The 402,469-nt window shown below is 46.0% G+C and carries 411 protein-coding genes, 3 tRNA genes, 1 other RNA gene, 2 pseudogenes and 1 riboswitch; of the genes and pseudogenes, 225 read left to right on the plus strand and 192 right to left on the minus strand.

Translation table 11 applies throughout. The features are described from left to right. Positions 1–112 (minus strand): helix-turn-helix domain-containing protein (locus tag ICN46_RS00005; protein ID WP_216203951.1); only part of this gene is annotated, 112 nt, incomplete at its 3' end. Positions 113–172: 60 nt separating this feature from the next. Beyond that, complete coding sequence (locus tag ICN46_RS00010) at positions 173–631, minus strand: hypothetical protein (RefSeq protein ID WP_216203258.1); 459 nt, start codon at positions 629–631, stop codon at positions 173–175. 137 nt (positions 632–768) lie between these two features. Between ICN46_RS00010 and ICN46_RS00015 the strand changes: the two genes are divergently transcribed. The 4 genes from ICN46_RS00015 (at position 769) to ICN46_RS00030 (ending at position 3,740) form a co-directional block, all read left to right on the plus strand. Further along, a complete protein-coding gene (locus tag ICN46_RS00015) occupies positions 769–1,500 on the plus strand; it encodes a hypothetical protein (protein WP_216203259.1) in 732 nt (243 codons plus the stop codon). Between the two features lie 208 nt (positions 1,501–1,708). Beyond that, positions 1,709–1,784, plus strand: a tRNA-Phe gene (locus ICN46_RS00020). Between the two features lie 255 nt (positions 1,785–2,039). Next, positions 2,040–2,696 (plus strand): LpxL/LpxP family acyltransferase, encoded by a 657-nt coding sequence (locus ICN46_RS00025; RefSeq protein WP_216203260.1) that lies wholly within the window; start codon positions 2,040–2,042, stop codon positions 2,694–2,696. Positions 2,697–2,912: 216 nt separating this feature from the next. Next, positions 2,913–3,740, plus strand: coding sequence for a cation efflux transmembrane domain-containing protein (locus ICN46_RS00030; protein WP_112208661.1), 828 nt, complete (start codon positions 2,913–2,915; stop codon positions 3,738–3,740). 308 nt (positions 3,741–4,048) lie between these two features. Here the strand turns inward: ICN46_RS00030 and ICN46_RS00035 are convergent, their stop codons facing one another. Both ICN46_RS00035 and ICN46_RS00040 read right to left on the minus strand, forming a co-directional pair. Further along, positions 4,049–4,444: a hypothetical protein gene (locus ICN46_RS00035; protein ID WP_216203261.1), complete on the minus strand. Its 396-nt coding sequence runs from the start codon at positions 4,442–4,444 to the stop codon at positions 4,049–4,051. Positions 4,445–4,450: 6 nt separating this feature from the next. Continuing rightward, positions 4,451–5,422 carry a helix-turn-helix transcriptional regulator gene (locus tag ICN46_RS00040; RefSeq protein WP_216203271.1) on the minus strand — a complete coding sequence of 324 codons (972 nt, stop codon included), beginning with the start codon at positions 5,420–5,422 and terminating at the stop codon, positions 4,451–4,453. Positions 5,423–5,714: 292 nt separating this feature from the next. Between ICN46_RS00040 and ICN46_RS00045 the strand changes: the two genes are divergently transcribed. Further along, complete coding sequence (locus ICN46_RS00045; RefSeq protein WP_216203273.1) at positions 5,715–6,041, plus strand: hypothetical protein; 327 nt, start codon at positions 5,715–5,717, stop codon at positions 6,039–6,041. 1 nt (position 6,042) lies between these two features. Here the strand turns inward: ICN46_RS00045 and ICN46_RS00050 are convergent, their stop codons facing one another. The 6 genes from ICN46_RS00050 to ICN46_RS00075 form a co-directional block, all read right to left on the minus strand. Then, complete coding sequence (locus ICN46_RS00050) at positions 6,043–6,468, minus strand: HAD domain-containing protein (protein ID WP_216203275.1); 426 nt, start codon at positions 6,466–6,468, stop codon at positions 6,043–6,045. 5 nt (positions 6,469–6,473) lie between these two features. Continuing rightward, positions 6,474–7,004, minus strand: a complete 531-nt coding sequence (locus ICN46_RS00055) for a surface-adhesin E family protein (protein ID WP_216203277.1) — start codon at positions 7,002–7,004, stop codon at positions 6,474–6,476. Positions 7,005–7,006: 2 nt separating this feature from the next. Continuing rightward, a complete protein-coding gene (locus ICN46_RS00060) occupies positions 7,007–7,252 on the minus strand; it encodes a hypothetical protein (RefSeq protein ID WP_216203278.1) in 246 nt (81 codons plus the stop codon). Between the two features lie 12 nt (positions 7,253–7,264). Next, positions 7,265–7,837, minus strand: coding sequence for a hypothetical protein (locus ICN46_RS00065; RefSeq protein ID WP_216203281.1), 573 nt, complete (start codon positions 7,835–7,837; stop codon positions 7,265–7,267). Positions 7,838–7,840: 3 nt separating this feature from the next. Then, positions 7,841–8,185 (minus strand): hypothetical protein, encoded by a 345-nt coding sequence (locus tag ICN46_RS00070; protein WP_216203282.1) that lies wholly within the window; start codon positions 8,183–8,185, stop codon positions 7,841–7,843. A gap of 238 nt (positions 8,186–8,423) precedes the next feature. Further along, on the minus strand, positions 8,424–8,738 hold the full coding sequence (locus tag ICN46_RS00075) for a hypothetical protein (protein ID WP_216203284.1): 315 nt from the start codon (positions 8,736–8,738) through the stop codon (positions 8,424–8,426). Positions 8,739–8,908: 170 nt separating this feature from the next. Between ICN46_RS00075 and ICN46_RS00080 the strand changes: the two genes are divergently transcribed. Continuing rightward, entirely contained in the window at positions 8,909–10,582 is a 1,674-nt protein-coding gene (locus tag ICN46_RS00080) for a hypothetical protein (RefSeq protein ID WP_216203286.1), read from the plus strand. Beyond that, positions 10,575–11,645, plus strand: a complete 1,071-nt coding sequence (locus tag ICN46_RS00085) for a 4Fe-4S binding protein (RefSeq protein ID WP_216203288.1) — start codon at positions 10,575–10,577, stop codon at positions 11,643–11,645. Before ICN46_RS00080 ends, ICN46_RS00085 begins: the two co-directional genes overlap by 8 nt. On the opposite strand, the gene ICN46_RS00090 is transcribed toward ICN46_RS00085, so the two are convergent. Genes ICN46_RS00090 through ICN46_RS00100 form a run of 3 tightly spaced genes read right to left on the minus strand, consistent with a single transcriptional unit; the run spans position 11,584 to position 13,675 of the window. Beyond that, positions 11,584–12,435, minus strand: a complete 852-nt coding sequence (locus ICN46_RS00090; protein WP_216203290.1) for a DNA-methyltransferase — start codon at positions 12,433–12,435, stop codon at positions 11,584–11,586. The genes ICN46_RS00085 and ICN46_RS00090 overlap by 62 nt on opposite strands. Before the next feature lie 6 nt (positions 12,436–12,441). Beyond that, positions 12,442–13,392 (minus strand): DNA methyltransferase, encoded by a 951-nt coding sequence (locus ICN46_RS00095; protein ID WP_216203292.1) that lies wholly within the window; start codon positions 13,390–13,392, stop codon positions 12,442–12,444. Further along, a complete protein-coding gene (locus ICN46_RS00100) occupies positions 13,385–13,675 on the minus strand; it encodes a helix-turn-helix domain-containing protein (protein WP_216203294.1) in 291 nt (96 codons plus the stop codon). Before ICN46_RS00100 ends, ICN46_RS00095 begins: the two co-directional genes overlap by 8 nt. 250 nt (positions 13,676–13,925) lie before the next feature. On the opposite strand from ICN46_RS00100, the gene ICN46_RS11920 reads away from it, so the two are divergent. Next, a complete protein-coding gene (locus tag ICN46_RS11920) occupies positions 13,926–14,207 on the plus strand; it encodes a hypothetical protein (RefSeq protein WP_216860260.1) in 282 nt (93 codons plus the stop codon). After that, positions 14,180–15,106, plus strand: a complete 927-nt coding sequence (locus ICN46_RS00105) for a tyrosine-type recombinase/integrase (protein WP_216860261.1) — start codon at positions 14,180–14,182, stop codon at positions 15,104–15,106. The genes ICN46_RS11920 and ICN46_RS00105 overlap by 28 nt, the downstream gene beginning before the upstream one ends. Before the next feature lie 69 nt (positions 15,107–15,175). On the opposite strand, the gene ICN46_RS00110 is transcribed toward ICN46_RS00105, so the two are convergent. Together ICN46_RS00110 and ICN46_RS00115 are read right to left on the minus strand one after the other, a co-directional pair. After that, positions 15,176–15,361 carry a hypothetical protein gene (locus ICN46_RS00110; protein ID WP_215281174.1) on the minus strand — a complete coding sequence of 62 codons (186 nt, stop codon included), beginning with the start codon at positions 15,359–15,361 and terminating at the stop codon, positions 15,176–15,178. A 71-nt stretch (positions 15,362–15,432) separates the two neighbouring features. Next, positions 15,433–16,428, minus strand: a complete 996-nt coding sequence (locus ICN46_RS00115) for a hypothetical protein (protein ID WP_216203297.1) — start codon at positions 16,426–16,428, stop codon at positions 15,433–15,435. 151 nt (positions 16,429–16,579) lie between these two features. Between ICN46_RS00115 and ICN46_RS00120 the strand changes: the two genes are divergently transcribed. After that, on the plus strand, positions 16,580–17,521 hold the full coding sequence (locus tag ICN46_RS00120; RefSeq protein WP_216203300.1) for a hypothetical protein: 942 nt from the start codon (positions 16,580–16,582) through the stop codon (positions 17,519–17,521). Here ICN46_RS00120 and ICN46_RS00125 read toward each other — a convergent pair. Beyond that, positions 17,518–18,084 carry a tyrosine-type recombinase/integrase gene (locus tag ICN46_RS00125; RefSeq protein ID WP_216203302.1) on the minus strand — a complete coding sequence of 189 codons (567 nt, stop codon included), beginning with the start codon at positions 18,082–18,084 and terminating at the stop codon, positions 17,518–17,520. The genes ICN46_RS00120 and ICN46_RS00125 overlap by 4 nt on opposite strands. 918 nt (positions 18,085–19,002) lie before the next feature. Between ICN46_RS00125 and ICN46_RS00130 the strand changes: the two genes are divergently transcribed. The 4 genes from ICN46_RS00130 to ICN46_RS00145 all read left to right on the plus strand — a co-directional run bounded on the left by ICN46_RS00130 (position 19,003) and on the right by ICN46_RS00145 (position 21,442). After that, entirely contained in the window at positions 19,003–19,440 is a 438-nt protein-coding gene (locus tag ICN46_RS00130; protein ID WP_216203303.1) for a DUF6641 family protein, read from the plus strand. A gap of 45 nt (positions 19,441–19,485) precedes the next feature. Continuing rightward, complete coding sequence (locus ICN46_RS00135; protein WP_216203305.1) at positions 19,486–19,635, plus strand: hypothetical protein; 150 nt, start codon at positions 19,486–19,488, stop codon at positions 19,633–19,635. Positions 19,636–19,906: 271 nt separating this feature from the next. Next, positions 19,907–20,371: a hypothetical protein gene (locus tag ICN46_RS00140; protein ID WP_216203307.1), complete on the plus strand. Its 465-nt coding sequence runs from the start codon at positions 19,907–19,909 to the stop codon at positions 20,369–20,371. A 150-nt stretch (positions 20,372–20,521) separates the two neighbouring features. After that, positions 20,522–21,442 (plus strand): hypothetical protein, encoded by a 921-nt coding sequence (locus ICN46_RS00145; RefSeq protein WP_216203309.1) that lies wholly within the window; start codon positions 20,522–20,524, stop codon positions 21,440–21,442. Between the two features lie 436 nt (positions 21,443–21,878). On the opposite strand, the gene ICN46_RS00150 is transcribed toward ICN46_RS00145, so the two are convergent. The 4 genes from ICN46_RS00150 to ICN46_RS00160 form a co-directional block, all read right to left on the minus strand. Next, positions 21,879–22,646, minus strand: a complete 768-nt coding sequence (locus ICN46_RS00150) for a hypothetical protein (protein WP_216203311.1) — start codon at positions 22,644–22,646, stop codon at positions 21,879–21,881. Beyond that, positions 22,643–22,975 carry a cupredoxin domain-containing protein gene (locus tag ICN46_RS00155; protein WP_112295106.1) on the minus strand — a complete coding sequence of 111 codons (333 nt, stop codon included), beginning with the start codon at positions 22,973–22,975 and terminating at the stop codon, positions 22,643–22,645. The genes ICN46_RS00150 and ICN46_RS00155 overlap by 4 nt, the downstream gene beginning before the upstream one ends. Before the next feature lie 64 nt (positions 22,976–23,039). Next, a complete protein-coding gene (locus tag ICN46_RS11935; protein ID WP_255538670.1) occupies positions 23,040–23,174 on the minus strand; it encodes a hypothetical protein in 135 nt (44 codons plus the stop codon). 91 nt (positions 23,175–23,265) lie between these two features. Next, positions 23,266–23,406 (minus strand): hypothetical protein, encoded by a 141-nt coding sequence (locus ICN46_RS00160; RefSeq protein ID WP_216203313.1) that lies wholly within the window; start codon positions 23,404–23,406, stop codon positions 23,266–23,268. Between the two features lie 553 nt (positions 23,407–23,959). Between ICN46_RS00160 and ICN46_RS00165 the strand changes: the two genes are divergently transcribed. Both ICN46_RS00165 and ICN46_RS00170 read left to right on the plus strand, forming a co-directional pair. Continuing rightward, positions 23,960–25,261, plus strand: coding sequence for a glycosyltransferase family 2 protein (locus tag ICN46_RS00165; RefSeq protein ID WP_255538671.1), 1,302 nt, complete (start codon positions 23,960–23,962; stop codon positions 25,259–25,261). Then, positions 25,258–26,202 (plus strand): hypothetical protein, encoded by a 945-nt coding sequence (locus ICN46_RS00170; RefSeq protein WP_216203315.1) that lies wholly within the window; start codon positions 25,258–25,260, stop codon positions 26,200–26,202. The genes ICN46_RS00165 and ICN46_RS00170 overlap by 4 nt, the downstream gene beginning before the upstream one ends. Here the strand turns inward: ICN46_RS00170 and ICN46_RS00175 are convergent. Next, positions 26,189–27,055: a GGDEF domain-containing protein gene (locus ICN46_RS00175; protein ID WP_216203316.1), complete on the minus strand. Its 867-nt coding sequence runs from the start codon at positions 27,053–27,055 to the stop codon at positions 26,189–26,191. The genes ICN46_RS00170 and ICN46_RS00175 overlap by 14 nt on opposite strands. Before the next feature lie 136 nt (positions 27,056–27,191). On the opposite strand from ICN46_RS00175, the gene ICN46_RS00180 reads away from it, so the two are divergent. The 4 genes from ICN46_RS00180 (at position 27,192) to ICN46_RS00195 (ending at position 29,641) form a co-directional block, all read left to right on the plus strand. Further along, positions 27,192–28,205 carry an HD domain-containing phosphohydrolase gene (locus tag ICN46_RS00180; protein WP_216203318.1) on the plus strand — a complete coding sequence of 338 codons (1,014 nt, stop codon included), beginning with the start codon at positions 27,192–27,194 and terminating at the stop codon, positions 28,203–28,205. Between the two features lie 371 nt (positions 28,206–28,576). Continuing rightward, positions 28,577–29,008, plus strand: coding sequence for a DUF3106 domain-containing protein (locus ICN46_RS00185; RefSeq protein ID WP_216203320.1), 432 nt, complete (start codon positions 28,577–28,579; stop codon positions 29,006–29,008). A gap of 133 nt (positions 29,009–29,141) precedes the next feature. Next, positions 29,142–29,420, plus strand: a complete 279-nt coding sequence (locus ICN46_RS00190) for a BrnT family toxin (RefSeq protein WP_216203322.1) — start codon at positions 29,142–29,144, stop codon at positions 29,418–29,420. Between the two features lie 11 nt (positions 29,421–29,431). Then, positions 29,432–29,641 (plus strand): BrnA antitoxin family protein, encoded by a 210-nt coding sequence (locus ICN46_RS00195; protein WP_068949841.1) that lies wholly within the window; start codon positions 29,432–29,434, stop codon positions 29,639–29,641. A 93-nt stretch (positions 29,642–29,734) separates the two neighbouring features. Here ICN46_RS00195 and ICN46_RS00200 read toward each other — a convergent pair whose 3' ends face one another. Further along, positions 29,735–30,085, minus strand: coding sequence for a DUF3147 family protein (locus tag ICN46_RS00200; protein WP_216203324.1), 351 nt, complete (start codon positions 30,083–30,085; stop codon positions 29,735–29,737). 198 nt (positions 30,086–30,283) lie between these two features. Between ICN46_RS00200 and ICN46_RS00205 the strand changes: the two genes are divergently transcribed. From ICN46_RS00205 to ICN46_RS00220, 4 genes are all read left to right on the plus strand, one after another. Further along, complete coding sequence (locus ICN46_RS00205; RefSeq protein ID WP_216203326.1) at positions 30,284–30,994, plus strand: AzlC family ABC transporter permease; 711 nt, start codon at positions 30,284–30,286, stop codon at positions 30,992–30,994. Next, the gene (locus tag ICN46_RS00210; RefSeq protein WP_216203327.1) at positions 30,991–31,326 is read left to right on the plus strand and encodes a branched-chain amino acid transport AzlD family protein; all 336 of its coding nucleotides are present in this window, start codon (positions 30,991–30,993) and stop codon (positions 31,324–31,326) included. Before ICN46_RS00205 ends, ICN46_RS00210 begins: the two co-directional genes overlap by 4 nt. A gap of 54 nt (positions 31,327–31,380) precedes the next feature. Next, the gene (locus ICN46_RS00215; protein ID WP_216203328.1) at positions 31,381–32,064 is read left to right on the plus strand and encodes a DUF2461 domain-containing protein; all 684 of its coding nucleotides are present in this window, start codon (positions 31,381–31,383) and stop codon (positions 32,062–32,064) included. 306 nt (positions 32,065–32,370) lie between these two features. Then, on the plus strand, positions 32,371–33,084 hold the full coding sequence (locus ICN46_RS00220) for a carotenoid biosynthesis protein (RefSeq protein WP_216203330.1): 714 nt from the start codon (positions 32,371–32,373) through the stop codon (positions 33,082–33,084). Positions 33,085–33,235: 151 nt separating this feature from the next. Here the strand turns inward: ICN46_RS00220 and ICN46_RS00225 are convergent, their stop codons facing one another. After that, complete coding sequence (locus ICN46_RS00225) at positions 33,236–33,694, minus strand: cytochrome c (RefSeq protein WP_216203332.1); 459 nt, start codon at positions 33,692–33,694, stop codon at positions 33,236–33,238. A 141-nt stretch (positions 33,695–33,835) separates the two neighbouring features. On the opposite strand from ICN46_RS00225, the gene ICN46_RS00230 reads away from it, so the two are divergent. The 7 genes from ICN46_RS00230 (at position 33,836) to ICN46_RS00260 (ending at position 40,095) form a co-directional block, all read left to right on the plus strand. Next, positions 33,836–34,519 carry a haloacid dehalogenase type II gene (locus ICN46_RS00230; RefSeq protein ID WP_216203334.1) on the plus strand — a complete coding sequence of 228 codons (684 nt, stop codon included), beginning with the start codon at positions 33,836–33,838 and terminating at the stop codon, positions 34,517–34,519. Positions 34,520–34,622: 103 nt separating this feature from the next. Beyond that, on the plus strand, positions 34,623–35,597 hold the full coding sequence (locus ICN46_RS00235; RefSeq protein WP_370625459.1) for a Bug family tripartite tricarboxylate transporter substrate binding protein: 975 nt from the start codon (positions 34,623–34,625) through the stop codon (positions 35,595–35,597). After that, complete coding sequence (locus ICN46_RS00240; protein ID WP_216203336.1) at positions 35,555–36,349, plus strand: aspartate racemase/maleate isomerase family protein; 795 nt, start codon at positions 35,555–35,557, stop codon at positions 36,347–36,349. Before ICN46_RS00235 ends, ICN46_RS00240 begins: the two co-directional genes overlap by 43 nt. A gap of 37 nt (positions 36,350–36,386) precedes the next feature. Continuing rightward, positions 36,387–37,658, plus strand: a complete 1,272-nt coding sequence (locus tag ICN46_RS00245) for a glutamate carboxypeptidase (protein WP_216203338.1) — start codon at positions 36,387–36,389, stop codon at positions 37,656–37,658. Between the two features lie 20 nt (positions 37,659–37,678). Further along, positions 37,679–38,074 carry a VOC family protein gene (locus ICN46_RS00250; RefSeq protein WP_216203341.1) on the plus strand — a complete coding sequence of 132 codons (396 nt, stop codon included), beginning with the start codon at positions 37,679–37,681 and terminating at the stop codon, positions 38,072–38,074. Between the two features lie 63 nt (positions 38,075–38,137). Beyond that, positions 38,138–38,758, plus strand: coding sequence for a lipid-binding SYLF domain-containing protein (locus ICN46_RS00255; RefSeq protein WP_216203343.1), 621 nt, complete (start codon positions 38,138–38,140; stop codon positions 38,756–38,758). A gap of 23 nt (positions 38,759–38,781) precedes the next feature. After that, positions 38,782–40,095: an alpha/beta fold hydrolase gene (locus tag ICN46_RS00260; RefSeq protein WP_216203345.1), complete on the plus strand. Its 1,314-nt coding sequence runs from the start codon at positions 38,782–38,784 to the stop codon at positions 40,093–40,095. Between the two features lie 46 nt (positions 40,096–40,141). Here ICN46_RS00260 and ICN46_RS00265 read toward each other — a convergent pair whose 3' ends face one another. The 3 genes from ICN46_RS00265 to ICN46_RS00275 all read right to left on the minus strand — a co-directional run bounded on the left by ICN46_RS00265 (position 40,142) and on the right by ICN46_RS00275 (position 41,854). Then, positions 40,142–40,846, minus strand: a complete 705-nt coding sequence (locus ICN46_RS00265) for a MipA/OmpV family protein (protein WP_216203346.1) — start codon at positions 40,844–40,846, stop codon at positions 40,142–40,144. 94 nt (positions 40,847–40,940) lie between these two features. Next, positions 40,941–41,585, minus strand: a complete 645-nt coding sequence (locus ICN46_RS00270) for a histidine phosphatase family protein (protein ID WP_216203348.1) — start codon at positions 41,583–41,585, stop codon at positions 40,941–40,943. A gap of 77 nt (positions 41,586–41,662) precedes the next feature. Then, positions 41,663–41,854: a hypothetical protein gene (locus ICN46_RS00275; protein ID WP_216203350.1), complete on the minus strand. Its 192-nt coding sequence runs from the start codon at positions 41,852–41,854 to the stop codon at positions 41,663–41,665. A 172-nt stretch (positions 41,855–42,026) separates the two neighbouring features. Here ICN46_RS00275 and ICN46_RS00280 point away from each other — a divergent pair, with 172 nt between their 5' ends. Next, on the plus strand, positions 42,027–42,260 hold the full coding sequence (locus tag ICN46_RS00280; RefSeq protein ID WP_216203352.1) for a hypothetical protein: 234 nt from the start codon (positions 42,027–42,029) through the stop codon (positions 42,258–42,260). On the opposite strand, the gene ICN46_RS00285 is transcribed toward ICN46_RS00280, so the two are convergent. Both ICN46_RS00285 and ICN46_RS00290 read right to left on the minus strand, forming a co-directional pair. Next, positions 42,249–43,877: a peptide chain release factor 3 gene (locus tag ICN46_RS00285; protein ID WP_216203958.1), complete on the minus strand. Its 1,629-nt coding sequence runs from the start codon at positions 43,875–43,877 to the stop codon at positions 42,249–42,251. The genes ICN46_RS00280 and ICN46_RS00285 overlap by 12 nt on opposite strands. 54 nt (positions 43,878–43,931) lie before the next feature. Next, positions 43,932–44,666 (minus strand): pseudouridine synthase, encoded by a 735-nt coding sequence (locus ICN46_RS00290; RefSeq protein WP_216203960.1) that lies wholly within the window; start codon positions 44,664–44,666, stop codon positions 43,932–43,934. A gap of 101 nt (positions 44,667–44,767) precedes the next feature. Here ICN46_RS00290 and ICN46_RS00295 point away from each other — a divergent pair, with 101 nt between their 5' ends. From ICN46_RS00295 to ICN46_RS00305, 3 genes are all read left to right on the plus strand, one after another. After that, on the plus strand, positions 44,768–45,394 hold the full coding sequence (locus ICN46_RS00295) for a carboxymuconolactone decarboxylase family protein (protein ID WP_216203354.1): 627 nt from the start codon (positions 44,768–44,770) through the stop codon (positions 45,392–45,394). A 122-nt stretch (positions 45,395–45,516) separates the two neighbouring features. Then, on the plus strand, positions 45,517–46,482 hold the full coding sequence (locus ICN46_RS00300; RefSeq protein ID WP_216203357.1) for a cyclase family protein: 966 nt from the start codon (positions 45,517–45,519) through the stop codon (positions 46,480–46,482). A gap of 75 nt (positions 46,483–46,557) precedes the next feature. Continuing rightward, on the plus strand, positions 46,558–47,517 hold the full coding sequence (locus tag ICN46_RS00305) for a Bug family tripartite tricarboxylate transporter substrate binding protein (RefSeq protein WP_216203359.1): 960 nt from the start codon (positions 46,558–46,560) through the stop codon (positions 47,515–47,517). On the opposite strand, the gene ICN46_RS00310 is transcribed toward ICN46_RS00305, so the two are convergent. Next, on the minus strand, positions 47,504–48,163 hold the full coding sequence (locus ICN46_RS00310; RefSeq protein ID WP_216203361.1) for a TetR/AcrR family transcriptional regulator: 660 nt from the start codon (positions 48,161–48,163) through the stop codon (positions 47,504–47,506). The two genes, ICN46_RS00305 and ICN46_RS00310, sit on opposite strands and share 14 nt — an antisense overlap. Positions 48,164–48,199: 36 nt before the next feature. Between ICN46_RS00310 and ICN46_RS00315 the strand changes: the two genes are divergently transcribed. Next, positions 48,200–49,078, plus strand: coding sequence for a beta-keto acid cleavage family enzyme (locus ICN46_RS00315; RefSeq protein ID WP_216203363.1), 879 nt, complete (start codon positions 48,200–48,202; stop codon positions 49,076–49,078). Between the two features lie 15 nt (positions 49,079–49,093). Next, positions 49,094–50,191, plus strand: a complete 1,098-nt coding sequence (locus ICN46_RS00320; protein WP_216203365.1) for an amidohydrolase family protein — start codon at positions 49,094–49,096, stop codon at positions 50,189–50,191. Here the strand turns inward: ICN46_RS00320 and ICN46_RS00325 are convergent. From ICN46_RS00325 to can, 4 genes are read right to left on the minus strand one after another with little or no spacing between them, the layout of a single operon-like run. Then, positions 50,188–51,606, minus strand: a complete 1,419-nt coding sequence (locus ICN46_RS00325; RefSeq protein ID WP_216203367.1) for a serine/threonine protein kinase — start codon at positions 51,604–51,606, stop codon at positions 50,188–50,190. The two genes, ICN46_RS00320 and ICN46_RS00325, sit on opposite strands and share 4 nt — an antisense overlap. A gap of 7 nt (positions 51,607–51,613) precedes the next feature. Continuing rightward, on the minus strand, positions 51,614–52,366 hold the full coding sequence (locus tag ICN46_RS00330; RefSeq protein WP_216203369.1) for a metallophosphoesterase family protein: 753 nt from the start codon (positions 52,364–52,366) through the stop codon (positions 51,614–51,616). 38 nt (positions 52,367–52,404) lie between these two features. After that, positions 52,405–53,292 (minus strand): LpxL/LpxP family acyltransferase, encoded by an 888-nt coding sequence (locus ICN46_RS00335; RefSeq protein WP_216203371.1) that lies wholly within the window; start codon positions 53,290–53,292, stop codon positions 52,405–52,407. A gap of 8 nt (positions 53,293–53,300) precedes the next feature. Beyond that, a complete protein-coding gene (can, locus tag ICN46_RS00340) occupies positions 53,301–53,966 on the minus strand; it encodes a carbonate dehydratase (RefSeq protein WP_216203372.1) in 666 nt (221 codons plus the stop codon). Positions 53,967–54,027: 61 nt separating this feature from the next. Here can and ICN46_RS00345 point away from each other — a divergent pair, with 61 nt between their 5' ends. Next, the gene (locus ICN46_RS00345) at positions 54,028–54,285 is read left to right on the plus strand and encodes a DUF167 domain-containing protein (protein WP_216203374.1); all 258 of its coding nucleotides are present in this window, start codon (positions 54,028–54,030) and stop codon (positions 54,283–54,285) included. Positions 54,286–54,288: 3 nt separating this feature from the next. Here the strand turns inward: ICN46_RS00345 and ICN46_RS00350 are convergent, their stop codons facing one another. Next, positions 54,289–55,185, minus strand: a complete 897-nt coding sequence (locus ICN46_RS00350) for an aspartyl/asparaginyl beta-hydroxylase domain-containing protein (protein ID WP_216203962.1) — start codon at positions 55,183–55,185, stop codon at positions 54,289–54,291. A gap of 170 nt (positions 55,186–55,355) precedes the next feature. Between ICN46_RS00350 and ICN46_RS00355 the strand changes: the two genes are divergently transcribed. Beyond that, positions 55,356–55,721, plus strand: coding sequence for a DUF8785 domain-containing protein (locus ICN46_RS00355; protein ID WP_216203376.1), 366 nt, complete (start codon positions 55,356–55,358; stop codon positions 55,719–55,721). 110 nt (positions 55,722–55,831) lie between these two features. Beyond that, positions 55,832–56,116 carry an HU family DNA-binding protein gene (locus tag ICN46_RS00360; RefSeq protein WP_216203378.1) on the plus strand — a complete coding sequence of 95 codons (285 nt, stop codon included), beginning with the start codon at positions 55,832–55,834 and terminating at the stop codon, positions 56,114–56,116. A 91-nt stretch (positions 56,117–56,207) separates the two neighbouring features. Here ICN46_RS00360 and rodA read toward each other — a convergent pair whose 3' ends face one another. Genes rodA through ICN46_RS00385 form a run of 5 tightly spaced genes read right to left on the minus strand, consistent with a single transcriptional unit; the run spans position 56,208 to position 61,778 of the window. Then, entirely contained in the window at positions 56,208–57,359 is a 1,152-nt protein-coding gene (gene rodA, locus ICN46_RS00365; protein WP_216203380.1) for a rod shape-determining protein RodA, read from the minus strand. After that, entirely contained in the window at positions 57,341–59,248 is a 1,908-nt protein-coding gene (gene mrdA, locus ICN46_RS00370; protein ID WP_216203382.1) for a penicillin-binding protein 2, read from the minus strand. Before mrdA ends, rodA begins: the two co-directional genes overlap by 19 nt. A gap of 8 nt (positions 59,249–59,256) precedes the next feature. Beyond that, complete coding sequence (gene mreD, locus ICN46_RS00375) at positions 59,257–59,781, minus strand: rod shape-determining protein MreD (RefSeq protein ID WP_216203384.1); 525 nt, start codon at positions 59,779–59,781, stop codon at positions 59,257–59,259. Continuing rightward, complete coding sequence (gene mreC / locus ICN46_RS00380) at positions 59,778–60,710, minus strand: rod shape-determining protein MreC (protein WP_216203386.1); 933 nt, start codon at positions 60,708–60,710, stop codon at positions 59,778–59,780. Before mreC ends, mreD begins: the two co-directional genes overlap by 4 nt. Positions 60,711–60,734: 24 nt before the next feature. Then, complete coding sequence (locus ICN46_RS00385) at positions 60,735–61,778, minus strand: rod shape-determining protein (protein ID WP_216203389.1); 1,044 nt, start codon at positions 61,776–61,778, stop codon at positions 60,735–60,737. A 61-nt stretch (positions 61,779–61,839) separates the two neighbouring features. On the opposite strand from ICN46_RS00385, the gene gatC reads away from it, so the two are divergent. The 12 genes from gatC to ICN46_RS00445 all read left to right on the plus strand — a co-directional run bounded on the left by gatC (position 61,840) and on the right by ICN46_RS00445 (position 73,141). Continuing rightward, positions 61,840–62,133 carry an Asp-tRNA(Asn)/Glu-tRNA(Gln) amidotransferase subunit GatC gene (gene gatC, locus ICN46_RS00390; protein ID WP_216203391.1) on the plus strand — a complete coding sequence of 98 codons (294 nt, stop codon included), beginning with the start codon at positions 61,840–61,842 and terminating at the stop codon, positions 62,131–62,133. Beyond that, entirely contained in the window at positions 62,130–63,647 is a 1,518-nt protein-coding gene (gene gatA, locus ICN46_RS00395; protein ID WP_216203393.1) for an Asp-tRNA(Asn)/Glu-tRNA(Gln) amidotransferase subunit GatA, read from the plus strand. Before gatC ends, gatA begins: the two co-directional genes overlap by 4 nt. Continuing rightward, positions 63,644–65,116 carry an Asp-tRNA(Asn)/Glu-tRNA(Gln) amidotransferase subunit GatB gene (gatB, locus tag ICN46_RS00400; RefSeq protein ID WP_370625460.1) on the plus strand — a complete coding sequence of 491 codons (1,473 nt, stop codon included), beginning with the start codon at positions 63,644–63,646 and terminating at the stop codon, positions 65,114–65,116. Before gatA ends, gatB begins: the two co-directional genes overlap by 4 nt. A 45-nt stretch (positions 65,117–65,161) precedes the next feature. Then, positions 65,162–65,836 (plus strand): DUF484 family protein, encoded by a 675-nt coding sequence (locus tag ICN46_RS00405; protein ID WP_216203396.1) that lies wholly within the window; start codon positions 65,162–65,164, stop codon positions 65,834–65,836. Then, the gene (locus ICN46_RS00410) at positions 65,817–66,818 is read left to right on the plus strand and encodes a tyrosine recombinase XerC (protein ID WP_216203397.1); all 1,002 of its coding nucleotides are present in this window, start codon (positions 65,817–65,819) and stop codon (positions 66,816–66,818) included. Before ICN46_RS00405 ends, ICN46_RS00410 begins: the two co-directional genes overlap by 20 nt. A 69-nt stretch (positions 66,819–66,887) precedes the next feature. Next, positions 66,888–67,907: a CobW family GTP-binding protein gene (locus ICN46_RS00415; RefSeq protein WP_216203399.1), complete on the plus strand. Its 1,020-nt coding sequence runs from the start codon at positions 66,888–66,890 to the stop codon at positions 67,905–67,907. 216 nt (positions 67,908–68,123) lie between these two features. After that, positions 68,124–68,501, plus strand: coding sequence for an RNA polymerase-binding protein DksA (dksA, locus tag ICN46_RS00420; RefSeq protein WP_216203967.1), 378 nt, complete (start codon positions 68,124–68,126; stop codon positions 68,499–68,501). Between the two features lie 20 nt (positions 68,502–68,521). Further along, positions 68,522–69,424 (plus strand): acetylglutamate kinase, encoded by a 903-nt coding sequence (argB, locus tag ICN46_RS00425; protein ID WP_216203401.1) that lies wholly within the window; start codon positions 68,522–68,524, stop codon positions 69,422–69,424. 19 nt (positions 69,425–69,443) lie between these two features. Then, positions 69,444–70,094: a nucleoid occlusion factor SlmA gene (slmA, locus tag ICN46_RS00430; RefSeq protein ID WP_216203403.1), complete on the plus strand. Its 651-nt coding sequence runs from the start codon at positions 69,444–69,446 to the stop codon at positions 70,092–70,094. Then, a complete protein-coding gene (metX, locus tag ICN46_RS00435; protein WP_216203405.1) occupies positions 70,091–71,230 on the plus strand; it encodes a homoserine O-succinyltransferase MetX in 1,140 nt (379 codons plus the stop codon). The genes slmA and metX overlap by 4 nt, the downstream gene beginning before the upstream one ends. Beyond that, entirely contained in the window at positions 71,227–71,808 is a 582-nt protein-coding gene (gene metW / locus ICN46_RS00440) for a methionine biosynthesis protein MetW (protein WP_216203407.1), read from the plus strand. Before metX ends, metW begins: the two co-directional genes overlap by 4 nt. Beyond that, positions 71,780–73,141, plus strand: a complete 1,362-nt coding sequence (locus ICN46_RS00445) for an AmpG family muropeptide MFS transporter (RefSeq protein WP_370625461.1) — start codon at positions 71,780–71,782, stop codon at positions 73,139–73,141. Before metW ends, ICN46_RS00445 begins: the two co-directional genes overlap by 29 nt. A gap of 13 nt (positions 73,142–73,154) precedes the next feature. Here the strand turns inward: ICN46_RS00445 and ICN46_RS00450 are convergent, their stop codons facing one another. Beyond that, positions 73,155–73,937 carry an exodeoxyribonuclease III gene (locus tag ICN46_RS00450; protein WP_216203411.1) on the minus strand — a complete coding sequence of 261 codons (783 nt, stop codon included), beginning with the start codon at positions 73,935–73,937 and terminating at the stop codon, positions 73,155–73,157. Positions 73,938–73,945: 8 nt separating this feature from the next. Here ICN46_RS00450 and pyrE point away from each other — a divergent pair, with 8 nt between their 5' ends. Next, a complete protein-coding gene (gene pyrE / locus ICN46_RS00455; RefSeq protein WP_216203413.1) occupies positions 73,946–74,614 on the plus strand; it encodes an orotate phosphoribosyltransferase in 669 nt (222 codons plus the stop codon). 10 nt (positions 74,615–74,624) lie between these two features. Here the strand turns inward: pyrE and dapF are convergent, their stop codons facing one another. The 3 genes from dapF to ICN46_RS00470 are packed head-to-tail and all read right to left on the minus strand — an operon-like array spanning position 74,625 to position 77,347. Next, positions 74,625–75,524, minus strand: coding sequence for a diaminopimelate epimerase (gene dapF / locus ICN46_RS00460; protein WP_255538672.1), 900 nt, complete (start codon positions 75,522–75,524; stop codon positions 74,625–74,627). Positions 75,525–75,559: 35 nt separating this feature from the next. After that, complete coding sequence (locus tag ICN46_RS00465) at positions 75,560–76,459, minus strand: LpxL/LpxP family acyltransferase (protein ID WP_216203415.1); 900 nt, start codon at positions 76,457–76,459, stop codon at positions 75,560–75,562. Positions 76,460–76,486: 27 nt separating this feature from the next. Further along, positions 76,487–77,347: an LpxL/LpxP family acyltransferase gene (locus ICN46_RS00470; protein ID WP_216203416.1), complete on the minus strand. Its 861-nt coding sequence runs from the start codon at positions 77,345–77,347 to the stop codon at positions 76,487–76,489. 203 nt (positions 77,348–77,550) lie between these two features. Between ICN46_RS00470 and metK the strand changes: the two genes are divergently transcribed. The 3 genes from metK to metF all read left to right on the plus strand — a co-directional run bounded on the left by metK (position 77,551) and on the right by metF (position 81,258). Then, positions 77,551–78,717, plus strand: coding sequence for a methionine adenosyltransferase (gene metK / locus ICN46_RS00475; RefSeq protein WP_216203418.1), 1,167 nt, complete (start codon positions 77,551–77,553; stop codon positions 78,715–78,717). A 67-nt stretch (positions 78,718–78,784) separates the two neighbouring features. After that, positions 78,785–78,890: riboswitch (S-adenosyl-L-homocysteine riboswitch) on the plus strand. 61 nt (positions 78,891–78,951) lie between these two features. Continuing rightward, a complete protein-coding gene (gene ahcY, locus ICN46_RS00480) occupies positions 78,952–80,397 on the plus strand; it encodes an adenosylhomocysteinase (RefSeq protein WP_216203420.1) in 1,446 nt (481 codons plus the stop codon). A 30-nt stretch (positions 80,398–80,427) separates the two neighbouring features. Beyond that, positions 80,428–81,258, plus strand: a complete 831-nt coding sequence (gene metF, locus ICN46_RS00485; RefSeq protein WP_216203423.1) for a methylenetetrahydrofolate reductase [NAD(P)H] — start codon at positions 80,428–80,430, stop codon at positions 81,256–81,258. Between the two features lies 1 nt (position 81,259). Here the strand turns inward: metF and ICN46_RS00490 are convergent, their stop codons facing one another. Beyond that, a complete protein-coding gene (locus ICN46_RS00490; protein ID WP_255538673.1) occupies positions 81,260–81,871 on the minus strand; it encodes a 5-formyltetrahydrofolate cyclo-ligase in 612 nt (203 codons plus the stop codon). 88 nt (positions 81,872–81,959) lie between these two features. Here ICN46_RS00490 and ICN46_RS00495 point away from each other — a divergent pair, with 88 nt between their 5' ends. Genes ICN46_RS00495 through ICN46_RS12125 form a run of 3 tightly spaced genes read left to right on the plus strand, consistent with a single transcriptional unit; the run spans position 81,960 to position 85,953 of the window. Further along, entirely contained in the window at positions 81,960–83,900 is a 1,941-nt protein-coding gene (locus ICN46_RS00495; RefSeq protein WP_216203970.1) for a lytic transglycosylase domain-containing protein, read from the plus strand. 17 nt (positions 83,901–83,917) lie between these two features. Continuing rightward, positions 83,918–84,826 (plus strand): complex I NDUFA9 subunit family protein, encoded by a 909-nt coding sequence (locus ICN46_RS00500; protein WP_216203427.1) that lies wholly within the window; start codon positions 83,918–83,920, stop codon positions 84,824–84,826. After that, entirely contained in the window at positions 84,826–85,953 is a 1,128-nt protein-coding gene (locus ICN46_RS12125) for a tRNA nucleotidyltransferase/poly(A) polymerase-related protein (protein WP_216203429.1), read from the plus strand. Before ICN46_RS00500 ends, ICN46_RS12125 begins: the two co-directional genes overlap by 1 nt. Here the strand turns inward: ICN46_RS12125 and ICN46_RS00510 are convergent. Beyond that, entirely contained in the window at positions 85,950–87,137 is a 1,188-nt protein-coding gene (locus ICN46_RS00510) for a class I SAM-dependent methyltransferase (RefSeq protein ID WP_216203431.1), read from the minus strand. The two genes, ICN46_RS12125 and ICN46_RS00510, sit on opposite strands and share 4 nt — an antisense overlap. Before the next feature lie 25 nt (positions 87,138–87,162). On the opposite strand from ICN46_RS00510, the gene ICN46_RS00515 reads away from it, so the two are divergent. From ICN46_RS00515 to ICN46_RS00550, 8 genes are all read left to right on the plus strand, one after another. Next, positions 87,163–87,978: an SDR family oxidoreductase gene (locus ICN46_RS00515; protein WP_216203433.1), complete on the plus strand. Its 816-nt coding sequence runs from the start codon at positions 87,163–87,165 to the stop codon at positions 87,976–87,978. A gap of 14 nt (positions 87,979–87,992) precedes the next feature. Next, the gene (locus ICN46_RS00520) at positions 87,993–88,388 is read left to right on the plus strand and encodes a dihydroneopterin aldolase (protein WP_216203435.1); all 396 of its coding nucleotides are present in this window, start codon (positions 87,993–87,995) and stop codon (positions 88,386–88,388) included. Between the two features lie 5 nt (positions 88,389–88,393). Beyond that, the gene (gene ttcA / locus ICN46_RS00525; protein WP_216203437.1) at positions 88,394–89,302 is read left to right on the plus strand and encodes a tRNA 2-thiocytidine(32) synthetase TtcA; all 909 of its coding nucleotides are present in this window, start codon (positions 88,394–88,396) and stop codon (positions 89,300–89,302) included. Next, the gene (glmU, locus tag ICN46_RS00530; protein ID WP_216203439.1) at positions 89,299–90,774 is read left to right on the plus strand and encodes a bifunctional UDP-N-acetylglucosamine diphosphorylase/glucosamine-1-phosphate N-acetyltransferase GlmU; all 1,476 of its coding nucleotides are present in this window, start codon (positions 89,299–89,301) and stop codon (positions 90,772–90,774) included. Before ttcA ends, glmU begins: the two co-directional genes overlap by 4 nt. Further along, on the plus strand, positions 90,774–92,606 hold the full coding sequence (glmS, locus tag ICN46_RS00535) for a glutamine--fructose-6-phosphate transaminase (isomerizing) (protein ID WP_216203440.1): 1,833 nt from the start codon (positions 90,774–90,776) through the stop codon (positions 92,604–92,606). Before glmU ends, glmS begins: the two co-directional genes overlap by 1 nt. A gap of 132 nt (positions 92,607–92,738) precedes the next feature. Then, the gene (locus ICN46_RS00540; protein ID WP_216203442.1) at positions 92,739–94,277 is read left to right on the plus strand and encodes an efflux transporter outer membrane subunit; all 1,539 of its coding nucleotides are present in this window, start codon (positions 92,739–92,741) and stop codon (positions 94,275–94,277) included. Between the two features lie 169 nt (positions 94,278–94,446). After that, positions 94,447–95,586 carry an efflux RND transporter periplasmic adaptor subunit gene (locus ICN46_RS00545; RefSeq protein ID WP_216203972.1) on the plus strand — a complete coding sequence of 380 codons (1,140 nt, stop codon included), beginning with the start codon at positions 94,447–94,449 and terminating at the stop codon, positions 95,584–95,586. Positions 95,587–95,593: 7 nt separating this feature from the next. Further along, positions 95,594–98,629: an efflux RND transporter permease subunit gene (locus tag ICN46_RS00550; RefSeq protein WP_216203444.1), complete on the plus strand. Its 3,036-nt coding sequence runs from the start codon at positions 95,594–95,596 to the stop codon at positions 98,627–98,629. 91 nt (positions 98,630–98,720) lie between these two features. On the opposite strand, the gene ICN46_RS00555 is transcribed toward ICN46_RS00550, so the two are convergent. The 3 genes from ICN46_RS00555 to ICN46_RS00565 are packed head-to-tail and all read right to left on the minus strand — an operon-like array spanning position 98,721 to position 100,222. After that, complete coding sequence (locus ICN46_RS00555) at positions 98,721–99,380, minus strand: glutathione S-transferase family protein (RefSeq protein WP_216203974.1); 660 nt, start codon at positions 99,378–99,380, stop codon at positions 98,721–98,723. Between the two features lie 33 nt (positions 99,381–99,413). Next, on the minus strand, positions 99,414–99,914 hold the full coding sequence (locus tag ICN46_RS00560; RefSeq protein WP_216203445.1) for a flavin reductase family protein: 501 nt from the start codon (positions 99,912–99,914) through the stop codon (positions 99,414–99,416). An 11-nt stretch (positions 99,915–99,925) separates the two neighbouring features. After that, positions 99,926–100,222 (minus strand): hypothetical protein, encoded by a 297-nt coding sequence (locus tag ICN46_RS00565; RefSeq protein WP_216203447.1) that lies wholly within the window; start codon positions 100,220–100,222, stop codon positions 99,926–99,928. Between the two features lie 87 nt (positions 100,223–100,309). Between ICN46_RS00565 and acuI the strand changes: the two genes are divergently transcribed. After that, positions 100,310–101,293 (plus strand): acrylyl-CoA reductase (NADPH), encoded by a 984-nt coding sequence (gene acuI, locus ICN46_RS00570; RefSeq protein WP_216203449.1) that lies wholly within the window; start codon positions 100,310–100,312, stop codon positions 101,291–101,293. 24 nt (positions 101,294–101,317) lie between these two features. Here the strand turns inward: acuI and ICN46_RS00575 are convergent, their stop codons facing one another. Further along, positions 101,318–101,494 carry a DUF1289 domain-containing protein gene (locus ICN46_RS00575; RefSeq protein ID WP_216203451.1) on the minus strand — a complete coding sequence of 59 codons (177 nt, stop codon included), beginning with the start codon at positions 101,492–101,494 and terminating at the stop codon, positions 101,318–101,320. 34 nt (positions 101,495–101,528) lie between these two features. On the opposite strand from ICN46_RS00575, the gene ICN46_RS00580 reads away from it, so the two are divergent. Further along, positions 101,529–102,614 (plus strand): MBL fold metallo-hydrolase, encoded by a 1,086-nt coding sequence (locus tag ICN46_RS00580; RefSeq protein WP_216203453.1) that lies wholly within the window; start codon positions 101,529–101,531, stop codon positions 102,612–102,614. On the opposite strand, the gene ICN46_RS00585 is transcribed toward ICN46_RS00580, so the two are convergent. Continuing rightward, positions 102,526–102,975 carry a PhaM family polyhydroxyalkanoate granule multifunctional regulatory protein gene (locus ICN46_RS00585; RefSeq protein ID WP_216203455.1) on the minus strand — a complete coding sequence of 150 codons (450 nt, stop codon included), beginning with the start codon at positions 102,973–102,975 and terminating at the stop codon, positions 102,526–102,528. The two genes, ICN46_RS00580 and ICN46_RS00585, sit on opposite strands and share 89 nt — an antisense overlap. 75 nt (positions 102,976–103,050) lie before the next feature. Here ICN46_RS00585 and ICN46_RS00590 point away from each other — a divergent pair, with 75 nt between their 5' ends. Both ICN46_RS00590 and metH read left to right on the plus strand, forming a co-directional pair. Next, positions 103,051–104,115, plus strand: coding sequence for a homocysteine S-methyltransferase family protein (locus tag ICN46_RS00590; protein ID WP_216203456.1), 1,065 nt, complete (start codon positions 103,051–103,053; stop codon positions 104,113–104,115). Then, positions 104,112–106,877, plus strand: a complete 2,766-nt coding sequence (gene metH, locus ICN46_RS00595; protein ID WP_216203458.1) for a methionine synthase — start codon at positions 104,112–104,114, stop codon at positions 106,875–106,877. The genes ICN46_RS00590 and metH overlap by 4 nt, the downstream gene beginning before the upstream one ends. Here metH and ICN46_RS00600 read toward each other — a convergent pair. Continuing rightward, positions 106,874–107,185, minus strand: a complete 312-nt coding sequence (locus tag ICN46_RS00600; RefSeq protein WP_216203460.1) for a DUF1840 domain-containing protein — start codon at positions 107,183–107,185, stop codon at positions 106,874–106,876. The two genes, metH and ICN46_RS00600, sit on opposite strands and share 4 nt — an antisense overlap. 35 nt (positions 107,186–107,220) lie before the next feature. Here ICN46_RS00600 and argS point away from each other — a divergent pair, with 35 nt between their 5' ends. Genes argS through ICN46_RS00615 form a run of 3 tightly spaced genes read left to right on the plus strand, consistent with a single transcriptional unit; the run spans position 107,221 to position 110,240 of the window. Then, positions 107,221–108,966, plus strand: coding sequence for an arginine--tRNA ligase (gene argS, locus ICN46_RS00605; protein WP_216203462.1), 1,746 nt, complete (start codon positions 107,221–107,223; stop codon positions 108,964–108,966). Positions 108,967–109,005: 39 nt separating this feature from the next. Further along, on the plus strand, positions 109,006–109,599 hold the full coding sequence (locus ICN46_RS00610) for an SPOR domain-containing protein (protein WP_255538674.1): 594 nt from the start codon (positions 109,006–109,008) through the stop codon (positions 109,597–109,599). Then, entirely contained in the window at positions 109,596–110,240 is a 645-nt protein-coding gene (locus ICN46_RS00615) for a thiol:disulfide interchange protein DsbA/DsbL (protein WP_216203465.1), read from the plus strand. Before ICN46_RS00610 ends, ICN46_RS00615 begins: the two co-directional genes overlap by 4 nt. Positions 110,241–110,261: 21 nt before the next feature. Here the strand turns inward: ICN46_RS00615 and ICN46_RS00620 are convergent, their stop codons facing one another. The 5 genes from ICN46_RS00620 to ICN46_RS00640 are packed head-to-tail and all read right to left on the minus strand — an operon-like array spanning position 110,262 to position 115,034. Then, positions 110,262–111,038 (minus strand): SDR family NAD(P)-dependent oxidoreductase, encoded by a 777-nt coding sequence (locus ICN46_RS00620; protein WP_216203467.1) that lies wholly within the window; start codon positions 111,036–111,038, stop codon positions 110,262–110,264. Then, a complete protein-coding gene (locus ICN46_RS00625) occupies positions 111,035–112,330 on the minus strand; it encodes an SAM-dependent methyltransferase (RefSeq protein WP_216203469.1) in 1,296 nt (431 codons plus the stop codon). Before ICN46_RS00625 ends, ICN46_RS00620 begins: the two co-directional genes overlap by 4 nt. After that, a complete protein-coding gene (locus tag ICN46_RS00630) occupies positions 112,327–113,112 on the minus strand; it encodes a DUF1365 domain-containing protein (protein ID WP_216203471.1) in 786 nt (261 codons plus the stop codon). The genes ICN46_RS00625 and ICN46_RS00630 overlap by 4 nt, the downstream gene beginning before the upstream one ends. Then, positions 113,113–114,501 carry an NAD(P)/FAD-dependent oxidoreductase gene (locus tag ICN46_RS00635; RefSeq protein ID WP_216203474.1) on the minus strand — a complete coding sequence of 463 codons (1,389 nt, stop codon included), beginning with the start codon at positions 114,499–114,501 and terminating at the stop codon, positions 113,113–113,115. Further along, positions 114,501–115,034 (minus strand): glutathione peroxidase, encoded by a 534-nt coding sequence (locus tag ICN46_RS00640; protein WP_255538694.1) that lies wholly within the window; start codon positions 115,032–115,034, stop codon positions 114,501–114,503. Before ICN46_RS00640 ends, ICN46_RS00635 begins: the two co-directional genes overlap by 1 nt. A 127-nt stretch (positions 115,035–115,161) precedes the next feature. Here ICN46_RS00640 and rfaE2 point away from each other — a divergent pair, with 127 nt between their 5' ends. Then, positions 115,162–115,650, plus strand: coding sequence for a D-glycero-beta-D-manno-heptose 1-phosphate adenylyltransferase (gene rfaE2 / locus ICN46_RS00645; protein ID WP_216203478.1), 489 nt, complete (start codon positions 115,162–115,164; stop codon positions 115,648–115,650). 24 nt (positions 115,651–115,674) lie between these two features. Here rfaE2 and ICN46_RS00650 read toward each other — a convergent pair whose 3' ends face one another. Both ICN46_RS00650 and ICN46_RS00655 read right to left on the minus strand, forming a co-directional pair. After that, the gene (locus tag ICN46_RS00650; protein ID WP_216203480.1) at positions 115,675–116,490 is read right to left on the minus strand and encodes a type III pantothenate kinase; all 816 of its coding nucleotides are present in this window, start codon (positions 116,488–116,490) and stop codon (positions 115,675–115,677) included. Beyond that, positions 116,487–117,287, minus strand: coding sequence for a biotin--[acetyl-CoA-carboxylase] ligase (locus tag ICN46_RS00655; protein WP_216203481.1), 801 nt, complete (start codon positions 117,285–117,287; stop codon positions 116,487–116,489). The genes ICN46_RS00650 and ICN46_RS00655 overlap by 4 nt, the downstream gene beginning before the upstream one ends. Positions 117,288–117,324: 37 nt before the next feature. Here ICN46_RS00655 and ICN46_RS00660 point away from each other — a divergent pair, with 37 nt between their 5' ends. From ICN46_RS00660 to ICN46_RS00695, 8 genes and pseudogenes are all read left to right on the plus strand, one after another. Further along, on the plus strand, positions 117,325–118,413 hold the full coding sequence (locus tag ICN46_RS00660) for a VanZ family protein (protein ID WP_216203483.1): 1,089 nt from the start codon (positions 117,325–117,327) through the stop codon (positions 118,411–118,413). Between the two features lie 19 nt (positions 118,414–118,432). After that, complete coding sequence (locus ICN46_RS00665) at positions 118,433–118,741, plus strand: (2Fe-2S) ferredoxin domain-containing protein (RefSeq protein WP_216203485.1); 309 nt, start codon at positions 118,433–118,435, stop codon at positions 118,739–118,741. Between the two features lie 22 nt (positions 118,742–118,763). After that, entirely contained in the window at positions 118,764–119,477 is a 714-nt protein-coding gene (locus tag ICN46_RS00670) for an alpha/beta hydrolase (RefSeq protein ID WP_216203487.1), read from the plus strand. A gap of 9 nt (positions 119,478–119,486) precedes the next feature. After that, positions 119,487–119,753 carry a YbeD family protein gene (locus ICN46_RS00675; protein ID WP_216203489.1) on the plus strand — a complete coding sequence of 89 codons (267 nt, stop codon included), beginning with the start codon at positions 119,487–119,489 and terminating at the stop codon, positions 119,751–119,753. Positions 119,754–119,763: 10 nt separating this feature from the next. Then, positions 119,764–120,408: a lipoyl(octanoyl) transferase LipB gene (gene lipB, locus ICN46_RS00680; RefSeq protein ID WP_216203491.1), complete on the plus strand. Its 645-nt coding sequence runs from the start codon at positions 119,764–119,766 to the stop codon at positions 120,406–120,408. A 53-nt stretch (positions 120,409–120,461) separates the two neighbouring features. Beyond that, positions 120,462–121,415: pseudogene (gene lipA, locus ICN46_RS00685) on the plus strand (lipoyl synthase); the annotation flags it as partial. Between the two features lie 31 nt (positions 121,416–121,446). Beyond that, a complete protein-coding gene (locus tag ICN46_RS00690) occupies positions 121,447–121,995 on the plus strand; it encodes a hypothetical protein (protein ID WP_216203494.1) in 549 nt (182 codons plus the stop codon). Further along, positions 121,996–123,300 carry an MFS transporter gene (locus tag ICN46_RS00695; protein WP_216203496.1) on the plus strand — a complete coding sequence of 435 codons (1,305 nt, stop codon included), beginning with the start codon at positions 121,996–121,998 and terminating at the stop codon, positions 123,298–123,300. It begins immediately after the preceding gene. Positions 123,301–123,323: 23 nt separating this feature from the next. Here ICN46_RS00695 and ICN46_RS00700 read toward each other — a convergent pair whose 3' ends face one another. Beyond that, a complete protein-coding gene (locus ICN46_RS00700) occupies positions 123,324–123,584 on the minus strand; it encodes an accessory factor UbiK family protein (RefSeq protein ID WP_216203498.1) in 261 nt (86 codons plus the stop codon). Positions 123,585–123,850: 266 nt separating this feature from the next. Between ICN46_RS00700 and ICN46_RS00705 the strand changes: the two genes are divergently transcribed. The 8 genes from ICN46_RS00705 (at position 123,851) to ptsP (ending at position 131,435) form a co-directional block, all read left to right on the plus strand. Beyond that, positions 123,851–124,735 (plus strand): TorF family putative porin, encoded by an 885-nt coding sequence (locus tag ICN46_RS00705; protein ID WP_216203502.1) that lies wholly within the window; start codon positions 123,851–123,853, stop codon positions 124,733–124,735. A gap of 24 nt (positions 124,736–124,759) precedes the next feature. Then, entirely contained in the window at positions 124,760–125,098 is a 339-nt protein-coding gene (locus ICN46_RS00710) for a P-II family nitrogen regulator (protein WP_216131138.1), read from the plus strand. Positions 125,099–125,111: 13 nt separating this feature from the next. Beyond that, on the plus strand, positions 125,112–126,593 hold the full coding sequence (locus ICN46_RS00715) for an ammonium transporter (protein WP_216203504.1): 1,482 nt from the start codon (positions 125,112–125,114) through the stop codon (positions 126,591–126,593). A gap of 101 nt (positions 126,594–126,694) precedes the next feature. Continuing rightward, positions 126,695–127,993: a glutamate--cysteine ligase gene (gshA, locus tag ICN46_RS00720; protein WP_216203506.1), complete on the plus strand. Its 1,299-nt coding sequence runs from the start codon at positions 126,695–126,697 to the stop codon at positions 127,991–127,993. A gap of 31 nt (positions 127,994–128,024) precedes the next feature. After that, complete coding sequence (gene gshB / locus ICN46_RS00725; protein ID WP_216203508.1) at positions 128,025–128,966, plus strand: glutathione synthase; 942 nt, start codon at positions 128,025–128,027, stop codon at positions 128,964–128,966. A 2-nt stretch (positions 128,967–128,968) separates the two neighbouring features. Continuing rightward, positions 128,969–129,409, plus strand: coding sequence for a PTS sugar transporter subunit IIA (locus tag ICN46_RS00730; protein ID WP_216203510.1), 441 nt, complete (start codon positions 128,969–128,971; stop codon positions 129,407–129,409). A gap of 2 nt (positions 129,410–129,411) precedes the next feature. Then, positions 129,412–129,681 (plus strand): HPr family phosphocarrier protein, encoded by a 270-nt coding sequence (locus ICN46_RS00735; RefSeq protein ID WP_216203512.1) that lies wholly within the window; start codon positions 129,412–129,414, stop codon positions 129,679–129,681. Positions 129,682–129,683: 2 nt separating this feature from the next. Further along, positions 129,684–131,435, plus strand: coding sequence for a phosphoenolpyruvate--protein phosphotransferase (gene ptsP, locus ICN46_RS00740; RefSeq protein WP_216203514.1), 1,752 nt, complete (start codon positions 129,684–129,686; stop codon positions 131,433–131,435). Here ptsP and ICN46_RS00745 read toward each other — a convergent pair whose 3' ends face one another. Genes ICN46_RS00745 through gpmA form a run of 3 tightly spaced genes read right to left on the minus strand, consistent with a single transcriptional unit; the run spans position 131,436 to position 134,351 of the window. Next, entirely contained in the window at positions 131,436–132,188 is a 753-nt protein-coding gene (locus ICN46_RS00745) for a HesA/MoeB/ThiF family protein (RefSeq protein WP_216203515.1), read from the minus strand. Positions 132,189–132,213: 25 nt separating this feature from the next. Further along, positions 132,214–133,647: a S41 family peptidase gene (locus tag ICN46_RS00750; RefSeq protein ID WP_216203517.1), complete on the minus strand. Its 1,434-nt coding sequence runs from the start codon at positions 133,645–133,647 to the stop codon at positions 132,214–132,216. Between the two features lie 14 nt (positions 133,648–133,661). Further along, positions 133,662–134,351, minus strand: a complete 690-nt coding sequence (gpmA, locus tag ICN46_RS00755; protein ID WP_216203519.1) for a 2,3-diphosphoglycerate-dependent phosphoglycerate mutase — start codon at positions 134,349–134,351, stop codon at positions 133,662–133,664. Positions 134,352–134,373: 22 nt separating this feature from the next. On the opposite strand from gpmA, the gene ICN46_RS00760 reads away from it, so the two are divergent. The 4 genes from ICN46_RS00760 to ICN46_RS00775 are packed head-to-tail and all read left to right on the plus strand — an operon-like array spanning position 134,374 to position 136,672. Beyond that, complete coding sequence (locus ICN46_RS00760; protein ID WP_216203521.1) at positions 134,374–134,787, plus strand: rhodanese-like domain-containing protein; 414 nt, start codon at positions 134,374–134,376, stop codon at positions 134,785–134,787. Positions 134,788–134,813: 26 nt separating this feature from the next. Continuing rightward, positions 134,814–135,068, plus strand: a complete 255-nt coding sequence (gene grxC, locus ICN46_RS00765; protein WP_216203522.1) for a glutaredoxin 3 — start codon at positions 134,814–134,816, stop codon at positions 135,066–135,068. Between the two features lie 32 nt (positions 135,069–135,100). Further along, on the plus strand, positions 135,101–135,625 hold the full coding sequence (secB, locus tag ICN46_RS00770) for a protein-export chaperone SecB (RefSeq protein WP_216203524.1): 525 nt from the start codon (positions 135,101–135,103) through the stop codon (positions 135,623–135,625). 24 nt (positions 135,626–135,649) lie between these two features. Further along, complete coding sequence (locus ICN46_RS00775; RefSeq protein WP_216203526.1) at positions 135,650–136,672, plus strand: NAD(P)H-dependent glycerol-3-phosphate dehydrogenase; 1,023 nt, start codon at positions 135,650–135,652, stop codon at positions 136,670–136,672. A 6-nt stretch (positions 136,673–136,678) separates the two neighbouring features. Here ICN46_RS00775 and trmL read toward each other — a convergent pair whose 3' ends face one another. After that, positions 136,679–137,149, minus strand: a complete 471-nt coding sequence (gene trmL / locus ICN46_RS00780) for a tRNA (uridine(34)/cytosine(34)/5-carboxymethylaminomethyluridine(34)-2'-O)-methyltransferase TrmL (protein ID WP_216203528.1) — start codon at positions 137,147–137,149, stop codon at positions 136,679–136,681. After that, positions 137,142–137,918, minus strand: a complete 777-nt coding sequence (locus ICN46_RS00785; RefSeq protein WP_216203530.1) for a ComF family protein — start codon at positions 137,916–137,918, stop codon at positions 137,142–137,144. The genes trmL and ICN46_RS00785 overlap by 8 nt, the downstream gene beginning before the upstream one ends. 23 nt (positions 137,919–137,941) lie before the next feature. On the opposite strand from ICN46_RS00785, the gene ICN46_RS00790 reads away from it, so the two are divergent. From ICN46_RS00790 to ICN46_RS00820, 7 genes are all read left to right on the plus strand, one after another. Beyond that, positions 137,942–138,745, plus strand: coding sequence for a methyltransferase domain-containing protein (locus tag ICN46_RS00790; protein ID WP_255538676.1), 804 nt, complete (start codon positions 137,942–137,944; stop codon positions 138,743–138,745). A 264-nt stretch (positions 138,746–139,009) separates the two neighbouring features. Further along, positions 139,010–140,083, plus strand: coding sequence for a cytochrome c oxidase subunit II (gene coxB, locus ICN46_RS00795; protein ID WP_524538574.1), 1,074 nt, complete (start codon positions 139,010–139,012; stop codon positions 140,081–140,083). A 40-nt stretch (positions 140,084–140,123) separates the two neighbouring features. Further along, positions 140,124–141,743, plus strand: a complete 1,620-nt coding sequence (gene ctaD, locus ICN46_RS00800; protein WP_216203534.1) for a cytochrome c oxidase subunit I — start codon at positions 140,124–140,126, stop codon at positions 141,741–141,743. Beyond that, complete coding sequence (locus tag ICN46_RS00805) at positions 141,727–141,858, plus strand: cytochrome oxidase small assembly protein (RefSeq protein ID WP_216203536.1); 132 nt, start codon at positions 141,727–141,729, stop codon at positions 141,856–141,858. The genes ctaD and ICN46_RS00805 overlap by 17 nt, the downstream gene beginning before the upstream one ends. A gap of 17 nt (positions 141,859–141,875) precedes the next feature. Further along, positions 141,876–142,469: a cytochrome c oxidase assembly protein gene (locus tag ICN46_RS00810; protein ID WP_216203538.1), complete on the plus strand. Its 594-nt coding sequence runs from the start codon at positions 141,876–141,878 to the stop codon at positions 142,467–142,469. After that, positions 142,466–142,660: a DUF2970 domain-containing protein gene (locus ICN46_RS00815; protein ID WP_216203539.1), complete on the plus strand. Its 195-nt coding sequence runs from the start codon at positions 142,466–142,468 to the stop codon at positions 142,658–142,660. The genes ICN46_RS00810 and ICN46_RS00815 overlap by 4 nt, the downstream gene beginning before the upstream one ends. Positions 142,661–142,689: 29 nt before the next feature. Then, entirely contained in the window at positions 142,690–143,544 is an 855-nt protein-coding gene (locus ICN46_RS00820; protein ID WP_216203541.1) for a cytochrome c oxidase subunit 3, read from the plus strand. Positions 143,545–143,592: 48 nt separating this feature from the next. Here ICN46_RS00820 and ICN46_RS00825 read toward each other — a convergent pair whose 3' ends face one another. Beyond that, entirely contained in the window at positions 143,593–143,805 is a 213-nt protein-coding gene (locus ICN46_RS00825; RefSeq protein ID WP_216203543.1) for a twin transmembrane helix small protein, read from the minus strand. Between the two features lie 14 nt (positions 143,806–143,819). Between ICN46_RS00825 and ICN46_RS00830 the strand changes: the two genes are divergently transcribed. The 5 genes from ICN46_RS00830 to ICN46_RS00850 are packed head-to-tail and all read left to right on the plus strand — an operon-like array spanning position 143,820 to position 147,854. Next, positions 143,820–144,593, plus strand: coding sequence for an SURF1 family protein (locus tag ICN46_RS00830; RefSeq protein WP_255538678.1), 774 nt, complete (start codon positions 143,820–143,822; stop codon positions 144,591–144,593). Continuing rightward, positions 144,586–145,245 carry a redox-active disulfide-containing membrane protein gene (locus ICN46_RS00835; RefSeq protein ID WP_216203545.1) on the plus strand — a complete coding sequence of 220 codons (660 nt, stop codon included), beginning with the start codon at positions 144,586–144,588 and terminating at the stop codon, positions 145,243–145,245. The genes ICN46_RS00830 and ICN46_RS00835 overlap by 8 nt, the downstream gene beginning before the upstream one ends. Then, on the plus strand, positions 145,242–146,363 hold the full coding sequence (locus tag ICN46_RS00840) for a COX15/CtaA family protein (RefSeq protein ID WP_216203548.1): 1,122 nt from the start codon (positions 145,242–145,244) through the stop codon (positions 146,361–146,363). The genes ICN46_RS00835 and ICN46_RS00840 overlap by 4 nt, the downstream gene beginning before the upstream one ends. A gap of 5 nt (positions 146,364–146,368) precedes the next feature. Further along, entirely contained in the window at positions 146,369–147,262 is an 894-nt protein-coding gene (gene cyoE, locus ICN46_RS00845; protein WP_216203549.1) for a heme o synthase, read from the plus strand. A 7-nt stretch (positions 147,263–147,269) separates the two neighbouring features. After that, the gene (locus tag ICN46_RS00850) at positions 147,270–147,854 is read left to right on the plus strand and encodes an SCO family protein (RefSeq protein ID WP_216203551.1); all 585 of its coding nucleotides are present in this window, start codon (positions 147,270–147,272) and stop codon (positions 147,852–147,854) included. Positions 147,855–147,870: 16 nt separating this feature from the next. Here the strand turns inward: ICN46_RS00850 and rpoH are convergent, their stop codons facing one another. Together rpoH and ftsY are read right to left on the minus strand one after the other, a co-directional pair. Beyond that, positions 147,871–148,776, minus strand: a complete 906-nt coding sequence (gene rpoH / locus ICN46_RS00855) for an RNA polymerase sigma factor RpoH (protein WP_255538695.1) — start codon at positions 148,774–148,776, stop codon at positions 147,871–147,873. A gap of 123 nt (positions 148,777–148,899) precedes the next feature. Next, entirely contained in the window at positions 148,900–149,790 is an 891-nt protein-coding gene (gene ftsY, locus ICN46_RS00860; protein WP_216203555.1) for a signal recognition particle-docking protein FtsY, read from the minus strand. Positions 149,791–149,837: 47 nt separating this feature from the next. Here ftsY and ICN46_RS00865 point away from each other — a divergent pair, with 47 nt between their 5' ends. Genes ICN46_RS00865 through ICN46_RS00885 form a run of 5 tightly spaced genes read left to right on the plus strand, consistent with a single transcriptional unit; the run spans position 149,838 to position 153,998 of the window. Beyond that, positions 149,838–151,220, plus strand: coding sequence for a M16 family metallopeptidase (locus ICN46_RS00865; RefSeq protein ID WP_255538679.1), 1,383 nt, complete (start codon positions 149,838–149,840; stop codon positions 151,218–151,220). Beyond that, complete coding sequence (locus ICN46_RS00870) at positions 151,220–152,554, plus strand: M16 family metallopeptidase (RefSeq protein WP_216203557.1); 1,335 nt, start codon at positions 151,220–151,222, stop codon at positions 152,552–152,554. Before ICN46_RS00865 ends, ICN46_RS00870 begins: the two co-directional genes overlap by 1 nt. Beyond that, positions 152,551–153,183, plus strand: coding sequence for a 16S rRNA (guanine(966)-N(2))-methyltransferase RsmD (gene rsmD / locus ICN46_RS00875; protein WP_216203982.1), 633 nt, complete (start codon positions 152,551–152,553; stop codon positions 153,181–153,183). Before ICN46_RS00870 ends, rsmD begins: the two co-directional genes overlap by 4 nt. 36 nt (positions 153,184–153,219) lie before the next feature. Further along, complete coding sequence (coaD, locus tag ICN46_RS00880) at positions 153,220–153,717, plus strand: pantetheine-phosphate adenylyltransferase (protein WP_216203559.1); 498 nt, start codon at positions 153,220–153,222, stop codon at positions 153,715–153,717. A gap of 14 nt (positions 153,718–153,731) precedes the next feature. Then, positions 153,732–153,998: a YfhL family 4Fe-4S dicluster ferredoxin gene (locus ICN46_RS00885; RefSeq protein ID WP_216203561.1), complete on the plus strand. Its 267-nt coding sequence runs from the start codon at positions 153,732–153,734 to the stop codon at positions 153,996–153,998. On the opposite strand, the gene pth is transcribed toward ICN46_RS00885, so the two are convergent. From pth to ICN46_RS00915, 6 genes are all read right to left on the minus strand, one after another. After that, a complete protein-coding gene (gene pth, locus ICN46_RS00890; RefSeq protein ID WP_216203563.1) occupies positions 153,995–154,594 on the minus strand; it encodes an aminoacyl-tRNA hydrolase in 600 nt (199 codons plus the stop codon). The two genes, ICN46_RS00885 and pth, sit on opposite strands and share 4 nt — an antisense overlap. 91 nt (positions 154,595–154,685) lie before the next feature. Next, complete coding sequence (locus tag ICN46_RS00895; protein WP_216203565.1) at positions 154,686–155,330, minus strand: 50S ribosomal protein L25/general stress protein Ctc; 645 nt, start codon at positions 155,328–155,330, stop codon at positions 154,686–154,688. Between the two features lie 136 nt (positions 155,331–155,466). Then, positions 155,467–156,423, minus strand: coding sequence for a ribose-phosphate pyrophosphokinase (locus ICN46_RS00900; protein WP_216203983.1), 957 nt, complete (start codon positions 156,421–156,423; stop codon positions 155,467–155,469). Positions 156,424–156,497: 74 nt separating this feature from the next. Then, positions 156,498–156,574: transfer RNA gene (locus tag ICN46_RS00905), tRNA-Gln, on the minus strand. A gap of 5 nt (positions 156,575–156,579) precedes the next feature. Then, positions 156,580–157,464: a 4-(cytidine 5'-diphospho)-2-C-methyl-D-erythritol kinase gene (gene ispE / locus ICN46_RS00910; RefSeq protein ID WP_216203567.1), complete on the minus strand. Its 885-nt coding sequence runs from the start codon at positions 157,462–157,464 to the stop codon at positions 156,580–156,582. Position 157,465: 1 nt separating this feature from the next. Further along, positions 157,466–158,947, minus strand: a complete 1,482-nt coding sequence (locus ICN46_RS00915; RefSeq protein ID WP_216203570.1) for an outer membrane lipoprotein LolB — start codon at positions 158,945–158,947, stop codon at positions 157,466–157,468. A gap of 35 nt (positions 158,948–158,982) precedes the next feature. On the opposite strand from ICN46_RS00915, the gene mutM reads away from it, so the two are divergent. Together mutM and mutY are read left to right on the plus strand one after the other, a co-directional pair. Then, positions 158,983–159,819 carry a bifunctional DNA-formamidopyrimidine glycosylase/DNA-(apurinic or apyrimidinic site) lyase gene (gene mutM / locus ICN46_RS00920; protein ID WP_216203571.1) on the plus strand — a complete coding sequence of 279 codons (837 nt, stop codon included), beginning with the start codon at positions 158,983–158,985 and terminating at the stop codon, positions 159,817–159,819. Between the two features lies 1 nt (position 159,820). Beyond that, a complete protein-coding gene (gene mutY, locus ICN46_RS00925) occupies positions 159,821–160,963 on the plus strand; it encodes an A/G-specific adenine glycosylase (protein WP_216203573.1) in 1,143 nt (380 codons plus the stop codon). Here the strand turns inward: mutY and rapZ are convergent. From rapZ to ICN46_RS00970, 9 genes are all read right to left on the minus strand, one after another. After that, positions 160,908–161,798 carry an RNase adapter RapZ gene (gene rapZ, locus ICN46_RS00930; RefSeq protein ID WP_216203575.1) on the minus strand — a complete coding sequence of 297 codons (891 nt, stop codon included), beginning with the start codon at positions 161,796–161,798 and terminating at the stop codon, positions 160,908–160,910. The two genes, mutY and rapZ, sit on opposite strands and share 56 nt — an antisense overlap. 1 nt (position 161,799) lies before the next feature. Then, positions 161,800–162,774, minus strand: coding sequence for an HPr(Ser) kinase/phosphatase (gene hprK / locus ICN46_RS00935; protein ID WP_216203987.1), 975 nt, complete (start codon positions 162,772–162,774; stop codon positions 161,800–161,802). Between the two features lie 8 nt (positions 162,775–162,782). Next, on the minus strand, positions 162,783–163,244 hold the full coding sequence (locus ICN46_RS00940) for a PTS sugar transporter subunit IIA (RefSeq protein WP_216203577.1): 462 nt from the start codon (positions 163,242–163,244) through the stop codon (positions 162,783–162,785). 33 nt (positions 163,245–163,277) lie between these two features. After that, complete coding sequence (hpf, locus tag ICN46_RS00945) at positions 163,278–163,601, minus strand: ribosome hibernation-promoting factor, HPF/YfiA family (RefSeq protein WP_216203580.1); 324 nt, start codon at positions 163,599–163,601, stop codon at positions 163,278–163,280. 190 nt (positions 163,602–163,791) lie between these two features. Beyond that, entirely contained in the window at positions 163,792–164,559 is a 768-nt protein-coding gene (lptB, locus tag ICN46_RS00950; protein WP_216203581.1) for an LPS export ABC transporter ATP-binding protein, read from the minus strand. After that, complete coding sequence (locus tag ICN46_RS00955) at positions 164,556–165,113, minus strand: LptA/OstA family protein (RefSeq protein ID WP_216203583.1); 558 nt, start codon at positions 165,111–165,113, stop codon at positions 164,556–164,558. Before ICN46_RS00955 ends, lptB begins: the two co-directional genes overlap by 4 nt. Before the next feature lie 10 nt (positions 165,114–165,123). Beyond that, the gene (gene lptC / locus ICN46_RS00960) at positions 165,124–165,765 is read right to left on the minus strand and encodes an LPS export ABC transporter periplasmic protein LptC (protein ID WP_216203585.1); all 642 of its coding nucleotides are present in this window, start codon (positions 165,763–165,765) and stop codon (positions 165,124–165,126) included. A gap of 3 nt (positions 165,766–165,768) precedes the next feature. Next, on the minus strand, positions 165,769–166,341 hold the full coding sequence (locus tag ICN46_RS00965; RefSeq protein WP_216203587.1) for a KdsC family phosphatase: 573 nt from the start codon (positions 166,339–166,341) through the stop codon (positions 165,769–165,771). A 17-nt stretch (positions 166,342–166,358) separates the two neighbouring features. Further along, positions 166,359–167,351, minus strand: a complete 993-nt coding sequence (locus tag ICN46_RS00970; protein ID WP_216203589.1) for a KpsF/GutQ family sugar-phosphate isomerase — start codon at positions 167,349–167,351, stop codon at positions 166,359–166,361. 11 nt (positions 167,352–167,362) lie between these two features. Between ICN46_RS00970 and ICN46_RS00975 the strand changes: the two genes are divergently transcribed. Beyond that, the gene (locus ICN46_RS00975; protein WP_216203591.1) at positions 167,363–169,345 is read left to right on the plus strand and encodes a monovalent cation:proton antiporter family protein; all 1,983 of its coding nucleotides are present in this window, start codon (positions 167,363–167,365) and stop codon (positions 169,343–169,345) included. A 20-nt stretch (positions 169,346–169,365) separates the two neighbouring features. Here ICN46_RS00975 and uvrA read toward each other — a convergent pair whose 3' ends face one another. Beyond that, on the minus strand, positions 169,366–172,254 hold the full coding sequence (gene uvrA, locus ICN46_RS00980; RefSeq protein ID WP_216203593.1) for an excinuclease ABC subunit UvrA: 2,889 nt from the start codon (positions 172,252–172,254) through the stop codon (positions 169,366–169,368). Positions 172,255–172,291: 37 nt separating this feature from the next. Between uvrA and ICN46_RS00985 the strand changes: the two genes are divergently transcribed. Further along, positions 172,292–173,467, plus strand: a complete 1,176-nt coding sequence (locus tag ICN46_RS00985) for an MFS transporter (RefSeq protein ID WP_216203596.1) — start codon at positions 172,292–172,294, stop codon at positions 173,465–173,467. A 37-nt stretch (positions 173,468–173,504) separates the two neighbouring features. Continuing rightward, positions 173,505–173,963 carry a single-stranded DNA-binding protein gene (locus ICN46_RS00990; RefSeq protein ID WP_216203598.1) on the plus strand — a complete coding sequence of 153 codons (459 nt, stop codon included), beginning with the start codon at positions 173,505–173,507 and terminating at the stop codon, positions 173,961–173,963. An 84-nt stretch (positions 173,964–174,047) separates the two neighbouring features. Here ICN46_RS00990 and queF read toward each other — a convergent pair whose 3' ends face one another. From queF to ilvA, 3 genes are read right to left on the minus strand one after another with little or no spacing between them, the layout of a single operon-like run. Continuing rightward, positions 174,048–174,875, minus strand: coding sequence for an NADPH-dependent 7-cyano-7-deazaguanine reductase QueF (gene queF / locus ICN46_RS00995; protein ID WP_216203600.1), 828 nt, complete (start codon positions 174,873–174,875; stop codon positions 174,048–174,050). A gap of 28 nt (positions 174,876–174,903) precedes the next feature. Next, entirely contained in the window at positions 174,904–175,812 is a 909-nt protein-coding gene (locus tag ICN46_RS01000) for a 5'-nucleotidase (protein WP_216203602.1), read from the minus strand. A 2-nt stretch (positions 175,813–175,814) separates the two neighbouring features. After that, positions 175,815–177,335, minus strand: a complete 1,521-nt coding sequence (gene ilvA, locus ICN46_RS01005) for a threonine ammonia-lyase, biosynthetic (RefSeq protein ID WP_216203604.1) — start codon at positions 177,333–177,335, stop codon at positions 175,815–175,817. Between the two features lie 133 nt (positions 177,336–177,468). Here ilvA and ICN46_RS01010 point away from each other — a divergent pair, with 133 nt between their 5' ends. The 13 genes from ICN46_RS01010 to rnpB all read left to right on the plus strand — a co-directional run bounded on the left by ICN46_RS01010 (position 177,469) and on the right by rnpB (position 193,263). Then, positions 177,469–181,308 (plus strand): DUF3683 domain-containing protein, encoded by a 3,840-nt coding sequence (locus tag ICN46_RS01010; protein ID WP_216203605.1) that lies wholly within the window; start codon positions 177,469–177,471, stop codon positions 181,306–181,308. After that, positions 181,308–181,706: a gamma-butyrobetaine hydroxylase family protein gene (locus ICN46_RS01015; protein ID WP_216203608.1), complete on the plus strand. Its 399-nt coding sequence runs from the start codon at positions 181,308–181,310 to the stop codon at positions 181,704–181,706. Before ICN46_RS01010 ends, ICN46_RS01015 begins: the two co-directional genes overlap by 1 nt. Next, positions 181,706–182,449, plus strand: a complete 744-nt coding sequence (gene ubiE, locus ICN46_RS01020; RefSeq protein ID WP_216203610.1) for a bifunctional demethylmenaquinone methyltransferase/2-methoxy-6-polyprenyl-1,4-benzoquinol methylase UbiE — start codon at positions 181,706–181,708, stop codon at positions 182,447–182,449. The genes ICN46_RS01015 and ubiE overlap by 1 nt, the downstream gene beginning before the upstream one ends. Before the next feature lie 57 nt (positions 182,450–182,506). Then, positions 182,507–183,409, plus strand: a complete 903-nt coding sequence (locus tag ICN46_RS01025; RefSeq protein ID WP_216203612.1) for a Tim44 domain-containing protein — start codon at positions 182,507–182,509, stop codon at positions 183,407–183,409. Positions 183,410–183,461: 52 nt separating this feature from the next. Further along, entirely contained in the window at positions 183,462–184,079 is a 618-nt protein-coding gene (locus ICN46_RS01030; RefSeq protein ID WP_216203615.1) for a ubiquinone biosynthesis accessory factor UbiJ, read from the plus strand. Positions 184,080–184,082: 3 nt separating this feature from the next. Next, the gene (gene ubiB / locus ICN46_RS01035; RefSeq protein WP_216203617.1) at positions 184,083–185,663 is read left to right on the plus strand and encodes a ubiquinone biosynthesis regulatory protein kinase UbiB; all 1,581 of its coding nucleotides are present in this window, start codon (positions 184,083–184,085) and stop codon (positions 185,661–185,663) included. Positions 185,664–185,726: 63 nt separating this feature from the next. Beyond that, positions 185,727–186,380 (plus strand): DUF502 domain-containing protein, encoded by a 654-nt coding sequence (locus tag ICN46_RS01040; protein WP_216203619.1) that lies wholly within the window; start codon positions 185,727–185,729, stop codon positions 186,378–186,380. A 16-nt stretch (positions 186,381–186,396) separates the two neighbouring features. Beyond that, on the plus strand, positions 186,397–188,196 hold the full coding sequence (aspS, locus tag ICN46_RS01045; RefSeq protein WP_216203621.1) for an aspartate--tRNA ligase: 1,800 nt from the start codon (positions 186,397–186,399) through the stop codon (positions 188,194–188,196). A 27-nt stretch (positions 188,197–188,223) separates the two neighbouring features. Then, complete coding sequence (gene nudB / locus ICN46_RS01050; protein ID WP_216203623.1) at positions 188,224–188,667, plus strand: dihydroneopterin triphosphate diphosphatase; 444 nt, start codon at positions 188,224–188,226, stop codon at positions 188,665–188,667. 24 nt (positions 188,668–188,691) lie between these two features. Continuing rightward, a complete protein-coding gene (locus ICN46_RS01055) occupies positions 188,692–190,515 on the plus strand; it encodes an ABCB family ABC transporter ATP-binding protein/permease (RefSeq protein ID WP_216203624.1) in 1,824 nt (607 codons plus the stop codon). Positions 190,516–190,524: 9 nt separating this feature from the next. Then, positions 190,525–191,835, plus strand: coding sequence for a glycerate kinase type-2 family protein (locus ICN46_RS01060; RefSeq protein ID WP_216203627.1), 1,311 nt, complete (start codon positions 190,525–190,527; stop codon positions 191,833–191,835). A 2-nt stretch (positions 191,836–191,837) separates the two neighbouring features. Continuing rightward, positions 191,838–192,896 carry a dihydroorotase gene (gene pyrC, locus ICN46_RS01065; RefSeq protein WP_216203629.1) on the plus strand — a complete coding sequence of 353 codons (1,059 nt, stop codon included), beginning with the start codon at positions 191,838–191,840 and terminating at the stop codon, positions 192,894–192,896. Between the two features lie 58 nt (positions 192,897–192,954). Further along, positions 192,955–193,263: RNase P RNA component class A (gene rnpB / locus ICN46_RS01070), an RNA gene on the plus strand. On the opposite strand, the gene ICN46_RS01075 is transcribed toward rnpB, so the two are convergent. Next, entirely contained in the window at positions 193,264–193,686 is a 423-nt protein-coding gene (locus ICN46_RS01075; protein WP_216203631.1) for an OsmC family protein, read from the minus strand. A gap of 405 nt (positions 193,687–194,091) precedes the next feature. On the opposite strand from ICN46_RS01075, the gene rplM reads away from it, so the two are divergent. From rplM to erpA, 4 genes are all read left to right on the plus strand, one after another. Next, the gene (gene rplM / locus ICN46_RS01080; RefSeq protein ID WP_071466176.1) at positions 194,092–194,520 is read left to right on the plus strand and encodes a 50S ribosomal protein L13; all 429 of its coding nucleotides are present in this window, start codon (positions 194,092–194,094) and stop codon (positions 194,518–194,520) included. Between the two features lie 9 nt (positions 194,521–194,529). Then, positions 194,530–194,931: a 30S ribosomal protein S9 gene (gene rpsI / locus ICN46_RS01085; protein ID WP_216203633.1), complete on the plus strand. Its 402-nt coding sequence runs from the start codon at positions 194,530–194,532 to the stop codon at positions 194,929–194,931. A gap of 111 nt (positions 194,932–195,042) precedes the next feature. Continuing rightward, the gene (gene argC, locus ICN46_RS01090; RefSeq protein WP_216203634.1) at positions 195,043–196,101 is read left to right on the plus strand and encodes an N-acetyl-gamma-glutamyl-phosphate reductase; all 1,059 of its coding nucleotides are present in this window, start codon (positions 195,043–195,045) and stop codon (positions 196,099–196,101) included. A gap of 90 nt (positions 196,102–196,191) precedes the next feature. Next, positions 196,192–196,566, plus strand: a complete 375-nt coding sequence (gene erpA, locus ICN46_RS01095) for an iron-sulfur cluster insertion protein ErpA (protein ID WP_216203635.1) — start codon at positions 196,192–196,194, stop codon at positions 196,564–196,566. A gap of 13 nt (positions 196,567–196,579) precedes the next feature. On the opposite strand, the gene ICN46_RS01100 is transcribed toward erpA, so the two are convergent. Next, positions 196,580–197,710 (minus strand): anhydro-N-acetylmuramic acid kinase, encoded by a 1,131-nt coding sequence (locus ICN46_RS01100; protein WP_216203638.1) that lies wholly within the window; start codon positions 197,708–197,710, stop codon positions 196,580–196,582. 74 nt (positions 197,711–197,784) lie between these two features. On the opposite strand from ICN46_RS01100, the gene tyrS reads away from it, so the two are divergent. After that, positions 197,785–199,017: a tyrosine--tRNA ligase gene (gene tyrS, locus ICN46_RS01105; RefSeq protein ID WP_216203640.1), complete on the plus strand. Its 1,233-nt coding sequence runs from the start codon at positions 197,785–197,787 to the stop codon at positions 199,015–199,017. A 138-nt stretch (positions 199,018–199,155) separates the two neighbouring features. Then, the gene (locus ICN46_RS01110; protein ID WP_216203642.1) at positions 199,156–200,412 is read left to right on the plus strand and encodes a nitronate monooxygenase; all 1,257 of its coding nucleotides are present in this window, start codon (positions 199,156–199,158) and stop codon (positions 200,410–200,412) included. 5 nt (positions 200,413–200,417) lie between these two features. Here ICN46_RS01110 and ruvB read toward each other — a convergent pair whose 3' ends face one another. From ruvB to ICN46_RS01160, 10 genes are all read right to left on the minus strand, one after another. Further along, on the minus strand, positions 200,418–201,494 hold the full coding sequence (ruvB, locus tag ICN46_RS01115) for a Holliday junction branch migration DNA helicase RuvB (protein WP_216203644.1): 1,077 nt from the start codon (positions 201,492–201,494) through the stop codon (positions 200,418–200,420). Between the two features lie 42 nt (positions 201,495–201,536). Continuing rightward, a complete protein-coding gene (ruvA, locus tag ICN46_RS01120) occupies positions 201,537–202,115 on the minus strand; it encodes a Holliday junction branch migration protein RuvA (protein WP_216203645.1) in 579 nt (192 codons plus the stop codon). 28 nt (positions 202,116–202,143) lie between these two features. Next, positions 202,144–202,662, minus strand: coding sequence for a crossover junction endodeoxyribonuclease RuvC (ruvC, locus tag ICN46_RS01125; protein WP_216203648.1), 519 nt, complete (start codon positions 202,660–202,662; stop codon positions 202,144–202,146). 32 nt (positions 202,663–202,694) lie between these two features. Then, on the minus strand, positions 202,695–204,275 hold the full coding sequence (purH, locus tag ICN46_RS01130) for a bifunctional phosphoribosylaminoimidazolecarboxamide formyltransferase/IMP cyclohydrolase (protein ID WP_216203649.1): 1,581 nt from the start codon (positions 204,273–204,275) through the stop codon (positions 202,695–202,697). 48 nt (positions 204,276–204,323) lie between these two features. Continuing rightward, positions 204,324–204,563 carry a helix-turn-helix domain-containing protein gene (locus tag ICN46_RS01135; protein WP_216203651.1) on the minus strand — a complete coding sequence of 80 codons (240 nt, stop codon included), beginning with the start codon at positions 204,561–204,563 and terminating at the stop codon, positions 204,324–204,326. A 23-nt stretch (positions 204,564–204,586) separates the two neighbouring features. Next, positions 204,587–205,603, minus strand: coding sequence for a tRNA dihydrouridine synthase DusB (dusB, locus tag ICN46_RS01140; RefSeq protein WP_216203653.1), 1,017 nt, complete (start codon positions 205,601–205,603; stop codon positions 204,587–204,589). A gap of 139 nt (positions 205,604–205,742) precedes the next feature. After that, on the minus strand, positions 205,743–206,915 hold the full coding sequence (locus tag ICN46_RS01145; protein WP_216203654.1) for an FAD-dependent monooxygenase: 1,173 nt from the start codon (positions 206,913–206,915) through the stop codon (positions 205,743–205,745). Positions 206,916–206,921: 6 nt separating this feature from the next. After that, entirely contained in the window at positions 206,922–208,277 is a 1,356-nt protein-coding gene (gene pepP / locus ICN46_RS01150; RefSeq protein ID WP_216203656.1) for a Xaa-Pro aminopeptidase, read from the minus strand. Further along, positions 208,270–208,986 carry an N-acetylmuramate alpha-1-phosphate uridylyltransferase MurU gene (gene murU, locus ICN46_RS01155; RefSeq protein WP_216203658.1) on the minus strand — a complete coding sequence of 239 codons (717 nt, stop codon included), beginning with the start codon at positions 208,984–208,986 and terminating at the stop codon, positions 208,270–208,272. Before murU ends, pepP begins: the two co-directional genes overlap by 8 nt. A gap of 1 nt (position 208,987) precedes the next feature. Further along, the gene (locus tag ICN46_RS01160) at positions 208,988–209,983 is read right to left on the minus strand and encodes an aminoglycoside phosphotransferase family protein (protein ID WP_216203660.1); all 996 of its coding nucleotides are present in this window, start codon (positions 209,981–209,983) and stop codon (positions 208,988–208,990) included. Between the two features lie 33 nt (positions 209,984–210,016). On the opposite strand from ICN46_RS01160, the gene lptD reads away from it, so the two are divergent. From lptD to rsmA, 4 genes are read left to right on the plus strand one after another with little or no spacing between them, the layout of a single operon-like run. Then, complete coding sequence (gene lptD, locus ICN46_RS01165) at positions 210,017–212,542, plus strand: LPS-assembly protein LptD (RefSeq protein WP_216203662.1); 2,526 nt, start codon at positions 210,017–210,019, stop codon at positions 212,540–212,542. Then, complete coding sequence (locus ICN46_RS01170) at positions 212,539–213,984, plus strand: peptidylprolyl isomerase (protein ID WP_216203664.1); 1,446 nt, start codon at positions 212,539–212,541, stop codon at positions 213,982–213,984. The genes lptD and ICN46_RS01170 overlap by 4 nt, the downstream gene beginning before the upstream one ends. Beyond that, positions 213,965–214,969 carry a 4-hydroxythreonine-4-phosphate dehydrogenase PdxA gene (gene pdxA / locus ICN46_RS01175; protein ID WP_216203989.1) on the plus strand — a complete coding sequence of 335 codons (1,005 nt, stop codon included), beginning with the start codon at positions 213,965–213,967 and terminating at the stop codon, positions 214,967–214,969. Before ICN46_RS01170 ends, pdxA begins: the two co-directional genes overlap by 20 nt. Further along, the gene (gene rsmA, locus ICN46_RS01180) at positions 214,969–215,745 is read left to right on the plus strand and encodes a 16S rRNA (adenine(1518)-N(6)/adenine(1519)-N(6))-dimethyltransferase RsmA (protein WP_216203666.1); all 777 of its coding nucleotides are present in this window, start codon (positions 214,969–214,971) and stop codon (positions 215,743–215,745) included. The genes pdxA and rsmA overlap by 1 nt, the downstream gene beginning before the upstream one ends. 20 nt (positions 215,746–215,765) lie before the next feature. Here rsmA and ICN46_RS01185 read toward each other — a convergent pair whose 3' ends face one another. The 9 genes from ICN46_RS01185 to ICN46_RS01225 all read right to left on the minus strand — a co-directional run bounded on the left by ICN46_RS01185 (position 215,766) and on the right by ICN46_RS01225 (position 225,751). Further along, positions 215,766–216,503: a lysophospholipid acyltransferase family protein gene (locus tag ICN46_RS01185; protein ID WP_216203668.1), complete on the minus strand. Its 738-nt coding sequence runs from the start codon at positions 216,501–216,503 to the stop codon at positions 215,766–215,768. 3 nt (positions 216,504–216,506) lie between these two features. Then, positions 216,507–217,079 (minus strand): D-glycero-beta-D-manno-heptose 1,7-bisphosphate 7-phosphatase, encoded by a 573-nt coding sequence (gmhB, locus tag ICN46_RS01190; protein ID WP_216203670.1) that lies wholly within the window; start codon positions 217,077–217,079, stop codon positions 216,507–216,509. Continuing rightward, a complete protein-coding gene (gene glyS / locus ICN46_RS01195; RefSeq protein ID WP_216203672.1) occupies positions 217,076–219,229 on the minus strand; it encodes a glycine--tRNA ligase subunit beta in 2,154 nt (717 codons plus the stop codon). The genes gmhB and glyS overlap by 4 nt, the downstream gene beginning before the upstream one ends. A 16-nt stretch (positions 219,230–219,245) precedes the next feature. Then, entirely contained in the window at positions 219,246–220,130 is an 885-nt protein-coding gene (glyQ, locus tag ICN46_RS01200; RefSeq protein WP_216203674.1) for a glycine--tRNA ligase subunit alpha, read from the minus strand. A 49-nt stretch (positions 220,131–220,179) separates the two neighbouring features. Then, a complete protein-coding gene (gene lnt / locus ICN46_RS01205; protein ID WP_255538680.1) occupies positions 220,180–221,718 on the minus strand; it encodes an apolipoprotein N-acyltransferase in 1,539 nt (512 codons plus the stop codon). Continuing rightward, entirely contained in the window at positions 221,715–222,554 is an 840-nt protein-coding gene (locus tag ICN46_RS01210; protein WP_216203676.1) for a CorC family transporter, read from the minus strand. The genes lnt and ICN46_RS01210 overlap by 4 nt, the downstream gene beginning before the upstream one ends. A 55-nt stretch (positions 222,555–222,609) precedes the next feature. Beyond that, complete coding sequence (gene ybeY, locus ICN46_RS01215) at positions 222,610–223,065, minus strand: rRNA maturation RNase YbeY (RefSeq protein WP_216203678.1); 456 nt, start codon at positions 223,063–223,065, stop codon at positions 222,610–222,612. Between the two features lie 4 nt (positions 223,066–223,069). Further along, positions 223,070–224,422: a tRNA (N6-isopentenyl adenosine(37)-C2)-methylthiotransferase MiaB gene (miaB, locus tag ICN46_RS01220; RefSeq protein WP_216203680.1), complete on the minus strand. Its 1,353-nt coding sequence runs from the start codon at positions 224,420–224,422 to the stop codon at positions 223,070–223,072. 66 nt (positions 224,423–224,488) lie between these two features. Then, the gene (locus ICN46_RS01225; RefSeq protein ID WP_216203681.1) at positions 224,489–225,751 is read right to left on the minus strand and encodes a putative Na+/H+ antiporter; all 1,263 of its coding nucleotides are present in this window, start codon (positions 225,749–225,751) and stop codon (positions 224,489–224,491) included. A gap of 58 nt (positions 225,752–225,809) precedes the next feature. On the opposite strand from ICN46_RS01225, the gene ICN46_RS01230 reads away from it, so the two are divergent. From ICN46_RS01230 to ICN46_RS01240, 3 genes are all read left to right on the plus strand, one after another. Then, positions 225,810–226,211 (plus strand): rhodanese-like domain-containing protein, encoded by a 402-nt coding sequence (locus ICN46_RS01230; RefSeq protein ID WP_216203683.1) that lies wholly within the window; start codon positions 225,810–225,812, stop codon positions 226,209–226,211. 100 nt (positions 226,212–226,311) lie between these two features. Further along, on the plus strand, positions 226,312–228,216 hold the full coding sequence (gene htpG / locus ICN46_RS01235; RefSeq protein ID WP_370625462.1) for a molecular chaperone HtpG: 1,905 nt from the start codon (positions 226,312–226,314) through the stop codon (positions 228,214–228,216). Between the two features lie 8 nt (positions 228,217–228,224). Then, complete coding sequence (locus tag ICN46_RS01240; protein WP_216203685.1) at positions 228,225–228,614, plus strand: OsmC family protein; 390 nt, start codon at positions 228,225–228,227, stop codon at positions 228,612–228,614. 51 nt (positions 228,615–228,665) lie between these two features. On the opposite strand, the gene ICN46_RS01245 is transcribed toward ICN46_RS01240, so the two are convergent. After that, complete coding sequence (locus ICN46_RS01245) at positions 228,666–228,953, minus strand: membrane lipoprotein lipid attachment site-containing protein (protein WP_216203687.1); 288 nt, start codon at positions 228,951–228,953, stop codon at positions 228,666–228,668. A gap of 39 nt (positions 228,954–228,992) precedes the next feature. After that, complete coding sequence (locus ICN46_RS01250) at positions 228,993–229,355, minus strand: Rap1a/Tai family immunity protein (protein ID WP_216203689.1); 363 nt, start codon at positions 229,353–229,355, stop codon at positions 228,993–228,995. Positions 229,356–229,465: 110 nt separating this feature from the next. On the opposite strand from ICN46_RS01250, the gene ICN46_RS01255 reads away from it, so the two are divergent. Genes ICN46_RS01255 through ICN46_RS01270 form a run of 4 tightly spaced genes read left to right on the plus strand, consistent with a single transcriptional unit; the run spans position 229,466 to position 232,858 of the window. Continuing rightward, complete coding sequence (locus ICN46_RS01255) at positions 229,466–230,695, plus strand: ammonium transporter (RefSeq protein WP_216860264.1); 1,230 nt, start codon at positions 229,466–229,468, stop codon at positions 230,693–230,695. Positions 230,696–230,740: 45 nt separating this feature from the next. Next, positions 230,741–231,265, plus strand: a complete 525-nt coding sequence (locus tag ICN46_RS01260; RefSeq protein WP_216203693.1) for a gamma carbonic anhydrase family protein — start codon at positions 230,741–230,743, stop codon at positions 231,263–231,265. 3 nt (positions 231,266–231,268) lie between these two features. Then, positions 231,269–232,198 (plus strand): AEC family transporter, encoded by a 930-nt coding sequence (locus ICN46_RS01265; protein WP_216203696.1) that lies wholly within the window; start codon positions 231,269–231,271, stop codon positions 232,196–232,198. Between the two features lie 30 nt (positions 232,199–232,228). Beyond that, the gene (locus ICN46_RS01270; RefSeq protein ID WP_216203697.1) at positions 232,229–232,858 is read left to right on the plus strand and encodes a trimeric intracellular cation channel family protein; all 630 of its coding nucleotides are present in this window, start codon (positions 232,229–232,231) and stop codon (positions 232,856–232,858) included. On the opposite strand, the gene ICN46_RS01275 is transcribed toward ICN46_RS01270, so the two are convergent. Beyond that, positions 232,845–234,443, minus strand: a complete 1,599-nt coding sequence (locus ICN46_RS01275; RefSeq protein WP_216203699.1) for a gamma-glutamyltransferase family protein — start codon at positions 234,441–234,443, stop codon at positions 232,845–232,847. The two genes, ICN46_RS01270 and ICN46_RS01275, sit on opposite strands and share 14 nt — an antisense overlap. 171 nt (positions 234,444–234,614) lie before the next feature. On the opposite strand from ICN46_RS01275, the gene ICN46_RS01280 reads away from it, so the two are divergent. Next, positions 234,615–236,285 carry an MFS transporter gene (locus ICN46_RS01280; RefSeq protein ID WP_216203701.1) on the plus strand — a complete coding sequence of 557 codons (1,671 nt, stop codon included), beginning with the start codon at positions 234,615–234,617 and terminating at the stop codon, positions 236,283–236,285. Positions 236,286–236,339: 54 nt separating this feature from the next. On the opposite strand, the gene ICN46_RS01285 is transcribed toward ICN46_RS01280, so the two are convergent. Then, positions 236,340–236,951, minus strand: coding sequence for an MOSC domain-containing protein (locus ICN46_RS01285; RefSeq protein WP_216203703.1), 612 nt, complete (start codon positions 236,949–236,951; stop codon positions 236,340–236,342). 49 nt (positions 236,952–237,000) lie between these two features. Here ICN46_RS01285 and ICN46_RS01290 point away from each other — a divergent pair, with 49 nt between their 5' ends. The 9 genes from ICN46_RS01290 (at position 237,001) to ICN46_RS01330 (ending at position 243,581) form a co-directional block, all read left to right on the plus strand. Further along, positions 237,001–237,408 (plus strand): hypothetical protein, encoded by a 408-nt coding sequence (locus ICN46_RS01290; protein WP_216203705.1) that lies wholly within the window; start codon positions 237,001–237,003, stop codon positions 237,406–237,408. 54 nt (positions 237,409–237,462) lie between these two features. Then, positions 237,463–237,539: transfer RNA gene (locus tag ICN46_RS01295), tRNA-Met, on the plus strand. 60 nt (positions 237,540–237,599) lie between these two features. Further along, positions 237,600–238,133, plus strand: a complete 534-nt coding sequence (locus tag ICN46_RS01300; RefSeq protein WP_216203707.1) for a DUF2878 domain-containing protein — start codon at positions 237,600–237,602, stop codon at positions 238,131–238,133. 125 nt (positions 238,134–238,258) lie between these two features. Further along, a complete protein-coding gene (gene recA / locus ICN46_RS01305; protein ID WP_370625468.1) occupies positions 238,259–239,344 on the plus strand; it encodes a recombinase RecA in 1,086 nt (361 codons plus the stop codon). Continuing rightward, positions 239,337–239,873 carry a RecX family transcriptional regulator gene (locus tag ICN46_RS01310; RefSeq protein ID WP_255538681.1) on the plus strand — a complete coding sequence of 179 codons (537 nt, stop codon included), beginning with the start codon at positions 239,337–239,339 and terminating at the stop codon, positions 239,871–239,873. Before recA ends, ICN46_RS01310 begins: the two co-directional genes overlap by 8 nt. Before the next feature lie 186 nt (positions 239,874–240,059). Further along, a complete protein-coding gene (gene sucC / locus ICN46_RS01315; RefSeq protein WP_216203711.1) occupies positions 240,060–241,229 on the plus strand; it encodes an ADP-forming succinate--CoA ligase subunit beta in 1,170 nt (389 codons plus the stop codon). A 15-nt stretch (positions 241,230–241,244) separates the two neighbouring features. Further along, positions 241,245–242,138 carry a succinate--CoA ligase subunit alpha gene (sucD, locus tag ICN46_RS01320; protein ID WP_216203713.1) on the plus strand — a complete coding sequence of 298 codons (894 nt, stop codon included), beginning with the start codon at positions 241,245–241,247 and terminating at the stop codon, positions 242,136–242,138. Positions 242,139–242,220: 82 nt separating this feature from the next. Then, positions 242,221–242,928 carry a TerC family protein gene (locus tag ICN46_RS01325; RefSeq protein WP_216203716.1) on the plus strand — a complete coding sequence of 236 codons (708 nt, stop codon included), beginning with the start codon at positions 242,221–242,223 and terminating at the stop codon, positions 242,926–242,928. A gap of 125 nt (positions 242,929–243,053) precedes the next feature. Then, a complete protein-coding gene (locus ICN46_RS01330; protein WP_304608806.1) occupies positions 243,054–243,581 on the plus strand; it encodes a pilin in 528 nt (175 codons plus the stop codon). Positions 243,582–243,689: 108 nt separating this feature from the next. On the opposite strand, the gene ICN46_RS01335 is transcribed toward ICN46_RS01330, so the two are convergent. From ICN46_RS01335 to ICN46_RS01345, 3 genes and pseudogenes are all read right to left on the minus strand, one after another. Then, positions 243,690–244,061 (minus strand): hypothetical protein, encoded by a 372-nt coding sequence (locus ICN46_RS01335; protein WP_216203718.1) that lies wholly within the window; start codon positions 244,059–244,061, stop codon positions 243,690–243,692. Between the two features lie 116 nt (positions 244,062–244,177). Next, positions 244,178–244,309: pseudogene (locus tag ICN46_RS01340) on the minus strand (cyclic pyranopterin monophosphate synthase MoaC); the annotation flags it as partial. A 261-nt stretch (positions 244,310–244,570) separates the two neighbouring features. Beyond that, positions 244,571–244,816, minus strand: a complete 246-nt coding sequence (locus ICN46_RS01345) for a helix-turn-helix domain-containing protein (RefSeq protein ID WP_216203720.1) — start codon at positions 244,814–244,816, stop codon at positions 244,571–244,573. Positions 244,817–245,053: 237 nt separating this feature from the next. Between ICN46_RS01345 and ICN46_RS01350 the strand changes: the two genes are divergently transcribed. Then, a complete protein-coding gene (locus tag ICN46_RS01350) occupies positions 245,054–245,551 on the plus strand; it encodes a hypothetical protein (RefSeq protein WP_216203722.1) in 498 nt (165 codons plus the stop codon). A gap of 855 nt (positions 245,552–246,406) precedes the next feature. Here the strand turns inward: ICN46_RS01350 and ICN46_RS01355 are convergent. The 3 genes from ICN46_RS01355 to moaC form a co-directional block, all read right to left on the minus strand. Continuing rightward, the gene (locus ICN46_RS01355) at positions 246,407–248,260 is read right to left on the minus strand and encodes an AAA family ATPase (RefSeq protein ID WP_215301717.1); all 1,854 of its coding nucleotides are present in this window, start codon (positions 248,258–248,260) and stop codon (positions 246,407–246,409) included. A gap of 384 nt (positions 248,261–248,644) precedes the next feature. Beyond that, positions 248,645–249,628, minus strand: a complete 984-nt coding sequence (locus ICN46_RS01360) for a tyrosine-type recombinase/integrase (protein WP_215301715.1) — start codon at positions 249,626–249,628, stop codon at positions 248,645–248,647. A 74-nt stretch (positions 249,629–249,702) separates the two neighbouring features. Then, on the minus strand, positions 249,703–250,182 hold the full coding sequence (moaC, locus tag ICN46_RS01365; protein WP_216203724.1) for a cyclic pyranopterin monophosphate synthase MoaC: 480 nt from the start codon (positions 250,180–250,182) through the stop codon (positions 249,703–249,705). 47 nt (positions 250,183–250,229) lie between these two features. On the opposite strand from moaC, the gene ICN46_RS01370 reads away from it, so the two are divergent. Continuing rightward, positions 250,230–251,936 carry a M48 family metalloprotease gene (locus tag ICN46_RS01370; protein ID WP_255538682.1) on the plus strand — a complete coding sequence of 569 codons (1,707 nt, stop codon included), beginning with the start codon at positions 250,230–250,232 and terminating at the stop codon, positions 251,934–251,936. Between the two features lie 12 nt (positions 251,937–251,948). Here the strand turns inward: ICN46_RS01370 and ICN46_RS01375 are convergent, their stop codons facing one another. From ICN46_RS01375 to ICN46_RS01395, 5 genes are read right to left on the minus strand one after another with little or no spacing between them, the layout of a single operon-like run. Continuing rightward, entirely contained in the window at positions 251,949–252,575 is a 627-nt protein-coding gene (locus ICN46_RS01375) for a DUF2946 family protein (RefSeq protein WP_216203728.1), read from the minus strand. Positions 252,576–252,581: 6 nt separating this feature from the next. Then, positions 252,582–253,016, minus strand: a complete 435-nt coding sequence (locus ICN46_RS01380; RefSeq protein ID WP_216203729.1) for a nuclear transport factor 2 family protein — start codon at positions 253,014–253,016, stop codon at positions 252,582–252,584. 30 nt (positions 253,017–253,046) lie between these two features. Beyond that, complete coding sequence (waaF, locus tag ICN46_RS01385) at positions 253,047–254,090, minus strand: lipopolysaccharide heptosyltransferase II (RefSeq protein ID WP_216203731.1); 1,044 nt, start codon at positions 254,088–254,090, stop codon at positions 253,047–253,049. A gap of 51 nt (positions 254,091–254,141) precedes the next feature. Then, positions 254,142–254,330: a zinc-finger domain-containing protein gene (locus ICN46_RS01390; RefSeq protein WP_216203733.1), complete on the minus strand. Its 189-nt coding sequence runs from the start codon at positions 254,328–254,330 to the stop codon at positions 254,142–254,144. 26 nt (positions 254,331–254,356) lie between these two features. Next, positions 254,357–255,280, minus strand: a complete 924-nt coding sequence (locus ICN46_RS01395) for a branched-chain amino acid transaminase (protein ID WP_216203735.1) — start codon at positions 255,278–255,280, stop codon at positions 254,357–254,359. A gap of 203 nt (positions 255,281–255,483) precedes the next feature. Between ICN46_RS01395 and ICN46_RS01400 the strand changes: the two genes are divergently transcribed. The 7 genes from ICN46_RS01400 to ICN46_RS01430 all read left to right on the plus strand — a co-directional run bounded on the left by ICN46_RS01400 (position 255,484) and on the right by ICN46_RS01430 (position 263,024). After that, positions 255,484–256,695, plus strand: coding sequence for a phosphoglycerate kinase (locus ICN46_RS01400; RefSeq protein ID WP_216203738.1), 1,212 nt, complete (start codon positions 255,484–255,486; stop codon positions 256,693–256,695). Between the two features lie 2 nt (positions 256,696–256,697). Then, positions 256,698–258,134, plus strand: coding sequence for a pyruvate kinase (gene pyk, locus ICN46_RS01405; RefSeq protein ID WP_216203740.1), 1,437 nt, complete (start codon positions 256,698–256,700; stop codon positions 258,132–258,134). Between the two features lie 62 nt (positions 258,135–258,196). Continuing rightward, positions 258,197–259,261 (plus strand): class II fructose-bisphosphate aldolase, encoded by a 1,065-nt coding sequence (gene fba, locus ICN46_RS01410; protein ID WP_216165088.1) that lies wholly within the window; start codon positions 258,197–258,199, stop codon positions 259,259–259,261. A gap of 7 nt (positions 259,262–259,268) precedes the next feature. Continuing rightward, entirely contained in the window at positions 259,269–260,165 is an 897-nt protein-coding gene (locus ICN46_RS01415) for a phosphoribosylaminoimidazolesuccinocarboxamide synthase (protein WP_216203742.1), read from the plus strand. A gap of 83 nt (positions 260,166–260,248) precedes the next feature. Further along, positions 260,249–260,743 (plus strand): 5-(carboxyamino)imidazole ribonucleotide mutase, encoded by a 495-nt coding sequence (gene purE, locus ICN46_RS01420; protein WP_216203743.1) that lies wholly within the window; start codon positions 260,249–260,251, stop codon positions 260,741–260,743. 4 nt (positions 260,744–260,747) lie between these two features. Beyond that, positions 260,748–261,932 (plus strand): 5-(carboxyamino)imidazole ribonucleotide synthase, encoded by a 1,185-nt coding sequence (locus ICN46_RS01425; protein ID WP_216203746.1) that lies wholly within the window; start codon positions 260,748–260,750, stop codon positions 261,930–261,932. A 3-nt stretch (positions 261,933–261,935) separates the two neighbouring features. Then, on the plus strand, positions 261,936–263,024 hold the full coding sequence (locus ICN46_RS01430) for an L-threonylcarbamoyladenylate synthase (RefSeq protein ID WP_216203748.1): 1,089 nt from the start codon (positions 261,936–261,938) through the stop codon (positions 263,022–263,024). Here ICN46_RS01430 and dacB read toward each other — a convergent pair. From dacB to ICN46_RS01450, 4 genes are read right to left on the minus strand one after another with little or no spacing between them, the layout of a single operon-like run. Then, complete coding sequence (gene dacB, locus ICN46_RS01435) at positions 262,970–264,508, minus strand: D-alanyl-D-alanine carboxypeptidase/D-alanyl-D-alanine endopeptidase (protein WP_370625463.1); 1,539 nt, start codon at positions 264,506–264,508, stop codon at positions 262,970–262,972. The two genes, ICN46_RS01430 and dacB, sit on opposite strands and share 55 nt — an antisense overlap. Positions 264,509–264,536: 28 nt before the next feature. Then, on the minus strand, positions 264,537–266,963 hold the full coding sequence (locus ICN46_RS01440) for an ATP-binding protein (RefSeq protein ID WP_255538698.1): 2,427 nt from the start codon (positions 266,961–266,963) through the stop codon (positions 264,537–264,539). Between the two features lie 7 nt (positions 266,964–266,970). After that, positions 266,971–267,594: a response regulator transcription factor gene (locus ICN46_RS01445; protein WP_216203752.1), complete on the minus strand. Its 624-nt coding sequence runs from the start codon at positions 267,592–267,594 to the stop codon at positions 266,971–266,973. Continuing rightward, the gene (locus tag ICN46_RS01450; protein WP_216203754.1) at positions 267,591–268,427 is read right to left on the minus strand and encodes a diguanylate phosphodiesterase; all 837 of its coding nucleotides are present in this window, start codon (positions 268,425–268,427) and stop codon (positions 267,591–267,593) included. The genes ICN46_RS01445 and ICN46_RS01450 overlap by 4 nt, the downstream gene beginning before the upstream one ends. Before the next feature lie 316 nt (positions 268,428–268,743). Here ICN46_RS01450 and ICN46_RS01455 point away from each other — a divergent pair, with 316 nt between their 5' ends. The 3 genes from ICN46_RS01455 (at position 268,744) to oxlT (ending at position 272,187) form a co-directional block, all read left to right on the plus strand. Continuing rightward, positions 268,744–269,034, plus strand: a complete 291-nt coding sequence (locus ICN46_RS01455; protein ID WP_216203756.1) for a co-chaperone GroES — start codon at positions 268,744–268,746, stop codon at positions 269,032–269,034. A gap of 27 nt (positions 269,035–269,061) precedes the next feature. Further along, positions 269,062–270,714, plus strand: coding sequence for a chaperonin GroEL (gene groL / locus ICN46_RS01460; protein WP_216203758.1), 1,653 nt, complete (start codon positions 269,062–269,064; stop codon positions 270,712–270,714). 204 nt (positions 270,715–270,918) lie between these two features. After that, entirely contained in the window at positions 270,919–272,187 is a 1,269-nt protein-coding gene (oxlT, locus tag ICN46_RS01465; protein ID WP_216203760.1) for an oxalate/formate MFS antiporter, read from the plus strand. 106 nt (positions 272,188–272,293) lie between these two features. Here oxlT and ICN46_RS01470 read toward each other — a convergent pair whose 3' ends face one another. Then, on the minus strand, positions 272,294–273,274 hold the full coding sequence (locus ICN46_RS01470; RefSeq protein ID WP_216203762.1) for a Bug family tripartite tricarboxylate transporter substrate binding protein: 981 nt from the start codon (positions 273,272–273,274) through the stop codon (positions 272,294–272,296). A 196-nt stretch (positions 273,275–273,470) separates the two neighbouring features. On the opposite strand from ICN46_RS01470, the gene ICN46_RS01475 reads away from it, so the two are divergent. Then, positions 273,471–275,672 (plus strand): OsmC domain/YcaO domain-containing protein, encoded by a 2,202-nt coding sequence (locus ICN46_RS01475; protein WP_216203764.1) that lies wholly within the window; start codon positions 273,471–273,473, stop codon positions 275,670–275,672. 59 nt (positions 275,673–275,731) lie between these two features. Here ICN46_RS01475 and ICN46_RS01480 read toward each other — a convergent pair whose 3' ends face one another. From ICN46_RS01480 to ICN46_RS01490, 3 genes are read right to left on the minus strand one after another with little or no spacing between them, the layout of a single operon-like run. Next, a complete protein-coding gene (locus ICN46_RS01480) occupies positions 275,732–277,099 on the minus strand; it encodes an NAD(P)(+) transhydrogenase (Re/Si-specific) subunit beta (RefSeq protein ID WP_216203766.1) in 1,368 nt (455 codons plus the stop codon). 33 nt (positions 277,100–277,132) lie between these two features. After that, the gene (locus tag ICN46_RS01485) at positions 277,133–277,471 is read right to left on the minus strand and encodes a proton-translocating transhydrogenase family protein (RefSeq protein ID WP_216203768.1); all 339 of its coding nucleotides are present in this window, start codon (positions 277,469–277,471) and stop codon (positions 277,133–277,135) included. A gap of 25 nt (positions 277,472–277,496) precedes the next feature. Then, a complete protein-coding gene (locus tag ICN46_RS01490) occupies positions 277,497–278,627 on the minus strand; it encodes a Re/Si-specific NAD(P)(+) transhydrogenase subunit alpha (RefSeq protein ID WP_216203770.1) in 1,131 nt (376 codons plus the stop codon). Between the two features lie 175 nt (positions 278,628–278,802). Here ICN46_RS01490 and mnmA point away from each other — a divergent pair, with 175 nt between their 5' ends. Next, a complete protein-coding gene (gene mnmA / locus ICN46_RS01495; protein ID WP_304608809.1) occupies positions 278,803–279,918 on the plus strand; it encodes a tRNA 2-thiouridine(34) synthase MnmA in 1,116 nt (371 codons plus the stop codon). A gap of 28 nt (positions 279,919–279,946) precedes the next feature. Here mnmA and ICN46_RS01500 read toward each other — a convergent pair whose 3' ends face one another. Then, positions 279,947–280,561, minus strand: coding sequence for a glutathione S-transferase N-terminal domain-containing protein (locus ICN46_RS01500; protein WP_216203772.1), 615 nt, complete (start codon positions 280,559–280,561; stop codon positions 279,947–279,949). A gap of 95 nt (positions 280,562–280,656) precedes the next feature. On the opposite strand from ICN46_RS01500, the gene purB reads away from it, so the two are divergent. Together purB and ICN46_RS01510 are read left to right on the plus strand one after the other, a co-directional pair. After that, the gene (gene purB, locus ICN46_RS01505) at positions 280,657–282,036 is read left to right on the plus strand and encodes an adenylosuccinate lyase (RefSeq protein ID WP_370625464.1); all 1,380 of its coding nucleotides are present in this window, start codon (positions 280,657–280,659) and stop codon (positions 282,034–282,036) included. Then, positions 282,033–283,394 carry a 3-deoxy-D-manno-octulosonic acid transferase gene (locus ICN46_RS01510; RefSeq protein ID WP_216203774.1) on the plus strand — a complete coding sequence of 454 codons (1,362 nt, stop codon included), beginning with the start codon at positions 282,033–282,035 and terminating at the stop codon, positions 283,392–283,394. The genes purB and ICN46_RS01510 overlap by 4 nt, the downstream gene beginning before the upstream one ends. Positions 283,395–283,402: 8 nt before the next feature. Here the strand turns inward: ICN46_RS01510 and secF are convergent, their stop codons facing one another. From secF to queA, 5 genes are all read right to left on the minus strand, one after another. Beyond that, positions 283,403–284,377, minus strand: a complete 975-nt coding sequence (gene secF / locus ICN46_RS01515; protein WP_216203776.1) for a protein translocase subunit SecF — start codon at positions 284,375–284,377, stop codon at positions 283,403–283,405. Positions 284,378–284,380: 3 nt separating this feature from the next. Beyond that, on the minus strand, positions 284,381–286,240 hold the full coding sequence (gene secD / locus ICN46_RS01520) for a protein translocase subunit SecD (RefSeq protein ID WP_216203778.1): 1,860 nt from the start codon (positions 286,238–286,240) through the stop codon (positions 284,381–284,383). A 21-nt stretch (positions 286,241–286,261) separates the two neighbouring features. Further along, positions 286,262–286,588: a preprotein translocase subunit YajC gene (gene yajC / locus ICN46_RS01525; protein ID WP_216203780.1), complete on the minus strand. Its 327-nt coding sequence runs from the start codon at positions 286,586–286,588 to the stop codon at positions 286,262–286,264. 133 nt (positions 286,589–286,721) lie between these two features. Beyond that, a complete protein-coding gene (tgt, locus tag ICN46_RS01530) occupies positions 286,722–287,879 on the minus strand; it encodes a tRNA guanosine(34) transglycosylase Tgt (protein ID WP_216203781.1) in 1,158 nt (385 codons plus the stop codon). Continuing rightward, positions 287,876–288,922, minus strand: a complete 1,047-nt coding sequence (queA, locus tag ICN46_RS01535; protein WP_216203782.1) for a tRNA preQ1(34) S-adenosylmethionine ribosyltransferase-isomerase QueA — start codon at positions 288,920–288,922, stop codon at positions 287,876–287,878. The genes tgt and queA overlap by 4 nt, the downstream gene beginning before the upstream one ends. 30 nt (positions 288,923–288,952) lie before the next feature. Between queA and recG the strand changes: the two genes are divergently transcribed. Genes recG through ubiA form a run of 3 tightly spaced genes read left to right on the plus strand, consistent with a single transcriptional unit; the run spans position 288,953 to position 292,831 of the window. Further along, entirely contained in the window at positions 288,953–291,025 is a 2,073-nt protein-coding gene (gene recG / locus ICN46_RS01540) for an ATP-dependent DNA helicase RecG (protein ID WP_216203783.1), read from the plus strand. A 10-nt stretch (positions 291,026–291,035) separates the two neighbouring features. Continuing rightward, positions 291,036–291,962 carry a LysR substrate-binding domain-containing protein gene (locus ICN46_RS01545; RefSeq protein ID WP_216203785.1) on the plus strand — a complete coding sequence of 309 codons (927 nt, stop codon included), beginning with the start codon at positions 291,036–291,038 and terminating at the stop codon, positions 291,960–291,962. After that, positions 291,962–292,831 (plus strand): 4-hydroxybenzoate octaprenyltransferase, encoded by an 870-nt coding sequence (ubiA, locus tag ICN46_RS01550; protein WP_216203787.1) that lies wholly within the window; start codon positions 291,962–291,964, stop codon positions 292,829–292,831. The genes ICN46_RS01545 and ubiA overlap by 1 nt, the downstream gene beginning before the upstream one ends. On the opposite strand, the gene proC is transcribed toward ubiA, so the two are convergent. The 5 genes from proC to ICN46_RS01575 are packed head-to-tail and all read right to left on the minus strand — an operon-like array spanning position 292,828 to position 298,352. Next, positions 292,828–293,688 (minus strand): pyrroline-5-carboxylate reductase, encoded by an 861-nt coding sequence (gene proC, locus ICN46_RS01555; protein ID WP_216203789.1) that lies wholly within the window; start codon positions 293,686–293,688, stop codon positions 292,828–292,830. The genes ubiA and proC overlap by 4 nt on opposite strands. After that, positions 293,685–294,410: a YggS family pyridoxal phosphate-dependent enzyme gene (locus tag ICN46_RS01560; RefSeq protein WP_216203791.1), complete on the minus strand. Its 726-nt coding sequence runs from the start codon at positions 294,408–294,410 to the stop codon at positions 293,685–293,687. The genes proC and ICN46_RS01560 overlap by 4 nt, the downstream gene beginning before the upstream one ends. Then, positions 294,407–295,687, minus strand: coding sequence for a glycolate oxidase subunit GlcF (gene glcF / locus ICN46_RS01565; protein ID WP_216203792.1), 1,281 nt, complete (start codon positions 295,685–295,687; stop codon positions 294,407–294,409). The genes ICN46_RS01560 and glcF overlap by 4 nt, the downstream gene beginning before the upstream one ends. Before the next feature lie 8 nt (positions 295,688–295,695). Continuing rightward, on the minus strand, positions 295,696–296,847 hold the full coding sequence (glcE, locus tag ICN46_RS01570) for a glycolate oxidase subunit GlcE (RefSeq protein WP_216203794.1): 1,152 nt from the start codon (positions 296,845–296,847) through the stop codon (positions 295,696–295,698). Next, positions 296,847–298,352 carry an FAD-linked oxidase C-terminal domain-containing protein gene (locus ICN46_RS01575; protein ID WP_255538699.1) on the minus strand — a complete coding sequence of 502 codons (1,506 nt, stop codon included), beginning with the start codon at positions 298,350–298,352 and terminating at the stop codon, positions 296,847–296,849. The genes glcE and ICN46_RS01575 overlap by 1 nt, the downstream gene beginning before the upstream one ends. Positions 298,353–298,378: 26 nt before the next feature. Between ICN46_RS01575 and ICN46_RS01580 the strand changes: the two genes are divergently transcribed. Further along, entirely contained in the window at positions 298,379–298,960 is a 582-nt protein-coding gene (locus ICN46_RS01580) for a cob(I)yrinic acid a,c-diamide adenosyltransferase (protein ID WP_216203796.1), read from the plus strand. 48 nt (positions 298,961–299,008) lie between these two features. On the opposite strand, the gene ICN46_RS01585 is transcribed toward ICN46_RS01580, so the two are convergent. Genes ICN46_RS01585 through ICN46_RS01600 form a run of 4 tightly spaced genes read right to left on the minus strand, consistent with a single transcriptional unit; the run spans position 299,009 to position 306,682 of the window. Further along, positions 299,009–300,133, minus strand: a complete 1,125-nt coding sequence (locus ICN46_RS01585) for a 3-deoxy-7-phosphoheptulonate synthase (RefSeq protein ID WP_216203797.1) — start codon at positions 300,131–300,133, stop codon at positions 299,009–299,011. Positions 300,134–300,152: 19 nt separating this feature from the next. Beyond that, positions 300,153–301,643, minus strand: coding sequence for a metalloprotease TldD (gene tldD, locus ICN46_RS01590; RefSeq protein ID WP_255538685.1), 1,491 nt, complete (start codon positions 301,641–301,643; stop codon positions 300,153–300,155). A gap of 23 nt (positions 301,644–301,666) precedes the next feature. Continuing rightward, positions 301,667–302,500 (minus strand): carbon-nitrogen hydrolase family protein, encoded by an 834-nt coding sequence (locus ICN46_RS01595; RefSeq protein WP_216203799.1) that lies wholly within the window; start codon positions 302,498–302,500, stop codon positions 301,667–301,669. Between the two features lie 24 nt (positions 302,501–302,524). Further along, entirely contained in the window at positions 302,525–306,682 is a 4,158-nt protein-coding gene (locus ICN46_RS01600) for a YhdP family protein (protein ID WP_216203801.1), read from the minus strand. 69 nt (positions 306,683–306,751) lie between these two features. Between ICN46_RS01600 and glnE the strand changes: the two genes are divergently transcribed. After that, positions 306,752–309,580, plus strand: a complete 2,829-nt coding sequence (glnE, locus tag ICN46_RS01605; RefSeq protein WP_216203803.1) for a bifunctional [glutamate--ammonia ligase]-adenylyl-L-tyrosine phosphorylase/[glutamate--ammonia-ligase] adenylyltransferase — start codon at positions 306,752–306,754, stop codon at positions 309,578–309,580. On the opposite strand, the gene recN is transcribed toward glnE, so the two are convergent. Next, a complete protein-coding gene (recN, locus tag ICN46_RS01610; RefSeq protein WP_216203805.1) occupies positions 309,577–311,247 on the minus strand; it encodes a DNA repair protein RecN in 1,671 nt (556 codons plus the stop codon). The two genes, glnE and recN, sit on opposite strands and share 4 nt — an antisense overlap. A gap of 26 nt (positions 311,248–311,273) precedes the next feature. Further along, on the minus strand, positions 311,274–312,179 hold the full coding sequence (locus tag ICN46_RS01615; RefSeq protein ID WP_216203807.1) for an NAD kinase: 906 nt from the start codon (positions 312,177–312,179) through the stop codon (positions 311,274–311,276). A gap of 37 nt (positions 312,180–312,216) precedes the next feature. Here ICN46_RS01615 and hrcA point away from each other — a divergent pair, with 37 nt between their 5' ends. The 5 genes from hrcA (at position 312,217) to dnaJ (ending at position 318,305) form a co-directional block, all read left to right on the plus strand. Beyond that, positions 312,217–313,227 carry a heat-inducible transcriptional repressor HrcA gene (hrcA, locus tag ICN46_RS01620; protein ID WP_216203809.1) on the plus strand — a complete coding sequence of 337 codons (1,011 nt, stop codon included), beginning with the start codon at positions 312,217–312,219 and terminating at the stop codon, positions 313,225–313,227. Positions 313,228–313,281: 54 nt separating this feature from the next. Then, complete coding sequence (gene hemH, locus ICN46_RS01625) at positions 313,282–314,382, plus strand: ferrochelatase (protein WP_216203811.1); 1,101 nt, start codon at positions 313,282–313,284, stop codon at positions 314,380–314,382. A 57-nt stretch (positions 314,383–314,439) separates the two neighbouring features. Next, positions 314,440–314,997, plus strand: coding sequence for a nucleotide exchange factor GrpE (grpE, locus tag ICN46_RS01630; protein ID WP_216203814.1), 558 nt, complete (start codon positions 314,440–314,442; stop codon positions 314,995–314,997). Positions 314,998–315,148: 151 nt separating this feature from the next. Then, entirely contained in the window at positions 315,149–317,080 is a 1,932-nt protein-coding gene (dnaK, locus tag ICN46_RS01635; RefSeq protein ID WP_216203816.1) for a molecular chaperone DnaK, read from the plus strand. Between the two features lie 91 nt (positions 317,081–317,171). Beyond that, on the plus strand, positions 317,172–318,305 hold the full coding sequence (gene dnaJ, locus ICN46_RS01640) for a molecular chaperone DnaJ (protein ID WP_216203818.1): 1,134 nt from the start codon (positions 317,172–317,174) through the stop codon (positions 318,303–318,305). Positions 318,306–318,311: 6 nt separating this feature from the next. Here the strand turns inward: dnaJ and panB are convergent, their stop codons facing one another. The 6 genes from panB to ICN46_RS01670 are packed head-to-tail and all read right to left on the minus strand — an operon-like array spanning position 318,312 to position 323,580. Further along, positions 318,312–319,130, minus strand: coding sequence for a 3-methyl-2-oxobutanoate hydroxymethyltransferase (panB, locus tag ICN46_RS01645; protein ID WP_216203820.1), 819 nt, complete (start codon positions 319,128–319,130; stop codon positions 318,312–318,314). A 17-nt stretch (positions 319,131–319,147) separates the two neighbouring features. After that, positions 319,148–319,690: a 2-amino-4-hydroxy-6-hydroxymethyldihydropteridine diphosphokinase gene (gene folK / locus ICN46_RS01650; RefSeq protein ID WP_524538570.1), complete on the minus strand. Its 543-nt coding sequence runs from the start codon at positions 319,688–319,690 to the stop codon at positions 319,148–319,150. 38 nt (positions 319,691–319,728) lie between these two features. Beyond that, positions 319,729–321,135 (minus strand): polynucleotide adenylyltransferase PcnB, encoded by a 1,407-nt coding sequence (gene pcnB, locus ICN46_RS01655; protein ID WP_216203822.1) that lies wholly within the window; start codon positions 321,133–321,135, stop codon positions 319,729–319,731. Continuing rightward, positions 321,132–321,812: a histidinol-phosphatase gene (locus ICN46_RS01660; RefSeq protein WP_216203824.1), complete on the minus strand. Its 681-nt coding sequence runs from the start codon at positions 321,810–321,812 to the stop codon at positions 321,132–321,134. The genes pcnB and ICN46_RS01660 overlap by 4 nt, the downstream gene beginning before the upstream one ends. Positions 321,813–321,820: 8 nt before the next feature. After that, on the minus strand, positions 321,821–322,579 hold the full coding sequence (gene hda / locus ICN46_RS01665) for a DnaA regulatory inactivator Hda (protein WP_216203826.1): 759 nt from the start codon (positions 322,577–322,579) through the stop codon (positions 321,821–321,823). A gap of 11 nt (positions 322,580–322,590) precedes the next feature. Beyond that, entirely contained in the window at positions 322,591–323,580 is a 990-nt protein-coding gene (locus tag ICN46_RS01670) for an AI-2E family transporter (RefSeq protein ID WP_216203829.1), read from the minus strand. A gap of 72 nt (positions 323,581–323,652) precedes the next feature. Between ICN46_RS01670 and purM the strand changes: the two genes are divergently transcribed. Next, complete coding sequence (gene purM / locus ICN46_RS01675) at positions 323,653–324,705, plus strand: phosphoribosylformylglycinamidine cyclo-ligase (protein WP_216203830.1); 1,053 nt, start codon at positions 323,653–323,655, stop codon at positions 324,703–324,705. On the opposite strand, the gene miaA is transcribed toward purM, so the two are convergent. Beyond that, the gene (miaA, locus tag ICN46_RS01680; protein WP_216203832.1) at positions 324,702–325,712 is read right to left on the minus strand and encodes a tRNA (adenosine(37)-N6)-dimethylallyltransferase MiaA; all 1,011 of its coding nucleotides are present in this window, start codon (positions 325,710–325,712) and stop codon (positions 324,702–324,704) included. The two genes, purM and miaA, sit on opposite strands and share 4 nt — an antisense overlap. 53 nt (positions 325,713–325,765) lie before the next feature. On the opposite strand from miaA, the gene ICN46_RS01685 reads away from it, so the two are divergent. After that, the gene (locus ICN46_RS01685; RefSeq protein ID WP_216203834.1) at positions 325,766–326,416 is read left to right on the plus strand and encodes a VTT domain-containing protein; all 651 of its coding nucleotides are present in this window, start codon (positions 325,766–325,768) and stop codon (positions 326,414–326,416) included. Positions 326,417–326,460: 44 nt separating this feature from the next. Here ICN46_RS01685 and ICN46_RS01690 read toward each other — a convergent pair whose 3' ends face one another. Together ICN46_RS01690 and murJ are read right to left on the minus strand one after the other, a co-directional pair. After that, positions 326,461–327,303, minus strand: a complete 843-nt coding sequence (locus ICN46_RS01690) for a SirB1 family protein (RefSeq protein WP_216203835.1) — start codon at positions 327,301–327,303, stop codon at positions 326,461–326,463. A 5-nt stretch (positions 327,304–327,308) separates the two neighbouring features. After that, positions 327,309–328,862, minus strand: a complete 1,554-nt coding sequence (murJ, locus tag ICN46_RS01695; RefSeq protein ID WP_216203837.1) for a murein biosynthesis integral membrane protein MurJ — start codon at positions 328,860–328,862, stop codon at positions 327,309–327,311. 160 nt (positions 328,863–329,022) lie between these two features. Between murJ and rpsT the strand changes: the two genes are divergently transcribed. Next, a complete protein-coding gene (gene rpsT / locus ICN46_RS01700) occupies positions 329,023–329,289 on the plus strand; it encodes a 30S ribosomal protein S20 (protein ID WP_011903592.1) in 267 nt (88 codons plus the stop codon). 74 nt (positions 329,290–329,363) lie between these two features. On the opposite strand, the gene ICN46_RS01705 is transcribed toward rpsT, so the two are convergent. Further along, complete coding sequence (locus tag ICN46_RS01705; RefSeq protein WP_216203839.1) at positions 329,364–329,678, minus strand: DUF3579 domain-containing protein; 315 nt, start codon at positions 329,676–329,678, stop codon at positions 329,364–329,366. A gap of 147 nt (positions 329,679–329,825) precedes the next feature. Between ICN46_RS01705 and argF the strand changes: the two genes are divergently transcribed. From argF to ICN46_RS01725, 4 genes are all read left to right on the plus strand, one after another. Next, a complete protein-coding gene (gene argF, locus ICN46_RS01710) occupies positions 329,826–330,773 on the plus strand; it encodes an ornithine carbamoyltransferase (protein ID WP_216204009.1) in 948 nt (315 codons plus the stop codon). A gap of 48 nt (positions 330,774–330,821) precedes the next feature. After that, positions 330,822–332,051 (plus strand): argininosuccinate synthase, encoded by a 1,230-nt coding sequence (locus ICN46_RS01715; protein WP_216203841.1) that lies wholly within the window; start codon positions 330,822–330,824, stop codon positions 332,049–332,051. 43 nt (positions 332,052–332,094) lie between these two features. Next, positions 332,095–332,400, plus strand: coding sequence for a pyrimidine/purine nucleoside phosphorylase (gene ppnP, locus ICN46_RS01720; protein WP_216165241.1), 306 nt, complete (start codon positions 332,095–332,097; stop codon positions 332,398–332,400). A 72-nt stretch (positions 332,401–332,472) separates the two neighbouring features. Then, on the plus strand, positions 332,473–333,213 hold the full coding sequence (locus tag ICN46_RS01725; protein WP_216203843.1) for an alpha/beta fold hydrolase: 741 nt from the start codon (positions 332,473–332,475) through the stop codon (positions 333,211–333,213). Between the two features lie 11 nt (positions 333,214–333,224). On the opposite strand, the gene ICN46_RS01730 is transcribed toward ICN46_RS01725, so the two are convergent. Both ICN46_RS01730 and ICN46_RS01735 read right to left on the minus strand, forming a co-directional pair. Continuing rightward, positions 333,225–333,677, minus strand: a complete 453-nt coding sequence (locus tag ICN46_RS01730; protein ID WP_370625465.1) for a DUF192 domain-containing protein — start codon at positions 333,675–333,677, stop codon at positions 333,225–333,227. An 83-nt stretch (positions 333,678–333,760) separates the two neighbouring features. Then, the gene (locus tag ICN46_RS01735; protein ID WP_216203846.1) at positions 333,761–333,964 is read right to left on the minus strand and encodes a cold-shock protein; all 204 of its coding nucleotides are present in this window, start codon (positions 333,962–333,964) and stop codon (positions 333,761–333,763) included. A 277-nt stretch (positions 333,965–334,241) separates the two neighbouring features. Between ICN46_RS01735 and clpS the strand changes: the two genes are divergently transcribed. Both clpS and clpA read left to right on the plus strand, forming a co-directional pair. Continuing rightward, complete coding sequence (clpS, locus tag ICN46_RS01740; protein WP_216203848.1) at positions 334,242–334,598, plus strand: ATP-dependent Clp protease adapter ClpS; 357 nt, start codon at positions 334,242–334,244, stop codon at positions 334,596–334,598. Continuing rightward, positions 334,595–336,901, plus strand: coding sequence for an ATP-dependent Clp protease ATP-binding subunit ClpA (gene clpA, locus ICN46_RS01745; protein WP_216203850.1), 2,307 nt, complete (start codon positions 334,595–334,597; stop codon positions 336,899–336,901). The genes clpS and clpA overlap by 4 nt, the downstream gene beginning before the upstream one ends. Before the next feature lie 69 nt (positions 336,902–336,970). On the opposite strand, the gene dut is transcribed toward clpA, so the two are convergent. Genes dut through ICN46_RS01770 form a run of 5 tightly spaced genes read right to left on the minus strand, consistent with a single transcriptional unit; the run spans position 336,971 to position 343,013 of the window. Beyond that, on the minus strand, positions 336,971–337,420 hold the full coding sequence (gene dut, locus ICN46_RS01750; RefSeq protein WP_216203852.1) for a dUTP diphosphatase: 450 nt from the start codon (positions 337,418–337,420) through the stop codon (positions 336,971–336,973). Positions 337,421–337,466: 46 nt separating this feature from the next. Next, positions 337,467–338,678 (minus strand): bifunctional phosphopantothenoylcysteine decarboxylase/phosphopantothenate--cysteine ligase CoaBC, encoded by a 1,212-nt coding sequence (coaBC, locus tag ICN46_RS01755; RefSeq protein ID WP_216203854.1) that lies wholly within the window; start codon positions 338,676–338,678, stop codon positions 337,467–337,469. 9 nt (positions 338,679–338,687) lie between these two features. Then, the gene (gene lspA / locus ICN46_RS01760; RefSeq protein ID WP_216203856.1) at positions 338,688–339,188 is read right to left on the minus strand and encodes a signal peptidase II; all 501 of its coding nucleotides are present in this window, start codon (positions 339,186–339,188) and stop codon (positions 338,688–338,690) included. A gap of 20 nt (positions 339,189–339,208) precedes the next feature. After that, complete coding sequence (gene ileS / locus ICN46_RS01765; RefSeq protein ID WP_370625469.1) at positions 339,209–342,088, minus strand: isoleucine--tRNA ligase; 2,880 nt, start codon at positions 342,086–342,088, stop codon at positions 339,209–339,211. After that, entirely contained in the window at positions 342,063–343,013 is a 951-nt protein-coding gene (locus tag ICN46_RS01770; protein ID WP_216203861.1) for a bifunctional riboflavin kinase/FAD synthetase, read from the minus strand. The genes ileS and ICN46_RS01770 overlap by 26 nt, the downstream gene beginning before the upstream one ends. Positions 343,014–343,052: 39 nt before the next feature. Here ICN46_RS01770 and purN point away from each other — a divergent pair, with 39 nt between their 5' ends. The 3 genes from purN to ICN46_RS01785 are packed head-to-tail and all read left to right on the plus strand — an operon-like array spanning position 343,053 to position 346,510. Then, positions 343,053–343,682 carry a phosphoribosylglycinamide formyltransferase gene (gene purN / locus ICN46_RS01775; RefSeq protein WP_216203863.1) on the plus strand — a complete coding sequence of 210 codons (630 nt, stop codon included), beginning with the start codon at positions 343,053–343,055 and terminating at the stop codon, positions 343,680–343,682. Further along, complete coding sequence (locus ICN46_RS01780) at positions 343,679–345,277, plus strand: RsmB/NOP family class I SAM-dependent RNA methyltransferase (RefSeq protein ID WP_255538686.1); 1,599 nt, start codon at positions 343,679–343,681, stop codon at positions 345,275–345,277. Before purN ends, ICN46_RS01780 begins: the two co-directional genes overlap by 4 nt. Before the next feature lie 33 nt (positions 345,278–345,310). After that, the gene (locus ICN46_RS01785) at positions 345,311–346,510 is read left to right on the plus strand and encodes a DesA family fatty acid desaturase (protein ID WP_216203865.1); all 1,200 of its coding nucleotides are present in this window, start codon (positions 345,311–345,313) and stop codon (positions 346,508–346,510) included. A 70-nt stretch (positions 346,511–346,580) separates the two neighbouring features. On the opposite strand, the gene rpmG is transcribed toward ICN46_RS01785, so the two are convergent. The 3 genes from rpmG to radC all read right to left on the minus strand — a co-directional run bounded on the left by rpmG (position 346,581) and on the right by radC (position 347,821). Further along, positions 346,581–346,748 carry a 50S ribosomal protein L33 gene (gene rpmG, locus ICN46_RS01790; protein WP_015421876.1) on the minus strand — a complete coding sequence of 56 codons (168 nt, stop codon included), beginning with the start codon at positions 346,746–346,748 and terminating at the stop codon, positions 346,581–346,583. A gap of 11 nt (positions 346,749–346,759) precedes the next feature. After that, positions 346,760–346,993 carry a 50S ribosomal protein L28 gene (rpmB, locus tag ICN46_RS01795; RefSeq protein WP_088526345.1) on the minus strand — a complete coding sequence of 78 codons (234 nt, stop codon included), beginning with the start codon at positions 346,991–346,993 and terminating at the stop codon, positions 346,760–346,762. A gap of 147 nt (positions 346,994–347,140) precedes the next feature. Further along, positions 347,141–347,821, minus strand: coding sequence for a RadC family protein (radC, locus tag ICN46_RS01800; protein ID WP_216204013.1), 681 nt, complete (start codon positions 347,819–347,821; stop codon positions 347,141–347,143). 42 nt (positions 347,822–347,863) lie between these two features. Between radC and ICN46_RS01805 the strand changes: the two genes are divergently transcribed. From ICN46_RS01805 to ICN46_RS01835, 7 genes are all read left to right on the plus strand, one after another. Further along, positions 347,864–348,310, plus strand: a complete 447-nt coding sequence (locus ICN46_RS01805) for an FKBP-type peptidyl-prolyl cis-trans isomerase (protein ID WP_216203866.1) — start codon at positions 347,864–347,866, stop codon at positions 348,308–348,310. 6 nt (positions 348,311–348,316) lie between these two features. Then, positions 348,317–349,258: a 4-hydroxy-3-methylbut-2-enyl diphosphate reductase gene (gene ispH, locus ICN46_RS01810; RefSeq protein ID WP_216203868.1), complete on the plus strand. Its 942-nt coding sequence runs from the start codon at positions 348,317–348,319 to the stop codon at positions 349,256–349,258. A gap of 86 nt (positions 349,259–349,344) precedes the next feature. Next, positions 349,345–350,463: a branched-chain amino acid ABC transporter substrate-binding protein gene (locus ICN46_RS01815; RefSeq protein WP_370625470.1), complete on the plus strand. Its 1,119-nt coding sequence runs from the start codon at positions 349,345–349,347 to the stop codon at positions 350,461–350,463. Between the two features lie 79 nt (positions 350,464–350,542). After that, a complete protein-coding gene (locus tag ICN46_RS01820) occupies positions 350,543–351,478 on the plus strand; it encodes a branched-chain amino acid ABC transporter permease (protein ID WP_216203872.1) in 936 nt (311 codons plus the stop codon). Positions 351,479–351,509: 31 nt separating this feature from the next. Beyond that, complete coding sequence (locus ICN46_RS01825) at positions 351,510–352,553, plus strand: ABC transporter permease subunit (protein ID WP_255538700.1); 1,044 nt, start codon at positions 351,510–351,512, stop codon at positions 352,551–352,553. Then, entirely contained in the window at positions 352,550–353,317 is a 768-nt protein-coding gene (locus ICN46_RS01830; protein ID WP_216203874.1) for an ABC transporter ATP-binding protein, read from the plus strand. The genes ICN46_RS01825 and ICN46_RS01830 overlap by 4 nt, the downstream gene beginning before the upstream one ends. After that, positions 353,317–354,036: an ABC transporter ATP-binding protein gene (locus ICN46_RS01835; RefSeq protein WP_216203876.1), complete on the plus strand. Its 720-nt coding sequence runs from the start codon at positions 353,317–353,319 to the stop codon at positions 354,034–354,036. The genes ICN46_RS01830 and ICN46_RS01835 overlap by 1 nt, the downstream gene beginning before the upstream one ends. Positions 354,037–354,061: 25 nt before the next feature. On the opposite strand, the gene ICN46_RS01840 is transcribed toward ICN46_RS01835, so the two are convergent. Continuing rightward, on the minus strand, positions 354,062–355,255 hold the full coding sequence (locus ICN46_RS01840) for an acetylornithine transaminase (protein WP_216203878.1): 1,194 nt from the start codon (positions 355,253–355,255) through the stop codon (positions 354,062–354,064). Between the two features lie 42 nt (positions 355,256–355,297). Continuing rightward, the gene (locus tag ICN46_RS01845) at positions 355,298–356,335 is read right to left on the minus strand and encodes a CDP-6-deoxy-delta-3,4-glucoseen reductase (protein WP_216203880.1); all 1,038 of its coding nucleotides are present in this window, start codon (positions 356,333–356,335) and stop codon (positions 355,298–355,300) included. 36 nt (positions 356,336–356,371) lie between these two features. Between ICN46_RS01845 and ICN46_RS01850 the strand changes: the two genes are divergently transcribed. Beyond that, a complete protein-coding gene (locus ICN46_RS01850) occupies positions 356,372–357,277 on the plus strand; it encodes an SDR family oxidoreductase (RefSeq protein WP_216204017.1) in 906 nt (301 codons plus the stop codon). On the opposite strand, the gene ICN46_RS01855 is transcribed toward ICN46_RS01850, so the two are convergent. The 3 genes from ICN46_RS01855 to ICN46_RS01865 form a co-directional block, all read right to left on the minus strand. Then, positions 357,240–359,012: a glutamine--tRNA ligase/YqeY domain fusion protein gene (locus ICN46_RS01855; RefSeq protein ID WP_216203882.1), complete on the minus strand. Its 1,773-nt coding sequence runs from the start codon at positions 359,010–359,012 to the stop codon at positions 357,240–357,242. The genes ICN46_RS01850 and ICN46_RS01855 overlap by 38 nt on opposite strands. Before the next feature lie 84 nt (positions 359,013–359,096). Further along, entirely contained in the window at positions 359,097–360,599 is a 1,503-nt protein-coding gene (locus tag ICN46_RS01860; protein WP_216203884.1) for a tripartite tricarboxylate transporter permease, read from the minus strand. 19 nt (positions 360,600–360,618) lie between these two features. Then, positions 360,619–361,104 (minus strand): tripartite tricarboxylate transporter TctB family protein, encoded by a 486-nt coding sequence (locus ICN46_RS01865; RefSeq protein WP_255538687.1) that lies wholly within the window; start codon positions 361,102–361,104, stop codon positions 360,619–360,621. A 102-nt stretch (positions 361,105–361,206) separates the two neighbouring features. On the opposite strand from ICN46_RS01865, the gene alaS reads away from it, so the two are divergent. Together alaS and ICN46_RS01875 are read left to right on the plus strand one after the other, a co-directional pair. Next, positions 361,207–363,831 (plus strand): alanine--tRNA ligase, encoded by a 2,625-nt coding sequence (alaS, locus tag ICN46_RS01870; RefSeq protein ID WP_216203886.1) that lies wholly within the window; start codon positions 361,207–361,209, stop codon positions 363,829–363,831. 14 nt (positions 363,832–363,845) lie between these two features. After that, entirely contained in the window at positions 363,846–364,073 is a 228-nt protein-coding gene (locus tag ICN46_RS01875) for a sulfurtransferase TusA family protein (protein ID WP_216204021.1), read from the plus strand. Positions 364,074–364,078: 5 nt separating this feature from the next. On the opposite strand, the gene galU is transcribed toward ICN46_RS01875, so the two are convergent. After that, positions 364,079–364,963: a UTP--glucose-1-phosphate uridylyltransferase GalU gene (galU, locus tag ICN46_RS01880; protein ID WP_216203888.1), complete on the minus strand. Its 885-nt coding sequence runs from the start codon at positions 364,961–364,963 to the stop codon at positions 364,079–364,081. Positions 364,964–365,000: 37 nt separating this feature from the next. Beyond that, the gene (locus tag ICN46_RS01885; protein ID WP_216203890.1) at positions 365,001–367,892 is read right to left on the minus strand and encodes a valine--tRNA ligase; all 2,892 of its coding nucleotides are present in this window, start codon (positions 367,890–367,892) and stop codon (positions 365,001–365,003) included. Positions 367,893–367,916: 24 nt separating this feature from the next. Between ICN46_RS01885 and ICN46_RS01890 the strand changes: the two genes are divergently transcribed. Next, complete coding sequence (locus ICN46_RS01890) at positions 367,917–370,313, plus strand: UvrD-helicase domain-containing protein (RefSeq protein WP_216203891.1); 2,397 nt, start codon at positions 367,917–367,919, stop codon at positions 370,311–370,313. Between the two features lie 5 nt (positions 370,314–370,318). Here the strand turns inward: ICN46_RS01890 and ICN46_RS01895 are convergent, their stop codons facing one another. From ICN46_RS01895 to ICN46_RS01905, 3 genes are read right to left on the minus strand one after another with little or no spacing between them, the layout of a single operon-like run. Then, entirely contained in the window at positions 370,319–371,101 is a 783-nt protein-coding gene (locus tag ICN46_RS01895) for a BPSS1780 family membrane protein (protein WP_216203893.1), read from the minus strand. Continuing rightward, complete coding sequence (locus tag ICN46_RS01900; RefSeq protein WP_216203895.1) at positions 371,098–372,075, minus strand: homoserine kinase; 978 nt, start codon at positions 372,073–372,075, stop codon at positions 371,098–371,100. The genes ICN46_RS01895 and ICN46_RS01900 overlap by 4 nt, the downstream gene beginning before the upstream one ends. Positions 372,076–372,078: 3 nt before the next feature. Next, positions 372,079–372,492, minus strand: coding sequence for a hypothetical protein (locus tag ICN46_RS01905; protein ID WP_216203897.1), 414 nt, complete (start codon positions 372,490–372,492; stop codon positions 372,079–372,081). 82 nt (positions 372,493–372,574) lie between these two features. Here ICN46_RS01905 and polA point away from each other — a divergent pair, with 82 nt between their 5' ends. The 3 genes from polA to ICN46_RS01920 all read left to right on the plus strand — a co-directional run bounded on the left by polA (position 372,575) and on the right by ICN46_RS01920 (position 377,120). Further along, positions 372,575–375,406 (plus strand): DNA polymerase I, encoded by a 2,832-nt coding sequence (gene polA, locus ICN46_RS01910; RefSeq protein ID WP_216203899.1) that lies wholly within the window; start codon positions 372,575–372,577, stop codon positions 375,404–375,406. Between the two features lie 95 nt (positions 375,407–375,501). Further along, positions 375,502–376,341 carry a dienelactone hydrolase family protein gene (locus ICN46_RS01915; RefSeq protein WP_255538688.1) on the plus strand — a complete coding sequence of 280 codons (840 nt, stop codon included), beginning with the start codon at positions 375,502–375,504 and terminating at the stop codon, positions 376,339–376,341. After that, complete coding sequence (locus ICN46_RS01920) at positions 376,338–377,120, plus strand: ZIP family metal transporter (protein ID WP_370625466.1); 783 nt, start codon at positions 376,338–376,340, stop codon at positions 377,118–377,120. The genes ICN46_RS01915 and ICN46_RS01920 overlap by 4 nt, the downstream gene beginning before the upstream one ends. On the opposite strand, the gene ICN46_RS01925 is transcribed toward ICN46_RS01920, so the two are convergent. Then, on the minus strand, positions 377,117–377,947 hold the full coding sequence (locus tag ICN46_RS01925; protein WP_216203903.1) for a sulfurtransferase: 831 nt from the start codon (positions 377,945–377,947) through the stop codon (positions 377,117–377,119). The genes ICN46_RS01920 and ICN46_RS01925 overlap by 4 nt on opposite strands. 21 nt (positions 377,948–377,968) lie before the next feature. After that, a complete protein-coding gene (gene put2H, locus ICN46_RS01930) occupies positions 377,969–379,075 on the minus strand; it encodes a putrescine 2-hydroxylase Put2H (RefSeq protein ID WP_216203904.1) in 1,107 nt (368 codons plus the stop codon). A gap of 162 nt (positions 379,076–379,237) precedes the next feature. Here put2H and xseB point away from each other — a divergent pair, with 162 nt between their 5' ends. The 4 genes from xseB to folE2 are packed head-to-tail and all read left to right on the plus strand — an operon-like array spanning position 379,238 to position 383,145. Further along, a complete protein-coding gene (gene xseB / locus ICN46_RS01935) occupies positions 379,238–379,471 on the plus strand; it encodes an exodeoxyribonuclease VII small subunit (protein WP_216203906.1) in 234 nt (77 codons plus the stop codon). Continuing rightward, entirely contained in the window at positions 379,471–380,370 is a 900-nt protein-coding gene (locus tag ICN46_RS01940; RefSeq protein WP_216203908.1) for a polyprenyl synthetase family protein, read from the plus strand. The genes xseB and ICN46_RS01940 overlap by 1 nt, the downstream gene beginning before the upstream one ends. A 17-nt stretch (positions 380,371–380,387) precedes the next feature. Beyond that, positions 380,388–382,292 (plus strand): 1-deoxy-D-xylulose-5-phosphate synthase, encoded by a 1,905-nt coding sequence (dxs, locus tag ICN46_RS01945; RefSeq protein WP_216203910.1) that lies wholly within the window; start codon positions 380,388–380,390, stop codon positions 382,290–382,292. Between the two features lie 25 nt (positions 382,293–382,317). Beyond that, the gene (gene folE2, locus ICN46_RS01950; RefSeq protein WP_216203912.1) at positions 382,318–383,145 is read left to right on the plus strand and encodes a GTP cyclohydrolase FolE2; all 828 of its coding nucleotides are present in this window, start codon (positions 382,318–382,320) and stop codon (positions 383,143–383,145) included. 28 nt (positions 383,146–383,173) lie between these two features. Here the strand turns inward: folE2 and tsaD are convergent, their stop codons facing one another. Next, positions 383,174–384,247 carry a tRNA (adenosine(37)-N6)-threonylcarbamoyltransferase complex transferase subunit TsaD gene (gene tsaD, locus ICN46_RS01955; protein WP_216203913.1) on the minus strand — a complete coding sequence of 358 codons (1,074 nt, stop codon included), beginning with the start codon at positions 384,245–384,247 and terminating at the stop codon, positions 383,174–383,176. Positions 384,248–384,313: 66 nt separating this feature from the next. Between tsaD and rpsU the strand changes: the two genes are divergently transcribed. The 4 genes from rpsU (at position 384,314) to rpoD (ending at position 389,856) form a co-directional block, all read left to right on the plus strand. Further along, complete coding sequence (gene rpsU, locus ICN46_RS01960) at positions 384,314–384,526, plus strand: 30S ribosomal protein S21 (RefSeq protein ID WP_011903537.1); 213 nt, start codon at positions 384,314–384,316, stop codon at positions 384,524–384,526. A 141-nt stretch (positions 384,527–384,667) separates the two neighbouring features. Then, positions 384,668–385,114: a GatB/YqeY domain-containing protein gene (locus tag ICN46_RS01965; RefSeq protein ID WP_216203915.1), complete on the plus strand. Its 447-nt coding sequence runs from the start codon at positions 384,668–384,670 to the stop codon at positions 385,112–385,114. A gap of 18 nt (positions 385,115–385,132) precedes the next feature. Next, positions 385,133–387,082, plus strand: a complete 1,950-nt coding sequence (dnaG, locus tag ICN46_RS01970) for a DNA primase (protein WP_216203917.1) — start codon at positions 385,133–385,135, stop codon at positions 387,080–387,082. 224 nt (positions 387,083–387,306) lie between these two features. Next, positions 387,307–389,856, plus strand: coding sequence for an RNA polymerase sigma factor RpoD (gene rpoD, locus ICN46_RS01975; RefSeq protein WP_216203919.1), 2,550 nt, complete (start codon positions 387,307–387,309; stop codon positions 389,854–389,856). A 655-nt stretch (positions 389,857–390,511) separates the two neighbouring features. Here rpoD and ICN46_RS01980 read toward each other — a convergent pair. From ICN46_RS01980 to ICN46_RS01995, 4 genes are all read right to left on the minus strand, one after another. Continuing rightward, a complete protein-coding gene (locus tag ICN46_RS01980) occupies positions 390,512–391,015 on the minus strand; it encodes a histidine phosphatase family protein (protein ID WP_216203921.1) in 504 nt (167 codons plus the stop codon). Between the two features lie 103 nt (positions 391,016–391,118). Further along, a complete protein-coding gene (locus ICN46_RS01985; protein ID WP_216203923.1) occupies positions 391,119–391,517 on the minus strand; it encodes a dihydroneopterin aldolase in 399 nt (132 codons plus the stop codon). Positions 391,518–391,540: 23 nt separating this feature from the next. Continuing rightward, positions 391,541–392,545, minus strand: a complete 1,005-nt coding sequence (locus ICN46_RS01990) for an NAD(P)/FAD-dependent oxidoreductase (RefSeq protein WP_216203926.1) — start codon at positions 392,543–392,545, stop codon at positions 391,541–391,543. Continuing rightward, entirely contained in the window at positions 392,535–393,164 is a 630-nt protein-coding gene (locus tag ICN46_RS01995; protein WP_216203928.1) for an alpha-ketoglutarate-dependent dioxygenase AlkB family protein, read from the minus strand. Before ICN46_RS01995 ends, ICN46_RS01990 begins: the two co-directional genes overlap by 11 nt. A gap of 130 nt (positions 393,165–393,294) precedes the next feature. Between ICN46_RS01995 and ICN46_RS02000 the strand changes: the two genes are divergently transcribed. Continuing rightward, positions 393,295–393,471, plus strand: coding sequence for a hypothetical protein (locus ICN46_RS02000; protein WP_216203930.1), 177 nt, complete (start codon positions 393,295–393,297; stop codon positions 393,469–393,471). Here the strand turns inward: ICN46_RS02000 and ICN46_RS02005 are convergent. The 4 genes from ICN46_RS02005 to ICN46_RS02020 are packed head-to-tail and all read right to left on the minus strand — an operon-like array spanning position 393,458 to position 395,692. After that, a complete protein-coding gene (locus ICN46_RS02005; protein WP_216203932.1) occupies positions 393,458–393,790 on the minus strand; it encodes a hypothetical protein in 333 nt (110 codons plus the stop codon). The genes ICN46_RS02000 and ICN46_RS02005 overlap by 14 nt on opposite strands. Then, positions 393,787–394,164 carry a DUF4149 domain-containing protein gene (locus ICN46_RS02010; RefSeq protein WP_216203933.1) on the minus strand — a complete coding sequence of 126 codons (378 nt, stop codon included), beginning with the start codon at positions 394,162–394,164 and terminating at the stop codon, positions 393,787–393,789. Before ICN46_RS02010 ends, ICN46_RS02005 begins: the two co-directional genes overlap by 4 nt. 18 nt (positions 394,165–394,182) lie before the next feature. Further along, a complete protein-coding gene (locus ICN46_RS02015) occupies positions 394,183–395,043 on the minus strand; it encodes an oxygenase MpaB family protein (protein ID WP_216203935.1) in 861 nt (286 codons plus the stop codon). A 4-nt stretch (positions 395,044–395,047) separates the two neighbouring features. After that, complete coding sequence (locus tag ICN46_RS02020) at positions 395,048–395,692, minus strand: LON peptidase substrate-binding domain-containing protein (RefSeq protein WP_216203937.1); 645 nt, start codon at positions 395,690–395,692, stop codon at positions 395,048–395,050. A 135-nt stretch (positions 395,693–395,827) separates the two neighbouring features. On the opposite strand from ICN46_RS02020, the gene ICN46_RS02025 reads away from it, so the two are divergent. Next, complete coding sequence (locus tag ICN46_RS02025) at positions 395,828–395,974, plus strand: hypothetical protein (protein WP_161484718.1); 147 nt, start codon at positions 395,828–395,830, stop codon at positions 395,972–395,974. Between the two features lie 25 nt (positions 395,975–395,999). Further along, positions 396,000–396,428, plus strand: coding sequence for a DUF2244 domain-containing protein (locus ICN46_RS02030; protein ID WP_216203939.1), 429 nt, complete (start codon positions 396,000–396,002; stop codon positions 396,426–396,428). On the opposite strand, the gene ICN46_RS02035 is transcribed toward ICN46_RS02030, so the two are convergent. Continuing rightward, the gene (locus tag ICN46_RS02035) at positions 396,420–396,911 is read right to left on the minus strand and encodes a DUF4149 domain-containing protein (RefSeq protein WP_216203942.1); all 492 of its coding nucleotides are present in this window, start codon (positions 396,909–396,911) and stop codon (positions 396,420–396,422) included. The genes ICN46_RS02030 and ICN46_RS02035 overlap by 9 nt on opposite strands. A gap of 89 nt (positions 396,912–397,000) precedes the next feature. Between ICN46_RS02035 and ICN46_RS02040 the strand changes: the two genes are divergently transcribed. Genes ICN46_RS02040 through ICN46_RS02050 form a run of 4 tightly spaced genes read left to right on the plus strand, consistent with a single transcriptional unit; the run spans position 397,001 to position 400,288 of the window. Next, complete coding sequence (locus ICN46_RS02040) at positions 397,001–397,570, plus strand: RrF2 family transcriptional regulator (protein ID WP_216203944.1); 570 nt, start codon at positions 397,001–397,003, stop codon at positions 397,568–397,570. A 55-nt stretch (positions 397,571–397,625) separates the two neighbouring features. Next, the gene (locus ICN46_RS02045) at positions 397,626–398,876 is read left to right on the plus strand and encodes an exonuclease domain-containing protein (RefSeq protein WP_255538689.1); all 1,251 of its coding nucleotides are present in this window, start codon (positions 397,626–397,628) and stop codon (positions 398,874–398,876) included. A gap of 6 nt (positions 398,877–398,882) precedes the next feature. Further along, positions 398,883–399,020 carry a hypothetical protein gene (locus ICN46_RS12185; RefSeq protein WP_524538573.1) on the plus strand — a complete coding sequence of 46 codons (138 nt, stop codon included), beginning with the start codon at positions 398,883–398,885 and terminating at the stop codon, positions 399,018–399,020. A gap of 8 nt (positions 399,021–399,028) precedes the next feature. Continuing rightward, positions 399,029–400,288: a DASH family cryptochrome gene (locus ICN46_RS02050; protein WP_216203946.1), complete on the plus strand. Its 1,260-nt coding sequence runs from the start codon at positions 399,029–399,031 to the stop codon at positions 400,286–400,288. A 23-nt stretch (positions 400,289–400,311) separates the two neighbouring features. Here ICN46_RS02050 and ICN46_RS02055 read toward each other — a convergent pair whose 3' ends face one another. Then, positions 400,312–401,100, minus strand: coding sequence for an SDR family NAD(P)-dependent oxidoreductase (locus ICN46_RS02055; protein WP_370625467.1), 789 nt, complete (start codon positions 401,098–401,100; stop codon positions 400,312–400,314). Between the two features lie 58 nt (positions 401,101–401,158). Between ICN46_RS02055 and ICN46_RS02060 the strand changes: the two genes are divergently transcribed. Next, positions 401,159–401,845: a cupin domain-containing protein gene (locus tag ICN46_RS02060; RefSeq protein ID WP_216203947.1), complete on the plus strand. Its 687-nt coding sequence runs from the start codon at positions 401,159–401,161 to the stop codon at positions 401,843–401,845. Between the two features lie 21 nt (positions 401,846–401,866). Here ICN46_RS02060 and ICN46_RS02065 read toward each other — a convergent pair whose 3' ends face one another. Further along, positions 401,867–402,334 carry a histidine phosphatase family protein gene (locus tag ICN46_RS02065; protein ID WP_216203949.1) on the minus strand — a complete coding sequence of 156 codons (468 nt, stop codon included), beginning with the start codon at positions 402,332–402,334 and terminating at the stop codon, positions 401,867–401,869. 22 nt (positions 402,335–402,356) lie between these two features. Beyond that, a partial coding sequence (locus ICN46_RS02070; RefSeq protein WP_215336448.1) for an integrase core domain-containing protein occupies positions 402,357–402,469 on the minus strand: 113 nt, incomplete at its 5' end.

The raw sequence follows: 402,469 nt of genomic DNA on the forward strand, positions 1-402,469 counted from the left end.
TGGTCGACTTATGCCGATCCATCAGTTGGGCTATTTGAGTTTGGGTTTTTCCGTCTTTCATGAGGATATAAATCTGATATCGTTCAGTTTGGCTAAGGTGTTGATAGGTCATGGCTACTTTGACTTGGAGGTCTAGAAGCTTTGGATACTAAAACATCCTTAGCCTCCTTACCTAGTTGTTCAAAGTTGCACTTCGTGGTTGAATCCACCTCTTATTAACGTTAGCAGTACGCAAAACAATGCTGTACGCACTTACACGTCGTCTGTCTGCGCCAAACACGCATTTAACAATTTTGTGTAGTGTGTGTGACTTTTTATTAACAGCTACGTTATGAAGCGTCATATAGTCGTCTAACTGTGTACGTAGCGTTTTAGCATTTTCTGTAGCTTCACACATTTCTTCATACTTTGCGTAGCATTTAGCCAAAATTGCGTATAACAAGTCATTGCTATTCTTAAACGCATTGTCTGCCCATACCTCTTGCTCGTTTTTAAGCAATTCAATAAAAGACAGCGAATTAGTTGTTAACATTGCTTTAGCGTTGTCGTTTGTAAACGACTCTGCGTTAGCAGTTACAACAGCGTTGTTAGCAATAGTGTTTACAGCAGTAGTTACAGTAGTTTGTGTCATTTTTAATACCTTTCAATTTAAGTTAGATTTATGATTAGTGTTAACAAATAAACCTCACTAACCATAAGTAATACTTTACTCTTCTGCGTCACTTTTCTCACTTCAAAAGCAATTGATAACTATTTGGATGTTAATAAATGAAGGTACATTTTTCAGCGCAGCACCCTACTTTTGGCACTAAGCACAAGCCAAAGTCACCCACATACCAACAGCGCAGTCCGTACTATTGGTGGTGGGCTTTTTTACGCCTAAATGAGGACTACATTAAGTGTTGTGAATTAGGCGGTAAGGGCAAGTTGGCAGAGTTATATAAAGACTTTGGCGACGTTAGGGGTGACAGTTTTAAGCAGTGGTGGAATGACAAAGCCGTTGCGTTGTTTGCGGAAAAGCCACTGCCACAAAGCCTCACTAAGTTAACTAACAAAATAGAGTGGGACGATACGTGGGGTGATAGCGTAATGGTTGTAGCTGTGCCAATGAGTATGAGTAAACGCTATATCTACAGTAAGTTTATGGACTTAGTTAAAAAACACCACACAGCAGAAAGAGGACGTACAGCAGAGCAGTGGGCTAAAAGTACAGCCAAGTACCCCATTAACCGCAACCACACGATAGATAACTTACGCACAACGTTTACTGTGTATGAAGCGTATGTTGCTAATAGCCAGTTACCAAAAGCGGAGAAATTAACTGTGTGGCAGTTGGGCGATAAGTTGCGGATAGTTAAATCAGCAGAAAAGTCCAAATATGGGGAAGAAGGACGTACAGAAATTGAGAGGCGCAATATATTGGCTGCGTCCGTTAGCCGTTACGTTAAGCAAGCCAAACAAATCATTGCTGCTACAGCAGAGGGCAAATTCCCCGCATAAAGAGTCGTTTTGAAACGTCACTTACGTAAACCAAACGTTTTGCGGCGTTTTTAACAACGTGCGGTGTGCTACGTGTACGCAAGCTACTTTTAGGCAGATTTTGGTATGGTAGTTGGGTAGTTTTAAGCACAATGACAGACAGAATTAGTCTACAGCCCGCAAATTAGGCTCTGGTTTAACAGTTTGCGTATAATAGACAGTCTTAAATGGCCTGGTAGCTCAGTCGGTAGAGCAGAGGATTGAAAATCCTTGTGTCGGTGGTTCGATTCCGCCCCGGGCCACCAAGAAACAAATAATGCCTTGCTTTGTGCGGGGCATTTTTTTGGTCGGGCGTAAAATGGCCAATGTTGTATTTTATATTGAGGTTCTTTAGCTCACTGCCATTGGCGGCCATTCAGATGGCTGGGGCTTGTATAGGACTATTGATTTATTTGTGCTCCCCTCGGTACCGGACGCGCTTATATAAAAATCATCAGAGCGCAGCCCATTATTCGGGATTCAAATCAACCCCGTGGAGGGCGGCTGCCGAATCTGGAATGATGTTTGCTGACACATTATGGATTTGGAGGCATCCAAAATCCTCCATTGATAAAGTAACTATTGAAAACTTGGATCAAGTTGTTGAGCTATCCAAAAATGGAAAAGGTCTAATTGTGCTTGCTTCACATTTAGGAGGCTTTGAAATAGTGCCTCGTATTTTTGCTGAACATACAAGAGCAACAGTAATGTATAGGCCAGCCCGAAAGGGGTGGGTGAATAAGTTAATGCTTAAATCTCGCCAGCATTCTCAAATGGTATTTGTTGAGGCAAACATTGGTGGAGTACGTCAAATTAAGCGTGCCTTAGTAAGGGGTGAGGTAGTTGGACTATTAGCAGACCAGGTTCCTAGTGTTGGCGATGGGGTGTGGGCTAAATTTTTTAATCAATACGCCTATACAACTTCATTTCCAATTAAATTGGCTCGCCAAGTAAATGTAGCAATCCTTTTTGTTAGCGCAGAAAGACTGGGATTGGGAAAGGGCTGGCTCATTAAGAGCCAATTGATGAATGAGGCATTTCCCGATTGTCTAGTCGATGCCTGTACACAAATGAACCGTTATTTTGAAGAGATGATACTTTCTAAGCCATATCAATATATGTGGTCTTACAACCGCTACAAAAGACCAGCTGGAGCAGAATTGGCTCCCACAGAGTAAGGCATCCTAGGCCCCGGTCGATTCCGCCCCGGGCCACCAAGAAACACCAAAACCACCTTCGGGTGGTTTTTTTCGGGCTTGGCTGGTGTAGATGCCATTGGCCTTAGAGATTTCCATCTAGAATCGTCCTTTAAAAGGACAAACCAAGTAGACATCCCTTTGTCAGTCGATATCATATAAAACGACAAGGCTGCTTTCAGTTACATTAGTAAATACATGGGAACCAATCAAAAATCTTCTATAACTAAAACCACATTCATCGTGCCGGCCATGGACTGCCCATCGGAAGAGCAGATGATTCGCATGTCATTGGGTTCATTGTCAATACGCACAATGGAATTTGATATTTCTAATCGTAAATTAGTCATTTGCCATAGCGAAGAGCCTAATGCGGTTCTTGATAAATTAGTTCCTTTGGGTTTTGGAGCAAAGATTGAAAGCAACCAAGTATTAGAAGACTTTGAAATTAAGCCAATTCAATTAGATCCTGACAAAGATGCTCAAGAGCGAAAAGTCTTAATTTGGCTCTTGGCATTAAACGGATTGATGTTCTTTGTTGAGATCGTTGTTGGCTGGATTGCTCAATCAGCAGGGCTTATTGCTGATGCTTTGGATATGTTTGCCGATGCAGCAGTCTATATTGTGGCCTTATATGCTGTTGGTAAAGCCGCACAGCATAAGCTCAAAGCCGCTAAGTTGGCTGGCGTTGTTGAATTATTTTTAGCCGCTCTTGCTCTTTGGCGAACGGGCTATCAAATCTATATTGGTGCGATGCCTGAAGCCAATGCCATGATTTGGGTTTCATTGCTTGCTTTGGTGGTTAATGTCACTTGTCTATATCTAATATATAAACGCAAGAATGATGGCGCTCATATGCGAGCTGGTTTTATTTTTTCAGCCAATGATGTCTTGGCTAATCTAGGCGTCATTGTTGCTGGAGTATTGGTTGCTTGGCTTAATAACCCCACCCCCGATTGGATTATTGGTTTAGCAATTGGTTTCTTGGTATTAAGTGGTGCTATTCGGATATTGCGACTGAAGTAGAGTTGGGCATCCTCGGCCCTGGTTCGATTCCGCCCCGGGCCACCAAGATTCAAAAGGTACGTACCGGACACATGCTTTACGTCCGGTACCGACCACATGGTTTACACCTCCAGTAAGCCATCTTCGTACTTTCATTCCACGGCATAGTAAGGTCCCTCCTATGCCAAAAACTGTAAAGTATGTGTCCGGTATAAAGTGTTAACTATGTGTCGAGTCGTACACTCCGAACACGAGATGTGGCTCATCGATATATTCATCGACATGTTTGTCGATTATTTTTTTTGTTTTTTCAGTAATCATTTAATTTTCTATTCACCGCTTAATGGAGCAAAGCCAACTAAAAGACTCATGCCCGATGGTGCGCCAACTACGGACTCAACAACAAGGCTATCAGGAAAGTCTAGCTCCGTAATCATGTCATCAATGTCTAGTGATTCTTCTTCTCTAGGTTTGTAATAGCAGATCATGACCAATGATCCATCAATCTCTATCCCATAACCCTTTTGCTTTAATTGTTCCTGAACCCTATCTGATAAAAACTCATATCCTTCGGAGTGGGCAATAAATAAGGTGTGCTGACAGGGATTAATTGTGGATTCTTCTAATGCTTCTTCAGAAGGGATGACAAGTTGACCGCAAAATCCACAGCAGATTGGGAGATGGTAAAAAGCTGAGCGAGTATGAAATTGCATTTTATTTTTCATGGAAGCCTATTGGTAGTTTGATAAGGATTTTTTTAATTCATCTTTGACTCTTTTTCGAAGGCTCGCTGGAGCCATTATTTCGACTTCAGATCCATGCTTGAGAATCTCCATCACTAATTCAGGATCTTGGTTGTAGTCAAACTCTAAGATGTAATAGCCATCTTTGTCAAAACTACTAATTTGTTGTCCATGCCAAGTCTCCCCTGCTACCCAGCGTGCTCGCTCAGGTGTAAAGCGTAATTTAGCTCTTTGTGTGGCTTTGCCTGAAAATATTCCGTAACTCTCAGCAAAATTCTCATGGAGATCTTTTTCGGATGTTTCTTCAGCCTTCTTGTTAAGTAGTTCGGCTTTTCGAATCCCATCAATTGCAAAGCTTCTTAATCCCTTCCGCATATGGCAATAAGCATCTAAGTACCAGTTATCACGATAAAAAATTAAACGCTGTGGAGAAACTTCTCGACTAGTTGTTTCATTTGCGCCTTTTGAATAGTACTCAATTTGTAATCGTTGGCGCTTAAGTAGGGCGTTACCAACTTCTTCAAAGTTTTCTAAAGAATTCTTACGGGCTGACATTCCAAAGACTTTGATTCGCTTACGTAGTTCTTTTGCCGATACTTCGGACTGCCCCAAGATGCCATCAATAATTTCGACTAAGGGGTCTATGTGAGAGCTAATTAAGCCTCCTTGATCCAAGTTATCCAGGAGATGTTGCATGAGAACTAGGGCAGTGGCTTCTTTTTCGGAAAACCAAAGCCCAGGGAGCTCGATCTTCTCTCCAGCATTGGGCTTATCAAAGCGATAGCCACCTTCAGCACGGTCAAATACGATAGAGGCATTCATGCGATCTCGGAGGTACTCTAAATCACGCTTAAAGGTCGCTTTAGAGATTTCAAGCTCATACAGAAACTCTTGGATTGGGACGCATTTACGTGCCTGAATCATGTATTTGATGCGATGGAGCCGCTCTAGGTCGCTCATTGCTTATTCCTCGAAATAATCACTATTTCTATAACTATAGGCCATTACTAGCTCATTTTGTGAGCTAGTAACTAATTAATCTGACTACAACTTGAAAGGGGTGTGAAATGATCAAATTAATAGGGCTTTTCTTTATGTTCTTGAGTTGGATGGCTCAGTCTGCTGGCGGCTTTGACATTAAGTTATGTCTTGGGTTCTTATTTGGTTTATTTTTGGTATGCAGCCAAGGGTTGTTTGGTCATCTAATGTTTTTGGAAAGAGAAAAAGCTAGAGCTCACTATAGGAGGAGAAGATGACAAAACTCAACTGTGCGGTTGGAGATATCGCAATAACAGTCAATTGCCACAATCCTGAAAACCATGGAAATATTGTGTCAGTTAAATCCGCATATGGAATGCAGGGTTGGGGTAAGGGCGAACCAGAATTTACTTGGGAATGTGAAATTCTTTCAAGCGGGTGGCTTGTCTATGACATCGATGGATACATCACTACATCAAAGGAGGGGCTTATTCCCGATCATTGTTTAAGACCCATCACCCCGCCAAAAAATTATTTAATGGATCAGTTAGCCAAAAGTGAACAAATGAATATTGATTTATATGAAACCGAAACCATTTAAGTTAAGAATGAGGTGCTATAAGCCAATTGGTAATAGCGTTAATTTCGCGAATATTGATGCCGGTATTAGAGTTACAGCGAATTAATTGAGGGCATGTTGAAGGAAACTCCCAATAAGAGTCATCCAGCGCCCTCCAATCAGCAATATCTTTTTGGGTGGCTAAGTAATTAACAATTTCGTTGTAGCGTGGGTGCTTGCCCATTACAGCAGGCCCAGTCACATCAACAATCTTTTTGGAAATCTCGCTAGGCAACTTTTCCTTTAGTTCTTTCATGGAGTGCGTAAAGCGCCAGGAGGATGAAATAACGATAGGTATATCTATATCGTATAGAGCCATCGATAAAAGGGACGCTTTAGAAAACAAAGGATCTGTACCAAGACTTGATGGGTGCAAGACACCATCAAAATCAAGAAATAGTATTTTCATATGCCTTAGATGTTATTCATAAAGCTACTTCTAACGTATTGAGAATCAGTAGATAAATTAGATAATTCACAGACTTTATGAATTTTGCTAAAACCAATTGATCGAGCATTAACGCGGATAGGTGTAGAGGTGGGTTCAATTGGTTCGTCAATTAGAGATCCTTTAGCAAAGTGCTCGCTCAATAGATACATCTTAGTGACAGTAACAGTTTGATTAAAGCAGTCTATAGTTTCATAAGATACTTGGGATTTATAGCTGATACTTTTATCGCTGTCGTCATCAAACTGGGGCTTAAAGTAATTTCTCATTGTTACTATGTCTATTGTCGAGTCTAAATTTTTTTCTATTTTTTTAGGTTCAATATATTCAGAAAAGTTATCTGAATAGGCTACTTTTTGCCACGCGCCAGAAAACAAGTTGGGCTTTTTAACGTAGACCAAATCTGGATCTGACGGATCGATAACTTGAAGTGCCAAATACCCTGCAAGGGGAGTTATTAAGATTGTGGCTAAGGTAATGTATAGCGTTTTCTTCACAATCAACCCCTATTGATGACTTCACCAAGCAATCGCCTTGAATGACCATACTCTTCTCGTATTAATGCAATGCAGCGATTATTTACTACGTTGTTAATTAGCTCCGCATCGCTTTCACATAAAAAAACTTCTTTTTGACAATCTAAGCAAAAGCGAACTCGACCGTCGGTACCTGTAGGCGTCATAGCGTCCCAGTTCGCTTTACAGCGAAAAGCGAAGGTACAGTTTCTGATGGTTATGTTGTTCATGATTTCTGGTCCTTATAAGATTTCTAACCAGCCATGCTTACAAGATTTACATTGGCGATTAGGTAAGGTTTTAGGGGGCTTGGGGGCGTCGAGCTCTAGTTGCAAGTGTGGCTTATGGCTTAAGACAATAATTTGTCTTTTTCCGCACTTGGGGCAGAAGAGCTCTTCATCTCTCGACTTAGCTTTTTCGCTAAGAAAAAGAGCTTCTGTACTCATGCTCCCAATCCAGTCTGGGACTGGTGCCCACTGACAGGTAATGGAGAATGAGTCAATCTTTAACTTATTCCCTAAAAAAGAAATAGTGACTGTCTTGCCTGTTGGCTTGACTTTTAAAAAGGTAAGGATCATCCCAAAGTCTGTGCTGACATAACCATGCCAATCCGCTTGTTCAACGACGCAGCGTGTCTGTACACCATGACTGCTAAAGACGGCTTCACCAAATAAAAAAGAAATATAAAAGTCATCTTCAATAATTCTTTTAGAAATGCCAACAAGAGTTGTTTTCCTACGCCGAGGTGCAACAGGCTTGAGCCTGGCTAAAGCTGCCAGAAACTCATTTGTGTCAATGACTAATTTTCCAGACATGGCCTAGTGAACAGCCGTCTCAGTAGGTTTTTCGCCATCAAACAATTTATGAACTAAGTATTCTTTTTTATCAGTGGCTTTAATGAGGTAGTCATCAAAAGCATCTGGTCGATTGTCTTTATTCTCATTGTGTAAAAAGCACAAGCTGTAGGCCAAATTATCCGCATCATCACCATGAACTAAATAGGTTTCTGATTCGATGTGATCTACCACTCTCATTCCCCGGATGAATTCGGGTATATCTTTATCAGCAAAATTAATATCTAATTTATCAACATCAAACCGCTTACTGCGGTAGATATTCCAGATATTAAATCGATAGCCTTCAATATAAGTGTAGTCACGCATACTCAATTCCTTTTTTATGAATTAATCTTGATGTAATTTTTTAGAAAGTCTTTTCGGGAATAAATGATGTAGGCCATTTCCCCTCGAATTTCATCAATACAAATCGCTTTAGAAAAAAACCGATCCATCGTTTTTAGTCTTGGTAAGCCAATTATTTTTGAAGCATCAATCATGCTTTGAAGTAAAAATGGGTCAGGTCTCAGTGACATGAGACAAATTACGAGAATGCTGGAAATAATCATCGCTTAGCCGGCGTATAACCTATACGGTTACCACTGTTATCAAAATAGTTCGTTACACCACTTGGCGCCTTAACTTCATATCCAAGACGATTCCCGGTGTTGTCATAAACCCCATTTTTTGCACTGGCGTTATATGCGCTGTTGTCCATGTTGTATGGGCTATTGCGCATGTTATATGGGGAATTCTCCATGTTATATGGACTGTTTTGCATGTTGTAAGGCGAGTTATCCAAGTTTGTTACTTGTGCAAAGCTCTTTTGTGCATATAGAGCGGCTTGGGCCAGCAAGAACAAGGTAATTAGAAATTTCATGACCACCCCCTTTAAGTTATTGGAATGGTCAGAATACAAATCCAAAGGCTCACCAGATGAGCCCAAAGACTAATAATGTCCTTTTAAAGGACAAAATTTGTTACCGACAGTTTGATTGCTCTCGCATATTCGGAGCAAAATGGTAGAAATTGAACTTAAAAGGTATCAAATTGCAAAGAATACCCAACCCCGTATCTGACTTAGACATAATTTTGCGTGTCTATAGAGAAATTTACGAAGTCCTTGGCCAGCATCGCAGTTTTGGCTTGGATGATATTTCTAAGGCTATGATTTCGAGGAATAACGTCACATCCCAAGGCGCTATTGGTAAGGAGGCTCTTTTAAGGTCTACTCGAGAAGATCGCAGTCGAGATCCAATCTATAACCAATCTAAGATGTATGCTGAAATTTTCAGAACTTTTGGCTGGATGCAGTCCACTTCAAGTAAGCTAACTTATGAGTTTTCATTGCTAGGCGAATATGTTGCTCTGGCAAAAAATCCCGCCGCTATATTAAAAGAGTGCTTACTTGGCATTGCCTACCCTAATGAGGTTTTAGGAGTGCAAAGCGAACAGACGGTCAGAGTTATTGCTGGAATAGTTCTAGCAATGGATGGGCTTGGAACAATTACAAGGGATGAGGTAATGGCCGGCCCTATGAGTATTGCGGATGATAGTGATCCCAAAGCGTTTAAACAAATGGTTTTAGAGATTGCCGATTGCAGGAAAACCGCTGGCGCCCTGAATACTAGGATTGATGAGATATCAAGGCGAAGAAAAATTTCTAGAAGTCCAACCATGGAAAACTATACTCGTATACCAATGGCCTCTTTACTTTGGTCAGGCTGGGGCGAAAAAATCGGCCGTAAGGCAATACACATTACAGATGCAGGACGTCTAACAGCAAAGCGTTTACGGTTATCCGCAGACTATCGATTGAACAGTTTTAATGCCCTATCGGATGAAATCAAACCAAGTTTTATTAGGTGGACATTTTATTCAATGCTTAGAAGGGCGGGCTTTAATCTTGATCCAGTGATGGAGCTGTTTGAGTTTTCTAAAAAGGAGTTAGAAAGCCACAACATTTCAACTAAACAAGATATATTTTTCTCTCCATTTCAGCAATTGTCCCAAGATACGCTGGCCAAATGGGTCCCAGAATTAATTCGAGATTTTAAAGATGGTAGTTTTGTAGATGACCTAGGACATGTGCCTGCTCTTGCTCCTGCGGCTGAAAGAGAAAGGCCTAAATTAATTTTTTCGATTACTGATCAAGATATTGAGGCGTCTGGAACATTTGCAAATTTAAAGAATCAAATACAAGAGATGCTGGCAATATCAGGAAATATTGACGATGCCGTAAGTATGCTTTTTAAAAAATTCAGCGGAGAAAATAAAGATATTTTCTACCCACTAGTTGCTAATTTATTTTCAGTTCTTGGGTTAGATTGTCGGGTATCTCGTGGAGGCCAAAATTATGAAAGGGCCGATGCAATAATTTTAGATAAAGAGAAAAGCATTCCCATAGAAATTAAGTCTCCCGGAGAAGAAACCGAAATTTCAGTCAAAGGAGTGCGTCAGGCATTAGAAAATAAAATTATCTTTCTATCACGTAAAAGCTATCCAACAGATCGAGAGACTACATCATTAGTGGTGGGTTTTAATCCGCCAAATGATAGATCTGAGGTTCACGAGCTTATAGATGATATTTGGAATGCATTTGATATTAGAGTAGGTGTTGTGGATTTTAGGTCGTTACTCATGATGGCGGTGAGCGCTATTTCTTCTGGAAAAAAGATTGATATTAAAAATCTTGGATTGCTGAAAGGGGTCATCAGTGTCTAAATTTTTGACTCAGCAAGAATCAACACGAACAGGGAGATATTTAGCCGAAGGGTTGAAGCCCATTAAAATTACATATGCACCTGGCGCCTTATCAAGCATATTATTTAAAGGTGGATTGGAGCGGGAGGCTACATGTCTAAGGTGTGCAGATACTCCATGTGCTTTATTTAGCGAGGAAGAAGTGGCCCCCAATGGTTTAGAAGGCTTCCCCGCCGATAAAAGTTTGAATGTTTGTGCAATAAATGCCATTAATATTGATTCTGTGAGTGGGGCGCCATCAATAAATTCGGAGCTATGTTTTTTGTGCGGCGTTTGTGCTTCAAGATGTCCGACCGGCGCTATTACCCTTTCTGCAGCTGGCGGAGCTGCTGTTAATGATAGCCTGGCCGAGGGTTATATCGAGAGCGTTATAAAAAATGAAAAAAGAGAAAACGATACGCGTGAGCTTTTTGTGGGCATACAAAAAGAGGGGTTGGCTTTAATTGAGTCCGACCAACTTGTGCAGCATATATTTAAAAGAATGCTCGACTCTTGGAGGGTTGCTGGCGATCGATTCCCCAATTTTCTTGCTAGAAACCTTTTAATTGGCGCAGGACTAAATGCCTCAGTATCTAGGAAAGGAAATAATCATATGCGTATGGATATCATTCTTTCCGGAAAAGATATTAAAGGGATCGCCGAAGTTGAGTTTGGCCAGGAGGCCGTGTTAGATGCGCCGCGAGATATTCTAGATGCCCTAGCAATACTAATAGCTCGTTATGATTGGTCTGCACAAGATATTAAGGCGCTAATTATTTCTGATGTTTTGCCGAATAAGCGATCTGAGTATTGGCACATTATTCAGGATATTAAGAATGTCTTGAACATAAAGGTTGGTACCGTAACTATTTTTACATTAATGCTCGCCAATTGGATGCATATTCCAGTCGAGCTTAATGATGCCGATGATTTTTATATCGATAGAGAAACTGGTTCATACAGAGCCGCAGTGCTTGAGAAGTTTATTGGCCGCCCTTTAAATCTAGAGAATTCTGCTCATCCTCAGATAGATTTTCTGAAATAGTGTTTTTTAAATCCTCACTTTCAGCATATTTAATGCTGCTAAGTCTAGATGTCGCTATCTCTATGTATGCTGGATTTAATTCGAATCCAATAAAGTGACGTCCATTAAATTTTGAGGCAACACACTCCGATCCGCTTCCTGCGAATGGAATCAGTATGATTTCATCCTTGTTAGAGAAATGCTTAACTATTCTGTTGGATATAGAAAGAGGTTTTTGAGTTGGATGATCTACCTTTTCATCTTTGAATCTTCTGCCTGCTAATACGGGGAAGCTCCATACATCCCCAGCCATTCTTCCTTCGGGGTTTGGCTGCCATACTTTGCCATTTTTAGTAATTTTGTGTTTTAGCCTCTCAGTACTTTTATAAGGCTCTCTAATTGGGTGGTATGTGAATTCCTTCCCCTTAGAAAACCACAATAAAGGCTCATAGTGGGCTGAGAGAGTTTTTGTATAGCCAGAAAAGCCATTTTCATAGTGCCAAATAATCTGCCTACGATAATCGAGGCCAATTTCATACATATGACATTGGAGCCAGCACAAATGATGGTGAATGCCATATACAAAAATACTTCCGCCCGGCTTCAAAACTCGCTTGCATTCATTGAGCCATTCTTTAGACCAGCTTAGCCATTCAAGCTTTTTTGATGCCTCTTTCCATTCTCCAAAATCTTTGTTTAGATTATAAGGAGGGTCAGCAATTACTAAATCTATGGAGTTATCTGGAATTTTCTTAATTCCAATAATGCAATCCCCATTAGTAATCTGATTTAAATATTTTTTTTGGATCATTTTTACTTAAGACTTTTTAACATTTTGTAATATCACCAAATATTGATGATGAATATTTGGGACATAAGCGTATGGATACCCATAAGGGAAAATGCGTTTATGGCGTTGATACAAAACTGTGATTCCGCGCAATTCAAGTTGGTATTTTGAAAGGGCATTTGCGATATCAGCATGAAACATAACGAAGCGTGATTTATCTCGGAAGTCGCTAACAATTACCACCATATGTTTTTTAGGCTTTAGAGCTTTGCTTGCTCCCCCTAAGATTTTTGCCAGCTCTTCCAAAAAGTCGTCATATTTTTCGATATTGCCGAGATCTCGTTTGTCATCACTATATTTGGTATCTAAATCTTGCTCTACCCTTTCTTGTTTTGCTTTATGGTCAACCTTATGGAGAATGTTCCAATATGGTGGGCTTGTGACAATTAAATCTAAAGAATTTTCATCAAGCTTTTTTATAAGTAATCTTGCGTCGCCAACTTTCACATCTTGTTTCTCAATCGCGCTTGGTTCTCCAGGGACCTCTAGCGCTAACCTCTTTTTTGTAAGGGCTACATATTTAGGATTTAGCTCAAAGCCAATTCCTTTTCTTCCCTCGATAGCACAAGCCTTAAGAGTTGACCCTACGCCGGCAAAAGGATCTAAAACAGTTTCACCTTTTTTTGTAAAGAAGCGCACAAGTCTACTGACATCCGTAAAAGAAAAAGGCGCAGGGTGTTGGCGTTCAATTTGGGCATCTGGATGATTCGCTCCAAGTCCTCGTTGGTTCCATACTGAAATTGTTTCAGGGAGCCATTCAGTAGAAGTTAGATCATTTAAGGCGTTACGGGGGTCTACTGTTTTAGGAAGCTTAATTTCAGCATCATCATTTGCTTCAGGCTTTGGCACTTTTCTTTTGGCCTTAGACTTAATAATTTCATCAGCAGGCTCATTAACAATTTTTTTTGTTTTAGTCATTTTTATCTTTTAAAGTTTTTGTGTTGCTATTTGCATTCTTTCGCCAATGTTGAATAACTTGATTTAGCTCTTGTTCATCCAGCATGCAAAGCAAATCAAGCACTGCTCTCATTCCTGTGGGGGAGTTTGTGCCTCGGAGGTACTCCAAATAAGTTCTGCTAGATATGCCAAGTCGTTCGGCCATTGCCGCCTGACTAATTCTTAAGCGTTCTTTAGCCTCTATGCGGTGATGTATTTCGCGTAGAAGGCCATTTAAAGGAATACAGTTATTTTTACTATTCATACATAATATTGCTAATAATGTACATATAATAGCATAACTTATTAAACCAAAGGGACCCTTAAAACTTTAATTTACGAAGTGGAAAATCTGGGGTTGCTGATCAAAAATTTAGAAACTAAACTAATTTAGATAAGATAAAACTCATAAAGTGAGCCAGTGAACAAAAGTTCAATTACTAAGCTATATGACCTAGAACTAATCCCCTCACCCCAGCCGGAATTCCAACCCACAGCCCTAAGCCAGCTCAAATATGCAGAGCCCACAGAGCTTTATCTGCGTGATGGCGAAGTGGTTATCCACCGCAGACCCGGAAGTCCACTTTGGCATTGCCGTTTTAGATTGCAAGATGGCTCATGGCATCGTCAGACTACCCGCCAAGCCAGTATTGAACACGCAGTACGAATGGCTTGCGATCTTTACGATGAAACCAGATTTCGCCAAAGACTGGGGCTTGCACAAAAGTCACCCACGTTTGCAGAAATTGCACACGCCACTCTCTACTCAATGCGGCAAGACTTGGATGTGGGAATAGGAAAAAGTGTCTACGGTAGCTACATCACCTGTATTGAGAAATACTTTCTACCTTACTTTGGTGACAAAAGACTAGAAGAGATAACCTACACAGATGTGCATGAGTTTGAGGTTTGGCGAAATAGACAAATGAACAAGGTGCCCAGAGCCAGCACCTTAATGAACTTTGCCAGTGCTTGGACTAAGTTACAGCTCGTAGCGATTAGCAAGGGCTGGATCAGCGAACGAGTAGCTATTCCCAAACTCACAGCTAGAGGGCAGAAAGGTAAAACCCGCCCAGCATTTACACGTGAAGAGGTTGATCGCTTGTTGGAGTTTATGGAGCCATGGATTAAGCAAGGCAGATTAGAGATTGAGCATGAGACTCGCCCTTTACTACGTGACTATATAGAGATGCTTTTATATACAGGCATGCGCCATGGCACTGAGGCACTGAATATCTGCTGGAACAATATTGAGTGGCATACACAAGGTGATAAGAAATATCTACGTATATGGGTAGATGGTAAGACTGGCGGGCGTTGGCTTATTGCTAAACATAAAGCAGTAGATGTGCTCAAACGGTTACACAGTAGGCAAAGGGCTGTGTGGGATATTCCATTTGATCGCCTATTTGAGACTCGTTGTCCAGAGAGAATCTTTGTATTTGCTAATGGTCATCAGCCTATGCGTATTGATGGAGCGTTCAAGCGATTGATGCGGGATAGTGGTTTGGGATTGAGCCACGATGGACAGATGCGTACCTTGTATTCACTTAGACATACCTACGCCACCTTAGAGCTACTTGAGAACAAGACTGATATACATACGCTATCTAAGCAGATGGGAAATAGTGCCGCCATGATTGATCGTCATTACAGCAAGTTGACGGCAACGATGGCGGCGGATAGGTTGGCTTGAGTACCAAGCGCCTTTTTAAAGGACGCTTGGTATTTTGACTAGTCATTTTTTACTTCCACTTAATATTTACTAGGCCGGTTCTAGCAAATCTTCTTTAACGCTGTTAATGCTGATCTTGTAATCAACTACATCACTATCATTTATAGCATCAAAGATTTCTGCATAAGCATCATCTTTAGCTTGTCTTGATGAGGGTGACATAACTAAAAGATCATAGGTGGCGTACAACTTAGCCTGAACGCGATAGTATTTCATTTCAATTCCTTTATATTTAGGTAATAACAAAACAAGTGTCCGGATTCCGGACGCTTAAATGAGCATGACAATTAAGTACTTTCAACAGTCTCTGTAGTTTTGTCCGTGATCATTTTTAATTGCCCCCAAATTTTTTGTAAAACATCAGGAACCAATTTGAGTTCTACCAACTTACTTCGATATGCAAACAATTTTTCTTTTAACACCTCATTAGTATCATGGATGTCTCGAGTTATATGTTTGATAAAGTTTCGCTCTTGCTTTTCGCCTAAGTTATGGGCACTACAGATTTTATAGACCTGCTCTTTCTTATCAAACAAAGTTAAGAAGACTGTGAATTTTGCTCGATTACAGTCAATCTCATCAGAATTTTGAATTACTTTGATTGGGGTTGAAAAGCTAGATTTGTTTGCCCAATGACGAATCTCAAACAGCTCTTGAAAATAAGAAGTTCGAAATTCGCGCTCTTTCTCCCCAAGTTTTTTTGCTACCAATTCACTTTCAGTGGAATAGATTGCACTGACGCCGCCACGAAGTTTGATATAGCTAGGGAGGTCTTTTGGCGTTAGATTCTCACGCATGGCCACTTCTAAAACACGACAGTATTCAGATGCGCGGCGGCGATCAGCACCAATAATGGTTTTTATAATAACCATCAAGTCCGATGTGTTGGATTGAATCTTTACCCCTTTATCCATTAGATTCGAAATCATGGCCGTCTTAATATGTTGCTTATATTCGGACAGCTGAACTCTAAGCACAAAAGCGTAAATATCAGCTAAAGATTGATACAAAGTATCATGAGCCGCAGAAATCAGATCATAAAATTTGTTATGTTCAGACGTCAGTTTTAAACACTCATTTAGTGCTAACTCAATAGCAGTATCTTTTGCTTCCACCATCTCTGGAGTGATCGACTCTGCTGCACTTTTAGACATTGAGTCAAACATTTGATTCAGATCATTCCAGGGATCTGGTGATGAAGAGCTAATTTTGACCTTCGGATGGTCAAGCAATGAATGGCTTACGGCCGAATCATTTTTTACATTTTCTAAAACAGTTTCCATTTCAATACTCCTTCTATATATCAGCACAGCGGGTTATGGCGAAAGTGCCTAAATTGAAGTGCCGGGCTGATAGGAAGGCATTTGATCAAAGCAAATTTAAAAAAAACTTATACTAAATACCATACCATTTATTTTGTATAATAAAATAATAATGAGTATTAAAAAAATACCTCAACACATCGATGGAAATCCCACGGAGCTCCACCTTTTATTTTTTCAGTACTTAACTTTGAGCCCAAGTTATTTGATGGCATATAGACATTTGTTTTTGCTTGAAAATATTCCAAAGACTCAAATACCTACTGAATTTGATAGTGTGATCAATCTATGCAAAAGAGCAGGGGATATTTACAACATCTCCTTTGATCAATGGTGGAAAAAAAGAGGTATCAAACTTCTCGCGCCAACAAGAAAACAAAATGTTGTTCCTTTTAAGCTTGATTTGACTCTGTCAAAAAAAGAAATCTTGAAGAAAGTAGAGGATCACTTAAATAAATTACAAGAAACGCCAAATGACCCATTCAGTGAGCCAATTTATTTTTTAACTAATAAAATAAGGACAGATACTCTACAGAATAGATATGATCTAGTTCACTCTAAGGCGTATTCAAGAGTAAACATCAGCGATGAAGGCCCACCTCGGCTACCAAAAGAACCTTATTGGAAGATAGCAATTGCTTCCAATAACTTTATAGATAATTTAAGTTCTTTTGCGGCTGTAGAAGATATAAAGAAAGATCTAGAGAATAATCGAAAGAATAAAAAACAAATAGCCTACCTAACAATGCTTTATAGCAAAAATATTAAAGAGGCGCTTCTTATTGCTGAGAATGCAGCCAGAGGTCGATTTCCCTGCAAAGACCCAATTAAAAAATATCCAAAATTTGACTTCAACACTCTTGTAGATCGGCTGACTGATAATCTTATTGCTGAGATGAATGAATTTATGGCAAATGATGAAGTTGATCCTAATGCAAAGCTGTACCTTAAAAGCTATAAAAAGAAACTATCAAAAAGAGAAATTCTTCAGAAGATTGAGTTTTGGGCAGAAAAAAGAGCAAGACAAAAACTCAATAATCCCGACTATATTTAGACCAATTCAACTGCAGCCTTAAGTTGACTTGGATTGCTATACAGATAACTAGCTGTTGTACTGATATTTCTATGCCCAGCCAAACTCTTCAATATGTGAATTGCTGTGCCTTTATTGGCAAGCCCAGTTAAGAATGTGCGTCTACCGCTATGGCTACTGGCACCCTCTAGTCCTACAGAGCGGTATAGATAAAAGAAGTACTGGGTAAGCGAGTTAGCTGAGAACCCCGCTTGCTTCTGTGTGTAAAACAAGGGTTTGCTGACATCTTTGATTTTGATTACTTTGATGTACTGCGCCAGCTCCTTTTGCATCCGTTCATTTAAGTAAACAGTACGGGCATGCTTGCCCTTGGTTTGATCGGGCATTAAGCGTACTTCACCCTTAATAGTGCTGTCGCTGTTTAAAACGTCACTTATGCGTAGGGCAGCAACTTCACCTACTCGCATACCCGCGTAGTGTGTAAGTAGCAACATAGCCCTATTACGTGCGCTGTGCCTGCGTGTAGCAACGTGATCTAAAACTCTGCGTAGTTCTTGTGGATTTAAAACTCTAGCTTGTGACATACGTTCTCCTTAAAATATATTAAATACAGAGCTACAGTATGTTTTCATATGTTTGGTTTGAGCAACCGAAAATGGCTAAGAAAGAACCTTCCATAATTCAATGACTTAGCAATAAACATAATAGTTTTACAGATCTAATATGTTTTCGTGGCATTTTCGCCACGATCTTTCACGATGTATTTATCAGCCCTACAAGCTGTTTGATTTCGGGTTCTGCTATCTATGTACCAAATAGCTCAAGATCACTGCTTATACGAAGGATTTGAAAGCGAGCTTGCACTCGCTTGTGTTTCGCTTGTCGCTCACACATTTCTTTTTCTATAAATTTGTTTTGATTGATTTTCGCTAGATTCAACCTACACTGAGCCTTAAGCAACAGGCTCAGTTATAGAGAAGAAATACCGAAAATGACTTTCGCTGAGTTCTTCCTACACCACTTAGAGCACAACCCGATTGGGTAAGGGCGGTTTTGCTATCTCCTTTTACGTGCGGCCGTAAAACGCAACAATGACATAAGCATTAAGTGGCTACCGATGTCGTGTTCGCAAGTTGCTGTGTAAGCAGAGCTTGCTCGTGATCCTGTAGTTTTCACTACGATCTTTGTGCTAAAAATATTCTTGTATCAATTAGCTAGCAAGGCTAATGGCGTCCTGTAAAGGATAGTGATACTAAGCCTCTGCTACTGCCCAGAATTTCCATGACTGCGACTCTAAGTCCAGCTTTAGGGTGACATAACGACTGAGTGTCACTGCTCTTGTTTCAGTAGTAATTTATAAAGTTATTTAGCTAAACCTAATAAAAGAAGAACAAAACTGGCAAAGAACATTAGATCTCTGTGGCTTTTGGCAAAAAGAGGTTGTCCAACCAAAACTTCTGACAATAAATTAAGTGTGCCCATTTAACTTAAAGGAGAAAATGATGAGCACATTAAATAGTTTGAAAATGGTGAATTCCAAAAAGCCAACCAGTATTCCACCAGTACTGCATCGCCGTAATAAATTAGCAAACAAAGTATGGGAACAGCTACAACTAGCCAAAGCTAGCAAAGATGGTGGTACTTTTACTGTTAAGAAATTTAAGACAGTTAAAGACAGTGATGGTGCACGTAAAAACATTGAACATGAAAAGCGTATTCGACAATGGTGGTTTGTAGCTGCCGATGGCAAGGTTTGCTTAAACGTTCGCTATGGTGCCAAGATCATTGAATTTGCTAAGGGCAAAACTGCTGTTGAAGTGAATTCAGCAGACGAGCTAATTAAGGCATTGGAGATTATTAAGGTTGCCGTAGAAGCTGGGGAGTTAGATGCCCAGATTGAAGCAGCCAGTGGCGCAGTACGTGCTGGCTTTGGACGTTAAAACCCAGCGTCCGGAATCCGGACACTCACTCAAGGAAATTATGAAATGAGAACTTTTGAAGCGTATGTTCGCATTGAGTCTAGTGGTTACATTGTCAAGACAGTTATCAAGGCAGAGAACAGCCAGGCGGCCTATTTTTTATTACAAGGTCAATACGGCCAAAACAATGTCGTACACTCGCCACGCGAGATTTGAGTAAACCTAGGGGTGCCATGCTTGGCACCCCATAGTCGGGATTAGCTGATCCCGACGATCCAGCGAAGTCTAAGGCGAATGTCCTGCACCTGCTGGTGCGCTTTTGGACAGAGACGACCATCCTTGACAGCACCTGCTGGTGCGCCTTTGGAAAGGTTGGGTGGGCTGAAGTCCCATCGCACAGGCGGCTCTGCTGAGAAGGAGCCGAATGCGACATGATTTCAATATTGATTTCATGATCTCTCGCTAAATATATGAAAAGGAGATAGTCATGAAAATATATGAAATTGTGAGTGCTGATGAAAAGCTGGGGCTAGCCAAGCTGATCTTTAACAATACATTTAATCAGCTGGCTAATGAATTACCTCAAATGCCAAGGCCTGTAGCTAAGCCTATTGCAAAACCAATTGCCACAAAAACAAAGCCTCGAGCACCAAAACGAGCGCCAATGGCGCCCCCACCGAAGCCATTGCCTAAAGCTAAAGCAATACCAAAAACGCCAACTCAAATAAAACATCAACAGCAAAAGAGCCAGCAAGACTACGCTGATGCTGTTAAGAAGAGGTTTGATAAAGATACAGTTAAGATGCCCAAGTCTCTCCAGCCTCTGCCAGGCAATATTATTAGTCCCATTGGCGGGGGTGACGCTGAACTTAATAGGAAGTTGGATCTGGCTAGAAAAGACTATGAACTTCAAAACCGCGATAGCGAATCAAAACCGTGGTCTCCCCAGTGATATATACGATTTAAATTAAAGTTCTTATTCGGCTGACAGGTATAGCTAAGATGAATATCTGGCTTTCTTTGGCGTAAACTAAATCTTCATAAACCTTGCTGACCCTATGACATCTCCCGTCAAACAGTCTGAGAGAAAGGAAGAAATAAAATGAGTAACCCAATTGATTTGGATTTTAGACCCCAGAGTTATTTTTGGGCCAATCAAATGGGCATTCAGCTTTCATCAGAAATTAAAGGCGCGCAGAGAAAGGCTTTATATGATTCATCAGTAGCTGAGGGTGAGGTTAGTGATCTTGATGAGTTTCTTCAAAAGCCATCATTAAGTACTCAGGAACGCGATCTTATTGGAAAACTTCATCCTAGCTTTATGGGCGGAGAGTATTTGCCAGATAAGGGCAATGACGAGGTTGAAATAGCACGCATCACAATAAATTCAACTACGCAAGACGTCACTAGCGTCTATGCAAGTCTTAGAGAGAATCAGATTTATTACCGGGTAGTAGATGAATATGAAGGGGGAACTCTTTCAGAAGAAAGCGAATCGTTAACAAATACTCCTATGACGCTTGCGGAGATGACAGATTTTTTTCTAACCGCGTGGCCTTTACTTGAAGTACTCGAAATGAATTTCGGAGAAACTGATACTGATCCTGATGATATTAGGTACTTTGTCCTGGATGCAAGCTCTAGTTTTTATGCTCAATTTGGTGAGCTAATCCATTTAAAAGTTGATGAGTGGTTAGCAGAAAAAGGATTTCTAAAAAATAAAGAAATTATTGAGGAGTTGAGTGACGAGATTGAATCTCTTGAGGATCAGGACATTAAAGAATGGCTAGATAGATCCGATTGGCCAAGAAGCACTCTTCGAGATGCTTTGGGTCTGGGTGCTCGGGCAGAAAATTCACAAAGAAAGAAGGCTATTTTTCAGTACGCAAAAAGGTATATAGATAAAAATAAAGCGTTTCCAACCGGATCTCATATCATTGATGAAGTCGTGCCAACGCTTGGTGGAGATTTTTCAGGTATTCCCAGCAAATTTAATTTTGCTGTTATTTTTCCAGAAAAATAACCAAATGCTCTAAGGGTGGAAATTCAACCCAAAAAATTATGTCGTTTAAAACGACATTACGAGTAGCCATGGTGGGTGACCGACACATATTGGCTTTACTGTTTGCGCACAGTTTTTACACGCTATCGTAACTTTCTGAAAACGCTCAGGTTTTTTGCGCACGATTTTTCTCCGGGGGCGTAACCACTTGAAGTCAAAGCGAAAGCGGTCTATCGGAGGATATTTGAAAATCCTTGTGTCGGTGGTTCGATTCCGCCCCGGGCCACCAAGAATTCTCAAAACACGAGAAGTGGCTCATAGAATCCCTAGTGTTGGCCGCGGTCTGGCACCATTTCCCTAAGTCTTCCAATTTTACCCATGGCTCGAGATGTCGTTTTAAACGACAAACCAATTTGACATCCTTGTGGTGGTCAAGCGTCGATTTAAGCGACGCTCATTAGAACTCATACTCAACCTGCATACGTATTGTGTTTTTTGGGGATGCGGTAGTTGTTCCCCAAAGATAGGCAACGTTATACACAAGCGCCTCTTTTCGACCAAGTTTAGTTTTTCCAAATATAGCCGGTCCGACACTGGTTTGCTGTTGTTGATTAGTGTTCCAATTATTCAGTTGCCCAAGCCAAGAAAACAGTTGTGCTCCTAGCTGAAGCTCGGGTTGAAGGCGATACTTCACTTGTCCCTGATAGCCAAAATAGGTGCCTTGATTTTCGGTGCCAGTGTAATGACCTTGCATCAGTAGGTTTAAGTTTGCCTGCCACTTATTCCAGTCTTTTTGAAGCAAAAAACCATACTTAGCCTCATACCCTTCATTTCGATTTTGCGGGCGTTCTAATTCAATTAAGAACCCCACATCTACAAAATATTTTCCAGTCTCAGTCAGTTGAAATTTATTTTCCCACTCAACAGCATCAAATTGAGAGTTATTGCCATCCCAAGTATTCTTTCCATATATTTCGGTAAACCACCAAGAAGTGACACCATAGCCCAATCCGATAGAGGCACCTGATTGCCTAGAGTCTTCGCCGCTTCTGGGCTTTTGGGTGCCAAATTTCGTATCAATCTCTCGCTCGCCTTCTTCAACTCTTGGACTATAGATATAGTCAGCTGGCCCACTGAGATATTCGCCGGCATATGTAAATGTGGTGGTTAACAAAAAGAACAGTAGCGTGAAGCATCGAATCCGTATAAAGATAATCTTTTTCATTTAACGATCACCACGCCCTGAGCGGTTTCAGGGCTAAATTCACCCTCAAACTTGTAGCGTCCTGGTGAGAGTGGGCCAATATAAAAGGAGGCGCTACTGTTTGCTTTAATAAACACTTCTCGATTTAGATCATGACTTTCAAATTCTTCTGGAGTGTCATCTAAATTCTGTATCACCAGTCTTACTTTGGTATCTGCTGGGATTTCAATTTGGGCAGGTGAGAAGCGCCCCTTTTGAATCTTGATGGTGATTTCTGACTGGTTGGCGCTCACCAAGGTAGCGACCCCAATCAAGAGACAAAATAAGGCGTAAGCAATAGTGTTTTTCATAAAATGAGATCTTTATCAAATAAGAATGATTCTCATTGTATACCTTATTGAGAATCACTCTCATTTAATAAAAGTAGAGAACCATGCTGAGAGGGCCTGCTTTGATATGTTGGCCATCGGATTGGACATCCTCGGCCCTGGTCGATTCCGCCCCGGGCCACCAAGAAACACTAAAACCACCTTCGGGTGGTTTTTTCATTTGGTCGGGCGGATGAGATCCCGATGTATGAGGTCAAAAAAATGCCCGCATACCTCTGCGGGCAAAGATGTTTACTGCGAGAAAACTGTTCTTAATTCGAGCAAGCTTGGTTTAGGTAAGTAATTACACCATCTTTAGTAAAACCAATTTTCCCCATATCTAATGTTGAGGCACTTACAACGCCCACAAACAATCCAATAACAAACCCGACAACCAAATGTTTCATCCCCATTTTCTTCTCCCACAATTATGTTGTTAGCGGTGAGCCAATACTCTACTTATGCGTATGAGAAAAACTTGTCCTAAGTCAATTTTCTTGCCAAGAGTGGGTAGTACTTTAGTTCTAATGATGATTTTTAGTACTAAAAAACGCTATGAGGATTTCTATTATTGCGGTGCGTTAAAGAATATTTTTAATATCGACTAAGGATTTGACATCCTCGGCCCTGGTTCGATTCCGCCCCGGGCCACCAAGAAACACAATAGCCCACTTGTTGGGCTATTTTTATTAGAAGTCCTCAATGGCGCTTAGACCTTGTACCTAGCGTGTTTAGTTAAAGACCACGGCTCTAATCCGTCAATGAGGATTCAGCCACTCTGGTTCTAGACTGGGGTATCTGGTACATGAAATGTCCTTTAAAAGGACATTTCAATTAGACATCCCTGCGTCGCTCAAGCGTCGATTTAAGCGACGCTAAGGGTATGTACTCGTAATGTCGTTTTAAACGACAAAACAAGATTCCCAAGGAGTATCCTGAATAATTATAAATTTTGGATGGAATCCTTTGTACTTTACAGTAAAGGGAAAATTTATTTTTTCACTGCTATTTTCCTTGGGCTGGATGGGGTTTTCTTTTTGGTATTCCCAGCCTTGGTTTTCAGATCTAAGCAATGAAATAGGGACATTCCCCGCTTATTTCATCATTACTTTTATAGCCATTATTCCTGGCTTCATGAATGCCTTTGTAGCGATGGCGCTACTACTAGATCGTCGCCCTAAAGTCATTATTGATCAACACTACCCACCAGTCACAATATTAATCGCCGCCTATAACGAAGAGAATTCAATAGCCTCAACCTTGTCAGGAATTTTTCTACAAGACTACCAAGCAGACATTCGCATCATTGTGATTAATGATGGCTCCAGCGATAAGACTGTCGATTCTGTTAAAGCATTACAGTCGGCCCACCCAAATTTAGAGCTCATTGATTTAGGACATAACGGCGGCAAGGCATCGGCTCTAAATCATGGCTTGGCAAAATGCACAACGGACATCATTATTTCAATTGATGCGGATAGCTATATATTGAAAGATGGTGTTCGCCACTTGGTTGGTCGATATCTCTCTGATCCAATCAATACCAAAGCGGTTGCTGGTGAAATTCTCATTCGCAATTCACGAGAAAACTGGATCACTAAGGCGCAGGAGTGGGATTACTTTTTAGGCATTGCTACTATCAAGCGCATTCAGTCTTTATTTCAAGGTACTTTAGTTGCTCAAGGCGCATTCTCTTTATATGACCGCAAAACAGTCCTGGATTTGGGCGGTTGGCCAGAGATGGTCGGTGAAGATATCGTGCTGACTTGGAGAATTTTGTCCGCTGGTCATAGAGTAGGACATGCTGAGGATGCTTTAGCTTTTACGGACTGCCCCAATACCTTAAGTAAATTTATACGCCAAAGAAGACGCTGGTCGCGAGGATTGATAGAGGCTTTTAAAGATAATCCAATGATTCTTTTTAAGCCCAGGCTCTCTACGCTATATGTTTGGTGGAATACATTATTTCCGTTGATGGATATTGCTTTTACTTTTGGTTTCATCCCCGGATTAATCCTGGCTTGCTTTGGTATTTTTTGGATAGCAGGACCCATGACGCTATCACTATTACCAATGGCTTTTTTGCTGAATTGGCAAATGTATTTAAAAGGTAAGGCGATGTTTAATGATGAGCATCTGATAGTTAGAGCAAATATATTGGGTTTCTTGTCTTATGTTTTTGCCTATGGCTTAGTTCTTCAGCCTGCTTGTGTGTATGGATATTTTTCCGAGTTGTTTAATCTTCGTAAATCTTGGGGAACTAAATGAGAAAAATAGTGAACACCCTTCTCATATGCCCTTTTTTGTTTGTTTCTCTTTACGCTTACGGTGAAGAAGAGGCGCCATCTAAGATGGCAGTATCTGCTCCTAATGCCTATGTCGCTTCAGATAGCGAAGGCTTTTCAACCTACAAATACAATGCGGGATTTTTGCCTTTGTATGAGCATGGCGAAAAATATACAGGCATTAGCTATCAGCATAATTATTTCACCCAAGGTGGCTGGGATTCTTCAGCAGAGGTTTACACATTACTAACCAAAGCCATTAATCCAAGAACAGGCTTGGGTTACAACGCCAATATTGGCTATAACTTAGAGAATGGCCATAAATTAATTACTACTGATAGTAATTATGGATTTCGGGTAACGGACTCCACAAAAGCCGAAGTCATGGTTAATAGAGATAGAGTAGAGACGCAAAACTCTTTAAACAATGGAATCTATTACACCCTTGGTGGCGTGAGTGTTGAGCAACAAATTCTTGAGCGTTTATCGGCTGTTGTGATGGGCGCTAATATGTATTTCTCTGATACCAATACCAGGCCAATAGTCAAAGCAAAGCTCATATATGACTTGGTGCCAGATTATGGACTAACAGCACAACTGCGTTATCGCCAATATAGAGATACCAATACTAATGTTGCTAATAATTACTTCAATCCATCAACCTATAACGAGACGATGATTGCGTTTGGCGCAAGAAAAAGAATTGCGGGGTGGATGCTGAGCGGTACAGCAGGCGTTGGTCGCCAAACAGTTAATCAAGATCCAAGTACCACTACACAGCTTTATGAGTTCGCGGCTACGAGTCCAGTAGCTTCAAATGATTACTACTTTAAGACTCGGGCGGGTTACGGCAAAATGGCAGGATTTCTTGGGCCCAACTACTTTTATCGCTATGTAATGGAAGAATTAATCATTCCTTTTTAATATCATGCCCTCTTAAGGGGGGGGTAGAGGCACTCCAAAGGGCCACTCGATTTCGTCCTTGGTTTTTTGCTTGATACATTGCCAGGTCAGCCTCATTCATTAGTTCATTAAGTACTATGCCGCGCTCCACTAATGGATTCATATTGGGATCGAAAATCGTAACCCCGACACTAATGGTAATTTTTATAGATGTTGGAGAGCTTGTTTCATTTACCATATTCGCAATATTTTTACGCAAACGCTCAGCAAATTGAGTGGCGCCCTCGACACTTGTTTCTGGCAATAAAATCAAAAACTCTTCACCACCAATTCTGCCAATCGTATCGATAGAGCGAAGAGTATCTTTGGAGTGTTTGACTAGGCTAGTCAAGATTTCGTCACCTATACGATGCCCAAATTGATCATTTACATTTTTAAAATGATCAATATCCATCTCTAGTAAAGCAAAGCAATGCTTACTCCTACGCGAGCGATCAATCTCTTTAGAGATTCGATAAAGAATTTCAGTACGACTAAGACTGTTTGTCAGTGGATCTAATTGTGTAAATGCCTCTAGCGCAAAGAGGGCGCCATCAGTCTTATTGAGTAGCTTCTTTAAGCCTATTACCCCCAACAATAGAAACACAGAAATGAACAAAGAAAAAATAGCGTCTAGAAGATCATGGTGCCCGAATTCAAATATATGAAGTATCGGCGTTACTCTTCTGACAATCATCAGTCCAAGGCCGATAGCAAGAAAAAGCCAGGCCCAGCGAAACACTTTACTTGAGTGCTTAAAAAAAAGAATGCTGATGAATGTGGCAATAACTTGGCACAGTAATGACAAGCCGTAAAGGCTAATTGCTATATACAAGATGCGCCTCGAATCTCTTGATTGGGTTGAATCAATTAAGCCTATAAATCAGTAAAAAGTCTATAGATTTAAAAACTAATGGGTATACACTTGAACTAAAGGAATGGTGGTTTTATTGAATCTGCCAAATATATTGATGACAAATGATTTAAACAAAGAGCAGATAGTTAAGCAATCAGAGCTACGCTATAGGCGATTATTTGAGACTGCCCAAGATGGCATCTTGATACTTGATTTTCAAACAGGAGTCATTCAAGACGCCAATCCATTCATTACTAATTTACTTGGGTTTACAAGAGAAGAGCTCATCGGCAAAGAGCTTTGGGAAATTGGCGCAATGGTAGATAAAGCCGCGGCCTTAACGGCATTTACTGTGCTTAAAGACAAGGGCTACATACGCTATGAAGATCTCCCATTAAAACGAAAAGATGAAGAGATTATTAATGTAGAGTTTGTCAGCAATGCCTATGGCGTTAATGGCGACCGCGTTATTCAATGTAATATTCGCGACATCTCAGATAGAAAAAAGCTAGAAAAGGAGTTGCTCGAGTATCAGCACTCAGTCAACATTTCTATGAACGAAATGGTTGACACTTTAGCCAATGTCATTGTTGCTCGCGATCCATATACGGGCGGACATCAAAAGCGTGTAGCAAACCTAGCTGTAGCAATTGCCGCCGAAATGAATTTACCTTTACATACCATTGAGGGTATTCGAATGGCCGCTTTAGTTCACGATATTGGAAAAATTACCATACCCGCAGAAATTCTCACAAAGCCCATCGCCCTAAGCAACTTTGAGGTCGCCATGCTTAGGAATCATGTTCAAGCTGGCTATGACATGCTCAAACATATTCACTTTCCTTGGAATATTGCTCAAGCAGTTCTTCAGCATCATGAGCGTTTGGATGGCAGTGGCTACCCCAACGCAATTAAAGGCGATATTGTCTGTGAGGAGGCTCGTATTCTGGGTGTGGCAGACACAGTAGAGGCAATGTCATCTGATCGCCCTTACAGAAAAGGTAAAGGTATAGATGCCGCATTAGAAGAAATCGCTATGGGTAGTGACAAGCTATTTGATGCTGATGTCGTTAACGCTTGCTTAAAAGTATTTAAAGTTGATGGGTATACATTCCCGCCGCTAATTTAAGAACGCCAGTTGAAATGTCGTTTTAAACGACATTCATAGACACTATGGTGATTGACTGGTAGGGTATGGCGACACAATCTGTACACACGGAAAAATAGCCCCTCGCAAGATTCTGATTTCATTGCCAAATTTGACCGGCACAAGGACGCACAATTTTTAGACAAGTCGGGACTGGTGACTCAAGCCCTTGAAATCAAAGCGAAAGCGGTCTATCGGAGGATATTTGAAAATCCTTGTGTCGGTGGTTCGATTCCGCCCCGGGCCACCAAGAAACATCAAAACCACCTTCGGGTGGTTTTTTCATTTGGCCTGGCTAATGAGCTTTCATTGGCTGGGATTAGAATGAACCATAACCAACAAGAGGGGGTGTTATGAGTTCTAAGAAATTAGTAGTGGGACTGCTATTTGGTATTTCTATTGCTTCCTTGGCTAGTGCGGCGATACCTGAACCACCAAATCCATTGGCAAACAGCAACCTGACATTTGATCAACGCCTTGAGCAAATGAAACAAACTGATGCCGCATTACTTAAGGCAACTCCAGAAGAGCGTAAAGAATACTGGCATAAGATGCGCGATCAAATGAAGGCTTTAAGCCCTGAAGATCGCAAGTTGGTTCACGAGAAAATGAAAGTTCAATGGCAATCAATTACTCCTGAGCAAAAAGAAAGAATGAAGGCAGAGAGAAAAGCTTTCTTTGATGGATTAACGCCTGAAGAGCAGGCTGAAATGAAAGCACGTAGAGCTAAATGGGAAAATATGAGTCCCGAGGAAAAGCAGAAGTGGCACAAGCAAGCTAGCTAGGATCAGACATCCTCGGCCCTGGTCGATTCCGCCCCGGGCCACCAACATTCAAATAATGCCCTGCTTTACGCGGGGCATTTTCTTTTGGTCAGGCGGAGTTGCTCCTTCTAATTAATATATGTACAATGTACATATGATTTCGTTACGATTTGAATGGGAGCCCAGAAAAGCTTCAGCCAATCTAAAGAAACACGGCATTTCTTTTGAAGAGGCGAAATCTGTGTTTTATGATGAAAGTGCCAAGTTAATTTCCGACCCCGATCATTCGGAGGATGAAGACAGATTTATCTTGCTGGGAGTAAGCCATTCTCTTCGTGTGATTTTGGTTTGCCATTGTTATCGAAGCAAGGGTAATGTCGTTCGTATTATTTCGGCTCGTAAGGCAACTCCTAAAGAGTCAAAAGCTTATTAAAGGTGATGAAGATGCGTAAAGAATATGATTTCTCAAAAGCTCGTAAAAATCCATATGCTTCTATGCTCAAGAAGCCCATTACCATTAGATTGGATGAGGATTCAGTGAGTTACTTCAAATCTGTATCAGAAGAAGTTGGAATTCCTTATCAAAGTCTCATTAATCTCTATTTGAGAGATTGTGCCGCTTCGCATAAGAAATTGAACCTTAGCTGGAAGTAGTCTAGAGGTAGGATGCTAGTCTCCTGAGGCTCTAGTCGATTCCGCCCCGGGCCACCAAGAAATATCAAAACCACCTTCGGGTGGTTTTTTCATTTAAAGCAGATTAATTCCGAAGCCCTTCATCAATAAGGCAAATAAGCCAAAGCAGATAACTGTTGCCACTACGCAAGCTCCCATAGTTATCCAGAATCCTAGCTTAGGAAGTAAATATGGAAATAATAGAAACATAGGTAGCGTTGGAATCACATACCAAAAGGTGTAATAGGCGTGATTAGCAATTTTCTCTTCAGGCTGGTTTTCTAAATACAGCCATACCAAAGTTAAAAGAGTTATTAGTGGCAATGCCGCAATAAAGCCGCCCAACCTATCACTTCGTTTGGCAACTTCAGAAATGAATACAACCATTCCTGCTGTTAATAGATACTTTGTAATGATCCAAGTCATTTGAGCTTTAGGAAGAAATAGGTATTGGATAGTCTAAAGCAGGATGGAGCGTCCCGGACTACCAAGAAAAAAACTACCTTCGGGTGGTTTCAGTGTTTCTATTTGCCTACGTGCTAGAGGACTCCCCACAAGATCAAACACGAATGTAATAATGCTCTCATGCTGATTTACATTTAAATAGAAAAGAGCTTAACCTACTTGAATTTTTTTAAAAGCCCACCCTTTCTTGAGGGTGCCAAATCAATGTCTGAGGCTGCTACTGCTGTGGGGGCTTGGTCGGTTGTTACCAATATTGCGCTCATTAGTGCCGGACTAAATTCTTTTGAAACTCTCTCATTCAATATTTTGGTTTACGCTGGGTCTGCTCAATTAGCTGTTATGCCGCTGATTAATGGCGATTATCCTTATTGGACTGTGTGGCTGACAGCCTTGATTGTAAATTCAAGATTTTTAATATTTAGTGCAGCGATTCAGCCCCACTTCAAGCATTACTCTTTTCTTAAGAAGGCTTGCATTGGCTACTTAAATACAGATATTACTTTTGCTAAATTTCTGCATAAATTCCCCTTAGCGAATTCAAGCGGTGAATCAAGGTACGAGCTTCTGTATTTTCTTGGATTGGCGATAACTAATTGGAGCATCTGGATTACGGGCGTGCTGACCGCTATTTTCTTTGGGGCTTACATACCTAGCTCTTGGGGAATCGGCTTTGCTGGAACCTTAGCTTTGATAGCTCTGATTATTCCGGCGATTAAAAATAAAACTGCCGTTATATCAGCTTTTGCCGCCGCTATTACCTGCATTTTCACCATTAACTTTCCATATCGCCTCACTATCGTGTGCTCTGTAATTGCTGGGGTTTTAGCTGCCATGCTGATGGATGGGTATCAGAAGCGAGGCAAGGCATGAGTACGCTTGAGTTATGGATTGCTTTTATTGGGTTGATGTTTGTGACGCTAATTACACGAGGCTTCTTTTTATTGGCAGGTTCAAAATTTCATGTTTCGGAAACTACCCAAGAATTCTTGAGGCATGCACCTACAGCGGCATTAATAGCCATTGTTCTTCCAGAGGTGCTATTTATCAAGGATGCCAGTTCCCAATTATTTGAACTGCATTTGTTTTCTCCCCAACTCTTCGGAGTTGTTGCCGCTGGGATTGGTTTTTTGGCGACAAAAAGTATGTTGGCAACAATATTCTTTGGCATGCTTGCTTTTACTGCGGCAAGGTTGTTAATCTAGCTTTGCTATTTTTTATTGTGGGCAGGCAATTAACCCTTATAAGGCACCACTTCAATGAGTGAATTTATTGGGTTTTCCCCCAAGGCCTTCAAATTCCTTGAGGAGTTAACTAACAACCAAACTAGGGTTTGGTTTATAGAACATCGCGCTGAGTATGAAGAGTTTGTGCGTGATCCTATGAAGCGATTTACGGATGCTTTGTCGGAAAGCTTGTCTATGCAAGAAATACCTTTATGGGGCGATCCCAAAAAGTCTCTTTTTCGAATTAATCGTGACGCTCGCTTTGCCAAAGCAAAGCACCCTTACAACATGCACGCCAGCGGGCTGTTTACCCGAACTGGTGATAAACATTCCCCTGGCGTTTTGTATTTTCGTTTAGACCCTTTAGGCAGTAGGTGTGCCGCAGGATACTTACAGCCCGAAGCTCATATTCTTAAAAAACTTAGACAGGGAATTTTGGATAATCCAAAGGCTTGGATGGCTTTAGAAAAATCATTAAAACAAAAGGGCTATGCTCTTGACTACTCACACACATTAGCCCGCATTCCCAGAGGTTTTTATGATGTTCCTAAAGAGTTAGAGGCTGCTATTAAGCTAAAGGGGTGGATTATCAGAAGGCAGTTACCACGATCTATTATTTGCTCAAAAAACTTAATGAAGGAAGTGACAGGTTTTGCCAGCGATATGCTTCCTTTGTTAAGCTTTGGTTGGCATGCATTGGCAAAGTTTTCCGATTAGACTTATGACAATTTTTACGAGAGCCCGAAATCTTAATGCCCACACAATCATTGCTGCTATTTTCGTACTCAGCTTTCCCAAAGAGGCTAATAAGAAAAAACCAAACCACCTTCGGGTGGTTTTTCGTTAGGAGGTCGAATTGTGCTCGGCACTTGTGTAAATGGAGATGTGTTAAAACTGTAGATACCTAAAGAGGGCTTGCAAATGAAATTACTTACATGTTGGACTTTGTTATTACTTTGCCTTATCGCCGGTCTGTATCCTTTCTCAAACCATTCTCCCTTAATCACATATGCTGTCTCAAACATGGCAGTTGTATTGTGCTTAATTCACTGTAGTATGTGGGCGGGGTGGCCAAGTACTTTTAAGATATTTTTAGTGACTTGGTTGACTGGTTACTTTACCGAAGTGCTAGGCGTTAATTTTCAATTTTTGTACGGGCTGTATTACTACCCCGATGTCATTAGTGGTCCTCTATTGCTAGGCGTGCCACCCATGGCAATGTTGATATATTTTCCCTTGGGGTATATCTGCTTCATTATGGGCAGAGTAGTTGTTGGGGGCTTATCAACCCAGGTAACTGGACTTAGATTAATAGGCGTTGCCATTTTTGCTGCTCTTGCGATGACTACTCACGATTTTTCAAACGATCCCTTTCAATCAACGGTAAGGGGGCTGTGGGTGTGGCCGAATGGCGGTGCTTATTTTGGTGTACCACTCCAGAATTTTATTGGGTGGTTTGTGCTTACCGGCTTCTTTTCAATCATAGTTGGATTGATCGCTAATAGCGCTAGTGCAATGAAATATATATCAGCCCCAAAAACACCTAATTTTTATTTACCGGCAATTTTGTTGTACATACTATTTGAATTACCCCAAATGCTGCGACCAATTTTGCTTGATCCAACACCGATTAATCTCGCAGGATCTGGAATAGCTATGTTTGCAACCACCATTCCGGCTGTAGCGGCTTTGCTTGTTTTGTATGGTCAAAAAGCTCCTCGGCATGACCATCAATAGGAACTCTGATGAATTCCGCTCGGCGCCATTCAGAAATACCAAATCTACCTTCGAGTGATCATTTGAGCAAATGCTGGGGATATAAAAACAGCTAAAGCCCAAAGAACCCATTTTTTCATTAGCATTGCTGAGTAGCTAAATAAGATAGCGTTTACTTGACGGGCTGTTTGTCAAAGTCAGCATATTTATCGTGACAGCCTTTACAGGCGTTATAGATATTCCCGCCGGCATCAAACAATGCTTCTTTATTTTTGTCTTGAGTAGCTTTTAGTGCAAGCTCTGCCGTGCGGCTGAGCCGCTTAGAGTATTCGATCCACTGCTTATCATCCTTGGCCCTACCCTCAAGCATGAGGATATTTCCAGCCTCCATCAGTGTCGCGGCGCTGTTTCTGACGGCCTCCCATTGAGCATCCGTGCGAGGATATATTTCTGTAGTGCCTTTGGCATTAGAGATAGTCTTAACCGATTCCCAAACTACATCTGCATTAGGATCAATCACCCACTCCATGACTTGTTTTAAGCTAAGAGAGGTATTGGGCTGAGGCGTCTTGGGCCCGCATCCAAATAATATGAATGGACAAAAAAGCAAAACAAGGACTTTAGGTTTCATCGCAACTCCTACATTGGTTAGTGCTGGGCAGCCTTTGATTTGCAGTATATATTCTTTGTATGGATTCGACGCTGTGGAATATTTAAAGTGTTATTGCTGAACAAACTATATCAATTGAGTGTATAAAAAGTTAGGAGCAGCATGTATAAGTTAATCGCTTTTGATGCCTATGGAACATTGTTCGATGTTTACTCTGTGGGGGCGCTGGCTAATGAATTGTTTCCGGGCCGTGGTCAGGAGCTTTCTTTAATGTGGCGCGACCGACAAATTGAATACACCCGCTTAGTAAGCATGAGCGATCCTAATCCCAAGGGCAGTCAGTACTATCTTCCATTTTGGGAATTAACGATGCGCTCATTGCGTTATGTCTGTAAACGGATGGGGTTAGAACTCACCCCTCAGGGCGAAAAGCGCTTGATGGAACAGTATGCGAGGCTCACTAGCTTTGAGGATAGCTTGAGTGTTCTTAAGAAAATTAAAGAGCGCGGCATTGCTACTGCGATCCTATCTAATGGAAGTAGGGAGATGCTATCTACTGTAGTGGAGAGTAACGGATTAAAGCCTTACCTAGACAAAGTGGTAACTGTAGAAGATATCCGTTTATTTAAAACCGCCCCTCAAGCCTATGAACTTCTCCTAACAACTTTCCCAATTAAAAAAGAAGAGGTCTTGTTTGTTTCTAGCAATGCTTGGGATGCTCTAGCGGCTAGGTGGTTCGGCTACGATGTTTTTTGGGTCAATCGTTTGAACCACCCCTTTGAAGAGATTGGCGAGAAACCAAACTTTGAGGGTAAATCATTAAGCGAGGTATTGACCTTCATCTAAGCAACAGTCTTTTTCTGGATGCGCGTAAGTAATATCCATTTAGAAATTGCTATCATGAGGCAATTACATAAGCATTTTTGCCATTGAACCTCTTGGAGTCGCTGTGGATAAACTTTTTTTTCGTGCAATTGTGGCGCTATTTTTCTTGTGCCAAGCAGGCTTTCTGAGTGCTGCTGAGACATACCCTAATAGGCCTGTTAAGCTGATATTGCCTTATCCCGCTGGTGGCGGAACAGATAGCTTTGCTAGACCACTAGCCCAGCAACTTGCTGCAAGGCTTGGTCAGGCGGTGGTAGTTGAAAATCGTGGTGGGGCAGGAGGAAGCATTGGCATGGAGTATGTTTCCAGAGCCCCAGCTGACGGATATACCCTGCTACTAGCCCTTACACCTCAGCTGGCGGTCAATAGCTCGCTTTATGAAAAAATTCCCTATGACCCTATTAAAAGTTTTACGCCAATTTCTTTAATTGCTGAGGCGCCGTATTTGCTATTGGTAAATCCTGATTTACCAGTCCATACGGTAAAGGAATTTCTGGCGCTCGCTAAAGCGGAAAATGGCAAATTAACTTACGCCACCTCTGGTAGTGGTAGTGGCGCACACATGGCAGCAGAGTTGCTCATTAGCATGACCGGCATTCCAATGACGCATGTGCCATACAAGGGCGGCGGACCTGCACTCTCAGATGTTTTAGCTGGTCACGTTAAGGTCTTGTTTGCGCCGGCAGTAAGTTCGATGCAATACATTCAGGCTGGTCGTTTGCGCGCAATAGCCATCACTGGCGATAAGCGTTTATCTAGCCTGCCAAATGTCCCAACAATTGCTGAGGCAGGGGTGCCTGGTTACGATTCAACCGTCTGGTACGCAGTACTTGCACCCCCCAATACTCCGCGCGATATTGTGATGCGCGTCAATGCTGAGTTACTGCAGAGTCTCAAAGATCCTGCATTTAAAGCGATGCTTCATGCCAATGGAATTGAGCCTCTTGGCACCACGCCAGAGGCATTAACTAGCTATATAAATAAGGAGATGATTAAATGGTCGAAAGTAGTCAAGAGCGCGGGCCTCAAAGCGGAATAAATCCAATTGCCCCTTGGTATCAATTGGGATACATCATCCCGCATCGCTACACCGACTTAGATTCGTATCAGTTTTATCGCGTGGCGCCAGAGGGGATGATGTTGGTAACAACGGGTCTTAATTTGGCCGAATACACATTAGAGTCGGTAGAGTCACAAATGCCCGCCTTTTACTCGGCACTAGATTTGTTGGCTAAAAAGCCGGTAGATCGAATTTCTTTGAGCGGAGTTCCAGTCGCCGCTGCATTGGGGAGAAAGCGTATGTTGGCTTTGATGGAAGATGCTAGAGCAAGAACTGGCATGCAATGCGATACCGATGCAGAGGCACACATTGCTACCCTAAAGCATTTTGGCGCAAGCAAAATTGCTATTGCATCTCGATGGTCAGATGCTGTGAATGCTGGACTCACTGCATATTTAGCGGACGCTGGAATTGAAGTGCTAACGTGTAAGTCACGAGGCCGATCACTTTCTCAAAATAAAGCAGCAAGCGCCTTGGCAGATCATGAATTGGCCTTGGCCTTGGGGCGAGAGGCCCTGAGGGCGGCACCAGATGCACAGGCTTTACTGATGCCCGGCGGATTATGGTTTGCTATTCATGCGGTACCTATTTTGGAGGCTGAATTTGGGAAGCCCGTTCTTTTAAATATTCTCAGTACAACTTTTACTGCACTGCAGGCTTGCGATCCTGAGACTAAAGCTCAGGGACCTAAGGCAGACCCGCACTGGGGAATGGTGCTGGCTAATACCTAATAAGCTTATTAATAATAAAAAATATTTGGAGATTGCGATGAAAAAACTTGTCATCTTTTTTGGGTTGATATTTTTAAATACGCCGCAGGTATTTTCTGCTCCCCAAGAGCCCCTATTTTCTCTAGTGGATAAAGAGCAAAAGCCCTACTTGTCGACCTTAAAAGATTTAGTGTCAATTGAATCGGGTAGCAGGGACCGAGAAGGTTTAGACAAGATTTCATTGCTTATTTTTAATCGTCTTAAAGCTCTCGGCGGAAAGGTTGAGTTTATTGAGGCAGGCCCTGACACATACCAGATGTACGATACCCCTGCAAAACCAGGGCGGATGGTGAAAGCAGAATTCACTGGAACTGGTAGCAAGAAAATACTCCTGATAGCTCACATGGACACGGTATATCTAAAGGGAATGCTGGCAAAGCAGCCCTTTAGAATTGACGGGGATTGGGCATATGGGCTTGGTATCTCGGATGACAAACAAGGTATTGCATTAATCCTGCATACGCTAGACATTTTGCAGAAAACAAAATTTAATGAGTATGGAAAAATTACCGTCTTAATTAATGGCGACGAAGAAATTAGTTCGCCTGCTGCCCGCGCCTATTTTTCGCGTTTGGGCGCAGAACATGATGCGACTTTTTCTTGTGAAGCATCACAGGCTAAATCTGATCGTGTTGCATTAACTACCGCTGGAATAGCGGCGGTTAATTTAAATATTACAGGCAAGGCATCACATGCTGGTTCCGCCCCAGAGTTAGGGCGCAACGCCCTTGAAGAGCTCTCATTTCAAATACAGCAAATGCGTGATTTATCCGATCCGAAGGAAGGGATCAAGATGAATTGGACTCTCGCTACAGCTGGCACGAATCGAAATGTAATACCTTCAGTTGCATTTGCATCTGCTGACGTTAGGGTTATGAAAAACGAAGACTTCGATGTGGTCGAGCAAAAAGTAAAAGAGCGCCTCAAAAACCAACAAATTCCTGATGCAAGAGTGGCAATGTCTTTTGAGCGTCGCCGCCCGCCTTTGGTCACCAGCCCGCAGTCATTAAAAATGGCTGAGCATGCAAAGGCGATCTATGCAGAACTTGGTAGGGACTTGGTCTTAGGGACGGTAGCAGCAGGAGGCGGGACTGATGCTGCATTTGCAGCGCTCAATACTCAGAATCCAGTAATAGAGAGCATGGGCGTTCAAGGTTTTGGCGCGCATTCAAACGATGATGAGTATATTTTGGTGAGCTCTATTACGCCGCGCATGTATTTGCTCTCTAGGCTCATCATGGACATATCAAAAAATAAGGCAACGCCTTAATAAGTCTGCTACCCAAGGCAATGATTGATCACCTAGACCATTTGGTTTTAACAACTGCGGATGAGGTTGCTTGCGTAGATTTTTATGTAGGTGTCTTGGGCATGAATTTGGAGGCCTTCTTTGGGGGGTCTCCCTTGGTTGAGCGTAAAGCATTCAAGTTTGGCACCCAAAAAATTAACCTTCATATTCAGGGGAAAGAATTTGAGCCTAAGGCCTCGCTTCCTACACCAGGCTCTTTAGATTTATGCTTTATTGCTAGCCGTCCTTTGAGCGAGGTTATTCTCCACCTGGAGGAAAGATCCTGGCCCATACTTGAGGGGCCTGTTATTCGAACGGGCGCTACTGGAAAGATTCGCTCTGTATATGTACGAGATCCCGATCAGAATTTAATAGAGATTAGTGAAATCCTGTCTTAAGGTCAGTTCAGCTGCCAAAATACGGCATAAAAATAGACCCTATAAATTGTATATAGTGTGAAGATGAAGAAAATCACCGCAGCCCTCTTTTTATCCCTGATTTTTCTTGCTGGATGTCAGTCAACCGGCAAGGACGGTAAGCCCTTAACCCCGATTGAGTTATCTCAGAAACGGGAGGCTACTATTAAGATGGCTAAAACGGGGCTTGATGCCTTGCTCAAGCAAAATAGCGCAGTTAAAAAAGAGATTGATGAGGCTGCTGGTTATGCTGTTTTTAGCACTACGAATATTAATGTCGTATTAATCGTGGTGGCCAGGGGAGAGGGCGTTTTGTATGACAAGCGTCGCAATGAACCAATATTCATGGAGGCTCTTAAAACCGGTGAGGGCTTAGGCGCTGGATACCAAGATCAGTATCAGGTAGTTATTTTCAAAACACCTAAAGCAATCGATCAATTTCTCTTAACTTCAATTGATGGCCAAAGGGGTGGGATGGATATTGACGCAAACTTCTCGGCTGGTTCGGGAGGAGTGATTCGCTCATTCAATCCAGATATCACCTTTTATACTGTGGGGCTCTCTGGATATGATCTCCAGGCAAATTATGGGGGAACCTTGTATTTAGTTGATCAACAATTAAATGATGCAGCAACCCTAAAAAACTTGCCGACTAAAAATAAGTAAGCCCAATGACCGGTGGAATAGCGATGAAAAAAAATTTTAGATTAATTAGTGCGTTTCTTTTATTCAGCGTGAGTGCGCTAGCATTTTCTGCCGAGGATAATACACGCGTCTATTTGCCCGCTTTTTATGAGGCCGTCATGAAGATGGCGCCTAATGGAAAGCTAGGCCAGATCATTAAAAAAGAATCTATCAGCACCTCTGTTAAGGGTGCCCAAGCTTGGCGCATTGCTTTTATTTCTTCCGATTTGGCTGGTCATAAAACAATCTCTACCGGCATTATTGTGGCACCAGTTGGACCTGCGCCCCAATCTGGTCGACCTATAGTGGCATGGGCTCATGGCACCACAGGCACAGCTCAAAACTGTGGCCCGTCGCAGTTACCAAACCCAGCGCAAGCTTTAAACGAGTACTTTTTAATTGGCGGTAATTCTGGCGCTGACTATGGCCTGCCAGCTGTAGAGCGTTTTATTCAAGATGGTTATGTCATTGTGGCAGCTGATTATCAGGGCCTTGGCGGCGGAGGTAAGCATCAGTACATGGTATCGGGCACGCAAGCTAGAGATGCAATTAACTCTATTCGCGCGGCGGGCGACATGAAGGAAGTCGGCGCAGGTAAAAAGGCACTGATTTATGGTTGGTCGCAAGGTGGCGGCACAGTGTTGGCTGCTGCTAGTTCGCCAGAATACATTGCACAAAAAGGTACTGCGTTTGATGGCATTGAGCTCGTTGGATTTGTTGCTTTGGCTCCCCCGGATGTTAGCGCTACGATCGCTACGCCTCCACAGGATCAGGCCTCTGCAGATAAGTATATAGACGGATTGGTACAGGCATTTTCTGGTGATGTCATGGGTTTTGCACATCTTTCCATGACTTTTTGGGCGCTCCCAAATGGATTTTCCAATCTTCAGCTAGAGGATGTTTTTACCCCTGAGGGCGCTAAGGCAATCAATCAGATTTATACCGGCAAATGCGTTCATACGGCTGTTGATACGATCACTTATAACTTTGGCAGCACCTATAAAACATTGTTAAACGCTAAGCCCAAGAATTCGCTTGCATGGGCGAATGCCATTTATGAGAGTGGTGTTAAAAAAGTGAAACCAGTTGCGCCAGTAACAATATATTGGGGCACTAAAGACACCGCGGTGCCGCCATTTATGGGCAAGCTTTATCAAGAGCAGATGTGTAAGTTGGGCGCCAATGTTGCACGAACTCAACTGAAGGGTGAGCAGACTCATTACACAACGCCGCCAGTTGCTGAGCCATTGTTTGTGCCTTGGGTTGAAGAGCGTTTTGCTGGTAAGCCTGCACCAAATGGCTGTGTAGGGCTTCAATAGGCTATTACCGTTTTTTAATTTGCGCTGCCCAGTACACCGAACCAGGCTAATGGAATCGGTAGGCTAAGGCCATAAAAATATTGTCTTGGAAGGATCGATTCATTACTGGACTATTGTTAATGCCGCCCCCCATCCATTTACGCTTTCCGTAGATATTGACATACCAGCTGTCCGCTACAGGGATTTCGATCATCATACCCGCCATGAGATTATTGGTAGCAGGCGCTATATAGGCGCTGTAGCCAGTGAGAGAGGACTCGCCTGCATTGATGCCGTAATAGTAGTTTGCATACTGGCTTGATTGTCTTTCAATGCCAATTTGTGGATAGACGACAATTTTTTTATAGGTTTCTAATTCAGCAAAATAAAGCGCTTCATACAATGCGCCGTTGGACTTCCCAAAGTCATGATAAGCATTGATAAAAATAGCACCAATGGGCGTCTCTTGAAATGTGCCGACCCCCAGAGGAATGGGGTCGCTTCTATTGATGGAGTTACCGTTGATTGGCGATTTAACTTTATAGCTATCTAAATTAATTTTCCCTGCAAGCTCGAAATAGCCATATCCCATTTTGAAAGTTTTAATTCCAACTTCATCGATGCGTGCAAAAAATCGTTTGTAGTCAAAATAGGCATAAGGCAATACGAGCGACTGCGTGCCTTCCGTGCCAATATGGAGGTTCGAGGTGTAAACCGCTGCCCCGATATCTCCTACAACATGGTCTGGCAGACCATCAGGTACGTCGTCCATTGCAAATGTCACATGGGCGATTGTAAGAAATAAGAAAAATAGAATCGATCGCATAACTGAATAATAAGTTAATAGGCTGGGCCACTTCTGTGCCCTAAAGGTCTAAGTTATCCAAACTTATCCCATCTAGGTGGCTCGTATCAGCCCAGCGGTCAAGCTTCCACGACACCCCATCATGGGAAATCCAGTTGAGGGATGCATTGGGGACAACCACAGTGCGTTCTGCATCTAGCGCTTGATTGGTAGTGATTCGATACATCATATCCAGTACTCCACCATGGCTAACGAGCAAAATAGTTTTTCCAGTATACTCATGCCGCAATTTTTCCATCACATCTTTGATGCGACTTGCGAACTGAGAAATGCTCTCGCCCCCAGATAGTTCATGATCAAGCTCACGAGCTAAGTGTGCTCGCCAAAGTTCAGGTTCGGCAACCGAGGCCTCGTCGAGAGTGAGGCCTTGAAGATTGCCGAGATGACGTTCCCGTAAAGCGCTATTAGGTATTGCAGTTGTGTGAAAAATTTCGACAATTGCGTTTGCAGTGTGTGCGGCTCGTTGTAAGTCGCTGGTATAAAGGACATCAAATTGCAGTTGGGATTTTTCCAGGGCTTGAGCTAACTGAGTAGCCTGTGCAAGTCCGTGAGGGTTCAGGGGTATATCGGTATAGCCTTGTAAGCGTCGTGCCACATTCCAATCTGTTTCACCATGACGCACAAGGCAAAAGCGCGTTGTTTTCATGGGGAAATAATACGACAAAGATATTGCTTGATGTTAAATCAAGGAGGCCCCATTAGATTGACTTAGGGGCCTTTGATTTACGCTGCAAGGACTGCTGTTTTTGCTTGTTTGTTCAGCGCGCGCTGAATTTTGTCTTTTTCTTTAGGTTTGGTGCTTTTTTCAAGAAGCGCTGTTAGTTGAGTGGTATTAAGGGGGCCCAGTCTAGCTTTTCCTGTTTTGGTAAGCATTGAATCATTTTTTCTATTTCTTTGGTTTTGGCCGACAGCCATATAGATTTCCTAGAGTATTGGATGATAAATTTGGGGTGACCCCACAAATCTCCCTATCTAGGGCGCGGAATAGTGATCAACTCTCAGAATAACAGCTATAAAGGCCGGGCGCTATGTTATGTTGTGGTTCATGATTCGCGCACTAGCGACCACATTTGTAAAAAGTTCAACAATGAAAAATTATTTAGCTACCTTGCTCAGCTGTTTCAGCTTAATGGCATGTACTGCCGTTTATACCGATGCATCAGATGCGAACCAAGTTACTTTTCTGAACAGTAGCGGCGAATCAATGGCTGAGTTGACTAAGAAGGCGAGCGCTTATTGTGAACAATACGGAAAATTAGCATCATTTAGAAATAGCGATAGCCAATTAATCGCCGTATTTGATTGCAGATTAGCCCGCTAAATCTGATTGATAGATGAGTCCCGCATGCTCTCTGAGAGCATGGAACTGAATTGATTCCCAGCGCTGCTGAGCAACATCTAATTCAGATTTGTGTGATGCCAAGAATACTAGGGCTCCCACGACGTCTTCTGCCATGCGATGAATATTCTCTTGAGTAAATTTCTTGAGTGCAACAGGATCCTCAGAGCTTACCCAGCGCGCGAGGTTATACCGCGCAGGTAAGAGGCGCACCTCCGCACCATATTCAGTCTGGAGTCGATGGCTTACCACCTCAAATTGAAGTTGTCCAAATGCTCCCAGTAGCATGGTTCCACCAGTCATTGGACGAAACACCTGAATCGCGCCTTCTTCACCTAACTGCATGAGTCCAGTGCGCAGTTGTTTCGATCGCAAGGGATCTGCCGACTCAACCATGCGAAATATTTCTGGTGCAAAGAAGGGTAAGCCGGTAAATTGCAGTTGCTCACCTTCAGTCAAGGTATCGCCCAATCTGAGGAGGCCGTGATTTGGTAAGCCGATGATGTCACCTGGATACGCTTCATCCAAAATATCGCGACGCTGAGACAAGAATGAGAGCGCATTATTTGTGCGCACTTCTTTGTTATTTCGAGAGATTTTTAGTTTCATACCACGCTGAAAATGCCCAGAGCAGATGCGCAAGAATGCCACACGATCTCGGTGTGCGGGATCCATGTTTGCTTGAATCTTGAAAACAACTGCTGAGAATTTATTTTCAGCAGGACTCACTTCTCTTTGCAGGGCTTTGCGTGAGCCTGGCGATGGCGCTAGCTCTACCAGGGTGTTGAGAATTTCTCGTACACCAAAATTATTAATTGCAGATCCAAAGAAAACGGGTGATTGGCGTCCCGCTAAGAAGGCTTCACGATCAAACGCTGGCATTGCATTTTTAATCAGGTCTACTTCAGTAAGGGCGCCCACAAGATCAGACCCAAGGCGGTCTTTAAGTGCGGAATCATTGATATCCACAATCGCATGAGAGTTTTCGGTCACTCGATCTTCACCTGCTTTAAACATGCGCATCTGCGAATTCGCAATATCAATTACGCCTGCAAAGGATTTACCCATGCCTACAGGCCATGTAAACGGAACCACTTCAATACCTAATGCGGATTCAATTTCATCCATTAGCTCCATGGGTGGTTTTACTTCACGATCCATCTTGTTGATGAAGGTAACAATCGGTGTATTGCGCGCACGACAAACTTCAAGCAGGCGTAGTGTTTGAGATTCCACACCATTCGCAGCATCAATCACCATGAGGGCTGAGTCCACTGCAGTTAAAACTCGATAAGTGTCTTCAGAGAAATCTTGGTGACCTGGTGTATCAAGAAGATTGATGATGCAATCTCGATATTCCATCTGCATTACTGAGCTCGCCACTGAAATACCGCGTTGCTTTTCAATCTCCATCCAGTCAGATGTGGCATGACGAGTTGCTTTGCGGGCTTTAACGCTACCTGCAATTTGGATGGCGCCAGCGTACAGAAGTAATTTTTCTGTAAGGGTCGTCTTACCAGCATCCGGGTGAGAGATTATGGCAAAGCTGCGGCGACGTAGAACTTCTGCGCCTGGCGTGCTGGGGGTTGTGGTGTCGATGGTAATTCTGCGCTTATCTAAGTATGGACAGCATTATAAGCGTGTGAGCGTAACTTAGAATTGCTCTTCGGGCCTAACAAACCGCCATTGTCCGGCAGGTAAGGAGCCTAAAGAAATTCGACCCATACGCACACGTTTAAGACCCAAAACCTTAAGGCCAACCATTTCGCACATGCGGCGGATTTGACGCTTGCGCCCTTCTCGAAGAACAAAGCGTAATTGGTCTTCATTCTGCCAGCTTACCTGTGCCGGTTTTAGGGTGACGCCATCAAGCTCAAGACCGTGCTTGAGTCTATCTAGATCCTCAAAAGAGAGCGCCCCCTCTACACGTACTAAATATTCTTTTTCAATTGGGCTGTTTTCACCGATAAGCAGTTTGGCTATACGTCCATCTTGAGTTAAAACGAGCATGCCTGTTGAATCAATGTCGAGGCGTCCGGCAGGAGCTAGTCCACGCGTATTGAAGCGGGGACTGCGGCCCTTATCAAGTGGGCTTGCGAAATAATTGTCTGGGGTAATTAGAGATGCCGCTGGTTGATATTCCTGCTCGTCATCAAAGTGAGAAATAAAGCCTACAGGCTTATTAAGGATTACAGTAACTCGCGATGCTTGTTGTGCTTTAGCGCCTGATTGCAACTCAATCTTTTGGTGGCGGTAGGCACGCACGCCAAGCTCATTCACAACCTCCCCATCAACCGTTACCAAGCCTTGCTCAATATAGGCATCGGCTTCGCGGCGGGAGCATAGTCCGAGCTCGGAGAGCAATTTTGAAACGCGTACTTTTTCCATATGCCCATTATCGAGCAGAAATGCCATCATTTAGCGGTCGCGTGCTAAATTGCTAAAAAGACTATGAAAATAATTTAATCGCCCTAGCGAGAGGAGATAGCATGATTGCTGGATTAATAAGACCCCTTTTTATATTGATAATTTTGGCCTACAGCATTATTGGCGTTAGCCAGACACGATTGCCAACCATTCCGATTGATCAGTACACGCCCGAGCAGGTAAAAGCAGCTCAAGAGTTTGAGCAGGCGCGCAAGAAGGCGCCGTGGGGACCTTTTGCGATGCTGATGTACAGCCCAGAGTTAATGAACAACGCCAGATCAATGGGGGACTATTTGCGCTATAAATCCGCCATTGGTACAACTCTCAGTGAATTCGCCATTTTGATTACAGCACGCGAGTGGAGTCAGGACTATGAATGGGCTATCCACTATCCAATCGCAATAGATGGGGGCTTAAGCCCCGCAATTGCTGGTGCAATTAAAGAGGGACGTCGCCCGGAGGGAATGAGCAACGATGAGGCGATGGTCTATGACTTCACCATAGAGTTACAGCGCTATAAAAGGGTTTCAGATACAACCTATTCGAAGGTCGAGAAGCGTTTTGGTAAAAAAGGTGCGGTAGATCTTGCTGGGATCGCCGGGTATTACACCTTTTTGGCTATGGAGATGAATACTGCCCGCCACCCCGCCCCTAGCGGTGGAGAGCGGCTACCTCGCTTTCCAGACTAAATTTTTTGCTCTGCACAATAATGATTACTTGACAGGGCATTTTTAAACTGATAATTTAAACGCTTGTTTAAAAGCTTGTCTAAAAACAAGCATTCCTCAAACTAACAAATATTGAGCAGATTATGAAAAAAATTACCCGTGCAGACTTAAGTGCCGCAGCAGAAAAATATAAAAACTGGGGCAAATGGGGTGCTGATGATGAAATCGGCACTTTGAACTTCACACAGCCAGAAGATATTGTTAATGCAGCGCAATTGGTCAAAAAGGGCAAAGTAATTTCCCTGGCCTTAAATTTTGATAGCACTGGTCCTCAGGGCGCGAAAACAAAATACCCTTCAATGGGTCGTATTAATCCTGTGCACACCATGATCCGTACTGGTACAGATGCTTATGCTGGTGTTCTAGACAAGCGCGGCATTCGGGCTGCAGATGACATGGTTACCATGCCTTTGCAGTGCGGTACTCAGTGGGACGGCTTGGGACATGTATTTTATGAAAACTATATGTATAACGGCTATGACTGCCGTGAGGTGTCTTCAGCTGGAGCTGCTAAGTGCGGTATCGAAAAGACTAAAGCTAAGATGGTAGGGCGCGGCATTTTACTTGACGTGGCACGTGCTAAAGGGCTTGAAACTCTTCCAGAAGGTTATGGAATTACTTGCCAAGATTTAGACGATACGGCAAAAAAACAAGGCATTGAAATCAAGCGTGGCGATTACATTATTGTGCGCACTGGACAGATGGAAGAAAAACTTAAAGCTGGTAGCTGGGATGGATATCCGGGTGGCGATGCCCCAGGCTTTGCGTTTGAAACATTAGAGTGGATTAAGCGCACTGAATTAGCAGCGCTTGCTAGTGATACTTGGGGCTGTGAAGTGCGCCCTAACGAGTCTGAGGCTGGCATTAATCAACCATGGCATTGGATCACCATCCCAATTATGGGCATGACTATGGGCGAGATTTTTTATGTAAAAGACTTGGCTGATGATTGCGCCAAGGATGGAATCTATGAGTTCATGTTTGTTGCTCCAGCGATTCCTATTACAGGCGCCGTAGGTTCACCAACAAATCCATTGGCAATTAAATAAAAATATATATATCCCATAAAAAGTGGGGGAGACAAAATGAAGTTGTTGAAAAGTGGTAGAGGAGACATTATAAAAATGTCGCTTTTAAAAGCGACGGCAGTAGCATTTCTATCGCTCTCGGGTTTAGCTTTAGCTGCGCCATATCCAGATAAACCAATTCGGTTGATCGTGGCGTTTCCTCCAGGCGGCCCGGTGGATATTACGGCACGTATTTTATCGACCCAACTTGCTGACATTTTGAAGCAGTCAGTCATTGTTGAAAATAAGGTGGGCGCAGGCGGTAATATTGGCGCGCAATACGTGGCTAATGCTGCACCTGACGGGTATACATTTTTGGTAACTTCTTCAGCCTTTGCGGTTAACCCAACCCTGTATGGCGCTGCAGCTGGATATACCCCCGAAAAAAACTTTATACCAGTGGTAGTAGCAACGACGCAGGCTAATGTAATTTCGGTAAATGAAAATGTTCCCGTTAAATCTATCGCAGAATTAAAGGCGCTAACTGCTAAGGAAAACCTTTCCTATTCAAGCCCAGGAAATGGCACCACTCCCCAGTTAACTTGTGAAAATTTATTTAAAGTTATTTGGAAGGCAAATATCACGAGTATTCCTTATAAGGGTGCTGGACCAGCGTCATTTGCAGTCTTGAGTGGTGAAACACCAGTAGGATGTACAGCTGTCGCAGGTGTTTATCAGTTTGCCAAGCAAGGAAAGGTTCGCATTCTCGCTGTTTCAAGTGAAAAACGACTTGCAAGTTTGCCTGATGTCCCAACGCTTGCAGAGCAGGGCTATCCTCAAATTAAAGACTACACCTGGACTACAGTATTTGCTCCAATCAAAACTCCTGCGGCTATTGTGCAAAAAGTAAATCAAGCCATCAATCAAGTAATAGCAAATCCTGAAATGAAGGATAAGTTTGATCAGGCTGGTTTATTAATTGTGGGTGGCACAAGCAAGCAGGCTAGTGACTACATCACCGAAGAAGTGAAAAGATGGGCTCAGATTGTTAAGGAGACAGGCGCTAAGGCTGACTAGGGGCAGATAAAAAGCCCTGCTCACAGAAATTAAGAATTTCAGGAAGCGCTTGTTTTAAGTTTCCGCCTTTGGCCCGGCCCTTAGAGATAACCTCTAGGCGTCCGGTGTTAGAGGCAACATAAAGATAAAGACCCATGACAAAAATTAGCCGCCAGCAAATTGAAGATTCAGTCAGTTTTGGCAATGTGCGTTTTAGCTCATCAACAAATAAAAGACTAACTTTGTCATATAGCTTTGCTCTTAATGCGTGTTCAATTTCTTTGGGCTCATTATGAAGTCTAGCTTGAAGCTTCACAAAGCTTTGCCCGCCTTTATCCTCGGTGGCCATTCTCAGGGGTGGGTAGACAAAAGCGTAAATCAACTCTTTCAAGGGGATGGGTTTATTTTTTGCTTTTATTTTTGCGGCATTCAAAAGGTCTACACGTTCTTGAAGCAGGGTCGAAGCGCGACGCTCAAAGACGGCATTAAACAAGCCGCGCTTATTTTTAAAGTGATAGTTGATCAGCGCTTGGTTTACTTTAGATTTAGCCGATATATCGCGTACCGTTGTCATGGCATAGCCATGTTCAGAAAACAGTGCCTCAGCAACATTCAGCAAGCGAGTAGCTGTTTTGTTGTCTGGGGTTGTAATAGTTTTATTAAGCATTAAAAAGCCAATCAAAATAACCTAAAAGGAAAAGCAATGAGTAAGACAATCCTAACCTGTGCCGTTACTGGTAATTTAACAAAACCAGAAATGACTCCCTATCTTCCTATTACACCAAAGCAAATTGCTGATTCTTGCCTTGGTGCTGCCGAAGCGGGTGCTGCTGTGGTGCATATCCATGTTCGCCACCCAGATACTGGTAAGCCATCAATGGAGACAGACCATTATGCAGAAGTCATTGATTTAATCAAGGCGCAAAATAAAGAATTGATTATTAATCTCACTACCGGCCCTGGTGGTAGATTTGTGCCAACCGAAGGTGATCCTAAAATATTTGGACCAGGAACCACTTTGTGTGACCCAATGAAGCGCGTTGAGCATATTGCCAAGCTAAGGCCAGATATTTGCTCGCTAGACCTAAACACAATGAACTCCGGCCCAGACGTGGTGATGAATACACCAAGTAACGTACGCAAAATGGCCAAGGTGATTCGTGATGCCGGTGTTATGCCAGAGTTGGAGATTTTTGACACAGGTGACTTGAATCTTGCAAAAGACCTCATTAAAGATGGAACCCTTGAAGGTCCAGGACTGTACACATTTGTAATGGGCGTTAAATATGGTTTAAATACCGATCCTGCAACACTGCTGTATATGCGGGATCAATTGCCGCACGGCGCTAAGTGGGCCGCATTTGGTATCAGCCGTTCTGAATTCCCATTTGTAGCCCAAGCTTGGTTATACGGTGGTCATGTACGCGTAGGTATGGAAGACAACATTTATCTGGAAAAAGGCGTGCTGTGCGAATCAAATGCTCAATTGGTCACTCGGGCCAAGCGCATTGTGAATGACATGGGCGGTGAATTAGCTTCTTCAAATGATGCTCGTGAAATGCTTGGTTTAAAAAAATCCTAATAGGGAGATTTGCAAATGAATAGTCGTCGATCTTTTTTAAAAACTTCTGCTAAAACCTTGGGCGGCCTAACGTTTTGTGGCTGTGGCCTGTTACATGCAGCCGAAACCCAAAGCAATGGACCTAAACGCGTTACCCCGGTGTTTATTAATGGCAAGAGAGTGAAAACGATCGACACTCATTCGCATTGTTTTTTCCAGGATTCGATTGATTTGATGGGCGATGAGGCAAAGTCTGTTTACCCGCCTACCAAAGGCGGTCCTGAGCACTTCATTAAAATTGCAGACCGCATTAAAGCTATGGATGCACAAGGCATTGATATGCAGGTGCTCAGTATTAATCCTTTTTGGTATCGCAAGGATCGCGATACTGCCGCAGAAATTTGTCGAATCAATAATCAGAACTTGGCCGAGCTTTGCGCGCAACGCCCAGATAAATTTGCTGCGTTCGCCTCATTAAGCATGCAATATCCTGATTTGGCTGTGCAGCAGCTTGAGTATGCGGTTAAGAAGCAAGGATTGTGTGGCGCAGCTATTGGCGGCAGCGTTTTGGGTCAGGATTTTGCCGATCCAAAATTTCATCCTGTTCTAGCCAAGGCTCAAGAGTTGAATGTAACCCTCTTTATTCACCCGCAAAGTACTCCGCAATTGGCTGACCGATTCAAGGGCAATGGTTGGATGTCCAACGTCATTGGCAATCCTTTAGACACAACGCTTGCTCTCCAGCATTTAATTTACGAAGGTGTATTGGATAAATATCCACAGCTCAAAGTATTGGCTGCTCACGGCGGTGGATTCTTGGGTTCATATGCCCCTAGAATGGATCACAGCTGCTTTATTTCACCGCAAAATTGCAATCCCAATATTGTGCTGAAGAAGCAACCAACTGAATACTTGAACCAACTCTACTTTGACTCTTTGGTGTTTACGCCTGAGGCTTTACGCCACTTAGTGGCTCAGGTTGGCGCAAGCCAAGTGGTGATTGGCACCGATCATCCAATACCTTGGGAAGAGTTTCCAGTAGAGCATGTCATGAACACCCCTGGGTTGACCAATTCCCAGCGTGTGGCAATCTTAGGCGGTAATGCCGCCAAGTTGTTAGGATTGAAAGCTTAGGTTCTAACTATGTGAACGCTACAGGGGGCTTCTTCGACAATCTTTGTCATAGAAGTTCTCCAAGGCGTTACTTTATTGGGTAGTTTATGAGAGGCGCCTATCAAAATAAGCGCCGCATCATTGTCTTTTGCAAACTCAACGATACGGGCTGCAGGATCCATTGCCTCGAGTACGTGATAGGAGATGCGCTCTGGTGGTAGCTTGAGCGGTTTGGCCCACTCCATCAACTGGACCAAGTGACCTCGAACAATACCGCTAGCAGTTTCGCTCTCTTGATTACCTTCAAAGGTTGGTGTGCTCGCAATCGTGCTGAGGCAAATCAAGCGACTTTCTGGATAGGCTTGCAATAAGTTTTTTGCAGTAGTTTGCATCCGCTCGCGTAAGTCTTCGTCAGACTGGCGGGTATCAATGGCTGCAATCATCAACGGCGCATCCTGATTGCCTCTGCTTGGAAGGGGGCTTGGCGATGGTTCATATCCGGCAGCCTTAACCCAGCGCTTGAGATTTATCCAGAAGCTTGGCGGTTCAAGGCGCTCAGATCTTTCCGTGAGTTTTACGCTTTCAGGTTCACGTAGAGCCTGGCGCAGGCGCGTGGCACTTTGATAGCGATCATCCGCCCTAGCTTCTAGGCAACGCAATATTACTTCTTGTAGCCACCGAGGAATTTCTTTTTGTATGGATCTGGGTGGAAATGGTTCTGCCCACATTCTCTTACGTAAGCCACTCATTGACTGCGGGTTACCAAAAGGAAGTTCATCCGTCAGCAGTTCGTACATGATGACGCCAATCGAGAAGATGTCACTGCGAGAGTCAGATCGAATTCCAGATACCTGTTCTGGAGAAATATATGGAGCAGAGCCAATGCCTTTGCGCATTTCTTCGGCAAGTAGATCTGGAAAGCGCGAGTGATGTGAGAGACCGAAGTCAATGAGCGTTAATTTTCCTTGGGCATCAATCAGTACATTATCGGGTTTGATATCGAGATGAATCGCATCCTGTGAGTGTAATGACTGTACTGCTTGAGCAAGATCGGCACCAATACGAATCACTTCATCAACACTAAATTTCCGACCTTCTTTAATCAACTCTTCTAGCGGGCGCCCTGGCACTTGTTCCATTGCAATATAGGGGCGTGTTGCCATATTCCCAGAGCCAAGGTACTTTGGCACATAAGGACTTTTGAGTGCGCGCAAGATGGTCAGCTCGGTTTCAAAGCCGATCAAACTTTCGACGGGTTGATCTTTGCCAACACGTGGAATCTTTAAAAGGATGGGGGTGTCGATGCCGTCTTTAGTAGCTGAAAAAAGACTGGCCATTCCGCCGCGGTGCAACTCCTTTCCAAGTACAAAGCCATCAACCACTTTGCCTTCCTGAAATATGTCATCTACCGCTTCAATATCAGTATTAATGGGCATGGGTAAATTATTTACCGGTGATTAAACGATTTGCTAATTCTTCTGGGAGACCCACACGCCGCACTTTATCTGCCGCTTTAAAGTGGTCGTATGGAACGCGCTGAAAAGTCAGTGCAGAGTTTTCGGGTTCAAAAATTGCAAAGCAGGCTTCGGGATTTCCGTCTCTTGGTTGCCCTAGAGAGCCAACGACGCCAACCCACTGTCGGTGACTCATTACCGGTACCTCATCACCAGGATGTGGTGCAAAGCGAATGAGTTTGCCAACAGCACTTTGATAAAAAAGAGCTTGTTCATGGGCGTGACCCACAAAGGTGTAAGACTTTCCTGAACTTTGGACGCATTGCCAGGCGCTCATGCTGTCGGTGATGTAATTCCACTCTGCTGGTTTATGTGCTGATGAATGCACATAGCAAGTAGTTTCTTCGTTGATGAGGAGAGGCAGTCCTTTTAAAAAATCTACTTGGGCTGAACTCAGCTGTGCCTTTGTCCATTCAATGGCAGCATTTGCGCTAGCATTCATGCGCTTGCTGTAATCCTTAAATACAGCCTCATCATGATTGCCGACCACTGCAATTGCTTTGCCAGACTGTACAAGTTCCGCAACGCGATCAACTAGAGCGGCTGGGTCGGCGTTATACCCAACCAGGTCGCCTAAGAAAGCCATGCGCGTTACACCGAGTTCCTGCGCTCTTTCCATGCAGGCTTCAAAAGCTTCCAAATTGCTATGGAGATCGGCAAATAGCCCAATACGTTCTGTCATCCCTTAATGATAGGACAAAAGAAGAGTTAAATGAAGGCTTAGTAAGGGCTAGACTCATTATTGGGACGATTTTTGAAGCGTTTATGTACCCAATAATATTCAGCCGGCCTTAGGCGAATTTCACTTTCAAAAATTTCATTTAGGCGGGCAGTATCTGCTTCAGGGTTCTCGCTCGGAAAATCAATCAGTGGTTTGCTAATTGAGCAAAGGTAGCCACTCTCATCTGGCTTAAGAGCGGTAATCATCATACAAACTTCTGCACCTGTAATTTTCGCAAGTCTAGAGACTGCGGTAATAGTGTTAGTGGGGATACCAAAAAATGGTGCAAACACTGAATCCTTGAGACCTAAATCAATGTCGGGTGCAATGATGATAAAGCTGCCCTTGCGAATTTCCCGAATTAACGCTATTGCATTTCCTTGGCGATCAATCGAGTTGCCACCGAAGCGATTGCGCCACTCAATAATTTTCTGATTAAAGAATGGGCTTTTCATGCGCTGAAAGAATCCCGAGGTACGAGGCCAGTGATTTTTTGCTGCAAGGGCACTCAAAATAATGCTGCCTTCAATTCCAGTGAAGTGCATGTTGACTAAGATGCGCGGTCTTCTATCGGCAAGGTCTACGGCCGATTGAACTTCGATCATATTGCTTAGCTGCTTCTCGCTACCATGCCAAATAATGCTTTTCTCGACGATGCTCCGACCTAATAAGCGCCAGTGTTTCGTGCTTAATCGATCAATAGCTTCTGGACTTAATTCGGGAAAGCATAAATGTAAATTCGTTGCAACAACACGGTTGCGCTCGCTGGGAATTTTGGAGGCAATAAAACCTAAGCCAGAGCCAATAGCGACTAATAATTTATAAGGAAGAATCGAAAAAAGCTTTAATAAAAAAACAATAGCTTCGTTGGAAAAATTTTTCAGCAAATGTGGCTTTACTCGGCGTCGTAGCGCGTCAATGTTTTTTTATAGCGTACTTCCATTTCTTCTATCGAGCTACAAGACATACCTAGGTCCTTAACAATGCCGGTATCCAAGCGATACGCCCAGCCATGCACAGTGAGCTCCTGGTCGCGAGCCCAGGCGTCTTGGACAATGGTTGTTTCACATACGTTGACAACTTGCTCAATCACGTTAAGTTCACAGAGACGATCTTGGCGCTTAGGGGTTGGTAGTAATTCGCCTAAGTAGCGTTCATGTTTTTGATGCACATCTTTAACGTGTCGCAACCAGTTATCTGCAAGCCCTACGCGTCGATCGCTTAGTGCGGCATGAACACCGGCGCAGCCGTAGTGTCCAACCACTAAGATATGTTTGACTTTTAGCAAATCAATTGCAAATTGAATAACTGATAAACAGTTGAGGTCGGTGTGAACAACCACGTTTGCTACATTGCGATGCACAAATAGCTCACCAGGCATCAGATCAACGATTTCATTTGCTGGTACGCGGCTATCAGCGCACCCAATCCAAAGATATTCTGGCGCCTGTTGATTAACAAGGCGCTTAAAGAAATCGGCATCCTTGGCCACCATGCCTTCGGCCCATGCACGGTTATTTTCAAATAAATGGTCTAAGGCGCTGGAGTTCTTCATAATCATGGTTTGAGTTTAAAGTACTTTGATGATGCCCATTTGGTTAAAACAAACACCCACTGGAATTATGCTTAATATCCATTGCCAACCTGGGGCTAAGGTGAGCAAGGTTGTTGGCTTGCACGATGGCTATCTAAAGATTTCGTTACAGGCGCCAGCCATTGAAAATAAAGCCAATGAAATGCTAATAGCTTGGCTTTCTAAGCAATTAAGAATTCCACAAAAGCAAATCCGATTTCTTTCAGGTCAAAATAGCCGCCAAAAACGTTTAGAGATTTGGGGCTCTATAACTCCCGAGCAAATAGCACAGTTCTTGACGCCCTAGTATTTACCAGAATATTGCCCACAAAATCCCCAGAATAAGCACCCATTTTCCAATGTAATACACCGAGCGATGCTTGGCTTTGAGTTTCTTTGCTTGAGCTCTGAGGTGGTAGAAGTAACCAAAGAGGATATTGACAGCCCCGACCTTTTCTCCTGCTACGTTTTGGGAGGATGCGGTACTCATGACATGACGTCCAAACCACCGATTGAGCAGTTGCATGGGCTTTGTATACAGTGGCCGTTCTACATCGCAAAATAAGACGATGCGCTGATGATCGGTTTGGTTCGCAGCTAGGTGAATGTAGGTTTCGTCAAATATCACTGGCTCACCGTCTTTCCAAAAATATCGCTCTCCATCAACCTCAATAAAGCATTTGGGGTCGTTTGGCGTAACCAGGCCAATGTGGTAGCGCAAGGAGCCGGCATAGGGGTCGCGATGGCGCACTAGCGTTGCCCCAGGCGGCAAAGAGGCAAACATGGCCGCTTTGATCGAAGGAATAGATTTCAGTAAGGCAACTGTTTTTGGGCAACTAGCCTGCGCAGAGGGCATATCTTTGCCGTACCAGTAAAGATGAAAGCGCTTCCAGCCCGTGCGGAAAAAAGAGTTAAAGCCAATATCGTTATAGCCTGTTGCAGCAGCAATGGCGCCGCCTTCATTAAGGGAAAGCGCCTCTTGGCGAATTGTTTCCCAATTGTCCTGAAGTGGCTGTAGTTCCGGAAATTGCCCGACAGGAATATAGGCGCCCGCCTTTACTTTGGAAAAAAGGTAAAGCAGGCTATTGATCGGAGCTAAAAGTACCTGGTAGTCAGTAAGAGACCGAACAAGACCGAAGCGGACCTTTCCACGGAAGTAGACAAATACTGCCGAGACAACAAAGATGATGAAAACAATATGGCGTATTTGCATGGAATTGACCAGTCAGCATTAATGCACCATTTTAATTTGTATCTAGGTGTCGCCCTAGCTATTTCTAATTTCAATATGCTCCTATACTTGAAAAGGTCAATTTGAAGCTTGTAATTTAGCCTTCAAATGGCAGTCAATAGGGAGCATTTTTCAGGGAAATGGTAATGAATCAATTTATGAAATGGCTCTTAAGCCTTGTATTTATTGGGATTGTAGGTACATCTATCTATACTTGGGCTATGCTCAATTGGAGTTATGGCAGTGGCGAACGGGCTGGCTATGTGCAGAAATTCTCAAATCGGGGTTATGTCTGCAAGACCTGGGAGGGTGAGTTGGCAATGGTCTCGATGCCAGGAACAATGTCTGAAAAATTCCTCTTTACAGTGCGTGAAGATGCTGTGGCGCAAAAAATTAATGCAAATCTAGGCAAAAAAGTGGCCCTAAAGTACGAGCAACACATTGGTCTGCCAACAACGTGTTTTGGTGACACTGAATATTTTGTATCTGACATAACTGTTTTAGATGAATAAACAGTTGAAATAAAAATATTGTTTTTAAAGCGTTTATTTTTATAATTTTTTGTGGTTAAAATCATGTAAGCGCACTGGGCGCTGACATCAATATATATAAGGAGCTTCACTTGAACAAAGCAGAACTAATCGCAGCGATTGCTGACGACGCTGAGATCTCTAAAGCCAAAGCTGAATTTGCATTGAATTCTGCTATTGCGCACATCATTAAAGCTGTTACTAAAGGTGACTCAGTACAACTGATTGGCTTTGGTACTTTCTCATCTGGTAAGCGTGCTGCACGTATGGGCCGCAATCCAAAAACTGGCGAGCCACTCAAAATCGCTGCTGCTAAAACTGTTAAGTTTTCTGCTGGCAAAGCATTTAAAGATTCAGTTAACAAACGTAAGAAGTAATCTTAATTTGTTGATGAAAAAGCCCGGCATGCCGGGCTTTTTTGTTTCTATTTTTGCTGTTAAATTAATTTGCAGCATCGCTGTTGGTGATTTAGCTTTGCACTAAACGTCGATGACGATGAATGCTCATTAATATCCCCGCACCAAATCCTAGCGTTACTAGCGCAGTTCCTCCATAGCTAATAAACGGCAGTGGAACTCCAACTACAGGCAGAAGACCGCTGACCATGCCAATATTCACAAAAGCATAGGTAAAGAAAATCAGCGTTACCGATGCGCCTAAGAGGCGAGTGAATAAATTGGGCGCACTAGCAGAAATTGCTAGACCTCTTTTGATGAGCGCAAAGAAGAGTGCCAATAAAACGAGATTGCCAAGCAAGCCAAACTCTTCAGAGAAAACGGCAAAAACAAAATCGGTATGTTTTTCTGGAATAAATTCCAGATGCGCTTGGGTACCCTGAAACCAGCCTTTACCAAAAAACCCACCGGATCCAATTGCAATCATTGATTGAATGGTATGAAAACCTTTTCCCAGTGGATCGCTACTAGGATCAAGCAAAGTACAAACACGATGTTTTTGGTAATCTTGTATAAATGGCCATGCAAGATCTTGAGCACAAAGGGTGCTCCCAAAAATGATCATTAGCAGAATGCCAAATACGCCTATACCCACAAAAGGCAAAATCCACTTCCAAGGAAGTCCTGCCAAAATAATGACGTACATTCCGGCTGCAAAAACTAAAAGAGCGGTTCCTAAATCAGGCTGTCGTGCAATTAATAAAACAGGAAGACCCAAGATGATTGCTGCGACCCCATAGTCCCAAGATTTTTGTATACCTTCACGTTTTTGAAAGTACCAGGCCAGCATTAATGGCATTGCAATTTTCATAAGCTCTGATGGTTGAATAACGATACCAATATTGAGCCAACGTCGCGCACCCTTTTTAATGAGACCAAACGCCGCTACTGCAATGAGTAGCACAACACCGAGGCTGTATATCCATACGGCTGCAAGCTCAAGCCACTTTGGTGGAATGCGTGACACGCTCCACATGACTACAAAAGACAATGCAAGATTGCGTAATTCATCTTCAATCAGAACCGGTGTATTTTGACTGGCCGAAAGGAAGGTGAAAAAACCAACAGCTGCCAAGCCAAGCAGAATAAGGCCTAGCTGTCGATCTAGTCCCAAGAAAAAATGATAAAAGGCCTTACGGATTTTTCTTACGGGGCTCTTTTCCATTCTGGAACCTCCTTCGGCCATTTGCCTTCAAGATAGTAATCTAGCGCTTTACGTGCAATAGGTGCAGCATACTGCGCACCAAAACCAGCGTTCTCAACTACCATTGCAATCGCAATGCGAGGCTTATCGGCGGGAGCGAATGCTATGAATAAAGCATGGTCGCGTAAAAATTCTGCAGTAGCACCATGTTTGTAATCTTTGGAGTTCAAACTAAACACTTGAGCGGTGCCTGTTTTTCCACCGGCGATATAGCTAACCCCTTGAAATGCTGCAGCAGAAGTTCCGGAGCGATTTACTTCAATCATTGCATTTTTAACCACTTCAATATTTTCTGGCTTGAGATCAATGCGATAGCTTTCTTTTGGTGTAGTCAGTGTGCGATTGCGTGTGAAGGGATCCTCGATCGCCTTCACTAAATGAGGCTTCATAACAGTGCCATTATTTGCAAGAGTGGCCATAGCATGAGCCAATTGCAAGATCGTGAAAGCGTTATAGCCTTGACCAATTCCCAGAGAAATTGTTTCCCCCTCGTACCACTTTTGTTGCTCCGGTTTTTTGAAAGTATTTTTCTTCCATTCGGTAGAAGGAAGAACGCCGGCGGATTCACCTTGCAAATCAATTCCCGTAATTTGTCCAAAGCCAAGGGGCTTCATGAACTCTGCAATCATGTTGACGCCCATATCACGAGCAAGCATGTAGTAATAGGTATCGCAAGACTCCACAATTGACTTTTGCATATCCACTGTTCCATGACCACCTTTTTTATCATCGCGAAAGGTGTGATTACCAAAATCAAAAAAGCCTGGATCAAAAATTGTTTGAGATGGGGTGCGCTTTTTGTTTTCTAGTGCGGCCAGAGCCATGAAGGGCTTATAAGTCGATCCTGGGGGGTAAATGCCCTTTAGTGGTCTGTTATAGAGCGGCTTTTGTGGTGAGTCGTTCAACTCTTTCCAGGTGACGGCATCAATCCCTTCTACAAAATCATTTGGATTGAAGTTGGGCTTCGATACAAAGGCAAGAACATCGCCTGACTCAGGTTCAATTGCGACGAATGCACCGCGAAAGTTTCCATAGAGCTCTTCAACCAAATACTGCAATTTAATATCAACTGACAGAACAATATTTTTGCCGGGGATGGAGGGCGAGCTTGACAATGTGCGGACGGGATTTCCGCCTGCAGTAATTTCTACTTGGTCGTAGCCGGGAACACCACGCAAGACAGTTTCATACTTTTGTTCTAAGCCAATTTTTCCAACGTACTGAATACCCGGAAGAAAAGAGCTTTGTAATGCATCGGGGTCATCAGCTTTTGCGCCCTCAATTTCTGCTTGCATGCGCTCTTTATCTTTTTGAGAAACCCGTCCGATATAGCCTATCAAATGTGAGGCCAGTTCGTTATATGGGTACTCGCGGAAGCTGCGGGCACGGATCTCAACCCCTGGAAAGCGATAGCGGTTGGCCATAAAACGGGCTGTTTCTGCTTCTGTCAGCATGGAGCGCAGGGGGAAAGTGCCCATTTTGCGAGAATCTTCTAATGACCGCTTGAAATTACGACGATCTCTAGAGGAAATTAGGACAATTTCAGATAAATTATCGATTAGTTCATCAACATTGCCCTTAACTTCTTCAGCATTGACGTCAAGGGTCAGGGCTGAATAGTTTCTACCTATGACAATGCCATTGCGATCCATCAAAAGACCTCTATTTGCTGGCGCAGGGACAAGTGCAATGCGGTTGCTCTCGGCTAATAGGGCATATTTGCCATGACTAATCAGTTGTAGCCAAACTAGCCGTGTAACAAGCAATAAAAAGCAAACTGTTACGAAAATGGTCGCAATATGGATGCGCTCTTGAAAAGAGTTTAGATCCGGTTTTTTAAAAGAAACCATGCAGACGTCTAGATTGGACGATTATGGTCAACATCAATTGGTCGACGTTGGGGCGCTAGCAATATACGGGTGGCCAAGGGCCATAGCATGGCCTCAATCAGCGCTTGTATAGAGCCCGTCAGCGCCCACCAGTAAAGTTCTCCACTCAGAATCCAATGCATTAGGACCGGAAATAAGGAGACGAGTAAAAAGATGGGCAATAAATGTAGGGCTTGCGTCAGAACATTCAACGCAATGATGCGCCTGTGCCAAGAAATGGCAAGAAATGCAACGAGTGAATAGCTAAATGCATGGAGCCCAAGTAAATCAGAGTTGTGGACATCCATCAACAGGCCCAGAGCAAAGGCAATAATGACACCAACATAACGATGTTGATGAATATTCCAGAAAATGATGCAGATAATGAGCCAGTCAGGAACCCATCCATAGTTGCCGATCGGCAAAAGGTTGAGTAGTAGCGCACACAGTAGGCTGAAAAAAATAAAGAGTCGATTGGCAGGCCGCAGAATGTACCCGCTTTGGAAGTCAATCATTGCATGCCTCTTGAACGCGTTTGGCGGCGACCTGGGGTCATGACTGCGGGACTTGTAGGGCCAGACTTATTGATGGCGCTGGGTTTGGCATCAAACTGCGGATCGTAAAGTAGCGCTAATGCTTGACGATAGCGGTTAACAGCAGCTACGGGGACACACAAAACGTTCGAAGAGTTTTTGTCTGCATTACGTTCGATACGGCTAATAACAGCCACTGCAAAGCCTGGTGGATAAATGCCATCGATTCCAGAAGTAATCAAGATATCACCAACCTCTAGATCGCTGGCGACGGGTAAGTAGCGTAGCTCTAGGGGATTGCCGCGCCCAGCGCCAAATACGGCGGCACGAAGACCATTGCGGGCTACTTGTACGGGCACAGCAAAATCACGATCTTCCAGCAAAGAAACTTCTGCAGAGCGTTCATAGATACGCACCACTTGACCTAGAATGCCGGCGTCGTTAGCAATCGGATTGCCAGCCCTTAAGCCATCTTTACTACCGCGATTGATCACGATGCGTTGTGAAATAGGGTTGGGTGGATTAAAAAGAATTTCTACTGGTAGAGTTTTAAATGGAACCTGTTTCTGTAAGTCCATCAACTCTCTTAGGTTTTGATTTTCAATGAGAAGAAACTCAGACTGGTTTGCAAGCAACGATAGTTCCGCTTGGCGAACTTTCATTGCTTGATTTTCTTTATCGAGCGTGCCCCGTGTAGTGAAATATTCAGAGCTGGCTTCAAGCACATTGCGCGGCATCTGCATGAGATATTCAAGTGGGCGCAGAATCCAGTTGACGTTATCTCGAATGGGGTTGAGAGTCTTGTAGCGAGAATCAATCAACATCAATGCGATGCTGATGGATAGGCAGACAATCAGTTTGACTAAAGCAGGAACGCCTTGTCTGAAAAGTGGAGGAGCGCTATGTTGCAATGCCCTGATCGACGTGTCAGTCGATTATTCTTGCGAAAACACTCCGCCCAGCTTGTCCATGCGCTCTAGTGCAATACCGCAACCACGAGCGACGCAAGTGAGAGGATCTTCTGCCACATGAATGGGCAACCCAGTTTCTTCCAAGAGCAGGCGATCTAAATCGCGTAGCAATGCTCCACCGCCTGTTAGCATCATGCCGCGTTCAGCGATATCAGAAGCAAGCTCAGGTGGAATTTGTTCAAGCGCTGCTTTTACAGCAGTCACTATTTGGTTTAGTGGATCAGTCAGCGCTTCGAGAATTTCGTTGCTTGTTACTGTGAAGCTACGCGGGATGCCTTCTGAAAGATTGCGACCCTTCACTTCCATCTCGCGTACTTCGGCACCAGGGAATGCAGAGCCAATAGTCTTTTTAATCAATTCAGCCGTTTGTTCACCAATCAACATTCCGAAGTTACGGCGAATGTAGTTTGTAATTGCCTCATCGAATTTGTCGCCACCTACGCGAACGGAGCCTTTGTAAACCATGCCGCCTAAAGACATCACACCAACTTCAGTAGTACCGCCGCCGATATCGACCACCATTGAACCTGCTGCTTCGGAAACCGGGAGGCCTGCACCAATTGCAGCAGCCATAGGCTCTTCAATTAGAAATACTTGGGAAGCACCCGCACCTAGTGCGGACTCACGAATGGCACGACGCTCAACTTGAGTTGAGCCACAAGGTACGCAAATAATGATGCGTGGGCTCGGCTTTAACAACTTGCTCTCATGCACCAGCTTGATAAATTGCTTGAGCATTTGCTCGGTGATGGTGAAATCGGCAATAACCCCGTCTTTCATTGGGCGAATTGCCTCAATATTCCCGGGAACGCGTCCCAACATCGCTTTTGCTTCTTTTCCGACTGCCAATATGGTTTTTTTGCCGCTTGGGCCACCTTCTGTACGAATTGCCACAACTGACGGCTCATCAAGCACAATACCCCGATCACGCATATAAATTAAGGTATTTGCGGTTCCTAGGTCGATGGCTAGGTCATTGGAAAAGTAGCTGCGGAAAAAACCAAACATGATGTAGTGGGAAAATAGTAGGTGTTAATAAATATATATAGGAATGATACTCTAGCGCCCCATGAAACTTGATGATGTCCAGCGCATTGCGCACCTTTCGAAGCTTGAGTTAAGTCAGGCAGAAGCAGAGGCAGTTTTGCCTCAATTACAGGCCATTTTTTCCCTGGTTGAGGAGATGCAGGCCGTCGATACAACGGGTCTTGAGCCCTTAGCTCATCCGATCCTTTTTTTGCGAGACTTGGCGCAGCCTTTGCGTGTGGACCAGGTAACTGAGTTCGATCGCCACACCGAAAACATGCAATCTGCCCCGGCTCAACAGGATGGCTATTTTTTAGTTCCACGGGTGATCGAATGAGTTGGCACACCACCCCCATTGCATTAATGGCAAAGGCTCTTGCTGCAAAAGAGGTTTCTAGTACAGAGCTGACTAAGTACTTTTTAGAGCGAATTGAGTCTGGAAAACAGTGGAATGCCTACTTAGATGTGAATACTCACTTAAGTTTAGAGCAAGCATCTGCTGCAGACTCTTTAATTGCTGCCGGGAAGTCTGGGAAGTTGACAGGCATCCCAGTGGCCCATAAAGATGTGTTTGTAACGCGTGGCTGGAGGTCTACGGCAGCCTCCAAAATCCTCGATGGTTACCTCAGCCCATTCGATGCAACTGTGGTTGCCAATTTGGGTATTCCGAGCGCTGAGAATCCAAATGGTGCTGGTATGGTTTGTTTGGGCAAAACCAATATGGATGAGTTTGCAATGGGGTCTTCCAATGAAAACTCTGCCTATGGACCAGTCTTAAATCCTTGGAATTCTGCATATGTCGCTGGAGGATCTTCTGGTGGTTCAGCAGCCGCGGTGGCTGCAGGCTTGGCCCCGATTGCAACTGGCACGGATACAGGTGGGTCGATACGACAGCCAGCTGCTTTTTGTGGGTTAACAGGTATTAAGCCAAGCTATGGGCGTGTGTCTCGTTACGGGATGATTGCCTATGCATCCTCTTTGGATCAGGCTGGCCCTATGGGAAAGACAGCTGAAGATTGTGCTTTATTGCTTTCCGCAATGTCTTCGCATGACCCGCGCGACTCCACCTCTTTGGCCGATTCAGGCGAAGACTATGGCCGTTATTTGCAAGCGCCTTGGAAGGAAGGCAATGCGAATCCTGCAAAACCTTTGGAAGGCTTGCGGATTGGCTTGCCTAAAGAGTTTTTTGCTGAAGGCTTGGCAGAGGATGTTGCCCACTCGGTCAACAATGCGGCTAAAGCTTTGCAAGCCATGGGTGCCGAGCTGATAGAGGTGAGCCTACCAAAAACGAAGCTATCGATCCCTGTTTATTATGTGTTGGCCCCTGCAGAGGCATCGAGCAATTTGAGCCGTTTTGATGGTGTTCGTTATGGCCATCGAGCTCAGGAATATCACGATCTGTCAGAAATGTATGCCAAATCTCGTACGGAAGGTTTTGGAGCAGAGGTAAAGCGTCGTATCTTGATTGGGACCTATGTCCTTTGTCACGGCTATTACGATGCCTACTACTTGCAGGCTCAAAAAATTCGTCGCATTATTGCTGCTGATTTTCAGGCGGCATTTAGTCGCTGCGATATCATTCTTGGCCCTGTGGCGCCTGATGTTGCATGGCGTTTAGGTGAAAAATCAAAAGATCCAGTACAGATGTATTTGGAAGATATTTACACTCTCTCAACAAACTTGGCAGGACTACCTGCAATGAGTGTTCCTTGTGGTTTCAGTTCCAATAACCTGCCCATTGGCATGCAATTTATCGGCAACTATTTTTCCGAAGCGCGCTTATTGCAAGTTGCGCATCAATATCAGCAAGCCAGTGATTGGCACTTGCGACAAGCTGGCGAGGTGGCATGATGCAATGGGAAGTCGTTATCGGTTTAGAAACCCACGCGCAATTAAAAACACAATCAAAGATTTTTAGTGGCGCAAGTACCCGCTTTGGCGCAGAGCCTAATACGCAAGCGTGCGCAGTGGATTTGGCTCTGCCGGGAGTGTTGCCAGTCCTAAATCGTCAGGCAGTCGAGCATGCTATTTGTTTTGGCTTAGCGGTTGGCGCCAAGATTTCGCCAGCTAGTATTTTTGCTCGCAAAAACTACTTTTATCCAGACCTACCCAAGGGCTATCAAATTAGCCAGATGGATCTTCCCATAGTGGTTGGTGGCCAGCTAGAAATCTTAGTGGGTGACGAGCTGAAGGTAGTGGAGCTGACTCGCGCCCACATGGAAGAGGACGCCGGAAAATCAGTCCATGAGGAGGATTTTACTGGCCCCCATGGCGAAGCCTCTAGTGGCATTGACTTAAATCGTGCCGGCACACCGCTGTTAGAAATTGTTACTGAGCCCGTTATGCGCAGCGCTGCAGAAGCTGTGGCTTATGCAAAAGCTTTGCATGGCTTGGTTGTTTGGCTAGGGGTGTGCGATGGCAATATGCAAGAAGGTTCTTTTCGTTGTGATGCCAACGTTTCAGTCCGCCCTTTAGGTCAAGCAGAGTTCGGCACGCGTTGCGAGATAAAAAATCTGAATTCATTCCGCTTTCTGGAGGAGGCAATTCAACATGAAGTACGTCGCCAAATCGAATTAATAGAAGACGGCGGTAAGGTTATTCAAGAGACACGTTTATACGATCCCGATCGCCAAGAAACACGAAGCATGCGCAGCAAAGAAGATGCAAATGATTATCGCTACTTCCCAGATCCGGACTTGTTGCCGGTAGTCATCGATGATGCTTGGATTTCTGAAGTGCGCAGCAAGATGCCTGCATTGCCAGCACAATTGCGCAAGGAATGGCAAAGTGAGTTTGGTTTGAGTGCTTATGACACGCAGCTACTGACACAAGACCGTGATACTGCAAAAGTATTTGAGAGCTTGTTAGCAATTACAGGGAAGCCTTTGGCAAAAGCAGCGGCTAATTTAATTGCTGGTGAATTTGCCTCCGCCGTAAATCGCGCTGGTATTGCTGTGGCTGATGTGCCTTTGAAGCCCGAACATTTGGCTCCGTTATTGACGCGTACGGCAGATGGCACGATCTCCAACAAGATTGCCAAAGATATTTTTGCCATTCTGTGGGAAGAGGCTCTGGCAGGGAAGGCAATCAGCACTGTAGATCACATTATTGATGTCAAAGGTTTGAAGCAGATTAGTGACAGCGGTGCGCTTGAGGCCATGATTGATAAGGTATTGGCAGCCAATGAAAAATCAGTTGAAGAGTTTCGCTCTGGCAAAGAAAAAGCGTTTAATGCGCTAGTTGGCCAGATTATGAAGGCCTCACAAGGTAAGGCAAATCCAGGTCAAGTTAATGAGTTGCTTCGTAAAAAGCTGGGTTGAATCTAGGTAAGTTATTCGGTAATTGAAATATTGAGAAAGAAATAGATGAGTGCAATCGATCCAAAGCAGGCAGAGCAAGAAGAGTTGGTGGCTGAGTGGTTGCGAGCAACCCCCGGCTTCTTTGAGCGTTACGCCAGTCTATTGAATGAAATTCGCTTGAAGCATCCACATGAAGATCGTGCGATTTCATTGCAAGAGCGTCAAATGACAATATTGCGCACTCAAAATCAGGAGCTCAATCGCCGTCTTAGTGAGATGCTGCACTTTGGAAGTCGTAATGACAAAACGCAGCAAGGTTTGGTTGCATGGTTATTGCGCTTGATGCGCGCTAACAATAAGGCGGATGTAGAGGTTGCGGTAACTGCTGGCTTAGCAGAAGTCTTCGAAGTGGATGCCGCACAAATTCTTGCTCCAAATAAGGCCTTCGGCCCTTGGGTTGATACCCCATTGTGCGGTTCTGCAAAAGAATTGGCTGCTGCCAGTATTGATTTATTGGCAACCCAGATCACTATCGAACCTGAGTGGCAAAGTATGGTGGCGATTGGTCTGCCTTTAGGTAAGAATGGATCAAGCAATCAGGCGCCGGCAGTTCTTTTGTTGGCTAGCAAGGATGAGTCTCGCTTTACTGCTGACATGGGTGCTTTCTATTTGCGCCAAATCGCCGAATTAACTGCCGCTGCCTTAGATCGGGTCCAGGCTTATGAAGCCACAGCTGACTGAACTTCATCCGCTTGTGCAAGATTATTTGCACGAGCTACATGTATTGCGTCAGTTATCACCTCATACGCTCAAGGCGTATCGCATGGATTTGGCTGAGTTACAAAACTTTGCCACCGATGATGCAGTTGAGCTGTTAAAGGTCAGCAATGCTCATGTTCGTCGCTGGGCGGGGAGATGGCACGCAAAGGGCAAGTCACCTAGAACCATCGCTAGAGGCCTTTCTGCTTGGCGGGGTTGGTATGACTGGCTTACGGAAAAAGATGCGCGCAGAGATGGGCAGGCGGGCAGAGCGCAGATTAAATTAAGCGCTAATCCGGTAGATGATGTGAGGGCACCTAAGCGCCTCAAGTCTTTGCCTAAGGCACTGTCAGTAGAGCAGGCATTAGCACTGGTTAATCAAGCGGTTCAAGAGGCGCAAGAAAAGAAGGATCTTGAGTCCATTCGGGATGCAGCAATTGTCGATCTGCTGTACTCCTCTGGATTGCGTCTTTCGGAGCTCCTGGGTATAGATGTAATGCAAAGTAAAGACCGTCAATATGAGTCTGCGGGCTGGTTGGATTGGGATGCTGCTGAAGTTACGGTGCTCGGTAAAGGTGGCAAGCGTCGCTCGGTTCCAGTTGGGGCTCCCGCTATGCAGTCTTTACAGTTTTGGCGAGAGTTGCGGAAAGAGGCTGACTGTACCGAACAGTCTTTGGCCTTGTTCATTTCAGCCAGAGGTGCTCGGTTGTCGCCGCGTACCGTTCAGGCGCGTTTACGCACCTTAGCCATGCGTGCTGGGCTACCGACGCATGTACACCCCCATATGATGCGCCATAGCTTTGCAAGCCATGTATTGCAATCCTCGCAGGATTTGCGGGCGGTCCAGGAAATGCTGGGACATGCCAGTATCGCTAGCACTCAAATTTATACGTCTTTGGATTTTCAGCATCTAGCGCAGGCATATGACAAAGCCCATCCTCGTGCAAAGGCTGGTAAAGGCTGAGGAACTCGGTAAGATACTAGGTTTCCCCCGCCGGGGATGATTGATTTTTCGATTTTGAATGGATTTACGATGGCACTGATTCCAGTAACGATTCTCACGGGCTTTTTGGGTAGCGGTAAAACTACCCTGCTAAAGCACATTCTCACTGAACAACATGGCAAAAAAATTGCTGTAATCGAAAACGAGTTCGGCGAAGAAAATATCGATAACGATATTTTGGTTCAAGACAATCAAGAAAATATCGTACAGATGAGTAATGGCTGCATTTGCTGCACGATTCGTGGCGACTTGGTTGATGCTCTTAATGAGCTATGGGAGCAACGTAAGAACAAGAAAATTAGTTTTGACCGTGTTGTCATTGAGACTACCGGCGTTGCTAATCCTGGTCCAGTGGCTCAGACCTTCTTCATGGATGACGACGTAGCGGATCATTATGTTTTGGATGCAGTGGTTACCTTGGTGGATGCCAAGCATGGCCAGCAACAGCTCACCGAGCATGAGGAGGCTCAGCGTCAAGTTGGTTTTGCCGATCAAATTTTTATTACCAAGACAGATTTAGTAAGTCCTGTCGAGGTGGATGCATTGCGCACGCGTTTAATGCATATGAACCCTAGAGCGCCCATTCAGGGGATTTCTAAGGGGGTTGTGCCACTGGAGGCGGTTTTGGACCTCAAAGGCTTTAATTTGAACGCCAAATTGGACATTGACCCCCATTTCTTAGAGTCAGAGGATCATGATCACAGCACTTGCGGCCATGACCATAGTCACGATCATCATGGGCATGCAGGGCATACAGATCGCATCCAATCCTTCGTTTTTCGTAGTGATAAACCCTTTGATCATAAAAAATTGGAAGACTTCCTAGGGGGCATTCTGGAGGTCTTTGGCGAGAAGATGTTGCGCTACAAAGGCGTCCTATACGTGAAGGGAAGCAACCGAAAAGTGGTATTTCAGGGGGTTCACCAGATGATGGGTAGCGATTTGGCTGGTCCATGGGGTGCTGAACCCAAGCAAACTCGAATGGTATTTATTGGCATTGATTTGCCAAAGGACACCCTATTGGCTGGGCTTGAGGGATGTTTGGTCTAGCCAGCTTCGGATACAATCTGCCGCCACGGTCAATATTGATAAAAGGTCGTAAAACTTTGGCAGAATGAGGCAATAATGCTTCAAACCCTTGGAAAGAATGAGATGACGGTAAAAACAGCAACAAAAACTGCAGCGGCTCCAAAGGCTAGCAAGGCTGTAAGCGGCAAGACTACAAAAAGCGTCCCCTTGATTTTGAGTGAGGCTGAACTGCTCAAGATGGCTGACAAGGATTACATGAATGCAGCCCAGTTAAATTTTTTCCGTCAAAAATTATTGACTCTCAAAGATGACATTCTGAAAAACGCTTCAGAGACCACTGAGCATCTCAGAGAAAATATTCTGGTTCCGGATCCAGCGGATCGCGCAACGATTGAAGAAGAACATGCGCTTGAATTACGTACCCGTGATCGTGAGCGTAAGCTGTTGAAAAAAGTAGAGCAAGCTCTAGCGCGCATTGAGACTGCTGATTACGGTTGGTGCGAAGAGACTGGTGAGCCAATTGGCTTATCCCGTTTAATTGCAAGGCCGACAGCAAATTTATCGCTAGAAGCACAAGAGCGTCGTGAACTACGTCAAAAATTGTTTGGCGAATAACCCTTAATACCTCGGTTGCAATGACTAAGCATTTACCTTCTCTTGCTGATATTCCTCCTTTATTAAAGGCGGAAATTTTGGCCGAGGCTTTGCCTTATATTCGCCAATATCACGGTAAAACCATTGTGATTAAGTATGGCGGGAACGCCATGGTTGAGGATCGCCTCAAAGAAAGTTTTGCGCGGGATGTGATTCTGCTGAAATTGGTTGGCATGAACCCTGTTGTAGTGCATGGTGGGGGCCCACAAATTGATGAGGCTCTGAAGAAGATCGGCAAGACAGGGACTTTTATTCAAGGGATGCGCGTTACTGATGAAGAAACCATGGAAGTGGTGGAGTGGGTTCTAGGTGGCGAAGTGCAGCAAGATATTGTGATGTTAATCAATCACTTTGGTGGACAGGCAGTTGGCTTGACTGGTAAAGATGGTGGTTTAATTCATGCAAGAAAAATGATGATCCCCGACGAAAAAAATCCAGGACAGAAATTGGATATTGGTTTTGTCGGTGAGATTGAGGCTATTAATCCTGCGGTTGTAAAAGCCTTGCAAGACGATGCGTTTATTCCAGTGATTTCTCCAATTGGCTTTAGCGCTGAAGGTCAAGCGTTCAATATTAACGCTGACTTAGTTGCTGGCAAGATGGCTGAAATTTTGCATGCTGAAAAATTAGTGATGATGACTAACATTCCAGGCGTAATGGATAAAAACGGCACACTATTGACTGATTTAACTGCGCGAGAAATCGATGATTTATTTGCCGATGGAACGATCTCGGGCGGCATGCTACCAAAAATCTCATCTGCGTTAGATGCTGCTAAGAGTGGCGTGAACTCAGTGCATATTATTGATGGTCGTATTGAACACTCTTTATTATTAGAAATTCTGACTGAGCAAGCTTTCGGAACAATGATTCGTTCTAGGTAAGCTGGGGATAAGTGAAACTATGCGTGATTCTTTAGAGTCGTCAGAAGTTGCAAGCAGTGTTCCTGAGGCAGGTAAGACGCGTAAGCGCCCTCGCCCAGGAGAGCGCCGCTTACAAATTTTGCAAGTGCTCGCGGAGATGTTACAAAACCCCAGGGGTGAGCGCGTAACCACTGCAGCCTTAGCCGCCAAAATTCAAGTTTCAGAGGCGGCCCTTTATCGGCACTTTGCAAGCAAAGCACAAATGTTTGAGGGCTTAATTGCCTTCATTGAGCAAACGGTTTTTGGGTTGATTAATCAAATCAATCAAAAAGAAGAATCTGGCCTTGCACAGGCTCGTGGAATTTTGCAGATGCTGCTTTTCTTCGCCGAGAAAAATCCTGGCATGACCCGAGTGCTATTAGGCGATGCCTTGTTGCAAGAGGATGATCGTTTGCAAGAGCGCATTACTCAGGTGTTGGATCGCGTTGAGGCATCCCTAAAGCAGGCTTTACGAATTGCTCAAACCCAAGGCGGTGCATTGGGGCAGGTGGGTCAAGATGAGGTCAGTGTTCGTGCTGCCATGTTGATGAGTTTTGTTTTGGGCCGCTGGCATCGCTTTGCTCGGAGCGGCTTTAAGAAGCAGCCAACTGAAGCATCTGATATTAGTCTTCGCATTCTTCTCTCCGAATGAGCGAGCTACACCTCTCTAGAAATACTATCCATTTTGCCGAGCCCTTGCCTTTGCAAAGTGGCGCCATATTGTCTGGCTACGACCTAGTTATTGAAACTTACGGCAAGTTAAATCTAGAGAAAAGTAATGCCATCCTAATTTGTCATGCACTCAATGCTTCGCATCATGTTGCGGGTCCAGATCCGGAAGACCCAGACGATATTGGATGGTGGGACAACATGATTGGCCCTGGCAAGCCGGTCGATACAGATCATTTCTTTGTAATTGGCGTCAATAACTTAGGCTCCTGCTTTGGCTCTACTGGGCCAATGAGTATTCATCCAGAAACTGGTAAGCCTTATGGCGCAGATTTCCCTGTGGTGACCGTTGAGGATTGGGTCAATACTCAAGCGCGCTTGGCAGATAAGTTGGGTATTCGTAAATTTGCTGCGGTGATGGGCGGAAGCCTCGGTGGTATGCAAGCCATGGCGTGGTCGATTCAGTTTCCCAAACGCTTGGAGCACTGCATTGTAATTGCCTCAACCCCAAAATTGAGCGCACAGAATATTGCCTTCAATGAAGTCGCTCGTAATGCCATTCTGTCTGACCCTGATTTTCATGGTGGAAATTACTATGAGCATGGCGTTGTACCCAAGCGCGGCTTAAGATTGGCGCGCATGGTCGGTCACATTACCTATTTATCTGATGACGATATGGCCGAAAAGTTTGGACGTGAATTGCAGCGCCCCAATGGCGAGTCAAATGATTATCGTTTTAGCTTCGATGTCGAGTTTGAAGTTGAAAGCTATTTGCGTCATCAAGGGGATAAGTTTTCCACATACTTTGATGCCAATACTTACCTTTTAATTACTCGCGCACTTGATTACTTTGATCCGTCCCGTCGTTATGGGGGCAGTCTTAATCGAGCTTTGGCCGAGGTGCAGGCGAAATTTTTAGTCGTGAGTTTTTCAACGGATTGGCGTTTTCCGCCAAATCGTAGTCGCGAGATTGTGGAGTCTTTACTGAGCAATAAGAGTGAAGTGAGTTATGCCGAGATTGATGCCCCACATGGGCATGATGCCTTTTTGTTGGATGATTCTCGATATCACAATCTGATTCGTGCTTATTTTGGAAAAATGCGCGAGGTCCTTAAATGAAGCGCGCAGATTTTGCAGCCATCGCCAAATGGATAGCCCCCAATACTCAGGTCTTAGACTTGGGTTGTGGGGACGGTAGTTTTTTAGAGTTTTTACAAACTCAAAAACCGGTACATTGCTATGGCGTAGAGATTGATGATGAGCGCGTACTCTCTTGTGTGCAAAAAGGTTTAAATGTTATTCAGCAAAATCTTGAAGGTGGTTTAGCCTTATTTGAGAACAATAGTTTTGATACAGTTGTCTTGTCTCAAACACTTCAAACGATTCACCAAACGGAAAAGATTCTGCGCGAAGTCGTTCGCGTGGGCAAAGAGTCTGTTGTTTCTTTTCCTAATTTTGGACACTGGTCCCATCGCTTAGCAGTGGGACTGGGACATATGCCTGTGTCCAAAAGTCTGCCGTACAAGTGGTACAACACGCCGAATGTGCGCGTACTGACTGTTGCTGACTTTGAAAGGCTGGCCTCTAGCCTTGGATTGGAGATTGTTGATCGCTGCATCTTGCATGAGGGCAGGGAAGTAACCTTGCTGCCAAATTTATTTGGCAGTCTTGCCTTGTTCCGCGTTCGTCGTGCTTAGTGGTGTACGGTCCTGGTTAAAAGATTTTCAGGTTTACCTGGAGTGGCCCTGTCTGCGAATGCTCTTCCTGGGCTTTTCCGCAGGGCTTCCACTCTTGCTGATCCTAGGAACGCTCAGTTTTTGGTTGAGAGAGGCGGGGATTGATCGAAGCACCATTGGGTACTTAACTTGGGTAGGTCTGATCTATGCCTTTAAGTGGGTTTGGGCGCCTTTAGTAGATAGATTGCCCATTCCTATTTTGACTAAAGTGTTTGGCAGAAGGCGCAGTTGGCTTCTGTTTGGGCAGATCTTGATTGTGCTTGGTCTTCTTGGAATGGCGGGCGTCGATCCCAAGGTCGCACTAAATCAAATTGTTTGGTGTGCCTTGCTTGTAGCCTTTGGTTCTGCTACCCAAGATATTGCTTTGGATGCATTTCGAATTGAATCAGCAGATAGTGATCGTCAGGCTGCCCTATCGGCCACTTACCAAACAGGCTATCGCCTTGCTTTGATTTGGTCTGGTGCTGGTGTTTTATGGTTGGCGGCTCGAGTCGAGACGGGCTCCGGATCTTATGATGTAGACGCTTGGCACTTTGCTTATTTTTGTATGGCAGCTTCTATTGGCATTGGAGTGATGACCACTTTATTAAGCAAAGAGCCTGTAAGGGTTCAGCTTGCCAAAGTACGTAACGCCAAAGAATGGCTTCATCAAACACTGGTTGAGCCGTTTGCAGAATTTATTTGTCGTTATGGATGGCATGCGGTCATCATTTTATGTTTGATTGCGATCTACCGAATCAGTGATGTCGTGATGGGGATTATGGCCAATCCCTTTTACGTTGATATGGGTTACACCAAGGATGAGGTTGCTGCCGTGAGCAAGGTGTTTGGGGTCATTATGACTTTAGTAGGCGCTTTTGTTGGTGGCGTTTTAACGATGCGATTTGGGGTGATGCGTATTTTGTTTTTGGGTGCTATTTTGTCGGCGCTAAGTAATGTGTTGTTTGCTTGGCTCGCCACTCAGGGACATGATTTACATGGTCTGATTTGGGTGATCTCGGCCGATAATCTGAGTTCCGGGATTGCCAGCGCTGCATTTATTGCCTTTCTATCGTCCTTAACAAACATTCGTTATTCAGCAACGCAGTACGCCTTATTTAGCTCAATGATGTTGTTGTTGCCTAAGTGGTTGGCAGGCTTTTCTGGTGCATTTGTAGATGCTTTTGGTTACCAGGCTTTCTTTTATGGCACCGCCATCATTGGGGCGCCAGTGTTGGTCTTGATTTGGCTAGCGATTCGCCTGCATGTCGTCGAATTTAAAAAGCACGACGCTCAAGTTGCTCATCAACAGTAAGTTCGGCCTATGCCTAGATGGAGTAGTTGTAATCCACTATTAAGGGTGCATGATCTGAGAAGCGCTCATCCTTGTAAACGGCAGTTTTTTGAGCGCTCTTAGCAATTTCAGGAGTAGCGATTTGATAGTCAATGCGCCATCCCACATTTTTGGCATAGGCTTGGCCGCGATTACTCCACCATGTATAGCAGGTCTCACTAGCCTCAGGCTCAATCTTGCGATAGACATCTACGTAGCCAACTTTATCAAATAGATTGCTCAGCCATGCACGCTCTTCAGGTAAAAATCCTGAGTTCTTAACGTTACCCTTCCAGTTTTTGAGATCGATTTCATGGTGTGCAATATTGACGTCGCCACACAATACGATTTCTCGACCAGTTTTTTTGAGCTTAATCAGGTGAGGCAGGAAACTATCTAAGTAACGATACTTGGCCTCTTGTCTTTCTGGTGAGCTTGATCCAGAAGGCATATATACCGAAATCACAGAGAGTGTTTTGAAGCGAGCCTCCACATAGCGACCCTCAGCATCAAACTCGTCATTGCCATAGCCATAAAGAACATCGTCAGGTTTGTGGGGTGTATAAATACCGCAGCCGCTATAGCCTTTTTTCTCAGCATGATGGAAGTAGCCATGAAGCCCGTCGGGATTGAGGATGGTATCCTCAAGATCATCTCGCTGAGCCTTAAGCTCCTGCATACAGATGAAGTCTGCCTGCTGCTTTACAGCCCATGGCAAAAAGCCTTTTTTGACTGCAGAACGGATACCGTTGAGGTTGGCGGAAATGATGCGTAACATATAGGCCTATGAGCTCAGAAAATTCTAATCGGGTTAACTTTATTCGTTTTGCCCTAGAGGCAAAGGTTTTATCGTTTGGGGAGTTTAAAACCAAAGCGGGAAGGCTATCACCTTATTTCTTTAATGCAGGCGGTTTTAATGATGGGGCACGCCTCAGTGCCCTGGGTCGTTATTACGCCAAAGCTCTGCAAGAGTCAAAGATTGATTTCGATATGCTGTACGGACCCGCTTATAAGGGCATTACTCTTGCCGCGGCTACGGCGATTGCTTTGGCTGATGATGGTCGCAGCGTGCCTTATGCCTACAACCGTAAAGAAGCTAAAGATCACGGAGAGGGCGGGACTCTTGTTGGCGCCCCCGTTAAAGGTAGAGTGGTCATCGTAGATGATGTGATATCTGCCGGCACTTCTGTGCGAGAGTCTGTGGAATTGATTCGTGCTGCTGGCGCCCAACCTGCCGCAGTGTTAATTGCATTGGATCGCATGGAGAAGTCGGGTACTGCGACGCAGATTGGTGATAAGTCTGCAGTGCAAGCCGTTGAGGAAGAATTTGGATTGCCAGTAATCGCTATTGCAAACCTCGCGGATTTGATGGCTTTCCTCATGGCGTCAAGTGATGTAGAGCTAACCAATTACTTGCCAGCGGTGAAGGCCTATCGCGAGCAGTACGGCATTTAAGCGAGTTTGCTTAGATCTCGGTTTCGCCTTCAAAGACGGTAACAGCCGGGCCTGTCATGATGACTGGCTGAGCTACGCCGTTCACTATTCCGCCCCAACTTATCTCTAGCGTTCCACCACGCGTCTGAACTTTGACTGGAGAGTCCAGCATGCCGCGTCGAATACCAGAAACTACTGCAGCACAGGCACCCGTTCCACAGGCAAGCGTTTCACCAGCGCCACGCTCATAGACGCGCAGTTTGATTTGATTGCGGCTGATGACTTGCATGTAACCTGCATTTACGCGTCTTGGGAATGCTGGATGTTTTTCGATGAAAGGCCCTTCCTCTTTTACTGGGGCACTGTCAATATCACCTACTACTTGAACTGCATGAGGGTTGCCCATAGATACCACGCCAACCCAATCATCATGTGCGCCAGGATGATTGCTAGTCGGGAGTGCATACAGAATTTCATGAAATTCTTGTTTGCTAGCGAGGCCGTTGGAATTGAAGGGAATATGACTGTGCTCGAAAACGGGCGCCCCCATATCAACTTCTACCTGCCCATCAGGATGGGACTTTAGGGTTAAAACAGTATGTGCAACCTCAACTCTTATTGGGTTTTTGCTTGAGAGGCCTTGATCCAATACAAAGCGAACAAAGCAGCGCGAACCATTGCCGCACTGTTCAACTTCGCCACCGTCAGAATTAAAAATACGATAGCGAAAATCTGCATCTGGGCGAGTTGCTTTTTCTACTAGCAAGATCTGATCTGCACCAATGCCAAATTGACGATGGGCAAGCTTCTGCCATTGCTCTCGAGTAATGTTGCTCAGGTCTTGATCAATACCATTAAGCACAATGAAGTCATTGCCTGCCCCATGCATCTTGGTGAAACGCAATTTTTGTGCGGGGCTATTTGAATTCATACTCAAAGGTACTTCCGTATAGTCAGTTGTTTGCTTTAGTTGTAGAAACTGGGCTCGCCAGGAGGCCTATGTTTGAAGCGTTTATGTACCCAATAGTACTCTGCTGGCCTTTCCCGAACAAGTTCTTCAATGTATTGGTTAAGTCGCTCAGTATCTGTTTTCACATCATCGCTAGGAAAATTCGGTAGGGGGGCGCTAATGTTGCAGGTATAGCCACTGCGATCTTCATTGAGAGTCGTAGTCATGAGACAGACTTCTGCGCCACTCAGCCTTGCTAAGCGCGAAACGGATGTAATGGTATTTGTTTGAATGCCAAAGAAGGGAACAAAGATTGAATCTCTTGGACCGAGGTCAATATCAGGCGCAATAAAAATGAAGTTGCCTGACTGAATCTCTCGAATCAGATCGCGCAAGCGGCTTTGTCTTTCGATTGACTTACCTCCAAAGCGATTTCTCCATTCAATCATTTTTTGATTAAAAAAAGGATTCTTCATATTTTGGTACAGTCCCGCGCCCCTCGGCCAATCATGCTGACTTGCTAAAACTGAGAGGGCCATGAAGCCCCCTTCAAGTCCAACAAAGTGAGGGTTGATTAAGAGGCGCGGCTTACGGTCGCCCAAAGTAATAGCGGATTTGACTGTCACAATGTCAGTAATTTGTTTACCGCTGCCAAGCCAGATGCGGCTTCTCTCAATGACGCTACGACCAAATAATTTCCAGTGCGTGAGCGCAAGAGCGGTAATTTCTCGTTCGCTCAAACTCGGGAAGCACAAATGTAAGTTGGTTTTAACTACTTTGGCGCGTTCATTTGGGATATGGGCGGCTAGCCATCCAAGGGCATGGCCAACATAAATTGTGAGCCTGTAGGGAAGAAAGGCAAATAGGCGCAATAGGCTCAGCGCTAGAAAGTTGAAAAGGTTTTGTAACCAGGTCATCTCATTTGAACTAAATTAGTTAAGGCTTTAATCCTTGGGTGGCAATTCTGCATCGGTTGGATGCTTATAGCGGTTATAAGCCCAAATGAATTGCTCTGGAGCCTTTAGGATAGCTTGTTCCAAAGCTTGATTAATTTCAGTGGCAGCAAGTACTGCATCTTCGGAGAGTGGTGCAAGCCTAGTCATTTCCATTAACCAGCCTCGCCCAAGTGATTTTCGTTTGGCAGTAAACATCAGCACTGGCGTCTGGTTGCGATTGGCCAGGCGTGCCGGGAGTGGTGTTGTGTAAGCGGGGCGACCAAAGAAGGGCACCCAAACACCCTCTTTCCCACTGGGAACTTGATCCGGAAGAATGCCTATAGCCTCTTTGCGATTGAGGGCCCTAGTCATTTGTCGTACGCCATGTAAATTGGTAGGGACAAAATCTAAGTTTGGGTAGTGCCGACCGGCTTCAACGATTTCATTGAGCCAATGCTGTCTGGATGGGCGATACAAGATAGTGGCGGGGTAGTGTTGTGCAATGACGCGCGGAATCACCTCAAAACAGCCAAGATGAGGGGTGAGCATAAGCAAGCCATGACCCTCATTAAAAGCTGATACAACAATGTCAAAGTTGAGTACTTCCACTAAATCAAGGGATTTTTTTGGGTTTTTCCATGCCCATAAACTATCGGCAAACAGCATGCCTGATCCGGCAGCGGCTGACCAGAGCTTTACTGGTAAGCGATGTCGGCGTGTAACGGCCAAATAATTTTCTCTAAAGAGGGTGCGGTAATGGCTGGAGACAAGATAGGCAAACACGCCTAAAAAAGCGCCAATGGCTTGTGCTCCAGCTAGGGGTAATGCCCCGATGCCGTTAAGTATGAGCTTTAGAAATAGGCTTTTCACTATTCAATGATATTCAATGCTGGCAGTCAGGACAAATTTAGCCTCTTCTTTGGTAAATTTACCGCTTTTGGGATAGAATTAATCCATCGCCGAGTTAAGACAACTTGCAGGGCGATTCAAAAATTCTGCTAAAGCGTCGCCGTTGTAGTTCCTGGCACGTCGAGTTGTCCCATAGATCGTGTTAATTTTTAAAGGAATATGCAATGGCAAATGATTACTTCTTCACCTCAGAATCTGTTTCTGAAGGTCACCCCGATAAAGTTTCAGATCAGATTTCTGATGCAGTTCTTGATGCAATATTGGCTCAAGATCCAACTGCTCGTGTCGGCGCTGAGACTTTGTGCAACACCGGCTTAATAGTCTTGGCGGGTGAAATTACGACGAGCGCTAACGTCGATTACATCCAAGTCGCTCGTAATACTTTGCGCGAAATTGGCTATGACAATACCGCATATGGTATTGACTACAAGGGTTGCGCCGTGTTGGTTGCTTATGACAAGCAAAGTCCAGATATTGCTCAGGGTGTAAATAATGCGCATGATGATGAGCTGGAGCTTGGGGCTGGAGACCAGGGTTTAATGTTCGGTTATGCCTGTGACGAAACTGCTGAGCTCATGCCTTTGCCTATTCATTTGTCCCATCGTTTGGTAGAGCGTCAGTCTCAATTGCGCCGCGACGGTCGCTTGAATTGGTTGCGCCCAGATGCAAAGTCCCAGGTGACCTTGCGTTATGTGGATGGCAAGCCCGACTCTATCGACACGGTAGTATTGTCAACTCAGCATGATGAGGATATCTCCCTCGAAAAATTGCGTGAAGCGGTTATCGAAGAAATCATCAAGCCAGTACTGCCCAAACACTTGATCAAGGGCGCCATCAACTATTTGGTGAACCCAACCGGTCGATTTGTAATTGGTGGCCCGCAGGGAGATTGTGGCTTGACCGGCAGAAAAATTGTTGTGGATACTTACGGTGGCTCCGCTCCACACGGGGGCGGCGCATTTTCTGGGAAAGATCCTTCTAAGGTGGACCGCTCGGCTGCTTATGCTGCTCGTTATGTTGCAAAGAACGTGGTTGCTGCTGGTTTGGCTACCAAATGCCTAGTTCAAGTATCGTATGCAATTGGGGTGGCTAAGCCAACATCAGTGATGGTGAGTACGTATGGCACTGGCAAGATCTCCGATGAAAAGATTTCACAATTGGTTTCTGAGCACTTTGATTTGCGTCCTAAGGGCATTATTAAAACTTTGAACCTGTTGCGCCCAATTTATCGTAAGACTGCTGCTTATGGCCATTTCGGTCGTGAGGAGCCAGAATTTACATGGGAACAATGTGATAAGGCACCTGCATTGCGTGCAGCAGCAGGCTTGTAAGCGGTAAATAAGTAGTTAGTTTTTGTATTGAAGCGAAATATGGCGAAATTGATTACAATTTCGCCATACCTTCAAGGAGCGTTGCAAGGAATGCTGAGAACCAGCGTTTCCCCAGGCTTGAAGGGAGCGGATTCCTAAGCGGAGTTTGCTAATTGCAACCGCGCTCGCTAACCCATGATTCGATGGCTAGCGAGTTTCTACTCCAGCATTGAATCGTCTTTAGCTGGAGCATTCATGAGTACCGTTTCCGATTTAAATAACTTTGTAGCAACACGTTGTGCAATTGCTGATATTTCTTTGGCTGACTTTGGCCGCAAAGAAATTGCTATTGCTGAAACTGAGATGCCAGGCCTCATCGCCATTCGTGATGAGTTCGCCGCAGGGCAGCCATTGCGCGGCGCACGCATTACTGGCTCATTGCACATGACCATTCAAACTGCAGTATTGATCGAGACCCTAGAAGCACTCGGCGCAGAAGTGCAATGGGCATCATGCAATATTTTCTCAACACAAGATCATGCTGCTGCTGCTATTGCAGCAAATGGCACCCCTGTTTATGCGATCAAGGGTGAGACTCTTGAACAATATTGGGATTACACCCATCGTATTTTTGAGTGGGCTGATGGCGGTTTCACTAATATGATTTTGGACGACGGTGGCGATGCTACTTTACTATTACATCTCGGTGCGCGCGCAGAAAAAGATCAAGCCTGCTTGAATCACCCAACTAGTGAAGAAGAAACTATTTTGTTTGGGGCGATCAAAAGCAAGCTAGCGCAGGATTCAACTTGGTACTCCACTCGTTTGGCACAGGTAAAAGGTGTCACCGAAGAAACAACGACAGGTGTGCATCGCTTGTATCAAATGTTTGCTAAAGGTGATTTGAAGTTCCCGGCAATTAACGTCAACGATTCAGTGACTAAGAGCAAGTTTGATAATCTCTATGGTTGCCGTGAGTCTTTGGTTGATGCAATTAAGCGTGCAACCGATGTGATGGTTGCAGGTAAGGTTGCAGTAGTTTGCGGTTACGGCGACGTTGGTAAAGGTTCTGCACAAGCATTGCGCGCTTTGTCGGCTCAAGTTTGGGTGACTGAAGTAGATCCAATCTGCGCCTTGCAAGCCGCAATGGAGGGCTATCGCGTTGTCACAATGGATTACGCCGCCGATAAAGCCGATATCTTCGTTTCAGCAACCGGTAACTACCATGTGATTACGCATGATCATATGGCTAAGATGAAGAATCAAGCCATCGTTTGTAATATTGGCCACTTTGATAATGAAATTGATATTGCTGGTATTGAAAAATACAAGTGGGAAGAAATCAAGCCTCAAGTTGACCACGTGATTTTCCCAGCCGCCAATGGAGCGCCTGAGAAACGCATCATTGTTTTAGCCAAAGGACGTTTGGTAAATCTCGGTTGCGGTACAGGTCACCCATCTTATGTAATGAGCTCTTCATTTGCGAACCAAGTAATTGCGCAAATTGAATTGTGGAATGCGGTTGGTACTAATAAATACCCAATCGGTGTTTACACATTGCCTAAGCATTTAGATGAGAAGGTTGCGCGCTTACAGTTAAAGACCCTCAACGCGCAGCTGACGGTGTTATCTGATCAGCAGGCTTCCTATATTGGCGTTACTAAGGAAGGTCCGTACAAGGCTGACCACTATCGTTATTAATTAAAGCAATAAAAGCACAGGCCCAAAACCATGGAATTAAGCGTCGAATTCTTTCCTCCTAAAACACCTGAGGGTGAGAATAAGTTGAGACTGGTGCGTGAGCGCTTGAGTGATTCACTCAAGCCCGCGTTTTATTCCGTGACTTTTGGTGCTGGTGGCTCTACCCAGTCTGGCACTTTAAAAGTGGTGAGTGACATTCATGCTGCTGGTGCAGCTGTTGCTCCGCACTTATCTTGTGTCGGTAGTTCACGAGATAGTGTACGTGAGATGCTTAAGCAATATCATGCGCTAGGTATCAAACGTATTGTGGCGCTGCGTGGTGATTTACCGTCTGGTATGGGTCAGTACGGCGAGTTTCATCATGCGAATGAGTTGGTCGAGTTTATTCGTGCAGAGACCGGCGACTGGTTTCATATTGATGTGGCGGCATACCCAGAAACACACCCGCAAGCCAAATCTCCTGCAAGCGATATTGATTTCTTCGTACAAAAGATGAAGGCTGGCGCTAACTCTGCGGTCACGCAATATTTTTATAACAGTGACGCCTATTTCCGCTTTGCGGATGAGGCTTACGATTTGGGTGTGACGCAGCCGATCATTGCCGGCATCATGCCGATTACGAATAGCAGCCAACTTCTCCGTTTTTCAGATGCCTGTGGCGCAGAAATTCCACGTTGGATTCGACTGCGTTTGCAGTCTTATGGTGATGACATTGCCTCTATTCGTGCATTTGGAGAAGATGTGGTTACCGATCTATGCGATCAGCTATTAACTGCTGGCGCTCCGGGTTTGCATTTCTATTCACTGAATCAGGCTGAGGCTGTCTTAGCCATTGCCGACAACCTAGGGCTAGGGAAGTAATTTAGTTTTTTAGACCAGATTCGGTGAGCATTAAGTCTAAGGGCTCATCGTGTGTTTGGACTTGCCATTGCACGGTATTTAATTGTTGCCAATCAAACCCTACGCCGATACAAAGTAATCTGGGTTTATTTTTGCGCAACTGGGCTAACGTTCGATCAAAGTAACCGCCCCCATAGCCAAGACGCCAATACTGGCTTTTGCCGCTCGCTTTCGACTGTGACCAGCCTACGCAAGGAATGAGTATGCAATCGGGGGTTAGTTGTGTGCGATGCGAATTGCTTGGGTCAGGTTCTGGAACGCCATGTTTGCTTGTAATCAGCACATCCCCCTCTTCCCAGGCATAAAACTCTAGATGTTTATCAGGACGCGCATAAGGAAGCGCTAGTTGGCATCCCTTATTCTCAGAAACCCAGCTTAGGAGTGCAAGGCGCAGATCTGGTTCATTTTGGATGGGTAGGTAAAGAGCAATAGATGAGGGGTTTTGTTTTTCCAGGAATTGGCGAAGCCCTGCAGTAAGCTGATATAGGCTTTCTGCATAGCTTTTACCTGCAGCAAAATGCATTCTTTGCGTTAGCAGATCTTGGCGTAAAGTTTTTAACGAATTAACGTGCATAGCTGGCATTATCAGGCGAAAATTAATAGATATAGTAAAAAGTAATCATGTATAAGGCTAGCTAGTGAAAAAGAAGTTTGATAGTTGGATGACCGGGCGTCATAAGGTGGCTGGAGCACTACTCCTTAGCCTGATTTTCTTTGCGCCTCATGCATTTGCTGAGAAAATAAAAAAGTCAAATCTTCCGAAGTCTTATACAAGTAAATTAGCACCCGCTGAAATTACTGAGAGTGATCGAACTTTTATAGAGCTACGCGAAGCGGCTAGGAAAAATGATGTATTTCGTGCGCAGCAATTAGCATCTAACTTGCTAAATTATCCTTATGACGACTATGTTGCGTATTTTCGGATCAAGCCACAACTCTTTGACGCAGCTGGTGGTGCAAGAGCTGATACCAGCGCCGATACGCAGGTGGCAGGATTTCTAAAGCAATACGAAGGGGCAGCGCTTGCGGATCGCATGCGCAATGACTGGTTGCTCGTATTGGGTAAGCGCAAGGACTGGGCAAACTTTGATTCTGAATATGCCAAGTTTGTTTTAGATGATGATACTCAAGTGAAATGTTATGCCTTGCAGTCCAAATTAGCGCAGGGTGATAACCCCACTAAATTAGCGATTGATGCGCGAGCGGTGCTTATTAATCCATCGTATTTTGGTTCCGCCTGCCAAGAATTAGTTCCTGCACTGGTAGCAGCCGGCGGCATGACGCCAAGCGAAGCTAAGGCTGTAGGACGGGCTGCTAGCGAAATGGGCTTTGACTCAATGGCGCGTCGACTTGGTGGTGAAGATCCTATTGCGGATATTGTGAAAGCCGCAAAGAGCGATCCTGCAAAAGCTTTCAAAGATTTTTCTCAAAATGCTTCGCGCTATAGCAAAGAAAATCAAGCTGTTGCTTGGGGTGTGATTGGTCAGTTCTTGGCGAAAAAACTCGATTCGAATGCGGACGATGCTTATCGTTTGCAGCAGGCCTTGGGATATAACGAATTACTTTCTACCGAAAGCCAAGAGTGGAAAGTGCGCGCTGGTTTACGCGCCAAAGATTGGGCTCTAGTCAAAAATGCCATTGACGGCATGAATCCAGCGGTGCGCAGTCGAGATCCTGCTTGGACTTATTGGTATGGACGCGCTCTGAAGGCTGAGGGTCAGGATGCTAAAGCGCGTGAAAGCTATGAGTTGATTGCTGACCAGTATCATTTTTATGGACAGCTAGCTCGTGAGGAGCTTGGCAAATCCAATCATGCGCCCTCGAGAACGAGGGCATCCGAGCAAGATATTGATGCGATGGAAAGTCGTAAAGGCTTCATTAGGGGCGAACGCCTTTATGCCATGAATCTGCGCTTTGAAGGAAACCGCGAGTGGAATTGGGAATTGCGTAATATGACCGACAGGCAATTACTTGCGGCTGCTGAGTATGCGAAGCGAATTGGTTTATATGATCGCGTGGTGAATACCGCTGACCGCACAAAACAAGAGCATGACTTTAGTTTGCGCTACCCAACCCCCTATCGTGATGAGTTATCACCAATTGCGCGCCAAATTGATTTGAACTTAGCTTGGGCATATGGCCTCATTCGTCAAGAGTCACGTTTTATTATGAACGCCTCATCTTCTGTTGGCGCATCTGGATTGATGCAGGTAATGCCAAATACTGCAAAGTATGTTGCCAAGAAAATTGGCATGACTAACTACACCAACGACAAGTTGAGTGATACCAATACTAATTTGACTTTAGGTAGCAATTATCTCAATATGGTCCTAACTGATTTAGACGGCTCTTGGGTGCTAGCCTCTGCAGCTTATAACGCAGGACCATCACGCTCTAAGGCTTGGCGTGAAAAATTAAACAGCCCAACTGAAGGGGCAATTTTTGCTGAGACCATCCCATTTAATGAAACGCGTACTTATGTAAAAAATGTTTTGTCTAATGCTAATTACTATTCATCAGTTATGCAGGGTCAAGCACAATCTTTAAAACAACGCTTAGGAGTTATATCGCCTAAAGCGGCCACGCAATCAGAATTACCTTAAGCACAAAATCGGACTCTATGAAATATGACATTCTTCTTATCGGCGGAAATGGATTTGTAGGGAGTGTGCTTGCGGCAAAGCTGCAGATGGTGGGCTATTCCGTGCTGTTACCAACAAGTCATTTAGCAGCTGCCCGTAATTTACGAGTTTTGCCTAAAGTACATCTGGAAGATGTGGATGTGCATGAGTTTGATGGGTTACAAAATTTGTGCGCCAGGGTTAAGTCAAATGGCGCAGTCATTAATTTGGTTGGCGTACTGCATGACAAGCCTGCACAGCCATATGGCAAGATTTTCAAAGCGGCCCACGTGGATTTGCCGAAAAATATTATGACCGCTATGAAAATTCATGGCCTGAAACGCTATTTGCATATGAGTGCTTTAGGTGCAGATGTCAATGGTCCTTCTATGTACCAACGCAGCAAGGGTGCCGGCGAGCACGAAGTAAAAGCAAGCGGTCTTGATTGGACAATTTTTAGACCTTCGGTCATCTTTGGTGCGCATGATCAATTCATTAATTTATTTTCAACATTAACGAAATGGTTGCCTGTGTTGCCGCTAGCTAATTGCGAGGCTCAGTTTCAGCCAGTGAGCGTGGAGGATGTGGCTGAAGCATTTGTTAAGTCCATTAAGATGCCGCAAACTATTCATCAGTCATACGACTTGGTTGGACCTGTGGCGTACTCGATGAAACAGATTGTCACCTTTGCAGCTCAGAAAGCAAAAACTACTTGCGCCATCATCCCGGTGCCTGCATTTGTTGGGTATCTACAGGCTTTAGCATTTGAGTTTTTGCCTGTACCAACATTAATGTCACGTGACAATATAGCTTCGATGAAGGTGCCGAACGTATTAGCCATGAATGCTACGGATGCATTGCCCGTAGTATTTGGGATCAGTCGCCGCTCGCTTGAGGGTGCGGGGTAATGAAAATTTATGCTGTTGGTGGCGCCATTCGCGATACGCTCATGGGGTTTCCTATGAATGATATCGACTATGTGGTCGTTGGTTCTAGCGTAGAAGAAATGTTGGCGAAGGGATTTCGCCCGGTGGGTAAAGACTTTCCCGTGTTTCTCCATCCAGAGACTCAGGCTGAATATGCCTTAGCTCGCACAGAGCGAAAAACAGGTAAAGGCTACAAGGGATTTTTATTTCATGCTGATCCCGATGTCACTCTCGAACAGGATTTAGCGCGTCGCGACTTAACGATTAATGCCATGGCGCAAGAAGTTGCTGCTGATGGCAATCTTATTGGACCACTTATTGATCCTTATAACGGCCAACGAGATCTTGCTGAGAAGGTATTTCGTCATGTATCAGATGCCTTTGCCGAAGACCCATTGCGTTTGCTGCGTATTGCACGCTTTGCTGCTCGCTTCCCTGAATTTATCGTTGCTGATGAAACCATGGCGGCATTAAAGGCGATTGTGGTGTCAGGAGAATTAAATGCTTTATCACCTGAACGTATTTGGCAAGAACTTGCAAGAGGTTTAGTAGCTAGTAAGCCCATGCGAATGTTTCAAGTGCTACTTGATGCTGGTGCTGCCAAGGCAATTCTTTCTCCCTCCCTTGTGGCTGAGTTACAGAGCGAGATAGGCCGCGTAAATTTGATGACAAATCTACATAAAACTCCCACCAAATTAGAGAGTCGTTGCGCTATTGTGTTGATGAATACACCAGCAAGAGAAATTCGTTCTTGGTCTGAGTGTGTTCGCATGCCTATCGAGGTGCGAGATTTCAGTGAGATTTTTAGTGAACTGAATCTATTTATTAATGAGCATTCACAAGGCGCTTATCCTGCTGTAGATGTGCTATCTTGGTTTAATCGTGCTGATGCTTGGCGCAAGCCTGAGCGTACTCAAGCGTTGTTAGATCTTATGCATAGCATTGGTCAGAATGTATCTGGATTGGTTAACGCCCTGCAACACTCGCAGACTTTAAATCCTGCAGACATTATTGCTGGGCTGGTTGCAGAAGATCGCTCTAATGGTGCAAGAATAGGTTGCGCAGTAGAAGCCGCAAGGCTTGCGGCAATTACTTCAGCGCTCCTTTAAAGCCTATTTCTACCTCTGAAGCCAGGAAGGTCTTCAAGGACATATCCTGGTAGCAAATGATCTAGTTTCTTTGAAAAAGTAAACGCTTTAAATAGTTCACCCATTTCCGCCTCTGAAAGTAATTTCTGCAGTGAATTGGAAATTGGTAAAAAAGTTTCTGGGTTGCCAGGGTCGCCGATCTCAAGAGCGATATCTCCGATACCAGCGTCAAGCAAGAACGCAGCTTGATTGGTTAGATAGACATCATCCACATTTTCTGCAAGCACGCTGCGGGCAATTTGTGCCCACTCTACGTGGCTTGTTAAGTCACATAAGCCTGGCAGGTAAAAAGGGTCTGGAATTGCGTGATGGCGATGATGGGCCATCAGAGTCCCCTCGATTCTTTGTGGGTGGTAGTACTCGCTTTCTGGAAAACCATAATCGAATGTGAGAAATATACCGGTGTCTAAGCCTTCGGCAATTTGCCGAATCCAAGCATTTGCTTGAGGGTGCAATTCGGTGATATAGCCTTCTGGGAAATTTCCAGTCAGAAGACTTTCTGGCAGTAAGGTTTGCTCGACATGTCTGCCTACTTTCCAATTACATTTTTCATCGATAGTACTTACCCCATACCAATACCAAAACCCATTTTGGTAGATGATGGTATCGCAGGGGATTGCATCAATGACTTCATTGGCAAGAATGACCCCTTTAAAGTGACTCGGAAGCGAGCTAAGCCAGGAACATTGCGTTGGAAGACCAAGTTCTGTTGCAAGCTTATCAAGGCGTTTCTGCTGTCTTTGGGCTAGATCTGGTGAGATCTCGATGATGTCGTAGGTATCTAGTGAAAAACCAATATCGTTTAGTCGGCTCAGAATCGATTCAGCCAATTTGCCCGTCCCTGCGCCAAACTCCAGAATTTTGGCCGGAAGCCCTTTTGCCCGCAGCCCCTCAAGGATGGGAAGGATGGTGGATGCAATCGCCGCCCCAAATAAGGGGCTTAGTTCCGGAGCGGTAGTGAAATCACCACCTGCCCCAAGTTTATGTGCGCCAGCACTGTAATACCCCATTCCAGGCTCATATAAAGCCATTTCCATGTAGCGAGAAAAGGGGATCCAACCACCTTGGGAGGCGATTTCAGCAGCAATTTTGCTACCTAGGAGCTCGCAATGCTCCGTTTCAAGTCTGGTCAAGGTAATATCCATAGCTCGTTAGTCTAAGAGAATTTAATTGAACCCGAGTTCAACTTCCGCATCTCAGCAAAATAAGGCGGTTTTAGTGACCGGCGCTGCCAAGCGTCTAGGTCGTGAAATTGCTTTGGAATTTGCCCGTCAGGGATGGGATGTTGCCGTTCATTATGGGCGATCAGAGGCCCAAGCCCAAGAGACGGTCGCACAAATTCAGAAGCTGGGGAGGATGGCTCAGGCATTTCAGGCTGATTTGGCGAATGAGGCTGATGTGAAAACGCTCTTCGCCATGGTGCTCAATGATTTCGGAGGTTTGCATTGCGTAGTGAACAGTGCATCCATCTTCGAGTACGACCGCGCAAATTCTGAGTCCCCTCTCACTAGTAAAAGCTTGCAAGAGCATATCCAGGTGAATTTGACTGCGCCAATCCTCTTGACCCAGTTAATGTTTGAAGCGCAAAAAAATGGCACAAAAAATGATGATGACCAAGCGCTACCTTCAGTCATACAGTTGCTTGATCAAAAGCTCATCAATCTCAACCCCGATTACTTGTCTTACACCTTATCGAAGGCCGCATTACTGACATCGGTAGAGGTCTTAGCAATGGACTGCGCCCCTTACTTGCGTGTAGTGGGACTGGCGCCTGGAATTTCTCTTCCGTCTGGCGATCAAACGCAAGATGGTTTTTCTAAGGCACATCAAATGACGCCATTAGGAAAATCATCTGCGCCATCAGATATTGCTAAGGCTGCTGTATTTCTTGCAAATTCAAATGCAATTACCGGTACCACTTTGTATGTCGATGGCGGGCAGCATCTTTTATCTTCATCACGCGATGTGATGTTTAAAACACATTAATTAAGTAACTATTTATGCACGCCATTCTTTCCCATCCCGCTTTAATTGATTGCCGCCGTTTGTTCTTGCGGGACTACGAGATTTATATCAATATTGGGGTACATGATTTTGAGAAGAGGGCAGAACAGCGCGTGATTCTGAATGTAGACTTATATATACCTCTGGCTGTGAATACGCCAACCCATGATCAATTGGGCGAAGTAGTCGACTATGACTTTATGCGCGAAACCATTAAGGCATTGGCTTCCCAGGGGCATATTCATCTGCAAGAAACCTTTTGCGATGACATCGTCACGGCTATGTTGCTGCATCCCAAAGTATTGGCTGCGCGCGTAAGTACTGCCAAACCCGATGTTTATCCAGACTGCCATTCGGTGGGAGTTGAAGTGTTTCGGATGAAGCAAATTTAAGCCCTATGAGTGATATTCGTAAAACTGTCTTCGAAGAAAATAAGCTCGAAAAGAAATTATGTCGATTGGTTGGTCAAGCAATTGGCGACTTTGGCATGATCGAGGATGGTGACAAAGTGATGGTCTGCGTATCAGGTGGAAAAGATAGCTATGCCATGCTTGATATTCTGCTGAAGTTGCGCGAACGTGCCCCAATCAATTTTGAGATAGTAGCCGTTAACTTAGATCAAAAACAGCCAAACTTCCCTGCAGAAATTTTGCCTAACTATTTGAAAAACTTGGGCGTGCAATTTCATATTGAAAACCAAGATACTTACAGTATTGTTAAGCGCGTCATTCCAGAAGGTAAAACGACTTGTGGATTGTGTTCGCGTTTGCGTCGTGGCATTTTGTATCGAGTTGCGGATGAGCTAGGAGCAACCAAGATTGCCTTAGGTCATCACCGCGATGACATCCTAGAGACGCTCCTGTTGAATATGTTCTTTGCTGGCAAGCTGAAAGGTATGCCACCGAAGTTGCGCTCTGATGATGGTAAACATATCGTCATTCGCCCTTTGGCTTATGTGCCAGAAAAACTACTTGAGCGCTATGCTGCTGATATGAATTTCCCAATCATCCCCTGCGATTTGTGTAGCAGTCAGCCTAATTTGCAACGTGGCGCCATGAAGGAAATGTTGCGTGAATGGGAAAAGAAACACCCGGGTCGCGTTGAAAACCTCTTCCGTTCTATGCATCACATCGTGCCGTCTCATTTGATGGATGGTGAGGCTTTTGATTTCCAGAATTTAGAGGTCTCCACCGAGTTATCCGGCATCGCCGCCAGATCATCTGGGGATAAGGCAATTGATGAGGCTCAATTAGATGAATTAGCTTGCGGGACTATGATTCAAGGGATTTATAATTCCACCTTATGAACATTGTCATTTTGGCTGCTGGGCAAGGAAAGCGGATGAAATCCGCCTTGCCAAAGGTACTCCAAACCCTCGCCGGTAAGCCCCTTCTTCAGCATGTGCTGACTACTGCATTATCTTTGCAGGGCAAGCAGGCTAAAACAGGTCCGATTGTTGTTGTTGGGCATGGCGCTGCTGACGTCAAAGAATTTTTAGCGCATGCCAGCAAGGAGGGCCCTGGATTTAGTAGGGTAACGACAGCATTGCAGGCAGAGCAAAAGGGAACGGGCCATGCTTTATTGCAGGCCTTACCGAAGTTGGATGCACAAGAGCCGACCTTAGTCCTTTATGGCGACGTGCCCCTCACTAGCAAAAAGACCTTAGCGAAGCTAGCCAAGTTAGCTGATGGAGTACGTGGTCAAGATTCTGCATTGGCTTTGCTGACACAAGATCTCGCTAACCCTAGCGGCTATGGTCGCATCATTCGGGATGCTGATGGTTTGGTGCAAGCGATTGTGGAGGAAAAGGATGCGTCCCCTATACAGAAAGCTATCAAAGAAATTAATACCGGCATCATGGTATTACCAACGAGTGCATTGAAGAAATGGCTGAAGGCATTAAGTTCCAGCAATTCTCAAGGCGAGTATTACCTAACCGATGTGATTGCGATGGCTGTTAAGGCTGGCGTGCCTATTCGTACAACGCAGGCAGATAATGAATTTGAAACTATCGGCGTTAATAGTCGCGATCAACTTGCTAGCTTGGAGCGCACTCATCAGCTCAATATTGCTAATCAACTGATGGATGCTGGTGTATCCCTGGCTGATCCTGCCCGGATTGATGTACGCGGTACGCTGGAGTGCGGCACGGATGTTTTTATTGATGTGGGTTGTGTTTTTGAAGGTTGCGTGACTTTAGCGGCTGGAACCAAGGTTGGTCCTTACTGTGTCATTCGCAATAGCGTGATTGGTAAAGGTGTTTCCATTAATGCATTTAGTCATATTGAGGGTGCAAAGGTTGGCAATAATTCTTTGATTGGTCCCTATGCGCGCTTACGCCCAGGCGCTGATTTAGCGAATGATGTACACATTGGTAACTTTGTTGAAGTCAAGAACAGCAAGATAGCCGCTAATAGCAAAGCCAACCACTTGGCGTATGTTGGGGATTCCATTGTGGGAGCTAGGGTCAATATTGGCGCTGGCACAATTACCTGTAATTACGATGGTGTCAATAAGCATCAAACTATTATTGAAGACGATGTCTTTATTGGCTCTGACACTCAGTTGGTAGCGCCTGTGCGGGTTGGTCGCGGAGCAACTTTGGGTGCTGGAACGACGCTGACTAAAGATGCTCCACCGAATCAATTGACGGTTTCTAGAGCCAAGCAAATTTCTTTACCGTGGCAACGCCCTGAGAAACAAGAAAAAAAAGTGGCAGTAAAAAACACGGTGACTAAGAAAGCCGTAGTCAAGAAATCTGTAAAGGGTAAAAAATAATGTGCGGCATCGTTGGCGCTGTCTCGCACAGAAACATTGTTGATGTGTTGGTTGAGGGCTTACGTCGCCTTGAATATCGCGGCTATGATTCTTGTGGTTTTGCGGTAATCAATGGCGCTGATGATAAGCATCCTATTGAAAGAGCTCGTACCACAGCGCGTGTTGCAGAACTAGCTGCGCAAGGTAAAGATTTCTATGGAACACTTGGTATTGCCCACACCCGCTGGGCGACTCATGGCAAGCCTGATACCCAAAATGCGCACCCGCATATCTCTAATAACTTAATTGCAGTTGTTCACAACGGCATTATTGAGAACTATGAAACACTGCGCACCGAATTAAAAGCGGCTGGTTATGTGTTTGCCTCCGAGACTGATACGGAAGTGATTGCGCATTTAGTTCATCAGCAATATATTGCGCACGACCAAAAAGATTTAGCGGCCTCAGTGAGGGCTGTCTTACCAAGGCTACATGGCGCTTATGCCATTGGAGTGATCTCTCAAGATAGCCCCGAGGTATTGGTTGGTGCACGCGTGGGCTCACCTCTGGTAGTAGCGCTTGGCGATCAAGAAAATTTCTTGGCCTCCGATGCTCTCGCCTTGGCAGGTAGAGCCCATGCCATGATGTATTTAGAGGAGGGTGATGTCGCCATTCTTAATGCTGATGGAGTGCAGGTTGTTGATCAATCAGGCAAGATTGTGCAGCGTGAGAGTAAGTCTATGCCCACACAATCTGAGGCAGTAGATCTTGGACCTTATCAGCACTACATGCAAAAAGAAATCTTTGAGCAGCCTAGGGCGATTGGCGATACCCTTGCAAATATTGCAGCATTTGGACCAGAGCTTTTTGGTGCAAATCCTGAAGAATGGAAATCATTCGACCAAATTTTAATTTTGGCTTGTGGGACTAGTTATTACTCTGCTTGTGTTGCTAAATATTGGCTAGAAGATATTGCTGGCATCCCAACGCAGGTTGAAATTGCCAGCGAATATCGTTATCGCAACACCATTTCAAATCCTAAGACACTCATCGTCGTAGTTTCCCAGTCGGGCGAAACTGCAGATACCTTGGCGGCCTTGCGTCATGCCAAGAGCTTGGGACATCGTTTCACCTTGGCCATTTGCAATGTTGCAAGCAGCGCTATGGTGCGTGAAACTCAGTGGCATTTCTTGACAAAAGCCGGCACCGAGATAGGGGTCGCCTCCACTAAGGCATTCACCACTCAGTTACTTGCCCTTTACCTATTGGCAGTATCTATCGCTAAGCGCGCAGATAGGATTTCTGTCGAAAAAGAAAAAGAGTTATTGCGAGAGTTACGCCACCTACCTAAAGCACTTCATGCAGTTCTAGCCTTAGAGCCACAGATCATGGCATGGAGCGAAGCGTTTTCTAAATGTGAAAATGCCCTGTTCTTGGGGCGTGGCCTGCATTACCCCATCGCGCTAGAGGGTGCTCTCAAGCTCAAAGAGATCTCCTATATTCATGCGGAGGCCTATCCTGCTGGTGAATTAAAGCATGGCCCACTTGCATTGGTGACGGATAAAATGCCGGTGGTCACTATTGCCCCAAATGACGCGTTATTGGAAAAACTAAAATCCAATATGCAGGAAGTGAAGGCGCGTGGCGGCAAGCTTTATGTCTTTGCTGATCAAGATACTGAGATAGTCAGTAGTGAGGGTATTAGCGTGATTCGTTTGCCAGAGCATTATGGCAACCTCTCCCCTATCTTGCATGTAGTGCCGTTGCAGCTCTTGGCGTATCACACTGCTTGCGCTAGAGGCACCGACGTAGATAAGCCAAGAAACTTGGCTAAGAGTGTGACGGTAGAGTAAGTCCACTATTTGAAGTTGACTTCCTAAAGAAGTTATGCACAAATTTAGGTAGATAAATCAGGGCTTTACGAAACCCCTTGCCTAATTTTGTGTTCAAATAACTCTTGTACAAGAGGATATTTTTTGCAATTCATGTTTCTCCAAAATGCCCTATCAAAATCTCGCTGGTTTGCATTGGTTATTGCGGCCTGTCTCTCCGCATGCGCGGTTGGGCCAGATTTCAAGCAGCCTGAGGCACCTAAGACTGCTTCTTATACTGAAACTACTTTAGCCAAAAACCTGACCACTGCACCGGGCGTACCTGGCGGAACCGAGCAAGAATTTGTAGAGGGCGCTGATATTGAAGCTGGATGGTGGGAGCTTTATAAATCCCCTGAGCTCGACTTGCTGATCAAGAAAGCATTGCAGCAGAATCCAAACTTAGGTGCCGCAGATGCTGCATTGCGTGCTGCCCAGGAAAATGTGAATGCGCAAATTGGCGGACAGTATTTCCCTGCTATTGGTCTAGGTGGAAGTGCGGGTAGGCAACAAGTGCCTAGCGCAGCCTTTGGCTTGCCAGGCAATGGCAGCAGCATCTATAACCTCTACAACACCTCAGTAAATGTGAACTACCGTTTGGATGTTTTTGGGGGTGCGCGTCGAACAGTTGAAAGCGCTCGCGCACAAGCTGAGTTTCAGCAGTTTCAGCTTGAAGGTGCCTATCTTTCTCTTACAACCAATATTGTGACGGCGGCAATTCAGGAGGCGGCACTACATGCGCAGGTAAAGGCCACTGGCGAGATATTGAAAGCACAGACTAATCTTGCTGAAGTAACTGAAAAGCAGCTCCTTATTGGTACAGTTTCTAAGGTGGATGTCACTTCTCAACAGGCTTTGGTATCCACATCGCAGGTAGATCTTTTTAACTACCAACGTAATCTTGATTTTGCGCGTAATCAATTGGCGGTGTATATCGGGGAATTGCCAAGTAATGCAAAGATTGCTAATTTTGATTTAAGTAATTTGCATCTTCCTGAAAAGCTACCACTTTCCATTCCTTCGAGTTTAGTGCGCCAGCGTCCCGATGTGAGGGCCGCAGAGGCTCAGCTGAAATCAACGAATGCCTTGATTGGCGTAGCAACAGCTAATCTGTTGCCGCAGATCAATTTGACTGGCGCTATCGGCTCTGAAGCATTAACTACCGGCGCCTTATTTGGGCCCGGCGCTGCCTTATGGTCAGTTGCCGGTGGGGTCTTTCAGCCTTTATTCCAGGGCGGCCAGCTCTTGGCTCAACGTCGTGGTGCAATTGCAAATTATGAGCAAGCAGTTTATCAATATCAAGCAACAGTATTAACTGCATTTCAAGATGTGGCTAATGCACTGCGGGCCCTAGAGACGGGAGCTCAAGTATTAAGGTCTGCCTCTGATGCTGAGCGTTATGCCTACGAAACCTTGAACTTAGTTGAACAACAATATAAGTTTGGAACGGCTAGTTATCTTTCGGTTTTGTACTATCAAAATCAATATCAACAGGCAAAAGTGAAATCTATTTCTGCTCAGGCCACGCGCTTTGCTGACACAGCAGCTTTATTTGCAGCATTAGGCGGGGGTTGGTGGAATCGAGCTGGTCCAGCCTTTCAACCAAAAGACATAGCAAACAAAGATCAAAATGAAACTTCTGGAAACAATTAAGACCAAGGTTGTGGCCCTCGCTGTTAGCTTCTGGGCTTGGACGCTAGCTAAAGCGGAAGAGTGGAAGCTGCGTGAGAAGGGTGTTTCCTTCTGGGGGAAAATAAAAGCACTTTGGGCTCGTATTGGTCAAAAGTGGCGCAGTACAAAGGCGCATGAAAAGCTGATGGCCATGGAGCCCCTACAGCGTCGCATGATCATCATGCTTTGTGGAGTGTTTCTATTGCTTGGATTGATTTTCGCTTTTAATCAATTCAAGACCTTCATGATTAAACATTTTATTTCAGCCGCAGGATTGCCTCCTGCGGCCGTATCAACGATGGCGATTACTTCCGAGCCATGGCAACTTAAATTATCAAGCGTTGGGAACGTGCGTGCTTTTAGAGGGGTTGATCTTAGTACTGAAATTGGCGGCTTGGTGCAAACCGTTCCCGTAAAGTCTGGCATAGATGTAAAAGAGGGTGACTTACTCATTAAATTAAATGATGCCTCTGATGTTGCTCAGCTAAATTCTCTTAAGGCGCTGGCAGAGTTGGCTAAAGTACTCAATGAGCGTGATAAACAGCAATTAGCTATCCAGGCGATTAGTAAGAACGTCTACGACACCAGCAAGGCAGATGCCAAATCTAAGCAAGCGCAAGTAGAGGCGCAAATTGCCTTGGTAGCAAAGAAGAATTTAAAGGCGCCATTTAGTGGACGCGTTGGTATTGTGGCCATCAATCCGGGTCAGTATGTTAATCCTGGCGACAAGTTGCTGACATTACAAACCTTAGACCCTATTTTTGTGGATTTTAATTTGCCACAAAGTAATGCTGAACAAATTCAGGTGGGCCAGGAAATTGTCGTTACAACAGATGCATTTAAAGGCACTAGCTTTACGGGCAAGATTACAGCTGTCAGCCCAAAGGTGGATAGCAATACTCGCAATATTCAAATAGAAGCCCAAGTGGCCAATCCTGATAAAAAGATTTTGCCGGGCATGTTTGCTAATGTGAATATCAATATCGGTGAAGAGGTAAAGCTATTGACCTTGCCGCAAACGGCTATCACCTATAACCCTTATGGCTCTACTATATTTATTGCCAAGCCTACCGGCAAAAAAGATAAGCAAGGCAAGCCTGCCCTAGAGGCTCAGCAGGTGTTTGTTACTACCGGCCAAACCCGAGGGGATCAAGTATCGATTCTTAAAGGAGTTGACGAGGGTGCAACTGTGGTGACTAGTGGCCAATTGAAGCTAAAGAATGGTACGCCGCTTATTATTAACAATAAAGTACAGCCAACAAATTTACCCGATCCTAAGCCACAGGAATGATCAGTAGATGAACTGGACTGACATATTTATTCGTAAGCCAGTGTTATCACTGGTAGTGAGCGCACTTGTACTGGTATTTGGTTTGAAGGCCATTGGTTCCTTGCCAGTAAATCAATATCCTCAAACCCAAAATGCAATTGTCACGATTACAACTTCCTACTATGGCGCAGATCCGGAAACGATTGCCGGTTTTATTACACAACCACTAGAAGCCTCGGTAGCCCAAGCACAGGGGATCGATTACCTTTCATCTACCAGCGTCAGTGGGACATCGACGATTATTGCTACTCTGAAGTTGAATTATGACTCCAATGCTGCATTAACTCAGATTCAGACCCAAATTAGCGCAGTAAAGAATCAGCTTCCGCCACAAGCCCAACAACCAGTATTGACTGTACAAGTTGGTCAATCGACTGATGCTATGTACATGGGATTCTATAGCGATGAAATTCAAAATAACGCTACTACCGATTACTTATTGCGGGTTGTAAAACCTAAGTTCGATTCTATTGATGGCGTCCAAACTGCGGAAATTATTGGTGGTAGAAAATTTGCATTACGTGCTTGGCTTGATCGCGAGAGAATGGCTGGCTTGGGTGTTGGAGCTGATGACGTCTACAACGCATTGGCTGCGAATAATTATTTATCAGCGGTTGGAAGCACCAAAGGGGATATGGTATCAGTCGACTTAGTTGCCGGTACCGACCTTCATTCGCTAGATGGTTTTCGTAAATTAGTGGTTAAGAGCGATGGCGTGAACATCGTTTATTTAGATCAAGTCGCTACCGTTACATTAGGATCTGAGGACTACACCACTAATGTTGCATTTAGTGGAAAGCAATCCGTGTTTATTGGTATTAAGGTTGCTCCCCAGGCTAACTTATTAGATGTCGCCGAGCGAGTTAGAACGGTTTTGCCAGGTATTCAGAAACAACTACCGGTCGGTTTAACAGGCAAGATTGTTTACGATTCCACTCAATTTATTACCACCTCAATCAGCGAAGTGATTAAGACTCTGCTTGAGGCTTTATGCATTGTTACGGTAGTAATTTATCTTTTCTTGGGCAGTTATCGTGCAGTAGCCATACCTGTAATTGCAATGCCTCTCTCCTTGATTGGCACATTTTTTCTAATGCAAATTTTAGGCTACTCGATCAATTTACTGACTTTGCTCGCATTGGTACTGGCCATTGGGTTGGTAGTCGATGATGCGATTATTGTCGTTGAGAACGTCGATCGCCATATGAAAGAAGGTAAATCTCCATTAGAGGCATCTTTGATCGCAGCTCGTGAGTTAGGCGGCCCCATCTTGGCAATGACCGTGGTGTTAATTGCGGTGTACATTCCAATCGGGTTCCAAGGTGGCTTAACGGGGGCACTCTTTACTGAATTTGCTTTTACTTTGGCTAGCGCTGTTGCGGTATCGGGCTTGATTGCCCTGACACTTTCACCAATGATGTGTTCTCGGATTTTTACCGAGGCACAAGAAGCATCTCCTTTTGTTGAAAAGATTGATCGTGTCTTTGAAAAAGTACATCACGGATATCAAAGCACCTTGCGTAATCTGCTCTCGACCTGGCAAGTCATTATTGTGATGGGTGTTCTATTGCTTGGTGGAGTAGCTTACTTGTATGCTACATCTCGCGCAGAGTTGGCGCCTACTGAAGATCAGGGGATTGTGCTGATGCAGGCTTATGGTCCAGCCAACAGTACTGTTACCCAGATGCAAACCTATGCCGATCAGATCTTTCAAATTGCCAGCGCTGAGCCCGAGTATGAACAGGCCTTCCAGATCACTAGCCCTAATACCAGCTTTGGGGGTATTTTATTAAAGGACTGGGACCAGCGTAGTCGTACCGCTACCCAGCTCCAGCAGGATATGCAGAATAAGTGGAACACAATTGCTGGCGCGCGAGTGGCAGCGTTTCAATTTCCTGCGCTACCTGGTGCACAGGGCTTGCCTGTTCAGGTCGTTATTACAACAACCGAGCCTTATGATCAGTTAAATGAAGTTTCTCAGGCGGTGCTGGATAAGGCACGCCGTAGTGGAAATTTTTTCTTTGTTGATACCGATCTTAAGATCGATAAGCCTCAAGATACCTTAGTCATTGATCGGGAAAAGGTAGCTGCACTAGGCATGACTCAGCAACAAGTTGGCGCAGCCTTATCTGCAGCACTGGGTGGTGGCTATGTCAATTACTTCTCAGTGTCTGGACGATCCTACAAGGTTATTCCACAAGTTAAACAGGTTGATCGTTTAAATCCCGATCAGATTTTGGATTACTATATCCGCACTCCAAGTGGTGCGATGATTCAGGCGCGCACGATTGCGTCGATCAAGCAAAAGGTTGTTCCGGAATCAATTAATCACTTTCAACAACTAAATTCAGCAACGATTTCTGGGGTTAGTACGCCGTTTATTTCTCAGGCTGATCTATTGGAGTACATGCGCCAAACCTTGCAAGAGGTTGCGCCCAACGGCTACAGCATTGATTATGCTGGGCCATCTCGTCAATTTATGGCGGAGTCCGGCGGATTTTTGGTGACCATGTTCTTTGCAATTTTGATCGTATTCCTCGTACTGGCTGCTCAATTTGAAAGTTTCCGCGATCCGATTGTGATTCTAGTTTCTGTACCACTGGCTTTGTTTGGCGCATTGATCTTCATTAATCTAGGGTTCACAACTCTGAATGTTTACACGCAGGTTGGCTTAGTAACGCTCATGGGTCTGATTAGTAAGCACGGGATTTTGATTGTAGAGTTTGCCAATGAGTTGCAACTAGCTGGACGTAGCAAGCTCGAGGCAATTATTGAGGCATGTAGTGTACGTCTAAGACCAATTTTGATGACTACAGCAGCGATGGTATTGGGCGTGGTTCCGCTAGTGATTGCTTCGGGTGCTGGCGCTGCTGGACGCCAATCAATGGGTATTGTGATCTTTACTGGATTATCGATTGGTACGCTGTTTACTTTATTTGTGGTTCCTGCAATGTATCTCTTCATTGGCGCTGACCACCATGAGAAGAAATTTAATCAACAGTAAGTAGGCTGCAACGATTGCATTAAAAAAGGGTGAACTAATGTTCACCCTTTTTATTATGCCAAGCTAATGGAGATGGCTTATTAGCCCCAAACTATTTAATAATATTTAGTTTTTTTTCTGCGACCGCGCTATATTTGGTTTCGGATTCTAGGCGTTTTAACCAGGCATCGATATTTTTGAGGTCAGCACGTGGACCAGTTTTTTCAGGGAATGCTTCGTGTAGGAGAATCCAGCGTCCAACGCATAGTGCTAATGCAATATCGCCAATATGAAATTGATTCCCAGAGCAGTATTTGTGAGTGGCTAGGGTTTGATCTAATAGGCTCAGTAATTGATTGGCCTCTTGATAGGCTTTATGAATTGCATCATATTTACGTTCAGCTTCGGGTACGCGAGTCAATCCCAAGAAAGGGGTTCGTAGTACAGGCCACATTGTGCCCAGTTGCCAATCAAGCCATTTTTCAGAGCCATACTGACTAGCAATATCAGCTGGAAAACGTTGTCGTTTATCGTGCTGCCGTGCCAAGTAGCGCATGATGGTATTGGATTCCCAGAGGGTAATGCCGTCATCCTCTAAGGTTGGTACCAGGCCATTCGGATTGAGCGTCAAAAACTCAGGAGTGCGATTAAGACCGAATTGAAGACCGGCATCAATGCGCTCATAGTCCTTGCCTTCCTCGAGCCCTAACTCGTCAAGACACCACAGTACTTTTTGTACATTGATTGAGCTTTTTCTACCCCATAAACGCATCACAGTATTTCCTTCTTTGTTATCTGAGAAAAATTAAACCGCTTGAAGTTCAGTTAAATCTAGCCCGAGAAACTTGCTGCGTGCAAAAATAAGTGGCTTGCGTTCGGGGTAATTTTTTAAGTTTAAAACTTTAGCTACGATGATGTTGTGATCCCCGCCAGTGTGCACAGAGACGGTTTCGCATTCGTAGTAGGCAACACAGTCATTAATCTGCTCAAGCCCGCTGCCAATGGTTTGGTGCGAGATGTTGTCAAATTGCTTTTCTTTTACCTTGGCAAAGTGCATTGCCAAGTCTTCTTGAGAGCGTTCTAGTACGTGAATCAGTTGTCTGTGCCCTATTTCAAAATAGGGCATCAGACGAGAGTGTTTATTCAGGCTCCAAAGAATGAGCGGTGGCTCTAGTGAAACAGTATTAAATGAGCTGATCGTAATGCCATGGGGATGGCCATCAGGATCTAAGCAAGTAATGACTGTGACCCCTGTGGCAAAAGAAGCAAATCCATGGCGGAGTTCTTGCGAGGTAAATGGGGTCATCAGTGGGTGACTTATTTGTCGTCAGTCTTTTTCTCAGGCTCAATACTTGTACCTGGGATCGGAATTAATACTTCATTCTCTTGAGCTTTTACGCATTTGAAGCGATATTCGCTACCTGCTTTTGAGAGAAAGCTGGCCCCTTCATAGAAGTCACCCTTGCAAGCCTTGGTCGCAAAGTCCATGACTGTTTGAGGATTGGCGCTGGAGTTAATGAGGCGCATATTGCCCATAGACATGTTGATCTGGGTTGAATAGCAACCAGAGAGCAGTGAGCCAGAAAATGCCGTTAATAGTAGAATTTTTTTCATGGAAACCTCCATAATCAATAATGCTCGTTAGGATAAACCCTTTAGGGAATTGTTGTGGAGAATTGCTCTGCTTAAAAAGGAAGATATATGTTTAAAGCCATTTTGGTAAATAAGGATGATCAGGGTTATCGGGCTCAGTTGACCCAGGTTGATGAGGCCAGCCTTCCAGAAGGCGAAGTGAAGGTTAAAGTTCTCTATTCCACCCTAAATTACAAGGACGGCTTAGCTATTACAGGCAAGGGCCCTGTAGTACGGAGCTTCCCAATGGTTCCTGGAATTGATTTTGCCGGCGAGGTTGTTGAAAGCGCGAGCCCTGATTTTAAGGCTGGGGATATGGTGCTGCTAAATGGTTGGGGTGTTGGAGAGGGGCATTGGGGTGGCTTGGCCCAGATGGCTCGTGTTAAGGCGGATTGGCTGATTCCGTTGCCCAAGGGCTTTACAGCCAAGCAGGCCCTAGCAATAGGCACGGCTGGGTATACCGCTATGCTTTGCGTAATGGCTTTGCAGCGGCATGGTTTAAAGCCAAGTGATGGCGAAGTCTTGGTTACCGGGGCTGCCGGAGGGGTTGGCAGTTTTGCAATTACCCTTTTAAATAAGCTTGGCTTTAAGGTGGTGGCCAGTACAGGGCGCATGGCTGAGGCGGACTATTTAAAGAAATTGGGCGCGGCGGAGGTAATTGAGCGCGCTGGATTATCGGCACCAGGCAAACCCCTGGCTAAAGAACGCTGGGCGGCAGTGGTCGACAGTGTTGGTAGTCATACCCTGGCGAATGCGTGTGCCCAAACAAAAAGTGATGGTGCCGTAGCAGCATGCGGTCTTGCACAAGGCATGGATTTTCCATCGACTGTCGCCCCCTTTATTTTGCGTGGCGTAACTTTGTATGGGGTAAATAGCGTGACCGTGCCCCGTGCAAAGCGGATTGCTGCCTATGAACAGCTGAGTAAATTAATTGATGTTAAAACTCTAGATGAAATCTCTCATGAGATTAGCTTGGAAGAGTCGATTAAGTACGCGGCTGAACTAATGGCTGGCAACGTACGCGGACGTCTTGTCGTCGATGTGAATAAGTAAGCCTTTGTGACAAGGGGGTGCGTCTCATCGGGCTTGTTTCGGTTTGCGTGCGGCAAGTTGCTCGCGAATCTTAAGTTTTTCGGGATCTGAGAGTTCTGACCAATCTGCGATTTCAGCTAAGGTGCGGTAACAGCCGCGGCAATAGCCGTTCTCTGGGTTGATGTCACACCAATTAACGCAGGGCGATGGAATTGTTGTCAAAGCAAACCTAGAAATAGAAAAATAAATATCCAGTATGAATACAAAAAATCAAATAAGTAGTAATGATGCCATTCATTATCCATTCGGGGAGGCGCTGCCAGATAGCGGTAGCACCCTTGAGGTTGCTCCGGGAGTGTATTGGCTCAGAATGCGACTGCCCTTTGCTTTAGATCATATTAATTTATGGCTTTTACGAGATGAGCTTGATGGGGTTCAGGGTTGGACGATTGTGGATTGCGGCATCTCCAGTGATGAAACGCGCGCATCGTGGGAGCAGATATTTGCCACACAGCTTCAAGGGCTCCCAGTATTACGAGTGCTTGTGACTCATATGCATCCTGATCATGTGGGCCTTTCTAAATGGCTATGCGAGCGCTGGAAAGTGCCTTTATGGATTTCTATGACGGACTATTTAACAGCCCAGTGGCTAAGTCATAAAGAGGGTGGCGCAGCAGTAGGTGTGCTGGTTGGCGGTGGCGGTTCAGCAGATCATTTTCAAAAACATGGTTTGAGTACACCTGAGGATTTAGAAAAAATTCGGGGGCGCGCCAATTACTACAGCGATATGGTTCCCGGAGTGCCGCGTCAATATCGTCGCATTATTGACGGTGAGATTATTTTGATTGGCGGTCATGCTTGGCAAGTCATCATGGGTTATGGCCATGCGCCAGAGCATGCTTCATTATTTTGTAAGGCCCTCGGAGTATTAATTTCTGGGGATATGTTGTTGCCCCGCATCTCAACAAATGTCAGCGTCTACGATGCTGACCCAGATGCAGACCCACTGGGCTTGTACTTAAGTTCTTTGGATAGATACTTGCCACTACCGGATGAGACCCTAGTACTACCATCTCATGGCAAGCCGTTCACTGGCATGAAGCCGCGGATTGGACAACTCAAGACGCACCACGATGAGCGTTTGGCGGACACTCTTGGCGCCTGTCAAAAACCGGCACACGCTAGAGAGATTGTGCCGGTTTTGTTTAAGCGCGAATTAGATATTCACCAGATGACTTTTGCAATGGGCGAGGCTATTGCTCATCTGAATTACCTACTTCGTCGAGGTAAGTTGAGTCGCCAGCTTTGCGACGACGGCGTGTTGCGGTTTTCCGTGGTTTAGGGTTGCTCTTGGTGCTGGCAGCCTCGCTTGAACTGGTAGCTGCCGCCCCTGCTGCTGAAACGGCATCACCAAACGATTTAAGCGCCATCATGGTGGCATGCTGTACTTCAAGCCCCTGAATAGTCGATTTCAGAATATTAAGATTCAGGTTCAGCCAGTTTTCTACACTCTTGAGGTCTTTAATGCGCTTTTCAAGCTCGTCCACATCCAGACCTGGGAAAGCGGCGCCAAAGCCACCGGCAGCCTTAGCACTATCAGCGGTGAAGGGGAATTGACCTGGTATTTGGCCGGTGGCGCTTTGACCCCACATTGTTTTAAGCATTTCAAGGCTTTGATTGAATTCTGGCATTGCTCCGAACATATATACCCCAGGTTAGATAAAAAGGTGGCTTTACCAATAGAATAAGGGATTCTAGAGATTAATCCCGGTTAAGTAATGCAATCTAATGGTATATCCCAGCCCTATACGCGTGGTCAAGGCCTCCCCGAGCTTTTAAAGCAGCGCATTCTGATTTTGGATGGCGCTATGGGCACAATGATCCAGCAGCACAAGCTGTCTGAGGCAGACTATCGTGGTCTGCCAGGCATTACTCGTTTTGCTGATCATGCGAGTGATGTCAAAGGCAACAATGAATTACTTGTACTGACTCAGCCTAAGATCATCAGCAAGATTCATGAGCAGTATTTGGATGCCGGCGCAGACATTATTGAGACAAATACTTTTGGCGCCACTTCTGTTGCCCAGGAGGATTACAAAATGGCGAGTTTGGCGCGTGAGATGAATGTCATCTCGGCGCAGCTAGCGCGTGCAGCCTGTGTTAAATACAGCACTCCTGACAAGCCTCGGTTTGCAGCCGGCGCTATTGGACCAACGCCGAAGACTGCAAGCATCTCTCCCGATGTAAATGATCCAGGTGCACGTAATGTTACCTTCGATGTCTTGCGGGCTTCTTACCGCGAGCAGATTGAAGGGCTCTTCGAGGGCGGCGTTGATTTATTTCTTGTAGAGACTATTTTTGATACTTTAAATGCTAAAGCAGCGCTGTTTGCGTTAGATGAATTTTTTGAGGAGACGGGTGAGCGCTTGCCAGTAATGATTTCAGGCACGGTAACAGATGCTTCCGGACGGATTCTTTCAGGGCAAACTGTTGAGGCATTTTGGAATAGTTTGCGCCATATTAAACCGCTTACGTTTGGCTTAAATTGCGCATTAGGTGCTGCCCTGATGCGTCCATATATTGCTGAGCTTTCTCGTATCTGCGATGCTGCTGTTTCTTGTTATCCAAACGCTGGCTTGCCAAACCCGATGAGCGATACTGGTTTTGACGAGACCCCTGAAATTACTTCAAGCTTAGTTGATGGTTTTGCAAAAGACGGCTTAGTGAATTTGGTTGGCGGTTGTTGTGGCACCACTCCAGACCATATTCGTGCGATAGCGAATGTAGTTGCCAAGCGTAAGCCACGAGCTTTCTACCGCGAAGGTACGGAGGTTGCGGTATGAGTAATTCGGAAAATAGAAAAGTTGAGAAGCAGCGTATGCCTGCCATGAAACTATCAGGCTTGGAGCCCTTTAATGTAACCGCTGATGTTGGCTTTGTGAACATTGGCGAACGCACTAATGTGACAGGCTCAAAAGCATTTTCGCGCATGATTTTGAATAATCAGTTTGACGAAGCGCTCGTGGTCGCAAGACAGCAAGTTGAGAATGGTGCTCAAGTCATCGATATCAACATGGATGAAGCCATGTTGGACTCCGAAGCTGCGATGATACGTTTCTTAAATCTGATTGCCTCAGAGCCAGATATTGCACGCGTGCCCATCATGATTGACTCCTCTAAGTGGAGCGTGATCGAGGCCGGTTTAAAATGCATCCAAGGCAAGCCGATTGTGAACTCTATTTCATTAAAAGAGGGTGAGGACTCATTTAGAAAGCAGGCGCGTTTAATTCGTCGCTATGGTGCAGCTAGCGTTGTCATGGCCTTTGATGAAGTTGGTCAGGCCGATACTTTCAAGCGTAAGACGGAAATTTGTCAGCGTTGTTATGAAATTCTAGTAAATGAAATCGGCTTTCCGGCTGAAGATATTATCTTTGATCCAAATATCTTTGCAATTGCCACTGGCATTGAAGAGCACGACAACTATGCGGTAGATTTTATTAATGCCACACGCTGGATTAAAGAGAATCTGCCTGGTGCAAAAGTAAGTGGCGGCGTATCGAACGTCAGTTTCTCATTCCGAGGTAATGACCGCGTTCGCGAAGCAATTCATACGGTCTTCTTGTATCACGCGGTGCAGGCTGGCATGGATATGGGTATTGTGAATGCCGGACAGTTGGGCGTTTATGCTGACTTAGATCCAGAGTTACGCGAACGGGTTGAGGACGTTGTACTGAATCGTTTCAAGGAAAAAGAGGGCAAAACCCCTACTGAGCGCTTACTAGATATTGCCGATCAATTTAAGGGTGGTGGCGCTAAGCAAGTTGAGAACTTAGTGTGGCGTGATGCCCCAGTTCGCGAACGTTTAACTCACGCACTGGTTCATGGTATTACCGCTTTCATTGAAGAAGATACAGAAGAGTTACGCGCCCAAATTATGGGTTCAGGCGGCAGACCAATCGAAGTGATCGAAGGCCCGCTCATGGACGGCATGAATGTGGTTGGTGATTTGTTTGGTGCTGGCAAAATGTTTTTGCCTCAAGTGGTTAAGAGTGCGCGCGTAATGAAGCAAGCAGTGGCATTGTTGATTCCTTACATTGAGGAAGAGAAACGTCAGCATGTAGCAGCTGGTGGCGAAGCAAAGGCTAAGGGTAAGATCGTGATGGCTACAGTGAAGGGCGATGTTCACGATATTGGTAAAAATATTGTGACTGTAGTGTTGCAATGTAATAACTTTGAAGTCGTAAATATGGGCGTTATGGTGCCATGCGCCCAGATCTTGCAAAAGGCCAAAGACGAGAATGCCGATATTGTTGGATTGTCTGGCTTGATTACACCTTCTCTTGAAGAGATGACCTATGTTGCTCAAGAGATGCAACGAGATGATTATTTCCGTGAGCGTCAGATACCATTAATGATCGGAGGTGCAACGACTTCACGCGTTCACACAGCCGTTAAGATTGCGCCCCACTATGATGGGCCAGTTGTTTATGTCCCAGATGCGTCTCGTTCAGTATCGGTGGCATCGAGTCTATTGTCAGATGAGAGTGCCAAGAAATTTATTCAAGATTTGCGCGATGACTATGTGCGGATTCGTGAACAGCATGCTAACAAAAAAGCAGCGCCAACGATTTCATTAGCGGCAGCGCGCAAGAATCGTGAGCTGATTGACTGGGCTGCTTATTTACCTGAAAAGCCTAAGTTCATTGGTCGCCGCGTCTTTAAGAACTTTGCATTAAGTGATATCGCTCAATATATTGATTGGACGCCCTTCTTTCAAACTTGGGATCTGGCCGGAAAGTTCCCGGCAATTTTGGATGATGAAGTGGTTGGCGTTGAAGCGCGCAAGGTGTTTGAGGATGCCCAAAGCCTACTGGATAAGTTGATTAAAGGTCAATGGCTTCAAGCTGATGCAGTGGTTGCCTTTTATCCAGCCAATGCGGTTGGCGATGATATCGTGCTCTATAGCGACGAAGCGCGCCAACATCCATTGTTTGTTTGGCACAACTTGCGTCAACAGTCAGAGCGCCCAGTGGTAGATGGTGCGCGCAGACCCAATCGTTGTCTGGCAGATTATGTGGCGCCAAAAGATTCTGGTGTGGCCGATTATTTGGGTTGTTTTGCGCTAACGACGGGACATGGCGTTGAGAAAAAAGTTGCTGAGTTCCAGGCTAAACATGATGATTACAGTGCGATTATGTTGAAGGCCTTGGCAGATCGTTTGGCTGAAGCGTTTGCAGAGCTGATGCATCATCGTGTTAGAACAGATCTTTGGGCTTACGCTACCGATGAGATTTTGACTAATGATCAAATGATTAATGAGGAATATCGGGGCATTCGTCCTGCGCCTGGTTATCCAGCCTGTCCTGCTCATGAGGTTAAGGACGATTTGCTACGGGTGTTGGGTTCTGAGGATATTGGGATGACCCTGACAGAATCTATGGCAATGAATCCTGCCTCAAGCGTGAGCGGCTTCTATTTAGCCCATCCTGATGCACGTTACTTTAATGTGGGTAAGGTATCTGCAGATCAGGTCGAGGATTTGGCACTACGTCGTGGCGCGTCTGTGGAAGATATTCGTCGGCAGCTATCCAGCTCCCTAGATTAAACACCCCACATTACAGGCTCATCCTTGTTTTGAGCCTGTTTCATGAGTTCTAAGAAAGGGTAAGCGCGCTGACCAAGCCTGTCAGCGAGTTTGGGCGACTGAGAGCCATCCCCGTCACTGCTTTTTGAGCGCTCCTCTAGGTCTTTCAAGATGGCAGTTTCAAGGGATGTGATGAGGGCAGGGAGCTGCTCTGCTGTCAAAATTCCCCGAGGCTCCAGAGTTCGCCCCAAAATATCAAATATTCGCTGGGTTAAATCAGCCAGCATGATGACATCTGGGCCTGCTTTTGAACGAAATTGATAGATCATTTGTATAGCTTACCACCTGATAAACTCACTGTTCTATGTTGTTAACCAATAAAAACCGATTAATTGAGATGCTGAGCGGAGCCTTGCAGGTTTTGGCTCAAGAGCGCGGATTAGATGAGTCTCCGCCGCCTCGCTTAGAGCGCCCTAAGGCCGTTGACCATGGCGATGTTGCCTGCAATATTGCGTTGCAGCTCGCAAAGGCCTGGAAACTAAATCCTCGAGAGTTAGCCCAAGCTCTTGTGGACGGCTTGCAAAAGCAGTCTGGATTTAATGAGCTCATTGCTTCCTGCGAAATCGCAGGTCCTGGGTTTATTAATTTCCGCTTAAGTAACGCAGCTAAAACCACCGTAGTTCAGGAGATACTGACTGTCGGAGCTAAATTTGGACAGATTGCTTCTGGAGCTAACTCAAAAGCAAGTGCCATGATTGAGTTTGTCTCCGCAAATCCAACTGGGCCTCTCCATGTGGGTCATGGACGTCAAGCTGCGCTTGGTGATGCCTTGGCAAATTTACTTGCAACACAAGGCATCAATGTGCATCGTGAGTTTTATTACAACGATGCTGGTGTGCAGATTGCCAACTTAGCGCTGTCTGTGGAGGCGCGCTTAAATGGTTTGAAGCCAGGTGACACAGCATGGCCTGAGCAAGCATATAACGGTGAATATATTGCAGAAATTGCTGCTGCGTATAAGGCCTCTCCGGCTTATCGTGCGGACTTATCTTCTTTAGAAAAGATCGAAGCAATTCGTCAGTTTGCAGTTACTTACTTGCGTAACGAGCAAGACATCGATTTGAAAACCTTCGGCGTTCAATTTGACTGTTACTACTTAGAATCTTCTTTGTACTCCGATGGAAGTGTTGCGCAAATTATTCAAGATTTACAAAGCATTGGAAAAACATATGAGGCAGATGGCGCCTTATGGCTGAGATCAACCGATGACGGTGATGATAAGGATCGCGTCATGAGAAAATCCGATGGTAGCTATACCTATTTTGTACCAGATGTGGCCTATCACGCTAGTAAGTGGCAGCGTGGATTTTCGAAGGTAATTAATGTGCAAGGAAGTGATCATCATGGCACGATTGCCCGCGTTCGCTCAGGCTTGCAGGGCGTTGCACTGAAGCGTGGCTGGGATATTCCAAAGACATATCCAGATTATGTGTTGCATAAGATGGTCACTGTGATGCGCAATGGGGAAGAGGTCAAAATTTCTAAGCGTGCTGGTTCTTATGTCACGGTGCGAGATTTGGTGGAGTGGTCCGGTGGCGTTACCCTGGAGATGACAGCAGCAGAACGAGAGTTGGCATTGCAGCGGGGTCGTGATGCGGTACGCTTTTTCTTAATCTCTCGCAAGGCGGACACTGAGTTTGTATTCGATATTGATTTAGCCTTGCAGCAAAATGACGAGAACCCAGTGTTCTATGTTCAATATGCGTATGCACGCATTTGTTCCATTTTGCAGCAATGGGGTGGACAAGTTTCTGATTTAAAGTCCGCCGATCTGTCACTCTTGCAGAGTAAGGCGGCCGATCATTTATTAAGACGTCTGGCAGAGTATCCCGAAGTGTTAACCGATGCAGCAGCTGATTTAGCACCCCATGCATTGGCATTCTATTTGCGGTCTTTGGCGGGAGATTTCCATACCTTCTACAACGCAGATCGTGTTTTGGTAGATGATGAGGCTTTAAAGCTAGCTCGGCTAGCGCTTTTGTCAGCAACCCGACAGGTGCTTGAAAATGGTCTAAAAGTATTGGGAGTATCAGCGCCAACCAAGATGTAAAGTATCGGCCACCAAGTAAGAATGTAAGATGAGGAAATGATGAAAAAACCGAATCAACAAATGGATAGCATTAAGCAAAATACCGAGTACGGCGGAACGATTCTGGGTTTTATTCTTGGCCTTGGTGTCGGCTTAGGGGTGGCGTTGGTCATTGCCTTTTATCTTTCCAAAAATACACCCCAAGAGCGGCCTGGTTTACGAGCGCCAAACTTGCCTTTAACCATTAAGCCTGCAGCTACTCCCGCTGAGGGAGAATCTGCGGCGCCAGTAGAGCAGCCTGATCTCAATAGACCTCTGCAGGGAAAAACTCCCGCAGTCCCAGCCCCAGACCCAATTGCTGATGTGGCTAATGGCAAAAAACCTGCCGAGCCAGCTACGCCTACCGTTAAATCAGAAGCTATTTATTTCTTGCAAGTGGGCGCCTTTCCAAAGCGCCCTGACGCGGATGCCCAAAAAGCTAATTTAGCGATGCAGGGAATTCAGTCTCAGCTCAGTGAAGCGACAGTCGACGGCAACGCTATTTGGCGTGTTCGGGTCGGCCCTTTCAATAGCGTCGAAGAAAGTAATCCAGTGCGCGATAAATTAAGTAGCATGGGAAGCAAACCAACCCTTATTAAATCCAGCAAATCATGATCTCAATACAAAAACGACTCTTTACTTTATTTGCCTTTCTCTGTCTTAGCGGTGTCGCCGGGGCTCAAGTCGCTAAGATCGAGGAGGGATTCGATTATCGGATTTTGCCAATGGCCCAGCCCGTAGAAACCAAGGGCAAGGTAGAGGTCATTGAGTTCTTTTGGTATGGCTGCCCACATTGCTATGACTTTGAGCCGGAGCTAAGTGCTTGGGTAAAGCGTCAACCCAAAGATGTAGTATTTCGCAGAGTGCCGGTTGCATTCCGTGATGACTTTTTGCCACACAGCCAATTGTTCTATGCGCTCGAGTCGCTGGGTAAGGGAGAGGCTCTGAATGAAAAGGTGATGTACGCCATGCATAAAGAGAATAAGCGTTTATTGACAGAGCAAGAGATTGCAGATTGGGCGGCATCTCAGGGCATTGATCGCAACACTTTTTTGGCAACCTATCGTTCATTTGCTGTCGTCTCTAAAGCGCGCGCAGCCAAGCAGTTGACCGAGGCATACCGTATTGATGGAGTGCCAACAGTGGTGATGCAGGGTCGTTATGTGACATCGCCATCCATTGCAGGCACAAAAGCCAAAGCGATTGCTGTAATGGACTATCTGGAGGATAAAATCCGCAAGGATAAGTACAAGTAACTAACTGCTGGCTTGTGCCACTTAAATTTTGACGAAACGGCGCACGATCCAAAAGTAAAGTGGATAAGGTAGGATTCTGAGTAGTTTTAAGAATCCTGAAAACCTTTTTGGGAAGTGAATATCAAATTCACCATCTTTGATGCCTTGCAATATCTCTTTAGCTGCCTGTTCAGGAGTCATTAGGGCTGGCATTTCAAAATCATTCTGCGCAGTAGCTTCAGTTGCGACAAAGCCCGGGGAAATCATATGGACGCTTACACCCTGAGGAAGTAGGTCGTAATATAGGGTTTCACAGAAGTTGATAATCCCAGCCTTGCTTGGTCCATAGGCTAGTGCTTTGGGAAGGCCACTGTAACCGGCTACGCTCCCCACAATGGCAATATGACCTTCATGTTTTTTTAGCATTGCAGGTAAGACTGCGGCGACCGCTCGCATAGGACCCAGTAGATTGGTGTTAATAGTCTTCTCAACGAGCGTCATATCAAGCTCGTTTGCTCGCATAGGTGCATACATGCCGGAAACAAATAGCAGTAGGTCTAGCTTACCCCAGCACTCCAAAATCTGTTGATGGGCTTGAGTGATTTGAGATGCATTGGTGACATCAACGGGCAGTGTTAATACTCGCTCTCCAGGTGCGTTATTAGCCAATTGTTTTAATTGCTCGGCGCGTCTACCAGAGATGGCAACTTTGGCCCCTGCGGCAAAAAGGGCTGTTGCGCAGGCTTGGCCGATACCACTGGATGCGCCGATGACCCAAACGCACTTTCCAGAAAAATGATGTATTCCTTTTTGCTTCATGCGCTTAGTGCATCGCTAGATGTTGTAGTGATTTGATGGCTGAGTGTAAATTGCACGACATCAATATTACGTTCAGAAAATCCTGCGGCACAATACATTAAATAGAAATTCCAGAGGCGAATAAAGGCTTCATCAAACCCCAGTTGTGAAATTTCATGAAGTTTTTGGTTGAAGCTGTCTCGCCATAGACAAAGTGTTCTTGAGTAATCATGACCAAAAGCAAACTCCGTTTCAACATTAAGCCCAGCACGCTCTGCATAAGCCCTAAAGCTAGTCCGTGACGGCAACATCCCGCCAGGAAAAACATATTGTTGGATAAAGTCAGTGTTATGGCGATAGCGCTCAAATAACTCTTCAGCAATCACAATTGTCTGGATGCAGGCTTTGCCCCCACGTTTAAGGCGCGCGGCAATCGTTTGAAAGTATTCAGCCCAATGTTTTTCACCAACAGCTTCAAACATTTCGATTGAGGCAATACCATCAAATTGCTCTTTGCTGTCACGGTAGTCTTGTAGCCGCACTTCAAATGTATTTTTGTAGGAGGTTTCTTGCTGAACTTTCTCTAGGCGGTGTTGGGCAAAAGATTGTTGTTCGGTTGACAGAGTCAAGCCGGTTACTGTGCTGCCTGCGCGCAAGGCTTCTTCCATAAAGCCACCCCAACCACAGCCAATTTCTAAAAGATGATCACCGGGCTTGCTATGAATTGCTTGCAAGATACGGTTGATTTTGGCTCTTTGTGCGTCAGCAAGTGATTGCTGTGCGCCTTCGCAAAACCAGGCGCTTGAATAGCTCATGCTTGGATCTAGCCAAAGGGTGTAGAACGCATTACCTAAGTCATAGTGGGCGTGGATATTTTTACGGCTACCGGATTTGGAGTTATCCCTTAACCAATGCTTCAGGCGATAAATGAGGGAGCCATACCACTTGCCGTATATAGCTTTTTCTAAAATAGTTCTATTACGAATGGCTAGCTCGAGAATGGCTTTGAGGTCGGAAGTATTCCATTGACCGCGTATATAGCTTTCTGCAAAGCCAATATCACCATGAGAAAGTACTTGCTTAAATACTGACCAATCTAAAATATGAATTTCAGCGTGCAGGCTGTCTTGGTAATTGCCGAACTCTTTTAATTCCCCATTTGGTAGCGTCAGTCTTAAAAAGCCACTCTGTAATTTGGATAAGAGCTTAAGCAGAGTATCGGCACTTAGATTGCGATCTTTAGATTGGCCCTTATGTATCTGCGTGCGCGAGAAACTTAATCTAGAGAGTAGGGTTTGGCCTGGACGGTTCATCTGCTGACTTCAAATTCTGGTGGTTTTGGTTTCGGATGAAAGGGCACGCCTTTTGACCATAATTTCAAGGCTTGCCAGTGGATGCGAAATATCACGCCCAAGCTCATTAGTGGATAGCGTAGAAAAGCGAGATATAAAGTTGATTGAGCAAGTGCTTGGCTAAGTCCACTAATACTGGTATTAATGAGTGGTGTGCCATCTTCATGTAATTCAATGCGACAGACCGAATGGCGCTTAGAGGCGCTGTCTTGGGGAAACAAAAAGCGGAAATGGTATTCACCACGAACCTCGCAGAATGGTGAAACATGAAAAACTTTTTTACTGCTCAAGGTTTCTCCTGATATCAGAACTTCACCCGATTCCTTGTGAAGCAGGTAACAATGGCGCTCCCCAAAGGTGTTGTTGACCTCTGCCAATACTGCCTGTACTTGACCGTTTGCGCGTGTACATATCCAAAAGCTGACTGGGTTAAATACATAGCCCAAGACTCTTGGGAAGGTTTGTAACCAAATTTCACCATCAACATTAGGAATCTGATTTTCATGCAGAATATTTTCAATCCAGGCCAGACTATCTGCCTCGCCTACGCCATGATCTCGATCAAAAAAAGCAAATAATCGAGATGAGTTATCTCCTAAGCCATGTTGACTGAGTAAGTTGACCTGCTGCTTTCGGCTTCGCATTGGAATGGAGATGGTAAAAACACCATAACCAAAAGCATTCTTAGCCGGGCGCAAACGACGATGTTTTACTAGTCCAAAGTTGATCGTCGGCTGATTCATCTACTGGGTGTCTTGTAATGGATTAATTTTGATTCGGCCACGAATGTTTTCTATCAAATCGGCTGCTACAAGCTCGCCTGATCTGAGTCCATCTTCATGAAAGCCAAAACCAGTCCAGGCCCCGCAGTACCAAATGGAAGATAGGCCTTGTATCAGTGGCAATGCTTTTTGTGCCTGAATCGCTTGCATATCAAAGACAGGATGAGAGTAATGAATCTCAGCATGAACTAATTTAGGGTCTGGCTCAGTCGATGGATTTAGACTCACGATAATATGAGTATCCATTAATGCGCTGGGCAATGGCTGTAGGCGATTAATCAGATAGTTCACGCTAACATGTTGCTTTGATGTGGGCAATGTTCCAGATTTAGCGGTGTAATTCCACGCCGCCCAGCAGCGTTTATTTTCCGGCAGAAAGCGTTCATCGGTGTGCAGAATAGCGCGATTTTTTTGATATGGAATCGCTGCGAGGATATTCCGTGCTTCCTGATTTAGGCCATGAACTAATTCCAGGCTTTGATCACTGTGACAGGCCATGATGACTTCATCAAACCACCTTGAGCCAGCGGGGGTAATCACCTCAACCTGAGCTTGTTCATCGGTGCTAGCGTTTACACGCAGTACTGCTTCACGTACAAATTTGACATGCCGCTTAGTGAGAGTGGAGACTAGCCGCTGCACGTATTCACGCGAGCCACCCTGTACGGTTAACCACTGAGGTCTATTTTGGATTTGTAAAAGGCCATGATTGTGACAAAAGCGCACCATAGTTTGAATTGGAAACTCCAGCATTTGCTCAATAGAGCATGACCAGATGGCGCCAATCATTGGCAGGAAATAGTTTTCTCTAAAGCTTTGGCTAAAGCGATTACGATCCAGAAAATCAGCGATGCACTCATCTGGCTCTGAGAATTCATGACCAGATGCCATTTGTTTTTGAGCTAGATTGGTCGCTAGGCGATTAAAACGGAGGATGTCAAATACCATCCGCCAGAAAGATGGCGACAATAAATTTGATCTCTGCCCAAATAATGAGTTGATGTCATTCCCCGCCCACTCAATCTTTCGATGTTGTTTAGACTTTTTGTTGGAATCAATAGACACAGAAAAAGACATTTCTGATGGTGCAATTGGGGCTTGAATTTCTTCAAAAAGACGTAGTAGGCGAGGATAGGTTTTACGATTAAAAACCAAGAAGCCGGTATCGATGCCATGGGTGATTGTGCCTTCCGATGTATCTAGGCAGAAGTCTACAGTATTGCTGTGGCCGCCAATATGGTCGCCGCCCTCATAGATTGTGACCTCTAAGTTTGAATCGTGTCTTAAGGCATAGGCACAGCCTAATCCAGAAATACCCGCCCCAACAATGGCAATTTGCTTTTTACTCACTAGTTTTTTTCCGCTAAGAGTTTTTCGATTTCACTGGTGATGCTATTACTCGTTGGCTTTGTAATGCTGCCATAAGAATCGACAACGTTACCGCTGCGATCAATTAAGTATTTGTAGAAATTCCATTTTGGAGTTATGCCTGTTTTGGCTATCAACATTTTGAAGAAGGGATTAGCCTTGCTTCCAGTGACTGAGCTTTTGGCAAACATGGGGAATTTCACGTCATAAGTATTTGCGCAAAAGTCTGCAATTTCTTTGTTGCTACCAGGCTCTTGCTGGCCAAAATCGTTAGAGGGAAAGCCAAGGACAACTAGACCTTGGTCTTTGTATTTGGCATAAATTTTTTCGAGACCCTCATACTGACCAGTAAATCCACAAAAACTAGCCGTATTTACGACCAAAATTACTTTCCCTTGGTACTGACAAAGGTTTTGTGGGACCTCGTCCTGAAGACGAGCAAAGGTGTGAGAAAGCAGGGGGCTGCAAGTAGTAGGCGCGGCTTGAACCAACCCAATAGTGGGTATACACAACATTAAGGCAAAAATCCAAGAAGCTAGCAGTCGACCCATATGGCACCTTCAGATAGGGTGGTTAGCCTTTAAGTCTAAGTCATTCTGGCTAATATTGTTGGGCATCACCTAATGCCATTAATATTGAGCTATGAGCCCTTTACCGCTACCTTCTTTTGAGTCCAAAGTGTGTGCCCCCGTCAACTTGCAAGACGCTATTGCCAAGTTGCCAAGGCCTTTGGTGTTTACCAATGGTGTGTTCGATATTCTTCATCGAGGGCATGCCAGTTATTTGGCGCAAGCACGCGAGTTGGGTGCAAGTTTGGTGGTGGGCGTCAACTCAGATGCCTCTGTGAGGATGCTTGGCAAGGGTGATGACAGGCCTATTAATTCAGAGGCTGATCGTCAGGCTCTCTTGGCTGCTTTGGCTAGTGTAGATATGGTGGTGCTTTTCACTGAGCAGACTCCAGTCCAGCTCATTGAGCAGATTCATCCGGACATTTACGTCAAGGGCGGTGACTATGAAATTGATGCTCTAGAAGAAACGCGCGTAGTTAAGACTTGGGGCGGAAAAGCGGTTGCCATTCCTTTTGTTTATGAGCGCTCTACGACAACTTTGCTAGGAAAAATTCGCTCCTAGTGAAAGTGGATTTCATGGTTGGTATTAGTTTTGCTTTTTGATAAGCCAGGCCCAAATACCGCGTAGCACCAAGCCCTCGAGCGGCTCAATTGGTGGTAGGTTCAGATTAGAGAGTTTGCCAATCTCAGCAGTTATAGTTTTAGCATTACCACCATCAAGCCAAATTCTTTCTATCGGATGATGCATTTCTCTAGCTAATTGTGTCGCATAAATAATTGCGCCAATCTGTGCTGCGTCGCAGCCACTGATAATTGCGCTGTTCGTCGATATCCCAAAGCCAGAGTGGTCTGCCGATCGAATTGCTAGAGGAAGTTGCGCAGTATTACTCTGTAAACTTTCTTGCATCAGACTTAGTCCTGGCAGAATCCAGCCACCATAGTGGACGCCATTTGCCCCAAGTAGATCAATGGTTGTAGCGGTGCCAGCATTAATGATTAAAGCATTAGTATTGGATAAAATGCGTGCGCCAATTAAGGCTGCCCAGCGATCTGCCCCGAGCTTGACTGAGTCTTCATACAGCGTCCGCATGCCATCGTAGTGACTATCGCCTTTTAGCTGCTGCCATTCAATATCGCTCCATTGTGGAAACAGTGATTTGAGGTTTTCAATTGCAGCCTCGCCAGCAACGCAGCTAAATCCAATCGCATCTGGTTTAGGCATTGTCTTGGCAATGTAATCAGCAAGCTCTGCGCGGTGCTCTGGTGAATGCAAAGACTTACTGCTGATTGATCCGGAATAAGTCCACAATTTTTTATTTCGATCTGAGGGATTTTGAGTAGATTCGACAGCAGCCCATTTCAGCCTTGTGTTCCCAACATCAAACAATAAATATAGACTCATGATTTAGCTCGCAATGAAACATCGCCCGCATGAATAGCAACGGTTTTATTATCCTGCTGTAGTAGCAACGCACCCTTTGTATCTACCCCGTTTGCGATTCCAAAAATAGGCTCTTTACCTACTCCTGAAATGCACACTTCAGTTTTCTCAAATGCATCCCATTCCATCCATTGGTGTTGATACAAACCAAATCCTTTTTGATCAAAGTCTGGCAAATATTGCTCAAAAGACTCAATCAGTTTAAGCCAGAGAAATTCAGCGTCTGGAAGCCCTTTGGGGTTTGGTAGCAATTCATCCAGAGCAGCAACAGGAAATGCAGCCGTATTTTCTAGGTGCTTTTGAATAGCCGCAGCATTTCTGAGATTAATACCCACGCCAATAATCATCCAGGTAGGATCGCCAGGTTTTGTTTGGCCGCCCTCAATGAGGATTCCTCCTAATTTGGCGTTATTGAATAAAAGATCGTTGGGCCACTTGAGCCGTAAACCTTGCCCATGTAGGGTTGCTTTTTTAATATCGAGCGCATTAGCAATTCCATGAAGGACGGCTAAGCCCACCACTAGGCTCAGCCCAGAAAGCTCTGTGGCGGTCCTGCGGAATGGGTAGGCCAAGGAGAAGCAAAGAGAGTCTCCGGGGTTGGCAAGCCATATTCTGCCGGCCCTACCTTTGCCGGTAGTTTGCCGGTTCGCAATGCGAGCAATGGGATCGATTAATTCGCCTGCACGCCAGCGGGCCAAAAGATCGTCATTGGTCGAATTAGTCTCAGCTACGCGTTCAAGGATGCAATTCTGGCTCATTTAGCCATTGTAGAAAGGTCTGACCTAGAATTGTGGAATGCACCAAGAAGATCATCGCCCCCGTAAGTTCATTTGGCCCCTACAGGCTATGCCTTTAGCTAGGGTTTCGAGTCTTGGCTATGCCCTATTAATTATTTATGTCAGCTTAAACCCCTTCGATTTCGACTTTACAAATGGCATTAGGGCTTGGGCTTGGTTGAGCGCCCCCTTGCCCCGTTTTATTACTTTATTTGACGTTTCTGTGAATATATTGGCCTATATTCCCCTAGGATTTTTGTTGGTTTTCGCCACTTACCCACGTTGGCGAAATTTTGTTGCACTAGGAATTGCACTCACATTTAGCGCTGCTTTGGCTTTCAGTGTGGAGACTTTGCAAACTTGGTTGCCAACCCGCATCCCAAGCCAAATGGATTGGTGGGCTAATGTATTGGGTGGTATTTTGGGCGGCCTACTTGCCATTCCTTTGGGCCCACAGTGGTTATCCGGTAGCGCTCTGCGCAAGCGTTTTGATGGTTGGTTTGGCTCGAATTGGCTTGCTTGCGCATTGTTTCTGCTGTTTCCTTGGTCTCAAATTTACCCACAAAGTTCATGGCTCGGCACAGGGGTTTGGGGCCATGCTATTTTTGGTTCTATTGATTGGGGTACAACGGTCATCAATCAAGTATTTCAAGAAACTATGATTACTGCGATCTGTTGGCTAGGCGTAGCCCTATTACTTTCTACTGGCATGCGCACCAAAGCGCCACAATGGCGGATATTAAATACGTTGCTATTTATGACCGTTTTAATCAAAACACTATTTACCTCACTCCAATTTGGCATTGAATTTAGTTTATTGTGGCTAACGGCTGGCGCAATTTGGGGTATGGCCATCGCTAGCGTGATTTTGCGTTGGGCTTTAAAACTCACGGCTAGCAAAAAATTTTGGATATCCATGCTGTGCTTGCTCATCGCTACCATTGCCATTAATTTTTTACCCGATAATCCTTACTTCATCTTAACTTTGAGGCATTGGTATCAGGGTAGGCTATTGCATTTTAATGAACTGATGCAGTGGGTTTCGGTGGCATGGTTGCCATTAGCCTTGGTTTGGGTAATTCGCAATAAGTTTGTCCCAAAACTTTAATATTAAGAGATCTATTTTTATGAGCTTTCAACACCACCTATTTTTTTGTTTAAACCAGCGTAAGAATGGTGAGGATTGCTGCGATCAACATAATGCTTTCGCTCTTTTTGAGTATGCAAAACATCGTGTAAAGGAGTTAGGTCTTGCCGGGTCTGGGAAAATTCGGGTAAATAAGGCGGGATGCCTGGACCGCTGTGCGGATGGACCTGTGATGGTGGTTTACCCAGCGGGGGTATGGTACACAATGGTAGATACTGAAGATGTCGAAGAAATTATTCAGTCCCACCTAATCCAAGGACATCTTGTTGAGCGTCTGCAGTTAGCTTAGTTGATTTCAGAAAGATAGTTACATGAATGGTCGTACAAAAGTAATTCATATCGCAGGGGTTGTTGGCCCAATCGAAGTGTCTATTGATTTTCCAGATGAATTAAAAAACGATCCACACTTTGCGGTGCGTGGACTTGCTTTGGTGGCTCATCCACATCCCTTGATGGGCGGCACAATGGATAACAAGGTTGCCCAAACCATGGCTAGAACTTTTAATCAACTAGGTTATGTGAGCGTTCGTCCCAATTTTCGCGGGGTTGGTGGGAGTGCTGGCGTGCATGATGATGGCGTTGGCGAGCTAGATGATTTGCTACATATTACCGACTGGATGCGCACCCCTTCAAGCTGGACAAGTTTTGAATTTACTCAAGCGCAATCTTGGTTGGGATCCTCGAATACTTTACCCCTGGTGGTTTCGGGATTTTCGTTTGGTAGTTTTGTTGGAAGTCATCTAGTTCAGAAACTCGCTGATTTAGGTCGACCTGCGGAGCGTTTGGTGATGATTGGTAGCGCTACAGGCAAGTGGGAATTGGCCCCTGTTCCTGCAGATACGATTTTGATACATGGCGAGCTTGATGAAACCATTACTTTGGGTGCGGTATTGGATTGGGCGCGCCCACAAGAGTTAACAGTGCAAGTAGTTCCTGGTGCTGATCATTTCTTTCATCGCAGATTGCATTGCATCCGCAACATCATTACGGGCGCTTGGTTAGGCATGCCCGATCATCGGAGTTAGGTAGAAAATATGACAGAAGAAAAATCCCTCATTGAGTACCCCTCTATTTTTCCTATCAAGGTAATGGGAAAAACTACGCCAGAGTATTTGCCGGCAGTCATACATATTGCCAAACAATTTGATCCAATTTTTGATGAGAGCAAGGTTGAGCAAAGACCATCCAAAGATGGAAATTATCTTGGCATTACTTTGCCGATTAATGCTACTAGTCGTGAGCAGTTAGATGAGTTGTATAGAACACTGTCGACACATCCGCTCGTTAGTATGGTTCTTTGATATTTAGCTAATGCCAATTTTAGTCAAGCATCTGGGATTAGTGGATTACCAATCCACCTATTTAGCTATGCAAGAATTTACTAAGCAGCGCACGAGTGATACTCTCGATGAAATTTGGGTGCTAGAACACCCCCCCGTTTTTACTTTGGGTTTGGCTGGCGATGCTGGAAATTTACATTCGCCTAGCAATCAAATTCCTTTGGTGCAGGTTGATCGTGGCGGTGAAATTACATATCACGGCCCCGGTCAGATTGTGGTCTATTTATTATTAGATCTAAAGCGCTTGGGTATCTTTGTGAAGGAGTTAGTTTCTCGTATAGAGCAGGCTCTCATCGACACCTTGGGTGACTTTGGTCTAAGGGCTGAAAGAAAAGTCGGGGCTCCTGGCATTTATGTTTCGCTTCAGGAGGGCATTCCAGCTGAATTCCTGGGCTCAAAGGTAGCTGCCCTCGGTTTAAAGGTCTCCAAAGGTTGCTCTTATCATGGCCTAGCCCTAAACGTCGCCACGGATCTAGAGGCCTTTGGCCGAATCCACCCTTGTGGATATGCGGGATTGAGGACTATCGATATGCAAACCCTTGGGATCAAGGACAATATGGACATTATTCGCCAAAAGCTCGTAGGGCATTTGCAAAGGCAATTAAGTTCATCATGACAATTAATAAAACAGGTAACGAGAGCGGCGCTGCTAAACGGCAGGACGTCAATTACGATGCAACACGTAAGCAGAAATCCAGCGAGAAGACCGCGCGCATTCCAATCAAAATTATTCCGCTGGCAGACGTTCTAAAAAAGCCAGACTGGATTAGGGTGAAGGCTGCCTCAGGAAACTCTCGTTTTTCTGAAATCAAAAAGATTTTGCGCGAAAATGAATTAGTAACAGTTTGCGAAGAGGCAAGCTGTCCTAATATTGGCGAATGCTTTGGCAAGGGCACCGCAACCTTCATGATCATGGGAGATAAGTGCACACGCCGCTGCCCATTTTGTGATGTCGGACATGGTAGACCAGACCCGCTTGATATAAAAGAGCCGGCGAACCTAGCGCGCACTATCGCTGCTCTCAAGTTAAATTATGTAGTGATCACGAGTGTTGATCGTGATGATTTGCGTGATGGCGGTGCTATGCATTATGTGGACTGCATCTCTCAATCTAGAGAGGCATCCCCCAATACCCGAATTGAAGTCTTAGTTCCTGATTTCCGTGGGCGATTAGATAAGGCATTAGATACATTTTCAGAGCATGCGCCCAATGGATTGCCGGATGTGATGAACCACAATCTTGAAACGGTTCCGAGGCTATATAAACAGGCTCGACCTGGCGCAGACTATCAGCATTCATTAAAGCTATTGAAAGACTTCAAAGAGCGCTTTCCTCACATACCCACTAAGAGTGGTTTGATGGTGGGTCTGGGTGAAACTGATGAAGAGATTTTAGAGGTGATGCGCGATATGCGTGAGCACAATATTGACATGCTTACTATTGGTCAATACCTTGCACCTTCAGGCCATCATTTGCCTGTGCAGCGCTATGTACATCCTGATGTATTTAAGCGCTTTGAAGAGGAAGCATATGCAATGGGCTTCTCACATGCAGCAGTGGGTGCAATGGTGCGCTCAAGTTATCATGCCGATCAGCAAGCACATGGGGCGGGCGTTGTTTAGAGTGGGGCTTGTCAGGAGTTGTCTACTCTTAGTGGCTGGCATTCTAATGTGTGCATGCAGTCCAAAGTTTGACTGGCGCACGGTTCAGTCTGCGCAAGAGCGATATACCGCTCTATTTCCAGGCAAGCCAGATAAGATGGAGCGCAAGATCCCTTACCAGGATCAAGAGTTGCAACAAACACTTGAGGCAGTCAAAATTGATGAAGATATTTACTCTGTCAGTTCAATTTATTTCAGTCCCCAGCAAGCCGAGTTGTTGCCCAAATTGCTGGCGAGCTTAGAAAGCAATCTTTTCGGCAATGCTGGTGTAGATCAATCCACCGCAGTGAGTATGGATGGCAGTTATCAAACAGCCGGCCACCAGCGCTTTGCAGTAAAGGATTATTTTTTAGAATTTAAATCTGTCGGCGCCACCCAACAAGCAATGCGGGTTCGCTGGCTTACTCGCCCCTCCTTAAATGGCGGTATTTGGCTTTATCAAGTATCTGTTTTGCATGCTGGCTCGGTGGAGCCTGACGTTAAAACATTTTTCTCTGCTGAAGATCGCGCTAATTTCTTTGATGAGTTTCATCCAGATTAGATGGCATTGCACTGGCGTTCTGATCCCTATACTGCGATTACATTACCGCTTCAGACAAAGTCAGCCATTAGAGTTTTTTTAAGCTTTGCTTGTGCTTATTTTGTTTCCTATGCATTTCGTTCTATTAATGCTGTCATTACCCCAGAGCTCATCCATGATTTGCATTTAACTAATACGCAGTTGGGGTTTTTGTCTGCGGCTTACTTTGTTGGTTTTGGCGCCACACAGATACCTGTTGGCTTGAGTCTTGATCGGTTTGGGCCACGTCTGACAGAGATGACTTTGATGCTATTCGCGATTGCTGGTGCATTGATATTTGCTGGGGCCGATGATTTCACTAGTTTGGTCATTGGTAGGGTATTGATTGGCATCGGTGTTTCTGCCTGTTTGATGTCAGCTTTCTCGGGCTTTCGCACCTGGTTTCCCTTGGAGAGGCAGGGTCAGTTAGCCTCTGGAATGCTGGTCTTTGGTACCTCTGGGGCTTTAATCACCTCTTGGCCGGTGCATACCATCTTACCGTTTATAGGTTGGCGTGGCGTGTTTGTATTGATGGCAGCATGTTCTTGCCTGGCTATTATTGTTTTGTATTTTGGGTTGCCAGTGAAGTCTAGGATGACTGCGTTCAATCCCTCGCAAGATCAGCAGCAAATAGACGAAGCAACTTTTTCTTGGGCTAGTTATAAGCCCATTTTGACAAATGCAATCTTTTGGAGAATGTTCCCATTAGGTGCATTTTGTTATGGTGGATTTATTGCCATTCAAACGCTCTGGCTTGGACCCTGGCTGACTAATGTGATGGAGTACTCATCAGAGAGTGCATCTCAGATTTTATTTTGGTTCAATACCGTTTTATTGTCTGCCTATATTCTCAATACATTCTTGCTGCCACGATTGGCTAAGCGCGGCATTACCACTTTGCGCTACTTAACTTGGATGGTTGCGGCAGCATTGGTATTTCAGGCATGTGCTTTTTATTTACGCAGCCCGTGGACTTGGGTCTGGTGGTATTTACTTGCAGTAGCTTGTTCTTCCTATGTTCTAGCGCAAAGTTTGATCGTTGCTTACTTTCCGAAATCATTTGCCGGGCGGGTGAGCACCACTTACAACCTGGCTCTTTTTATTGGGGCCTTTGTGGTGCAATGGGGCATTGGATATTTGGTGGATGTTGGTATTGAGGCTGGTTGGTCGCGCGCTAGTGCGTTTGATTTAGCCTTAGGAATCTATTTAGTGGTGCAGGTGCTTGGATATATTTGGTTTTTAATTGCACCACAATTTTTTCCAAGCGCACCCATTCCAGATGAATGAGCGTTTAATACGCTCGAAAAGTACTAAGAGTGATTTTTTTCTAATGCTACAACTTTTGCTTCAAGCGTTTCTAATTTTTCTCTAGTCTTTGCAAGTACCTTAGACTGCACTTCAAACTCTTCACGAGTTACCAAATCCATTTTCTGAAATCCTTGATTCATCATCGCGCGCACATTCTTTTCAATCTCTTGCGCTGGTGAATTTCGAATGGCGTCACTTACCTTGTTTTGCATGTCATTGGCAATACGTTGGATTTGCTCAAGAATTTCGCCCGGTTTTTGCATGATTTGGTTCGCCCTGAAATGGTTAGCGTTGCATAAAAGATACGCTTTGTATTTTAGTTTGAGTGTCGATAATTGCCTAAAAATGCCCCCAAACCGACTAAAACAAGCTTTATGCATCTATTTAGTGCATTAATAAGCACTATTTTGGTGCTATAGCCTTAACAGGGTGCATCACTTTGAGAGCCCAAATGCCCAAACCTCGATCATCACTCCATGCATTAAGTATTTATCCCTTTTATTTGATTACAACCAGTAAGGAGTCACACATGAAAGCATTACAAAAGACAGCAATCTCTGCGGCAGCAGTGGCATTGTTGACTGGCCTCACATCAGTTGCAGCGTTTGCAGAAGATGCACCTGCTCCAGAGGTAAGCCCAATTACAGCAAACGTTACCGTAGTAAATGACTATCGCTATCGTGGTATCGACCAATCTAATGGCAAGCCAGCGATTCAAGGTGGTTTTGACTACGCTCACGAAAGTGGTCTATACATTGGTAACTGGAACAGCTCCATTAGCTGGGTAGGCGACAACTACAACACTTCTGGTGGTGTTGCTACTTCTGCACCAATTGAAATGGACTTCTACGGCGGCTTTAAGAAAGAGTTGATTGGTGAAGGCTTTGCCTCTGATGTTGGCGTTCTCCAGTATTACTATCCAAATTCTGGCTTGGCATTAAGAAGCCAGCAAGCTAACCCAAACACCACAGAAATTTATGTAGCACAGAATTTCACATTCGGCGCATTAACTGGTTTTGGTAAGGTTTCTTATGCTGTTAGCACTTTGTTCGGCACAATCAATTCAACAGGTTCTTACTATCCTGATTTGACAGTGAACTATGACACAGGCGTATTTGGCATTGCCTTGAATGGTCACGTTGGCTATCAATATGTTGCAGGCAATCAGCCAAATAGCGGCACTTCATTTGGTGCAAATAGCGTTGCAGTAAATGGTTTAAGCAACAGCACTTTATATAGCTACACTGACTGGAAATTGGGCTTGACTAAAGACTTTGGCGGTGGCTTATCTGGATCCGTTGCTTACGTGGGCACTAATGCAGCAACCTACAAAGGTAGCTATGCCTACGCTAGTCCAACAGGCAAAAACACTGGTAGAGCAACTGGTTTAGTTTCATTAACAAAGACTTTCTAATTCTTTCCCTGAACGGAGAAACATATGAAATTAATTACCGCAATCATCAAGCCCTTCAAGCTTGACGAAGTGCGCGAAGCTCTCTCGGAAGTGGGAGTTTCGGGCATTACCGTTACTGAAGTTAAAGGCTTTGGCCGTCAAAAGGGTCACACCGAGTTGTACCGCGGTGCTGAGTATGTAGTTGATTTTTTACCTAAAGTAAAAATTGAAGCTGCTGTTGAAGATGGCATTTTGGAGCGTGCGATTGAAGCAATTGAAAAATCTGCACGTACAGGCAAGATTGGCGATGGCAAGATTTTTGTCTCTTCAGTTGAGCACGTCATTCGCATTCGCACCGGTGAAACCGGCGCGTCAGCACTTTAAAGAGAGGTTCAAAATGTTAACTTGGATGAAACGACTCGTTGCTGGTGGCGCTATGGCTTTGGCTATTGGCGCAACCGGTGTGATGGTAACTTCACCGGCCCATGCTGATGAAGCAAAAAAACCTGCAGTAACTGCTCCGGCTGCAGCACCTGCCGCAGCTCCAGCTGCAGCGCCTGCTGCCGTTCCTAACAAAGGTGATACCGCTTGGATGTTGGTTTCCACAGCATTAGTGCTGTTGATGACACTTCCTGGTTTAGCTTTGTTCTACGGTGGCTTAACACGTAGCAAAAATATTCTCTCAATCTGTATGCAATGTTTCATGGTCTTTTCCGTGATTACGGTGCTGTGGGCGCTTTACGGCTACAGTTTTGCATTCACAGAAGGTGGGGCATTCATTGGTGGACTTGATCGTCTCTTCTTGGCTGGCATGACTCCAGACTCAGTAGCGGCTACCTTTAGTAAAGGTGTTGTGATTCCTGAGTATGTATTTATGGCATTCCAAGCAGTTTTCGCTACGATTACTTGCTGCTTGATTATTGGTTCCTTCGCTGAGCGCGCTAAGTTCTCTGCAATCTTGGTATTTATGATCATCTGGTTCACATTCAGCTACTTGCCAATCGCTCACATGGTTTGGTTCTGGCCTGGTCCTGATGACATCAAAGATGCTGCATCACTTGAGGCAATTACTGCTCGCGCTGGTTGGTTGTGGCAAAAAGGTGTTCTCGACTTTGCTGGCGGTACTGTTGTTCACATCAATGCTGCGATTGCTGGCTTGGTTGGTTCATTTGTTATCGGCAAGCGTCTTGGTTACGGCAAAGAAGCAATGAAGCCACATAACTTAGTGTATGTAATGTCTGGCGCTGCACTCTTGTGGTTTGGCTGGTTTGGTTTCAATGCTGGCTCAGCTCTTGAAGCAAACGGCAGCGCTGCATTGGCATTCGTGAATACTTATTTGGCTACTGCTGCTGCTGTATTAGGCTGGTCAGTTGCCGAGTGGATTCTCAAAGGTAAGCCTTCCATGTTGGGCGCTGCTTCAGGTTGCGTAGCTGGTTTAGTAGCTATTACCCCTGCCGCTGGTTTTGTTGGTCCAATGGGTTCACTCGCAATTGGTGTATTTGCTGGCGTAATTTGCCTCTGGGGTGTAACTGGTCTCAAGAAAATCTTGGGTTCAGATGACAGCTTGGATGTATTCGGCGTACACGGTGTTGGCGGTATCTCTGGTGCACTATTGACTGGTGTATTCGCTGATCCAGCTTTGGGTGGAACAGGTATCTGGGATTATGTAACTAACGCCGTTTCAGCTGATGCCTACGATATGACTCACCAAGTTTGGGTTCAAGCTCAAGGTGTTATTACTACTTTGATCTGGTCTGGCGTAGTTTCCTTCATTGCCTTCAAATTGATCGATATCGTGATTGGTTTGCGCGTCAAGGAAGATGAAGAGCGCGAAGGCTTGGATATTAGCTCACATGGTGAGTCTGCCTACGAGTCTTAATTAGTAGATTTACCCCTCACTGGGCGGCTTTGGTTGCCTAGTTTTTAAGCGCGGGATCCCTGGATCCCGCGTCTTTCTTTTAAAAATCTTACAATGGTGAAATGGTTCCACATCTCATCACCGCCCTTAGCGGCCCTTTACTCGAATTAGAGTCAAAGGTCTTAGAAGCAACCCCTACTATTGAGCGCTGGTTTAGGCTTGAATGGCAGGAGCATACCCCGCCTTTTTATTGTTCTGTAGACCTTCGGAATTCTGGTTTTAAGCTAGCCCCCGTGGATACAAATCTATTTCCTGGTGGATTTAATAATTTATCCCCTCAGATGTTGCCGTTGGCCGTTCAGGCAGCCATGGCTGCAATTGAGAAAATTTGTCCAGAAGCAAAAAACTTACTGTTAATTCCTGAGCGGCACACACGTAACACTTTCTATTTACAAAATATTGCGCGCCTCTCATCCATCTTGCGACAGGCTGGACTGAATGTTCGCTTGGGTACTTTGTCTGATGAAATAAAAAAACCAACCTGGATTGAGCTGCCAGATGGTAATCGTTTGTTGATGGAACCTTTGTCTCGCACTGGTCTAAAAAAACAACGTTTAGGTTTGAAAGATTTTGATCCCTGCTCGATTTTGTTGAACAATGATTTATCCGCTGGCATCCCGCCGATATTAGAAAATATTCACGAGCAATACTTGTTGCCAGGATTGCATGCTGGTTGGCATGTGCGGCGTAAGTCAGCACATTTTGCTGCTTATGATGAGGTTGCTAAGAAATTTTCTAAGTTGATCAATATTGACCCTTGGATGATTAATCCGTACTTTGCCAGTTGCTCGAATGTTAATTTTCATGAGCGTAAAGGTGAAGAGGAGCTGCAAGCAGCAGTGGAACAAGTCCTCAAGAAAACCGCAAAAAAATATCGTGAGTACGGTATTAAAGAAAAACCGTATGCGGTTGTGAAGGCCGATGCAGGTACTTATGGCATGGGTGTGATGGTGGTGAATGATCCAGCACAGCTTAAGGGGCTCAATCGCAAAGACCGCAATAAGATGAGCGTGGTCAAAGAGGGCCTAGAGGTAAGTGATGTACTTATTCAAGAAGGTGTTTATACCTTTGAGAAAGTCAATGAGGCAGTGGCTGAACCTGTCGTCTATATGATTGATCGTTACGTTATTGGCGGCTTCTATCGCGTACATACCGATCGTGGCCCCGATGAAAATCTCAATGCGCCGGGTATGCACTTTGTGCCTTTGGCATTTGAGCAAAACTCCATGCCCGATCTAGGTGCCAAGCCTGGTAGCGCCCCCCCAAATCGCTTCTATCTATATGGTGTGGTGGCTCGCCTTGCCTTGCTGGCTTCTTCTCTAGAGCTTGAGCGTACCGACCCCGATGCTGAAGCTGCATGAGTCTGATGTGCATTCATAGGTAGATAGAACAATGGATTTTTTATTCATCGCCGATCCACTGGAGTCTTTTAAGGTGAGCAAAGACTCTACGCTAGCGATGATGCGAGTAGCGCAAGAGGCAGGGCATCGTTTGTGGTTTTGTCAAAGTCGTCATTTGCTTTGGAGGGAAAAACTGGCCATTGCCGATTGCCAGTCTTTGGCTATCAAGCCTAGTGGAACATCTTGGTTTGAGTTAGGGGATATTGAAAGTCGTGCCCTAAATACTTTTTCAGCAGTTCTGATGCGCACCGACCCGCCATTTGATATTGAATACCTCAACACAACCTGGCTGCTATCCGCAGCAGTAAGGCAGGGTGCCAAGGTATTTAATAATCCGGCAGCTATTCGGGACCATTCAGAAAAACTATCGATCACCGAATTTCCTGAACTGATTCCTCCTACTTTAGTAACCCGTGAATTGAGTGCCGTTGAAGCATTTCATCGGCAGTACCAAGATATTGTGATTAAGCCGCTAGATGGCATGGGTGGCATGGGTGTCTTTCGAGTTGGCGCAGACGGCTTAAATTTAGCAAGCATTGTTGAAACCTTAGGTGAGAATGGTGCAAGAACCTTAATGGTTCAGCGCTTTCTGCCAGAGATCGTGCAAGGCGACAAGCGCGTACTGTTGATCGGCGGAGAAGTAGTGCCATTTGCATTGGCACGAATACCTCAAGGCAGTGAGATTCGGGGTAATCTTGCAGCAGGTGGCAAGGGAGTCGCCATGCCTCTTAGTGCTGCCGAGAAAGTTGTTGCAGAAAAACTGGCGCCTATTTTAAATAGGCGTGGTTTATTCTTGGTTGGATTGGATTTAATTGGTGCTTATGTCACTGAAATCAATGTCACTAGCCCAACTTGTTTTGTGGAAATTACAGAGCAAACTGGTTTTGATGTCGCCCAATTTTGGCTAACAGCACTTCAGAAAGCATTGACTTAAATATGGTTGGAATTGTGATCGTCGCTCACACCCCGGTTGCCAGTGCAATGCTGGGGTTTGCCGAACATACTTATGGTGTGGTCCCTGAGCGGATGAGGGCGGTAGATATTCCTCCTCATGAAGATACTAAAGTCAGCTTTGATCGGGTGATGAAGGCTGCATATGGCGTCAACACTGGCAATGGCGTATTGATTTTGACGGATGTGATGGGTGCGACTCCGGCTAATGTGGCCTCAAAGTTAGAGGCTCTTGGCCCATTATCCGGACTAAATGCACCGGTGATTGTGCTGGCAGGGCTGAATTTGCCAATGTTGATGCGCTGCATTTCTCATCGAGGTGAGAGTTTGGAGGAGTTAGCTCAAAAAGCACTTGCTGGTGGCCAACACGGAATCCTACGGCTTGGATCAAAAACGTATTCAGAAAAAACCGAACAAGAAAGTTAGTCATGCCTATTTCTGAAATTCAGATTGTGAATAAACTTGGCTTGCATGCGCGTGCTTCAGCGAAGCTTTCTCAGTTGGCAGCCCAATTCCCCTGTGAAATACTGCTGTCACGCAATGGCCGTCAAATCAACGCTAAGAGCATTATGGGTGTGATGATGTTGGCTGCCGGCATTGGCAGCACCATTACTTTAGAAACAATTGGCGAGAGAGCTGATGAGGCAATGTTAGCTTTAACTGCCTTAATCAATAATCGTTTTGGTGAAGGCGAATAGATATGACTTTTGCTTTGCATGGAATTCCAGTATCAAATGGCATTGCTATTGGCAAGGCGGTACTGATTTCACATGCGGCATTAGAGGTAAGTCATTACTTGGTTGAGGCAGGCAAGGAGGAGCTTGAAGCACAAAAGCTATTGGGTGCTTTTGAACAAGTTCGTTTCGAGCTGGAGCAGTTACGCCATGGCTTACCTAAAGATGCACCTCAGGAGATGGCAGCTTTCTTGGATGTGCATGGCATGATCTTGGCTGATCCAGCTTTAGCGGAAAAGCCGCTTAAATTAATTCGCACCCAACGTTTAAATGCGGCGTGGGCATTAACCACGGAGCTAAATGATCTCCTAGAGCAATTTGCAGAGATTGAAGATGTTTATCTGAAGGAGCGTGGCAACGATATTCGCCAGGTAGCCGAACGTGTTCTGAGGGCGCTAAATTTCCAGCAAAAAGAAGCTCTATCTGACCAGGAGATTATTGCCGCTAGTGATTTTGGGGCGGATGCCATTATTGTGGCGCACGATATTGCCCCCCATGACATGATGCGCTTCAAGGACCACTTATTCACTGGTTTTGTAACTGATCTGGGCGGCAAGACATCTCATACCGCGATTGTTGCTCGCAGCATGGAAATTCCTGCAGTAGTGGGAGTACGCCATGCTAGCGAGATGATTCGTCATGGAGATTGGTTGGTTCTTGATGGCGAACGTGGTGTGGTGGTGGTTGCCCCAGACGAGCAGTTGTTATCTGAATACCGGAAGCTGCAAAACCAGGCATTAAAAGAATCCCGCAAACTTCAACAGCTTAGACACTCTAAGACTCGCACAGCAGATCATGTTGATATTCAGTTATTTGCCAATATTGAGTTACCCGAAGACGCTACTCAGGCGGTAGAGCTTGGAGCGGTGGGTGTTGGTTTATTTCGCTCTGAGTTTTTATTTATGGATCGCCATCAAGCTTTGCCTGATGAAGAGCAGCAATATCAAGAATATCGCCGCGTGGTTGATTTAATGCATGGCCTACCAGTCAACATTAGAACGATTGACGTTGGTGCAGATAAGGCTTTGGGGGCGGGGGGCGATGTGTCGCAAACTGGCACTTCCCCTTTGGGCTTGCGGGCAATTCGCTGGTCTTTGACTGAGCCTGAAATCTTTTTGACACAGCTGAGGGCGATTTTGCGAGCATCAGCTCATGGGCAGGCGCGCATCATGATTCCAATGCTGGCGCACGCAAAAGAAATTGATGAAACTTTGCGCTTGATCGAAAAAGCCAAACAACAATTACATTCGCGTGGACAGCCCTTTAACCCCAATATTCAGGTTGGGGCCATGATTGAAATACCAGCTGCAGCATTGGTGTTGCCGCTCTTTATCGATCGTTTTGACTTCTTATCAATTGGTACAAATGATTTGATTCAGTACACGCTAGCAATTGATCGAGCAGATCATGCTGTAGCGCATTTATATGACCCTTTACATCCAGCTATTTTGTACTTGTTAGCCAGCATCATTGAGCAAGCTAATCGCGCTAATGTGCCTATTGCCGTTTGCGGTGAAATGGCGGGCGATCCCTCATTAACCAAGCTACTTTTGGCAATGGGTTTAACCGATTTTTCAATGCATTTTAGTCAGCTACTACTGGTCAAGCGTGAGATTTTGAAAGCCGATGTGGGTCAGTTAAAAGCGCGTATCCCTCGGGTATTGAAGGCTTATGAACCAGAGGCTCAAGCAAAAGCACTAGAGCGTCTGTTTGCTTAATTAGTGAGATTGCCCACACACCACGCAATCAGGGTTGCGGCTGATGCGAATTTCGTCTATTTGGGTATTGCCTGCATTCCAAAGCAACATCCGTCCGACTAGCGGCTCACCAAATCCAATAATGACTTGCAGGGCTTGCGCAGCTTGCATTGCGCCAATGATGCCCACTAGTGGCGAAAAGATCCCCATGCTTGCACAACTTACCTCTTCAAGCTGATCTTCGGGGGAGAAGATGCAGGCATAGCAAGGCGACGCTTTGCTGCGTGAATCAAACACACTAATTTGACCATCAAAGCGCAGTGCTGAGCCTGACACTAGAGGAATTTGATGTTCTACGCAAAGGCGATTAATCATTTGCCGAGTAGCAAAATTATCAGTGCAATCCAAAACAATATTAACGGTTGGTAGCAGTTGGTTGAGCAGCTCCGTGTCTGCTTTTTCCCCAATCGCATTGACGACAATACTCGGGTTAATGTTTTTTAAAAAAGACTTACCGGAGATCGCCTTATTTTGCCCAATGCTATTTTCAATATGCATGATTTGGCGCTGAAGATTGGTGAGATCCACAATGTCATGATCAACCAAGGTAATTTTCCCCAAGCCTGCTGCGGCGAGATAGGGGGCGGCAGCGCTGCCTAGTCCACCAGCACCAATGATTAGGGCATGGGCAGACAAGAGTTTTTCTTGACCACCAACATCAATCTCCTCGAGGAGCACATGTCGTGAATAGCGTAGCAGCTGCTCATCATTCATTGGCGACCTCGGATATTTTTTTAGATTATTCGAGCTTAGAAGATGAGCGCTTCACCGGTTGGCCATCGATAAACGCCACAGCCTGTGAAAGCATGAAGTCATCAGCACTACCAAGTTCTGTAGGCTTCTTAGACTTTTCCTTTTCTTTTTCTTCAGGAGTTTTCTTGGCATTCTTTTCTTCAATGCGCTGTAACTCTTCAAGACGCCGTTTTTCTCTATCGGCAATCAACCTTTCTTCAGAAGATTGCTTATTGCGTAGGTGTTTTTCGCTATCAATTTCACGAGTGATTAGCACATCGTCTGGGTCTCCATCCTTGTTTTGATCAACTGCGATATCAGGCTTAATGCCATATGCTTGAATGGATTTACCACTGGGTGTGAAGTAGTAGGCGGTAGTAATCTTGAGTGCCGAGTCATTGCTTAGTGGGCGCACGGTTTGTACCGAGCCTTTACCAAAGGTTGTTTTGCCGATAATCGTCGCACGCTTGTAGTCCTGCAAGGCGCCAGCAACAATTTCAGAGGCTGAGGCTGAGTAGGCATTTACCAAAACAACCATGGGTATCTTCTTGAAGATCTCCGGTACACCAGCCAATGGATCACCTGCTTCATTGAGTCGATACATCTCTGGCGTTGCATTAAAGACTTGCTTCGAGTCAGGCGACTGGCCTTTGGTGGATACGATGACAACATTGGCTGGCAAGAAGGCCGCCGCAACTCCAACAGCACCTTGTAAAAGGCCGCCACCATTATTACGAAGATCCAAAATAACGCCTTTCAGTTTTGGGTCTTGGGCTGCAATCTCACTTAACTTCTTAGCAAGATCTGGGACGGTACGTTCTTGGAAGCTGGTAACGCGAATCCATGCAATATCGTTGTCTAGAATTTTTGTTTTTACCGATTGCACTTTAATTTCTGCGCGAGTAATGGTAACGGGGAAGCTGCGCTCTTCACTTTTGCGATAAATAGTGAGTGTAATTTTTGTACCAGGCGTTCCACGCATGGTACGCACTGCTTTATCTAGCGACATTCCCCGTACAGGCTTGTCATCTAGGCGCGTTATCAAGTCTCCGGCTTGCAGGCCTGCACGAGCAGCTGGACTATCTTCAATAGGATTGAGGACCTTAACGAGGCCATCCTCTGAGGTAATTTCAATGCCAAGACCGGCAAATTTTCCTGAAGTTTGCTCCTGCATTTCAGAAAAGTCTTTTTTATCTAAAAAAGTAGAGTGTGGGTCTAGGCTGCTCACCATCCCTTTAACGGCATCGGTTAGGAGCTGCTTATCTTCAATGGGCTCTACATATTCACGTTTAATTTGTGCGAAAACATTTGAGAGGGTACGCAACTCATCCAGTGGAAGAGTTGCATTTTGTTGAGCGGTTGCTGATAGCTGAATTGTCGCTGCGACACCGGCAATGAGGCCAACGGTGATGAGGGCAAAATTTTTGAGAAATTGACGCATATTGTGGTGTGACCCTAGTCCAAATAAAAATGTTGAATCGGTTTGAGGTTGTCATCCAATTCGTATACGAGTGGAATGCCGTTAGGCACATTCACTTCCATGATGGCTTCATCAGACATTTGATCTAAATACTTGATCAAGGAGCGGATGCTATTGCCATGAGCTACTAATAAGACGCGCTTGCCTGCTTTCAGTGCGGGGGCAATAGATTCATTCCATAGAGGTAATACTCGTTCGACATTGTCTTTAAGGCACTCCCCCAAAGGAATATCGGATGCATTAAGTTTGGCGTAACGGGGATCATTTTGTGGATTTCGCTCATCCGTTGTTTCCAATAACGGAGGGCGCACATCATAAGAACGGCGCCAAATATGCACTTGCTCATCGCCGTATTGAGCAGCTGTTTCCGCTTTATTTAAACCCGTGAGCGCTCCGTAGTGACGTTCATTGAGTCTCCAGCTATGCACTACCGGAATCCACATGAGATCCATAGTGTCTTGAACATGCCAAAGGGTATGGATGGCACGCCTGAGAACAGAGGTGTAGGCGATATCGAACTCATACCCTGCTTTTCGCAGGTTTTTACCAGCAGATAGGGCTTGTTCTGTGCCCTTAGGGGTAAGGTCTACATCCGCCCAGCCAGTAAAGCGGTTTTCAAGGTTCCAGGCGGATTCGCCATGACGAATAAGGACAAGTTGTTTCATAGAGCCATTCTATAATCCGGTGATGAACTTTCTCACCCAAATTGATAATTTAGCGCTTATTGCCCTATTAGTGGTTTCAGGCATAGCACTCTTCCTACCGACATTATCTACGCTTATTAGCGGAAAAGGCTTGTCCCCCACTGAGGCGACCATTTGGATGAACCGCCGCAAAGCTTATGTCTTTGATTTGCGGTCCGAAGAGGCATTTAAAGCGGGCCATTTGCCTGCTGCCAAACATATCAGTGCCAGTCAGTTAGCCGCTGGGCTGGAAAAAATGAAATTAGATCGCAAACACCCTGTAGTGCTGGTCTGCGAAAACGGTAGTCAGTCTCGTAAGGCTATTGGAGATGTGCAAAAACTTGGTTTTGCTGAGGTGGCCATTCTTGAGGGTGGAGTTCAAGCTTGGAAGGCTGCCGCACTTCCTTTGGTCAAATAATTCCAATTCAAGAGACTGCAAAAACCATGCCTCAAGTAACTATGTATAGCACTCAAGTTTGCCCTTACTGTGTGATGGCGGAAAAATTGCTGCAGAAAAAGGGCGTGGCAAATTTAGAGAAGATTTTGATTGATCGAGATCCTGCCCAACGTGAGCTGATGATGACCCGTACTGGACGTCGAACTGTGCCACAAATTTATATTGGTGAAGTACATGTTGGCGGTTACGACGATTTGGTTGCTCTAGATCGCGCCGGTCAGCTAGACCCACTGCTGGCCTAATTTATTTAAGAAATTTATTGAGAAAGTTTGTTATGACTGAAAAATCATCCACAGCACAAGACGGCATCCAAAACCCTGACGAGCCAGGTTTTCGTATTCAGCGCATTTACCTTAAGGACCTGTCTTTAGAGCAGCCCAATGCTCCTCAAATCCTCATGGTTGCTGCTGAACCTCAGGTCCAGGTTGAAGTTGATGTAGCCGTGAATCGCTTAAATGAAGAAGTTTTTGAAGTGGCCTTGATTTCAACCATTACAGCAAGAGTAGATGGAAAAGTTCTATTTTTGGTTGAGGCAAATCAAGCTGGTATTTTTGAGTTCCACAATATCCCTCTCGAGCAAATTGATCCGATGTTAGGCATTGCTTGCCCAACCATTTTGTATCCATATCTTCGTTCCAATATGGCGGACATCATCGGTCGCGCTGGCTTCCAGCCAATTCATCTCAATGAAATCAATTTCCACGGCATGTACGAGCATCGTTTAATGCAGGCTGCACAGGCGGCTAAGGGTAAAGAGGATGACGCAAGCAACGAGAGCAAGATTATTCTCCCCAATTAAGTTCACTTAATAGGCCCACAGATCATGAAAGTGACACTGCTCGGAGCTGGTGCTTGGGGGACTGCCATGGCCGTACAGGCCGCAAAACATCTTCAAGCGGGGGATGTTTGTTTGTGGTCGCGAAATTCTCAGCAGGCAAAAGCAATGAGTGGGAGCGGTGAAAACCAGGCCTACTTACCAGGCCTCGCATTACCCCAGAATTTATCAATAGAAACCAGCTTTACAGATGCCATCGGCAGGTTGTCTTCAGTCGATTTGCTAGTGATTGCAACACCCATGGCCGCCCTCTCAGAAACCATCGTGAGAATATTGGATGTTGCAAAACATCCGCTCAATATTATTTGGTTATGTAAAGGTCTGGAGCCTAATACATCCTTGTTGCCACATCAGGTTGTAGAGCGTGAAGATCGTTTACATAGCCATGGTTTAAAGCATGCTTACGGAGCTCTTTCAGGGCCAAGTTTTGCGCGTGAAGTTGGCGAGGGCATGCCATGCGCACTAACGATTGCGAGCAGCTCAGCAAAGCTCTGTGAAATTGTGCAGGCCGCTTTTCATCAAGGCAATATGCGCGTTTATGCAACCGATGATTTGATCGGGGTTGAATTGGGTGGTGCAGTAAAAAATGTATTGGCGATTGCCGCTGGGATCGGGGATGGCCTTGATCTTGGGCTTAATGCACGAGCAGCAGTGTTGACGCGTGGGCTCGCTGAGATGATGCGTTTGGTAAAAGCTGCTGGCGGCAAAGCAGAAACCTGCATGGGCTTGACTGGTGCAGGCGATTTAATCTTGACGGCTACCGGTGATCTATCTCGCAACCGTCGTGTGGGACTTTTGTTGGCGGAGGGTAAATCCTTGCCAGAGATTTTGCAGGGCCTAGGCCATGTTGCTGAAGGTGTATTGTGCGCTTCAGCTGTGGGCAGTTTGGCTCGTCGACTAGGAGTTGAGATGCCCATTACTGACATGATGGGCGCCGTTTTGTTGGGCAAACTTTCTGCTCAAGAGGCAGTGAAAAAATTGATGGGGCGCGACCCCAAAATTGAAACTTAAAACTATTTAGTTACCACCGGCAAGGCCATTTTGGCGCCACGCCTCGTAAACAGTAATGGCAACTGTATTTGATAAATTGAGGCTACGGCTGTTATCTTGCATTACTAAGCGCATTCGATTATTGACGGGAATTGAGTCCCTCACTTCTTCAGTAATTCCTTTGGTTTCTGAGCCAAAGACAAAGTAATCATTTGGCAGATATTTGCCTTGATGAAACTGACCAGATCCCTTGGTAGTAAGTGCAAACAAACGATCTACGGCCGGCTTTTCATTTTCTAAAAATGCCGCCCAATGGACATGTACCTTGATACTCGCAAACTCGTGATAGTCCAATCCGGCTCTGCGTAATTTGGCATCCTCCATTGGAAAGCCAAGCGGTTCGATTAAGTGGAGTTTGGCGCCGGTATTTGCGCACAGGCGAATGATATTACCGGTGTTAGGTGGAATCTCTGGTTCAAATAAGACAATGTTAAACATGCTGAGCCCTTGGTTGTATTGATCTAGGCGTTCTTAATAAAACCCAATTAATCACACGTGATACACCATTGTCCTTCAGAACTCTAGCCACTTCATTTAATGTGGAGCCGCTGGTCATGACATCGTCAAAAATCACAATGGTTTTATTTTCCAGGGCGTGAAGATATTTTTCCTCAATATAAAATACCCCTGCGATTGCGCTGGTTCGCATTGCTCGACTGCCTAATGCTTGTGTTTGTCCATGATGATGGCGTCTCAAGACATTTGGTAGTTTTTGGATATGAGGCCAACATTGAATCCGTCGCGCTATTTCCCAGCTTTGATTAAATCCCCTGATGCAGAGTTTTTCTTCACTTAGTGGCACTGGCAAAAGATACGATGCATCGGTATGCTTGAGGCTGTCAGCTAAAAACTGATTCCATGCACTGGCTAGAGCAGCTGCAAACGCAAGTCTCTTTTGATATTTGAGTTGATGTAATGCAGTCTGCAATGCCCCATCGTAGCGATCAAGACAATAAGTTTCATCATAGTTGGGTGGATCAAGCTCGCACTGATAGCAATGTTGATGACAGACTTCAGACCTTTCTAAGGTGATACCGCACTGGGTACAGCATTCATAATTCAACAATCCTTGATGCGCAAAGATGCTGGTGCATGTATTGCATAAAACATGCTCTTGGAATGTCTCACAAATAATGCAAGATGTAGGCAGCGCTACCGCAATCGTCTTTGTAAATAGGGATTTGATTGTGCTGGTTAATGAGAGCATGGGGCGCTGAGTATACTGAGTGAATGACCCAATCCTTTAGATGGCTTCAGAATGAAATTGCAGACCGAATGCTGCAGAAATTGGATATCGTAAAACTTGATCCAAGGGATGTTTTATTAATCCCAGATTTTCCTGGAGCTCATGCTAAGTTTTTGAGAAAGCGATTTGCAAGAGCGGCTTTTTATAGTGCTGCAGCAGAGGGCCTGTCTGGAATTAGTCTTTGGTATCTTAGGGCTGTTCGTCAGTGGCATTCTATCTTTAGAGGGGGCTCTTCTGTATCTCTTGATGTCTTCCGTAGAACCGGTCGTATTGCTCTGCCTGACAATTCTGTTGATTTGATCTTTAGCAATTTGTTATTGCAGGATCTGCAAGACCCGACACTTTTTATAAAAGAGTGCTGGCGAGTATTGAGAGAGGGTGGCTTGCTGACTTTTAGTTACCTTGGCCCGGATACTGGTAAAGAGCTACTTGAGGCCAAGGTTTCTAGTCGGCTAGGTGTGCAGCCTTTGCCTAGTCCTTGGGATATGCATGACATGGGAGATGCGCTGCTTGGTGAGCAATTTTCAGATCCCGTTATGGATATGGAGTATCTCAATTTGGAGTATGACTCCGATGCGCTTTTTCTTGCCGATGTAAAAGCACTTAATTTAATGAGCCCTGACTTCAGTAGCGCACAGCGACTCATCGATTTACCAAAAAAGCTCACGCTTGAGCTTGTTTATGGGCATGCTTGGGTGCTGGGAAAGCACTTGGCCAAGGCACAAAATCATGTCGCCTACATTGATCCAAAGCAAATCCAACGCAAGACGAGTACTGATCCTGCTTGAGTGTGAGTAATTACTATCATTTAAACCTAGATTAGGACTGCATCGCCCCTAAGTTGGCTTCGTTTGTTGTTGGGCTTAATTGACCCTATAATCACGGCTTGATGTATTGGCTTGAGACCGCATTTTGGGCATTTTGTAGCGCTATTGCTACTGTGTTCACGACAATAAACTGAGAATAAGATGAATTTATTTGGAAAAGTCACTAGGGCTTCGCTCTATTTAGTAGCAGCCTTTGGTACTGCTTTTGCATATGCAACTGAAAATATGCCAGGCGGTCCAGCTGTAATGCAGTTGAATTTCACTGCCCCGGCAACCAAAATCATGCAAGAAATCCATTGGTTGCATTGGATGATGTTGGTCATTTGTGCGGTCATTTTTGTGGGCGTTTTTGGGGTAATGTTTTACTCGATCCTCAAGCACCGCAAATCGCTCGGCGCAAAATCAGCTTCTTTCCATGAGAGCACCACTGTTGAGATTATTTGGACGGTAATTCCTTTGCTCATCGTGATTGGCATGGCTTTGCCGGCGACGAAAACGGTTGTTGCAATGAAAGATACAACCAATTCAGATATCACTATTAAGACTACTGGCTATCAGTGGAAGTGGGGCTATGACTACATTAAAGGTGAGGGCGAAGGCATTAGCTTCTTGTCTACACTGTCTACATCTCGTGAATCTATAAATAACCTTGCGCCAAAATCAAATACCTATTTGATGGAAGTGGATAACGAAATGGTTGTGCCTGTTGGCAAAAAGATTCGTTTGATTACTACGGCTAATGACGTCATCCATGCATGGACTATCCCAGCCTTTGGGGTTAAGCAAGATGCAATCCCTGGTTTTGTGCGTGACACATGGTTTAGGGCAGAAAAAATCGGTACCTTCCGCGGCCAATGCTCTGAATTGTGTGGTGCAGAGCATGCTTTTATGCCGATTGTTGTAAGAGTGGTTTCGGAAGAGGACTACACAAAGTGGGTTGCTGACAAGAAGAAAGAAATGACCGCTGCTTCTGATGACCCTGCTAAGGTTTACACCTTAGATGAGCAAAAAGAGCGAGGTGCTAAAGTCTATGCGGCTAATTGCGCAGCTTGTCACCAGCCAAATGGTAAGGGTGCGGGCACTTTCCCAGCATTGGATGGAAGTAAGGTTGTAAACGGACCTAAAGCAGGCCAGTTCAACATCCTCCTGAACGGTAAAAATGCAATGCCTAAGTGGGGCGGAGTACTTTCTGATGGTGATATCGCCGCAGTCATTACTTATACCCGTAACTCGTGGGGCAATAAGACGGGCGAAGTAATTCAGACCCAAGAAATTATTGCTGTACACGGCGGCAAGTAATCCATTCATTAATACAGATAAAACGAAACCGGAGTAATCCATGAGCACAGTCTCTACCACCCACGATCACGCACACGATCACGCGCATGATGATCACACGCCACATGGATGGCGTCGTTGGCTGTTCGCAACCAACCACAAAGACATCGGCACGATGTACTTGATCTTCTCGTTTATCAGCTTGTTAGCTGGTGGCACGATGGCATTGGGAATTCGTTTGGAATTATTCCAGCCCGGCCTACAATTTTTCCGCCCCGAGTTCTTCAATCAACTCACTACCATGCATGGTTTGGTAATGGTGTTCGGTGCGATCATGCCGGCGTTCGTTGGTTTTGCTAACTGGATGGTGCCATTACAAATTGGCGCATCTGATATGGCCTTTGCCCGTATGAATAACTTTAGCTTCTGGATTTTGCCGGTGGCAGCAACTTTGTTGTTGAGTTCATTCTTAGTACCGGGTGGGGCACCTGCAGGTGGTTGGACTATTTATGCTCCATTGACATCGCAGATGGGTCCTGGAATGGATATGGCGATTTTCTCCCTCCATTTGCTTGGCGCATCTTCAATCATGGGTTCCATTAATATCATCGTGACGATCTTGAATATGCGCGCGCCAGGTATGACTCTGATGAAGATGCCAATGTTCTGCTGGACTTGGTTAATTACAGCCTATTTATTGATTGCAGTAATGCCTGTGTTGGCTGGTGCGATTACGATGGTTTTGACTGATCGTCATTTTGGTACTTCGTTCTTCTCAGCAGTTGGCGGCGGTGACCCAATCATGTTCCAGCATATCTTCTGGTTCTTTGGTCACCCAGAGGTTTACATCATGATTCTTCCAGCATTCGGAATCATTAGTGAAATCGTTCCTGCCTTTTCTAGAAAAACATTGTTTGGTTACAGCTCCATGGTTTATGCAACATCGTCTATTGCGATTTTGTCATTCATCGTTTGGGCGCACCACATGTTTGCGACAGGTATGCCTGTAACTGGCCAACTATTTTTTATGTACGCCACCATGTTAATTGCTGTGCCAACAGGCGTGAAGATTTTTAACTGGGTTGCAACAATGTGGAAAGGTTCAATGACCTTTGAAACCCCAATGTTGTGGGCAGTTGGTTTTATTTTCGTATTTACTATGGGTGGTTTTACTGGCTTGATCTTGGCGATGGCGCCAATTGATATCGGTGTTCAAGATACCTATTACGTAGTCGCCCACTTTCACTATGTATTGGTAGCGGGTTCATTGTTTGCGATGTTTGCTGGTTTCTACTACTGGTGTCCAAAGTGGACAGGTTTTATGGCAAATGAAACTCGTGGCAAGATCCATTTTTGGTCCTCCATGATTTTCTTCAACGTAACTTTCTTCCCGATGCACTTTTTGGGTCTAGCAGGTATGCCACGCCGCTATGCTGATTACCCAACGCAATTTGCAGACTTCAATATGGTTGCTTCGATTGGTGCGCTGGGCTTCGGATTGGCTCAGGTTTATTTCTTATTCTGCGTAGCATTACCAGCGTATCGCGGTAAGGGCGAGAAGGCCTCAATGAAGCCATGGGATGGTGCTAAAGGCTTGGAATGGACTGTGCCTTCACCAGCGCCTCACCATACTTTTGAAACTCCTCCATCTGCACAACAATTGCATGACGCAGGAATTTAATACGGAATCTAAACAGGCCCTGGCTGCGAATAATCGTCGCTTGGGGCTTGTGTTTTTGAGTGTGGCAGTGGTTTTTTTCATTGGTATTGTGATTAAACGTAGCGTTTTAAGTTAAGCGCGCAGATTTTTCAGATGTCCGGAGTTCAAAACCTCAACCGCCAAATTATGCTGAAGCTCTTAATTGCTTCGGTCATGATGTTTGGCTTTGGTTATGCTTTGGTGCCGCTATATAAGGCACTTTGCGAAGTGACTGGTATTAATGTAGTTACCAGCAAGAATGATTATGGCGTTAGGGCGCTTAGCGCCAATAGAGTGGGAAATAGTCAGGTTGATTATTCACGAGTTGTAACAATTGAATTTGATTCAAATAGCCGGGGGCCGTTTACTTTTAAGCCGGTAAAGAATTTTTTAGAAGTGCATCCGGGCGAGATGACAGAGATTGTCTATGAGGTTTATAACAATCTGGATCGTTCAGTGGAGGCTCAGGCTATTCCAAGCTATGCCCCTAAGAGTGCAACAGAGTTTTTTACGAAGTTAGAGTGTTTTTGTTTTCAGCAGCAAACACTAGCCGCACATGAGACTAGAAAGATGCCCGTGGTATTTGTGATTGATGCTGGATTACCAGAGGATGTGAAGACGATTACTTTGTCATACACCTTCTTTGAGTTGGGGGTCGGTGTACAGCCAGCAGGCTCGACTACTCCTAAATCAAAGGCGTCGTCATGAAGAAGAACAGTAGTTTTTGGCAGTCTATGAAAGCAGTAATGTGGGGTTTCTTGGGGGTCCGTAAGAAGTCGGGCTTACAAGAAGATGTTACTTCACTGAGTTTTGTACACATTATTATTGCGGGGGTGGTTGGAGCCTTAATTTTTATGGCAACCCTCTTGTTGATAGTGAAAGCAGTTGTTTCCCATTGATTATTTTTTGATTGAATAGAGAGAATAAGATGTCATCCAATTCAACCCCATACTATTTTGTACCCGCCCTATCTAGGCATCCTGCGATGGCAGCCTTTGGCTTAATCGCTTTTGGCTTTGGCATGACGGGTTGGGTAAACCACACCTCCTGGGGTGGTCCTATGTCTTTGGTAGGTGTAGCGTGGATTCTATTTGTGCTCTACAACTGGTTTGGTGACACGATTGCCGAATCCAATGCTGGTATGAACGGCGTAAACGTTGATATCTCTTATCGCTGGTCGATGGCTTGGTTCATCTTCTCTGAGATTATGTTCTTCGCGGCATTCTTTTCAGCCCTGTTCTACGCACGCAATATTGCAATGCCTTGGATGGGTGATGTTGAAAGCAAATTAATCTGGCCTAATTTCACGGCGGTGTGGCCAAATGCTGGCCCTGCTGGTCTAGTGCCAAAATTTGAAACTATGGGTCCATGGCCGATTCCAACACTCAATACTTTCCTTCTGTTGAGTTCTGGTGTGACGATTACATACGCTCACCATGCCTTAGTTGCAAACCACATGAAGAAGGCCATTATCGGTTTGGCAGCGACTGTTGGTCTTGGCTTTGTTTTCCTGTGCTTCCAATGTTTCGAGTACTACCATGCGTACCATGAACTCAACTTGAAGTTGACCTCAGGTATTTACGGTTCAACCTTTTTTATGTTGACCGGCTTCCATGGCTTTCACGTATTTTTAGGCGGGACGATGCTGGCGATTGTCTTGCGTCGTATGATTCGCGGGGACTTCACTGCTGACCATCATTTTGCATTTGAGGGTGCCGCTTGGTATTGGCACTTTGTTGACGTCGTCTGGCTCGGCCTCTACATCGCTGTCTATTGGATGTAAAGAGCAAGAAAATCGGGGCGTTAAGCCCCGATTTGTTTTAAGGGTGGTTTAATTTACACCAACACGTATGCCGCTCGCTTCAATGTAGCCAAAGTAGTGGGCAAGCAAAATACCAATAAATAAGGCGATTGATAGGCCAATTCGGAGCATCAGTGAATGAACCATTCTGGAGCTGCTACCCTTGTCTTTCATCATGTAATAGAGGGCCGATCCTAAGCTTGCAACAATCATCAGTAATGCAATTGGAATAATCCACTTCATCTTTAGAGCTTCCTTTGAATATTTTTTCTAGATTATTTATTAAGCGTATAGCCGCTACTGTATCAGCCCTTCTGGTGGTCGCAATTGGTTGCGCTGCGGGGTTCTGGCAGATGAGTCGCGCGCATCAAAAGATTGGCTTGGCAGAGAGTATGGCGGCTAAACAGCAGTTGCCTCCATTAAGTCTGAATGCCCAGGATTGGACTTTAGAGGAGGCAGCTGAGCGTCGCGTGGTGGCTAAGGGGAGCTTTTTGCCAGCAGAGACTATTTGGCTTGATAACCGACCACGTCCTGTTCCCCTAGGTGGGGTTGAGAATGCATCGCAGTCTGGTTTTTATGTCATGACCCCGCTAAGATTGGCGGGTACTGAAACGATACTATGGATAAAGCGAGGTTGGGCCCCCCGGAATAATGATGAGCGCACTCAATTGCCCCCAGTAAGCACCCCATCTGAGCTCGTAGAGGTGGAGGGTATTGCGCTAGCTAATCCTGGCAAGGTATTTGAGTTGGGAAAAAATACGGCGTCCGTTAATCGCCCCCGAATAGAGCAAAATTTTGATTTAGAGCAGGAAGCTCAATTGCATGCATGGCGTCAGCTACCATTTATTTTGCAAGAATCTGGTGGCGATGGGGCCGATGGTTTAACAAAAAATTGGGCGCCCCCAAGCACTGGAGTGGAGCGCCATTATGCTTATGCCTTTCAGTGGTTTGCGTTGGCTTTTAGCGGTTTTTTATTTTGGTTGATTACTGGATTGATGCAGCAGCGAAAACGTGGGGATAAGAGTGAGTGATCAAGAGTTGTTAATTCCAGCATCGCAGACAGAGTCTGCGGCAATTGATGCACGGACACGCCGTGGCAGAGTGCAAATGTTATTTCTTTTATTGGCTTGTGCTGCGCCAGTGTTTGCCTCTTACTTTGCTTATTACGTCATTAAGCCTGAAGGGGGGAAGACCAATTTTGGGTCTTTGGTACAGCCTGCTCAAGATGCAAATAATGCTTGGTTTGGCATTCCTTTAAAGGGCAAGTGGACATTACTAGTGGCGCGTCCTGCTGGTGATTGTCAGGTTAAGAATAAGTCCTGTATTGAGGCTTTATTTTTAATGAGGCAATTGCGGGTTGCGATGGGCAGGGAAAGTGGACGCGTTCAATTGCTTTGGGTCAACACAGACGGTAAGCCAGTTGATCCTGAAGTGGCGCTTGCTTATGATGCAAAGACAGCAGGTTTTACTGTTGCCAATCTTCCGGCAGATCCAAAACTCAAAGCAGAATTTCAAACATGGCTTGATCGCGAGGGCGCCGGACAAGCTATTCAGTTAATCGATCCAAGTCCAGCAAAGATGATGTATTTCCCCGTAACAAATTCATCTAAAGAGTTTGGCAATATTAAAAAAGATCTGGAAAAACTGTTGCGACTCAATCATAAGGGTGAAAGTTTGTCATGAGTCAGTTAGCTTTATTCCTCGAGCTGGCAACGATTGCAATCCTCTTTGCGGGCTTGCCCTTGACTTATCTATGGACTAGGCCTAGCTATAGTTTTTTTGCAAAACTAAATTGGGTTTTGGTCTTCATGACCTTTGATTTGATTGTTTTCGGTGCCTTTACGCGGTTGACGGATTCAGGTTTAGGTTGTCCTGATTGGCCGGGTTGCTACGGCACATCTAATCCATGGCATGCGATAGGGGACATTCAGGAAGCGCAGGCTGCTTTACCTGAGGGGCCTGTTACGGTCATGAAAGCTTGGATTGAAATGATTCATCGCTACTTAGCAATGACCGTTGGGGCATTAATTGTGGTGCAGCTTGGTATAGCGTCTACTAAGTTAAAGCGTTTGGGCAAGTCGCCACTGCTTGGGAGTCTAGCCTTGTTGATTTTGGTTTGTATGCAAGGTGCATTTGGAGCCTGGACTGTCACTATGAAGCTTCAACCAATTATTGTGACTATTCATCTGATGTTGGCTTTGGTGTTGCTTGCATCGCTCACTTTTTATGCACAACAGAATTGGCAAGAAAAAGGATCTAAGATCCTGGAGCTTCGTAGTAAGCCTATTTCGGCAATATTGTTAACCATCGCATTTGTGGCCTTAACTATTCAGATTTTCCTAGGTGCTTGGGTTAGCACCAATTACGCAGTCTTAGCTTGCCCTGATTTTCCTACCTGCCTTGGTTCTTTGTGGCCTGAGGCAAATTGGCGGGAGGGCTTCACATTATGGAGAGAGCTGGGGCGTAATGCTACTGGTGAATATATTACTCCTGCCTCGCTACAGGCAATTCATTGGGCGCACCGTATTTTTGCTGTACTCGTGTTGCTGATACTTTCTTTCTTGGCTTTTAGTGCATCTGGCATGACCATGAGCGTATTACCTCAAGTCAGTAAGCTATCCAAATTTCTATTTGCACTTTTAATCTTACAAGTTCTCACTGGAATATCGAATGTTGTTTTTCAGTGGCCACTATTGGCAGCCTTAATGCATACGGGGGGCTCAGCTGCTTTGGTATTTTGTTTGGTCCGCATGACTTACTGGGCCTCATGGAAGTCCCCCATTCAAATGAAGATCACATAATCACTATGAGTAGCCCGAAAACCTCCATGCATGTATCAATGCCTCGTTGGCGCCAGTACTGGGTTTTAACGAAGCCACGCGTTACCCAACTGGCCGTCTTTTGTGCAGTCATCGGAATGTTCTTGGCTACTCCAGGAATGGTGCCCTATTCAGTACTTATTGGTGGCATCGTCGGTATTTGGCTCTTAGCAGGCGCAGCATTTGCAGTGAACTGTTTGATTGAACAGGCAGTCGATGCCAAGATGAAGAGAACCGCCTGGCGACCTTCTGCAACGGGCGAGGTAACGCCTTTCCATATTGTGATTTTTTCAATCGTGCTTGGTGCTCTTGGCATGATTATTTTATGGAACTTTTGCAATCCGCTAACAATGTGGCTGACCTTGGCTACCTTTGTTGGTTATGCGGTGATCTATACCTGGCTATTAAAGCCAGCAACCCCACAGAATATTGTGATTGGTGGTTTGTCTGGCGCAATGCCTCCTGCCCTAGGCTGGGCAGCCGTAACCAATACTCTCTCTGCAGAAGCATGGCTCTTAGTATTAATTATTTTTGTTTGGACCCCGCCGCATTTTTGGGCCCTAGCCTTATATCGGCGTGATGATTATGTTCAGTCTGGTCTGCCAATGTTGCCAGTAACCCATGGTGAGCGATTTACCTTACTCAATATCTTGCTCTATACCTTGATATTGATTGCGGCTACTTTGCTTCCCTATATTTATGGCATGAGTGGCGTGGTGTATTTAATTTCTGCATTCATATTAGGGCTGCTATTTTTGGCCTATGTCGTCGCTTTATTTATTGCCTATAGTGATGCCTTGGCTAAAAAAACATTTCGTTTTTCAATTACCTATTTAGCGCTTTTATTTGCGGCGCTCTTGATAGATCACTATTTCATTTGAGATCAATATGAGTGCTATTAAATCATTTTTAGTCGCAGTGCTATTGCTTGCCTTGGCTGCCTGCAGTCCAAAGCCCGATTTTAAGAATGTCGACATTACTGGTAGCACTGCGTTTGGCAAAGATTTTAGTTTGCTTGATTCTGATGGTAAGACGAAAACCTTAGCCGATTTCAGAGGTAAGGTTGTAGTGATGTTCTTTGGCTATACCCAGTGTCCGGATGTTTGCCCAACTACCTTAACTGAAATGCAGCAGGTCATGACATTGATGGGCTCGCAGGCAGACAAGGTCCAGGTACTTTTTGTGACGGTCGACCCTGAGCGTGATACGGCAGCCATCTTGAAGCAGTATGTTCCCGCCTTTGATGCGCGCTTCCTAGGTCTACGTCCAGTTGATCAGGCGGCATTAGAACAAGTGACAAAAGACTTCAAGATCTATTACAAAAAAGTTCCTGGATCACAAGCTGGCTCATATACGATGGATCACACCGCAGGTAGTTATGCATTTGATCCAGAAGGTCGCCTACGCTTATATATCAAGCATGCGCAAGGTCCGGAAACCTTGGCACATGACTTGAAGGAGTTACTAAAGTAGCGTTTAGGTTGCGCGTTTAAGCTGCTTGCAGCATGCTGCGCATCTTCTTGAGCGCTGCCGTCTCAATCTGGCGGACACGCTCCGCAGAGATTCCATATTCACTTGCAAGCTCATGCAGTGTTTTTGTGCCATTGCCCTCTGCATCCATTGCCAGCCAGCGAGATTGCACGATATTACGACTACGCTCGTCTAAAGCCATCAGTGCTTGATCTAATTTAGGGCCCTGCAATGCATCCGTCTCAGCTGATGCCATCATTGCTGTTGGCTCTTGACTATTGTCGGCAAGCCACTGAATCGGAGCATAAGCAGATTCATCGTCGCTATCATCGCCTTCTAGAGTCACATCACCTCCAGCCAGTCGCATTTCCATCTCTTTAACATCAGAGCCCTTAACATCAAGTGCTTTTGCTAAAGCCTCAACTTCGCTGGGCGTTAATGCGCTGAGAGTAGGCTTATTGCTGCGTAAGTTAAAAAACAATTTACGTTGAGCTTTGGTAGTTGCTACTTTGACAAGGCGCCAGTTTTTAAGAATGTACTCATGAATTTCCGCTTTGATCCAATGGATCGCATAAGAGACAAGGCGCGCACCTTGGCTTGGATCATAGCGTTTTACGGCTTTCATGAGGCCAATATTGCCTTCTTGGATTAAGTCCGCATGGGGAATGCCGTAGCCCAAATATTGGCGGGCCACAGATACAACTAGGCGAAGATGTGAGAGTACCAAGGTTCTCGCAGCATCGACATTTTCAGTGCGACGAAATTCTTGGGCAAGATGTAACTCTTCTGCAGCGCTGAGCATCGGCACGCGATTCACATAAGAAATATAGGAATCGAGCGTACCAACGCCAAGAGATGGCAGAACCGGAAAGGCAGACATAGCCGCAGCAGTGTGCACTGCTGGCAGTGTTTGCCTCGCTTGCATTAGCGGTTTATTTGCTTTCTTTTGAATCATTGTTTTTAAGTAATTTGAGCTGTTTATATAAATCTATTTTAGCACTCTTGTCAAGAGAGTGCTAATGGTTTTTTATATCTGTAAGCCACTGATTTAATTGAATAATTCAGATGAATATTGGCTGGCAGTGAAGGCTACTAAATCATTGATTCCCTCACCTTTGCCCAGGGCTAAAACAGCCGGTTTTGGCCCGTCTTGCAGGGTATGGGCAAGCGCACAGATGACGCCACCTTTAGCTGTGCCATCCAATTTGGTGACAATGATTCCCGTTAGTCCCAAAGCCGCATGGAAGGCTCTCACTTGGTTTAAGCCATTTTGACCAGTATTGCCATCAAGTACCAGCAAAGTCTGGTGAGGGGCCCCAGGAAGGGCCTTGCCAATGACGCGTTTCACCTTCTTGAGCTCTTCCATCAGGTGATCTTGTGTGGCAAGGCGTCCAGCGGTATCGATGATCAAAATATCGCTCTTGCGAGAGAGCGCCGCATGGATTGCATCATGCGCTACCGCAGCAGCATCACCACCTTCTTGGATAATTACATCAACTTGATTGCGTCCACCCCATTCTAGGAGTTGGTTGCGTGCAGCAGCCCGGAAGGTGTCACCAGCAGCTAGCAATACAGACTTGCCTTGTGACTGGAAGAGGCGGCAGAGCTTACCGATAGTGGTGGTTTTCCCTGCGCCATTAACGCCAACGACTAACCATACCTCAGGAATAGCCTCGAGAGTGCGGATGTAAAGCGGATTGGGTAAGGGTTCTAGTGCCCCAAGCAGTGCAGTGACTTCTTGAATTAGCAGAGATTGCAGAGCCTCCGGACTTGATGCCTTCTCTGATTTGGCGGCCCTACGCAACTTAGCAATTAATTGCTCGGTCGTAGGTAGCCCTACATCACTCTGGATGAGGGATTCTTCTAAAGTATCAAACCAAGCCTCATCAGTATGGCTGGATTTGAAAAGGGATCCGAGGGTTTTACGTAGGCCGAACATAGTCGATACAATTTAAAACATCCATCTTATCAATTTAATCTAAGAATATGGTGATCCTGCAGATGCGCTCCACTTTATTTCAGCTTTTCTTTTTATTTCTCTCATATTCCCAATGTGCTTGGGCAGCCCCTGCCAACAAGTCACCGGATACCCATGAGTACCAGTTTGCCAATGGGCTCAAGCTCATAGTGCAAGAAGATCATCGTGCACCTACTGTGGCTCATATGGTTTGGTATCGCGCTGGCTCTATGGACGAAGTAAATGGTCGAACTGGTGTAGCGCATGTACTGGAGCACATGATGTTTAAGGGCACCGAGAAGGTGAAGGCCGGAGAATTTTCTCGTTTAGTTGCCGCACTGGGTGGACGTGAGAATGCCTTTACCTCTCGTGAGTACACAGCCTACTTTCAGCAGGTAGAAAAATCAAAGCTTAACGAAGTGATGAAGCTTGAAGCAGACCGTATGTCAAATCTCAATTTTGATGATGCAGAATTCTTAAAAGAAATTCAGGTGGTGATGGAGGAGCGTCGTTTACGTACGGAAGACAATCCTAGCAGCCTCTTAAATGAGTCGCTAATGGCTACTGCGTTTATGAGCTCACCTTATCGTCACCCAGTGGTGGGCTGGATGAATGATTTAGAAAATATGAGGGCTACAGATGCACGTGATTGGTATCGGAGTTGGTATGCTCCAAACAATGCAACAGTGATCATTAGTGGCGATGTTGACCCAGAACAAACTAGACAAGCAGTAGAAAAATATTATGGTGTGATAGATACTCGGGTATTGCCAGTGCGTAAGCCGCAGTTAGAGCCTGTGCAAAAAGGCATCAAGCATGTTGAAGTGAAGGCGCCCGCAGATAGTCCTCAGTTAGCGATGGCTTGGAAGGTGCCACGGTTACAGGTGGGGGCGCTAGATGATGTTGAGCCCTATGCGCTTGAATTGCTCTCTGCAGTCTTGGATGGCTACGATAATGCCCGCTTAAATCGCATCATGATTAAACAAGAGCGTGTAGTTAATGATGTGGGCGTTTCGTACGACATGATTTCTCGCGGGCCGGCATTGTTTCAGATCAATGCAAGCATGGCAAAAGGTAAAACCATTGCGCAAGCGGAAGCGAGTGTTCGGAGAATCATAGGTGAGATAGTGCAAAAAGGTGTTCTAGACTCTGAGTTGAAGCGCATTAAGGTGCGATTACTCTCAAGTCAAATCTATAAGCGTGACTCTATCTTTGGTCAGGCAATGGAAATTGGCAGCATTGAAATGGCCGGATTCTCTTGGCGTGATATTGATCCCATGTTGGAAAAAATGCAGACCATTACACCTGAACAGGTTCAGGCTGTCGCCAAAAAATATCTCTTAAATGAAAGCTTGACGATTGGCGTGTTAGATCCTCAAGCTCGTAAGTCTGCAGGACAGGAGAGAAAATAATGAAGGCAGTCCAATCACTTATTTGCGCAGTCATTTTTATGTTTGGGCTACTGCAATCTGCTTATGCTATTTTGCCAATTGAGAAGCTCAGTTCGGTTAAGGGTGCCAAAGCCTATTTGGTTCAGACCAGGACCTTGCCGATGGTGGATATTGAGATCAGCATTGATGCGGGTGACCGCTACGATCCAGTCGGTAAGAATGGACTTGCATCCATGACCGCGGAGTTGATGCGTTATGGCGCTAGAGTACAAAAAGGCGTTTTAACTGAAGCGCAAATTGCTGACGAAATTGCCGATTTAGGTGCCGATATTGGAGTTTCAGTTGGTGGTGAGCGCGCTGTAATGCGTATTCGTAGTTTGAGTCGCAAAGATCTGCGTGATCGCGCTGTGCAATTAGCATCTGTGATGTTAAGTGCGCCTACTTATGAAGCAGCAATATTGGAGCGCGAAAAACAGCGTGCCATTACCGGTTTGCTTGAGGCGGAAACGAGGCCTGAGGCAGTGCTTGAGCGCCGCTTTCGAAAATTAGTTTATGGCAACTACCCATTAGGCGAATCTCCTTCTGTGAAATCCGTTAGCTCGGTAAGTACTTCTGATTTAGCAAGATTTCATCAGCAGTTTTATCGAGGCGATCGCATGATTGTGAGTATTGTGGGCGATGTCAGCCCAATTGAAGCTAGCGAGATTGTTGAGACCCTACTCAAAAATATGCCGCAATCTGGAGTAATGATTCCAGCGCTTCCAGAATTACAACGCTCACCAATTGAGCCATTATCCAGTCGTGAAGTAGAAATTCCGTTTGATAGTCAACAAGCTCATATTGCCATAGGCATGACTGCTATTACGCGTAGCAATCCCGATTACTTTCCACTGATTGTTGGAAACTACATCTTAGGCGGCGGAGGATTTGTGTCGCGATTAATGTCGGAGGTGCGTGAGAAACGTGGTTTAGCTTATAGTGTCTTTAGCTACTTTGCCCCTGGTAAGGACACTGGTATTTTTCAGGCCGGCCTCCAAACGAAGGGTGACCAAGCAGCACTAGCCCTCGAGGTGATGAGTTCAACCATGGCCAATTTCATTACGAATGGCGCCACCCCATCAGAACTACAAGCTGCTAAAGCCAACCTAATAAATGGTTTTCCATTGCGCATTGATAACAATCGTAAATTACTGGATAACGTTTCTTCAATTGCCTGGAATGATTTGCCATTGGACACCCTCGAAACCTGGACGCAAAAAGTTAACGCGGTGACCTTGGAGCAAGTGAGCGCCGCCTTTCAGAAATACCTTGCTATGGATCGCATGAAGATAGTCGTTTTGGGGACATCCAAATAAAAAAATTCTCAAACAAGCCCGCCTTAACGGGTCCAAGTTCAGACCCTCCTAAAAGAGTTCGTATTATTGGAGGCACTTGGCGTAGTCGCTTGATATCCGTCATTGATCTACCCGGATTGCGCCCTACGACGGATCGCATTCGCGAGACACTATTTAATTGGCTAGGTCAAGATTTAACGGGCTTGCGCTGTTTTGATTTATTTGCAGGTACCGGGGTGTTGGGTTTTGAGGCGGCTTCAAGAGGGGCACAAGCGGTTGTTCTACTCGAGAAAGATAAAAAAGCTTATGCCAATTTGCTAGCTAACTTCAAATTGCTCCAATCTTCACCTGTATTGGGTTTTGTAGAGATATTGCATCAAGACAGTTTGGAGTTCTTAAGTTCCCAGCCAAATCTTTCAAGTAATTTGATTTTTATTGACCCGCCATTTCAGGAAGCGCACTTGCTCGATAAGGCGGTCATCCAGGCTGGTCGGGTCTGTGATGATGCTTTCGGGGGTGGTATTTATATTGAATTTCCAGTCAGCCGTAATCTCGGGGAAATAGAAGCCCTACTGCCCGGCTGGTATTGTGGAAAATACTTAGAGGCTGGGCAAGTAAAAGCTTGTCTATTCCGTAGCAGAAGGGACTAAACTCTCCCCTGTAGCCGATAAAGCCTTAGGAGAGTTATGACTGTCGCTGTATACCCAGGAACTTTTGATCCCTTTACTCGTGGTCACGAGGATTTAGTTCGTCGTGCATCCAGTATTTTTGGTGAGCTGATTGTGGGCGTTGCGGATAGCCGCAGTAAGCGTCCATTCTTTACTTTGGATGAGCGCATTGCAATCGCTAAAGAGGTTCTTGGCCACTATTCCAACGTGAAGATCGTTGGCTTTACAGGACTGTTAAAAGATTTTGCGCGGGAGCACAATGCTCGCGTTATCGTGCGTGGTTTACGCGCTGTCTCTGATTTTGAGTATGAGTTTCAAATGGCCGGCATGAACCGCTATCTACTGCCTGATGTTGAAACCTTATTCTTAACTCCGTCAGATCAGTATCAATTTATTTCAGGCACCTTTGTGCGTGAGATTGCCTCAATGGGTGGCGATGTGAGTAAGTTCGTGTTCCCATCAGTTGAGAAATGGTTAGCTAAAAAGATTGCTACAGACAATCAGATTAAAGAGTAAGGTCAGTACTAGCTATGGCTCTAATGATCACCGATGAGTGCATTAATTGCGATGTATGCGAGCCAGAATGCCCTAATGATGCGATTTATATGGGGCTGGAAATATATGAAATTGATCCCGATAAGTGCACCGAATGTGTGGGGCACTATGATGCACCACAATGCCGTCAAGTATGTCCAGTCGACTGCATTCCATTTAACCCAAACTACACCGAGTCGCCAGATCAGTTGATGGCTAAGTACAAGCTGTTAACCGCAGCAGCGAAGGCAAAAATAGCCTAAGCTGCTGAGTTCTTGGAGTGCAGTTCTAGCATGGCAGTTTGAGTATCCCCCTTGAGAAATAGTGGCAGAATCTGTAGACCATTTTCAATACTGCTATCAAGCAGTATTTGCTCGGCTTGCAGGGGTCTCCTTAAAACATAGTCGGCCACATCCATAGCTCTGCCATCCCCAGCGAGATCGCGTGGATGACCAATGCCAAGGCGCAGTCGCCAATATTCTGGGGTACTTAAGTGCGCTTGAATATCTTTAAGGCCATTATGACCGCCAGTGCCGCCACCTAGCTTGATGCGCGCTGTACCCGGCTTGAGATCAAGCTCATCCTGTACTACCAAGATATCTTTGGGCAGAATTTTATGGAAGCGAGAGACTGCGCCCACGGCTTGACCACTAAGGTTCATATAGGTAGTTGGCTTTAGCAAAAAGAGATCTTCACCCTCCCACTTTGCTTTTGCCACTTTCCCATAAAAGCGTTTTTCAGTTTCAAAGCGTACACCTAGTTGCTTTGCTAAGGCGTCAACAAACCAGAAGCCGGCATTGTGTCGATCTTCTTGATGTTCTTCACCTGGATTGCCTAGGCCAACAATTAATTTAGTCATGATGTGGGTCTAAGGATAAAAGCTTTTGTACAAAAAAGAAAACCCGCAATTAAGCGGGTCTTATGGTTCGCAAAGAATGCAGCTTAAATCATTAAGCCTTATCTTTTGCAGGCTCAGCTGCTGGAGTAGCTGCTGGAGCTGCAGGAGCGGCTTCTGTATCTGCAGATTTAACTGCTGGGATACGTGCATTAGCAAGTACAGGATTCTCTTGCTCGACGTGCAATACCAAAGTAACGCCTTTTGGCAATGTAAGGTCTTTAGCATGAATACCATGACCGCCAACTTCAATGCCGCCTAAGTCTACTTCGATGAACTCTGGCAGGTCTGCTGGTAAGCATGAGACTTCAAGTTCAGTTGTAATGTGACTTACAACTGCGCCTTGCAATTTCACTGCTGTTGAAGATTCAGCGTTAATGAAGTGCAGTGGAACGCGCATATGAACCTTCTCAGTCGCAGATACGCGCTGGAAGTCAATGTGCAAAACCAAAGGCTTGAATGGATGCATCTGATAATCGCGCAACAACACTTTTTGTGCTTTGCCATCGATTTCGAGATCTAGAATTGACGAGTGGAATGCTTCCTTGCGGAGAGCATGGAACAGAGCGTTATGGTCCAGCTCAATTGCTACAGCTGGATCTTTGCTACCGTAGATAATTCCCGGAGTTTTACCGGAGTTGCGCAGACGGCGGCTCGCACCCGTTCCCTGTACGCTTCTTTCAAAGGCTACTACTTTCATATTGAATTCCCAAATTAAGGTTAATTTCCGTTCGCGACCAAACAGAAAAGCCTTCGATTATATCGTGGGATTGGGTATTTTTATCCACTTTTGTCTAAAAACTGCCAATAGTGGGTGTAAAACGGGTAATTTTGGTTTATTCAGCGAACATCGACATCACAGAGTCACCCTTGCTAATCCGTGAAAGTGTTTCTGCGAGAAGGGGTGCAACGGTCAGCTGACGGATTTTTGAGACCTTCATAGCTTCTGGGGTCAAGGGAATGGTGTCGGTGACCACGAGTTCATCCAGTTGGGAGGCAGCAATACGCGCTACGGCGCCACCCGATAGAACCGCGTGAGTGCAGTAGGCAGTCACACCCTTGGCACCACGCTCTTTAAGAGCCTCAGCGGCCTTACAGAGGGTTCCGCCGGTATCAATGATGTCATCCATGATGACACAATGGCGACCTTCTACTTCGCCGATTAGGTGCATGACTTCGGAAACGTTGGCTTTGGGGCGGCGTTTATCAATAATGGCTAAATCGGTGCCTAATTGCTTGGCCATAGCGCGGGCGCGCACTACACCCCCGATATCTGGGGAAACGATGATGAGATCTTTTTTTGTCTTTTGAGCTTCTAGATCAGCCAGAAGAACTGGGGAGGCATAGATGTTGTCTACTGGGATATCAAAGAACCCTTGAATTTGGTCTGCATGGAGATCCATCGTTAAAACCCGCTCAATGCCAGCAACAGATTGGAGCATGTTTGCAACAATGCGAGCCGAGATTGCAACGCGTGCTGAACGAGGACGACGATCCTGCCTGGCATAACCGAAGTAAGGAATCACTGCGGTTATGCGGCTTGCTGATGCTCGTTTTAGAGCATCAATCATGATCATCAATTCCATCAAATTATCATTTGTCGGCGCACAGGTTGACTGAATCACAACGACATTTTTACCGCGAACATTTTCTTGGATTTCAACCTGAATCTCGCCGTCTGAGAAGCGACCTACAAAAGCTTTTCCAAGCGAAAGATTCAGTTCTTTGGCAACAGCCTGCGCCAAAACGGGATTTGCATTGCCTGTGAATAGAGTCAGTAAATCAGCGTTCATATGGGCGGACATGGGCTATTTTGGAATTTTGGTGTGGGTCGGATAAGTGCTTTTTGGTCGTATCTACAGTAAGTTGGCAGGGGAAGAAGGATTCGAACCTTCGCATGCTGGAATCAAAATCCAGTGCCTTAACCAGCTTGGCGATTCCCCTACAGGTCATTCTGAAGAAATCAAATTGTAAGCGGGATTTTTATTTAGCCCCCGAACAATTCGACCCACCCATCCTTTTGGAAGCTTTTGCAAAAGATTTTCGAGTTTCGCGATATTTGTTTCAGCGCCTAAGGCTGTAAATACGCTACTTCCAGAGCCAGACATACGAGGCTCTGAGCCCGGTAATGCCACGCTGATCCAATCTAATGCTTGCTTCACTTCAGGACATATCCGCATCGCTACGATCTGACAATCATTCGAGTGATTTGACAATGGCGATGCAAGAAAGCCATCTATTGTAATCTGAGCATGGTCTCGGGTCAATTCAGGGTCTTGGAAAATCCTGGAAGTAGCAATGCTTTGCAGCGGAAAAATAACTAGAAAATCCCGAGATTCCAGGGAAATTTCTTGAATTTTCTCCCCAATTCCTTCCACAAAAGCATTGTGACCAAAGATAAAAAAGGGTATATCCGCCCCCAGTTTTAATCCCAACTTACTAAGAGCGACCTTATCTAAGTGAAGATTCCAGAGGTAGTTCAGTCCAATCAGGGTTGAGGCAGCATCCGATGAGCCGCCCCCAAGACCAGCGCCCATGGGTATTTCTTTTTTGAGGTTGATCTCAACCCCGCCCGAAACTTTCCCAAATTCTTTGAGGAGTTTTGCGGCACGAACCACTAAATCTTGCTCTGGAGGGACTCCTGGTATCGGGTTATTCCGACAGACTACATTTTCAGGAATTGTTTTAAGTGTAAGGATGTCGCACCAATCAATCAGTTGAAAGACTGATTGAAGTAGGTGGTAGCCATCAGGTCGGCGTCCAACAATGTGTAGGAAAAGATTGAGCTTTGCTGGGCAATTGAGTTCTATGACGCCATGTTTTGCTTGAGTCATTTTAATTATCAAATACGAGGCGAATATCAATTGAGCCGATATTGGAGCTGCGAGTCATGACGAGTTTTTCTAGTTGGTTGGCATTGCCCCAACTGTAGTTCAGAGTCCAGCCGTCTTGAGTAATCTTGCTTACCTGAGCTTTTTCATTTCTTTCAACGCTAGCGTTGCCGCCAGGGCGCGCTTCTCCGCGTAGCCAGTTTGATAGTCCGCGAGCAGGCAGTGGGAGCCCTAAAGCTTTTTGAATTAAAGTGTCGGCATCGATGGCGGTAACCACTTCACCATTACGCTCAAGCGATGCTTCACCAGGTGTAATGGTAATTTTGGCAATAGAGCCACCAACGGGATTGCGAATTTCTAATGTATCTATAAGTGCATCTTGAGTCAAGGTAAAGCCACCAGATCCACCTTGGTTTTGACTGTCAGTAAGTCCGGTGATTTTGACAGCAAAGCGGCCATCCCATGTGCCTTTAGTCGTCTGTTCTGCAACCGACCAGTCAGGCTTTAGGCGCTTTATGGTTTCTTTCAGGGTAGCATTATTGGCATCGAGCTTTTGGCCTTGATGCCATATATCTTCTGCCTCAGCGGGGCGATTCATCACCCACAACACTTCTCCTAAGTGGGCTGCAATATCTGCTTCTGGTTTTTGTGTAAACGCCTGTTGTAATTGTTCTAAAGCAAGCTCATTTTTTCCTAGACGGAAATTAACCCACCCAAGACTATCTAGGATGAATGCATCTCGTGGTGAGAGTTGGTGGGCTTTATTAATTAGACTAAAAGCCTCCGCAAGTTTGAGATTCCGGTCTGCAAGCGAATAGCCCAATGCATTAAGGGAGTTCACATCGTTGGGCTTTTTACGCAAGATTTGACGTAATATTTTTTCCATTACATCTAGATGCCCAGCCTTTTCAGCGGACATGGCATAGGTGTACAAGATATTGGGATCTTTAGGGTCCGGCTTGAGTAATGAAACGATCTGATAAAAAGCCAAGAGCGCTTGCGACTCATCAGTTGCTTTGCCTAGCAAAGATTGCAATTGCAATAAGGTATTTTCTCTTTGGGTGGGAGTTTGTTGGGCCAGTAACTCAGTTGTTGGTTTAACAAGATCTGACCAGCGCTGACTCAATGCCAATAGCGTAATCAGAACTTCTTTTGGTTTGGTTTCTGACGACGGTGTAAGGCTATCCCAAAGCTGGGTGGCTTGCAGTGCTAAATCAGGGGAGCCGGCGGTAATGGCAATCTCCATTGCGCGTTGAGCCAAACGCGGATCTCGGTACTGACGCGCCATTTCCATGTAGGTGTTATATGCCAAGCCAGCCTCTCCGCGCTGCAGGGCAATCTCGGATGCCAGGACTTCAAACACGCCCGCCCCGGCATCTGCAGAGTTGACTTGGGCAAACGAGAGCCTTGGCAGGCATACTCCAGCACTGAGCATGGTGGCAATCAATAAACCCTGAAAATATGGCTTAAGCGTCAATTTAGTCATAAGCACATTCTAATCCGCGAATCTACAATTCATTTATGCCAGAACTTCCAGAAGTAGAGGTCACTAGACTTGGGATTCAACCACACCTTGAGGGGCGCAAAGTAAGCGCTGTTCAGGTGGTTGATGGCCGTCTGCGTTGGCCGGTCCCAAGTAGTCTATCTAAGATACTGCCCGGTCAAAAAGTAAGCTCTATTCAACGACGTGGTAAATATCTCCTGCTCGAGATGGATACTGGCTACCTTCTGCTGCACCTAGGTATGACCGGCACATTACGAGTGCTGCCCAGTAGTGATCCACTCAAAACACATGATCGCGTGACCTTTGAGTTTGGAAAGCTGAGTTTGCGCTTGCATGATCCCCGCAAATTTGGTGCTGTGCTTTGGCACCCAAAATCAAAAGGTCCCATTGAGAACTATCCCTTGCTACTCAAATTAGGGGTAGAGCCTTTTTCACCAGAATTTTCAGGAGAGCTTGGCACCGAAGTTTTGTATCAGTATTCGCGAGGGCGTAGCGTTGCTGTCAAGCAATTCTTATTGGCTGGTCAAGCGGTCGTTGGTGTTGGTAATATCTACTGCTCAGAGAGTTTATTTGAGGCTGGCATTCATCCTGCAAAGGCTGCGGGGAAGTTAACTCGTCCTCAGTGTGCTCGATTAGCAACCGCAGTAAGGCTAATATTAAAGCGAGCCATTGATGCCGGTGGCAGCACGCTGAAAGACTTCGTCAATAGCGCAGGTGATCCCGGACACTTTATGGTTCAGACCAAAGTCTACGATCGAAAAAATCAGTTGTGCAAAACTTGTAAGACGCCTATTAAGCAAATCGTTCAAGGACAGCGCTCCACTTATTTTTGTCCGCAATGTCAAAAGCGCTGACATGTCTTTGACGAAAACGTTTTCCAAAAAACTCATTAGCTGGCATGAGGTAGCTGGTCGCCAAGGCTTGCCGTGGCAGAACAATCGTGACCCTTATGCAGTTTGGGTTTCAGAAATTATGTTGCAGCAAACTCAAGTGGCTACAGTTTTAGAGCGTTATCCACGCTTTATGAAGCGCTTTCCAACGGTCAGGCGATTGGCTTTGGCCGATATTGATGAAGTCCTTGCTGAATGGGCTGGGCTAGGCTACTACTCCAGAGCTCGAAATTTGCACGCTTGCGCAAAACAAGTGATGGAGCAATTTTCAGGCAAGTTTCCAAGGGATCCTGTATTACTCGAGCAACTCAAAGGCATTGGCCGCTCCACCGCAGGCGCGATTGCATCGTTTGCGTTTCAGGAGCGCGCGCCCATTTTGGATGCCAATGTAAAGCGAATCTTGGCGCGCTTATTTTGTATTGATGGTGCCTTACAAGATAAAGTAGTTAATGAGCAACTGTGGGCTCTAGCGAGTTCTCTGCTGCCGAGCAAGCCGCAGGACATGCCAATTTATACCCAGGCTCTCATGGACTTCGGTGCTACCTGGTGCACCTCTCGTAAGCCTGTGTGCCTTACTGGCGAGAAAAAATGTCCATTTGCAAAAGACTGTCAGGCGAATTTGAGTGCTCAAGTACTGTTATTCCCACAAAAGACAATCAAGGCAAAATCACCTGAGTATGAATGCGATATGTTGCTTCTTCGGTACAGCGATCATGTCTTATTGCAAAAGCGTCCAAGCAAGGCTATTTGGGGCGGTCTATGGTGTTTGCCAGAGTCTGCGTGGGTAGCGAAAGCAAAAGTAAGTAAGGCGGACTCCAGAGTGAAGCCAAAAGAATTGCTAGCCCTAGTTTTGCCTAATGAGCAAGCGCCCCCCTTGCTAAAGATTTGTCAGCAGTTTGAGCGTGGCGAACAGATAAAGCATATCTTTACGCATAGACGTTTGTGGATGCAAATTTGGCATGCTCATGTAAGCAAACCATATACATTTGCAAATGAGGGTCTACAGTGGGTCCCCTTGGCTAAGTTAGGGCAATACGGCTTGCCGCAACCAATCAAACTGCTTTTACAGGGATTGAGTCTAATTCGCGGTGACGATCTAAAAAAGTAATCTGCAATTCAGTCAGGTTTTTTCGTAAGCGAAAGTATTCACTAATGCGATTTACTAGATAAACCGAGCGATGTTGTCCGCCTGTGCAACCAATAGCAATCGTTAAGTAGCTGCGGCCATCAGCAATGTAGTGAGGTAACCACTTTTCAATAAATTGAATGATGTCACTTGCCATGCTATTGACCGCTGGAATATTTTCCAGAAACGCTATAACCGGTTTGTCGTTACCACTGAGCGGGCGCAAGGTCTTGTCGTAGTGAGGATTGGGGAGGCAGCGTGCATCAAAAACTAAATCTGCATCACTGGGTACACCCTTTTTAAACCCAAATGATTCGAAGACAACTGTTAAACCTAGTGGTTTATCTTTGAGTAGATCTTGAATCCAGGAGCGCAGGGCATGGGCGGTTAGGCTGCTGGTGTCAATACTATGTGCTTGCTCTTGCAAAGGTGCTAATAGGTTGCGTTCTTTATCAAGGGCCTCGATCAATGTGGTTGATTGAGATTGTTTGGTATTTGCTGAAAGTGGATGGCGGCGGCGGGTTTCAGAAAAACGCTGTACCAAAGTTTCAGTATTGGCATTGAGGAAGATAACCCGTACCTGATGTTGGTGGCGTAAGCTCTCCAGAATAGGCGGGAGCTGGGCAATCGACTCTCCTCGACGAGCATCAATTGCTACAGCCACTTGCTCGCATTTTTGATTCTCTAATACGCTGATGAGATTTTGAAGTAAGGAGACTGGGAGGTTGTCTACACAATCGTAGCCGGAGTCCTCAAAGGCTCTGAGGGCAACTGATTTACCTGAGCCCGAGATTCCGGTGATCAGATTAATCTGCATATTACAGAAGACGCCCTTGAGTTTTGCTCGATTCAGCCTCTATATTCATTTGAATACGCTGTCTCTCAATAAACTCTTTAAGGGTATCAATACCGCGCAATTGCAAAATCGTATTACGTACGGCAGCTTCAACGAGAACCGCTAAGTTACGACCAGCAGCCACTTGTATTTTGACGGTCCGAATAGGAATGCCTAACACATCGATGTGTTGGGCTTCTATGGGAAGACGCTCAAACTCTCCATCAGTCCGACGAACGAGCTGGACGATGAGGCGAAGTTTTAGCTTACGACGCACCGCAGTCTCGCCAAAAATTGTGCGAATGTCCAACAAGCCTAGGCCGCGTACTTCTAAAAGATTGCGCAAAATGACCGGGCAGCGACCCTCAATATAATCTGGACCAAGACGTGAAAAGTCGACCGCATCGTCCGCCACTAAGCCGTGACCGCGAGAAATTAACTCAAGACCTAACTCACTTTTTCCTAGCCCTGACTCCCCAGTCAATAGAACACCAAGGCCCAAGATGTCCATAAAGACACCGTGCATCGTAATTTGGGGTGCGCCAATCTTTGTTAGATAGGTACGAAGATGATCAATGACCTCAGCTGCAGAAACGGAGGTCGTGAATAGGGGGGTAGATGAACGCTGGCAGAAAAGCTGTAGATCTGGATCGGCTGTTTTACCATCCGCAACAATCACACAGGGAGGCGTTTTGGAAATCAGACTCGAGATTTGCTCTTGCTTTTGCTTGGGTTCTAGCGCGGCATGGTAATCAACCTCTTGCTCGCCAAAAATCTGAATACGACTTGGGTGAATCAGATTTAAGTGACCCACCAGATCTGAGCTAGCAGCGGCTGCTTTAACCGCCTCCGGAGGAAATTTGCGATCAGCGCCCTCAAGACCGCCGATCCAAGAAAGTTTCAATTCAGCAACATTGTCATCAAAAATTTGCTGAGCGTTTACACCTTCAAGTAGCAAGAGCTGGGTCATTGCGGTGAGCCCCATTGTTGCAGGAGCTCAAAAATATTTTCTGGGCTACTTTCTGTTGCTAATTGTTTTCGTGTAAGGGGATCTGATAAGAGTTGCGCAATAGAAGACAGAATTTCAAGGTGTTGTTGAGTTGCTTTTTCTGGGACTAATAAAAAAATCAATAGCGATACAGGCTCGCCATCGGGTGCGGCAAACTCAATCGCGTCTTTAAGGTTTATAAAAGCAGCAACAGGTTGCTTAAGGCCTTTGACCCGGCCATGCGGGATCGCCACCCCTGCACCAAGTGCGGTGGACCCTAAATCTTCTCGAGCATTTAAGAAGCTCACTACAGCGCTAGCCTCAATACCAGTGTGTTTAGCAAAAAGATCGCCAGCGACTGCAAAGGCATCGGCGCGGTTTTGAGCCGGATTATTTAATGCGATGCAGTCGAGGGCGAAAAGATCTATCAGGGCAGTCATGTTAAATGATTATAGGTGTCCTGAAGTCAGCACTTACTCAAAATGCTTTTCGTGATGATGATCTTGTATTTTTTCTTTGTGCTTTACGACCTGGCGTTCAAGTTTATCGACGACTTGATCCATTGCGTGATAAAGGTCTGCGTTATGCGCTTCGGCAAATAGCTCTTTGCCTTTGAGGTGAATCGTAATTTCAGCGCCTTGACGAAGATCTTTCTCTTTGGCGTTATCGACAATCAAAATGGCTGAAGCATCAAGCACATGATCAAAATGCTTGCGAATTTTGGCTAGACCGGCTTCTAAGTGATTGCGCATGGCAGGGGTCACTTCTACATGGCGGCTATTAATCTTTAAATTCATCTTCAGCTCCTTTTGATATGCATGCGCATGCTCATAGCCGGGGTGCGCAGCAAGCCCCGCAATGCTTAAACTTGTCTGGTACTTGTATCTTTGGAATGGACTTCATGAACCTCCAGCGTATCAGCGATTTTGCTGAAATCCAAGTGGTGGAGCAGCTTTATTTCAGAAATAACCCTTTAAAAGGAAATTCTTACATTTTAAAGTTTTCACCTAAGTAGACCCTGCGGACAGCATCATTTTGAATAATTTGGTCTGGCTGACCCTCGGCTAGCACGCTACCTTCACTGATAATGTAGGCGTGATCGCAGATGCCTAGGGTTTCGCGGACGTTGTGATCCGTAATCAAAACACCAATTTGCCGATCCCGTAAAAAACGCACGATCCTTTGAATTTCTCCAACGGCGATCGGGTCAACGCCCGCAAAAGGCTCATCTAACAAGATAAATTTAGGTTGTGAGGCTAATGCCCTCGCAATTTCTACACGGCGACGTTCGCCGCCAGAGAGGGATAGGGCTGGATTATCTCTGAGGTGAGTAATTTGGAGTTCGCCCAACAGCTCATTCAGGCGGTGAGCAATCTCAGCCTTGCTTAAAGATTTTCCATCTTGCACCTGCAACTCAAGTACAGCTTGAATATTTTCAGCAACATTGAGTTTTCTGAAGACAGAAGCCTCTTGGGGTAGATATGACAAACCCATGCGGGCGCGCTCATGAATTGGCAGGTGAGTAATATCCGTTCCATCCAGCACGATATTGCCTCCGTCCAAAGGGACTAGACCAACAATCATGTAGAAGGATGTAGTTTTACCTGCGCCATTGGGCCCAAGCAAGCCCACCACTTCGCCACACTTCACTTCAACCGATACGTCGCGCACAACAGTCCTTGAGCCATAGCGTTTTTGCAGATGGTGCGCGCTTAAGGTTGCGGGATTATTGTTTTGAGTTGAATCTGCTGTCATTTCTCTAGTGTGGCTTTTCGTCTTGGTGAAAGAATGGCTCTAGCCAAAGGCAAGTCATCCGGTTTTGCATCTGTTGGGGGTGATACGCGATAGTACTGCTTAATATCATCGTACTCAATTTTCCAGCCACGCAATTGATCAAGCATTTGCATACTTAATAAGCGCTTGAGGCTGGCATCACCAGTTAATGTCAGCAACTCAGTTTTAGCGTTATAGCTGACGTTAGTTCCCTGGCCTTGTATGAATTCATCGGCAGGCCCCTCGCGTCGTTGTCTAAAGCTCGCCACTTCTTCGGGTGTGCCTTTGATGTCAACATATTCGTAGCCCTCTGGATCTACTTTGATGTTGCCTTGTTCGCCTGTAACGACAATCGTTCCTTTGATAAGGAGGATTTTTCCGTTCAGTTCATAGGCTTGTTGTACATCATTTACGGAAACTTTTTCTGCCTCAAGAATAAGCGGTTTATCTTGGTCTGCTTTCTCGGCATGAGCTAAGGGGGTGATTAAAAAATTTAGGCTGGTTAAGCCTAAAAGAATATGTCGAGCTGGGTGCATAGTAATCACTTTACTGCGCCTGGCGCTGTAGGCGCTCAATGCGACCTTTTACTTGGCCTGATAAGACCATGCTTTGATCGACATTATTAAATGTCCCACCATCAGCAGAGTTCATTACCGACATACCTTGCTCAAGTCTGATCGGCTTATCTGTTTCAATGATGTCATCGTTAATTAGCACTCTAAAGTAGGATGATTGGGCAAGCATGCGTGGGCTTGCTGGTTCAGAAGCGGTAGCAGCTTGTGCTGGGCGAAAAATTTCAGCATTGCTGACTAGATCAAGAATTGTTAGATCACCATCAAGGTGTCCAGTGTCGGACTTTACTGTGACCGGTGCTTTATCTGCTTGAAACAAGCGCATACGCGGAGTAAGAATATCAATCGATGCATCGTCATCGTAGTGCGTTACTTTTTTACCAAGCACACGATATTTTGTATTACCTATCTCATTTAAGGCCGATAGAGCGCCGCCCTCAATAATGTAGTCCGGTTCATGCAATCGAACTCGTTCGAGTAGAGAGCTTTCGGGAGGAGTATTTTTTCTCACAAGCCAAAAAGTCATTAGGGTAATTGTGCCCATTACAAGTAATGGCATTAGGCGCAATATTGTGCGCCCTAAACTCATTTTGATTTGCTGGGGATTTAATTGCATGAGTTAATTGCGAGCTTGACTGAGTAATTCTTCGTATCGGTTCTGTGCCTTGAGAATGAGGTCACATAGTTCGCGTACAGCGCTGTTGCCACCTGTGCGGTTTGTCACATAGTGCACACTGTCTTTAACTGCTTCATGTCCTTGTGCTGGAGATACCTTTAACCCAGCCTTACTCATCATTTTCAGGTCTGGCCAGTCATCGCCCATGACTGCGCAGTCTGTATGAGTCAGGCCCATAGACTGCAAAATTTGCTCGAGTGCATGCGCTTTGTTATCAACACCCATGTAGACATGCTTGATATTTAGTTCTTCACATCGCGCCAGAACCATTTGGGAGTTGCGACCAGTAATGATGGCAGTGGGAATGCCGCATTGCTCAAGCAATTTGATGCCTAGGCCATCCTGAATATCAAAAGCCTTTAAGGATTCTTTGCCATCAACCCCGATGAATACTTGCCCGTTGGTCAGAACCCCATCCACATCGAGCACTAAGAGCTTGACTTTGGCGGCACGCTCCCATGCTTGTGGATATTGGCTTAGAGGGTTGGTGTTGTGGGTATTAAAAGCGCTTGGCATGAGGTAAATAAATGACCTTAAATAACTTTGGCTGCAAATAAGTCGTGTAGATTGAGGGCGCCGACTAGGGTGCCATTTGCATCGGTCACCACCAAATGATTAATGCGGTGTTTCTCCATCATTTCGATTGCTTCTTCAGCTAGTAGTTCTGGCGGAATGGTTCGGGGCGTAGAGGTTGTTGCTTCTTTTAAAGTGACGCCATCTAGATTGGTGCTCTTTTCTAGTAGACGACGTAAGTCACCATCTGTAAAGATGCCTGTCACTTTGCTCTTGTCATCTAGTGTGATGACCATGCCCATGCGTTTAGCGGTCATCTCTAGCAAGGCTTCTTGTAGTGATGCTTGAATAGAGATCTTGGGAGTTTCATCAATGCTGCGCATGACTTCACTTACATGACTCAATTGCTTGCGGCCGAGGCGACCACCGGGATGGGAGCGGATAAAGTCTTCAGCTTGAAAGCCTCTAGCATCTAAGAGTGCTACGGCAAGTGCATCACCCATCGCAAGCGCGGCCGTGGTGCTAGTAGTGGGTGCTAGATTAAGGGGGCAAGCTTCTTTTTCTACGCTGGTATCTAAATGAGCATCAGCGAGTTTTGCCAGGGATGATTCAGGCGCTCCAGTCAGGGCGATGAGTTTTGCTCCAGTGCGCTTGACGATTGGTACGATGGTCAGTAATTCATCGGTTTCCCCGGAATTAGACAAGGCAACAAACACATCTTCACGTGTCACCATGCCTAAATCACCGTGACTTGCTTCAGCGGGGTGAACGAAAAAGGCGGGCGATCCAGTCGAGGCAAAAGTTGCAGCAATCTTGCGTGCGATATGGCCAGATTTGCCAATGCCAGATACAACAATACGTCCTTTGCAATCATGCAAAAGTTCTATCGCATGCACTAGGGCATCTGCATTGGGGCCTTCAAGGCGATCGCGCATTGTTTGCAGTGCAGCAGCCTCAATAGTGAGGGTGTCGCGCGCAAGCTTTAGGGTTCGTTCACGAGTCTTAGCTATCATCGAGTAAGTATATGCCGTCAGTCCTTCAATTAACTCTCATCTTGCTGGCCTCTGCTGTGGCCGGAGTGGTTATTTTCCGCTATTTTGGCCTGCCGCCCATTTTGGGCTATTTAGCCATTGGCGTGTTGATTGGTCCAAAGGCCTTGGCCTTGGCAAATGATTCGGCCACAGTGAAGTATTTGGCCGAATTTGGGGTGGTTTTCTTGATGTTTTCCATTGGCCTGGAATTCAATCTTCATAAGCTTAGGGCAATGCGGTCGATAGTTTTTGGTCTTGGCGGTAGCCAGGTCATTTTGACAATGCTATTAGCGGTGCCTGCCAGCCTCTTGATGAACTGGATTTATCCGATTTCTTGGGAGGCAGCTATCGCCCTCGGGGGTGCATTAGCGATGTCGTCTACAGCGATTGTGACCAAATTAATTGCTGAACGCTCTGAATTGGAGTCCCAGCATGGGCGTAATGTCATCGGAATTTTGTTATTCCAGGATCTAGCAGTGGTATTTCTGTTAATTCTTTTGCCATCTCTTGGCAAAAATCCTGGTGATCTGATCTTTGCTCTAACTGCAGCTTCGGTCAAGATTGCAGTGGCATTGGGGCTTATTTTCGTTATTGGCAAAACCCTCATGAGTCGTTGGTTTAGCTTGGTAGCTAAATTACGTTCACAAGAACTTTTTATGCTCAATCTTCTCCTGATTGTGTTGGGTATGGCTGGTCTCACTGAGCATTTTGGTTTGTCTTTAGCGCTGGGGGCATTTCTTGCGGGGATGTTGATTTCGGAGACTCCTTATCGACATCAGGTTGAGGAGGATGTAAAGCCTTTCAAGGATGTCTTGCTAGGACTCTTCTTTATCACGATTGGAATGTTGCTTGATCTTGAGGTAATTTATCAGCAATGGTTCTTAGTACTGCTTCTACTCATTGGCCCATTAATCTTTAAATTTAGCTTGATTGCATTGTTATCAAGGGCTTTTGGTTCTAGCACTGGGATCTCAATTCGCACAGGCTTGTGTCTGGCTCAGGCCGGTGAATTCGGATTTGTCTTGCTCAATCAGATTGACGGCTTAGACTTGATTGATCCCGCATTAAGTCAAGCGGTGCTAGCTGCAATGCTGATATCGATGTTTGGTGCGCCATTCCTAATTCAATATAGCGATCGTATTGCAATGCGTTTTTCCAGCAATGAATGGTTGCTGCAATCATTGGCATTGACGCGTGTGGCTGCCAAAAGTGTGCGCACTGAAAATCATGTGGTGATCTGTGGATTTGGCCGTTCAGGTCAAAGTCTTGCACGTATGCTTGACCAAGAAAAAATTCCTTATATTGCATTGGATATGGATCCGGATCGCGTAAAGGAGGCCGCCACCGCAGGTGATAACGTGGTCTATGGAGACGCCAGTCGCGAGAATTATTTGGTTGCGGCAGGCCTGTCTAAAGCAAAAGCAGTGGTTATTACCTATGCGGATACTCCGGCTACTATGAGGGTATTGCATCAAGTGGAGCGCTTACGTCCTGGTATGACGATCTTGGTGCGCACTAAAGACGATGCTGATCTTAGTAAATTACAAGCCGCTGGCGCAACTGAGGTTGTGCCTGAATTAATCGAAGGCAGCCTGATGATGGCCTCCCATGTCTTGTTGATGATGGGCGTGCCTATGCGCAAGGTAGTTCGAATTGTTTCGAATGCACGCGAGGCAAGATATAGCCTATTGCGTGGATATTTCCGAGGCTCTGAAGCGGATGATTTTGCTGCCAATGAATCTTGGCGCTTACATTCTGTGACCCTATTGCCTGAGTCGATCAGCATTAATAAGACTCTGGGTGAGTTGAGCTTAGAGAACGATGGAGTTAGTGTGCAGGCGGTCAGACGTAAGGTCGACGGAGAAGACTATGTCAAGTTAGACTTAAGCCCCAACATACGTCTTCAAGCAAACGATATTTTGGTGTTATCAGGCAATCCAGAAGCGACCGACTTGGCCGAATCTAAACTGCTCTGATGTGCCGACTGTATTGACTGCTACTTTCTCTTGGTTTTGTTCGCTGGTTTCCGAGCTAGCAATGGTGCCAAGTAATGACCAGTAAAGCTTGCCTCATTCTTCGCTACTTCTTCAGGCGTTCCGGTAGCAATAATTTGCCCACCACCAGCACCGCCTTTCGGTCCTAAATCAATAATCCAATCGGCAGTCTTGATAACATCTAAATTGTGCTCGATGATCACAATCGTATTGCCCTGTTTCTTAAGTGTTTGAATCACGGTTAGTAAGAGCTGAATATCATGAAAGTGCAGGCCAGTAGTTGGCTCATCCAAAATATAAAGTGTTCTACCGGTATCGCGTTTTGAGAGCTCAAGCGATAGCTTTACACGTTGTGCTTCACCGCCGGATAGCGTGGTAGCGCTTTGGCCTAATTTCACATAGCCAAGACCAACATCCAATAAAGTTTTGAGCTTGCGCTTAACTACAGGTACGGCTTCAAAAAATTCATGCGCTTGCTCGATCGTCATCGAGAGTACTTCGTGAATGTTTTTACCTTTGTAGCGAATGTCTAACGTTTCACGGTTGTAGCGCTTTCCATGGCAGACATCGCAGGGTACATATACATCTGGCAAAAAGTGCATTTCTACCTTGAGTACGCCATCACCTTCGCATGAATCGCAACGGCCACCTTTGACGTTGAAAGAGAAGCGTCCAGCTTCATAACCGCGTTCACGAGCTGCCGGTACGCCTGCAAATAATTCGCGAATCGGCGTGAAGAGACCGGTATAGGTTGCTGGGTTTGAGCGTGGCGTTCTACCGATGGGGGATTGATCAACACTAATAATCTTGTCGAAGTGCTCCAAACCTTTGATGGCATCGTGGGCTGCAGGCTCTGCATTCGAGCCATAAAAGTGTTGTGCCACCGCATGATGTAGGGTGTCGTTAATGAGGGTGGATTTACCTGAGCCTGAAACCCCGGTAACACATGTTAACAATCCCACTGGAATTTTTGCATGGACAGATTGGAGGTTATTGCCACGAGCGCCAATAACCTCCAAGAAGCGATCACTCACTGGAATGCGTTTTTCGGGAACTTCGATACGCTCACGTCCAGAGAGGTAAGCGCCCGTAAGAGATTTAGGGTTTGCCTCTACTTCTGCCGGAGTTCCTTCTGCAACAACTTCACCGCCGTGTATACCGGCACCTGGGCCGATATCAATCACATAGTCGGATGCACGAATCATATCTTCATCATGCTCGACAACTAATACACTATTTCCCAAATCCCGCAAATGTTTGAGGGTTCCGATAAGGCGATCATTATCACGTTGATGTAAGCCGATAGAGGGCTCATCTAAAACATACATGACCCCTGTTAGGCCAGAGCCAATTTGTGAGGCTAGGCGAATACGTTGGGCTTCACCGCCGGATAAAGTATCAGCACTGCGCTCAAGCGAGAGATAGTCGAGTCCAACGTCATTTAAAAAGCGTAAACGTGCACCAATCTCTTTGACGATTTTATCGGCGATTTCTCGTTTGGCGCCTTTAAGTTCCAGTGCCTCAAAATATTCTTTTGCTTCTTTCAATGGTAGGGCGCTGATTTCATAAATAGCGCGCGATTGTTTTTTCTCGCCCACCTTCACAAAGCGGGCTTCTTTACGCAGACGGCTACCACCACAATCTTTACAGGTTTGTACGTTTTGATACCGTGCTAATTCTTCACGGACAGTGGCTGAGTCCGTCTCTTTATAGCGCCTCTCAAAATTAGCAACGATGCCTTCAAATGGGTGTTGACGAACACTTAATTTACCGCGCTCATTAATGTACTCGAACGGGATTTCAATTTCACCGGAGCCTAAGAGAATCAAGTCTTGTTGTTTCTTGCTCAGAGTCTCGAAAGGCTTCTCCACATCAAAGCCGCCATGCTTAGCTAAGGTTTGTAGGAGTTTGAAATAAAACTGATTGCGTCGATCCCAGCCTTTAATGGCGCCTGAAGCCAGCGAAAGGTCAGGGTGAGCAACAATGCGTTTGGGATCAAAAAAGGATTGATGGCCCAGGCCATCGCAGGATGGGCAGGCACCCATCGGGTTATTGAAAGAGAAAAGGCGTGGCTCTAGCTCTTGCAGTGAGTATGAGCATACAGGGCAGGCAAATTTGCTTGAGAAGATCATGTCTTTGCCTGTATCCATGTCGACGATCATGGCTTTGCCATCGGCAAGACGCAGGGCAGTTTCAAAAGATTCAGCTAAGCGTTGCTGAATATCAGGGCGCACTTTGATGCGATCTACTACGACTTCAATGGAGTGCTTATCGTTTTTCTTTAACTCTGGTAACTGATCAACTTCAAAGATTTCTGCCTTGGCTGTATTAGTTGTCCCGCCACCGGAGCGTACCCTAAAGCGTACAAAACCTTGCGCTTGTAGATCTTGAAATAAGTCTACAAACTCGCCCTTACGTTCGCTGACAACGGGAGCCAAGATCATCAGCTTGGTATCTTCCGGCATTGCTAGAACGGTATCTACCATTTGAGAAACGCTTTGCGCTTCTAATGGGAGATCGTGATCGGGGCAATGGGGCGTGCCAGCTCGCGCAAATAGCAGCCTTAAGTAATCATGAATTTCTGTTACTGTCCCGACGGTAGAGCGCGGGTTATGACTGGTAGCTTTTTGCTCAATAGAAATTGCAGGTGATAAACCTTCGATCGTATCGACATCAGGCTTTTCCATGAGCTGTAAGAATTGGCGGGCATATGCGGACAGGGATTCCACATAGCGACGTTGACCTTCGGCATAAAGGGTGTCAAAAGCCAATGAACTTTTGCCCGAACCGGATAGGCCGGTCAGGACGACCAATTTCTCTCTAGGGATGTCTAGATTGATATTTTTGAGGTTGTGCGTGCGTGCACCGCGGATCTTAATTTCGTTATTCATGATTTTTTAGCGTAACTTGTTAATATAGCCTTTTCCTATGAATCCTTTCGAACTTCGCTCCACTCTGGCCTTAGCAGGCATTTTTGGCCTCCGCATGCTGGGGCTTTTCCTACTTTTGCCAATTTTTAGTATTCATGCGCGGGGCTTACCGGGCGGGGAGCATGCTTTATGGGTTGGACTGGCTTTGGGGATTTTCAATATCGTCCAGGCCTGTTTTTATATCCCGCTGGGGCGACTATCTGACCGAATTGGCAGAAAACCAGTGGTTTTCTGGGGGCTTTCTCTATTTGTTGCTGGTGCCTTAATTTGCGCAGCTCGGGATGATTTGCTGTGGATTGCGATTGGACGAGGCGTTATGGGTGCTGGAGCAATTTCAGCAGCTATCTCTGCCTGGGTTGCCGACCTCACTCGTGAACAGGTGCGCACACGAGCCATGGCTTTAGTTGGAGGCAGCATTGCCCTCTCGTTTGCCTTATCTCTTGTGATTGCGGCGCCTATCTATCGCATGATTGGTTTGAGCGGTATTTTTATTGTGTTAGCAGTGCTTGGTGTCATGGCTATGTCTGTGACATATTTTGTACTTCCCACCAATATGCCAGAACTTAAAGCGCCTCAAGCATCTCTGAAGGAAGTATTTTTTCGCCCTGAGTTAATGCGCCTGAACGCAGGCGTTTTTGTATTGCATGCAACTCAAGTGGCAATGTTCTTGGTGGTGCCTCGCTTATTGGTGCAGGCAGGTTTGCCGTTGTCAGCCCATTGGCAGGTATATCTACCAGTTGTGCTGCTGTCTTTCTTTTTGATGGCGCCTGTGCTGATTATTGGCGAGAAGAAACAACGTCTGAGGCCTGTTTTATTGATTGCGATTGTGTTGCTTTTTATTGCGGAATGTTTTTTTATTGGCACCTCATCAATCTTGTCAATTGCTGTTGCTTTATTAATATATTTTGTTGGATTTAATCTACTGGAAGCTTTACAACCATCTTTGGTCTCACGATTTGCGAAAGAATCAAAAGGTACTGCTCTAGGTGTTTACAACACCACTCAATCGATTGGTCTGTTCTCAGGGGCCGTCATTGGGGGTTGGTTAATGGATAGCCATGGAGATTTATCAGTCTTTGCTGCTGGTGCAGCATTGCTGCTTTGCTGGCTTATAATTGCTTGGTCGATGCGCGAACTGCCTGCAAAGGTTGTAGATTCAACGGCCACACTTTAAGATTTCATTCACATTACATTTTTCTTCGGGAGACAACATGGCTTCGGTAAATAAGGTCATCATCGTAGGTAACGTAGGGCGCGACCCAGAAACGCGTTATATGCCAAGCGGCGACGCTGTTACGAATATTTCAGTAGCGACATCAGATCGTTATAAAGATAAGCAAACCAATGAAATGAAAGAAACCACAGAATGGCATCGCGTTGCATTCTTTGGCAAGCTTGCTGAGATCGCAGGGCAATACCTCAAAAAAGGTTCGCAAGTTTATGTTGAGGGTCGTTTGCGTACACGTAAGTGGACCGATGCGAGTGGTCAAGAAAAATATTCCACTGAAATCGTTGCAGAAACCATGCAAATGCTTGGTGGGAAGCCGGTAGGCGGCAGTGAGGGTGGTGGTGAAGGTTATAGCCGCGCTAAATCTACTGAACAGTCTGCACCTGCTGCATCTTCCAGTGCCGCTTCACTTGGTGCAATGGATGACGATATTCCGTTTTAAAATAGTTTTACTCTATTTTAAAAAAGCCCTTGTAGGTTTTCCTGTAAGGGCTTTTTCTTTGGTGCTTATTCTCTGCGATTTTTCTTATTGCCTAGCGTGCCTAGTGTTGTCAGGCCAAGGTGCATTATGGTCAGTGCGAAATGGGTTGATATCTAAGCCGCCACGTCTTGTGTAGCGAGCATAGACAGACAGCTTATCGGGTTTACATTGGCGCTTGATATCGCAAAAAATAGTTTCAACGCAATGCTCATGAAACTCACCGAGCTGCCTAAACCCAATCAAATAACGTAGCAGACCTTCTTCCAAAATTGGACGTCCTTGATAACGAATTTGGATGCTTGCCCAATCGGGTTGACCCGTTACGGGGCAGTTTGATTTCAGCAAATGAGAAACTAGGCATTGCTCAATTGGGCTAAAAGATTCATTTACCTTAAGCAGCTCTGGATTGGCGGACAGGCTGGGATCAATTTCAATATCCAGTCTATCCATCAACACCCCACTCATTTCTTGCATACCCTTTTTGGCAATAAGTTCAGGAGGGTTGATGCGGGTCGAAATCTTACTGCCTACTACTGAGGATAAATCTGTCATTAACCTCTCGCGTACCTCTGTTTCATTGGCAAATTGCGTGCCATTAAGGCTATTGAGGTAAAGCTTAAAAGATTTGGACTCAACCATATTTGGTGAGTCGGCGGGAATTTGAAATTCAGCTAAAGCAATTTGTGGTTTACCTTTTGCATTAAGCCAGCTTAGTTCATAAGCGTTCCATATATCAACACCAACAAAAGGCAATGCTTGGTTGGGTTTGAGATTGAGCTTGAGGCGATTCTCAGAGCGTGGAATTGGAAACAATAAACTCGGATCATACTGATCTGGATATTGCGTGGCTTGACCGAGCGTTAATATTGCCATGATTGCTTGTGAATGAGTTTTAGGGCGTTTAGCTTTTGGGTCGATTAGACACGCCAGATACAACATGGCCGGTCGGCGCAACAGAGGCGGCTGACTGGCAATGGCCTGTTTGATCATCGAAGAAAAAATCGGGCTCAAACTCACGGAGAAATTCACCCTTAGATAGCCCACCTAGGAACATGGCTTCATCTACATCAATACCCCATGCCATCAATGTACGAATGGCTCGCTCATGTGCCGGTGCTGAGCGCGCAGTCACTAACGCAGTACGGATGCGCATTCCCTTTTCGCTAGTGGAGCGTTGCAGTCGATGCAGAGCTTCAAGCAAGGGCTTAAAAGGCCCCGGTGGCAATGGAATGTCTGCCTTTTTACTTTCGTGATCTACAAAAGCTTCAAGCCCTTTATCCTGAAATACTTGCTCAGCTTCGTCAGAAAAAAGTACTGCATCGCCGTCGAACGCAATCCGAATTTCATTAGGATGGGATTCGGCAGTTTTACTGGACTCTGGATAGACGCGTGCCGCGGGGAATCCAGCTTCAATCGTTGCGCGCACATCATCTTCATTTGCTGATAGGAAAAGATTGGCGTGCAGTGAACGTAGGTAATGATATGGAGGGCGCCCTCTAGTAAACACACCGCGCTCTAAATGCAATCCGTGGTGCTCCGCAGAGCGGAATACGCGTAAGCCGCTGACAGGATCATTGCGAGAAAGAATGACCACCTCAACCCGCTGCTCATCTCCTTCATTAAAGGCGAGTAGTTTTTTGACCAAGGGAAAGGCTACCCCCGTCTGCGCAGCTTTACCGAGGCGGTCAAGCTGTAATTTCATGTAGGCGCTGTCATCACTAGATTCAAAGATGCGATTTTCTTCTTCGAAATCAAAAAGAGCGCGAGAAGAAATAGCAACGACGAGTTTTCCGGTAAGTGTGTATGACATTTTTATTTCAGGAAGAGGCGATATGCAGGATTTTTACTCTCGTCCCAGTGCGGGTAACCAAGAGTGGCTAAGAATTTTTGGAATTTTTTCTGCTCATTTTCTGGTACTTGAATTCCAACAAGGATCCGACCATAGTCTGCGCCATGATTTCTATAGTGGAAGAGGCTAATATTCCAGTTCGGCGCCATGCTGGTTAAAAATTTCATTAAAGCACCGGGACGTTCTGGAAATTCAAAGCGATAAAGCAACTCATCTTTTGCAAGCGCAGAGTGACCGCCAACCATATAGCGCAGGTGCGACTTGGCAAGCTCATCATGGGTTAGATCAATCGTTGCAAACTTTGCTTTAGTGAAATGCTTTGCAATCGCGGCGCTATCCCCCGCTTTCTGGGTGCCGATGCCAACAAATATATGTGCCTGGCTACCATCGGCAATACGATAGTTGAACTCAGTAACATTGCGCTTGCCTAGTAGTTCGCAGAATCGTTTGAAGGAGCCGCGCTCTTCTGGAATGGTTACCGCAAATACAGCTTCGCGGAATTCGCCAACATCAGCACGTTCTGCTACGAAGCGCAGGCGACTGAAGTTCATATTAGCCCCGCAAGCGACCGCAACCAAAGTCTTCTTTTTGGTTTTATGTTTTTCGACATACTTCTTCATGCCGGCAATAGCTAATGCACCTGCGGGCTCAAGAATGCTGCGAGTATCGGTAAAGACATCATTAATTGCGGCGCAGATCTCATCCGTATCAACCGTGATAATGTCGTCAACCACGCGTTTGCAAATACGGAAAGTTTCTTTGCCAACCAATTTGACGGCAGTGCCGTCAGAAAACAGACCAACATCCTTCATCTCGATGCGTTTATTGGCCTTGAGTGAGCGCCTCATCGCATCAGAGTCAACAGACTGCACACCAATTACTTTAGTTTTTGGGCTGACTGCTTTAACATATTCACCAATGCCGGCTATCAGACCGCCGCCGCCAATAGCGACAAAAATAGCCTCGATCGGTTCTTGGTGTTGGGCAAATATTTCTTGGGCAATCGTGCCTTGCCCGGCAATAACATCGGGATCATCGAAGGGGTGAACAAAAGTAAGTCCACGTTTGCCCTCTAATAGTTTTGAATGCTGGAAGGCATCGCTATAGGACTCGCCATGCAAAATGACTTCTACCCAGGAACCACCACGGGCTTTAACTGCTTCAATTTTGACGCTAGGGGTGGTTGTCGGCATCACGATAAGCGCTTTGCACTTCATTTTGGCGGCTGCCAAGGCAACCCCTTGGGCATGATTACCGGCAGAAGCAGCAATGACCCCGCGTTTTAGGGTTTCGGGGGTTAAATGGGCCATTTTGTTATAGGCACCCCGCAGTTTGAAGGAGAAAACCGGCTGGTTATCCTCCCGCTTTAGTAAAACTTGGTTGCCTAAACGCTTGCTCAGTTCTGGGGCTAGCTCGAGCTCTGTTTCCCTAGCTACATCGTAGACCCGGGCAGATAAAATTTTCTTTAAATAATTCGTTGCCATCCGATGAGCATACCACGGATGCGGCTAAGCCCTTAGATTTGAAAGGGTTTATCTCTTTCGTCAACAACTTTTCGTATTTCCTGCCAATATCAGGATTGCTCAATTAAAATGCTTATTTATCAAATATGACGCTATGAATGCTCCATTAGCTTTGAATCAGTTGTTGGACGCCGAGGCCGGTGTGCCTCGTTTGCGTGAAATACCCTACAACTACACCTCCTTTTCTGATCGAGAAATCGTGATTCGCCTCCTAGGTGCGGAGTCATGGCGAGTGCTAAACGACTTGCGTGGCGTTCGCCGTACTGGTCGCTCGGCTCGGATGTTATTTGAGATTTTGGGCGACATCTGGGTGGTTCAGCGCAATCCCTTTTTGCAAGACGATCTATTGGATAACGCTAATCGTCGTCAACTGTTGATTGATGCCTTATGGCATCGTTTGGGTGAAGTCAAGAAACGCTCCAGTGGTGATTCAGCAGGACAAGTTGAAATCTTATTAAGTGCTGCTCGTCGTGCGGTGGAAAGCTTTGAGAGCGGATTTAAGGAAGTTGAGCAGATTCGTAAGCGCGCTAAGAAAGTATTGGCTCGTCATACTGCTAAGGACAATATTTGTTTTGATGGCGTCTCTCGCGCAGCTCATGTAACTGATGCTACGGATTGGCGCGTTGAATTTCCATTGGTTATTTTAAAGCCAGACTACGAATCTGAAATTCCCGGTTTAGTAACGGCTTGTATTGAGTTAGGTCTAACGATTGTTCCGCGTGGCGGTGGTACGGGCTATACAGGAGGAGCGATTCCACTCTATGCCATGTCTGCCGTGATTAATACCGAGAAGCTTCAAGACATTGGAGGGGTGAAATCGCAACGTCTCCCTGGGGTTGATCATGAGGTGTCAACGATCTTTACTGGTGCAGGTGTTGTCACTCGTAGAGTGGCGGACGCGGCCGAGCACGCTGGCCTGGTGTTTGCGGTTGATCCTACCTCAGCTGATGCAAGTTGCATTGGTGGCAATATTGCGATGAATGCCGGTGGCAAGAAGGCCGTGCTCTGGGGTACTGCGCTTGACAACTTAGCCAGTTGGCGAATGGTTGATCCTGAAGGCAATTGGTTGGATGTTGAACGTCTTGATCACAATCTTGGCAAGATTCATGTGGTAGAAAAAGTGCGCTTCCAACTAACTTGGTCAGATGGTGCAAGCGAGCCAGGTGAACGCATTCTAAAAAAAGAATTACTGGAGGTCGAGGGTAAACGTTTCCGTAAAGAAGGCTTAGGCAAAGATGTGACTGATAAATTTTTATCGGGCCTGCCTGGCGTGCAAAAAGAGGGTTGCGATGGCTTAATTACTAGTGCAACTTGGATATTGCATCGCATGCCGAAGTTTATGCGCACTGTTTGCCTTGAATTTTTTGGACAAGCACGTGAAGCCATCCCTAGCATTGTCGAGATCAAAGCTTATTTAGATAGCTTGAGCAAACAAGGTGGACCAATCTTGGCTGGCCTTGAACATTTAGATGATCGCTACTTAAGAGCGGTTGGCTATTCCACAAAGTCAAAACGCAATAGCTTGCCAAAGCTTGTTTTAATTGGCGATATCGCAGGTGATGATGAGGAAGCTGTAGCTGCGGCCACCAGTGAAGTGGTTCGTATGGCTAATCTGCGTGTGGGCGAAGGTTTTGTCGCCGTGAGCGCCGAAGCGCGCAAGAAGTTTTGGCTTGATCGCGCCCGTACAGCAGCGATTGCCCGCCATACTAATGCGTTCAAGATCAATGAAGACGTGGTCATTCCATTGCCGCGAATGGGTGAATATACCGAGGGTATTGAGCGTATTAATATTGAGCTATCTCTCAAGAATAAGTTGCAAGTCTTGAGTGGCCTAGAAGTCTTTCTGAAGAAGAGCGCATTGCCTTTAGGAAAGAGTGATGAAGGGTATGAGATCCCTACTGCAGAAATTTTGGGAGATCGTGTACAGCAAGCATTGGATTTAATTGCCAGAGTGCGGGCGCGTTGGTCAGAGTGGTTAGACCAGATGAACACATATTTTCCGCAATTGCAGGATTACAGTTTGCGAGCTTCTTGGAAAGAGGAAGTGCGCTCCGAGCTCCGCATTATTTTTGGAGGTTTGGCTTTTGAGCCGATTCTAAATGAACTAGAGGCTATTCATAAGAAGGTCTTGCGTAAGCGCGTCTTCGTTGCTCTACACATGCATGCTGGCGATGGTAATGTGCATACCAATATCCCGGTGAACTCGGATGACTATGAGATGTTGCAAGATGCCCATCATGCAGTCGACAGAATTATGGCTCTGGCACGCTCTTTGGATGGCGTCATTTCGGGTGAGCATGGAATTGGTATTACCAAGCTGGAATACCTCACCGAGGCAGAGCTAAAAGATTTTCGTAGCTATAAAAACCGCGTTGACCCAGAAGGGCGCTTCAATAAAGGTAAGTTGATGCCAAATGCCAATCTTAGCTTGGCTTACACGCCGAGCTTTGGTTTGATGGGTCACGAGTCCATCATCATGCAGCAAAGTGATATTGGCGCAATTGCAGATAGCATTAAAGATTGTTTGCGTTGTGGCAAATGCAAACCGGTTTGTTCTACTCATGTGCCGCGAGCGAATTTGCTATACAGCCCTCGTGACAAGATTTTGGCAACCTCACTGCTGATCGAGGCCTTCTTATACGAGGAGCAAACTCGTCGAGGTATTTCAATTCGTCATTGGGAAATGTTTGATGACGTTGCTGCGCACTGTACGGTTTGCCATAAGTGCTTAACTCCATGCCCAGTCAAAATTGACTTTGGGGATGTGACGATGAATATGCGCAATTTATTGCGCAAGATGGGCCAACAACGCTTTAACCCAGGTACTGCTGCATCCATGTTCTTCTTAAATGCAACTAGTCCTGACACTATTAATCTTGCTCGTAAGGCCATGATTGGCTGGGGCTATAAAGCCCAGCGCTTGGGTAATGATTTATTGCGTAAATTTGCTAAAAAACAGACTGCACACCCACCCGCAACAGTGGGTAAGCCATCGATTAAAGAGCAGGTCATTTTCTTTGTAAATAAGAAGATGCCTGGTAACTTGCCTAAGAAAACTGCGCGGGCACTATTAGATATAGAGGACGCTGATTACGTTCCGATTATTAGGGACCCTAAAACGACTTCAGCAGATACTGAAGCAGTGTTTTATTTCCCGGGTTGTGGTTCTGAGCGTTTATTCTCTCAGGTGGGGTTGGCCACACAAGCAATGCTATGGAATGTGGGTGTTCAGACAGTTTTACCACCAGGGTATTTATGTTGTGGTTACCCGCAACGTGGCAACGGCGAATTTGATAAAGCCGAGAAAATGATTACGGATAACCGCGTGCTATTCCATCGCGTTGCCAATACATTGAATTATCTCGATATCAAAACGGTCGTTGTTTCTTGTGGAACTTGCTATGACCAATTGGCCGGATATCAGTTTGAGCAGATTTTCCCAGGCTGCCGAATCATTGATATTCACGAGTATTTATTGGAGAAGGGCGTTAAGCTTTCTAATGTCACTGGCGTGAAATATATGTATCACGATCCTTGCCACTCACCTATGAAATTGCAAGATCCAATGAAAACGGTGAATGAGTTAATTGAAATGCAAGATGGCGTAGCCATCAAGAAGAATGACCGTTGCTGTGGGGAGTCGGGAACGCTTGCAGTGACGCGCCCAGATATTTCTACCCAAGTACGTTTCCGCAAGCAAATTGAAATGGAGAAGGCTGCCAATGAATTGCGTAAGGGTGATGAGGCTGCTGACGTTAAGGTGTTGACTAGCTGCCCATCTTGCTTGCAAGGGTTGTCCCGTTTTGATGCAGATAGTGATACAACAGCCGATTACATTGTTGTGGAGATGGCACAAAAAATATTAGGTAAAAATTGGATGCAGGATTATGTTGCCAAGGCTAACCAAGGTGGTATTGAGAGGGTATTGGTTTAATGATTCCAAGCAATATTGTGGTTCACCAACAATCCAAGGTATTGGAGCTTGCTTACGAAAATGGCAAGACTTACCGTCTACCATTTGAGTTTCTCAGAGTGTTATCGCCTTCAGCTGAGGTTCAAGGTCATGGCCCCGGCCAAGAGACGTTACAAACCGGTAAGCGCGAGGTATTGATTGCCAATATCGAGCCAGTGGGTCACTATGCCCTGAAGCCTAGCTTTTCGGATGGACATGACTCTGGTTTGTATTCTTGGGATTTTTTACAATATTTATGCGAAAACCAAGAGCAATTATGGAAACTGTATTTGGATAAATTGGCTGTTGCTGGTCTTGATCGGGATGCGCCAATGACATCGCAGCAGCATTCGCATGATCATTCCTGTGGAAGTCATTGATGAGTAAGACCCATTTCGGTTATCAAAGTGTTGATGAGGCTGAAAAAGCCAGCAAGGTCGCCGAAGTATTTCATTCGGTGGCGAGTAAATATGATGTGATGAATGACTTGATGTCATTTGGCTTACATCGTTTGTGGAAAAAAATCACTATTGCTCGTGCACAAGTGCGTCCGGGACAAAAAGTACTCGATATTGCGGGTGGTACTGGCGACTTGGCCGCTGCTTTTGCTAAGGCTACAGCGTGGGGTGCAAATCCTGACGCCCAAGTTTGGCTGAGTGATATCAATGCCTCTATGTTGGGTGTTGGGCGCGATCGCCTGCTTGATCGAGGTTTAGCGCTTCCTTGCGTTCAATTTGATGCAGAGAAAATTCCTTTTCCGGCGAATCATTTTGATGTGGTGACGGTGGCTTTTGGTCTACGTAATATGACACATAAAGATGTGGCATTAGGCGAGATGTGTCGGGTCATTAAACCTGGTGGACGTGTTTTGGTCCTAGAGTTTTCTAAGCCAGATGCTTTTTTACAGCCGGTTTATGACGCGTATTCATTTAAGGTCTTACCCTGGCTTGGCGACAAGATCGCACAAGACTCAGAAAGCTATCGTTATTTAGCTGAGTCCATTAGGATGCATCCAGACGCTGATGCCCTAAAAGAAATCATGCTGGGTGTAGGATTTGATGAGGTTGAAACCCACAGAATGACCGGCGGCATCGTTGCCTTGCACATTGGAATTAAATACTGATTAATTTGTAGTTTGAATTACTTAAGCAATACAGCGCTTACACAAGGGGTAAATAAAATGAATAAGCATTTTTTCAAAGCGGTACTATTAAGTCTGAGTTTGGTATTTGCTTTAGTTGGCGAGGCTGACGCTGCTCGTTTGGGTGGTGGCAGAAGCTTCGGTAGGGCGCCAAGTGCACCAATGCAAAGACAGGCGGCACCTGTCCAAAAACCAGTTCAACAAGCTCAGCCTTCGGCTCCAGCTCCAGCATCGCAAGCGCCGACGCCTAGTCGTTTTGGCGGAATGGGGGGAATTTTGGGTGGCTTAGCTGCTGGTCTTGGGATTGGCTATCTTTTATCCCACTTTGGCATGGGGGAGGCAGCATCATCTCTTATTACTGGTTTATTGATTGCCGCATTAGCTGGTTTTGTCATTATGTTTGTTATTAGGAGATTGCTGCCCGCAATGCCTGGTGTGGGACAAGCTTCTGGTGCACCCATGCAGCGCGCCACGTTTGATAAGCTACCAAGAAATGAACCTGGGTTCAATCCAGCCGCCAATGCTTTTGGTGGCACAAGTGCAGAGCCTGAGCCATTTAAATCAACCTTGCCACCAGGGTTTGATGAGTACACTTTTTTAGAAAATGCGAAACAATATTTTGTGGGCTTACAAAAAGCTTGGGATCAGGGTGATTTGGCTGCTTTGCGAGAATTTACTACTGCCGAAATGTTTGCCACGATTCAGCAAGATTTAGCTGGCCGCACCGATGGCGCTAATCGGACAGACGTTATCAGAATCAATGCACAACTTTTAGGTATTGAAGTGGCTGATAACGCTTATTACTGCAGCGTTCAGTTTGGTGGAATCATTCAAGAGCAACAAGGTGCTCCTGCAAATAACTTCTCCGAAATCTGGAATTTGAGCAAGCCAGTTGAAGGTCCTGGGGGCTGGGTACTAGCAGGTATTCAGCAGTTGGTTTAAGCTTGAGGTACTTTCCATTGGAAACCCGCACTCGTGCGGGTTTTTTACACTCATGAATGCTGTTTCTAAGACACATACCATTGCGGCTGGCGTAGCAAGCCAGGGGATGAACCATGTGTTATCCGCTGAGCCATGGGCTTTGGCGGAACTAGCGCGACATGCCGGCAAAACTGTCCTTTTGCGATCTCCTGTAGGCGACCTTTGTTTTGAAATTACTTCCACTGGCCTATTAGCTGCATCAAAATCCGTGGATGATAGCTCCTTAATTTTGGAGGTATCAGCCAAGGTATTGGGTGAGCTTTCCAGTGGTTCAGGCACGCTGCGTGAACAGGCTTTTAAGGCGGTGAAGATTACTGGCGATGCTGATTTAGCGCAATTATTAGGACGTCTTGTGGGTCAAGTTCGCTGGGAGTATGAAGAAGATTTGGCAAAATTTTTGGGAGATGCTCCGGCAAATTTCGTAGTACGCCAAGGCAAGAAATTTGTTTCAGCAAGCCAATCTGCAGCAAGCGATTTTGTCGATAATGTTGTCGAGTATGTTACTGAAGAAAGAAGAGTATTGCTCAATCAGCGAGACTTTAAAGCTCACAAGAATGCATTGAATGAACTACGTGATGCGGTTGATCGTATGGATAAACGAATTCAATTAATAGTACAGAAGGCTAAATAAATCGTGCGTCGACTTGCTCGTCTTTGTTTCATTTTCTTTACCGCTTGGCGCTTCGGCCTCTTGCCTTTATTGCGAGATAACTTAAAGCCCGGCATTAGCCGAAGTTTCCTTTGCATTCTTTGTTGGACTTCACCCAATTCTGATTTACCTAGGGGCGCTCGTATTCGCTTAACCCTTGAAGCCCTTGGACCTATATTTGTAAAGTTTGGACAGGTCCTTTCAACGCGGCGAGATTTATTACCAGAAGATATTTCTGATGAACTAGCAAAATTACAGGATCAAGTCCCACCATTTTCGAATGCAGAGTCGCGGCGCTTAATTGAAGAGGCGCTTGGACAGCCCATTGAAGAAATATTTTTGAGTTTCGATGCTAGCCCGGTGGCTAGTGCCTCCGTAGCTCAGGTGCACTTTGGAATTTTGCGTGCAACTGAGAAGCACCCGGAGTGGCATCATCGGGCCGCAGCTATTAAAGTCTTGCGCCCTGGAATCTTGCCGGTGATTGAAGGCGATATTGCCTTGATGTATGACTTGGCAAAAATTATTGAGCGCACATCTGAAGATGGTCGTCGCTTAAAGCCGCGAGAAAATGTTGCTGAGTTTGACACCTATTTGCATGATGAGCTAGATCTCATGCGAGAAGCGGCAAATGCAAGTCAATTGCGCCGGTATTTCACGGACTCTAAAAAGTTGATGATTCCAGAGATGTATTGGGATCTATGTCACACCAATGTCATTGTGATGGAACGTATGGAGGGTATCTCCATTGGTCGTAATGAGGAATTGCGTGCAGCGGGTGTTGATTTTAAAAAGTTGGCCGCAGATGGCGTTGAAATATTTTTTACACAAGTTTTTGAATATGGTTTTTTCCATGCAGATATGCACCCAGGAAATATCATGATCAGCTTAGAGCCAGAAACTTTCGGTCGTTTTATTTCTTTGGATTTTGGCATCGTTGGCGCTTTGAGTGAGTCAGACAAAAATTACTTGGCCCTGAATTTTTTGGCGTTCTTTAATCGCGATTACCGGCGCGTTGCTGAGTTGCATATTGAATCCGGTTGGGTTCCTGCCAATACACGCGTAGAGGAATTAGAAGGGGCAGTACGTTCCGTCTGTGAGCCTTACTTCGATCGTCCTTTAAAAGAGATTTCGCTGGGAATTGTATTGATGCGTTTATTTCAAACCTCGCGTCGCTTTAAGGTGGAAATTCAGCCGCAACTAACTTTGTTGCAAAAAACACTCTTGAATGTTGAGGGGCTTGCTCGCCAATTGGATCCAGACTTAGATCTCTGGAAAACGGCAAAACCGATTTTGGAGAAGTGGATAAGTCAGCAGTTGGGGTGGCGCGGACTGCTCGATGGCCTCAAGGCAGAGGCGCCTGCATGGGCCAGAATCTTACCAACTTTGCCCCGTTTAATTGCTGAAAGCTTGGCGCAAAGCCAGAAAAAAGAACAAAACGTCGAACTAGAGGTTTTAAAGGCTCTTTTACAGCAGGAAAGACGCACTCACCGATTAATTATGGGCGGATTGCTCTTTGCAGGTGGGTTTTTGGCTGGAATTTTGATAATCGGCCTAGGTATTTATTAGTCTTTCGCCGAATGGCCTCTAACCCGTTAAAATAGCGGGTTAGGCAAAGCACAAGCATTTCATATGAAAAAATACTTTATCGCAGGCATTCTTGTATGGGCCCCCATGGCCGTCACTATTTGGGTGATTACTTGGGGCTTGGATTTGCTCGACGGTGTTTTTGGTTCGGTGATGCACGCCATTATTGCCGTATTTCCAAGTCAATTTTCTGCCGATCTTCAGCATTTCCGCAACTTGCCTGCCGTTGGTATTGCGATAGTGATTGCGGTCATTATGTTGACCGGCTTGCTTGCTATTAGTTTTGCAGGTCAGTGGTGGATGAAGGTTTGGGATCGGCTCGTTAATCGCATCCCGGTGGTACGTTCCATTTATTCCAGTGTGCAACAAGTGTCATCTACTTTATTTTCTGGAAGTGGCCAGGCATTTAGTAAGGCGCTATTAATTCGTTACCCGCACGCTGACTCTTGGGCGATCGCGTTTCAGACGGGCATTCCAGCTCAAGAGGTAACTGCTAAATTGGGTGCAGATTATGTCAATGTCTTTTTGCCGACCACTCCAAATCCAACTTCTGGTTTTTTTATGGTTGTGCCTCGTGCGCAAACGATCGAATTAAATATGAGTGTAGAAGAAGCGCTCAAACATATTGTTTCAATGGGATCTGTTCCTCCCACTAGCCCAACTGGCCTGAATGCTATTCAGCCACCAAATCATCTTTGATTTATAGGAAATTGTTATGTCGATGCGAAGCCATACCTGTGGCCAGGTAAATGAGTTACTAATCGGAAACGAAGTCACCCTTTCTGGGTGGGTCAATCGTCGTCGTGATCACGGTGGAGTGATCTTTATTGACTTGCGCGATCATCAAGGCTTCGTGCAAGTGGTATGTGACCCAGATCGCCCTGAGATGTTTTCTCTTGCTGAGCAAGTACGTAATGAGTTTTGTATTCAAATCAAAGGTCTTGTGCGCGCGCGCCCAGTCGGTACGGAGAACACCGATTTAGTCAGTGGTAAGGTCGAGGTGCTGTGTCATAGCCTGACTATTTTGAATGCTTCCATTACGCCACCATTTCAATTGGATGATGAGAACTTATCTGAGACTACCCGCTTAACCCACCGAGTTTTGGATTTGCGTCGTCCGCAGATGCAAAAGAATTTACGTCTACGTTATAACGTTGCTATGGAGTGCCGTCGCTACTTAGATGCTGCTGGTTTTATCGATATCGAAACGCCAATGCTCACAAAGAGTACCCCAGAAGGCGCTCGTGACTATTTAGTGCCTTCCCGTGTTCATGATGGCCACTTCTTTGCTTTGCCGCAATCCCCGCAATTGTTTAAGCAATTATTGATGGTGGCTGGTTTTGATCGCTATTACCAAATTACGAAGTGTTTTCGTGATGAAGATTTACGCGCAGATCGTCAACCTGAATTTACTCAGATTGACTGTGAGACTGCTTTCTTGAGTGAGGTCGAGATCCGTGATTTATTTGAAAACATGATTCGTCATATTTTCAAGGTCACTATGAATGTCGAATTGCCTAATCCATTCCCAACCATGCCTTACTCTGAGGGTATGGCACGCTTTGGTTCTGATAAGCCGGATCTTCGTGTGAACTTTGAGTTCACTGAGCTAACTGATCTGATGAAAGATGTTGATTTCAAAGTGTTCTCCGGCGCCGCTAACCAAGATGGGGGTCGGGTAGTTGGTTTATGTATTCCTGGTGGCGCAGCCATTAGTCGCAGCGAAATTGATGACTACACCCAATTTGTTGCGATCTACGGTGCTAAAGGTTTGGCATGGATTAAGGTGAATTCTGTTGCTGAAGGGCGTAATGGCCTGCAATCGCCTATCGTGAAGAATTTGCATGATGCTGCGATTGAAGGGATCTTAAAGCGAACTGGCGCTAAAGATGGCGACATTATTTTCTTTGGTGCTGATAAAGAAAAAGTCGTAAATGATGCGATAGGCAATTTACGCTTACGCATCGGCCACTCCGCTTGGGGTAAAGAGCATGGTCTCTTTACTGAGGGTTGGAAACCATTATGGGTTGTAGATTTCCCGATGTTTGATTACGACGAAGGCGATGCTCGCTGGGTTGCTTGTCATCATCCGTTTACTAGCCCCAAAGATGAACACATGCAGTATCTTGAGTCTGATCCGGGCAAGTGTTTAGCCAAGGCTTATGACATGGTTCTCAACGGTAGCGAAATTGGTGGCGGATCGGTGCGTATTCACCAAGAAGCGGTGCAGAGCCAAGTATTCCGTGCCTTGAAGATTGGTGCAGAAGAGGCGCAAGCTAAATTTGGATTCTTATTGGATGCCTTGCAGTATGGTGCCCCTCCCCATGGCGGTATTGCTTTTGGGTTGGATCGTATCGTCACAATGATGACAGGTGCCGAATCTATTCGTGACGTGATTGCTTTCCCCAAAACACAGCGCGCCCAGTGTTTGTTGACACAAGCACCTAGTCCAGTTGATGAGCGTCAGTTGCGTGAGTTACACATCCGTTTGCGCCAAACAACGCCGGCCGCTTAATTAACTTAGGTTGGTAACGCTAGCATCTTGAAAATCCCTATTTCGGTTTTGGTAGTTATTTACAAATCGAATGGGGATGTCTTGCTCATTGAGCGGGCTGATCGCGCTAATTTCTGGCAGTCCGTTACTGGTAGTCTAGATTTTCTCGGTGAAGATTTGTCCCTAGCTGCGGTTCGTGAGGTATTCGAGGAGACTGGTATTGACGCCAAACTCTTACCTGCAGAAGCCTTGCAAGACATGCATCACCAGATCGAATACGAGATTTATCCAGCTTGGCAGCATCGTTACGCGCCTGGAATAGTAAAAAATACTGAGCATTGGTTTTCTCTAAAGGTGCCGAGCAAGACTGAGATTATCCTTGCTCCGAGAGAGCATATTGCCTATCAATGGCTGCCTTATCGCGCAGCGGCAGAAAAGTGTTTTTCACCTAGTAATAGTCAAGCAATACTCCAATTGTTTTCTGCGCATTAGTGAAGAAGTCACTAAGATAGAAATATGAGACATTCATCTGGGCGGCATCATGCCGACACTGAGGTAAAAACTTTTCAACGTGGCGATTGGCGGGTTATTCGTGACCTATTGCCATACTTACTGGAATATAAGTTTAGAGTGGGCATCGCTCTTAGTTGTTTGGTGCTGGCTAAGGTGACCAATCTTGGCATCCCTATTTTAATGAAGCGTCTCATTGATGCGCTTAATATTAAGGCAACTTCCCCAGAAATATTATTAGTAGTGCCGGTTGGTTTATTACTGGCTTATGGGGCATTGCGTATTTCTGCTTCACTCTTTACTGAGTTGCGTGAAGCTCTTTTTGCCCGTGTGACCCAAAATGCTGTGCGTAAGGTTGCGCTTCAGGTATTTGAGCATCTCCACTCTTTGGCTTTGAGTTTTCATTTGGCGCGTCAGACTGGTGGCGTTAGTAGGGATATCGAGCGCGGCACGCGTGGTATCCAGTCTTTGATTTCTTATTCTTTGTATAGCATTCTGCCGACATTCATTGAATTCTGCTTGGTGTTGGGTTACTTCGCCTATTCGTACGATATTTGGTTTGCTGCGATTACTCTAGCTGCCTTGATTTTGTATATCGCATTCACAATTGTGGTGACAGAGTGGCGCACTCATTTCCGTCGCACCATGAATGATATGGATTCGAGAGCCAATCAAAAAGCGATTGATTCTTTACTAAATTTTGAAACTGTAAAGTATTTTAGTAACGAAGCTTTCGAGGCCGGCCGTTATGATGAGAATTTATTGCGCTATCAAGTCGCTGCTGTGAAGTCACAGAAGTCTTTAGCGGTTTTAAATCTTGGCCAGCAGACAATCATCGCCATTGGCCTAGTCTTGATTTTATGGCGCGCCACCCTAGGAGTTATTAATGGCAGCATGACTTTAGGTGATTTTGTTCTAGTCAACACATTAATGATTCAACTCTATATTCCCCTGAATTTCTTGGGAGTAATTTATCGAGAGATTAAACAGGCCCTTACCGATATGGACCGAATGTTTTCTTTGCTCAATACAGAAAAAGAGATCGCTGATGCTCCTCATGCGCCCCCTTTAAAAATCAATCAATATTCACACGGCCCAGACGTTCACTTCGAGCATGTTTCTTTTCATTACGATGCAAAGCGTGAGATTTTGCGGGATGTGAGTTTTCATATTCCTGCTGGCACTATTACTGCAGTTGTGGGGCAAAGTGGTGCCGGTAAAAGTACTCTGGCAAGGCTGCTATTTCGCTTCTACGATGTTCAGTCCGGCAAGATATTAATTGATGGGCAGAATATTTTGGACGTGCAACAAGCTAGTCTCAGAAAGGCGATTGGCATTGTTCCGCAAGACACAGTCCTCTTTAATGACACCATTGGCTATAACATTGCCTATGGCAATCCAAAGGCTTCAATTGAAGAAGTGCAAGAGGCTGCTAGGGCTGCTCAAATTGATGGTTTTATTAAACATTTGCCCGATGGCTACGATACTCAGGTTGGTGAGCGTGGCCTTAAATTATCTGGCGGCGAAAAGCAGCGGGTGGCTATTGCACGCACTTTGCTGAAGAAGCCGGTGATGTTAATTTTTGATGAGGCAACTTCTGCTTTGGATTCCAAGACTGAGCGCGCTTTTCAGGAGGAGCTGCTGAGCCTAGCTAAAAATCGAACTACCCTGATCATTGCTCATCGACTCTCAACCATTGTTCATGCTGACCAAGTTTTAGTAATGGATCATGGCCAAATAGTTGAACGCGGCACCCACATTGAGCTGCTTGCTAAAAATGGTCGCTATGCCGAGATGTGGCATATGCAAGAGCGTGCGGCGCTTGATTAGAATAGCGGTATGACCAAGCAAGAGACGATTTTGAAAAAAGCCTTTGCCGCTGCAGTGGCGGTGGCAGACCCGCAAATCATCATTCCAAAATATTTAGCCAAGATCTTCCCGGCTGGGCAAGAACCCAAGGGGAAATGTTTGGTGGTTGGCGCGGGTAAGGCAAGTGCCTCTATGGCTAGTGCTTTAGAGTGCTATGCCCAACTTAACTGGCCAGATGCAAAGCTCGAAGGCACAGTCCTGACTCGCTATGGACATAGCTCACCAACAAAGCACCTTCAGATCATCGAAGCTGGTCACCCTGTGCCTGATCAAGCAGGTATGGACGGTGCAAAAGCTATTTTTGATGCAGTGAATCACTTAGATGCCGGTGATGTATTGATTGCTTTAGTTTCTGGCGGGGGCTCTAGTCTGTTGACCTTGCCGCAGAGTGGTATCAGCATAGAAGATATGCGCAAAACTACAGAGTCCTTGTTGCGCAGCGGTGCCCCTATCGAAGAGATGAACATCGTGCGCAAACATTTGTCTGCGATTCTTGGTGGAAATTTAGCTAGACTAGCAATTGCTAGAGGTGCTCGCGTAGAGGCCTTGTTGATTTCTGATGTGACAGGCGACTCCCCGGCAGACATTGCGAGCGGTCCATGTGCACCTGATTACTCTACGTATTTGGACGCCCTCAACATACTAGCGAAATATCATCTAGATAAAACAGCTATTCCATGCTCGGTCTTAGATCATTTAAATAAAGGGTCTGCAGGTGAAATTCCTGAGACTTTAAAAGAGGGTGATTTACAAGGCGCTCAGGTTCGTAATCATGTGATTGCTACTGCCTATAAAAGTCTTGAGGCCGCCGCCGAGTATGTTGCTACACAAGGCTACGAACCTATTATCCTTGGTGACACTATTACTGGCGAGGCTCAAGAAGTTGGCATCGAGCAGGCTGTGATTGCACGCCAGCATCTTGGCAAGTCAGTGGCATTGATATCTGGTGGGGAGTGCACGGTCACCTTACCTGTCGGCACAAAAGGGCGCGGCGGGCGTTGTAGTGAGTTTTTACTTTCCCTGTTTTTTGCGACCGAAGGTATACCTTGTTTAGCCGCCTTAGCCGCAGATACCGACGGCATAGATGGCAGCGAGAAGAATGCGGGTGCTTGGTTTACGCCCGAAGTTCGACAGATTGCCAACCAAGGTTTATCGCCGGGAGAATATTTAGCGGCACATGATTGTTATGGATTTTTTGCACAATTAGATGCTTTAGTGGAAACTGGCCCTACACTGACTAATGTGAATGATTTCCGCATCATCCTGATTGATACTGAATAACTATGGCAACAAACCCAACTCAAATTGAACTGATCCAGCCAGATGACTGGCATTTGCATATTCGTGATGGCGAAGTGATGAAAGATGTGTTGGCGGATACGGCGCGTCAGTTTGCACGGGCCATCATCATGCCGAACTTGAAGCCACCCGTTACAACAGTAGATTTAGCAAATGCTTATCGCGCTCGCATTGAGGGGCAATTAAAATTGTTGGGCGTTGATACTTTTACACCCCTAATGACGCTTTATCTCACCGACAATACGTCTGCAGATGAAGTGCGCAAAGCTAAGGCGGAAGGGATTGCAGGATTCAAACTTTATCCTGCAGGGGCCACAACGAATAGTGATGCTGGTGTCAGTGACTTGAAACATTGCCATGCTGCTTTAGAGGCAATGCAAGCAGTAGGTCTGCCGCTACTGGTCCACGGTGAGGTAACGAGCTCTGAAATCGATATCTTTGATCGTGAGGCTGTATTCATTGATCAAGTTTTAGAACCCCTGCGCAAGAACTTTCCTGAACTCAAGCTTGTATTCGAGCACATCACCACTTTGCAGGCCGTGCATTATGTGCGAGACGCTGCCACTGCTGGAAAAAATACGATTGGCGCAACCATCACGCCCCAGCACTTGTTAATGAATCGTAATGCTATCTTTGCCGGCGGCATTCGTCCGCATAATTATTGCTTGCCAGTTTTAAAGCGTGAAGAGCACCGAGTTGCGTTGCTGGAAGCGGCTACGAGTGGTAATCCACGTTTCTTCCTAGGGACAGATAGCGCGCCACATGCCAAGGGCGCTAAAGAGGCTGCTTGTGGTTGTGCGGGTTGTTATAGCGCATTTAATGCCTTGGGTTTATATGCTGAGGCATTTGAGAGTGTTGGTAAGTTAGATAAGTTAGAAGGCTTTGCGAGCTTCTTTGGGCCTGATTTTTATTCTTTGCCGCGTAATACTAAAAAAGTGACCTTAGTGAAGCGGGCTCAAAATATTCCAAATGAATTGCCTTTGGGTGATGCCACAATTGTGCCGCTACGTGCGGGCGAAACCATCGCCTGGTCGCTGTTTTAAGTCCCTCCCTACTAGTTTTACAAGCCAATTTGCTCTGACTGCGTTAGACTGCATGCGCAGAGTCAATTGGGCAATCGCCGCCTCTTTATTGAGGGGGAGGAAAGTCCGGACTCCATAGGGAATGGTGATGGCTAACGGCCATCCACGGTGACGTGAGGAATAGGGCCACAGAGACGAGCGTATTAAGTTACGGTGAAACGCGGTAACCTCCACCTGGAGCAATCCCAAGTAAGCAGGCGATGAGGCTTCCCGCTGAGTCTGCGGGTAGGGAGCTTGAGCCGTCAGGTAACTGCCGGCCTAGAGGAATGATTGCCCCTAGATTGAAAAGTCTAGGCGACAGAATCCGGCTTATCGATTGACTCTGCACTTATTCTGAAATGACTTCTATGCTGTAGGTCAGTTCAGCTGTCTTGGCAAGCATGGTTGTTGCTGAGCAGTATTTCTCGTGAGACAGTTTGACTGCACGATCTACTTTGACCTGATCTAAGTCTTTCCCTTTGACTGCAAAGTGCAAATTAATCTTTGTAAATACTTTGGGATCTTCAGTGGCTCGCTCCGCCTGAAGTGTGACATTGCAGGCGCTGACTGCTTGCCTAGCTTTTTGTAGGATTAAAACCACATCAAATGCAGAGCAGCCTCCAGCCCCAGCTAAAAGAAGTTCCATTGGTCTTGGCGCTAGGTTCTTGCCACCCGCTTCTGGTGCGCCATCCATATTGACAAGGTGACCACTACCAGTTTCTGCCGAAAAAGCCATTCCGCCACCGCCTAACCAAGAAACTTTGCATTCCATATTAGTAATCCCTTACTTCATAAATTAATCAATGTTTTCAATAGTTTACCAATTTTATAGGTGATCAAGTTGCTGCAAGGCAACATTAAATTATTGATTTCAGTCAATTTTCTTGCATTGCATCATATTTCTTGTGTAGAATGACCATATTGGTAGTCAGTCTTATATAAGACTGCGACTTACCTCCCAGTGTCTCCTCCACCCAAACATAGGTGGATTCCAACCCAGGACTCGTTCCTGGGTTTTTTTTAGGTTACAATTCAAGGCTTTACTGAATTACCGATTAGTCAGCGGTAATTGTCTTACTAGTTAAATTGCAGAATCTGCGAGCTTGCAAATATAAGCAGGGCCAAGGTGGATGTGGTTTGAATAGAGTATTTTTTGACTATAACAATTTGAGAAATCATGAAAACTTTTTCTGCAAAATCCCATGAGGTAGTGCATGAATGGTTCGTGATTGACGCTACGGACAAAGTCCTCGGTCGTGTCGCCAGTGAAGTGGCACACCGTCTACGCGGCAAGCACAAACCCGAATACACACCACACGTTGATACTGGCGACTTCATTGTTGTCATCAATTCTTCTAAGCTGCGTGTTACAGGCACTAAAGGCTTGAACAAAATTTATTACCGTCACAGCGGATACCCAGGCGGTATTAGCTCGACCAACTTCGACAAGATGCAGGACCGATTCCCAGGCCGCGCTTTGGAGAAGGCTGTGAAGGGTATGTTGCCAAAAGGCCCACTAGGCTACGCCATGATCAAGAAATTGAAAGTCTACGGCGACGCCAATCATCCGCATGCGGCTCAACAGCCAAAAGCGTTAGAGATTTAAGGAAACCAAATGGCTATTAATTACGGAAATTGGAATTACGGTACGGGTCGCCGCAAGAGTTCTGTTGCGCGCGTATTCATTAAATCTGGCAAAGGCGAAATCACTGTTAACGGTAAGCCTATCGACACCTATTTTGCTCGTGAAACATCGCGCATGATTGCTCGTCAGCCTTTGGCTCTCACAGCCCACCTAACGACCTTTGATATCAAAGTAAACGTTTCTGGTGGCGGTGAAACTGGCCAAGCTGGTGCGGTTCGTCATGGTGTTACTCGTGCATTGATTGATTACGACAATGCTTTGAAACCAACCCTGTCTAAAGCGGGTCTGGTTACTCGCGATGCTCGTGAAGTTGAGCGTAAGAAGGTTGGTCTGCACGGCGCGCGTCGTCGTAAGCAGTTCAGCAAGCGCTAATTTCTTTCAGTCGCTAAAGTTTAACGAAAGGGTCGCGCAAGCGGCCCTTTTTGTTTCTACAATTGAGAAATTCAGAAATACAATTCATAAGTCAGTATTTTGGAGAATGACATGATTAAGGTTGGCATCGTTGGCGGCACTGGTTATACCGGAGTGGAGCTGTTGCGTTTATTGGCGCAACACCCAGAGGTGAAGCTCTGCGCAATTACTTCTCGCACTGAAGCTGGCATGCCAGTGGCTGAAATGTTCCCATCTTTACGTGGTCGTATTGATCTGAAATTTACTACGCCAGACGAAGCTAAATTGAATGAGTGCGATGTGGTGTTCTTTGCAACACCACATGGCGTCGCTATGGCTCAAGCTAAAGGGCTTTTGACTGCAGGTGTAAAGATTCTAGATTTGGCTGCGGACTTCCGTTTAAAAGATCTTAAAGAATTTACTCAATGGTATGGCATGGAGCACGCTTGCCCAGATATTTTGGCTGAAGCTGTTTACGGTTTACCAGAAATAAATCGCGAGGCAATTAAACAGGCGCGAGTTGTTGGCTTGGCTGGTTGTTATCCAACCTCGGTGCAATTAGGTCTTGCACCCCTGCTGTCGTCTAAGTCGACTGGTGGCAAGCAACTGATCGACGGCACCCATATTATTTCTGATTCAAAGTCCGGTACTTCTGGTGCTGGACGTAAGGCAGAGATCGGCACCTTGCATTCTGAATCTAGCGATAACTTTAAGGCCTATGGTGTTAAAGGTCATCGCCATTTGCCAGAAATCGTCCAGGGTTTAAAAGCGATTGCAGGCCATGATCAGATTGGATTGACCTTTGTTCCGCATCTTACGCCAATGGTAAGGGGTATTCATTCAACTCTGTATGTGCGCTTAACTGAGGCGGGCAAGGATGTTGATTATCAAAAGCTTTATGAGAGCTACTATAAAGATGAGCCCTTTGTCGATGTGATGCCGGCGGGCAGTCACCCAGAAACCCGCTCTGTGCGTGGAAGTAATGGCTTAAGAATAGCCATTCATCGGCCCGGTAATGGCGATACTTTAGTGATTTTGGTGGTTGAGGACAATTTAGTGAAGGGCGCTTCTGGCCAAGGTGTGCAGTGCATGAACCTAATGTTTGGCCTTCCTGAGACCACCGGCCTTACCCAAATTGCCGTATCGCCTTAATAACTGTGGGGGTATGGTTTTAGCCCCTTCAGCAAATTAGGTATTAAAAGCCTAAAATAAACAAATCGCCTTTTGATTTAGGAGTAAACCATGACACAAGTAGCCACACAGCCCGTAGAAGATCTTGCAGAGCCACCAGTTCCATTGGTATTTACTGATAGTGCCGCCGCAAAGGTTGCTGATCTGATCGCTGAAGAAGGTAATTCAGAACTCAAGTTACGCGTATTTGTTCAGGGGGGTGGTTGCTCAGGCTTTCAGTACGGCTTCACATTTGATGATGCCGTGAATGAAGATGACACCTTGTTTGAAAAGAATGGCGTTACTTTGTTGGTGGATTCAATGAGCTTCCAATATTTAGTGGGCGCTGAAATTGATTACAAAGAAGATATCAATGGCTCACAGTTCGTCATTAAGAATCCAAATGCGCAAACTACTTGTGGCTGCGGATCCTCTTTCTCCGCTTAATTAAAAAGAGAATTTAAGCAGGATAGCAAGCGCCTAGAATTCTAGGACCTTTCGCACCCGTAACGGCTGGCAGATTTGCCGGCCGTTTTTCTTTGTGAGCCCAAGCCAGCCATGCAAAGGCTAGTCCTTCAACCAGTTGTGGATCAATACCGACGCTCTCACTAGTAGCAACTTCTAAGGGTTGTTTAAATATATTTTTCGCTTTTACCTTTAGTAAATTCATCAAGGCAGTATTTCTAGCGCCACCACCACAGACAATCAGCTTCTGGGTTTGCGGGGCGTGTGATATCAGAGCATCTAAACAAGAGTGGGCGGTGAGATGTAACAAGGTTGCTTGCACGTCTTCAGAGTTAATATTTTCAGCAGCAATTTTCTCGCGCAACCAATCCAGATGAAAGTCATCGCGACCGGTACTTTTTGGAGGTGCTTTTGCAAAAAATGGCTCAGACAATAATTTGGCAAGTAATGCTTCATTAACTTTGCCTTGTAATGCCCAAGCACCACTTTCATCAAAGTCATTTCCTTGTTGATCGGAAATCCATGCATCCATCAATATATTGCCAGGACCGCAATCAAAACCACTTACCTCGCCACCTTTTGGTAGCAGCGTAAGGTTGGCAATGCCGCCAATATTTAGGATCGCTGCATTTTCATGAGAGGAAAATTGTTGCGCATGAAAGGCGGGAACTAAGGGTGCGCCATGCCCACCAGCGGCGAGGTCGCGGCTTCTAAAGTCGGCAATAACGTCCATGCCTGTCTTTTCGGCTAAGAGAGCAGGATTGAGTGTTTGGTGGGTATAGGCTAAACCGTGGCCAAGGTCGGGTTGGTGGCGGATTGTTTGGCCGTGAGCGCCAATCGCAACAATATCGGCAGGTAGTAATTTCGCCTTCTCGAGCAATTGTTTGACTGCGTCTGCATAAGCTAGGGCAAGTGCATTGGCAGCCTGCTTCTCGCGATGGAGTTCATTTAGTCCGGGGCTTTGGAGCTCAAATAGGGCTTTGCGTAAGTCAGGTGAAAAAGGCTTGCTGACTGATGCTTGGGCGCTAGCCTCGCCATTGGAGCTAATCCTGGCTAAAACGGCATCAATCCCATCTAGGCTGGTGCCAGACATCAGGCCAATGTAGAGGGAATGGGGTTTGTTCATGCGGTTCTGGGCTTTGCTCTCAGGAATGCGACAATTATGCTTTAGCAATTTAAATACTCAATAACTGTATCAGCATGACGGCTAAATTAGAGCAAAAATACCCCTTAACTCCAGAAGTTTTCGCGGCCCTCGAAGTTACTAAGCGTGGCTGCGATGAGCTATTGGTAGAGGCTGACTGGGTTCAGAAGCTGGCGCGCAGCCAAGCTACAAAGACACCTTTACGGATCAAGTTAGGCTTAGACCCTACAGCGCCGGATATTCATCTAGGACATACCGTAGTGCTGAATAAATTACGGCAGCTACAAGATTTGGGGCATACCGTCATTTTCTTGATCGGTGACTTCACTAGCATGATTGGCGACCCATCAGGTCGCAATGCCACTCGTCCCCCGTTGACTGCAGAAGAAATCGCTGTCAATGCAGAAACTTACTATCGTCAAGCTAGCATGGTGCTAGACCCCTCTAAAACCGAAGTGCGTTACAACAGCGAGTGGTGTGATCCGCTAGGTGCGCGCGGCATGATTCAGTTGGCTGCAAAACATACTGTTGCTCGTATGTTAGAGCGTGATGACTTTACAAAGCGCTATCGGAGTGGCGTGCCGATTTCGATTCATGAGTTTTTATATCCCTTGATGCAGGGGTATGACTCAGTTGCTCTGAAGAGTGATTTAGAGCTTGGCGGTACTGATCAAAAATTCAATCTCTTGGTTGGGCGTGAGCTTCAGCGTGAGTATGGCCAAGAGCCTCAATGTATTCTGACAATGCCACTTTTGGTTGGCTTAGATGGCGTTGAGAAGATGAGTAAGTCCAAAGGAAATTACATTGGCATTAGTGAGTCTGCTGGCGATATGTTTGGCAAACTCTTGAGCATCTCAGATGATTTGATGTGGGATTATTTCACCTTGCTTTCCTTTAGACCAATGTCAGAAATTGATTTAATGAAGCAAGAGGTTGCTGCTGGCCGCAATCCGAAAGATTGCAAAGTGTTGCTTGCTCAAGAAATTGTTGCACGCTTTCACTCCCAAGCTGCTGCAGAAAAAGCTTTAGAAGACTTTAATCATCGCGCTAAAGGTGGTGTGCCCGACGATATTCCTGCGCTCAACCTATCTGGAGCCCCAATGGGCATTGCAAACTTCATTAAAGCTGCTGGTCTTGCACCATCAACATCAGAAGCCAATCGCAATATTGAGCAAAATGGTGTGAAGATTAATGGCGTCACAATTTCAGATAAGCAACTCAAAGTTGAAACTGGAACCTATGTAGTGCAAGTGGGCAAGCGCAAGTTCGCCAAAGTTACTCTGACTTAGTCACGCTTGATTGCCTTTTAGCTTGGAGTGCTCCTGCAACAAGGGGCTTTTCAGAATACATCTGTTAACAACACCAATAGATGTATTCTATATATATCCTATGAAAGAAACGGGATTACTTAGCTCAAAAAGGCATTAATGAAACGCGTTGACGATTTTCGATTGAAGTTCGGTAAAAAAGAGCTGGTACCCATCATGGTGGGTGGCATGGGTGTTGATATATCAACTGCGGAGTTGGCTTTAGAGGCGGCAAGATTAGGAGGCGTAGGACATATTTCTGATGCCATGGTTCCCGATGTGTCGGATAAGCGCTTTGACACCACATACGTCAAAGATAAAACCAAGTTTTATAAATACAATATTTTAAATTCTGATAAATCCATTATTCAGTTCGATCTTGGGCTGTTGGCGGAAGCAACGAAAAGACACGTTGGCGCAACCATGGAAGCAAAGCGTGGCGATGGACTGATTTTCGTGAACTGCATGGAAAAGCTGACGATGAATGGCCCTCGTGAAACTTTGCGGATGCGTATGGCTTCAGCGCTTGATGCTGGTATCGATGGCATTACCTTAAGCGCAGGTTTGCATTTAGGTTCTTTTGCCCTAATAGAAGATCACCCCAGATTTCGGGATGCAAAGTTAGGCATCATCGTTTCTTCGGTGCGCGCTTTGCAAATTTTCTTACGCAAAAATGCCAGACTCAACCGCTTCCCTGATTATATTGTGATCGAAGGCCCCTTAGCTGGAGGCCACCTTGGTTTTGGAGATGATTGGGCGCAATACGACTTAGCAACGATTGTTGCTGAAGTAGTTGCCTACCTCAAGGCTGAGCAATTAGATATTCCCATTATCGCTGCCGGCGGCATTTTTACTGGCAGTGATGCAGTTTCCTTCTTGGAGAAGGGTTCTGCAGCAGTGCAAGTGGCTACGCGGTTCACGGTATCTGAAGAATGCGGCTTGCCATATAAAGTGAAGCAGGAATACTTTAAAGCAAGTGAGCAAGACATTGAAGTCAATAATATTTCGCCAACCGGCTACCCAATGCGTATGTTGAAAAGTTCGCCTGCAATTGGTTCTGGTATACGACCAGGCTGTGAGTCTTATGGATATTTGCTGGATGGATCTGGTAACTGCGCCTACATTACCGCCTTCAATCGGGAGCTTGAAATTCATCCGGATGGTAAGAATATTTCTGTTAAAGATAAGACCTGCTTATGTACCCACATGAGTAATTTCAATTGCTGGACTTGCGGTCACTATACATACCGACTTAAGGACACAAGTCATCGATTGGATGATGGTAATTATCAAATATTGAGTGCGGAACACATCTTTAAAGATTATCAGTACAGCATTGACCATAAGCTAGCATTGCCAGAGGCACTGATCACCTAGACGTATTAACTCAGTAGATCTGGGTTGTTTGATCCGCTGGGTGGCGTTAAGCCAAAGTGTTCATAAGCCTGACGTGTTGCCACTCGCCCGCGCGAGGTGCGCTGCAGGTAGCCTTGCTGAATCAGATAAGGTTCTAAGACATCCTCAATGGTGTCACGTTCTTCACCAATCGCAGCCGCCAAGTTATCAATGCCGACTGGGCCGCCATCAAACTTATGTAATATTGCTTCAAGCAGTTTTCGATCCATCACATCAAAACCACTTGGATCAACATCGAGCATCTTTAATGCTGCATCAGCCATGGCCTTAGTAATGGTCCCATTGCCTTTGACTTCTGCGTAGTCTCGCACGCGACGCAATAATCGATTGGCGATACGCGGAGTGCCACGAGCACGCCTAGCTATTTCGATCGAACCTTCGGGATCAATTTCCGCCTTCAGAAGATTTGCAGAGCGATTAATGATCTTGGTAAGCTCTTCAGTGGTGTAGAACTCGAGTCTTGCCACAATGCCAAAGCGATCACGTAATGGATTGGTGAGCATGCCAGCACGGGTGGTAGCACCGATCAAGGTAAATGGTTTGAGATCAATCTTGACACTACGCGCAGCAGGGCCTTCGCCAATCATGATGTCTAGGCTGTAGTCTTCAAGAGCTGGGTAGAGAATCTCTTCAACTACTGGAGATAGGCGATGAATCTCATCAATGAACAGAACGTCGTTAGTCTCAAGGTTGGTGAGCAGTGCAGCAAGGTCGCCTGGCCTATCCAATACAGGGCCACTAGTTTGGCGTAGATTGACGCCGAGTTCACGAGCGATGATGTGAGCCAAGGTGGTTTTGCCAAGCCCTGGAGGTCCGAATAACAATACGTGATCTAGTGCTTCTTGACGCGCTCTGGTAGCGCTAATAAAAATCTCTAATTGGGAGCGAGCTTTAGTTTGGCCAACATACTCATCAAGCTGCTTGGGGCGCAAGGCTCTTTCAAAAACGGCCTCTGCATTGCCTGCCGCGCCACTGACAATACGATCATTACCTTCCGGTAAATCTTCAGGAATCGAACTAAGGTCTTCTGTATGTATCGCCATACTGCAAGTGTAGTGGTGTTTGGTTTAGTGGGGTATGTCTGATTAGGACTTGGATAAATACTTTAAGCCCATCCGAATACCATCTGAAACAGTGCTATCGGGAGGAATCTGTTTGAGGGTTAATAGCGCCTCTTTTTCTGAATAGCCCAGAGCCAAGAGCGCTTGCAAGATTTCGCTGCTAGCTTCTATGATTTGGGGCTTGCCAGTAATTCCTAAATCTGGCGCAAGCTTACCTTTGAGTTCTAGACAAAGGCGTTCAGCCGTTTTCTTGCCGATGCCAGGCACTTGAGTCAGGCGTCCTGCTTCTTGTAAGGCAATCGCCTGCGCTAGTTCGTTGACGCTCATGCCTGACAGGACTGCTAATGCAGTACGTGAGCCCACTCCACTGATCTTAATGAGTTGTCTGAAGGCCTCGCGCTCAGTTTCGGTAGCAAAGCCAAAGAGTTGTTGCGCGTCCTCTCGCACTTGGAAATGGGTGAGCAGGGTAATTTTTTGATTAACTTCAGGCAGTTGATACAAGGTACTCATCGGTACATCAATCTCATAGCCAACCCCTTGGCAATCAACCAAGAGGCGGGGCGGGTGAATTGAAACGAGAGTGCCTTGAATGCGACCAATCATATGAAGATCTTAACCTGTTTAGATATTTTTATTTGCTACGTTTCTTAGTCGCAAGTGCAGCGGTAATAGCTGGCGATATTTGCGCATGATGTGCGGCGCAGATGGCAACCCCCAAGGCATCCGAGGCATCCGTTCCTGGGGCGCGATTTAATCTCAGCAAACGTTTGACCATTTCTTGAACCTGAGGCTTGGCTGCGCGACCCGTACCTACAATGGATTGCTTGACACGTAACGCGCTGTATTCAGCAACAGGGAGCTTATCGGACACCAGGGCGGCAATCACTGCGCCTCTAGCCTGACCCAGCATTAAGGTAGAGCGGGGATTGACATTGAGAAAAACCTCTTCAATGGCGGCCGCTTCTGGATGATAACTTTCCAATACTTCTTTAACGCCAGCATAGAGTGCGCCAAGGCGCTCCGGCAGGCCTTTGGCAGGATCACCACTTTCAATCGTTCCAGAGGCAACATAGGTCAGCTTTTGGCCGTCAACATCTATCACGCCAAAGCCGGTTGTCCGTAAACCTGGGTCGATTCCTATCCAGCGCATGAGCAATCTGAGTCTCTTGATCTACTTTTTGTTTAATGGCGGAAGTGACGTGTGCCAGTAAAGATCATCGCAATGCCATGCTCATTGGCTGCCGCAATGATTTCATCATCACGCATGCTGCCACCGGGCTGGATTGCGCAACTGGCGCCACCGTTTACTACAACATCAAGGCCATCACGGAATGGGAAGAAGGCATCACTTGCAACTGCAGAACCTTTCAGGCTTAAGCCAGCGTTCTCTGCTTTGATGCTGGCCATACGGGCTGAATCAACCCGACTCATTTGACCGGCACCGATTCCTAAGGTCATGCCGTTTGCGCAATACACAATCGCATTGGACTTCACAAACTTAGCAACACGCCAAGCAAACATCATGTCATTCATTTCGCTTGGGGTTGGCAATCTTTGGCTGACTACGCGCATTTCGCTTTGGAGCACATTCTTAGCATCGGGCGACTGAACCAATAAACCACCGCCTACGCGTTTGAAATCAAAAGCATTAAACGCAGTGCCTAATGGGATCTCTAGTAGACGAACATTTTGTTTGGCAGCAAAAATGGCTTTTGCCTCATCACTAAAGCTTGGGGCAATGAGCACTTCTACAAATTGTTTGGAGATGGCTTCGGCTGCTGCGCCATCACAAGGCACATTGAAGGCAATAATGCCGCCAAAGGCTGAGCTTGGGTCGGTCTTAAAGGCTTTTTGATAGGCCTCAAGAGCATTGGTAGCAACTGCTACACCACAAGGGTTAGCATGTTTGATGATTACGCAAGCTGCGGCGCCGCCAGCGTTGTCAGAAAAGCTTTTAACACATTCCCAAGCAGAGTCAGCATCAGCAATATTGTTATATGAAAGCTCTTTGCCTTGCAATTGCTTGTAATTGGCTAGTGCGCCATCAACTGTCTGAATATCTTTATAAAAAGCAGCGGATTGATGTGGGTTTTCTCCGTAGCGCATCTCTTGTACTTTCTCAAAAGCCAGATGCAATGTATCTGGATAGGCAGAGCGCTTCTTGTGGTTCAGCTCATCACTCAAAGAGGAGAGATAATTTGCAATGGCGCCGTCATACTGAGCGGTATGGGCAAATACCTTCTTGGCAAGACTAAGATTGGTTTTATAAGAAACAGTGTTTGCGTTTGCTTTCATCTCTGCCAAGACTGGTGCGTAGTCTTCAGAAGAAATCAGCACGGTTACATCTTGATGGTTCTTGGCAGCAGCACGGAGCATTGCAGGGCCACCAATATCAATGTTCTCGACAGCATCTTCGAAACAACAGCTTTCCCGAGCAACCGTTTCATTAAAGGGATAGAGGTTGATGACCAACATATCAATAGTGTCGATGCCATGCTCTTTCAGGGCGGCCATATGCTCAGGAAAATCTCTCCGAGCCAATAAACCACCATGCACCATTGGGTGCAATGTTTTTACACGTCCATCTAACATCTCTGGAAACTTTGTCAGAGTAGCAACCTCAACAACGGGCAAATGATTTTCAGCCAAGAGTTTTGCAGTACCGCCGGTAGAAATCAATTTAATGCCTTGCTCATGTAGGGCTTTAGCAAAGGGCACAATGCCATTTTTATCGGAGACGGAGAGTAGGGCTGTACGGATCATATGGACTTGATGGTTAGATGAATAAATGGGTAATGTAAATAATTGGCTTTACTTGATCAGCTGATGCTCAACAAGTTTTTTATGCAAAGTATTGCGATTGATGCCAAGGTACTGAGCAGCTAAAGATTGATTTTGTTTGGCATGCTGCATAACTAATTCAAGCATCGGTTTTTCTACAACACCTAACACCATCTGATATATGTCTGATGGGGGGGTACCCTTGAGGTCGTCAAGATAGCGCTGTAATTGCGTTTCAATGCATTCAGTAATGGGGTGTTTATTGCTCATAGGGTTATATCTAGTACTAAAAATTAAGCAGCCTCTAAAAATAGCAAGCGATCGGAATGCGATTTCATTTCATCAAAAAAATCATTAACCATTCGTAATTGGGTTTTGCAATCATCCGCAGTATTCATTCTTTGGCGGAAGGCATGTGAGTCACGCAGCCCTTTGCAATACCAGCCAATATGTTTGCGCGCTGTACGCAGGCCAATATATTCGCCATAGAAGGCATAGTGATCAAGCAAGTGCTCATTCATGATCTCTTGAATTTCCGCAATCTCGGGGGTCGGTAACTTAGAGCCAGTTTCTAAATAATGATTGATTTCCCGAAAGATCCAGGGGCGACCTTGAGCGGCGCGGCCAATCATGATGGCATCAGCCCCCGTCGTTTGTAAAACAAGCTCCGCTTTCTCTGGAGTGGTGATATCGCCATTGGCAACTACCGGAATGAACACGCTATTTTTGACGGCAGTAATAGTTTCATACTCAGCTTCACCGTGGTACAGGTCGGCTTTAGTGCGGCCATGAACCGTCAACATGGAGATTCCCGATTGCTCAGCAAGTTTGGCTATAGCAATAGCGTTTTTATTGGCGCGATCCCAGCCTGTTCGAATTTTTAAGGTAACTGGAACCGCATCTGGCCCAACCCCTACGGCTTGCACTACTGCTTCTAAAATTTGCTGCACTAAAGGCTCGTCACGCATGAGTGCTGAACCTGCTGCAACGTTGCAGACTTTCTTGGCAGGGCAGCCCATGTTGATATCGATGATTTGTGCGCCGTGATCTACATTGACTTTTGCGGCGGCGGCCATCATGCCTGGATCGGCCCCGGCGATTTGCACGGCGATAGGGTTGAACTCACCCTGATGATTGGCTCGGCGCTGAGTCTTCTCGCTCTTCCAAAGCAACGCATTGGAGGCAATCATTTCAGAGACAGCATAGCCGGCACCCAATTTCTTACACAGTTGTCGAAATGGACGATCAGTAACGCCAGCCATAGGCGCGACAAAGAGTCGATTTGCAAGGAGGTGAGGACCAATCTTCATTTGAATCTAGGGTATTTGCGAGAAAATCTCAAGGTGGCGTGGAAAGCATGACACTTTAGCACAAATAGGGCTCAATCTGCCTATTTTTTAGGCAGATTGAGCGTGCAAAACAGGGCTTCAATGCCTAGATTAGAGGGGGCTAGCGGCGCCCAAACATCATTTGGCGTGCCAAGGCAGTTTTGATCGGAGGAAGCCACTGGAGGGCCGTTAAAGCCAGTCCACGACCAATCACAATGGGAAGTAAGTTTGAGGTGAATACTCTGGCCATAAAGTCAGTCAAGCCGATAGTGGTGGTGCGATCAGCTTGACGGCTTTGGGCATATTTTTGTAGTGCATTCTCAATATGATGGGATGTTTGCTCTTGCCTAGGGTTTGAGAAGATCTCTGCCAATGTTTCTGCCAAAAGATAGGCATCCCGTAAGCCGAGATTGAGTCCTTGGCCAGCAACAGGGTGCAAGGTTTGGGCGGCATTGCCCACCCATACTTCATTGCCCTGAGTAATTACTTTGCGATAGTTGAGCCCAAGTGGATAAAGACGACGATCTTGAATTTTTAGGAATCGACCAATGCGAGAGCCAAACTCTTTTTGTAGCGCCAATAGGAAATCAGTATCACTTAAGTTCAAGCGTTGTTGTGACGATTCAGGGGATCCGCACCAAACTAGGTTCAGGATGTTGCTGCCATAATGACTTGGCAGTACGGCAAGTGGGCCTTCTGCGGTAAAGCGCTCCCATGCTTGATGGGTTGCTGCGTTTTCTACCTCTACCAGCCCAACTAGTGCGGATTGATCGTAATCACGGCCAGATTCAACCCAATCTTGTTTTTTGAATAAACCACCTTCTGCATGAACAATACATTTAGCTTGGATGTTCAGGTGCTCAGAATCGTTATCGATATGTAGCCATGAAAAATGGGATTCGGTTTGATTCTGTCTGGTCTGAATTGCTCTTAAAGCTTTTCGTAAAGCCAAGTGAATGTCACGATAGCGAATGATGTGACCTAAGGCATCTTGACCTAACTCCTCACGCGTCATTAAAGCTCGTCCAAAGCGACCGGCTTGAGAAACGTGTACGCGATGAATATCGGCACAGTCAGTAGGCCAGGCATTAATAGTGTCGAGCAATAACTTGCTGCCATGCGACAGCGCAATACCTCTGCTATCGGCCGATACTAAGTCTGCATCATCAATGGGGTTGCGATCAACTAGTACGAGCTTAGATCCTGGATTTTTTTGTAAGCACCATGCGGCACAAGCAAGTCCCACAGGGCCACCACCCTGAATCAATATGTCGTACTCAATTGCGCTCTTCATTATTGGTTATTGATTTTTCATCAAGGCTTCAATTTCATCGGCTTTGACGGGCGCGCCACGAGAGATCAATTCACATCCAGAGTCATTGATTACCGCATCATCTTCAATCCGAATGCCGATATTCCAAAATCGTTCATCAACCTCTGCTGCTGGTCGAATGTATAGGCCTGGCTCAATTGTGATGACCATACCAGGCCTTAAAACGCGCCATGGTTTTTCATCGCTAATATTGGCATCGCTTGGTTCGCGATAGGAGCCAACGTCGTGGACATCCATCCCCAACCAATGCGAGGTACGATGCATATAAAAACGACGATAGGCAGCAGTCTCAATGGCGTTCTCTAGTGAGCCAAGTTCAGCAAGCTTGAGTAGTTTTTCATCTAACAAGCCTTGTGTGAGCACTTTGAGTGCGGCTTCATGCGGTTGCATAAAAGTATTGCCAGGTTTCGTTGCTGCAATGGCAGCTTCTTGAGCGGCTAAGGTAATGTCGTATAGAGCGCGTTGTGGTCCGCTAAATTTACCGCTGACCGGAAAGGTTCTGGTGATATCAGAGGCGTAACCATCGAGCTCGCAACCAGCATCAATGAGACAAAGCTCACTGTTTTTCAATTCAGTAGATCCGGCGCGATAGTGCAGGATGCAGGAGTTGGCGCCGCCGGCAACAATGCTGTTGTAGGCAACACTTTGTGCGCCGCTATTACGGAATTCGTGAAGTAGTTCGGCCTCGAGCTGGTATTCACGCATACCAGGCTTACAGATTTGCATTGCACGAATATGAGCTCGAGCAGAAATGGCGGCGGCACGTCGCATGATATCGATTTCATGAGCGTCTTTAAACAAGCGCATTTCATGAATCAGTACGTCAACATCATGAAATTCTGAGGGAGGATTGATGCCGGCACGCGACTGTTGACGAACTTGTTTCATCCAGTGACGCAAGCGACGATCAGTTTCTGCGCTCTCTGCCAGACGTATATAAACTGCATCTTGATCAGCTAGCAATTCGCTCAGCTTGGTATCGAGTTCGACATTACTATGAGCAGAATCTACCCCCAAGGTTTTTGGGGCAGCTTCAGGACCAAGGCGGATACCATCCCAGACCTCACGCTCTGTATCCTTGGGTCTGCAAAAGAGATGTGTTTCCTCACTGTTTTGGTCGACCTTCATCACTAGCGTAGCGCCTGGTTCTTCAAAGCCAGTCAGATAGAAAAAATCGCTATCGTGACGATAGGGGAAATCGCTATCGCGATTGCGCGGTAGTTCTGGTGCTGTTGCAACGATAGCGATACCACCGCCACTATTCATACGAATTTTTTTGGCTAACGCAGCTCTGCGTTTTTGATAAATGTTCGTGTTATTCATAAACTGCGTTGAGCTCTTGCAAACGTTGAGGTGTACCTACATCGTGCCATGGTCCGAGGTATTTTTCACCAGACACCTTATTGTCCTGCATTGCCGCACGCAGGAGTGGGGCAAGTTTGGCAGGTATATCTATCACAAGATCTTGAAATAAGTCGCAGTGGTAAATGCCTATTCCTGAAAAGGTGAGCCGTTCAGTCCCCGGGGATTCAAGATTACTTACCTGGGAATGGTTTAAATAGAAGTCTCCTGCTGGGTGTTGAGATGGGTTGGGCACCATCACCAAGTGAGCCAGCGGTGGATTTTGGGAGTCTTTTAGGGCGAAGTAGGCTTCTATGAGCTTTTTGATGGGAAAGTCTGGACAAAATACATCCCCATTAATCACTAAAAAGTAATCATCTGGATTTAGCAGGGGGAGCGCCTTGCGGATACCGCCAGCGGTTTCTAGTGCAACCCCCTCTGGTGAGTATTGAATCTCTACTCCAAACTGCGACCCATTTCCTAGGGCCTTTTCAATTTTTTGCCCTAGCCAGGCGTGGTTAATCACGATGTTTTGAATACCTGCAGCAGATAGCGCTTCTAGGTGCCACTGCAATAAAGACTTCTCTTTGATTTTGAGAAGTGGCTTAGGTAGTTCATCCGTCAAAGGCCGCATGCGTTCACCTCTGCCTGCGGCAAGAAGTAAGCCAGGAAATTGCGTTGACTTTGTCATGTTAACTTTTACGAGTGGACTCTAGGATGCGGGCTAAAGGCTTTAATTCAATATAGCGGTTCGCAGTTGCAATGGCATATTCCAGGACCAAAGGAATGTCTTTTAGGTAACCGTCTTTTCCATCTCGGTGGAATAATCTTGCAAAAATTCCAAGTACTTTGAGGTGGCGCTGCAAGCCCATCCACTCAAAATCGCGATAAAAATGGCCAAAATCAGCCGGCATTGGTAACCCAACTTTACGCCCCTCTTCCCAAAATTTAATCACCCAATCAATCACCCGTTCTTCAGGCCATGCAATGTAGGCATCGCGCCATAAAGAAGATGCATCATAGGTAATGGGCCCATAAACTGCGTCTTGAAAATCCAAAACGCCTGGATTATTTTTTTCGGTGACCATTAAATTGCGTGAATGGTAATCGCGGTGCACATAAACCTTTGCTTGCGCAAGATTGTTTTGAATAATGAGTTCAAAAGCCTGTTTGACTTGCACATCTTGTGTCTGAGTTAATTGAAGTTGTAGGTGTTTCATTAAATACCACTCTGGAAACAAATCTAGTTCGCGTTTCAATAGGGCGGTATCGTAATTTGGTAGCACATCAGGCTTGCTTGCCAGCTGCATTTTGACCATTGCTTGAGTTGCATCTCGATAGAGCTCATCTGCAGTGTTTTCATTTAGGGCAGAGAGATAGGTTTCATTGCCCAAATCATTTAGTAATAGAAAGCCCTGCGCCACATTTTTTTCGAGGATTTGGGGCACATTTAAACCGGCCTCTGTTAGCAATAAATCCACTCCAATGAAGGTGTCTATCGGTTCATGTTGAGGGGGGGCATCCATCACAATTAAAGTCCCAAAATCGGGATTTTTTGACTCAAGTCGAAAATACCGTCGAAAGCTAGCATCAGCCGAAGCGGGGGCTAATGTGTTGAGATCTAATTGCCAGCTAGGTTTGAGGCCTTCTAGCCAGTTACTGAGGGTATTTAAGCGAGCGTCGGTCATGGTCGATTCGTATAATAGTGCGAGTCAGGATCTATGAGTCATTATCGCCGTCGTGCCGGCCTTTGCGCCCCTCTTTTTTTAGCCCTAGCCCCCCGCTTAGTATTGGGGTTGGTATTGCTGCAATTTGCGCTTCCAGGCGCTGCTCAGGCGCCTGCGCCACTGCCCACTACTGCCCAGTCATTAAGCAATTCTGCAAATACAATTTTGATACCGGATCGTGGTGCCGTTACAGTTCTAAAACTAGATGACCAACTGCGAGTTGGCCAACCACTTGCTGATGGTAAAGCACTCACGTTTACATCTAGTGATGCGATTGATGGAGTGGTTGAGAGAGACATGCACCTGAAGGGTCGAGCGCAAATTCGTCGCAATGGTGCAGTCATTAAAGCTGATGAGATTAAATATAACCCTGATACTGATGTTGCAGATTTAAGCGGTAATGCAGAGTTGATAAAAGGTAATACTTCTTTTAAAGGACCCAAGGCTAGTTTTAAAGTTGATGCGCGCGAAGGTCAAATGGAGTCTCCAATTTATGAGCTTCGTGATAATCGTGCAAATGGCACTGCAAAGAAACTAACGATTGAAACTTCGGATATTTTTGTATTTGATCAGGCAACCTACACCACGTGCACCCCAGAAAATTTGGATTGGTATTTCACAGCAAGCAAAATCGAGATTGATAACGAGCAAAAAGAAATGGTTGGCACTAATGGTGTGATGCGTTTCTTCGATGTGCCTATTGCATATGTCCCTTATTTCAGCGTCCCAACATCAAGCCAGCGGCGCTCTGGAATACTTGCACCAGTTACTGGGTATAACTCCAATAATGGTTGGGATACTACTCTGCCTTATTACGTGAACGTTGCCCCAAATCGAGATCTGTTGTTATTGCCTCGTTATATGAATCAACGCGGCACCCAGTTAGGCGCTCAATATCGTTTCTTGGATAGCCAATATGCCGGCACCATAGTTGGGGAATACTTGCCTTACGATAAAAAAACGGGCACCGATCGCTGGAAATATGATTGGCAACAGAGGCAGAACTTTAGTGGGGATTTGGCGCCTGGTGGATTGCCTGCTCCTGGCTCCTGGAATGGCTATGCCAGCATCGCCCGCGTCTCTGACAATATGTACCCCACGGATTTTTCTCAAAGTATTGCCGGCGCTATTACTAACCAATTCCGTCAAGAGGTAGGAACAAGCAAGCAATTGACTGATAGCTTGAGTAATTGGAATACATCTGCGCGTGTATTGACTTTTCAGACTTTGCAGCCTGACCCAACATCAACAGTTCAGTCGCCTTACAACATCCTACCGAATTTGACGGTTGCCTATAACAATCAAATTACACCAACAGTTTCCGATACGACTGGTAAATATTTAGAATTGCCGACAGGCCCCAAAACTACCTTCTCTACGGATTACACGAGGTTTGCCTATAACGTTAACGGCAATCCTCTGGCGGCTCCTCCTGGTAATTTGTATAGTCAGGCTGATCGAACGGTAGTTAAAGGAGCCCTGGCTTTACCCCAGGTAACCCCCGGGTATTACTTGACTCCTAAAGTGAGTTTTCAGGCAAATAACTATGCTGCGACATCCTTAACGCCGGGCGCACCCAATGCCCAAGGCTTTGTGATTCCTACATTTAGTTTAGATTCGGGTTTGGCATTTGAAAGAGATGCGGCAGAGTTAAAGGGTTTCTTTGGGCGCGATATGTTGCTGACGATGGAGCCCCGCGCTTTTTATGTATATACGCCATTTCAGAGCCAGGCACAAACACCCTTATTTGACACTGCTGATGGTGGTTTTGGTGTGACTCAAATTTTTAGTGAAAATAATTTCATCGGCAATGACCGTGTTGCCGATAATAACAAGCTAACGGGTGGTATTACGAGTCGCATGCTAGAGGCTAGTTCTGGTGCTGAGCGCGCTTCAGTTACGCTCGCACAAAGGCAAGATTTCACAGGCCAGCGGGTGGGTCTCAATGGAACGATTGCTAACCCAACAACCTATTCAGATACCTTGGGTTCTGGCTCTATTCGCTTGCTCGGAAACTTTAGTGCCGATGCCTTTGGGCAGTACAACACGCAATTAAATCGTTTTGTACAAACTACGGTAGGCGGTAGTTGGCGCCCAACCCCAGGCCGAAGTTTAAATTTTGGCTATCGTAATGTGTGGAGTCCACCAACGCAAGCATTTGGACCAACTCCAGCCACCCTGTCTGCAACGACTACTGATCAATACAATGTTTCTGGTCAATGGCCTCTTACCCGTGAACTATCGGTCTTGGGGCGTTGGGGTTATGACGCTTTAACAACGAAAACCCTCAATACATTGGCAGCATTGGAGTGGGCACGTGATTGCTGGACTTTGCGTGCAGCCTATTCCCAGATGCTCAATACTTCTCAGATCACAACCACCCAAATCCTCTTCCAGATAGAGTTTAGGGGCTTTGGTAGCGCTGGTAGCAATCCAGTTGATATCATGAAGTTAAATGTTCCTGGATATATGCCTACTTCTAAGCCTATACCGCCTTCAACATACGAGAACTATCAATGACATATTGTCTTAGTGGCTTTAAACGGATTTTTATACAAGCTTTGTTGGCAAGCCTGGCCTTGCTTTCCAGTTTGGTTGCAGCTCAAGATACTGCACGCCCAAGTGCTGATAGCAAGATTCGTAATATTGATGGTGTGGCGGCAGTCGTGAACACGGGGTACGTCACTCGTAAAGAAATCGATGATCGCATTGCCGCATTACAGAAGCAGGGCACAAAACTACCGGATGCTGATGTTCTACGTAAGACGATCATGGAGCGTCTGATCATTGAAAAAATTCAATTATTAGAGGCCGCCCAAGAAGGCATTGTTGTCAGCAATTCAGAGTTGAACAAGATTATTGGCGACATAGCGGCAAAAAACAAATTATCTCTTCCGGAGTTTAAGCAAAAAGTAATTTCTTCGGGAGGTACATTCGAGCGATATCAGCAAATGTTACGTGATGACATTGTTATTAGTCGCTTTAGAGAGCGTGAGGTTGAGGCTAAGATCAAAGTTTCTGATGCCGAGATTGATAACTACATTGTGGATCGTATGCGGGCCGTCAATGGCGCAGGAGCTTCTCGCTCTACTCCTGCTGCGCCAGGCTCTCCTGAGGAAATTGATGTTGCCCAAATTTTTATCCCAGTGAATGCTGGTGCCGGTGTGGGCGCTCAAGCAGAGGCGAAGAAAAAAGCAGAAACACTGTTGCGCGATGCCCGTGGTGATGTGGATTTCTTGCAGCTTGGTGCAATAGCTGCAAAAGAGAACCCACAAATCAAGTTTCAGGAATTGGGCTACCGTACTCCGGATCGCCTGCCTCAGTTGTTTTACGAGGCAATTAGGAATACGGGTGGAGGTCAGGTAGCAAATGCCGTGGTGAAGAGCCCGGCGGGCTATCATGTACTTAAAGTGTTGGATCGTCGTGCTTTAGTTGCTGGTGCTCCGCAACAGGCTGCGCCACAAGATGCAACTCCTAGCGCCCCACAAAATATTCCTATTACTCAAACTATGTCACGCCACATTTTGTTGCGCAACCGCGCTGGTTTAACTGATCAGGATGCCGAGCGACGTCTGGCAGGATATCGTGACCAGGTTCGTGCTAAAACTGCTGACTTTGCTGATTTAGCCAAGAAATATTCCGAGGACGGTTCTGCTGCGAATGGTGGTAATTTGGGTTGGATGAGCCCCGGGGATTTGGTTCCAGAATTTGAGCAGGCGATGAATCGTTTGCAAATTGGTGAGGTGAGTAATCCCGTTAAAACAGAGTTTGGTTGGCATTTAATCCAAGTGCTGGAGCGCCGTGAGGCTCAGTTAACCGTAGAGAAGCAGCGAGATTTTGCACGCGCCGCAATCCGAGATAAGAAGTTTGAGCAGGCCTACCAAGACTGGATTCGTCAGTTACGCGATACCGCAACAGTGAAGATTATTAACTCAGAAGATGCTGCAAGCGTACCCCGTTAATCTAGTCGTTACCTCGGGCGAACCAGCGGGAATTGGTCCAGAGCTTAGTCTTGCAGCAACTCTTTCTTTTTTAAAAGAACAAGCAAACGTGTGCGTTACGCTGCTAGGGGATGGCTCTCTATTGCAGGTTCCGAAGGGTGTTGATGCTGATGTGTTGGCTCGCCTGAGGATTGAATCGATTGAGTTAGGAGCGTCTGTCACGCCCGGACAACTGAATTCTGCCAATGCCCCATATGTTCTCAGCCTCTTGGATGCGGCGGTCGAGGGATGTTTGGCTGGACGCTTTGATGCCATGATCACCGCACCCCTGCAAAAAAGTATTATTAATATTGCAGGTATGCCCTTTACTGGGCATACAGAGTACTTGGCGAAGGCTTGCAAGATTGATCATGTTGTCATGATGTTGTGTGCACTTTTACCTGCAGGATTCCTGGGGCTTAAAAATCCAAGGGAATTGCGGGTTGCTTTAGTGACCACTCACCTTCCATTGAAGGATGTGCCGGGAGCGCTGACCCAAAAACATATTCTGGAAACCATTCAGGTCGTTCATCGTGACCTCCAGAAAAAATTTGGCATTACTAAGCCGGTCATCAGAGTTGCAGGGCTGAATCCACACGCTGGTGAATCGGGCTATATGGGGCGCGAGGAGATTGACATCATTTCTCCTGCAATTGCATTGGCCAAGTTAGAGGGTATTGAAGTGACTGGGCCTTATCCCGGCGATACGATGTTTTCTGCGCAGAGTTTGGATCATGTGGATGCTTATATTGCGATGTATCACGACCAAGGTTTGGCTCCTTTTAAATTCGTCACATTTGGCGGCGGTGTCAATGTAACTTTGGGGCTACCTATTATTCGTAGCTCTGTTGATCATGGCACAGCCCTTGATATTGCTGGACAAGGTATTGCGGACCCCAGTAGCATGCTCGAAGCGCTGCGTTTGGCTTATCGATTAGCGGTCAATGAGAAGGCAAGTAACTCTTAATGCATCGCGCGCGTAAACGTTTTGGGCAAAATTTTTTGCAAGATAGTGGCATTATTTATTCTATCGTTGCCTTGATTAATCCCAGTGCTGATGCGCATGTGATTGAGATTGGCCCTGGACTTGGCGCCCTCACAAAACCTTTATTGAGTAATCTTGACCAGCTAGATCTTTTGGAAATTGACCGAGATTTAGTGGCTTATTGGAAGCAACAGAATTTGAAAGGCTTGTCGATTATTGAGGGAGATGCTCTTCAGTTTGATTTTGTCGCATGGGCTAAGAGTCACCCCAAAAATGGTGGTTTATGTAAGGTAGTCGGTAATTTACCCTACAACATTTCTTCACCCCTATTGTTTCATTTGGTATCCGCTGCAACGGTAGTGGACGAACAAGTATTCATGTTGCAGGCTGAAGTGGTAGAGCGCATGGTTGCTCCGGCGGGCAGTTCTGACTTTAGTCGGCTATCAGTTATGTTGCAGGCTCGTTACCATATGGAGCAGGTACTTGAAGTTCCGCCCGAAGCATTCGATCCTCAACCTAAGGTGAATTCAGCAGTAGTGCGAATGATTCCTAGAGTGGATTTCGACTTAAATGATGCCCAGTGGACTTCACTAGAGAAGGTGGTGGCAGCAGCCTTCTCTCAAAGAAGAAAAATGCTCCGCACTAATCTACAAAATTTTGCTGACAAATTATCTTTAACAGAGCTTGAGCTTAAGTCTCGCGCTCAAGACATTTCAGTTGATCGTTATATCGAGTGGGCTAAGACCTTAGTTCAATAAGGCCTTATTTCAGCATTGCTTTAGGTCTTGTAGGCCTCTGGATCAATCACACGCATTTCTGCTTCAATCCACTTTTCAACTTCTTGATGGAGTTGGCCGCCCGTTTTACCGGCAGAGGCAATTGCAGGGCCAATCGAAAAAATGACAGTGCCCGGTTGCTTTAGAAAGCTATTTTTAGGCCAGCAACGCCCTGCGTTGTGAGCAATTGGAATCACTATTGCCTCGGTAGCGCTTGCGAGTCTAGCCCCGCCTTTGCTGTAAGGTTTGTAAGATCCAGTTGGCATTCTGGTGCCCTCTGGAAACAACATAATCCACTTGCCTTCAGCGAGACGCTTACGACCTTGACTTGCTACTGAGAGGGCAGCCGTTTCTTTGCTGGCCCGATTGATATGAATCATTTTCAGCAATGCTAATGCCCACCCAAAAAATGGAATCCACAAAAGCTCACGTTTAAAGACAAAACAGAGTTGCTTTGGAAGGAGTGCAATGTACGCAATCGTCTCATAAGCGGACTGATGCTTACTCAGCACTACAACGGGTTGATCGAGTACGGCATACATATTTTCCATTCCGCGGATCTCATAATGAATTCCGCAGAGGGGCTGTAATAACCAAATTACGACCTTATTCCATAGGCCAATAAAGCGATAGCGATTTTCAGGATTTAGGAATGGAAAAGCTAGCAGACAAAGAATCGACCAAATCGGTGTAAAGATCAGCAAAAATAGAGTGAAAAGGGTTGAGCGCAAAAAGATCATTATCTAAATTTTCTCTTCTAAAAGGCTGGTGGCAAATGCAAGTAAGTCTTCATGAATTTCAGTGCCATCTGGGAGTCCTCCCTTGGCTAAAGTTTTCTTACCCTTGCCAGTCATGACTAAGTGTGGTGAAGCGCCAAGAGCGATGCCAGCTTGTAAATCTCTCAAGGAGTCTCCTACGATTGGAACCCCCTCAAGTGGGCTCTTGCTATTATTTTTCTTGTAGCGAAGGGCAATCTCTTTCATGAGGCCGGGCAATGGTTTTCGGCAATCGCAAGCATTAGCATCTACGTGAGGGCAGAAGAAGATGCTATCAATACGACCGCCAAGGGGCTTTAGTAATCCATCCATTTTGCTATGCATGGCATGCAAATCGTTGATACTAAAATAACCTCTTGCCAGACCTGATTGATTGCTTGCAATGGCTATCTGATAGCCAGCCTGATTCAGTAGGGCAATGGCTTCAAGGCTACCCGGAATTGGCACCCACTCATCACTCGACTTCACATAGTCGTCTCTGTCTTCATTGATCACGCCGTCGCGATCGAGAATGATTAATTTAGAAGAGCTGGTGCTCATGCCAATTTGCCGAGATCGGCAATGAGATTCATTTTCTGGTGGAGTTGTTGCAGGAGAGCTAGACGGTTATCCCGTAACTCAGGGTTTGGATCCATCACCATTACATCTGCAAAGAATTGATCAATGGGCTGACTCAAGGCCACGAGAGTCTTCAAGAGCTCAACAAAGTGACCTTGTTCGTATGCTGCATTGAGTGTTGGGGTAACACTTTCCAAGGCCTGGAATAAGGCAGACTCTGCAGGAGCTTGTAATAATTTACTAGAGCAAGCCGCTGGAATTGCCGTGGTGGTTTTCTTGAGAATGTTGCTGATCCGTTTGTTGGCGGCTGCAAGTTGGGTGGCCTGCTCAAGGGCATTAAATTCGCGTAAGGCAGTCAAGCGGCCAATCAGATCATTTAACTGTGCTGGTGATTGGCTAAGTACAGCATCAATTTCAGCGCTAGTAAATGGCTTGCCAGATACGGATTGGTCTCGCAAATAGGCACGCAGACGATCGATGATGAAGGCATAAATATCATCAGCCTTAGCCTTTTCAGCAACATCTTTTTGAGTAAATTGGGCGCGAGCTAATTTAATAAGCTCGGGCAGGCTTAAGGGAAGATTTTTTTCTAAGAGAAGACGGCAGATGCCTAAAGCATGACGACGTAATGCATAGGGGTCTTTGTCGCCAGTCGGAGCAAGACCAACCCCCCAAATCCCCACCAGAGTTTCTAATTTGTCAGCAATTGCTAGGATGGTACCGGTTTGCGTTTCCGGTAAGGTGTCGCCGGCAAACCGAGGCATGTAATGCTCACTACAGGCTGAAGCAACTTCAGAATTTTCGCCGTCATGTATTGCATAGTAGCGACCCATAATGCCTTGCAACTCTGGAAACTCACCAACCATATCAGTGAGCAGATCCGTCTTGGCAATCTCTGCGGCACGTCCTGCAAACTCGATATTTGCTTCAATACCTTTGTTTTTTAATGCTTTTGCGATGCCGGTGGCAATTGCAGCTACGCGCTGAGTGCGCTCAAGCTGATTACCGAGTTGGTTGTGATACACAACCTTGCCAAGGTCTGCCACGCGCGATCCTAGAGGGCGTTTTTGATCCTGCTGGAAAAAGAACCGCGCATCGGAGAGGCGGGGACGCACAACGCGCTCATTGCCAGAGATGATGGCGTCAGGTTTATTGGTTTGAATATTAGAAACAATCAAAAAGCGGTTGCGCAACTTACCCTGCTGATCGGTCAATGCAAAATATTTTTGGTTGGTTTGCATTGTCAAAATTAAGCACTCTTGCGGTACATCCAGAAACTCTTGGTCAAAGTGACATTCATAAATAGCTGGCCACTCAACAAGAGCTGTGACTTCATCTAGTAGGCTATCTGGCATTAGCACGGAATCAGCGCCAGCTGCCTTCAATAGGGCAACTTTGATATATTCACGGCGCTTGCTAAAGCTAGGCATGACTTTGGCTTCGCTTTGTAGTATTTTTTCGTACTGATCAGCTGATGTAATTGAAATTTGCCCGGATGATAAAAAACGGTGACCATCAGTTAGGTTTCCAGCCTGAATACCTAGCGCACTAATAGCCAAAGGCGCATTGCCATGAAGTGCAATGATTTTGTGAGCAGGACGTGCAAATTCAACATCGGCTAATTGCCCATTCTTCTGCATGACTTGGTAATGCATCATTTTGGCAATGGGCAGCTTACTTAATGTGCCTTCGAGCGCAAGTTGCGCTGTTTGTTCAAGAGCTGCACCTTTAGCAATTACATTTAAATACAAAGCCTCGTTTTTTCCTTCGCCAGATTTTTCTAGAGCGCTGATATCAAGATCTGCGTAGCCAAGAGCACCCAGTTTTTTGAGCAAAGGCGCAGTAGCTTGACCTTGGGCATCAAAAGCGATGCTCGTAGGTAATAATTTTTCCCGCACTGGATAGTCGGGAGCTTGATCCATTACCTCTGTCACATGAACTGCTAGACGACGCGGGGTTGCATAGCCAGTTACCTTAGAGTTTGCGGTCAATAAGCCCGCAGCCTCTAAAGCATTGAAGATCCCGTCGCTAAATCCATCCCCAAGACGACGTAATGACTTCGGTGGAAGCTCTTCGGTGAGTAGTTCAATCAACAAGTCAGCTGATTGAGAAGGCATATTCGATGTGCTCATAAATGGATTGGAGTACTTATGCTTTAGCTTGACGCTGGCACATTGGGAACCCAAGCTTTTCTCGGGACTCAAAGTAGGCCTGTGCGACAGCGCGAGAAAGATTGCGGATGCGGCCAATATAAGCAGCGCGCTCAGTGACTGAGATGGCACCGCGAGCATCTAGCAGATTGAAGGTGTGCGCAGCTTTCAAAACCATTTCATAGGCCGGTAAGGCAAGCGGTACTTCCATTAAGCGTTTTGCTTCGCTCTCGTAGTTTGCAAAATTAGCAAAGAGTAAGTCGGTATTGGAGTATTCAAAGTTATAGCAAGACTGCTCCACTTCATTTTGGTGATAAACATCACCATACGAAATGCCATCGGCCCACACTAGGTCATACACATTGGAGCAATTTTGAATATACATTGCAAGTCGCTCAATGCCGTAGGTGATTTCGCCCAATACGGGTTTGCAATCTAGCCCGCCAACTTGTTGGAAGTAGGTGAACTGAGTGACCTCCATGCCGTTGAGCCATACTTCCCAGCCAAGACCCCACGCACCCAGAGTTGGGTTTTCCCAGTCGTCCTCTACGAAGCGCACATCGTTTTCTTTAAGATCTAAACCGAGGGCTGCAAGTGAGCCTAGATATAACTCGAGAATATTTTCCGGGGCAGGTTTTAAGACAACTTGATATTGATAGTAGTGCTGAAGGCGGTTTGGGTTTTCTCCATAGCGACCATCTTTAGGTCTGCGTGAGGGTTGAACGTACGCTGCTTTCCAGGGCTCTGGACCAATGGCGCGCAAAAAAGTAGCTGTATGAGATGTACCAGCACCGACCTCAAGGTCGATAGGTTGCAATAGGGCGCAACCTTGTTGGTCCCAGTAATCTTGAAGTTTGAGAATGATTTGCTGAAAAGTAAGCATGATTAACCTAGCTAAGCCGTTGATTTTACATGGCTAAGCCAGCCAACTACTAAAACTGTTTTTGGCGGATCAAGCTTAGCAGTAGTAGGAGGCAGGAAATACTCAAAATTGGAGCGTTTCCCCAAATAACATAAGGCGTTTTTCCTGAATATGCTTGTACCGTGGCTTGCAAGGTTCCTTGAGTAAATTCTGGTAAACGAGAAATTACTTTGCCATCCGGCCCTAATACAGCAGTAATTCCAGTGTTGGTTGCACGTAGAGCTGGTAGGCCAGTTTCTAAAGAGCGCAATTGCGAGAGCCTTAACTGTTGAGCGGGAGCCTGAGAAGCCCCAAACCAGGCTAAATTGGTGATGTTGATCATCAGGTTTGCTGAGTTATCGCTATCGCGAAGTCGTGCAGCTATCTCACTCCCAAATACGTCCTCATAACAAATAGTGATTGCCGCATAAATGGGGTCTTGTTCAGCCCTCTTTATTTTAAAAAAAGATTGATCTGTTGCGCCGCGAGAAAAATCGCTTAAGGGGACACTAAAAGCTTTAACGAACCAATGGAAGCCTGGGGGAATAAATTCACCAAAAGGGACTAAGTGAGATTTGTCGTAGCGATAGACGGGCACGCCTGGACTGATACCTATTGCCCTGTTCGAAAACTCTCTGTTATCCGAAGGATTTTGATGTCGGCCAATAACGCCAAATAATAAGGCGCTTTGACTCTGATTTGAAAAAGCTTGCAGACTATCTAAAAGGCCGGCTGGTAAGCTGGTTTCGGGCCAAGGAAATGCAGTCTCAGGGCTGATAATCAGATCTGCATGCGAGGACTTCATAGCTTGGTCATAAAACTGTATTTGCTTAGATATGCCTTCAGGATTAAAGATTAAGCTTTGAGCAAAATTTCCTTGAATCAGTTCTACGCTAAGTGGCTCACCTGCGGGTTTTGTAAAGTGCCACAACGAGAGCGCTGGCATAAGAAGCAATGTGCAGGCAAGTGATATCCCATTGATCTTTGGGTTTTTTCGGAGGGTATACAGTTGCCACGAGCTCCAGACAGCTAAAAAAGTACAGGCCAATCCTCCTAGGTAAGGTGCGATTGCCCCAAATGGACCATTGACTTGTGATTCAGCCAGTCCCATCCAAGGGAATCCGGTGAATAGCCAACCCCTTAACCACTCAATCAGCACCCAGTTAGCTGCAAGTAGTAGACCTGATATAGGACTATGTTTAAAGAATCGCATTGACAGACTTGCCAAAGAAAAAAATAAAGCCATACCGCCGGCTAGTAAAAACACTGCTGCTGTTGATAGCATCCAGTGCATACCGCCAATGACATGAAGGCTGATATAAATCCACCATAGGCCAAGTACAAAGTAGCCAAACCCGAAAGACATTCCGGCTACAAAATAATTCTTGAGGGGTTGCTGATTTAATTTATGGAGCTGCCACCAAATCAAACTCAGTAGCGGGACTTGAATCCAGCCACCAAAAGGAAGCTCGGTTGCCGCAGCTAATATTGCGCCTAGGATGAAAAGCGCAAGTAGCTTTGGATAAATACCACCCTTCTGCAATTGCCAATCTATCAAAGCTTGTCTCAATCAGTTTTTTTAGAGGTTTGACGTGCTAAGAGAATATGAATCTGCCTGGGGTCGGCGCGCTGCACTTCGAATTCAATGTCATTAATTTCAATGACTTCACCGATCTTGGGAACTCTGCCTAAGTGTTGAATTACGAGGCCCGCCACAGTTTCGATATTCTCATCAGAAAAATGCGTTCCTAGAACTTCATTTAATTGGTCAAGCTCAGTAATGCCTTTAACCCGGATATCTCCATTATCGAGAGAGATAATGTTATCGGCCTCTTCATCAATATCATGCTCATCTTCAATATCGCCCACAATTTGTTCGAGAACGTCTTCAATAGTGATGATGCCAGCAACGCCACTATATTCATCAACGACAATGGCTAGATGATTGCGGTTATCTTTGAAATCACGCAACAAAATACTTAAGCGCTTAGATTCTGGAATGAATACTGCCGGACGTAACCAGTCGCGCACCTGAAAATCAGCCTCCGCAGAGTGACGGAGTAAATCTTTCGCTAGTAATATGCCTATCACATTGTCTTTGCTGCCTTCATAAACAGGAAAGCGTGAGTGCGCTGCGACGATCACACATTTAATAATTTCAGGAAGTGATAGGTTTATATCAATCCAATCGATTTGCGCGCGCGGCACTAGGATGTCTCGGGCGCACAGTTGCCCCACCTGAAATACTCCCTCAATCATTGAGAGTGCATCAGCATCTATAAGTCCTTCACTTTGAGCTTCTCGGAGCGTATCAATGAGCTCCTGTCGGCGTTCAGCAGGGCTGACGGGTTGCGAGGTCAGAAAGTCAGTGAGTCGTTCTAGTAAAGATTTATTGGGGTCGGGCATATTGAAAGAATAGCGTAGAAATAAGTAATTTCAGTGATTGATCAAGAAATGGGTTTCATTGTGGGATATAGGGGTTAGTGAAGCCCAGCTCTTTTAATATTTTTATTTCAAGACTTTCCATTTTCTTTGCATCTCTATCCGCCCCATGATCATAGCCCTGAGCATGCAAGCAGCCGTGAACAACCAAATGAGCTAAATGAGCTTGCGCTGTTTTGCTCTGTTCACGTGCCTCTCTCTGTATTACGGGCAAGCAAAAAATAATATCTGCTGTAAGAGACTGTTTAGTGAGCGCATAAGGAAAGGTCAGGACATTGGTGGGCTTATCTTTATTTCGGAAGGCAAGATTCAACTTTTTACCTTCTGCCTGATTGACAAAACGCAGAGTCAGTAAACCGCCCTGTTCGATTGTTGTTTTAACCCAGCGCTTGATAAGAGCGCTTGCAGCTATACCATCCAGCGATTTTTCTAGCGCTGGACTTGCGCACTGAATTTCGATTATGAGTTTTTGCATTGACTTAAATTACGCTAGCATGCGAATGCAGGAGTTCCCCGCGAAGGGTGTAATTGAGAACTTCAGTAATTTTTATGTCTACCATCTTGCCAATCCACTCATCTATATTTTGGTCTGGTGTAGGAATGTGGATGACGCGATTATTCGCCGAACGTCCCTGAAGATTGACACCGTCTTTAGCTAGGCCCTCAATTAATACTTTTTCAATATTGCCAAGCATGTTCTGACTAATTACAGTTGCCTGAGATTCAACTAATGCCAACAAGGTTTGTAAGCGCTTTAGTTTCACTTCATACGGTGTGTCGTCGCTTAAATTTGCGGCTGGAGTTCCCGGTCTTGGGCTAAAGATAAAGCAAAAGCTATTATCAAATTGCAACTCTTTAACCATCTTTAATAGCTTCTCAAAATCAGCATCAGTCTCACCTGGGAAGCCAACAATAAAGTCGCTTGAAAGAGTGAGGTCTGGGCGTACTTGGCGCATCTTCCGAATAATGCTTTTATATTCCAGCGATGTGTAGCCACGCTTCATGGCCGAGAGCACCGAGTCAGAAGCATGCTGAACTGGTAGATGTAGGTGACTGACTAATTTCGGAACTTTTGCATACACATCAATCAAGCGTTGTGTAAATTCCTTAGGGTGACTGGTAGTAAAGCGTATGCGCTCGACCCCTGGTATTTCTGCAATATATTCAATTAAGAGTGCAAAGTCAGCGATATCTTCGCTCTTACCCATCTTGCCTAAATAGGCATTGACGTTTTGCCCTAGCAAAACAATCTCTTTGACGCCTTGCGCTGCCAAGCCAGCCACTTCAGTAAGGACATCATCAAAGGGGCGTGAAACTTCTTCGCCACGGGTATAGGGCACTACGCAATAACTACAGTATTTGGAGCAGCCCTCCATGATGGAGACGTAGGCAGAGCCACGCGTTTGACGAGAGATAGGGAGGTGGTCAAATTTTTCAATTTCTGGAAAAGAAATATCCACCTGAGAAACCCCAGTCTCACGACGTTTAGTCAGCAAATCGGAAAGGCGATGCAAGGTTTGCGGACCAAACACGACATCTACATAGGGTGCACGACTGATAATTTGCTGACCTTCTTGACTGGCAACACACCCACCAACCCCAATTAATAAATCAGGCCTGCGTTTTTTGATTTCGCGTAAACGACCAAGATCAGAAAAGACTTTGTCTTCTGCTTTTTCTCGAATAGAGCAGGTATTGAGTAGAACAACATCTGCATCTTCTGGAGAGTCTGTGATTTCCATGCCTTCGTTGGCATGGAGAATGTCTGCCATCTTGCCCGAGTCATACTCGTTCATTTGACAGCCAAAGGTTTTGATATAGAGCTTTTTCATATGCCGTTCTCAGGTTTATAACTGGGGGCGAAGCTCAGATTTTACGGCATCCTTCTCTTGCCCCGCCTACATTAGGCGATAAACCAGAATTGTCACTAAGGTAGGCGGTAATGCGGCTAATAACAAATAGCCAGCTGAGACTGCAGCATTAGGGAAATGAGTCCGCAAAATGGCGATTCCGGCAGGATTAGGAGCATTTGCAATCACGGTAAGACCGCCTCCAGCTACAGCACCGCCGACTAAAGCGAGTTTAAATTCTGGTGAGGTGCCGCTGACCAGTGAGCCAAGGTAGGTAAGCGCCGCATTATCGGTAATGGCTGTGAGAGCAAGGCTGCCGTAAAACACGGCAGTTGGGCTCATATTTTCTAGTATGGGCTGAAGCCACCAACCCTGTAATCCTCCGAGTACAACTAAACCGGCCAAGAAAAATCCAACCAGCAAGGCTTCGCGCAAAATGAGCGGGCTTTGGTGTTTAGGGTATGCAGTGGTGTAGCCAATGAAGAAGAGCAGAAGCCACATAAAAATAACAGGATCATGCGCAAAGCCAACAATGCCTGCTAAGAACAGAAGATGAATGAAAGTGGTAGTGACTGGCATCTTGCTTTGAGCAGTTTTGCTTTCGGGCTCAACGAGCTGCCGATGAAATATTACTGTGGCCAACATCGCATTAATAAAAATCGCAATGCAAGATTCAAGACCAAAGTTGGCAAACATGAATCCACTACTCCAACCCCAGGTGGACGCAACCATGAGTACGGGCGGTGCAGCAAAATTAGTGAGCGTCCCACCTATAGAAATGTTGACGAATAAAACGCCCAATGTCCCATAGAGTAGTGCGTTAGAGCACTTATGGCGATAGACTAAATCACGCAATAAAAAAGCAGCCAGAGTCATTGCTGCTGGTTCGGTGATCAGTGATCCAAGCAAGGGAGTAATGCTGAGAATTAAAAAATACAAGGTGGGCGCTTGTTTGCTTCGTAAGACAGTCTGCGCCATCTTGCTTAGGCCATGCAGAATTTGACCCGCAATGGCAAGAATGGGTTTGCTGCCAGCGACCACCATGATCGCAAAGACGAATAGGGGTTCAGTGAAATTACGATGATTGGCATAATCTTTGGCCACAGCCAAATCATTTGCAAGCCACATGAAGATGATCAGTATTGCCGCCCAAAATCCAAAGACGATTTCTACCTCGCCCAATAGATGCCAAAGACCAGAATGCTTAGGCGATTTTTTTGCAAGGCTCTCAAAATAAGATGTACAAAAAGTATGCAGCACAGCAATTGCAAAAATAATACTTGCGCCAAGTTCAGTAGGGGTAAAGTTCATACTGGAATAGTATCAGTTGATTGCTAAACGCAAAGCCTTGGCATTTTGGGAGATTTTGATGAAATTAAAGATTGGTTATCAGGATTTAATTGCGCAAGCGATGCAACAGGTTGAAATGGTTTCCCTGAGTCAGGCGAAAACATTTCTAGAGGATCCCAATACTCTGTTTGTCGATATTCGCGATATTCGTGAGCTTGAACGCGAAGGTATGATCCCAAATGCTATGCATGCTCCTCGTGGTATGTTGGAATTTTGGGTTGATCCAGACAGTCCTTACTTCAAACCGGTTTTTGGAGAGGGTAGGCGACTACTTTTATATTGCGCCTCTGCTTGGCGCTCTGCTTTGGCCACAGAAACCTTGCAAAAAATGGGCGTACCTGGAGTCTGCCATCTAGAAGGGGGATTTGCTGCTTGGAAAGAGGCGGAATTGCCTACAGTCACTAAGCCACATAAGGCTTAAGCTGCTTAAATTTTAAGCAGCCCCCGCTCTTGAAATTGGGTGGCTTGGCCCCATGTAATAGGGGTCGATAATACTTATTTAGAAGGTAGAGGATCTCCGCATGACCATGGCTAGCAAAGAAACCTTAGGCTTTCAGGCCGAAGTAAAACAACTCTTACAACTCATGATTCATTCCCTGTACTCCAACAAGGAAATCTTTTTGCGTGAGCTGATTTCAAATGCGTCCGATGCATCTGACAAGCTGCGTTTTGAGGGTATCGCCAATCCCAATTGGTATGAAGACGACCCCGATCTCAAAATCACCGTGAGCTTTGATAAGGCAGCCAGAACCGTGACAATTTCAGACAATGGCATCGGCATGAGTCGCGATGAGGTTATTGCCAATCTGGGAACTATTGCTCGCTCCGGTACAAAAGAATTTTTTACTAAGTTATCCGGTGACCAACAAAAAGACGCAGCTCTGATTGGACAATTTGGCGTTGGCTTTTATTCGGCATTTATTGTTGCTGATCGAATTACTGTTGAAACTCGTCGTGCTGGCTTGCCAGCTCAAGACGGTGTCCGCTGGGAGTCTGACGGTTCAGGCGAATTTACGGTTGAGTCAATTGACCGTCCACGGCGCGGAACTTCGATTACCATGCATTTGCGTGAAGGTGAAGATGATTTCTTGTCTAGCTATAAGCTGAAATCCATCATCCGAAAATACTCTGATCATATTTCTTTGCCCATTCAGATGAATAAAGAAGAGTGGGACGAGGAAAAGAAAGAGCAGCTTATTAAAGAGGAGCTTGAAAGTATTAACCAGTCAAGTGCCCTGTGGGCGCGCGCTAAATCTGAGATTACTGAAGAGCAGTACGACGAGTTTTATAAACACCTTTCGCATGATTTTGAAAATCCCCTGTGTTACTCCTTAAATCGTGTTGAGGGGCGTAGTGAATTTACCCAACTCCTTTATGTGCCGGCGCGTGCACCTTTTGATTTGTGGGATCGCAATAAGCGTGGCGGAATTAAGTTGTATGTGAAGCGTGTGTTCATTATGGAAGACGCGGAGCAATTAATGCCCACATATCTTCGATTTGTGACTGGCGTTATTGATTCTGTTGATTTGCCTTTAAATGTTTCGCGTGAAATATTGCAGGAATCTCGTGATGTCAAAGTGATACGCGAAAGTGCCACTAAGCGTGTTTTGAGCATGCTTGAAGAATTGGCTAATAGCGAAGATGAGGCCAAGAAAGAGAAGTACCGTATCTTCTGGGGGCAATTTGGACAAGTGCTCAAAGAAGGCATTGGTGAAGATCACGCTAATCAAGAGCGCATCCTTAAATTATTACGTTTTGCAAGTACGTATACAGATTTGGCAGATCAAACAGTATCGTTGGCTGAGTATGTATCACGCATGAAAGAAGGCCAGGACAAGATTTATTACGTCACTGGCGAAACCTTTACTGCAGCCAAGAACAGCCCCCACCTAGAGATCTTCCGTAAAAAAGGTGTCGAGGTGTTATTACTTTCTGATCGTGTTGATGAGTGGATGCTTTCTTTCTTCACAGAATTTGAGGGCAAGCAATTAACCTCAGTTGCCAAAGGCGGTCTTGATCTTGGTGCCTTGGAAGACGAGAAAGAAAAGAAAGAGCACGAGGAAACTGAGAAAAGTTTTAAGGACTTATTGGATAAGATGAAAGCAGTTCTGCTCGATAAGGCGAAGGATGTACGTATTACATTTCGCTTGACCGACTCCCCAGCCTGTTTGGTGGCGGATGAGAACGAACTTTCAGGTAATTTATTGCGCATGCTCAAGGCCGCTGGTCAGCAAGCGCCAGATACCAAACCGATTCTGGAGATCAATCCTGAGCACCCCTTACTTTTGAAGCTGAAGTACGATGACAAGCGGTTTGATGAGTGGACGAATGTCCTCTTTGATCAAGCACTATTGGCTGAAGGTGGACAGCTTAATGACCCCGCTGGGTTTGTTAAGCGCATTAACCAGTTGTTACTTAACCAGTAAAGGTCAATATGAGAAAAGTTCAGTCCCAGTTTGGCGTGGGCCCCTTGCAGCAAAAATTAGAAGTAGGAGGCATACATTTTTTGGCAGACGCTGAGCTTGCTCGTGGTGGCGCTGGAACTGGTCCATCTCCGCATGAGTATCTTGCTGCAGCCTTGGCAAGTTGCACCAGTATGACTCTCAAAATGTACGCAGAACGTAAATCTTGGAAATTAGAAAACGTATTAGTGACTGTGGATATCGAACGAGTGAATGATGTTGAGATATTGATTCGTGATGTTCAGTTGATAGGGGCATTGGATGCGGATCAAAAAGAGCGTCTACTGGATATTGCAAGTAAGTGCCCTATTCACAAAGCATTAACCGGTGAGATTGAAATAAAAACCCAGCTTGTAAATTAATACAAACTGGGTTCGCTATTGCTTTACTGCTAAATCAGAAGTGGAGAGTCCTTAGTTAGGGGCTTGATTCTTCTGATTATTTTTTCCGGCGTTGTAGCCAGAGTTGTACTCGGAGGCCTGCTCCTTTTTGTAGGCATCGTATACATAGCCAGATGCTGCACCAACTGCCGCACCGCCAACGGCACCCCAAATTGGGTTGCCATGGAAAATCGCTGTGCCTACAGCGCCAGCTGCCGCACCAATCGATGCACCAGATAAAGTGCGTTGCTCGGTATTGCTCATGTTTGAACAGCCGGCGATAGCCAAAGTTGCTGCCGTGAGAATGATAATTTTTTTCATATCAAGCGATCCTTATATATAAATAGATGTTTTGTGAGCTTATTTTCTGGCACAAGGGAAGCGCATTGCCAAAAAACCCAAAACAGTTCCAGATGCCGGCTTGTCAGCGCTTTGGGGATTAGCTTGTGCGAAGTTCACAAAATCTTTAATTACGTCATCGCGCGATGGGGCGGGTTGCTTCACGCAGATAAATGGCTTGGCACGTTGCGGATGACGGGTGGCCAAATAGGTGTCATAGATAGCTGTGGAATAACCAATACAGAAACTACGTGATTCTGGACTTGCCGGAAGTTTGCACACATTAACGAGCTCTTGGGTGCTCAGCACTTGAATTTTTTCTTGAGCCTGGGCTAGGCCTAAAAATGCGCCTACGGTGATTAATGCAGCTAAAACTTTTTTCATGGGTTCTCCCTTAGGTGTATGTAAATCAATCATAAACCATAAATATCATGATTTTTTGCACTAAATGAGTGCAAATTGCACCGAAATAGCATTTATTTTTCCCCATAATGATGCAAAAAAGAGAAGGGGAAAATTCTGTGGAAACTTTGAAATCCGGTAGTGATGCTTTATTTATTTTGCTTGGCGCCATCATGGTTTTGGCAATGCATGCGGGCTTTGCCTTTTTAGAGCTTGGAACTGTTCGCAAAAAGAATCAAGTTAATGCCTTAGTCAAAATCCTGGTCGATTTTGCAGTCTCAACAATTGCCTACTTCTTTATTGGCTATAGCATCGCCTATGGCGTGGACTTCTTTTCTGGTGCCGAAGTGTTGGCCCAGAGAAATGGCTATGAGTTAGTAAAGTTCTTCTTCCTGCTTACTTTTGCGGCCGCTATTCCTGCAATTATTTCTGGCGGTATTGCAGAGCGAGCTAAATTTAATCCTCAGTTAATTGCTACTTTTATCTTAGTTGGATTTGTCTATCCCTTCTTCGAGGGCATTGCATGGAATCAGCATTATGGAATTCAGGCTTGGATTAAAACACTCACCGGCGAGGAGTTTCATGACTTTGCTGGCTCGGTAGTAGTTCATGCTGTTGGTGGATGGATTGCATTGCCTGCGGTCCTCCTACTCGGTGCGCGACGTGGTCGCTATAACAAAGATGGCAATATATCTGCCCACCCACCCTCAAGTATTCCATTCTTGGCTTTGGGGGCATGGATTCTCGCTGTAGGTTGGTTTGGTTTTAATGTGATGAGCGCTCAATCAATCGATAAGATAAGTGGTCTCGTTGCCCTAAATTCTTTAATGGCAATGGTTGGTGGCACGCTAGCAGCTTGGGTGGTTGGTCGAAACGATCCGGGCTTTACATACAACGGCCCTTTGGCTGGCTTAGTCGCTGTTTGCGCGGGCTCCGATTTAATGCACCCTCTTGGCGCATTGGTTGTTGGCTTAGTTGCGGGCGGACTATTTGTTTATATGTTCACCTTAGTGCAAAACCGCTGGAAGATTGATGATGTCTTAGGAGTTTGGCCATTGCATGGTTTATGTGGTCTTTGGGGTGGTTTAGCTGCTGGCATCTTCGGCACAAAAGCCTTAGGCGGTATTGGTGGCGTCTCGTTTACAGGGCAGCTCATTGGTAGTGCAATGGGAGTCGGAATCGCTTTGATCGGCGGCTTTGCGGTCTACGGAACCTTGAAGATTGTCTTGGGAATACGTATGTCTCAAGAAGAAGAGTACGAGGGCGCAGACTTAAGTACACACCGAATCTCTTCTTCGCCGGATCGCGAACCAAATTGGTAATCATCTCAAGCTGTACTGGTAACTGTTTACTGCATATAATTAGTTATGGCTATATTTGAACTTGACGGAGTTGCCCCTCAACTAGATGAGGGAGCTTGGGTTGCCGAGAGCGCAGAAGTGATCGGCAAAGTACACATGCACAAGAATGCCAGTGTCTGGCCTACTGTGGTGGTGCGAGGCGATAACGATCTTATTGAGATTGGCGAGGACAGTAATGTGCAGGATGCATCTGTTCTGCATACTGATCCTGGCTTTGAGTTAATTATCGGCAAGCGCGTTACGATTGGTCATCAAGTAATGTTGCATGGTTGTCAAATTGGCGATGGTAGTCTTATTGGTATCGGTGCCGTGGTTTTGAATGGCGCAAAAATTGGTAAGAATTGCTTAGTAGGGGCTGGTGCGCTAGTGACCGAAGGAAAAGAGTTTCCTGATGGATCGATGATTTTGGGATCGCCTGCCAAAGCCGTGAAGACTCTAGAGCCAGAGCAAATGAAAAAGATTGAAGACATTGCTGGTCGCTACGTGAAAAATGCACAACGCCATGCTAAGACCCTTAAAAGAATTGCATAAAAATTGCTCTTTGTTTTTAATGTAGTTCTACCAGTTTTTGCGCTCATTCTTGTAGGTTATCTTTGCGGTAGGTCTGGCAAGTTAGGTCAGAATGCTTCTGTCGAACTCAATCGTTTTGTAGTGTGGCTTGCGCTACCAGCCCAATTATTTAATTTCGCTGCCAATAGCACTTTGCAGTCACTCTGGCAGCCAGGGTTTATCTTGGCATTTGGTGTTGGCTGCCTAGTTGTTTTCTTTGTTACTTTTTTGATTAGCTGGTGTTGTAAACCAGATCTGGCATTGGCTAGCTTCGCAGGTTTAAGTGCCTCATATTCAAACACCGGCTATATGGGTATCCCGCTCTGTATTTTGGCTCTAGGACAAGATGGTTTTGCCCCAGCGGTAATTGCCACATTCATAGTATTTGGCATGTTTGCTTTGGCAACTGTCTTCATTGAGATTGGTACTCTCGCAGATAAAAAATCTCATGAGATTGCATGGAGTGCTATTAAGTCCCTATGCTCAAACCCTTTATTACTTGCGCCGGTTGCGGGTTTGTTATGGTCCTCAACTAACCTTCCTTTGTATGATCCCTTACAGCAATCGATTGCATTTTTAGCGGCCGCAGCTAGTCCGTGCGCCTTAGTCTCTATTGGTTTATTTCTGATTCAGAAACAAAATACAGAAACGAACTCTGCCTGGGGTTTAAGTTTTGCAAAGCTGTTTATTCAGCCGATCATTACTTGGCTAATCGCTGGACCCGTTTTAAATTTACCAACACTATGGGTGAATGCCGCTGTAATCTTAAGCGCTCTGCCAACCGGTACCGGCCCTTTTATGTTGGCGCAGTATTACAACGCTGATGGTAGAACCATTTCTCGCGTGGTGTTATTAACTACTGTGAGCTCTCTAGTAACGCTCTCTCTACTGCTTTGGTGGCATAGCGGGGTTTAGGCTGCACAAAGTGCTTTAGACTGTGCTGATATGGAAGAGATTAATTTTTGGATTGGCATTGTTGCTACGATTGCATTTGCGATTACCGGTGTACTGGCGATTGCTGATCGTGGTGTAGATATTTTTGGAGTGTTAGTGCTGGGTGTGATTACGGCGATCGGTGGCGGTACGGTACGCGACATTATTTTACAAACCCCCACCTTCTGGTCCCAGTCTCAAATTTATGTATGGCTCGCGCTAGGGGCTAGCATTTTGACTTTTATGGCGGAATCTTTTTTTACTCAGCCGCAAATTTATCGTTGGATGCTCTACATCGACGGACTCGGCGCCGCACTCTTTGGTATTGCGGGTGCGGACAAGGCTTGGAATATGGGATTTGGTCTGCCACTCGGACCTGTTATTTTGGGTATCGTGACTGCCATTGGCGGCGGATTATTGCGAGATATTTTAGCCGGCAGAAAAACACTGTTGATGTCTTATGAGTTGTATGCGATCCCAGTCACTTTGGGTTGCTGTGTATATGTGCTCATACTCAACTTTTTACCGCAACACACCATCGAAGGTTCGATGGTGTGTATCTTAGCAATTTTTGGCTTACGTGCTGCTGCTATTTACTGGGATCTACGCGTTCCCAAAATGTTCATCACTAAAACGCGCTAACAGCCCCATCACTGCGTGGATCCCAGCCCCCACGTAATGTGCCTGAGGGTTCGCGAATAATGCAACCTGCATGGCCAACGGTCTCATCAAATGCATCGAGCATTTCGATTTCGTGGCCTAAAGCATGTAATTCTTTAGCAACCCATGGACTAAAGCGAGATTCGAGTTTGAGGCTGTCGCTAGTTTGCCCCCAAGTACGACCTAGCAACCAACGGGGACGGCTAATGGCATCTTGTGGATCTAGGCCATAAGTTGCTGTGCGGGTAAATACAGCGCATTGTGTTTGGGGTTGACCATCACCACCCATCGTTCCGTACACCATTTGGCGGCCATCATTAAAGAGAGCGAGCGCTGGATTGAGGGTGTGAAATGGTTTTCGATAGGGCTCTAGATGATTAAGTGCTTTCGGGTCTAGCGAAAAGCTACAGCCACGGTTTTGCCAGTTGACGCCAGATTGAGGTAATACGATTCCAGCACCAAATTCATGATAAATACTTTGGATAAAAGAAACGGAATTTCCTTGCCCATCAATCACGCCCATCCAAATAGTGTCGGCAGGCCCTTTACCTTGGCCCCAAGGAAGCGCTTTTTCAGGATCAATATTTTTAGCAAGTTTTTTTAAAAAAGCGGGGGCTAAAAATGATTGCGCATTTTTTACCATGTATGCAGGATCAGTAACAAACTTATCGCGAACTTTGAAGGCTTGCTTGGTTGCTTCAACACAATGATGAACATATTGAGCGCTATCGACTTGGAAGCGTTTCAGATTGAGTTGGTCCAAGATGCCAATGATCATTAATGACACAACCCCTTGCGTAGGTGGCGTCATGTTGTAGACATTACCCAGGCTGTGCTTTAACTCAAGAGGATCAATCAGCTTTGCCTGATGGCGATGCAAGTCATCCAGGCGAAGAGGGCTGCCAATGTCAGTTAGCTCTTTTGCGAGCAAATTAGCTAAGTCACCACGGTAATAATCTTCCGTTCCTTTTCGGGCAATTTGCCTTAAGGTTTTCGCTAAGCGCTCTTGTTTAAAAATGCTACCAAGTGCAGGCGCTTTTCCATCAACTAAAAAGGTTTCAGAAAAGCCGGGTATGGGAGTTAATTCTTCGCACTTCTTGGCGGTGAGGCTAGATTGACTGTATGTCACAGGTACGCCAGCTTGAGCATATTGAATTGCATCAGCCAGCAAACGAGAAAGAGGCATCTTCCCTTTAAGCGCCTGTTTCGAAAGTCGATGCGCTGCACCCCAACCGGAAATAGTTCCAGCGACAGTGTTTGCTGCTACGGACCCTCGAAATGGAATTGCTTTAGTGATGCCACGTTCTGCATACCACTGCTTAGTTGCAAGCCCAGCTGCAGCGCCACATGCGTCAATGCCGCCCATAGCCTTGCCGGGAGAGTGGATGACCCAGAAGGAATCACCGCCAATAGAATTCATGTGCGGGTAGACGACTGCAATAGTCGCAGCTGCCGCCACCATTGCTTCTAAGGCATTTCCGCCTTCCCTTAAAACTGCTAGAGCAGATTCTGAAGCAAGCGAATGTGGCGCCACTGCCATCCCACGAATACCCCATTTTTGCTGCATATATTGCTCTCCGGATGATTTGTTGCTATTTGCACTAATAACATTGTAGAACTCGGGAAAACCCCGATCCCATTTGATGGGGAATTACCCTAACTAGTGGATTTCTATGAAAATTTTCACCGCATAATTGGCTCGTTGTTTATTTTCTATAAAAATAGTTAGGAGCTACTGATGTCAACATCAACTAAAGCAGCCCCAATGACCGCTGAAGAGCGCAAAGTTATTTTTGCTTCCTCTTTAGGTACGGTTTTTGAGTGGTACGACTTTTATCTTTACGGTTCATTGGCTGCAGTTATTGCCAAGCAGTTCTTCTCAGGCTTAGATGCGGGTTCCGCCTTCATTTTCGCTTTATTGGCATTTGCTGCCGGCTTTATCGTGCGCCCTTTTGGTGCCTTGGTATTTGGTCGCTTGGGCGATTTGATTGGTCGTAAGTACACCTTCTTGGTGACTATTTTAATTATGGGCGGCGCGACATTTATCGTCGGTATTTTGCCAAACTACGCCACGATTGGTGTAGCTGCTCCTGTGATCTTGATTGCATTGCGCATGCTTCAAGGTTTGGCTTTGGGTGGCGAGTATGGCGGTGCTGCAACTTATGTTGCTGAGCATGCTCCTCATGGTAAGCGTGGCGCATATACCGCCTGGATTCAGACAACGGCTACCCTTGGCTTGTTCTTATCCTTGCTCGTGATTTTGTTTACCCGTGAATTCACGGGCGCAGACTTCGAAGTTTGGGGCTGGCGGATACCTTTCATCGTGTCTATTGCATTGTTGGCAGTTTCAGTTTGGATTCGCTTGTCCATGAATGAATCTCCAGCTTTCAAGAAGATGAAAGACGAAGGTAAATTATCTAAAGCGCCTTTGACAGAGTCATTTGGTCAGTGGAAGAACTTAAAGATTGTTATCTTGGCATTGTTTGGTTTGGTTGCAGGCCAAGCGGTGGTTTGGTATACAGGCCAGTTCTATGCTTTGTTCTATCTCACCCAAGTATTAAAAGTAGATGCTAAAACTGCAAACTTATTGATTGCAGCTTCTTTAGTAGTTGGCACACCGTTCTTTGTCGTATTCGGTAGCTTGTCGGACAAGATTGGCCGCAAGGTCATCATCATGGCTGGCTTGTTGTTGGCTGTTATTACTTACATTCCAAATACACCAGTTTCAGTATTTAATGCCTTGACCCACTTTGCCAATCCAGCATTGGAAAAAGCCATGGCAAATGCACCAGCAACGATTACTGCTGATGTAAATGAATGTACGTTCCAGTTCAACCCAACAGGTACTGCTAAGTTCACAAGTTCTTGCGATATTGCAAAACAAGTGATGGCTTCGAACTCTGCCAGCTACACTACCGTTGCTGCGCCTGCTGGCACAGTCGCTGTTGTGAAGATTGGCGATCTCGAAATCCCTGGCTATACAGCTAAAGGCTTGGACCCTGCCGATGCAAAAGCAAAGGATGCTGAGTTTAAGAAAGCTATTCGTGAGGCATTGAACAAAGAAGGTTACCCAGTTAAGGCTGATCCAGCTCAGATTAACTATGTAGCTGTTTTCTTCTTACTGCTTTACCTCGTGATTTTGGTAACGATGGTGTATGGTCCGATCGCAGCTATGTTAGTTGAGATGTTCCCAACCCGTATTCGTTATACATCTATGTCCTTGCCATACCACATTGGTAATGGTTGGTTCGGCGGCTTATTGCCAACGATCTCCTTTGCCTTGGTGGCGCAGAACGGTAATATTTACTATGGTCTCTGGTACCCAATCATTATTGCTGCAATGACATTGGTTATCGGTGTGCTCTTCGTTCGCGAAACGAAAGACGTAGATATCTATGCACGTGACTAAGTTGTTTTAGTCTGCAGTAAATTGAAAACCCGATCACTTAGTGGTCGGGTTTTTTTATTCCCACAAATTTTTCTGATGACTACCGTTGAGGAGCGCTGCATTTTGGGCTGCAATAGAGATTTTTTTGGAACCATGTATATGTTTAATCTCTGCGCCAGCGGCAATGACACCTTCCTGATGAACCCTCAAATACCAACCACTGCATCCTGATTGCAGCATTGCTTTTGCAGCGCCTTTGTAACCCATGGCAGCATTAAATTTAAAGCAAGGCTCGCGTAATTTGACAACCGAAAATTCAAGTCCGCCAATGATTAATGTGTCGCCAACATAGACCTGACTTTCCAGTAAGCCCTCGATGGTGAAATTTTCACCGATAGCGCCGTATTGAAGCGCCACTGTTTTTTTGGTTTCTCGGGTCAATAACTCATTCCAAAAAGCATAGTGTTCTGCGGGATACGTATAAATAGCCTTTTCAATTCCACCATGCACTGAGCGATCTGCTTGTTCATCGTCTTTAACGCCTAGATTGGTAATCACAACGGGGCTAGGGTTACTTAGGTCACTAATTGAACGTTTGCGAATCGCTGACGTGACTGCTTTTTCATTGGATTGATGCTCGCCAAAGAGTGGGGCAACTTTGCCACAAGAGATAGATAGGAGTCGCATGAGAGTTTTTGCCTGATAAGATCACATCATAAGCTGAAGAAAGCGAAAGATGATTACATATTGCAGGGTTTTAGTGGCGGTGGTTTGTATGACATTTGGTCAGTTTGCACATGCCAAGTGGGATGAGGAGCGTGATGTCACTACCAATGGCAAAGAAGAGTTTGTCTATTACTACAAGACTAATGAGCAGGGTCAGAAGTTGGTGCTCGATAAATACATCAAGCGCTTAATCTTTATTCAGAAGGATCGCTTTCGGAAGCGCGTTATTAGTCAGATTAAGATTGATGGCTTGGAGATCGATGTGATGAGCGACCCCTTTTCGCACTACCCAGAACAAACCGCTATCACTTTTGACAATAAGGATGAAGTGCTTAAAAAGCTATTTCTGGCGAAGAAAATTGAGGTTTATCTGCATTATGGTCGCGAACCTGGGATGAGTACCTTTCAGATTAAGTAGGTCGTAGCACTCTATTTAGACAGATGCGCTCCCATCCTTTATAATTTCCAGTTCGGCGATTTAGCTCAGTTGGTTAGAGCGATGGAATCATAATCCACAGGTCCGGGGTTCGAATCCCTGAATCGCCACCAAATCAAAAGGCCATTGCCAAGCGGTAGTGGCCTTTTTCTTAGGTCTCTTGGGCGCTCAATATGGCTAAGTTTTGGAATTTCATCCTTTTTCAGCTTGGTTGGTTTGCCTGTGTATGGGGCGCAGCCAACCAAAAAGTCCTTTGGGCTGTTATCGGGACAATGGCCTACATTGTTTTTCATATTTGGCGGTCAGATACGCCAAAATTAGAGTTAGCTCTATTGGTTAAGGCTGTTATGTACGGAGTAAGTGCTGACACACTTATTATGTATTTGGATCTATTGGACTTTAGGGATAACTGGCCTGTGCCATATCTGTCACCGGTATGGATGTGGGTCCTATGGGCTTTGGTGGCTAGTACCATTAATAGTTCCTTATCTTGGCTTAGGGGTAGACCTCTTTTGGGCGCTATTTTAGGTGCTATATCCGGGCCAATGTCTTATGAGGCTGGGGTAAGGATGGGGGCAGGTACCTGGGGTCCAAGAGGGCAGGTAATGGGGATGTTGCTAATAGCCGTCATCTGGGGCATTGCAATACCACTCTTCTTTTATTGGGATCGCAAGGCTTTAGGTAAAGGCTTAATCAAAAATCCGTAATGACAACAAAAAAGGTGCTTGCAATAAGTACTGTTTTTATATACAGTGACTATTAAGTTGTTCGATAACAGAAGAAATTTCGGAAATAAGCCCAATACATAGCGAAAAGGAATTGAAAAATGGCCCTGGATGATAAGAAAAAATCAGCCTCATCAGAATTCGAGGGGATGAGTGGAGATAAGCAAAAGGCACTAACGGCAGCCTTGGCGCAAATAGAAAAGCAATTCGGCAAGGGCTCCATCATGAGATTGGGCGATGCCGAGATCAATCAGGATATTCAAGTGGTATCGAGCGGATCTCTCGGTTTGGATATAGCGCTTGGAGTTGGTGGTATAGCACGTGGCCGTGTCATTGAGATATACGGACCAGAATCTTCCGGTAAAACAACCTTAACCTTGCATGCGATTGCAGAAATGCAAAAACTGGGTGGAACTTGCGCATTTATTGATGCCGAGCATGCATTGGATGTTCAATATGCATCACGCTTGGGCGTGGACGTAAACAATCTATTGATCTCACAGCCAGATACTGGTGAGCAAGCCTTGGAAATTGCTGATGCGCTAGTGCGTTCAGGTTCGATTGATTTGATTGTCATTGACTCGGTAGCAGCCTTGGTTCCAAGGGCCGAGATTGAAGGCGATATGGGTGATTCATTACCAGGCTTACAGGCGCGCTTAATGAGTCAAGCTTTACGGAAGTTGACAGGGGCTATTAAGCGCACCAACACAACCGTAATCTTTATTAACCAGATTCGCATGAAAATTGGCGTGATGTTTGGTTCTCCAGAAACCACTACTGGTGGTAATGCGCTCAAGTTCTACGCATCTATGCGCTTGGATATACGCCGCATTGGCAGTATTAAGAAGGGTGATGAGGTTGTAGGTAATGAAACCCGAGTCAAAGTGGTGAAGAATAAAGTTTCTCCACCATTCCGCGAAGCAATTTTTGACATCATGTACGGCGCTGGTATTTCGAGAGAAGGCGAAATTATCGACATGGGCGTTGAGGCTGATCTCGTTGAGAAATCGGGATCTTGGTATAGCTATAACGGCGACCGCATCGGACAGGGTAAAGATAATGTGCGTGAGTTCTTAAAAGAAAACCCAGCAATTGCTCAAGATATTGAAGCAAAAATTCGTGCGAAGTTGGGCGTAAAAGCTGGAACTGCAGTAGTGAGTGATGTATTGAGCGCAGAAGAGGAAGTTGAATAGTTCGATGTCAGAACTAGGTGGCAAAACAAAACAAAGCCCGAGTCTAAAAGCTCGGGCTTTGCGCCTTTTATCTCTACGCGAATATAGCCGCAAAGAACTGGCAGGTAAGCTAGAGGAGTCTGCTGCGAGGTACGCCAAGCTTGTCTCAAAAGAGGGTGAGAATGAGTCAGCCCCACCTACCAAGCCTATAGTCCTGCAAATTCAAGAGGTGCTAGACGACTTCGAAGCTAGGGGTTGGCTCTCGGATGATCGCTTTGCAGAAGCTTTGGTGAGGCGTAGAAGTGAGCGGTATGGGGTACGCAAAATACAAGATGAGCTACAGAGGGCTGGGGTTGACGGATGCAAGACTGTAGAGCTTATTCAGGGATTACGTGAGACGGAGTATCAGCGCGCCAAAGAGTTATGGTTAAAAAAGTTTGGCGTGCCAGCTCAAGAGCAAAAAGAGCGGGCTCGGCAGTACCGTTTTTTAGCATCCAAGGGATTTAGTTCTGAGGTGGTCTCAAAAGTACTGGGTGGGCGTTTTGACTAGGGCAACTACGGATTAGCAAAGCGTAATTGCCGCGTTGCAGCATGCTAGACTTGCATAGTCGGTAAAACCAATCTCATTTATACAAAAAAGCTAGATTTAGCGAATAAAGGGTAAATCTGAGACATAGTCGAATCGACTTTGTTAATCCTCATCGCTTGCTAAAAAGATACCGTTTCTGGAGTAATTATGAAAATTCACGAGTACCAAGGCAAAGAACTTCTGCGCCAATTTAATGTGCCTGTTCCAAATGGCATCCCTGCATTTAGTGTTGATGAGGCAATAAAAGTTGCTGAAAAATTGGGTGGCCCAGTTTGGGTTGTCAAGGCGCAGATTCATGCAGGTGGTCGCGGCAAAGGCGGCGGCGTGAAATTAGCCAAAAGCTTGGATGAGGTCAAAAAATACGCTTCTGAAATTTTGGGCATGCAGCTCAAAACTCATCAAACAGGACCAGAGGGTCAAAAAGTAAATCGCCTCTTGATTGAAGATGGTGCAGACATTAAAAAAGAGTATTACTTCAGTATCGTTACGGATCGTGCAACACAAAAGAATGTCATCATGGCCTCTAGTGAGGGCGGTATGGACATCGAGGAAGTTGCTGAGTCGCATCCAGAAAAAATTATCAAAGTATTTGTTGATCCATTGATCGGCTTAACGGATGCTGATTGCGACATCGTGGCTAAAGGCATTGGTGTACCAGATGCATCTATTCCTATGGCGCGTGACGTGTTTAAGAATTTGTACAAAACCTATTGGGATACCGATGCTTCTCTAGTGGAGATTAACCCATTGATTCTTGAGGGTAACGGCAAGATCAAGGCTCTTGATGCAAAGTTTAATTTTGATCCAAATGCTTTGTATCGCCATCCTGAAATCGTTGCTTATCGCGATATTGATGAAGAAGACGCAGCAGAAATCGAAGCCTCTAAGTTTGATCTTGCTTATATCTCTTTAGATGGCAATATTGGTTGCTTGGTCAATGGTGCTGGTTTAGCGATGGCAACTATGGACACTATTAAGTTATTTGGCGGCGAGCCAGCGAACTTCTTAGATGTGGGCGGCGGTGCGACAGCTGAAAAAGTAACTGAAGCATTTAAGATCATGCTCAAGAACAAGAGTGTTGAGGCTATTTTGGTAAACATCTTTGGTGGCATCATGCGTTGCGATGTGATTGCTGATGGTGTGGTTACGGCATGTAAAGCAGTGAACTTAACTGTGCCTTTGGTTGTGCGTATGAAGGGTACAAACGAAGAATTAGGTAAGAAGATTCTTGCTGATTCTGGTTTGCCAATCATTAGCGCCGATTCAATGGCTGAAGCGGCTACTAAAGTAGTTGCTGCTGTTGCCAAAAACAAATAATCAAGGAATTTCGATATGTCAATTTTGATTAATAAAAGCACCAAAGTCATTACGCAAGGCATTACCGGTAAGACCGGCCAGTTTCATACTGAAAAATGTCAGGAATATGCAAACGGAAAAAACTGTTTTGTTGCAGGCGTAAATCCAAAAAAAGCTGGCGAATCTATTTTTAATATTCCAATTTATGGAACCGTTAAAGAGGCTGCTCAACAAACTGGCGCTACCACTTCAGTGATTTATGTGCCACCTCCTGGTGCAGCCGCTGCGATCTGGGAGGCTGTTGAGGCTGATCTCGACTTTGTTATTTGTATTACCGAAGGTATTCCGGTGCGCGATATGTTGGAAGTGCGCAATAAGATGAAGGCGAAAGAAGCTAAAGGCGGCAAGAAGACTTTATTGCTTGGCCCTAACTGCCCAGGCATCATCACCCCAGATGAAATCAAGATTGGCATCATGCCAGGCCATATTCATAAGAAAGGTCGCATTGGTGTTGTTAGTCGTTCTGGTACATTGACCTATGAGGCGGTAGGTCAGTTGACGGCAATCGGTTTGGGTCAATCCACTGCTGTAGGTATCGGTGGCGACCCAATTAACGGTTTAAAGCACATTGATATTATGAAGATGTTCAATGATGATCCAGAGACAGATGCAGTCATCATGATTGGTGAAATTGGTGGGCCAGACGAAGCTGAAGCAGCCCGTTGGTGCAAAGATAATATGAAAAAGCCGGTCGTAGGCTTTATTGCTGGTGTAACGGCGCCTCCTGGAAAACGTATGGGCCATGCTGGTGCATTGATTTCTGGGGGAGCTGATACTGCTGATGCCAAGCTTGCTGTAATGGAAGAGTGTGGCTTTAAGGTAACAAAGAACCCATCAGAAATGGCAGCTTTATTAAAAGCCATGTTGTAATTTAGTAATCCGAAAAGGATGCCATTAAATTGGTATCCTTTTTTAGTGACTGGTAGTTAAAACATAAAAAGCAGGAGACGGTATGGATTTTTCAATTTATTCAGGTGCGGCGTTTTGGGCGGCTTTGCTTTCAATTATTGTTGCTAATATTTTGTTGTCTGGTGATAACGCAGTAGTGATTGCCATGGCATCACGTAACTTGCCAGCATCTCAACAAAAGAAAGCAATTTTTTTGGGTAGTGCTGCCGCCATCATTTTGCGCGTACTGCTAACGGTTACCGCAGTTCAGTTATTAACCCTTCCGTATTTAAAGATCATTGGCGCTGTTCTCTTGGTGTATATCGGCGTGCAGCTGTTAGCTGATAGTGGTGATGATGCGGAAATGGACGGGCATTCCAATGTTTGGGGCGCTATTCGCACGATCCTTGTGGCAGATTTGGTAATGAGTTTGGATAACGTGATTGCCGTAGCGGCAGCAGCCCAAAAAGGCCCTGAAGAAACCCGCTTAGTATTGCTAATTATTGGTTTAGGGCTTTCTATTCCCTTGATTATTTTTGGTAGCACTTTGCTGTTAAAAGTCATGGACCGTTTTCCAGTGATCATCACTTTAGGTGCTGGTTTATTAGGGCTATTGGCAGGAGGTATGTTGGTAGAGGACCCTGCAATAAGAGAGTCCATTCAGGGTGCAATGGAAGATGCCCACATGATTTTTGAAGGTATTGGTGTGGCGATTGTGATTTTGCTGGGAACATACTTGAAGAAAAAGAATGCCCAAAAAGAAGCTTCATAAGTGCGGTATCTCAGTATCTGAATCAGAAAAAGCCGGTCTTTAAAGCCGGCTTTTCTTATGCCTGGCATCCTTGAGTAATCAGCGCATAGACTCGAATATAGGGATTTAACCCTTAGGAGCTAAATATGGAAGCAATGCGTAACAATTTAACAGCAAAACCAAAGGCATTAGCAAAGCAAGAAGCTGGTTTTACTTTAATTGAGGTCATGGTGGTAGTTGCGATTATTGGTATCTTGGTGGCGGTTGCCGTTCCGCAGTACCAGGATTACATCGCACGTAGTCGCGTTGTGGAGGGAATGAATTTATCTTCAAGTGCAAAGCTAGCCGTTACTGAAGCCTTTGCAAGTCGGGGTACGGTTTCTATGGATGAGGCTACCAGTGGTTCATTTACGTTTTCTCCAACACGTAGTGTGAAATTAATTGAGATCACTCCGTCAGGGGCCATCGCGATTGATTATCAAAATAGCGTAGCGCCTGAGGGTAAAAATACGCTCCACCTGGTTCCAACAAATGAGGCTGATGCAAATATACCGAAGCCAATCGATCTATCCAAACCAGAGGGCTCTACCTGGTCAGGTGGTTGGACATGCAGATCAACAGAAACGAATTTAATATCGCAGTTACTGCCGTCTGAATGCAGGGTCAGTAAGTAAACAAGATTTAAGAAAAGCTGGGCAGCCACCTGTGGGTGGCTGTTTTCTTGTTAATGATGCCATGCTGAGAAGATGCTGGTCGGCTAAATTTAAGATGCCTAAGATTAATTACGCTTCGTATCTTTCGCGATAGAGCTCTGTCCCGCATCCAGAGCATATATAAGTTTTGAAGTGTGTATATTTATCAAACTTATTGCTAAAGATACCAAATTTGGGATTAGATGTCATTACCATTTCTAGGCTAGGAAGCTGCCGGCTTGCCCCACAAAAATCACATTCAATCTTATCGGGTTTTTGTTGATGTATCGAGCAGTATTCTGATTTGGTCGGTTTTTCATTTAACCACTGCATCCAGCGTAATTCTTTCTCTTTCGTGCGATTAATCACCAGCCAGTTCTTTAGGGGAAACATGGCAATTAAAAGGCTGATGGCCAGTAGCGCCATTGCAAAAAGAAACAGAGAATTATTAACTGATGACATTTATGAGGAGATTGCTGTTAAAAAATTAATTTCCAGTGATATAAGTTTGCACGATCAGATAACTTGAGCCCTAGATTTGTATTTTTCTTATATCTTGGGTTACTAGTGAGGAGCTACTATCCCGCTTTCCACTCCCCAGACTTACCACCGCTCTTCTCAAGCAGTTTTATATCACCCATCACCATGCCACGGTCTACTGCTTTACACATGTCATAAATTGTGAGCAGGGCTACTTGGACTGCTGTGAGAAACCCAGTAAAAACAACGTAGTAAGAAAAATTAAAACAACTTAAACCTAAACCAGTCGGTTAAAAAATTAGGCCAAAAAGGACAGCGTTAGGCCTGAAAAAAGAATAGCACAAGACGCATTCAATCTTCATATTGGAGTATCGAACCCCCACCCACCCCGTGCCCACCTATGTTTGGGCAACTTATATAAATACTACGCATCAGGGTTTTGTAACCACATCACAAAATTTGTATTGTGATGTCAAATATTTGACTCTAGGTTAAAGACCGGCTGCATCTAGTAGTTCCGATACTTTAATTTTGAGAGTCTTCGCAATTTTGGTCAGATTCATGATGGCTACGTTATGTTCACCCCGTTCGATACCGCCCATATAGCTACGATCAATACCAACTTCGTTGGCCAGAGCTTCTTGAGAGAGCCCACTTTCCTGTCTGAAAGCCCTGATGGCTTTGCCTAGAGCAATAAGTTGTTTTGAGCCGCTATAGCTGGGGGATGGTTTTGCCATAGACAGGATGTTTGTCTATTGACGTATTTAAAACCACGGGAGATGATACCCAAATAGTTATAGCTAAAAGGAGAATCAAGTGGAGCTATTGGAGGGTTTGGCTGGTTTATATTTGCTTATAGGCTTATTTATAGCCATTGGGCACATCAATTCGGGCACCATGGGTACGCGGGGGCCAATAGCAACTTTGATTGCTGTAACGCTACTATGGCCTTTAGTCTTGTTTGGGGTGTTGGGTTGAAGAAATTCATCTGGAGGAGCGTTTTGGTGTTGGCCTTGATTCCAACATATGGCTTTGCAGTTTCAAATCAAGACCTCATGGATAGGCTGGATGACATACAGATACAGCGAATGATTGAGCAAGATATACAGCGTCAACAGCAGATGCAAAATTTTTACCAAGATAATTATCGCTTGCAATATTCTCCAATACCAAGAGATATAGCGATGGAGGCAGCAGCTCTATACGACTTAAGCTTACCCGAGGTGTATCGTAGAGACGAGCTAGGAAATAAAACATGCTACAAGCTTTATGGCGGCTTATATAAAACAGAATCTCAGCAGGCATCAAATTGTTTTAGTTCAATCATGTTGCAGGTTTCGGAGTCGGAGGCTGCTAGACGAAATAGTAATGTTGATAAGTACTGTAAAAACTTAACAGGGGATAGGGCATTTAAGTGCACCAAGGATTACTTAGTTTTAGGTAAAAAAAATATTTTGGGGATTGCTTGGTAGGCACTAAACTTAATGACCCGAATTAGCTCTTATCGTATTTACCAGTGCTCTAGTTGTGGACAAAAGCACATAGCCCCAGCTTCAGGGTCCATTAATTTTGTGGTGAGCGGGCCAAATGCAAAGCTGTTTCCTAACAAGGACGATCTAAAGGTATGTCAGCGCTGCTCTAGCCAAAAGCCACTGAAGAACTTTATTCCCTTAGGGATTATTGATGTTCCGCCTATAGATACTACCCCTAAGTGGTATATAGGTATACGAAAACGCTTAAGCAAAAACTACAAAGGTCCTAAACCTCACCCATGCAGGCTATACCCAGATTTGGCATCAACCCCTTTTAACCCCAATGAATATTACCCAGATTGGATCAGAAAGAATATGGTCGAGACAGACTATCCAGATTGGTATGTAGATCTGTCTAGATTAAAGTAGGCTTACGTTTTAGTTTTATCTTTGAAACTCCCAAACTAGCTGCTAATTCAGCCAATTCTGCAATTTTTTTTCTTCTCTCTGCATTAGCCTCCTTAGTGTCGCTGCCGTGTTTGTAGTTTGGGTGAGCGCTACCACAAAGAATATTCTTTCTCCCTCCGTGGTATCGACAAGTCTTGCATTGGCCGATTGGCGGATTTAGGCAGCGGCTGCCTGTGCTCCTTGCAGTGGCTGTGCACTGTGTTTTGATATTTGACAGAGGCATAAATAGTCTCAGAAGCTGATTGTGATTGGGGGTAGACAGATTAATTGACCCATAGAAGTAATATTCCCGTAATTCCCGTTTATTCCCGATATGGGTCTTTTGATTTTGAAATATTCCCCGTTCCTCCCAGCATACCTATAGGTATGCTGGAGCGGGATTTGTCCTTAGTTGGTTGTTATATATCCATCGGTCAAAATTAGGTGCCCGGAAGCTATTAACGAATTAATGGCCGCTTTAGCCCTTTCTTTTCCCCGCTTACTATTTCTAATATCTAATATCTGTGCAGCTTCATGCGTAAGAAATTCAAGCGCAATAGTATTGGTGGGCTCTAAAGAAAGCATTTTATTAATGAGCTGCATAATTGACTGCTGATTTTTACCCTTTATAGGCTTAACCAGCGGCTTTAAGAGACCTTGGCTAACTACGCAGCTAGTATGAGTAATGCCCCAGCTATCTTGCGTGTCTAGATCTATTGTTTCTAGCTCAAAAGCACGACAAACACCAATCTCAGAATCCTTTGATTTCTCAATCGACCAAACTCTTTGGTTTGAAATAGTGGTCACCTTTATTACTGTATCAAGCGCCGCCAATAGGGATGAGTGCCCACGTAGCCCTCTACTTGCGTCTTTCCCCGCATGATGAACAAACATTACAAATCCATTTATTTGATCAGACATCTTTTTTGCGGAGTCGATAATTTTTCCCATAGAGGCCGAAGCATTTTCATCAGCGGTAGGCGAAGCTCTATTGAGAGTATCTATAAATACTATCGCTCCTCTACCCAGAGCTTGCTCAATTTCATTTGTTAAATCTTGCCAAGATCCCTCATCCTCAATGCTTACGGTGTTAGTAACAAACAATAGATTTTTGGGTGCTGTGGCTGAGTTAGCTTTTTCCCATGCTTGAATTCGTTGCCTAATTCCATGAGAACCTTCCAGCGCAATATATGCAACAGGTTTTTGTAAGGCTGGATTCATAAACCAAGACTCACCCATAGCTACTGAAAATGCTAAATCAAGGGCAAGGAATGTTTTTCCTGAAGATGGAGCGCCATATATTGCACCAATCCCGTTACTCGGCAAAACTCCTCGAACTACCCATTCAAGCGGCGGGTCATTTTTTAACTCCTCAGCAGTTCTGAGATATTTCCCTGAGTTAGGACGTTTATTAGTAGATGCTGGGTTATTGCGCTGGTGTGTTTGCCACATTGAATGGACTACAGATCGAATTTCCTCTATTTCCATCGGCGGCTGGCATGCTGAACCCCAGCGAATTGCTTCATCAATAAACTCTTGTGGACTTAATCCTTTTGCATATGCTCGTCCTGCATATGAAGCTAAATCCCTATTTCTGCTACCCTCCGATGCGGATGGGGGTGAAATAAAAGTCGGTAAATTCGCGGCTGGTATTGGGTTGATTACGCTTTGATTGGTCATAATTATGGGCGCGTGCTTACCCATAAAATTTATTGCATATCCAGACAAATCTTTGGTTTTAGGCGGACAAGATGGCATAAAAAAGCATCTAGCTATGTCGGCACTGCTTGAATCGATTCGTTTTTTTATCTCAGGAATTTGGTTTAAAACTTGGGCATGTATTTGTGGATAAAGATTAATATCAATCGATTCTTCTAATGGTATGTAGACCCTAAAGCAGCCCTTTCCATTTTCACTGTGTGAAAAAGTAGTATGAACAAAATTAGTGTATGGCGTACACCAATCTGAGACTTCTTGTACATCTAAAGTGTCAACCTTGTCTAAGTCAAAGACTAGTAAGGCTGTAGATTCAGCACAATCCTTTGTTCGACCGACTGCATTTGGTTTTGGTGACCAAGGACTAAAGAGCTTAGCTTTAAGTTTGTCGTCGATCGTTTCATGGCATGCCATTTGCATGCTATAGATGAATTGGCTCCAATTCATGCTGATTACTGCCCCAGTTTTTGCTCTACTAGAATTAAACAATAGATGTTCATACTGTTTTCCAGATGCTTCTTGTATGTGCTTTGGAATATTAAGCATTATTTTCTCCATTGCGATCAAGATTATGTAAAAAAATCTCGGTTAATATTCTGGGCGTGTTTGACAGAATATCTTCCGAAAGATGGCTTTCCTGAGCTATAAGCTCTAAATTTAAGTTGTGGCTAGCAACAAGGACTACCCTTGACAATAGACAAGAGTCTTGCAATATTTGTTGAAAAAATTTGGCATCTAGTGACATGGTCGCTACTTTCATAAAAGAGATTAATAAATAACCTTTTTTGTAGCGGCCTTTTGGCTTAGAGCACTCGGCGATGCTGGCTGGTTTTTATGCAATGCATTCTGGGAAGCCACCCCTTTAGGTGCTGCGCTTTTTGCGCATACCAAATTTTATTGCAACTTTTTTGGTTTTGCTTAAATGTGCTTTTAACCTAGTTTTATAGCTAACTTTTCGGCGTTGGGGTGATAGTAGCGCTTAAGCATGGCTAAGCTTTTATGACCAGATACTGCAGATAGTTCTACTAGATTTGGTAGCTTCTCGGCAAGCCTTGTAATCGCCATGTGTCTAAGGTCATGGAAGCGTACATCTTTTACCCCAGCTTGTTTCCTTGCTCGGTTAAATGCTTGTGAGACTACTTCGTGCGTAACTGGAAAAACTCGTCCATCAAGATTGCGTGGCATTTCAGTCAGAATTTGGATTGCATGAGTTGATAGTGGCACCGTTCTGCTTGTACCGTTTTTGGTTAGCTGAAGGAATATCGTACGCCTCCCAAGGTCAATATGCTCCCAACGTAGTCCAAGTAGCTCGCTTCTGCGCATAGCTGTCTCAAGCGCCAATTTCACTAAAGGCAGCATCCATATTGAACGCCGCCCAATCGGTCTCAAGGCTTCAAATAGGGCATATGTTTCGGCAGTGTCTAATATGCGACTTCTTCCTTGCGGGTTTTTAGGCCTTGCTACTAATGCCACTGGATTATTAATATTGATACCCCATTCTTTGCGGGCGTAGGTGATGATTGAAGAAAAATAAGATAACTCTCTGATGACCGTTGCTGGTGCTATTTCCTTGAGTCGTTGATCCCTGTGCTGGGCTATTTTCTGGGGGGTTAGGGCCGTCATACTTAGTTTAGCTATTGGCCGTCTAGCTAGCGCCTTCAAGCGAATGTAGTCTGCGGTACCTCCGCGCATTGTAGGCAAGACTTCAGTTATGTATCTTTCAATGATTTCTGAAAAAGTAGTCCGCTCAGCTAATACAAGATTGGTATAGCTACCTTTTTGCATCTCTACTTCAATCTGCTTCGCCCAACGCTCGGCGTCGACTTTATTGATGAAGGTTTTGCTTCGTACGGCGTGGCCTTTAATCTGAACTCGTGCTTGCCACTTGCCGTTACGGTTGCGAAATGTTGCCATTTACCTCTCCTTGGTAGGACAGGATTAGGCCAAGAGTGTTTTTAGTCTCTCGTTATTGTTTTATAGGTTAGCGTTTACTTCTCCGCCTTCCACTCACCAGATTTACCACCACTCTTCTCTAGTAGCTTCACATCACCCATCACCATGCCTCGGTCTACTGCTTTACACATGTCATAAATTGTGAGCAGGGCTACTTGGACTGCTGTGAGGGCTTCCATTTCAACGCCAGTAGGTCCGATGGTTTCTGCTCGCACTTGGCAGCTGATACTATTTTCTGCTGGATTGAGGTGCATCTCTAGGCTTACATGGGTTAGTGCGAGAGGGTGACATAAGGGGATCAAGTCGGAAGTTCTTTTTGAGGCCTGTATGCCAGCGATACGGGCAATGCCAAGTACATCCCCCTTTTTATGACTACCAGATTCCACCATTTTGAAAGTCTCAGGGAGCATCGTAATCTTGCCTGCAGCGATGGCAATGCGATGGGTATTGGGCTTATTGCCAACATTCACCATGTGGGCTTGGCCGCTGGCATCAAAATGAGTTAGTTTGTTCATAGGATAAGTTTTACCATATAGGGATGTTAGCAATAAAGACCGCAAATTTGCCACAATCTCGACCTTCAGTATTTAGGCGTATTTTGGCCTACCAGCTTATTCTGGCGCTAGCCTTCTCGGGAGTTGGCTCGGCTTATGCCGCTCTATCCACTCCACCAGTGTTGGGTGATGTATCTGTCCAGGGAGATTCTGCGGCTATACAAAATATTGGCAGGGCAATGCAGTCCCCAGAGGCCCGCTCCCCAAATTTACCAAATCGCAATACCCTTCAGAGTCAGCCAACAATTGTGTTGCCGGATATGGGTGACCCAGGCGGTGATTCGTTAAGTCGGGTTGATGAGCGCCACTATGGCGAGATGATCATGCGTCAAATTCGTCCAGACCCAGATTATTCGAATGACTTGCCCATTTATGACTTCTTGAATCAGATGGAGCGTCGCTTGTTGCTGGCGGCTAAGAAAGCCCAATTAGGTGGTGCCAATGAACAAGGTAGTGGCGCATATAACTTTGAAGTATTCGCTGTTAAAGATAGCAGCATCAATGCGTTTGCTTTGCCTGGTGGCTTTATTGGTTTTCATACTGGCCTAATTGTGAGCGCAGATTCGGATTCTGAAGTGGCATCTGTGATGGGTCACGAGACAGGCCATGTTTTGCAACGGCACCTTGCGCGCCAAATGGATAGGCAAGGCATGAATACCATGATTGCACTTGCAGGAATATTAATTGGAGCATTGGCAGCCTCTCGAAACCCTGGAGCTGCTGCTGGGGTCATTCAAGGTGGGCAGGCCATTGCAATCAATAACCAGTTATCTTATTCGCGGGATTCTGAGCGCGAAGCCGATCGAGTGGGATTTCAGATTTTGGATGCCAGTGGATATGACGTCAATGGCGCGCCTGGGTTCTTTCAGCGTTTACAAAAAGCTACCGGCATTATGGACAATGGTGTTCCTGCCTACGTGCGCACTCACCCCCTAACAACCGATCGTATTGCGGATATGCAGGATCGGGCTCGCACTGTTCCTCCAAAAATAGTACCTACTGCTGTTGAGTTTTATTTTATTAAGGCACGCGCACGAATGGAGCAGTCAGGCACTACTAGTGGATTGTATGACCTGAAGAATCAATTCGAAAGTCTGAGTAAGCAAAGCCAGCCAGGCAAGCAGATGGAAGGCTTCTACGGATTATCATTAATTGCGCAGCGTCAAGGAAAAATCGATCAAGCTGAAACCTATTTGCAGCAAGCGCGCAATGTGGCGCATGCATCTAGCACTTCAGGCTCCCCGGTTCAGAGGCAAAGCCTTTCTTTGGATATTACTGCTTCTGAGCTAGCATTGGCCAAAGGGAAAAATGAAGAAGCCTTGCAAATTGCACAATCAACCCTGAAGGCCTATCCACAGTCTTATGCGGCTGGTGCAGCTATGGTCAATGCATATCTCAAGTTAGGTCGTAGCAGCGACGCAATTGCTTGGTTGAAAGCACGCACCAAGTCCCAGCCTAATGAGATCATTTGGTGGGGCATGTTATCTAATGCTTATGACCAAGCTAAGAATGTGCCTATGCGCCATTACGCCCTTGGGGAAAAATATGCGCTTGAAGGCTCATGGCTTGCTGCAATTGAACAATTGAAAATTGCTAGATCTGCTAGTGGCTCCGATTTTTATCAGAACTCCACCATTGATGCGCGCTTAAGAGAGATACAAAGACAGTATCAGGATGAGCTCAGAGAGCAGTCTAAAAAAGGTCCAATGGGATAGGGTGCCCCCGATTTACGGCTTTGGTTTTTGAATAAAGCCAAAGCGCTTGCTTAACTCATTTGAGTGAATTGGGTCTATTGGCAATGTTTTGCCGTGCCAACTCCATGAGCCACCAAAGCTACAGGCTTGCTCATGTAGTTTAGCTAAATCAGAAAATAGATCCAAATCATGATCATGCAATAGTGCAATGCTCAAGGACTCTCGCTGTATAAAGTCTTTGCCTTCACTTGCACTGCCACGATCCTCATCCATGGTTTGGTTAATCAAACCGGTGATGTAAATATTTCCGGATTCATCGCTTAAAGCGCCTTGGGGCTCGAATAAGGTTTGGCACTGAGTTAGCAGGCTCAGATCTCTATTGGCTGGGATAAGACGGACAATCCAAGGGGTGGCATCTAGTGTAATAAAGACACGCTGCGGACCGTTTTGGAAGAAGTATTTTCCTTCAAGGTCGCAGGCATAGTTTCGCGCAATAAATTCATTTAAGGCGGTGTGTTGGATAGCGTTGCCAGGTAAATTATTTGCTTGCGCAAATTCATCACGCATGCGCCACCGCCCTCTTCGATCTAAGGCAAGCCAGCCAAAGCAATGTGGCACATTGGGCCACTTGATGAGCGAACGAAGTACTTGCTCATCCATTGCTAATTAATGTAATCCGTGGGGAGTCGACGGAGCGTCAAATGTTTCATCTGTTGAGTTACTGGCATGGAGATGGGCAATGCGCCAACCTTGACTATCTTGCAGCAACACTAAGGTGATATTTAGAAAAAATGCAGTTTCAATTTGATTCGGGCCTAGGTGTACCGCTTCAGTAGTGTCATAGATTGCTGCACCCAATATAGTGTGGCTGATACAAGCAATAGGCTCTAGAAAGAGGGCCTGCTTTGCCAGCAAGCGTTCTAAGCCTGCTCGGATTTCAGCATGACCACTTAGTCTGTGTCCTTCCGGTAGTACGCAGGTAATCGAGTCATCATCTAGCCAGATATCGAGAGCCCCTTTGACATCACGGTGTCGTAAAGCATCTCGCCAGGCATCTACCACTTCATCGGCATTGTGAAAGAGTCTTGCAAGGTTTGGCATAGCGTACTTTCTTGAGGGTGAAGTCAGTAATTAATGCAGTGTCTTGATAGTACTAAATACTTGTTCTGGTGTGATGTCTTGTAGGCACTTTAAGTGACCCAATGGACATTCTCTTTTGTGACAGGGGCTACATGGTAGATTGAGCCAGATTACCTTTGCCTGATCAGACAGTGGGGGCGTATGTTGGGGGTCGCTTGATCCAAAGATGGCGACTTGAGGGGTTTTTAGTGCTGCAGCAATATGCATCAAACCAGAGTCGTTACTCACTACAGCCTTACTGATGCCAATGAGGGCAATTGCTTCATCCAACGAAGTTTTGCCACACCAGTTATGGATATTAGGCAAGTTGGAGGCATGTAGTTGAATGTTTTCAGCGAGCGCATGATCAGCACGACTCCCGAGAATCATTATTTGATTTTCAGGATTGTCAGCAGTTAATGTTTGCGCAAGCTTTGCAAAATGTTCAGTGGGCCATCGCTTGGTAGCGCCATATTCAGCGCCAGGACAAAACACATAGGTTGTTTGTTGGTCGATATTGGCGGCTTTCAACTTCCCTTCAACTGATTGCTTTGCTTCCTGTAAAACATTGAGCGCGGGTATCTTCGAGTTGTTCTGCGCAGTCGCTTGTGGCGATTCCTCATTTAGCAGGCTTGCTAGCGCCAAGTAGTGCTCTACCATAGGAGGTCGATTAATCTTGCTTGGGTTCGGTAATGAAAAGTTAAGCAAGCCAAAGCGAAGTTCTCCACGATAGCCAATCCGAAATGGAATATTAGCAAGCCAAGGGATGAGTGCCGACTTCAGGCTGTTGGGCAATATAAAACAAGCCTGGTAATGATGAGATTCCACTTGCTTGGCTAATTGTTTGCGTAAAGCCCATTGGAGTTTTTTATGTTCCAGCTTGGCCTCAATGACATGATTTACCTCTGCGCAGGATCGATAGATCGGCGCCACCCAGGGGCTGGCTAGGACATCAATATCTGAGTCTGGATATGAGGCTCTAAGTCTAGCCAGCAGGGGCTGAGACATAACCGCGTCGCCAATCCAGTTTGGGGCGATGATCAGAATACGTCGCATGTAGTGTATCCCGATACAGCACCCCATTTTTCTGTGGGGTGCTGATAGGCCTTAGTGTCCGTGTGGCGCAGTGCCAGGTATGAGTTTGTAGTCGGCACCACAATAAGGACACTTTGCTTCACCGGTTTTACTAATATCTAGAAAAACGCGTGGATGCGAGTTCCAACTGGGCGTTTTATTGGTCGGACAATGCAATGGCAAGTCTTTACCATCCACCATGACAACTTGAGCTTGAGTCATATTCAGGTTCCTGGTTGCTAAAGCGCTTACTTAACGTAGGTAAGCCAAGGTTTGTACTTATCACTTCTGCCGTAAACCGCATCAAAGTAGGTGGCTTGAATCTTTGTGGTAATTGGACCACGCGTGCCATCACCAATAGTGCGGTCATCGAGTTCGCGAATCGGAGTTACTTCAGCAGCAGTGCCAGTGAAGAAAGCTTCGTCGGCTGAGTAGACTTCATCGCGGGTAATCCGCTTTTCGCGTACTTCGTACCCCAAATCTTTTGCGATTTGAATAATGGAGTCGCGAGTAATGCCGTCTAAGCAAGAAGCAAGATCTGGTGTGTATACGATGCCATTGCGAACCATAAACATATTTTCGCCAGAACCTTCCGAAACATACCCTTCGGTATCGAGCAGCAAAGCCTCGTCATAGCCGTTAGCCGTTACTTCTTGATTGGCCAAAATGGAATTAATGTAGTACCCCGAGGCTTTGGCGCGGACTAGCGAGGAGTTCACGAAATGACGGGTAAAGGATGAGGTTTTAACGCGGATACCTTTATTAAGGCCATCTTCACCCAAGTAGGCTCCCCATTCCCAGGCGGCAATGGCCGTGTGGATTGAGTTGCCTTTAGGCGAAATCCCCAGTTTTTGCGAGCCAATAAAGATGATTGGGCGAATATAGCAAGCTTCCAGCTTGTTGCTATTGACCACCTCAATAATGGCTTTGGAGATCTGCTCAGGGGTGTATTGCATGGCCATTTGGAAGATCTTTGTGCCATTGAATAGGCGTTTTACATGCTCTGGAAGGCGAAATATTGCTGTACCTTGAGGAGTTTTGTAAGCGCGGATGCCCTCAAAAACGCCCATTCCATAATGGAGGCTGTGGGTTAGGACATGAATATTGGCCTCACGCCAGGGAACTAGCTTCCCATCGGACCAAATGAAGCCATCGCGGTCGGACATCGACATTTTTTCTACCTTTTGTGTCTGATAAATCAGGTTAATCGGGGCGACCTGTTCACTAGCTCTCTGGCTAGGGCTGGGGTGCGTCCAAGTCTTTATTGTAGAGCAGGCGGCTCAGTCGGTTGTTTCGGACCTTTGGGGCTTTCTGGGCTAGACGATTTAGAATGGAGGAATCCCAATAAACTGCCTTATTTCATAGAATATTTCCCATGCCGGACACCTTATTTAAAGTCAAGCGCTTAAGTGATTTAGCTGCTGCAGGCCTTCTCAAAGGAAAGCGGGTTTTTATCCGCGCGGACCTCAATGTGCCACAAGACGAGTCCGGCAATATTACTGAGGACACCCGAATTCGGGCTTCTATGCCAGCAGTCCAGATTTGTTTGGAAGCTGGGGCAGCCGTGATGATGACATCCCACTTGGGTCGCCCAACTGAGGGTCAATTCAAGCTTGAGGATAGCCTTGCTCCAGTAGCCCATCGGATAGCTGAATTACTCAATCGCAAGGTACCTCTCATTAGTAATTGGGTGGATGGTGGATTTGAGCTCAACCCAGGTGATTTGGTTTTGCTTGAGAACTGTCGCTTAAATGTGGGCGAGAAAAAGAATACTGAAGAGCTCTCTAAGAAGATGGCGGCTCTGTGTGATGTCTATGTAAATGATGCATTTGGTACGGCGCATCGTGCTGAGGCAACCACTAATGGCATGGCGAGGTTTGCGCCGGTTGCTTGTGCGGGCCCTTTAATGGCTGCTGAGTTAGATGCCTTGAGTCGTGCATTAGCTAGTCCCAAACGACCGCTAGTGGCGATTGTTGCGGGGTCTAAAGTGTCATCAAAATTAACCATCTTGAAAGCATTGGCTGACAAAGTCGATGAGTTGATTGTGGGTGGTGGTATTGCCAACACTTTTATGTTGGCAAAAGGGTTGCCAATAGGTAAGTCTTTAGCAGAGCCGGATTTGGTGCAGGAGGCCCGCGAAATCATGGAGATCATGGAGAGGCGTGGTGCGCATGTGCCTATTCCTGAAGATGTAGTAGTTGCCAATGAGCTATCACCATTAGCGCGTGCGAACCGAGTTTCGGCAGATCAAGTTGCTGAAGATGACATGATTTTGGATATCGGTCCGAAGACGGCTGCGCGTTTGTCGATCATGCTGGCTCATGCCGGAACAATTGTTTGGAATGGCCCGCTAGGCGTATTTGAGATTGATCAGTTTGGCGGCGGCACTAAGATGTTGGCTGCAGCGATTGCACATTCTCCTGCATTCTCTATTGCGGGCGGTGGCGATACCTTAGCCGCAATTGCTAAGTATGGAATTGAAAATCAGGTGGATTACATCTCTACTGGCGGTGGCGCTTTCCTAGAATTTCTAGAAGGCAAAACCTTGCCAGCCTTTGCAATACTTGCTGAAAGAGCGAAAGACTAAATATGTTGAGAGCAACAAAAATCATTGCCACCCTAGGGCCAGCCTCTGAAAAGCCTGAAGTCTTGCGTGACATGATTCGTGCGGGCGTAGATGTAGTTCGCATGAACTTTTCCCATGGCACTGTTGCTGATCATAAAGCACGCCATGATTTAGTGCGTGCTATCTCTGCGGAAGTTGGCAAAGAGGTTGGCATTATGGCCGATCTCCAAGGCCCAAAGATTCGGGTGGGAAAGTTTGCCGATGGCAAAATTTTGCTCAAAGAAGGTGAGCAATTTATTTTGGATGTTGACTGCGAGCTTGGCAATCAAGAGCGCGTGGGTTTGGATTACAAAGAACTGCCGGCAGATGTTAAATCAGGTGATCGTCTTTTATTAAATGATGGCTTGGTCGTATTGATTGTGAAGAGCGTTAAAGGTGGAGAAATCTTCACGCAAGTAGAGCAGGGCGGTCCGCTCTCGAATAACAAAGGTATTAATCGCGCAGGTGGCGGTTTGACAGCGCCAGCACTGACCGAAAAAGATATTGCCGACCTAGATGCGGCGATTGCAATGGGCGTTGACTTTTTAGCTATTAGCTTCCCAAAAGATGGTGCGGATATGGCTTACGCTCGAAAGCTTGCAGATGCTGCGAGTGCTAAGCACGGCGTTGGCAAGGTAAAGACTATTGCAAAAGTGGAGCGCGCTGAAGCCATCATGCCTGGCGCACTGGAAGACATCATTGCTGAGAGCGATGGCATTATGGTTGCACGGGGTGACTTGGCAATTGAGGTGGGTAATCCCGCTGTGCCGGCCTTGCAAAAGCGCATGATCAAGCTGGCACTTGAGGCTGATAAATTTACAATTACAGCAACTCAAATGATGGAGTCAATGATCAATGCGCCTGTGCCTACACGCGCCGAGGTAAGTGACGTTGCTAATGCGGTATTAGACGGTACTGATGCGGTAATGCTTTCTGCCGAGTCTGCTGCAGGTATGTATCCAGTGCAAACCATCAAAGCAATGGCAGAGATCTGTATTGAGGCTGAAAAATCTGATCGTGTAAAGCTGGATACTGACTTTTTAGATCAAACATTCACACGCATTGATCAAACGATTGCCTTGGGTGCACTGTTTACTGCCCACCATTTAAATGCCAATGCGATTGCCGCTTTAACTGATTCAGGTTCAACGCCAATCTGGATGAGCCGTCATAATATTCACGTTCCTATCTTTGCTTTGACTTCGAAGATTGCCACACAGCGTGCTTTAAGTACCTATCGAAATGTGACGCCGATTGGCCTTGATTACACCAAGGACCGTGATACGGCTTTGCAAGAAGTAGAGGGCTGCTTAAAGAAGTTGGGCGCAGTGAAGAAGGGTGACACAGTTGTATTAACTTCCGGTGAGCCGATGGGTGAGCCCGGGGGAACTAATACGCTCAAGATCATTCATGTGAAGTAAGTGTTTTATCAATATATTCAGATTCCACTATCCATTTAACAACTTAGAATTAAGAGAACACCATGGCTTTAGTATCCTTACGACAACTCTTGGACCATGCAGCTGAAAATGGTTATGGCTTGCCTGCATTTAATGTTAATAACTTGGAGCAAGTCACCGCCATCATGGAGGCTGCCAGCGAGGCAGATTCCCCAGTTATCATGCAGGCCTCTGCTGGTGCGCGTAAGTATGCTGGTGAGGCATTCTTACGTCACTTGATCTCAGCTGCTGTTGAGGCTTATCCACACATTCCTGTTGTCATGCATCAAGACCATGGACAGAGTCCTGCCGTTTGTATGGCCGCAATTAAGAGTGGTTTTACAAGCGTCATGATGGATGGCTCTCTTGAGGCTGATGGCAAATCAGTTGCTAGCTATGAATATAACGTTGACGTATCTAGAGAGGTTGTGAAATTTTCACACTCCATCGGAGTAACTGTTGAGGCTGAGCTAGGCGTATTGGGTTCTTTGGAAACCATGAAGGGTGACAAAGAAGATGGACATGGTGCAGACGGCACTATGACTCGTGAGCAATTGCTTACCGATGTTGAGCAAGCTGCTGACTTTGTGAAGGCAACGCAATGCGATGCTTTGGCAATCGCCATTGGTACCAGTCATGGCGCATACAAGTTCACTAAAAAGCCTACTGGCGATATTTTAGCGATTGATCGCATTAGAGAGATTCATGCGCGTATTCCGAATACTCATTTAGTAATGCATGGTTCATCTAGTGTTCCACAAGAATTACTTGCGGAGATTCGTGAATTTGGTGGCGATATGAAAGAAACTTATGGCGTCCCCGTGGAAGAGATTCAAGAGGGTATTAAGAATGGTGTTCGCAAGATCAATATCGACACCGATATTCGTTTGGCAATGACGGGCGCAATTCGTCGTTACCTCTTTGAGAATCCAGGTAAGTTTGACCCCCGTGATTACTTGAAGCCAGCGCGCGAAGCTGCTAAGAAAGTTTGTATTGCACGCTTCCAAGCCTTTGGATCTGCTGGACAAGCGTCAAAAATTAAACCAATCTCTTTAGAGAAAATGGCTGAGTTGTATAAGAGTGGCAAATTAGCCCAGATCGTGAAGTGAGTTAAATATGCCTGCTCTGTACGTTACTTCCATTAAGTCATTACCTTTGTTATCCAAAGGTAAGGTACGGGATGTTTATGCCCTCGGTGAGGACAAATTATTGATGATCACTACCGATCGTTTGTCTGCTTTTGACGTCGTAATGGGTGAGCCTATTCCTGAAAAGGGTGTTGTGCTCAATCAAATGGCCAACTTCTGGTTTGATAAGTTGGCCTCAGTTATCCCCAATCATTTAACCGGCATCGATCCAGCTACCGTTGTGACGGCAGAAGAGGTATCTCAAGTAAAAGGTCGTGCGGTCGTGGCAAAACGTCTCAAGCCAATCCTGGTTGAAGCAGTTGTGCGTGGCTACTTGGCCGGAAGTGGCTGGAAAGACTACCAAGAGACTGGCAAGGTTTGCGGAATTGCACTACCTGCTGGTTTGGAAAATGCGCAAAAATTACCTGAGCCCATTTTTACCCCGGCTGCAAAGGCAGAGGTGGGGGAGCATGATGAAAATATCTCTTTTGAGAAGGTGATTGAGCTCATTGGTGAAAAATTAGCGCAGCAAATCCGCGAAGTGAGCATTCGTCTTTATAGAGAGGCTTCTGAATATGCTGCGACTCGCGGCATCATCATTGCGGATACTAAATTCGAGTTTGGCTTGGATGATGCTGGTCAGTTGGTTCTCATGGACGAGATTCTGACGGCCGATTCCTCTCGTTTCTGGCCTGCTGAAACCTATCATGTGGGCGCTAACCCCCCTTCATACGACAAACAGTTTGTGCGTGACTGGCTTGAAACCGCCCATGTGAATGGTGGCTTGTGGCCCAAGACAGCCCCAGCACCAGCATTGCCAGTGGATGTCATTGAAAAAACTGCCCAAAAGTATCGTGAGGCCTTAACTCGTCTTACGCAGGCTTGATTTAAGCCGAGTTTGATTTTCAAACCCCTAAAAGGCTGGGATAATAAAGCCCTATTAAAGAATTCAGGGTTTTTGGAGGGGTAATGAGCGAGAAGCCAGTAGTCGGAATAGTGATGGGTTCCAATTCAGATTGGGACACGATGCAGCACGCTGCTCAAATGCTCGAGCAATTTGGTATTGCTCATGAAGCTCAAGTACTTTCAGCACATCGCATGCCTGATGACATGTTTCAGTATGCAGAGAAAGCTCAAGCTAAGGGTTTACAAGCCATCATTGCGGGTGCAGGCGGTGCGGCTCACTTACCAGGTATGCTCGCCTCAAAAACCATTGTCCCAGTTTATGGCGTTCCAGTAGCCAGTAAATATCTTCGCGGGGAAGACTCTTTGTATTCGATCGTGCAAATGCCTAAAGGTATTCCAGTGGCAACCTTTGCGATTGGTGAGGCTGGTGCAGCAAATGCAGCCTTGCATGTTATTGCCGGTTTAGCATTGCATGATGCTGATTTGGCTAAGCGCTTGGAAGATTTCCGCCTCAAGCAATCCGAAACTGCGCGCTCGATGAATTTGCCGGGGTATTAATTACATGGCAGATCGTATGGAGCCCATTTTGCCGGGTTCGTATTTAGGAATCTTGGGCGGTGGTCAGTTGGGGCGGATGTTTACCCAAGCTGCACAAGCCATGGGGTATAAAGTTTGCGTTTTAGATCCTGGGGGCAATAGCCCTGCTGGCTCAATTGCCGAAAAATTTATTCAAGCTGATTACACCGACTCTGCAGCGCTCAAAGAGATGGCCGCACTTTGTGCTTGTGTCAGCACTGAATTTGAAAACGTTCCTGCTCAAGCCCTAGATGAGCTTGAGTCTTTGGGCGTTTTTGTTGCTCCACGCAGTAGCTGTGTTTCTTTGGCGCAAAACCGTATTGCCGAGAAAAAATTCTTAGCTACTTGGAGAGCAGAGACTAATATTGGTCCAGCACCTCATTTTGTGATTGAGCATGACGCCGATATTGCACATGTACCTGTCGATCTCTTCCCTGGAATTTTGAAGACTGCTCGTATGGGGTATGACGGCAAAGGGCAAGTAACTGTCGGTGATGTAGAAGCTTTGATGACTGCTTGGACCGAGTTTGGCCGCGTTCCTTGTGTACTTGAGAAGCGCATGGAATTGGATTTTGAAGTCTCCGCCTTGGTAGTGCGTGGCTATGATGATGCCGTACTGGCTTACCCGGTTTCCCAGAATATTCATCGTGACGGTATTTTGCATATCTCTACAGTGCCGGCGCCATCGCTTAAGCCCGAGCAAGAGAAGAAAATTATTGGAGCAGCCAAAGCTCTAATTCGAAAGATTGATTATGTGGGTGTATTGTGCGTGGAATTCTTCGTTCTCAAGAGTGGCGATATTGTTGCTAATGAGATCGCACCTCGTCCGCATAATTCTGGCCACTTCACTATGAATGCTTGTGTCACCAGTCAGTTTGAACAACAAGTTAGGGCGATGGCTCGTCTGCCGTTGGGCGAGACCCGCCTACTTGCACCAGTATCGATGCTGAACCTGTTGGGAGATCTGTGGTTTGAGGGCAGCGAAGATAAGCCTAGAGAGCCTGCATGGGATAAGGTGCTTGCTCACCCAGATGTAAAGCTACATCTGTACGGTAAGTCTGAGCCCCGTATGGGGCGTAAGATGGGGCATGTTAATTGTTTAGGTGAATCTTTGAGTACTGCTCGTCAAGTTTGTGCAGCGGTTGCACTTGAGTTAGGTCTCGAGCCCTAGGCAATGCCCAATAATAGTTCAGCGCTGCAAACATCTGCAGCGATCAACGAAGCAGTGCAAACCTTACGTGATGGTGGTTTGGTAGCATTTCCGACTGAGACTGTGTATGGTTTAGGTGCTGATGCCAGAAACGCAAGCGCCATTCAAAAGATCTTTAAAGCGAAAGGTCGTCCATCCAATCATCCAGTCATTGTTCATTTGGCGGTTCCGGATAAATATGATGTTGCGCAAATTGATTGGGCTGCTTTACTGAGCCCTTGGGTACGCGACCTTTCTGAAGAAGCTCTACAGATTATTAATGCATTTTGGCCGGGCCCGCTGACACTGGTCTTTAAACGAGATAAAAGCGTTTTAAATGAAATCACTGGTGGACAAGATACGGTGGCGATTCGTGCACCAAACCATCCTATAGCACAAGAGCTATTGCGTAAATTTAAAGGGGGCGTTGTTGCTCCGTCAGCCAATCGTTTCGGCAAGGTTTCACCGACTAGTGCTGCTGATGTTCGCGATGAATTCGAGAATGAGTTAGATCTCATGATTTTGGATGGTGGGGATTGTGAGGTCGGTATTGAATCGACCATCATAGATTTATCATCTGGTGAGCGCGCAGTATTACTTAGGCCTGGTGCAATCACTCCAAGTGAAATCTTTGCTAAGACAGGCATTAAGGTATACCAAGCTGGCGAAGATGTTAAAGCCGACAATGATTTTCCTAGGGTCTCAGGAAGCTTAAAGGCGCATTACGCCCCAACTACTCCGCTAAGGCTCTATGCACCCGGACGTGTCTTGGATGCATTAAGCGAGTACCCAGACACCAAGTCTCGTGTAGCTGTAGTGGTGTGGGATTCCGAGTCTTCGCTTGTATTAGAAGACCATCCATCTATTGATGTTCAAGAAATGATTGTTTCAAGTGATAGCGCTGATTTTGCCGCTAAGTTATACCGTACATTGCGTGATCTAGATCAGCAGGGTTGGGATTTAATTCTATTTCCAGAGCCGCCTAATGGAGAAGAGTGGGATGGCGTGCGAGACAGGCTTCAGCGGGCTTGTTTTGGCTCGGGTCCATCTTCCAGCAGCCACGTTAACAATTGATCATGCGCCTCAATACCTTTTGAGGCATTGGGGTGGTTGATAAAAGAAGTGACTGCGTACATCTTGCCTGATTTACTAATGACATAACCGGAGATTGCTCGCACATCCGAGAGCGAGCCGGTCTTAATGCGAACTTCAGGCCTTTTTTTCAGATGTAGAAATTTTCGCAGTTGAGTCATCAAACGATTTTTCATCGTGCCGTCAGATCCTGCTAGGGGTAAGCTATTGAAAAAAATATCTCCAGCAGGAAGCGTTCGCGCTGTAATTAAGAGCTCATTCATGTGTTGTGCCGAGATGGCTTCATTGCGTGATAATCCTGCGCCATTCTCGATGATGAGCTCTGGGAACAGGAGCCCCATTTTTTTAAGCCAACTTTGAATCACCAGTTCACCATTTTCTGTAGTGGCCGGTTTCCCTATCTTCTCTAGGGCTAAAGTCAGCATTAATTGTCTTGCCATTACATTATTAGAGAATTTGTTAATGTCTTGCACATCATCAGCCAGATTAATGCCTTCAAATTGCAGCAGTGGCCTTGCACTGATTGGCACAATCCCATTGCTGCCCATTGGCATTTGGACCCACGTGCCACCGGCCAGGTCCCAGGCCGCTATAAAGCTGCGAGTTAAGAAAGTATTGGCGTCTAGAGCAACCAGGTTATAAGTGACTCCATTACAAGCACGCGGAAAGAGCCCTGAAAATTTAACCGTGATCGTGTCGTTGGTCGATGCAATGCCGCTTTCGGGATCGATTTCAAAGCGTATATCTTTCTTCCATGAATCACATGCCCTATCAACCAACTGCATGTCGTTCACAATTTTGAAGTTAGCAAGTGTAGGCGTGTAATCGATGTCAATGAAGTCGGCGGTACGGGATTTACCAATATGAAACGATAAGGTGCGGAAGGCATAGAGTAGTGGGTCGGGCGCAACGTTGTAAGCGCGTAGTGATTCGCCGTCAATTGTGGCCTGTGTCATTACGCTTGAGGCGTAAGCACTTCTGTCAAAAATTAAATTCCCATCAATCTTTTGAATCCCTAGGTTTTGAAGAGATTTCATCATCCGAGCAAACTCTTCTGGAATGAGCTTGGGATCTCCGCTACCTTGCAGATAGAGATTGCCCTTTAGTACACCTTGATGGATATTGCCATCGGTATAGAGTTTGGTACGCCAGCGATACTGGGGGCCTAATACATCGAGTCCAGTTAGCGTGGTGAGGATCTTCATGGTGGAGGCGGGATTCATGGCCTCTGTTTCGCGCCAATTGAGAACGGGCTTAGAAATAACTTTCGCTTCAATCTGTGTTACTGAAATGCTAATGGCATCTCGAGGGATGCCATGCTTATTTAAGCTATCAGCAATTGATTTAGGAATATATTGGGAAGCCGTTTCTTGGGAGGGCAGATCAGCCCCTTGGATAAATCCACTGAAAAGTAACAAACTTGCTATGACAAAGAATTGGCTTGATTGACTAAAAAAGGTTTTCACTGTTAAAGGATAAACCCTTCACCAAATCCTATCCAGCATATTGATCTTGATATTTTTTAATGGTTTGATTTTGTTGCTTTAGGAGCGCAAAAAATTGATCCACTCTTTCATGCAATGGCCCCTCTTTTTCCAGTTTTTGACATTCTTCAGTAAAAGCCTTGGCATTTAATAGTTGGGCGCCACCTTTGACCTTGTGAACCATGCTCATGAATTGAGTTTCATTAAGGACATTGGTTGAGGAGAGTTCTTTAAGCTCAATCAAGGTTTCCTCATGCACCTTTTTAATTTCATCTAAGATCAAAAGAATATGCTCAGGACTATCTTTTAAAAGATTGGAGAAGGCGTCAAAAGAATATTCTCTGCCTACTTCTGTGGCATCAACCACAGCAAAGTAACGAGTGAGTTCATTTTCCAGTGTTTTGAGGCTAAGCGGCTTAATCAATACACCATTCATACCGGAGGATAAAAACTGATGGCGAGAATCGAGCGCATAAATATCTGCAGTGACGCCAATAATGATCAGCTCACGATGGCCCATTGCCCGAACTGTTTTTGATAGATCTGATCCCTGCATGCCTGGCATGGATTGGTCCGTCAACATAAGATCAAAGTGATGCTCACCTAGTAGTACTAATGCCGTATCAGCGCTTTCACAAACCCATACTTTGATTCCCAGTGCTTCTAGTTGTAACGAGAGTATTTGACGGCTTGCAGGATGATCCTCAACAACTAGCGCCTTTAGTATTATGTGGCGGTCAGCTTGTTTTTTAGCAAGATGCTTTTGATAAGTGCTAACACCTGGTAAGGAGGTCTGCAAGGCTGCCATACTAGTGCGCGGTAAGGCAACGCAAAAATAAACATTGCTGCCAAAGCCAGGGTCACTCTCAAAGTAAAGACGACTGTTCATCGAATCAATCAAATGGCTCGTAATAGTAAGTCCTAGACCTGTGGCGGCTGATTTATTGGCCATATCCATGGGTTTGGGGACTTGCTCAAAGGCCTCGAGCGCACGAGCAATTTCTTCTTTACCCATGCCAATACCTGTATCGATGACTCTGAACTCGATTAACTGTCCCGCGTGATCATCAGCCAAAACGCTAATCGAAAAATAGATAGCGCCATGCTCAGTGAACTTAATCGCATTGCTTAATAGGTTTTGCAGGATTTGTCTGAGTCTTAGGGGGTCAATCATCAATACGCTTGCTACTCGAGGATCGATTGAGGTGTGGAGTAGAAGTTTTTGTTTGATAGCAACTGCAGAGAAGGTTGAATGAACTCCTTCAACTAAATCTTTGAGGCAGTAGGGTTCTAGATTAAGGGTAAGTTTCCCAGCTTCAATTTTAGAGAGATCTAAGACTTGATTGAGCATTCCTAAAAGTGACTCAGCAGAAGCATGTGCGCTTTTGAGTAGAGGTTTTTCGCTGGGCGGCAGTCTCTGACTATTTAATAGCAACTCGTGTACCCCTAAAATTGCATTCATGGGGGTACGAATTTCGTGGCTCATAGTGGCAAGAAACGCGGATTTAGCGGCATTTGCTTTTTCTGCAATTTCTTTTGAATGAATCAGGTCAGCCGTTTGTTGTTCTTGCTCATCCCGTTTTCTTTGCAGTTGCCAAATTAATAAGCCCCCACCAATTAGCAGTGCGAGACTGAAGCTCCAGGGCAAGGCTATTTTTAAATGATCTGGTGCGGCTGAGTTTTCGAGGTCTGTATTGAGCGTGAAGAGTTGACGTGACTCGATAGGGTCTAAGCTTTGCAGGAAGCGGCCGAGCACTGCATGTAGTGGCGCATCTTGATGGGAGATCAGCCAGCGATAGGAGAAGGGCTCGCGACCATGTACCCCATTTATTTGTAGGTGCTGATTATTAGTTTGCCTGATGAGTTGTTGCGCTAGGCGCATAGGCATGACTAAGCCCTCAATATCACTCTTGATAAGCTTGAGTATTAGTTTTTGGGCATCGCTTGAAATATTTTCACGCGGGTGAGCGCTACTTGGCGAATTCTCAAATCCTCGATCAAAGTAAGCGATAGCGCTTGGATGAATTTGGGTTTGCTTCGTAGTTCGAGTAACCACCGCATCATGACCCCAAAAGATAGCTTCTGAGAGGGATCCAAGTTTCAATGTGCGATCATTGATTGCTGGTGGATCAATCATGAAATCTACTTCACCTGTGGCTAGCTGTTGCAAGCCTTCTTGATCTGTTTTTCTCCATTTAGCTACAAATTCCTGTTGGGTATATTGACCGAGCTTTGTCAACAGTGCTTGGAAGACACCCACTCCTTCCCCCTCTTTTCCTTCGCGAAGGTAGGATGCATATTTTTCATGAATGCTGAAATGGACTACAGGATGCGCATCGATCCACCATTGCTCTTCTAGACTCATGGAACTCGAGTGTGCGAGACCCTCACCGAATATGAAAAAAAGCAATACTGCATTAAAGATGGATCGACGCATCACTAACTTAACTCTCGATGATGTGATTCATACGGCAGAACAAAATTAAATCTGCAATATTGTTGATGCCCAATTTATCAAATACTCGCGTTTTGTAAGTGGCAACGGTTTTATTGCTGATATGTAGTAAATCTGAAATCTGTTGATTGGTGTTGCCCTTGCCAAGATATTTCATGACTTGGAGCTCTCGATCAGAAATTAAGGCAAGTTTATCGTTATCGCTAAGCGAGCTATTGCCCTTCTTGCCGTGGGTAAAGAAGTTATAACCCTGAGAGATGGCAACACAGGCCGCCAAAATGACATCGGCCCCTGCAGTTTTATTAACAAATCCGTGAGCCCCAAGCGATCGTACCCTGCCGCCATAGACTGCTTCATCTAGGCTAGATAACACTAGAATTCGAATATCTGGATACATTAGGCTAATTCTACGAATCACATCAAAGCCATCTGTTTTTGGCATATCCAAATCTAAGATGATCATATTGGGATTTGCCTCTTTAATCGATCTGAGGCACTCCTCTCCATTTTGGGCTTGTCCTGCGATCTCAAAGAGCAGCTGATCTTGCAACATACTTTTGAGTGCCATTAACATGGCTGGGTGGTCATCTACTAACATCACACGTTTTCTCATTTCTTGTCTCCGTTTTGGTTTGGGTGTTGATGAGGGTGCAGCGAAAAAATGGCTTTAGCGATTCGGCTATCGTTAATGTGCAATGTTTGATGTCTGCTTACTGGCGGCATCATGAGTCCTCCATAGCAATGCTCTACGGCCACAGCTTTAGCATTTTCTAGGTCTTGGACTAGGGTGATATTGCTTGCATAGATCTGAGTTTGTCTTTTCTTGGCTTGTGCAATAACTGCTACTGGTAAAGCGTTATGACGAAATTGGCTCATCTCAAGGTGAATGCCATCTAATTGCATATCTTCTAGAAACAGTAGTTCATCTGCGGTCCCTGTAAATTGCATAAGATGCAACAAAACACCTAAGCGCCTCATCCGCAATAAACCCTCTTTACAAGCCGCATCATTTTCTGGGTTCGGTAAGGATTGAATGCCCAGACACACTAGGCCAACTGGTAAACGTGAATTCAGTATCAAATCACTGAGTGCATCTACATATGCGCTTGACGCAATGGCGTGGGCCGGGACCGAGAGGATTCCAAGAATAAAACGACCACTGCGATACCAGTAAGAGGTTGTGTCGAGCCCCTCCATGAATAAGCGCAGGAGCTGAGTATCGGCTGCCGTCAGCAATGGTCTAAATAGAGATCCAGTCAGTTTTGTTCCCTCTGCGTTAAAAATGGGTTCATGGCTAATCGCTTGTCGCTGGGACCAGGATTGGTGTTCTTCTAAAGCTTGGCTGCTTAGGCCAAGCCATTGTTCGCCGCAGGCATCTCGTACTTCTTGGAAGGGTTTGTTCTTCCATGCCTGTACAAGCGTGTACAGCCGGGATTTCGGGCTCATCAGCATTCTCCAATCAGTGACTATCCAGTCTAGGCAGGACGGATTGGAGCGGTAAGGGCTTAAGGCTGATTTGTGTGTAGGAAACTGCCTACTCACATGTACTCAGTATAGAAAAAGGCTAAATCCGTAAAGATTTTGTGGGATGCCGCCCTTGAAATTCTGGCTATCAGCCCTATATAATCAGCACTCCCTTCATGCGAGTGCCAAAATGGGTTACTAACCAGTAATTTATTTTAGCTTTCGAGTGAAGAGATTATAAAGCATTGATTTATATGAGTATTTTAATTAGTTAACACTTACTAACATAGGAGAAGGAATGAATCTGCGTCCTTTACATGATCGCGTAATCATTAAACGTTTAGATCAAGAATCAAAAACTGCCTCTGGAATCATTATTCCTGATGCTGCCGCTGAAAAACCTGATCAAGGTGAAGTTTTGGCAGTTGGCCCTGGCAAGCGTGATGACAGCGGCAAGTTGAATGCACCCGACGTCAAAGTTGGCGATCGCGTGTTGTTCGGTAAATATGCAGGTCAAACAGTCAAGGTCGGTGCTGACGAGTTACTCGTGATGCGCGAAGAAGACATCATGGCTGTTGTACAGAAGTAATTCAGTATTTAAGAAAGGAATTCAATCATGGCAGCAAAAGACGTCGTATTTGGAGATAGTGCCCGCACCAAGATGGTTGAGGGTGTAAATATTCTCGCGAACGCAGTAAAAGTTACATTAGGACCTAAAGGTCGTAATGTTGTTATGGAGCGCTCATTTGGTGGCCCAACCATCACTAAAGATGGTGTGTCCGTAGCAAAAGAAATTGAACTCAAAGACAAGCTCCAAAACATGGGCGCGCAGATGGTGAAGGAAGTTGCTTCTAAAACTGCTGACATCGCTGGTGACGGTACTACTACCGCTACTGTTTTGGCTCAGTCAATTGTGCGTGAAGGTATGAAATATGTAGTTTCAGGTCATAACCCAATGGATCTGAAGCGCGGTATCGACAAAGCAGTTACTGCTGCGCTTGAAGAGCTCAAAAAAATCAGCAAGCCTTGCACAACCACTAAAGAGATTGCTCAAGTTGGCTCTATTTCAGCTAACAGTGACTACAGCATTGGTGAGCGTATTGCTGAAGCAATGGCAAAAGTGGGCAAAGAAGGTGTCATTACCGTTGAAGATGGCAAGTCATTGGAAGATGAGCTTGAGATAGTAGAGGGTATGCAGTTTGATCGCGGCTACCTCTCACCATACTTCATTAACCAACCTGAAAAGCAAGTGGCCATATTGGAAAGCCCATATGTTCTCTTGTTCGACAAGAAAGTTAGTAACATTCGTGATTTGCTCCCAGTGCTCGAGCAAGTGGCAAAATCTGGCCGTCCATTATTGATCATTGCTGAAGATGTTGAAGGCGAAGCATTAGCAACTTTGGTTGTAAATAATATTCGCGGCATTATCAAAACCTGTGCTGTTAAGGCTCCAGGGTTTGGCGATCGTCGTAAAGCCATGTTGGAAGATATCGCGATTTTGACTGGTGGTACTGTGATCGCTGAAGAGATTGGCCTCACACTCGAGAAAACAACTCTTGAGCATTTAGGTCAAGCTAAGCGCATTGAAGTAGGCAAAGAAAACACTATCATTATTGATGGTACTGGCGATAAAAAAGCGATCGAGGCTCGTGTTAAGAACATTCGTGTTCAGATCGAAGAAGCGACTAGTGACTACGATAAAGAGAAATTGCAAGAGCGCGTAGCCAAGTTAGCAGGTGGTGTTGCGGTAATTCGTGTTGGCGCTGCTACTGAAGTTGAAATGAAAGAGAAGAAAGCTCGCGTTGATGACGCATTGCACGCTACTCGCGCTGCAGTCGAAGAGGGCATTGTTCCTGGCGGCGGCGTGGCTTTGCTGCGTGCTATGCAAGGTATCAAAGGCCTGAAAGGCGATAACGCTGATCAAAACGCTGGTATCAGTATCGTATTGCGCGCTATGGAAGAGCCACTCCGCATCATCGTTTCTAATGCTGGTGACGAAGCAAGCGTTGTTGTGAATGCGGTATTGGCTAGCAAGGGCAATAACGGTTACAACGCTGCAACTGGCGAATACGGTGACCTCGTAGCTCAGGGTGTGATCGATCCAACTAAGGTAACAAAAACTGCATTGGTTAATGCGGCTTCTGTAGCGGCCTTGTTGTTGACCACAGATTGCGCTATCTGCGAAGCACCAAAGGATGAAGCTGGTGCTGGCGGTATGCCTGATATGGGCGGTATGGGCGGTATGGGCGGTATGGGCGGCATGATGTAATAACCTTACTTCCTCAGCTATCAAGCTGTAGAAATAAAAACGCCTGGTCCACAAGACCGGGCGTTTTTTATTGGTGCAACGCTATGCACATTTTTCATGCACAAGGCACCAAGCTAGTGATCTGATTAGTAATTACCCGAGTCTCTGAATTCACAATGACTTAACAAAATTTGTATTGATAGTCAGGAAATTAAGGAGATTTACATGAGTTCAGCAACAATGAGTGGGGCGTCATCCAAGAGTGGCCCTCTGAAGTCAAAATGGGTTCAATTAGCACTTGGCGTTATTTGTATGATGTCCATTTCTAGCCCTCAATATGTTTGGGCCCTGTTTACCAAACCTATCATGGGTCAACTTGGTGTGACGTTGCCCGAGTTGCAAATTACCTTTTCCCTTTTGATTGTGTTGCAAACTTTCTTCTCGCCATTTCAGGGGTATTTGGTGGAAAAGTTTGGCCCACGACTGCTGTTGTCAATTGGTACGGCACTGACAGGCTTAAGCTGGGTACTCTCAGCAAATCTCACTACGGTCTCTAGTCTCTACATTACCTATGGTGTGTTGGGTGGCCTTGGCACTGGTATTGTTTATATTGGTGTTGTTGGCTTAATGGTCCGCTGGTTCCCTAATAACCGTGGATTTGCAGTCGGCATGGTTGCCGCTGGCTATGGCATTGGCGCCCTATTAACCACCTTTCCAATTGCTGCTAGCTTGGTAGAGACTGGCTTGCAAGGTACCTTGACATTCTTCGGTTACGTTATCGGTGCAGTTGGCCTTTTAGCTGCACAGGGTATTCGGGTGCCGCATGCAGATCGCATCCAAACTGCTAGTCAGGTTGAGGCTGCAGCAACCGGTATTACTCCTAAGACGATGCTCAAGACACCAGTTTTTTGGTTAATGTTCTTGATGATGTCGATGATGTCGACATCAGGCTTGATGGTGATTTCACAGATGGGTGCGTTTGCCAAAGACTTTGGAATCACAGGGGCTATGGTGTTTGGTATGGCTGCGTTACCTTTGGCGCTAACCATTGATCGAATCACTAATGGTTTCACACGCCCTTTCTTTGGTTGGGTATCTGATCGGATTGGTCGTGAATACACCATGACCATTGCATTTGGCTTGGAGGCGATAGCAATGTTTGCTTGGGTCATGACCCGCTCTGATCCGGTAATGTTTGTCATATTGTCAGGCATTGTGTTCTTTGGTTGGGGTGAGATCTTCTCCTTGTTCCCATCTACTTTGACAGATACATTTGGTCAAAAACATGCAACTACTAACTATGGCTTTTTATATATGGCACAAGGCGTAGGTTCTATTATTGGGGGCCCAATTGCCGCGTATATTCATGGAGTTGCTGACAGTTGGATGCCTGTATTTGCCATCATGATTGCCTTAGATGCAACTGCGGCCCTCCTTGCTTTGTTTGTATTGCGTCCAATGCGCGCTAAATATATAAAGGCGCAAGCTGCCTAAGGCGTGATCATGAATTAATAATTGAAAGTAGTGAAGTAAAAAGGCTAACGGTTAAATCGCTAGCCTTTTTTATTGCCACTCATAGTGGAGCGAGGTGCAGCAAAAGTTAATCCGGTTGAATGCCGCCATCCTTGATAACTTTTTTCATTTTCACTAGACCTTGATCAATCATCTCCTTGAGATGTTCTGGTCCTAGCGGCACAAATTCAAATCCTTGTTGGATGAGTTGCTCGCGTAGTTTTTGATCCTTGAGGGCAACAGCTAAAGATTCATTGAGTTTGCTCACAATCATGGGTGATGTACCTTTGGGGGCAACAAGTGCACCCCAAGTTGAGAATTCGTAGCCCTTAACACTCTCGCTCACTGTCGGTGAATTTGGCAATAAGGGTGATCTCGTCTTACTGGTGATACCAAGCACCTTTAATTTGCCCGCACGAATATGTGGCAAGACTACGGATAGTGCACTAATCATGACGGGGACTTGCCCTGCCATCACATCTGTAACTGCTGCTGCTGCGCCACGATATGGAATGTGAACAATGGGTGCGCCGGTGTATTGGCGAAAGATCTCCATGCCGATATGTTGAGGTGACCCATTGCCACCAGAGGCGTAATCAATCTTGCCAGGATGCTCTTTAGCAATCCGCACTAAGTCAGCAGCGGTATTTCCAGGAAAGGAGGGATTTGCAACCAGCACAAAGGTAATAGCAGCCACTTCAGAAATGGGTGTAAAGCTTTGCACTGGGTCGTAATCTACTTTCTTATATAGGTTAGGAAGCATGGTCAGAATGCTGTCATTGAAAGCGCCTAAGACATAACCATCAGGTGTACTTTGCGCAACCTTACCCGCACCAATCAGTCCAGCACCTCCTGGAATATTCTCAATAGTGATGGCTTGACCGAGGTTCTCCCCCATTTTTTGTGCAATTGGTCTTAGCAATAAGTCGACACCGCTTCCAGCCTGCAGCGGCATGATTGTTTGGATGGTGCGATTGGGGTAGGGTGTTTGGGCGCTTGCAGGAGTGAAGCAAGGCAGACCTGCTATACCAAGCAAAAGCAAAGAAAGTGAAAACAATTTGATATTCATAGCGTCTCGAATGAAGTGATTTGGTAGTGTTTTGGTGATGATTATTAGTATCTTAGCGTAATAAAAAACGCTTGTGGATAGGGCGGGTCCTTCTGGCAAGGCGCCTAGGGTCAAAAGTGTCAAAGTATTAGACCGCATCAGCGTTGGGATGGATAATGGGGGCACATCATTTTTGCAAGATTTCAGAATTATCCCCATGGAAATTAAAGTCAACTTTCTCGATAAGCTACGTCTTGAAGCCAAGTTTGACGACTTTACAGTGATTGCCGACCAACCCATTCGATATAAAGGCGATGGTTCAGCCCCCGGCCCCTTCGATTACTTTCTAGCTTCATCAGCCCTGTGCGCAGCTTATTTTGTAAAACTATATTGCGACACTCGTAATATTCCCACTGAAAATATCCGCCTCTCGCAGAATAATATTGTTGATCCGGAAAATCGTTATCAGCAGATTTTCAAGATTCAAGTGCAACTGCCAGAGGATATCTCGCCCAATGACCGCCAAGGTATTTTGCGATCTATCGAGCGTTGTACGGTTAAAAAGGTAGTGCAGGCTGGGCCGGAGTTTGTGATTGAGGAAGTGAAGAACTTGGATGCTGACGCCCAGACTTTGTTGGTTCTAAAACCAGCCGCTGATGCTAGCACCTATATTTTGGGTAAGGATCTGCCGCTGGAGCAAACGATTGCCAATATGTCCGGCTTATTGGCGGGTCTAGGCATTAAGATTGAAATCGCTTCGTGGCGCAATATCATCCCCAATGTCTGGTCATTGCATATTCGTGATGCGCACTCGCCGATGTGCTTTACCAATGGCAAGGGGTCAACAAAGGAAAGTGCCTTGGCATCTGCTTTGGGGGAGTACATTGAGCGACTGAGTAATAACCATTTCTATGCGGGCGTATTCTGGGGTGAGGAAATCGCTAATGCTGCATTTGTGCATTACCCTAGCGAACGCTGGTTTAATCCAGGTCCTAAAGATGCGCTGCCCACCGAAATTCTTGATGAATACTGTCGCAAGATTTACGATCCCGAAGGCGAGTTGTGTAGTTCGCATCTAGTGGATACCAATTCTGGGAATGTAGAGCGCGGTATCTGCTCATTGCCATATGTGCGCAAGTCTGATGGGGCAGTCATCTATTTTCCGATCAACCTGATTGAAAACCTCTTTGTAAGCAATGGTATGAGTGCTGGGAATACGCTGGCAGAAGCACAAGTCCAATGCCTCTCGGAGATTTTCGAGCGAGCAGTGAAGCGCGAAATTCTGGAGGGTGAAATCACTCTACCAGATGTGCCGCAGGAAGTACTAGCGAAATATCCCAGCATTCTGGCTGGCATTCACGGACTCGAAGAGCAAGGCTTTCCGGTGTTAGTAAAAGATGCTTCTCTAGGTGGAGTCTATCCGGTGATGTGCGTCACTCTAATGAATCCACGCACAGGCGGTGTATTTGCCTCCTTTGGCGCACATCCAAGTCTAGAGGTGGCGCTAGAGCGAAGTCTGACAGAATTACTGCAGGGTCGCAGTTTGGAGGGTCTAAATGATTTACCTCCGCCGACATTTGCGAGTGAGGCGGTGACAGAACCCAATAACTTTGTTGAACACTTCATTGATTCGAGCGGTATTGTGTCATGGCGTTTTTTCAGCGCACAATCAGATTACGACTTTGTTGAGTGGGATTTTTCTAGCCAGGGTGAAAATGCCAATGCTCAGGAAGTTGCGACTTTATTCGCTATCCTCAAGGACATTGGTAAAGAAGCTTATGTGGCCGTGTATGACGAGTTGGGCGCGACTGCCTGTCGGATTTTAGTGCCAGGCTATTCTGAAGTTTATCCAATTGAAGATCTGATTTGGGATAACACGAACAAAGCCTTATTGTTCCGCGCTGATATTTTGAACCTATCTTGCCTGAATGATGCTGATCTAGTAGCGTTACTTGAGCGTCTGGAAAATAACGAGCTCGATGAGTACGGCGATATTGCCACATTGATTGGCATTGAGTTTGATGAAAATACACCCTGGGGTCAATTAACTGTTCTGGAGCTAAAGCTATTGATTCGTCTAGCCTTGCAGCAATTTGATGATGCACATGAGCTGGTAGGCGCCTTTCTTCAGTACAACGATAATACGGTCGAACGTAGATTGTTCTATCAAGCTTTAAATGTGGTGCTAGAAGTTCTATTAGATGATGATCTGGTGCTCGATGATTACCTAGTTAACTTACGCCGTATGTTTGGTGATACTAGGATGGACGCTGTAATGGGCTCAGTCGACGGCAGCGTGCGCTTCTATGGTTTGACGCCAACCAATCTCAATTTAGATGGCCTCGATAGGCATCATCGTTTAATTGATAGCTATCGCAAACTACATGCAGCCCGCAGCGTTAGGGCATCCCATTCGTGATTGTGTGGGCTATTGTGTTGGGCACGGGCGTGTCAATTCCCGTGCTTAGCTCTGAATGCCTAGCTAACTGACTTCACCATGTCTTCTACGACTTTCTTCGCATCACCGAAGACCATCATCGTTTTATCCATATAGAAGAGTTCATTGTCTAGACCAGCATAACCAGCGGCCATCGAACGTTTGTTAACGATGATGGTTTTAGCTTTAAAAGCCTCTAGGATTGGCATGCCGAAGATTGGGCTGCCTGGTGTTCGAGCTGCGGGGTTTACAACGTCGTTTGCGCCAAGAACCAATACCACATCAGCTTGCCCGAAATCGCTATTGATATCTTCCATTTCAAAAACTTGGTCGTAAGGTACTTCAGCTTCAGCCAAGAGTACGTTCATATGACCAGGCATGCGACCCGCCACTGGGTGGATTGCATATTTGACTGTCACGCCATGGTGGGTTAACTTTTCTGTCAATTCTTTTAGCGCGTGTTGAGCGCGTGCAACTGCAAGACCATAACCAGGAACAATAATCACAGTGTCGGCATTTTCCATCAGGAAAGCGGCATCTTCTGGAGAACCCGTTTTATAGTTCTTTGGACCACCATCATCAGCACCACCTGCAGAGGCTTCAGCACCGAAACCACCAAGCAAGACTGCCACGATAGAGCGGTTCATCGCCTTACACATAATGTAAGACAGAATTGCGCCCGAAGAGCCAACGCAGGCGCCAGCAATAATCAATACTGGGTTGCTCAATGTGAATCCAATACCAGCAGCAGCCCAACCAGAGTAGCTATTGAGCATGGAAACAACCACCGGCATATCTGCACCACCGATTGGGATGATTAAGGTCACGCCGAGCACTAAGGCCACAGCACACATTGCCAAGAAAGCGGCATGGCTATCGAGCATGTAATAGGCAACACCAGCGCCAATCATGGTTACTGCGAGCACTAGGTTCAGCAAGTGTTGACCAGTAAAGCTCACTGGCTTACCGCTCACCTTTCCTGACAACTTACCGAAGGCAATAACAGAGGCGGTAAAAGTAATCGCACCGATAAATGCGCCAATGAAGAGTTCAATCTTCTGCGCACCAGTGTGATCATGAGCAGGATTAAATACTGCAGCAATGGCAATCAATACTGCTGAAAGACCAACAAAGGAGTGCATGAGAGCCACAAGCTCTGGCATCTTCGTCATTTGTACGCGTTTAGCAGCAAAGGTACCAATGATTGCGCCACCAACAATGGCTCCGGCAATTAAGGAAACGACTGGCTTAAAGTCGGGAATAAAGAAGGTAGTAATCACCGCAAGCAACATGCCAATCATGCCAAAGGTATTGCCTTGGCGTGAGGTTGTTGGTGAGGAGAGTCCGCGCAAAGCGAGGATGAATAATACCGAGGAAATGAGATAAGAAATAGCAGTTATGTTTGACATGAGTTTGGTCTCTGTATTGGTCTTTTTCTAGTGTTACTTAGTGGTAGCCACATCAGCTTTAGGAGCTTTTTTCTTGAACATCTCCAGCATGCGACGGGTGACCATGAAGCCACCAAAAATATTAATTGACGCTAAAAATACAGCTACCGCACCAATAATGCTGGTCAGAGTGATTTCATCACCCCCAATGACTTCTGTCTGCAAAAGAGCGCCAACAATAATGATTCCAGAAATCGCGTTGGTAACCGCCATTAATGGCGTGTGAAGTGCGGGAGTGACATTCCAAACTACGTGATAGCCAACAAAAATGGCCAATACAAACACAGTAATGTTTTGGACTGTAAGGATGCTTTGAAAAGCAGCGAGATCCATGATGATTCCTTCGTATTAGGTTTTGTTAGTTTTTGCGGACGGCTTGGCCATCACGACACATTAAGCAAGCGGTAACGATGTCATCATCAGCTGGGATGACTAACTTCGCATCTGCATCAACGATCAGTTTCATAAAGTCAAGCAAGTTGCGGGCATAGAGTGCGGAAGCGTCAGCAGCTACCATGCTGGCAAGATTGGTGTAACCAATAATCTTTACGCCATTAACTTCCACAATCTTGTCCGCTTGAGTCAGTGGGCAGTTGCCTGAACCGTTATCGCCACGACCAGCCGCTAAGTCAATCACAACCGAGCCCGGTTTCATATTGGCAACAGTATCGCTATGCAAAAGCACAGGTGGTTTACGTCCCGGAATCAAAGCAGTTGTAATAACGATATCGGCTTGCTGAGCACGTTCCGAGACCAAAGCGGCTTGACGCTTCATCCAGGCTTCGGGCATTGGGCGGGCATAACCGCCAACGCCTTGAGCAATTTCACGTTCTTCATCTGACTCAAAGGGAACGTCTACGAACTTACCGCCTAGGGACTCAATTTGCTCCTTAACTGCTGGGCGCACATCAGAAGCTTCAATCACGGCGCCCAGCCGCTTGGCTGTAGCAATCGCTTGCAATCCAGCAACTCCGACACCCAGAATCAGAACGCGTGCAGCTTTAACGGTGCCAGCAGCAGTCATGAGCATTGGCATAAAGCGTTGGTACTCATTAGCTGCAACCATTACAGCCTTATAGCCAGCAATATTAGCTTGCGAGGAAAGAACGTCCATGCTTTGCGCGCGTGTAGTTCTAGGTGCAGCTTCTAGAGAGAATGCGGTAATTCCTTGAGCTGCCATTGCGGCGATATTGTCGTTATCAAATGGATCGAGCATGCCAATGAGTACGGTGCCAGATTTGATCTGTTCAAGTTCATTGGCTTCAGGAGCACGCACTTTAAGTACGACTTCTGCGCTAAAGGCATCAGCAGCGCTACCAATAGTGGCGCCAACAGCTTCGTAGGCAGAATCCGGTTGGCTGGCTTGAACACCAGCGTCCTTCTGGATAATGACTTGATGACCTTGTCCAACCAGTTTTTTAACTGTTTCAGGTGTTGCGGCAACGCGAGTTTCCCCGAGCCTTGTTTCCAGCGGCACTCCTATGCGCATGGCATGTCTCCAAAAGCGAAATTTACAAAAATTCTATTTTAGTCAAATAGGCAAATTCATGCCCATTTACCTTCTCTTGCTGCCATTTAAGGAGTTTCGGCTTTTTCTCGGTGGAATTAACCTAAGACTTCTACAATATGACGTGTCAGCTTATATTGAATTTTCGCATTATTTAATGACCTACCTCAAATCTATGTCTCTTTCTGCATCAAAACCTACCAAAGTCGTTGTTGGGATGTCTGGCGGGGTAGATTCGTCGGTTGCAGCTTGGATGTTGAAGCAGCAAGGTTATGAAGTGGTCGGCCTTTTTATGAAGAACTGGGAAGACGACGATAACGATGAGTATTGCTCAGCTCGGCAGGATTGGCTGGACGTCGTCTCGGTGGCTGACAAGATTGGTATTGACGTTGAGGCTGTTAACTTTGCGGCAGAGTATCGGGAGCGTGTATTTGCAGATTTCTTGCGCGAATATGCCGCAGGTCGAACCCCCAATCCTGACGTTCTCTGTAATGCTGAAATTAAATTCAAAGCTTTTTTAGATCACGCAATGAATTTAGGCGCTGATGCGATTGCAACTGGACACTACGCTCGGGCTCGCCATGATGGTGGCAGAGTACAGCTATTAAAGGCAGTCGATGCTAGCAAAGACCAAAGTTACTTTTTACATCGACTAACTCAAGATCAGTTGTCAAAAGTTCTTTTTCCTTTGGGTGAAATTCCGAAGACGGAAGTACGAAAAATCGCTGAAGACATTGGTTTGCATAATGCTCGGAAAAAAGACTCTACTGGAATTTGTTTTATTGGCGAACGTCCTTTTAGAGAGTTTTTGAACCGCTACCTACCTCGTACTCCTGGACCTATCAAAACCCCAGAGGGCAAGGTGGTTGGCGAGCATATGGGACTTGCTTTCTTTACCCTTGGGCAGCGCAAAGGCATTGGCTTGGGCGGTAGCCAAGACGGCAACGGAGACCCTTGGTATGTGGCTCGCAAGGATGTAGCGAACAATACCCTATATGTCGTGCAGGGCCATGAGCACCCTTGGTTGCTTGCAAACCATTTGTCCGCAATGGATGCAAGCTGGGTCGATGGTATCGCACCAGTACCTGGCAAATATTCCGCTAAGACGCGCTATCGCCAAACGGATTCAGCTTGTGAAATTCATTCAGGTCCTGAAGGTTCGCTGAACTTTCAATTGACCTTCTCGGAATCGCAGTGGGCGGTTACCCCAGGACAATCTGCTGTTTTGTATGACGGAGATATTTGTTTAGGTGGCGGCATTATTTCTAATTAATGCAAACCGCCTAAATTTCTTACTTAAATTAAGCTACTGGTGGCGCCGTTTCTATAAACGAAGCACGTTGTATTAATTTTTGATACAGACGATCTAGATTTGGATATTCGGTTTGCCATTGAATGCTTGGGAAGCGTAGCAATAAGTATCCCAGTGCGCAGCCGACTGCAATATCTGCTAGGGTCATCTGGTTGCTGTGGCACCAAGCATTTCCGCCTAGCTGTTCGGACATTTGACGCAGGCCTACATGTACCTTACCCATTTGACGCTCAATCCAGGCGGGGCTTTGTTGCTCTGTAGGGCGCCAAGTGGCTTCTAAGCGTGCCAAGATGCAGGCATCTAATACACCGTCAGCTAAGGCTTCCCATGTCTTGACTGAGGCGCGCTCGCGACTTCCGGCTGGGATGAGCTTGCCAACTGGACTCAAGGTATCCGCATACTCAACGATGACTCGGGAGTCATAAATGGCTTCGCCATCATCTAAAAGCAGGCAGGGTACCTTCCCAAGGGGGCTTGTGGCGCTAATTTTGGTGTCTGCGGCCCATACATTCTCTAGCTCAAGGGCGGCTTCCACCTTTTTTTCAGAGAAAACGATGCGTACTTTACGTACATAGGGGCTGGTTGGGGATCCGATTATTTTCATAGGCGTCAGTATAGCGATGCTTGAGGTGGTAGATTGAGTTCCGGAACGCATTAAAATCAGAGATTATTGACATCTTCAATGTAAAGGCAATATCTGTGAGTCAACCCCTTTCTACTCTTAATGCGCTTTCCCCTTTGGACGGGCGCTATGCCGGAAAACTCGATGCCCTGAGACCTTGGCTATCAGAAGCTGCTTTTATGCGTCAGCGGGTTTTTGTTGAAATTCATTGGTTATTGGCTTTGGCGTCTTCGGGTCTGCCAGATGTCCCAACAATTAGTGCGGCAGATGAGACTTTTCTTTTATCTCTGCCTGAAAAATTTTCAGATGCGGATGCGCAGCGTATTAAAGATATTGAAGCCGTTACCAACCACGACGTGAAAGCGGTTGAATATTTTTTGAAAGAGAAAGTATCTGGTCGTCCAGATTTACTCAAGGCGAGTGAATTCATTCACTTTGCCTGCACCTCAGAAGATATCAACAATACTTCGCATGGTTTGATGTTGCGCGGTGCACGTGATGAAGTGCTATTGCCCCAGTTGAAAAAGATTTTGTCGGTTTTGACAGACTTGGCAATTGAGAACGCTAAAGTACCTTTGCTCTCACGTACCCATGGACAACCAGCCTCTCCAAGTACCTTAGGTAAGGAGTTGGCTAATATTGCCAAACGATTGGAGCGTGCTATTGCAGCGGTTGCAGCGGCACCCCTTTTGGGAAAAATGAATGGCGCTGTTGGTAATTACAACGCTCATATTTCTGCTTATCCAGATTTTGATTGGGAAAATTTCTCTAAAAATGTAGTCGAAAAGCGCTTAGGCCTGACATTTAATCCCTACACCATCCAGATTGAGCCGCACGATGGTATGGCTGAGTTGTTCGATGCGATTGCTCGCGCTAACACGATCTTGTTAGATATGGATCGGGACTTCTGGGCTTATATTTCCATTGGCTACTTTAAACAACGCACTAAAGCGGGCGAGATTGGCTCTTCGACGATGCCCCATAAAGTCAATCCGATAGACTTCGAAAACTCTGAAGGTAACTTAGGCGTTGCTAACGCACTATTGCGACACTTAGCAGAGAAGTTGCCGATCTCCCGTTGGCAGCGGGACCTAACTGACTCCACTGTATTGCGTAATCTAGGCCCTGCATTTGGCCACAGCATATTGGCTTACGACAGTGCTTTGCGCGGTTTAGGTAAGCTTGAGGTAAATCATGCAGCGATCGCCGCGGATCTTGACGGATGCTGGGAAGTATTAGCTGAGCCAGTGCAAACCGTTATGCGTCGTTATGGCATTGAGAACCCTTACGAGCAATTAAAAGAGTTAACACGTGGCAAGGGAATTAATCAAGCCGACCTGCAAGCTTTTATTCAAGGGCTCAAGATTCCTGATGATGCTAAAGCACGCTTGCTTGCAATGACCCCATCTTCTTATTTGGGCAAGGCGGTCGAGTTGACCGAACGCCTAAAAAAGTGAGCTTGACTCCAAATTCAGAATACGGGGCACGTCCCCGCGTCTGGTTTGCTGTATACCAATTACTTTGGCACTTGTTGCTGCCCTTGGCATTTGTTCGCCTTGCTTGGCGCGCACGCCACTCCACTCAATATTTAAGTTATCTGCCTGAGCGCTTGGGCTTTGGTTATAGCAAACCAAGCTCCCAAAAAGCCATTTGGATACATGCGGTGTCAGTCGGCGAGACACGTGCTGCTCAGCCCTTGATTGAGGCCTATCTTGCGCGCGGTGAATCCATCTTGTTAACCCATATGACCTTAAACGGTCGTCGAACAGGCGCAGCGTTATTTGAAAAGGCAATTACTGCAGGAAAAATACAGCAGGTATATTTGCCCTATGACTTGTGTTGGTCAGTGGATCACTTCTTAAATGTCTTTAAGCCTAAGCTGGGTTTATTTATGGAGACTGAGGCATGGCCAACGGTGGTCTTTCGTTGTGCCGAGATTGGCTTGCCTTTGTTTTTAGTGAACGCACGCCTCTCTGAGAGAAGTGCGCGTCGTATCAATCGTTTTGGTAGGTCTGGCAGAGCTTTATTTCAGGCATTTGCAGGAATATTGGCACAAACTGAATTTGATGCGCAGCGTTATCGAGCTCTCGGCGTCAAAAATGTAGAAATTGTTGGGAACTTAAAGTTCGATGTCCCCCTTGATCAAGGCTTAGTCTCTCAGGGACAAGCTTGGAAGCAAAAAAATCATTCCGCCCAACGTCTTCTGGTCTGTGCCGCAAGTACGCGTGATGGTGAAGAGGCTATCGTACTTAAGGCTTGGAAAGATTTATTACTCAGTAATTCGTTTGCCGTCCCACCATTACTGTGTTTAGTGCCGCGACATCCAGAGCGTTTTTCTGAAGTAGCCGATCAAATACATGGGGTTGGATTGAAGTTCCGCTTGCGTAGTGAATGGGCTGGCACCCCAAAAGATACTGACAGTCTTGAGGTTATTTTGGGCGACTCTATGGGTGAGATGCCTTTGTATTACAGTGCTGCTGATCTCGTTGTGATGGGCGGCAGTCTCCTTCCATTTGGCGGTCAGAATCTGATTGAAGCTTGCGCGGCGGGCTGCCCTGTTTTATTGGGCGAGCACACTTATAATTTTCAGCAGGCCGCACTCGATGCTGTGGAGATGGGTGCAGCAAAACGGATTCAGGGGGATTTGCTCTTGGGCGAGTCGATTGCATTGATGGAGGCAATAAAGTCTATATTGCTTCACTCGGCGGAGTTATCCAGAATGGCATTGGCCGCAAAGACCTACTCGGAAGAGCATCAAGGCGCGACTAAGAAATTATTAGCCGCTCTTGATCATCGAAACTTCAGTCTTAACTGAAGTTGAATTTAGATCTGCGCCCCAAAGTTTGGGTCGTCATTGCGGGAATTGTCTTCAGGTTTTTTATCGCCCTTGATTAAATCTTCACGTTTGACACCTAACCACATTGCCAAGGCGGCGGCAACGAAGACGGAGGAGTAGATACCAAATAAAATGCCGATAGTCAGTGCAAGCGCAAAGTAAAACAGTGTTGGACCGCCAAATATCAGCATTGCCAAAACCATCATTTCAGTACTACCGTGAGTAATCATGGTACGGCTGATGGTGCTAGTAATCGCATTATCAATAATCTCGCGGGTATTCATCTTGCGATATTTTCGGAAGTTCTCACGAATGCGGTCAAAGATCACCACCGATTCGTTGACGGAGTAACCAAGTACTGCTAAGACAGCTGCCAATACTGAAAGTGAGAATTCCCATTGGAAGAATGCAAAGAAGCCCAAGATAATCACGACGTCATGCAAGTTGGCAATGATGCCAGCAAGTGCAAACTTCCACTCAAAACGAAAGGATAGATACAGCACAATGCCGATGATCACAAAGATCAGTGCTTTGAGTCCATCTAAAGCTAACTCTTGACCGACTTGAGGACCCACAAACTCAACACGCTGCAGCTTAGCTCCAGAGGCGCTTGGCTCCAGCGCTTGCATAACAGGAGTGCTTTGGTCCGCAGAAGAAATCAATTTTCCTTCGGCATCCTTTTGCAAAGGTAGTCGAATCATGACGTCACGCGAGCTACCAAAGTTTTGAATCTGGGTATCTGCGTAGCCGAGTTTCGCGACATTCTCCCTAATGGAGTCTAAGGGCGCAGTTTGCGGATAACTGACTTCCATCACCGTGCCGCCTGTAAATTCGATGGAAAGGTGCAGACCGTTATGCCACAGGAAGAAAACAGCAGCTAAAAAAGTAATAAACGAAATTGCATTCAGCACCAATGCATGGCGCATGAATGGAATGTCTTTTTTAATCCGGAAAAATTCCATGACTTATTTCTCCTGTGGGCGCCAAACTTGGCCAATAGCGAGTTTTGAAATCTTCTTATGTCGACCATACCAAAGGTTGACAAGGCCACGTGAGAAGAAGACGGCGGAGAACATTGAAGTCAGAATGCCAAGGCAGTGCACTACAGCGAAGCCTTTGATGGGGCCAGAGCCAAACGCAAGTAAAGCTAGACCTGCAATTAATGTCGTGACGTTAGAATCCAGAATCGTTGCCCATGCTTTATCAAAGCCGACGGATATGGCGGTATGTGGTGCGGCGCCGTTACGTAACTCTTCTCGGATACGTTCATTAATCAGCACGTTTGAGTCAATCGCCATACCCAGAGCCAAAGCCATCGCAGCAATGCCAGGAAGAGTCAAGGTTGCTTGCAGCATCGACAATACCGAAATTAGTAGCAGTAGGTTCACTGCCAAAGCGATCACCGAGAATGTGCCAAATAATAGGTAGTAAGCCATCATAAAAATGGCGATACAGGCAAAACCAATCAATAGGGATTTAAAACCTTTTTCAATATTTTCGGCACCCAAGCTTGGTCCGATGGTGCGCTCTTCAATAATTTCCATTGGCGCTGCCAGTGAGCCTGCGCGCAATAAGAGCGCTAAGTCATTGGCGCTTTCGGTAGTGGGTTGACCGGTAATTTGGAACTTAGAACCGAACTCGCTTTGAATAGTTGCAATCGTTAAGACTTCGCCTTTACCTTTTTCAAACAAGATCATACCCATTGGCTTGCCAATGTTTTCACGAGTCACTTCTTGCATGACCCGACCACCAGCGGCATCCAGTGAGATGTTCACTGCGGGGCGTTGGTTTTGATCAAAGCCGGCACTCGCATCTGTAATGCGATCACCGCTAAAAATAACTGATTTTTTGAATACACCTAAACGATTTTCACCAAAATGAAAAACGTCCATTCCAGGGGGAGGGGGCTCGCCAGCACTAATCGTTGACACCAGTGGATCAGCAAGTCGCGATTCTAGGGTTGCGGTACGGCCAATAATATCTTTGGCACGTGCCGTATCTTGAACGCCGGGTAATTGGACGACGATACGCTCAGCACCTTGCTGTTGAATTACCGGCTCTTTTACTGCCAATTCATTGACACGCTTATTCAGGGTGATGATATTTTGTTTAACGGCATTATCTTGGATGGCTTTTAAGGAGGCTGGTTTAAATTCCCCAAGCAACTTGGTGGAGCCACCGGTGGAGCGCACTTGCCAAATGAGTTCGGGCTGACTAACGTTCAGAAGGGTGCGAGCCTGTTCGGCCTCATCAGCACTGCCAAAATTAATGGCGAGGGAATCGCTACTGCGATCAATGCCTTGGTGGCGAATATTTTTGTCACGCAATTGACTGCGGATATCGCCAGCCAAAGCAGTCACTTTCTTTTGCACTGCACCTTTCATATCTACCTGCAATAAGAAGTAGACGCCGCCACGTAAATCTAAGCCAAGCGGCATTGGCAATGCGTTGATGGCATTGAGCCAGCTAGGTGTATTAGAGAGCAGATTTAAGGCGACAGTGTAATTGGGGTCAGCTTGATCTGAATTCAATTTTTGCTGTAAGAGATCACGTGCACGCAGTTGAATATCGGTGTTGTTAAAGCGAATCTTGATTGAGCCTGCATGACCAGTAGTTTCAAAGAAGAGCCCAGTGCTGTTAATGTTGTCATCACTGAGAATCTTTTCAACCCGAGCCTGAGTCGCCAAATCAACCTTAATGGTTGGCTTGGCGGACGAGACTTGAACTGCAGGCGCCTCCCCGAAGAAATTAGGCAGTGAATACAGTCCGCCGATCAATAAAGCAGCGGCAATGACTAAATATTTCCAGAGGGGGTAGCGATTCATATTGAGATACTTTTAGACGTATTAAGCAGACTTCAGGGTGCCTTTAGGCAATACAGTAGTGATAGCACCTTTTTGCATTTGCACTTCAGTACCAGTGGCAATTTCTACGCCAACAAAATCATCTTTCAATGAAGTGACTTTGCCAACGATGCCACCAACAGTTACAACCTCATCACCAACTGCCAAAGCTGCAAGCATGGCTTTAGTTTCTTTGGCGCGCTTCATTTGCGGGCGAATCATGATGAAATACAAAACCGCAAACATCAAAATCAGGGGGAGGAAGCTCATTAAGCCACCTGCATCTGCGCCTCCGGCTGGAGCCTGGGCAAAAGCGTTACTAATCCACATACAAAACCTCCGTTATTGACTCATTGAAAACAGCTTTAGTTTTAGACTTTGAATACAAAGCCCTAAACCCGCAATTCTAAACTGTGTGGGGCTTTGGGGATGATTTGCGGAGGTTTAGCCCATTCTAGGAGTGTTAATCTTGTCCAGGCTCGACGCCACGCTGGCGATCACGATGAAATTCCTCGCGATAGGCGCTAAAGCGATCTTTCTTCAAGGCCTCCCGAACCTCTGTCATTAACTGCAGGTAGTAGGAGAGGTTATGGATCGTATTGAGTTGAGATCCAAGGATTTCATTCGCCTTTTGGAGGTGATTTAAATAGGATCTCGTGAAGTTTTGACAGGTATAGCAGGTGCAAGTAGGGTCTAAAGGGCGATCATCGTCCTTGTACCCTGCGTTACGTAGCTTAAGGTCGCCAAAACGAGTAAAGAGCCAGCCATTGCGAGCGTTGCGGGTAGGCATGACGCAGTCAAACATATCAATGCCCATGCTAACGCCAAGGATAAGGTCTTCAGGGGTGCCAACTCCCATGAGATAGTGGGGCAGGTGTTCTGGTAATTTAGGCGCTGTAAAGCTGAGAATGCGCTCAAACTCAGGCTTGGGCTCGCCCACTGAGAGACCGCCAATAGCAATCCCATCAAAGCCCTGCTGGCTCACGGCTTCCAAGGAAAATTCACGCAGGTTTTCAAACATACCACCTTGCACGATTCCAAAGAGGCCGTTACCAGTCTCTAGTTCACGAAAACGCTTAAGCGAACGCTCTCCCCAGCGCAGAGAAAGCTCAAGAGATTGACGTGCCGCTTTTTCAGTGGTGGGCTGACCTTTCACCTCATAGGGTGTGCACTCATCGAATTGCATGGCGATATCACTATTCAGTACCGCTTGGATTTCCATGGAAACCTCTGGAGACATAAATAACTTATCGCCATTAATAGGGGATGCGAAAGTCACGCCCTCTTCAGAGATTTTTCTCAGGGCGCCTAAGCTAAATACCTGAAAGCCGCCCGAGTCGGTAAGAATTGGTTTGTCCCAAGCCATAAAGCGATGTAGGCCACCATGTTTTTTGATGACATCTAAGCCTGGCCTGAGCCAAAGGTGAAAGGTATTACCCAAAACAATTTGCGCTTTTGCTTCCTCAAGATCGCGCGGTGTCATTGCTTTGACTGTGCCGTAGGTACCCACCGGCATAAAGATGGGCGTCTGCACACTGCCGTGCGGTAGATCGAGCTGGCCTAATCGTGCCGGGCTAGCGGAATCGCGCGCCAAAATATTGAAGTGAATAGGCTTGGTCATGAGTGTGTATTTTCGAGTCGGCTTAAGAACATCGCATCACCATAACTGAAGAAGCGATATTTTTGAGAAATAGCATGTTGGTATGCGGATCTAATATTATCCATTCCCGCAAAAGCACTCACCAACATTAGTAAGGTGGATTTTGGTAGGTGAAAGTTGGTGAGTAGGCAATCTACCGTTTTGAACTGAAAGCCAGGGGTAATAAACAGGTTGGTTTCACCACTGGTCTTCTGTGTCAGAGCTTGACTCTCTAGAGCTCGCAGGCTGGTCGTGCCTATGGCAATCACTCTACCGCCTTTGCTCTGTGTTTCCTCAATTGCTAGTAGGGTTTCTGTGGGAATAGAGAACCATTCGTGATGCATTTTGTGTTTGCTTAAATCTTCTTCGCGCACCGGAGTGAAGGTGCCGGCGCCAACGTGTAGGGTGACCGTGGCTTGCTTTGCTCCCAATTGCTGAAGTTCTTGGAGAATGGTTTCATCAAAATGTAGTCCTGCGGTTGGTGCTGCTACAGCACCAGGATTTTTTGCGAGAACTGTTTGGTAACGTTGCGCATCCTCCCCATCGGGTTGATGTTCGATATAAGGTGGAAGCGGTAGTTCACCAAAGCGCTCTAGCAAGGCAAAGACATTTTCAGGAAAGCGCACCTCATAGAAGCGGCCATCGTAGCCAATCATCTCGACTTGAAAGGTTTCACCAATTTGATTGTGAATCTGAATAATGGAGCCAGTTTTGGGAACCTTTGAGGCCCTGATTTGGACCCAAGCTTGTTGATCGCCGCTAATGCGCTCAATTAAGAGCTCCACATTGCCCCCCGTTTCTTTTTTGCCATGAAGGCGGGCAGGGATAACTTTGGTGTCATTGAAGACGAGCAAATCCCCAGGCTTAATAAGGTCAAGAATTTCCTTAAATTGCCGATTGATGAGCTGGGCGGCTTCTAGCCCCGCAGATCGCACCTCAAGGAGGCGGCTGTCGGTTCTATTCGCCAAGGGATGCTGGGCGATTAGATCGGGCGGGAGGTCGTAATTAAAGTCGGAGAGTTGCATAGCATTACCATCAGGTATTGGATTTTAACGATGACGACTAAGCGACCACCAACAGTACTGCAAAAGATGGGTCTAGACAGCCCCATGGCCCTTGCTTTGCATCTTCCCTCTCGTTATGAGGATGAGACTGAGCTTTTCAGCATTGAAGATGCCCTAAGTCGTGGTCGCTTTTCCCCTGTACAGACCCAAGGGATTGTAATCCGCAATCAAGTCCTGTTTAGACCTAGAAGGCAGCTATTAGTTACTATTGAAGACGATACGGATGTATTGCAACTCCGCTTTCTGAATTTCTACCCCAGTCAGCAAAAGCAAATGGCAGTGGGCGCTCATATACGCGTGCGGGGCGATGTTCGCGAAGGCTTTCAGGGTTCGGAGATGGTGCACCCAACGGTGCGCGCCGTTACCCCGGATACTCCATTACCTCGCAGCTTGACCCCAGTCTATCCGGCAAGCGCTGGAATTTCACAAACTATTATTCGTAAGGCGGTAGTTCAGGCACTGCGCGAACCAAGCCTTAAGGAAAGCTTGGCAGAGTTCTTGCCTGCGCAGTTACTGACCGAATTTTTGCCAAATAATGATTGGCCGCATTTACAAGCTGCATTGACTTATCTTCATCAGCCACCTGCCGATGCCGATACGCAGGCTTTGATGGAGCGCACTCATCCTGCGTGGCGTCGTGTGCAGTTTGAAGAATTACTTGCGCAACAAATTTCACTGAAGCGAGCGCATTCGATTCGCAGACAAAGGCGAGCTCCAGATTTTGTGAAGTCTCAAGCTCAAGCAAACACCAGCATTGAAGAAGGTTTATTGAAAGCTTTGCCCTTTAAGCTAACGGGTGCGCAAGAACGAGTTTGGACTGAAATTTCAGAAGATCTGTCCAACCAATTTCCAATGAATCGCCTGCTACAAGGTGATGTTGGTAGCGGTAAAACAGTAGTGGCTGCCCTAGCAGCTGCCCGCGTGATGGATCATGGTTATCAAGCTGCAATCATGGCGCCCACAGAAATTCTGGCTGAGCAACACTATCTCAAAATGAAAGAGTGGTTTGAGCCCTTAGGTATTAAGGTGGCTTGGTTATCAGGCAGTTTGAAAGCAAAAGAAAAAAGACTGGCGCAAGAGATGATTGAGAATGGTACAGCCCAGATCATCATTGGAACGCATGCACTTATTCAGGAAACAGTCAGCTTTGCCAAACTAGGATTAGCAGTGATTGACGAGCAACACCGTTTTGGTGTGAGGCAGCGTTTAGAAATTCAGCAACGCGTTGGCTCTGAATTGTTTTACTGTCATCAGCTCATGATGTCAGCTACCCCTATTCCACGTACGCTAGCAATGACTTACTACGCAGACTTAGATGTATCGGTGATCGATGAACTACCTCCGGGACGCAAGCCTATTGTGACTAAGGTCGTTAAAGCTGCAAGGCGCGATGAAGTGATTAGTGGCTTGCACGCATGGTTAAGTAAGGGCTTGCAGGCCTATTGGGTTTGCCCTTTGATTGAAGAGTCAGAGGCGTTGCAATTACAAACAGCTGTAGAAAGTTTTGAGCAACTTACCCTCGCTCTCCCTGGCTTTAAGGTTGGCCTAGTTCATGGCCGTTTAAAGGCCAATGAGAAGGCCGCTGTCATGGCTGCCTTTAAGGCGAATGAGATTCAACTCTTGGTTGCGACTACCGTGATTGAGGTTGGGGTTGATGTGCCTAATGCTGCGCTGATGGTGATCGAACATGCAGAGCGGTTTGGTTATGCGCAGATTCATCAGTTGCGAGGTCGGGTGGGGCGTGGCTCTGCTGATTCGGTTTGTATTTTGATGTACGCCGAGCCACTTTCTATGGCTGCAAAAGAGCGTTTGCAAACCTTACGCGAAACTTCTGATGGCTTTGTCATTGCTGAGCGCGATTTATCGCTAAGAGGTCCGGGTGAGCTACTGGGGGCAAAACAGTCGGGTGATGCCATGTTACGGTTTGTAGATTTACAGCGGGATGCTTGGTTGATTGAGTTGGCTCAGCAGGTAGCCGAATGCTTGTTGGCCGATCATGCCGATTTGGTGGAGCGCCACCTAGAGCGCTGGTTGGGGTCTCGCGCAGAATTTCTAAAGGCCTGATAATTAGACTATGACACTTACAGAACTGCGTTACATTGTTGCCGTTGCTCGCGAGCGCCACTTTGGGCGCGCTGCTGAGGCTTGTCATGTCTCTCAGCCTACTTTATCGGTGGCAATTAAGAAACTAGAAGAAGAGCTTGGCACACAGATTTTTGAGAGGACAAGCTCTGAAGTGGCAATGACTGGTTTAGGTGCGCTGATTGTTGAGCAGGCACAGCGGGTGCTAGAAGAGGCTAATGCTCTAAAGCATTTGGCGAAGCACGGCCAGGATCCTTTGTCGGGCCCAATTCGGTTGGGGGCGATTTACACCATAGCTCCATATTTATTGCCTAGTTTGGTAAGAGTTTCTAGAAAAGATATTCCAAACGCGCCATTATTTTTAGAAGAAAACTTCACCGTTCGCTTGTTGGAGATGTTGCGCCAAGGCGTATTAGATTGCGCTATTTTGGCAGACCCCTTCCCAAGTGCTGGGTTGGATGTGGTCGATCTGTATGAGGAACCTTTTTTGGTTGCGGTACCTCAAGGGCATCCATGGGAGCTTCGTAAGTCTATTGCGCACCAGGAGTTAAGAGAGCAAAACACTTTATTGCTGGGCGCAGGACATTGCTTTCGGGATCATGTTTTGGGTGTCTGCCCTGAGTTAAATCGTTTTGGTTCTGGATCCACTATCGGCGAGCAACGCAGTTTTGAAGGATCCTCTTTGGAAACGATTCGTCAAATGGTAGCAGGCGGTATTGGTATTTCGGTCCTGCCTCGAACCTCTGTACTCGATCCGGCAACCCATGAAGGTTTGATTCGTTATATTCCGCTAGATGAGCCTGTACCAACACGTAAGGTTTGCTTGGTCTGGCGCAAAAGCTATCCTCGCGCTGAAGTGATGCGAGAGCTGGCTAAGATTATTCGTAAATGTGACTTACCGGGAGTAAGCTTTATTTGATGCGGCATCCCTTTATTACCCGTCTAGTTTCATATGCTTATCTGATTCGTCTTGACAAGCCGATTGGTACTCTGCTTCTACTGTGGCCCACTTGGTGGGGTTTGTGGCTTGCAAGTAGTGGGTTTCCTGACTGGAGCATTTTGTTCATTTTTACTATTGGTACTATCTTGATGCGAAGTGCTGGATGCGCCGTTAATGATTACGCTGATCAAGATTTCGATCGCCATGTAAAGAGAACGCAAGGACGTCCAGTAACCAGTGGCAAGATCTCAGGTAAAGAGGCGCTTATTGTGGCTACTGTGCTGGCGCTGATTGCCTTTTTACTCATTCAGCCACTTAATACTTTCACTAAAATACTTTCGGTCTTTGCTTTGTTAATTGCAATTATTTACCCATTTACCAAAAGATTTTTCGCGATTCCTCAGGCCATTCTTGGGATTGCATTCGGTTTTGGAATTCCGATGGCTTATGCAGCTGTCTTGGATTTCATTCCCTTAGAGGCATGGATTCTTTTTGTGGGTAATATTTTTTGGGCTATTGCTTATGATACTGCCTATGCAATGGTCGATCGAGATGATGATATTCGCCTAGGTCTTCGCACATCAGCAATTACCTTTGGTCGGCTTGATGTTCTGGCGATTGGGGTTTGCTATGGAATCTTATTACTAAGTCAAATTTGGGTGGCACAAATTGCTCACTTGAGTAGTTATTTTTGGTGCGGCTGGTTAGGCGCTTTGGGGTGTGCCATCTATCATCTGAAATTAGTTTCAACTCGCAGTAGGACTGAGTGCTTTAAGGCATTTCGCCATAACAACTGGCTGGGCGGATTTCTCTTTTTGGGAATCGCTTTAGGTCTAGCGATCAATTAGTTTTTACCTAATTCATCGCCCATCGCTTTGCCGCGCTGACTTGCAGTGTCAATCGCTTTTTCCAAAATGTCATGCCAACCATGTTGTTTCATCACATCCAGTGCAGCAGCAGTAGTGCCGCCTTTTGAGGTGACTCTCTCGCGTAATACGCCAGCATGCTCATCTGAGTTATGGGCCAACTGTGTCGAGCCTTCGAGTGTTGCATAAGCAAGCTGACGTGCAGTAGTTGCATCTAAGCCCAACTTTTCACCGGCAGACTGCATGGCTTCCAAAAACGCAAAGACATAAGCGGGCCCACTTCCTGAAACTGCTGTTACAGCATCCATTAAATTTTCTTCTGCAACCCAAACAGCCTGACCAACAGCATGGCAGATAGTTTCAGCAAGTCTGCGGTCAGATTGATTGACAGCAAGGTCTGCAAAGAGGCCGGTAATCCCTTTGCCTATGAGGGCGGGGGTGTTTGGCATCGCACGCACGCAACGAGCATGATTAAGCCAGCGACTCATATCCTTTAGACGAATCCCTGCGGCAATACTCAGAACGAGCGGTCCTGGTGCAGTGGCATGCTTTAGTTTGGCGCTAAGCTCCTTGGCAACCACACTGAAATCTTGAGGTTTGATTGCCATGACTACAACATTGTTCTTTGTGAAATCAAAAGCAATTTGATCTAATGTACTAATGACTTGAATGTCAAAATCATGATGCAATCTAGTGGCAGTTTCGGTGTTGGCTTCAACCGCTGAGAGTTGAGTGGCATTAAATCCATTTGCCAAAAGACCGCTAATTAAAGCGCGACCCATATTGCCGCCACCAATAAAGGTGATGTGTGCGTTTGTATTAGTTTGTTGATTGCTCATATGCTTATCTTATCGCGCTTCCCAAATATAGCTGTTCCCACACGAACCATAGTACTACCCTCGGCTATTGCAGCCTCCATGTCATCGGACATACCCATAGATAAAGTGTCAAAGAATTCATAGCCAATGTCATTCAGATGTTTTGCTTTTATCTGGCTAAAACACTCTCTTACGCTGGCAAAGGCCTGATGTTGGGTGGCCTTATTTTCCGTGGGTGCCGGAATGGCCATTAACCCCCTTAGGGTGAGATGAGGCAGTCTTGCAATCACATTACACAAATCCTCGGCCTCACTCAGGGGGACGCCACTCTTGCTATCTTCATCACTGACGTTCACTTGGACGCACACCTGTAAATCTCCCAGCTCTGAACAATCCCCGCGCTGTGTAGAAAGTCGTTCCGCAATTTTGAGGCGATCAATACTGTGAACCCAGTCAAAATTTTCTGCTGCTTCTTTGGTCTTATTGCTTTGAAGTGGTCCAATAAAATGCCACACGAGCCATGGGCGCAGTTTGGCAAGTAGGGTGATTTTTTCAACGGCCTCTTGTATATAGTTCTCGCCAAAAGCACTTTGACCTGCATGCATTGCCTCTTCAATATCACTTGCAGGAAAGGTTTTACTTACCGCTAATAATTCAATCTCTTCAGGCTCGCGGTTGCTTGCTTGCGCCGCCAATTCAAGACGTTGCTTTACCCGCATTAAATTATTGGTGATTCTACTCATTCTGCGATTAAATGTTTTTGAGTAATGAGTTGATCCACAATTTCGATCCAATGTAAAACAGGCATGTCATCTTGTTGTAAGTGTGTAATGCAACCAATATTTCCGGAGACTATGATTTCAGCGCCCGACTCTTCGCAAGCGGCCTGTAGATGCGTTAATTTATTTTTGCGCAGCTGTTCAGATAATTTAGGCTGTGTGACGGAGTACGTTCCAGCAGAGCCGCAGCAAAGATGACTATCTGCACAGAGTTTGACACCAACCCCAATGCTACCAAGCAAGCTCTCAACTGCCCCACGGATTTGTTGACCATGTTGCAGAGTGCAGGGTGGGTGATACACCACGCCTGACTTGGGGTCTGTGCCAATGAGGTTTATTAGTTCATTTTGGAGCGTAGGAAGTATTTCTGAGATATCTTTGGTTAACTCAGAAATGGTCTTAGCCTTAGCTGCGTAATTTGGATCCTGGGCTAAAAGGTGGCCATAATCCTTTACCATTACGCCGCAACCGGATGCGGTCATGACCACCGCTTTTACGCCTTGTTCAACTAGCGGCCACCAAGCATCAATATTTTGCTTGGCATTCTCAAGGCCGCCTTCTTGGTCGTTTAAGTGATAGCGTAAAGCCCCGCAACAAGTGGCAGTGCTTGCGCTAACGAGTTGAATCTTTAAGGCGTCAAGAACGCGCGCAGTTGCAGAATTGATATTCGGCAACATGCCAGGCTGAACACAACCTTCCAACAAGAGCATCTTCCGAGCGTGACTAGCTTGGGGTCGCGCATAAGGGTCAATATTTTTTGCTAAGGCCTTACTTTTTTCAGATGGAATTTTGCGCTTGATTCCTGTGGGCATGATTGGACGTACAAGGCGTCCTAGCACCATTGCTGAATTAAACAAGACCGGTCTCGTTAAACCTTCTTTAAGGGCCCAGCGAGTCATGCGCTCAGTCAGTGGGCGAGGTGGGGTACTCTCTTCAGTCCATTTTCGACCAATATCCACGAGCTTGCCATATTGCACACCACTGGGACAGGTACTCTCGCAATTGCGACACGTTAGACAACGATCTAAGTGGGCGCGAGTTTTTTCTGTGGGTATTTGGCCTTCAGCAATTTGCTTAATCAGATAAATGCGTCCACGAGGGCCATCTAATTCATCGCCGAGGAGTTGGTAGGTTGGGCAAGTTGCTGTGCAGAAACCGCAGTGAACACATTTTTCTAAAATGCGAGCAGCTTCTTTGCCTTCAGGCGTGTGGGCAAATTGAGGGGCAAGTTGAGTTTGCATATAGAAGATTAGGGGAGGCGGTTGGTGGCGAAAACGCCAGCTGGATCGAAGGCTGCTCTGAGGCGTGCTTGTACTGATTCCAGTGCTTGCGAATGAGCTTGCTCACTCAATTTAGTGAAACGTTCCTGCGCTGGATCAACATTGGCACCTTGTCGGAAACGGGCTGCATGGCCCCCATTAGCATTGGCTAATGCCTTAATCGCGGCAAACGTAGCATTGTCGCTAGGCCCTTTCCACCAACGTTGCTGACCATGCCATTCGAGCGCGATTTCATTGGACATGTTGGGCAAGCGCAGCGGGCCGCATGCTGCAGGAAGAGCTAAGCGATAGAGTGTTTCTTCTGGGGCAAGATTGGTCAATGGATTGAGCTTCTGTTCACGAAGATTGCTCCAAAAAGTGTGGGCTAGATCTGGTTCCAGTTCTGCTGCATTGATGGATGCGTTCATTAACGGAATCGCAGCATGAACTGCAGCAATGGCACCAGATAATCGAATGGTTAATTCACCATACTCTTCCGAATTTGCAGCGCCAATCCAGCAACTAGCAGAGAGCGGAAGCGGCTGACCTGCCCATTCATTTAAGAGCTGATGTGCGTGCGCTTGAGAGATCTGGCAGCGCAGAGTGGCTGTCGCCGCAGGCTTTGGCAAGACTTTTACTGACGCCTCTAAGAGGAGGGCAAGAGTACCCATGGATCCAGGTATTAAACGAGAGACATCATATCCTGCAACGTTTTTCATGACCTGGCCGCCAAAAGATAAGTCTTGGCCCTTCCCATCCATGATGCGAGCACCTAAAACAAAGTCTCTTAAATTACCGGCGCTGATGCGTCCTGGTCCGGCAAGCCCAGCGGCAATCACGCCACCAAAAGTTGCCGATGAATTAAAAGACGGAGGCTCAAAAGCGAGTACCTGATTATTTTCTGCGAGAGCTGCCTCAATTACTGTTAAGGGGGTTCCTGCGCAAGCAGTAATGACTAGTTCTTCAGGTTGATACTCCAAAATCCCAGAGTAAGGACGAGTGTTGAGTTTTGTAAAGGCATTGTGGTTGCCATACCAAGATTTTGTCCCACCACCTTCAATAGAAAGAGGTTCGCCCGTTTTGGCGGCTTGTAAAATTTGCTCACGGAATAAATCAATATTTGGGTTTGGTTGATGAAGCATTAGAAGCGCTCCAATTCTGGAAAAGGTAGAGCGCCGCCACTAATCCGCATACGACCATATTCAGCACAACGATTTAGGGTGGGAATAGCTTTATCTGGGTTGAGTAAGCGCTCCGGATCGAAGGCTTCTTTTACGCCCCAGAAAGATTCACGTTCGCCTTCTCCGAATTGCACGCACATGGAGTTAATTTTTTCAATCCCAACACCATGTTCACCGGTGATGGTTCCGCCGAGCTCGACACAGGCTTCTAGAATTTCAGTGCCAAATTCTTCAGCGCGATGCCATTCATTTTTATCGGCGCCATTAAACATAATGAGTGGATGCATATTGCCGTCACCGGCATGGAATACATTTAGACAGCCAAGACCATATTTCTTTTCCATGCCCTGAATACGCTTTAATAAAGTCGCAATGTGTCGACGGGGGATGGTGCCATCCATGCAATAGTAGTCAGCGGCAATCCGCCCAGCCGCTGGAAAGGCGTTTTTACGACCACTCCAAAATTTGAGTCGCTCAGATTCATTTTGAGAAATTTGAATGCCACTGGCACCCGATTTTTCCAGTACTGCTGTCATCCGTTCAATTTCTTCAGCAACTTCCTCTGGGGTGCCATCGGATTCGCATAACAAAATTGCCTCAGCCTCTAGATCGTAGCCGGCATGCACAAACTGTTCCACGGCACGAGAAGTCGCTTTATCCATCATCTCTAGGCCGGCTGGAATAATGCCGGCAGCAATAATTGCGGCAACGGCATTACCACCTTTTTCAATATCATCAAAACTTGCCATGATGACGCGAGCGAGTTTGGGCTTAGCAACTAACTTCACGGTAACTTCGGTCACAACGGCGAGCATACCTTCGCTCCCTATCATGATGGCCAATAAATCCAATCCAGGAGAGTCCGGAGCTAGGCTACCAAATTCAACTATTTCGCCATTCATCAGTAGACCGCGCACCTTTAAAACGTTGTGAAGTGTAAGTCCATACTTGAGGCAGTGCACGCCGCCGGAGTTCTCACTCACATTTCCGCCGATCGAGCAGGCGATTTGCGAAGATGGGTCTGGAGCGTAATATAGGCCGAGATGGGCAACTGCTTCCGAGATAGCTAAATTTCGCACTCCTGGTTGCACCACGGCAGTTCTGGTGAACGGGTCAATACTAATAATCTTCTTCAGTTTTGCAAGTGATAACACTAAGCCTTGTGCAATAGGCATTGCGCCGCCAGATAAGCCCGTGCCAGAGCCACGAGGCACGACAGGGATTTTCATGGCATAGCAAATTTTCAGAATCTGGGCTACTTGCTCCTCGGTTTCCGGTAGGGCAACCGCCAGGGGCATGCGGCGATAGGCTGCTAAGCCATCGCATTCATATGGAATAGTGTCTTCAGGCTCCCAAAGCAGTGCATGCTCAGAAAGGAGTGGTTTAAGAGCGGAAACGAGCTTTGATTGGAGGGCGCTGATAGCGGCTTGGTCTGGGGGCATTGTCACCATATTCATATGAATCATTTTAGCCATTTACCTATAATGAGTTCATGGGAAATCGACTTTCAAAAATTGCCACAAGAACCGGTGACGCCGGAATGACTGGATTAGGTGATGGCAGCCGCGTAGAAAAGGACCATTTGCGGATTTGCGCGATGGGGGATGTGGATGAGCTGAACTCGGAAATCGGCGTTCTGATGGCTCAAACCCTTCCTGATAGCATTGCTCAAGAGTTGCAGGCACTTTTTTTGCAGGTGCAGCATGACCTTTTTGATCTCGGGGGCGAGCTTTGCATTCCAAACTACACCTTGCTCAAACCTGAACACGTTGAGCAGTTAGATGTTTGGCTTGAGCAATACAACGAGACCTTGCCACCGCTGACAGAATTTATCCTTCCTGGAGGTAGTCGCGCGGCCGCGCAAGCTCATGTTTGCCGAACTGTTTGTAGAAGGGCGGAACGTTCAATTGTGCGACTTGGTTGGGCTGAGCCTTTATATGACGCACCACGTCAATACGTGAATCGCTTATCTGACTTGTTATTCGTTTTGTCGAGAGTCTTGAATCGCGCAGCTGGTGGCGCCGATGTTCTCTGGAAGCATGAAAAAATCGAGAAAAAAAATGAGGCCAAATAATTTAGCCTCATTTTTGTAGCACTGAATTGCTGCCCTGCGGCGTCAATTTTATTTCTTAGATTTGCGACGCGATTTTACGGCTGTAGCTAAGCGTTGCAATACATTTACCGAGTCTTCCCAGTTGATGCAGGCATCGGTAATACTTTTACCGTATTCCAATTTGCTTGGATCATCTTTTCCAGGTGTGAATTTCTGTGCGCCATCATGAAGATGGCTTTCAATCATTACGCCAAAGATTTTGCGAGAGCCAGATTCAATTTGCTCGGCAATATTCTCAGCAACGACAATTTGTCGCTCATGTTTTTTACTAGAGTTTGCGTGGGATAGGTCTACCATCAAGCTGGCTGGAAGCTTTGCTGCTGCGAGCTCAGCGCAGGCCGCATCCACGAAGCTAGCTTCGTAGTTTGGCTCTTTACCACCGCGCAGAATCACGTGACAGTCCTTATTACCTTTTGTTTCCACAATTGAAACTTGACCATTCTTATGAACAGACAAGAAGTGATGAGGACGACTTGCTGCTTGAATAGCATCAGTAGCAATTTTGATATTGCCATCGGTGCCGTTCTTAAAGCCAATCGGGGCAGACAAACCAGAAGCAAGTTCACGGTGAACTTGGCTCTCAGTAGTACGAGCGCCAATTGCGCCCCAGGAAATCAGGTCGGCAATATATTGCGGAGAAATCACATCAAGAAATTCGCTTCCTGCTGGCATGCCTAGGCGATTAATTTCCATCAGCACTTGACGCGCAATACGCAAACCTTCTTCAATCCGATAACTTTCATCAAGGTATGGATCATTGATGAGGCCCTTCCAACCAACAGTAGTGCGAGGCTTTTCAAAATATACCCGCATCACAATTTCGAGCTCACCCGAGAAGCGCTCACGTTCGACTAAGAGGCGTTGGCAATACTCCAGCGCTGCTCTTGGGTCATGAATTGAGCAAGGCCCAATGATGACCAACAGACGATCATCCTTTCCGTGAAGAATGTCACGAATCTTTGCACGGGTTTTGCTGATCAATGCTTCGGTTGGCGTGCCCGAGATTGGGAAGAAACGAATCAAATGCTCTGGCGGAGGCAGAACAGTGATGTTGTGAATACGTTGATCGTCGGTATCTGACGTTTTGTCTACGGCAGAGTACCAATTGGCGGGATTAGTATTTTGTTGGCTCATACGACTATTTTAAGCCGTATCAGGCAGTTCCACCCACAGTTAGGCTATCAATCCGTAAAGTTGGCTGCCCGACTCCTACTGGAACACTTTGCCCTTCTTTGCCGCAGACCCCCACTCCACCATCTAATTTGAGGTCATTGCCGATCATAGAGACCTGTTTTAGGGACTCAGGACCGCTGCCAATAATCGTAGCGCCTTTCACGGGGTATTGGATTTTGCCGTTTTCTACCCAATAGGCTTCGGACGCGGAAAACACAAATTTGCCACTGGTGATATCAACTTGCCCACCCCCAAAATTGACTGCATAGAGCCCACGTTTAATGCTGGCGACAATTTCTTGGGGATCATCTTTACCTGCCAGCATGTAGGTATTCGTCATGCGTGGCATTGGTAGAGAAGCAAAACTCTCACGACGGCCGTTTCCAGTGAGTGGCATTTTCATGAGTCGGGCATTTAGACTATCTTGGATGTAGCCTTTCAAAACACCATCCTCGATGAGTGTGGTGCATTGCGTTGGAGTACCTTCGTCATCAATATTGAGCGAACCTCTGCGGCCAGAGAGAGTGCCATCATCCACTACAGTGACCCCTTTGGCGGCAACCCGCTCACCAATTCGGCCTGCAAATGCTGAAGAACCTTTGCGATTAAAGTCGCCCTCTAAGCCATGACCTACTGCCTCATGAAGCAATACTCCTGGCCAGCCCGGCCCCATAACCACTGTCATTGGGCCTGCAGGTGCGGCGCGCGAATCGAGATTCACGAGGGCGCCATCGACCGCTTCATCCACATATTGATTGATGAGTTCTGTATTGAAGTATCTGTAGTCATGTCTCGCACCGCCACCAGATGACCCAGACTCACGCCGTCCATTTTGCTCGGCGATCACATGGACTGAGACGCGCACAAGTGGGCGAATGTCTGCAGCAAGCAAGCCGTCCGCACGAATGACTAGGACAACATCAAACTCCCCAGCAAGACTAGCCATGACCTGAATGATGCGAGGGTCACGAGCCTTAGCACGACGCTCAATGCCTTCAAGTAAGGCAATTTTTTCTTTGGGTTGAAGAGAATCTAAAGGGTTTGAATCCGAATAGAGTTGATTTGAGATGGGGCTAAAAATTTTGCTAGCAATAGCTTGCTTGCCGCCTTGTGGACCAATCACACGTGTTGCTTTAGCTGCTTTACTTAAAGCCTCTAAATTAATTTCATCTGAATAGGCAAAGGCAGTTTTATCACCATAGATGGCGCGAACCCCTACGCCCTGATCAATATTGAAGCTACCAGATTTAACGATGCCTTCTTCAAGGCTCCAGCTCTCACTCCGAGTATGTTGGAAGTACAAATCCGCATCATCAAGGCGATGGGCAAACATGCTGCCAAAAGTGCGATGTAAGTCTTGCTCCGTTAAACCGGTGGGCTCAAGCAAAATTGATTTGGCTAACTTCAGGAGATCTACCTGTTTTTTAGACTTGGTCCAATTGGATGGAAATAGTGCTTCTGGTGCATTCATATTATTTCGGTAAGTCTTTCGGTTTAAAGCTTGCGGTGTTTGAGTGCTGGTAGCTTAGAGCGTACCTCGTTTAATTTATCTTTGCTCAGAAGACCAGAAATAAAGCCTTCACCTTCAGGAAGATTGGTTAATACTGCACCCCAAGGGTCTATGAGCATGCTATTACCCCAAGTTCGGCGTTGGTTGGCATGGGTCCCACCCTGCGCTGATGCTAGGACATAGCATTGGTTTTCAATTGCGCGAGCACGAAGCAGAATTTCCCAATGGTCTTTACCGGTTGTATAAGTAAATGCCGCTGGAATAATGTGGCAGTCTACTTCCCCTAGGGATCGGTATAACTCTGGAAATCGGAGATCGTAGCAAATACTTAAGCCAAATCGCCAATCTTGATCATTGATCTTGATGCAGAGAACGCTAGGCGTGTTGCCCGCTTCAATCGTTTCAGATTCTTCGTAGCGCTCGCTTGAAGTCTGGAATCCAAATAAGTGAATCTTGTCATAGCGACTAATATGTTGACCTTGTGGATCAAAGACTAATGTAGTGTTCAGCACTTTATTTGAGTCCTGTGCCTCTAATGGAATCGTGCCTGCAACCAGATGAATGCCATGCCTTTTCGCCATGTTGGCAAGTTGTGTCTGAATGGGGCCATCCCCGAACTTTTCTTTGGCATGCACTTTGTCAGTATCTTTAAGCCCCATAAGACAGAAGTATTCTGGAAGTACAGCTAATTGAGCCCCTGCTTTCGTTGCCTGCATCACAAGCCTGCTAGCAGTATCCAGATTCTCCTGAAGATTGGGAGTGGAAATCATTTGAATAGAAGCAATCTTTAGCTCTGAGGATATTGCTGATTTACTCATAGATGGTGGCGATAGAAATATAGGTTAGGTTTGCGGACTAGAAGGGGGGCTTGATGTACTCGAAGGATTTGGGGTGTTCGGAGCATTTGGCTTAGCTTGCTCCTTTAGTAGGCCTTTGCTGCGGATACTGTCTAAAGTCTTGGAGTCAATCGGCTGACCTTTTTGATCAAGTGTGATCACTTCTGGGTCAGTCCACGAACCTTGCACTAAATAATCAGTTTGCATCGCTCGGTTAATTTGGTTGGTGATGAGGTATTGGCCTACAAGCGCGCTAAGACCAACAATTGGGTTGATAACGAAGGCAGCTACAACAGAGCCTGCAGCAGCATCTATTGTTGGGAACACTGTTATACGCAGGTCCTGAGTTTCTTTTGGGATATTAATTTGACCATTCACTGCCACGCGTGCTTGATCTAGTTCCATAGTGAAAAGGCTAGTTTGAGCGATGCCAGCATTGATATCAAAACTGCTCTCAATAGAATTAAAGGGTGTTCCTTTGGTCACAATATTGCCAAGACTATCTTGGAGATCGAGCGTAGCAAATCTGAAGAGGCTTTGCAGGCTCAGCACATTCAGTATTTTTGCGGCATCTGAATTTACCTCCAATAGGCGCCCTTTAATCAGGTTAAGATTTATTTTGCCCGACAGAGTCGCATAGTCGGGCTCAAACAAATTACCATCCCATTCGAGCTTTCCATCAAGCTTTCCTTGACCGCCTTCTACGGATTGGGCGCTACTCCAATGGGCGATGATTTGTCCGGCGTCTTTTACATCCATATCGATTTTAAGTAGGCTATGGTCTTTGCCATTTCCACTAACGCCAATCCATTGCCCCGAGAGTGTTGTATTTCCCTGTGGGTTGGAGATGTGAGCAGATTCGATAGTCAATATGCCCTTGTTCGTATGTGTCTTCAACTTGAGACTTCCCAATTGCGCCTTAGACCAAGAAAAGTCGTCAATAGTGATATCAAGACTTGGCACAGAGTTGGGGTTCAGCTTTTCATTATCTCCAGTCTTTTGCGCTTGATTGTTTTGATTTTTGGGGGCGGGCTCCACCGCAGAGATTGGCTCTGGAACTTTGAGGCGGTTCAGGCGACCAGAAATCAGCCCGCTAGTATTGGTAGGGCTATCTTCTTGCCAACGCAGTTGTCCGGCGGCCTGTGAAGAATTGATGCGCAACTGCCAGGCATCATTTTTATTACTACCAATCAGGCCAACATCTGTCCATGCGCGCTCAAGCAGTATGAGTTTTTTGATTTGAGCTGTGACTTGAATATTGCTCTCGCCGCTAGCATTCTGTTTGACGGCTTTAGTCTTCAGACCAGGACTTAAAAATTCTTGCCAAGCATCTAAGTTCAACTCACTAGATTGCAAATTAATAGCAAATCCTTGCTGAGGCAGATTGGGGTTAGCGCCAATGCCCAACGCGTAGCGGATTTCATTGCCCGGCGCAAGGCTACCTTGCGTAGAAATTTGATCCCCAATCTTTCCGGACCAAGTCATGCGCGGCGCGTCAGATTTGCTATTGGCATAAGTACGAAAATTGATTTGACCTATCATCGGAGCCCCTAATACTTTTTTCGCAGGGGCTGGGGCTTGACTGGCCCAGTTTTTTAAATCTAATTTTAAATTTGTTTCGCTGCCAGCTTTACTGAAATTGAGTAAGCCCTCGTATTTAGCTGAACCGCTCATACCCCTTAAAAGGGAGTTCATTTGAGGGCTTAAATCTTCAGAAAAATACTGTTTAATGAAGTTGCTATCAATGTAACCATTAATGCTAAAGCTGGGCTTATCGGCTGATGATGGAACGCTAGTGATCTTAATGTCGCCACCCAAGAAGCTCGCAGTGACATTTTCAAACTCTGGATTGGCCTCAGTAATGCGAATGTTCCCTTTAAGATTGTCAAATGGCGGGTAGCTTCCCCATTGGACTCGATTGCCCGGAAGATCTAACTTGGCATCAATATGGGTTTCTGGTTTGCCAGATAAAGGTATTTTTAAACCTAGGTTCAGCGTAGTGGCGCCGGCAATTTTTAGATTCTTCTCTAGACCCTCTTGATTTTTGCCAACAGGGGATGCAAAAAGATACTGGAGCATTTCTTGCGCGCTTCCTTGAGCGCTCCCGTCAACTGAGAGCATGAGTTGCCTGGCGCTCACATCTGGTATTTCCGCATGAATATTGTTGAGTGCAACGCTTTGATAGTTTGCCTTAACAATGTCTACTGTTAAGGCTGCCTGCTTCATGCTGATCACACCATTAAGCTTTGTAAATGGTGACCACTCTCCTTGAGACTTCGGCAATAAAGGGGCTGGTTTAAAAGAGGCATCAGATATTGGCAGGTTTAAGGAAAACTCACCAAGCTGTCCCTTGGGGAAGGGAATCTGATTGGGGTCGCCTTTAATATGGAGGCTGCCATTGCGAATTAGACCAGCATCAAATGCTTTGCTAAGGTATTGCTGGACATCGCCATCCATCCCAACTGGAAGGTATCGATAGGCACTAGTCAACTTTGCTTCGAAGAGGCTCATGTCCAAGGTGATTTGATCGGATTGTTTAGGGCTGCCGAGGATGTAATTGCCGGTAAGTGTGGCCTTAATTTCTGGGTTGCTAAAAGCCACTCGATTGGCATTAATGATCCAACCGCTCTTATATTTTTCCCAGCTAATTAGTCCACTAGCTTTATCTAATTTAATGAGTGGGTCAACAAGAAAACCATGAATTTCTACTTCCAGATTGGGGGAGTCGAGGCTTAGGCTTCCATGTTTCTGGTCGCTGGTAAGGTTTCCCGATAAATGAGAAACCGATGGCATAGATTTGTTAATGCCAACAAAACTCAAGTCAATAAGTTTGGCGCTTACAGTGAAGTCTAATTTATCGGAATCAAACCAAGAGCCAGGAATGGGGAGCGCTGCAAGCGCAGAACGACTTTCTGCCCAATTGATTTCTATGTTTTGTAATTCTCCATCGGCTTCTGACACCTTGATCCATTGGCGAATTTTTTTAGGTAACGGAAGATTGAGTGCGAACCGAGCAAGATCTTCCACCAAAATCTGAGGAGATGAAAAGCCGAACTCTTTAATCTCGCCACCGTCTTTAGGGGGTTTCCACCGAAAGGTTATAGGGCTTAGGTGATCGAGTGCTGCCGTACTTGGACTATCAATATCTCGCCATGCAAGTGATTTGGTGCTCACAGTTAGCATCTTCTTATCTGTTGCTTGAACAAGATCGGCCTCTAGTCTGCCGAATTCAATCGCTTCATCATCTTTAGTCAATTGAATTTTCAGTTGGTCAGCTGTAATGTTGAGAGCCCCTCCATCAGGTTTGCCCTGATCAAGATTTAGCTGTCCCTTAGAGCTGACTCGGCCCTCTAATGCATAGAGCGGCACTTTGAAATCTTTTGTAATTTGATTGAGATTCAAGTCGGAAAAGTCCCATGAGAACTCGCCAGCCCAATCCCTCCAGTTTCCAGATTGGCCACCAAGTCGATGCGTAAAGCTTGCATTGATTTGAATTTGCCCTTTGTGCCAAGGTGTATTCGCAAGCAATGTACTGTAATGTTTGCGTAGCCCATTGCTCAGGTTAAATTCCTGAATCTCTACTAAGGTATTTAATCTCTTGTTTTGCAGATCTTCCCAATAGAATTGAGCGTGCGCTACTTTGATAGTGTTTTGTGCGAAGAGCCAGTTCTCAGCTGAAAAATCATCAGATTTAGCGCTAATGGGAACCCCAGCAATAGAGACGATACCCTGCGCATTTCTTTGGGCATAGATTTTTGCCCCATCAAAATTGAGCTCATAAAAGTAGGGCTCAAGGTGATAGAAAGACAGCCAACTTAATTCACCGCTAATTTTTTGAATTTCTAAAAGCGGTTTGAGGTTTGACGGCCCATTAAAACGTAAGCCGGTGATTTCAAAGCTGGGTCTAATGCCTGTCCAGGATACTTGGACATCATCCATTGAGACATTTGCGCCGATTCTGGCGCTGATGAGTTTTTCTAGCGCTGGCTTTGACTTCTCAATTTGAGGCCACAGCAGGAAACGAACCCCAAGATGCCCGAGAACTAGCAAGGTCAAAATGAAGCCAGCTAGGATCAGCGCGCGCTTACCCCAGCGACCCTCTCCGCCTGAAGGACGTTTTTGCAGCACGCTCTGGAGGCGAGGTGGGATGAGGTTGCGAAGCATGGGCTCTATTATCCGTCAGCCCCAAGGGGATCTCCAAGAGTAGCCCAGAGCTCGGATTAAGATGGGGGTATGACCAATTTCTCCGCGCAAATAGACTTTTTAAAGGGGCACTCTACTTACGCCCAGCGCTGGCTAAATGCCCAGCCTGAGTGGGAGGGTTGGTTGGCCTCCCATGCCTACCAAGAAATTGATTCGGCGCTTATACGAAGCCTTTTGATGTCTTGCGAGGCGGGCATAGCTAATGAGGAGCAAGACGAATCTCAATTTATGGCCGATTTACGGCTTGCTCGCCAACGTTTGATGCTGTGTTTGGGGTTTCGTGATCTCAATGGCTTGGCCGATCTTGATGAAGTAACGCATAGCCTGAGCTCATTTGCTGAAATGGCGATTGCGTTGTCTATTGCTTTTATTCGTAAGGACCTCAATAGGAGCTTTGGGGCGCCTTGGAGCGTTGTCAGTAATGCGGAAATGCCCTTGATGGTTGTTGGGATGGGCAAGCTTGGTGGGCGAGAGCTAAATCTCTCTTCAGACATTGACCTGATATTTCTGTATGAGCAAGAGGGTGAGACTCAAGGGGGTTTTAAAAACATCTCTCATCAGGAGTGGTTCACTCAGATGGGTCGACGCCTCATCAAAATGCTATCTGAGCATGATGCTAATGGATTTGTATTTAGGGTGGATATGCGCTTACGCCCTAATGGCGACTCGGGCCCACTCGTTTGCAGTCTAGACATGCTGGAAGAATATCTCATGGTGCAGGGTCGTGAGTGGGAAAGGTATGCCTGGATCAAAGGAAGATTGATTGCGCCATTGACTAATTCAGCATCGTTTGCGGTGTGCGAAAAAGAATTAGATCAAATTATTCGCCCATTTGTTTATCGTCGGCATCTGGACTACGGCGTGATTGCGGCTATTCGTGACCTGCATCGGCAGATTCAGCGGGAGGCTGAAAAGCGTTCATCAGGGCGCTATGGTCGTTCGCGAGATATTAAATTGGGTCGTGGCGGCATTCGGGAAATTGAGTTTTTGGCGCAAATGTTTCAGCTAATGCGCGGTGGTACCGACCCTCGTTTTCGTACTCGACCTACATTAGAAGTATTGAGCCTGATAGAAAAGAGGGGGATCTTACCTGCTGGCGAGGTACAGGCTCTAAGGGACGCATATGTATTTCTGAGGCGTTTAGAGCATCGCATTCAGATTTGGGATGATCAGCAAACTCATTATTTGCCTGAAGCAGAGTCTGATTGTGCGCGACTTGCTCAGGCTATGGCTGGTCCGCACCTTAGTCAGACTTCAGCTCAATTTCTCGCTGAGTTGGAGGGGCATCAAAATACCGTCTCGGAGTTGTTTGAAAAAGCGTTTGTTCTCGACGATGGCGAACGTTTGGATTTGGCGCCCTTAGCCCATGACTGGGAACTGAATAAGAATTACTTTCCTGAGTCATCAGCACGTTGGCAAGTTTGGAGTGGAGGCCCAAAAGAACGGCAGCTACCCGAAAAAAGTCGCTTGATTTTTCATAACCTCATTCGCAGGGCAGCTGATAATTTGCAAGCTGAAGGTGCGCATCAGATTGCGGCAGATAGCACCTTGCTACGCTTTTTTGATTTGCTACTAGCCATTGCCGGAAGAAGTGCCTATCTATCAATATTGTCAGAGTACCCAAGGGCACTATCGAATGTTCTTGCCTTGCTAAAGGCGTCTCAGTGGGGCGCGCAATACCTCACTCGACACCCATATTTGCTGGATCATTTACTGAACTCAAGCGCCGAGACTCTACTAGTAGAGCATCCAGAGGATTATTGGCGTGAGGTTAAGGCGACCCTAAATATGCGCCTAGATGATGTGATAGTTGATGGTGATAACTCAGAGCAGGCAATGGATATTTTACGTGTCACTCACCATACCGAAACCTTTATTACTTTATTAGCAGATCTTGGTATCGGGGTAAGTCATCCTCTTCCCGTTGAAAAAGTGAGCGATCATCTTTCTGCATTAGCTGATTTGATATTGCAAACTACTTTGGAGAGAGTGTGGCCTGCGATTGCAAAAAAATTCAACCTACCGGAAGATCAGACCTCCTCCCACAGTGCCCCATTTGCGGTGATTTCTTATGGAAAGCTGGGTGGAAAAGAGCTGGGTTATGCATCTGATTTAGATTTGGTTTTTTTGTATCAGGCGCAAGAGTCAGATTACGCTGCACAAGAAATTTATGGCTTGCTAGCCAAGCGTATGATTAGTTGGCTGACAACCTATACCTCTGCAGGTCGCCTATTTGAAATAGATACCCGCCTTCGCCCCAACGGATCGGCTGGATTTTTGGTAACCAATGCGGATGCTTTTAAAAGTTACCAACTCCGTGAGGGCCACAACTCAGCCTGGGTTTGGGAGCATCAGGCCCTCACGAGGGCCAGGTTCTCCGCTGGAAATATAACGGTAGGCCAATTTTTTGACGTCGTACGCTTTGAGGTGTTGAGTCAACCGCGCGATATCAATGCCCTGCGTAATGAGATTTTAGAAATGCGGAGGAAAGTTCATGCTGGCCATCCCAATCCTGGTGGCATGTTTGATTTAAAGCACGATTCTGGCGGCATGGTGGATATTGAATTTATAGTTCAATTCTTAGTACTGGCTTATTCGCATCAATATCATCAATTGATTGGTAATTTGGGTAATATTGCATTACTTCATATAGCAGGCGAAATTGAGTTGATTAAAAAATCAACCGCCCAAGAAGTGGCTAATGCTTACCGCTTATTTAGGGCTCGCCAACATCGTTTGCGTCTTGACGGCTTGGAAAAAACACGCGTGGATATTGAATCAGAGTCCGCGCTAGTAAGTGTCAGAAATGCTGTGCTTAATTTATGGCAGCAAATCTTTAAAGCGCCATCCAATCTTTAATTTTGTTCTAGCAGTTCGCGAGCGTGACGACGGGTGGTATCGGTAATCGTTGCTCCACCGAGCATGCGGGCTACCTCTTCAACGCGATCGACTCTAGTTAGTGGGCAGACCTGTGAAAGCGTCTTATCGCCACTTTGAGACTTGCTAACTTTAAGATGGTGGTTACCTTGGGCGGCTACTTGAGGTAGGTGGGTAACGCACAAAATCTGATGTGACTCGCCCAGCTGACGCAATAATTTACCAACGGTTTCTGCAACAGCGCCGCCAATGCCTGCATCGACCTCATCAAAAATGAGTGTGGGTGTAAACGAGGCTTTACTAGTGATGACGCTAATAGCCAGACTAATGCGAGCCAACTCTCCGCCAGAGGCTACCTTCGCCAGAGCTCGTGGCGTGCTGCCTGAGTGACCGGCCACTAGGAACTCAATCTGCTCAAGACCATTAGAACCGCCCTCACTTAGCGGCACCAGGGCAATCTCTAATTGGCCGCCAGCCATGGATAAATCTTGCATTGCTTCAGTAACGAGCTTGCTAAGATCAAGAGCTGCCTTGCTACGCTTCTGTGATAGTTGCTTTGCCAGTTTGAGGTAGACAACTTCTTCTTGTTTTACTTTTTCACGCAAGGCGCCCATATTTTGGGAGGCACTGATGGCATCTAGTTGTTCGGTGGTTGCCAAAAGTAAGTTTGGAAGTTCATTGGCTTCGGTCCGGTATTTTCTGGCGGCAGTATGCAAAGCCTGCATGCGCTCTTCGACTTGACCAAGACGCTCAGGGTCAAGGTCTAATTTTTGTAGGTAGCGATTGAGGGTATGTACCGCCTCATCTACTTGAATCTGTGCCGACTCTAGAGACTGACTTACGTCAGTTAGTGCTGCATCATGTTGAGCTAAAGCACTCATGCTCGAACTGGCTTTAGAAAGGGCGGATTCCACAGAACTCTCTGATTCGGATAAGACGTCAATTGCCTCTTGGCAGCCGCTCATAATCTTGGCGCCATTAGCAAGTCGCGCGTGCTCAGTTTGAATATGATCCCATTCGCCTTCTTGTGGGGAGAGTTCGGTCAACTCTTCTAGTTGCCATTCAAGACGCTCGCGTTCTCGCTCAATGTCTTGACCGGCGTTTTCAGCTTGTTCTAAAAGACGACGAGAGTCACTCAGACTCTTGAATGCTTGAGCTACTTCAAGAGCGGTCGGCAATAGCCCGGCATGTCGATCGAGCAGTTCGCGTTGAGCGCCGCCCTTAAGTAGGAGTTGATGGGCATGCTGACCATGAATATCGACTAATTGGTCGCCAGCTTCACGCAATTGAGTGAGTGTTGCAACGCTGCCGTTAATAAAGGCGCGGCTTCGTCCTCCGCTTTCAATAGTTCGCTTGAGCAGTAGACTTTGGCCTTCATCTTCAAGCGGGAAGCCTTGTTCGTCAAGCCATAGATTGAAGTGTTCTATTTGCTGGGCGTCGATCCGAAAGAGGGCGCTGATTTCGGCGCGATTACTGCCTTCTCGAATTTGACTACTATCGGCACGTTCGCCTAGAACCAAACCTATGGCATCAAGCAGGATAGATTTACCTGCCCCTGTTTCGCCGGTTAAGACAGTAAAGCCAGCAGCAAAATCGAGTTCGATTTGATCAACGATGACAAAGTCACGGAGGGCAAGAGTTTGAAGCATGTATTAGCGTAGCAAAGAACTCGACATCAGAATGTCGATGGGTACTCATTCCAGTGCAGTTTCTCGCGTAAGGTTTTGTAGTCACTATGGTTGCGAGGGTGCAGGAGGGTAATCGTTTTATCAGATTGGCGCACTTCGATCTTATCGCCAGATTCCAAATTTGTTTGGGATTGCATGTCGAAATTTACAACTACTTCGCGACCATCAACCACCTCAATGCTCGTTACAGAATCTTGAGGTAATACGATTGGGCGATTTGATAGTGAGTGCGGCGCAATTGGGGCCAGCAAAATACCTGCAACGCGCGGATGCAAAATAGGCCCCCCGGCCGAGAGTGCGTAGGCAGTCGAACCAGTAGGTGTAGAAACAATTAAGCCATCGGAGCGCTGGTTGTACATGAATGATCCATTCACTTGCACCGCAAGCTCCACCATTCCAGAAATGCCAGAACGATTAACAACAACATCGTTCAAGGCAAGAGCATGATTGATTACTTGACCATTACGAAGAACTACAGCATCCAATAAGGTTCTCGTATCTGCTTCGTATTCCCCGGCAATAATTTTTGGCAGAATGGTTTGGACATCTCCAATGGGAATGTCCGTCATGTAGCCAAGACGCCCCATATTGATGCCGACCAAGGGAACCTTGCTGCCGGCCAGTTGGCGACCAATGCCAAGCATTGTGCCGTCACCCCCCAAAACTACTGCAAGGTCAATTGCCCCGACAAAGTCTTCAATGCTTTTATTGGGATATCCCTTGAGATTTAAATGGTTTGCGGTAGAGGTTTCAAAAAATACCTCGCACCCTAGGCTGGAAACCAGCTTAGCCAGCTCATTTAGGTGCTCCCCAATCCCGTCGGACTGGTATTTGCCAACAAACGCAAGCCGGCTAAATGCCTTTTTGATGGAATTTGTGGATGGGCTTAACATATAACGATTAAACCATAGGCATAAAATCCCTTCCACCATGGATGATCGTTCCCGCGCTTTACTAAAAACCCTCATCGAACGCTATATCGAAGAGGGCCAGCCTATTGGCTCGCGCACGCTATCCCGCTTTTCTGGTTTAGACCTCTCGGCCGCCACTATTCGAAACGTCATGTCCGACCTAGAGGATATGGGCTTGGTCACCAGTCCGCACACCTCGGCTGGACGTATTCCAACCCCCAGAGGTTATCGATTATTTGTCGATACCATGGTCACCATGCGCCCATTGGAGGAAATAGCTGCTCGTGAGGTTGAAAAAGGGTTGTTGCCGGACTCTCCCCAGCGGGTTTTGAGCTCAGCCGCTCAACTTTTATCCAATTTGACCCATTTTGCCGGGGTCGTCATGACGCCTAAGCGCGCTCAGGTGTTTAAACATATTGAGTTCCTACGTCTTGGTGAAGGCAAGATTCTCTTGATTGTGGTCACTCCAGAGGGGGATGTGCAAAATCGGATTTTGCCCACCACTCAGGACTACACCCCAAGTCAGTTGATTGAGGCTGGTAACTTTATTAATACCCAATTTGCCGGCAAGAGTTTTGAGCATGTTCGGGCTCACCTCAAATCTGACTTAGATAATTTGCGTAGCGATATTGCTGGTTTGATGGCCTTGGCTTTGCAAAGTGGCGTGTCGGACTATGGCATGGGTCAAAGCGAGGTTGTGATGTCTGGCGAGCGCCGCCTGCTCAATGTGGGTGATTTAAGTTCGAACTTGGATAAGTTGCGCAAGATGTTCGATATGCTTGAACAAAAGTCTGTCTTGATGCAGCTCTTGGATGTGTCGAGTCATGCGGATGGCATTCAGATCTTTATTGGTGGCGAAAGTGATCTTTTGCCTTACGAAGATTTAGCTGTGATTAGTGCGCCTTACAGTGTTGACGGTCAAATAGTGGGAACGCTAGGTGTCATCGGCCCTACTCGCATGGCTTATGACAGAGTAATTCCGATTGTAGATATTACTTCCAAATTATTGTCTGGCGTTTTAAGTTCTTAATTGCCTGCACGCTCAATGACATCATTTCAACAATTCTTTTAGAGACAAACTGCTTTGAACGAAAACCCACATTTACGCAGCACTAAGACGGCGGTGTTGCTACTAAACTTAGGAACACCTTCTGCGCCAACACCCAAAGCGGTAAGAGCTTATCTTAAGGAATTTCTTTCTGATCCTCGTGTTGTAGAAATTCCTCGTGTGATTTGGTGGTGCATCTTGAATGGGATTATTTTGCCAATTCGCAGTGGTGCATCGGCAAAAAAATATGCCTCGATTTGGCTGCCAAAACTGGGATCACCTTTAATGCACTACTCACGCTTACAAGCAAAAGCGCTTAGCGAGAGATTTGCCGCTCAAGGTCAAACAGTCTTGGTAGATTTGGCAATGCGTTATGGGCAACCATCCACTACCGAAGCCCTTAAAGCCCTTCAGGATCAGGGGATGGAGCGTTTGCTGCTATTGCCTTTGTATCCTCAGTACTCTGCAACGACAACAGCTTCGAGTTTTGATGAGGTCTTTAGAGTTTTGGGAACTTGGCGTAATCAGCCTGAATTGCGCTTGGTAAAGCACTATCACGATCACCCTGCATACATTGACGCTTTGCGCGATCAAGTGATGAACGCATGGGACAAAGACGGTCGACCAGATTTTTCAAAAGGCGATCGTTTGGTTATGTCGTTTCATGGCTTGCCTAAACGCAATTTAATGAAAGGCGACCCTTATCATTGCGAATGCCTTAAAACAGGACGCTTGCTTGGTGAGGCGCTTGGTTTAGTTGCCGAGCAATATCTGGTTACCTTTCAATCACGCTTTGGAAAAGCCGAGTGGCTCAAACCCTATACCGCCCCCACTATTGAGAAGTTGGCAAAAGACGGCTGTCAGCGGATTGATATTTTCTGCCCTGGATTTCCGGCAGATTGCCTTGAAACCTTAGAAGAGATTGCAATGGAGGCACGGGAAATTTTCTTGGAGCATGGTGGAAAAGATTACCGCTATATTCCTTGTCTCAATAGCAATCCAAAATGGATTGATGCTTTGGCTGAGATTGCCGATCAGCATTTATTGGGTTGGTCATTGGGTGTTGAATCCGACGCTGAACTGACTTTGCGGAGCCAGCGCGCCAAAGCAGTAAAGTCTGGACTTGAAAATCCATAATCTGACCCCATATTGCAAAGAAGTAGACCCCCCTTAAAGAAAAGTGAATTAGTTGCCATGACACAAGAAAATCAACATTCTTCTGAAGATCAGTCCAAAGAACAGTTGGCGGGAGATCAGCAGGCCCAAGCTACAACTGAGCCAGAGCTCGCAGCCCAAACCCCTGAGCAAGTTATTGCCGATTTAAATCAGAAACTGGCCGAAATGCAGGATAACTATCTGCGCGCCAAAGCTGAGGGTGAAAATATTCGTCGTCGTGCTGTAGAAGATATTGCGAAGGCGCATAAATTTGCGATTGAGGGTTTTGCAGAGAATTTAGTACCAGTTACGGATAGTTTGTACGCAGCCCTAAATGCTGAAGCGGTTGATGCGAAAGCCTTTAAGGAAGGTCTTGAGATCACGCTTAAGCAGTTGCTGAGCGCCTTTGAAAAAGGGCGCATGACTGAGATTAATCCTGCAGTGGGGGATAAATTTGACCCGCACCACCACCAGGCAATTGCTTCAGTTCCATCAGAGCAGGAACCCAATACCGTGGTCTCCCTTCTTCAGAGGGGGTACTCCATCTCTGACAGGGTATTGCGACCTGCTTTGGTGACGGTCAGCGCACCAAAATAAGCCTTTTTGGCCTTTGAAAGGTCAAAAAACTCATAAAAAGGCAGAATTCTGCCTTTTTGCTCTTTGAGCTCTTGAATTCTGCCTTTCAGACCCCATTTATTGGATATCGATTTATAGCAATGACACAAACAATTTATTTTTTGGAGCAATTATGGGAAAAATTATCGGAATTGACTTAGGAACCACGAACTCGTGCGTTTCCGTTATTGAAAACAATGCCCCCAAGGTTCTTGAGAACGCTGAGGGTGGTCGTACAACCCCATCCATCATCGCCTACATGGAAGATGGTGAAGTTTTGGTTGGTGCGCCTGCAAAGCGCCAGTCAGTAACCAATCCTAAAAACACTGTTTATGCAGTTAAGCGTTTGATGGGCCGTAAATTTACTGACGCTGAGGTTCAAAAAGATATTGGCCTCATGCCTTACGCCATCATTCAGGCGGATAACGGTGATGCATGGGTTCAGGCGCGTGATAAGAAGATGGCGCCGCAGCAAGTATCTGCAGAGATCTTGCGCAAAATGAAAAAAACCGCAGAAGACTATCTTGGTGAAGAGGTAACTGAGGCGGTGATTACTGTGCCTGCTTATTTCAACGATAGCCAACGTCAGGCGACCAAGGATGCTGGGCGGATTGCTGGCCTCGATGTCAAGCGCATCATCAACGAGCCAACTGCAGCTGCATTGGCATTCGGTTTGGATAAGCAAGACAAAGTAGACCGCAAGATTGCCGTGTATGACTTGGGTGGCGGTACGTTTGACGTATCTATTATCGAGATTGCTAACGTTGATGGTGAGAAACAGTTTGAAGTGCTCTCCACTAACGGCGATACCTTCTTGGGCGGCGAAGATTTTGACCAACGCATCATCGACTGGATCATTGCTGAGTTCAAAAAAGAGCAAGGTGTTGATTTGAGCAAAGACGTACTGGCATTACAGCGCCTGAAAGATGCTGCCGAAAAAGCCAAGATTGAATTGTCATCTGCGCAGCAAACAGAAATTAATTTGCCTTATGTTACCGCTGATGCCAGTGGTCCTAAGCACTTAAATCTCAAGTTGACTCGTGCCAAGTTGGAGTCATTGGTTGAGGAGTTGATTACTCGTACAGCAGGCCCATGCCTTACAGCAATTAAAGATGCTGGTGTAAATGTAGCTGATATTGACGACGTGATTTTGGTTGGCGGTCAGACACGCATGCCTGCAGTGCAAGATAAAGTAAAAGAAATCTTTGGCAAAGAGCCGCGTAAAGACGTTAACCCTGATGAGGCCGTGGCCGTTGGTGCTGCAATTCAGGGATCCGTGTTATCTGGCGATCGTAAAGATGTATTGCTTTTGGACGTTACCCCTTTGTCTTTGGGAATCGAAACCTTGGGTGGCGTCATGACCAAAATGATTCCGAAGAACACCACGATTCCGACCAAGCATTCACAGGTCTATTCAACTGCGGAAGATAATCAACCTGCTGTAACGATTAAGTGCTTCCAGGGTGAGCGTGAATTGGCTGCGGCGAATAAGTTACTTGGCGAATTCAATTTAGAGGGTATTGCTCCAGCACAGCGTGGCATGCCGCAAATTGAAGTGACCTTTGATATTGATGCCAATGGTATTTTGCATGTCACCGCAAAAGATAAAACCACTGGTAAAGAAAATAAGATCACCATTAAAGCTAACTCTGGATTGACCGAAGAGGAAATTCAGCGCATGGTCAAAGATGCTGAAGCCAACGCCGCTGAAGATAAAAAGGTATTGGATTTGGTCACTGCTCGTAATACTGCAGATGCGCTGGCGCACTCCACTAAGAAAGCTTTGGAAGAGCATGGCGCAGGTTTAGAGGCTGCTGAAAAAGAGGCGATTGAGTCTGCCTTGAAAGAGTTGGATGAGGCTATCAAGGGCAGTGATAAAGCAGCGATAGAAGCTAAGACTGAGGCGCTGGGTAAGGCAAGTCAGAAGCTAGGTGAAAAGGTGATGGCTGCAGAACAAGCCAAAGCTGGTGGCGCACAAGCTGCGGCTCCAGGTGGTGCACAAGCTGCAGCTCCTGATGCCGATGTAGTTGATGCCGACTTTAAAGAGGTTGACGACAAGAAGTAATCGGAGTCATTCACCAGTTGTTTTGAAGTAACTAAATAACAAGTCGGCCTCGTGCCGACTTGTGCCATTCAGGTTGTTGAGAGGAACAGTTGTGCCAAAAAGTAAACGCGATTATTACGAAGTACTTGGTGTGGCAAAGGGTGCTAGCGATGCAGAGCTAAAAACGGCTTATCGCAAATTGGCGATGAAGCATCACCCTGATCGCAACCCGGATAGCAAAACTGCCGAAGCGCAATTTAAGGAAGTGAAAGAGGCCTATGAAACGCTGACAGACCCTAACAAGCGGGCAGCCTATGATCAATATGGCCATGCTGGCGTCGATCCCTCAATGGGTGGTTTTGGAGGGGGTGGCTTTGGCGGTGGCGGTTTTGCAGATGCCTTTGGTGATATTTTTGGCGACATCTTTGGTCAGGGCGGGGGTCGCAATGCCGGTCCTCAAGTGTATAAAGGCGCTGATTTACGTTACAACATGGAGATCACGCTTGAGCAAGCGGCCGAGGGATACACTACTCAAATTCGTGTGCCGAGCTGGAGTAATTGCAAACCGTGTCATGGCACTGGTGCCGAGCCTGGTAGCAAGGCTGAAAAGTGTTCGACCTGTGATGGTCATGGTCAAGTTCGGGTCCAGCAAGGCTTTTTCTCTATGCAGCAAACTTGTCCTAAGTGTCGTGGCACTGGCGAGTACATTCCGAAACCATGTAAGACTTGCCATGGCAGCGGTAAACAAAAAGAACAAAAAACACTTGAGATCAAAATCCCCGCAGGGATTGATGATGGTATGCGCGTGCGTTCTGTTGGCAATGGCGAGCCTGGCATCAACGGCGGCCCTGCCGGAGATCTCTATGTTGAGGTCAGAGTAAAGCCTCATAAGGTCTTTGAGCGTGACGGAAGTGATTTGCATGTACAGATGCCCATCTCTTTTGCAACTGCCACTATTGGCGGTCAGATTGAAGTGCCGACCCTTTCAGGGCGTGTGGAGTTCCCAATTCCAGAGGGAACGCAAACTGGGAAAACCTTCCGTTTACGTAATAAAGGCATCAAAGGCTTGCGTTCAGCAATTATTGGAGATCTATTCGTGCACGTGATGGTAGAGACGCCAGTGAAATTGACTGACGAGCAAAAGAGTCTGCTGAAGAAATTTGACGACAGCTTGCAGTCCGGTGGTGATAAACATAACCCTCATCAAAAGGGTTGGTTTGACGGCGTAAAGAGTTTCTTTAGCTAACCAGAGTTAACCAGCAAAGCCGTGTTCAACCCCGGGAAACTTACCGGATCTAACTTCTCGAACATAGGCTTTGACTGCAGCCTCAATGGATGCGTGACCATCCATAAAGTTTTTAACAAACTTCGGTGGCTTTCCTGGGCTGATGCCCAACATATCCTGCAAGACTAAAACTTGTCCAGAGCAATCTGGACCCGCCCCAATTCCGATCGTGGGAATGGCGAGTGATTGAGTAATGAGTTTGCCTAGCGAAGAAGGTATAGCCTCTAGTACTAGCATTTGTGCCCCAGCTGCTTGACATGCTAAGGCCTGGTCGTGCATCAGACTTGCAGAATCTTTTGATTTGCCCTGAACTTTATAGCCACCCAAGACATGAACGGACTGCGGCAATAAACCTAGGTGTGCACAAACTGGAACACTGCGCTCCACTAAATATCGAATAATGTCAATTTGCCAGTCTCCACCGCCTTCAAGTTTGACCATATCCGCGCCAGCGCGCACAAGTTCGGCGGCAGAGTCTAAAGCCTGAACTGGGTCGCCATAAGTGGCAAAGGGTAGGTCGGCAATAATGAATGCATGCGTATTTGAGCGAACTACACATTCGGTGTGATAGGCCATTTGTTCAAGCGTAACGGGGGTGGTGCTAGAGTGGCCTTGAATCACATTGCCCAGTGAGTCGCCAATCAGAATGGTTTCGATACCGCAACGATTTAATAGCGCAGACATGGTGGAGTCATATGCCGTTAACATCGAAATCTTCTCCCCAGCAGCATGCATGGCAAGAAGGTTGGAAATGGTGATTGGCTTATCGCCTTGTAAGTAGCCCATGGCGAGAGTTTAATGAATTAATGTGCGGTTTGGCTAGAAACGGTCTTTTCCCCGCAATTACAGTTACGGCAGGGGAGCTTTTCAATTCTTTGATGAGCTACTTGGGGTAAAAAGTGCTTTAGTTCCCCCAAATTAGGCAGGAAGAAATTTGGCGCAATCTCAAGTAGTGGGAGTAGCACAAAAGAGCGCTCGATGATGCGGGGGTGAGGTAAGGTTAATTCGGCGTCAGCTTGGGAAACCCCCTCAAACGACAAAATATCTAGATCCAAAGTCCGAGGTGCGTTGGCATAAGGACGCTCCCGACCAAATTCTTGCTCGACTGCTTGGCAAATGTGCAAAAGACCATACGGACTGAGTTCGGTCTCAATTTCAATGACGGCATTGATATAGTCGCCACCCTTGGCTTCCACAGGAGCACTTTGATAAAAACAACTTTTGGCCAAAATATGGAGTTCACAGCGTTGTGCAAGACAAATGATTGCATCGGTAATGAGCTGACGTGTGTCGCCGATGTTGCCGCCAAATCCAATAAACGCCCGAGCCATAAAGTTTCCAAACAAGATATAAAACTACTTTACTGAAATTTTCCTAATCTTGCTTAGCTTGCTTCACCTTCAGCGGGTGAGGTGGCTTTGGGTTTTCTGCGACGACGCCTTTTGGCTGGCGAATTGGTATTGCCGCTGCCGGATTCATTTTTAGCGGCGGCCATTAAAGCCTCTTGCCCGGCAGGGTCCGCTGCGATAAAGCTTGTCCACCATTCGCCTAAAGCTGGATTTTGTTCCCCAGTAGCGCAGCGGAGCAACATGAAGTCATAGCCCGCCCTAAAGCGAGGCGACTCAATCAGGCGATAAGGGTAGCGACCAACTCGCTTTTCAAAGCGAGGTTGCATAGACCAGATTTCTCGCATATCACTCTCAAAGCGACGCTGAATCGTCATGCCGCTACTTTGGGTGGCGATCGTATCGTCCATCGCGTCATGAAGCGCTGGAATATTCGATAGACCTTTGGCAGTGTTCTGCTTCCAGTTTTTCAGAAGATCAGGCCAGAGTAAGGTTGCAAAAAGGAAGCCGGCGGAAACACTCTTACCAGATTGGATGCGTTCGTCAGTATTGGCGAGCGCTAAGCGAACAAAATGATTGGCATCTTTAGAGCCTGTTTTTGTATCAAGGATGTGGTCGAGCAGGGGGAGTAGACCATGGTGTAGTCCGGCATCGCGCAAGCCTTGAATGGCTGCCCAGGAATACCCAGACATTAATAGTTTGAGAATTTCATCAAAGAGGCGAGCTGCTGGCACATCATGAATTAAATTACCAAGCTTGGCAATTGGAGCGCGCGTGGCAGCGTCTAAAGTAAATCCTGTTTTGGCAGCAAAGCGAATCGCGCGCAACATGCGAATGGGATCTTCGCGATAGCGTTTGGCTGGATCACCAATCATGCGTAATGTTTTCTTTTGCATGTCAGCCATTCCGCCGTGGTAGTCGAGTACTGTCTCGGTGGCTGGGTCATAGTACATGGCATTGATGCTGAAATCGCGACGTGCGGCATCTTCGTGTTGCGAACCCCAAACATTGTCCCGGAGGATGCGACCATTTTCTGCAAGATGGTCTCCTGCGTTATCCAGCAGGGCTCTAAAGGTTGAAACTTCAATTATCTCGGGCGCGCCTTTGCCGAAAAAGGTGACATGCACTATCTGAAATCGGCGACCAATGAGGCGCGCTTTGCGAAAGAGTTTTTGTACTTGGTCTGGGGTAGCGTTGGTTGCAACATCAAAATCCTTTGGGCCGATGCCAAGAGCCAAATCACGCACGGCACCACCTACGATAAAGGCTTCAAAACCAGCCTGCTGAAGTGTGTGCGTAACCTTAACTGCGTTTTTGGAAAGTAGGTGTGGATCGATGCGATGGGTTTTTTTGGGTACCCGCTTTGGCGCACCCGTGTGATTGGCTTGTGTGTGTCGATCCATGGGATCGCGACGCAAGATGCGCTTGATAAATTTAGTAATCATGCAAACAATTCAAGAATAGGCCAATTGCGTTTGGCTGCTTCGTTACGAAGACGGGCGTCGGGATTTGTGGCAACAGGGTGGCTAACCTTTTCTAAAAGCGGTAAATCATTCATTGAATCTGAGTAAAAATAACTACGCGGCAATTGGTCTAGAGCAAGGCTCTGAGTAGCCAACCAATCATGCACCCTTTGGATCTTACCCTCGCGGAAGTTGGGAATGCCTTTTACCTCGCCCGTGAAGTTTGCTAGAGGATTATCCCCTGTCGTTGCCGGCTCGGTCGCAATAAGGTGTTCAATGCCAAAGCGCTCGACGATAGGGCGGGTGACAAAGCTATTGGTAGCGGTGACTACACAACAGAGATCCCCAGCATCCTGATGGCGCTTAACAAGATCTAATGCTTGTTGACGCAGTTGGCCATGAATAACTTCATTCATAAAGGCATCGTGCCATTCTTTGAGTTGAGCGCGTGAATGCTCGGAGAGTGGCTTTAAGGCAAAACGCAAAAATTCATGGATATCGAGTTTGCCATCTTTGTAGTCTTGATAAAACCGCTCATTTTGTTTCGCGTAATACTGACTATCAACTACTCCGATGCGGGCCAAGAATTGCCCCCACTCATAGTCGCTATCACAAGGCAAAAGGGTGTTATCTAAATCGAAGAGGGCGAGTTGAGTCATTAAATATTTTATTTGGGCTGCAAGAGCTCACGCACTAGCGGCAAGGTGACGGCACGTTTTGTTTCTAGTGAATAAAAATCTAAAGCATCCATTAAGGCCATTAAGTTTGGCATATCTCGATAAAAGCGATTTAACAACCAGGGCAGTACGTCGGCTGATAGCACGAGACCCCGCGCCTGTGCCGCCTGTTCTAAAGCCTGTATTTTCTCATCATCATCCAAAAGATGGGTCTGAAAGACTAAACCCCACCCTAGGCGGGTTCGGAGGTCTTCGCGGAGGTCTAAATTAGCAGGTGCTGCTTTACCGGCCATAAAGATATGGATCGCTTTGCTTGCTTGAACGCCGTTAAGAATGCGAAATAATGCGGCAACCAGGCGTTCATCTAAGCGGTCCACATCATCGACGGTAATGATAGAAGGCGTATCAAGATTGCTCAAGAAACTCATTTTTTCTTCGAGTCGCACCCAGGAAATTGGCTCGTTTGGGCTAAGACGAGAGCGTTCAATGCCCAGCTGCTCTGCTGCATTATTTAGAGCTGACAGTAGGTGACTTCGACCTGAGCCTTCCGCTCCCCACCAGTAAAGCCAGCGTTGATTTAAGGGGTTTTCTATGTCAGCACTAATTTTTTTGTGATTCCACTGGTCGACTAAATTCCGCAAATGGGTAATCAGCGCTAGATCCTTGCCAGGTAAAAAATTATCAAGTGTGGCTTTGGGGATGCGGCTAATATCAAGTGCAAATTGTCTCGGCAATGGAGTCTTATTCATTACTACTTAGCCTACTTTTGGTACCAAGCGCTTTGGGTATAGCGTGACCAGGTGTATTTCACGAGCACTAGGCTGACTGCGCTAATGGGTAGAGCGAGCAACACACCAAAGAAGCCAAACAATTTGCCAAACAATAACAAGGCGAACAGAACTGCCACGGGATGGAGGCCGATTCGCTCGCCAACTAAGCGAGGCGTGAGAAAGAAGCCTTCAAGAAATTGCCCAACCCCATAAACAATTAATACGCCAATCATGGCGCCGCCCGGACCAAATTGCAAAAGTGCCGACAGGACCGCCAGTGAGAGGCCGAGAGTAATTCCAACGTAGGGAATCACAATCATGAGCGCTGTGAATACGCCTAAGGCAACTGCCCCCTGAACGCCAATAAGGCTCAAGCCAATACTATAAAAAATAGACATGATGGATATAACAATGAGCATTCCTCTGAGATATTGAGAAAGCAAGCCATCGGTATGCATCGCGAGGTGATGAACGGTTTCTTGGGCCCGTTGAGGAACTATTTGCTTAAGTAATGCGAAGAAGTGATCCCAATCGATCAGCAGATAGAACACCACAAACAAAATCAATACTGCATTCACAAAGCCAGCGATAACAGAACTTCCAGACATTAATACTGTGTCTAGGGTTGAGCTCATGAGTGCATCAGCGTTATCGTTAATATGCGCAGTGATTTTTTGAGTGACATTAGCCTTCAGATCAATCCAATCAACATTGATGTGCAATTCAATGAGTTTTGGGCCCAACCAAGCTTGGGTATTTTGAATCCAACCCGGTAACTGCGTTTTGATGAGGGGGATTTCGTTTTTCAGCAGGCCGATAAATAGGGCTAGGATGAAAAAAACTAGCCCCAGGCCAATAATCATGGCGATCGCAGCTGAAGCGGTTCGAGGTACTTTTTTCCCTTGAAGCCATAGGCAAACTGGGCGCAGAGCATACGCCAGAATGAATGCAGTGAGAAAAGGAGTGAAAATTTCGGCCATGTTGCATGAATCCTCTAGAATTCAATGATTCTACTGATCAAGTACCGTTTTTACTAATCTTCTACAGCTGCCATGACCTCATCTACTAATTCTGCCTCGAAAGGCCTTTCCTACCGCGACGCTGGCGTCGATATTGACGCCGGGGATGATTTGGTGGATCGTATTAAGCCTTTGGCCAAAAAGACCATGCGTGAGGGTGTATTGGCTGGCATTGGTGGTTTTGGGGCTCTTTTTGAGGTGCCTAAGCGCTATAAAGAGCCAGTCTTGGTCGCGGGTACTGATGGCGTAGGAACAAAGCTGAGGCTGGCTTTTGAATGGAATCGTCACGACACCATTGGTCAAGACCTTGTTGCCATGAGTGTGAATGACATTTTGGTGCAAGGGGCAGAACCCTTATTTTTCTTGGATTACTTTGCCTGTGGCAAGCTGACGGTAGACATGGCAGCTACCGTAGTGGCTGGGATTGCTCGTGGTTGTGAGCTATCGGGCTGCGCCTTAATTGGCGGTGAGACCGCTGAGATGCCTGGGATGTATCCTCCCGGCGAATATGATTTGGCTGGTTTTGCAGTCGGGGCGGTGGAAAAATCCAAAATCATTACTGGTGCAATGATTGTCCCCGGTGATGTTGTTTTAGCGATTGCTTCTAGCGGCGCCCATTCCAACGGCTATTCTTTGGTGCGTAAAATTATTGAACGCGCCGGTGCAAAGCCCACTGATGACTTGGGCGGTCGCCCCTTAGGTGATGTCGTGATGGCCCCTACAGAAATTTATGTGAAGCCACTCCTAAAGTTGATCTCAGAAGTTAACGTCAAGGGTATGGCGCATATTACTGGCGGTGGTTTGGTTGATAACGTGCCGCGCGTACTTCCAGAAAATGTTCAGGCAGTTCTGCATCGAGATAGCTGGAAAATGCCAGAGCTCTTCCGCTGGTTGCAGATGAAGGGTGGAGTTGCTGATGCCGAGATGGTGCGCGTGTTTAATTGTGGCATTGGTATGGTGGTGATCGTCTCTGCAGATCAGGCGGAGACTGCTATCAAGTTACTGAACGGCCAAGGCTTATCAGCATGGACTGTTGGCGAAGTGCTTGAGCGTCCTAAAGACGCCCCACAAACAATAGTTATCTAGCCTGCTTGAGCTAAAGTCTGCTTGCAGTAATCCAATGCTGCATTTAACTCGATTGGGTTAAAGGGATCAAAAGTATTTCTGCCGGCGATTGCTCTTAACCAAGTCAATTGTCTTTTGCCTAGTTGCCTTGTGGCTGCCAGAGCTTTGTAGCGCATTTGATCGTAATCGATTTGCCCAGCGAGATATTCCCAAACTTGTCGATAACCTACCGAACGGATGGCAGGTAAATCAGGATGGAGCGCAGGGTTAGCGCGCAGTCGCTCTACTTCTTCTATTAATCCGCTGCTGAGCATTTGATCAAATCGTCTTTCAAGATTGACATGCAATTTCGCGCGATCATTGGGTTCGAGTGATACCAGATTAATCCACTCAGGAATGTCTGATCCTTCTCTACCATCTTCGCTAGGTGAGTCTGCCAGCAAGGTGGACATGGGCTTGCCAGTAATTTCATAAACTTCAAGCGCTCGTTGCACGCGTTGAGAGTCGTTAGGCATTAAGCGTGCCGCTGTAATGGGGTCAACCAACATCAATTGAGCATGCATTGCTGGCCAGCCTAGGACTTTGCCTTGAGTATCTAGGCGCTCACGAATTTCTGCATTAGCGGGCGGCAGGGAAGATAGACCATGCGCCCACGCGCGCCAGTACAGCATCGTCCCACCGACAACAATGGGGATATTGCCCCGGGTGCGTATTTCTTCACAGAGCTGCTTGGCATCATTGGCAAATTTTGCTGCCGAGTAAACCTCAGTTGGATCCAGAATGTCAATCAGATGATGAATCACCGTAGCTTGCTCTAGTTGGGTAGGTTTAGCGCTGCCAATATCTAAACCACGATAGACCAAAGCAGAATCCATGCTGATGAGTTCAATTGTCGCCCCAATAGATTTGGCATGTTCAGCAAGAGACATTGCGAGATGGGTTTTACCTGCGCCTGTGGGGCCCACAATACAGAGTATGGGCGGGTTAATCTGTGCAAGCGCAGGCTGAACGTAGGATTCAGTTTGCATGCTTTGATTATAAGAGCCTGTTAATATCCGCCTCAAGCTAATCGTTGGAGTACATGTTGATTGATGCCCTATTGCAAATAAGTGATTTATTGCTACATATTGACCGCCACCTTGATGTGGTGATTCAGCAATATGGCTACTGGGCCTATGGTTTATTGTTTGCGATTATTTTTGCAGAGACAGGTTTGGTGGTCGCACCATTTTTGCCTGGGGACTCATTACTATTTATTGCAGGAGCCTATTGCGCCACTGAGCACTTTAATCTTTGGACTTTGTGCATTGGTTTGTTGTTTGCGGCTGTTGCTGGTAATACCGTGAACTATTTCGTTGGCCGTTGGATTGGCCATCGCGTATTTAGTAGTCAATCGCGCTGGATCGATCAGGCCGCCTTGCGTAAGACCCATTCTTTTTATGAAAAACATGGTGGCAAGACCATTATCCTGGCACGCTTCTTACCTATTATTCGAACGTTTGCACCATTTGTCGCTGGTGTATCGGAAATGAATTTCTCGCGCTTCCAGTTATTTAATATTACTGGGGCTGCGTTATGGGTATTCGGCCTAGTAGCAGCAGGCTACTTTTTTGGAAATATTCCAGTGATTCGGGAGAACCTCAATATTATTGTTTTGGTTGGCATCGGCGCTGCTGCTGTCCCTATTGTGCTAGCGGCGCTATATAAATTATTTCAACGCAAGAAAAAATAACGAGAAATAAGTCATAAGAAGGCCATAACAAAACTACGCTAGATTTAGTGCAGCTTTGTTTGTCCTTCGAGCGTAGCAATATGCTCACGAATATCGCTGGCGTCTTCCGCGCCGGGGACTTCCTGAAGGTAGCGTTGCATATCTGCTAGCGCAGGACGCAGATATTCCAGCTGTGCAAAGATTAGGCCGCGATCGCGAATCTCTTCTGCTGAGTCTGGTAGGAGAATGACCAGTCGCTCCTGTACCCCAAGCAGTCGCTCCCAACGCTCATGCTCCGAGTAAATCATTTTGAGATTTCTCAAGAAGCGCGAGAGAATTTCTCTTGGGCTTGAGGCGCGCAAGAAAAGATTCAATGGCAGACTCAGTTCGCCACGATAGCCCTTGGCATCAAGGTAGGGATCGAGCATCTCTTGTAGTTGATGCTTGGAAAGAGAGTCGCCGTTAAGTGGGTCCATGATGATTTCGCCCTGCTGCAAAGAGATGCGCATCATGAAATGATTTGGAAATGACACTCCACGAATCTTCAGGCCAATTTGCTGTCCCAGCTCCATCATCAAGATTGCCAAGGAAATAGGAATACCTCGGCGGTTCTCAATGATCTGATGTAGATAAGAGTTTTCGGGTGCATAGAAATCGTTTGGGTTAGGACCAAAGCCGAGTTCTGTATAAAAAAAATGTTTGAGAATTTGTAGGCGCTGAATGGGTGCGGTATCTGCAGTGATGCGAGTTTTGAGTTTGGTGCCTAATTGATCAATCTGGTCTAGTACACCTTGGACATCCAAATCTGGATAGGCATGCTGTGCTACTGCAATGGCCGCCTCGGTTAATGGGAGATGTTCATCTTCGGCAACTAAGGAAGTGAAATAGTCGAGCTGTTGTGTTGGCATAAGTGCTATTTTGCATGACGCAGAAATTTTTGCCAGCGAATTCCAACAAGACCTAGGGTGGCAAAGTAAATGACTGCAGCCGCACTGAGCCAGCAAGCTAGCAAGCCAATTCGTATCCAAGGGTTTATTTGTAGGGCAATCCAATCGTGCGCGTTGGCTGCGTAGTAAAGCAACATGCCAAAAGGAATCAAGGCCACACACAGTTGCCCAAGATATTTGCCCCAGCTTGCATTGGGTAGCGCACCGCGCTTGCTTAGGCCAATCCACAGTAAGCTGGCATTAAGGCAGGCCCCAACACCAATCGAAAGTGCAAGACCTGCATGCCCAAGCCAAGGCACGAAGACCAGATTGGCTAATTGTGTAACCACTAAAACAAGTAAGCCAATTTTGACGGGAGTGCGAATATCTTGCCGTGAGTAAAAACCAGGTGCTAGAATTTTTACGAGGATCAAGCCAATCAGACCAACGCCATAAGCAGCTAGGGCGCGTTGTGTCATCAGTACATCGAGTGCATTGAATTTTCCGTAGTGATATAAAACTGCGGCAAGAGGCTCTCCAAAAATAAAGAGTGTTAATGCGCAAGGAGCGGCTAACAAAAAGGTTAGTTGCAATCCCCAAACCAGTAATTCCCCAGCATGCTTTAGATCATTTTGCGCATTTGCTTTACTCAGGCTGGGTAACAGTACGGTACCTAGTGCCACACCTAAAAGGGCGGTTGGAAACTCCATTAATCTGTCTGCGTATGACAGCCAAGAAACGCTCCCAGCAGGTAGGCGAGACGCAATGTTGGTATTAATGATGAGGGAAATTTGGGCGACGGAGACGGCAAAGACTGCGGGACCCATGAGCTTGAGAACGCGCCTTGCCTCTGGATTGGCGGCGGCACGCTTTATGGCTCCAGGTAGTAATCCAATGCGCGGTAAGAGTCCTAAGCGAGCAAGTGCTGGAACTTGGATTGCTAGCTGCAAAATGCCACCCAAAAGAACGCCAATACTCAGGGCGTAAATTGGTTGCTCTAGGTGTGGCGCCAAAAAGACGGCGCTGCCAATCAGGGCAAGATTGAGTAAAACAGGGGTAAAGGCAGGAATAGCAAAGCGCTGAAAGGTATTGAGAATCCCTGCTGACAGGGAAACCATGGAAATTAACCCAATGTACGGAAACATGATGCGGGTCATGACAACGCTAGCTTCGTAGGTTGAACTACCCTTAAAGCCCGTAGCAATCACCAGGATCAATAAGGGGGCGCCGATGACCCCTAGAAGTACCGTGAGAAGCAAAGCCCAAAATAAGAGGGTAGCAACCGCATTTACGAGGATCTGAGCCTGTTTTTGATCCCCATTGCTGGAAATTTCTCCCAAAATTGGCACAAAAGCCTGAGAAAAGGCCCCTTCAGCAAATAATCGACGTAATAAGTTTGGGAGCCTAAAGGCCACATTGAAGGCGTCCGTCCACTCTGAGGCCCCAAAGCTACGGGCAATCAAGGTCTCTCGGAGGAGGCCGGTGATGCGGGACAGCATGGTCAGGGAGCTAACTTTGGCGGCAGCGGAAAGCAGGTTCATGAGCCGATTTTCACCTATTTATCGGACGACTGGGCTTTTTTGCCCCTTTAATGTAAAATCTTGGGTTTTGGTGGCTTGACATCTAAAGTTGCATGGATGGCTGTCCTCAAGTAGATTTTTAACTAATCGTATTTTGTAAATTAATAGGCAAGGTTTAAAGATGGCCAATACCGCACAAGCGCGTAAACGCGCACGGCAGGCAGTAAAACAGAACGAACATAACTCCAGTTTGCGTTCTAAGCTTCGCACTTCCATCAAGGCAGTTCGTAAAGCAATCGAAACTGGTGACAAAGCAGCAGCAGCTAAGGTATTTGCGGCAACTCAAGCAACAATCGACAAGATTGCTGATAAGAAAATTGCGCATAAAAATACTGCATCACGTCAGAAATCACGTTTGTCTGCAGCTATTAAGGCTATGGCAGCGTAATTCTGTTTTTGTTTTAGGCTGGCAAGAGAGGGTTCTTGTCATAGCCCGCTCCTTATCAGGGCGGGTTTTTGTTTTTAGGCTTGGGTTTGTGGCTTGGGTTCGAATTCACAAGCCTCTTCGATTGGCAAGCTATTGTCTTTGGCAAAGTTCATGACAAAGTCGAGCGCTCGAGGATCAAGGTCGCCCAGTCTGGTGTCAATAACAACGCATTTCACTTTTGCAATGACAACGGGTCTGACATAAGGCGAGTAAGTGAAGCGGGGGTCTCCAGCATCACCTGGAGGGCGAAAGCTAGCCATGACCCCGCAAAGTCTTTCGGCCCAATCACTGGGGCGAAATGGTTTGCCAGAGGTGGTAATGCCTTGAATGAAAAGCTTTTTGTGGTTCAAGTGGGCGTAAACCGTAGTAAAAATAAGTATTGCTAGACCCTCTAGCTTAACAGCGTGAGATGGTCGTAAGATGACTTTAGGAACTATTTTTGTGCAGTTGTATTCCCTTAAAAAATGCAAGCTAAAACTTTAGTAGAAAGCTCAACTATGACTTCCTTGGCAAAACCTCAGTTGCCTGGTCAGGTAAAGCATTACTTGCAGTTTTCTGACCTGACCCGCCATGAGTACGACTATTTGCTGAAAAGATCAGCTTGGCTCAAGGCTAAATTTAAGAGTTACGAAACTTGGCATCCATTGCATGACCGTACCTTGGCCATGATTTTTGAGAAACACTCAACTCGCACCCGTCTTTCATTTGAGGCTGGCATTCATCAGTTGGGCGGTCATGCTGTTTACCTCAATACCCGTGACACTCAGTTGGGTCGTGGCGAGCCTGTAGAGGATGCTGCTCAGGTCATTTCAAGAATGACTGACATCATCATGATTCGTACATTTGGCCAGGACATTATTGAGCGTTTTGCAGCGAACTCTCGCGTTCCAGTGGTTAATGGCTTAACCAATGAATTTCACCCATGCCAGGTATTGGCCGACATTTTTACTTATGTCGAGGCTCGTGGCCCGATCCAGGGAAAAACGGTAGCATGGGTTGGCGATGCCAACAACATGGCTTACACCTGGATTCAGGCGGCAGAGTGCCTGGATTTTCAAATTCGCTTCTCAGCTCCACAGGGTTATCAGTTGGAGGGCGCACGTTTATCACCAATGGCTAAAAATTATTTGACTGTGTGTAACAGTCCAGAGGATGCGTGTCGTGGTGCAGACTTGGTAACTACGGATGTCTGGACTAGCATGGGCTACGAAGATGAAAATACTTCCCGCATGAACGCCTTCAAAAACTGGATGGTCGATCAAGATCTGATGTCTTTAGCCAAGCCAGATGCGCTGTTTATGCATTGCTTGCCAGCGCATCGCGGCGAAGAGGTATCTGCTGAGGTGATTGATGGCCCCCAAAGTATTGTGTGGGAAGAGGCAGAAAATCGTTTGCATGTTCAAAAAGCCTTAATGGAGTTCTTACTCTGCGGCCGTTTAGATTAAGTAGTGTTGTTCTTATGAAGTCTTGTTAATTTTTATTGAATAGAAATCATGTCTGATATCAAAAAAGCGGTACTGGCTTACTCTGGCGGTCTTGACACAAGCGTGATCTTGAAATGGCTTCAAGATACTTATCAGTGTGAGATCGTAACTTTTACTGCCGATCTAGGTCAGGGCGAGGAGCTCGAGCCTGCCCGCGCTAAGGCTCTACAGTTTGGTATTAAGCCCGAAAATATTTTTATTGATGACTTGCGTGAAGAGTTTGTGCGCGACTTTGTATTTCCAATGTTCCGTGCCAATACAATATATGAGGGTGAATACTTATTGGGCACCTCAATTGCCCGCCCTTTAATTGCAAAACGTCAGATTGAGATTGCTCGTCAGACTGGTGCGGATGCGGTATCTCATGGCGCCACCGGCAAAGGTAACGACCAAGTACGTTTCGAATTGGGTTACTACGCACTTGAGCCGGGAATCAAAGTGATTGCCCCATGGCGTGAATGGGATTTGCTCTCACGTGAAAAGTTGATGGCTTACGCAGAGAAGCACGGCATTCCAGTAGAAATGAAACATAAGCAAGGTGGCTCACCATATTCAATGGATGCTAACCTCTTACACATCAGTTACGAAGGTCGTCATTTGGAAAACCCAAATGCTGAAGCTGAAGAATCTATGTGGCGCTGGACTGTTTCCCCTGAAAGCGCCCCCGATGCCCCCGAGGTCATTGAAATTGAATTCCGCGCTGGCGATCCAGTGGCGATTAATGGTAAGGCGTATAAGCCACACGATTTATTGGCAGAGTTAAATCGCCTTGGCGGTAAGCATGGTGTAGGACGCCTTGATTTGGTAGAAAATCGTTTTGTCGGTATGAAGAGCCGTGGTTGTTATGAAACCCCAGGCGGTACGATACTTCTAAAGGCCCATCGCGGCATTGAGAGCATCACACTTGATCGCGAAGTAGCTCATTTGAAAGATGATTTGATGCCACGGTATGCAAGCCTGATTTATAACGGTTTGTGGTGGGCGCCAGAGCGCATTGCTTTGCAGACCTTAATTGATCACACTCAGCAGATGGTTAACGGCGTTGTGCGCTTAAAGCTTTACAAAGGCTCTGTATCCGTGATTTCTCGTGACTCAGCCAATACTTTATTTGACCAAACCATTGCAACCTTTGATGATGATGGCGGCGCCTATAACCAGGCGGATGCGGGTGGCTTTATCAAGCTCAATGCATTGCGCATGCGAATTGCTGAGACAGCTAGACGCAAACGAGCCAAATAAGACATCCAAAATAATTCAGTAAATCAGACTAGAAAGAATAAAAATGCAATTTGATCAGGTTTCCGTTGGTAAAAAAGCGAATGTTTTTTTTGACGGTAAGTGCGTTTCACACACTGTGACTTTGCCTAACGGCATTCGTAAGTCTGTGGGCGTGGTGTTACCAAGTACTTTACGTTTTGACTTAAGCACCAAAGAGATCATGGAGGTGGTTGACGGCAATGCCTTTGTCAGCATCAATGGCGCCCCTGAGCAAGAGTTCAAGGCTGGTCAAAGCTGGGAAGTAGAAAAGGGTGGTTACTTTATTATTCGTGCAGAGGCTCCAGTGCACTATGTGTGCCACTTTGAGTAATCTGAAGTCTAATCGGGCAAGATTAACCACCTTCGGGTGGTTTTTTATTTGGTTTAGTGTGAGAATTTGTTAATGAAACTAATTCAGATTGTTATTACCTTTCTCATCTTTGCGACCTCTCCTGTGCGCTCTCAGGTTTTCGATGTTCCTTATCAGGGTGATGCACCAACCAGGACGCTATTAACTGCAACTCAGAATGCTAAGGCGGTGGTTTTACTCTTTCCTGGTGGCGGCGGTGTTTTGCGACTGCAGGATGATGGTTCGACAACAAACTTTCACACCTTTGTGAGATCGAAAAACTTATGGGCTCAATATGGGATTGATTCTGTATTGGTCGATACACCTTACGACTTGGGTGCAGGCATGAGAAATTCTCGATCCATTAGGGATCATCAGCAAAGAATCTTCAATGTCGTTTCTTATTACAGAGAAAAGCTGAATCTACCCGTGTGGATTTTTGGGCATAGCATGGGAACAGTCAGCGTTACTGAGTTTGTAAATGGCGGTAAGGATAAAGAGAAGCTCATTGCTGGGGTTATTGTTGCGGGCACATATCGGTCGGCAACAATCGATTCAGATGTTGGTGTTCCGGTATTGGCGATTCACCATGTAAGTGATGGATGTGGCTCTACGCCCTTTGTTGCTTCTGAGCGAATGATTTCCAATCGCCCGAATAAATCAAGCGCTCAATTTATTCGGATCGATGGCGGAGTCAGCGAAGGTGACGTTTGTGGCTCTATGGCTTATCACGGCTTTAATCAACGGGAAGCTGAGTTTGTTAAGGCCGCCGCCCAATTCATTTTAAAAAACTAGATCCTGATGTCTTATCTTTTCGGTAAGCCTTGAATCAGAGTTCCCGGAACAATAACGCGGTCTGAAAACCATTGTTTATTCATTTCTAGAGCGTATCGAACTGCTGCTGTAGGGCAGTGATTATTAGTTGTCTCAGCCTGCATCTCGTCGATATTCACAATTTTTCCATCATCAGCAATGAAGGCAATCGACAAAGGCAGCTTAGTATTTTTCATCCAGAAGCAATTACCTGCTTTTTGCTCGAAGATGAATAGCATGCCTGAATTTGTGGGCAAGTTGGCGCGATTCATCAGCCCAATTTCTCTCGCTTTGGGCGTGTCTGCTAATTCAGCCTGAATGCGATAGATGCCAGCCTTTAGTTCAATACTTGGCAAGCCGGTATTGACTTGTGCAAGAACGGGGCCCGCGGCACTAACTAAAGCGAGCGCAATCAGTGGGGGCAGGAATTTAAGTAATGTCATCATGCGGTGAATTTTAATGGAGACAAATTGCAGACGAAAAAAACCCCAGGAACAAGTCCTGGGTTTTCCTAGTGATCTACAGACTATTAAGCACCTTGGATATTGGTAGCTTGCTTGCCTTTAGGACCTTGGGTAATGTCAAACGTTACCTTTTGGCCTTCTTTGAGGGTTTTGAAACCGCCCATTGTGATCGCGCTGAAATGCGCAAACAACTCTTCTTCACCATCATCAGGTTTGATAAAGCCAAAACCTTTTGCATCATTGAACCACTTAACAATTCCGGTCGCCATGCGAACTCCATTACATAATCTTAAAACAACCGTGATGAGGGTGAATACTTTTTAATCAGTCTCGCTCTACAACACGCCTAAATAGGACTTCAAATAAAGCCTACCCCCCGATTGTTTGCCCTTTATGGTGGGGTGTCAAGGGGTTAAGTGCATATAGTTGTAGTTAGCCCCCCCTTTTTTTATCAAAAAATGCCCCAATATGGGGTAAATAAGGCTTTATTGCGTGATTTTTGCAACATGTCACCTGTAAAGTTAACTTTCGCTATCTGTGTTTAGAATGTTTCTCATGAGTCGTGCACCTAAAAACCCAACGGTTGGTAATCCCAATAACCCCAGCCTTGAAGACACTATCCTTCTTGAAAAGCAGGCCGAGAAGCTGAAGGCGCCTTCAATGTACAAAGTTTTATTAATGAATGATGACTACACTCCAATGGAGTTTGTTGTCATGATCATTCAGGAGTACTTTAATAAAGATCATGAAACGGCAACCCGGATCATGTTGCAGGTTCATTTGGTAGGCAAAGGCGTTTGCGGGGTATTTACCCGTGATGTTGCGGCTACAAAAGTGCATCAAGTTATCGAGCTCTCGCGTGAAGCGGGTCACCCACTACAGTGCACTATGGAGGAAGCATGATTGCCCAAGAATTAGAAGTAAGTTTGCATATGGCGTTTGTTGACGCAAGGGCTGCTCGACATGAATTTATTACGGTTGAACACTTGCTCGCATCGCTGTTGGATAACGCCACCGCGGTAGAGGTATTGAAAGCGTGTGCTGTCAATATTGCCGAGCTGCGTGCACAGCTCAAGAATTTTATAAATGACAACACCCCAGTCGTTCCTGGAAATGACGAGGTTGACACGCAGCCAACACTTGGATTTCAGAGGGTAATTCAGCGCGCCATTATGCATGTGCAATCCACATCGAATGGCAAAAAAGAAGTGACTGGCGCCAATGTATTAGTTGCCATATTTGGCGAAAAAGATTCTCATGCGGTTTACTTCTTGCAGCAGCAGGGGGTAACACGTTTGGATGTAGTGAACTTTATAAGCCATGGTGTGCGCAAAGATCAGGCTGAGCAGGTTAAGCCTGCTGATGCTACGCAAGAAACTGAAGAATCAGCTTCCACTGGTAAAGAAAGCCCGCTGGACCAATACACGCAAAACCTCAATGCCCTGGCCCGCCAGGGAAAGATCGACCCTTTGATTGGTCGCGACAGCGAGGTGGAGCGAGTTGTTCAAGTGTTATGCCGTCGTCGCAAGAACAATCCTTTGTTAGTGGGCGAGGCTGGTGTTGGTAAGACGGCTATTGCTGAAGGCTTGGCATGGCGCATCGTAAAAGGGGATGTTCCTGATATTCTGGCTGATGCCACTGTCTATTCCCTGGATATGGGTGCACTCTTAGCCGGTACTAAATATCGCGGTGATTTTGAGCAGCGCCTAAAGAGCGTTCTCAAGTCTCTGAAAGATCATCCGCATGGCGTTTTGTTTATTGATGAAATTCATACCTTGATTGGTGCGGGTGCTGCATCTGGCGGAACCTTGGATGCTAGCAATTTACTCAAGCCAGCCCTATCAAATGGTCAGCTCAAGTGTATTGGTGCAACCACCTTTACAGAATATCGCGGCATCTTTGAGAAGGATGCAGCTTTGTCACGCCGCTTTCAGAAAGTGGACGTAGTTGAGCCAACAGTAGATCAGACGGTACAAATTCTACGCGGCTTAAAGTCGCGCTTTGAAGAGCATCACAGTGTGAAATATGCTGCGGCAGCATTAGTTGCTGCTGCTGAACTCTCTGCTCGCTATATCAATGACCGCCATTTGCCAGACAAAGCAATTGATGTCATTGATGAGGCTGGGGCTGCGCAACGCATATTGCCAAAGTCTAAGCAGAAGAAAACAATTGGCCGCCCAGAGATTGAAGAAATCGTCGCCAAGATTGCGCGCATACCGCCTCAGTCCGTCACTGTTGATGATCGTAGCAAGTTGCAAACCCTAGACCGCGATATCAAGAGTGTCGTGTTTGGCCAGGATCCTGCGATTGAGGCATTGGCTAGCGCCATTAAGATGACGCGCGCTGGTCTTGGAAAGATTGATAGGCCGATTGGCTCATTCTTGTTCTCTGGCCCAACGGGCGTCGGCAAGACTGAGGTGGCTAAGCAACTCGCTTATATTTTAGGTATTGAGCTCTTACGCTTTGATATGTCTGAGTACATGGAGCGTCATGCGGTCAGTCGTTTGATCGGCGCCCCCCCTGGCTATGTAGGCTTTGATCAAGGCGGCCTCTTAACTGAGGCTGTGAATAAGAAGCCACACTGCGTGCTCTTGCTTGACGAGATTGAAAAAGCGCATCCAGATATTTTCAATATCCTCTTGCAGGTAATGGACCATGGCACTTTAACGGATAACAACGGTCGCAAGACGGATTTCCGTAATGTCATCATTATCATGACCACAAATGCCGGCGCTGAAGCAATGCAAAAGTCCACAATGGGCTTTACAAATGTCCGCGAATCTGGCGATGAGATGGCTGACATTAAGAAATTTTTCACGCCCGAGTTCCGCAATCGTTTGGATGCCATTGTTTCTTTCAAGGCGCTTGATGAAACCATCATCATGCGTGTGGTTGATAAGTTCTTAATGCAATTAGAAGAGCAGTTGCATGAGAAAAAAGTAGATGCAACTTTTAGTGCTGCATTACGCGCTCACTTGGCGAAGCACGGCTTTGACCCTCTCATGGGTGCAAGACCAATGCAACGGATCATTCAGGATACGGTTCGCAAAGCCCTTGCTGATGAGCTACTTTTCGGTAAGTTAGCTCAAGGCGGTCATGTGGCTGTAGACGTTGATGCTGATGGTAAGGTTAAGTTGGATTTTGATGCACCAATCGCGCCAAGAAAAACGCTGAAGGCCGATGTAGCGCCTGCAGAAGAGATGTGATTCGGTTTTAGCCGTGCTTAAAACATAAAAGACCACCTTGAGTGGTCTTTTATGTTTATGAGGGGCGATTTAAGTTCTGCCAGTGCTGCCAAAGCCTCCTGCTCCACGACTGCTTTCGGTGAACTCTTCTACGACTTTAAGTTCTACTTGCATAACTGGCATGACCACTAGTTGAGCTAGGCGCTCCATGGGCTCTAGCTTGAAAGAAGTTGATCCACGATTCCAGGTGCTGACCATGAGTTGGCCTTGGTAATCTGAATCAATTAAACCCACCAAGTTGCCTAGGACGATGCCATGTTTGTGGCCAAGACCTGAGCGAGGGAAGATAAAAGCTGCGTAGCGCGGGTCTTCAACAAAGATTGCCAGGCCGGTAGGTACCAGTATGGTTTGTCCGGGCGCAATCTCAATGGTTTCATCAATGCAGGCACGAAGATCTAAGCCGGCGCTACCAGGCGTTCCATAGGCGGGCAACTGATCGCGCATACGTTCATCGAGGATTTTGACTTGAAGAGATTGCATGAGATTTCCTAAAGCTGGGAATATAAACTAAGGTAATGGAGTAAATTTAAATTTTCTTGGCGACTATCTGAATGAGTTGCCGAGCGAGTTGAATTTTTTCAGCTTTGGCTATTTTCTTGCTACCGCTTTCATCGATGACCAGCAGTTGATTGAGATCGCTACCAAAGGTATCCGGGCCAATATTACCAACTACCATTGGAATGTCTTTGCGCTTGCGCTTCTCATCGGCATGCTTTTCAAGATCAGTGGATTCGGCTGCAAAGCCAACGCAGTATGGATGTGGCTTACCGGCCTTAGTTTTTACAGTTTTTGCCACATCTAGGAGTATGTCTGGATTAGCAATAAATTCAAGATTTGGCGCTTGTTTACCTTGCCGCTTGATTTTTTGCTTAGAGGGCTTGGCAATGCCCCAGTCAGCTACAGCAGCAACTGCAAAAAAAACATCGCAATCCATAGCGTTCATCGTGGCAGAATGCATTTCTTTTGCGCTGACGATATTGACACGAGTAATCTTACCGGTGGCCTCTAAAGGTGTTTTGAGATCGCAGGGACCGGCAATCAGATGCACTTGGGCGCCAGCCTCAACGGCAGCGCGGGCAATTGCAAACCCCATCTTGCCAGAGCTGCGATTGGTGATGCCGCGCACAGGATCAATTGCTTCAAAGGTGGGTCCAGCAGTAATCAATACCTTTTTACCGGCAAGCAACTTTTTCTGAAAGAAGGCAACTATTTGTTCGGTAATTTCTGCTGGCTCAAGCATTCTGCCCATGCCGACTTCGCCACAGGCCTGGGCGCCAGCGGCGGGACCTAAAAGTGTAATCTGATCTTGCGCAAGACGTGTCACGCTTCTTTGGGTGGCAGCATGCTCCCACATCTGTTTATTCATGGCAGGCGCTAATAGTAACGGACAGTCTCTTGCTAGGCAAAGCGTGGTCAATAAATCATCCGCTAGACCGAGGGAGAGTTTCGCCATGAGGTCTGCGCTGGCTGGGGCAATCAGAATTGCATCTGCAGCTCTAGATAGCTCGATATGCGCCATATTATTGGCAATGCTGCTATCCCATTGACTGGTGAAAACTGGGTTACCAGTGAGGGCTTGCATGGTGACAGGGGTCACAAACTGTTGCGCGGCCTCAGTCATAACCACCTGGACACTTGCGCCTTCTTGCATTAAGAGTCGAGCGAGTTCGGCGGACTTATATGCCGCAATCCCACCGGATATTCCGAGTACGATTTTTTTGTTCAAAAGTGATTGCATGGCGCCAGCTTAATGGGATTGAGGGGATTTGCCAAATGACTTACGCAACTCGCCTAAAACAATGAGCGCGGCACCTATGCAGATTGCACTGTCGGCAATATTGAAAGCTGGCCAGTGCCAGTTGCCGCAATGTAGGTCAATGAAGTCAACCACTGCGCCATACATTATGCGGTCTAAGACATTCCCGAGTGCGCCGCCCAAAATAAAGCTCAGGGCAATGGAGAGGAGGCTATCAGTTTGATTTTTGCGAAGTAGCCAAAGAATATAGAGGGAGGCTGCTAAACCGAGAATGGTAAAAAACCAGCGCTGCCAGCCAGAACTCTGTGCCAAAAAAGAAAATGCTGCACCTGGATTTAATAACAGCAACCAATTCATAAAAGGTAGGACTGTTTCAGGGACTCCAAATTGCAGATTACTCAGCGCCGACCATTTGCTGAGTTGGTCTAGCAATAACACCACAGAAGCTACTGCCAGAGAGCGCAGAAATATGAAGTTCACAGATTTGTTCATGAAGTTATATCAATGTTTCTTCAGGCAAACAAACGGTGTTCGCCGCTCGCAAAAAGATTGCTGATGCAACGACTACACAATTCTGGATGTTCGGTATTGCTGCCAACGTCTGCTGTGTGATGCCAGCAGCGCCCACATTTTTTATACTGACTACCGCGAACTAGAACCTCTAAGCCAGCATTGCTTAACTCTATATTGGCGCTAGAGGTGATAGTGACAAAGCGCAAGTCGTTACCCAATGAATGCAGGATTGCAAAGTCCGTATCACCTAATTTGATGGTGAGCTCTGCTTGTAGGGATGAGCCTACATTGCCTGCTTCACGTTCAATCTCAATGGCCTTGGTCACTTCGGAGCGGATCTCACGAATGCGATGCCATTTTTCTAGTAGTTGGGATGCTTGAGCAATTTCTGGGAAAGTGCCAAACTCTTCTATGAAGATAGACTCTGTCGGCTTCTCGTTAGACCCGTGGGGAAATGATTGCCAAGCCTCCTCGGCTGTGAAGGAAAGGAAGGGGGATAGCCACTTTAGCAAATTACGAGTGATGTGAAATAGTGCGCTTTGTGCAGCGCGACGATCTACTGAGTCAGGTGCACTGGTGTAGAGGCGGTCCTTAAGAATATCCAAATAAAAACCACCTAAATCCTCGGAGCAGAAGCTCAGCATGCGCGAAACTGCTGGCTGAAATTCATAAGCCTTGTAGTGGGCTTGAATATCACTTTGGAGTTGATTTGCCAAGGCAACTGTATAGCGATCAATTTCCAGCCACTGATCTGTAGGCACTGCATTCTTGCTTGGATCAAAATCAGAAAGGTTGGCAAGAAGGAAGCGCAAGGTATTGCGAATGCGGCGATAACTTTCGGTAACCCGCTTAAGAATCTCATCGGAGATCGTCATCTCGCCGGAGTAATCAGTAGAGGCTACCCATAGACGAATAATTTCTGCACCTAGTTTGTCGGCGACTTGTTGTGGAGCAATGACATTGCCTACAGACTTGCTCATCTTGCGGCCTTGACCATCAACAGTAAAGCCGTGCGTTAATAGCGCTTTATAAGGGGGCTTGCCATCAAGCATGGCACCAGTTAGGAGTGAAGAATGGAACCAGCCACGATGCTGGTCAGAACCTTCTAGGTAAAGGTCTGCAAAACGACCATTGGGTGTTTCTGCTTCGGCAGTCAATAGCTCATTGCGATGTGAGCCACGAATGACATGCCAGTGGGTTGTGCCAGAGTCAAACCAAACATCAAGGGTGTCACGATTTTTTTCATATTGACTTGCTTCGTCGCCAAGCAGTTCTACAACTTCTAGTTTTTGCCAAGCTTCAATCCCCTCTTTTTCAACACGTTTGGCAATTTCTTCAAGGAGCTCAACAGTCCGCGGATGTGGCTCACCACTTTCCTTGTGAACAAAAAAGGCCATCGGCACGCCCCATTGACGCTGACGTGACAAGGTCCAGTCTGGACGATTAGCGATCATGCTATGTAAGCGTTGTTTGCCCCAAGCCGGGAAGAACTCTGTGTTCTCAATTCCTGCTAAGGCGGTTTCGCGTAGGCTTGGATTGCCATCAGATGGTTTCTTATCCATGCTCGCAAACCACTGTGATGTAGCTCGATAAATAATTGGCGACTTATGCCGCCAGCAATGCATATATGAGTGGGTGTAAGTCTTATCTCTCAGGAGGCTGCCAGCTTCGCGCATGGCTTCCACAATCTTCGGATTGGCTTTCCAGATGTATTCATTGGCAAAGAGTGGCAGCCAAGAAGCATAGACACCGTTACCCATGACTGGGTTGAGAATATCTTTATCAGCTAATTGATGTGCTTTGCAGGATTTGAAGTCTTCTTCGCCATAGGCTGGAGCGGAGTGAACAATGCCTGTACCAGTATCTAGTGTGACGTACTCAGCGGTATAGATAGGTGAAAGGCGACGGTAGCCTTCATGCAGATTTGCCAATGGATGCCAGAAGGAAATATTTTCCAATGATCGACCCAAACAAGTTGCAATCACTTTGCCTTCGAGGCCGTAGTCTTGCAAGCAACCCTCAACGCGGTCCTGAGCGAGGATCAAAAGTTTCTCACCGGCATCGACTAAGGCATACGTTAGCTCTGGATGAACATTCATAGCTTGGTTAGCCGGAATAGTCCAAGGTGTTGTTGTCCAGATCACAATCTGACCAGGCTTATTAGGAAGCTCAGAGAGTCCAAATGCTTTGGCAAGTTGAGGGCGCTGCGTATCATCAAATGCAAAACCAACGTCGACAGTTGGATCTGTCTTATCTTGATATTCCACTTCAGCTTCTGCTAATGCTGAGCCACAATCAAAACACCAGTTCACTGGTTTCAAACCACGGAAGACATACCCTTTTTCCCAAATCTTGCCTAAGGCACGAATTTCATCCGCCTCATTGCGATAGTTCATGGTCAGGTAAGGATTATTCCAGTCGCCTAGAACGCCCAGGCGCTCGAAATCAAGCTTTTGCTTATCTACCTGCACTTGTGCATAGGCACGCGCTTTGGATTGCACTTCTGCAGTAGGTAAATTTTTCCCAAACTGTTTTTCAATCTGAATTTCAATCGGCATACCATGGCAATCCCAACCAGGTACATACACAGAATCAAAACCCAAGAGCCAGCGGGACTTCACAATCATGTCCTTGAGAATTTTATTTACGGCATGGCCAATATGAATATCGCCATTGGCATAAGGAGGGCCATCGTGCAGGATAAACTTTGGTTGATTGGCATGTGCCGCACGAATCTTTTCGTAGAGCTTATTTTTCTGCCATTGCGCAACCCATTGGGGTTCGCGTTTTGCAAGATCGCCCCGCATCGGGAATGACGTGTCGAGAAGATTGACGGGATAAGAGTTTTCTTTTTCAGACATAGATTTTTTTCTGGAAATAATTTCTGGCGTGCTCTGCATCTGCTGCAATAGCTTGTGTAAGAGTGTCGAGGCTATCGTACTTTGCCTCATCACGAATTTTTTCTAAGAGTTCGACGGTAATAATTTTCCCGTAAACATCTTTTTGGTAATCAAAGATATGAGTCTCTAGCAGAACACGGCCTTCGTCTTCAACAGTCGGCCTTACACCAAGGCTAGCTACCGCAGGAAGCGGTTTATCAGCCAGTCCAATCACCTGAGCAGTAAAGATGCCGCTAGTCGCAGGCTTGCGGTGGTGTAGATGACTGGCAACCGCCAGATTCAAGGTTGGGAAGCCTAAGGTGCGACCCAACTGTTGACCATGAATAACATGCCCAGAAATGCCATAGTGACGACCAAGCAATTTATTTGCTTGGGACATATCGCCATTGGCAAGAGCTGTGCGTAGTGCTGAGCTAGAAATACGCTCACCAGATTCTTGAATGGTGTGAATACTAGAAACTTCAAAGCCATACTTTTTCCCGGCGGCTTTAAGGCTTGCAAAATTACCGGCGCGCTTTGCGCCATAGCAAAAATCATCACCAATCAAAATCCATTTTGCGTTCAGACGCTTTACTAGAATTTCAGTGACAAATTCTTCCGGAGAGAGTTTGGCAAATGCGGCGTTGAAGTGCTCTACGACTACCCGCTCAATTCCGATATCAGCAAAGGCGGCTAACTTGTCACGTAAATTTAGAATGCGGGGTGGCGCTTGTTCTGGTGAGAAAAATTCTTTAGGGTGGGGTTCAAAAGTCATGACGCAGCTAACCAAACCTTTTTCTGTGGCACCCTTTTTCAGCTCTTCGAGCAGGGCGCGATGCCCCCTGTGCACGCCATCGAAATTGCCGATGGTTAAGGCACAAGCCGGTCCTGCAGAAAACTGGGTGGGGCCACGGAATACGTTCACAAAATCGCTTTCAGGGTAGCCTTGAATTATATTGTGGGCATGCCTTCTATCGTCACCTTAATCTCAGGCCGCGGATCTAATTTCGAGGCCATCGTCAAAATAGCCCAAAAAGAGCAGTGGCCAGTCAGGTTTGCCGGGGTAATCGCCAACCACTCAGCTGCTAAGGGCCTTGATTTTGCTCGCTCTCAGGGTATTCCGGCCTTCTCCATTGAGCACCGTGAGCATGCCACCCGAGAGTCTTTTGATGCAGCCCTCATTGCCAAGATTGATGAATTGGGTGCTGATTTAGTGGTTTTAGCTGGCTTTATGAGAATTTTGACCCCAGGCTTTATTCGTCATTTCGAGGGTAGATTGATCAATATTCACCCAGCCTTGCTCCCAGCTTTTCCTGGTTTGCACACCCACGAGCGTGCTTTAGAGGCCGGCGTGAAGGAGCATGGAGCCACTGTGCATTTTGTGACCGAAGGGGTTGATGAGGGCCCAATCATCTGTCAGGCCTCTATTCCAGTGCTCGAGGGGGATGACGCCGGCACTTTGGCAACGCGCGTTTTGGCTGCAGAGCATCAGATTTATCCGCGGGCCGTAAAATGGTTCCTTGATGGACGATTGCGAATAGAAGGTAATCAAGTGAAGCTTTCCCCCCCAGAGTCGCAATTATTTAAATTATGAGTAAAGAACGTTCATCCCGCGGAGCTGGCAGTAGCGCTAAATCTGGCTCCAGATCCAGCTCCAGCTCCAGACTAGGCCCTCAAAAAAGTTACGCTGCTAAATCAAGGGATCCACAACGCAGTACCGAGCGTCGCAATGCTAGTGGCAATCTTATTTCGCCTGTTGGGCAAAAGAATTTCTCCAACGCCAAGGCCTTGCCGCAACACGCGCTGCATTTAGAGCGCTTGCTTCCAGAGCTGTTGAGTTTTGAACAGCCAGCTGATCGGGTAGTGAGCCGCTATTTCCGCTCAGAGCCACAGCTCGGTAATCGAGATCGCGCCCTGATAGCTGAGAGCGCATTTGCTATTTTGCGTCGCAAGAACGAACTTTCTCAACTTGCCGTGAGCGGCGAAGGATCTCAAGCTAGACGCTTAGCCCTCTTGGGCTTGATGTCGGCCCTTACCGAGGGTGGACTTGGTTCCGCTAATCGCGCAGAGAGCGCAATCGCAGACTTGGCTCATGTTCTGAAGCCTGGCGAATACGAATGGTTGCAACACGTATCGACTATTGATCGAGCTACCTTAAATCCACTCGTTCGCAACAATTTGCCTGAATGGCTTTGGGATGCATTTGGTAAATATCCTGGTGAAGGAGCGCGTGAGGAGCTTGCAAAGTCTTTAATGCAGCCAGCCTTACTTGATTTACGCGCCAACACCATGAAGACAACTCGTGAACAATTGCTTGCGGAGATGAATGCCTTAGGCGGACGCTATCAAGCTATTCCAACACCTTATGCGCCCGATGGTGTTCGCATCATGGGTAAGCCTGCTTTGCAGAACACCGTTGGCTTCAAAGCTGGCATGTTTGAAGTGCAGGATGAAGGCAGTCAATTGCTGTCCTATCTGCTTTCCCCTAAGCGTGGCGAGATGGTTGTCGACTTCTGTGCTGGTGCTGGCGGCAAGACTTTGGCCATTGGAGCACTCATGCGCTCTACAGGGCGTTTATATGCTCTTGATACATCAGAGCGTCGCTTGGCTAACTTAAAGCCAAGGCAAGCCCGTAGTGGCCTCTCAAACGTACATCCCGTTTGGATTGACAGCGAGAACGATGCCAAGATCAAACGCCTAGCAGGAAAGATTGACCGAGTTCTAGTTGATGCCCCCTGTAGTGGTATGGGTACCCTCAGGCGCAATCCCGATCTTAAATGGCGTCAAACTCCAGCTGGACTTTTGGAGTTAAACATAAAGCAAGCCAATATTTTGTCTTCAGCTAGCCGCCTACTTAAGCCTGGTGGCCGACTGGTTTATGCCACTTGTAGCCTTTTGCCCCAGGAAAATCAGGCCATTGCAGAAGCTTTTCTGTTGAAGCACCCTAATTTTGAGGTCGTTCCGGCAGCTGAAGTTTTAAAGCCCCTCTTTCCAAAAGAGGTATTGCCTATTGGCTGTAGCTCCGATAACCCTTGGTGGCAGTTATGGCCACATATTCATGGGACAGATGGTTTCTTCGGCGCTGTATTCCAACGGAAGGCATCCGCACCAGCGTTGGATGGCGATACAGTAGTGCTAAAAGAGAAAAAAGTGAAAGCGAAGAAGGTCGAGAAGGCTGAGAAGAATTAAAATGAAGCTTTAGACCTCCTGAGGAATCTCCTTTTGAATACAGCTTCAGTTTCCAGTTTTGACTTATTACTTAATTGGTTTGCTCACGGTTACTTAAGTTGGTCTTGGTGGCAAATTTTAGTTTTTACTTTAATTGCTACCCACATCACTATTGCTGGCGTGACCATCTTCTTACATCGCTGCCAGGCGCATCGCGCCTTAGACCTTCACCCCATTGCATCCCATTTTTTCCGCTTTTGGCTGTGGCTCACAACCGGAATGGTAACCAAAGAATGGGCGGCAATTCACCGCAAGCATCATGCTAAATGTGAGACCGTTGATGACCCACATAGTCCGCAAGTATTGGGTATCAAAACTGTCCTCTCTCGTGGCGCTGAATTGTACAAAAAAGAGGCTGGTAATTCAGAAACCTTAAGCAAGTTTGGGCATGGCACGCCAGATGATTGGATTGAGAATAATATTTATTCTCGGTTTTCTTGGCAGGGTGTTGCTTTGATGCTCATCATCGATGTGTTTTTGTTTGGTGGGATTGGCCTAACAGTGTGGGCAATACAAATGTTGTGGATTCCGATCACAGCTGCCGGCATTATTAATGGTATTGGACACTACTGGGGATATCGCAATTACGACTGCGAAGATGCTTCGACTAATATTTTCCCCTGGGGAATTTTGATTGGCGGCGAGGAGCTGCATAACAATCATCACACTTTTGCTACGAGCGCCAAGCTTTCTAATAAATGGTACGAATTTGATATTGGCTGGCTCTATATTCAGATTATGAGTGCGATTGGTCTAGCCAAGGTAAAGAAGACTTCACCTAAACCAGTACTCAGTGATCTAAGACCAGCAGACCAAGGGACTCTCGAGGCTGTCATTGCTAATCGCTATGAAATCATGGCCCGTTATAGCAAGACTTTGCGTAGCTTCTTTAGTAATGAAGTTCAACATATGCAAGTTTTGGCTTCCCACCTGAAAGATGCACGCACTTGGCTGGGCAAGGACGAGACCCGTTTAAGTGAAGAAGAAAAAGCAAAACTTGAAGAATTAATTGCCAGTAATGCACAGTTGCGTAAGATGATTGAGATGCGTCGTGATCTTCAGGCTATTTGGGGGCGCTCTAATGCAACTGGTGAGCAGTTGTTAGCGCAGTTACATGTTTGGTGTCAGCGTGCCGAGGACAGTGGTTTATCGAGTTTGCGTGACTTCTCTTTAAGATTGCGTCGCTACGCATAATGTAGCCCAATCATCGACAATAAAAAACCCGCTGAAGTAGCGGGTTTTTTATTTGCTGCAAGTCAGTAAATTACTTGAGCTTTGTTTCTTTATAAGCAACGTGCTTGCGAATGGTTGGATCGAACTTCATGATCTCCATTTTCTCAGGCTTTGTACGCTTGTTTTTTGAAGTGGTATAGAAGTGACCAGTACCAGCTGATGACTCTAATTTGATTTTTTCTCTGCCGCCTTTAGCCATTTGTGTGCTCCTTAAATTTCGCCGCGTGCACGAAGATCAGTCAAAACAGCATCGATGCCATTTTTGTCGATTACGCGCAAACCAGCATTGGTTAAGCGCAAGCTAATCCAACGGTTTTCAGATTCAACCCAGAAACGGCGGTTTTGCAGATTAGGCAAAAAGCGACGCTTTGTTTTATTGTTTGCATGGGATACATTGTTGCCAACCATCGGCTTCTTCCCAGTGACTTGGCAAACTTTTGCCATGACGTGACTCCATTAATTGCGAAAAAAGAAGATTGTATCAGGCTAAGCCCCATTTGATCCACCCCCAATGCGCTTTAGTTTTGGCTTGCGCTAGGTTAAATGCCAATATCAGCCTTAAATCAATCAATAAGTTAGTATTTACTATCATTAATCATCATTGTTTATAAGACCTGAATCTGAAAATGAGAAAAATCCACTACCACTTACAATGCAATGATCAAGGAGGGGGATATCGACCCATTGCAAGGCATTTTTCAGGGTTTGTGTAAGGTTTTGATCGGCTACGCTTGGAAGGGGGTTCCCGCTGGGGTGGTTATGGGCCACGATCATAGCGCTGGCATTCCTGGCTAATGCCTCTTTCAGGATTTCTCGGGGGTAGACTGCGGTCTGGGTAATTGAGCCCCTAAAAAGTTCCTGACACTCGATCAAGTGATGCCGAGAGTCAAGATAAAGGCATAAAAAGACTTCGTGGGGTAGGCGCCCAATTTTTGCCTGTAAAAACTCTCGGACATGCAATGGGGATAAAAAAATGGAGTCCTGGGCCAAGCCTTCCTCTAGACTCCGCTTCACTAGCTCGTAGGCTGCTTGTATTTGCGACCACTTCGATAGGCCCATCCCATGGATTTGCGTCAACTCCTCTGGGCTGGAGTTCATTAATTTGGGCAGGCTTCCAAAATGATGCAGCAAGTCTTCAGCGAGGGCGACAGCAGATTTGCCTTGGACCCCAACCCTCAAAAAAATGGCCAATAACTCGGCATCACTTAAAAAAGCAGCTCCGTGAGCGCGGAGTTTCTCTCGTGGACGTTCTGTTTTGGGCCAATCCGAAATTGGGGAATGCAGGGTTTCCGCAGGCCTAGATACAATTACCTTATGACTAAGCTTACGGTTTTGCCTAATTCCTATTTGACCCTCAACTATCGGCTGACTTTGCCCAATGGGGAGGATTACATCAATACCTTTATTGACCGCCCTGCGACGGTGATGATGGGATCTGGACAATTTGCTCCTTGTTTTGAAAAAGTATTGTTGGGTTTGGGTGTAGGTGAAAAAAAGAACGCACTGCTTTCGCCTGAAGAAAGTTTTGGGGCACGTAAAGACGAGCTAGTGCAATGGGTGTCTTTGAATGCGCTGAAAGAGGGGCGCGATGATGATGTGGAATTTCATCCTGGAGATGTGATTGAGTTCAATGCTCCAGGCGGCGCTCAATATGCCGGCGTCTTGCAATCCATTAATGAGGAGGGTGCTTGGTTCGACTTCAATCACCCATTGGCCGGCAGGCCGGTGACCTTTGAAGCCCAAATTATTGCCATTCTTTAAATCAACATGAGCAATCAAGACACCGCAGAGATTTTGATGGCCCAGCCTCGTGGGTTTTGTGCGGGGGTGGATAGGGCGATCAATATTGTTAATGAAGCGCTGACGCGTTTCGGTGCGCCAATTTATGTGCGCCATGAAATTGTGCATAACGTATATGTAGTTAACGAGTTGCGTGAGAAGGGTGCGGTCTTTGTAGAGGAGTTGCATGAAGTTCCTAAGGGCGGAATTGTGGTGTTTAGTGCCCATGGAGTGTCTCAAGATGTGCGTAGGGATGCTGAAGCGCGTGGTCTGCAGATATATGACGCAACCTGTCCCTTGGTGACTAAGGTGCATCTCGAAGTCGTCAAGATGTGCAAAGATGGCTTTACTGTGTTGATGATTGGTCATGCGGGACATCCTGAAGTCGAGGGCACGATGGGCCAAGTGAAAGAGGGTGTATTTTTGATTGAGAGGGTGGCTGATGTAGCAGGCTTGCCTTTTGCGGCGGATGAAAAAATAGCGTTTGTAACGCAAACCACTCTTTCTGTGGATGAAACAAAAGAAATTGTTAAGGCACTTACCGAAAAGTTTCCCAAGATTGTTCAGCCTCGCAAGCAAGATATTTGTTATGCCACTCAGAATCGTCAAGATGCTGTGAAATTTATGGCACCTCAGGTCGAGATAGTGATTGTGGTCGGGAGTGCGATGAGCTCTAACTCCAATCGCTTGCGAGAGTTAGCTGAAAAATTGGGCGTGCCTTCCTACATGGTGGATGCGCCGGAGCAGTTAAAGCCGGAATGGTTTGTGGGTAAGAGAAGGGTGGGATTAACTGCAGGGGCTTCTGCTCCTGAGAGTTTGGCTCAAGCCATCGTTAACCGTATCCAAGAATTCGGTCCTAGACAGGTTCGCAACCTGGATGGTGTTGTAGAGGACGTAATATTTTCATTGCCTAAAAACTTAGTGATCTAAAGTATTTACAGAAGGAGTTGTGGATGAGTAATGCAAAAACAAAATTGCTTAATAGCGCACTAGGCGCGTCAGTCGCAACATTGCTAATGCTCAGCGGCTGTGGAAGGGACGGAGATAAAGCTGCTGCAATTCCTAGCGATGCTACAGAGGTCAAGATTGGCCATGTTGCACCATTGACTGGGCCGATTGCACACTTGGGTAAAGATAATGAAAATGGCGCACGACTTGCTTTGGAGGAGATCAATAAGGCAGGTCTTATTATCGATGGCAAAAAAGTCGTTTTGACTTTAGTGCCTGAGGATGATGCAGAGGATCCAAAAACAGCAACCCAAGTTGCCCAGAAATTAGTTGATGAAAAAGTCGTCGGCGTTGTTGGGCATTTGAACTCTGGTACTAGTATTCCGGCATCCAAAATTTATAGCGATGCCGGTATTACTCAAATCTCTCCATCATCTACCAATCCTGACTATACCAAGCAGGGCTTCAAAACAACGTACCGCTTAGTAGCGACTGATGCGCAACAAGGCCCGGCTTTAGCTAACTATGTAACAAAAACCTTGCATGCAAAAACGGTTGCCATTGTTGATGACTCTACTCAGTATGGCAAAGGTTTGGCTGATGAGTTTGAAAAAACGATCAGAGCTGCCGGTGTCCAGGTGGTTACTCGTGAGGCTAGCAATAACAAGGCCACGGACTTCAAGGCGATTTTGACTAAAGTGAAGGGCACTAAACCCGATGTCATTATGTATGGCGGCATGGATGCAACCGGCGGCCCATTAACTAAGCAAGCGGCCGAACTCGGAATTGTTGCAAAAGTGGTTGGTGGTGATGGTATGTGTACGGAAAAATTAGCTGAGCTTGCCGGTGATGCAGTGGTCAATGTAGTTTGTTCTGAAGCTGGCATGGCTCTTTCGAAAATGGCGCAAGGCGCCGACTTCCAAAAGCGCTACAAGGCACGCTTTAATTCTGAAGTGCAAATTTATGCGCCATTTACCTATGATGCTGTTTATGTTTTGGTTGATGCAATGAAGCGTGCAAACTCTACCGATCCTGCGAAAATTTTGAGCACAATGCCAGGCACTAAAATGACTGGCCTGGTCGGTAATATTGCCTTTGATAACAAGGGTGATATGAGAGAAGGCATTATTACCTTGTACGACTTCAAAGACAAAAAGAAATCGGTTCTTGATATCGTGAAGATGTAAGAGGCCTTAACTACAACAGCACCGAGGGTGCTGTTTTTTTGACCTCATGTAGCTCTTTATTTAACTACTCATTGAATCCATGGACATTCTCCTTCAGCAGATTATTAATGGCTTAGTGCTTGGTAGCATTTATGCCCTGATCGCTTTGGGTTACACCATGGTGTACGGCGTACTTGGGATTATTAATTTCGCCCATGGTGAAGTGCTGATGATTGGTGCGATGGTCTCCTTGTCTTTGCTGCGCTTGATTCTGAGCCTTACTGCTGATCTACCAGGATGGCTAACGCTCTTAATTATTTTGCCGGTAACGATGGCGGTCTGTGCTGCCCTCAGTTATTGGATTGAGCGAATCGCCTACCGTCCATTGCGTAATGCCCCACGCTTAGCCCCCTTGATCTCCGCTATTGGAATGTCTATTCTGCTACAAACCATTGCGATGATGATTTGGTCGCGCAATCCCATGACTTATCCACAATTGCTGCCATCTAGCCCTATCGAAGTTTTTGGTAGCGGTGCAACCATTACTGGCAAGGAGATTGTCATCATTGCGGTTGCGCTACTGGTGATGTGTGGTTTATTGTTCTTGGTGGAAAAAACAAAGCTAGGTAGAGCCATGCGCGCTACGGCTGAGCAAACGCAAATCGCAGCATTGATGGGGGTCAATCCTAATCGTGTGATTTCCATTACCTTTATGTTGGGCGGCGCCTTAGCTGGTCTTGCTGGTGTAATGATTGCGAGCAACTACGGCAACGTGCATTTCTATATGGGATTTATTCCAGGTCTCAAAGCCTTTACTGCCGCTGTCTTAGGGGGGATTGGAAATTTACAAGGTGCTATGTTGGGCGGCCTGCTTTTGGGATTAATTGAGTCCTTGGGCGCTGGCTATATTGGTGACTTAACTGGAGGCGTTTTTGGCTCGAACTATCAGGATATCTTCGCTTTTCTCGTGCTGATCTTGGTTTTGGTGCTGCGTCCTACGGGATTGCTTGGCGAGAAAGTGTCTGATCGTGCTTAATCGCCACAGGCAGAACCGTCAATCTACCTATTTGTGGCTCGGAGCACTTGCACTCATTTTGCTTCCTTGGGTTATTGGGGCAAGTGGTGGTAACTATTGGGTTCGGGTTTTGGATTTTGCTTTGCTCTACATTGTTTTGGCTTTGGGTCTTAATGTTGTCGTAGGCTTTGCCGGTTTACTGGACTTAGGTTACATCGCTTTTTATGCATTGGGTGCTTATAGCTATGCTTTGTTGGCTTCCCCACATTTACCGCAACATTTTGAATCCATTGCCGCAGTCTTTCCAGCAGGCATGCATTTTTCACCTTGGTTTGTTGCAGTATTTGCCATTATTTTGGCTGCTTTATTCGGTATCATTTTAGGTCTGCCTACCCTGCAGTTGCGAGGCGATTACCTGGCTATTGTGACTTTGGGTTTCGGAGAAATTATTCGTATCTTTATGAATAATCTTGATCGCCCGCTGAACCTGACTAATGGTCCCAAGGGTATTACAGCAATTGATCCAATTCAGTTATTCGGTATTAATTTTGCCAAGACCTTGGATTTGGGTTTTATCAAGATGCCAGGCTTGTATCTTGTGTTTTATCTTTTTGCATTACTGGCTATTGGCGTGGCAATAGTTTGCTTGCATTTACAAAATTCCCGTATTGGTCGTGCGTGGGTTGCCATTCGTGAGGATGAGATTGCCGCTAAGGCCATGGGCATTAATACTCGCAATATGAAGTTATTGGCTTTTGCGATTGGCGCTTCATTTGCTGGTATTGCTGGCGTACTCTTCTCTGCTTTTCAGGGCTTTGTCTCGCCTGAGTCATTTACGCTTTGGGAATCGATTGTGGTGTTGGCGATGGTAGTTTTGGGTGGAATCGGGCACATACCTGGAGTGATCCTAGGCGCCATCTTATTAGCGGTATTTCCTGAGGTTTTGCGTGGTGTGGCACAACCTGTGCAGAATTTTCTATTTGGTCAAGTCCTAGTTGATGTCGAGGTGATTCGTCAATTGATCTATGGCTTGGCTTTAATTCTGGTCATGCTGTATCGCCCTGGCGGCATTTGGCAGAAGCGGAGTTCATTATGACTTTGCTATTGGATGTCGCAGACGTGTCTAAACGTTTTGGTGGTGTGCAGGCCTTGGAGAATGTCGGCCTGCAAGTTCCACACGGATCGATTGTGGGCTTAATTGGCCCTAATGGTGCCGGTAAGACCACTTTCTTTAATGTAATTACTGGCCTCTACCCTGCTGATGCCGGTATCTTTTTATTCGATGGGTTGCCCTATTCCCCAGAGTCTGTTGCTAAAGTCACTAAAGCTGGATTGGCTAGAACATTCCAGAACATTCGGCTCTTTGGTGAAATGACTGTTCTTGAAAATGTGATGGTGGGTTGCCATTGCCGATCTAAGGCTGGACTACTCGGTGCCATATTTCGATTTCCATCTACTAGGCGAGAGGAGTCGGCTATTCGTCAAAAATCACTTTCATTGCTGGCGTATGTTGGTTTGAGTGAGTTTGCACAAATGCAGGCGCGCAACCTGTCTTACGGTCATCAGCGGCGTCTTGAGATCGCTCGAGCCTTGGCGACAGAGCCGCAACTCTTAGCCTTAGATGAGCCTGCTGCGGGTATGAACGCCACTGAAAAATTAGAGCTTCGTCAGCTGCTCTTACGTATTCGGACGGATGGCATCACGATCTTGCTGATTGAGCATGATGTTAGTTTGGTGATGGGAATCTGTGACAGCTTGACTGTCTTAGACTATGGCAAGGTGATTGCTACAGGTAAGCCAGCAGATGTGCGCACTCATCCAGAAGTCATTCGTGCTTATCTTGGTCAGGGGGCTGTGTAATGACTTCTTCTCCCATTTTAAAAGTGCAGAATTTGAAAGTGGCTTACGGCGGTATTAACGCTGTTAAGGGAATTGATTTTCAGGTGGGAGAAGGTGAGTTAGTCGCCTTGATCGGCGCGAACGGAGCGGGCAAGAGTTCCACACTTAAGGCGATTGCCGGATTGCTCAGCCCAGCAGCTGGTGAGGTGGAATTTAATCGGCAGCAGACAAAAGCCATGCCTGCATATGAATTGGTCAAGCTAGGCTTAGGTTTGGTTCCTGAAGGTCGTGGTGTTTTTAAGCGTATGACTATCTTAGAGAATTTACAGATGGGCGCATTTCTTAAGGTTGATGCCAAGGCATTTGAGCATAAGTTGGAAGAAGTCTACTTCTACTTCCCAAGATTAAAAGAACGTGTGCATCAGTTAGCGGGAACCTTATCCGGTGGTGAGCAACAGATGGTGGCGATGGGTAGGGCAATGATGGCTGAGCCCAAGTTATTGTTGTTAGATGAGCCGTCTATGGGTTTGTCGCCCATCATGGTCGAGACCATCTTTGATGTGATTCGTAATCTTGCCCATAAGGGCATGACAATACTTTTGGTCGAACAAAATGCACGTTTAGCACTGCAAATGGCTGATCGAGCCTATGTAATGGAAAGTGGTTTGATTACGCTGAGTGGCGCAGGCAAAGTGCTTTTGCAAGACCCACGCGTAAGGACTGCTTATTTAGGTGAGTAGGCGGCCTAGTTATCGGCTGATGGGCTCAGACTACTTGCTTTAACAATTCACGCAAGATGCTGCACATCTGACGAATTTCATCATCAGAGACATTGAGTGCCGGCATAAAGCGCAATAGATTCGGTCTTGGTGAGTTAATGAGCAAACCTTCTGGGCTGCGATCACGCGCTAGGTCTACCAATTTTCCACCAACGTCCTTGCTAAGCATGAGGGCGCGTAAGAGACCCTCGCCACGTTCGCCTTTAAGACCAAATTCTTCAGAGAGAGCAAGGAGTTCAGAGCGCAGTAATTGGCCTTTGGCTTTGACGGAGTCTAAAAACCCTGGGGCTAATAGTTGCTCAATTACGCTAATGCCAACTGCAGTCATTAATGGATTGCCATTGTAAGTGCCGCCTTGGTCGCCAGGAACAAAGCAAGCGACTGCATCCGTTGCCATGAGTGCTGCGAGTGGCACGCCCCCACCAATACCTTTTCCTAAGGTCATGATGTCAGGCTCAATGCCGTAATGCTGATAAGCAAATAGAGTGCCTGTGCGACCGCAGCCTGCTTGCACCTCATCGACGATCAGGAGGATATTATTTTCTTTGGTGAATTTGCGCAGGCTTGTCATAAATTCTGCGCTGGCTGGAATGACGCCGCCTTCGCCTTGAACAGGCTCAATCATGACTGCCACAGTTTTATCCGTAACCAGTTTTTTGACTGAGTCCAAATCATTAAGGTCTGCCTTGGGAAAGCCTGAAACTTGTGGGGCAAACATAGTGTCCCAGCCCGGCTTACCAGAGGCGCTCATGGTGGCAAGTGTACGACCATGAAAGCTGTGATCAAAAGTGATAATTTCAAAAGCGCCAGACTTATTAAGTTGACCCCATTTACGTGCCAACTTAATGGCACCTTCGTTTGCTTCAGCACCGCTGTTAGCAAAGAAAACTTTATCAAAGCAGCTATTGTTTGTCAGTAGATTCGCAAGGTGAATCATCGGCTCGTTGTAGAACGCCGGGCTTGGATTAATGAGTTTCTTGGCTTGGGCATTGATCGCTTCAATCATGCCGGGGTTGCCATGCCCCAGGCAATTGACCGCCCAGCCTTGCAAGAAGTCCAAATAGCGCTTGCCGTTGTTATCCTTTAACCATGAGCCTTGCCCCTCAACCATGACCAATTCAGGTCTTTGGGTGATGAACATGATGGAGCGGGAATCTACGGACTGGGCTGGCTTATTCATTCTGATAACTGTCTGCAACGGTTAAATGGAGAAAGGAATTTATTATCCCGCAAGATCTGCTGCGCTAGTAAAGGAATCTGAGAAGAATTCTTCCTCGGGCAGATGACATTGTGACGAAAGGTCCTGGCGTGCAGCATTGACCATTACTGGAGCTCCACAAGCGTATACCTGGAAGTTTGTGAGGTTTGGATGGTCAGCCATGACGGCGTGATGAACAAGGCCGCTACGACCGTTCCAGGCGTCTTCAGGAAGCGCATCAGAAATCACCGGGATATATTTAAAGTTAGGCAAGTCTTTGGCCCACGCCTCACATAGGTTGTTCAGGTAGAGATCGCTCGGTCGGCGTCCTCCCCAATAAAGGGAGATCGGCTTTTGAATCTTTTTCGCCTGCATTTGTTCGATGATGGATTTAATCGGGGCAAATCCAGTGCCAGCCGCCAAGAAGATAATCGGCTTCTTAGAGTCCTCTCTTAGGAAGAAGCTGCCTAGCGGGCCTTCAAAACGCAGAATATCTTTTTCTTTCAGCGCTGGTTCTTTTGCCCCAAAGACAAAATCGGTAAAGAGTCCGCCTGGTAGATGACGAATATGCAGCTCTAGGGGGCCCTCTTGCTCAGGCGCATTGGCAATCGAGTATGCCCGGCGTTGACCATCTTTGAGTAGAAACTCTAGATACTGGCCTGCTAAGAACTGAAAGCGCTCAGAAGCGGGCAACTGCAGTTTCAGAATAGCCACATCGCTGCTGGGTTTGGTGATGGTATTCACACGACATGGAACTTTACGAATGGCTATATCTCCTGACCCTTGGACTTCCCGAGCCTCAATAAGCAAGTCTGACTGAGGGTGGGCGCAGCAAAATAAAGTAGAGCCAGCAGTTTCATCAGCACGTGACATGGCGCTTTCGCTATGCTGGCCATGGGTAACTTGACCCTCTAGGACTTTGCCTTTGCAAGATCCGCAGGCACCATTTTTACAGCCATAAGGCAGGTTGATATTTTGGCGCAGAGCAGCCTCTAGGATGGTTTCATCCTGATTTACAGTAAATTGTTTGCCGCTCGTTTTGAGCGTGACTTGGTAGGGCACTCTCGTTCCTTTCAATAAATCATTACGATGTTACTTATGCAATCTTTTGGTAAACCTCGAATCCTGATCATAGGCTGTGGCGACATTGGTCTCAGAGTAGCTCAGCAGCTCTGTCGGAGCTATCGCGTTTTTGCTCTAACGTCACAGCAAAGCCGTTTTCAGGAGTTAAGGGGGCTTGGTATCACTCCTATTTTGGGGAACTTAGATAAGCCAGAGAGTCTCTGGCGCTTAAGTGGTTTGGCGGAAACCGTGATTCATTTAGCTCCACCCCAAAATCAAGGTCATCGTGATAGCCGAACCCGTAACCTGATCCGAATTTTAGCCCAAGGACCTGCCAGCATCAGGCGCCTTATTTATGTGAGCACCACTGGGGTCTACGGCGATCATCAGGGCGGTCGCGTATCTGAAATAACGCCAGTAAACCCCCAAAGCGAGCGTGCTAGACGCCGAGTGGATGCGGAGCATGTCTTACGTTTATGGGGCCCTGCCCACGGGGTTGCAATCACTATTTTGCGAGTGCCTGGTATTTATGCCGAGAATCGCCTCCCGATTGAACGTTTACAAGCAAAGACACCAGCGTTATTAGCGCAGGAGGATGCTTTTTCCAATCATATTCAGAGTGATGATTTGGCTCGCTTGGTTTGTGCTGCGGTATATCACGGTAAACCCCAGAGAATCATCAATGCCTGTGATGGTGGTGAAACTAAGATGGGCGATTACTTTGATGAGGTGGCAGATGCATTTGGTTTGGAGCGCCCTAAACGCATGTCCGGGGCTCAATTGCAGAAAATAGTCAGCCCAATGTTGTGGTCGTTCATGCGTGAATCTAGGCGCGTAACCAACACTCGACTGCCCGAGCTCAAAACCCCACTACGCTATCCCAGTGTGAGAGTATTTTTGAAGACTATTTCCAGGAGTCCTTCAGACCAACAGAGCGATTGAAGACTGGCTTGCCTGGCTTGGAATCGGATTGGTCCGCGACAAAATAGCCGTGACGTTCAAACTGAAAGCGATCTTCTGCTTTGGCATCTTTCATGCAGGGCTCTAGGTATGCGGTAATTATTTTTTTGGAGTTTGGATTAATCGCATCCAAGAAGTTCTTATCGCCGCTATCAGGGTGCGGGTCGGCGAAGAGATGGTCGTAGATGCGTACTTCAGCAGGAATAGCTTCAGCCGCACTCACCCAATGAATATTGCCTTTAACTTTGTAATTATTTGACCCTGCCGTACCGCTCTTGCTATCGGGAAAGTGAGTTGCATTGACTTGGATGATATTGCCAGACGCATCACTCTCAAAGCCCGTGCACTCGATAACGAAGCCATGGCGTAGACGAACACGACCACCAGGCTGATCGCCGATTGGTGGATATAGCCTGAAGAATCCCTTAATAGGTTCCTTCATAAAGTCGTCTGCTTCAATCCACAACTCACGGGTGAAATTGAATTCACGATTACCCCATTCAGGATGCTGAGGATGGCGGGGTGCTGAACAGGGCTCGCTAGTTGCGCCATCAAAATTTTCAATGACTAGTTTGAGGGGTTTGAGTACGGCAGTAGCCCGTGGTGCTCTAGCTTCTAGATCATCGCGCAAGGCTTGCTCCAGCGTGCTCATATCAATCCAGCTATCTGCTTTCGAGACTCCAATGCGTTCACAGAACAAACGAATACTTTCTGGGGTGTAGCCTCTACGACGTATGCCTACTATGGTTGGCAAACGCGGGTCATCCCAACCCTCGACATGATTCTCTTCCACCAGTTGCAGCAACTTACGTTTACTGGTGATGGTGTAAGTTAAATTGAGGCGGGCGAATTCATATTGATGCGGCACCGGGTTCTTGAAGATGCCCAACTCTCTTAATGAGCTCACAATCCAGTCATAGAGTGGGCGATTATTTTCAAACTCTAAAGTACAGATCGAGTGCGAAACATTCTCTAGTGCGTCAGAAATACAGTGGGTGTAATCGTATAAAGGATAGATACACCACTTGCTGCCAGTGCGATGATGAGCGGTATGCCGAATGCGATAGACGACTGGATCACGCATGACAATATTGGGGTGCGCCATATCAATCTTGAGGCGCAGAACATGTTCCCCATCTTGAAATTTACCATCACGCATCTCGCGAAAGAGTGTCAAATTTTCTTCTGGTGTGCGGGCGCGGTAGGGGCTATTTTTTCCAGCTTGCCCAAAGTTGCCGCGATTGGCGTGAATGTCATCAGCACTTTGGCTGTCAACATACGCCTTCCCATTTTGAATCAGAATTTCAGCAAACTCATACAGGCGATCAAAGTAATCGCTGGCGTGATAAAGGTGATCTCCCCAGCTAAATCCTAGCCATTTCACAGCATCCAAGATACTGTCGGCGTACTCAATGTCCTCTTTGACAGGGTTGGTGTCATCCAGGCGCATGTTGCAACGGGCGCCACCTGGCAATACGTTGTAGTCAGCCGCTAGACCAAAGTTCAGGCAAATACTTTTGGCGTGACCAATATGCAGATAGCCATTAGGCTCCGGTGGAAAGCGGGTAATGATTGATGGAATAGGTAAATTAGCCAAATCAGTCCGCTGGTTAAAGGCGCCGCTTGCTAAGTCATGATCAATGATCTGACGTAAAAAATTGGAGGGCTCGGCTATTGCGCCGGGAGCTGCTTTGGATGGTTTGCTATCTTGGGACATGCTGCCATTGTAGAGAAAAGCCTTTGCCCATAAAGAAAAAGCCCGCAAACTGCTGCGGGCTCGTTTCTACTAAGGCTTTGAAGATTAATCTTCTACGAAAGCCTCTTCGCGGGTTTTCTTAACCGCTGGCAACGCCACGATCACCACCAAGAGGGCTGATGCAATCAGCAATCCAAGGGAGAGTGGGCGAGTCAGGAAGGTTGTGAAGTCACCACGGGAGAGCAACAAAGCGCGACGGAAGTTCTCCTCCATCATTGGCCCAAGAACGAAACCGAGGAGCAATGGAGGGGGTTCGCAACCGAGTTTGAAGAACAGGTAGCCGATCAAGCCAAAAGCTGCGGTTACATAAACGTCAAATACGGTGTTGTTCACGGTGTATACGCCGATACAGCAGAACACCAAAATCGCTGGATACATGAAGCGATAAGGAATCTTCAGGAGCTTGACCCAAATACCAATCAAAGGCAAGTTCAAGAGAATCAACATCACGTTACCGATCCACATGGAAGCGATCAGACCCCAGAACAAGGCTGGGTTGCTTGTCATTACCTGTGGGCCTGGCTGAATGTTGTGAATAGTCATCGCGCCAACCATCAGTGCCATCACAGCGTTTGGTGGAATACCCAAAGTCAGCAATGGAATAAACGATGTTTGAGCAGCAGCATTATTAGCAGACTCTGGGCCTGCTACACCCTCAATTGCGCCTTTACCAAACTCATGACTGTATTTAGAAGATTTCTTTTCAACAGAATAAGCACCAAAAGCAGCCAAGGCAGCACCGCCGCCTGGCAAGATACCCAAGATCGAACCAATCGTCGTACCGCGCAAGATGGAAGGAATCATGCGCTTCACGTCTTCCTTAGTAGGAATCATAGTGGTCATCTTATTGAGGAAGCCTTCGTCCTCATCGGTCTTCTCAAGGTTATTCATGATCTCTGCAAATCCGAATACGCCCATCGCAACAGCAACGAAGCCGATACCATCACTTAATTCAGGGATGTCAAAAGCATACCGTGATACGCCAGAGTTAACGTCGGTTCCGATTAGTCCCATTAACAAGCCTAATACGATCATGCCGATTGCTTTAACCAATGAGCCGGAGGCAAGAACCACTGCACCAATTAACCCTAATACCATTAGGGAGAAGTATTCAGCAGGGCCAAATTTAAATGCCAGTTGGGAGAGTGGCGCAGCAAAGGCCGCTAAAACGAGTGTAGCTACGCAACCTGCAAAGAATGAGCCCATACCAGCGGTAAAGAGAGCAACGCCCGCTCGACCGTTTCGGGCCATCTGATAGCCATCAATCGCCGTCACCACCGAGGAGGTTTCACCTGGGATGTTGAGCAAAATCGCAGTGGTGGAGCCGCCGTACTGGGAGCCGTAGTAAATACCAGCCAACATGATCAATGCGGCAATTGGAGGCAAAGCATAGGTTGCTGGCAAAAGCATCGCAATCGTTGCAATTGGGCCAAGACCAGGAAGAACGCCGATCAAGGTGCCAAGTACGCAACCAATCAGGCAGTAAAGAAGGTTTTGCAGCGTAAACGCTGTATCGAAACCGAGGGCTAAATTAGCAAATAAGTCCATTTTTCAGAGTCCTGGTCCGTTAGTTTTGTAGAAAGATTGGAAGTAATGGGAACTGAAGTTTCAGACCCAAAACAAACACGGAATATGTAAATACGATGAGGAAGGTGGCGTTTACCAGGGTGCCTTTCCAATGGAATTCGTGACTAGCGCTGGCAGACATAAATACCAAAACCGCTACAGCCACAATGAAGCCCATCGTTGGTAATAGAACTCCGTAAAGGATAACCGACCCAGTAATAAGGGCAATGATTCTCCAGTTAAAAGCAGGAATCTTTTCAATAGCTGCCTTAGCGCTCAGTGACTTAATAAAAATCAGCAGACCAAGGGCTGTCATGAGTAAGCCTAGCCAGAATGGGAAGTAGCCAGGACCCATTTTGGCGGCAGTACCCATTTGGTATTGCAAAGCTACAACGGTAAAGAAGAGGCCGATGATCATGTACATGATCCCTGCGCCAAAATCTTTTTGATTGCGTATTTTCAACTTGCGCTCCTTGTTTATCGACATTTTTGCCGATTTATTTATCAATGTTGAGCGATTGTAAGGCAGAAATGGGGGGTCTTGTCTAGCGTTTGCCCTAGCCTGGTGCCAATGCGATAATTATTAGCTATGAAAGTCTCCCAAATTCGCCAGGCTTACCTGGACTTCTTTGCCGCAAAAGGCCACCAAATCGTCCCTTCTAGCCCTGTGGTTCCGGGTGATGACCCCACACTCCTCTTTACAAATGCGGGGATGAACCAGTTTAAGGATGTATTTCTGGGCTTTGATAAGCGCCCTTATACCCGTGCCACGACTGCTCAGAAATGCATTCGTGCTGGTGGAAAGCACAATGACTTGGATAACGTGGGCTATACGGCTCGCCACCATACCTTTTTTGAGATGCTGGGAAATTTCTCTTTTGGGGACTATTTTAAGAAAGATGCCATTCAATTTGCCTGGGATTTGCTAACCGAAGTATTTAAGCTCCCCAAGGAGAGGCTCCTAGTCACGGTTTATGCCGAAGACGAAGAGGCGTATGCCATTTGGAAGGACCAAATTGGGGTTCCCGCTGATCGCATTATTCGGATAGGCGATAACAAAGGCGCACGCTATGCTTCCGATAATTTTTGGATGATGGGCGATACAGGCCCGTGCGGCCCTTGTACTGAGATTTTTTATGATCATGGCGAGCATATTCCTGGCGGCCCTCCTGGCAGTCCAGATGAAGATGGTGATCGCTTTATTGAGATTTGGAACAACGTGTTCATGCAGTACAACCGCGATGAAGCGGGCAATATGCATCCCTTGCCTAAGCCAAGCGTTGATACCGGCATGGGCCTTGAGCGTATTGCTGCAGTTTTGCAGCACGTTCACTCAAACTATGAGATCGACCTCTTCGTTAATTTATTGAAGGCTGCCAAAGAGGCAGTAGATGCTGCTGGCGGTGAAAACTGCGATGCCGAAAGCCCGTCACTTAAAGTCATTGCCGACCATATTCGAGCGTGTAGTTTTGTAGTAGTAGATGGCGTGATCCCTGGTAATGCTGGTCGTGGCTATGTTCTGCGCCGTATTGCTCGTCGTGCGATCCGTCATGGTTATAAATTGGGTGCGCGCAAACCATTCTTTTATCAACTGGTTCCAGCGCTCGTTAAAGAAATGGGTGAAGCGTATCCAGAACTACGTGCCGCGCAAGATAAGGTTGGAGAAGTGCTTAAGCAAGAAGAAGAACGCTTCTTTCAGACAATTGCTAATGGTATGGAAATATTGGAAGGCGCTTTGGCCGGCGGTGCAAAAGTCGTCGACGGAGAAACTGCATTCCGTTTACATGACACCTTTGGCTTTCCATTGGATTTGACGGCGGACGTTTGCCGTGAGCGTGACGTTACTGTAGATGCGCAGGGTTTTGAAGTGGCAATGCAAAAACAGCGCGACCAAGCTAGGGCTGCAGGCAAGTTTAAAGTTGCCCAAGGCTTGGAGTACTCGGGTAAGCCTACGCAATTCCATGGTTATGACAGCCTTAAGCACACGGACGCAAAAATTACCGCCTTATATCTAGATGGCTCATCAGTCTTGTCGATCAAGGCCGGTGACGCAGCAGTGGTGGTGTTGGATAACACCTCCTTTTATGCAGAGTCTGGTGGCCAGGTTGGAGATCAAGGCGAGCTACGCAATGACGGTGCGCGTTTTACAGTGGAAGACACCTTCAAAATTCAAGCGGATGTATTTGGTCATCAAGGTGAGGTGGCTGAAGGGGAGCTTAAGGTGGGTGATTCCATCAATGCTCTGGTCGATGTTCAGCAAAGAACAGAGACAATGCGCAACCATAGCGCAACCCATATTCTTCATAAAGCATTGCGTGAGGTCTTGGGCGACCATGTTCAGCAAAAGGGCTCTTTGGTCGACTCGAGTAAAACCCGTTTTGACTTTACTCATAACGCACCCATTACTACTGCCCAGATTCGCCAAGTGGAAGATATTGTCAATCTTGAGATTTTGACCAATGCCGCAACTTCAGCAAAAGTAATGTCTTTAGATGACGCACAAAAGACTGGCGCAATGATGTTATTTGGTGAGAAGTACGGCGATGAGGTAAGGGTACTCGAGATTGGAAGCTCTAAAGAGCTTTGCGGTGGTACGCACGTTGAGCGTACTGGCGACATTGGCAGCTTGAAGATTGTTTCTGAGAGTGGTGTAGCAGCTGGTATTCGTCGCGTTGAGGCTGTGACAGGGCAAAATGCTTTGCATTTCTTGCAAGATCTAGAAGACAAGATTAACGAAGCCGCTGCTGTACTCAAGACTCATCCTGGAGATCTAGTGAATCGCGTGACACAGTTGCAAGAAAGCTTGCGCCAAGCTGAGCGCGAGTTAGAAAAGGTCAACTCTAAATTTGCAGCTAGCCAAGGGGATGAATTGGCTACCCAGGCCGTGGATGTGAATGGTATTAAGGTATTAGCTGCGCGCTTAGATGGTGCCGATGCGCAAGTCTTACGAGAAACCATGGATGCACTCAAAGTAAAACTCAAGACTGCGGCCATTGTGTTGGCTTCGGTGCAAGGTGAGAAGGTCAGTTTAGTTGCTGGTGTGACTGCCGATGCGATTGGTAAGGTGAAGGCTGGCGATCTTGTAAATTTTGTTGCTTTGCAGGTGGGTGGTAAAGGTGGTGGCAAAGCGGAAATGGCAATGGCCGGAGGCAATAATCCTGCAGCTCTAGGCGCAGCTTTAGCGGGTGTAAAAGATTGGGTTGCTAGCAAATGACCGATATCAGCAACATCGCATTTAACGCAGAGGTAGACGCTATTGGCATGAACTGCCCTCTCCCTATTTTGCGCACCAAGAAAGCTTTAGCAACGATGCAGTCAGGCGAGGTATTAAGAATTAAAGCTACTGACTCAGGTGCTGCTCATGACTTCCCTGCCTTTGCTAAACAGACAGGGAATGAGTTGATTGCCACCGCGAATGAGGGCAATGTCTTGGTTTTCTTCCTAAAGAGAAGATAGACCGCTTAGCCTAAAGAGCGACTCTTTAAGTAAGCAGCAAAATCTTCTTTCACTTCTGGGTGACGCAAAGCAAATTCCACAGATGCTTTGAGATAGCCCAGCTTGCTTCCGCAGTCATAGCGAACGCCATCGTATTCATAAGCAAATACAGGCTCTTCTTTTAACATGGCGGCGATAGCGTCAGTGAGCTGAATTTCTCCGCCGGCTCCTGGCTTCAGGTTCCGGATATGAGCAAAGATATTCGAAGATAAGACATAGCGACCCACTACCGCTAGATTAGAGGGGGCATCTTTGGGTTGGGGTTTCTCGACCATGCCATTGAGCCTGTAAATTCCTTTGGCCACTTCATTTCCGGAAACGATGCCATAAAAACTACTCTTAGCTGGATCAATCTTTTCTACCGCCAATACTGAACCATTTTGCTCATCAAAGACTTTAAGCATTTGCTTGAGCACTGGTGGTTGCCCATCTAATAAATCATCGGCCAGAATAATGGCAAAGGGTTCATCGCGCACCAATTTCTCGGCACACAAAACGGCATGACCTAGGCCCAGAGCCTCTGGTTGGCGAACATACACACAATCAACATGGCTGGGTTTGACGCTGCGAACAATTTCCAGCAATTCTTTTTTGTTCTTGGCTTCTAGCTCGGCTTCCAATTCATAGGCTTTATCGAAATGGTCTTCAATCGCGCGCTTACTGCGACCGGTGACAAAAATCATTTCAGTAATGCCTGCGGCAATCGCCTCCTCAACTGCATACTGAATCAGCGGCTTATCAACTACATTGAGCATTTCTTTGGGGCTAGCCTTGGTGGCTGGCAAGAAGCGGGTGCCAAGGCCAGCAACTGGAAAAACTGCTTTTGTGACGGCTTTGGTTGATAAAGGCATATTGATCCCAATCGTTTTTAGTGTTTGCTTTTAGGTTTTACTTGAGGCGCTCTAATTGTGCAATAAGCTTCTCGTGATTTTGTTCGAACCCTGCCAATCGTTGTTTTTCCTGTGCTACAACTTCTTCTGGAGCGCGAGCAACAAAGCTTTCGTTAGATAATTTGCCGCGGGCCTTGGTGATTTCATTGGCTAAACGCTCAATTTCTTTGCTAAGTCTAATTCTTTCTGCCACTACATCAACTTCAATTTTGAGTAAGAGTTTAAGGTCGCCAACTAACGCAATTGGTGCGTCTGGAGCATCTTTTTCTAAAGCGGATTCATCGTTGTAGATTTTGACTTCAGACAGTTTGGCTAAAGCGGTGAGGTAGGGGGTGGCTTGCCTGAGGAATGCTTCAGGACCAGTAATCCAAAGCGGTACTTTATTTCCAGGGGGGACTTGCATCTCCCCACGCAGGTTTCTACAGGCATCCACAATGGCTTTAATTTGAGCAACCCATGCTTCACTCTGTTCATCTAGCTTGTCTGGCTGGGAAACTGGGTAGGGCTGCAGGGCAATAGTTTGCTTTTCTTGCTTGGCAAGCTCTTTTCCTGATATTGGTGCAACGGTTTGCCAGAGCGTTTCAGTAATGAAGGGAATGAGTGGGTGAGCCATCCGCAAGATGGTTTCCAATACGCGCAACAAAGTACGACGTGTTGCACGTTGCTGGGCTGGAGTACCAGTCTGTAGCTGAACTTTAGCAAGCTCAAGGTACCAATCGCAATATTCATCCCAAACAAATTGATAGATGCTCGAGGCAATGTTATCAAAGCGATAGTTTTCAAAACCTTTGGCTACATCTGCCTCAGTTCTTTGAAGTAGGGAAACAATCCAACGATCAGCAGGGGAAAAATCTAAGTAGCCATCTGCGCCACATTGATTATCGCAAGGGGCAAAACCGTTTTCTTCATCACCGCCAGGACAGTTCATGAGAACGAAGCGGGTGGCATTCCAGAGTTTGTTACAGAAGTTGCGATAACCTTCACAGCGTTTCTGGTCAAAGTTGATATTGCGACCTAGCGAAGCAAGCGAAGCAAATGTGAAGCGGAGAGCATCAGTGCCAAATGCAGGAATACCTTCCGGGAATTCCTTTTTAGTTTTCTTACCAATGCTTTCAGCTTGTTTTGGGTTCATCAAGCCAGAAGTTCTTTTATTGACTAGTTCTTCAATCTTGATGCCGTCAATCAGGTCAATCGGGTCCAAGGTGTTGCCTTTGGACTTGCTCATCTTCTGGCCTTCAGAGTCTCGTACTAAACCATGAACGTATACGGTATGAAATGGCACCTTGCCGGTGAAGTGGCAGGTCATCATTACCATGCGCGCCACCCAGAAGAAGATGATGTCAAAGCCAGTGACCAATACAGACGAGGGTAAAAAGTGCTTGAGTTCGGGCGTCTGTTCTGGCCAGCCCAACGAGCTAAATGGTACGAGTGCTGAGCTAAACCAAGTATCGAGTACATCAGGGTCACGAATTAGGGCGCCACTATAGCCAGCAGCTGTAGCCTTAGTTTTTGCTTCCTCTTCAGATCGCGCCACAAAGATTTGACCATCTTCTGCATACCAAGCAGGGATTTGATGGCCCCACCATAGTTGGCGTGAGATACACCAGTCTTGAATATTCTCGAGCCATTGAGTGTAGGTGGTAATCCAGTTTTCAGGGACAAGTTTGATATCGCCTTTGGTTACTGCGTCTAATGCAGCGCCGGCGATTGATGAGCCTGGCTGATACTGATTGTCAGGACTTGGTTTAGACATAGCTACAAACCACTGATCTGTGAGCATTGGCTCAATGATTGTCTGTGTGCGGTCACCGCGCGGCACCATCAATTTATGAGGCTGTACTTTTTCCAATAGACCAGCAGCATCCAAATCGGCAACAATTTGTTTGCGGGCTGCAAAACGCTCCATGCCTTGGTACGTAGACGGGGCATTCTCATTAATCTTTGCATCCAGGGTCAAAATATTAATGAGTGGTAATTGGTGGCGTTGACCTACTGCATAGTCATTGAAGTCATGCGCGGGAGTCACTTTTACAACCCCAGTACCAAAGTTCAAATCAACATAGTCATCTGCGATGATTAGAATCTCGCGATTGCAGAGTGGCAAGTGCACCGACTTGCCAATCAGGTGCTTATAGCGTTCATCTTCAGGATTGACCATCACGGCTACGTCACCCAATAAGGTTTCTGGGCGAGTAGTTGCAACTGTTAAATGCCCAGAGCCATCCGCGAGTGGATAGCGGATGTGCCACATCGAACCATCTTCTTCCTCACTAACAACCTCGAGATCAGAAACTGCAGTACCTAGAACAGGATCCCAGTTCACTAAACGTTTGCCACGGTAAATGAGCCCCTGCTCATGGAGGCGCACAAACACCTCAACCACGGCCTTGGACATTTTGCTATCCATCGTGAAATATTCGCGGCCCCAGTCAATGGAGGCGCCTAGACGACGAATTTGGCGAGTAATGGTCGAACCAGAGCTCTCCTTCCACTCCCAAACCTTTTCTAGGAATTTTTGGCGCCCTAAATCGTGGCGAGAAACTTTTTGTGCATCGAGTTGGCGTTCAACGACAATTTGAGTGGCAATGCCAGCATGATCTGTGCCGGGGACCCACAAGGTATTTTTACCAGACATACGGGCATGACGGACCAGACCATCCATGATTGTTTGGTTAAAGGCGTGACCCATATGCAGGGTGCCAGTCACATTGGGTGGCGGTAGCTGAACACTAAAGTCAGCCTTGCCTTCATCAAGGGAGGCTGTGGCAATGCCTCTATTTTCCCATTCAGGCACCCAATGGGCTTCTATGGGGGCGGGTTCATAGGATTTAGCAAGCTGGTCCGCGGGACTGCTTGCTGGAGAATTGGGGGTATTCGAAGCATTTGGCATAAGAGGCAAATTATAATTGGCACGATGTACTCAGACTTGCTCGCGAACCTCAACCCAGAACAGCGCGAGGCAGTGACCCTCCCGCCCGTAAATGAAAATGGCCAGGCCCAATCAGCCTTAATTTTGGCTGGGGCAGGGAGCGGCAAAACCCGCGTCCTCACTACCCGTATAGCCTGGCTGATCCAAACTGGACAAGTTTCGCCGATTGGGGTCTTGGCGGTAACCTTTACAAATAAGGCTGCCAAAGAGATGATGTTGCGCCTTAGCGCCATGTTGCCTATTAATACTCGAGGTATGTGGATTGGCACTTTTCATGGCCTTTGTAACCGTTTATTGCGCGCACATCACAAAGAAGCCGGTTTACCCTCCACATTTCAGATATTGGATACCCAAGATCAGCTATCAGCCATCAAGCGCCTTTTGAAGGGTTTGAAGGTCGATGATGAGAAGTATCCACCCAAGCAATTGCAGTATTTCATTGCGCATGCCAAAGAACGTGGTCTGCGCGCCCGTGAGTTGGATTCGGGGGATGACTTTCAGGCCAAGATGGCTCAACTCTACGAAGCCTACGATGCACAGTGTCAACGCGAGGGTGTAGTGGATTTTGCAGAGCTCTTATTACGTAGTTATGAGCTGCTTAAGCATAGTGAAGCCATTCGAACGCATTACCAAGAGCGTTTTCGCCACATTTTGATCGATGAGTTTCAAGATACCAATGCACTTCAATATGCCTGGTTAAAGCTACTTTCTGGGCATGACGCCATCAAGTCCAATGTGAGTGGTGCCGGCACTAGTGCCGTCTTTGCTGTTGGCGATGACGATCAGAGTATTTATGCCTTCCGTGGCGCTGATGTAGAGAACATGCGTCTGTATGAAAAACAATTTCATCCGATGATGGTAAAGCTTGAACAGAACTATCGATCGCATGGCCATATCTTAGATACGGCCAATCATCTGATTGCAAACAATACCGAGAGGTTGGGCAAGAATTTACGCACTGATGCTGGTCATGGCGAACCAGTGCGGATTTACGATGCCGCTAGTGATCACGCTGAAGCAGCTTGGCTGGTTGATGAAATCAAGGCCTTAGTTAATAGCGGCATTAAGCGTACCGAAATTGCTTTGCTATACAGGAGTAACGCGCAGTCACGCATCATTGAGCATGCCTTGTTCTCGGCAGCCATCCCTTATCGCGTTTATGGTGGTTTACGATTCTTTGAGCGCGCAGAAATTAAACATGCGCTGGCGTATCTACGCCTTTTAGAAAATCCAAATGACGATACTTCTTTCTCGCGAGTTGTGAACTTTCCAACTCGAGGTATTGGAGCGCGTTCGATTGAGGCTCTACAAGATGAGGCAAGGGCTCAGCAATGCTCTTTATATTTAGCGGCCACCACTTTAACTGGAAAAGCCGGTACATCACTGAGCGGCTTTGTACGTTTGGTTGATCACATGCGTGAGGCAACACGTCACAATACTTTGCCTGAAACTGTCGAGTTTGTGATTCAAAATAGCGGCTTAATTCAGCATTATTTGACGGAGCGTGAAGGTCAAGATCGCGTAGAGAACTTGCAGGAACTTGTCAATGCTGCAACCGCTTTTATTGCTGAAGAGGGTTACGGTCAGGATGCTGCTGCAGCGATGTTGCCTGGTGAAAATGAGCCTGGCGTGGTGGAGGTTTCACCTTTGGCTGCCTTTTTATCGCATGCCTCTTTAGAGGCGGGCGACAATCAAGCTCAAGCCGGACAAGATGCCGTGCAGTTAATGACGGTGCATTCGGCTAAAGGGCTCGAATTTACTTCCGTCTTCATTACTGGTTTGGAGGAAGGCTTATTCCCGCATGAAAATAGTGTGAATGAACTGAATGGCCTAGAGGAAGAGCGACGCTTAATGTATGTTGCGATTACGAGAGCAAAAGAGCGCTTGTACCTCTCTCATACACAATCACGCATGCTCCATGGGCAGGTGCGCTACAACATGCCATCCCGATTCTTAGAAGAGTTGCCAGCCGACTCGCTCAAATGGCTTACTCCAAAAGCGAAGGATGCTCGCTGGGGTGGTGGTAGAAGTTCTGGATCAACTTGGCAAGATGGCTACACTCGCCAACGTGAGTATGAATCTAACGACTTCTTTGATTCTGGTAACGAGCGGCAGCAAGTACGACATCAAACTTATGGCCAGGCGCCTACTAGAGCGGGGCGAGTGGGCTCTGCTTCAACAGTGGTGCAAAGGCTTGCTTCACCCCCACGCGGTAACTATCCATTCACAATTGGGCAAAATGTATTTCATACAAAGTTTGGCGAGGGACGCGTTACCGGTCTAGAAGGCAATGATACTGATGCGCGCGCCCAAGTTAGCTTTAAGCGACATGGTGTGAAATGGTTGCAACTGAGTATTGCTAAGTTGAGCGCGATTGACTGATTGCCTTAGGCGGACAGCGAAGATTCCTCTTTGTCTGCAAAGCATGCCTTCCAGGTAGCAAAGAAAGAGCAGTGCATCACCGTAAGTCCCGCCATTGAGAGCGGGGCGATGATGAATGAAGCTACTTGGCCGAGATCGATTGCATCAAATGCGGCTCCAACCACTAGCGGAATCGCAACCAAGGCTATGCTCCAGATGGCGAGATATAGTAAGAACGCGCCACGATTAGTCCAGCAGGCGAGGCAGCTGGAGAATAGAGCTTGAGGAACAGACATATCCTCCCAGGCAACCAGTATTGGCGAGAACCACATCAGCATGGCAACAGGAATATACAGGATGGCGCCGAAAAATAAGAGTAAATAAATTTGGCGAATAGCTTCAGGAGTGATGGGCTTTTCACTCATTACTAGAGGAAGCAACAACTCAAAATCAACTAGCCCGCTGAGTGCAAAACTCAAAATCAGAATAAGTGCAGCATATACCAAGCCTAACTGTAGGATTCTTTTGCGAACCAGTACCGTTGATTGCAGTGCTGCCAAATACACTAGAGGGCGGATGCGCTCCTTTTGAATGGCTTGGCGGCAGGCCGTCATAAAACCAACCGAGAGGGTCGGAGTTAGAACTAATACCGCAAAGACTCCAATCACTGGCACGAGTACTGCAAGCTGTGCCACAAACACATACATAAAAACTAACATTAAAAATCCAACGGGGCTCTGCTTAAATAGCCAAATGCCTTGGCGGATCCAGGTATAGCCATCGGCGGGGGTGACTGAGTTGAGTTTCATATAGCTTTACGACTTAAGAGAATATGCTCAAAATGGCTTGGGTCATGGGGCGTTAGCATCTGAGCATCGCGAGGCAAATAAAAATCCCATAGTCGAGAGATCCAGAAGCGTAATGCGGCTGCACGCAGCATCATTGACCAACTAATTTTTTCAGCTTCAGTGAGTGGTCGCACCGATTGATAGGCTTCCATAAGCGCACTGAGGCGAGCAGGATCTAAATCTTTTTTATTGCTAGCTAAGCACCAGTCATTGACGGTGACCGCTAGATCAAAGAGCCATTTATCTGTACCCGCAAAATAGAAATCAAAAAAACCGCCCAAACGATCTTTGGACGAGTCTTGAGATTCCTGAGGGTTAAATAAGACATTGTCTCTAAAGAGATCGCAATGACTTGCACCTTGCGGCAAGGCGGCATATTGATTTGAGGCAAAAAACTGTTCTTGAGCGACTAATTCAGTGGTGAGCAGGTTTTTTTGGTATTCATTTAAGTGCGCAATTACCTGAGGTACTGCTTCTTTCCACCAAGTAAGGCTACGTAAATTGATTTGCGCCCCGGGAAAGTCTGCGCCTGCTAAATGCATTTTTGCAAGCATCTCACCTACCAATGCACAATGATTCGTTTTGGGTTCTAACCTGGAAAGCCCCGGGAGCTTGCTAACAATAGCTGCGGGCTTGCTTTGGAGGGAAAATAAAATGGCACCATCCCTATTTGCAATTGGCTTTGGTACAGGAATACCTTTATCTGCCAAGTGACTCATGAGCTCAAGGTAATAGGGAAGTTGCTCTGCAGTTAATCTTTCAAAGATGGTTAAAACAAACTCTTGTTTCTTGCCATCAAGATTGGTATCTAGGAAAAAATTGGAGTTTTCAATGCCGCCATGGATACCGCGCAGGCTGCTTGCTTGCCCAATGTTGAAGTCTCGCGCAATCCAGTCGGAGATATCGCCAAGCTCGATCGGGGTAAATACAGCCATAAATTATTGAATAGGAATGCTAATACTTGGTACGCTAAGGAGGTTGCCTTCGCCAGATTGGGCGCCCGGTTTCACTGAGTCGGGGGGCGACATTTCATAGGTAGTTAGTCTGGTTTTAACCTGCACCTGCGTTGGGCTATTGGCGTCTTTATATTCGGTTACTTCGGTGCCGTTGCCATCTTTAAAGTTATAACTAGGTTTACGCATTTCTGGGGTATTCATGACTCCAGAAGGGCTCATTGTGGGGGCAAGGGGCTGATTATTAATTTGCTGAAGTTCGGAGGGGCTCAGGGCTTGGCTAGAGTTTTGGGCGGCAGTAGTGCCGCTACCCAATATGCCAAAAGTTATGAAAAAGCTTGTTAAAACAAGGGCCTGGCGCCAAGAGCGGCCAAATAATTTGGTAAGAGCATGCATCATTTTTCACCTTTTTAGCCCCACTCTAGATCGGTTCCTAAACCAGACCCGTGGGAAGTTAGCAACTAGATTGTACGATTGCGGTATGACTAAACATAGACTCTTGTTGGTAGACGGCTCTAGCTACCTCTATCGCGCCTTCCATGCCATGCCAGACCTCAGAAATGGGGATGGAGACCCAACTGGTGCCATCTATGGGATGGTCAATATGATGCGTAGGGCTAGATCAGAGCTCAAAGCTGACCATATTGCCTGCGTTTTTGATGCCAAAGGGAAGACTTTTCGGGATGAAATGTATTCCGAGTACAAGGCGCATCGCTCTCCAATGCCTGAGGATTTGGTAAAGCAAATCGAGCCCATTCATGCAATGGTGAGGGCTTTGGGTTGGCCAGTATTGATGGTTTCTGGAGTTGAGGCTGATGATGTGATCGGTACCTTAGCTTGCCAGGCAACGCAGGCTGGCTGGGAAACAATTATTTCTACTGGTGATAAAGATTTAGCGCAGCTCGTGAATTCATCGGTAACTTTGATCAACACCATGACCAATGAAAAACTAGATATCAACGGCGTGATCGAAAAATTTGGGGTGCCACCCGAACGCATTGTTGATTATTTATCCATTATTGGCGATGCTGTCGACAATGTGCCTGGCGTTCCTAAGGCCGGACCCAAGACTGCCAATAAATGGTTAGCAGAGTTTGGCGATCTCGATAGTTTGATGGCCAATGCTGACCAAGTGAAAGGCGTGGTGGGTGAAAATTTACGGGCTAGCTTAGAGTGGCTTCCTCAAGCGCGTCAGTTGATCACGGTCAAAACAGATTGCGATTTAAATCCACATATCCTGGCTTTGGATGAGCTGCATGCAAAGCCTGAAGATGCTCCACTGTTGCGCGAGTTATTTGAACGTTATGCATTTAAGACATGGTTGCGTGACGTAGAAAAACAGCTGGCTAACCCTAACACTCAGTCAGAGCAAGCAGATGCAGTCTTTGATTTAGCTGGCAGCCCATTGCCCGGAATCTCCCCAAATGAATTGGCTGCAAAAAAATCACGAGAGATTGCGACAGCACCAACAACGACCTTATCTCAGACTACAACCGACTTAAATGATGCTATTGAGCGTCACTATGAATGTGTAGTTGATGAAGCGAGTTTGGAGCGGTGGTTAAAAAAGATTGCAGATGCACCCTTAACTGCAGTGGACACCGAGACTACTGGTTTGGATGCCCTCGCTGCAGAGCTAGTGGGCATTTCTTTATCAGTCAAACCAGGTGAGGCTTGTTATATTCCCGTGGCCCACCGCAATGGCGAAGTGCAGTTAGATCGCAATCTGGTTTTGGCACGCATGAAATCTTGGTTGGAAAGCACCTCTCATTTAAAAGTTGGACAAAACTTAAAGTACGACAGTCATATCTTTGCAAATTACGGCATTACCTTAGGTGGCATTCAGTTTGATACTTTGCTCGAATCATATGTGCTTGAATCCCACCTGCCTCATAACATGGATAGCCTTGCAGAACGCCATCTTGGCGTGAAGACAATTCGTTATGAAGAGGTTTGCGGTAAAGGCGTTCATCAAATTGGCTTTGATCAAGTTGATCTGCAGATTGCTACCAACTACGCTGCTGAAGATGCTGATGTTACTTTGCGACTGCATTTAGAGTTGTGGCCACAGATTGAGGCAAGCCCTGGCTTGCGATACGTGTACGAGAGTATTGAGATGCCTGCTATGCGTGTGCTCGGCATCATGGAACGTAATGGCATTCGAATTGATTCGGCTTTGTTGGCAAAGCAGGGTCAACAAGTTGGTAAGCGTCTTCTGGAGTTGGAGGGTGAGATTCACAAACTGGCTGGACAACCTTTTAATATCCAATCGCCCAAGCAAATCGCTGAAATCTTATTTGTGCAGTTGGAATTACCTGTCGTCAAGAAGACGCCATCGGGCGCGCCTTCAACCGATGAAGAGGTGTTGCAAAAGTTGGCGGAAGACTATCCTTTGCCTGCCCGCATTTTGGACTATCGCAGCCTCGCCAAATTAATGTCGACGTATATCGAGAAACTACCGCGTATGGCTGATCCACAGACAGGCAGGGTGCATACCAATTTTTCACAGGCAACTGCAGTAACAGGACGCCTGGCATCTAGTGATCCCAATTTACAAAATATTCCAGTGCGTACTGAAGAGGGTCGCCGCATTCGGGAAGCCTTTATCCCCGCTGATGGTTGTAAGCTACTCTCAGCCGACTATTCTCAAATTGAATTGCGTATCATGGCGCATATTGCGGAAGACGAAAATCTGCTAGCGGCATTTAGGGGTGGGAAGGACGTACACCAAGCTACTGCCGCAGAAATTTTCGGGGTACCTTTGGATGGCGTGAACTCTGAACAACGTCGCTATGCCAAGGTGATCAATTTTGGTTTAATTTACGGCATGAGTGCCTTTGGTCTTGCAAGTAATTTGGGGATCGAGCGTTCGGCAGCGCAAAATTACATCGCTAAATATTTCGATCGATATCCAGGAGTTGCGCAATATATGGAGCGTACTCGCCTCGAGGCGCGTGAGAACGGTTATGTAGAAACGGTATTTGGTAGACGGCTTTGGCTTCCTGAAATCAAGGGCTCTAATGGCCCACGTCGCCAAGGAGCTGAGCGCGCCGCCATTAATGCGCCGATGCAAGGAACTGCTGCCGACTTAATTAAGTTGGCAATGATTGCAGTTGAAAATTGGCTAGAAAAAGAGCAGCTCAAAACACGTATGCTTTTACAGGTGCATGATGAATTGGTATTTGATGTACCTTTGGATGAGATAGATCTGCTAAAGGCAAAATTACCAGAATTAATGTGTACAGTTGCTGACCTCAAGGTGCCCTTATTGGTTAGCATTGGTGTTGGCGATAATTGGGAAGAAGCTCACTGAGTTTGGTATAAATATTTCGGCAAAATGGGGTAATGACAATGCAAAAAAGAGACAACAAACATTCGCTAGATATTCAAAGCGATAGGAGGGTTTTTATGAAGAGCTCTGCGATGGCTGCAACAGGCATTGGCTTTGGTTTAGCGCCCGCCTCTGAACCTGTAATGGCGGCTGTGATTGAAACAAGTTTTTCCGGCATCATTGCTGGCGAGCAAATGATTCCGGTTGGGAGCTCCCAAATTCCAGCATATGTATCTCGCCCAGAGAAGACTAAGGGCCAGTTGCCTGTTGTGATTGTTGCGTCGGAAATCTTTGGTGTGCATGAGCACATCGCCGATGTGACAAGACGATTTGCAAAATTAGGCTATCTTGCCATTGCTCCAGAATTCTTTGTGCGCGCCGGTGATCCCAGTCAATACGGCACAATTGCTGAAATCTTTACTAACATTATTTCCAAGACATCTGATGCTCAGGTTTTGGGTGATTTACAAGCAGCATTAGTATGGGCTGGTAAAAATGGCGGTGACTTAAAGCGGATCGGTGTGACTGGATTCTGTTGGGGAGGCCGTATTACCTGGTTGGCCGCCACCCTGCCTCAGGTTCGAGCGGGTGTTGCTTGGTATGGCCGTTTGATTGGGGAAAAAACAGAAGGCAATCCTCGGCATCCAGTTGATATTGCCGGTGATTTAAAAGCCCCAGTACTCGGCTTATATGGCGCTGCTGATACCGGCATTTCCTTGGAGAGTATTGATCAAATGCGTGCGGCTTTAGCTAAGGCATCCTCGACAAATGCTGCAGCAAAGCAATCACAGTTTGTGGTGTATCCAGATACTCCTCATGCTTTCCATGCTGATTATCGCGAGTCTTACCGCGAGGGCCCAGCAAAAGATGGCTGGGAAAAATGTATAGCATGGTTTAAGAAAAACGGAGTAGTGTGACTGCTATGACGGTATTACAAAGCATCATTTTGATTACGGCCTTTGCTGGGGTGGTGAGTGTTTCCATTGCCGCCACCTTTTCTTTGGCTTTGCTATCAAAAATGGTGAATGACATGGTAAGTGTTTCAGTTGGGATTTTGCTCGCCACGGCTTTACTCCACTCTTTGCCAGAAGCTTTTAGCATGGAAGGTACAAACCCTCAACTTTTATTTGCCACCTTACTTGCTGGCTTATTAGGCTTTTTTTTGCTGGAGAAGATTGCCTTACTGCGTCATAGCCATCATCACGAAGGTGATGGTCATCACCATCATCATGGTCACGATGCCGAGGTTGCAGGTCGTAGCGGTGGAATGATTTTGGTAGGCGATAGCATTCATAATTTTGTTGATGGCGTTTTGATTGCTGCGGCTTTTATGGCCGATTATCAAGTGGGTTTTTTTACAGCGCTTGCCATCATTGCTCACGAGATCCCTCAAGAGATTGGCGACTTTATCGTTTTACTGAACGCCGGCTTTTCTCGGGCTCGGGCATTGCTCTATAACTTGATTTGTGGCTTATCTGCTGTTGTGGGTGGTGTTTTAGCTTATTTCTTTTTGGAAAGAGCTCACGCTGCAATGCCTTATTTATTGGTGATTGCATCGAGCAGTTTTATTTATATTGCTGTCAGCGATTTGATTCCACAAATGCATCGTCGCCCGCATTGGGTTGAGTCACTGCGTCAAACAGTGTTAATCGCTTGTGGTGTAGGTTTTGTGATATTGCTCGCTTACTTCCATTAAGTTTCAATGGGCCTGCTAGGGTCGGCACACCATTCGCTCCAGCTGCCGGCGTAGAGTCGTGAGCCCTTCAAGCCAGCCACTTCCATTGCCAATAGATTGTGGCAAGCGGTCACTCCTGAACCACACTGATGAATCACTTCAGATGCTTTGATGGAGCCAAGCAAATCGACAAAGTCTTTATATAATTTCTCTGGGGTCTTGAATTGGGCAGCAGATAGATTCTCCTTAAAGAAACGATTGCTTGCGCCTGGAATATGTCCCGCTACCGGGTCTAAGGTTTCATTCTGACCATGAAAGCGATCATTGGCGCGTGCATCAATCACAATGCTTTTTTTAGTTTGTAAGTTTTCGGCTACGGCGTCTACCAGGACAAGACCAACATATGGCATGGCCTCCATGGCTTGCTTAGCTGGCCTTGGTTTGCGTGGAATCATCCCGATCGGGCCGTTCCAAGCATCTAATCCACCATCTAACACGCGGACATTAGCGTGGCCAGTAGCTTTTAGCATCCACCATAAGCGACTTGCGTATACAGACCCCTGTTTGTCATAGGCCACAACGAGGGTACTGTTATCCATACCTAAACGCGTTTTCGTTTTCGCCCAAGTTTCTGGGTTCGGTAAAGGATGTCGTCCATTTTTACCAGTTTTTACCCCTGAAAGATCTTGATCAAGGTCGACATAGATAGCACCTGGAATATGGCCCTCTTCGTATGCCTTTCTACCGGCCGTTGTATCGGCTAAGTCAAATCGACAATCACACAGCAATACATTCTCACCGCTGTTAATGATTTCTTCTAACTGGTTGGCGGTAATGAGAGGAGTCATGACGACCTTCTGTAAAGTGGATTAAATGCCTTGATAGTTCATCACACGACGATACCATTCATGGAAATGCTGCATACCATCTTCCATGGGGCTTTGATAAGGACCAACTTCATTGACGCCGCGCGCCAAGAGTGCGGCACGACCAGCATCCATGCGCTCACCGATTTCATCATCTTCGATGCAGGTTTCCATGTAAGCAGCGCGTTCAGCTTCAACAAATTCACGCTCGAACAGCGCAATCTCTTCTGGGTAATAAAACTCAACGATGTTGCGCGTTTTATTGGGGCCAAGAGGATGCAGTGTAGAAACGCAGAGCACGCCTGGATACCACTCGACCATGACATTAGGATAGTAGGTAAGCCAGATTGCTCCATGGCGAGGCGATTGCCCGCCAAACTGGCGTAACACCGCTTCATGCCAGTTGCGATATACAGGTGATCCAGGTATTGCGAGGTCTTTATGAATGCCAACGGTTTGTACGCTATGCCAGTCACCAAATTCCCAGCGGAGATCTTCACAAGAAACAAACTTACCTAAGCCTGGATGAAAAGGTACGACATGATAGTCCTCGAGGTAAACCTCGATAAACGTTTTCCAGTTGTAATGACAGTCATGAACCTCAACGTGATCGAGCAGATAGCCATCAAACTTGAGATCATCGGCAACGCCTAATTTGGCAAGATCGGCCCTCACATCGCGTGGACCTTCAAATAATAATCCTTGCCAGTTTTGTAATGGCGACCTTCCTAAATTAAGGCATGGCTTATCTTCAAAGTGGGGCGCACCTAAAAGATTGCCGCCGAGATCATACGTCCAGCGATGCAGTGGGCAAACAATATTTTCTGTTTTGCCAGAGCCATTGAGCATCAGTGCTTGGCGATGACGGCAGACATTGGATAAAAGCTCAACACCAGTCTCATTGCGTACCAGAATACGACCTTCATTTTCTGCTGCTAAAGTGCGATAGGAGCCCACCTCAGGCACCATGAGTTCATGGCCGACATAGCCCGGCCCCTGCTTAAAAAGCAGTTCAATTTCGCGCTGATACAGGTCAGCGTCAAAATATGCCGAAACCGGCAGTTGTAGATTGGACGGCGCAAGCTTCTGCGCGGTAGCCAGATTAGTCATTCTCCCCACCCCCGAAAACGTCAGCCGAAGCTAAGCGGAATAACCAATCCAACCATCGACGAGTCGATATTGGAAAGGAAGGGGTGAATTATACCCATCGAACGAACTTCTCGCTTTAATATATAGGGCTGTTTGTGCAAGAAATACAAAGGAAATAGGCCTATGCCAGCTAAAAAATCAGAGAGTCAAAAGCCTGCTCTTGAGGCCCAAATTGATCCCAAATTGCGTTATGAAGAGGCGGTTAAAGAGCTCGAGAAGCTGATTTCTGATATGGAGTCAGGAAAATTCTCCCTCGAAGAAACCCTTTTGGCTTACCAGCGTGGGGCTGCACTACTAAAACATTGTCAGGGTGTTCTTGCCCAAGTCGAACAACAAGTGCGGGTATTTGAAGTCTAATGACTGCAGTTTTTCAATTTCAGGACTGGCTTATTACGCATTCTGCGCGCACCGAGTTGGCGTTAGATGCGCTACTTGATTCGGATCAAATCACTCCTAATCGATTGCATGAAGCAATGCGTTATGCCGCTCAGGGTGGCGGTAAGCGGATTCGTCCATTACTGGTATTTGCAGCTGGCACCCTAGGCAATAGCGATTCCGTAACATCCGATGCGCTTGATGCGGCTGCGGTGGCAATTGAATGCATTCATGCTTACTCCTTGGTTCATGATGACTTACCTTGTATGGATGATGATGATTTACGTCGTGGAAGGCCTACCGTTCATAGGGCCTATGATGAAGCTACCGCTTTATTGGTCGGCGATGCATTGCAAACGCGCGCCTTTGAAATTTTGGCAAATGCTAATTGTGCGGCCGATACTCGTTTATTAATGATTAGCGCTTTAGCTGCAGCATCGGGATCGCGAGGGATGGCTGGTGGTCAGGCGATTGACTTGGAGCATGTTGGCAAGAAATTAGATTTGCCTGGACTCAAGCAAATGCATGCTATGAAGACTGGGGCATTACTCGCTTGTGCGGTCGAATTGGGTGGGATTGTTGCATGTCTTGATGCGGCTCAGATGCTTTGTCTCAAGCATTACTCCCAAGCTCTAGGTTTAGCCTTTCAGATCATTGACGATGTTTTAGATGCTACAGCCGACAGTCAAACTCTTGGAAAGACTGCCGGCAAGGACGTCGCCAACGATAAGCCGACTTATGTCACCTTGATGGGTTTAGACTATGCACAGAAGCAAGCAATGCAGTTACAAGCAGAGGCGATTGGCAGCCTAGATATTTTTGGTAGCAAAGGGCAGGCCCTGAAAGACTTGGCCCTGTTAGTTGTCAATAGAGGTAAATAAGTTTTACATTAGATTCGATGACCTTAGATTCCATACAATCTCCCGCTGATTTAAAAAAACTTTCTCGTGAAGATTTGCCTGCTTTGGCGATTGAGTTGCGCCAATTTGTTTTAGATTCGGTCTCCAAAACTGGCGGACATCTTTCTTCAAATTTGGGAACTGTGGAGCTATCGATTGCACTGCATTATGTTTTTGACACGCCGCATGATCGGGTTGTTTGGGATGTGGGTCATCAGAGTTACCCTCATAAGATTTTGACTGGCCGACGCGATCGCATGCACACACTTCGTCAGCTAGATGGCCTGTCCGGTTTTCCTCGTCGCAATGAGAGTGAGTACGATGCATTTGGAACCGGCCATTCCTCCACTAGTATTTCTGCGGCGATGGGTATGGCAAGGGCATTTCAAGCCAAAGGTGAAAAGCAGGTTGCGGTTGCCGTGATTGGCGATAGCGCCATGACTGGGGGCATGGCTTTTGAGGCCATGAATAACGCGGGTGTATATGACGATTTACCGCTCATAGTGATCTTGAACGATAACGACATGTCGATTTCGCCGGCTGTCGGTGCTTTGAATCGCCACCTTGCACGCTTACTAAGCGGCAATATTTACTCGGCAACTAAAAAGGGAATCGATAGCGTTCTATCCATTGCACCGCCGTTACGTGAGTTTGCTAAACGCTTAGAAGATCACGCTAAGGGTATGGTATCTCCGTCAACCATTTTCCAAGAGTTTGGCTTTAATTATTTTGGCCCAATTGATGGGCATGATTTGTCTGCGTTGATACCAATGCTGCAGAATGTGCGTCGTTTGGCGCTCGAAGGACGCGGCCCCCAATTTCTTCATGTGGTGACCCGCAAAGGTCAAGGTTATGAATTGGCTGAGGCTGATCCAGTGCTTTATCACGGACCGGGCAAGTTCAATCCAGAGGAGGGCGTGAAGAAACCTGTAACACCTCCCAAGAAAACATTTACACAGGTATTTGGTGAATGGTTGTGCGACATGGCTCATGCCGATCCTTTATTGGTCGGCATTACCCCAGCAATGAGCGAAGGCTCGGGATTAGTTGAATTCGAGAAGAACTTTCCAAAGCGTTACTACGATGTTGGTATCGCAGAGCAGCACGCCGTAACATTTGCTGCTGGAATGGCATGTGAAGGTATGAAGCCCGTGGTGGCAATTTATTCCACTTTCTTGCAGCGTGCATATGATCAATTAATTCATGATGTGGCGATTCAGGATTTGCCAGTTTTGTTTGCATTGGATCGCGCAGGTCTGGTTGGCGCTGATGGCGCAACCCATGCTGGCGTCTACGACATTCCGTTTTTGCGCTGTATTCCCAATATGTTGGTTATGACGCCCGCTGATGAAGCGGAGTGCCGCGATTTATTAACGACCGCCTTCCATCAATCTCATCCCAGTGCAGTGCGTTACCCACGTGGTGCAGGCATTGGCGCGATTCCTTCTCCAGAATTAAGAATGCTCCCATTAGGCAAGGGCGAGCTCCGTCGCAAATCCAATGCACCAGTTGGCAGTCGTATAGCAATCTTGGCGTTCGGTACTTTGCTGTATCCCACTTTGGAAGCCGCTGAGCAGTGCGATGCCACGGTTGCGAATATGCGTTTTGTGAAACCTTTGGATATTGACTTGATCAAATCCTTGGCTGCCGATCATGATTATTTTGTGACTGTTGAGGATGGTGCCATTCAAGGTGGCGCAGGTAGCGCTTGCTTAGAAGCGCTCTCTGCAATGGGCATCAATAAGCCTTTATTGCAGTTGGGTATTCCGGATGAATTTATTGAGCATGGTGACTACAAGTTGCTCATGACCAAGTGTGGCTTAGATCCTGAAGGCATTGCTAGGTCGATTACAAGGCGTTTTCCAGCCGTCTTGAGTGTGAATTCAGTGGTGACAGGCAAATAAGCCGGTTTTGCCGGAAAATAGAGACATGAATGACATGAACGCCTCCTTCCTAAAGCCTAGCGCAATGCCTGATGTGCAATCCGCTCGGGATGAGCGGGCTTTACCTATTGAACAGGTGGGCATTCGTGGCGTGCGTCATCCCCTGACAATTCGCACAAAGACTGGTAGTTTTCCCTCGGTTGGCAATTTTGAGATGGATGTTGCTTTGCCTGCGCATATTAAGGGCACGCACATGTCGCGTTTTATGGCGATTTTGCAAAAACAAGATGAGGCAATTGATAGTGCTTCAGTGGTTTCAATGGTACGTGAGATGTTGCCACTCTTGGATGCTACTGAGGGTCGAGTGCAATTTACTTATACCCATTTTGTGAAGAAAGCTGCGCCAGTCTCTGGTGTTGAAAGCTTGATGGATTACGAAGTCACTTGGATGGCAAAAGGCAAAAAAAATGCTGCCGGCTCCATTGATGTGGATTTGCAGTTATCAGCTGTAGTTCCTGTCATGAGTCTATGTCCATGCTCAAAAGAGATTTCTGATTTTGGTGCGCATAATCAACGCTCGCATGTCACGATGACAGTGATGCTAGATTCGACAACCAAGATGACAGTAGAGGATTTAGTTACTGCGGCTGAGAGTGAAGCATCAAGCGAGTTATGGGGTTTACTCAAGCGCCCAGATGAGAAGTGGGTCACCGAGCATTCTTACAGTAACCCTAAGTTTGTTGAGGACTTAGTGCGTGATGTTGCCGGCCAACTCAAAGCTGATGCGCGCATCTTGTCATTTGTGGTTGAGGCTGAAAACTTTGAATCAATTCATAACCACAGTGCCTTTGCCAGAATTAGCCTGGCAAAATAAAGCAAGAAAAATATAGCTGGAGTGCAACTTAAATAAGGTTGTTGCTCTGTAAATCCCAGCGGGGTTTGATATCAAATGCCCCTGATCTTGTTGAGCCATTATTAGCTTCAAGTAAACGAAGTGCTCCGGCAAAGGCAATCATCACACCATTATCGGTACATAAATCTAGTGGCGGGTAGTGAACTTGAAAACCATTTTTAACGGCCTTCTCATTTAAGGCCGCGCGCAGTTGTAAGTTAGCTCCTACGCCGCCAGCAAGAACAAGATGTTTGCAGTCCGTTCTTTTAAGTGCTTTTTCTGATTTGCTCACCAAGACTGCAACCAAGGATTCGACAAAGGCTCTCGCCAAATCTGCATGAAATTGGGCAATTTCAGTTGTGTCGGTATTATTTTTTTCCTGGAACCTTTTCACTTGGGTAAGAACGGCTGTCTTTAATCCGGAAAAGGAAAAATCTAGATCGCCTGAGTGCATCATCGGTTTGGGTAAATCAAATTGACCGGGCCGACCTTTTTCTGCCAGCTTTGAAATAGCGGCTCCACCTGGATAATCTAAGCCTAGTAATTTGGCAGTTTTATCAAAAGCCTCTCCAGCAGCGTCATCTAAGGTTTCTCCAAGTAATTCATAGCGCCCAACCCCGCTCACTTTCATAAGTTGCGTATGGCCACCGGAAACTAGTAGGGCAATAAATGGAAATTGTGGGGCCGTTTCCCCTAAAAGCGGGGAGAGTAGGTGCCCCTCAAGATGATGTACCCCAAGAGAGGGGAGATTGAGGCCTTGGGCTAGGGATTTGGCAAAGGCGCTACCTACCAAAAGAGCGCCAGCGAGCCCGGGACCTTGGGTGTAAGCAATCGCGTCAATATCCTTGAGGGCGAGCCCAGACTGGGTTAAGGATTCGTCTAAAAGGGGTAAAACCCGGCGAATGTGGTCTCTGGAGGCTAGTTCTGGCACTACCCCCCCATACTCCCGGTGCATGGCGATCTGGGAGTGGAGAGCCTGCCCTAGAATGCCTTGGAAGGCAGGTTGTGCACTCTCCCAGGGCATGGTGTTGTATAAAGCCACCCCGGTCTCGTCACAAGAAGTTTCTATGCCTAAAACAATCATTTTTCGCTTGGTCGTGATAGAATCCGTGATTCAGTTAATTTTCGAGCATAAACGAGTTAAACAAGTATGACTACAGTCCGCCTCCGTGAAAACGAACCTTTTGAAGTGGCATTGCGCCGTTTCAAGCGCACCATTGAAAAAAATGGCCTTTTGACCGACTTGCGTGCTCGCGAGTTCTACGAAAAGCCAACTGCTGAGCGTAAGCGTAAAAAAGCAGCAGCTGCAAAACGCCATTACAAGCGTATTCGTAGCCAGATGTTGCCTAAGAAGCTTTATTAGTCGTATTTAAAAGCTCTCTTCACCGAGAGGCTTTGAAACCCGCTGACGGTGAAACGCAGCGGGTTTTTGCTTTTTCAGCGTCCGAGTAATAATTACTAGAGAAACTTAGTAAGTGATAGCAAACCTAACAGGAACTATGAGATGAGCATTAAAGACCAAGTTACCGAAGATATGAAAACCGCAATGCGTGCAAAAGAAGTTGCACGTTTAGGCGCCATCCGTCTTTTATTGGCGGCCATTAAGCAGCGCGAGGTAGACGAACGCGTAGTTGTTGATGACGCTGGTGTCATAGCAATTGTGGAAAAAATGATTAAGCAGCGCAAGGATTCAATTTCTCAGTTTGAGAAGGCTGGACGCGATGATTTGGTTGCGATCGAAGTAGGCGAAATGGCTATTTTGCAAGATTATTTACCTGCACAACTTTCTGATGCTGAGGTCGAGGCTGCTGTAGCTGCTGCAGTAAGTTCTACCGGCGCCACTGGACCTCAAGATATGGGTAAGGTCATCGGCGCGCTTAAAGCGCAATTGGCTGGTAAGGCGGATATGGGAAAAGTTTCCGCTTTGGTGAAGGCCTCTCTGGCGAAGTGAGCCACAGGTTCAGTACTGATGGCGCTCATTCCCCAATCCTTCATTGCCGATCTTTTAAATCGGATCGACATTGTTGATGTGGTTGGGCAGCATGTGAAGTTAAAAAAAGCTGGCGCGAACTATCAAGGTTTGTGCCCGTTTCATTCTGAAAAGTCCCCTTCATTTTCTGTATCGCCCACAAAACAGTTCTATCACTGTTTTGGTTGCGGGGCCCATGGGTCGGCGATCAGTTTCGCGATGGAATATTCCGGGCTAGGGTATGTTGATGCAATTGAAGATTTAGCTCGATCAGCTGGTCTGACAGTGCCGCGTGAAGAACGAACTGCGCAAGATGTAGCAAGGCAGCAGCAAGCGATGGCATTGAGCGAGGTGATGAGTTCTGCATCAGATTGGTATCGGGCGCAACTGAAGATGGCGCCTCGCGCTGTAGAGTATCTAAAAGGTCGCGGCCTGACTGGTGAAATCGCTAAACGTTATTCATTGGGCTATGCGCCAGACGGCTGGCAAGGTCTTGAAGCAGTTTTTGGTAGCTATTCAAATGATGAAGTTGCCAAGACTTTGCTAGAGGGCGGCTTATTGATTCAGAGTGAGCAAAATGAGGGTGGCCAACCCGTAAGACGCTACGACCGTTTTCGTGATCGCATCATGTTTCCGATCCGCAATCCAAAAGGCCAAGTGATTGGTTTTGGTGGTCGCATCCTAGATCAAGGAGAGCCAAAATATTTAAACTCTCCTGAGACATCACTCTTCTCTAAAGGCAATACGCTTTATGGATTATTTGAGGCGAGGCAGGCTATTCGTTCGCAAGAATATGTTTTGGTATGCGAAGGGTATATGGATGTAGTGGCACTGGCGCAATTAGGTTTCCCTAATGCTGTAGCCACTCTGGGTACTGCGTGTACTGCAAATCATGTACGTATGCTCTTACGTCAAACGGATCGTATTGTATTTTCCTTCGATGGTGATGCCGCGGGACAGCGCGCGGCACAACGCGCACTAGAAGCCTGCCTGCCTTTGATGTCTGACGATAAGGAAATTCGTTTCTTATTCTTGCCCACTGAGCATGATCCCGATAGTTATGTGCGTGCTTATGGCGCACCTGCTTTTGAGAAGGTCATTAAAGAGGCAATGTCTATTTCTAGCTTCTTCTTTAAGATTGCCAGCGAGGGGCATGAGATGACTACTCCAGAGGGTAGGGCGCAAACGCATCATGCTGCTAAACCCTTGCTCCTCTCAATGCCGCCGATTGCATTGCGTACCCAAATATTGCGTGAGCTTGCAATCCGCACAAACTCGACTCCGGCGGAGTTAGAGGCTTTTTGTGGTTTAACGATAGCGCCTTCTCCCATGCAAACGGTAGCGTATTCTCCAACTGCAACTAGGGCAAAAAGCCTTACTAATGCCAACACTGGTAACAGAAATCAAGGCGCACCATGGCAAGCTTCGAGAGGGTCAGCAAAAAGAGTTGCCGCTCAAAACATAGCTCCACCACAAGCGCCCACAGATTTAGCAGAACAGATTTTGCGAGTCTTGATTCAGTTTCCACATTTAGGTAAAGCTTTAGATGCAAATCAGCGATCACTTGCTTTGCAAGCATCTGAACAGCGCTCAGCGAATGCGCTGACACTGATGCAGGATTTATTGTCGCAATGCGATCAAGTTGAATTGGTTGCCGGTGAAGGTGAAGCGCCCGCAATGGTGGGGGCGGGTGCTTTTGCTATGTTCCAGGATCAGTTGTCTCGGAGTGAGCTTGCTCCAATGTATGAAGTTCTCAGAAAACGGGTAATGGGGTCTGACTTGGATTTGAAGGGAGCTACCGCGGATCTGAATGGGGCCTTCAAAAAGCTAGAGCTAACCCACCTGAAACTAGAAATGACCCAGATCGCGCAGAAGATTGCTGCCAGCGAGGCAACGGAGCAAGATCGAGCTAGATATCGTGAATTAGGCGAAAGACTGAAGTTCGCCTAAGAAATATCGGATTTCACCCTAGAAATCTGAGAAATTAACCCCATATCTTTACGAAAAGTAGGGGTAAAAAAGTCACAATCGACTATAATCCTCTGTTCCCAAGAAAAAAACGATTTAATTCAGTCACTTGCGCTTTATTTTGATGAAATTTGGGGCAAGTGGACAACGTGGCTGTGTTTAATCAGTCGATATCAATAAACAGTAACGTGAATAAGTGCTCATAAATGCCAAATATCAAGAAAAAACCCGCTAAGCCAGCTCCAAAATCAAAGCCTGCGGCTAAGCCAGCCGCTAAAGCAAAGACTCCAGCAAAACCAGTTAAAGCTCCTGCAAAACCTGCAGCTAAAGCAAAGACTCCAGCAAAACCAGTTAAAGCTGCCGCTAAGCCAGCCGCTAAAGCAAAGACTCCAGCAAAACCAGTTAAAGCTCCCGCAAAACCTGCAGCTAAGCCAGCCGCTAAAGCAAAGACTCCAGCAAAACCAGTTAAAGCTCCTGCAAAACCTGCAGCTAAGCCAGCCGCTAAAGCAAAGACTCCAGCAAAACCAGTTAAAGCTGCCGCTAAGCCAGCCGCTAAAGCTCCAGCTAAAGCCCTCAAGCCCGTAGCAAAAGTCGAGCCCGCTAAAAAAGGAAAGGCGATTGTCGCTAAGGCTGAGCCTGCAAAAGCTACGAAGGCTGAGCCAAAAGTGGATGCAAAAGCAGAAGCTAAAGGTAAAAAAGTAAAAGTTATGGAAGTTGAAGTGCTTGCTGAAGTTGTTGGCGAGGAGAAAAAAGTTCGCGGACGCAAGCCTAAGGCTGACGCCCCGGTTGAAGGCGCTGAGCCAGTTTTGACAGATCGTCAAAAAGCGCGCGAGCGTAAGGCAAAAGAAAAGGCTCTTTTAAAAGAATTCGCAGCACAACAGTTAGGGTCAGAGGAGCAACAAGAGTTGCGTCGTACTCGCTTGAAGGTGTTGATCAAGATGGGTAAGTCCAAGGGTTATTTAACCCATGGTGAAATGAATGACGTGATGTCTGATGAGTTATCTGATGCCGACGCATTAGAAACTTTGATTAGCCTCTTAAACGACATCAACATTACCGTCTACGAGCAGGCCCCTGATGCCGAAACTTTGTTGCTCAATGAGAATGCTTCAGCAACAACTACCGAAGAAGAGGCGGAAGAAGAGGCGGAAGCCGCTTTAGCGACCGTTGACTCAGAGTTTGGTCGCACAACCGATCCAGTTCGCATGTATATGCGTGAGATGGGAACTGTTGACCTCTTGACTCGCGAAGGCGAGATCGTGATTGCCAAGAAGATTGAGGCTGGTCTCAAGGATATGGTTATGGCCTTAGCTGCTTGCCCAGTAACCATTAGTGAAATCTTAAGTAACGTCGATAAAATCGCTACTGGCGAAATGGAGATCGATCAATTTGTTGATGGGTTGGTGGATCCTAATGCTGAAGATATTAAGCTTGGACCAGAAGAGCCAGAAGTCGACCCAGATGCCGAAGAGGGTGAAGAGCTTGGTGAGGACGAAGGTGGTGGTGGCGGTGGCGCAGCCACAGCCAATGCCAAACAGTTAGAAGAGTTGAAGCAGATTTCTTTAGAGAAGTTTGCAATCGTTCGTACGCAAGCAGACAAGATGCGTCGTGCCTTTGATAAAGAGGGGTACAACTGCCCGGCTTATATCAAGGCGCAAGAACTTATTCGTGGTGAACTGCTTGGCTTCCGCTTAACGGCGAAGAGTGTTGAAAAGTTATGCGACACGATGCGCTCACAGGTTGATCAGGTCTGGAAGCTTGAGCGCGGTATTGTTAGTTTGTTGGTGGATAAGGTTGGCGTTAATCGCGGCGAAGTCTTGAAAGATTTTCCAAAGATGGCCATGAACCTTGCTTGGACTGATAAATTGTTGAAGGAAAACAAGCCTTACAGCGCACTCTTGCAGCGTAATGTGCCAGCTATTCAAGAGCTTCAGCAGAAGTTGATCGACATCCAAACTCGGGTTGTTATTCCGCTGCCAGAGTTGAAGGAAGTTAATAAGCAGATGGCTGCTGGTGAGAAGCGCGCTCGTGAAGCCAAGCGCGAGATGACCGTTGCTAACTTGCGTTTAGTAATCTCGATTGCCAAGAAATACACCAACCGTGGCTTACAGTTCTTGGATTTAATTCAAGAAGGTAACATCGGCTTAATGAAGGCGGTGGATAAGTTTGAGTACCGTCGTGGCTATAAGTTCTCAACCTATGCAACTTGGTGGATTCGTCAGGCGATCACACGCTCTATTGCCGACCAAGCTCGTACCATCCGTATCCCGGTTCATATGATTGAAACAATCAATAAGATGAACCGTATCAGTCGTCAAATCCTGCAAGAAACTGGCCATGAGCCAGATGCTGCAACCTTGGCCTTGAAGATGGAGATTCCTGAAGACAAGATTCGTAAGATTATGAAGATTGCTAAAGAGCCTATCTCCATGGAAACACCCATTGGAGATGATGAAGATTCTCATTTAGGTGACTTCATTGAGGATGGCAACACCTTGGCTCCAGCAGAAGCTGCCTTGCATGAATCGATGCGCGATGTGGTGAAAGATGTTCTAGACTCATTGACACCACGTGAGGCAAAAGTATTACGCATGCGCTTTGGGGTTGAGATGAGTACTGACCACACGCTTGAGGAAGTGGGCAAACAATTTGATGTGACACGTGAACGTATTCGTCAGATTGAGGCTAAAGCGCTCAGAAAAATGCGTCACCCAAGCCGTAGTGACAAACTCAAGACCTTCCTCGAAGAGGATTGAGGCAAAGACTAACGGGCCCATAGCTCAGTTGGTTAGAGCAGAGGACTCATAAGAAAGAAGCCCTAGGGGTCTTGTAATAAAGATCTCAATAGATTCAAGAGGTTAGTGGTGAATTAGGTGGTTTAAATTCACTACACACCGCTTACACACCGGAGCAAAAACCGAGGTGTGTAGTAAATGCGGTTTAAGTGTGGTTTTGCAGTAAAAACACCAGCAGTAAGGTGTGTAGTAAAAACAGTTTTAGGGCCCATAGCTCAGTTGGTTAGAGCAGAGGACTCATAGCGAAAGTTGTGCCTTATGCGTGGAAACTGCATAAGGGATGGTGTCAAATTCGGAGAAAGCTAAATGTAGCCAAAAGCTGCACAAGCTAACGCCGAGCCAAGCTTCAGTATGAAAGTGCTGTTGAAGGTGTAGAGACTAGACGGCACCCATCTAAGTCGAGTGATCGATATGATGAAGGCATAGTCCAGGGAGTAGTGAAAGCTACACAAACCGGAATCCTTTGGTCCCAGGTTCAAGTCCTGGTGGGCCCACCAGAAGTAAAAAACCACCTTCGGGTGGTTTTCTTTTGCGCCCAGAGTAAAACGCTAAAAGCTTGGGCTTGGATAGGTTTGTTGAGATAAAAACTCACCGTTCTTATCTACTTTGGCCAGAATCATATCTCCACGTTAACTACTTTGCCGGTAAAGGCTTGGATATTCACATGGTGTGTGACTAGGATGATGGTCATTTTGGGGTTTTCATTTAGCTGGGACTGAATAAGTTTTTCTAGGTTTCGGGTTTGCTCTTTTTCCATACTCATGTCGTCAAAGAATAATCCAAGAGCAGGGGCTATGGTAACTTGCCCCTTATTTAGTAGTTTCGCAGTATCAATGCAGCGACACCAAGGGCTGCTCATTACTTTTGCAGAGGTAACTCCTTGGTTGGTCAGCCATTGGCCTATCAGTATTGCCTGCTTCTTGCCGCTATTACCCATATTTCTTTGGGTGGAGCATTTATCTAGTTGATAGCCTGCTGGATCTCCATAGCCAGGTGCATCAGCATGGCGCATCAGTAAAACATGCTGTCCATCGCTAAGGCTACTTGCAAGGTTTGCGCTTGCCGGCATGGCGACGAGAGCGAGTAATGCACTTATAAAGAAAGAGAAGACAATTTTCATGATATTTACTTTAAAGAGAATCGCTTAAGATGACTGGTATATGAAATTAGTGCGCAAAATTCGAGAGCTTTATGATGAAATTCTAAGTTTCATAAGAGCCAATTTACGATAGTAAGTTTTTATCCTTCATGTTGCTGAGGGTGTCGTTATCTATCGAGAGCCGAACGCCTAGCGAGCCCGATCCCGCGCTAACAGGCATTTTTCTGAGGCCAATTTCAAGAGACTCAATTTCGGGGTACTTAGAGCAGGCCTGAACGATTCTAGTCATGAGCCTTTCTTGCGTTTCATAATGACCATCGCCTGCTATATGATCAATCTCAATGACCAAGGGGTCGTAGTCAAATACATTTTCCATGACATCTTCTGCGATAAGGACCAGTTTTGGGTCTATCCAAAGAGTTAAGTCGAGAAGATGCTGTTTTGGAACAATAGAGCCCGGGCCATAAGTCCCGATTTGCGTTTGCAGTTTAAGATCTTTTAATTCAATACATGCTATGGCCATCTTTTTTCTCTTTGGGTAATAGATTATTTCTGAAATGTTTCAATTTGGGAGGCTAGTTCATAGCCGCTGAGCCAGGCGCCCTCGACCCTTCCTCCGCGAAGCCAGTCACCACAAAATCCTAACCTGAGATCTTGGTTAAGGATTGGGTCTGAGACAGGATTAATGTGACCACTTGCATAACGCCAGCGATGTATAGAGATTTTAGGGTCACCAAAGTCTAGACCGAGTTTTTTTGCGCAATCTAGAATTAGTTCCGCCGCTGCATCCTTATCTAACTCAATCGTTTCCTGACTCCATTGAGGATTAGCATGTATTGTCCAGACTTCACGACCGATACGATTCGCCTTAGAGTTGTTCCTAGATACCCAACTAATGATCTTATTATTGACAAACGCAGCATCAAAATCGATATTGAGATTTTTATCGGGGATAACTATCACGGTCCAGCAGCCCTGCATATTGGCGTCTGATACTAAGATCTCAATTGCCTTGTCTATTTGTTTTGTAAGTGCGAGTACCTGTGGAGCAGGTAGCGCTAAAACAAGCCAGTCAAACTGCTTCTGAATTTCGCCTGCCTCTATGCTGTGCAGCGACCATTTCCCTGCTTTATAGGTAATGTGATTAATGGTTTGATTGAGCTGGATGGAGAGATTTCTGGCTAAAAATTTCCCCGGTGAAGTCATATTGGGGGTGCCAACATAGCGAATTTCAGAGCTGATGCTGTCGTGCCATTGACCTTGTTTAAAAACTTTTAGACGTGGATGCCAGATACTCGCTGCTTCACTCTCAATCCAGTGATTAAGCTCTTCAATGAAAAGGGGGTCTCTTGCTGTGAAATATTGAGCTCCATGGTCTGCATTCCAACCATCTCCATTGCGAGTGCTCATACGTCCACTAACCCCACGACTTTTCTCATAGACCTCAACCTCAAACCCAAGTTTTTGTAGACGAGTGGCGCAGCTGAGGCCAGAAATGCCTGCGCCGATGATGGCAGCACTGATCTGCTTTGAATGGGGTTTACCGGTCATTTGGAGTAATACTTCTGAAGGTTAGATTTATACGAGGCTCATCAATCTTTTTAGTTTTTTGTAAGGCATGCTGCCAATACTCCTGAGTAGGAGCATGCATGATAAGAGCGCTACCATTTTCTAACAAAATAGAATGTGTTGTTTTGTCTTTCTTGTGTCGAAAAGCAAACTTTCGGGTGGCACCAAGACTCAGAGAGGCAATTGGTGATTTTGCATCCAATTCTTTTTCATCATCGCTATGCCAGCCCATGCCATCATTGCCATCATGATAGAGATTGAGTAGGCAGGAATTAAATTTTGACTTCGTGAGATCCTCAAGTTGGCCCTTAACCAACAGTAGTTCCGCAGTCCATCTTTGGGCTTGTCTCTTGATTCCGGAATAGGTATAGTCGCATTTAGGGTCGCCAATCCAAACTACTTTGCGACGAGTGGTTACCACCCTCCCGAACATCAATAATCGATCTTCCTCCCAGGGCAGTGACTCTAAGAGTTGTGTCATTAATTTAGCGCTATTGTGGTTGCTTATAAATTCTGGGTAGTAATGTGTAACCCCATCCTTAGGCAATAGGTTCTGCCTAGACGGCATTAGATCCGCGTGAAATAAGGAGGTTTGGTTCATCTGAGGGGGTTGAGGGCAAGCGCTAAATGAATAAAAACTCTAGAATAGCGTTAATTCCTATTTGTGTTGTGGCGGCCATAAGGACCAAAACGACTTACACAATATTTGCTCTCTTAACAAAGGCTTGATTATGAAATCTCCAGATAAGCGTTGCTGTGGATCAGGCGTCTGCATTATTAATGATGCGGGTGAGTGTTGGTGCGGCCAAGTTTGGGATGGTGAAAAAATGGCAGCTCCTAGTCTGAATTTACAGTCAGCTAAAGACAAAAGCCCAGTCACGAATTCCGATGAGTCTAAGTCTGAGTAGTGGAGCTGGGCTTAAGACAAGCTTTACTGGCTGAATCTTCTGCAGATTTAAGCCATGTAGGTGATTTACTGCCTTTGCTCAATTCATCTAATTGCGTGGAGTTGAGATTACTCACGAGTTGTTTCGCAGTGCATTCGCAATATGCTCGGAAATCATTTGGAGTGATTTCCTTAATCTTCTGATGTGCCTGAACTTGACTTCGAATGCAGCTTTCAACATAGATTGGATTCAAAGATTTGCCTGCATTGGTCTGGGCGCTGACCGGGCCTGAAATGGCTATTAGTAGCAAGGTAAAAGTGAGTGCATATCGTGTTTTCATGATGAGATCACCAAAAGATAGATAAAAGAAATGAGCTGGAATAGGTTGATGACAACGCTTGCGCCATGAAGCACATGAAACTGTCTATTTTGACCGCTATCCTTGGCGTGATTAATTTTTCCGGTGAGATAAAACAGAGTAAAAGCAAATAGTGCTGCGCAGATTGCAAGCAATAATTTGTTATTTGAGTCTTGCTCGGTAAAGATGCAAATTAGGGTGATGAGGCCTAGGGTAGCGTAATACTTCGGAAAAAAGTTTCTAACATATTTGCTTGACCATTCCATTGGCAAAACCTTAAAAACGGTTGGCGCAACAACTACTGTAAAAAACAGCATGATGCCAACCATGCCGGATAAGAGGTAATTAGTCATCATGTTCACTTTCTAAAAATATTATCCATAAACTCTACGCAGAGAGTGGGCAGCCACCCCATCTTTGAGGGCTTCACGCACAGGGTATGCGATGAGGTTGATACTCTTCTGAACTGCAAGGCGCTCTAAATAAGTGGGCGCTGGTTTTTTGATAATTGGGTACACCCACTCAGGAAGATTCAGAAATCCTGCACGACTAATGAGTTTGATAAAGGGTTTAGCGGCCAAATTGCTTGGGAAATGATCGAGCAAATCAATAATGCTCTTAGCCCGGTCGCCAAAATAGAGCTCTGGTATGTAGGCTTTAATGGCGCCCTCAGTCTCTGCATAAGTATTTGGAATACCGGTGGCACCCATTCTTTCGCCAAGAGATTTCATTTCAAGAAAATACTGGTCTTTTTCTTTTGGAATTAATTTTTCTTTACGGTAAACCTCAAAAGAACTCATGAAGCTGCGCGTTTCTGTGAGATGCACCCAAGCCAGTAAATGTGGATCAGTGGCTGAGTATGGTTTGCCAAATTCATCGAGGCCTGTAATTTTTGTATGAATCTGATTAACCTTCTGAATAATGTTATCTGCCATATCGGTAGGGCCGTATGTAGTCGCCGCAATAAAAAAAGCTGTTCTACCAAGGCGACCCTTTAAGTCTTCTCTGAAAGAGGAGTGATCCCAGACCCCGGCTAAGGCTTGTGGGTGGAGGGCTTGCAAAATCAATGAGCTGATGCCACCAATCATCATGGAAATAAAGTCTGCATGCACCTTCCAGGCTATTGATTCAGGGCCAAATAAACCACGATCGCCTTTTGGCACCAAGAACGCTACTGGTGGGCCGCTACCGCCCACCATTTCTCGAATCGTTTTCCGAATCAGCTCATCCAGCATGAGCTTAGTGCATCTTCAGATTTCTTAAATCATCATCCTCAATGATTTCAGTAATCAGATCGAGTCTAATCCGTGGATTGGTTTGGGCTAAGAGGTGATTTTTCTGTGCAAGAGAGATTGGCAAGAGCTCAGCTAGACGATTGGAGACCCAGCCGCAATCATCGGTCTTAAAGGGTTTCTTGAAAGGGGCATCGCCTAGCAAATCTTCACTCTGAATGACTGAAATAATCTCATTGAGTAATTTAGCGACGCCTTGATGTTCTTTGGGAATGGGCATGAGTGGATCTTTATCCAGCAGCTCCACTTCACCAACCCAAAGACCATTATTTTGTTGGGTGCTATTTAGTAGCTTAAAGCGCTGCGTCCCACATGATTTAGTCATGTACAGGGCGGGCTGCACAGGATCAAAGTCTTCGATCAACGCTAGGGTACCAATGCTGGCAAAAGTTGGGGGTTCGCTCTCATTGTCGTTATTGGTATTTTTGATGATGCTAACCACGCCAAACTCAGTCTTCTCGCGCAAACATTGTTTAATCATGTCCAGGTAGCGAGCTTCAAAAATTTTAAGGGCGATCACGCCGTCTGGGAAAAGTACTGTACCCAGGGGAAATAATGGGATTTTTCGTGGGGCGGGGTTGGATTCAGTCATGGATTCAATGTAATGGATTTGAATACTTTTTGCTGATGACCAACTCGCCACTGAAGTCCCCTAATGTTTGCATCATCGGCCAGCAACAAACCCAATTTCCGATTACATTAGACGTTCAATTCTTGGAGACCCAAAATGGTACAAAAACTACGCATCAAGCTTGCCCGCTGGATATTAGGAAAGCATTGCCCGTGCTATCAAATGGGTTACCACAGTATGGTGGACTTTCAGCAAAGAAGTGCTGATCAGTTGGCAAAAGCCCAAGAGCGAAAAAACAAGTAATTCATCCCCTGCAATTGGACTTGGTATGAAGATTTGGCAAATGCGAAGAAACTGCGCGCTGACTCCAAAGCAGCTCCTGCAGTTTTATATCGCTTTGGTATGCCTCTCCTTTGTGGTGGCAATCGGCTTTCTATTAGCAGGAGTCTGGGTTATTCCCATTTTTACGATTATTGAGATTGGTGCGGTAACGATCGGATTTTTGATTTATTGCCGACATGCGCTTGATAGCGAAACGATTGAGATCGATGGTAAACGCCTGATTGTTAAAAAGTTTATTGGCTACAAAGAAAAGGTCTACGAATTCAATACGCAGTGGGCAAAAATAGAAGCTCCTCTTGAGGATGCAAAAACCTTCTTTATTAGCCAATCAAACTTACGTGTGGAGATCGGTCAATTTATCAGGCAAGAGCAGCAGTTACCACTTATTGCTGCAGTAAGGCGCTACCTAGGTTGATCGTTGTTTGCTAAGGCGCCACGCCATTAATCCGCAGCAAATTATCTGGGTGATTACCAAGGTAAAGGTCAGTCCATTCAAAATCGCAAAATAAGTAGCAAATGGTGAGAGTGCTACTGGCATACCATCCAGCAATGCGGTCTCTCGCAAGTAATCCATGCGGGGTATCAGCAGAAAGCTGCTGATTGCGGTGACTAAGATCAGCAAAAGAGCGGGAATGCGAATTGCTCTGAGGCTATGCTGTCCTCTTTTGATAAGAACATTGGCAAGGCTTAAGGTAATAAAAGTACAGCCTAATAAGTAATAAGACAAATGCTGTATAAGTATGTGCGCTAGCATACCTGCCGCTTGTGAATCGCCAATGAACAAATAGGCGCTTAAGCAGCTAAAAAATTGCGCAATGATTCCGCCTAACAATAAGTGGGAGATGAATCGCAAAAATCGATTAGCAAATTGGTGTTGGTCTTGAGTGCTTTCAACCATGGAACAAATAGGGTTAAGAAGTGCGTTTCAGCAAAAAGTCTAAATCAGTCTGATACTAGATCCAATCTAACATTTCTGCTAAGTTCAAAATGGATCTCACCAAAGCAGCAAAAGCAGCGCTAAATACCCTAGTCGACATTGCTAGTAACTCGATCAATGGACAGCCTGTGCCAGTGCCAGAGCTGGCCAAGAGGCAAAACTTATCTATTAGCCGTATTGAGCTTCTATTGCGCCCCTTAAGAGAATCGGGGTTTGTAAAAGGCACCAAAGGCCGCAGAGGTGGCTATGTTCTATCTCAAGACCCTGGCTTGATTACGATCAAAGATATCGTGCTTGCCATGAATCTCATTAAAAAGCGCAAGGTAGAGTTATCCGATATTGCCAAAGAGCTATACCAATCTTTGGAAGCTTATATGCTCAGTTGTATGGCCAACGTCACCTTGGCATCCACCATCAAAGATTATGTGCCTAGCTTTAGTGATATTAAAAAAGCACCCGAGAGAACTGTTTATGCTTCTCTTGATCTCAAAAAAGAGAAAAGACAAAAGGGTGAGGTTCAAAAAGTGGTGAAGGCGCAGTTTAAAAAAGTGGAAGAGATCCCGCGTGGACCTAATTCTGTATTTGACTTTGCAAACTTCTTGGATCGCAGCCCAAGTTAAAGCTTAGGTTGAAGGGGGTCTTAGTACCCCCCCCATTGCCTGATTCTCTAATGTTATGAATAAGCAATCGATCGATTATCCAGCTCTTGCTTTTGTTGATATCGAGACAACTGGTTCGAATTTTGACAGAGATCGCATTACGGAAATAGGTATTAAAACGCTTTCTAATAACGGGGTCTCTATCTGGGAGAGTTTAATCAACCCCCGTGTCTATATTCCGCACAATATTCAAAGACTCACTGGGATCTCCCCGCAAATGGTGTCTGACAAGCCTGGCTTTGAAGAAATTGCCAGAGACCTAAAGGCGGAGCTCGAAGGTAAGATATTTATTGCGCACAATGCGCGCTTTGATTATGGATTTATTAAAGCCTCTTTTAAAAGAATGGGCCTGGATTTCAGGCCCAAAGTCCTATGTACCGTCAAACTCTCAAGACTCCTATTTCCTAACCAAGCTCGTCACAACCTAGACACTATCATTCGTGAGCATGGTTTGACTGTCAGCGCTAGACATAGGGCGCTTGGCGACGCAGATTTACTTTTTCAGTTTTGGCAAATTTGTGAGAGAGCAGTTGGTAAAGAGCGTTTGCTAGAGGCTCTCAATCGGTTGGTGGGAAATGCAAGTCTACCGCCAAATATCGATCAGGAACTAATTGACTCAATACCTGATGCGCCTGGGTGCTATATCTTTTACGGAGAAAATAAAACCCCTTTATATATTGGGAAGAGTATTTCCCTGCGCAGTAGGGTGATGGGGCACTTTCAGGGCTCGTTAACGCAGCGCAAGGAAATGAAATTATCTTTGCAGGTGAGAGATATTGACTGGATTGAGACTAGTGGAGAGCTAGGAGCTTTAATATTAGAGTCTAAGCTTATTAAAGAGCGCATGCCTAGTATGAATATAAAGCTTCGTCGATCAAGAGATCTTTGTGCATGGAGCCTTGATAAAGATACTAATGGAGTGCTAAAGCCAACGCTTGTGAACCACAAAGATCTCATGCCTGGTCTTCAAGATAATCTTTTTGGTTTGTTTTACAACAAAAGAGAGGCCAACTCGTATCTAAAGGCGATTGCAAAAAAATACCGCTTATGCGAAGTATTGCTGGGGCTTGAAAAAGCGGTTGATGCAAAAGCCTGCTTTGGATATCAAGTTAAGCGATGTGGTGGTGCATGCATTGGCATCATACCTACTGAAATGCATAATCTGCAGTTAAGGACGGCAATGGAGTTATATAGGGTGCAGGTTTGGCCTTACAAGGGCCCAATAGCCATCAAAGACAACGGAGAAATGATTGTTTTGGATAAATAGTGCTACTTGGGTACCGCCATTAATGAGGACGAGTTGACTGAACTCAAAAGTGCTGGCGATGCTGAGTTCGATCTTGATATTTACAAGATCGTTAAAAAAGCTCTAGCTAGGCAGTATCAAAATCAAGTGATTCATCTTAGTTAAGAATAGCCATGTCTACCATCGTCTATTGGTTTAGGAATGATCTTCGTTTGGAAGATAATCCCGGTTTTAAAGAAGCATGCGCATCAGCCAAACATCTTTTACCAATCTATATTCATCCAGATAGCAATGATGATTTAACCAGCTGGGAATTTCCTCGATTTGCAAATCACTCTAGAGAATTTTTACAACAATCGTTAGATGAACTACGTCATCAATTAATTGCCAAGGGCTCAACTTTACTAGAGTTCAAAGGCAGGTCCGCAGAGGTTTTTCAACTACTAAGAGAGCAAGTGTCATTTGACTCTATATATTGCGAGCAAATCCAAGCTCCAGAGGAACTTGCAGAGGTAGATGTAATTAAGAATCTGGGTTTCAATATCAGGCAATTTTGGCAATCAAGCATGCTTGATCCCAAGGACTTGCCATTTGATTTGCAAGAGATGCCAGATGTATTTACTAAATTCCGACAGGAGGTTGAGCGTAGAAATCTTTCTAATGCGGAGCCGATTTCTACCCCAGCTCACATTCCTCCATTGCCGCTGATGAGTATTCCGACTAATCCAAAGGAAGATTTATTTCCCAAGCAAGTCGAACCTCTTTTTAATGGTGGAGAGCTAAGTGCTTTAGCCCATTTAGATCAGTACTTTGAGCGTCGCTTGCCAGATAGCTACAAGCAAACTCGTAATCAATTAACTGGTATGGACTATTCCAGTAAGTTTTCTCCATGGTTGGCTTTTGGCTGTTGCTCGGCAAGAACAATCGTGCAGAAGCTAAAAAATTATGAGTCAACATACGAAGATAATGACGGAACTTATTGGCTGTGGTTTGAATTATTGTGGAGAGACTATTTCCGTTTTCTGCACTTTAAGTATGGGAGCAAGCTTTATCGTCCCCGGGGTTTGACTGAAAAAGAACTCAATAGTTTTGATGAAAAAAAATTTCAACAATGGAGTACTGGTTCTACGGGAGAGAGCTTTATTGATGCTGGCATGCGCGAGCTCCAACAAACCGGATTTTTATCTAATCGTATGCGTCAAGTGGTAGCAAGCTATTGGATTTACGACATGAAAGGCGATTGGCGCGCTGGTGCTGCTTGGTTTGAATCTCAGTTGGTTGACTATGATGTGTATAGCAACCAGGGTAATTGGTTATACATAGCAGGAAGAGGTACAGATCCACGCGGAGGGCGCCCATTTAATGTGAAGAAGCAAGCTCAGGATCATGATCCTGATGGCACTTATCGATCAAAGTGGTTAAATGCGCCCTAAAGTTTAAAAAAGCGTTTATTCCATTACCAAGGTAGCTTTTCACCCGAATAAGTTAGAAAGCTTCCTGTATCTTCTTTTTGAAGATACTGAATCACATTAAACATCTCAGCTGCAGCTTGATCTGCAGGTCTGCCAATCTGCTCACCACGAAATGGCTTTGAGAGTCTGGAGTTCACAGCGCCGGGATGCATTGCGATTAATGCGGTCTTCGGTTTTGTGCGCCCCCATTCGATCGATGTTGTCTTCACTAACATATTGAGTGCAGCCTTAGAGGCGCGATAGCTATACCAACCACCAAGACGGTTATCTTCAATGCTGCCTACTTTTGCTGACAGAGTCACCATGATGCTATTTTTGGGATCCAGTAATTTTGAAAAGTGACGAATCGTTAGTGCCGGACCAATCGTATTGACTATCATGAGCTCCATGAGTTGTTCCGCATTGAGATCATCTAACCTCTTTTCAGGCATCCACTGATTCGTGTGTAAAACCCCGATGGTATTAATGATCAGTTGAAAGGGCCCCGCTTGAGAAAGTGCTATTGCGCAGGATTCAATAGATTCCAGATTTTGATAATCGATTGGAAATTCAGAATGGCGATGAATGCCGATAACCTCTGTGCATTCGGGGTTAGATTTTAAGAGATCCATGAAGGCAGAGCCTATGGTTCCGGAAGAGCCAATAACTAGTGCACGAAAGGGGTTGGGAAGTAAGCTCATGTTGTTCTGTTGAAGAAATTCAATAAATGGGATGGATTGAAGAGACTTTAGCGCAGATCGCGTATGAGCGTACTCGGCAAAATTCTCATTCAAGCAAACCCTCCATTTGCTTGCTATTCTTACTCCTGTTTATAGATAAGAAACGCAATAAGTGAATATCCACTCCGATTACAGTAAGAGAGTTGTCATCAACCACCATGACCTACCTTGGGTTCCTAGCCCAGAGGCAGGGGTCGATAGACGTATGCTTGATCGCATGGGTGATGAGGTAGCAAAGGCAACTTCAATTGTTCGCTATCGACCGGCATCTAAATTTCAAACACATACCCATGAATTTGGTGAAGAGATCTTCGTTTTAGATGGCGTCTTTAGTGACGAGACAGGCGATTATCCTGCTGGTACTTATATGATGAATCCACCTGGATCTTCGCATGCGCCATTCAGCCAGTCTGGCTGTACTCTGTTTGTAAAGTTGCGACACCTTGGCCCAGATCAAGTCGAGCGAGAGATAGTTAACACGAAAACTGCCCCTTGGTTTCAGGGGATGGTTCCCGGCCTCAATGTCATGCCCTTGATGACACAGGGTAGCGGATCGACTTTAGTTCGTTGGGCGCCTCAAACTTACTTCAATCCCCATAAGCATTACGGTGGCGAAGAAATCTTTGTGGTCGATGGTGTATTTGAGGATGAGCATGGACGATACCCCGCCGGCTCTTGGATCAGAAGTCCTCACATGAGCTTGCATCAGCCATTTAGTAAAGAAGGTTGCACCATCTTTGTGAAGACTGGCCATCTTTTGGCAGATGGTGATAGCAAGCAATCCGCCTACTATCGCTAAGACGGGCTTGTCTGATTAGGGCTATGGACTGGGATAAATTTGGTGTGATAAGTATTGCCCATTTTTATTTACCTTCACCAAAACCATATCACCCACATTAACCACCTTACCCGTATAAGCTTGTATATTGACGTGGTGAGTTACCAGAATGAGCGGCGTCTTACTATTTTCATTTAGCTGGGCTTGGATGAGCTTCTCTAGCTCTTTGGTTTGTCGCTTTTCTAGACCCATGTCATCAAAGAATGATCCAAGGGCTGGAGAGATTTTTACGGACCCTAGATTTAATAACTTAGCCGTATCTATACAGCGACACCAGGGGCTGCTAATGATATTTGCGTACTGAATCCCCTGATTTTTTAGCCATCCTCCGATAAGGGCGGATTGTTTTTTTCCATAGTCACCCAGATTTCTTTGGGTGGAGCATTGATCCAATTGCAAGTCAGAGTATTTGGGATGCCAATTTACCTTCTGTGAATTTTTACTCTGCAATGTATAGATGTAGTATCCCCCGTCAAGCCGACATTCCTAAAGTGTTGTTTTCTGCCTGTGCTCGATAGTCTCTAGGCGATATTCTGCCAAGAGAGCTGTGCGGTCTTTCTTCGTTGTAAATGGTGATCCAGTTTT

It is taken from the genome of Polynucleobacter sp. Latsch14-2 (assembly GCF_018881925.1).
Lineage (GTDB): Bacteria > Pseudomonadota > Gammaproteobacteria > Burkholderiales > Burkholderiaceae > Polynucleobacter.

Bases quoted from the DNA above. Each gene is read 5' to 3' on its own strand.
- ICN46_RS00010 (WP_216203258.1), bottom strand. From the start codon at position 631: ATGACACAAACTACTGTAACTACTGCTGTAAACACTATTGCTAACAAC.
- ICN46_RS00015 (WP_216203259.1), top strand. From the start codon at position 769: ATGAAGGTACATTTTTCAGCGCAGCACCCTACTTTTGGCACTAAGCAC.
- ICN46_RS00025 (WP_216203260.1), top strand. From the start codon at position 2,040: ATGTTTGCTGACACATTATGGATTTGGAGGCATCCAAAATCCTCCATT.
- ICN46_RS00030 (WP_112208661.1), top strand. From the start codon at position 2,913: ATGGGAACCAATCAAAAATCTTCTATAACTAAAACCACATTCATCGTG.
- ICN46_RS00035 (WP_216203261.1), bottom strand. From the start codon at position 4,444: ATGAAAAATAAAATGCAATTTCATACTCGCTCAGCTTTTTACCATCTC.
- ICN46_RS00040 (WP_216203271.1), bottom strand. From the start codon at position 5,422: ATGAGCGACCTAGAGCGGCTCCATCGCATCAAATACATGATTCAGGCA.
- ICN46_RS00045 (WP_216203273.1), top strand. From the start codon at position 5,715: ATGACAAAACTCAACTGTGCGGTTGGAGATATCGCAATAACAGTCAAT.
- ICN46_RS00050 (WP_216203275.1), bottom strand. From the start codon at position 6,468: ATGAAAATACTATTTCTTGATTTTGATGGTGTCTTGCACCCATCAAGT.
- ICN46_RS00060 (WP_216203278.1), bottom strand. From the start codon at position 7,252: ATGAACAACATAACCATCAGAAACTGTACCTTCGCTTTTCGCTGTAAA.
- ICN46_RS00065 (WP_216203281.1), bottom strand. From the start codon at position 7,837: ATGTCTGGAAAATTAGTCATTGACACAAATGAGTTTCTGGCAGCTTTA.
- ICN46_RS00070 (WP_216203282.1), bottom strand. From the start codon at position 8,185: ATGCGTGACTACACTTATATTGAAGGCTATCGATTTAATATCTGGAAT.
- ICN46_RS00075 (WP_216203284.1), bottom strand. From the start codon at position 8,738: ATGAAATTTCTAATTACCTTGTTCTTGCTGGCCCAAGCCGCTCTATAT.
- ICN46_RS00090 (WP_216203290.1), bottom strand. From the start codon at position 12,435: ATGATCCAAAAAAAATATTTAAATCAGATTACTAATGGGGATTGCATT.
- ICN46_RS00095 (WP_216203292.1), bottom strand. From the start codon at position 13,392: ATGACTAAAACAAAAAAAATTGTTAATGAGCCTGCTGATGAAATTATT.
- ICN46_RS00100 (WP_216203294.1), bottom strand. From the start codon at position 13,675: ATGAATAGTAAAAATAACTGTATTCCTTTAAATGGCCTTCTACGCGAA.
- ICN46_RS11920 (WP_216860260.1), top strand. From the start codon at position 13,926: ATGCAGAGCCCACAGAGCTTTATCTGCGTGATGGCGAAGTGGTTATCC.
- ICN46_RS00105 (WP_216860261.1), top strand. From the start codon at position 14,180: ATGCGGCAAGACTTGGATGTGGGAATAGGAAAAAGTGTCTACGGTAGC.
- ICN46_RS00110 (WP_215281174.1), bottom strand. From the start codon at position 15,361: ATGAAATACTATCGCGTTCAGGCTAAGTTGTACGCCACCTATGATCTT.
- ICN46_RS00115 (WP_216203297.1), bottom strand. From the start codon at position 16,428: ATGGAAACTGTTTTAGAAAATGTAAAAAATGATTCGGCCGTAAGCCAT.
- ICN46_RS00120 (WP_216203300.1), top strand. From the start codon at position 16,580: ATGAGTATTAAAAAAATACCTCAACACATCGATGGAAATCCCACGGAG.
- ICN46_RS00125 (WP_216203302.1), bottom strand. From the start codon at position 18,084: ATGTCACAAGCTAGAGTTTTAAATCCACAAGAACTACGCAGAGTTTTA.
- ICN46_RS00130 (WP_216203303.1), top strand. From the start codon at position 19,003: ATGAGCACATTAAATAGTTTGAAAATGGTGAATTCCAAAAAGCCAACC.
- ICN46_RS00135 (WP_216203305.1), top strand. From the start codon at position 19,486: ATGAGAACTTTTGAAGCGTATGTTCGCATTGAGTCTAGTGGTTACATT.
- ICN46_RS00140 (WP_216203307.1), top strand. From the start codon at position 19,907: ATGAAAATATATGAAATTGTGAGTGCTGATGAAAAGCTGGGGCTAGCC.
- ICN46_RS00145 (WP_216203309.1), top strand. From the start codon at position 20,522: ATGAGTAACCCAATTGATTTGGATTTTAGACCCCAGAGTTATTTTTGG.
- ICN46_RS00150 (WP_216203311.1), bottom strand. From the start codon at position 22,646: ATGAAAAAGATTATCTTTATACGGATTCGATGCTTCACGCTACTGTTC.
- ICN46_RS00155 (WP_112295106.1), bottom strand. From the start codon at position 22,975: ATGAAAAACACTATTGCTTACGCCTTATTTTGTCTCTTGATTGGGGTC.
- ICN46_RS11935 (WP_255538670.1), bottom strand. From the start codon at position 23,174: ATGAAAAAACCACCCGAAGGTGGTTTTAGTGTTTCTTGGTGGCCCGGG.
- ICN46_RS00160 (WP_216203313.1), bottom strand. From the start codon at position 23,406: ATGGGGATGAAACATTTGGTTGTCGGGTTTGTTATTGGATTGTTTGTG.
- ICN46_RS00170 (WP_216203315.1), top strand. From the start codon at position 25,258: ATGAGAAAAATAGTGAACACCCTTCTCATATGCCCTTTTTTGTTTGTT.
- ICN46_RS00180 (WP_216203318.1), top strand. From the start codon at position 27,192: ATGACAAATGATTTAAACAAAGAGCAGATAGTTAAGCAATCAGAGCTA.
- ICN46_RS00185 (WP_216203320.1), top strand. From the start codon at position 28,577: ATGAGTTCTAAGAAATTAGTAGTGGGACTGCTATTTGGTATTTCTATT.
- ICN46_RS00190 (WP_216203322.1), top strand. From the start codon at position 29,142: ATGATTTCGTTACGATTTGAATGGGAGCCCAGAAAAGCTTCAGCCAAT.
- ICN46_RS00195 (WP_068949841.1), top strand. From the start codon at position 29,432: ATGCGTAAAGAATATGATTTCTCAAAAGCTCGTAAAAATCCATATGCT.
- ICN46_RS00200 (WP_216203324.1), bottom strand. From the start codon at position 30,085: ATGACTTGGATCATTACAAAGTATCTATTAACAGCAGGAATGGTTGTA.
- ICN46_RS00210 (WP_216203327.1), top strand. From the start codon at position 30,991: ATGAGTACGCTTGAGTTATGGATTGCTTTTATTGGGTTGATGTTTGTG.
- ICN46_RS00215 (WP_216203328.1), top strand. From the start codon at position 31,381: ATGAGTGAATTTATTGGGTTTTCCCCCAAGGCCTTCAAATTCCTTGAG.
- ICN46_RS00220 (WP_216203330.1), top strand. From the start codon at position 32,371: ATGGCAGTTGTATTGTGCTTAATTCACTGTAGTATGTGGGCGGGGTGG.
- ICN46_RS00225 (WP_216203332.1), bottom strand. From the start codon at position 33,694: ATGAAACCTAAAGTCCTTGTTTTGCTTTTTTGTCCATTCATATTATTT.
- ICN46_RS00230 (WP_216203334.1), top strand. From the start codon at position 33,836: ATGTATAAGTTAATCGCTTTTGATGCCTATGGAACATTGTTCGATGTT.
- ICN46_RS00240 (WP_216203336.1), top strand. From the start codon at position 35,555: ATGGTCGAAAGTAGTCAAGAGCGCGGGCCTCAAAGCGGAATAAATCCA.
- ICN46_RS00245 (WP_216203338.1), top strand. From the start codon at position 36,387: ATGAAAAAACTTGTCATCTTTTTTGGGTTGATATTTTTAAATACGCCG.
- ICN46_RS00250 (WP_216203341.1), top strand. From the start codon at position 37,679: ATGATTGATCACCTAGACCATTTGGTTTTAACAACTGCGGATGAGGTT.
- ICN46_RS00255 (WP_216203343.1), top strand. From the start codon at position 38,138: ATGAAGAAAATCACCGCAGCCCTCTTTTTATCCCTGATTTTTCTTGCT.
- ICN46_RS00260 (WP_216203345.1), top strand. From the start codon at position 38,782: ATGAAAAAAAATTTTAGATTAATTAGTGCGTTTCTTTTATTCAGCGTG.
- ICN46_RS00265 (WP_216203346.1), bottom strand. From the start codon at position 40,846: ATGGACGACGTACCTGATGGTCTGCCAGACCATGTTGTAGGAGATATC.
- ICN46_RS00270 (WP_216203348.1), bottom strand. From the start codon at position 41,585: ATGAAAACAACGCGCTTTTGCCTTGTGCGTCATGGTGAAACAGATTGG.
- ICN46_RS00275 (WP_216203350.1), bottom strand. From the start codon at position 41,854: ATGGCTGTCGGCCAAAACCAAAGAAATAGAAAAAATGATTCAATGCTT.
- ICN46_RS00280 (WP_216203352.1), top strand. From the start codon at position 42,027: ATGAAAAATTATTTAGCTACCTTGCTCAGCTGTTTCAGCTTAATGGCA.
- ICN46_RS00290 (WP_216203960.1), bottom strand. From the start codon at position 44,666: ATGGAAAAAGTACGCGTTTCAAAATTGCTCTCCGAGCTCGGACTATGC.
- ICN46_RS00295 (WP_216203354.1), top strand. From the start codon at position 44,768: ATGATTGCTGGATTAATAAGACCCCTTTTTATATTGATAATTTTGGCC.
- ICN46_RS00300 (WP_216203357.1), top strand. From the start codon at position 45,517: ATGAAAAAAATTACCCGTGCAGACTTAAGTGCCGCAGCAGAAAAATAT.
- ICN46_RS00305 (WP_216203359.1), top strand. From the start codon at position 46,558: ATGTCGCTTTTAAAAGCGACGGCAGTAGCATTTCTATCGCTCTCGGGT.
- ICN46_RS00310 (WP_216203361.1), bottom strand. From the start codon at position 48,163: ATGCTTAATAAAACTATTACAACCCCAGACAACAAAACAGCTACTCGC.
- ICN46_RS00315 (WP_216203363.1), top strand. From the start codon at position 48,200: ATGAGTAAGACAATCCTAACCTGTGCCGTTACTGGTAATTTAACAAAA.
- ICN46_RS00320 (WP_216203365.1), top strand. From the start codon at position 49,094: ATGAATAGTCGTCGATCTTTTTTAAAAACTTCTGCTAAAACCTTGGGC.
- ICN46_RS00325 (WP_216203367.1), bottom strand. From the start codon at position 51,606: ATGCCCATTAATACTGATATTGAAGCGGTAGATGACATATTTCAGGAA.
- ICN46_RS00330 (WP_216203369.1), bottom strand. From the start codon at position 52,366: ATGACAGAACGTATTGGGCTATTTGCCGATCTCCATAGCAATTTGGAA.
- can (WP_216203372.1), bottom strand. From the start codon at position 53,966: ATGATTATGAAGAACTCCAGCGCCTTAGACCATTTATTTGAAAATAAC.
- ICN46_RS00345 (WP_216203374.1), top strand. From the start codon at position 54,028: ATGCTTAATATCCATTGCCAACCTGGGGCTAAGGTGAGCAAGGTTGTT.
- ICN46_RS00355 (WP_216203376.1), top strand. From the start codon at position 55,356: ATGAATCAATTTATGAAATGGCTCTTAAGCCTTGTATTTATTGGGATT.
- rodA (WP_216203380.1), bottom strand. From the start codon at position 57,359: ATGGAAAAGAGCCCCGTAAGAAAAATCCGTAAGGCCTTTTATCATTTT.
- mrdA (WP_216203382.1), bottom strand. From the start codon at position 59,248: ATGGTTTCTTTTAAAAAACCGGATCTAAACTCTTTTCAAGAGCGCATC.
- mreD (WP_216203384.1), bottom strand. From the start codon at position 59,781: ATGATTGACTTCCAAAGCGGGTACATTCTGCGGCCTGCCAATCGACTC.
- ICN46_RS00385 (WP_216203389.1), bottom strand. From the start codon at position 61,778: ATGTTTGGTTTTTTCCGCAGCTACTTTTCCAATGACCTAGCCATCGAC.
- gatC (WP_216203391.1), top strand. From the start codon at position 61,840: ATGAAACTTGATGATGTCCAGCGCATTGCGCACCTTTCGAAGCTTGAG.
- gatA (WP_216203393.1), top strand. From the start codon at position 62,130: ATGAGTTGGCACACCACCCCCATTGCATTAATGGCAAAGGCTCTTGCT.
- gatB (WP_370625460.1), top strand. From the start codon at position 63,644: ATGATGCAATGGGAAGTCGTTATCGGTTTAGAAACCCACGCGCAATTA.
- ICN46_RS00405 (WP_216203396.1), top strand. From the start codon at position 65,162: ATGAGTGCAATCGATCCAAAGCAGGCAGAGCAAGAAGAGTTGGTGGCT.
- ICN46_RS00410 (WP_216203397.1), top strand. From the start codon at position 65,817: ATGAAGCCACAGCTGACTGAACTTCATCCGCTTGTGCAAGATTATTTG.
- ICN46_RS00415 (WP_216203399.1), top strand. From the start codon at position 66,888: ATGGCACTGATTCCAGTAACGATTCTCACGGGCTTTTTGGGTAGCGGT.
- dksA (WP_216203967.1), top strand. From the start codon at position 68,124: ATGGCTGACAAGGATTACATGAATGCAGCCCAGTTAAATTTTTTCCGT.
- argB (WP_216203401.1), top strand. From the start codon at position 68,522: ATGACTAAGCATTTACCTTCTCTTGCTGATATTCCTCCTTTATTAAAG.
- slmA (WP_216203403.1), top strand. From the start codon at position 69,444: ATGCGTGATTCTTTAGAGTCGTCAGAAGTTGCAAGCAGTGTTCCTGAG.
- metX (WP_216203405.1), top strand. From the start codon at position 70,091: ATGAGCGAGCTACACCTCTCTAGAAATACTATCCATTTTGCCGAGCCC.
- metW (WP_216203407.1), top strand. From the start codon at position 71,227: ATGAAGCGCGCAGATTTTGCAGCCATCGCCAAATGGATAGCCCCCAAT.
- ICN46_RS00450 (WP_216203411.1), bottom strand. From the start codon at position 73,937: ATGTTACGCATCATTTCCGCCAACCTCAACGGTATCCGTTCTGCAGTC.
- pyrE (WP_216203413.1), top strand. From the start codon at position 73,946: ATGAGCTCAGAAAATTCTAATCGGGTTAACTTTATTCGTTTTGCCCTA.
- dapF (WP_255538672.1), bottom strand. From the start codon at position 75,524: ATGAATTCAAATAGCCCCGCACAAAAATTGCGTTTCACCAAGATGCAT.
- ICN46_RS00465 (WP_216203415.1), bottom strand. From the start codon at position 76,459: ATGACCTGGTTACAAAACCTTTTCAACTTTCTAGCGCTGAGCCTATTG.
- metK (WP_216203418.1), top strand. From the start codon at position 77,551: ATGGCAAATGATTACTTCTTCACCTCAGAATCTGTTTCTGAAGGTCAC.
- ahcY (WP_216203420.1), top strand. From the start codon at position 78,952: ATGAGTACCGTTTCCGATTTAAATAACTTTGTAGCAACACGTTGTGCA.
- metF (WP_216203423.1), top strand. From the start codon at position 80,428: ATGGAATTAAGCGTCGAATTCTTTCCTCCTAAAACACCTGAGGGTGAG.
- ICN46_RS00490 (WP_255538673.1), bottom strand. From the start codon at position 81,871: ATGCACGTTAATTCGTTAAAAACTTTACGCCAAGATCTGCTAACGCAA.
- ICN46_RS00495 (WP_216203970.1), top strand. From the start codon at position 81,960: ATGACCGGGCGTCATAAGGTGGCTGGAGCACTACTCCTTAGCCTGATT.
- ICN46_RS00500 (WP_216203427.1), top strand. From the start codon at position 83,918: ATGAAATATGACATTCTTCTTATCGGCGGAAATGGATTTGTAGGGAGT.
- ICN46_RS12125 (WP_216203429.1), top strand. From the start codon at position 84,826: ATGAAAATTTATGCTGTTGGTGGCGCCATTCGCGATACGCTCATGGGG.
- ICN46_RS00510 (WP_216203431.1), bottom strand. From the start codon at position 87,137: ATGGATATTACCTTGACCAGACTTGAAACGGAGCATTGCGAGCTCCTA.
- ICN46_RS00520 (WP_216203435.1), top strand. From the start codon at position 87,993: ATGCACGCCATTCTTTCCCATCCCGCTTTAATTGATTGCCGCCGTTTG.
- ttcA (WP_216203437.1), top strand. From the start codon at position 88,394: ATGAGTGATATTCGTAAAACTGTCTTCGAAGAAAATAAGCTCGAAAAG.
- glmU (WP_216203439.1), top strand. From the start codon at position 89,299: ATGAACATTGTCATTTTGGCTGCTGGGCAAGGAAAGCGGATGAAATCC.
- glmS (WP_216203440.1), top strand. From the start codon at position 90,774: ATGTGCGGCATCGTTGGCGCTGTCTCGCACAGAAACATTGTTGATGTG.
- ICN46_RS00540 (WP_216203442.1), top strand. From the start codon at position 92,739: ATGTTTCTCCAAAATGCCCTATCAAAATCTCGCTGGTTTGCATTGGTT.
- ICN46_RS00545 (WP_216203972.1), top strand. From the start codon at position 94,447: ATGGAGCCCCTACAGCGTCGCATGATCATCATGCTTTGTGGAGTGTTT.
- ICN46_RS00550 (WP_216203444.1), top strand. From the start codon at position 95,594: ATGAACTGGACTGACATATTTATTCGTAAGCCAGTGTTATCACTGGTA.
- ICN46_RS00555 (WP_216203974.1), bottom strand. From the start codon at position 99,380: ATGCGTTTATGGGGTAGAAAAAGCTCAATCAATGTACAAAAAGTACTG.
- ICN46_RS00560 (WP_216203445.1), bottom strand. From the start codon at position 99,914: ATGACCCCATTTACCTCGCAAGAACTCCGCCATGGATTTGCTTCTTTT.
- ICN46_RS00565 (WP_216203447.1), bottom strand. From the start codon at position 100,222: ATGAAAAAAATTCTACTATTAACGGCATTTTCTGGCTCACTGCTCTCT.
- acuI (WP_216203449.1), top strand. From the start codon at position 100,310: ATGTTTAAAGCCATTTTGGTAAATAAGGATGATCAGGGTTATCGGGCT.
- ICN46_RS00580 (WP_216203453.1), top strand. From the start codon at position 101,529: ATGAATACAAAAAATCAAATAAGTAGTAATGATGCCATTCATTATCCA.
- ICN46_RS00585 (WP_216203455.1), bottom strand. From the start codon at position 102,975: ATGTTCGGAGCAATGCCAGAATTCAATCAAAGCCTTGAAATGCTTAAA.
- ICN46_RS00590 (WP_216203456.1), top strand. From the start codon at position 103,051: ATGCAATCTAATGGTATATCCCAGCCCTATACGCGTGGTCAAGGCCTC.
- metH (WP_216203458.1), top strand. From the start codon at position 104,112: ATGAGTAATTCGGAAAATAGAAAAGTTGAGAAGCAGCGTATGCCTGCC.
- ICN46_RS00600 (WP_216203460.1), bottom strand. From the start codon at position 107,185: ATGATCTATCAATTTCGTTCAAAAGCAGGCCCAGATGTCATCATGCTG.
- argS (WP_216203462.1), top strand. From the start codon at position 107,221: ATGTTGTTAACCAATAAAAACCGATTAATTGAGATGCTGAGCGGAGCC.
- ICN46_RS00610 (WP_255538674.1), top strand. From the start codon at position 109,006: ATGAAAAAACCGAATCAACAAATGGATAGCATTAAGCAAAATACCGAG.
- ICN46_RS00615 (WP_216203465.1), top strand. From the start codon at position 109,596: ATGATCTCAATACAAAAACGACTCTTTACTTTATTTGCCTTTCTCTGT.
- ICN46_RS00620 (WP_216203467.1), bottom strand. From the start codon at position 111,038: ATGAAGCAAAAAGGAATACATCATTTTTCTGGAAAGTGCGTTTGGGTC.
- ICN46_RS00625 (WP_216203469.1), bottom strand. From the start codon at position 112,330: ATGAACCGTCCAGGCCAAACCCTACTCTCTAGATTAAGTTTCTCGCGC.
- ICN46_RS00630 (WP_216203471.1), bottom strand. From the start codon at position 113,112: ATGAATCAGCCGACGATCAACTTTGGACTAGTAAAACATCGTCGTTTG.
- ICN46_RS00640 (WP_255538694.1), bottom strand. From the start codon at position 115,034: ATGTTGTGTATACCCACTATTGGGTTGGTTCAAGCCGCGCCTACTACT.
- rfaE2 (WP_216203478.1), top strand. From the start codon at position 115,162: ATGAGCCCTTTACCGCTACCTTCTTTTGAGTCCAAAGTGTGTGCCCCC.
- ICN46_RS00650 (WP_216203480.1), bottom strand. From the start codon at position 116,490: ATGAGTCTATATTTATTGTTTGATGTTGGGAACACAAGGCTGAAATGG.
- ICN46_RS00655 (WP_216203481.1), bottom strand. From the start codon at position 117,287: ATGAGCCAGAATTGCATCCTTGAACGCGTAGCTGAGACTAATTCGACC.
- ICN46_RS00660 (WP_216203483.1), top strand. From the start codon at position 117,325: ATGCACCAAGAAGATCATCGCCCCCGTAAGTTCATTTGGCCCCTACAG.
- ICN46_RS00665 (WP_216203485.1), top strand. From the start codon at position 118,433: ATGAGCTTTCAACACCACCTATTTTTTTGTTTAAACCAGCGTAAGAAT.
- ICN46_RS00670 (WP_216203487.1), top strand. From the start codon at position 118,764: ATGAATGGTCGTACAAAAGTAATTCATATCGCAGGGGTTGTTGGCCCA.
- ICN46_RS00675 (WP_216203489.1), top strand. From the start codon at position 119,487: ATGACAGAAGAAAAATCCCTCATTGAGTACCCCTCTATTTTTCCTATC.
- lipB (WP_216203491.1), top strand. From the start codon at position 119,764: ATGCCAATTTTAGTCAAGCATCTGGGATTAGTGGATTACCAATCCACC.
- ICN46_RS00695 (WP_216203496.1), top strand. From the start codon at position 121,996: ATGGCATTGCACTGGCGTTCTGATCCCTATACTGCGATTACATTACCG.
- ICN46_RS00700 (WP_216203498.1), bottom strand. From the start codon at position 123,584: ATGCAAAAACCGGGCGAAATTCTTGAGCAAATCCAACGTATTGCCAAT.
- ICN46_RS00705 (WP_216203502.1), top strand. From the start codon at position 123,851: ATGAAAGCATTACAAAAGACAGCAATCTCTGCGGCAGCAGTGGCATTG.
- ICN46_RS00710 (WP_216131138.1), top strand. From the start codon at position 124,760: ATGAAATTAATTACCGCAATCATCAAGCCCTTCAAGCTTGACGAAGTG.
- ICN46_RS00715 (WP_216203504.1), top strand. From the start codon at position 125,112: ATGTTAACTTGGATGAAACGACTCGTTGCTGGTGGCGCTATGGCTTTG.
- gshA (WP_216203506.1), top strand. From the start codon at position 126,695: ATGGTTCCACATCTCATCACCGCCCTTAGCGGCCCTTTACTCGAATTA.
- gshB (WP_216203508.1), top strand. From the start codon at position 128,025: ATGGATTTTTTATTCATCGCCGATCCACTGGAGTCTTTTAAGGTGAGC.
- ICN46_RS00730 (WP_216203510.1), top strand. From the start codon at position 128,969: ATGGTTGGAATTGTGATCGTCGCTCACACCCCGGTTGCCAGTGCAATG.
- ICN46_RS00735 (WP_216203512.1), top strand. From the start codon at position 129,412: ATGCCTATTTCTGAAATTCAGATTGTGAATAAACTTGGCTTGCATGCG.
- ptsP (WP_216203514.1), top strand. From the start codon at position 129,684: ATGACTTTTGCTTTGCATGGAATTCCAGTATCAAATGGCATTGCTATT.
- ICN46_RS00745 (WP_216203515.1), bottom strand. From the start codon at position 132,188: ATGAATGATGAGCAGCTGCTACGCTATTCACGACATGTGCTCCTCGAG.
- ICN46_RS00750 (WP_216203517.1), bottom strand. From the start codon at position 133,647: ATGCGTCAATTTCTCAAAAATTTTGCCCTCATCACCGTTGGCCTCATT.
- gpmA (WP_216203519.1), bottom strand. From the start codon at position 134,351: ATGAAACAACTTGTCCTTATTCGTCATGGCGAATCCGCCTGGAACCTT.
- ICN46_RS00760 (WP_216203521.1), top strand. From the start codon at position 134,374: ATGAACTTTCTCACCCAAATTGATAATTTAGCGCTTATTGCCCTATTA.
- grxC (WP_216203522.1), top strand. From the start codon at position 134,814: ATGCCTCAAGTAACTATGTATAGCACTCAAGTTTGCCCTTACTGTGTG.
- secB (WP_216203524.1), top strand. From the start codon at position 135,101: ATGACTGAAAAATCATCCACAGCACAAGACGGCATCCAAAACCCTGAC.
- ICN46_RS00775 (WP_216203526.1), top strand. From the start codon at position 135,650: ATGAAAGTGACACTGCTCGGAGCTGGTGCTTGGGGGACTGCCATGGCC.
- trmL (WP_216203528.1), bottom strand. From the start codon at position 137,149: ATGTTTAACATTGTCTTATTTGAACCAGAGATTCCACCTAACACCGGT.
- ICN46_RS00785 (WP_216203530.1), bottom strand. From the start codon at position 137,918: ATGCTCTCATTAACCAGCACAATCAAATCCCTATTTACAAAGACGATT.
- ICN46_RS00790 (WP_255538676.1), top strand. From the start codon at position 137,942: ATGACCCAATCCTTTAGATGGCTTCAGAATGAAATTGCAGACCGAATG.
- coxB (WP_524538574.1), top strand. From the start codon at position 139,010: ATGCCAGGCGGTCCAGCTGTAATGCAGTTGAATTTCACTGCCCCGGCA.
- ctaD (WP_216203534.1), top strand. From the start codon at position 140,124: ATGAGCACAGTCTCTACCACCCACGATCACGCACACGATCACGCGCAT.
- ICN46_RS00805 (WP_216203536.1), top strand. From the start codon at position 141,727: ATGACGCAGGAATTTAATACGGAATCTAAACAGGCCCTGGCTGCGAAT.
- ICN46_RS00810 (WP_216203538.1), top strand. From the start codon at position 141,876: ATGTCCGGAGTTCAAAACCTCAACCGCCAAATTATGCTGAAGCTCTTA.
- ICN46_RS00815 (WP_216203539.1), top strand. From the start codon at position 142,466: ATGAAGAAGAACAGTAGTTTTTGGCAGTCTATGAAAGCAGTAATGTGG.
- ICN46_RS00820 (WP_216203541.1), top strand. From the start codon at position 142,690: ATGTCATCCAATTCAACCCCATACTATTTTGTACCCGCCCTATCTAGG.
- ICN46_RS00825 (WP_216203543.1), bottom strand. From the start codon at position 143,805: ATGAAGTGGATTATTCCAATTGCATTACTGATGATTGTTGCAAGCTTA.
- ICN46_RS00840 (WP_216203548.1), top strand. From the start codon at position 145,242: ATGAGTCAGTTAGCTTTATTCCTCGAGCTGGCAACGATTGCAATCCTC.
- cyoE (WP_216203549.1), top strand. From the start codon at position 146,369: ATGAGTAGCCCGAAAACCTCCATGCATGTATCAATGCCTCGTTGGCGC.
- ICN46_RS00850 (WP_216203551.1), top strand. From the start codon at position 147,270: ATGAGTGCTATTAAATCATTTTTAGTCGCAGTGCTATTGCTTGCCTTG.
- rpoH (WP_255538695.1), bottom strand. From the start codon at position 148,776: ATGCAAGCGAGGCAAACACTGCCAGCAGTGCACACTGCTGCGGCTATG.
- ftsY (WP_216203555.1), bottom strand. From the start codon at position 149,790: ATGTTCGGCCTACGTAAAACCCTCGGATCCCTTTTCAAATCCAGCCAT.
- ICN46_RS00865 (WP_255538679.1), top strand. From the start codon at position 149,838: ATGGTGATCCTGCAGATGCGCTCCACTTTATTTCAGCTTTTCTTTTTA.
- ICN46_RS00870 (WP_216203557.1), top strand. From the start codon at position 151,220: ATGAAGGCAGTCCAATCACTTATTTGCGCAGTCATTTTTATGTTTGGG.
- coaD (WP_216203559.1), top strand. From the start codon at position 153,220: ATGACTGTCGCTGTATACCCAGGAACTTTTGATCCCTTTACTCGTGGT.
- ICN46_RS00885 (WP_216203561.1), top strand. From the start codon at position 153,732: ATGGCTCTAATGATCACCGATGAGTGCATTAATTGCGATGTATGCGAG.
- pth (WP_216203563.1), bottom strand. From the start codon at position 154,594: ATGACTAAATTAATTGTTGGCCTAGGCAATCCAGGTGAAGAACATCAA.
- ICN46_RS00895 (WP_216203565.1), bottom strand. From the start codon at position 155,330: ATGAAAGTAGTAGCCTTTGAAAGAAGCGTACAGGGAACGGGTGCGAGC.
- ICN46_RS00900 (WP_216203983.1), bottom strand. From the start codon at position 156,423: ATGAACGCTGATTTACTGACTCTATTCACAGGCAATGCAAATCCCGTT.
- ispE (WP_216203567.1), bottom strand. From the start codon at position 157,464: ATGACTCAAGCAAAACATGGCGTCATAGAACTCAATTGCCCAGCAAAG.
- ICN46_RS00915 (WP_216203570.1), bottom strand. From the start codon at position 158,947: ATGACTAAATTGACGCTTAAGCCATATTTTCAGGGTTTATTGATTGCC.
- mutM (WP_216203571.1), top strand. From the start codon at position 158,983: ATGCCAGAACTTCCAGAAGTAGAGGTCACTAGACTTGGGATTCAACCA.
- mutY (WP_216203573.1), top strand. From the start codon at position 159,821: ATGTCTTTGACGAAAACGTTTTCCAAAAAACTCATTAGCTGGCATGAG.
- rapZ (WP_216203575.1), bottom strand. From the start codon at position 161,798: ATGCAGATTAATCTGATCACCGGAATCTCGGGCTCAGGTAAATCAGTT.
- ICN46_RS00940 (WP_216203577.1), bottom strand. From the start codon at position 163,244: ATGACTGCCCTGATAGATCTTTTCGCCCTCGACTGCATCGCATTAAAT.
- hpf (WP_216203580.1), bottom strand. From the start codon at position 163,601: ATGAATTTAAAGATTAATAGCCGCCATGTAGAAGTGACCCCTGCCATG.
- lptB (WP_216203581.1), bottom strand. From the start codon at position 164,559: ATGACAGCAGATTCAACTCAAAACAATAATCCCGCAACCTTAAGCGCG.
- ICN46_RS00955 (WP_216203583.1), bottom strand. From the start codon at position 165,113: ATGCACCCAGCTCGACATATTCTTTTAGGCTTAACCAGCCTAAATTTT.
- lptC (WP_216203585.1), bottom strand. From the start codon at position 165,765: ATGCAATTAAATCCCCAGCAAATCAAAATGAGTTTAGGGCGCACAATA.
- ICN46_RS00965 (WP_216203587.1), bottom strand. From the start codon at position 166,341: ATGCCAAGCGCTTTTAATACCCACAACACCAACCCTCTAAGCCAATAT.
- ICN46_RS00970 (WP_216203589.1), bottom strand. From the start codon at position 167,351: ATGATAGCTAAGACTCGTGAACGAACCCTAAAGCTTGCGCGCGACACC.
- ICN46_RS00975 (WP_216203591.1), top strand. From the start codon at position 167,363: ATGCCGTCAGTCCTTCAATTAACTCTCATCTTGCTGGCCTCTGCTGTG.
- uvrA (WP_216203593.1), bottom strand. From the start codon at position 172,254: ATGAATAACGAAATTAAGATCCGCGGTGCACGCACGCACAACCTCAAA.
- ICN46_RS00985 (WP_216203596.1), top strand. From the start codon at position 172,292: ATGAATCCTTTCGAACTTCGCTCCACTCTGGCCTTAGCAGGCATTTTT.
- ICN46_RS00990 (WP_216203598.1), top strand. From the start codon at position 173,505: ATGGCTTCGGTAAATAAGGTCATCATCGTAGGTAACGTAGGGCGCGAC.
- queF (WP_216203600.1), bottom strand. From the start codon at position 174,875: ATGGCAATATTAACGCTCGGTCAAGCCACGCAATATCCAGATCAGTAT.
- ICN46_RS01000 (WP_216203602.1), bottom strand. From the start codon at position 175,812: ATGTCATACACACTTACCGGAAAACTCGTCGTTGCTATTTCTTCTCGC.
- ilvA (WP_216203604.1), bottom strand. From the start codon at position 177,335: ATGGCAACGAATTATTTAAAGAAAATTTTATCTGCCCGGGTCTACGAT.
- ICN46_RS01010 (WP_216203605.1), top strand. From the start codon at position 177,469: ATGAATGCTCCATTAGCTTTGAATCAGTTGTTGGACGCCGAGGCCGGT.
- ICN46_RS01015 (WP_216203608.1), top strand. From the start codon at position 181,308: ATGATTCCAAGCAATATTGTGGTTCACCAACAATCCAAGGTATTGGAG.
- ubiE (WP_216203610.1), top strand. From the start codon at position 181,706: ATGAGTAAGACCCATTTCGGTTATCAAAGTGTTGATGAGGCTGAAAAA.
- ICN46_RS01025 (WP_216203612.1), top strand. From the start codon at position 182,507: ATGAATAAGCATTTTTTCAAAGCGGTACTATTAAGTCTGAGTTTGGTA.
- ICN46_RS01030 (WP_216203615.1), top strand. From the start codon at position 183,462: ATGAATGCTGTTTCTAAGACACATACCATTGCGGCTGGCGTAGCAAGC.
- ICN46_RS01040 (WP_216203619.1), top strand. From the start codon at position 185,727: ATGAAAAAATACTTTATCGCAGGCATTCTTGTATGGGCCCCCATGGCC.
- aspS (WP_216203621.1), top strand. From the start codon at position 186,397: ATGTCGATGCGAAGCCATACCTGTGGCCAGGTAAATGAGTTACTAATC.
- ICN46_RS01055 (WP_216203624.1), top strand. From the start codon at position 188,692: ATGAGACATTCATCTGGGCGGCATCATGCCGACACTGAGGTAAAAACT.
- ICN46_RS01060 (WP_216203627.1), top strand. From the start codon at position 190,525: ATGACCAAGCAAGAGACGATTTTGAAAAAAGCCTTTGCCGCTGCAGTG.
- pyrC (WP_216203629.1), top strand. From the start codon at position 191,838: ATGGCAACAAACCCAACTCAAATTGAACTGATCCAGCCAGATGACTGG.
- ICN46_RS01075 (WP_216203631.1), bottom strand. From the start codon at position 193,686: ATGGAATGCAAAGTTTCTTGGTTAGGCGGTGGCGGAATGGCTTTTTCG.
- rplM (WP_071466176.1), top strand. From the start codon at position 194,092: ATGAAAACTTTTTCTGCAAAATCCCATGAGGTAGTGCATGAATGGTTC.
- rpsI (WP_216203633.1), top strand. From the start codon at position 194,530: ATGGCTATTAATTACGGAAATTGGAATTACGGTACGGGTCGCCGCAAG.
- argC (WP_216203634.1), top strand. From the start codon at position 195,043: ATGATTAAGGTTGGCATCGTTGGCGGCACTGGTTATACCGGAGTGGAG.
- erpA (WP_216203635.1), top strand. From the start codon at position 196,192: ATGACACAAGTAGCCACACAGCCCGTAGAAGATCTTGCAGAGCCACCA.
- ICN46_RS01100 (WP_216203638.1), bottom strand. From the start codon at position 197,710: ATGAACAAACCCCATTCCCTCTACATTGGCCTGATGTCTGGCACCAGC.
- tyrS (WP_216203640.1), top strand. From the start codon at position 197,785: ATGACGGCTAAATTAGAGCAAAAATACCCCTTAACTCCAGAAGTTTTC.
- ICN46_RS01110 (WP_216203642.1), top strand. From the start codon at position 199,156: ATGAAACGCGTTGACGATTTTCGATTGAAGTTCGGTAAAAAAGAGCTG.
- ruvB (WP_216203644.1), bottom strand. From the start codon at position 201,494: ATGGCGATACATACAGAAGACCTTAGTTCGATTCCTGAAGATTTACCG.
- ruvA (WP_216203645.1), bottom strand. From the start codon at position 202,115: ATGATTGGTCGCATTCAAGGCACTCTCGTTTCAATTCACCCGCCCCGC.
- ruvC (WP_216203648.1), bottom strand. From the start codon at position 202,662: ATGCGCTGGATAGGAATCGACCCAGGTTTACGGACAACCGGCTTTGGC.
- purH (WP_216203649.1), bottom strand. From the start codon at position 204,275: ATGATCCGTACAGCCCTACTCTCCGTCTCCGATAAAAATGGCATTGTG.
- ICN46_RS01135 (WP_216203651.1), bottom strand. From the start codon at position 204,563: ATGAGCAATAAACACCCCATTACTGAATGCATTGAAACGCAATTACAG.
- dusB (WP_216203653.1), bottom strand. From the start codon at position 205,603: ATGAAGATTGGTCCTCACCTCCTTGCAAATCGACTCTTTGTCGCGCCT.
- ICN46_RS01145 (WP_216203654.1), bottom strand. From the start codon at position 206,915: ATGAAGAGCGCAATTGAGTACGACATATTGATTCAGGGTGGTGGCCCT.
- pepP (WP_216203656.1), bottom strand. From the start codon at position 208,277: ATGAATAACACGAACATTTATCAAAAACGCAGAGCTGCGTTAGCCAAA.
- murU (WP_216203658.1), bottom strand. From the start codon at position 208,986: ATGACAAAGTCAACGCAATTTCCTGGCTTACTTCTTGCCGCAGGCAGA.
- ICN46_RS01160 (WP_216203660.1), bottom strand. From the start codon at position 209,983: ATGACCGACGCTCGCTTAAATACCCTCAGTAACTGGCTAGAAGGCCTC.
- lptD (WP_216203662.1), top strand. From the start codon at position 210,017: ATGAGTCATTATCGCCGTCGTGCCGGCCTTTGCGCCCCTCTTTTTTTA.
- ICN46_RS01170 (WP_216203664.1), top strand. From the start codon at position 212,539: ATGACATATTGTCTTAGTGGCTTTAAACGGATTTTTATACAAGCTTTG.
- rsmA (WP_216203666.1), top strand. From the start codon at position 214,969: ATGCATCGCGCGCGTAAACGTTTTGGGCAAAATTTTTTGCAAGATAGT.
- ICN46_RS01185 (WP_216203668.1), bottom strand. From the start codon at position 216,503: ATGATCTTTTTGCGCTCAACCCTTTTCACTCTATTTTTGCTGATCTTT.
- gmhB (WP_216203670.1), bottom strand. From the start codon at position 217,079: ATGAGCACCAGCTCTTCTAAATTAATCATTCTCGATCGCGACGGCGTG.
- glyS (WP_216203672.1), bottom strand. From the start codon at position 219,229: ATGAGCACATCGAATATGCCTTCTCAATCAGCTGACTTGTTGATTGAA.
- glyQ (WP_216203674.1), bottom strand. From the start codon at position 220,130: ATGCTTACTTTTCAGCAAATCATTCTCAAACTTCAAGATTACTGGGAC.
- ICN46_RS01210 (WP_216203676.1), bottom strand. From the start codon at position 222,554: ATGCCCGACCCCAATAAATCTTTACTAGAACGACTCACTGACTTTCTG.
- ybeY (WP_216203678.1), bottom strand. From the start codon at position 223,065: ATGCAAAAACTCATAATCGAAATTCAGTGCGCAAGTCCAGCGCTAGAA.
- miaB (WP_216203680.1), bottom strand. From the start codon at position 224,422: ATGAAAAAGCTCTATATCAAAACCTTTGGCTGTCAAATGAACGAGTAT.
- ICN46_RS01225 (WP_216203681.1), bottom strand. From the start codon at position 225,751: ATGAACTTTACCCCTACTGAACTTGGCGCAAGTATTATTTTTGCAATT.
- ICN46_RS01230 (WP_216203683.1), top strand. From the start codon at position 225,810: ATGAAATTAAAGATTGGTTATCAGGATTTAATTGCGCAAGCGATGCAA.
- htpG (WP_370625462.1), top strand. From the start codon at position 226,312: ATGACCATGGCTAGCAAAGAAACCTTAGGCTTTCAGGCCGAAGTAAAA.
- ICN46_RS01240 (WP_216203685.1), top strand. From the start codon at position 228,225: ATGAGAAAAGTTCAGTCCCAGTTTGGCGTGGGCCCCTTGCAGCAAAAA.
- ICN46_RS01245 (WP_216203687.1), bottom strand. From the start codon at position 228,953: ATGAAAAAAATTATCATTCTCACGGCAGCAACTTTGGCTATCGCCGGC.
- ICN46_RS01250 (WP_216203689.1), bottom strand. From the start codon at position 229,355: ATGAAAAAAGTTTTAGCTGCATTAATCACCGTAGGCGCATTTTTAGGC.
- ICN46_RS01255 (WP_216860264.1), top strand. From the start codon at position 229,466: ATGCAAAAAAGAGAAGGGGAAAATTCTGTGGAAACTTTGAAATCCGGT.
- ICN46_RS01260 (WP_216203693.1), top strand. From the start codon at position 230,741: ATGGCTATATTTGAACTTGACGGAGTTGCCCCTCAACTAGATGAGGGA.
- ICN46_RS01270 (WP_216203697.1), top strand. From the start codon at position 232,229: ATGGAAGAGATTAATTTTTGGATTGGCATTGTTGCTACGATTGCATTT.
- ICN46_RS01275 (WP_216203699.1), bottom strand. From the start codon at position 234,443: ATGCAGCAAAAATGGGGTATTCGTGGGATGGCAGTGGCGCCACATTCG.
- ICN46_RS01280 (WP_216203701.1), top strand. From the start codon at position 234,615: ATGTCAACATCAACTAAAGCAGCCCCAATGACCGCTGAAGAGCGCAAA.
- ICN46_RS01285 (WP_216203703.1), bottom strand. From the start codon at position 236,951: ATGCGACTCCTATCTATCTCTTGTGGCAAAGTTGCCCCACTCTTTGGC.
- ICN46_RS01290 (WP_216203705.1), top strand. From the start codon at position 237,001: ATGATTACATATTGCAGGGTTTTAGTGGCGGTGGTTTGTATGACATTT.
- ICN46_RS01300 (WP_216203707.1), top strand. From the start codon at position 237,600: ATGGCTAAGTTTTGGAATTTCATCCTTTTTCAGCTTGGTTGGTTTGCC.
- sucC (WP_216203711.1), top strand. From the start codon at position 240,060: ATGAAAATTCACGAGTACCAAGGCAAAGAACTTCTGCGCCAATTTAAT.
- sucD (WP_216203713.1), top strand. From the start codon at position 241,245: ATGTCAATTTTGATTAATAAAAGCACCAAAGTCATTACGCAAGGCATT.
- ICN46_RS01325 (WP_216203716.1), top strand. From the start codon at position 242,221: ATGGATTTTTCAATTTATTCAGGTGCGGCGTTTTGGGCGGCTTTGCTT.
- ICN46_RS01330 (WP_304608806.1), top strand. From the start codon at position 243,054: ATGGAAGCAATGCGTAACAATTTAACAGCAAAACCAAAGGCATTAGCA.
- ICN46_RS01335 (WP_216203718.1), bottom strand. From the start codon at position 244,061: ATGTCATCAGTTAATAATTCTCTGTTTCTTTTTGCAATGGCGCTACTG.
- ICN46_RS01345 (WP_216203720.1), bottom strand. From the start codon at position 244,816: ATGGCAAAACCATCCCCCAGCTATAGCGGCTCAAAACAACTTATTGCT.
- ICN46_RS01355 (WP_215301717.1), bottom strand. From the start codon at position 248,260: ATGCTTAATATTCCAAAGCACATACAAGAAGCATCTGGAAAACAGTAT.
- ICN46_RS01360 (WP_215301715.1), bottom strand. From the start codon at position 249,628: ATGGCAACATTTCGCAACCGTAACGGCAAGTGGCAAGCACGAGTTCAG.
- moaC (WP_216203724.1), bottom strand. From the start codon at position 250,182: ATGAACAAACTAACTCATTTTGATGCCAGCGGCCAAGCCCACATGGTG.
- ICN46_RS01375 (WP_216203728.1), bottom strand. From the start codon at position 252,575: ATGGATGAGCAAGTACTTCGTTCGCTCATCAAGTGGCCCAATGTGCCA.
- ICN46_RS01380 (WP_216203729.1), bottom strand. From the start codon at position 253,016: ATGCCAAACCTTGCAAGACTCTTTCACAATGCCGATGAAGTGGTAGAT.
- waaF (WP_216203731.1), bottom strand. From the start codon at position 254,090: ATGCGACGTATTCTGATCATCGCCCCAAACTGGATTGGCGACGCGGTT.
- ICN46_RS01390 (WP_216203733.1), bottom strand. From the start codon at position 254,330: ATGACTCAAGCTCAAGTTGTCATGGTGGATGGTAAAGACTTGCCATTG.
- ICN46_RS01395 (WP_216203735.1), bottom strand. From the start codon at position 255,280: ATGTCGATGTCCGACCGCGATGGCTTCATTTGGTCCGATGGGAAGCTA.
- ICN46_RS01400 (WP_216203738.1), top strand. From the start codon at position 255,484: ATGCCGGACACCTTATTTAAAGTCAAGCGCTTAAGTGATTTAGCTGCT.
- pyk (WP_216203740.1), top strand. From the start codon at position 256,698: ATGTTGAGAGCAACAAAAATCATTGCCACCCTAGGGCCAGCCTCTGAA.
- fba (WP_216165088.1), top strand. From the start codon at position 258,197: ATGGCTTTAGTATCCTTACGACAACTCTTGGACCATGCAGCTGAAAAT.
- ICN46_RS01415 (WP_216203742.1), top strand. From the start codon at position 259,269: ATGCCTGCTCTGTACGTTACTTCCATTAAGTCATTACCTTTGTTATCC.
- purE (WP_216203743.1), top strand. From the start codon at position 260,249: ATGAGCGAGAAGCCAGTAGTCGGAATAGTGATGGGTTCCAATTCAGAT.
- ICN46_RS01425 (WP_216203746.1), top strand. From the start codon at position 260,748: ATGGCAGATCGTATGGAGCCCATTTTGCCGGGTTCGTATTTAGGAATC.
- ICN46_RS01430 (WP_216203748.1), top strand. From the start codon at position 261,936: ATGCCCAATAATAGTTCAGCGCTGCAAACATCTGCAGCGATCAACGAA.
- ICN46_RS01440 (WP_255538698.1), bottom strand. From the start codon at position 266,963: ATGCGTCGATCCATCTTTAATGCAGTATTGCTTTTTTTCATATTCGGT.
- ICN46_RS01445 (WP_216203752.1), bottom strand. From the start codon at position 267,594: ATGAGAAAACGTGTGATGTTAGTAGATGACCACCCAGCCATGTTAATG.
- ICN46_RS01450 (WP_216203754.1), bottom strand. From the start codon at position 268,427: ATGAGCCCGAAATCCCGGCTGTACACGCTTGTACAGGCATGGAAGAAC.
- ICN46_RS01455 (WP_216203756.1), top strand. From the start codon at position 268,744: ATGAATCTGCGTCCTTTACATGATCGCGTAATCATTAAACGTTTAGAT.
- groL (WP_216203758.1), top strand. From the start codon at position 269,062: ATGGCAGCAAAAGACGTCGTATTTGGAGATAGTGCCCGCACCAAGATG.
- oxlT (WP_216203760.1), top strand. From the start codon at position 270,919: ATGAGTTCAGCAACAATGAGTGGGGCGTCATCCAAGAGTGGCCCTCTG.
- ICN46_RS01470 (WP_216203762.1), bottom strand. From the start codon at position 273,274: ATGAATATCAAATTGTTTTCACTTTCTTTGCTTTTGCTTGGTATAGCA.
- ICN46_RS01475 (WP_216203764.1), top strand. From the start codon at position 273,471: ATGGAAATTAAAGTCAACTTTCTCGATAAGCTACGTCTTGAAGCCAAG.
- ICN46_RS01480 (WP_216203766.1), bottom strand. From the start codon at position 277,099: ATGTCAAACATAACTGCTATTTCTTATCTCATTTCCTCGGTATTATTC.
- ICN46_RS01485 (WP_216203768.1), bottom strand. From the start codon at position 277,471: ATGGATCTCGCTGCTTTTCAAAGCATCCTTACAGTCCAAAACATTACT.
- ICN46_RS01490 (WP_216203770.1), bottom strand. From the start codon at position 278,627: ATGCGCATAGGAGTGCCGCTGGAAACAAGGCTCGGGGAAACTCGCGTT.
- mnmA (WP_304608809.1), top strand. From the start codon at position 278,803: ATGACCTACCTCAAATCTATGTCTCTTTCTGCATCAAAACCTACCAAA.
- ICN46_RS01500 (WP_216203772.1), bottom strand. From the start codon at position 280,561: ATGAAAATAATCGGATCCCCAACCAGCCCCTATGTACGTAAAGTACGC.
- secF (WP_216203776.1), bottom strand. From the start codon at position 284,377: ATGGAATTTTTCCGGATTAAAAAAGACATTCCATTCATGCGCCATGCA.
- secD (WP_216203778.1), bottom strand. From the start codon at position 286,240: ATGAATCGCTACCCCCTCTGGAAATATTTAGTCATTGCCGCTGCTTTA.
- yajC (WP_216203780.1), bottom strand. From the start codon at position 286,588: ATGTGGATTAGTAACGCTTTTGCCCAGGCTCCAGCCGGAGGCGCAGAT.
- tgt (WP_216203781.1), bottom strand. From the start codon at position 287,879: ATGACCAAGCCTATTCACTTCAATATTTTGGCGCGCGATTCCGCTAGC.
- queA (WP_216203782.1), bottom strand. From the start codon at position 288,922: ATGCAACTCTCCGACTTTAATTACGACCTCCCGCCCGATCTAATCGCC.
- recG (WP_216203783.1), top strand. From the start codon at position 288,953: ATGACGACTAAGCGACCACCAACAGTACTGCAAAAGATGGGTCTAGAC.
- ICN46_RS01545 (WP_216203785.1), top strand. From the start codon at position 291,036: ATGACACTTACAGAACTGCGTTACATTGTTGCCGTTGCTCGCGAGCGC.
- ubiA (WP_216203787.1), top strand. From the start codon at position 291,962: ATGCGGCATCCCTTTATTACCCGTCTAGTTTCATATGCTTATCTGATT.
- proC (WP_216203789.1), bottom strand. From the start codon at position 293,688: ATGAGCAATCAACAAACTAATACAAACGCACACATCACCTTTATTGGT.
- ICN46_RS01560 (WP_216203791.1), bottom strand. From the start codon at position 294,410: ATGAGTAGAATCACCAATAATTTAATGCGGGTAAAGCAACGTCTTGAA.
- glcF (WP_216203792.1), bottom strand. From the start codon at position 295,687: ATGCAAACTCAACTTGCCCCTCAATTTGCCCACACGCCTGAAGGCAAA.
- glcE (WP_216203794.1), bottom strand. From the start codon at position 296,847: ATGCTTCATCAACCAAACCCAAATATTGATTTATTCCGTGAGCAAATT.
- ICN46_RS01575 (WP_255538699.1), bottom strand. From the start codon at position 298,352: ATGATTCATATGAATATGGTGACAATGCCCCCAGACCAAGCCGCTATC.
- ICN46_RS01580 (WP_216203796.1), top strand. From the start codon at position 298,379: ATGGGAAATCGACTTTCAAAAATTGCCACAAGAACCGGTGACGCCGGA.
- ICN46_RS01585 (WP_216203797.1), bottom strand. From the start codon at position 300,133: ATGAGCCAACAAAATACTAATCCCGCCAATTGGTACTCTGCCGTAGAC.
- tldD (WP_255538685.1), bottom strand. From the start codon at position 301,643: ATGAATGCACCAGAAGCACTATTTCCATCCAATTGGACCAAGTCTAAA.
- ICN46_RS01595 (WP_216203799.1), bottom strand. From the start codon at position 302,500: ATGAGTAAATCAGCAATATCCTCAGAGCTAAAGATTGCTTCTATTCAA.
- ICN46_RS01600 (WP_216203801.1), bottom strand. From the start codon at position 306,682: ATGCTTCGCAACCTCATCCCACCTCGCCTCCAGAGCGTGCTGCAAAAA.
- glnE (WP_216203803.1), top strand. From the start codon at position 306,752: ATGACCAATTTCTCCGCGCAAATAGACTTTTTAAAGGGGCACTCTACT.
- recN (WP_216203805.1), bottom strand. From the start codon at position 311,247: ATGCTTCAAACTCTTGCCCTCCGTGACTTTGTCATCGTTGATCAAATC.
- ICN46_RS01615 (WP_216203807.1), bottom strand. From the start codon at position 312,179: ATGTTAAGCCCATCCACAAATTCCATCAAAAAGGCATTTAGCCGGCTT.
- hrcA (WP_216203809.1), top strand. From the start codon at position 312,217: ATGGATGATCGTTCCCGCGCTTTACTAAAAACCCTCATCGAACGCTAT.
- grpE (WP_216203814.1), top strand. From the start codon at position 314,440: ATGACACAAGAAAATCAACATTCTTCTGAAGATCAGTCCAAAGAACAG.
- dnaK (WP_216203816.1), top strand. From the start codon at position 315,149: ATGGGAAAAATTATCGGAATTGACTTAGGAACCACGAACTCGTGCGTT.
- panB (WP_216203820.1), bottom strand. From the start codon at position 319,130: ATGGGCTACTTACAAGGCGATAAGCCAATCACCATTTCCAACCTTCTT.
- pcnB (WP_216203822.1), bottom strand. From the start codon at position 321,135: ATGATTACTAAATTTATCAAGCGCATCTTGCGTCGCGATCCCATGGAT.
- ICN46_RS01660 (WP_216203824.1), bottom strand. From the start codon at position 321,812: ATGACTCAACTCGCCCTCTTCGATTTAGATAACACCCTTTTGCCTTGT.
- hda (WP_216203826.1), bottom strand. From the start codon at position 322,579: ATGAATAAGACTCCATTGCCGAGACAATTTGCACTTGATATTAGCCGC.
- ICN46_RS01670 (WP_216203829.1), bottom strand. From the start codon at position 323,580: ATGGCCGAAATTTTCACTCCTTTTCTCACTGCATTCATTCTGGCGTAT.
- purM (WP_216203830.1), top strand. From the start codon at position 323,653: ATGACCTCATCTACTAATTCTGCCTCGAAAGGCCTTTCCTACCGCGAC.
- miaA (WP_216203832.1), bottom strand. From the start codon at position 325,712: ATGCAAACTGAATCCTACGTTCAGCCTGCGCTTGCACAGATTAACCCG.
- ICN46_RS01685 (WP_216203834.1), top strand. From the start codon at position 325,766: ATGTTGATTGATGCCCTATTGCAAATAAGTGATTTATTGCTACATATT.
- ICN46_RS01690 (WP_216203835.1), bottom strand. From the start codon at position 327,303: ATGCCAACACAACAGCTCGACTATTTCACTTCCTTAGTTGCCGAAGAT.
- murJ (WP_216203837.1), bottom strand. From the start codon at position 328,862: ATGAACCTGCTTTCCGCTGCCGCCAAAGTTAGCTCCCTGACCATGCTG.
- rpsT (WP_011903592.1), top strand. From the start codon at position 329,023: ATGGCCAATACCGCACAAGCGCGTAAACGCGCACGGCAGGCAGTAAAA.
- argF (WP_216204009.1), top strand. From the start codon at position 329,826: ATGACTTCCTTGGCAAAACCTCAGTTGCCTGGTCAGGTAAAGCATTAC.
- ICN46_RS01715 (WP_216203841.1), top strand. From the start codon at position 330,822: ATGTCTGATATCAAAAAAGCGGTACTGGCTTACTCTGGCGGTCTTGAC.
- ppnP (WP_216165241.1), top strand. From the start codon at position 332,095: ATGCAATTTGATCAGGTTTCCGTTGGTAAAAAAGCGAATGTTTTTTTT.
- ICN46_RS01725 (WP_216203843.1), top strand. From the start codon at position 332,473: ATGAAACTAATTCAGATTGTTATTACCTTTCTCATCTTTGCGACCTCT.
- ICN46_RS01730 (WP_370625465.1), bottom strand. From the start codon at position 333,677: ATGATGACATTACTTAAATTCCTGCCCCCACTGATTGCGCTCGCTTTA.
- ICN46_RS01735 (WP_216203846.1), bottom strand. From the start codon at position 333,964: ATGGCGACCGGAATTGTTAAGTGGTTCAATGATGCAAAAGGTTTTGGC.
- clpS (WP_216203848.1), top strand. From the start codon at position 334,242: ATGTTTCTCATGAGTCGTGCACCTAAAAACCCAACGGTTGGTAATCCC.
- clpA (WP_216203850.1), top strand. From the start codon at position 334,595: ATGATTGCCCAAGAATTAGAAGTAAGTTTGCATATGGCGTTTGTTGAC.
- dut (WP_216203852.1), bottom strand. From the start codon at position 337,420: ATGCAATCTCTTCAAGTCAAAATCCTCGATGAACGTATGCGCGATCAG.
- coaBC (WP_216203854.1), bottom strand. From the start codon at position 338,678: ATGCAATCACTTTTGAACAAAAAAATCGTACTCGGAATATCCGGTGGG.
- lspA (WP_216203856.1), bottom strand. From the start codon at position 339,188: ATGAACAAATCTGTGAACTTCATATTTCTGCGCTCTCTGGCAGTAGCT.
- purN (WP_216203863.1), top strand. From the start codon at position 343,053: ATGCCTTCTATCGTCACCTTAATCTCAGGCCGCGGATCTAATTTCGAG.
- ICN46_RS01780 (WP_255538686.1), top strand. From the start codon at position 343,679: ATGAGTAAAGAACGTTCATCCCGCGGAGCTGGCAGTAGCGCTAAATCT.
- rpmG (WP_015421876.1), bottom strand. From the start codon at position 346,748: ATGGCTAAAGGCGGCAGAGAAAAAATCAAATTAGAGTCATCAGCTGGT.
- rpmB (WP_088526345.1), bottom strand. From the start codon at position 346,993: ATGGCAAAAGTTTGCCAAGTCACTGGGAAGAAGCCGATGGTTGGCAAC.
- ICN46_RS01805 (WP_216203866.1), top strand. From the start codon at position 347,864: ATGACTAAGCTTACGGTTTTGCCTAATTCCTATTTGACCCTCAACTAT.
- ispH (WP_216203868.1), top strand. From the start codon at position 348,317: ATGAGCAATCAAGACACCGCAGAGATTTTGATGGCCCAGCCTCGTGGG.
- ICN46_RS01815 (WP_370625470.1), top strand. From the start codon at position 349,345: ATGCTCAGCGGCTGTGGAAGGGACGGAGATAAAGCTGCTGCAATTCCT.
- ICN46_RS01820 (WP_216203872.1), top strand. From the start codon at position 350,543: ATGGACATTCTCCTTCAGCAGATTATTAATGGCTTAGTGCTTGGTAGC.
- ICN46_RS01830 (WP_216203874.1), top strand. From the start codon at position 352,550: ATGACTTTGCTATTGGATGTCGCAGACGTGTCTAAACGTTTTGGTGGT.
- ICN46_RS01835 (WP_216203876.1), top strand. From the start codon at position 353,317: ATGACTTCTTCTCCCATTTTAAAAGTGCAGAATTTGAAAGTGGCTTAC.
- ICN46_RS01840 (WP_216203878.1), bottom strand. From the start codon at position 355,255: ATGAATAAGCCAGCCCAGTCCGTAGATTCCCGCTCCATCATGTTCATC.
- ICN46_RS01850 (WP_216204017.1), top strand. From the start codon at position 356,372: ATGCAATCTTTTGGTAAACCTCGAATCCTGATCATAGGCTGTGGCGAC.
- ICN46_RS01855 (WP_216203882.1), bottom strand. From the start codon at position 359,012: ATGTCCCAAGATAGCAAACCATCCAAAGCAGCTCCCGGCGCAATAGCC.
- ICN46_RS01860 (WP_216203884.1), bottom strand. From the start codon at position 360,599: ATGGACTTATTTGCTAATTTAGCCCTCGGTTTCGATACAGCGTTTACG.
- ICN46_RS01865 (WP_255538687.1), bottom strand. From the start codon at position 361,104: ATGTCGATAAACAAGGAGCGCAAGTTGAAAATACGCAATCAAAAAGAT.
- alaS (WP_216203886.1), top strand. From the start codon at position 361,207: ATGAAAGTCTCCCAAATTCGCCAGGCTTACCTGGACTTCTTTGCCGCA.
- galU (WP_216203888.1), bottom strand. From the start codon at position 364,963: ATGCCTTTATCAACCAAAGCCGTCACAAAAGCAGTTTTTCCAGTTGCT.
- ICN46_RS01885 (WP_216203890.1), bottom strand. From the start codon at position 367,892: ATGCCAAATGCTTCGAATACCCCCAATTCTCCAGCAAGCAGTCCCGCG.
- ICN46_RS01890 (WP_216203891.1), top strand. From the start codon at position 367,917: ATGTACTCAGACTTGCTCGCGAACCTCAACCCAGAACAGCGCGAGGCA.
- ICN46_RS01895 (WP_216203893.1), bottom strand. From the start codon at position 371,101: ATGAAACTCAACTCAGTCACCCCCGCCGATGGCTATACCTGGATCCGC.
- ICN46_RS01900 (WP_216203895.1), bottom strand. From the start codon at position 372,075: ATGGCTGTATTTACCCCGATCGAGCTTGGCGATATCTCCGACTGGATT.
- ICN46_RS01905 (WP_216203897.1), bottom strand. From the start codon at position 372,492: ATGATGCATGCTCTTACCAAATTATTTGGCCGCTCTTGGCGCCAGGCC.
- polA (WP_216203899.1), top strand. From the start codon at position 372,575: ATGACTAAACATAGACTCTTGTTGGTAGACGGCTCTAGCTACCTCTAT.
- ICN46_RS01915 (WP_255538688.1), top strand. From the start codon at position 375,502: ATGAAGAGCTCTGCGATGGCTGCAACAGGCATTGGCTTTGGTTTAGCG.
- ICN46_RS01925 (WP_216203903.1), bottom strand. From the start codon at position 377,947: ATGACTCCTCTCATTACCGCCAACCAGTTAGAAGAAATCATTAACAGC.
- put2H (WP_216203904.1), bottom strand. From the start codon at position 379,075: ATGACTAATCTGGCTACCGCGCAGAAGCTTGCGCCGTCCAATCTACAA.
- xseB (WP_216203906.1), top strand. From the start codon at position 379,238: ATGCCAGCTAAAAAATCAGAGAGTCAAAAGCCTGCTCTTGAGGCCCAA.
- ICN46_RS01940 (WP_216203908.1), top strand. From the start codon at position 379,471: ATGACTGCAGTTTTTCAATTTCAGGACTGGCTTATTACGCATTCTGCG.
- dxs (WP_216203910.1), top strand. From the start codon at position 380,388: ATGACCTTAGATTCCATACAATCTCCCGCTGATTTAAAAAAACTTTCT.
- folE2 (WP_216203912.1), top strand. From the start codon at position 382,318: ATGAATGACATGAACGCCTCCTTCCTAAAGCCTAGCGCAATGCCTGAT.
- tsaD (WP_216203913.1), bottom strand. From the start codon at position 384,247: ATGATTGTTTTAGGCATAGAAACTTCTTGTGACGAGACCGGGGTGGCT.
- rpsU (WP_011903537.1), top strand. From the start codon at position 384,314: ATGACTACAGTCCGCCTCCGTGAAAACGAACCTTTTGAAGTGGCATTG.
- ICN46_RS01965 (WP_216203915.1), top strand. From the start codon at position 384,668: ATGAGCATTAAAGACCAAGTTACCGAAGATATGAAAACCGCAATGCGT.
- dnaG (WP_216203917.1), top strand. From the start codon at position 385,133: ATGGCGCTCATTCCCCAATCCTTCATTGCCGATCTTTTAAATCGGATC.
- rpoD (WP_216203919.1), top strand. From the start codon at position 387,307: ATGCCAAATATCAAGAAAAAACCCGCTAAGCCAGCTCCAAAATCAAAG.
- ICN46_RS01980 (WP_216203921.1), bottom strand. From the start codon at position 391,015: ATGAAAATTGTCTTCTCTTTCTTTATAAGTGCATTACTCGCTCTCGTC.
- ICN46_RS01985 (WP_216203923.1), bottom strand. From the start codon at position 391,517: ATGGCCATAGCATGTATTGAATTAAAAGATCTTAAACTGCAAACGCAA.
- ICN46_RS01990 (WP_216203926.1), bottom strand. From the start codon at position 392,545: ATGACCGGTAAACCCCATTCAAAGCAGATCAGTGCTGCCATCATCGGC.
- ICN46_RS01995 (WP_216203928.1), bottom strand. From the start codon at position 393,164: ATGAACCAAACCTCCTTATTTCACGCGGATCTAATGCCGTCTAGGCAG.
- ICN46_RS02000 (WP_216203930.1), top strand. From the start codon at position 393,295: ATGAAATCTCCAGATAAGCGTTGCTGTGGATCAGGCGTCTGCATTATT.
- ICN46_RS02005 (WP_216203932.1), bottom strand. From the start codon at position 393,790: ATGAAAACACGATATGCACTCACTTTTACCTTGCTACTAATAGCCATT.
- ICN46_RS02010 (WP_216203933.1), bottom strand. From the start codon at position 394,164: ATGATGACTAATTACCTCTTATCCGGCATGGTTGGCATCATGCTGTTT.
- ICN46_RS02015 (WP_216203935.1), bottom strand. From the start codon at position 395,043: ATGCTGGATGAGCTGATTCGGAAAACGATTCGAGAAATGGTGGGCGGT.
- ICN46_RS02020 (WP_216203937.1), bottom strand. From the start codon at position 395,692: ATGACTGAATCCAACCCCGCCCCACGAAAAATCCCATTATTTCCCCTG.
- ICN46_RS02025 (WP_161484718.1), top strand. From the start codon at position 395,828: ATGGTACAAAAACTACGCATCAAGCTTGCCCGCTGGATATTAGGAAAG.
- ICN46_RS02030 (WP_216203939.1), top strand. From the start codon at position 396,000: ATGAAGATTTGGCAAATGCGAAGAAACTGCGCGCTGACTCCAAAGCAG.
- ICN46_RS02035 (WP_216203942.1), bottom strand. From the start codon at position 396,911: ATGGTTGAAAGCACTCAAGACCAACACCAATTTGCTAATCGATTTTTG.
- ICN46_RS02040 (WP_216203944.1), top strand. From the start codon at position 397,001: ATGGATCTCACCAAAGCAGCAAAAGCAGCGCTAAATACCCTAGTCGAC.
- ICN46_RS02045 (WP_255538689.1), top strand. From the start codon at position 397,626: ATGAATAAGCAATCGATCGATTATCCAGCTCTTGCTTTTGTTGATATC.
- ICN46_RS02050 (WP_216203946.1), top strand. From the start codon at position 399,029: ATGTCTACCATCGTCTATTGGTTTAGGAATGATCTTCGTTTGGAAGAT.